The sequence below is a fragment of the Actinophytocola sp. KF-1 genome (assembly GCF_054661535.1).
Genome location: NZ_BAAFVK010000002.1, coordinates 452,832 through 904,395, shown reverse-complemented (window position 1 = coordinate 904,395; position 451,564 = coordinate 452,832). Strand labels below are relative to the sequence as shown.

The 451,564-nt window shown below is 71.2% G+C and carries 444 protein-coding genes, 1 tRNA gene, 5 pseudogenes and 1 riboswitch (1 of these 451 running past the window's edge); of the genes and pseudogenes, 203 read left to right on the top strand and 247 right to left on the bottom strand.

Translation table 11 applies throughout. The annotated features are described in order from the left end of the window. Positions 1-238 carry the beginning of a deoxyguanosinetriphosphate triphosphohydrolase gene (locus ACYQ77_RS10155; RefSeq protein ID WP_459709695.1) on the bottom strand. 1,034 nt of this gene lie to the left of the window's left edge, so 238 of the gene's 1,272 nt are visible here — the first part of the coding sequence; it begins with the start codon at positions 236-238; its stop codon lies off the left edge, out of view. Between the two features lie 9 nt (positions 239-247). Further along, on the bottom strand, positions 248-916 hold the full coding sequence (locus ACYQ77_RS10150; protein ID WP_459709693.1) for a YdcF family protein: 669 nt from the start codon (positions 914-916) through the stop codon (positions 248-250). A gap of 163 nt (positions 917-1,079) precedes the next feature. Between ACYQ77_RS10150 and ACYQ77_RS10145 the strand changes: the two genes are divergently transcribed. From ACYQ77_RS10145 to ACYQ77_RS10125, 5 genes are all read left to right on the top strand, one after another. Next, a complete protein-coding gene (locus ACYQ77_RS10145) occupies positions 1,080-2,033 on the top strand; it encodes a hypothetical protein (protein ID WP_459709691.1) in 954 nt (317 codons plus the stop codon). Next, positions 2,026-2,172 (top strand): hypothetical protein, encoded by a 147-nt coding sequence (locus tag ACYQ77_RS10140; RefSeq protein ID WP_459709690.1) that lies wholly within the window; start codon positions 2,026-2,028, stop codon positions 2,170-2,172. Before ACYQ77_RS10145 ends, ACYQ77_RS10140 begins: the two co-directional genes overlap by 8 nt. Before the next feature lie 73 nt (positions 2,173-2,245). After that, positions 2,246-2,479: a GNAT family N-acetyltransferase gene (locus ACYQ77_RS10135; RefSeq protein ID WP_459709688.1), complete on the top strand. Its 234-nt coding sequence runs from the start codon at positions 2,246-2,248 to the stop codon at positions 2,477-2,479. Next, the gene (locus ACYQ77_RS10130) at positions 2,386-2,823 is read left to right on the top strand and encodes a GNAT family N-acetyltransferase (RefSeq protein WP_459709687.1); all 438 of its coding nucleotides are present in this window, start codon (positions 2,386-2,388) and stop codon (positions 2,821-2,823) included. Before ACYQ77_RS10135 ends, ACYQ77_RS10130 begins: the two co-directional genes overlap by 94 nt. Further along, positions 2,768-2,896 carry a transposase gene (locus ACYQ77_RS10125; RefSeq protein ID WP_459709787.1) on the top strand — a complete coding sequence of 43 codons (129 nt, stop codon included), beginning with the start codon at positions 2,768-2,770 and terminating at the stop codon, positions 2,894-2,896. Before ACYQ77_RS10130 ends, ACYQ77_RS10125 begins: the two co-directional genes overlap by 56 nt. Here ACYQ77_RS10125 and ACYQ77_RS10120 read toward each other — a convergent pair whose 3' ends face one another. The 7 genes and pseudogenes from ACYQ77_RS10120 to ACYQ77_RS10090 all read right to left on the bottom strand — a co-directional run bounded on the left by ACYQ77_RS10120 (position 2,897) and on the right by ACYQ77_RS10090 (position 9,039). Beyond that, a complete protein-coding gene (locus tag ACYQ77_RS10120) occupies positions 2,897-3,193 on the bottom strand; it encodes a hypothetical protein (protein ID WP_459709685.1) in 297 nt (98 codons plus the stop codon). A 203-nt stretch (positions 3,194-3,396) separates the two neighbouring features. Beyond that, positions 3,397-3,519: pseudogene (locus ACYQ77_RS10115) on the bottom strand (IS5-like element IS4811 family transposase); the annotation flags it as partial. Positions 3,520-4,061: 542 nt separating this feature from the next. Next, entirely contained in the window at positions 4,062-4,667 is a 606-nt protein-coding gene (locus ACYQ77_RS10110; protein WP_459709683.1) for a response regulator, read from the bottom strand. Continuing rightward, positions 4,664-5,806, bottom strand: a complete 1,143-nt coding sequence (locus ACYQ77_RS10105) for a sensor histidine kinase (protein ID WP_459709681.1) — start codon at positions 5,804-5,806, stop codon at positions 4,664-4,666. Before ACYQ77_RS10105 ends, ACYQ77_RS10110 begins: the two co-directional genes overlap by 4 nt. 28 nt (positions 5,807-5,834) lie before the next feature. Continuing rightward, on the bottom strand, positions 5,835-6,563 hold the full coding sequence (locus ACYQ77_RS10100; RefSeq protein WP_459709679.1) for an ABC transporter permease: 729 nt from the start codon (positions 6,561-6,563) through the stop codon (positions 5,835-5,837). Further along, positions 6,560-7,444: an ABC transporter ATP-binding protein gene (locus tag ACYQ77_RS10095; protein ID WP_459709785.1), complete on the bottom strand. Its 885-nt coding sequence runs from the start codon at positions 7,442-7,444 to the stop codon at positions 6,560-6,562. The genes ACYQ77_RS10100 and ACYQ77_RS10095 overlap by 4 nt, the downstream gene beginning before the upstream one ends. 209 nt (positions 7,445-7,653) lie before the next feature. Next, positions 7,654-9,039, bottom strand: coding sequence for a glycine--tRNA ligase (locus ACYQ77_RS10090; protein WP_459709677.1), 1,386 nt, complete (start codon positions 9,037-9,039; stop codon positions 7,654-7,656). 108 nt (positions 9,040-9,147) lie between these two features. Here ACYQ77_RS10090 and ACYQ77_RS10085 point away from each other — a divergent pair, with 108 nt between their 5' ends. From ACYQ77_RS10085 to ACYQ77_RS10075, 3 genes are all read left to right on the top strand, one after another. Further along, the gene (locus ACYQ77_RS10085; protein WP_459709783.1) at positions 9,148-9,492 is read left to right on the top strand and encodes a DUF6703 family protein; all 345 of its coding nucleotides are present in this window, start codon (positions 9,148-9,150) and stop codon (positions 9,490-9,492) included. Positions 9,493-9,594: 102 nt separating this feature from the next. Further along, positions 9,595-9,939, top strand: coding sequence for an ArsR/SmtB family transcription factor (locus tag ACYQ77_RS10080; RefSeq protein WP_459709781.1), 345 nt, complete (start codon positions 9,595-9,597; stop codon positions 9,937-9,939). Next, positions 9,936-10,361, top strand: a complete 426-nt coding sequence (locus ACYQ77_RS10075; RefSeq protein ID WP_459709675.1) for a Fur family transcriptional regulator — start codon at positions 9,936-9,938, stop codon at positions 10,359-10,361. Before ACYQ77_RS10080 ends, ACYQ77_RS10075 begins: the two co-directional genes overlap by 4 nt. A 256-nt stretch (positions 10,362-10,617) precedes the next feature. On the opposite strand, the pseudogene ACYQ77_RS10070 reads toward ACYQ77_RS10075, so the two are convergent. The 5 genes and pseudogenes from ACYQ77_RS10070 to ACYQ77_RS10050 form a co-directional block, all read right to left on the bottom strand. Continuing rightward, positions 10,618-10,764, bottom strand: a pseudogene (locus ACYQ77_RS10070) (IS481 family transposase); the annotation flags it as partial. Between the two features lie 137 nt (positions 10,765-10,901). Then, positions 10,902-12,272 carry a GH1 family beta-glucosidase gene (locus tag ACYQ77_RS10065; RefSeq protein ID WP_459709674.1) on the bottom strand — a complete coding sequence of 457 codons (1,371 nt, stop codon included), beginning with the start codon at positions 12,270-12,272 and terminating at the stop codon, positions 10,902-10,904. 2 nt (positions 12,273-12,274) lie between these two features. Beyond that, entirely contained in the window at positions 12,275-13,138 is an 864-nt protein-coding gene (locus tag ACYQ77_RS10060) for a carbohydrate ABC transporter permease (protein ID WP_459709672.1), read from the bottom strand. Further along, complete coding sequence (locus tag ACYQ77_RS10055) at positions 13,135-14,130, bottom strand: carbohydrate ABC transporter permease (protein WP_459709670.1); 996 nt, start codon at positions 14,128-14,130, stop codon at positions 13,135-13,137. Before ACYQ77_RS10055 ends, ACYQ77_RS10060 begins: the two co-directional genes overlap by 4 nt. Then, positions 14,130-15,419, bottom strand: a complete 1,290-nt coding sequence (locus tag ACYQ77_RS10050) for an ABC transporter substrate-binding protein (protein ID WP_459709668.1) — start codon at positions 15,417-15,419, stop codon at positions 14,130-14,132. The genes ACYQ77_RS10055 and ACYQ77_RS10050 overlap by 1 nt, the downstream gene beginning before the upstream one ends. 128 nt (positions 15,420-15,547) lie before the next feature. On the opposite strand from ACYQ77_RS10050, the gene ACYQ77_RS10045 reads away from it, so the two are divergent. Continuing rightward, positions 15,548-16,567 carry a LacI family DNA-binding transcriptional regulator gene (locus ACYQ77_RS10045; protein ID WP_459709666.1) on the top strand — a complete coding sequence of 340 codons (1,020 nt, stop codon included), beginning with the start codon at positions 15,548-15,550 and terminating at the stop codon, positions 16,565-16,567. A 437-nt stretch (positions 16,568-17,004) separates the two neighbouring features. Here ACYQ77_RS10045 and ACYQ77_RS10040 read toward each other — a convergent pair whose 3' ends face one another. The 20 genes and pseudogenes from ACYQ77_RS10040 to ACYQ77_RS09945 form a co-directional block, all read right to left on the bottom strand. After that, positions 17,005-17,397, bottom strand: a complete 393-nt coding sequence (locus ACYQ77_RS10040; RefSeq protein ID WP_459709664.1) for an NUDIX hydrolase — start codon at positions 17,395-17,397, stop codon at positions 17,005-17,007. Beyond that, on the bottom strand, positions 17,394-18,776 hold the full coding sequence (locus ACYQ77_RS10035; RefSeq protein ID WP_459709663.1) for a tetratricopeptide repeat protein: 1,383 nt from the start codon (positions 18,774-18,776) through the stop codon (positions 17,394-17,396). Before ACYQ77_RS10035 ends, ACYQ77_RS10040 begins: the two co-directional genes overlap by 4 nt. After that, positions 18,766-19,488 carry a TIGR03943 family putative permease subunit gene (locus ACYQ77_RS10030; RefSeq protein ID WP_459709661.1) on the bottom strand — a complete coding sequence of 241 codons (723 nt, stop codon included), beginning with the start codon at positions 19,486-19,488 and terminating at the stop codon, positions 18,766-18,768. The genes ACYQ77_RS10035 and ACYQ77_RS10030 overlap by 11 nt, the downstream gene beginning before the upstream one ends. Continuing rightward, the gene (locus tag ACYQ77_RS10025; RefSeq protein WP_459709659.1) at positions 19,485-20,495 is read right to left on the bottom strand and encodes a permease; all 1,011 of its coding nucleotides are present in this window, start codon (positions 20,493-20,495) and stop codon (positions 19,485-19,487) included. The genes ACYQ77_RS10030 and ACYQ77_RS10025 overlap by 4 nt, the downstream gene beginning before the upstream one ends. Next, positions 20,492-20,917 (bottom strand): YbjN domain-containing protein, encoded by a 426-nt coding sequence (locus ACYQ77_RS10020; RefSeq protein ID WP_459709658.1) that lies wholly within the window; start codon positions 20,915-20,917, stop codon positions 20,492-20,494. The genes ACYQ77_RS10025 and ACYQ77_RS10020 overlap by 4 nt, the downstream gene beginning before the upstream one ends. Next, positions 20,914-21,729, bottom strand: coding sequence for an isoprenyl transferase (locus ACYQ77_RS10015; protein WP_459709656.1), 816 nt, complete (start codon positions 21,727-21,729; stop codon positions 20,914-20,916). Before ACYQ77_RS10015 ends, ACYQ77_RS10020 begins: the two co-directional genes overlap by 4 nt. Positions 21,730-21,739: 10 nt before the next feature. Continuing rightward, positions 21,740-22,489, bottom strand: coding sequence for a DNA repair protein RecO (gene recO, locus ACYQ77_RS10010; protein ID WP_459709655.1), 750 nt, complete (start codon positions 22,487-22,489; stop codon positions 21,740-21,742). A gap of 1,177 nt (positions 22,490-23,666) precedes the next feature. Then, on the bottom strand, positions 23,667-24,566 hold the full coding sequence (era, locus tag ACYQ77_RS10005; RefSeq protein WP_459709653.1) for a GTPase Era: 900 nt from the start codon (positions 24,564-24,566) through the stop codon (positions 23,667-23,669). A 20-nt stretch (positions 24,567-24,586) separates the two neighbouring features. Beyond that, positions 24,587-24,901, bottom strand: a complete 315-nt coding sequence (locus tag ACYQ77_RS10000; protein WP_459709652.1) for a cytidine deaminase — start codon at positions 24,899-24,901, stop codon at positions 24,587-24,589. After that, complete coding sequence (locus tag ACYQ77_RS09995; RefSeq protein ID WP_459709650.1) at positions 24,894-26,210, bottom strand: hemolysin family protein; 1,317 nt, start codon at positions 26,208-26,210, stop codon at positions 24,894-24,896. The genes ACYQ77_RS10000 and ACYQ77_RS09995 overlap by 8 nt, the downstream gene beginning before the upstream one ends. A 15-nt stretch (positions 26,211-26,225) precedes the next feature. Continuing rightward, the gene (gene ybeY, locus ACYQ77_RS09990) at positions 26,226-26,795 is read right to left on the bottom strand and encodes an rRNA maturation RNase YbeY (protein ID WP_459709649.1); all 570 of its coding nucleotides are present in this window, start codon (positions 26,793-26,795) and stop codon (positions 26,226-26,228) included. A gap of 2 nt (positions 26,796-26,797) precedes the next feature. Beyond that, positions 26,798-27,862, bottom strand: a complete 1,065-nt coding sequence (locus ACYQ77_RS09985) for a PhoH family protein (RefSeq protein WP_459709647.1) — start codon at positions 27,860-27,862, stop codon at positions 26,798-26,800. A gap of 106 nt (positions 27,863-27,968) precedes the next feature. Then, a complete protein-coding gene (locus ACYQ77_RS09980; RefSeq protein ID WP_459709646.1) occupies positions 27,969-28,325 on the bottom strand; it encodes a histidine triad nucleotide-binding protein in 357 nt (118 codons plus the stop codon). 9 nt (positions 28,326-28,334) lie between these two features. Next, positions 28,335-29,270, bottom strand: a complete 936-nt coding sequence (locus ACYQ77_RS09975; RefSeq protein ID WP_459709644.1) for a DNA polymerase domain-containing protein — start codon at positions 29,268-29,270, stop codon at positions 28,335-28,337. Positions 29,271-30,759: 1,489 nt separating this feature from the next. Further along, a complete protein-coding gene (locus ACYQ77_RS09970; RefSeq protein WP_459709643.1) occupies positions 30,760-31,503 on the bottom strand; it encodes a 16S rRNA (uracil(1498)-N(3))-methyltransferase in 744 nt (247 codons plus the stop codon). 38 nt (positions 31,504-31,541) lie between these two features. Then, positions 31,542-32,690 (bottom strand): molecular chaperone DnaJ, encoded by a 1,149-nt coding sequence (gene dnaJ / locus ACYQ77_RS09965; protein WP_459709641.1) that lies wholly within the window; start codon positions 32,688-32,690, stop codon positions 31,542-31,544. Between the two features lie 68 nt (positions 32,691-32,758). Beyond that, positions 32,759-33,784 carry a heat-inducible transcriptional repressor HrcA gene (gene hrcA / locus ACYQ77_RS09960; RefSeq protein ID WP_459709640.1) on the bottom strand — a complete coding sequence of 342 codons (1,026 nt, stop codon included), beginning with the start codon at positions 33,782-33,784 and terminating at the stop codon, positions 32,759-32,761. Positions 33,785-33,914: 130 nt separating this feature from the next. Then, complete coding sequence (locus tag ACYQ77_RS09955; protein WP_459709638.1) at positions 33,915-34,385, bottom strand: hypothetical protein; 471 nt, start codon at positions 34,383-34,385, stop codon at positions 33,915-33,917. Between the two features lie 220 nt (positions 34,386-34,605). After that, positions 34,606-35,316: pseudogene (locus ACYQ77_RS09950) on the bottom strand (IS982 family transposase); the annotation flags it as partial. 322 nt (positions 35,317-35,638) lie between these two features. After that, positions 35,639-37,186, bottom strand: coding sequence for an FAD-dependent monooxygenase (locus ACYQ77_RS09945; RefSeq protein ID WP_459709637.1), 1,548 nt, complete (start codon positions 37,184-37,186; stop codon positions 35,639-35,641). 96 nt (positions 37,187-37,282) lie between these two features. On the opposite strand from ACYQ77_RS09945, the gene ACYQ77_RS09940 reads away from it, so the two are divergent. Then, positions 37,283-37,990, top strand: a complete 708-nt coding sequence (locus ACYQ77_RS09940; protein WP_459709636.1) for a TetR/AcrR family transcriptional regulator — start codon at positions 37,283-37,285, stop codon at positions 37,988-37,990. Between the two features lie 12 nt (positions 37,991-38,002). On the opposite strand, the gene ACYQ77_RS09935 is transcribed toward ACYQ77_RS09940, so the two are convergent. Then, a complete protein-coding gene (locus ACYQ77_RS09935) occupies positions 38,003-39,205 on the bottom strand; it encodes a cytochrome P450 (RefSeq protein ID WP_459709635.1) in 1,203 nt (400 codons plus the stop codon). Then, a complete protein-coding gene (locus ACYQ77_RS09930; protein WP_459709633.1) occupies positions 39,202-39,618 on the bottom strand; it encodes a hypothetical protein in 417 nt (138 codons plus the stop codon). Before ACYQ77_RS09930 ends, ACYQ77_RS09935 begins: the two co-directional genes overlap by 4 nt. Before the next feature lie 57 nt (positions 39,619-39,675). On the opposite strand from ACYQ77_RS09930, the gene ACYQ77_RS09925 reads away from it, so the two are divergent. The 4 genes from ACYQ77_RS09925 to ACYQ77_RS09910 all read left to right on the top strand — a co-directional run bounded on the left by ACYQ77_RS09925 (position 39,676) and on the right by ACYQ77_RS09910 (position 42,302). Beyond that, positions 39,676-40,290: a TetR/AcrR family transcriptional regulator gene (locus ACYQ77_RS09925; protein WP_459709632.1), complete on the top strand. Its 615-nt coding sequence runs from the start codon at positions 39,676-39,678 to the stop codon at positions 40,288-40,290. 76 nt (positions 40,291-40,366) lie between these two features. Continuing rightward, positions 40,367-40,738: a VOC family protein gene (locus tag ACYQ77_RS09920; protein WP_459709630.1), complete on the top strand. Its 372-nt coding sequence runs from the start codon at positions 40,367-40,369 to the stop codon at positions 40,736-40,738. After that, positions 40,735-41,130, top strand: coding sequence for a YciI family protein (locus tag ACYQ77_RS09915; protein ID WP_459709629.1), 396 nt, complete (start codon positions 40,735-40,737; stop codon positions 41,128-41,130). Before ACYQ77_RS09920 ends, ACYQ77_RS09915 begins: the two co-directional genes overlap by 4 nt. Further along, positions 41,127-42,302 (top strand): RNA polymerase sigma factor, encoded by a 1,176-nt coding sequence (locus ACYQ77_RS09910; protein WP_459709628.1) that lies wholly within the window; start codon positions 41,127-41,129, stop codon positions 42,300-42,302. The genes ACYQ77_RS09915 and ACYQ77_RS09910 overlap by 4 nt, the downstream gene beginning before the upstream one ends. Positions 42,303-42,386: 84 nt before the next feature. On the opposite strand, the gene hemW is transcribed toward ACYQ77_RS09910, so the two are convergent. From hemW to ACYQ77_RS09895, 3 genes are read right to left on the bottom strand one after another with little or no spacing between them, the layout of a single operon-like run. After that, entirely contained in the window at positions 42,387-43,619 is a 1,233-nt protein-coding gene (hemW, locus tag ACYQ77_RS09905) for a radical SAM family heme chaperone HemW (protein WP_459709626.1), read from the bottom strand. A 12-nt stretch (positions 43,620-43,631) separates the two neighbouring features. Then, positions 43,632-44,324 carry a DoxX family protein gene (locus ACYQ77_RS09900; RefSeq protein ID WP_459709625.1) on the bottom strand — a complete coding sequence of 231 codons (693 nt, stop codon included), beginning with the start codon at positions 44,322-44,324 and terminating at the stop codon, positions 43,632-43,634. Positions 44,325-44,374: 50 nt separating this feature from the next. After that, a complete protein-coding gene (locus ACYQ77_RS09895) occupies positions 44,375-45,280 on the bottom strand; it encodes an NAD(P)-dependent oxidoreductase (protein WP_459709624.1) in 906 nt (301 codons plus the stop codon). Positions 45,281-45,332: 52 nt separating this feature from the next. Here ACYQ77_RS09895 and ACYQ77_RS09890 point away from each other — a divergent pair, with 52 nt between their 5' ends. Continuing rightward, entirely contained in the window at positions 45,333-46,514 is a 1,182-nt protein-coding gene (locus ACYQ77_RS09890) for a PQQ-dependent sugar dehydrogenase (protein ID WP_459709622.1), read from the top strand. An 11-nt stretch (positions 46,515-46,525) separates the two neighbouring features. On the opposite strand, the gene ACYQ77_RS09885 is transcribed toward ACYQ77_RS09890, so the two are convergent. Then, the gene (locus ACYQ77_RS09885) at positions 46,526-47,707 is read right to left on the bottom strand and encodes an alpha/beta hydrolase (RefSeq protein ID WP_459709621.1); all 1,182 of its coding nucleotides are present in this window, start codon (positions 47,705-47,707) and stop codon (positions 46,526-46,528) included. Between the two features lie 199 nt (positions 47,708-47,906). Between ACYQ77_RS09885 and ACYQ77_RS09880 the strand changes: the two genes are divergently transcribed. Then, positions 47,907-48,434, top strand: coding sequence for a hypothetical protein (locus ACYQ77_RS09880; RefSeq protein ID WP_459709619.1), 528 nt, complete (start codon positions 47,907-47,909; stop codon positions 48,432-48,434). A 4-nt stretch (positions 48,435-48,438) separates the two neighbouring features. On the opposite strand, the gene ACYQ77_RS09875 is transcribed toward ACYQ77_RS09880, so the two are convergent. The 4 genes from ACYQ77_RS09875 to gatC are packed head-to-tail and all read right to left on the bottom strand — an operon-like array spanning position 48,439 to position 54,725. Further along, entirely contained in the window at positions 48,439-51,414 is a 2,976-nt protein-coding gene (locus tag ACYQ77_RS09875) for an AfsR/SARP family transcriptional regulator (RefSeq protein ID WP_459709618.1), read from the bottom strand. Positions 51,415-51,418: 4 nt separating this feature from the next. After that, the gene (gene gatB, locus ACYQ77_RS09870) at positions 51,419-52,918 is read right to left on the bottom strand and encodes an Asp-tRNA(Asn)/Glu-tRNA(Gln) amidotransferase subunit GatB (protein ID WP_459709616.1); all 1,500 of its coding nucleotides are present in this window, start codon (positions 52,916-52,918) and stop codon (positions 51,419-51,421) included. Further along, positions 52,918-54,429, bottom strand: a complete 1,512-nt coding sequence (gene gatA / locus ACYQ77_RS09865; RefSeq protein WP_459709614.1) for an Asp-tRNA(Asn)/Glu-tRNA(Gln) amidotransferase subunit GatA — start codon at positions 54,427-54,429, stop codon at positions 52,918-52,920. The genes gatB and gatA overlap by 1 nt, the downstream gene beginning before the upstream one ends. After that, positions 54,426-54,725, bottom strand: coding sequence for an Asp-tRNA(Asn)/Glu-tRNA(Gln) amidotransferase subunit GatC (gatC, locus tag ACYQ77_RS09860; protein WP_459709612.1), 300 nt, complete (start codon positions 54,723-54,725; stop codon positions 54,426-54,428). The genes gatA and gatC overlap by 4 nt, the downstream gene beginning before the upstream one ends. A gap of 231 nt (positions 54,726-54,956) precedes the next feature. On the opposite strand from gatC, the gene ACYQ77_RS09855 reads away from it, so the two are divergent. Continuing rightward, positions 54,957-55,610, top strand: coding sequence for an ACT domain-containing protein (locus ACYQ77_RS09855; RefSeq protein WP_459709610.1), 654 nt, complete (start codon positions 54,957-54,959; stop codon positions 55,608-55,610). 115 nt (positions 55,611-55,725) lie between these two features. Here ACYQ77_RS09855 and ACYQ77_RS09850 read toward each other — a convergent pair whose 3' ends face one another. The 6 genes from ACYQ77_RS09850 to ACYQ77_RS09825 form a co-directional block, all read right to left on the bottom strand. Then, positions 55,726-56,004, bottom strand: coding sequence for a hypothetical protein (locus ACYQ77_RS09850; RefSeq protein ID WP_459709609.1), 279 nt, complete (start codon positions 56,002-56,004; stop codon positions 55,726-55,728). Beyond that, on the bottom strand, positions 55,992-57,152 hold the full coding sequence (locus ACYQ77_RS09845) for an MFS transporter (RefSeq protein WP_459709779.1): 1,161 nt from the start codon (positions 57,150-57,152) through the stop codon (positions 55,992-55,994). The genes ACYQ77_RS09850 and ACYQ77_RS09845 overlap by 13 nt, the downstream gene beginning before the upstream one ends. 54 nt (positions 57,153-57,206) lie before the next feature. After that, positions 57,207-57,788 carry a TetR/AcrR family transcriptional regulator gene (locus ACYQ77_RS09840; protein ID WP_459709607.1) on the bottom strand — a complete coding sequence of 194 codons (582 nt, stop codon included), beginning with the start codon at positions 57,786-57,788 and terminating at the stop codon, positions 57,207-57,209. 88 nt (positions 57,789-57,876) lie between these two features. Next, a complete protein-coding gene (locus ACYQ77_RS09835) occupies positions 57,877-58,770 on the bottom strand; it encodes a hypothetical protein (protein ID WP_459709605.1) in 894 nt (297 codons plus the stop codon). Positions 58,771-58,795: 25 nt separating this feature from the next. Then, the gene (locus tag ACYQ77_RS09830) at positions 58,796-59,284 is read right to left on the bottom strand and encodes a SigE family RNA polymerase sigma factor (protein ID WP_459709604.1); all 489 of its coding nucleotides are present in this window, start codon (positions 59,282-59,284) and stop codon (positions 58,796-58,798) included. A 77-nt stretch (positions 59,285-59,361) separates the two neighbouring features. Further along, on the bottom strand, positions 59,362-60,129 hold the full coding sequence (locus ACYQ77_RS09825) for an AraC family transcriptional regulator (RefSeq protein WP_459709603.1): 768 nt from the start codon (positions 60,127-60,129) through the stop codon (positions 59,362-59,364). Between the two features lie 56 nt (positions 60,130-60,185). On the opposite strand from ACYQ77_RS09825, the gene ACYQ77_RS09820 reads away from it, so the two are divergent. Beyond that, positions 60,186-60,746 (top strand): class I SAM-dependent methyltransferase, encoded by a 561-nt coding sequence (locus ACYQ77_RS09820; RefSeq protein WP_459709601.1) that lies wholly within the window; start codon positions 60,186-60,188, stop codon positions 60,744-60,746. Between the two features lie 395 nt (positions 60,747-61,141). On the opposite strand, the gene ACYQ77_RS09815 is transcribed toward ACYQ77_RS09820, so the two are convergent. The 4 genes from ACYQ77_RS09815 to ACYQ77_RS09800 are packed head-to-tail and all read right to left on the bottom strand — an operon-like array spanning position 61,142 to position 64,957. Next, positions 61,142-61,633, bottom strand: coding sequence for a GNAT family N-acetyltransferase (locus ACYQ77_RS09815; RefSeq protein ID WP_459709599.1), 492 nt, complete (start codon positions 61,631-61,633; stop codon positions 61,142-61,144). Continuing rightward, entirely contained in the window at positions 61,626-63,752 is a 2,127-nt protein-coding gene (ligA, locus tag ACYQ77_RS09810; RefSeq protein WP_459709597.1) for an NAD-dependent DNA ligase LigA, read from the bottom strand. Before ligA ends, ACYQ77_RS09815 begins: the two co-directional genes overlap by 8 nt. Before the next feature lie 9 nt (positions 63,753-63,761). Continuing rightward, entirely contained in the window at positions 63,762-64,421 is a 660-nt protein-coding gene (locus tag ACYQ77_RS09805; RefSeq protein ID WP_459709595.1) for a hypothetical protein, read from the bottom strand. Then, on the bottom strand, positions 64,418-64,957 hold the full coding sequence (locus tag ACYQ77_RS09800; protein ID WP_459709593.1) for a TetR/AcrR family transcriptional regulator: 540 nt from the start codon (positions 64,955-64,957) through the stop codon (positions 64,418-64,420). Before ACYQ77_RS09800 ends, ACYQ77_RS09805 begins: the two co-directional genes overlap by 4 nt. 124 nt (positions 64,958-65,081) lie before the next feature. Here ACYQ77_RS09800 and ACYQ77_RS09795 point away from each other — a divergent pair, with 124 nt between their 5' ends. The 3 genes from ACYQ77_RS09795 to ACYQ77_RS09785 are packed head-to-tail and all read left to right on the top strand — an operon-like array spanning position 65,082 to position 67,551. Beyond that, complete coding sequence (locus ACYQ77_RS09795; RefSeq protein WP_459709592.1) at positions 65,082-66,455, top strand: MFS transporter; 1,374 nt, start codon at positions 65,082-65,084, stop codon at positions 66,453-66,455. A 16-nt stretch (positions 66,456-66,471) separates the two neighbouring features. Continuing rightward, on the top strand, positions 66,472-66,843 hold the full coding sequence (locus ACYQ77_RS09790; RefSeq protein ID WP_459709590.1) for a hypothetical protein: 372 nt from the start codon (positions 66,472-66,474) through the stop codon (positions 66,841-66,843). A 24-nt stretch (positions 66,844-66,867) separates the two neighbouring features. Continuing rightward, entirely contained in the window at positions 66,868-67,551 is a 684-nt protein-coding gene (locus ACYQ77_RS09785; protein ID WP_459709588.1) for a hypothetical protein, read from the top strand. Position 67,552: 1 nt separating this feature from the next. On the opposite strand, the gene ACYQ77_RS09780 is transcribed toward ACYQ77_RS09785, so the two are convergent. The 3 genes from ACYQ77_RS09780 to ACYQ77_RS09770 all read right to left on the bottom strand — a co-directional run bounded on the left by ACYQ77_RS09780 (position 67,553) and on the right by ACYQ77_RS09770 (position 70,487). Further along, positions 67,553-68,593 carry a methionine synthase gene (locus ACYQ77_RS09780; protein WP_459709586.1) on the bottom strand — a complete coding sequence of 347 codons (1,041 nt, stop codon included), beginning with the start codon at positions 68,591-68,593 and terminating at the stop codon, positions 67,553-67,555. Positions 68,594-68,698: 105 nt separating this feature from the next. Then, positions 68,699-69,109, bottom strand: coding sequence for a hypothetical protein (locus ACYQ77_RS09775; RefSeq protein ID WP_459709584.1), 411 nt, complete (start codon positions 69,107-69,109; stop codon positions 68,699-68,701). Positions 69,110-69,209: 100 nt separating this feature from the next. Beyond that, positions 69,210-70,487 carry a hypothetical protein gene (locus ACYQ77_RS09770; protein ID WP_459709582.1) on the bottom strand — a complete coding sequence of 426 codons (1,278 nt, stop codon included), beginning with the start codon at positions 70,485-70,487 and terminating at the stop codon, positions 69,210-69,212. A gap of 33 nt (positions 70,488-70,520) precedes the next feature. Here ACYQ77_RS09770 and ACYQ77_RS09765 point away from each other — a divergent pair, with 33 nt between their 5' ends. The 5 genes from ACYQ77_RS09765 (at position 70,521) to ACYQ77_RS09745 (ending at position 74,330) form a co-directional block, all read left to right on the top strand. Continuing rightward, positions 70,521-71,411 (top strand): serine/threonine dehydratase, encoded by an 891-nt coding sequence (locus tag ACYQ77_RS09765; protein ID WP_459709580.1) that lies wholly within the window; start codon positions 70,521-70,523, stop codon positions 71,409-71,411. A 175-nt stretch (positions 71,412-71,586) separates the two neighbouring features. Continuing rightward, complete coding sequence (locus ACYQ77_RS09760) at positions 71,587-72,147, top strand: hypothetical protein (protein ID WP_459709578.1); 561 nt, start codon at positions 71,587-71,589, stop codon at positions 72,145-72,147. Positions 72,148-72,302: 155 nt separating this feature from the next. Continuing rightward, positions 72,303-72,557 (top strand): hypothetical protein, encoded by a 255-nt coding sequence (locus ACYQ77_RS09755; RefSeq protein WP_459709577.1) that lies wholly within the window; start codon positions 72,303-72,305, stop codon positions 72,555-72,557. Between the two features lie 20 nt (positions 72,558-72,577). Further along, a complete protein-coding gene (locus ACYQ77_RS09750) occupies positions 72,578-73,759 on the top strand; it encodes a glycosyltransferase 87 family protein (RefSeq protein WP_459709575.1) in 1,182 nt (393 codons plus the stop codon). A 10-nt stretch (positions 73,760-73,769) separates the two neighbouring features. Then, the gene (locus tag ACYQ77_RS09745; RefSeq protein WP_459709573.1) at positions 73,770-74,330 is read left to right on the top strand and encodes a GNAT family N-acetyltransferase; all 561 of its coding nucleotides are present in this window, start codon (positions 73,770-73,772) and stop codon (positions 74,328-74,330) included. On the opposite strand, the gene ACYQ77_RS09740 is transcribed toward ACYQ77_RS09745, so the two are convergent. Further along, entirely contained in the window at positions 74,302-75,222 is a 921-nt protein-coding gene (locus ACYQ77_RS09740) for a LysR substrate-binding domain-containing protein (RefSeq protein ID WP_459709571.1), read from the bottom strand. The two genes, ACYQ77_RS09745 and ACYQ77_RS09740, sit on opposite strands and share 29 nt — an antisense overlap. Positions 75,223-75,294: 72 nt before the next feature. Here ACYQ77_RS09740 and ACYQ77_RS09735 point away from each other — a divergent pair, with 72 nt between their 5' ends. After that, positions 75,295-76,185: an EamA family transporter gene (locus tag ACYQ77_RS09735; protein ID WP_459709569.1), complete on the top strand. Its 891-nt coding sequence runs from the start codon at positions 75,295-75,297 to the stop codon at positions 76,183-76,185. On the opposite strand, the gene ACYQ77_RS09730 is transcribed toward ACYQ77_RS09735, so the two are convergent. The 3 genes from ACYQ77_RS09730 to ACYQ77_RS09720 all read right to left on the bottom strand — a co-directional run bounded on the left by ACYQ77_RS09730 (position 76,131) and on the right by ACYQ77_RS09720 (position 78,795). Continuing rightward, positions 76,131-77,000 carry a glycerophosphodiester phosphodiesterase gene (locus ACYQ77_RS09730; RefSeq protein WP_459709567.1) on the bottom strand — a complete coding sequence of 290 codons (870 nt, stop codon included), beginning with the start codon at positions 76,998-77,000 and terminating at the stop codon, positions 76,131-76,133. The genes ACYQ77_RS09735 and ACYQ77_RS09730 overlap by 55 nt on opposite strands. Before the next feature lie 65 nt (positions 77,001-77,065). Continuing rightward, positions 77,066-77,683 carry a response regulator gene (locus ACYQ77_RS09725; protein WP_459709565.1) on the bottom strand — a complete coding sequence of 206 codons (618 nt, stop codon included), beginning with the start codon at positions 77,681-77,683 and terminating at the stop codon, positions 77,066-77,068. Further along, positions 77,680-78,795, bottom strand: coding sequence for a GAF domain-containing sensor histidine kinase (locus ACYQ77_RS09720; protein ID WP_459709564.1), 1,116 nt, complete (start codon positions 78,793-78,795; stop codon positions 77,680-77,682). Before ACYQ77_RS09720 ends, ACYQ77_RS09725 begins: the two co-directional genes overlap by 4 nt. 115 nt (positions 78,796-78,910) lie before the next feature. Between ACYQ77_RS09720 and ACYQ77_RS09715 the strand changes: the two genes are divergently transcribed. From ACYQ77_RS09715 to ACYQ77_RS09705, 3 genes are read left to right on the top strand one after another with little or no spacing between them, the layout of a single operon-like run. Beyond that, positions 78,911-79,564, top strand: coding sequence for an SDR family NAD(P)-dependent oxidoreductase (locus ACYQ77_RS09715; RefSeq protein WP_459709562.1), 654 nt, complete (start codon positions 78,911-78,913; stop codon positions 79,562-79,564). Continuing rightward, complete coding sequence (locus tag ACYQ77_RS09710; RefSeq protein WP_459709560.1) at positions 79,561-79,896, top strand: VOC family protein; 336 nt, start codon at positions 79,561-79,563, stop codon at positions 79,894-79,896. The genes ACYQ77_RS09715 and ACYQ77_RS09710 overlap by 4 nt, the downstream gene beginning before the upstream one ends. Continuing rightward, positions 79,893-80,858 (top strand): S-adenosylmethionine:tRNA ribosyltransferase-isomerase, encoded by a 966-nt coding sequence (locus ACYQ77_RS09705; RefSeq protein WP_459709559.1) that lies wholly within the window; start codon positions 79,893-79,895, stop codon positions 80,856-80,858. Before ACYQ77_RS09710 ends, ACYQ77_RS09705 begins: the two co-directional genes overlap by 4 nt. Here the strand turns inward: ACYQ77_RS09705 and ACYQ77_RS09700 are convergent. The 13 genes from ACYQ77_RS09700 to ACYQ77_RS09640 form a co-directional block, all read right to left on the bottom strand. Then, positions 80,855-82,405, bottom strand: coding sequence for a polyamine aminopropyltransferase (locus ACYQ77_RS09700; RefSeq protein WP_459709557.1), 1,551 nt, complete (start codon positions 82,403-82,405; stop codon positions 80,855-80,857). The genes ACYQ77_RS09705 and ACYQ77_RS09700 overlap by 4 nt on opposite strands. Continuing rightward, the gene (locus ACYQ77_RS09695; RefSeq protein WP_459709554.1) at positions 82,406-82,831 is read right to left on the bottom strand and encodes a DUF350 domain-containing protein; all 426 of its coding nucleotides are present in this window, start codon (positions 82,829-82,831) and stop codon (positions 82,406-82,408) included. A gap of 8 nt (positions 82,832-82,839) precedes the next feature. Beyond that, complete coding sequence (locus tag ACYQ77_RS09690) at positions 82,840-83,778, bottom strand: hypothetical protein (RefSeq protein ID WP_459709552.1); 939 nt, start codon at positions 83,776-83,778, stop codon at positions 82,840-82,842. Beyond that, on the bottom strand, positions 83,775-84,191 hold the full coding sequence (locus ACYQ77_RS09685; RefSeq protein ID WP_459709550.1) for a DUF4247 domain-containing protein: 417 nt from the start codon (positions 84,189-84,191) through the stop codon (positions 83,775-83,777). The genes ACYQ77_RS09690 and ACYQ77_RS09685 overlap by 4 nt, the downstream gene beginning before the upstream one ends. Next, positions 84,188-84,673, bottom strand: a complete 486-nt coding sequence (locus ACYQ77_RS09680; RefSeq protein WP_459709548.1) for a DUF2617 family protein — start codon at positions 84,671-84,673, stop codon at positions 84,188-84,190. Before ACYQ77_RS09680 ends, ACYQ77_RS09685 begins: the two co-directional genes overlap by 4 nt. After that, complete coding sequence (locus ACYQ77_RS09675) at positions 84,670-85,275, bottom strand: DUF4178 domain-containing protein (RefSeq protein ID WP_459709546.1); 606 nt, start codon at positions 85,273-85,275, stop codon at positions 84,670-84,672. The genes ACYQ77_RS09680 and ACYQ77_RS09675 overlap by 4 nt, the downstream gene beginning before the upstream one ends. A 148-nt stretch (positions 85,276-85,423) precedes the next feature. Next, positions 85,424-88,006, bottom strand: coding sequence for a CHAT domain-containing protein (locus ACYQ77_RS09670; protein ID WP_459709544.1), 2,583 nt, complete (start codon positions 88,004-88,006; stop codon positions 85,424-85,426). A gap of 62 nt (positions 88,007-88,068) precedes the next feature. Continuing rightward, on the bottom strand, positions 88,069-89,712 hold the full coding sequence (locus ACYQ77_RS09665; protein ID WP_459709542.1) for a S8 family serine peptidase: 1,644 nt from the start codon (positions 89,710-89,712) through the stop codon (positions 88,069-88,071). Between the two features lie 105 nt (positions 89,713-89,817). Then, the gene (mnmA, locus tag ACYQ77_RS09660; protein WP_459709541.1) at positions 89,818-90,918 is read right to left on the bottom strand and encodes a tRNA 2-thiouridine(34) synthase MnmA; all 1,101 of its coding nucleotides are present in this window, start codon (positions 90,916-90,918) and stop codon (positions 89,818-89,820) included. Further along, the gene (locus tag ACYQ77_RS09655) at positions 90,915-92,150 is read right to left on the bottom strand and encodes a cysteine desulfurase family protein (protein WP_459709539.1); all 1,236 of its coding nucleotides are present in this window, start codon (positions 92,148-92,150) and stop codon (positions 90,915-90,917) included. Before ACYQ77_RS09655 ends, mnmA begins: the two co-directional genes overlap by 4 nt. Positions 92,151-92,190: 40 nt before the next feature. Continuing rightward, positions 92,191-93,486, bottom strand: coding sequence for an MFS transporter (locus ACYQ77_RS09650; protein ID WP_459709777.1), 1,296 nt, complete (start codon positions 93,484-93,486; stop codon positions 92,191-92,193). Between the two features lie 88 nt (positions 93,487-93,574). Next, entirely contained in the window at positions 93,575-94,429 is an 855-nt protein-coding gene (locus tag ACYQ77_RS09645) for a lysophospholipid acyltransferase family protein (protein WP_459709537.1), read from the bottom strand. Next, entirely contained in the window at positions 94,426-95,196 is a 771-nt protein-coding gene (locus tag ACYQ77_RS09640; RefSeq protein ID WP_459709535.1) for a GNAT family N-acetyltransferase, read from the bottom strand. The genes ACYQ77_RS09645 and ACYQ77_RS09640 overlap by 4 nt, the downstream gene beginning before the upstream one ends. Positions 95,197-95,328: 132 nt before the next feature. Here ACYQ77_RS09640 and ACYQ77_RS09635 point away from each other — a divergent pair, with 132 nt between their 5' ends. Next, entirely contained in the window at positions 95,329-95,859 is a 531-nt protein-coding gene (locus tag ACYQ77_RS09635) for a putative immunity protein (RefSeq protein ID WP_459709533.1), read from the top strand. Positions 95,860-96,422: 563 nt separating this feature from the next. Here the strand turns inward: ACYQ77_RS09635 and ACYQ77_RS09630 are convergent. Further along, a complete protein-coding gene (locus ACYQ77_RS09630) occupies positions 96,423-97,379 on the bottom strand; it encodes an electron transfer flavoprotein subunit alpha/FixB family protein (protein WP_459709531.1) in 957 nt (318 codons plus the stop codon). A 13-nt stretch (positions 97,380-97,392) separates the two neighbouring features. Further along, complete coding sequence (locus ACYQ77_RS09625) at positions 97,393-98,172, bottom strand: electron transfer flavoprotein subunit beta/FixA family protein (RefSeq protein ID WP_459709529.1); 780 nt, start codon at positions 98,170-98,172, stop codon at positions 97,393-97,395. A 175-nt stretch (positions 98,173-98,347) separates the two neighbouring features. On the opposite strand from ACYQ77_RS09625, the gene ACYQ77_RS09620 reads away from it, so the two are divergent. The 4 genes from ACYQ77_RS09620 to ACYQ77_RS09605 are packed head-to-tail and all read left to right on the top strand — an operon-like array spanning position 98,348 to position 102,716. Continuing rightward, positions 98,348-99,190, top strand: coding sequence for a DegV family protein (locus tag ACYQ77_RS09620; RefSeq protein ID WP_459709527.1), 843 nt, complete (start codon positions 98,348-98,350; stop codon positions 99,188-99,190). 30 nt (positions 99,191-99,220) lie between these two features. Next, positions 99,221-99,979 carry a class I SAM-dependent methyltransferase gene (locus ACYQ77_RS09615; RefSeq protein WP_459709525.1) on the top strand — a complete coding sequence of 253 codons (759 nt, stop codon included), beginning with the start codon at positions 99,221-99,223 and terminating at the stop codon, positions 99,977-99,979. After that, positions 99,976-101,481, top strand: coding sequence for a 1,4-alpha-glucan branching protein domain-containing protein (locus tag ACYQ77_RS09610; protein ID WP_459709523.1), 1,506 nt, complete (start codon positions 99,976-99,978; stop codon positions 101,479-101,481). The genes ACYQ77_RS09615 and ACYQ77_RS09610 overlap by 4 nt, the downstream gene beginning before the upstream one ends. Continuing rightward, a complete protein-coding gene (locus ACYQ77_RS09605; protein ID WP_459709521.1) occupies positions 101,469-102,716 on the top strand; it encodes a glycosyltransferase family 4 protein in 1,248 nt (415 codons plus the stop codon). Before ACYQ77_RS09610 ends, ACYQ77_RS09605 begins: the two co-directional genes overlap by 13 nt. A gap of 24 nt (positions 102,717-102,740) precedes the next feature. On the opposite strand, the gene ACYQ77_RS09600 is transcribed toward ACYQ77_RS09605, so the two are convergent. Further along, positions 102,741-103,499 carry an acyltransferase gene (locus ACYQ77_RS09600; RefSeq protein ID WP_459709520.1) on the bottom strand — a complete coding sequence of 253 codons (759 nt, stop codon included), beginning with the start codon at positions 103,497-103,499 and terminating at the stop codon, positions 102,741-102,743. A gap of 39 nt (positions 103,500-103,538) precedes the next feature. Between ACYQ77_RS09600 and ACYQ77_RS09595 the strand changes: the two genes are divergently transcribed. The 3 genes from ACYQ77_RS09595 (at position 103,539) to ACYQ77_RS09585 (ending at position 108,145) form a co-directional block, all read left to right on the top strand. Next, positions 103,539-104,741 (top strand): low temperature requirement protein A, encoded by a 1,203-nt coding sequence (locus ACYQ77_RS09595; protein WP_459709518.1) that lies wholly within the window; start codon positions 103,539-103,541, stop codon positions 104,739-104,741. Next, positions 104,738-105,676, top strand: coding sequence for a nucleoside hydrolase (locus ACYQ77_RS09590; RefSeq protein WP_459709516.1), 939 nt, complete (start codon positions 104,738-104,740; stop codon positions 105,674-105,676). Before ACYQ77_RS09595 ends, ACYQ77_RS09590 begins: the two co-directional genes overlap by 4 nt. 90 nt (positions 105,677-105,766) lie before the next feature. After that, positions 105,767-108,145, top strand: a complete 2,379-nt coding sequence (locus ACYQ77_RS09585) for a hypothetical protein (protein WP_459709514.1) — start codon at positions 105,767-105,769, stop codon at positions 108,143-108,145. On the opposite strand, the gene ACYQ77_RS09580 is transcribed toward ACYQ77_RS09585, so the two are convergent. The 4 genes from ACYQ77_RS09580 to ACYQ77_RS09565 are packed head-to-tail and all read right to left on the bottom strand — an operon-like array spanning position 108,142 to position 111,840. Beyond that, positions 108,142-109,290: a THUMP-like domain-containing protein gene (locus tag ACYQ77_RS09580; protein WP_459709775.1), complete on the bottom strand. Its 1,149-nt coding sequence runs from the start codon at positions 109,288-109,290 to the stop codon at positions 108,142-108,144. The two genes, ACYQ77_RS09585 and ACYQ77_RS09580, sit on opposite strands and share 4 nt — an antisense overlap. Further along, complete coding sequence (locus ACYQ77_RS09575; RefSeq protein ID WP_459709513.1) at positions 109,287-110,258, bottom strand: class I SAM-dependent methyltransferase; 972 nt, start codon at positions 110,256-110,258, stop codon at positions 109,287-109,289. Before ACYQ77_RS09575 ends, ACYQ77_RS09580 begins: the two co-directional genes overlap by 4 nt. Then, complete coding sequence (locus ACYQ77_RS09570) at positions 110,248-111,027, bottom strand: enoyl-CoA hydratase/isomerase family protein (RefSeq protein WP_459709511.1); 780 nt, start codon at positions 111,025-111,027, stop codon at positions 110,248-110,250. Before ACYQ77_RS09570 ends, ACYQ77_RS09575 begins: the two co-directional genes overlap by 11 nt. Before the next feature lie 45 nt (positions 111,028-111,072). Beyond that, complete coding sequence (locus ACYQ77_RS09565) at positions 111,073-111,840, bottom strand: ABC transporter ATP-binding protein (protein WP_459709774.1); 768 nt, start codon at positions 111,838-111,840, stop codon at positions 111,073-111,075. A gap of 137 nt (positions 111,841-111,977) precedes the next feature. Between ACYQ77_RS09565 and ACYQ77_RS09560 the strand changes: the two genes are divergently transcribed. From ACYQ77_RS09560 to ACYQ77_RS09535, 6 genes are all read left to right on the top strand, one after another. Next, positions 111,978-112,316 carry a hypothetical protein gene (locus ACYQ77_RS09560; protein WP_459709509.1) on the top strand — a complete coding sequence of 113 codons (339 nt, stop codon included), beginning with the start codon at positions 111,978-111,980 and terminating at the stop codon, positions 112,314-112,316. After that, positions 112,313-113,545 (top strand): hypothetical protein, encoded by a 1,233-nt coding sequence (locus ACYQ77_RS09555; protein ID WP_459709507.1) that lies wholly within the window; start codon positions 112,313-112,315, stop codon positions 113,543-113,545. Before ACYQ77_RS09560 ends, ACYQ77_RS09555 begins: the two co-directional genes overlap by 4 nt. Before the next feature lie 110 nt (positions 113,546-113,655). Next, positions 113,656-114,264 (top strand): hypothetical protein, encoded by a 609-nt coding sequence (locus ACYQ77_RS09550; protein ID WP_459709505.1) that lies wholly within the window; start codon positions 113,656-113,658, stop codon positions 114,262-114,264. Positions 114,265-114,296: 32 nt separating this feature from the next. After that, positions 114,297-116,411: a glycogen debranching protein GlgX gene (glgX, locus tag ACYQ77_RS09545; RefSeq protein WP_459709503.1), complete on the top strand. Its 2,115-nt coding sequence runs from the start codon at positions 114,297-114,299 to the stop codon at positions 116,409-116,411. 161 nt (positions 116,412-116,572) lie between these two features. Continuing rightward, on the top strand, positions 116,573-117,118 hold the full coding sequence (locus tag ACYQ77_RS09540; RefSeq protein ID WP_459709501.1) for a cysteine dioxygenase: 546 nt from the start codon (positions 116,573-116,575) through the stop codon (positions 117,116-117,118). After that, positions 117,115-117,507: a rhodanese-like domain-containing protein gene (locus tag ACYQ77_RS09535; RefSeq protein WP_459709499.1), complete on the top strand. Its 393-nt coding sequence runs from the start codon at positions 117,115-117,117 to the stop codon at positions 117,505-117,507. Before ACYQ77_RS09540 ends, ACYQ77_RS09535 begins: the two co-directional genes overlap by 4 nt. Here the strand turns inward: ACYQ77_RS09535 and ACYQ77_RS09530 are convergent, their stop codons facing one another. Genes ACYQ77_RS09530 through ACYQ77_RS09520 form a run of 3 tightly spaced genes read right to left on the bottom strand, consistent with a single transcriptional unit; the run spans position 117,508 to position 119,406 of the window. After that, the gene (locus ACYQ77_RS09530) at positions 117,508-117,819 is read right to left on the bottom strand and encodes a hypothetical protein (RefSeq protein ID WP_459709497.1); all 312 of its coding nucleotides are present in this window, start codon (positions 117,817-117,819) and stop codon (positions 117,508-117,510) included. Next, positions 117,819-118,814: a WXG100-like domain-containing protein gene (locus ACYQ77_RS09525; RefSeq protein WP_459709496.1), complete on the bottom strand. Its 996-nt coding sequence runs from the start codon at positions 118,812-118,814 to the stop codon at positions 117,819-117,821. The genes ACYQ77_RS09530 and ACYQ77_RS09525 overlap by 1 nt, the downstream gene beginning before the upstream one ends. A gap of 28 nt (positions 118,815-118,842) precedes the next feature. Continuing rightward, positions 118,843-119,406 carry a dihydrofolate reductase family protein gene (locus tag ACYQ77_RS09520; protein ID WP_459709494.1) on the bottom strand — a complete coding sequence of 188 codons (564 nt, stop codon included), beginning with the start codon at positions 119,404-119,406 and terminating at the stop codon, positions 118,843-118,845. A 122-nt stretch (positions 119,407-119,528) separates the two neighbouring features. On the opposite strand from ACYQ77_RS09520, the gene ACYQ77_RS09515 reads away from it, so the two are divergent. After that, complete coding sequence (locus ACYQ77_RS09515) at positions 119,529-120,629, top strand: tetratricopeptide repeat protein (RefSeq protein ID WP_459709492.1); 1,101 nt, start codon at positions 119,529-119,531, stop codon at positions 120,627-120,629. Here the strand turns inward: ACYQ77_RS09515 and glgP are convergent. Further along, positions 120,626-123,130, bottom strand: a complete 2,505-nt coding sequence (glgP, locus tag ACYQ77_RS09510) for an alpha-glucan family phosphorylase (RefSeq protein WP_459709491.1) — start codon at positions 123,128-123,130, stop codon at positions 120,626-120,628. The genes ACYQ77_RS09515 and glgP overlap by 4 nt on opposite strands. Before the next feature lie 124 nt (positions 123,131-123,254). On the opposite strand from glgP, the gene ACYQ77_RS09505 reads away from it, so the two are divergent. The 9 genes from ACYQ77_RS09505 (at position 123,255) to ACYQ77_RS09465 (ending at position 137,111) form a co-directional block, all read left to right on the top strand. Next, positions 123,255-125,222, top strand: a complete 1,968-nt coding sequence (locus ACYQ77_RS09505; RefSeq protein WP_459709489.1) for an alpha-1,4-glucan--maltose-1-phosphate maltosyltransferase — start codon at positions 123,255-123,257, stop codon at positions 125,220-125,222. A gap of 309 nt (positions 125,223-125,531) precedes the next feature. Further along, complete coding sequence (locus tag ACYQ77_RS09500) at positions 125,532-126,476, top strand: zinc metalloprotease (protein WP_459709487.1); 945 nt, start codon at positions 125,532-125,534, stop codon at positions 126,474-126,476. A 169-nt stretch (positions 126,477-126,645) separates the two neighbouring features. Then, positions 126,646-128,481: a maltose alpha-D-glucosyltransferase gene (treS, locus tag ACYQ77_RS09495; protein ID WP_459709486.1), complete on the top strand. Its 1,836-nt coding sequence runs from the start codon at positions 126,646-126,648 to the stop codon at positions 128,479-128,481. After that, the gene (locus ACYQ77_RS09490; RefSeq protein ID WP_459709484.1) at positions 128,478-129,827 is read left to right on the top strand and encodes a maltokinase N-terminal cap-like domain-containing protein; all 1,350 of its coding nucleotides are present in this window, start codon (positions 128,478-128,480) and stop codon (positions 129,825-129,827) included. The genes treS and ACYQ77_RS09490 overlap by 4 nt, the downstream gene beginning before the upstream one ends. A 417-nt stretch (positions 129,828-130,244) precedes the next feature. Beyond that, positions 130,245-130,676, top strand: a complete 432-nt coding sequence (locus ACYQ77_RS09485; protein ID WP_459709483.1) for a CBS domain-containing protein — start codon at positions 130,245-130,247, stop codon at positions 130,674-130,676. Positions 130,677-130,714: 38 nt separating this feature from the next. Further along, the gene (glgB, locus tag ACYQ77_RS09480; protein WP_459709481.1) at positions 130,715-132,895 is read left to right on the top strand and encodes a 1,4-alpha-glucan branching protein GlgB; all 2,181 of its coding nucleotides are present in this window, start codon (positions 130,715-130,717) and stop codon (positions 132,893-132,895) included. Between the two features lie 56 nt (positions 132,896-132,951). Further along, positions 132,952-134,121 carry an MFS transporter gene (locus ACYQ77_RS09475; RefSeq protein ID WP_459709480.1) on the top strand — a complete coding sequence of 390 codons (1,170 nt, stop codon included), beginning with the start codon at positions 132,952-132,954 and terminating at the stop codon, positions 134,119-134,121. Positions 134,122-134,140: 19 nt separating this feature from the next. After that, a complete protein-coding gene (locus ACYQ77_RS09470; protein ID WP_459709478.1) occupies positions 134,141-135,529 on the top strand; it encodes a neutral zinc metallopeptidase in 1,389 nt (462 codons plus the stop codon). Positions 135,530-135,656: 127 nt separating this feature from the next. After that, a complete protein-coding gene (locus ACYQ77_RS09465) occupies positions 135,657-137,111 on the top strand; it encodes a neutral zinc metallopeptidase (RefSeq protein ID WP_459709476.1) in 1,455 nt (484 codons plus the stop codon). Between the two features lie 96 nt (positions 137,112-137,207). Here the strand turns inward: ACYQ77_RS09465 and ACYQ77_RS09460 are convergent, their stop codons facing one another. Continuing rightward, positions 137,208-138,140 (bottom strand): tetratricopeptide repeat protein, encoded by a 933-nt coding sequence (locus ACYQ77_RS09460; protein ID WP_459709475.1) that lies wholly within the window; start codon positions 138,138-138,140, stop codon positions 137,208-137,210. A 60-nt stretch (positions 138,141-138,200) separates the two neighbouring features. Continuing rightward, a complete protein-coding gene (locus ACYQ77_RS09455; RefSeq protein ID WP_396110158.1) occupies positions 138,201-138,497 on the bottom strand; it encodes an MTH1187 family thiamine-binding protein in 297 nt (98 codons plus the stop codon). A 70-nt stretch (positions 138,498-138,567) separates the two neighbouring features. Here ACYQ77_RS09455 and ACYQ77_RS09450 point away from each other — a divergent pair, with 70 nt between their 5' ends. Beyond that, positions 138,568-139,071, top strand: a complete 504-nt coding sequence (locus ACYQ77_RS09450) for a MarR family winged helix-turn-helix transcriptional regulator (RefSeq protein WP_459709473.1) — start codon at positions 138,568-138,570, stop codon at positions 139,069-139,071. 485 nt (positions 139,072-139,556) lie between these two features. Then, a complete protein-coding gene (locus ACYQ77_RS09445) occupies positions 139,557-140,549 on the top strand; it encodes an IS481 family transposase (RefSeq protein ID WP_459709772.1) in 993 nt (330 codons plus the stop codon). On the opposite strand, the gene ACYQ77_RS09440 is transcribed toward ACYQ77_RS09445, so the two are convergent. Both ACYQ77_RS09440 and ACYQ77_RS09435 read right to left on the bottom strand, forming a co-directional pair. Next, the gene (locus ACYQ77_RS09440) at positions 140,546-141,589 is read right to left on the bottom strand and encodes an ABC transporter permease (RefSeq protein WP_459709471.1); all 1,044 of its coding nucleotides are present in this window, start codon (positions 141,587-141,589) and stop codon (positions 140,546-140,548) included. The two genes, ACYQ77_RS09445 and ACYQ77_RS09440, sit on opposite strands and share 4 nt — an antisense overlap. Beyond that, positions 141,586-142,503: an ABC transporter ATP-binding protein gene (locus ACYQ77_RS09435; protein WP_459709469.1), complete on the bottom strand. Its 918-nt coding sequence runs from the start codon at positions 142,501-142,503 to the stop codon at positions 141,586-141,588. Before ACYQ77_RS09435 ends, ACYQ77_RS09440 begins: the two co-directional genes overlap by 4 nt. 132 nt (positions 142,504-142,635) lie before the next feature. Between ACYQ77_RS09435 and ACYQ77_RS09430 the strand changes: the two genes are divergently transcribed. The 3 genes from ACYQ77_RS09430 (at position 142,636) to ACYQ77_RS09420 (ending at position 145,746) form a co-directional block, all read left to right on the top strand. Beyond that, on the top strand, positions 142,636-143,526 hold the full coding sequence (locus tag ACYQ77_RS09430) for a hypothetical protein (protein WP_459709467.1): 891 nt from the start codon (positions 142,636-142,638) through the stop codon (positions 143,524-143,526). 247 nt (positions 143,527-143,773) lie between these two features. After that, a complete protein-coding gene (locus ACYQ77_RS09425; protein WP_459709771.1) occupies positions 143,774-144,742 on the top strand; it encodes a LacI family DNA-binding transcriptional regulator in 969 nt (322 codons plus the stop codon). Then, entirely contained in the window at positions 144,739-145,746 is a 1,008-nt protein-coding gene (locus ACYQ77_RS09420) for a class I mannose-6-phosphate isomerase (protein WP_459709465.1), read from the top strand. The genes ACYQ77_RS09425 and ACYQ77_RS09420 overlap by 4 nt, the downstream gene beginning before the upstream one ends. 12 nt (positions 145,747-145,758) lie before the next feature. Here the strand turns inward: ACYQ77_RS09420 and ACYQ77_RS09415 are convergent, their stop codons facing one another. The 4 genes from ACYQ77_RS09415 to ACYQ77_RS09400 form a co-directional block, all read right to left on the bottom strand. Then, entirely contained in the window at positions 145,759-147,807 is a 2,049-nt protein-coding gene (locus ACYQ77_RS09415; protein WP_459709463.1) for an acyltransferase family protein, read from the bottom strand. Positions 147,808-147,899: 92 nt separating this feature from the next. After that, entirely contained in the window at positions 147,900-148,664 is a 765-nt protein-coding gene (locus ACYQ77_RS09410; RefSeq protein WP_459709461.1) for a hypothetical protein, read from the bottom strand. Between the two features lie 356 nt (positions 148,665-149,020). After that, the gene (meaB, locus tag ACYQ77_RS09405; protein ID WP_459709459.1) at positions 149,021-149,968 is read right to left on the bottom strand and encodes a methylmalonyl Co-A mutase-associated GTPase MeaB; all 948 of its coding nucleotides are present in this window, start codon (positions 149,966-149,968) and stop codon (positions 149,021-149,023) included. Beyond that, positions 149,961-151,139 (bottom strand): acetyl-CoA C-acetyltransferase, encoded by a 1,179-nt coding sequence (locus tag ACYQ77_RS09400; RefSeq protein WP_459709457.1) that lies wholly within the window; start codon positions 151,137-151,139, stop codon positions 149,961-149,963. The genes meaB and ACYQ77_RS09400 overlap by 8 nt, the downstream gene beginning before the upstream one ends. Before the next feature lie 125 nt (positions 151,140-151,264). Between ACYQ77_RS09400 and mce the strand changes: the two genes are divergently transcribed. Next, entirely contained in the window at positions 151,265-151,702 is a 438-nt protein-coding gene (mce, locus tag ACYQ77_RS09395) for a methylmalonyl-CoA epimerase (RefSeq protein ID WP_459709456.1), read from the top strand. 179 nt (positions 151,703-151,881) lie between these two features. Here the strand turns inward: mce and ACYQ77_RS09390 are convergent, their stop codons facing one another. Both ACYQ77_RS09390 and ACYQ77_RS09385 read right to left on the bottom strand, forming a co-directional pair. Then, positions 151,882-152,469: a TetR/AcrR family transcriptional regulator gene (locus ACYQ77_RS09390; protein ID WP_459709454.1), complete on the bottom strand. Its 588-nt coding sequence runs from the start codon at positions 152,467-152,469 to the stop codon at positions 151,882-151,884. A gap of 90 nt (positions 152,470-152,559) precedes the next feature. Beyond that, a complete protein-coding gene (locus ACYQ77_RS09385; protein ID WP_459709452.1) occupies positions 152,560-152,934 on the bottom strand; it encodes an SPW repeat protein in 375 nt (124 codons plus the stop codon). A gap of 190 nt (positions 152,935-153,124) precedes the next feature. On the opposite strand from ACYQ77_RS09385, the gene ccrA reads away from it, so the two are divergent. From ccrA to ACYQ77_RS09370, 3 genes are read left to right on the top strand one after another with little or no spacing between them, the layout of a single operon-like run. Continuing rightward, entirely contained in the window at positions 153,125-154,456 is a 1,332-nt protein-coding gene (ccrA, locus tag ACYQ77_RS09380) for a crotonyl-CoA carboxylase/reductase (RefSeq protein ID WP_459709450.1), read from the top strand. Positions 154,457-154,493: 37 nt separating this feature from the next. Further along, complete coding sequence (locus ACYQ77_RS09375; RefSeq protein WP_459709448.1) at positions 154,494-155,591, top strand: chromosome segregation protein; 1,098 nt, start codon at positions 154,494-154,496, stop codon at positions 155,589-155,591. Further along, positions 155,588-156,022 carry a nucleoside deaminase gene (locus ACYQ77_RS09370; RefSeq protein ID WP_459709445.1) on the top strand — a complete coding sequence of 145 codons (435 nt, stop codon included), beginning with the start codon at positions 155,588-155,590 and terminating at the stop codon, positions 156,020-156,022. The genes ACYQ77_RS09375 and ACYQ77_RS09370 overlap by 4 nt, the downstream gene beginning before the upstream one ends. On the opposite strand, the gene ACYQ77_RS09365 is transcribed toward ACYQ77_RS09370, so the two are convergent. Further along, the gene (locus ACYQ77_RS09365; protein WP_459709443.1) at positions 156,023-156,442 is read right to left on the bottom strand and encodes a DUF1203 domain-containing protein; all 420 of its coding nucleotides are present in this window, start codon (positions 156,440-156,442) and stop codon (positions 156,023-156,025) included. Between the two features lie 146 nt (positions 156,443-156,588). On the opposite strand from ACYQ77_RS09365, the gene ACYQ77_RS09360 reads away from it, so the two are divergent. The 5 genes from ACYQ77_RS09360 to ACYQ77_RS09340 all read left to right on the top strand — a co-directional run bounded on the left by ACYQ77_RS09360 (position 156,589) and on the right by ACYQ77_RS09340 (position 161,030). Next, on the top strand, positions 156,589-157,041 hold the full coding sequence (locus ACYQ77_RS09360; protein ID WP_459709441.1) for a universal stress protein: 453 nt from the start codon (positions 156,589-156,591) through the stop codon (positions 157,039-157,041). Further along, on the top strand, positions 157,038-158,162 hold the full coding sequence (locus ACYQ77_RS09355) for an adenylate/guanylate cyclase domain-containing protein (RefSeq protein WP_459709439.1): 1,125 nt from the start codon (positions 157,038-157,040) through the stop codon (positions 158,160-158,162). Before ACYQ77_RS09360 ends, ACYQ77_RS09355 begins: the two co-directional genes overlap by 4 nt. A gap of 17 nt (positions 158,163-158,179) precedes the next feature. Then, entirely contained in the window at positions 158,180-158,914 is a 735-nt protein-coding gene (locus tag ACYQ77_RS09350) for an alpha/beta fold hydrolase (protein ID WP_459709437.1), read from the top strand. Positions 158,915-159,439: 525 nt separating this feature from the next. Further along, positions 159,440-159,973 carry a GNAT family N-acetyltransferase gene (locus ACYQ77_RS09345; RefSeq protein ID WP_459709434.1) on the top strand — a complete coding sequence of 178 codons (534 nt, stop codon included), beginning with the start codon at positions 159,440-159,442 and terminating at the stop codon, positions 159,971-159,973. A 7-nt stretch (positions 159,974-159,980) separates the two neighbouring features. Beyond that, a complete protein-coding gene (locus ACYQ77_RS09340; protein WP_459709432.1) occupies positions 159,981-161,030 on the top strand; it encodes a histidinol-phosphate transaminase in 1,050 nt (349 codons plus the stop codon). 167 nt (positions 161,031-161,197) lie between these two features. Here ACYQ77_RS09340 and ACYQ77_RS09335 read toward each other — a convergent pair whose 3' ends face one another. Together ACYQ77_RS09335 and ACYQ77_RS09330 are read right to left on the bottom strand one after the other, a co-directional pair. Further along, complete coding sequence (locus tag ACYQ77_RS09335; protein WP_459709431.1) at positions 161,198-161,464, bottom strand: hypothetical protein; 267 nt, start codon at positions 161,462-161,464, stop codon at positions 161,198-161,200. An 81-nt stretch (positions 161,465-161,545) separates the two neighbouring features. Then, positions 161,546-161,842 carry a hypothetical protein gene (locus tag ACYQ77_RS09330; protein ID WP_459709429.1) on the bottom strand — a complete coding sequence of 99 codons (297 nt, stop codon included), beginning with the start codon at positions 161,840-161,842 and terminating at the stop codon, positions 161,546-161,548. 36 nt (positions 161,843-161,878) lie between these two features. Between ACYQ77_RS09330 and ACYQ77_RS09325 the strand changes: the two genes are divergently transcribed. Then, on the top strand, positions 161,879-162,094 hold the full coding sequence (locus tag ACYQ77_RS09325; RefSeq protein WP_459709428.1) for an FmdB family zinc ribbon protein: 216 nt from the start codon (positions 161,879-161,881) through the stop codon (positions 162,092-162,094). A gap of 259 nt (positions 162,095-162,353) precedes the next feature. Here the strand turns inward: ACYQ77_RS09325 and ACYQ77_RS09320 are convergent, their stop codons facing one another. The 3 genes from ACYQ77_RS09320 to ACYQ77_RS09310 form a co-directional block, all read right to left on the bottom strand. Further along, positions 162,354-164,129 carry a 3-hydroxyacyl-CoA dehydrogenase family protein gene (locus ACYQ77_RS09320; protein ID WP_459709426.1) on the bottom strand — a complete coding sequence of 592 codons (1,776 nt, stop codon included), beginning with the start codon at positions 164,127-164,129 and terminating at the stop codon, positions 162,354-162,356. Between the two features lie 116 nt (positions 164,130-164,245). Beyond that, entirely contained in the window at positions 164,246-165,181 is a 936-nt protein-coding gene (locus tag ACYQ77_RS09315) for a DUF3558 domain-containing protein (protein WP_459709424.1), read from the bottom strand. Positions 165,182-165,276: 95 nt separating this feature from the next. After that, the gene (locus tag ACYQ77_RS09310; protein WP_459709423.1) at positions 165,277-166,254 is read right to left on the bottom strand and encodes a DUF3558 domain-containing protein; all 978 of its coding nucleotides are present in this window, start codon (positions 166,252-166,254) and stop codon (positions 165,277-165,279) included. A 646-nt stretch (positions 166,255-166,900) separates the two neighbouring features. Here ACYQ77_RS09310 and ACYQ77_RS09305 point away from each other — a divergent pair. Beyond that, positions 166,901-167,314, top strand: coding sequence for a DUF3846 domain-containing protein (locus ACYQ77_RS09305; RefSeq protein WP_459709421.1), 414 nt, complete (start codon positions 166,901-166,903; stop codon positions 167,312-167,314). 198 nt (positions 167,315-167,512) lie between these two features. Here the strand turns inward: ACYQ77_RS09305 and ACYQ77_RS09300 are convergent, their stop codons facing one another. From ACYQ77_RS09300 to ACYQ77_RS09290, 3 genes and pseudogenes are all read right to left on the bottom strand, one after another. Continuing rightward, a complete protein-coding gene (locus ACYQ77_RS09300; RefSeq protein ID WP_459709419.1) occupies positions 167,513-167,875 on the bottom strand; it encodes a MazG nucleotide pyrophosphohydrolase domain-containing protein in 363 nt (120 codons plus the stop codon). Positions 167,876-167,962: 87 nt separating this feature from the next. Then, on the bottom strand, positions 167,963-168,490 hold the full coding sequence (locus ACYQ77_RS09295; RefSeq protein ID WP_459709769.1) for a MerR family transcriptional regulator: 528 nt from the start codon (positions 168,488-168,490) through the stop codon (positions 167,963-167,965). 786 nt (positions 168,491-169,276) lie between these two features. Further along, positions 169,277-169,831 (bottom strand): annotated as a pseudogene (locus ACYQ77_RS09290) (NACHT domain-containing protein); the annotation flags it as partial. Positions 169,832-170,349: 518 nt separating this feature from the next. Here ACYQ77_RS09290 and ACYQ77_RS09285 point away from each other — a divergent pair. Then, positions 170,350-170,517, top strand: a complete 168-nt coding sequence (locus tag ACYQ77_RS09285; RefSeq protein ID WP_459709417.1) for a hypothetical protein — start codon at positions 170,350-170,352, stop codon at positions 170,515-170,517. A gap of 45 nt (positions 170,518-170,562) precedes the next feature. Here the strand turns inward: ACYQ77_RS09285 and nucS are convergent, their stop codons facing one another. Genes nucS through ACYQ77_RS09270 form a run of 3 tightly spaced genes read right to left on the bottom strand, consistent with a single transcriptional unit; the run spans position 170,563 to position 173,138 of the window. Then, positions 170,563-171,303, bottom strand: a complete 741-nt coding sequence (nucS, locus tag ACYQ77_RS09280; RefSeq protein ID WP_459709415.1) for an endonuclease NucS — start codon at positions 171,301-171,303, stop codon at positions 170,563-170,565. 9 nt (positions 171,304-171,312) lie between these two features. Next, positions 171,313-171,954, bottom strand: coding sequence for a response regulator (locus tag ACYQ77_RS09275; protein ID WP_459709413.1), 642 nt, complete (start codon positions 171,952-171,954; stop codon positions 171,313-171,315). Continuing rightward, positions 171,954-173,138 (bottom strand): sensor histidine kinase, encoded by a 1,185-nt coding sequence (locus ACYQ77_RS09270; protein ID WP_459709411.1) that lies wholly within the window; start codon positions 173,136-173,138, stop codon positions 171,954-171,956. The genes ACYQ77_RS09275 and ACYQ77_RS09270 overlap by 1 nt, the downstream gene beginning before the upstream one ends. Positions 173,139-173,272: 134 nt before the next feature. On the opposite strand from ACYQ77_RS09270, the gene ACYQ77_RS09265 reads away from it, so the two are divergent. Both ACYQ77_RS09265 and ACYQ77_RS09260 read left to right on the top strand, forming a co-directional pair. Further along, a complete protein-coding gene (locus ACYQ77_RS09265; protein ID WP_459709409.1) occupies positions 173,273-173,842 on the top strand; it encodes a hypothetical protein in 570 nt (189 codons plus the stop codon). After that, complete coding sequence (locus tag ACYQ77_RS09260; protein ID WP_459709407.1) at positions 173,839-174,045, top strand: hypothetical protein; 207 nt, start codon at positions 173,839-173,841, stop codon at positions 174,043-174,045. The genes ACYQ77_RS09265 and ACYQ77_RS09260 overlap by 4 nt, the downstream gene beginning before the upstream one ends. On the opposite strand, the gene ACYQ77_RS09255 is transcribed toward ACYQ77_RS09260, so the two are convergent. Next, positions 174,046-174,801 (bottom strand): DeoR/GlpR family DNA-binding transcription regulator, encoded by a 756-nt coding sequence (locus ACYQ77_RS09255; RefSeq protein WP_459709405.1) that lies wholly within the window; start codon positions 174,799-174,801, stop codon positions 174,046-174,048. A gap of 57 nt (positions 174,802-174,858) precedes the next feature. Between ACYQ77_RS09255 and ACYQ77_RS09250 the strand changes: the two genes are divergently transcribed. Then, complete coding sequence (locus tag ACYQ77_RS09250) at positions 174,859-176,058, top strand: MFS transporter (RefSeq protein ID WP_459709768.1); 1,200 nt, start codon at positions 174,859-174,861, stop codon at positions 176,056-176,058. Here the strand turns inward: ACYQ77_RS09250 and ACYQ77_RS09245 are convergent. The 7 genes from ACYQ77_RS09245 to ACYQ77_RS09215 form a co-directional block, all read right to left on the bottom strand. Then, positions 175,973-176,737: an enoyl-CoA hydratase-related protein gene (locus ACYQ77_RS09245; RefSeq protein WP_459709404.1), complete on the bottom strand. Its 765-nt coding sequence runs from the start codon at positions 176,735-176,737 to the stop codon at positions 175,973-175,975. The two genes, ACYQ77_RS09250 and ACYQ77_RS09245, sit on opposite strands and share 86 nt — an antisense overlap. A gap of 9 nt (positions 176,738-176,746) precedes the next feature. Beyond that, entirely contained in the window at positions 176,747-177,511 is a 765-nt protein-coding gene (ehuA, locus tag ACYQ77_RS09240) for an ectoine/hydroxyectoine ABC transporter ATP-binding protein EhuA (RefSeq protein ID WP_459709401.1), read from the bottom strand. 7 nt (positions 177,512-177,518) lie between these two features. Continuing rightward, positions 177,519-178,184 carry an ectoine/hydroxyectoine ABC transporter permease subunit EhuD gene (gene ehuD / locus ACYQ77_RS09235; RefSeq protein WP_459709399.1) on the bottom strand — a complete coding sequence of 222 codons (666 nt, stop codon included), beginning with the start codon at positions 178,182-178,184 and terminating at the stop codon, positions 177,519-177,521. After that, a complete protein-coding gene (gene ehuC / locus ACYQ77_RS09230) occupies positions 178,181-178,906 on the bottom strand; it encodes an ectoine/hydroxyectoine ABC transporter permease subunit EhuC (protein ID WP_459709397.1) in 726 nt (241 codons plus the stop codon). Before ehuC ends, ehuD begins: the two co-directional genes overlap by 4 nt. A 7-nt stretch (positions 178,907-178,913) precedes the next feature. Then, positions 178,914-179,819 (bottom strand): ectoine/hydroxyectoine ABC transporter substrate-binding protein EhuB, encoded by a 906-nt coding sequence (gene ehuB, locus ACYQ77_RS09225; protein ID WP_459709395.1) that lies wholly within the window; start codon positions 179,817-179,819, stop codon positions 178,914-178,916. Between the two features lie 147 nt (positions 179,820-179,966). Further along, positions 179,967-180,824, bottom strand: a complete 858-nt coding sequence (locus ACYQ77_RS09220; protein ID WP_459709393.1) for a transporter substrate-binding domain-containing protein — start codon at positions 180,822-180,824, stop codon at positions 179,967-179,969. A 10-nt stretch (positions 180,825-180,834) separates the two neighbouring features. Beyond that, the gene (locus ACYQ77_RS09215) at positions 180,835-182,847 is read right to left on the bottom strand and encodes a methylmalonyl-CoA mutase family protein (protein ID WP_459709391.1); all 2,013 of its coding nucleotides are present in this window, start codon (positions 182,845-182,847) and stop codon (positions 180,835-180,837) included. A 75-nt stretch (positions 182,848-182,922) separates the two neighbouring features. Here ACYQ77_RS09215 and ACYQ77_RS09210 point away from each other — a divergent pair, with 75 nt between their 5' ends. Then, entirely contained in the window at positions 182,923-183,264 is a 342-nt protein-coding gene (locus tag ACYQ77_RS09210; RefSeq protein ID WP_459709389.1) for a hypothetical protein, read from the top strand. 50 nt (positions 183,265-183,314) lie between these two features. Here ACYQ77_RS09210 and ggt read toward each other — a convergent pair whose 3' ends face one another. From ggt to ACYQ77_RS09195, 3 genes are all read right to left on the bottom strand, one after another. Further along, complete coding sequence (gene ggt / locus ACYQ77_RS09205) at positions 183,315-185,135, bottom strand: gamma-glutamyltransferase (RefSeq protein WP_459709388.1); 1,821 nt, start codon at positions 185,133-185,135, stop codon at positions 183,315-183,317. A gap of 71 nt (positions 185,136-185,206) precedes the next feature. Next, the gene (locus tag ACYQ77_RS09200; protein ID WP_459709386.1) at positions 185,207-185,851 is read right to left on the bottom strand and encodes a response regulator transcription factor; all 645 of its coding nucleotides are present in this window, start codon (positions 185,849-185,851) and stop codon (positions 185,207-185,209) included. Between the two features lie 1,505 nt (positions 185,852-187,356). Continuing rightward, on the bottom strand, positions 187,357-188,523 hold the full coding sequence (locus ACYQ77_RS09195) for a sensor histidine kinase (protein ID WP_459709384.1): 1,167 nt from the start codon (positions 188,521-188,523) through the stop codon (positions 187,357-187,359). A 160-nt stretch (positions 188,524-188,683) separates the two neighbouring features. Between ACYQ77_RS09195 and ACYQ77_RS09190 the strand changes: the two genes are divergently transcribed. Then, complete coding sequence (locus tag ACYQ77_RS09190; protein ID WP_459709382.1) at positions 188,684-189,331, top strand: DedA family protein; 648 nt, start codon at positions 188,684-188,686, stop codon at positions 189,329-189,331. A 61-nt stretch (positions 189,332-189,392) separates the two neighbouring features. On the opposite strand, the gene murA is transcribed toward ACYQ77_RS09190, so the two are convergent. Continuing rightward, entirely contained in the window at positions 189,393-190,667 is a 1,275-nt protein-coding gene (gene murA / locus ACYQ77_RS09185; RefSeq protein ID WP_459709380.1) for a UDP-N-acetylglucosamine 1-carboxyvinyltransferase, read from the bottom strand. Positions 190,668-190,768: 101 nt separating this feature from the next. Here murA and ACYQ77_RS09180 point away from each other — a divergent pair, with 101 nt between their 5' ends. From ACYQ77_RS09180 to ACYQ77_RS09165, 4 genes are all read left to right on the top strand, one after another. Further along, complete coding sequence (locus ACYQ77_RS09180; RefSeq protein WP_459709378.1) at positions 190,769-191,416, top strand: hypothetical protein; 648 nt, start codon at positions 190,769-190,771, stop codon at positions 191,414-191,416. An 81-nt stretch (positions 191,417-191,497) separates the two neighbouring features. Further along, positions 191,498-192,454: a zinc-binding dehydrogenase gene (locus ACYQ77_RS09175; RefSeq protein WP_459709377.1), complete on the top strand. Its 957-nt coding sequence runs from the start codon at positions 191,498-191,500 to the stop codon at positions 192,452-192,454. 54 nt (positions 192,455-192,508) lie between these two features. After that, complete coding sequence (locus ACYQ77_RS09170; RefSeq protein ID WP_459709375.1) at positions 192,509-193,081, top strand: cob(I)yrinic acid a,c-diamide adenosyltransferase; 573 nt, start codon at positions 192,509-192,511, stop codon at positions 193,079-193,081. A gap of 51 nt (positions 193,082-193,132) precedes the next feature. Next, entirely contained in the window at positions 193,133-193,966 is an 834-nt protein-coding gene (locus tag ACYQ77_RS09165; protein WP_459709373.1) for a DUF1206 domain-containing protein, read from the top strand. On the opposite strand, the gene ACYQ77_RS09160 is transcribed toward ACYQ77_RS09165, so the two are convergent. Both ACYQ77_RS09160 and ACYQ77_RS09155 read right to left on the bottom strand, forming a co-directional pair. Further along, a complete protein-coding gene (locus ACYQ77_RS09160) occupies positions 193,963-194,397 on the bottom strand; it encodes a DUF2550 domain-containing protein (RefSeq protein WP_459709371.1) in 435 nt (144 codons plus the stop codon). The genes ACYQ77_RS09165 and ACYQ77_RS09160 overlap by 4 nt on opposite strands. 24 nt (positions 194,398-194,421) lie before the next feature. After that, a complete protein-coding gene (locus ACYQ77_RS09155; RefSeq protein ID WP_459709766.1) occupies positions 194,422-194,778 on the bottom strand; it encodes a F0F1 ATP synthase subunit epsilon in 357 nt (118 codons plus the stop codon). Positions 194,779-194,902: 124 nt separating this feature from the next. On the opposite strand from ACYQ77_RS09155, the gene ACYQ77_RS09150 reads away from it, so the two are divergent. Next, positions 194,903-195,421, top strand: a complete 519-nt coding sequence (locus ACYQ77_RS09150) for a SigE family RNA polymerase sigma factor (RefSeq protein ID WP_459709370.1) — start codon at positions 194,903-194,905, stop codon at positions 195,419-195,421. After that, entirely contained in the window at positions 195,418-196,746 is a 1,329-nt protein-coding gene (locus ACYQ77_RS09145; protein WP_459709368.1) for a hypothetical protein, read from the top strand. The genes ACYQ77_RS09150 and ACYQ77_RS09145 overlap by 4 nt, the downstream gene beginning before the upstream one ends. Positions 196,747-197,895: 1,149 nt before the next feature. Here the strand turns inward: ACYQ77_RS09145 and ACYQ77_RS09140 are convergent. Further along, on the bottom strand, positions 197,896-200,484 hold the full coding sequence (locus ACYQ77_RS09140; protein WP_459709366.1) for an ATP-binding protein: 2,589 nt from the start codon (positions 200,482-200,484) through the stop codon (positions 197,896-197,898). 218 nt (positions 200,485-200,702) lie between these two features. Between ACYQ77_RS09140 and ACYQ77_RS09135 the strand changes: the two genes are divergently transcribed. Continuing rightward, positions 200,703-202,028: a TRM11 family SAM-dependent methyltransferase gene (locus tag ACYQ77_RS09135; RefSeq protein ID WP_459709364.1), complete on the top strand. Its 1,326-nt coding sequence runs from the start codon at positions 200,703-200,705 to the stop codon at positions 202,026-202,028. A gap of 712 nt (positions 202,029-202,740) precedes the next feature. After that, positions 202,741-204,711, top strand: a complete 1,971-nt coding sequence (locus ACYQ77_RS09130) for a hypothetical protein (protein WP_459709363.1) — start codon at positions 202,741-202,743, stop codon at positions 204,709-204,711. Here ACYQ77_RS09130 and ACYQ77_RS09125 read toward each other — a convergent pair. The 3 genes from ACYQ77_RS09125 to ACYQ77_RS09115 all read right to left on the bottom strand — a co-directional run bounded on the left by ACYQ77_RS09125 (position 204,700) and on the right by ACYQ77_RS09115 (position 207,119). Further along, entirely contained in the window at positions 204,700-205,065 is a 366-nt protein-coding gene (locus ACYQ77_RS09125) for a signal peptidase I (protein ID WP_459709361.1), read from the bottom strand. The two genes, ACYQ77_RS09130 and ACYQ77_RS09125, sit on opposite strands and share 12 nt — an antisense overlap. Further along, positions 205,050-206,558, bottom strand: a complete 1,509-nt coding sequence (locus ACYQ77_RS09120; RefSeq protein ID WP_459709360.1) for a helix-turn-helix domain-containing protein — start codon at positions 206,556-206,558, stop codon at positions 205,050-205,052. The genes ACYQ77_RS09125 and ACYQ77_RS09120 overlap by 16 nt, the downstream gene beginning before the upstream one ends. Positions 206,559-206,735: 177 nt before the next feature. Next, entirely contained in the window at positions 206,736-207,119 is a 384-nt protein-coding gene (locus ACYQ77_RS09115) for an XRE family transcriptional regulator (protein WP_459709358.1), read from the bottom strand. A gap of 165 nt (positions 207,120-207,284) precedes the next feature. Here ACYQ77_RS09115 and ACYQ77_RS09110 point away from each other — a divergent pair, with 165 nt between their 5' ends. From ACYQ77_RS09110 to ACYQ77_RS09090, 5 genes are read left to right on the top strand one after another with little or no spacing between them, the layout of a single operon-like run. Then, complete coding sequence (locus tag ACYQ77_RS09110) at positions 207,285-207,491, top strand: helix-turn-helix domain-containing protein (protein WP_459709356.1); 207 nt, start codon at positions 207,285-207,287, stop codon at positions 207,489-207,491. Next, positions 207,488-207,817, top strand: coding sequence for a WhiB family transcriptional regulator (locus tag ACYQ77_RS09105; protein WP_459709354.1), 330 nt, complete (start codon positions 207,488-207,490; stop codon positions 207,815-207,817). The genes ACYQ77_RS09110 and ACYQ77_RS09105 overlap by 4 nt, the downstream gene beginning before the upstream one ends. Further along, positions 207,814-208,134 carry a hypothetical protein gene (locus ACYQ77_RS09100; protein WP_459709353.1) on the top strand — a complete coding sequence of 107 codons (321 nt, stop codon included), beginning with the start codon at positions 207,814-207,816 and terminating at the stop codon, positions 208,132-208,134. Before ACYQ77_RS09105 ends, ACYQ77_RS09100 begins: the two co-directional genes overlap by 4 nt. Further along, entirely contained in the window at positions 208,131-208,871 is a 741-nt protein-coding gene (locus ACYQ77_RS09095; protein WP_459709352.1) for a hypothetical protein, read from the top strand. The genes ACYQ77_RS09100 and ACYQ77_RS09095 overlap by 4 nt, the downstream gene beginning before the upstream one ends. Before the next feature lie 17 nt (positions 208,872-208,888). Further along, positions 208,889-211,060 (top strand): cell division protein FtsK, encoded by a 2,172-nt coding sequence (locus ACYQ77_RS09090; RefSeq protein ID WP_459709350.1) that lies wholly within the window; start codon positions 208,889-208,891, stop codon positions 211,058-211,060. Positions 211,061-211,585: 525 nt separating this feature from the next. On the opposite strand, the gene ACYQ77_RS09085 is transcribed toward ACYQ77_RS09090, so the two are convergent. From ACYQ77_RS09085 to ACYQ77_RS09035, 11 genes are all read right to left on the bottom strand, one after another. Then, positions 211,586-213,388, bottom strand: a complete 1,803-nt coding sequence (locus tag ACYQ77_RS09085) for a recombinase family protein (protein ID WP_459709349.1) — start codon at positions 213,386-213,388, stop codon at positions 211,586-211,588. A 148-nt stretch (positions 213,389-213,536) separates the two neighbouring features. Continuing rightward, positions 213,537-214,961 carry a F0F1 ATP synthase subunit beta gene (gene atpD, locus ACYQ77_RS09080; protein WP_459709347.1) on the bottom strand — a complete coding sequence of 475 codons (1,425 nt, stop codon included), beginning with the start codon at positions 214,959-214,961 and terminating at the stop codon, positions 213,537-213,539. Beyond that, a complete protein-coding gene (locus ACYQ77_RS09075; protein ID WP_459709345.1) occupies positions 214,961-215,911 on the bottom strand; it encodes a F0F1 ATP synthase subunit gamma in 951 nt (316 codons plus the stop codon). Before ACYQ77_RS09075 ends, atpD begins: the two co-directional genes overlap by 1 nt. A 14-nt stretch (positions 215,912-215,925) precedes the next feature. Continuing rightward, positions 215,926-217,566, bottom strand: a complete 1,641-nt coding sequence (atpA, locus tag ACYQ77_RS09070) for a F0F1 ATP synthase subunit alpha (protein WP_459709343.1) — start codon at positions 217,564-217,566, stop codon at positions 215,926-215,928. Between the two features lie 50 nt (positions 217,567-217,616). Further along, entirely contained in the window at positions 217,617-218,459 is an 843-nt protein-coding gene (locus tag ACYQ77_RS09065) for a F0F1 ATP synthase subunit delta (RefSeq protein WP_459709341.1), read from the bottom strand. A 24-nt stretch (positions 218,460-218,483) separates the two neighbouring features. Further along, positions 218,484-219,026, bottom strand: coding sequence for a F0F1 ATP synthase subunit B (locus tag ACYQ77_RS09060; RefSeq protein WP_459709340.1), 543 nt, complete (start codon positions 219,024-219,026; stop codon positions 218,484-218,486). Positions 219,027-219,054: 28 nt separating this feature from the next. Then, on the bottom strand, positions 219,055-219,300 hold the full coding sequence (locus tag ACYQ77_RS09055) for an ATP F0F1 synthase subunit C (RefSeq protein WP_378058670.1): 246 nt from the start codon (positions 219,298-219,300) through the stop codon (positions 219,055-219,057). Between the two features lie 74 nt (positions 219,301-219,374). Next, on the bottom strand, positions 219,375-220,157 hold the full coding sequence (gene atpB, locus ACYQ77_RS09050; protein WP_459709338.1) for a F0F1 ATP synthase subunit A: 783 nt from the start codon (positions 220,155-220,157) through the stop codon (positions 219,375-219,377). 210 nt (positions 220,158-220,367) lie between these two features. Further along, the gene (locus ACYQ77_RS09045; RefSeq protein ID WP_459709336.1) at positions 220,368-220,898 is read right to left on the bottom strand and encodes a hypothetical protein; all 531 of its coding nucleotides are present in this window, start codon (positions 220,896-220,898) and stop codon (positions 220,368-220,370) included. Further along, positions 220,895-222,040: a glycosyltransferase family 4 protein gene (locus ACYQ77_RS09040; RefSeq protein WP_459709334.1), complete on the bottom strand. Its 1,146-nt coding sequence runs from the start codon at positions 222,038-222,040 to the stop codon at positions 220,895-220,897. The genes ACYQ77_RS09045 and ACYQ77_RS09040 overlap by 4 nt, the downstream gene beginning before the upstream one ends. A gap of 4 nt (positions 222,041-222,044) precedes the next feature. Next, complete coding sequence (locus ACYQ77_RS09035) at positions 222,045-223,313, bottom strand: serine hydroxymethyltransferase (RefSeq protein ID WP_459709333.1); 1,269 nt, start codon at positions 223,311-223,313, stop codon at positions 222,045-222,047. Positions 223,314-223,380: 67 nt separating this feature from the next. Between ACYQ77_RS09035 and ppk2 the strand changes: the two genes are divergently transcribed. Both ppk2 and ACYQ77_RS09025 read left to right on the top strand, forming a co-directional pair. Beyond that, the gene (gene ppk2 / locus ACYQ77_RS09030) at positions 223,381-224,154 is read left to right on the top strand and encodes a polyphosphate kinase 2 (RefSeq protein ID WP_459709331.1); all 774 of its coding nucleotides are present in this window, start codon (positions 223,381-223,383) and stop codon (positions 224,152-224,154) included. A gap of 338 nt (positions 224,155-224,492) precedes the next feature. Beyond that, positions 224,493-224,748, top strand: a pseudogene (locus tag ACYQ77_RS09025) (hypothetical protein); the annotation flags it as partial. A gap of 85 nt (positions 224,749-224,833) precedes the next feature. Here the strand turns inward: ACYQ77_RS09025 and ACYQ77_RS09020 are convergent. After that, positions 224,834-225,457 carry a hypothetical protein gene (locus tag ACYQ77_RS09020; RefSeq protein ID WP_459709329.1) on the bottom strand — a complete coding sequence of 208 codons (624 nt, stop codon included), beginning with the start codon at positions 225,455-225,457 and terminating at the stop codon, positions 224,834-224,836. Between the two features lie 66 nt (positions 225,458-225,523). Between ACYQ77_RS09020 and ACYQ77_RS09015 the strand changes: the two genes are divergently transcribed. Beyond that, positions 225,524-226,345, top strand: a complete 822-nt coding sequence (locus ACYQ77_RS09015) for a hypothetical protein (protein WP_459709327.1) — start codon at positions 225,524-225,526, stop codon at positions 226,343-226,345. Positions 226,346-226,360: 15 nt separating this feature from the next. Beyond that, positions 226,361-227,011, top strand: coding sequence for an L-threonylcarbamoyladenylate synthase (locus ACYQ77_RS09010; RefSeq protein WP_459709325.1), 651 nt, complete (start codon positions 226,361-226,363; stop codon positions 227,009-227,011). Here ACYQ77_RS09010 and prmC read toward each other — a convergent pair. The 9 genes from prmC to argS form a co-directional block, all read right to left on the bottom strand. Continuing rightward, positions 226,995-227,846, bottom strand: coding sequence for a peptide chain release factor N(5)-glutamine methyltransferase (prmC, locus tag ACYQ77_RS09005; protein ID WP_459709324.1), 852 nt, complete (start codon positions 227,844-227,846; stop codon positions 226,995-226,997). The genes ACYQ77_RS09010 and prmC overlap by 17 nt on opposite strands. 13 nt (positions 227,847-227,859) lie before the next feature. Continuing rightward, positions 227,860-228,936: a peptide chain release factor 1 gene (gene prfA / locus ACYQ77_RS09000; protein ID WP_459709322.1), complete on the bottom strand. Its 1,077-nt coding sequence runs from the start codon at positions 228,934-228,936 to the stop codon at positions 227,860-227,862. 70 nt (positions 228,937-229,006) lie between these two features. After that, positions 229,007-229,228, bottom strand: a complete 222-nt coding sequence (gene rpmE, locus ACYQ77_RS08995; protein WP_396110086.1) for a 50S ribosomal protein L31 — start codon at positions 229,226-229,228, stop codon at positions 229,007-229,009. 837 nt (positions 229,229-230,065) lie between these two features. Then, the gene (gene rho, locus ACYQ77_RS08990; RefSeq protein WP_459709320.1) at positions 230,066-232,060 is read right to left on the bottom strand and encodes a transcription termination factor Rho; all 1,995 of its coding nucleotides are present in this window, start codon (positions 232,058-232,060) and stop codon (positions 230,066-230,068) included. Between the two features lie 334 nt (positions 232,061-232,394). Then, positions 232,395-233,294, bottom strand: coding sequence for a homoserine kinase (thrB, locus tag ACYQ77_RS08985; RefSeq protein ID WP_459709319.1), 900 nt, complete (start codon positions 233,292-233,294; stop codon positions 232,395-232,397). Then, a complete protein-coding gene (thrC, locus tag ACYQ77_RS08980; RefSeq protein ID WP_459709317.1) occupies positions 233,291-234,364 on the bottom strand; it encodes a threonine synthase in 1,074 nt (357 codons plus the stop codon). Before thrC ends, thrB begins: the two co-directional genes overlap by 4 nt. After that, complete coding sequence (locus ACYQ77_RS08975) at positions 234,361-235,653, bottom strand: homoserine dehydrogenase (RefSeq protein WP_459709315.1); 1,293 nt, start codon at positions 235,651-235,653, stop codon at positions 234,361-234,363. Before ACYQ77_RS08975 ends, thrC begins: the two co-directional genes overlap by 4 nt. Continuing rightward, on the bottom strand, positions 235,650-237,086 hold the full coding sequence (gene lysA, locus ACYQ77_RS08970; RefSeq protein ID WP_459709313.1) for a diaminopimelate decarboxylase: 1,437 nt from the start codon (positions 237,084-237,086) through the stop codon (positions 235,650-235,652). Before lysA ends, ACYQ77_RS08975 begins: the two co-directional genes overlap by 4 nt. A 7-nt stretch (positions 237,087-237,093) precedes the next feature. Continuing rightward, positions 237,094-238,758, bottom strand: coding sequence for an arginine--tRNA ligase (gene argS, locus ACYQ77_RS08965; RefSeq protein WP_459709312.1), 1,665 nt, complete (start codon positions 238,756-238,758; stop codon positions 237,094-237,096). Between the two features lie 266 nt (positions 238,759-239,024). Between argS and ACYQ77_RS08960 the strand changes: the two genes are divergently transcribed. The 3 genes from ACYQ77_RS08960 to ACYQ77_RS08950 all read left to right on the top strand — a co-directional run bounded on the left by ACYQ77_RS08960 (position 239,025) and on the right by ACYQ77_RS08950 (position 241,221). Next, positions 239,025-239,576 carry a DUF3105 domain-containing protein gene (locus tag ACYQ77_RS08960; RefSeq protein ID WP_459709310.1) on the top strand — a complete coding sequence of 184 codons (552 nt, stop codon included), beginning with the start codon at positions 239,025-239,027 and terminating at the stop codon, positions 239,574-239,576. 89 nt (positions 239,577-239,665) lie between these two features. Further along, a complete protein-coding gene (locus ACYQ77_RS08955) occupies positions 239,666-240,547 on the top strand; it encodes a DUF3105 domain-containing protein (protein ID WP_459709309.1) in 882 nt (293 codons plus the stop codon). Next, complete coding sequence (locus ACYQ77_RS08950; protein WP_459709308.1) at positions 240,547-241,221, top strand: DUF305 domain-containing protein; 675 nt, start codon at positions 240,547-240,549, stop codon at positions 241,219-241,221. Before ACYQ77_RS08955 ends, ACYQ77_RS08950 begins: the two co-directional genes overlap by 1 nt. A gap of 145 nt (positions 241,222-241,366) precedes the next feature. Here the strand turns inward: ACYQ77_RS08950 and ACYQ77_RS08945 are convergent, their stop codons facing one another. After that, complete coding sequence (locus ACYQ77_RS08945; RefSeq protein WP_459709306.1) at positions 241,367-242,278, bottom strand: cation diffusion facilitator family transporter; 912 nt, start codon at positions 242,276-242,278, stop codon at positions 241,367-241,369. 103 nt (positions 242,279-242,381) lie between these two features. Next, positions 242,382-242,663, bottom strand: coding sequence for a hypothetical protein (locus ACYQ77_RS08940; RefSeq protein ID WP_459709304.1), 282 nt, complete (start codon positions 242,661-242,663; stop codon positions 242,382-242,384). Positions 242,664-242,746: 83 nt separating this feature from the next. Between ACYQ77_RS08940 and ACYQ77_RS08935 the strand changes: the two genes are divergently transcribed. Beyond that, positions 242,747-243,289, top strand: coding sequence for a hypothetical protein (locus ACYQ77_RS08935; protein ID WP_459709301.1), 543 nt, complete (start codon positions 242,747-242,749; stop codon positions 243,287-243,289). Positions 243,290-243,397: 108 nt separating this feature from the next. On the opposite strand, the gene ACYQ77_RS08930 is transcribed toward ACYQ77_RS08935, so the two are convergent. The 3 genes from ACYQ77_RS08930 to ACYQ77_RS08920 are packed head-to-tail and all read right to left on the bottom strand — an operon-like array spanning position 243,398 to position 246,125. Continuing rightward, positions 243,398-244,525 (bottom strand): AAA family ATPase, encoded by a 1,128-nt coding sequence (locus tag ACYQ77_RS08930; protein WP_459709299.1) that lies wholly within the window; start codon positions 244,523-244,525, stop codon positions 243,398-243,400. Then, positions 244,522-245,952 (bottom strand): NADP-dependent phosphogluconate dehydrogenase, encoded by a 1,431-nt coding sequence (gene gndA / locus ACYQ77_RS08925; protein WP_459709297.1) that lies wholly within the window; start codon positions 245,950-245,952, stop codon positions 244,522-244,524. Before gndA ends, ACYQ77_RS08930 begins: the two co-directional genes overlap by 4 nt. Positions 245,953-245,987: 35 nt before the next feature. Then, positions 245,988-246,125, bottom strand: a complete 138-nt coding sequence (locus ACYQ77_RS08920; RefSeq protein WP_459709295.1) for a hypothetical protein — start codon at positions 246,123-246,125, stop codon at positions 245,988-245,990. A gap of 58 nt (positions 246,126-246,183) precedes the next feature. On the opposite strand from ACYQ77_RS08920, the gene tsaA reads away from it, so the two are divergent. From tsaA to ACYQ77_RS08905, 3 genes are all read left to right on the top strand, one after another. Beyond that, positions 246,184-246,588, top strand: coding sequence for a tRNA (N6-threonylcarbamoyladenosine(37)-N6)-methyltransferase TrmO (gene tsaA / locus ACYQ77_RS08915; RefSeq protein ID WP_459709765.1), 405 nt, complete (start codon positions 246,184-246,186; stop codon positions 246,586-246,588). Between the two features lie 646 nt (positions 246,589-247,234). After that, positions 247,235-248,278, top strand: a complete 1,044-nt coding sequence (locus ACYQ77_RS08910) for a flavin-containing monooxygenase (RefSeq protein WP_459709293.1) — start codon at positions 247,235-247,237, stop codon at positions 248,276-248,278. Between the two features lie 44 nt (positions 248,279-248,322). Continuing rightward, complete coding sequence (locus tag ACYQ77_RS08905; protein WP_459709291.1) at positions 248,323-248,721, top strand: YchJ family protein; 399 nt, start codon at positions 248,323-248,325, stop codon at positions 248,719-248,721. Here the strand turns inward: ACYQ77_RS08905 and ACYQ77_RS08900 are convergent. Then, positions 248,688-249,329 carry a TNT domain-containing protein gene (locus ACYQ77_RS08900; protein ID WP_459709289.1) on the bottom strand — a complete coding sequence of 214 codons (642 nt, stop codon included), beginning with the start codon at positions 249,327-249,329 and terminating at the stop codon, positions 248,688-248,690. The genes ACYQ77_RS08905 and ACYQ77_RS08900 overlap by 34 nt on opposite strands. 116 nt (positions 249,330-249,445) lie before the next feature. Between ACYQ77_RS08900 and ACYQ77_RS08895 the strand changes: the two genes are divergently transcribed. Then, positions 249,446-250,183 carry a hypothetical protein gene (locus tag ACYQ77_RS08895; RefSeq protein WP_459709287.1) on the top strand — a complete coding sequence of 246 codons (738 nt, stop codon included), beginning with the start codon at positions 249,446-249,448 and terminating at the stop codon, positions 250,181-250,183. Positions 250,184-250,333: 150 nt separating this feature from the next. Next, positions 250,334-251,776: an aldehyde dehydrogenase family protein gene (locus ACYQ77_RS08890; RefSeq protein ID WP_459709285.1), complete on the top strand. Its 1,443-nt coding sequence runs from the start codon at positions 250,334-250,336 to the stop codon at positions 251,774-251,776. Positions 251,777-251,827: 51 nt separating this feature from the next. Here ACYQ77_RS08890 and ACYQ77_RS08885 read toward each other — a convergent pair whose 3' ends face one another. Next, positions 251,828-252,571, bottom strand: coding sequence for a GH12 family glycosyl hydrolase domain-containing protein (locus tag ACYQ77_RS08885; protein WP_459709283.1), 744 nt, complete (start codon positions 252,569-252,571; stop codon positions 251,828-251,830). Between the two features lie 246 nt (positions 252,572-252,817). On the opposite strand from ACYQ77_RS08885, the gene ACYQ77_RS08880 reads away from it, so the two are divergent. Together ACYQ77_RS08880 and ACYQ77_RS08875 are read left to right on the top strand one after the other, a co-directional pair. Continuing rightward, positions 252,818-253,717: a fumarylacetoacetate hydrolase family protein gene (locus tag ACYQ77_RS08880; RefSeq protein ID WP_459709282.1), complete on the top strand. Its 900-nt coding sequence runs from the start codon at positions 252,818-252,820 to the stop codon at positions 253,715-253,717. 28 nt (positions 253,718-253,745) lie between these two features. Next, complete coding sequence (locus tag ACYQ77_RS08875; RefSeq protein ID WP_459709763.1) at positions 253,746-254,534, top strand: NAD-dependent epimerase/dehydratase family protein; 789 nt, start codon at positions 253,746-253,748, stop codon at positions 254,532-254,534. A 6-nt stretch (positions 254,535-254,540) separates the two neighbouring features. Here the strand turns inward: ACYQ77_RS08875 and ACYQ77_RS08870 are convergent, their stop codons facing one another. Continuing rightward, on the bottom strand, positions 254,541-255,311 hold the full coding sequence (locus tag ACYQ77_RS08870) for a glycoside hydrolase family 16 protein (protein ID WP_459709280.1): 771 nt from the start codon (positions 255,309-255,311) through the stop codon (positions 254,541-254,543). A 349-nt stretch (positions 255,312-255,660) separates the two neighbouring features. On the opposite strand from ACYQ77_RS08870, the gene ACYQ77_RS08865 reads away from it, so the two are divergent. Then, a complete protein-coding gene (locus tag ACYQ77_RS08865; protein ID WP_459709278.1) occupies positions 255,661-256,599 on the top strand; it encodes a pectate lyase family protein in 939 nt (312 codons plus the stop codon). Positions 256,600-257,294: 695 nt separating this feature from the next. Beyond that, a complete protein-coding gene (locus ACYQ77_RS08860) occupies positions 257,295-257,912 on the top strand; it encodes a hypothetical protein (RefSeq protein ID WP_459709276.1) in 618 nt (205 codons plus the stop codon). 3 nt (positions 257,913-257,915) lie between these two features. On the opposite strand, the gene ACYQ77_RS08855 is transcribed toward ACYQ77_RS08860, so the two are convergent. Continuing rightward, on the bottom strand, positions 257,916-259,337 hold the full coding sequence (locus ACYQ77_RS08855; protein ID WP_459709274.1) for a hypothetical protein: 1,422 nt from the start codon (positions 259,335-259,337) through the stop codon (positions 257,916-257,918). A gap of 1 nt (position 259,338) precedes the next feature. Then, positions 259,339-260,091: a hypothetical protein gene (locus tag ACYQ77_RS08850; protein ID WP_459709272.1), complete on the bottom strand. Its 753-nt coding sequence runs from the start codon at positions 260,089-260,091 to the stop codon at positions 259,339-259,341. 55 nt (positions 260,092-260,146) lie between these two features. Between ACYQ77_RS08850 and ACYQ77_RS08845 the strand changes: the two genes are divergently transcribed. From ACYQ77_RS08845 to ACYQ77_RS08825, 5 genes are all read left to right on the top strand, one after another. Next, entirely contained in the window at positions 260,147-261,382 is a 1,236-nt protein-coding gene (locus ACYQ77_RS08845) for a hypothetical protein (protein ID WP_459709270.1), read from the top strand. After that, positions 261,379-262,287, top strand: coding sequence for a hypothetical protein (locus ACYQ77_RS08840; RefSeq protein WP_459709268.1), 909 nt, complete (start codon positions 261,379-261,381; stop codon positions 262,285-262,287). Before ACYQ77_RS08845 ends, ACYQ77_RS08840 begins: the two co-directional genes overlap by 4 nt. After that, positions 262,284-263,834 (top strand): hypothetical protein, encoded by a 1,551-nt coding sequence (locus ACYQ77_RS08835; RefSeq protein ID WP_459709266.1) that lies wholly within the window; start codon positions 262,284-262,286, stop codon positions 263,832-263,834. Before ACYQ77_RS08840 ends, ACYQ77_RS08835 begins: the two co-directional genes overlap by 4 nt. After that, positions 263,831-265,030 (top strand): CHAT domain-containing protein, encoded by a 1,200-nt coding sequence (locus ACYQ77_RS08830; protein WP_459709264.1) that lies wholly within the window; start codon positions 263,831-263,833, stop codon positions 265,028-265,030. The genes ACYQ77_RS08835 and ACYQ77_RS08830 overlap by 4 nt, the downstream gene beginning before the upstream one ends. Before the next feature lie 111 nt (positions 265,031-265,141). Continuing rightward, entirely contained in the window at positions 265,142-266,113 is a 972-nt protein-coding gene (locus ACYQ77_RS08825; RefSeq protein WP_459709262.1) for an FG-GAP repeat domain-containing protein, read from the top strand. Between the two features lie 259 nt (positions 266,114-266,372). Here the strand turns inward: ACYQ77_RS08825 and ACYQ77_RS08820 are convergent, their stop codons facing one another. Both ACYQ77_RS08820 and ACYQ77_RS08815 read right to left on the bottom strand, forming a co-directional pair. Then, positions 266,373-267,461 (bottom strand): winged helix DNA-binding domain-containing protein, encoded by a 1,089-nt coding sequence (locus ACYQ77_RS08820; RefSeq protein WP_459709260.1) that lies wholly within the window; start codon positions 267,459-267,461, stop codon positions 266,373-266,375. Further along, positions 267,461-268,030 carry a DinB family protein gene (locus ACYQ77_RS08815; RefSeq protein ID WP_459709258.1) on the bottom strand — a complete coding sequence of 190 codons (570 nt, stop codon included), beginning with the start codon at positions 268,028-268,030 and terminating at the stop codon, positions 267,461-267,463. Before ACYQ77_RS08815 ends, ACYQ77_RS08820 begins: the two co-directional genes overlap by 1 nt. A gap of 62 nt (positions 268,031-268,092) precedes the next feature. Here ACYQ77_RS08815 and ACYQ77_RS08810 point away from each other — a divergent pair, with 62 nt between their 5' ends. Next, positions 268,093-269,031: a helix-turn-helix transcriptional regulator gene (locus tag ACYQ77_RS08810; RefSeq protein WP_459709256.1), complete on the top strand. Its 939-nt coding sequence runs from the start codon at positions 268,093-268,095 to the stop codon at positions 269,029-269,031. A gap of 6 nt (positions 269,032-269,037) precedes the next feature. Here ACYQ77_RS08810 and ACYQ77_RS08805 read toward each other — a convergent pair whose 3' ends face one another. Further along, positions 269,038-269,913, bottom strand: a complete 876-nt coding sequence (locus tag ACYQ77_RS08805) for an alpha/beta fold hydrolase (protein WP_459709254.1) — start codon at positions 269,911-269,913, stop codon at positions 269,038-269,040. A gap of 89 nt (positions 269,914-270,002) precedes the next feature. Here ACYQ77_RS08805 and ACYQ77_RS08800 point away from each other — a divergent pair, with 89 nt between their 5' ends. Then, positions 270,003-270,485: a CGNR zinc finger domain-containing protein gene (locus tag ACYQ77_RS08800; protein ID WP_459709252.1), complete on the top strand. Its 483-nt coding sequence runs from the start codon at positions 270,003-270,005 to the stop codon at positions 270,483-270,485. A gap of 26 nt (positions 270,486-270,511) precedes the next feature. After that, positions 270,512-270,865, top strand: a complete 354-nt coding sequence (locus ACYQ77_RS08795; RefSeq protein ID WP_459709250.1) for a hypothetical protein — start codon at positions 270,512-270,514, stop codon at positions 270,863-270,865. Positions 270,866-270,867: 2 nt separating this feature from the next. Here the strand turns inward: ACYQ77_RS08795 and ACYQ77_RS08790 are convergent, their stop codons facing one another. Continuing rightward, complete coding sequence (locus ACYQ77_RS08790) at positions 270,868-271,755, bottom strand: LysR family transcriptional regulator (RefSeq protein WP_459709249.1); 888 nt, start codon at positions 271,753-271,755, stop codon at positions 270,868-270,870. Between the two features lie 72 nt (positions 271,756-271,827). Here ACYQ77_RS08790 and dapA point away from each other — a divergent pair, with 72 nt between their 5' ends. Further along, positions 271,828-272,724: a 4-hydroxy-tetrahydrodipicolinate synthase gene (gene dapA / locus ACYQ77_RS08785; protein ID WP_459709247.1), complete on the top strand. Its 897-nt coding sequence runs from the start codon at positions 271,828-271,830 to the stop codon at positions 272,722-272,724. 2 nt (positions 272,725-272,726) lie between these two features. On the opposite strand, the gene ACYQ77_RS08780 is transcribed toward dapA, so the two are convergent. After that, on the bottom strand, positions 272,727-273,524 hold the full coding sequence (locus tag ACYQ77_RS08780) for a three-helix bundle dimerization domain-containing protein (protein WP_459709245.1): 798 nt from the start codon (positions 273,522-273,524) through the stop codon (positions 272,727-272,729). Between the two features lie 163 nt (positions 273,525-273,687). Between ACYQ77_RS08780 and ACYQ77_RS08775 the strand changes: the two genes are divergently transcribed. The 4 genes from ACYQ77_RS08775 to ACYQ77_RS08760 all read left to right on the top strand — a co-directional run bounded on the left by ACYQ77_RS08775 (position 273,688) and on the right by ACYQ77_RS08760 (position 276,558). After that, entirely contained in the window at positions 273,688-274,551 is an 864-nt protein-coding gene (locus ACYQ77_RS08775; RefSeq protein WP_459709243.1) for a sigma-70 family RNA polymerase sigma factor, read from the top strand. A gap of 68 nt (positions 274,552-274,619) precedes the next feature. Continuing rightward, a complete protein-coding gene (locus tag ACYQ77_RS08770) occupies positions 274,620-275,090 on the top strand; it encodes a carboxymuconolactone decarboxylase family protein (RefSeq protein ID WP_459709242.1) in 471 nt (156 codons plus the stop codon). Between the two features lie 79 nt (positions 275,091-275,169). After that, positions 275,170-276,087: a GNAT family N-acetyltransferase gene (locus ACYQ77_RS08765; protein ID WP_459709240.1), complete on the top strand. Its 918-nt coding sequence runs from the start codon at positions 275,170-275,172 to the stop codon at positions 276,085-276,087. Between the two features lie 117 nt (positions 276,088-276,204). After that, on the top strand, positions 276,205-276,558 hold the full coding sequence (locus ACYQ77_RS08760; RefSeq protein ID WP_459709238.1) for a YciI family protein: 354 nt from the start codon (positions 276,205-276,207) through the stop codon (positions 276,556-276,558). A 227-nt stretch (positions 276,559-276,785) separates the two neighbouring features. Here the strand turns inward: ACYQ77_RS08760 and ACYQ77_RS08755 are convergent, their stop codons facing one another. Beyond that, positions 276,786-278,153, bottom strand: coding sequence for a GGDEF domain-containing protein (locus tag ACYQ77_RS08755; RefSeq protein ID WP_459709236.1), 1,368 nt, complete (start codon positions 278,151-278,153; stop codon positions 276,786-276,788). Between the two features lie 380 nt (positions 278,154-278,533). Then, positions 278,534-279,781 (bottom strand): MFS transporter, encoded by a 1,248-nt coding sequence (locus tag ACYQ77_RS08750; protein ID WP_459709234.1) that lies wholly within the window; start codon positions 279,779-279,781, stop codon positions 278,534-278,536. Positions 279,782-280,064: 283 nt separating this feature from the next. Between ACYQ77_RS08750 and ACYQ77_RS08745 the strand changes: the two genes are divergently transcribed. Continuing rightward, positions 280,065-282,449 (top strand): ATP-binding protein, encoded by a 2,385-nt coding sequence (locus ACYQ77_RS08745; RefSeq protein ID WP_459709232.1) that lies wholly within the window; start codon positions 280,065-280,067, stop codon positions 282,447-282,449. Here ACYQ77_RS08745 and ACYQ77_RS08740 read toward each other — a convergent pair. The 3 genes from ACYQ77_RS08740 to ACYQ77_RS08730 all read right to left on the bottom strand — a co-directional run bounded on the left by ACYQ77_RS08740 (position 282,432) and on the right by ACYQ77_RS08730 (position 284,242). Next, a complete protein-coding gene (locus tag ACYQ77_RS08740) occupies positions 282,432-283,199 on the bottom strand; it encodes a glycosyltransferase family 2 protein (RefSeq protein WP_459709230.1) in 768 nt (255 codons plus the stop codon). The genes ACYQ77_RS08745 and ACYQ77_RS08740 overlap by 18 nt on opposite strands. 69 nt (positions 283,200-283,268) lie before the next feature. Further along, positions 283,269-284,054 (bottom strand): class I SAM-dependent methyltransferase, encoded by a 786-nt coding sequence (locus ACYQ77_RS08735; protein ID WP_459709229.1) that lies wholly within the window; start codon positions 284,052-284,054, stop codon positions 283,269-283,271. A gap of 29 nt (positions 284,055-284,083) precedes the next feature. Beyond that, a complete protein-coding gene (locus ACYQ77_RS08730) occupies positions 284,084-284,242 on the bottom strand; it encodes a hypothetical protein (RefSeq protein WP_459709227.1) in 159 nt (52 codons plus the stop codon). Between the two features lie 53 nt (positions 284,243-284,295). On the opposite strand from ACYQ77_RS08730, the gene ACYQ77_RS08725 reads away from it, so the two are divergent. Then, complete coding sequence (locus ACYQ77_RS08725; RefSeq protein WP_459709225.1) at positions 284,296-284,739, top strand: hypothetical protein; 444 nt, start codon at positions 284,296-284,298, stop codon at positions 284,737-284,739. Here ACYQ77_RS08725 and ACYQ77_RS08720 read toward each other — a convergent pair whose 3' ends face one another. Continuing rightward, positions 284,740-286,401: an extracellular solute-binding protein gene (locus tag ACYQ77_RS08720; protein WP_459709223.1), complete on the bottom strand. Its 1,662-nt coding sequence runs from the start codon at positions 286,399-286,401 to the stop codon at positions 284,740-284,742. 115 nt (positions 286,402-286,516) lie between these two features. Here ACYQ77_RS08720 and ACYQ77_RS08715 point away from each other — a divergent pair, with 115 nt between their 5' ends. Next, positions 286,517-287,023, top strand: coding sequence for a DUF2231 domain-containing protein (locus tag ACYQ77_RS08715; RefSeq protein WP_459709222.1), 507 nt, complete (start codon positions 286,517-286,519; stop codon positions 287,021-287,023). A 141-nt stretch (positions 287,024-287,164) separates the two neighbouring features. Continuing rightward, positions 287,165-287,734, top strand: coding sequence for an alpha/beta fold hydrolase (locus ACYQ77_RS08710; protein ID WP_459709220.1), 570 nt, complete (start codon positions 287,165-287,167; stop codon positions 287,732-287,734). On the opposite strand, the gene ACYQ77_RS08705 is transcribed toward ACYQ77_RS08710, so the two are convergent. Then, complete coding sequence (locus ACYQ77_RS08705; protein WP_459709761.1) at positions 287,637-287,891, bottom strand: Prokaryotic metallothionein; 255 nt, start codon at positions 287,889-287,891, stop codon at positions 287,637-287,639. The genes ACYQ77_RS08710 and ACYQ77_RS08705 overlap by 98 nt on opposite strands. A gap of 193 nt (positions 287,892-288,084) precedes the next feature. Between ACYQ77_RS08705 and ACYQ77_RS08700 the strand changes: the two genes are divergently transcribed. Next, a complete protein-coding gene (locus ACYQ77_RS08700; RefSeq protein WP_459709218.1) occupies positions 288,085-288,336 on the top strand; it encodes a hypothetical protein in 252 nt (83 codons plus the stop codon). A 132-nt stretch (positions 288,337-288,468) separates the two neighbouring features. Here ACYQ77_RS08700 and ACYQ77_RS08695 read toward each other — a convergent pair whose 3' ends face one another. Further along, entirely contained in the window at positions 288,469-288,810 is a 342-nt protein-coding gene (locus tag ACYQ77_RS08695) for an STAS domain-containing protein (RefSeq protein WP_459709216.1), read from the bottom strand. Between the two features lie 83 nt (positions 288,811-288,893). After that, the gene (locus tag ACYQ77_RS08690; RefSeq protein ID WP_459709215.1) at positions 288,894-289,349 is read right to left on the bottom strand and encodes a hypothetical protein; all 456 of its coding nucleotides are present in this window, start codon (positions 289,347-289,349) and stop codon (positions 288,894-288,896) included. Between the two features lie 555 nt (positions 289,350-289,904). Here ACYQ77_RS08690 and ACYQ77_RS08685 point away from each other — a divergent pair. Next, positions 289,905-290,705, top strand: coding sequence for a hypothetical protein (locus ACYQ77_RS08685; RefSeq protein WP_459709214.1), 801 nt, complete (start codon positions 289,905-289,907; stop codon positions 290,703-290,705). A 65-nt stretch (positions 290,706-290,770) separates the two neighbouring features. Then, positions 290,771-291,088: a LuxR C-terminal-related transcriptional regulator gene (locus ACYQ77_RS08680; protein ID WP_459709212.1), complete on the top strand. Its 318-nt coding sequence runs from the start codon at positions 290,771-290,773 to the stop codon at positions 291,086-291,088. 81 nt (positions 291,089-291,169) lie between these two features. Here the strand turns inward: ACYQ77_RS08680 and ACYQ77_RS08675 are convergent, their stop codons facing one another. The 4 genes from ACYQ77_RS08675 to ACYQ77_RS08660 form a co-directional block, all read right to left on the bottom strand. After that, positions 291,170-291,646 (bottom strand): sigma-70 family RNA polymerase sigma factor, encoded by a 477-nt coding sequence (locus ACYQ77_RS08675; protein WP_459709211.1) that lies wholly within the window; start codon positions 291,644-291,646, stop codon positions 291,170-291,172. 321 nt (positions 291,647-291,967) lie between these two features. After that, the gene (locus tag ACYQ77_RS08670; protein ID WP_459709209.1) at positions 291,968-292,654 is read right to left on the bottom strand and encodes a DivIVA domain-containing protein; all 687 of its coding nucleotides are present in this window, start codon (positions 292,652-292,654) and stop codon (positions 291,968-291,970) included. A 106-nt stretch (positions 292,655-292,760) separates the two neighbouring features. Next, complete coding sequence (locus tag ACYQ77_RS08665) at positions 292,761-293,111, bottom strand: hypothetical protein (RefSeq protein WP_459709208.1); 351 nt, start codon at positions 293,109-293,111, stop codon at positions 292,761-292,763. A gap of 66 nt (positions 293,112-293,177) precedes the next feature. Further along, complete coding sequence (locus ACYQ77_RS08660) at positions 293,178-293,534, bottom strand: hypothetical protein (protein ID WP_459709759.1); 357 nt, start codon at positions 293,532-293,534, stop codon at positions 293,178-293,180. 260 nt (positions 293,535-293,794) lie between these two features. Here ACYQ77_RS08660 and ACYQ77_RS08655 point away from each other — a divergent pair, with 260 nt between their 5' ends. Beyond that, positions 293,795-294,907, top strand: coding sequence for an AI-2E family transporter (locus tag ACYQ77_RS08655; protein WP_459709206.1), 1,113 nt, complete (start codon positions 293,795-293,797; stop codon positions 294,905-294,907). A 6-nt stretch (positions 294,908-294,913) separates the two neighbouring features. Here ACYQ77_RS08655 and ACYQ77_RS08650 read toward each other — a convergent pair whose 3' ends face one another. Continuing rightward, positions 294,914-296,467, bottom strand: coding sequence for a putative glycoside hydrolase (locus ACYQ77_RS08650; RefSeq protein ID WP_459709205.1), 1,554 nt, complete (start codon positions 296,465-296,467; stop codon positions 294,914-294,916). Between the two features lie 132 nt (positions 296,468-296,599). On the opposite strand from ACYQ77_RS08650, the gene ACYQ77_RS08645 reads away from it, so the two are divergent. After that, the gene (locus tag ACYQ77_RS08645; protein ID WP_459709204.1) at positions 296,600-297,610 is read left to right on the top strand and encodes a polysaccharide deacetylase family protein; all 1,011 of its coding nucleotides are present in this window, start codon (positions 296,600-296,602) and stop codon (positions 297,608-297,610) included. Here the strand turns inward: ACYQ77_RS08645 and ACYQ77_RS08640 are convergent, their stop codons facing one another. The 9 genes from ACYQ77_RS08640 to ACYQ77_RS08600 form a co-directional block, all read right to left on the bottom strand. Further along, positions 297,611-297,946 carry a hydrophobin family protein gene (locus tag ACYQ77_RS08640; RefSeq protein ID WP_459709202.1) on the bottom strand — a complete coding sequence of 112 codons (336 nt, stop codon included), beginning with the start codon at positions 297,944-297,946 and terminating at the stop codon, positions 297,611-297,613. 258 nt (positions 297,947-298,204) lie between these two features. Continuing rightward, positions 298,205-299,164, bottom strand: a complete 960-nt coding sequence (locus ACYQ77_RS08635; RefSeq protein WP_459709200.1) for an SDR family oxidoreductase — start codon at positions 299,162-299,164, stop codon at positions 298,205-298,207. A 91-nt stretch (positions 299,165-299,255) separates the two neighbouring features. Then, positions 299,256-299,486 carry a hypothetical protein gene (locus ACYQ77_RS08630; protein WP_459709198.1) on the bottom strand — a complete coding sequence of 77 codons (231 nt, stop codon included), beginning with the start codon at positions 299,484-299,486 and terminating at the stop codon, positions 299,256-299,258. Further along, positions 299,476-299,736: an LLM class flavin-dependent oxidoreductase gene (locus ACYQ77_RS08625; protein ID WP_459709197.1), complete on the bottom strand. Its 261-nt coding sequence runs from the start codon at positions 299,734-299,736 to the stop codon at positions 299,476-299,478. Before ACYQ77_RS08625 ends, ACYQ77_RS08630 begins: the two co-directional genes overlap by 11 nt. A 250-nt stretch (positions 299,737-299,986) precedes the next feature. Further along, a complete protein-coding gene (locus tag ACYQ77_RS08620) occupies positions 299,987-300,871 on the bottom strand; it encodes an NADP-dependent oxidoreductase (protein ID WP_459709195.1) in 885 nt (294 codons plus the stop codon). Between the two features lie 17 nt (positions 300,872-300,888). Further along, positions 300,889-301,527 carry an HD domain-containing protein gene (locus ACYQ77_RS08615; protein WP_459709193.1) on the bottom strand — a complete coding sequence of 213 codons (639 nt, stop codon included), beginning with the start codon at positions 301,525-301,527 and terminating at the stop codon, positions 300,889-300,891. 376 nt (positions 301,528-301,903) lie between these two features. Beyond that, positions 301,904-302,575, bottom strand: a complete 672-nt coding sequence (locus ACYQ77_RS08610; protein ID WP_459709190.1) for a hypothetical protein — start codon at positions 302,573-302,575, stop codon at positions 301,904-301,906. Positions 302,576-303,175: 600 nt separating this feature from the next. Continuing rightward, positions 303,176-303,655, bottom strand: coding sequence for a hypothetical protein (locus tag ACYQ77_RS08605; RefSeq protein ID WP_459709187.1), 480 nt, complete (start codon positions 303,653-303,655; stop codon positions 303,176-303,178). Between the two features lie 357 nt (positions 303,656-304,012). Next, a tRNA-Arg gene (locus tag ACYQ77_RS08600) sits at positions 304,013-304,085 on the bottom strand. 63 nt (positions 304,086-304,148) lie between these two features. Between ACYQ77_RS08600 and ACYQ77_RS08595 the strand changes: the two genes are divergently transcribed. Genes ACYQ77_RS08595 through ACYQ77_RS08585 form a run of 3 tightly spaced genes read left to right on the top strand, consistent with a single transcriptional unit; the run spans position 304,149 to position 307,384 of the window. Further along, positions 304,149-305,792, top strand: coding sequence for an SDR family oxidoreductase (locus tag ACYQ77_RS08595; protein ID WP_459709757.1), 1,644 nt, complete (start codon positions 304,149-304,151; stop codon positions 305,790-305,792). Continuing rightward, positions 305,789-306,775, top strand: a complete 987-nt coding sequence (locus ACYQ77_RS08590; RefSeq protein ID WP_459709184.1) for a sigma-70 family RNA polymerase sigma factor — start codon at positions 305,789-305,791, stop codon at positions 306,773-306,775. The genes ACYQ77_RS08595 and ACYQ77_RS08590 overlap by 4 nt, the downstream gene beginning before the upstream one ends. A 54-nt stretch (positions 306,776-306,829) precedes the next feature. Continuing rightward, positions 306,830-307,384 (top strand): dihydrofolate reductase family protein, encoded by a 555-nt coding sequence (locus ACYQ77_RS08585; RefSeq protein ID WP_459709181.1) that lies wholly within the window; start codon positions 306,830-306,832, stop codon positions 307,382-307,384. On the opposite strand, the gene ACYQ77_RS08580 is transcribed toward ACYQ77_RS08585, so the two are convergent. Beyond that, entirely contained in the window at positions 307,369-308,784 is a 1,416-nt protein-coding gene (locus ACYQ77_RS08580; RefSeq protein WP_459709178.1) for an MFS transporter, read from the bottom strand. The two genes, ACYQ77_RS08585 and ACYQ77_RS08580, sit on opposite strands and share 16 nt — an antisense overlap. 101 nt (positions 308,785-308,885) lie before the next feature. Here ACYQ77_RS08580 and ACYQ77_RS08575 point away from each other — a divergent pair, with 101 nt between their 5' ends. Both ACYQ77_RS08575 and ACYQ77_RS08570 read left to right on the top strand, forming a co-directional pair. Further along, positions 308,886-309,719 (top strand): helix-turn-helix transcriptional regulator, encoded by an 834-nt coding sequence (locus ACYQ77_RS08575; RefSeq protein WP_459709176.1) that lies wholly within the window; start codon positions 308,886-308,888, stop codon positions 309,717-309,719. A 281-nt stretch (positions 309,720-310,000) separates the two neighbouring features. Continuing rightward, positions 310,001-310,873 carry a zinc-binding dehydrogenase gene (locus ACYQ77_RS08570; RefSeq protein ID WP_459709173.1) on the top strand — a complete coding sequence of 291 codons (873 nt, stop codon included), beginning with the start codon at positions 310,001-310,003 and terminating at the stop codon, positions 310,871-310,873. A 213-nt stretch (positions 310,874-311,086) separates the two neighbouring features. Here the strand turns inward: ACYQ77_RS08570 and metH are convergent, their stop codons facing one another. Together metH and ACYQ77_RS08560 are read right to left on the bottom strand one after the other, a co-directional pair. Next, positions 311,087-314,695: a methionine synthase gene (metH, locus tag ACYQ77_RS08565; RefSeq protein WP_459709171.1), complete on the bottom strand. Its 3,609-nt coding sequence runs from the start codon at positions 314,693-314,695 to the stop codon at positions 311,087-311,089. Between the two features lie 16 nt (positions 314,696-314,711). Beyond that, a riboswitch (S-adenosyl-L-homocysteine riboswitch) is annotated at positions 314,712-314,790 on the bottom strand. A 103-nt stretch (positions 314,791-314,893) separates the two neighbouring features. Next, positions 314,894-315,994: a hypothetical protein gene (locus ACYQ77_RS08560; protein ID WP_459709169.1), complete on the bottom strand. Its 1,101-nt coding sequence runs from the start codon at positions 315,992-315,994 to the stop codon at positions 314,894-314,896. 117 nt (positions 315,995-316,111) lie between these two features. Between ACYQ77_RS08560 and ACYQ77_RS08555 the strand changes: the two genes are divergently transcribed. From ACYQ77_RS08555 to ACYQ77_RS08540, 4 genes are all read left to right on the top strand, one after another. Continuing rightward, positions 316,112-316,357, top strand: a complete 246-nt coding sequence (locus ACYQ77_RS08555; RefSeq protein ID WP_459709167.1) for a hypothetical protein — start codon at positions 316,112-316,114, stop codon at positions 316,355-316,357. Positions 316,358-316,726: 369 nt separating this feature from the next. Next, a complete protein-coding gene (locus tag ACYQ77_RS08550; RefSeq protein ID WP_459709166.1) occupies positions 316,727-317,806 on the top strand; it encodes a cytochrome P450 in 1,080 nt (359 codons plus the stop codon). Between the two features lie 484 nt (positions 317,807-318,290). Continuing rightward, entirely contained in the window at positions 318,291-321,140 is a 2,850-nt protein-coding gene (locus ACYQ77_RS08545) for a BTAD domain-containing putative transcriptional regulator (protein ID WP_459709163.1), read from the top strand. 26 nt (positions 321,141-321,166) lie between these two features. Continuing rightward, a complete protein-coding gene (locus ACYQ77_RS08540) occupies positions 321,167-322,297 on the top strand; it encodes an FAD-dependent monooxygenase (protein ID WP_459709161.1) in 1,131 nt (376 codons plus the stop codon). On the opposite strand, the gene ACYQ77_RS08535 is transcribed toward ACYQ77_RS08540, so the two are convergent. From ACYQ77_RS08535 to ACYQ77_RS08515, 5 genes are all read right to left on the bottom strand, one after another. Then, positions 322,290-323,198 carry an RNA polymerase subunit sigma-70 gene (locus ACYQ77_RS08535; RefSeq protein WP_459709159.1) on the bottom strand — a complete coding sequence of 303 codons (909 nt, stop codon included), beginning with the start codon at positions 323,196-323,198 and terminating at the stop codon, positions 322,290-322,292. The two genes, ACYQ77_RS08540 and ACYQ77_RS08535, sit on opposite strands and share 8 nt — an antisense overlap. A 31-nt stretch (positions 323,199-323,229) precedes the next feature. Beyond that, a complete protein-coding gene (locus ACYQ77_RS08530; protein WP_459709156.1) occupies positions 323,230-323,973 on the bottom strand; it encodes an SCO6745 family protein in 744 nt (247 codons plus the stop codon). A 29-nt stretch (positions 323,974-324,002) separates the two neighbouring features. After that, a complete protein-coding gene (locus tag ACYQ77_RS08525; protein ID WP_459709153.1) occupies positions 324,003-324,500 on the bottom strand; it encodes a hypothetical protein in 498 nt (165 codons plus the stop codon). A gap of 35 nt (positions 324,501-324,535) precedes the next feature. Beyond that, complete coding sequence (locus ACYQ77_RS08520) at positions 324,536-324,841, bottom strand: hypothetical protein (RefSeq protein WP_459709150.1); 306 nt, start codon at positions 324,839-324,841, stop codon at positions 324,536-324,538. 1,130 nt (positions 324,842-325,971) lie between these two features. Next, the gene (locus ACYQ77_RS08515; protein ID WP_459709148.1) at positions 325,972-326,355 is read right to left on the bottom strand and encodes a VOC family protein; all 384 of its coding nucleotides are present in this window, start codon (positions 326,353-326,355) and stop codon (positions 325,972-325,974) included. 101 nt (positions 326,356-326,456) lie between these two features. On the opposite strand from ACYQ77_RS08515, the gene ACYQ77_RS08510 reads away from it, so the two are divergent. From ACYQ77_RS08510 to ACYQ77_RS08500, 3 genes are read left to right on the top strand one after another with little or no spacing between them, the layout of a single operon-like run. Beyond that, positions 326,457-327,293: an ABC transporter ATP-binding protein gene (locus ACYQ77_RS08510; RefSeq protein ID WP_459709146.1), complete on the top strand. Its 837-nt coding sequence runs from the start codon at positions 326,457-326,459 to the stop codon at positions 327,291-327,293. A 25-nt stretch (positions 327,294-327,318) separates the two neighbouring features. Continuing rightward, positions 327,319-328,299 (top strand): ABC transporter substrate-binding protein, encoded by a 981-nt coding sequence (locus ACYQ77_RS08505; protein WP_459709143.1) that lies wholly within the window; start codon positions 327,319-327,321, stop codon positions 328,297-328,299. A gap of 9 nt (positions 328,300-328,308) precedes the next feature. Then, positions 328,309-330,402 (top strand): iron ABC transporter permease, encoded by a 2,094-nt coding sequence (locus tag ACYQ77_RS08500; protein WP_459709140.1) that lies wholly within the window; start codon positions 328,309-328,311, stop codon positions 330,400-330,402. Here the strand turns inward: ACYQ77_RS08500 and ACYQ77_RS08495 are convergent. Further along, on the bottom strand, positions 330,399-330,872 hold the full coding sequence (locus tag ACYQ77_RS08495; protein ID WP_459709138.1) for a nuclear transport factor 2 family protein: 474 nt from the start codon (positions 330,870-330,872) through the stop codon (positions 330,399-330,401). The genes ACYQ77_RS08500 and ACYQ77_RS08495 overlap by 4 nt on opposite strands. Before the next feature lie 72 nt (positions 330,873-330,944). Between ACYQ77_RS08495 and ACYQ77_RS08490 the strand changes: the two genes are divergently transcribed. Beyond that, complete coding sequence (locus ACYQ77_RS08490; RefSeq protein ID WP_459709135.1) at positions 330,945-331,490, top strand: TetR/AcrR family transcriptional regulator; 546 nt, start codon at positions 330,945-330,947, stop codon at positions 331,488-331,490. 10 nt (positions 331,491-331,500) lie between these two features. After that, positions 331,501-332,478: an aldo/keto reductase gene (locus ACYQ77_RS08485; RefSeq protein ID WP_459709132.1), complete on the top strand. Its 978-nt coding sequence runs from the start codon at positions 331,501-331,503 to the stop codon at positions 332,476-332,478. Here the strand turns inward: ACYQ77_RS08485 and ACYQ77_RS08480 are convergent. Next, positions 332,460-332,831: a winged helix-turn-helix transcriptional regulator gene (locus ACYQ77_RS08480; RefSeq protein WP_459709129.1), complete on the bottom strand. Its 372-nt coding sequence runs from the start codon at positions 332,829-332,831 to the stop codon at positions 332,460-332,462. The two genes, ACYQ77_RS08485 and ACYQ77_RS08480, sit on opposite strands and share 19 nt — an antisense overlap. Positions 332,832-332,878: 47 nt before the next feature. On the opposite strand from ACYQ77_RS08480, the gene ACYQ77_RS08475 reads away from it, so the two are divergent. Next, positions 332,879-333,640: an SDR family NAD(P)-dependent oxidoreductase gene (locus tag ACYQ77_RS08475; RefSeq protein ID WP_459709127.1), complete on the top strand. Its 762-nt coding sequence runs from the start codon at positions 332,879-332,881 to the stop codon at positions 333,638-333,640. Positions 333,641-333,644: 4 nt separating this feature from the next. On the opposite strand, the gene ACYQ77_RS08470 is transcribed toward ACYQ77_RS08475, so the two are convergent. Next, on the bottom strand, positions 333,645-334,436 hold the full coding sequence (locus ACYQ77_RS08470) for an NAD(P)H-binding protein (RefSeq protein WP_459709125.1): 792 nt from the start codon (positions 334,434-334,436) through the stop codon (positions 333,645-333,647). 48 nt (positions 334,437-334,484) lie between these two features. Here ACYQ77_RS08470 and ACYQ77_RS08465 point away from each other — a divergent pair, with 48 nt between their 5' ends. After that, complete coding sequence (locus ACYQ77_RS08465) at positions 334,485-335,027, top strand: TetR/AcrR family transcriptional regulator (RefSeq protein ID WP_459709123.1); 543 nt, start codon at positions 334,485-334,487, stop codon at positions 335,025-335,027. Here the strand turns inward: ACYQ77_RS08465 and ACYQ77_RS08460 are convergent. Together ACYQ77_RS08460 and ACYQ77_RS08455 are read right to left on the bottom strand one after the other, a co-directional pair. Beyond that, positions 335,011-336,729 (bottom strand): chitinase, encoded by a 1,719-nt coding sequence (locus ACYQ77_RS08460; protein WP_459709121.1) that lies wholly within the window; start codon positions 336,727-336,729, stop codon positions 335,011-335,013. The genes ACYQ77_RS08465 and ACYQ77_RS08460 overlap by 17 nt on opposite strands. Positions 336,730-336,746: 17 nt before the next feature. After that, positions 336,747-338,321 (bottom strand): chitinase, encoded by a 1,575-nt coding sequence (locus ACYQ77_RS08455; RefSeq protein WP_459709119.1) that lies wholly within the window; start codon positions 338,319-338,321, stop codon positions 336,747-336,749. Positions 338,322-338,592: 271 nt separating this feature from the next. Between ACYQ77_RS08455 and ACYQ77_RS08450 the strand changes: the two genes are divergently transcribed. Then, the gene (locus ACYQ77_RS08450) at positions 338,593-339,999 is read left to right on the top strand and encodes a pyridoxal phosphate-dependent decarboxylase family protein (protein ID WP_459709117.1); all 1,407 of its coding nucleotides are present in this window, start codon (positions 338,593-338,595) and stop codon (positions 339,997-339,999) included. A 3-nt stretch (positions 340,000-340,002) separates the two neighbouring features. Here the strand turns inward: ACYQ77_RS08450 and ACYQ77_RS08445 are convergent, their stop codons facing one another. Beyond that, positions 340,003-340,689 (bottom strand): SDR family NAD(P)-dependent oxidoreductase, encoded by a 687-nt coding sequence (locus tag ACYQ77_RS08445; RefSeq protein ID WP_459709115.1) that lies wholly within the window; start codon positions 340,687-340,689, stop codon positions 340,003-340,005. Between the two features lie 115 nt (positions 340,690-340,804). Here ACYQ77_RS08445 and ACYQ77_RS08440 point away from each other — a divergent pair, with 115 nt between their 5' ends. Next, complete coding sequence (locus ACYQ77_RS08440; RefSeq protein WP_459709113.1) at positions 340,805-341,626, top strand: helix-turn-helix transcriptional regulator; 822 nt, start codon at positions 340,805-340,807, stop codon at positions 341,624-341,626. A gap of 296 nt (positions 341,627-341,922) precedes the next feature. Here ACYQ77_RS08440 and ACYQ77_RS08435 read toward each other — a convergent pair whose 3' ends face one another. After that, positions 341,923-342,303 carry a helix-turn-helix domain-containing protein gene (locus ACYQ77_RS08435; protein ID WP_459709111.1) on the bottom strand — a complete coding sequence of 127 codons (381 nt, stop codon included), beginning with the start codon at positions 342,301-342,303 and terminating at the stop codon, positions 341,923-341,925. Between the two features lie 109 nt (positions 342,304-342,412). Between ACYQ77_RS08435 and ACYQ77_RS08430 the strand changes: the two genes are divergently transcribed. Genes ACYQ77_RS08430 through pxpB form a run of 3 tightly spaced genes read left to right on the top strand, consistent with a single transcriptional unit; the run spans position 342,413 to position 346,028 of the window. After that, positions 342,413-343,735 carry an MFS transporter gene (locus ACYQ77_RS08430; protein ID WP_459709109.1) on the top strand — a complete coding sequence of 441 codons (1,323 nt, stop codon included), beginning with the start codon at positions 342,413-342,415 and terminating at the stop codon, positions 343,733-343,735. Then, positions 343,732-344,490, top strand: coding sequence for a LamB/YcsF family protein (locus ACYQ77_RS08425; protein ID WP_459709108.1), 759 nt, complete (start codon positions 343,732-343,734; stop codon positions 344,488-344,490). The genes ACYQ77_RS08430 and ACYQ77_RS08425 overlap by 4 nt, the downstream gene beginning before the upstream one ends. After that, positions 344,487-346,028: a 5-oxoprolinase subunit PxpB gene (gene pxpB / locus ACYQ77_RS08420; protein WP_459709106.1), complete on the top strand. Its 1,542-nt coding sequence runs from the start codon at positions 344,487-344,489 to the stop codon at positions 346,026-346,028. The genes ACYQ77_RS08425 and pxpB overlap by 4 nt, the downstream gene beginning before the upstream one ends. Here the strand turns inward: pxpB and ACYQ77_RS08415 are convergent. Further along, entirely contained in the window at positions 345,973-346,644 is a 672-nt protein-coding gene (locus ACYQ77_RS08415; protein ID WP_459709104.1) for a GntR family transcriptional regulator, read from the bottom strand. The genes pxpB and ACYQ77_RS08415 overlap by 56 nt on opposite strands. Before the next feature lie 732 nt (positions 346,645-347,376). Between ACYQ77_RS08415 and ACYQ77_RS08410 the strand changes: the two genes are divergently transcribed. Further along, on the top strand, positions 347,377-350,748 hold the full coding sequence (locus ACYQ77_RS08410) for a phosphodiester glycosidase family protein (RefSeq protein WP_459709102.1): 3,372 nt from the start codon (positions 347,377-347,379) through the stop codon (positions 350,746-350,748). Here ACYQ77_RS08410 and ACYQ77_RS08405 read toward each other — a convergent pair. Next, positions 350,745-351,299 (bottom strand): EF-hand domain-containing protein, encoded by a 555-nt coding sequence (locus tag ACYQ77_RS08405; protein WP_459709100.1) that lies wholly within the window; start codon positions 351,297-351,299, stop codon positions 350,745-350,747. The two genes, ACYQ77_RS08410 and ACYQ77_RS08405, sit on opposite strands and share 4 nt — an antisense overlap. Before the next feature lie 272 nt (positions 351,300-351,571). On the opposite strand from ACYQ77_RS08405, the gene ACYQ77_RS08400 reads away from it, so the two are divergent. From ACYQ77_RS08400 to ACYQ77_RS08385, 4 genes are all read left to right on the top strand, one after another. Next, a complete protein-coding gene (locus ACYQ77_RS08400; RefSeq protein ID WP_459709099.1) occupies positions 351,572-352,138 on the top strand; it encodes a snapalysin family zinc-dependent metalloprotease in 567 nt (188 codons plus the stop codon). An 82-nt stretch (positions 352,139-352,220) separates the two neighbouring features. Continuing rightward, positions 352,221-352,664 (top strand): hypothetical protein, encoded by a 444-nt coding sequence (locus ACYQ77_RS08395; protein ID WP_459709097.1) that lies wholly within the window; start codon positions 352,221-352,223, stop codon positions 352,662-352,664. A 216-nt stretch (positions 352,665-352,880) separates the two neighbouring features. Next, a complete protein-coding gene (locus tag ACYQ77_RS08390) occupies positions 352,881-353,969 on the top strand; it encodes a HesA/MoeB/ThiF family protein (RefSeq protein WP_459709095.1) in 1,089 nt (362 codons plus the stop codon). Continuing rightward, positions 353,966-355,168, top strand: a complete 1,203-nt coding sequence (locus tag ACYQ77_RS08385) for a hypothetical protein (RefSeq protein ID WP_459709093.1) — start codon at positions 353,966-353,968, stop codon at positions 355,166-355,168. The genes ACYQ77_RS08390 and ACYQ77_RS08385 overlap by 4 nt, the downstream gene beginning before the upstream one ends. Here ACYQ77_RS08385 and ACYQ77_RS08380 read toward each other — a convergent pair. Beyond that, entirely contained in the window at positions 355,107-355,718 is a 612-nt protein-coding gene (locus ACYQ77_RS08380) for a TetR/AcrR family transcriptional regulator (RefSeq protein ID WP_459709092.1), read from the bottom strand. The two genes, ACYQ77_RS08385 and ACYQ77_RS08380, sit on opposite strands and share 62 nt — an antisense overlap. A 67-nt stretch (positions 355,719-355,785) precedes the next feature. Here ACYQ77_RS08380 and ACYQ77_RS08375 point away from each other — a divergent pair, with 67 nt between their 5' ends. The 11 genes from ACYQ77_RS08375 to ACYQ77_RS08325 all read left to right on the top strand — a co-directional run bounded on the left by ACYQ77_RS08375 (position 355,786) and on the right by ACYQ77_RS08325 (position 370,037). Further along, complete coding sequence (locus ACYQ77_RS08375) at positions 355,786-356,817, top strand: aldo/keto reductase (RefSeq protein WP_459709090.1); 1,032 nt, start codon at positions 355,786-355,788, stop codon at positions 356,815-356,817. Between the two features lie 287 nt (positions 356,818-357,104). Continuing rightward, entirely contained in the window at positions 357,105-357,785 is a 681-nt protein-coding gene (locus ACYQ77_RS08370; RefSeq protein ID WP_459709089.1) for a hypothetical protein, read from the top strand. Between the two features lie 63 nt (positions 357,786-357,848). Further along, positions 357,849-359,171, top strand: coding sequence for an SWIM zinc finger family protein (locus tag ACYQ77_RS08365; protein ID WP_459709088.1), 1,323 nt, complete (start codon positions 357,849-357,851; stop codon positions 359,169-359,171). Between the two features lie 301 nt (positions 359,172-359,472). Further along, positions 359,473-360,873 (top strand): DUF5691 domain-containing protein, encoded by a 1,401-nt coding sequence (locus tag ACYQ77_RS08360; RefSeq protein WP_459709086.1) that lies wholly within the window; start codon positions 359,473-359,475, stop codon positions 360,871-360,873. Continuing rightward, positions 360,870-361,949 carry an ATP-binding protein gene (locus ACYQ77_RS08355; protein ID WP_459709084.1) on the top strand — a complete coding sequence of 360 codons (1,080 nt, stop codon included), beginning with the start codon at positions 360,870-360,872 and terminating at the stop codon, positions 361,947-361,949. The genes ACYQ77_RS08360 and ACYQ77_RS08355 overlap by 4 nt, the downstream gene beginning before the upstream one ends. A 161-nt stretch (positions 361,950-362,110) precedes the next feature. Further along, positions 362,111-364,240: a DUF5682 family protein gene (locus ACYQ77_RS08350; protein WP_459709081.1), complete on the top strand. Its 2,130-nt coding sequence runs from the start codon at positions 362,111-362,113 to the stop codon at positions 364,238-364,240. Further along, positions 364,237-365,391: a VWA domain-containing protein gene (locus ACYQ77_RS08345; protein WP_459709080.1), complete on the top strand. Its 1,155-nt coding sequence runs from the start codon at positions 364,237-364,239 to the stop codon at positions 365,389-365,391. Before ACYQ77_RS08350 ends, ACYQ77_RS08345 begins: the two co-directional genes overlap by 4 nt. A gap of 39 nt (positions 365,392-365,430) precedes the next feature. After that, positions 365,431-365,817 carry a VOC family protein gene (locus tag ACYQ77_RS08340; RefSeq protein ID WP_459709078.1) on the top strand — a complete coding sequence of 129 codons (387 nt, stop codon included), beginning with the start codon at positions 365,431-365,433 and terminating at the stop codon, positions 365,815-365,817. Between the two features lie 487 nt (positions 365,818-366,304). Beyond that, entirely contained in the window at positions 366,305-367,126 is an 822-nt protein-coding gene (locus ACYQ77_RS08335) for an AraC family transcriptional regulator (RefSeq protein ID WP_459709755.1), read from the top strand. Between the two features lie 67 nt (positions 367,127-367,193). Then, on the top strand, positions 367,194-367,775 hold the full coding sequence (locus ACYQ77_RS08330) for a dihydrofolate reductase family protein (protein ID WP_459709076.1): 582 nt from the start codon (positions 367,194-367,196) through the stop codon (positions 367,773-367,775). A 129-nt stretch (positions 367,776-367,904) separates the two neighbouring features. Continuing rightward, positions 367,905-370,037, top strand: a complete 2,133-nt coding sequence (locus tag ACYQ77_RS08325) for a hypothetical protein (protein WP_459709075.1) — start codon at positions 367,905-367,907, stop codon at positions 370,035-370,037. On the opposite strand, the gene ACYQ77_RS08320 is transcribed toward ACYQ77_RS08325, so the two are convergent. From ACYQ77_RS08320 to ACYQ77_RS08305, 4 genes are all read right to left on the bottom strand, one after another. Continuing rightward, the gene (locus ACYQ77_RS08320; protein WP_459709073.1) at positions 370,025-371,101 is read right to left on the bottom strand and encodes an MFS transporter; all 1,077 of its coding nucleotides are present in this window, start codon (positions 371,099-371,101) and stop codon (positions 370,025-370,027) included. The two genes, ACYQ77_RS08325 and ACYQ77_RS08320, sit on opposite strands and share 13 nt — an antisense overlap. 49 nt (positions 371,102-371,150) lie before the next feature. Next, the gene (locus ACYQ77_RS08315) at positions 371,151-372,230 is read right to left on the bottom strand and encodes a carboxylate-amine ligase (protein WP_459709071.1); all 1,080 of its coding nucleotides are present in this window, start codon (positions 372,228-372,230) and stop codon (positions 371,151-371,153) included. Positions 372,231-372,361: 131 nt separating this feature from the next. Then, positions 372,362-372,910: an LPXTG cell wall anchor domain-containing protein gene (locus ACYQ77_RS08310; protein WP_459709069.1), complete on the bottom strand. Its 549-nt coding sequence runs from the start codon at positions 372,908-372,910 to the stop codon at positions 372,362-372,364. Positions 372,911-373,205: 295 nt separating this feature from the next. Next, complete coding sequence (locus tag ACYQ77_RS08305; RefSeq protein WP_459709067.1) at positions 373,206-373,640, bottom strand: MarR family winged helix-turn-helix transcriptional regulator; 435 nt, start codon at positions 373,638-373,640, stop codon at positions 373,206-373,208. Between the two features lie 49 nt (positions 373,641-373,689). Between ACYQ77_RS08305 and ACYQ77_RS08300 the strand changes: the two genes are divergently transcribed. Together ACYQ77_RS08300 and ACYQ77_RS08295 are read left to right on the top strand one after the other, a co-directional pair. Next, positions 373,690-374,013, top strand: coding sequence for a hypothetical protein (locus tag ACYQ77_RS08300; protein ID WP_459709065.1), 324 nt, complete (start codon positions 373,690-373,692; stop codon positions 374,011-374,013). A gap of 109 nt (positions 374,014-374,122) precedes the next feature. Further along, on the top strand, positions 374,123-375,064 hold the full coding sequence (locus tag ACYQ77_RS08295; RefSeq protein ID WP_459709063.1) for an esterase/lipase family protein: 942 nt from the start codon (positions 374,123-374,125) through the stop codon (positions 375,062-375,064). Here the strand turns inward: ACYQ77_RS08295 and ACYQ77_RS08290 are convergent. After that, positions 375,061-375,969 carry a D-2-hydroxyacid dehydrogenase family protein gene (locus ACYQ77_RS08290; RefSeq protein ID WP_459709753.1) on the bottom strand — a complete coding sequence of 303 codons (909 nt, stop codon included), beginning with the start codon at positions 375,967-375,969 and terminating at the stop codon, positions 375,061-375,063. The genes ACYQ77_RS08295 and ACYQ77_RS08290 overlap by 4 nt on opposite strands. A gap of 137 nt (positions 375,970-376,106) precedes the next feature. Here ACYQ77_RS08290 and ACYQ77_RS08285 point away from each other — a divergent pair, with 137 nt between their 5' ends. Together ACYQ77_RS08285 and ACYQ77_RS08280 are read left to right on the top strand one after the other, a co-directional pair. After that, positions 376,107-376,691, top strand: a complete 585-nt coding sequence (locus ACYQ77_RS08285) for a cysteine hydrolase family protein (RefSeq protein WP_459709061.1) — start codon at positions 376,107-376,109, stop codon at positions 376,689-376,691. Next, positions 376,688-377,581: a GlxA family transcriptional regulator gene (locus tag ACYQ77_RS08280; RefSeq protein ID WP_459709058.1), complete on the top strand. Its 894-nt coding sequence runs from the start codon at positions 376,688-376,690 to the stop codon at positions 377,579-377,581. Before ACYQ77_RS08285 ends, ACYQ77_RS08280 begins: the two co-directional genes overlap by 4 nt. 639 nt (positions 377,582-378,220) lie before the next feature. On the opposite strand, the gene ACYQ77_RS08275 is transcribed toward ACYQ77_RS08280, so the two are convergent. Continuing rightward, complete coding sequence (locus ACYQ77_RS08275; protein WP_459709055.1) at positions 378,221-379,210, bottom strand: aldo/keto reductase; 990 nt, start codon at positions 379,208-379,210, stop codon at positions 378,221-378,223. A gap of 72 nt (positions 379,211-379,282) precedes the next feature. On the opposite strand from ACYQ77_RS08275, the gene ACYQ77_RS08270 reads away from it, so the two are divergent. From ACYQ77_RS08270 to ACYQ77_RS08255, 4 genes are read left to right on the top strand one after another with little or no spacing between them, the layout of a single operon-like run. Beyond that, on the top strand, positions 379,283-379,816 hold the full coding sequence (locus ACYQ77_RS08270) for a GNAT family N-acetyltransferase (protein WP_459709052.1): 534 nt from the start codon (positions 379,283-379,285) through the stop codon (positions 379,814-379,816). After that, positions 379,813-380,859 carry an amidohydrolase family protein gene (locus ACYQ77_RS08265; RefSeq protein WP_459709050.1) on the top strand — a complete coding sequence of 349 codons (1,047 nt, stop codon included), beginning with the start codon at positions 379,813-379,815 and terminating at the stop codon, positions 380,857-380,859. The genes ACYQ77_RS08270 and ACYQ77_RS08265 overlap by 4 nt, the downstream gene beginning before the upstream one ends. Before the next feature lie 58 nt (positions 380,860-380,917). Next, positions 380,918-381,853, top strand: coding sequence for a DUF6745 domain-containing protein (locus tag ACYQ77_RS08260; RefSeq protein WP_459709047.1), 936 nt, complete (start codon positions 380,918-380,920; stop codon positions 381,851-381,853). A 12-nt stretch (positions 381,854-381,865) separates the two neighbouring features. Further along, positions 381,866-382,294, top strand: a complete 429-nt coding sequence (locus ACYQ77_RS08255; protein WP_459709044.1) for a hypothetical protein — start codon at positions 381,866-381,868, stop codon at positions 382,292-382,294. Between the two features lie 52 nt (positions 382,295-382,346). Here the strand turns inward: ACYQ77_RS08255 and ACYQ77_RS08250 are convergent, their stop codons facing one another. The 3 genes from ACYQ77_RS08250 to ACYQ77_RS08240 form a co-directional block, all read right to left on the bottom strand. After that, the gene (locus ACYQ77_RS08250; RefSeq protein WP_459709042.1) at positions 382,347-383,507 is read right to left on the bottom strand and encodes an erythromycin esterase family protein; all 1,161 of its coding nucleotides are present in this window, start codon (positions 383,505-383,507) and stop codon (positions 382,347-382,349) included. A gap of 79 nt (positions 383,508-383,586) precedes the next feature. Then, positions 383,587-384,150: a hypothetical protein gene (locus ACYQ77_RS08245; RefSeq protein ID WP_459709040.1), complete on the bottom strand. Its 564-nt coding sequence runs from the start codon at positions 384,148-384,150 to the stop codon at positions 383,587-383,589. A 45-nt stretch (positions 384,151-384,195) separates the two neighbouring features. Next, on the bottom strand, positions 384,196-384,837 hold the full coding sequence (locus ACYQ77_RS08240; RefSeq protein WP_459709037.1) for a TetR/AcrR family transcriptional regulator: 642 nt from the start codon (positions 384,835-384,837) through the stop codon (positions 384,196-384,198). Between the two features lie 17 nt (positions 384,838-384,854). On the opposite strand from ACYQ77_RS08240, the gene ACYQ77_RS08235 reads away from it, so the two are divergent. Genes ACYQ77_RS08235 through ACYQ77_RS08220 form a run of 4 tightly spaced genes read left to right on the top strand, consistent with a single transcriptional unit; the run spans position 384,855 to position 387,758 of the window. Further along, complete coding sequence (locus ACYQ77_RS08235) at positions 384,855-385,601, top strand: SDR family NAD(P)-dependent oxidoreductase (protein WP_459709034.1); 747 nt, start codon at positions 384,855-384,857, stop codon at positions 385,599-385,601. A 34-nt stretch (positions 385,602-385,635) separates the two neighbouring features. After that, entirely contained in the window at positions 385,636-386,259 is a 624-nt protein-coding gene (locus ACYQ77_RS08230; protein ID WP_459709032.1) for an RNA polymerase sigma factor, read from the top strand. After that, positions 386,256-386,492 carry an anti-sigma factor family protein gene (locus tag ACYQ77_RS08225; RefSeq protein ID WP_459709029.1) on the top strand — a complete coding sequence of 79 codons (237 nt, stop codon included), beginning with the start codon at positions 386,256-386,258 and terminating at the stop codon, positions 386,490-386,492. Before ACYQ77_RS08230 ends, ACYQ77_RS08225 begins: the two co-directional genes overlap by 4 nt. Before the next feature lie 30 nt (positions 386,493-386,522). Continuing rightward, positions 386,523-387,758: an MFS transporter gene (locus ACYQ77_RS08220; protein WP_459709027.1), complete on the top strand. Its 1,236-nt coding sequence runs from the start codon at positions 386,523-386,525 to the stop codon at positions 387,756-387,758. On the opposite strand, the gene ACYQ77_RS08215 is transcribed toward ACYQ77_RS08220, so the two are convergent. The 10 genes from ACYQ77_RS08215 to ACYQ77_RS08170 form a co-directional block, all read right to left on the bottom strand. Further along, complete coding sequence (locus tag ACYQ77_RS08215) at positions 387,642-388,823, bottom strand: MFS transporter (protein ID WP_459709025.1); 1,182 nt, start codon at positions 388,821-388,823, stop codon at positions 387,642-387,644. The two genes, ACYQ77_RS08220 and ACYQ77_RS08215, sit on opposite strands and share 117 nt — an antisense overlap. A gap of 69 nt (positions 388,824-388,892) precedes the next feature. Then, positions 388,893-390,125, bottom strand: coding sequence for a sensor histidine kinase (locus tag ACYQ77_RS08210; RefSeq protein ID WP_459709023.1), 1,233 nt, complete (start codon positions 390,123-390,125; stop codon positions 388,893-388,895). Further along, the gene (locus ACYQ77_RS08205) at positions 390,122-390,796 is read right to left on the bottom strand and encodes a winged helix-turn-helix domain-containing protein (protein WP_459709020.1); all 675 of its coding nucleotides are present in this window, start codon (positions 390,794-390,796) and stop codon (positions 390,122-390,124) included. Before ACYQ77_RS08205 ends, ACYQ77_RS08210 begins: the two co-directional genes overlap by 4 nt. Further along, on the bottom strand, positions 390,793-391,527 hold the full coding sequence (locus tag ACYQ77_RS08200) for a S1C family serine protease (protein ID WP_459709018.1): 735 nt from the start codon (positions 391,525-391,527) through the stop codon (positions 390,793-390,795). Before ACYQ77_RS08200 ends, ACYQ77_RS08205 begins: the two co-directional genes overlap by 4 nt. A gap of 120 nt (positions 391,528-391,647) precedes the next feature. Then, positions 391,648-392,601, bottom strand: coding sequence for a VWA domain-containing protein (locus tag ACYQ77_RS08195; RefSeq protein ID WP_459709015.1), 954 nt, complete (start codon positions 392,599-392,601; stop codon positions 391,648-391,650). Next, complete coding sequence (locus ACYQ77_RS08190) at positions 392,598-393,491, bottom strand: DUF58 domain-containing protein (RefSeq protein ID WP_459709014.1); 894 nt, start codon at positions 393,489-393,491, stop codon at positions 392,598-392,600. Before ACYQ77_RS08190 ends, ACYQ77_RS08195 begins: the two co-directional genes overlap by 4 nt. Then, positions 393,488-394,474, bottom strand: a complete 987-nt coding sequence (locus ACYQ77_RS08185) for an AAA family ATPase (RefSeq protein WP_459709011.1) — start codon at positions 394,472-394,474, stop codon at positions 393,488-393,490. The genes ACYQ77_RS08190 and ACYQ77_RS08185 overlap by 4 nt, the downstream gene beginning before the upstream one ends. Next, complete coding sequence (locus tag ACYQ77_RS08180) at positions 394,471-394,692, bottom strand: hypothetical protein (RefSeq protein WP_459709009.1); 222 nt, start codon at positions 394,690-394,692, stop codon at positions 394,471-394,473. Before ACYQ77_RS08180 ends, ACYQ77_RS08185 begins: the two co-directional genes overlap by 4 nt. Before the next feature lie 82 nt (positions 394,693-394,774). Continuing rightward, positions 394,775-397,243, bottom strand: a complete 2,469-nt coding sequence (locus tag ACYQ77_RS08175; protein ID WP_459709006.1) for an ABC transporter permease — start codon at positions 397,241-397,243, stop codon at positions 394,775-394,777. After that, positions 397,243-397,980, bottom strand: coding sequence for an ABC transporter ATP-binding protein (locus tag ACYQ77_RS08170; protein ID WP_459709751.1), 738 nt, complete (start codon positions 397,978-397,980; stop codon positions 397,243-397,245). Before ACYQ77_RS08170 ends, ACYQ77_RS08175 begins: the two co-directional genes overlap by 1 nt. 101 nt (positions 397,981-398,081) lie before the next feature. On the opposite strand from ACYQ77_RS08170, the gene ACYQ77_RS08165 reads away from it, so the two are divergent. Then, a complete protein-coding gene (locus tag ACYQ77_RS08165; RefSeq protein WP_459709003.1) occupies positions 398,082-399,248 on the top strand; it encodes a sensor histidine kinase in 1,167 nt (388 codons plus the stop codon). Positions 399,249-399,313: 65 nt separating this feature from the next. Further along, complete coding sequence (locus ACYQ77_RS08160) at positions 399,314-399,841, top strand: DUF3592 domain-containing protein (RefSeq protein ID WP_459709000.1); 528 nt, start codon at positions 399,314-399,316, stop codon at positions 399,839-399,841. Positions 399,842-399,887: 46 nt separating this feature from the next. Here the strand turns inward: ACYQ77_RS08160 and ACYQ77_RS08155 are convergent, their stop codons facing one another. Both ACYQ77_RS08155 and ACYQ77_RS08150 read right to left on the bottom strand, forming a co-directional pair. Next, the gene (locus ACYQ77_RS08155; protein WP_459708997.1) at positions 399,888-400,301 is read right to left on the bottom strand and encodes an SRPBCC family protein; all 414 of its coding nucleotides are present in this window, start codon (positions 400,299-400,301) and stop codon (positions 399,888-399,890) included. After that, on the bottom strand, positions 400,279-400,608 hold the full coding sequence (locus ACYQ77_RS08150; protein WP_459708995.1) for an ArsR/SmtB family transcription factor: 330 nt from the start codon (positions 400,606-400,608) through the stop codon (positions 400,279-400,281). Before ACYQ77_RS08150 ends, ACYQ77_RS08155 begins: the two co-directional genes overlap by 23 nt. Positions 400,609-400,732: 124 nt before the next feature. Between ACYQ77_RS08150 and ACYQ77_RS08145 the strand changes: the two genes are divergently transcribed. Beyond that, positions 400,733-400,930 carry an antitoxin gene (locus ACYQ77_RS08145; RefSeq protein ID WP_459708993.1) on the top strand — a complete coding sequence of 66 codons (198 nt, stop codon included), beginning with the start codon at positions 400,733-400,735 and terminating at the stop codon, positions 400,928-400,930. A gap of 51 nt (positions 400,931-400,981) precedes the next feature. Here the strand turns inward: ACYQ77_RS08145 and ACYQ77_RS08140 are convergent, their stop codons facing one another. Genes ACYQ77_RS08140 through ACYQ77_RS08130 form a run of 3 tightly spaced genes read right to left on the bottom strand, consistent with a single transcriptional unit; the run spans position 400,982 to position 404,907 of the window. Next, complete coding sequence (locus tag ACYQ77_RS08140; protein WP_459708991.1) at positions 400,982-401,431, bottom strand: pyridoxamine 5'-phosphate oxidase family protein; 450 nt, start codon at positions 401,429-401,431, stop codon at positions 400,982-400,984. Then, positions 401,428-404,451 (bottom strand): type I polyketide synthase, encoded by a 3,024-nt coding sequence (locus ACYQ77_RS08135; RefSeq protein WP_459708989.1) that lies wholly within the window; start codon positions 404,449-404,451, stop codon positions 401,428-401,430. Before ACYQ77_RS08135 ends, ACYQ77_RS08140 begins: the two co-directional genes overlap by 4 nt. Before the next feature lie 15 nt (positions 404,452-404,466). Beyond that, the gene (locus ACYQ77_RS08130; protein ID WP_459708987.1) at positions 404,467-404,907 is read right to left on the bottom strand and encodes a hypothetical protein; all 441 of its coding nucleotides are present in this window, start codon (positions 404,905-404,907) and stop codon (positions 404,467-404,469) included. 167 nt (positions 404,908-405,074) lie between these two features. Between ACYQ77_RS08130 and ACYQ77_RS08125 the strand changes: the two genes are divergently transcribed. Then, complete coding sequence (locus ACYQ77_RS08125; RefSeq protein ID WP_459709749.1) at positions 405,075-405,782, top strand: peptidylprolyl isomerase; 708 nt, start codon at positions 405,075-405,077, stop codon at positions 405,780-405,782. A 1,094-nt stretch (positions 405,783-406,876) separates the two neighbouring features. Here the strand turns inward: ACYQ77_RS08125 and ACYQ77_RS08120 are convergent. After that, positions 406,877-407,686: an NmrA family NAD(P)-binding protein gene (locus ACYQ77_RS08120; protein ID WP_459708985.1), complete on the bottom strand. Its 810-nt coding sequence runs from the start codon at positions 407,684-407,686 to the stop codon at positions 406,877-406,879. A gap of 143 nt (positions 407,687-407,829) precedes the next feature. On the opposite strand from ACYQ77_RS08120, the gene ACYQ77_RS08115 reads away from it, so the two are divergent. Next, positions 407,830-409,182: a dicarboxylate/amino acid:cation symporter gene (locus ACYQ77_RS08115; protein WP_459708983.1), complete on the top strand. Its 1,353-nt coding sequence runs from the start codon at positions 407,830-407,832 to the stop codon at positions 409,180-409,182. A 178-nt stretch (positions 409,183-409,360) separates the two neighbouring features. Here ACYQ77_RS08115 and ACYQ77_RS08110 read toward each other — a convergent pair whose 3' ends face one another. After that, positions 409,361-410,116, bottom strand: a complete 756-nt coding sequence (locus ACYQ77_RS08110; RefSeq protein WP_459708981.1) for an isocitrate lyase/PEP mutase family protein — start codon at positions 410,114-410,116, stop codon at positions 409,361-409,363. 80 nt (positions 410,117-410,196) lie between these two features. Here ACYQ77_RS08110 and ACYQ77_RS08105 point away from each other — a divergent pair, with 80 nt between their 5' ends. Beyond that, on the top strand, positions 410,197-410,526 hold the full coding sequence (locus ACYQ77_RS08105; protein WP_459708980.1) for a plasmid stabilization protein: 330 nt from the start codon (positions 410,197-410,199) through the stop codon (positions 410,524-410,526). Between the two features lie 24 nt (positions 410,527-410,550). Here the strand turns inward: ACYQ77_RS08105 and ACYQ77_RS08100 are convergent, their stop codons facing one another. Then, the gene (locus ACYQ77_RS08100) at positions 410,551-410,844 is read right to left on the bottom strand and encodes an iron-sulfur cluster biosynthesis protein (protein WP_459708978.1); all 294 of its coding nucleotides are present in this window, start codon (positions 410,842-410,844) and stop codon (positions 410,551-410,553) included. Positions 410,845-411,031: 187 nt separating this feature from the next. Here ACYQ77_RS08100 and ACYQ77_RS08095 point away from each other — a divergent pair, with 187 nt between their 5' ends. From ACYQ77_RS08095 to ACYQ77_RS08085, 3 genes are read left to right on the top strand one after another with little or no spacing between them, the layout of a single operon-like run. Further along, positions 411,032-411,457, top strand: coding sequence for an ATP-binding protein (locus tag ACYQ77_RS08095; protein ID WP_459708976.1), 426 nt, complete (start codon positions 411,032-411,034; stop codon positions 411,455-411,457). Further along, positions 411,454-412,266, top strand: coding sequence for an RNA polymerase sigma factor SigF (locus ACYQ77_RS08090; protein WP_459708975.1), 813 nt, complete (start codon positions 411,454-411,456; stop codon positions 412,264-412,266). The genes ACYQ77_RS08095 and ACYQ77_RS08090 overlap by 4 nt, the downstream gene beginning before the upstream one ends. Before the next feature lie 20 nt (positions 412,267-412,286). Further along, on the top strand, positions 412,287-412,490 hold the full coding sequence (locus ACYQ77_RS08085; RefSeq protein ID WP_459708973.1) for a hypothetical protein: 204 nt from the start codon (positions 412,287-412,289) through the stop codon (positions 412,488-412,490). A 58-nt stretch (positions 412,491-412,548) separates the two neighbouring features. On the opposite strand, the gene ku is transcribed toward ACYQ77_RS08085, so the two are convergent. Beyond that, positions 412,549-413,424, bottom strand: coding sequence for a non-homologous end joining protein Ku (ku, locus tag ACYQ77_RS08080; protein ID WP_459708971.1), 876 nt, complete (start codon positions 413,422-413,424; stop codon positions 412,549-412,551). A 60-nt stretch (positions 413,425-413,484) separates the two neighbouring features. Next, positions 413,485-413,820 (bottom strand): hypothetical protein, encoded by a 336-nt coding sequence (locus ACYQ77_RS08075; RefSeq protein ID WP_459708970.1) that lies wholly within the window; start codon positions 413,818-413,820, stop codon positions 413,485-413,487. A 210-nt stretch (positions 413,821-414,030) separates the two neighbouring features. Here ACYQ77_RS08075 and ACYQ77_RS08070 point away from each other — a divergent pair, with 210 nt between their 5' ends. The 5 genes from ACYQ77_RS08070 (at position 414,031) to ACYQ77_RS08050 (ending at position 421,043) form a co-directional block, all read left to right on the top strand. After that, positions 414,031-415,050, top strand: a complete 1,020-nt coding sequence (locus ACYQ77_RS08070) for a LacI family DNA-binding transcriptional regulator (protein ID WP_459708968.1) — start codon at positions 414,031-414,033, stop codon at positions 415,048-415,050. Between the two features lie 1,215 nt (positions 415,051-416,265). Continuing rightward, entirely contained in the window at positions 416,266-417,633 is a 1,368-nt protein-coding gene (locus tag ACYQ77_RS08065) for an ABC transporter substrate-binding protein (RefSeq protein WP_459708966.1), read from the top strand. 2 nt (positions 417,634-417,635) lie between these two features. Beyond that, positions 417,636-418,577, top strand: a complete 942-nt coding sequence (locus ACYQ77_RS08060; RefSeq protein WP_459708964.1) for a carbohydrate ABC transporter permease — start codon at positions 417,636-417,638, stop codon at positions 418,575-418,577. After that, positions 418,574-419,455, top strand: coding sequence for a carbohydrate ABC transporter permease (locus tag ACYQ77_RS08055; protein ID WP_459708962.1), 882 nt, complete (start codon positions 418,574-418,576; stop codon positions 419,453-419,455). Before ACYQ77_RS08060 ends, ACYQ77_RS08055 begins: the two co-directional genes overlap by 4 nt. Before the next feature lie 4 nt (positions 419,456-419,459). Continuing rightward, positions 419,460-421,043, top strand: a complete 1,584-nt coding sequence (locus tag ACYQ77_RS08050) for a glycoside hydrolase family 13 protein (protein WP_459708960.1) — start codon at positions 419,460-419,462, stop codon at positions 421,041-421,043. Here the strand turns inward: ACYQ77_RS08050 and ACYQ77_RS08045 are convergent, their stop codons facing one another. Then, positions 421,044-421,718 (bottom strand): SDR family oxidoreductase, encoded by a 675-nt coding sequence (locus ACYQ77_RS08045; protein ID WP_459708958.1) that lies wholly within the window; start codon positions 421,716-421,718, stop codon positions 421,044-421,046. It abuts the gene before it with no gap. 69 nt (positions 421,719-421,787) lie between these two features. Between ACYQ77_RS08045 and ACYQ77_RS08040 the strand changes: the two genes are divergently transcribed. Next, a complete protein-coding gene (locus ACYQ77_RS08040; protein WP_459708956.1) occupies positions 421,788-422,681 on the top strand; it encodes a LysR family transcriptional regulator in 894 nt (297 codons plus the stop codon). Positions 422,682-422,812: 131 nt separating this feature from the next. On the opposite strand, the gene gcl is transcribed toward ACYQ77_RS08040, so the two are convergent. The 5 genes from gcl to sucC are packed head-to-tail and all read right to left on the bottom strand — an operon-like array spanning position 422,813 to position 428,249. Then, the gene (gene gcl / locus ACYQ77_RS08035) at positions 422,813-424,507 is read right to left on the bottom strand and encodes a glyoxylate carboligase (RefSeq protein WP_459708954.1); all 1,695 of its coding nucleotides are present in this window, start codon (positions 424,505-424,507) and stop codon (positions 422,813-422,815) included. Positions 424,508-424,521: 14 nt separating this feature from the next. Then, positions 424,522-425,409, bottom strand: coding sequence for a 2-hydroxy-3-oxopropionate reductase (locus ACYQ77_RS08030; RefSeq protein WP_459708953.1), 888 nt, complete (start codon positions 425,407-425,409; stop codon positions 424,522-424,524). Then, positions 425,406-426,179 (bottom strand): hydroxypyruvate isomerase family protein, encoded by a 774-nt coding sequence (locus ACYQ77_RS08025; RefSeq protein ID WP_459708951.1) that lies wholly within the window; start codon positions 426,177-426,179, stop codon positions 425,406-425,408. The genes ACYQ77_RS08030 and ACYQ77_RS08025 overlap by 4 nt, the downstream gene beginning before the upstream one ends. Before the next feature lie 10 nt (positions 426,180-426,189). Continuing rightward, on the bottom strand, positions 426,190-427,083 hold the full coding sequence (sucD, locus tag ACYQ77_RS08020) for a succinate--CoA ligase subunit alpha (protein WP_459708950.1): 894 nt from the start codon (positions 427,081-427,083) through the stop codon (positions 426,190-426,192). A 2-nt stretch (positions 427,084-427,085) separates the two neighbouring features. After that, the gene (gene sucC, locus ACYQ77_RS08015; RefSeq protein WP_459708948.1) at positions 427,086-428,249 is read right to left on the bottom strand and encodes an ADP-forming succinate--CoA ligase subunit beta; all 1,164 of its coding nucleotides are present in this window, start codon (positions 428,247-428,249) and stop codon (positions 427,086-427,088) included. A 94-nt stretch (positions 428,250-428,343) separates the two neighbouring features. On the opposite strand from sucC, the gene ACYQ77_RS08010 reads away from it, so the two are divergent. Beyond that, complete coding sequence (locus tag ACYQ77_RS08010) at positions 428,344-429,654, top strand: MFS transporter (RefSeq protein ID WP_459708947.1); 1,311 nt, start codon at positions 428,344-428,346, stop codon at positions 429,652-429,654. Here the strand turns inward: ACYQ77_RS08010 and ACYQ77_RS08005 are convergent, their stop codons facing one another. Both ACYQ77_RS08005 and ACYQ77_RS08000 read right to left on the bottom strand, forming a co-directional pair. After that, positions 429,655-430,182 (bottom strand): YciI family protein, encoded by a 528-nt coding sequence (locus ACYQ77_RS08005; protein WP_459708945.1) that lies wholly within the window; start codon positions 430,180-430,182, stop codon positions 429,655-429,657. Between the two features lie 13 nt (positions 430,183-430,195). Then, positions 430,196-431,095: a LysR family transcriptional regulator gene (locus ACYQ77_RS08000; RefSeq protein WP_459708943.1), complete on the bottom strand. Its 900-nt coding sequence runs from the start codon at positions 431,093-431,095 to the stop codon at positions 430,196-430,198. A gap of 61 nt (positions 431,096-431,156) precedes the next feature. Between ACYQ77_RS08000 and ACYQ77_RS07995 the strand changes: the two genes are divergently transcribed. Next, complete coding sequence (locus ACYQ77_RS07995) at positions 431,157-431,501, top strand: DoxX family protein (RefSeq protein WP_459708941.1); 345 nt, start codon at positions 431,157-431,159, stop codon at positions 431,499-431,501. A 578-nt stretch (positions 431,502-432,079) separates the two neighbouring features. Here ACYQ77_RS07995 and ACYQ77_RS07990 read toward each other — a convergent pair. Then, on the bottom strand, positions 432,080-433,024 hold the full coding sequence (locus ACYQ77_RS07990; RefSeq protein WP_459708939.1) for an ABC transporter substrate-binding protein: 945 nt from the start codon (positions 433,022-433,024) through the stop codon (positions 432,080-432,082). 241 nt (positions 433,025-433,265) lie between these two features. Here ACYQ77_RS07990 and ACYQ77_RS07985 point away from each other — a divergent pair, with 241 nt between their 5' ends. From ACYQ77_RS07985 to ACYQ77_RS07970, 4 genes are all read left to right on the top strand, one after another. Continuing rightward, positions 433,266-434,840: a thiamine pyrophosphate-binding protein gene (locus ACYQ77_RS07985; RefSeq protein WP_459708937.1), complete on the top strand. Its 1,575-nt coding sequence runs from the start codon at positions 433,266-433,268 to the stop codon at positions 434,838-434,840. 166 nt (positions 434,841-435,006) lie between these two features. After that, positions 435,007-435,768, top strand: a complete 762-nt coding sequence (locus tag ACYQ77_RS07980; protein ID WP_459708935.1) for a GntR family transcriptional regulator — start codon at positions 435,007-435,009, stop codon at positions 435,766-435,768. A gap of 105 nt (positions 435,769-435,873) precedes the next feature. Continuing rightward, positions 435,874-436,035, top strand: a complete 162-nt coding sequence (locus ACYQ77_RS07975) for a hypothetical protein (protein WP_459708933.1) — start codon at positions 435,874-435,876, stop codon at positions 436,033-436,035. A gap of 113 nt (positions 436,036-436,148) precedes the next feature. Continuing rightward, the gene (locus ACYQ77_RS07970; RefSeq protein WP_459708931.1) at positions 436,149-436,313 is read left to right on the top strand and encodes a hypothetical protein; all 165 of its coding nucleotides are present in this window, start codon (positions 436,149-436,151) and stop codon (positions 436,311-436,313) included. Between the two features lie 770 nt (positions 436,314-437,083). Here the strand turns inward: ACYQ77_RS07970 and ACYQ77_RS07965 are convergent. From ACYQ77_RS07965 to ACYQ77_RS07935, 7 genes are all read right to left on the bottom strand, one after another. Then, on the bottom strand, positions 437,084-438,085 hold the full coding sequence (locus ACYQ77_RS07965; protein WP_459708930.1) for a TerC family protein: 1,002 nt from the start codon (positions 438,083-438,085) through the stop codon (positions 437,084-437,086). Between the two features lie 83 nt (positions 438,086-438,168). Further along, positions 438,169-438,711: a hypothetical protein gene (locus tag ACYQ77_RS07960; RefSeq protein ID WP_459708929.1), complete on the bottom strand. Its 543-nt coding sequence runs from the start codon at positions 438,709-438,711 to the stop codon at positions 438,169-438,171. A gap of 12 nt (positions 438,712-438,723) precedes the next feature. Further along, a complete protein-coding gene (locus tag ACYQ77_RS07955) occupies positions 438,724-440,253 on the bottom strand; it encodes an Nramp family divalent metal transporter (protein WP_459708927.1) in 1,530 nt (509 codons plus the stop codon). A gap of 178 nt (positions 440,254-440,431) precedes the next feature. Continuing rightward, on the bottom strand, positions 440,432-442,582 hold the full coding sequence (locus tag ACYQ77_RS07950) for an acetate--CoA ligase family protein (RefSeq protein ID WP_459708925.1): 2,151 nt from the start codon (positions 442,580-442,582) through the stop codon (positions 440,432-440,434). Between the two features lie 5 nt (positions 442,583-442,587). Continuing rightward, positions 442,588-443,817 carry a formyl-CoA transferase gene (gene frc / locus ACYQ77_RS07945; protein ID WP_459708923.1) on the bottom strand — a complete coding sequence of 410 codons (1,230 nt, stop codon included), beginning with the start codon at positions 443,815-443,817 and terminating at the stop codon, positions 442,588-442,590. 12 nt (positions 443,818-443,829) lie between these two features. Next, positions 443,830-445,542, bottom strand: coding sequence for a thiamine pyrophosphate-binding protein (locus ACYQ77_RS07940; RefSeq protein ID WP_459708921.1), 1,713 nt, complete (start codon positions 445,540-445,542; stop codon positions 443,830-443,832). A gap of 121 nt (positions 445,543-445,663) precedes the next feature. Further along, a complete protein-coding gene (locus ACYQ77_RS07935; RefSeq protein ID WP_459708919.1) occupies positions 445,664-445,915 on the bottom strand; it encodes a DUF6457 domain-containing protein in 252 nt (83 codons plus the stop codon). A 76-nt stretch (positions 445,916-445,991) separates the two neighbouring features. Between ACYQ77_RS07935 and ACYQ77_RS07930 the strand changes: the two genes are divergently transcribed. From ACYQ77_RS07930 to ACYQ77_RS07910, 5 genes are all read left to right on the top strand, one after another. Next, complete coding sequence (locus ACYQ77_RS07930; protein WP_459708917.1) at positions 445,992-446,963, top strand: 2-dehydropantoate 2-reductase; 972 nt, start codon at positions 445,992-445,994, stop codon at positions 446,961-446,963. A gap of 241 nt (positions 446,964-447,204) precedes the next feature. After that, entirely contained in the window at positions 447,205-447,744 is a 540-nt protein-coding gene (locus ACYQ77_RS07925; protein ID WP_459708915.1) for an NADPH-dependent FMN reductase, read from the top strand. A gap of 11 nt (positions 447,745-447,755) precedes the next feature. Further along, positions 447,756-448,736, top strand: coding sequence for an ATP-binding cassette domain-containing protein (locus ACYQ77_RS07920; protein ID WP_459708914.1), 981 nt, complete (start codon positions 447,756-447,758; stop codon positions 448,734-448,736). Between the two features lie 115 nt (positions 448,737-448,851). Then, on the top strand, positions 448,852-449,700 hold the full coding sequence (locus ACYQ77_RS07915) for an ABC transporter permease (RefSeq protein ID WP_459708912.1): 849 nt from the start codon (positions 448,852-448,854) through the stop codon (positions 449,698-449,700). 64 nt (positions 449,701-449,764) lie between these two features. Continuing rightward, positions 449,765-450,289 carry an SWIM zinc finger family protein gene (locus ACYQ77_RS07910; protein WP_459709748.1) on the top strand — a complete coding sequence of 175 codons (525 nt, stop codon included), beginning with the start codon at positions 449,765-449,767 and terminating at the stop codon, positions 450,287-450,289. Positions 450,290-451,564 lie beyond the last annotated feature (1,275 nt).

The following is a 451,564-nucleotide window of genomic DNA, read 5'->3' as shown; positions in this document are numbered from 1 at the left end:
CGACCTCCAGCGAGTGGGTGAGCCGGGTGCGCGGCACACCGCTGACCTCGGAGCCCTCGCCCGGCCCCACGACCTGCGTCTTCCCCGCCAGGCGGCGCAGCGCGGCGGAGTGGAGCACGCGGGCGCGGTCCCGGGAGAAGGGGCTGCGCAGCGACGGCAGCGAGTCGGGCAACAACGCGGACTTGTCCTGCTCCGCGTACCTGCGCGCGCTGTCGTGCTCGGCATACCCCGTGGTCATGCGGGGAGGCTACTTGTCGGCCCCGACATTTCCCGGCACGCCGATGTTGTCGGCGGGCGCCTTGGTCGCGCGGTAGTACAGCAGCGCGGCGGTCTCGTACAGGATGTAGCGGATCTGCGTCTGCCTGGTCTGGACGATCGGACCGCTGTGCGTCGGCGAGGTCCGTGCGTCGAGACCGGCGTCGGCGGCCATGGTCCTGGCGCGCAGCGAGTGCCACGGGTCGCTCACGATCACGACGGACCGCCAGCCCCGCTTGTGGATCTCGTCGGCGGCCGCCTCGATGCTGCCCAGGGTGTCGTTGCCCTTGCCGATGGGGATGATGTGGTCCGCCGGCACGCCGTGCCGGGTCAGCCAGCGGACGCCCGCCGAGGCCTCCGTGTAGGTGTCGCCGGGCTGGTTGCCGCCGGTGGTGACGATGTAGGGCGCGACGCCCTCGTCGTAGAGGTTCTTGGCGTGCCGCAGCCTGGCCTCGAGGACCTTCGACGGGGTGCCCGCGTACTGAGCGGCGCCGAGGACGAGCACCACGTCGGCGCTCTCCCGGTCGTCACCGCGGGCGACCTGCCAGACCCGGAAGCTCGTGCCGCCGACCACCAGGAAGCCGACGAGTAGCACGCCGAGGAGGAGGCGCCGGAGGAACCGGCGCACGGGTCTCGGCTCGTCGTGACTCACTCCGGCCATCCTTCCAGACACTGCGCGTAAAGCTGTGGATGCTACCCGCGAGGACAGACGATTTCGGGGTGGCGAGGGTTGCTTCGGGCGAGTTGTCCACAGCCGATGGAGTTGTCCACATGTCGATCTTGGTGGGGCGCGGAGGACGCGGCGGTCGGGTTTGCTGGGCGGCGTGAACGACAACCGAGCGACCTTGGACCTCGACGCGATCCCCCGCGTCTTCGACCACCTCGTGGCACCGGCCACGGAACTGATCGCGCTGGGCCTCACCACCCGCGTGATCCGCGACCGGTGCCGGGCGGGTGGCCCGTGGCAACGACTGGAATCGGGGCTCGTGCTGCTCACGAACCAGCCACCGAAGCGGGCGCAGCGCATACAGGCCGCCCTGACGGTCGCGGGCAGGGACGCCGTGCTGACCGGGGTGGACGCGCTGGCGCTGCACGGCATGACGGCCGCACGACTCGACGGTCCGGTCCACCTGCTCGTGCCACCGCATCGACAACCCAGGCTGGTGGACGGCGTCTACTTCGAACGCACCCACCAGCTCCCGGACCCACTGCATCTGGCCGGCTTCCCGGTGGCGCCGCTGCCGAGAGCGACGATCGACACGTGCCGCAGGGCCAAGGCGGCCGAGCACGTCCGCGCGCTGCTCACGGAGTCGATCTCGCAGGGCCGGATCACGCCGGCGACGCTGCGCGACGAGTTGGACCGCGCAGGCAGCCGCGGCACGGCGCTCCCGCGCCGCATGCTGGCCGAGATCGACGACAAGGTCCGCTCGATGGCGCAGGGCCTGGCGAAGCGGCTCGTCCAACGGGTCGACCTGCCCGCACCGGCATGGCGCGTCCCGATCACGTCGGCCACCGGCTCACACGTGGCGACGGCCGACGCGTGGTGGGACGAGGTAGGGCTGGCGTGGGAGGTCGACTCGTACGCGTTCGACCTCTCCCCCGCCGACGCGAAGGCGGCGCTGCGGAGAGCGGCCCGGCTGACGGCGTGCGGCGTGCTGGTGCTGCACACCCCACCGGCACAACTGCGCAACGAGCCGGACACCGTGATCGAACTGCTGCGCGCCGCCTACGACCGCGCCGCGGCCCGCCCCCGCCCGGACGTGAGGGTCCATGTCTGACAACCCGGAGATCCTGACGAACGCGGCAGCCGCCGCCCGCCTGCTCGCGCTCCTGCGCAAGCCCGCGCACGAACCATCCGACACGAACGCGACCGACGAGGAGCGGCCGCTTCCCGACCCGGCAGAGGAGAAACCATGACCACGACAGTCCCCGACCGCGAATACCCGGCAACGACCCCGCCTTCCGCGCCGCCTCACCGGATGGCACCCCGATGACGACGCTCACGACAGCGGACCTCGTCCTCCGGCCGTGGCACGACGGCGACGCGGCCGCGCTCGTGGAGATCCACCGCGATCCCGCGATGCGCCGCTGGCTCACCCGTCCGGTCACCACCCCCGAGGAGGCGACCAAGTGGTGGTGTCGCAGCAGAAGGGCTGGGCCGCGAACACCCGGCACAGCTTCGCCGTCCTCGACGACGACGGGCTCGCCGGCTGCGTGGTGCTGAAGCGCGGACGCGAGATCGGCTACTGGACAGCGGCGCACGCACGCGGTCGTGACGTCGCGTCCCGTGCGGTCCGGGCGCTGGCGACCTGGGCACGCGGCGAGGGAGCCTCCACATTGGAGATCCGCCACCAGGTGGGCAACGAGGCGTCCTGCCGAGTCGCCGAGAAAGCCGGTTTCCCACTGCGGGAAACGCTGCCCGCGACACCACCATGGCCGTTACCCGGGCACGTGCACGTCCGCGACCGACCCGCCGGAAACCCTTGGAGGACGTCTGATCTGGCATGGCCGCCTGCAACTTCTCGACGGCATCCGCTGCCGAGTCCGTGTCAGCTCGCCCTGGCGTGATGTCCCACCGGCCTACGGCTGCGGGCAGACCATCCATGGCCTGTTCCGGCGCTGGCAACGGGCCGATGCGTGATCAGTGATCCTGGCGGCCCTGCAAACCCGGACCGACGCCGCCGGACTCATCACGAGGGAGGTAAGTGTGAATTCCACGATCAACCGAGCGCATCAGCCCGCCGCTGGCGCCCGCAGCCACAGCGAACGACAGAAACAGCCACCGGACGGTGTTGGCGAACCCGAACCGGCCGATCACGCGTTCGGCCGGTCGCGGAGTGGCTGGACCACCAAACTGCATCTGCCCACCGAGCAAGGCCATCTGCTGGCCGACAAGACACACAGTTCCCGCGCCAATCGCGCCCATCTCTCCGAGCACGCGGCACCACCTGCACGCCCCCCGCCCGCCGACGAGATCCAGCACCCACGCAACCGCAGCCGGACCGGCGGGCGACACCCGCGTTCAACCCCGCCACCTACCGGCAGCGCCACGCAGTCGAGTGCGGAAACATCCGACTCAAACGCACCCGGGTCGTGGCCACAGGTTCGACCAAACTCGCAGTCCGCTACTGGCCACCAGCCGATGTGCCTTTTCCGGCCGTTGATCTTCTTGCCCGTGTCGATCCCTCGGCTGTCTCGCCGACATCGCAGGAGGGACTTCACACTCTGCGAGCCGATGATCGCCGCGGTCACGGTCGCCGTTCGGTCCTTCCGTCACGCGACGCGGCACCGTGCCGCGGTCCGCGCCGAGCCACTCGCCACGCGGTCAACATCGGCTCGATCAACGACCACCGAGCATCGGACAAGGCACTGCGATACGCACGTCGAACACCCTCCAATTTGATCAAGCCAAACAACGGCCGCCCAAACCGGGCACACCGCCACGAACCAAGATCAGATGCCCTCTTGGAGGTGATATCAGAAGGATTGTTGAGGCCTCACCAGCAGATTAGGGCGAGAAAGCCGTGGTGGATGTGGTCGTAGGCGCGTTCGGCGTAGAGCCGTTTCGGGCGGTGCTGGAGTCGACCCGCGCGGTGTGGATGCGGCCGATCTGGTTCGCCCCGGAACTCGGTGGGCATCCCACACAACGCCTTGCGGTCATCCAACCGCTTCCGCCCCGGATACCGAAACCGCCGCTCCGCCACCGGCAACAACGGTGCACTCCCACAACCCGTCTTCCACGATCCGCGGCCGCATCTCACCACTGCTGAAGCATGAACCAGCCAAGATCGTTCTGTTGCGACCTCTCAGAGCCAGCCGCGGTCCTCGGCGACCTTTGCCGCTTCCGCACGGGTGCGCGCGCCGGTCTTCCCGATCGCGGCCGACAGGTGGTTGCGCACGGTCCCCTGGGACAGCGACAGCGTGCGTGCCACGTCGGCGATCGTGCCGCCGGAGCTGGCCACGCGGAGCACGTCCCGTTCGCGGTCGGTCAACGGGCTCTGCCCGGTGGCCAACGACTCCGCCGCCAGCGCGGGGTCCACGACCCGGAGTCCGGAGTGGACTCGCCGCACCGCGTCGACGAGTTGTTCCGGCGGCGCGTCCTTCACCACGAACCCCACAGCACCCGCCGCCATGGCCCGGCTGAGATATCCGGGCCTGCCGAACGTCGTGCACACCACGATCCGACAGGAAGGCAGTTCCCGATGCAGCTCGGCCGCCGCGGTGATCCCGTCCTTGCCCGGCATCTGCACGTCCAGCAGCGCCACGTCGGGCGCCGACTCGCGGGCCGCCCGCACCACGTCGTCGCCGGAGCTCACCTGTGCGACCACCTCGATGTCCGGCTCCAGCCCGAGCATCGCGGCGAGCGCGCCGCGCACCAGCGCCTGGTCGTCGGCCAGCAGCACCTTGATCACGCGGTCACCGCCGCCGGCACGCTGGCGCGCACCACGAACCCGCCGTCCGGCGCGGGGCCGGCCGCCAGCTCACCGCCCACGGCGGCGAGCCGTTCGCGCAGGCCCGCGAGCCCGTGCCCGGAGGTGCCGTCGCCGTGAGCACCCGACCCGTCGTCCCGGATCTCGATCCACGACCGGCCGAGGCGCACCTCGCAGCGCCCCGCCCCGGAGTGCCTGATCACGTTCGTGACCCCTTCCCGAAGTACGTACGCGAACGGCTCCTGCAGTTCGGCAGGCACATTGTCGACCGCGTGCGGGAGGTCTGCCGTGATCTCCGCCGCTTGCAGGGCCACCCGCGCGCCCACGAGCTCCGCGGCCAGCGACGCCTTGCGGTGCCCGGACACCGTCGACCGCACCTCGGCCATGGCGGTCCGGGACAGCTGCTCGACGTCGCGCAGTTCGGCGATCGCTCTGTCGCCGTCGCCGGAGCTCTCGAGGATCCGCCTGGCGAGACCGGCCTTCACGGTGATCGTGGTGAGGCTGTGGCCGAGGACGTCGTGGAGGTCGCGGGCCATGCGGGCGCGTTCCTCGGCGACGGCGAGCGTCGCGATCTCGTCGCGGGCGGCCCGCAGTTCCGCGTTGGACAGGATGACCTGCCGCGTGCCGAACAACGCGATGGTGAGCACCACGAGGATCGACGCCGAGTTCAGGTCGGGCGAGCCGTCGACGATCCCGGTGCCGACGAGCAGCGTCGTGGTGACGGCGAGCCCGAGGATCAGGCCGGCCACCGGCGGTGTCTGGATGAGCGCCGCCGAGATCGCGTACGTCATGTAGACGAGGTCGTCGGGCCCCAGAAGGACGGCGAGGGTGATGCCGCACGCGGACATCACCGCGATGGCGGCGACCCGGACCCACTTCGGCGCCCAGGTCGTCGGCACGGCGATCCCGAGGTAGACACCCGCGTACAGCACCACCACCGCGACCACGGTGAACCGCACCACCCCCGAGTGCGGTGCACCGAAGACCTGGTCGAGCGGCGTGACCAGGTAGCCGAGGAACATCACGGGCAGCACCGTCCCCGCGATGCGCCCCGCGCGGGTGGGTGGCCCGACCCGCTCCTGGGGCCAGGTCCACCCGTCCCGTTTCCGCTGCTCCGCCACGACGCTCACGGTACGACGACCCGGACCGTCACACCCGCGCGCTGTCGCGGCGGTACCGGCGGACCACACCGATGCCGACCGCCGCCGTCCACACGGCGAGCACCAGCACCGCCTTGCCGAGGTCCACGGACAGGTCGGTGGTCACCGCGCCGCGGCCGATCTGGCCGAGCCAGTACGAAGGGAGGATCTGCGCCACGTCGAGCAGCCAGCCCGGCATCGAGTCGATGGGGATGAAGATGCCGCCGAGCAGGCTCATGACCATCATCGTGAGGCTCATGATCGGCTGGATGCTGTCCGGTGTGCCGAGCTGGCCGATGAGCAGACCGATCAACGCGAACGGGATGACGGCGAGCCAGATGCCGACGGTGACGCGCACCCAGCCGACGACGTCGAGCGACACGCCCTCCGCGACGGCGCCGATCAGCGGCACGAGCACGACGGCGGGCAGGGCGAGCAGCATCGCGGTGACGCCCTTGGCGGCGAGGTAGCCCGAGCCCGACAACGGGGTGAGCCGCAGCTGCCGCTGCCACCCGGCGGCTCGCTCCACCGCGAGGCGGCCGCCCGCGAACAGGGTCGCGGACAGTGCGCCGAACGCGGTCATGTTGACCATCAGCACCCCGATGGCGGCGGTGTCGCCGTTGGCGAAGATCCCTACGTAGAGGAGGAACAACAGGACCGGGAACACCACGGAGAAGATCAGGAACCGGGTGCTCCGCAGCACGCGTCGCACCTCGACGGCGAGGTAGCCGAAGCTCATGACCGGTCACCCCCGGTTTCGCTGGTGAGGGAGAGGAAGGCGCCTTCGAGGCCCATGGCGGTCACCTCGATGTCGTGCGCCTGCGGGAACGTGGTGAGCAGCGCCCGCAGCGTCGCGTCGGAGTCGCTGGACGAGATCGCGACGGTGGTGGCCCGCACCTCGACCTCGGTCACCGCGGGCAGCACGGCGAGCGCCTCCTCGGTGGCGCCCGGCACGGCGGCGCGGATGACGCGGCCGGACACGAGCGAGGTCACCTCGGCGACCGAGCCGTCGGCCACGATCCGCCCGGCGCGCATGAGGACGACGCGGTCGGCGTAGTTCTCCGCCTCCTCGAGGTAGTGGGTGGCGAAGAGGACGGTGCGGCCGGTGTTCGTGAAGCCGTGCATGGACTTCCAGAAGTCCCGGCGGCTCTGGACGTCCATGGCCGCGGTGGGCTCGTCGAGCACCAGCAGGTCCGGGTCGCTCACGAGGGCGACGGCGAACCGCACGCGCTGCTTCTGCCCACCGGAGAGCTTGTTGCAGCGGCGGTTGGCGAGGTCGGCGATGCCGCTGCGGTCCAGCGCCTCGGGGACCGGCATCGGCTTGCGGTGCAACGAGGCGACCATGCCGACGGTCTCGCCGACGGTCGCGTCGTCGAGCAGGGCGCCGCCCTGCAGCATGGCGCCGATCGCGCCCGCCGCGACGGCGTCGGCGGGCCGGGAGCCGAAGATGGTGACGTTGCCCGCGTCGGGCCTGGTCAGGCCGAGCATCATGTCGACGGTGGTCGACTTGCCCGCGCCGTTCGGGCCGAGCAGGGCGACCACCTCACCCGGCGCGATCACCAGGTCGAGCCCGTCGACGGCGCGGACGTCCCCGTAGGTCTTGCGCAGACCGGCGAGCATGACGGCGGCCCCCGCCGCGGTCCTGCTGCCGTCCTGGGAGATCTGTGTCGTGTTCACGCCGACCACGATGCTGCGCGCGGACCGCGCACACGCAGGCCGAGCGTCACCACCTGCCCATGACAAACGTCAGGGTGCGACCTCCTCGGGTGCGCGGACCGCTCGTTGTTGCGGCCCGCTCCGCACGCGAGCGTCTCGCCGACGTCCCGAGGTCAGCAGCCGAGCAGCTGGCCCGCGAGGTAGCCCTGCAGCTTGTCGAGCGACACCCGTTCCTGGGCCATCGAGTCGCGCTCCCGGACGGTCACGGCCTGGTCCTGCAGCGAGTCGAAGTCGACGGTGACGCAGAACGGGGTGCCGATCTCGTCCTGGCGGCGGTACCGGCGGCCGATCGCGCCCGCGTCGTCGAAGTCGACGTTCCAGAACTGGCGCAGGGCCGCGGCGAGGTCGCGGGCCTTCGGGGTGAGGTCGGGGTTGCGCGACAGCGGCAGCACCGCGACCTTCACCGGCGCGAGCCTGCGGTCGAGGCTCAGCACGGCACGCTTGTCGACGCCGCCCTTGGCGTTGGGTGCCTCGTCCTCGCGGTACGCGTCGAGCAGGAACGCCATCAACGGGCGGCCGACACCCGCGGCCGGTTCGATGACGAACGGCTTGTAGCGGGAGTTGGTGGCCTGGTCGAAGTAGGACAGGTCGACCCCGGAGTGGTTGGAGTGCGTGGTGAGGTCGAAGTCGGTGCGGTTGGCGATGCCCTCCAGCTCACCCCACTCCTGGCCGCCGAACTGGAACCGGTACTCGATGTCGACGGTGCGCTTGGAGTAGTGCGACAGCTTGTCGGCCGGGTGCTCGTACAGGCGCAGGTTGTCGGGCTTGATGCCGAGGTCGGTGTACCAGCGCATGCGCTCGTCGATCCAGTACTGGTGCCATTCCTCGTCGCTGCCGGGCTCGACGAAGAACTCCATCTCCATCTGCTCGAACTCGCGGGTCCGGAAGATGAAGTTGCCGGGCGTGATCTCGTTGCGGAACGACTTGCCGATCTGCCCGATGCCGAACGGCGGCTTGCGCCGCGACGTGGTGAGCACGTTCAGGAAGTTCACGAAGATGCCCTGCGCGGTCTCCGGGCGCAGGTAGTGCAGACCCTCGTCGGTCTCGACCGGCCCCAGGTGGGTCTTGAGCATCATGTTGAACTCGCGCGGCTCCGTGTAGTGGCCGCGGACACCGCAGTAGGGGCACGGCACCTCGGAGAGGTCGGCCTCGGTGACGGTGGTGCCGCTGCGGGCCGAGTAGTCCTCGGCGAGCTGGTCGGCGCGGAACCGCTTGTGACATTCGGTGCACTCGACCAGCGGGTCGTGGAACGCGGAGACGTGCCCGGACGCCTCCCAGACCTGCTTGGGCAGGATCACCGACGAGTCGATGCCGACGACGTCCTCGCGGCGCTGCACCATCGTGCGCCACCACTCGCGCTTGATGTTGTCCTTCAGCTCGACACCGAGCGGGCCGTAGTCCCACGCTGAGCGGGTACCACCGTAGATCTCCCCGCACGGGTAGACGAAGCCTCTGCGCTTGCACAGGCTGACGACGGTGTCGATGCGATCGGCGGGCATGTGCACTCCAACTGTCGCGCGCTCTCGGCCATGGCGTTCAATGGCTGTTGACGGGGGCGCGGCCGGTAAAGGTTACTCGGCAGCGGGCCGCCCCGAACGAGTGATTTCCTGCCGTCGAAACCTCGCATCGCGGTTGCCGACGGTAGCCGGATACCGCCATTAGGAGGACGCGTGCGCGAGAGGCGCTCGACGAAAGCGAAGCTGGTCGAAGGCGACGGCCCGCTGTCCCGGATGCCCCCGTTCGTGGCGTTCCTGCTGGTCGCGGCCGTGTTCGTGGTCGGCGTGGTGGTCGGCGGCGGGGTGGGCGCACTGGTCCTGGGCGTGCTGGCGGCGGCGATCGCGGTGTTGCTGGCCGTGACGTGGCGAGCACTGTCGCCGGGTGAGCGGGTGGGGCGGGTGTTCATCCTGGCTGTTCTGGTCGCCGTCGCGGTGTCGGTGCTGCTGACGAAATAGCCCGGCGGCATAGGATGTTGAACACGGTAACCAATATCCGTTTCAGCAACCGACCGAGAGGACGATGTTCCCGTGACCTCGGATGCCGCCTCGTCACCGGATCTGGCCGTCCCGCACTCGGCAGACCGGCCGACGGCCACCCGCGCCGAGCACCGGCCGGTCCACACGTTGTCCGCGGCCGGTGACCTGCTCCGCGCGCTGGCGGCGCCGGTCCGCATCGCGATCGTGCTCGAACTGCGCGCGCACGACCGCTGCGTCCACGAGCTGGTGGAGACGTTGGGGGTGGCGCAGCCCCTGATCAGCCAGCACCTGCGCGTGCTGAAATCGGCCGGCGTGGTCAACGGCGAACGCCACGGCCGCGAGGTGGTCTACCGTCTGGTCGACGAACACCTGTCGCACATCGTCGTTGACGCGGTGGCGCACGTGGAGGAAGGGGCTGCCAAGTGACGAACGGCGAAGGCCGCCCCCCGACTGTCCCGGGGCGGCGCGCGACGAAGCAGCGCGCGGCGGTGGCCAGCCTGCTGGAGCAGCTGGACGAGTTCCGCTCGGCACAGGACCTGCACGAGGAGCTCCGCACCAGGGGCGAGGGCATCGGCCTGACGACGGTGTACCGAACGCTGCAGTCCCTCGCGGACGCAGGCGAGATCGACGTACTCCGCATCGACAGCGGCGAGGCCGTGTACCGCCGCTGCTCGCGCCACCACCATCACCACCTGGTCTGCCGAGCCTGCGGCCGCACGGTCGAGGTCGAGGGCCCCGCGGTGGAGAAGTGGGCGGAAAAGGTCGCGGCGGAGAACGGCTTCTCGGAGGTCAGCCACACGGTCGAGGTCTTCGGCACGTGCGCGGCATGCGCCGCGTGCAACAGCTGACGACACGATCGAACGGCGAGCACACCGGCCCGGGCGCGCCCACAGCAGCCTCCGCCGGTGTCATCGCCACCACCCGAGCGACCGGTTCCGGCACCGCCCACAACAACGCGACCCCGAACGGCGAACACCCGCACGGATCCGCCCCCGCGGGCGAACGACAAGCCGATCGGCTCGCACGCCGCTCACGACAACGCAACCCCGGAGCCGGTGACCTGCCTGTCCGCGGCACAAACCCTCACCGCGCGGGCATGACTCCCATGCCCAGGTCGGTGCAGGTGTTCCGCCAGGTGTGGGAGCGGTAGCAGGAGCCGTTGTCGGAGAGCACGCGTTCGACGGTGACGTCGTGCTCGGCGAACCATGTGACCGCTCGTGTGAGCACGCCCGTCGCGGTGACCGCGGTGTCGGTTCCGTCGCCCGTGGACAAGTGCCCCGGACGCACGGAAGCGGCGGTTGGCCTGTGTACAACCGCCGCTTCGTGCGCCCTCGCTGTCGGTGGTCCGTGAGAGGCTGGCTACCGGGGGCCGGAGGCCGGTCCCCCTGTCAGCCGTCCGCGGGCAACCCGTTCCGTGCGATCACGTTCGAGTACCAGCGCGCGCTGTCCTTCAGCGTCCGCTTCTGCGTCTCGAAGTCCACGTGCACCAACCCGAACCGCTTGGCGTAGCCGGCTGCCCACTCGAGGTTGTCCAGCAGCGACCAGCAGAAGTACCCCCGCAGGTCGACCCCCTGCTCGATCGCCGCGTGGGCGGCGCGCAGGTGGCCGTCCAGGAAGGCGATCCGGTCCGCGTCGCGCACCGCGCCGTCCGGGGTCAGGGTGTCGGGGTAGGCGGCGCCGTTCTCCGTGATGTACATCGGCAGGCCCGGGCTCTGCTCGTTGAGCGACACGAGCAGCTCGGTCAGCCCCTCCGGCTGGACCTCCCAGTCCATCTCCGTCCTGGGGTGGCCGGACGTCAGGAACCGCACGTCCTCGGCGCCCACCCACTCCGACGGACCGTCCGGCTCACCGCCGGCGGCGACCAGGTACGCGCGGTAGTAGTTCACGCCCAGCAGGTCGATCGGCGCGCTGATGACCTCGAGGTCGCCGTCCTGGATCAGGCCCGGCAGGCCGTACGGGGCGAGGTCGGCCAGCATGTCGGCCGGGTACGCGCCCCGGAACACGGGCTCGGTGAAGATCCGGTTCTGCAGGCCGTCGATGCGCCGGGCGGCGTCCACGTCCGCGGGCGCGTCCGTCGCCGGATGCACGGGGAACAGGTTCAGCGTGATGCCCGCCGGGGTGTCCGGCGCGGCGGCACGGATCTCCCGCATGGCCAGGCCGTGCCCGAGCAGCAGGTGGTGCACGGCGGCGATGGCCGCGTCACCCGACGTCACGCCCGGGGCGTGCCTGCCGCTCGCGTAGCCGGCGAACGCCGAGCACCACGGCTCGTTCAGCGTGAGCCACCCCGCGACCCGGTCGCCGAGCTTGCCGACGACCGCCGCGGCGTACTCCGCGAACCGGTACGCCGTGTCGCGGTTGGTCCACCCGCCCTTCTCCTCCAGCGACTGCGGCAGGTCCCAGTGGTAGAGCGTCGCCCACGGGGAGATCCCGTTCTCCAGCAGGCAGTCCACGAGCCGGTCGTAGAACCCGAGGTCGGCCAGCCGCGGCCACGCCACCGAGAACCGGTACGCGCCGAGGCCGAGCGACCGCATCATGGCGATGTCCTCGGCGTAGCGGCGGTAGTGGTCGGCGCCCGGCTCCCCGGTGTCGCCGTTGTGCACGGCGCCGGGGCGACGGCAGAACTCGTCCCAGATGGACTCCACGCGGCCGTCCGCCGTCGTCGAGCCCTCGACCTGGAACGACGCGGTGGCCGCACCCCACACGAAACCGGTCGGGAAGCGGAGTGCGGTGGACTCCGACTGTTCCGGCAGTACTGACATGGTCACCCCTTCACAGCGCCCGACATGATCCCGGCCACGATCTGGCGGCCGAGCACGACGAACACGATCAGAATCGGAATGGTGGCCAGCGTCGCGCCGGCCAGCACCAGGGAGTAATCGATGTAATAACCGCTCTGCAGGCGCTCCAAGGCGATCTGCACGGTGGGGTTCTCGGCGTTGAGCACCACCAGCGGCCAGAGGAAGTCGTTCCACGACGTCATGAACGTGAACATGCCGAGGAACGCCGCCGCCGGCCGCACCGCGGGCAGGCACACGTGCCAGTACACGCGGATCATCGAGCAGCCGTCGACGCGCGCGGCCTCGATGAGCTCGTACGGCACCACCTGCGCGGTGTACTGGCGCATCCAGAACACCCCGATGGCGGTCACCAGGTTCGGCACGATCACCGCCTGCAGCTCGCCCGCCCAGCCGAACTCCGCCATCGCCATGTACAGCGGGATGATGCCGAGCTGCGTCGGCACCGCCAGCGTGGCGACGACGAAGAGGAACAGCCCGTTGCGGCCGCGGAACCGCAGCTTGGCGAACGCGAAACCGGCCAGCGTCGAGAACAGCACCGTGGTCAGCGTGACGGTGCCGGACACGATGATGCTGTTGCCGAGCGCCTTCCAGAACGGCACGGAGTCGAACACGCGCGACACGTTCGACAGGAAGTTCCCGCCGGGCAGCAGCGGCGGCACCCGCTCGGTCAGCATGGAGCTGTCCCGCGACGCCACCAGGAACGACCAGAAGAACGGGAACACCGACCCGAGCAGGAACGCGATCAGCAGCCCGTACACCCAGAACGAGGCACGCTTGTCGCCGGTCTGCGCCCTGCGCCGGATGGTGCGCATGGAGATCGCGGTCATCGGTCGTCCTCCGCTCCGGTCGACGCCAGGCGCCTGGTCAGCAGGAAGTTCACGACCGCGATGACGATGATCAGCAGGAACAGCACCCACGCGACCGCGGACGCGTAGCCGAGCCGCTGGGTCTCGAAGCCGGTTTGGTACATGTACAAGGTGATCGTCTGGAACTGGTTGGACGAGCCACCGTTGTTGGAGCCCGGCATCGCGTCGAACAGCTTGGGCTCGGTGAAGATCTGCAGCCCGCCGATGGTCGACGTGACCACCACGAAGATCAGCGTGGGCCGCAACAGCGGCAGCGTGACGGAGAAGAACCGCCGCACCGCCGACGCGCCGTCGATCAGCGCCGCCTCGTGGATCTCCTTCGGGATCGCCTTCATCGCGGCGAGCACGATGAGCGCGTTGTAGCCGGTCCAGCGCCAGTTCACCATGGTGGCGATGGCGAGGTGGGAGAAGAACCGGTTGCTCTGCCAGTCGACCCGCTCGAAGCCGAGCAGCTCCAGAACGCTGTTGACGAGCCCGTAGTTGGGCCCGAACAGGTTCGCGAAGATGATCCCGACGGCGACGAGGCTGACCACGTACGGCAACAGAACCCCGACGCGCCACCCGGTCGGGGCACGCAGACGGGTGTTCAACAGTGCCGCGAGCGCCACCGCGACCACGATCTGCGGACCGGTGGAGAGCACGAAGATGCTGAGGGTGTTGACGAGGGCGTTCCAGAACTGGCTGTCGGCCAGCAGTTCCGTGTAGTTGCCGAGTCCGATGAACGTGCCCTCGAGGTCGAGCAGGTCACGGTCGAACAGCGACAGGTAGGACGTGTACAGCAGCGGGAAGAGCCCCACCACGCCGAACACGATGAAGAACGGCGCGATGTAGATGTAGGGCGACCACTTGACGTCCATGTTGGACAGTCGTTGCCGCCAGGTGAGCTTGTCCGGTGGCCGCGGTGGGGCGGGCGCCACCCCCTGGTGAGACGCCCGCCCGGTTACCGTGGTCATCACTTGACGATCTTCTTCGCGGCGTCGACCGCCTGCTTCCAGCCCTCCTCCGGCGACTTGCCGGCTTCGACCGCCTGCAGCGCCGGGCTCGTGGCGTTCTCCTGGATCTTGCCGTCACCGGGGCCCTTGTACTGGGCCTTGCCGACCTTCTTCGCCATGGTCGCGAACAGCTGGCCGACCTTCACGTCACCGAAGTAGTCGTTGGTGCTGCCGAGCAGCTCCGGCGAGTCGAGCGCCTCGACCTGGCTGGGGAAGTTGCCGGTCTTCTCGAACGCCTTGATCTGCTGCTCCGGCGCGGTCAGCCACGCGGCCAGCTCCGCGGCCTCCTTGGGGTGCTTGGACTGCTTGGGCACCGCGAGGTACGAACCGCCCCAGTTGCCGCCACCGTTGGGGAACGCGTCGGTGACCGCCCACTTGCCCGCGTTCTCCGGGCCTGCCTGCTCCTTGACCACACCGAGCATCCACGACGGGCAGGTCTTCGTGGCGAAGGCGCCCTGCTTGAACCCGTTGTTCCACTCGGGGCTGAAGGCGACGAGCTTGGCGCTCTGCTTGCCCTCGACCGCGGCGGTCACCTGGTCCCAGTTGTCCTTGATGTCGGAGTTGGACTCGATGGCGAGCTTGTCGTCCTTCGTCAGGTAGCCCTCGTCGAGCTGGTTCTGCATCGCGTTGAAGATCTGCGACGCCGAGTCGAACCACGCCTTGCCGGTGGCCTTGACGTACTTGTCGCCCGCCTCGAAGTACGAGTCCCAGGACTCGAACATCGCCTTCACCGAGGCCTCGTCGGACGGCAGCTTGGCCGCCTCCAGGAGGTCCTTGCGGTAGCACATGGCGAGCGGGCCGATGTCGGTGCCGTAGCCGATCCAGGTGCCGTCCTTCGCCGTGCCCGCCTGGTACTTCCAGTCGAGCCACCGCTCCGGCTTGACGTCCTTCGGGCCGATCTCGGCCAGGTTGTTGAACAGGTGCGGCTTGTCGAGCACGTCGGGGAGGTGGCCCTCCTCGATCGCGACCACGTCCTCGAGGCCGGAGTTGGCGGCGAGCTTGGTCAGCAGCTGCTGGTGGTACGGCCCGCCCTGGCCGGTCTTGTGGTGGGTGATCTTGATGTTCGGGTGGAGGTCCTCGTACTCCTTGATGAGGTCCTCGTACCCGAACTCCGTGAACGTGCCGATACTCAGCTCGATCTGCCCCGAACCAGATCCGGAGTCGGCGCCGGAGTCGCCACACGCGGTCAGGCCCACCGCGGCGGCAAGGGCGATCGCGCCGGCGAACACCCGTCGTTGGTTGCTTCGCACGTCTGTTGTCCCTTTGCGTCCAGAATTCTGGGAGCGCTCCCAGTTGGGGAGTACCGAGTGTGGTCCTGGTTACGGCGAAGTGTCAAGGACCTTCCGGGAGCGCTCCCAGAATCCGTTACACTTCCGTCATGCCGATGGACGAGCGCCCGACGCTGGAGGACGTTGCCGCGTACGCGGGCGTCTCCCGCTCGACCGCGTCACGCGCGCTGAACGACGACGCGTACGTGAGCACCCGCGCGAAGGAGAAAGTGCTGGGTGCGGCGCGCGAACTCGGCTACTCCCCCAACCAGGCGGCCAGGTCGCTCGTGACGCGGCGGACCGGCGCGGTGGCGGTGGTCCTGTCCGAGCCCGAGGCGAACGTGCTGGACGACCCGTACTTCGCGTCGGTGATGCACGGCGCGTTCCGCGAACTGTCGGACGCCGGCGTGCAGATGCTGCTGATGTTCGTCGACACCCGCGACGACGTGCCGAGGACGATCAAGTTCCTCGAGGGGGGCCACGCGGACGGTGCGCTCGTGTTCGCACCGCACAAGGGCGACCCGCTGCCGACCGCCCTGCGCCTGGCGCGGATCCCGGTGGTCTACGGCGGCCGGCCCGGCACCGGCCGCCGCGGCGCGCACGCGGTCGACTTCGACAACGAGGGCGGCGCCCGCCTCGCGGTGGAGCACCTCTACAACTCCGGCCGCCGCCGCATCGGCACGGTCACGGGCATGCTCGACCACCCCGCGGCCGCGGACCGCATGGCGGGGTGGCGGAAGGCGCTGGAGGCGGCCGGCCTGGACCCGACGGACCTGTCGGAACAGGGCGACTTCACGATGGCGAGCGGCGAGGCGGCGACGGCGAAGCTGCTGGCGCGCTGCCCGGACCTGGACGCCGTGTTCGCGGCGAGCGACCTGATGGCCGCGGGCGCGATGAAGGCGCTGCGCGCGGCGGGCCGCACCGTGCCCAAGGACGTGGCGGTCATCGGCTTCGACGACCACCCGACGCTGGCGCCCGCGATGGAGCCGCCGCTGACGTCGATCCACCAGGACCCGCGGCAGCAGATCCGCGAGATGGTGAAGAAACTGCTGTCCCTGCTGACCGGGGAGAACATCCGCCCGGAGACCACGGTCCTGCCGGTCACGCTGGCGATCCGCGACTCGGCCTGAGTTGTCCACAGCCGAGGCGGTTGTCCACAGTTCGCCGACGACGCCTGGATTTGTCGGTACCCACTGGTAGACTGGCAAGGCGGGTGGCCCCCGGGATCGGGTGGGGTTTGGGCAACGCGCGCGCGCGATGGGCGGAGGAGCTGGTCGCGCGCGCCACGGACGCGTTGCACTGGTCCGACCGCGTGTGCCGGGCGAACCGCACCTGGCCGTCGAGATGGCCCAGGCCCGGGCGGGGTGGCACCGGGACCAACTGGATGTACGCCCTCGTGGTCCGGCACGTTGCCGACGCCGCGTTCCGCCGGTCGGTCACGGCACTCACCCACGCGGACGATCCGCTCGTCGCGTCGCGGGCCCGGTTCGTGCTCGACCTCGCCCGCCACCCCGAGCGCGGGGTCACGCGGACGACAGCTCGACTCGTCGACGCGGTGAGCCCGCGGCTATCGGAGCCGGCCCGCGCGGTGCAGGTCGTCGAAGATCAGCTGGTCCACTGGGGACACCCGGTCGCGGTCGGCGTAGGTCAGCCACGCCAGTTCGGCGATCTCGTTGCTCGGCGCGAGCGTTCCCGCGTACTCGGCGCCGTAGCAGGTCATGCGTACGACAACGCCGGCCGCGTGGCCGTGGGCCTGCGCCTCGAAGGTGCCGACGTGCACCGCGCTCCCGGGGTCGATCACAACGGTGAGCTCCTCCGCGATCTCCCGGACGAGCGTCTCGACGTCGGTCTCGCCGGGCTCGCGTTTGCCGCCCGGCAGGTACCAGACGTCCTTGCCCCGCGAGCGGGTGCCGAGGATCTTCCCGCCCTCCAGCCGCAGCCACGCCACCTTGTCGATCATCGCAGGGCCGCGCGGCTCTTGCGGGTGTCCGGGTGGTCCGCGCCGAGCACGCGGGTGCGGGCGGCGAGGATCTCGCGGTGTTCGGCGGCCGCCTCCACCGGGTACGCGCGGTGGCGCAACAGGTTGGCCGCGTCGAAGCGGGCTTCGAGCGTGTTCGGGTGGTCGGGCCCGTAGAGCGCGGTCAGCCCGGCCACGACCTCCGCCTGCGCGGTGGCGGCTGCCTTGAACTCGCCGCGGGCGGCGGCGATGCGGGCCAGGCCCTGGCGGATGGCCAGCGCACAGCTGTGGGACGGCGGCCGGTCGTCGCGGTCCGCCGCCGCGAGGAACTCCTGTTCCGCCTCGTCCAGCTGGCCCACCCGCACCAGTGCGACGCCCACCATGTGCCTGGCGCACAACGTCATCGAGTCGCGCGGGCCGCACGTGCGCCGCAGCGCGTCGATCGCGTCGTCGAACGCCTCGACCGCGGCGGCGGGCTGGTCCGCCATCAGCAGCACGTCGCCCAGCACCAGCAGCGTCGCGCGCACCACCGGGGCGTACGGCCCCCACCGGTCGCGCACGTTCGCCAGCAGCGACCGCAGTTCCACGACCGCGCTCTCCGCGTCGCCCATGGCGGCACGGACGTGCTCGATCGACGCGTGCACGAGGTCGTTGTTCTGGTCGCCCGACGCGAACTCCAGCGACCGGTACCCGGTCAGCGCCTCGGCGAAGCGGCCCAGTGCGAACAGCACGCCGGCCCGGCCCTGCCGTGCCACGAGTGCGATCGGGCCGTGCCGGGCCGCGTCGGCCACCGCCGTGAACTCGGTCAGCGCCTCCGGCAGCCGGTCGAGCTGGAACAGCAGGTCGGCGAGGACGGTCCGAGCCTCGAGCCTGCGGTGGTTGTCGGGCGCGAGGGTGATGTTGAGGCGCAACAGGTCCTCGGCCTCGGCGGCGCGGCCCACGCGCGCCAGCGTGCCCGCCAGCAGGCGGCGGCTCTCCACGGTGGCGTCGGCGGCCTCGCCCAGCGACCGTTCCCGTTCCCGCAGCACCGACGTGTGCAGCGCGGCGGCGTCGGCGAACCGGCCCTGCGTGAACCGGACGACCGCGAGGCTGGCCCGGCTCTGCAACGTCTCGGGGTGGTTGAGCCCGTACTCGCGAGCGTACGACTCGGTGGTCGTCGCGGCGATGTCCGCGGCCTCGTCGGCGCGGCCGTCGACCGACATCAGCAGCGCCAGGTGCTGCCACGCGGCGAGCGTCTCGGGGTGGTACGGCTCGTCGCGCTTCATGCGGGTCGACAGCAGGGCGCGGTACTCGGCCTCGGCTTCGCGCAGCCTGCCCGCCTCGTGGAGCGCACGCGCGTGTTCGAACCTGTCCACGAGCCTGCGCTCCCGTCTAGTGCTCATAGGGATCCTCGGGCTCCGGGATGCCGCGCACCGCGTGGACGGTGGCGGACGGGACGTACTCGTTGGCGCGGGTGGCCGACCCGGGACGCAGCTCGGCGTCGACCACGATCCAGCTGTCGTCCGCGAGGTGGGACAGTTCCCGCCCGAGCAGCTTCACCTTGACCGGGAAGGCATCCGCCGCGCAGCAGCTTATCGCGAGCCGCGCGACGTACGTGTCATCGCCTTCCTGCACAACGAATCCCGTGAGCCGGGCGGTCCGGTCGTCCAGTGAGTGGCCGCGGTCCCACGCGGCGCGGGCCGAGAAGTCGCTGAGCGGCAACACGATCGGGTCGCCCGGCGGCAGCTCGGGGAACAGCGCGGACCCCTCCCCTTCCGTCGACGGCACCTCCGGCCGGTTGCCCGCCGCGCGTTCGACCGAGTCCGAGCCGAGCGGCGGCGGTCCGATGAGGAACACCGCGAACACAGGGAGGACGAGCAGCCACGCACTGCGCGCCGAGTGGGCGTGGTCGTGCCCGTGCTCGCCGGGGTCGCGCTGCCCGCGGATCTCCCGGACGATCGACACCGCGGCCAGCAGGATCATGATCGCGCCGCCCGCGATCAGCAGCCACTGGTGGCTCGGCTTCACGTACCGCAGGTAGGTGCCGGTGAACGAGATCTTCAGCAGTGCGCCGCCGAGCAGCACCAGCAGGATGTTCTGGGTCTCACGCCTCATGACGGCAACACCACGGCGCCGACGACCACCGCGCACAGGACCGCGACCGCGAACGTCATGGGCGCGAACCGCAGCGCGAACCGCCTGCCGAGCGTGCCTGCCTGCAACGCGAACAGCTTGACGTCGATCGCGGGTCCCACGACGAGGAACACCAGCTTCGGCAGCAGGGGCATGGTCGACAGCGACGCGACGACGAACGCGTCCGCCTCGCTGCACAGCGCCAGCACGACCGCGAGCACCGCCATCACGAACACGCCGAGCAGCACCTGTTCGCCCAGCGCGTCCGTCCACGACCGCGGCACGACGACGTTGAGCACCGCGGCGGTGAGCCCGCCGACGACGAGGAACCCGCCCGCGTCGACCAGGTCCTGCCGCGCGGTCTCGAAGAACACGGCCCACCGGTCCCGGTGGTCGTGGTGCTCCGGCAGCCGCCGCAGCGCCCGCTCGGCGAACCACTCCATCCGCCCGAACCGCGCCCACACCCAGCCCATGACGACCGAGGTGGCGAAGGAGCCGAGGAACCGCGCCAGCACCATCCTCGGCTCGCCGGGGAACGCGACCGCGGTGGCGACGAGCACGATCGGGTTCACCGCAGGCGCGGCGAGCAGGAACGTGACGGCGACCGACGCGGGCACCTGCTGCTGGATCAGCCGCCGTGCGACGGGCACCGCCGCGCACTCGCAGTTCGGCAGCGCCACCCCCGCGACCCCGGCGACCGGGACGGCCAGGGCGGCGCGTTTCGGCAGCAGCCGGCGCAACCGGTCGGCGGACACGAACGCGGCGATCGCACCGCTGATCAGCACGCCGATCACGAGGAACGGCAGCGCCTGCACGCAGACCGCCACGAAGATCGTGGCGCCGGTCTGGACGGCCTTGACGTCGAGGAGGTCCGAGAGCGGGCCCTGGCCGACGATCGCGAGCACGAGCAGCACGCACAGGACCTCGAGCGAGGTGATCCTGCGACGTGGTCGCGTCTCCCGCGCGGTCTCCTCGGCTGTCTCCGTCACTCGCCCTTGGCCTCCCCGACCAGCTCGGTGCGCAGCTGCGACGCGGTCGACACGACGAGCATCAGCAACGTGCCGAGCGCGGACGCGCTGATCCCGTCGGCGGGGAACGCGTACCGGAGCGTGACGTCCATGCCGCGCTCGGTGTGCACCACGCCGAGCGTGCCGAACAGGCCCTGACCAGCGCGTTCCGCCGCGGACCTGGCGAGGTTCGGGTCGTCGGGCAGGTCCCAGGCGACGACGCAGGTGAGGCTGAGGACGGTGAGCCCTTCGGCGAGTTGCATGGCCTGGACCGCGCACGGGACGTCCACGTGCCGGAAGGTGAGCGCGCCGTCGTCGTCGACGTGCACGTCGTGGAAGGCCTCGAGCGCGGTGCGGGCCTTGGTGAGCAGGTCCGCCGTGCTCAACGCTTCCTGTTCAGTCATGCCTCTCCCTTGAGTGCTGCCGCGACCTCGTCGCTGTCCTTGGCCCCGCCGAAGCGCCGGTCGCGCCGGGCGTACTGCTCGACGGCGCGCCACAGGTCGCGCCGGTCGAAGTCGGGCCACAGGATGTCCTGGAACACCAGCTCAGCGTAAGCGGACTGCCACAGCATGAAGTTGGAGGTCCGCTGTTCGCCGGACGGGCGGATGAACAGGTCCACGTCCGGCATCTCGGGCTGGTACAGGTACTTGGCGATGGTGCGCTCGGAGACCTTCTCCGGGTTGATCTTGCCCGCGGCGGCGAGCCGCGCGATCTCGCGGGCGGCGTCACCGATCTCGGCGCGGCCGCCGTAGTTGATGCACATGGCGAGGTTGAGGACGTCGTTGTGCTTGGTGCGCTCGGCGGCGGACTCCAGCTCGGTGATGACCGAGCGCCACAGCCTCGGCCGCCTGCCCGCCCACCGCACGCGCACGCCCATGGCGTCGAGCTCGTCGGTGCGGTTGCGGATGACCTCGCGGGAGAAGCCCATGAGGAAGCGGACCTCGTCGGGGCTGCGGCGCCAGTTCTCGGTGGAGAACGCGTACAGGGACAGCCATTTGACGCCCAGTTCGATGCAGCCCTTGGCGACCTCGACGACCTGCGCCTCGCCGCGTTTGTGCCCTTCGATGCGGGTGAGGCCGCGCTGGTTGGCCCAGCGCCCGTTGCCGTCCATCACGATCGCGACGTGCTGCGGCACGAACTGGGCCGGGATGGCGGGTGGCTTCTCGCCGGACGGGTGGGGCTCGGGAGGTTGCGGTCGGGTACGACGGCGGAGCATGGGGCTGACACTACTGAGTCGTTTGGACGCCCTTGCGTTCCACCAGTGGGAGTGACCGGAGCTGCCGTTCGAGGTGCCACTGGAGCAGGGCGGCGATCAGTCCCGAGCCCTCGCGGCGGGCGTTGTTCGTCGACCGTTCCGCGATGTCCCACCGGCCCAGCTGCAGCGCGTTCATCAGGTTCAGGGTTTCCTCGGCGGGCGCGGCCGAGCCCGGCGGCCGGCACCGCGGGCAGACGGAACCACCGGCCTGCACGGAGAAGCTGCGGTGCGGCCCGGGTTCGTTGCAGCGAGCGCACTCGTTCACCGCGGGTGCCCACCCGGCGAACGCCATCGCCCGGATGAGGAACGCGTCGAGCACGAGCGAGGGATCGCGTTCACCGTCGGCGAGCGCACGCAGGGCGCCGGTGACGAGCAGGTAGAGCCGCAGGACGGGCTCCCCCTCCTCGGCGGACATCCGGTCGGCGGTCTCCAGCACCGCGCAGCCCGCGGTGTAGCGCTGGTAGTCGGTCACGATGCCCGCGCCGAACGCGTCGATCGTCTGCACCTGGGTGATCACGTCGAGCGTGCGGCCCGTGTAGAACTGCACGTCGACGTGCGCGAACGGCTCGACCCGCGCGCCGAGCCGGGAGGTCGTACGCCGCACACCCTTGGCGACGGCGCGCACCTTGCCGTGGCGCTGCGTGACGAACGTGATGATCCGGTCGGCCTCACCGAGCTTCTGCACCCGGAGGACCACCCCGGTGTCGCGGTAGAGGCTCACGGGTATCCCATCTGCACGCGCGGGAGGCGGACGGCCTCCGGCCCCCGGTCGACCAGCTTACCCGCGACCACCGACAATCCCGCGCCGGTCGCGGCCGCTGCGGGCGGGTTGTCTACAGGTACGGCGGTTGTCCACAGGCGGGCGCGGAGCGGGCCTCCGTTGTCGGTGGCCTGCCGTACGCTGGCAACCGGGGGCCGGAGGCCGCCCGGGGGCCGGGCGGAGCCGTTTCTGCGGGGGCGGTCGTGTTGGTTACGTCCGCTGACCCGAGGGCCAAGCCACGGATCGGACGGACCCGGTTGCCCCACGCGCTTTCTGCGGAACCAATCGCCGAGCGGCCCACGCCAGGGATCCAACCAACGGGGGCGCACCACCCCAGCCGCTGGCTGCGAAACCGAATCGAATCAAGCGGCCAAGCCAGGGACCCAACCGACCCAGCTGCACTGCGCGTGCCACGCCGCCGACTGCGGAACCGCTCGAGATCGAGCCACAAACCAACAACCGAGCCACCGACCCAACCGACCTGGCCCGCCATGCCGCCGGCTGCGGAACCGCTCGAAATCGGAAGCCACCGCACCAGCGGCCAAGCCACCGACCCAACCGACCCGGCCCGCCACCTGCGAGACCGCTCAAGATCGAGCCACAAACCAACAACCGAGCCACCGATCCGACCAACCCGGCCCGCCACGCCCCTGCCTGCGGAACCTCTCATGATCGAGCCGCAGACCAGCGACCGAGCCACCGATCCAACCGACCCGGCGGGCCATACCGCTGCCTGTGGAACCGCTCGAAAGCGGGGGCACCGCACCAGCGGCCGAGCCACCGACACAACCGCACCACACCCGCCACCCCGCCACCTGCGGAACCGCTCAAGATCGAGCCACACATCAACGACCGAGCCACCGGTCCAACCGACCCGGCCCGCCACCGGCCACCTGCAGAACCACTCGAATTCGGGGGCCACCGAACCAGCGGCCAAGCCACCGACACAACCGCACCACTCTGGCTGGTTGCGGAACCGCTCAAGACCGAGCCACCACACCAGCGACCGAACCACCGGCCCAACCGACCCGGCCCGCCACGCCCCTGCCTGTGGAACCGATCGAGGTCAGGCCACGCCCGCCAAGTCGCCGACCCGGCCGAGCCGTGTGCGAATCAAAGCCACCCCACGAGCGGCGGCTCAGAAACCCAGGCGGCGCAGCTGTTTCGGGTCGCGCTGCCAGTCCTTCGCGACCTTCACGTGCAGGTGCAGGTACACCTTGCTCCCGAGCAGCGCCTCGATCTGCCTGCGCGCGGTCGCGCCCACGGACTTGAGGCGCTCCCCCTTGTGCCCCAGCACGATGCCCTTCTGGCTGTCGCGCTCGACGTACAGGTTCGCCCACACGTCGAGCATGTCGTCGCGATCCTCGCGTTCCGTGATCTCCTCGACGGTCACCGCGATCGAGTGGGGCAGTTCGTCCCGCACGCCTTCGAGTGCGGCCTCGCGGACCAGTTCGGCGATGAGCGTCGCCTCGGGTTCGTCGGTCAGTTCGCCGTCCGGGTACAGCTGGGGGCCTTCCGGCAGCCGGGACACCAGCACGTCGGCAAGTCGGTCGACCTGGAAACCGTCCACCGCGGACACCGGGATCAGGTCGGTGAACTCCATGACCTCCTGGAGCGCCACGAGCTGGTCGGCGACCTGGTTCTTGGTCGCGACGTCGGTCTTCGTGACGATGCCGACGACCGGTGTGTGCCGGGACAGCTTCACCAGCTCGGCCGCGATGTACCGGTCGCCGGGGCCGATCTTCTCGTTGGCGGGCACGCAGAACCCGACCACGTCCACTTCGGACCAGGTGGCGCGCACCACGTCGTTGAGCCGCTGCCCCAGCAGCGTGCGCGGCCGGTGCAGGCCGGGGGTGTCCACGATGATCAGTTGCGCGTCGGGCCGCTGCACGATGCCGCGGATCGCGTGCCGGGTGGTCTGCGGCTTGCTGGACGTGATGGCCACCTTGCTGCCGACCAGCGCGTTCGTCAGCGTCGACTTGCCCGTGTTCGGCCTGCCGACGAAGCAGGCGAAGCCGGAGCGGTGCGGTGTGGTCATCGGGCCATTCTCACCCCGGGTCAGCGCAGCTCGCCCTTCGGGTCGGCGACCAGCAGCGGCGCGGACGGCGTGAGGTCGTCGACGATCGCCCGGTCGACGTCGAGCAGGTCGGTGACCACGGCGGCCGCCTCGAGCGTGCGCACCCCGCTGGACACCGCGGCCGCCACCGCCCCCTGCAGGGCCGTGAGCTGCAACGACGGCAGGTCGACGGTGGTGGCGACGTAGGTGCGGCCGGTGTCGTCACGCACCGCCGCGCCCTCGACCGCACCGCTGCGGGCCCGCGCCGAGCGCGCCAGGGTGATCAGCTTCGCGTCCTCGGGGTCGAGGTCAGCCACTCTCGCTTCCTTCCTTCTCCGGCTCGGCGGTCGCGGGCACGCCGCGCACGACCACCGACGTGATCCGCATGCGGCCGCGGCCGTCCTTGCCGCCTTCCGCGCGCATCGCGAGCCCTTCGATCTCGGCCTCGGTGCCGGGCAGCGGGACACGGCCGAGCTGCTGGGCGAGCAGGCCGCCGACGGTCTCGACGTCGGTGTCGTCCAGTTCGATGCCGAACAGCTCGCCGAGGTCCTCCACCGGCAGGCGGGAGCTGACCCGCACGGCGCCGTCGTCGAGGTGCTCGACCGGCGGGCGGTCCTCGGTGTCGGACTCGTCGGTGATCTCGCCGACGATCTCCTCCAGGATGTCCTCGATGGTCAGCAGGCCCGCGGTGCCGCCGTACTCGTCGACGGCGATCGCCATGTGGTTGCGGGACAGCTGCATCTCGCGCAGCAGGTCGTCGAGGCGTTTGGAGTCGGGCACGAACGTCGCCTCGCCCATCAGCTCGCTGACCAGCCGCCGCTCGCCGCGCCCGTTGGTCTGCGGGTCCACTGTGGCCTTGACGAGGTCCTTGAGGTTGACGACGCCCACGACCTCGTCGACGCTCTCGCCGATCACCGGCAGTCGCGTGTAACCGGTGCGCAGCGACAGCGCGAGCGCCTGCCGCACGGTCTTGGTCTGCTCGATCCACACCATCTCGGTGCGCGGCACCATGACCTCGCGCGCGATCGTGCCGCGCAGCTCGAACACCGAGTGGATCATCTCGCGCTCGCCCGCGTCGACGACGCCGCTCTCCTGCGCCATGTCGACCAGCTCGCGCAGCTCGACCTCGGAGGAGAACGGGCCCTCGCGGAAACCGCGACCCGGGGTGATGGCGTTGCCGACGACGATCAGCAGGCGCGACAGCGGACCGAGGACGGTGCCGAGCGCCCGCACCGGCCCGGCGGCGATGAGGCCGACCGAGTACGGGTGCTGCCTGCCCAGCGTGCGCGGCCCGACGCCGACGAGCACGTACGACACGACGATCATCGACAGCGCCGCCACGAGCCCGGCGACCCAGTTCGAGTCGATGATCCGCATGAACGCCACGGTGACCAGGACGGTCGCGGCGAGTTCGCAGCCGAGCCGCAGCAGGAGCAACAGGTTGATGTGGCGCGGCCGTTCCGCCACGACCGCGTCCAGCTGCCGTGCGCCCGTGCGGCCGCCGCGGACCAGCCCGTCGACCCGCGCCCGCGAGACCGCGGAGATCGCGGCGTCGGCGCACGCGAAGAAGCCGGCCAGGACCACGAGGAGTACCGCGATCACGAGTAGTCCCGCGGAGCTGCTCACTTAGACCCCCGAGGGTTATCCGGCCGTGTCGTCGGAGTCCGGCTTGCTGTCGTCGGTCTCCATGAACCCGGCCGCGCCGAGCAGCTTGTCGTCCTCGCGGCGCTGCGCGGCCCTGCGCTGCGCGGCGGCCCGCTCGCTCTTGAAGTCGGCGAGGATCCGCTTCTGGAGCGTGAACATCTCGCGCTCCTCGGCGGGTTCGGCGTGGTCGTAGCCGAGCAGGTGGAGTACACCGTGGACGGTCAGCAGGTGCAGCTCGTCCATCAGCGAGTGGCCTGCCTTGCGGGCCTGATCGCGGGCGAACCGCGGGCACAGCACGAGGTCGCCGAGCAGCGTCGGCCCGGGGTCGGGCGCGTCGGGCCTGCGCGCGGACTCGAGCTCGTCCATGGGGAACGCCATGACGTCCGTGGGACCTGGCAGGTCGAGGTAGCGCTCGTGCAGGTCGGCCATCTCGTCGAGGCCGACGAGCAGCACCGACAGCTCGGCGAGACGGCTGACCTTCATCCGGTCGAGCGCGAACCGGGCCGCGGCCACAATGGACGGTTCGTCAACCGCCACGCCCGACTCGTTGGCGATTTCGATACTCACGTCTACCGGCCTCGCCGCGCCTGTCCACGCGGGCCGGACCGGCGCGCGTCCTGGTTGTTCTCCTGCGTCGCCGACCACCGGTCGTACGCGTCGACGATGTCGCCGACCAGCTTGTGCCGCACCACGTCGCTGCTGGAGAGCGTGGCGAAGTGCACGTCGTCGACGTCGCCGAGGATGTTCTGCACGACGCGCAGACCGCTCTGCGTGCCGCCCGGCAGGTCGACCTGCGTGACGTCACCGGTCACGACGATCTTCGAGCCGAAGCCGAGGCGGGTCAGGAACATCTTCATCTGCTCGGGCGAGGTGTTCTGCGCCTCGTCGAGGATGATGAACGCGTCGTTCAGCGTGCGGCCGCGCATGTAGGCCAGCGGCGCGACCTCGATGGTGCCCGCCTGCATGAGCCGGGGGATCGACTCGGGGTCGACCATGTCGTGCAGCGCGTCGTACAGCGGCCGCAGGTACGGGTCGATCTTCTCGTACAGGGTGCCGGGCAGGAAGCCGAGCCGCTCCCCCGCCTCGACCGCGGGCCGGGTGAGGATGATGCGGTTGACCTGCTTGGCCTGCAGCGCCTGCACGGCCTTCGCCATCGCGAGATAGGTCTTGCCGGTACCGGCCGGGCCGATGCAGAACACGACCGTGTGCTGGTCGATGGCGTCGACGTAGCGCTTCTGGTTCAGCGTCTTGGGCCGGATCGTGCGCCCGCGCCGCGAGATGATGTCGAGGCTCAGCACCTCGGCCGGCGATTCCGTGCCACCGGCCGACAGCATCGCGACGGTGCGGCGCACCGCGTCGGGCCCGAGCTGCTGACCGCGGCTCGCGAGGGTGACTAGCTCGGCGAACACCCGTTCGGCGAACGCGACGTCGCTGGGTGCCCCGGACAGGGTGACCTCGTTGCCGCGGACGTGGATGTCCGCGTCGAGGAGTTCCTCGGCCACCTTCAGGTTCTCGTCGCGGGAGCCGAGCAGGGCGAGAACGGCCTGGTCGGGGACGTTGAACCGGGACTGTGCCGGGTCGGCTGGGGTAGGTGCAGAAGGGGGGCTCGCGCTGCCCCGTGCGGTACCGGTCACGTGCTTTCGGTCCTGCCTTCTGCGCCTGGTCGCGCCAGCTCGGTCATCTCTGTCGGGTTCGATGTTAGTCGCCCCCTCCGACAGTTCGCATCGACGTTACGGGTGCTCAGTGGCCGGGGCGTCCGAACGTGCCCAGTTGCTCGCCGCCGAGGACGTGCAGGTGGGCGTGGAAGACGGTGCGGCCCGCGTGCTCGCCGGTGTTGAAGACGAGCCGGAACCCGGACTCGTCGATGCCTTCCTGCTTGGCGATGGCGGCGCCCGCGCTGATGACGTCAGCCAGCTCCGTCGGCGCCTTCGCGAGGGCCTCCGCGTCTTCGTAGTGGGTGCGTGGCACCACCAGGACGTGCACGTCTGCCTGCGGGTTGATGTCCCGGAAGGCGTAGGTGGTATCGGTCTCGTACACCTTCGTCGAGGGGATGTCCCCGGCGATGATCTTGCAGAACAGGCAGTCGTTCTCGGACATGCGGTGAGGTTAGTCGGTCTGGTCGAGGTCGGGGATCTCCTGCCCGTCCCTATCGGCCCACTCGAGCAGCGGCGTCAGGTCGAACACGTGCGAGTCGATGTCCGCGTGCAGGTCCCCCAGCTGGGCGTACCGCGCGGGAACGGTCGCGATCGTGAACTCCCGCGGGTCCACGTCCGGGATCTCGTCCCACCGGATGGGTGTCGACACGCGCCCTTCCGGTACCCCGATCACGGAGTAGGCCGACCTGATCGTGTGATCGCGCGCGTTCTGGTTGTAGTCGACGAACACGGACGCGGGGTCCCGTTCCCGCCGCCACCAGGACAGGTCGACCAGCCCGTCGGCCCGCCGCTCGACCTCCCGCGCGAACGCGTGCGCGGCCCGGCGGACGTCCTGGAAGCCCCACGAGGGCAGGATGCGGACGTAGATGTGCAGCCCCTTCCCTCCTGAGGTCTTGGGAAACCCGACCGCGCCGAGCTCGGCGAGCACCTCCTGCACGACCAGGGCGACCTTCCGCACCGTGTCGAAGCCGGCGTCGGGCATGGGGTCGAGGTCGATGCGCCATTCGTCGGGTTTCTCGGTGTCCGCGCGCCGCGAGTTCCAGGGGTGGAACTCGACGCACGACATCTGCACCGCCCAGATCACGCTGGCCAGTTCGGTGACGCACAGCTCGTCCGCGTGCCGCCCGTAGCGCGGAAAGTGCACCCGCACGGTCTCCACCCAGGGCGGCGCGCCCCGGGGCAGCCGTTTCTGGTGCACCTTCTCCCCGTCGACGCCGTCGGGGAAGCGGTGCATCATGCAGGGCCGCTCGCGGAGCGCGTTGACGATCCCGTCGCCAACGGCCAGGTAGTACCGGGCGAGGTCGAGCTTGGTCTCACCGCGCGCGGAGAAGTACACCCGCTGCGGATTGCTGACCCGCACGACCCGATCCCCGACCTCAAGCTCCACGGCAGGAGCACCACCAGCCACGAAGCCAACCTAACGCGAAGACCGGGAAGGAGAAACCCGAGAACAGCGAGGTTGCACAAAGAAACCATGAGAGGCCACGGGCACGCCCTCGGAAGCCGAACCGACGCAATGCCGCGAGCACACACAAGCGCCCAGGGGGCGGAGAGACACCAGCAACGAACGGAGGACCGCCGGACACGGCAGGCACGCCCCCGGAAGGCAACACCACAAAGGCAACCACCCAAACGACGCCCACCCTCGAAGACGCCCAACCCAAAAGCTGCTCACCCCCGCCAAGGCACCCAACCCCCGGGACCACACCCACAACGAAGACAACCTCCCGAACGACGCCCGCCTTGGAAGGCGATCAGCCCGGACGACACTTCCCCCGAAGGCCCGCCGAAGACGCCTCCTCGAAAGCAACCAACACCCGGAACACCCCGCGAAACGACAAGCCCCAGAACGCCCCACGACCACAACCAGCCCGAACGACACCCATCTTCGAAGGCGATCAACCCCAGACGACACTTCCCCCGAAGGCCCGCCGAAGACGCCTCCTCGAAAGCAACCAACACCCGGAACACCCCGCGAAACGACAAGCCCGAGAACGCCCCACGACCACAGCCACCCCGAACGACACCCACCTTCGAAGGCGGCCACCCAGGACGACACTTCCCCGAAAGCACCCCCCCCCCCCGAAGACACCCTCCGCGAAAGCAACCAACGCCAGAACACCCGCGAAAACGACGAGCCCCAGAAGGCCCACGACCACAACCACCCCGAACGACGCCCACCTTCGAAGGCGATCAACCCCGGACGACGCTTACTCCCGAAAGCACCCAGCCCCCGAAGACACCCACCCCGAACGACACACTCCCCCGCAAGACAACCAACCTGGAAACCGCGGACGTGCCGAGTTCGTCGCGGAGGCGTGCGGCGGCAGACAGTCAGCGCTTCGCCGCGGATTGGCTGCCTTTGTGTTGGCACCCGCCGCGGGGTTGCGTAGCGGTAGGTATCTCCCGCGGTTGGTTGCCTTCCCGAGTGGGCGGCTTCCCTGGTGGGTGGCTTCCCGGGGTGCCGCTTTTCGCGGGTGCTTTCCGGGATCGGGGTTGCCGTCGCAGTGACCGTTTCGGGTTGCCGCCCTCCGGGGACGGGCGGCCGCGGCGATGGTTGCTTCCCGGGCAAGCACTGATTGCCGTCGCCCGACAGGGGCGGAAGACGCCAGCAACGAAGGCAACCAAGCTGGGTCAGGAAGAAACCGCACCGTGGGGGGTTCGGGGGGCTCGGCCCCCCGGCAGACACAAGGGCGCGGGGAAGGTGGGAACCACCGAACAGGGAAGGGGATGTCGCGTCGCGGTGAAGCCTGGGGGTCGCTCCACCGCGACGCGACGCCGCCGGACCGAGGGGGGAGGTGTCCGGCGGTAGCTCTTGCGCTCCACGTTGTGTTTTCGGGTGTGGTGCTGTGCAAAGAGTAGACCGTTGTGCACGCTCAGCGCCAGCGTGGCGTGAGGACTCCAAGCGCGGCTATAGCGGCGGCCGCGGCCGTCGAGGCCCGCAGGACGGTGGGACCGAGCCTCGCTACCTGCGCACCTGCGGCGCGGAGGGTGTCGGACTCACTTTCGGAAATACCTCCTTCGGGTCCCACGACCAGGACCAGGTCACCGTCGGTGGGCAGTTCGAGATCACGGATGGCGGTCTCGGCGGCGGCGTCGAGGATGACGGTGGCGGCGCTTTTCCTTACCAGTTCGGCGAGTTGCCGGGTGGTGGCGGGTTCGGTGACGTCGGGGATCCACGTGCGCCGAGACTGCTTCGCCGCTTCGCGTGCGGTGCTGCGCCACCGGGCCAACGCTTTGGCGCCGCGGGGGCCGTCCTCCCATTTGACGATGCTGCGGCCGGCGCGCCACGGCACGATGACGTCGACGCCGGTTTCGGTGGCGAGTTCGACGGCGAGTTCGCCCCGGTCGCCCTTGATGAGTGCCTGTGCGAGCACGATCCGGGGCTGTGGCTGGGGTTCCGTCCACCGCCGGACGAGGCGCAGCGTCAGACCTTCTTTGCCTTGAACCGTTTCAACGACGCAGGCGGCGGCGGTGCCGTTGCCGTCGGCGATGACGAGTTCCTCGCCGGGCTGCAGCCGGCGGACGGCTGCGGCGTGCCTGCCTTCCGGTCCGTCGAGCACCGTGGTGGTGCCCGACGGGACCGTGTCGACGAGGAAGACGGGGGCGGTGTCGCTCACGACGTCGCTTCGCTGTCGGTTCGCTCGGCCGGCTCCGTTCAGCGGTGCCGTGCGCGGAGCCGGGAGAACAGCCCGCCGCCGCCCCGGCCGTTGGTCGCCGCGACGATCTGGTCCTCTTCGCCGCGGATGCTGGCGAGTTCGCGGAGCAGTTCGGTCTGGCGGGCGTCGAGCTTGTTGGGGATCTCGACCTCGACGTGCACGTGCAGGTCGCCGCGTCCGTCGACGCGCCCGGAGGACCGCAGCCGCGGCAGGCCGTGCCCGGTGAGGAGCATCTCGGTGCCGGGCTGGGTGCCTGGTTCGAGTTCGAGCTCGACCGTGTCGTCGAGGGTCTCGAGCGGCAGGACGGCACCGAGCGCGGCGGTGGTCATGGGGATGCGCACGGTGCAGTGCAGGTCGGCGCCGTTGCGCTCGAAGGTGTGGTGCGGCTGCTCGACGACCTCGACGTACAGGTCGCCCGCGGGCCCGCCGCCGGGCCCGACCTCACCCTGACCGGACAGGCGGACGCGCATGCCGTCGGCGACGCCCGGCGGGACCTTGGCGGTGATGGTGCGGCGGGCGCGGACGCGGCCGTCGCCACCGCACTGGCGGCACGGGTCGGGGATGACCTCGCCGACGCCGCGGCAGACGGGGCACGGCCGGGCGGTGACGACCTGGCCGAGGAAGGAGCGCTGGACGGACTGGATCTCGCCGCGGCCGCCACAGGTGTCGCAGACCTGGACGGCGGTGCCCTCGGCGGTGCCCGCGCCGCGGCACAGGTCGCAGAGGACGGCGGTGTCGACGGTCAGTTCACGGCTGACGCCGGTGTTGCACTCCTCGAGGGTCAGCTCGATGCGGATGAGCGCGTCGGAGCCCGGCTGCACGCGGCTGCGGGGTCCCCGCCCACCACCTGCGCCGCCGCCGAAGAAGGCGTCCATGATGTCGCCGAGCCCGAACCCCGCGAACGGGTCGCGGGCGCCGCCCCCGCCGCCGTTGCCGAGCGGGTCGCCACCCATGTCGACGATCTTGCGCTTCTGGGGGTCGGACAGCACCTCGTAGGCCGCCGTGACCTCGCGGAACCGCTCCTGGGCCGACTCGTCGGGGTTGACGTCGGGATGTAGCTCGCGCGCGAGCTTGCGGTAGGCGCGCTTGATCTCGTCGGACGTAGCGTCCTGGCGCACCCCGAGAGTGCCGTAGTAGTCCCTCGCCACCGTGTTCCCGTCCTCCTGCCCCGGAGAGGCTCCGGGGGCTCACTCCCTGCTCGGTCCGGTCGCGGGCATCATCGCCCGGACAGGATGTCTCCCACGTAGTTGGCGACCGCACGCACGGCCGCGATGGTGCCCGGATAGTCCATCCGCGTCGGCCCGACCACGCCCATGCCGCCGAGGAGCGTCTGGTGCGCGCCGTAGCCGATGGAGACCACCGAGGTGCTGCGCATCTCGGCCGCCTCGTTCTCCTCCCCGATCCGCACCGTAATGGTGCCAGGCTTGCTGGCGGCGGCGAACAGCTTCAGCACCACCACCTGCTCCTCGAGAGCTTCGAGGACCTGGCGCAGCGACCCGGGGAAGTCGGCCGCGTTGCGGGTCAGGTTGGCGGTGCCACCCAGGACCAGGCGCTCCTCGGGGTGCTCCACCAGTGACTCGACCAGCACGGTCGCGAGCCGCGTCATCGCGTCCCGCAGGTCCGACGGTGCCTCCTCGAGCAGTTCGCTGACCTTGGCGGCGGCCTCCGTCAACGGATGGTCAACGAGCGCGGAGTTCAACATGTTCCGCAGCCGCGACACCGTTTCCTCGGTCATCACGTCGCCGAGGTCCACGGTCCGCTGCTCGACCCGCCCGTTGTCGGTGATCAGGACCAGCATCACCCGGGCGGGCGTCAGCTGGACCAGCTCGATGTGCCGGACCGTCGAGTGCGTCAGCGTCGGGTACTGGATCACCGCGACCTGCCGCGTCAGCTGCGCGAGCAGCCGCACGCTGCGCCGCATCACGTCGTCGAGGTCGATCGCCCCTTCGAGGAAGGACCGGATCGCCCGCCGTTCCGCCGAGGACAGCGGCTTGACGTCCGTGAGGCGGTCGACGAAGAGCCGGTAGCCCTTGTCGGTCGGTATCCGCCCGGCACTCGTGTGTGGTTGGGCGATGTAGCCGTCCTCTTCGAGCGAGGCCATGTCGTTGCGCACGGTGGCGCTGGACACCCCGAGGTTGTGCCGCTCGACGATCGCCTTGGAGGCAACCGGCTCCTGGCTGGACACATAGTCCGCCACGATCGCTCGCAGCACCGCGAACCGCCGCTCGTCCGTACTCGCCATCAGGTCACCTCCCGTCTTCACCACAAGTTTACGGAGGTCCACGCGAGTACCGGTCGAACCGGTGCCAAATGGCGGCCGGACTTGATCCGAGGAGACTCAACCAATCGGAGTCATGCGCCGCTGAATCGATTCACGACAGAGGGTACGTGCGGCAGCCGAACCTCCTCCCGATGTGCTTGAGACTCCCCCGCAGGCCGATCTTGAGCTTGCCGCCGAGCCAGAACTGGAACCGCACCAGTGCCCGGCTCCGATGCTCCTCCGGTGCCACGTTGACTGCCGTGAAGGTCAGCAACGTCCCCGCGGGATGCGGCGAGAACCGGTACTCGGCCCGGAACTTGTAGCCGCCCTGGAAGGCGAAGTACCCGGCGGCGTGGTCCACTTCGACGGTGCCGGCGGGACGCGCCCAGTAGCGGAGGGTGAACTGGCGGGGGCCGCCCCACAGGCTCGCCGACCGCATGAACCGGCCGGCTCCCGGCAGCGCGCGCAGCAGCAGCGCGTTGCCTGCGCCGACGGCTCCCTCGCGTGCGGTGAGAAACACGTCACACACGTCCGTCGGTGGCGCTTCGATCACGCCTGTCGCGGTCCAGACTTGTCGCTTCATTGATCTCCTCTCGTGAACGCCTCCGCGTCGCCAGCCGCGGCGGCCGGGTTTGGGTGAAGGTCAACCGCCTCGCCCCGTCCGGTGCCAGCCCCCTTCGGTCGCTGTGGCGAGCCGGCACCGAGGAACCGCCCGCACCCGGGGCTCACCGGCACCCAAGAAGCCGCACCCGAATGGCCGTTGGGGGCCAGACGAGTAATGCGTAACTCGGTCAGTGGTCGTAGGCGGTCAGGGCCAGGAGGTGTTGGGCGATGCGTACTCCGACGCCTTCGATGGTGTGGCCGCCGTGTTGTTCGAGGTTCAGCTGTCCTTTCAGGGTGTCGTTGACTGACTCGATCAGTTGACGGATGGACTTGAGCAGCGGCTCACCAGGATGTGGTGTGCGGTTGCGGTAGGACGGGCGGATCAGGCGGATGCCTCGTTGTTCGAGGTAGTGGTCGAGTTCGCGGGAGACGTAGCCCTTGTCAGCGATGATCAGCAGTCCGGGGCGTTCGGTGAGCAGGTAGTGCTCGCGGTCGCGGATGGCCATGAGCACTTGCCGCTCGTCGATCTTCGGGTCGGCCAGTGCCCAGGTGACCGGTAGGCCGGCCGGGGTGCAGATCAGATGCAGGCGCAGGCCCCAGAACCAGCGGGATATGTGATCGGCAGTAGCCGTACGTGGCCCACCCGGCCAGTGCTGAACGTTGCGCTGTGGGTCGGGACCGGCCGCATTCCACCGGGGGTGGAGTCAACGACCCAGACCGGGTCACTCCCGATATCGGTGTCCGTGGCCAACCAGCGCATCACCTGCTTGACCACGGGCAGGGCCGCCCGGAGGCGCCGGTTGTAGCCGGACTGACCCGGCAGATACGGAAACGCGCCTGGCATCCGCATCGGCAGGAACCGAAGCCACCAGGCCTCAGAGGCGAAACCCGAGCAGTGCTTGGGCCACCGCTTACTCGTCTAGGCCGTCAGACGCACCCGGTTCTCGGTGGCGAAGCACGTCTGAGGGCGGCCGCGAGCCTTGTCCGGACGTCGCTCGCGGACCGCGATCCGAGCCTCGCGGGAGGGTCAGCGGATCGGTCCCGCGGCCGATGGAGTGAGCCGCGACGTCTGCGGCCAACGTTGGACCGGTCAGAGCCGGGCCTGCCCAACGTTGCTACCTCACGGGTTCCACCGTCGCGGCGCACCGGGAGTCGATGCCGTGGCCAGGGGTTGGAGCAGGTGTGGCTCTGGAGCCGGGCTTGTCGGGGCTCGGGCGGCTTTCGCTGCTGGGGTCAGTCGCGGGCCAGGATTCTGGTTATCGCGTGGGGCAGGTCTCCTTCCTCTGCTTCCGCGCGCCAGGCCACGAAACCGTCCGGGCGGACCAGTACCGCGCCTCGCTCGGTGATGCCGTACGTCTTCGTGAAGCGGCCTTCCGGGTCTTCCACGTCCGTGCCGATCCGGTGGACCGTCAGGCTCAGGTTCACCTTTCGTGCCTCCTGCAGCCACTTCTCGCCCGCCGAGGCGACCAGCAGGACGAAGGTCCGGCCGAACAGGTCTCTTGTGGACAGGTCCTTGTCGTTCCTGCGCAACGGGATGTGGGGTGCGCGTGACCCGGGCCGGGCCGTCGGTTGTTCCGGGTTCTCCAGTGGGGCGCCGTCGTCCTCCGGGTCCGCGATCACGGCGTTGGACAGGTGGCGGTAGCCGAAGAACAGCGTCGAGATCGGGTCGACCGGGGCCGCCACCGTGTCGTCCACCAGGTCCGGACGCATGCGCTGGACGTACGCCGCGTACTGCTGCTCGACCAGGATGTCCGCGTACGGGCGGCGTTCGGGGTCGTGGCTGTCCAGCAGGCCCGGACCGGCCTCGCCCTTCACCACCATCGCCAGCTTCCACGCCAGGTAGTAGCCGTCCATGATCGCCGTGTTGCCGCCGAAACCACCCGTCGGTGGCATCACCCGGACCGCGTCGCCGATCAGGTGGACCCGGCCGCGCGAGAACGTGTCGGCCACGCGGACCGCGGTGTGGCCGTGGGTGACCCCGTTCGTGATCAGCGTCGGGTTCAGGTCCGGGACGCCGGTGGCCGTGCGGATCAGGTCGAGCCACTCCGCGTCCGTGACGTCCTCGCGGTAGCCGACCGCGAGCGCGTAGCGGTCCGGTTCGTCGGTGCTCACCACCACACCGCTGCCGCCCGGCAGCGCCGGGTTCTGCAGGTAGTACAGGCCGAAGCCACGCCTGCCCAGATCGGCCTCGAAGACGATGCCGACGGAGCGGCTCAGGTCGCCGCGCCCGTGGACGCCGATGCCCAGCGCCTGCCGGATCGGACTCCGGTGGCCGTCCGCCGCCACCAGGTAGTCGGCCAGGACGGTGCGCTCACCCCGCTCGTCCCGGAGCACGGCACGCACCCCGGTCTCGTCCTGCGTGAACGACACCAGCTCCGTCGCGAACCGGACGTCCGCGCCCAGCTCGCGCGCCCGTGCCAGCAGGATGGGTTCGGCACGTTCCTGGCTCGCGTTCGCCCAGCCCGCCGGGCTCAGCTCGCTGAAGTCGGGACCGCGGTCCACCAGCACGTCGTTGTAGGCGCGGCCCGTCACGCTTTCCGCCACCACTATGCGGAACCCGGGCTCGGGCGGGCTCGCCGCCACCATCCGATCCGCTACGCCCGCGACCGCGAGCGCCTCCATGGTGTGCGGGAACTGGCCTCTCGCCTTCGGGTAGACGGACGTCGTGGGGTGGCGTTCGACCACGAGGGCCCGCACCCCGTGCACGCCGAGGAACATCGCCGCCGACAGGCCGGCCAGCCCCGCGCCGACGACCAGTACCGGGTGTCGTTCGTCTGTCATCACTCACTCCTCGCGAACGGCGTTCGTTGTTTCGAACACCGTTCTACGCGCGAACGGCGTTCGTGTCAAGTAGGCTGCTCGACTACGGAGGTGGTGGTGTTGGCGGCGGAATGGCCCAGGTCGCGGGTGGCGGCGCAGCAGCGCCGGGCGCTCAGCCAGGACCTGATCGTCGACACGGCGCTCGAACTGCTCGGCAAGGGCAGCCTGGAGGCCGTGAGCATGCGGCGGGTGGCGCAGGAGCTGGGCACCGGCCCGGCGTCGCTGTACGCGCACGTCAGCAACAAGGAAGAGCTGCACGAGCTGATGCTCGACCGGCTGCTCGGGACGCTCCCCCGGCCCGCGCCCGACCCGGACCGGTGGACCGAGCAGATCGTGGAGATGGCGAGGGCGCAGCTGAGGATGCTGACGTCCTACCCCGGCATCGCACGGGTCGGCCTGGAGACGATCGTGCCCGCGGGGCCCAACGCGCTGGCCTACGGCGAGGCCGTGCTCGCCGTGCTGCGCGCGGGCGGGCTGCCCGACCGGGTCGCGGTGCTCGCGTTCGACACGTTGTCCCTGTGGTGCGCCGCCTTCGCGTTCGAGACGGGCGCGGCGAAGTCCGGGGACGTCGACCCGGAGCAGATCGCCACGCGCGGCAGGGAGATCGGCGCCTACATGGCGGCGCGCCCCGCCCAGTTCCCCAACCTGCTCGGCGTCGGGCAGATCCTGTCCGAGGCGACGCCGGAGGAGCGGTTCGAGTTCGGGCTGGACGTGTTCCTGGCGGGGCTCGTCGGCGCGTTCCGGCCCCGGCGGCCCGCCACCTGACCGGGGCCGGGGTCAGACCGCGACCGGGAGCCTCGCCGCGCCGCGCAGGTTCAGCCTGCCGTTCCACTCCACGTCGCCGTTCAGCGACAGGTCCGGGAAGCGGGACACCAGCGTGCCCAGCGCCAGGCGGCCTTCGAGGCGGGCGAGTGCCGCGCCGAGGCAGTGGTGCGGACCGGCGCCGAAGGACACCTGCGTCCTGGCGTCCTCGCGGTCGATGCGCAGCTCGTGCGCGCCGGGACCGAAGTGGCGCTCGTCGCGGTTGGCGGACGCCAGGCCTGCGATCACGAACGCGCCCGCCGGGATCTCGCGCCCGCCGAGCGTGTACGGCGCGGTGGTGATGCGGCGCGACTGCTGCACCGGGCTGTCGTAGCGCAGGAGCTCCTCGACCGCGTTCGCCGCGAGGTCCGGGTTGGCGCGCAGCAGCGCGAGCTGGTCCGGGTTGCGCAGCAGGGCGATGGCGCCGTTGCCGATCAGGTTGACCGTGGTCTCGTGGCCCGCCACGTACAGGAGCAGCACCTGCGCGACCAGCTCGTCCTCGGTGAGCCGGTCGCCGTCGTGTTCGGCGGCGATCAGCGCGGTCAGCAGGTCGTCGGCGGGGTGGTCACCCTTCCACGCGATGATGTCGCGCATCATCGCGGTCAGCTCGGCCTCGGCCGCGGCGATCGCCTGGATGACGGCCGGATCGGTCTGCACCTCGAGCGAGCGCACGAGGGTGCCGGAGAGCTCGCGGAGCCGCGCGTGGTCGGCGGGCGGGGTGCCGAGCATCTCGGAGATCACCGCGAACGGGAGCGGGAAGGCGAGCTCGTCGATCAGGTCGACCTCGCCCCCGTCGGCGATGCGGTCGAGCGACCGGTCGACCAGCTCGGCCACCATCGGCTCCAGCGCCGCGATGGCCTTGGGCGTGAAGACCTTGGTGACGAGCGCCCGCAGCCGCGTGTGGTCGGGCGGGTCGCGGTCGAGCATGGACAGCGTCAGCGCGCTGCCCGGGTCGAGCTGCTCGTACTGCTCGGCGATCAGGCCGCCGGACAGGTTGCGGGTCTCGACCGAGAGCTTCGCGCGGAGCAGTGCTGTCACGTCCTCGTACCGGGTGACGAGCCAGAACCCGAGCGGGTGCTCGTGCACCGGGTCCTGGTCCCGCATGCGCTGGTAGTGCGGGTACGGGTCCTCGGTGAAGTCGGGCAGGAACGGGTTGAACAGCAGCTCGGTGTCGGTCACGACACCCTCCTCGTCCGGGTGCGGGCAACGTGCTGGTCCACCCCGGTGGCGGCGCGCAGCGTCGCGCGGTGGTGGTCGCGGTGGTCGAGGTCGTAGCCGGCCGCGTGGTCCGGGTACGCCTCGAAGAGGACGCGGAACGCGGGCTGCTCGCGATCGAGGTCGCGGCGCAGGTCGTCGACGGCGTGCGCCAGGTCCGGCGGCGGGTGTTCGAGCAACGCGTCGAGCCGGGCGTCGAACACCAGGTACCAGCGGCGGCGGAGGTCGGACAGGAACGCGTCCAGGTCGCCGTACAGCGCGTCGATCTCCCCCAGCAGAACGGCCGGGATGACCGGCCGTCCGGTGCTCGCCACTGCCGTGAGCACCGCTCGTGTCACTGCGTACCGCCGGTGGGTCCGCTCCCAGGCCATGGACATGGCGTTTCACCTACTCAGCGTCGGTCACATACGCAGCGTATGTCTTATACTCCGTGCATGTCAACGGGCAAGAGCAGGCGCGACCAGTTCTCGGAGGCGACGAGGGCCGCACTGCTGGAGGCGGCCACGCGCCGTTTCGCGACGCTGGGGTTCGCCGGGACCTCCCTGGAGGACGTGGCGGCCGACATCCTCGCCACGCGCGGCGCCGTCTACCACCACTTCCCCAGCAAGAGAGCCCTGTTCGAGGCGGTCTTCGAGAAGCTGGAGACCGAGGCGGTGCGCCGGTCGGCGGAGGCGGGCGACCGCGGCGAGGACCCGTGGCAGCGGGCGCTGCTGGCGCTCGACTCGTTCCTCGAGACCTGCGCGGACCCGGTGTACGGCCGGATCGTGTGGCAGGAGGCGCCCATCGCGCTGGGGTGGGTGCGGTGGGAGGAGCTCGAGAACAAGTTCGCGTTCGGGCTGATCGAGGAGTACGTGCGGGCGCTCGTCGAGGGCGGCCACGTCGTCGACCTGCCGGTGGACACCACGTCACGGCTGGCCTTCTGCATGCTGGGCGGCGCGGGCCAGGCGCTGTCGCGGGCAGCCGAGGCCGACAAGCCGCGGCTGCGGGACGAGTACCGCACGGTCATCGGGCGCATGCTCGCCGGGCTGGCGGCACCGCGGCCTGCCTGACATGTCGAGCGCGCGCCGCCCGCTCCGTCCTCCGTGGTGAGGCGCCCGGCCGGGGCGCCACGGCGAGAGGACAGCGATGAGTCGACCGGTGGTGCACTTCGAGATCGTCGGCGCGCGGCCCGGGGAGCTGCGGCGGTACTACGCGGACCTGTTCGGGTGGACCTACGACGTCGGTGACGCGGCCACCGGCGAGGTGTCGCGGCCGGGCGAGTACGGGTTCGTGCACGGCGGCGGGATCAACGGCGGGGTCTGCGGTGGTGCGGGGTTCATGCCGAAGGTGCTGTTCTACGTCGGCGTGCCGGACGTCGAGGCCGCGTTGCGCAGGGCGGAGGACCTCGGCGGCACCCGCGTGCTCGGGCCGGCGCGCCGGGGCGCGTTCGCCGTTGGACACTTCACCGACCCGGAGGGCAACCTCGTCGGCGTCGCGGGCCTGGAGGAGGCACGGTGAAGTACCTCGTCATGATCTACGCGAACCCCAGGAACTGGGAGCACCCGATGTTCCACCACGACCCGGGGTTCCAGGCGCTGCCGCGGGAGGAGCGGGACGAGATCGTCCGGCAGGCCGAGGAGATGTGGGCGGAGATCCACGCCTCCGGCGAGTTCGTCGAGGGTGTCGCGCTCGCGGATCCGGGACTCACCAGGCACCTGCGCGGGGTGGACGGGGTGCCGGTGGCCACCGACGGGCCCTACCTGGAGGCGAAGGAGCAGCTCGCGGGGTACTTCGTGCTCGACTGCGACAGCCAGGAGCGGGCGGCGGAGATCGCGGCCCGGTTCCCCGACGCGCGGTTCGCGGGGGTCGAGGTGCGGCCGATCATGAGCATGTCGGGTGCGGAGATGTGAACGACCTGCTGCGCGACCTCGCACCCCGGGTCCTCGCCGCGCTGCTGCGACGGCACCGGGACTTCGCGGCGGCGGAGGACGCGGTGCAGGAGGCCCTGCTCGCGGCGGCGACGCACTGGCCTGCCGACGGCGTGCCCACGCAGCCGGAGGCGTGGCTGATCACGGTCGCGTCGCGCAAGCTCACCGACCACCTGCGGAGTGAGCAGGCCCGCAGGCGGCGGGAGGAGGCGGTGCCGGGCGACCTGCCCGCACCGGGCGCCGACGTGCCCGTGCCGGGTGACGACACGCTGACGTTGCTCGCGCTGTGCTGTCACCCGGACCTGTCGCCTGCGTCGCAGGTCGCGCTGACGTTGCGTGCCGTCGGCGGGCTGACGACGGCGGAGATCGCGCGGGCGTTCCTCGTGCCGGAGGCGACGATGGCGCAACGGATCGCGCGGGCGAAGCAGAAGGTGAAGGCCAGCGGGCAGTTCGTGCCGCCCGCGGACCCGCGGCCGGTGCTGCACGTGCTGTACCTGATCTTCAACGAGGGCTACACGGCGTCGTCGGGGCCGTCGCTGCAGCGGGTGGCGCTGACGCGCGAGGCAATACGCCTGACCCGGGTGCTGCGGCGGTTGCTGCCCGAGGACGGTGAGGTGACCGGGCTGCTGGCGTTGATGCTGCTCACCGACGCACGCCGCGCGGCGCGGACCACGGCGGACGGTGCGCTGGTGCCGTTGGCGGAGCAGGACCGGACGCGGTGGGACCGGGCGCGGATCGAGGAGGGCCTCGCGCTGGTGCGGCACGCGCTGACGCACGCACGGGTCGGCGTGTACCAGGTGGAGGCGGCGATCGCGGCGGTGCACGCGGAGGCTGCGGACGCGGCGGCGACGGACTGGGCGCAGGTGGTGGCGCTGTACCGGGTGCTGTCGCGGTTGGACCCGAACCCGGTGGTGACGCTGAACGAGGCCGTCGCGGTCGGCATGGCGGAGGGCGCGGAGGCGGGGCTGGCGGTGTTGCGGAGGCTGGACGGTCGGTTGGAGGGGCACCACCGGCTGCACGCCGTGCGGGCGCACCTGCTGGAGCTGGCCGGGGACCGGGTGGGGGCGCGGGCGGAGTACGACGTGGCGGCGCGGCTGACGACGAGCGTGCCGGAGCAGCGCTACCTGCGGGACCGCGCGGCCCGGTTGGGGTGACGGGAGTGGCCTCCGGCCCCCGGTTTCCATGCTACGGCGGGGCACCGACAGGAACGGGCAGGTCGGCTCGGGGCTGTGGACAACTCAGGTCAGGCGGCGGACCACCGCGTCGGCGAGGAGGCGGCCCTTGAAGGTCAGGACGCAGCGGCCGAAGCGGCCGTTGACGCCTGCCAGGGCGTCCCGGTCCAGCAGACCTTCCTCCGCTGCCTGGCGGGCTTCCTTCTGCGCCGCCTCCGAGAGGACCTCCACCGGCAGGCCGTCGACCAGGCGCAGTTCCAGCATCACGCGTTCCAGGTGGCGGTCCTCCGCGGTGAGGGTTTCCCTGGCCGCCGCCGGGGACTTCCCTTCCGCCAGCGCCGCCGCGTAGCGGGCCGGGTGTTTGACGTTCCACCAGCGGACGCCGCCGACGTGGCTGTGCGCTCCCGGGCCGGCGCCCCACCAGTCGGCGCCGTGCCAGTAGCCCAGGTTGTGCCTGCACCAGGCCTTGGGTTCGGTGGCCCAGTTGGACACCTCGTACCAGTGCAGGCCCGCCGCCGACAGCGCCGTGTCGACCTGTTCGTACCGGTCCGCCAGCACGTCGTCGTCCGGCGCGGGCAGCACGCCCCTGGCGATCTTGCGGGCCAGTGCCGTGCCCTCCTCGACGATCAGCGCGTACGCCGAGACGTGGTCGACACCCGCGTCCAGCACGGCGTCCAGGGACGCCGCCAGGTCGGCTTCCTTCTCGCCCGGGGTGCCGTAGATCAGATCCAGGTTCACGTGCTCGAAGCCCGCCCGGCGGGCCTCGCGGGCCGCTTCCGTCGCCCTGCCCGGGGTGTGGGTCCGGTCCAGCACCGTCAGCACGTGCGGTGCCGCCGACTGCATGCCCAGGGAGATCCGCGTGTACCCGGCCTCGCGAAGGCCCGCGAAGAACGCCGGGCCGGTGGACTCCGGGTTGGACTCCGTGGTCACCTCGGCGTCCGGCGCCAGGCCCACGGTGTCCCGGACCGCGTCCAGCACGGCACGCAGGCCGTCCGCGCCCAGCAGGGACGGGGTGCCGCCGCCGACGAAGACCGTGTCGGCGGGCGGTGGGGCGCCCAGGACCGACGCCGCCAGCGCCAGCTCCGCGCGCAGGCCGTCCAGCCACGACTGCGGGGACGCCGGGGAACTCGCCAGCTCCGCCGCGGTGTAAGTGTTGAAGTCGCAGTAGCCGCAGCGGGTGGCGCAGAACGGGACGTGCACGTAGACCCCGAACGGGCGCCTGCCGAGACCATCGAGGGCCTGCTCGGGCAGCGCGCCGTCCGGGGGAGCTACGTCACCGTCCGGTAGTGCTGATGGCACCCCGCCAGTATCTCAGCGGAACACGACCAGCGTGACCACGGTCAGGCCGGCGGCCAGGACCAGGAACACGAAGCCGTACACGGGGGCCTTGCGCCACCAGTGCGTGTGCCGGTCGATGGCGAACCGGCCGGGGCCGGTGAACAGCAGGGCGAACGCGGCGGCGGCGTACATCATCTCCAGCTCGACGTCGCCGAGGAAGAGGTTCCAGTCGCCCTTGACCACGATGACGTTCGCCATCACGCCGAGCAGGGCAGCGGCACCCGCCGGGAAGAACAGGCCGAGGATGACCAGGACCCCGCCGACGGTCTCGGCGAGCGCCACCACCAGGGCCAGCGCGCCGGGCTCGGTGTACCCGAACCCGGTGAGCATCTGCCGGGTGGCCTCCATGCCCATGCCGTCGTTGAACCAGCCGAACAGCTTGTCGGTGCCGTGCGCGACGAACATCGCGCCGAGGACGACACGCAGCACCAGCAGGCCGATGTCCAGGCCGCGGTGCCATTCCGGCGTTCTCGCCTGCGCGGAGGCCTCCAGCGGCGACTCGTGGTCGTAGCTGGAGAGGGACGTGGTCGGCGCGCTCGAGTAGCCGTCATCGTCGTCGTCGTCGAACATCGACGACGAGCTGGTGCCCGGGCGCGGGCCGAAGCTCTGGGTCGTGGACGAGGAATCAGCCGTGGTGTAGTAGCCACGGTCGTCTTCAGTACTCACCCCGGGGAGGGTAACGCCTAGGCCGAACGGGTGGACCCCTGACCGTGCGATCAGTAGTGGCCCCGTACCAGGTTGTGCGGGCGCTCCCCCGCCGCGAACCGCGCGATCTCCTCGGCCACCACCGCGTACGCCCGCCGTTCGTACCCCTCGACGCTCGCCGCGACGTGCGGGGTGAGCAGCAGGTTCGGCACCGACCACAGCGGGTGGCCCTCGGGTGGCGGCTCCGGCTCGGTCACGTCGAGGGCGGCACGCAGCCGCCCGCTCGCCAGTTCGGCGACGAGTGCGTCGGTGTCCACAACCTTGCCGCGCGCGGCGTTCACCAGCACCGCGCCGTCCCGCATCCTGGACAGGAACTCCGCGTCGACCATGCGCTCGGTCGCGGGCGTGAGCGGCACCATCAGCACCACCGCGTCGTGCGCGCCCAGCAGGTCGGGCACCTCGTCGAAACCGTGCACGCCGTCGCGGGCCGTCGTGCCGACCAGCGTGGTGGTCGCGTCGCACGCGTCCAGCCTGCGCTTCAGCTGCGTTCCCAGGTCCCCGGCGCCGATGACCAGCACCTTCTTGTCGATCAGCGTCTCGGTCGGCCTGCGCACCCACGTGCGGGCCACCCGCTCCCGCTCGAACGGGATGAGGTCCCGGTACACCGCGAGCAGCGTCGCGAGCGCCCACTCCGCGGTGCTGCCGCCGTGCGCGCCCCTGGCGACCGACAACATGACGTGTTCCGGCACGCGGCCCACCCACGCCTCCGCACCGGCCGTGAGCAGCTGGATGAGCCGCAGGTTCGGCAGCCGTGCGAGGAACGCCGCCGGGTCGGCGGGCGCGAGGAAGCCGGGCACCAGCACCTGGGCGCGTTCCGGCAGCTCGCCGTCGACCTCGTAGCGGACCACGTCGAGACCGTTCACGCCGGTCAGCGCGGCCACGCCGGCCTCGTCCGGCACCAGCACGGTGATCGTCACGTCGGGCACCCTACTTACCCGAGGTTCACGGCCGGGACCCTAGCGTGGGGCCATGTCCTCGAGGTCACGTGTGCTGGTGGCGGGCGTGCTGGGTGCTGCCCTGCTCACGGCCGGGTGTGCCACGTTCACGGACCAGCCGCCGCCGGAGGCGTGGCGGCCGCAGGAACAACTGACCCCGCAGGGCGGGCCGGAACCGCAGGTCCCCGGTGAGGGGCAGCCCGGTCAGCCGGGTGGCGGCGGTGGCGGGCGGCCGTCGAAGATCCCGCCGCCCGACGGGTGCACCGACTACAACCCCGCGGTCATCGGCACCTGCATGGACACCGTGAGCGCGGTCGCGGCGCTGCCCGGGGACGGCCGCGACCCCACCGCGCTGGTCGGCGAACGGAAGTCCGGCCGGATCCTGCGGGTCAAGCTGGGCAACGACCCGCAGGTGGTGGCGACCGTGCCGGTGGACGGGAGCACGGACGGCGGCCTGACCGGGCTCGCCCTCTCCCCCACCTACGCCGAGGACCAGCTGATCTTCGCCTACGTGACGACCGCGACGGACAACCGCGTCGTGCGGATCGCGCCCGGTGACGTGCCCAAGCCGATCATCACCGGCATCCCGAGGGGCGCCACCAACAACCGGGGCGCGCTCGCGCTCGACCGCCGCGGCGCGTTGCTGCTCGCCACGGGCGACGCGGGCAACCCGACCGCGGCCGGGGACCTCAAGTCGCTGGCCGGCAAGGTGCTGCGGTTCGACGCGTCCGGGCAGCCCGCCGAGGGCAACCCGACGCCGGGTTCGCTGGTGGTGGCGAGCGGGCTGCGGGCGCCGGGCGGGATGTGCGCGGCGTTCGACGGGTCGGGCACCTGGGTGACGGACCGGACCGCGACTCAGGACGTGCTGTACCGGCTCACCCCCGGCAAGCCCCTGACGACCCCGGCGTGGACCTGGCCGGACCGGCCGGGGGTCGCGGGCTGCTCGGCGAGCGCGGGCGGCGTCCTGGTCGTGACGTCGAAGGCGGGCAACGCGCAGATGCTGCCGATGGCGCCGGACGGGTCGTTCTCCGGCAAGCCGCAGATCTCGCTGGCGAAGGACGAGGGCTTCGGCCTGCTCGGCGGCATGGACGCCGTGAACGAGCAGGTGGCGGTCGTCGGCACGGTCAACAAGGACGGCGGCAAGCCCGGTTCCAGCGACGACCGCGCGATCGTCGTCCTGCCGCCGACGGGTGGTGGCGCCGGCGGACCGGACTAGCCCGAGCGCGGTCACCACTCCCGCGCGATCGCCGGGAGCGCCGCCCTGGCCGAACCGAAGTGGTCGAGGTCGCCGAGGTCGACCACCCGCACGTCCCGGGCGCGGTGTGCGCGCAGGTCGCTCGCGCAGCTCTCCGCGTTGGCGAACACCACGTCGCGATCGGCCCTGCCCGCGTACAGGCGCACCGGCACCCTCGGCCGCCACCGGCACGGGTCGTCGTTCGCCGCCAGCACCTCGGCCAGGGCTCCGGTCGGGTGCGCGAGACGTGCCAGGAACGCGTCGGTGAACAGTTCTTGCGGGGTGGCGGGCAGGGCCCGCACCACGTCCGCCTCCTGGTGGTCGCTGTCGAACAACGCGTCCACGACCTGGTCGTACGGCGCGCGGAACGCCTCGGACGGCGTGTCGTACAGCTTCTGGGAGCGGTTCCAGGCGGTGATCGCGTAGCCGAGGTAGACCACCGCGCTCACCCCGTCCAGCCTGCCGTCCAGTGCGGCGGGCAGCTCCTCGCCACGGATGTCGTACGGGCCCGCGATCGCCGCGACGGCGCCCAGCTCGAACTCGCGGGACGACCGCAGCGCGCGGCCGACGAGCATCGCCGCCTGCCCGCCCTGCGAGAACCCGCTCACGAGCACCTCCCGGTCGAGCCACCTGCCGGACCGGGCCGCGATGGCGCGGCCGGCGCGCATCGCGTCGACGGTCGCGGTGACGGTCGGCCGCGCCAGCATGTACGGGTGCGTCCCCGGACCCGTGCCGAGGCCGAGGTAGTCGGGCGCCACCACCGCGTCGCCACCGGCGGCGAACAGCACCGCGGCGGCCCGGTCCAGGTTGTCCGACCGCGACGCCGTGTCCCCGCGGTACACCCTGGTGCCGTGCAGCCACGTCACCGTGCGCAGTGACCGGGCGCCGGTCCTCGGCAGGACGGTCAGCGCGCTCGCGGTCGTCGGCCTGCCGTCGGCGCCGGTGGTCCAGTACCGCGACAGGTACAGGTCGACGTCGTTGCGCACGGTCCCCGCGTCGAGGCCGTGCCCGGTGAGGTAGGCGGCCACCTCCTGCCGGGACATGCTGCCGAGCAGCGTCGCCCGCGTGTGGTCGTCGACGGCGGCCGGTGGCGGCGCGGCGACGGCGGCGCCCGGGAACAGGACCGCGGCGGCCAGCACCACCGCCAGAACGGATTTCCGCGTGAATTTCCCCATGCGCGAACACTGCCCTGGCGTGCGCGCCGCCGGTATGGGGCGGGCCGGTGGATCGGTGGTGGGGACAGCCCCACCCCTTCTGTGTGCGCTCCGTGTGGCGGGGGTCCCTAGCCTGCTCCGCCTGGGTGCCCACCGCGTCTCGAGGGGTGTCGCGTCAGTGGTCACCTTGCCACATTTCCGTTACTCAGCAAGGAGAACCGTGTCCGCAATTCCGGTTACGCCGGTCGCGACGAGCAGCCTTGCCCGCAGGCCGGGGCTGCTCGTCGCGGCCGTCGGTGTCGTGGTGGTCACCGCGCTGGCGGCGATCGTCAACGGCATCCTCATCGCCACAGGGGGCAAGGAACTCGTCAAGGACCTGCTCGTGCAGGCGGGCATGCCAGAAGGTGTCACCGAGGCCGACCTCGACGCGTTCGCGCAGCTCGCGGGTGAGGGCTCGCTCGACGAGGTCGTCAGCACGTTCACCACGCGCGGCTACCTCGCCCTCGGCGCCGGTGCTGCACTGCTGGTGTTCGGCCTGCTCATGGTGAAGGCCGCCACCTGGACCCGCGTGCTCGTCACCGTCTCGGCGGCGCTCACGACGGTCTTCAGCCTGGTGATCCTCGGCGACGAGACCACCACCGCCATGGCAGGGCTGGCGATGCTCGCGATCCTGGGTGCGGTCGTGTCGATCGTGTTCGCGTGGCTGCCCGCCGTCGGCCGCTACGGCAAGGCGCTGCGGCAGGGCTGACGGCTCAGTGTGCCGGGAGCGAGGGGCCCGGCACCCTGGTGAGGTTCATGAGCAACGCGGTGAGTGCGTGGGCGTTGCTGTCGCGGGGGTCGGCCGTGCGGTCGGCCTCCGCACGTGCCTTCTCCGCCTTCTCCGGTTCGCCCGCGGCGTCGTAGGCGGCGGCCAGCAGCCGCAACGTGATCGCCACCGACGACGCGGAACCCATCTCGCGGTACGCGGCGAGGCAGACCCGCAGTTCCACCACCGCCTCCTCGGTGCGGCCGTCCCCGACCCAGCTCGCCGCGATGGCGCGCCTGCTGGAGAGGATGCGCGGCACCTCGTTGATCTCCTCCGCGATCGCGCGGCACTCGGTGAACGCGGCCAGTGCGCAGGCCCGCTCCCCACGTCCGGCCTGGATCGCGCCCAGTGTCCGCAGCGACCGGGCCAGCGCCCGGCGGGCGGTCGTGTCCCGCAACAACGCCACCGCTTCCCGCGCCGCGGTCGCGGCCCGGTCCAGTTCCCCGGTCAGCGCGAGGCTCCACGACAGGCTCTGCAGCGCGGCGGCCACCGCACGTGGGTCGTCGGACTCGCGTGCCGCCGCCAGCGCGTCCGTGTCCACGCGGACCGACTCGGCGGGCCGCCCCAGCCGGTTCAGCGCGGCCGAGCGCGTCGCGGCCACGGCGTCCTCAGTGGACAGCTCGGCCGCGCGGTCGGTCAAGGCGAGGGCCTCCTCCGGCACCCCGAGCCCGATGAGGCAGTCGGCGAGGTGCGTCAGCACCCACCCCAGCGCGGGCCCGTCGAGCCGTTCGGCGCACCAGCGGTACTTCGCGTCCGCGGCGGCGTAGCGGCCCCGCACGTGCAGCACCCGCGCGTGCACGATTTCCGCCCACACCTCGACCCGCTCGTCCCCCGCCGCGCGTGCGGCCCCGGCGAGTGCCGACGCGCACGTGCGCAGGTCCGTGTACGCGCCCTGTGGCCACAGGTACCGCGCGACCCGCTCGAAGATCCGCGCCGCCTGCCGGTACTGACCGCAGTCGACCAGCCTGCCGATGGCCGCGACCAGCGACGAGTGCTCGATCGCGAACCAGCCGACCGGATCGGCGGCGTAGCGGGCCAGGCTCTCCTCCGGCATGGGCGCGACGGGCACCGGCTCGCCGGTGTCCAGAGCCGGGAACACCATCGGCAGGTGCCTGCCCAGCCGGTCCGCGGCCGCCAGGATCGCGGCACGCAGGCGGGCGGTCCCCTCGTCGCAGACGACCTCGCCGTCCTCGGCGAGGAGCCGTTCCCGCGCGAACGTGAGCACCAGGTCGTGCATCTCGTAGCGCGGTTCGCCGCACGGGTCGTCGGCGGCGGGCTGCAGCAGGCTCGACTCGACCAGCTCGTCGACCGCCGCGTCGCCCGCCACGCCGTCCTGCAGCACGGTGACCGCCCACGCGGGCACGCGCGCGACGGCGGCCGCGCCGAGCAGGCGGAACGTGGCCCGCGCCGGTTCGCTCAGCGCCGCGTAGCTCAGCGCGAGCCCGGCACGGACCTGCAGGTCGCTGACCGACAGCTCGTCGAGGCGGCGCTGCTCGTCGGAGAGCCGGTCGGCCAGGGTCGCGAGCCTCAGCTGTGGCCGCAGTGCCAGGCGGGTGCCCGCGATCCGCAGCGCCAGCGGCAGGTTGCCGCAGGCGGCGGCGATCCGGCGGGCGCCGTGCGGGTCGGCGGTCACCCGTGGGCCCGCGATCGCGGCGAGCAGGTCCAGTGCCTCGGCGTCGGTGAGCGAACCGACGGTGACGCGGTGCGCACCCAGCAGTCCGGACAGCCTGCGCCTGCTGGTCACCAGGACCGCGGTGCTGGCGGTGCCGGGCAGCAGCGGGCGGACCTGGCCGGGATCGGCGGCGTCGTCGAGGACCAGCAGCACGCGGCGGTCGGCGAGCCTGCTGCGCAGCACCGCGGCCTTGGCGTGCACGTCGTCCGGGATGGCCGGGCCGGTGACGCCGAGGCTGCGCAGCAGGTCGGCGAGGACGTCGCCGGCCGGGCGGGGTGCGGTGGCGCCCGCGAGGTGCGCGTAGAGCTGACCGTCGGGGAACACGTGCTGCAGCCGGTGTGCGACGCGGACGGCGAGGGTGCTCTTGCCGACACCCGGTTCGCCGGTCAGCACCACGGGCAGCCCGCCGGGGTCGGTGAGCAGCGCGGTCAGCTCGTCGACGGTGTCGTCGCGGCCGGTGAACACGCGGCTGTCGGCGGGGAGCTGCCGGATCGGCCACTCGTCGGCGACCGGTTCCTGGTCGCCGCGCAGGATCTCCGCGTGCACGGCACGCAGCTCGGCGCCGGGTTCGAGACCGGTCTCCTCGACGAGCGTGGCGCGGGCCGCGCGGTACGCGGCGAGCGCGTCGGCCTGGCGGCCGGCACGGCGCAGCGCACGCATGAGCTGGCCGACGAGCCGTTCCCGCAACGGGTGCTCCGCCACCGCCGACTGCAGCTCGCCCAGCAGCTCGGCGTGGCGGCCCGCCGCCAGCTCGGCCTCGACCCAGTCCTCGAACACGGTCAGCCGCTCGATCTCCAGCCGCGCCACCTCCGCGTCGAGCGCGGGCAGCGCGAGGTCGGCGAGCGGGCGGTCCCGCCACTGGTCCAGCGCGAGCCGCAGGTGCCGCGCGGCGGTCTCGGCGTCGCCGCCCCGCAGCGCGGCACGGCCGGATTCGCTGGCCGCGCGGAACGTCAGCAGGTCCAGGTCCGCGTCCGCGACCCGCAACCGGTAGCCGGGACCGGCGTGGTCGATGAGCGTGTCACCGAGCCGGTCCCGCAACCGGGACACGTAGGTGTGCAGGTTCGAGGCGTACGACTTCGGCGGGACGTCCGGCCACAGCGCGTCGACGAGCCGGTCCGTCGGCACGCGCTCGTTCGCGTGGAACAGCAGCATCGCGAGCAGCGACCGCTGCCGTTCCCCGCGCAGGCGCAGCCACCGGCCGTCGCGGCCGGTGATCTGCAGAGGACCGAGGACGCCGAACCTGGCCGTCACGGCGCTACTGACAGCGCTCCAGGATCAGCTCACGCACGCGCTTCGCGTCCGCCTGGCCCTTGGTGGCCTTCATGACCGCACCCACGATGGCGCCCGCCGCCGCGACCTTGCCGCCGCGGATCTTGTCCGCCACGTCCGGCTGCGCGGCCAGCGCCTCGTCGATCGCGGCGTACAGGGCGGAGTCGTCGGACACGACCGCGAGGCCGCGCTTCTCGACGACCTCGTCCGGCTCGCCCTCGCCCGCCAGCACACCGAGGACGACCTCGCGGGCCAGCTTGTTCGTCAGCTTGCCCTCGGCCACCAGCGCCGAGGTCCGGGCGACCTGCGCGGGCGTGATCGGCAGCGCGGCCAGCTCGATGCCGCGCGAGTTCGCCTCCTGCGCGAGGAAGCTCACCCACCACGCACGGGCCTCGGCCGGGGACGCGCCCGCGTCGACCGTCGCCGCGACCAGGTCGACCGCACCGGCGTTGACCAGGTCACGCAGCTCCAGGTCGGTCAGCGACCAGTCGGCCTGGATGCGCTTGCGGCGCTCCCACGGCATCTCCGGCAGCGTCGCCCGCAGCTTCTCCACCCACTCGGCGGACGGCGCGATCGGCACCAGGTCGGGCTCCGGGAAGTACCGGTAGTCCTCCGAGGTCTCCTTGCGCCGGCCGCCGGACGTGGTGCCGGTGTCCTCCTGGAAGTGGCGCGTCTCCTGCAGGATCGACCCGCCCTCGACGAGGATCGCGGCCTGGCGCGTCATCTCGTACCGGACCGCGCGCTCGACGGAACGCAGCGAGTTGACGTTCTTGGTCTCGGTACGGGTGCCGTACTCGGTGGCGCCCTTGGGCATGAGCGACACGTTGGCGTCGCAGCGCAGTGAACCCTGGTCCATGCGCACGTCCGAGACGTCGAGCGCCCGCAGCAGGTCCCGCAGCGCGGTCACGTACGCCCGCGCCACCTCCGGCGCCCGCGCGCCCGTGCCCTCGATCGGCTTGGTGACGATCTCGATCAGGGGCACCCCGGCGCGGTTGTAGTCGAGCAGCGAGTGGTCGGCGCCGTGGATGCGGCCGGTGGCACCGCCGACGTGCAGCGACTTGCCGGTGTCCTCCTCCATGTGCGCCCGCTCGATGCCGACCTCGACGACCGTGCCGTCGTCCAGCGTGATCGCGAGCGAGCCGTTGAACGCGATCGGCTCGTCGTACTGCGACGTCTGGAAGTTCTTCGGCATGTCCGGGTAGAAGTAGTTCTTCCGCGCGAAGCGGCACCACGGCGCGATCTCGCAGTTCAGCGCGAGACCGATGCGGATCGCCGACTCGACGGCGGCCGCGTTCACCACCGGCAGCGAGCCGGGCAGGCCGAGGCAGGTCGGGCACACCTGGGTGTTGGGCTCCCCGCCGAACGTGGTCGGGCAGCCGCAGAACATCTTCGTGTGCGTGTTCAGCTCGACGTGCACCTCGAGGCCGAGCACCGGGTCGAAGCGCTCGATGACCTCGTCGTAGTCGAGGACGGTCGCGACGGTCATCAGGCCTCCAGCTCGGGGACGCGGTCGATCAGCTTGCCGCCCCATGCGGCGTCACGGGCGGCCTCGTAGGCGGCCGCGACCTTGTACATGCGCTGTTCCTGCAAGGCGGGCGCCATCACCTGCAGGCCGACCGGCAGCCCGTCGTCGTCGGACAGCCCGGCGGGGACGCTCATCGCGGGCGTGCCCGCCAGGTTCGCCGGGATGGTGCACAGGTCGGCGAGGTACATGGCCATCGGGTCGTCCACGCGCTCGCCGATGCGGAACGCGGTGGTCGGCGTGGTCGGCGAGATCAGCACGTCCACGTTCTCGAACGCGGTGGCGAAGTCCCGGGTGATCAGCGTGCGGACCTTCTGCGCCTGGCCGTAGTAGGCGTCGTAGTACCCGGACGACAGCGCGTACGTGCCGATCATGATGCGGCGCTTGACCTCCGCGCCGAACCCGGCCTCGCGGGTGAGCGCCATGACCTGCTCGGCGCTGTTCTCGCGGTCGTCACCGACACGCAGGCCGTACCGCATCGCGTCGAAGCGGGCGAGGTTCGACGACGCCTCGCTCGGCGCGATCAGGTAGTACGCGGGCAGCGCGTAGGTGAAGTGCGGGCACGACACCTCAACGACCTCCGCGCCGAGGCCCTTGAGCGCCTCGACCGCCTGCAGGAACGCCGCGGTGACACCGGCCTGGTAGCCGTCGCCCTGGAACTCCTTGACGATGCCGATCCGCATGCCGGACAGGTCGCCTGAGGCGCCCTCGCGAGCAGCGGCGACGACCGGCGGCACCGGGGCGTCGATGGACGTCGAGTCGAGCGGGTCGTGGCCGCCGATCACCTCGTGCAGCAGCGCCGCGTCGAGCACGGTGCGTGCGCACGGCCCGCCCTGGTCGAGCGACGAGGAGAACGCGACGAGGCCGTACCGGGAGACGCCGCCGTAGGTGGGCTTGACGCCGACGGTGCCGGTGACCGAGCCGGGCTGGCGGATCGAGCCGCCCGTGTCGGTGCCGATGGCGAGCGGCGCCTCGAACGCGGCGAGCGAGGCGGACGACCCGCCGCCGGAGCCGCCGGGGATGCGGTCGAGGTCCCACGGGTTGCGGGTGGGGCCGAACGCCGAGTTCTCGGTGGAGGAGCCCATGGCGAACTCGTCCATGTTGGTCTTGCCGAGGATCACCACACCGGCTTCGAGGAGCTTGCGGGTGACGGTCGCGTCGTACGGCGGCTGCCAGCCCTCGAGGATCTTCGAGCCGCAGGTCGTCGGCGCGCCCGCCATCGTGAAGACGTCCTTCAGCGCCAGCGGGACACCCGCGAGCGGCGACGCGGGCTCGCGGCCCGCGGCCACGTCCTCGTCGACCGCGCGGGCCGCGGACAGCGCGCGCTCGGTGTCGACGTACAGGAAGGCGTTGACCGTCTTGTCGACCGCGGCGATCCGGTCCAGGTGCGCCTGCGTGACCTCGACCGAGGAGACCTCCTTCTTCTGGATCTTCTCGGCCAGCTCGGCGGCGGTGAGCCGGGTCAGGTCGCTCATGCCTCTTCCCCCAGGATCCTCGGCACGCGGAAACGTCCGTCCTCTGCGGCCGGCGCGCCGGCCAGGGCCTGCTGCTGCGTGAGGCCGGGACGCACCAGGTCGTCGCGGAACACGTTCGTGAGCGGCACGGCGTGCGAGGTCGGCGGGATGTCCTCGGCCGCCACCTCGCCGACACGCGCCACCGACTGGAGGATCACGTCCAGCTGACCGGCGAACATGTCCAGTTCGTCCTCGGTGACGGCCAGCCTGGCCAGGCGGGCGAGGTGAGCCACCTCGTCGCGGGAGATGTTGGGCACGGAGAGACTCCTGGGTCGACCGTTTCTTTCACGTGTGGTGTCTTTCGAAACTGAAAGCATCCGCAGTCTATTTGCGCCCCTGATGAGCACACGAACGGGTTATCGAGGTGGCAAGCTGGTCACAGGCGCGCGCGTCCCGGGGTGTGGACGGCGGGCCCAGCGGCATCTCGGCGTCTGCGACAATCGTCGGCCGGCACGAGATCGACACCTACGCAGCGGGAGGCGTTCGCCTTGTCCTTCCTGATCCGGGTTCAGCTCCCGGACGTTCCGGGAGCGCTCGGGGCGGTCGCGACCGCTCTCGGGGCCATCGGGGCCGACATCCTCTCGGTGGACGTCGTGGAGCGGAACAACGGTTCGGCCATCGACGACCTGGTCGTCGAGCTGCCGAAGGGGCGCCTGCCGGACGTGTTGATCACCGCAGCGGAATCGGTCCAGGACGTCGAGGTCGACGCGGTGCGACCGTACGCCGGCGTGCTGGACACGCACCGTGAGCTGGAACTGGTCGAAGAGGTGGCCGCGCAGCCGGACGAGGGCCTCGCCATCTTCACCGAGGGCGTGCCGCGGATCATCCGCGCCGGGTGGGCCATGGTCGTCGGGCCGGAGGCGGGCGGCGCGCGGACGCTGACCGCGTCGACGGCCGCGCCGCAGCTCAAGACGCTCGACCTGCCGTTCCTGCCGCTCGCACGGGCGACCGTGCTCGACGGCGAGGAGACGTGGGTGCCGGAGACCTGGAAGGAACTGGGCACCGAACTCGCGGCCACCCCGCTGGGCAAGCCGGAGCGGGTCCTGCTCGTCGGCCGCCCCGGCGGTCCCCAGTTCCGCGCCGCCGAGGTGGCCCGGCTGGCCCACCTGGCAGGCATCATCGCGGTCGTCCTCTCCGGCTGACCCACCCCCGAACACCGCGAGTCACGCTCGCACGCATGCCGAGTTGTGTGTTTCGTGCACAACGACCTGCACGAAACACACAACTCGGTGTGCGCGAGAGCGTGACTCGCGAGGGTCAGGGGGCGATGCGGCCTGTGGTGCCGTCGAGGTACTCCACCAGTGCGAAGGCTGCCTTGGCCTCCGGGAGCTGGGCCGCCTGGGCGGACTTCAGCGTGTCCTCCGATGGCCAGTGCCACAGGTCCATCCACGTCTCCTCGTCCACGCGGGTGAGGATGGTGCGCAGCGGGCCGCCGCCGTGCGGTCGTGTCGCCTCGATCAGCGCCGTTCTGCGGTCGCGCATCTCCTGCTCCTGATCCGGGCTGACCTTGAACCGGACCACGTTCACGATCTCCATGACTCTCCTCCGTTGGCGTGCGTTGTACGCTTACCGCCATCGTACGCGTACCTTGTACGCCTTCGCCAGCTGATCGCGGCGCCCGCCACCGTCAGCGCCGCCGCCACGAGGTACAGGGAGCGGGTGCCCATGGTCAGCGCGGCACCTCCCAGCCAGCCCGCGACCGCGGCCGCCACCTGGTACGCGGACGCGTTGACCGCGATCGCCAGCGTCGGGGCCCCGCCTGCGGCCGACAGGACCCGCGCCTGCATGCCCGGGACGACCGCGAAACCCAGCGCGCCCACCACGAACACGAGCACTGCCGTCGCCGCGGCGCTTTCCGCCACCACCCACAGGAGGACCAGCGCGGCCGCCAGTGCACCCAGCAACGCGGGCAACGACGTGCGCGGTGCGCGGTCCGCCAGGCGCCCGCCTGCCAGGTTGCCCACCGCCGCGCCGGCCCCGTAGACCAGCAACAGCACCGGCACCGCCCCGGCCGCGACGCCCGCGACCGCCGTGACCAGCGGCGCGAAGTACGTGAACACCACCAGCAGGCCGACGTTCCCGACCGCGGTCACCGCGATCGCGCGCCACACCGGCGGCAGGCGGAACACCCCGAGTTCCGCGGTCGCCGACGCCGGGGCGCCCGCCGTGGCGGGCACCAGCGCCGGGATGAGCACGAGGCCGGCCGCGCAGCACACCGCGATCGCCGCGAACGTGGCGCGCCAGCCCCAGCGGTCGCCGATCAGCGTGCCCAGCGGCGCACCGAGCACCATCGCGAGGTTCATGCCGAGGACCAGTCGTGCCACCGCCGACGCCTGCCGGTCCGCGGGCGCGGCCGTCGCCACGATCACGATCGCGTTGGCGAAGAACGTGGCCGTCACCAGCGCCGTGATCACCCGGGCCGCGAACAGCACCGCGTAGGACGGCGCCACCGCCGAGGCGGCGTTGCCCGCCACCGCGACCGCCAGCAACACCACGATCAGGGGTTTGCGCGGGTAGCGGGCGGTGAGCGCGGTCAGCAGCGGGCCGCCGGCGATCATGCCGATGGCGTACGCCGTGACCAGCAGGCCGGCCGACGGGATCGAGACGTCGAGGCCGTCGGCCACCGCCGGGAGGATGCCCGCGAGGACGAACTCGCCGGTCGTGATGCCGAAGACGCAGAGCATGAGCACAGGCAGCATTGTTTACCGTCCAGTACAGAATGTGGCCACGACAAAGAACTACAGGGCCGCGAGGGCGCCCTCCACGACGTCGAGCAGGGCCGCGCGGTCGTCGGTGACCTTCGCGAGTGCGCGCAGGCCGTAGTAGGTGCTCTGGAACATGCGGGCCACCTGGTGCGCGGGCCGGTCCGCGCGCAGCTCCCCCGCCCGCTGCCCGGCCTCGACGACGTCGGTCAGCGCGTGTTCGAGGTCGAGGAACTGGCGGCGCACCAACGCGGGCACCTCGCCGTCCCGCCCGCTCACCTCGATGGCGGCGTTCAGCGCGAGGCAGCCGCGACGGCCGGGGTCGGCCAGGTCCGCGTCGACGACGCCGACCATCATCTCCCGCAGCCGCTCCTTCACCGGGCCGGGCCGCGCGAGCATCTCGAGCTGCCTCGCCGCCCAGGTCTCGGCGTACCGGCGCACCGCCTCCTCGTACAGGCGGTGCTTGCTGCCGAAGGCGTTGTAGAGGCTGCCGCGCCCGAGTCCCGTGCGCTCACACAGGTCCTGGGTCGTGGTCGCCTCGTAACCCTTCTCCCAGAACAACTCCATGGCGGCGTCGACCACAGCGCTGTCGCTGAACTCCCTCGGCCGTCCTGCCATGGCGCCACGTTAGCCAGTTCTGTACCAACCGGTCAAGAAGGAGTCCCGGGGTCCGTGCACGACCCCGGGGACCTCGTGCCGCGAATCGCTACCCGGTCACCTTGAACCGCGGGTCGATCGCCAGCGCGGCCAGCTCCTCCGGCGTGAACGGCAGCTCGGCCAGCGCCGGGTGGTCGGTGAAGCCGAAGTCGAGCGACTGTGCGATGTACACGATCGTGCCGTCGTCGTAGCGGTAGGCGGCGACCTGGTCGACGTGCTCCTGGTGGGCGTCGGCGACATCGGCTACGGCCACCTTCTTGCCGTCGACCACCAGCTCGCGGCACTCGCCCTCGAGCCCCCACATCGTCGGCAGTGCGCACCCGGACACCTGCTCGGTCACGGTGCTGACCTCGGCGATCACCTCGCCGACGCCGTTGCCCTTCGTCGCGGGCGTGTACGCCGAGTACGACCACCGCTCGACCCCGTCGAACTTGCCGTCGTAGTTCGCCTGGTTGCGCTTCAGCTCGGCGCCCGCGAGCTCGCCGTTGCCCACGAGGTCGCCCGGCGTGCCGAAGCCCGCGTCCGCCAGCACCTCGTCCAGCACGACCGTCAGCTCGGCGCCCCGTTCGTAGTGCGGGCCGGACCGCTGCGTGCGGTCGGTCATCCCGGGCGGCAGCGTCTCCTCCGTGTCCTTCCCCGCGGCCGACCCGGAGGCCGGCGCGTTGGCCGACGACCCGGCGACCTCCTCGGTGGTGGTCGGCGGCGGCGCCGGCTTGCCGCCGACCTGGACACCGCTGCCGTCCGACTTGGACGGTGCCACGAGCACCACCCCGACCGCGATGGCCGCGACCACCGCCGCGGTACCGGCGGACGCCCACAACGTGCGGCGCCTGCGGCGGTCGCGGTAGGCCGCCTCCAGGACCGGCGCGTCACTCATCGGCGGGGGTGGGTTCACGGCGTCCATGGTCGTCCGCAGCGCCTCTCTGAAGTCGTGCTCGCTCATGCGTTTCTCCCTGCTCGGTCCGTGGTCAGAAGGGGGTGGGCACCAGGTGGCGCATCGCGTCGAGGCCGCGGGCGGTCTGGCTCTTCACGGTGCCGACGGAGCACCGCAGGACCTTCGCCGTGTCCTCGACCGACATGTCCTCCCAGAACCGCAGCACGAGCGTCGCGCGCTGGCGGGCGGGGAGGTCGGCGAGAGCACGGACCAGCACCAGCCGGTCCTCGACCCCGCCCGCTTCCCGGGCGGCGTGGTCGGGGTGGTCGGCGCTCGGCTCCTCGCGGTACCGGAACCCGCTCCGGGTCTCGTCGAGGAACGTGCGCACCAGGATCTGGCGCGTGTAGGCGTCCAGCTTCTCGTGCGCGGCGACCCGGTGCCAGGCACGGAACAGCTTCACGAACGCGATCTGCACCAGGTCCTCGGCGCGGTGCCAGTCGCCGCACAGCAGGAACGCCGTGCCGCGCATGGTCCCCGACCTGCTCGCGAAATACGCCGCGAACTCCTCGTCTCGATTGGTCATGGCCCCCTCCACGGTGAATTCACGGGATAGTCACGTGAGGTCCCCCGCGACAGGTTGCACCGTCCGGTGAACTCGTGTCAGCCGGTCGGGAAGCACTGCGCCGGGGTCACCCCGACCTCGCGGCGGAACGCGGCGATGAACGCGCTCGTCGTGCCGTAGCCGACCTGCCGCCCCACCACCGCCACCGGTTCCCCCGCGGCCAGCAGCTCCAGCGCGGCACGCACCCGGAGCCTGGTCCGCCACCGGCCGAGCCCGACGCCGGTCTCCGCGACGAACAACCGCGACAGCGTGCGTTCGCTCGCGCCGACCGCACGCGCCCACGCGGCGGTGTCGCGGTCGTCGGCGGGGTCGGCGGCGAGCGCGTCGGCGACACGGCGTGCGCGGTCGTCCCCGGGCCACGTCAGGTCGACCGACGCGACCGAGGCCGGGGTGAGCACGTCGAACAGCACGGCCTCGGCGCGGCCGCGGGCGTCGTCGGTCAGGTCCGGGTCGGACAGGTGCCCGACGAGCGCGGCGAACATGGGCGACGCGGCGAGCACGGTCGGTTCGGTCCACAGTGCGGGGCAGCGGTCGGGGTACAGGTAGAGGCTGTGCATCTCGGCGGTCGACGCGGCCGCGGTCGTGTGCGGGACGACGGCGGGGATGAACAGCGCACGGCTCGGCGGGAGCACCCACGTCGTGTCGGCGACGCCGACGGTGACCACCCCGCTGCGGGCCCACACGAGCTGGTGCGTGGGGTGGGCGTGCGTGATGAAGCGGTGCCCGCGCGCGAGCGCGAACCGCCCGACGAGCGCGGCGCCCATCGGTGGTTCGAGGAGCCCGTACGGATGACCGAAACGCGACACGGCTTGTCAGAGTACGTGCTTTCGGCCGTGCCGGGCGGGGTCCTAGCGTCGGTCGCATGCCGATGAACGTCATTCACCGCCGGATCTGCCAGTCGGACGGCTGGGCAACGAGGATGCGCTCGCAGGTGCTGCCGTGGGCGACCCGCGACGTGCCGCTGACCGGCAAGGTGCTGGAACTGGGGCCGGGTTACGGGATCACGACACGCTGGCTCACCGAGCACGGCGGCGAGCTGACCGCGGTGGAGGTCGATCCCGCACTGGCAGGCGGCCTGCGGCAGCGGTTCCCGGACGTGGACGTGCGGGAAGGCGACGCGGCCGACCTGCCGTTCGACGACGAGACGTTCGACGCGGTCGTGTGCTTCACGATGCTGCACCACGTGCCGTCGCCGGAACACCAGGACCGGCTCTTCGCGGAGGCGGCGCGGGTGCTGCGGCCGGGCGGGGTGTTCGCGGGATCGGACAGCGTGGTGAGCCTGCGGTTCCGGCTGGTCCACATCGGGGACACGATGGTGCCGGTGGACCCGGGCACCATGCCGGACCGCTTGCGCCGCAACGGTTTCGCGGACGCGGCCACACACTCGGGCGGCCGGTCGTTCCGCTTCACCGCCACGCGGTGACAGGTTCGAGGCGACAGCGCACCGGTTGCGGGCCTCACCACTGGGGGTGCTCACGTGATTGCGTCGTCCACCTCTGCTGACGCCCCGCGACCTTCAGGCGCGGATCTGCTACGCGGTTCAGATCGTTTCCTTCCAAGGTCATGGCCTCCGCTTCGCAGGGGCGTCGGCCGGCGCGGGGGTCGTACCGGCGGGTGGTGCTGACGCTGGTGGCATTGCGGTGCCGGGCGGATGGGGATCGCGTCAATCCGGGTGAATGTTGTGGAGGTAGGGCGGTTCCGGAGGCGGTGTCGTTGGTCTCGCCGTGCACGGGCTTACGGAACGGGATGATCACCGCTGGGACGACGTGGTAGCCACCGTCGGGGATCACGGCCGACATCGGTGGGTGGTCGGCCCGGCTACAGGTCCAGGCGGTAGGTGATCAGGTCCACGCCGGGGACTGGGCTCCAGTCCGCTTCCGGGGTGCGGTGGAAGCCCAGGCGTTCGTACAAGCGATGGGCCACGACCATGTTCTGCGAGCTGCTGAGCGTCACCGCGCGCAGTCCGAGTTCCTCGGCGCGCTCGATCACGCGGCGGGTGAGCGCCTCGCCCACGCCCCGGCCGCGGGCCGCGGGTGACACGGCCAGCATCCGGAACTCCAGCTCGTCCTGGCCCGACACCTGTGCCCACGGCGAGCCGGGTGGTGCGACGGTGACCGTGCCCAGCACGGTGTCCGCGTCGTCCACGGCCACCCACAGCTCTGCCTGCTCCGCGCGTGGGCGGGCGTCCGCCAGTTTCAGTGCGTACTCGCCGGAGGTCTCGAAGCCGTCCGCGTGGTAGGCGTTGATCGTCAGCTCGCCGACCGCGCCCAGCTCGTCCTCGCGGGCGAGCCGGATCGTCACCTCACTCATCCGTTCCCTCTTCCCCCACCTGCGCCACGTCCCGTGCCGCGTCCGGGCCCTGCTCGAGCAGGACGCGGAAGCCGTCCTCGTCCAGTACCGGGACCTTCAGCTGCACGGCCTTGTCGTACTTGGCTCCGGGTGCGTCGCCGACGACCACGAACGCGGTCTTCTTCGACACCGAACCCGACGCCTTGCCGCCGCGGGCCATGATCGCCTCCTTGGCCTCGTCGCGGGAGAAGGTCTGGAGGCTGCCGGTCACCACGATCGACATGCCCTCGAGGTTGCGCTCGATCGAGGTGTCGCGCTCCTCCGCCATGCGCACGCCCGCGCGCTGCCACTTCTCGACGATCTCGCGGCGCCAGTCGGTCGCGAACCACTCCCGCAACGCCGTCACGATCGTCGGGCCGACGCCCTCCGCCTGGGCGAGCTCCTCCTCGGACGCGTCCATGATGCGGGGCAGCGAACCGAACTCCAGCGCCAGTGCGCGGGCCGCGGTCGGGCCGACGTGCCGGATCGACAGCGCCACCAGCACGCGCCACAGTGGACGGTCCTTCACGGTGGCCAGGTTCTGCAACAGCTTCTGGCCGTTCGCCGACAGCGCGCCCGCCTTCGTGCGGAACAGCTCCACCCGCAGCAGCTTCTCCTCGTCGAGGTCGAACAGGTCGCCCTCGTCGGCCAGCACGCCTGCGTCGACCAGCGCGGCCGCCGCCTCGTAGCCGAGCACCTCGATGTCCAGCGCCGACCGGCCGGCGATGTAGGAGAGCCGTTCCTTGCGCTGTGCCGGGCAGAACTGGGCGTTGGGGCACCGGATGTCGGCGTCGCCCTCCTTCTCGTACGCCAGCTTCGAGCCGCAGGCCGGGCAGTGGATCGGCATCTCGAACTCGCGCGCGTCCGCGGGCCGGGCGTCCATCACCGGCCCGAGCACCTCGGGGATCACGTCGCCCGCCTTGCGGATCACCACGCGGTCACCGATCAGGACGCCCTTGCGCTTGACCTCACTGGCGTTGTGCAACGTGGCCATGGCGACCGTCGAGCCCGCGACCTTCACCGGCTCCATCACGGCGAACGGCGTGACGCGGCCGGTGCGGCCGACGTTGACCTGGATGTCCAGCAGCGTGGTGGTGGCCTCCTCCGGCGGGTACTTGTAGGCGATCGCCCAGCGCGGCGCGCGCGACGTGCTGCCGAGCCTGCGCTGCTTGGCGACCTCGTCGACCTTGATCACGATGCCGTCGATCTCGTGCTCGACGTCGTGGCGGTGCGCGCCCCAGTACTCGATGTGCGCGAACAGCTCGTCGCGGCTGTCGACGACCTTCGTGTGCGCCGACACCGGCAGGCCCCACGCCGCCAGCGCCTGGTACGCCTCGGACTGGCGGGCCGGCTCGAAGCCCTCGCGCTTGCCGAGGCCGTGGCAGATCAGCTTCAGCTTGCGGCTCGCGGTGACCTTGGGGTCCTTCTGCCGCAGCGAACCCGCCGCCGTGTTGCGCGGGTTGGCGAACGCGGGCTTGCCCGCCTCGACGAGCTTCGCGTTCAGCTCCGCGAAGTCCTCGACGCGGAAGTACACCTCACCGCGGACCTCGACGAGCTTGGGCACCGGGAACTCGTCGGTGCCGGTGAGCTGCGTCGGCACGTCCGCCAGCGTGCGGATGTTCAGCGTGACGTCCTCACCGGTCCGCCCGTCGCCCCGGGTGAGGCCGCGGACGAGGCGGCCGTCCTCGTACAGGAGGTTGATGGCGAGGCCGTCGATCTTCAGCTCGCAGATGTAGGAGGTGTGCCCCAGCTCCTTCTCCACCCGGTCCACCCACGCGCCGAGTTCGTCGGCGTCGAAGGTGTTGTCGAGGCTGAGCATGCGCTCGAGGTGGTCGACGGCCTTGAACTCCGTGGAGAACGTGCCGCCCACCTGCTGGCTCGGCGAGTCCGGCGTGACCAGGCCGGGGTGCGCCTCCTCGATGGCCAGCAGCTCGTGCCACAGCGCGTCGAACTCGCCGTCGGAGATGGTCGGCGAGTCGAGCACGTAGTAGCGGAAGCGGTGCCCGTTGATCTCCTCGGACAGCGCCTCGTGGCGCTCGCGCACCTCCGACGGCACGTCCTCGACGCCTTCGGCCTTCACAGTTTCCTCTGCGCTGCTCACGGGGGCAGACTAGCCGGGACCACCGACATTTTCGGCCTCGTCGAGATCGCGCACGAGCGTCCGGAGTTCGAGTAACCCGATCGTGTCAGCGGGCTCGGTCGTGGCGGTCTCCACGCGCCGCAGCCGCTGCGCCGCGAGCCGTTCCCCCAGTGCCGCGTCGAGCGGGAGGTAGGTCATGGCGTCGCGGGCCGCGGCGTCGAGCGCGCCCATCTCCGGGTGGTAGACGGCCACGTCGACCACGGCCCCGTCGACCTGCGCGACCACCCTGACGTCCTTCAGGGGGATGCGGTGTGCGCCCAGGTTCACGGTGACCTGCGTCGGGTCCGGGACGGGCGGGACCGAGTCGTGGTACTCCCAGATCGCGTCGTCGGGCGGCGCCGCCGCGCGCCACGCGTCGGTGTAGGGACGCAGCCGCGGGTCCTCCTGCCCGCTCAGCACGAGCGCGTAGATCGCCTTCTGCCCGCGTTCGAGGGAGAAGTGCAGGTCGGGGTGCAGCTCGGCGACGAGGTCGCACAGCTGGTTCTCGATCCGCTGCGGCTCCCGGTCCCCCAGCGCCGCCGCCACCTCGGGCAGCATCTCGAACCACCCGCACCAGAAGCGCTCGGCGAGCGCCGCGGGGTCCGGCCGCCCGACCGGCGCCCGCGCCTCCTTGCGGCGGAAGAACCTCACGGCTTCAACCCCTCCAGCAGGACCGACAGCATCCGCTCCCGGCTCGCCTCGTCGGCGTTCCTCGCGGCGGCGCCGATGCCGTGGGAGAGCCGCATCAGGTCGACGGCGTCCACGTCCGGGCGCACCGCCCCGACCGCCTGGGCGGGCTCGAGCAGGTCCCATGCCGCGCCCCGCAGCTTCTGCTTGCAGTACTGGAAGGTCTCCGAGTCCTCGTCGATGGCCGCCTTCAGCGCCGCGGCGAGGCCTGCCCGCTCGATGTGGAAGCGGATCAGCTCGCGGAACCACTCGCGGACGGCGTCCTCGGCGGACAGCTCCTTGGCGAGCGCGCCCGCCAGGTCGGCGATCTCCTCGATCTCGCTGCGGTAGACGGCCTCGATGAGCACGTCGCGGTTCGGGAAGTGCCGGTAGAGGGTGCCCGCGCCCACCCCGGCGCGCTTGACGACGTCGTCGAGCGGCGCGTCGATGCCCTGCTCGAAGAACACCTCGCGCGCGGTCGCCACGATCCGCTCGTAGTTGCGGCGTGCGTCGGCGCGCATCGTCAGCCTTCCATCCGGAGAGATTCTCCGGTTACTCTTGCGCAGCCGGAGACGCTCTCCATATGCTAACGCGGTCTAATCGGAGAGTCTCTCCACTTAGGGGTGTTCCTTGACCGCACAAACCATGGCCAGGCCCGTCGCGGCCCGGCCGGGTGTCGCGCTGGCGCTGATCCTCACGTGCCAGCTCATGCTCATGCTCGACGTCACCGTGATGAACGTGGCGCTGCCCCGCATCCGCGCCGACCTCGGCTTCACACCGGCCGGGCTGTCGTGGGTGATGAACGCGTACACGCTGGTGTTCGGCGGGTTGCTGCTGCTCGGCGGCAGGCTCGGCGACCTGTTCGGCCGGCGGCGCGTGTTCCTGATCGGCGTCGGGGTCTTCACCGTCGCCTCGCTCGCGGGCGGCCTCGCCGACTCGGCGTGGCTGCTCATCGTCGCGCGGATCGTGCAGGGCCTCGGCGCCGCGGCGGCGGGTCCGAGCACGATCGCACTGCTCACCAGCACGTTCACCGAGGCGAAGGCCCGGGTGCGGGCCCTGTCGTTGTTCTCGGCGATGGCCTCCTCCGGGTTCGCCATCGGGCTGATCCTCGGCGGGCTGCTGACCGAATGGCTGACGTGGCGGTCGGTCATGTTCATCAACGTGCCGTTCGGGGCGGTCGTGCTCGCGTTCGGCACGCGGTACATCGCCGAGCCCGCACGGCATCCCGCCCGCCTCGACGTGCCCGGCGCGGTGCTCGCGACCGCGGGCGCCGGGTCGCTGGTGTTCGGGTTCATCCGCGCCGCCGAGGCCGGGTGGGGTGCGGCGTCGGCGGTGTGGCCCGTGGTCGCCGGGGTGCTGCTGCTCGTCGCGTTCGTGGGGCGACAGGCCTTCGGCGAGCACCCGATGCTGCCGCTGCGGCTGTTCGCCGACCGCAACCGCGCGGCCGGGTACGCGAACTTCTTCCTCGGGCCGCTGTCGATGATGTCCGCGTTCTTCTTCCTCACCCAGTTCCTGCAGGAGATCAGCGGGTACGGGGCGCTGACCACCGGGTTCGCGTTCCTGCCGATGGCGGCGGGCATCTTCGCGCTGTCCCGGCTGGTGCCCCGGCTCCTGCCGCGCTTCGGGCCGAAGGCGCTCGCGGTGACCGGCACGCTGCTGATGTCGGCCGGGCTGTGGTGGCTGACGGGGCTGTCGGCCGGTTCCGGTTACGTGCCGGACGTCCTCGGCCCGATGCTGCTGATGGGCGTCGGCGGCGGGCTCGCGTTCGCACCGCTCAACGTGGTGATCATGTCGACCGTGCCGCCCGCCGACGCGGGGGCCGCGGGCGGCGCGCTGCAGACCATGCAGCAGATCGGGTCGACGCTCGGGCTGGCCGTGCTGGTGACGGTGGCCGGGTCGGCGTCCCGCGGGCACGCGGGGACGGACGCGCTGGTGACGGGGATGACCGCCGCGTTCAGCGTGTCGGCGCTGGTCGCGCTGCTGACGTTCGCGGTGGCGTTGACGTTCCGGCGGGCGTGAGCGCCACGATGTAGGCGTGCACGTGGTCTGGGGCGTCATCCGGCGGCGGGCGGTCATCCTGGCGGTGACCGTCGAGCCCGACGGGTTCACGGTGTCGGGGTCGCCCGACGACGCCGGGTTCGTGCCCGCGCGCGACATCGTGGGGATCCAGCGGGGAGAACGGCACCTCGGCGGCGGGTACGTGCTGCGGGTCGAGCACACGGCGACCGGGGTGCCGTCGCCCGTCGGGCTGGTGCTGAGGCGCGGGCACCCGGTCCGGGCCGCGGTCGAGGGGTTGCGGCCGGAACTGGTGACCGGGCCGATGCCGCCGCCGTGGTGGCGGTCGGTCGTCACCGTCGCGGTGGCGGTCGTGGTCCTGGTCGTGGTGCTCGGGCTGGTCCTGTTCTGACGGCGATCCAGGCAGAATGACGGCATGTCACGCGTGCTCACCGTTGCCGCCGGACTCATCGCGGCCGTGCTGTTCGCCCTCCTCATGACCGGGCTGCGCGACGAGCCACTGCTCCGCGTGGCCTTCATGCCCGCGATCCTGGTCCTGGTGCTGTGGCGGGCGATCCCCGAAATGCTGCTGGGGCCCGCCGACCCGGCCCTGCCGCCCGCGGCGTCCGCGCGGGCCCGGGCGACCACGCCGGGGTTCGTCGGCGGGCGCCGGACGCGGCTGACGGTGAGCGTGCACCCGGACCGGATCGTGGTGGGACTGCCGTTCCTCGGCCGGCGGACGATCATGGCGGACCAGCTCACCGGTGTGACCGTCGAACCGTCCGGCGCGGTGCGCGTCGACCACGTCGCGGGCACCTTGCGGTCGGCGCCCATCCGGCTGCCGCTGCCCGCGGGCAGCCCGCTGCACGACGCCCTGACGTGGTTCGCGGCCAACCGGCCCGCGCTCCCGGCGCCGACCCGGGCGCCGGGCTGGTGGACGTTCCTGCGCGTGTGGGGCCTGGTCGCCGGCGTCGAGGGCGTCGCGATCGGCGTCTACCTGGTCGTGCGCGGCGACCAGTTCGGCGTGATGGCCATTCTCGCGTCGATCGTCGCCGGGTCGGTGGTGTGGACGATGGCGGCCGGGCGGTGGCCGCTGTCCTGGTCCACCGCGGGCCGCTGACCTACCAGGACTCGGGCGGTTCGACGAACGCCTTGCCCAGGTCGCGGGTGAGCTCCATGGCTCGGCGGGCCCAGGCCGCGGTGGCACCGGCGAGGCCGCACGCCGGGGTCGGCACCGCACGTTCCGCCAGCAGGCCGCGCGGGAAACCCAGGCGGTCCACCAGTTCCAGCGCGGGCCGGGCCACGTCGTGCAGCGCCGGCGGGCGGTTCGGTTCGGTGCTCGGGACCAGGCCGAGGAAGAACACGCAGCCGTCGTCCCACGCCTCGCCCAGCTGGTCGGCGAACACGGCGGGCATGCCGTCGAGGAGGGTGGCGTCCAGGGAGATCGCGTCGGCGCCCGCCGAGCGGAACAGGGCGACCGGGGGCCGCGGGGCACAGCAGTGGACGACCACCGGCTGGTCCGTCGCCGCGCGCGCCGCGTCGACCAGGGTGCGGAGGACCTCGCGGGCGTCCGGTTCGGCGACGGCCGGGACCGTGCTCAGGCCCGACGGGGTCGGCAGGGAACCCGCCAGCACCGCGGGGATGGACGGCTCGTCGAACTGGACGACCACCTCGGCGCCCGTGCGCTTGCGGACCTCGGTGACGTGCCTCGTCAGCCCCTCGGCAAGGGACTCGGTGAAGTCCCGCAGTGCGCCCTGGTCGGTCATCACGCGGTGGCCGCGGGGCAGCTCGATCTCCGACGTGAGCGTCCACGGACCCGCCAGCTGCACCTTCACCAGCGACGGCGTGGCGGACTCGGCCGCCTCCTCGAAGGCGTCCAGGTCGCGGCGGAGGTGGTCGACGGCCGTGCGGTGGTCGCCGCCGGGGCGGGCGGTCACCCGGTACGCCGAGGGCACCACCTCGACGGCGAGGTCGACCAGCAGCGCGGCGGTCCGGCCGATCATGTCCGCCCCGAGACCGCGTTTCGGCAGTTCGGGCAGGTGCGGCAAGCCGGGCAGCTCGCCGACGACGACGGCCGCGGCCTCTACCGGGTCGGTGCCCGGCATCGAGCCGACAGCGGTTGCGGTAGCGGGTGGGAACGTCACGGGCACAGTCTGGCCCATGACCACGGCCCGGAGGCAGTGACCTGCCGGCCGGACGCGACAACGGGTCGTGCCCGGGCGGTGGGGACTCCCACTGCCCGGGCACCGGCCCGTCCGGCTACGCGTTCACCCGCGGCTTCCCCGCGTGGCGGCGAACACCTGCAGAGCACCGAGGGCGAGCACGACCACCGACAGCGCGACCAGCAGCACCGAGCCGAGCGTGGTCAGCTCGCCCAGCCCCGCCAGCTCGACGACGAAGCCGTCCACGGCGCAGACGATGTTGACGATGCCGACCGCGATCGTCGCGCGGCGGTTGACCACCGGGCGGAAGCCGAGGAACAGCACGAGCGCGCCCCAGGCGACGAAGAACAACCCGGCGCCGAGCAGCACGCCCGTGGGGATGCCGAACGGCTCGTCGAGGACGCCGGCGAGTGCGGTGAGCAGGACGCCGCTCGGGAGGGTGGCGAACCCGTCGAGCAGCACGGCCTCGCGGAGCAGCTTCGGGGTCGCGGTGGGAGCGGTGCGGGTGGCGGTCATGGTGGCCTCCGTGTGGTCGTCGTTGGTGACGCCACCGAAGGTCGCCCGGCGGGCACTGCCAGTGCCACGCCAAGAGCTGCCAACTACTGCCAACCGCAGGTCAGGAGGGGGAAACCGGTGCGCGCAACTCAGCCGCGACGATCTTGGCGGCGGCCGCCTGCCAGTTGTGGAGGGTGCGTTCCGGGACCTGGTCGACGAACCAGGCGAGCGCGCGGCGGGCCACCGGGTCGAGCTCGGTGACCTTCGTGCGCACGCTGTACGGGCGGACGCCGACGACGTAGTAGAAGTACAGCGCGTTGTAGTGGCGCCACTCCTCCGAGGTGCCGAAGTCGCCGTCCGCGGGCTTGAGCCGGGTGATCGTCTCGAGCAACAGCGCCTTCAGCTCCGTCGCGCGCGCCCGCGGCGCGTCCGGGACGCCGCGCGCGGCGAGCCTGCCGGTGATCACCGGCAGTGCCGCGAGCGGGCTGGACGCGAGCTTGCCGAGGTCGCCGTAGTGCGACAGCGCGCGGCGGGTGAGGCGGGTGAACTCCGCGTCGTCGACGCCGAACAGCGGCGCGGGTGCGCGGCGCGGCAGCGCGGCGGCGACCTCGCGCAGTTCGGTGCGTTCCTGGCGCAGGTCCGGCGCGTCGCGGAAGGCGAACCGGTCGGCGAGCGCGTTGATCGGCCTGGCCAGCACCTGCACGGTGATCGCGGCCGCCACGACGCCGTACAGGAGCAGGTCCAGCGGGCGGTCGACGAGCAGGGCGGCGAACGCGACCTGGCTGCCGAACAGGACCGCGACCCCGCCCGCGACGAGCAGCGACCACACCATGTCGCGGCGGATCGCCTCGCCCTCGTCGAACGCGTCGAGCACCGCGACGCAGCCGCCGAGCAGCAGCAGGTCGAGGCCGATGCCGGCGAGCATGAGGGTCCTCGGCAGGTCGTCGAGGAAGCCGAGCAGGACGAGCCCGGAACCGAGGCCGAACAGCAGCAGCGCCGCCACCAGCACGCCGAGGCCCGTGCCGAGCCGGGCGCGGCGGCGCAGCAGCAGCGCGAGCGCCCAGAACAGCGGGAGCACCACGAGCCCGGCCAGCGGCCGGAACAACGCGCTCGCGAGCGCGACCGCGAGCGACGCCGGGAACACGACGCGGAACCACTGGCGATCAACCTCGGCCGGTTCGGGCAGCAGCCCGATCAGCACGCCCGTCCACAGCACGGCCGGAACGCACAGCAGCACGACGTGCCCGCGCTCGTCGAGGAACGGCTGGTCCGCGGCGAGCGCGAGCCCGTACGCGAGGAGGCCGAGACCGGCGCGGCGCAGGACGGGCTTGCGGGGGTCGCGCGCGAGCAGGTACAGGCCCAGCCACCAGGCGAACCCGAACGCCACGACCGTCAGCACGCCGCCACCTCTCCCTCGTTTACGGTGGGGTTCATGCTGTCAGACATGCCCGACGTGGCGGCTGCCGCGAGCCGCATCGCCGCCTACGCCCGGCGCACCCCGATCATGCGCGCCGAGGTCGACGGGCGGCCGGTGGTGCTGAAACTCGAGCACCTCCAGCGGACCGGGTCGTTCAAGGTGCGGGGTGCGCTGAACGCGTTGCTCGGCGCCCCTGCGCGGCCCGAGCGCGTGGTGACGGCGTCCGGCGGCAACCACGGGCTGGCGGTGGCGACCGCGGCGGCACTGCTCGACCTGCCCGCGACGGTGTACACGCCGGAGTCCGTGCCCGCCGCGAAGGCCCGCCGGATCGAGGCGACGGGCGCGAAGCTGATCCGCCACGGCGCGACGTACGCGGAGGCCGCGGCGGCGGCGACCGCGGTGCCGGACGCGCTGTACGTGCCCGCGTACGACCACCCGCTGGTGATCGCCGGCCAGGGCACGTGCGCGGCGGAGGCGGTGGCGGACGCACCCGACGTGGACGCGCTGGTGGTGGCGGTCGGCGGTGGCGGGCTCGCGTCGGGCACCGTGCTCGGCGCCGGTGGCAGGCACGTGGTCGCGGTCGAACCCGAGGGCTGCCAGGCGCTGCACGACGCGCTCGCGGCCGGGCGGCCGGTGGACTCGCCCGTCGGCGGCGTCGCGAAGTCGGCGCTGGGCGCGACCCAGGTGGGCGCGGTGCCGTTCGCGATCCTGCGGTCGGTCACGTCGGTGCTGGTGTCCGACCGGGAGATCCTCAGCGCACGGGACCGGCTGTGGGAGGAGTTCCGCCTGGCCGTCGAACCCGCGGGCGCGGTGCCGTTCGCCGCGTGGCTCGCGGGCGCGGTCCCGGGCGAACTGTCGTGCCTGATCCTGTGCGGAGCCAACACGGACTGGCTCCCGGCCGACTGACGTCGTCCGGCCGCGCCGCGCCGGTTCGCCCCGATCGCCGAACGCGGCCCGGTCGTGGGGAACGCGGGGATCGTTCGCCGGTTCGGCCACGCCCCGGGCGGCGGCCGACTAAGATCCTTCTCGTTCATCGCGAGGGGGATCTTCCATGTCGAACGTTCGGCTCCCGGATCGGACCGTGCGCGGAACCGTTGTGGTGGCGCGGTTCCGGCCGGCCCGGCCGGTGCTCTGGATCGTCGTGTGTGCCGGGCTGATGGCCGCGATGGTCGCGGGCGTCCTCGGCGGCGAACTCGCCGAGGACGGCGGCGCCATGCTCGGGGTGCTCGCCGTGCTGTGGGTCGTCGCGCTCGGGTTTGTGTTGTGGCGCTGGGTGGTGCCGCGGCTGACGCGGATGTCGCGCAGCGGCTGGGCCGCGTTCGCGGTCGACCCGTACGGGATCTACCTCGGCGCCGAGCCGGGGAAGGAGCCCGCTTTCGTGCCGTGGCAACAGGTCGCGGGTGTGGTGCTGCGCGAGTGGCACACCGGCGACGAGAGCCGCAAGCGCCACCGCGCCGTCGGCGTGGCGACGCGCGACGCGGCGATGCCCATCGGCCCGGTGCAGCTCTCCCCGCGCGACCTCGACCACCGCGTGACCGTGCTGCTCCCGATGAAGGACTGGCACACCGACGAACACACCCTGGCGACCGCCATCGCGTCCGTCGCGCCGGGCGTGCCCGTGGTCCGGCACGACCGCGGCTGACGTTCCGCCGGGACCGCACCCCTGATCGGAGACTCGGAGCACGAGCCGCGGGCTCACCACAAGCCGGCCGAGGGAGCCGCGGACCCACGCGCTCGCAGCCGCCTGAACGGTGGAATCGGCTCTCCGTACGCCTCTCGCAGCTCGCGCAACTAGCGGTGGTCGTGCGCCCAACGGGCCTGGAGGAGCTGCGCGATTCGCCTGCTCTTGCCGCAGCGTTCATGGGTGCTGAAACGGACATGTGCCGCCTGCCTGCTGACGCCCAGCGTCTCTCCGATGTCTGCCCACGAGTGGCTGTGTTTTCGCGCCAGTTCCACTTCGAGGCTGCTGTTGGCCTCGCTGCCGGCGCCGGCGGCGTGGCGATGGTGTTCTTCAGGCTCCCCGACCTTCTCTTTATGCTGGTCGCAGCTTGATCGAGCGCCGGGGAGCGGGGTTGGTCGCCGTACGGAAGTCTCTGGTCCTCGTCCTGGTCGTGGTCGACGTCGCTGTGGTCGTGTGGCTTCTGGTGTCGTTCCGGGGCGGGGTGCTCGGCAGCGCCTACCGGATGGACCTGGACGTCTACCGGGTCGCCGTGGACGTGTGGTGGCGGGGCGGCGACCTGTACGGGGAGTTGCCCACGCTGGCGAACGGCCTGCACCTGCCCTACCTGTACCCGCCGGTCGCGGTCGTGGTGCTCGCGCCGTTCGCGGTCGTGCCGTTCTGGTTGGCGAGCGCGGTCTTCGCGCTCGTCACGGTCGCGGCGGTGGCGCTCGTGGTCGTGGTGGTGCTCCGCGCGCTGGACGTGCGGCCCACCGCGTTGCTCGTCGGCGCGCTGCTGCCGGTGGCGCTGGTCCTGGAGCCGGTCCGGGAGACGCTCTACTTCGGGCAGATCAACGCGTTGCTGATGGCGCTGGTCGTGGTCGACTGCCTGGTCCCCGCACCGCGGTGGCCGCGCGGCCTGCTGGTGGGCGTCGCCGCGGCGGTGAAGTTGACGCCCGCGGTGTTCGTGTTGTTCTTCCTGCTGCGCGGCGACCGCCGGGCCGCGCTCACCGCCGGGGCGGCGTTCCTGGGCGCCACCGCCGTCGGGTTCCTGGTGAGCTGGTCGAACTCCGTGCGGTTCTGGACCCACGAGGCGTTCCACGCCACGCAGTTCCGCGGCATGTCCAACGAGATGAACCAGTCGCTCAAGGTCGCGTTGGCCCGGTTCGGGCTGAACCCGACGCTGCTGTGGCCGCTGCTCGCCGTCGTGGTGCTGGGCGTGACCGCGCTCGGGATGCGACGCGCCTTCGCCGCCGGGTGGCCCGCGTGGGCGCTGGGCCTCAACGCGCTCGGCACGCTGCTGATCTCCCCGGTGTCGTACTCGCACCACTGGGTGTGGGTCGTGCCGATCCTGCTCACCGGCGCCGTCCACGCCTGGCGCACCCGCCGCACGGCCACCGCCGTCGGTGCGGGGGTGGTGCTCGTGGTCGTCGCCCCGCACTGGTGGTGGGACCCGGCGACGCCGTGGCACGGATGGCGCCTCCTGACCGGCAACGCCTACGTCTGGGCGGCCGTGATCGTCCTCGCCATCGCCGCCCTACCGCGGCGGGCACGGGACCGCGGTCACGACGTTGCCGCCCGGAACCCGGCCGTGTAGACAGTGATCAATGCCTGCCCTGCCCTACCCCGACCCACCCCTCGGTGACGACGTCGTCGTGCTGCGGCCGTGGCGGGCGGCGGACGTGCCCGGCCGGTTCGCCGCGTTCGACAACCCCGAGTGCCTGCGGTTCTCGTGGCCGCTGCTCGAGCCGTTCACCCAGGCGCACGTGGCGGCGGGCATGCGGGTCGAGGCGCGGCTGCGGGCGGAGGGCACCGACGTCCACATGGCCGTGGCCGACGCCGCCGACCCGGACGGCGTCCTCGGCGGCTGCTCCCTGTACGACGTCGACCCGGTGAAGGCGAGCGCGGCGGTCGGCTACTGGTTGCGGCCGGAGGCGCGGGGGCGCGGCGCCGCGTCCAGGACGCTGCGGTTGCTGGCCCGCTGGGCCTTCGAGGCCCTCGACATCCGCAGGCTGGAACTGACCTGCGGACCCGACAACACCGCCTCGCAGAACGTCGCGGAGCGGTGCGGGTTCACGTTCGAAGGGCTGATGCGGTCGCACCTCCCGTTCCGGGGCGCGCGCCGCGACACGATGCTGTTCAGCCTGCTGCCGGGCGAGCTGACCTAGCAGGCCACCGCGCGCGGAGCGCCTCGACCACGGCGTGGATCGCCGGCCTGCTCGACGACTCCGCGCGCCACACCGCGAACACCCGCCGGTCCAGCGCCGGTGTCACCGGGATCAACCGCACGCCCGGCGGCACGTGGTCCGTCGCCAGCCGGGGGATCAGCGCCACGCCCAGCCCCGCGGCGACGAGGGCCAGCTGGGTCGGGAACTCCGCCGCCTGGTGCGCGATCAACGGCTCGTGCCCGTCGCGGCGGAACGTGTTCGTCAGCCAGTCGTGGCAGATGGTGCCCGCCGTCGACGAGATCCACGGCTCCGCCGACAGCTCGGCCAGGGCAACCGAATCGCGGTCCGCCAGCGGGTGGCCGGCCGGGACCGCGACGTCGGCCGGGTCGTGGCCGATGTCCGTGCCGCGCAGGCGGTCCGGCACCGCGACCGGCACGTTCACCCAGTCCTGCGACACGGCCAGGTCCAGGTCACCGGCCGTGAGCCTGCCCATCGCCTGGTACGGCTCCACCTCCAGCACGCGGATGCGCAGGTCCGGGTGCTCGGCGGCGCATGCGGTGACGACCGACGGCAGCAGGCCGCGGGCCGCGGTCGGGAACGCGCCGACGGTGAGCGTGCCGAGCACCCTGCCCCGCCGGGCCGCGAGGTCGGCCGCCGCCTCCTCGACCGTCGCGAGGATCCGGGCCGCGTGCGCCGCCAGGGCCTGGCCCTCCTCGGTGAGCCGCAGCCCGCGGCCGTGGCGTTCGGCCAGCACGCACCCCGCCTCGCGTTCGAGCTTCGCCATCTGCTGGGAGACCGCGGACGGGGTGAGGTGCAGTGCCTGCGCGGCGGCCGCCAGCGTGCCGTGCCCGGCAACGGCGTGCAGGACGCGGAGCCTGGCCAGATCGAACATGTAGCAACTCTAACTCTTTGCCGCCAGAACACGTTACTTGTGCTTCATCGTGGACCGGACGAGAGTTGCCGCGTGTCTCCCCGCCACCTGCTGCTCGCACTCGGGCTCGCCGCCGTCTGGGGCGTGAACTTCGTCGTCATCGACGTCGGGCTCGCGCACTTCCCGCCGCTGCTGTTCTGCGCGCTGCGGTTCCTGGTCGCCGCCGTGCCCGCGATCTTCTTCCTCCGCTCCCCCGGCGTGCCGTGGCGGTGGGTCGCGCTGGTGGCGCTGACGCTGGGGATCGGGCAGTTCGGCCTGCTGTTCTCGGGCATGGCGGCGGGGATGCCGCCGGGCCTGTCGTCGCTGGTGCTGCAGGCGCAGGCGCCGTGCACGCTGCTGTTCGCCGTGCTGTTGCTCAAGGAGCGGCTCACCCGCAGGCAGCTCGCCGGCATGGCGATCGCGCTCGGCGGGATCGCGCTGATCGCCGTCGACCTCGGCGCCACCAGCCCGCTCGGGGCGTTCCTGCTGCTGCTCGGGGCGGCCGCGATGTGGGGCGCGGGCAACGTCGTCGTGCGGCATGCGCGGCCACCGGACATGTTGCGGTTCATGGTGTGGGTGAGCGCGCTGGCCGCGCCGCCGCTGTTCGCGACGTCCGCGGTCGTCGAGGACGCCTGGGACACGCTGCCGACCGTGCCCTGGTCGGCGGCCGGGGCGGTGCTGTACGTGGGGTTGCTCGCCACGGTCGCCGGGTTCGGCGTGTGGGGGTTCCTGATCCGGACCTACTCGGCGTCGGCGATCGCGCCGTTCTCGTTGCTGGTGCCCGTGTTCGGGATGGCCGCGGCCGCCGTGCTCACGGGCGAACGGGTCACCCCGGCGCAGGTCGTCGCCGGGGTGCTCGTCCTCTCGGGAGTGCTGGCGGGACTGGGTCGTCAGGCAGCCGCGCGACCGTCCCCGGCGATGATCCCCGCCAGCACGTCCGGGTAGTTGGTGATGATGCCGTCCACGCCCTTGTCGATCTGGGCGAGCATGTCGGCGGCGGTGTTGACCGTGTAGACGTAGATCTCCAGGCCCGCGTCGTGGACCGCGCGCACGTAGGCGGCGTCGACGGTCGCGAAGCCCGGGTTGATCTGGTCGGCCCACCGCGCGTGGCCGGCGATCTCCGCCTCCGGCACGCGGCCGAGCAGGCCGTGCGGGATGCGCGGGAGGAGGTCATGCGACCGCTTCATGGACGCCCAGTCGAAGCTCTGGATCACCAGGCGGTGGGCCAGCCCGGGCGGCGCGGGCGTGCGCCACCAGCGGTCCAGGTGCCGCGCCACCTGCTTCTCGATGCCCGGGTACCGGGCGGGTTCCTTGATCTCCAGCAGCAGCCCGACGTCGCCGCCGCGCAGGACGGCGAGCGCCTCGGCGAGCGTGGGCACCTTCTCGCCGTCGAACTCCGGGCCGAACCACTCGCCCGCGTCGAGCTGCCGGATCTCGGCGAGGGTGAAGGCGCTGACGTCGTAGGAGGGCCTGCCGGGGAAGAGCACCTCGGCGTCGGTGGTGCGGATCAGGGTGGTGTCGTGCATGAGGACGATCCCGCCGTCGGCGGTGCGCTGGACGTCGATCTCGACCATGTCGGCGTCCATCGCCACCCCCAGCCGCATGGCCGCGAGGGTGTTCTCGGGTGCGTGCGCCGAAGCGCCGCGGTGGGCGACGTTGGTGAGGTCCGGTCGGACGTCGGCAGCGGCCTGTGGAGCGAGGCCACTGCCGACGGCCACCAGTACCGCGGTCAGGGCAAGGATTCCGGGCGTACGTGCCATATGTCCGATCTTTGCCGACAACGAAGGCGGTTTGCAAGAACCTCACGAACAACGGCCGGTGGCCGTCAGGTGTCGACAAGACCGGTGCGGACCGCGTGCAGCGCGGCCTGCGTGCGGTCCTGCACGCCGAGCTTGCCGAGGATGGCGCTGACGTGCGTCTTCACCGTCTTCTCCGACAGCGACAGCGCGCGGGCGATCTCCCGGTTGGAACGGCCGCGGGCGACCTGGGCGAGGACGTCGCGTTCCCGCGCGGTCAGCTCGGCCGTGCCGGGGTGGGCCTCGCCCTCGGCCAGCAGCCGGGCCACGTCGGGGTGCAGCAGCACGTGCCCGGCGTGCACGGACCGGATCGCGGCCGCCAGCGCGGGCGGGTCGACGTCCTTGTACACGTAGCCCGCCGCGCCCGCCCGGACCGCGGGCAGGACCGCGCTCGGCTCGGTGTAGCTCGTGACGACGAGCACCCGCGCTGGGTTGTCGCGCAGGCCGCGCAACGCGGTCACGCCGTCGGCCCCGGGCATCCGCAGGTCGAGCAGGATCACGTCCGGGCGCAGCCGGTCCGCGTCGTCCACACAGGACTCCCCGTCCGCCGACTCGCCGACCACGGTGATGTCGTCCTGCAGGTCGAGGAAGGTGCGCAGGCCCTGCCGCACCACCGGGTGGTCGTCGACCACGAGCACCTTGATCACGCAGGCACCACCAGCCGCACCGAGGTGCCGCCGCCCGGTTCCGAGACGACGGTGAGCGTGCCGCCGACGTCGCTCGCCCGGTCGCGCATCGAGGTCAGGCCCAGCCCCCGGCCGCCGTCCGCCGGTGCGAAACCGGCGCCGTCGTCGGTCACGCGCAGCAGCGTGGCGCCGTCGTGCTCGGTCAGCACCACGTCGATGCGCGACGCGCCCGCGTGCCGCAACGCGTTGTGGATGGCCTCCTGCGCGATCCGGTACACGGCGTCCTTGCGGTCCTCCGTCAGCGCCGGCACGCACCCGCAGCCCACGTACCGGATCGTGGGCTCGTGCACGCGGTCCAGCAGCTCCACCTGCTTGCGCAGCGCGTTGTCCAGCCCGTCGCCGTCGAGGTCGGCCGGGCGGTGCCCGACCACGATGGCACGCAGCTCCGCGCTGGCCTCCGCCGCCAGCCTGCGCACCGTCGTCAGCTCGGCGGCCGCACGGGCGGGGTCGCGCTCCAGCAAGGCGGACGCGGCGTCGGCGGTGAGGCGCAGGCTGAACAGCTTCTGCGACACCGCGTCGTGCAGCTCGCGGGCGATCCGGTTCCGTTCCTCCACAATGGACAGCTCGCGGCTGTGCTCGTAGAGGCGGGCGTTGACGAGCGCGATCGCCGCGTGCGCCGCGAGCAGGCGCATCAGCTCCTCGTCCTCGGCGGTGAACCCGCCCGGGTTGCAGCTGTTCGCGAGGAACAGCTCGCCGAGGATCTCGTCGCCGTCGGCGATCGGCATGCCGAGGAAGTCGGTCAGGTGCGGGTGCGCCCGTGGCCACCAGCCGAAGTGCGGGTGCGCGCGGATGTTCGCGAGCCGCACGGGGTTCGGGTCGCGCAGCATCGCGCCGAGGATCCCGTGCTGGCGCGGCAGCGGCCCGATCGCGGCCCGCTCCTCGTCGGTCACGCCGTCGGCGAGGAACTCGGCGAAGCCGCCGTCCTCGTCGGGGATGCCGAGCGCGGCGTACCGGGCGCCGACCAGCTTCCGCGCGGACGTGAGGATCGTGGCCAGCACGTCGCGGACGGACAGGTGTGCCGTCACCGCGAGCACGGCGGCGCTCACGTCCCGCAGTTCGTCCCGGACCTCCACGGCTCCACGGTACCCACGCTGGGGCCCCGCGGGCCGGGACCTAGGTCCAAAGACCGAGGTCGCGGCGGTCCCGGGCCCGATGGTTTCCGCTCTGCCCGAACCTAGCGTCGACGGCATGAGAGCGATCATCACGGGAGCATCGAGAGGACTCGGGCTGGCACTGGCGACCGGGCTCGCCGAGGAGGGCTGGCGCCTCGTGGTCGACGCCCGCTCGGCCGCCGACCTGGCCTCGGCCGCCGAGTGGATCGGCGGGGACGTGACCGCCCTGCCCGGTGACATCCGCGACCCCGCGCACCGGGCCGCGCTCGCCGAGGCGGCCGGGGACGTGGACCTGCTGGTCAACAACGCGGGCGTCCTCGGCCCGAGCCCGCGGCCGAAGCTCGCCGACTACCCGGTCGACGTGCTGCGGGACGTGTACGAGGTGAACGTGTTCGCGCCGCTCGCGTTGACGCGGCTGGTGCTGCCGGCGCTGCGGGCCCGCGACGGCGCTGTCGTGAACGTGACCTCGGACGCCGCGGTCGAGGCGTACGAGGGCTGGGGCGGGTACGGGTCGGCGAAGGCGGCGCTGGAGCAGGCGAGCGCCGTGCTGGCGGTGGAGGAACCGGGGCTGCGGGTGTGGCGGGTGGACCCGGGCGACCTGCGGACCCGCATGCACCAGGAGGCGTTCCCCGGCGAGGACATCAGCGACCGGCCGCTGCCGGAGACCGTGGTGCCCGCGTTCGTGAAGCTGCTGGCGGAGCGACCGCCGTCGGGGCGGGTCCGGCTGTGACCGACCTGTGGTTGCCGTACACGGTGCCGGACCTGACGCCCGCGGTGGCGTTCTACCGCGACCGGCTCGGGTTGGCGGTGGTGGACGGCTGGTCGCGGGACGGCGAGGAGGGCGCGGTGCTGGCCGCCGGGTCGGCGTTCGTGGAACTGGTGTCGCCGGTGGTCCCCGGACCGGCGCCGGTGGCGTTCGAGGTCGACGACGTCGACGCGGTCCTCGCGCGGATCCCCGCCGCCGACGTGCTGGTGCCGCCGCACCGGTACCCGAGGGGGCACCGCGGGTTCGAGGTGCGCGGGCCGGCAGGCGCGACGGTCATGGTGTGGAGCGAGCGATGACGCTCGAGTTCACGCTGCCCGCGGCGCGGGAGGCGCACGAACCGCCCGAGGCCAAGGGGCTCGGGCGGGACGAGGTGCGGTTGCTCGTGACGTCGGGCGGGCGCGTCGCGCACCACCGGTTCACCGAACTGCCGTCGCTGCTGCGGGCCGGGGACGTACTGGTGGTGAACACGTCGGCGACCGTGCCTGCCGCGGTGCCCGCGTCGGACGGGCTGGTGGTGCACTTCTCGACCGAACGGCCGGACGGGACGTGGCTCGTCGAGCTGCGGCGGGGTGCGCGGCCGTTCCCCGGCCGTCCAGGACTCGTCCGGTTGGCCGGTGGTGGCACCGTCGCGCTGGTGGCGCCGTTCGGCTCGGGTCGCCTGTGGACGGCCGAAGTGGACGTGCCGGACGTGCCCGCGTACCTGGCGGCGCACGGGTCGCCGATCCGGTACTCGTACGTGCCGTCCCGGTGGCCGTTGTCGTACTACCAGACGGTGTTCGGGGTCACGCCGGGCAGCGCGGAGATGCCGAGCGCGTCGCGGCCGTTCACCGACCGGATCGTGACCGAACTGGTGGCGCGTGGCGTGCAGTTCGCGCCCGTGCTGCTGCACACCGGGGTCGCGTCGGCGGAGGCGCACGAACGGCCCTACCCGGAGCGGTTCGCGGTGCCGCCGACCAGCCGCGCGCTGGTCGACCGGGCGCGGGAGGAGGGGCGGCGGGTGATCGCCGTCGGCACGACCGCCGTGCGCGCCATCGAGTCCGACGGCGAATCGGGGTGGACGGACGTGATCGTCACGCCGTCCCGAGGGGTGCGCCGGGTCGACGGGCTGCTGACCGGCTTCCACGAGCCGAAGGCCTCGCACCTGGACATGCTGGCGGCGATCGTCGACCACGACGCGCTGGCCGCCACGTACCGCGAGGCGATCGCGGCGGGCTACCTGTGGCACGAGTTCGGCGACGTGAACCTGCTGCTCCCCTAGTACTGCTGCCACTCCGAGGTGGCCAGGCGCAGCACCTTCGGGTCGTCCAGTGTGGACGGCGACTCGGCGCCGGCGGGCCTGCGGTCCACCGGGAACACCGCCGCGGCGGCCAGGTTCGGTTCGTCGAGGAAGCGGAGCGGCTCGGGTGGGGCCAGGCGCAGCTCCGGCGCGTCGCCCACCTGGGCCAGGACGAAACCCCAGTCGCCGAAGGTGGGGACGTTCACGTGGTACGGGGTCGTCGACAGGCCCGCCGCCCGGATGGTCCCCGCGATGCAGTCGAACGTCCTCGGCGCGAAGTACGGCGATCCCGCCTGGACGACCATCCGCCCGCCCGGGGCCAGGCGCTGGCGGGCCAGCGAGTAGAACTCCTCCGAGTACAGCTTGGCGGTGGCGGTCGAGTCCGGGTCGGGCATGTCGATGATGACCGCGTCGAACGTCTCCCGGGCGTCGCGCAGCCACGTGAACGCGTCGGCGGTGACCACGCGCACGCGCGGGTCGTCCAGGGAGTGCCGGTTCAGCCCGGCGATCGTCGGGTTCTCGCGGGCCAGGCGCAGCACCGACGGGTCCAGCTCGACCTCGACGGCCGCGCGGACGTCCGGGTACTTCAGCACCTCGCGCATCGCGAGCCCGTCGCCGCCGCCCAGGACCAGCACCCGGTCCCGCTTGCCGGCGAGCACCGGGTGGACCAGCGACTCGTGGTAGCGGTACTCGTCCAGCGAGCTGAACTGCAGGTCCCCGTTGAGGAACAGGCGGGTGTCCTTCGGCCCGCCGACCAGCGGGGCCGACTCGGTGAGCACGATCTCCTGGTACTGCGTGGTTTCCGAGTAGACGACCGGGTCCTCGTACAGCTCGTCGCGGGCGTAGCGGAGGAACGCGTCGCTCTGGGCGAACGCGAACACCAGCACCGCCAGCACCCCGGCCGTGCCCACCGCGAGTGCGAGCCTGCGCTGCGCGGTCACCTTGAAGAGGAAGAACGCGACCGCGGCGCCCGCGACCGCGTTGACCATGCCGACGAGCAGCGCGCCCCTGGTCTGTCCCAGCAGCGGCAGCAGCAGGAACGGGAACGCGAGACCGCCGATCAGCGCGCCGATGTAGTCGGCGGCGAACAGGTCGGCGGTCGCGGAACCGGCGTCCTGCTTGCGGATCTTCTGCAGCAGCGTCATCAGCAGCGGGATCTCGGCGCCGATCAGCGCGCCGACGACCAGCGCGATGCCGATCAGGGCGGGCCAGTACAGGTCCAGCCACGTGAACGCGGCGTGCAGCCCGAGCACCGACAGGCCGCCGGACAACGCGAGCAGCGCCTCGACGACCGCGAAGGAGAGCAGCGGCCTGCGCTGCAGCGGTTTCGCCGCGAGCGACCCGATGCCCATGGCGAACACCATGGTCGCGAGCACGACCGACGCCTGCGTGATCGAGTCGCCGAGCAGGTACGAGCCCTGCGCGACCAGCGCCAGCTCGTAGACGAGCCCGCACGCCGCGCAGACGAACGTGGCGAACAGCAGCCCCGCGCGCGCGGCGCGGGTCCTGGTAGCGGTTGCCGTGACCACCTAGAAGATGGCGACGGCCACGATCGCGGACACCGACAGGTGCGACGCGGCGCTGACGTACACCGCCGGGTGCGCCTCCTCGGCCATCAGCATCTCGCCGAGCCTGCCGGGCGTGACCGCGTCGATCACGACGAACGACACGCCCATCAGCACCAGGCCGAGGATGCCGTACGCGGCGGTCGACAGCAGGCCCTCGCCCCAGTTGCCCTGGCTGGCGGCGATCGCGGTGGCCACGATGATGCCGACGCCGAGCAGGTTGCTGGCGAGCAGGACAGCCGCGTTGCGGTTGCGCTGCACCCAGACCTGCTCGCGCAGGTTGCCCGGGGTCAGCACGTCGACCAGCACGAAGCCCAGCGCCATCAGCACCAGACCGACCAGGCCGTAGGTGGCGGCGATGCCGACTTCACCAAAGACGTCGGAAACCATGTCGGGGGTTACTCCTTATCCTTCTGGTCAGGTCGCACGACGTCCTCTTCGGACGGTTTCGGTTCGTCCGCCGCCGGAGGCGCTCCGTCCGCCGGCGCGACGGGCGGGTCCAGCTCCGGCGGCTCGTCGAGCTTCTCGGCCGTCTCCGGGTCCTTCCCGGGTTCCCGCTCCGGCTCCGGTTCCTGTATCGGCACCGGCTGCGTCGGGGGGTCCGGCTGCACCGCGATCGGCGCGGTCGGCGGTTCGTAGGGCGGTGGGACGAGGTCGTCGGGCACGGTGTCCGGCACCGCGACCGCCTTGGGCCGCCTCGGCCGCGACCGGAACACCCACCACGCGAACACGCCGCCCGCGAGCAGCAAGCCGAGGCCCCACAGCAGCACGCCACCGTTCTTGCGCCACCAGTCCGAGCCCGGGTCGTCGGTCAGCGCCGCGTCGGCGGGCGCGTCGCCGGTCTCCGGCGCCGCCTCGATCCCCTCGGTCATGCCCTTGTCCGCGGCCAGCAGCGGCAGCGCGGCCACCGCGTTGCCGATGACCACGTCCGGGTCGTCGCCGGTGAGGCCGTCCATGTCCAGTTCGAGGCCGTCCAGGTCGGACCGGCCGGGGCCGCCGGGCGAGCTGACCACGTCGTAGGACGCGGAGTCCTCCGACTCCGACGACTCGCTGGTCCACGTGATGAACACGTCGAGCCGCACGTACTTCGCGCACGACGACGTGTCCACCGGGACGCCCGCGCCGCGGTCGGAGCCGACGCTCTCGGCCGCCCCCGACACCTGGTCGTCGACCTGCACGTCCCAGCCGTAGCAGACGCCCTGCGCCGCGGTGGCCTCCGCGAGGGTGGCGGCGAGGTCGTCGGCGTCGGCCGGGTCGAAGATCACGTCGGCGGTCGCGGTGGCCGGGGCCGCCAGCACCAGCAGCGCCGACAGTGCGACCGGGACGAGCGCCCTCACTTGCCGCCTCCCGGTCCGCCGCCGCGGAAGTTCTCGCCGGAGCCGCCGGTGCCCCACACCCCGCCGACGAACGGCAGCCAGTGCGCGTAGCCGCGGCGCTCGTCGTCGACGTAGATCCGGGAGCCGGTGCCGCTCGCGGTGACCGCGACGATGTCGTCGGAGTAGCGCATGAAGTAGCCGGACGGGTCGAGCCGCGTGTCGGCGGGCGGGCGGGCCGCGCGGATCTGCTCGTAGACCGCCTTCGGCTTGGCCGTCGACGTGTACACGATCGAGTTGCCGTTGGCGGACTGGCGGCGGAAGTTGTCGTCCAGGTAGGACCGGATGCCACCGCCGCCGAAGATCGCGAACATCAGCACGATCAGGCCGACGCCACCGATCGCACCCGCGACGATCATCTTGGTACGAAAGCTCATCGGGGGCTCACCACGCTCTTCGTGTGGACCAGCTCGCCCGCCTGCGGGTAGGCGTGCCAGGTCTCCCAGGCGACGCCACCGTCGCACGTGGACGCGGACAGTGCGGTCACCGCGAGCGGTGAACCGGGGAACTCGGCGACGAGCGCGTCCGGCGCGGCCTCGCAGGCCGCGATCACCCGCGAGACCTCGGCGGCGAAGTCCGCGGGCCGGTCCACCCGGGCCTCGAACGTCACCCGGTGGTCACCGACCAGTTGCTCCTGACGCGCGGGCAGCGCCCCGGGCCGGTCCGGCAGGCACGCCACGGTTTCGGACCAGTCCCCGAGCACCACCTGGTGCGACGCACCGAGCACGCGGAGTTCGACCGTCAGGCCGCCCAACGTCACCGTGTGGGTGCCCAGGGCCGGTAACGGTCGCAGTCCGTAGGCAAGGCTGAGGTCCGCGGCCCGCGAGTCCGCGAACCGGGTGTGGATGGCCTTCCTCACGTGCGATCACTGCCGGCCGGGTAGACGCGCAACGCGGGCAGCGCGACGGACTCGCCGAGCCCGGCCTCCCACTTGCCACCGTCGAAACGCTCGAAGGACAGCGCCTTGCCCTCGGGACCCTCGTAGTCGACGTACTCGACGGACCCGCGCTCCGCCACGGTCGTGGTGCCCTCGGAGGTGTACGTGGCGGTGCCGTCCTCCTCCTTGCGGTAGGTGACGCCGCCGACCTCCATGGTCTTGCCGCCGGGCTCGGTGACCAGGTCGGTCTCCCGCCACAGCACCACCTCGAGGTCCGGGTCCTCCTCTACGGACACCCACATGCGCGTGCCGCGCGCGTCGTCGAGGAAGTGCTCCGACCAGGAGTACCCACCCTCGGTGAGCCGCAGTGACCCGCGCACGAAGTACAGCTGGTCGCCGTAGTCGATCATGTCGCCCGCACGGACCGTGCGAATGTCGGTGACACCCTGGTGGTCGGCGAGCGGGTCGACCGGCTTGCCCGGCCGCTCGTCCACCGACGGCCGGTTCTGCCGGGAGCGCAGGTACAGCACCACCCCGACAGCCACGACGGCGAGCAGGATCAGCACCAGCAACAGCTCGGTCATGGCCGCGAGCATAGTAGGAGGAATCGGGCGGCCTCCCCCGGATCAGCGAAGATGCGGGCAAAAGTGCGGGTCGGCGCCCGCGGGTGGGGTGGCCGCGGGCGGCACTGTCCTGAACGCGCCTTTCAGGACGGCGGCGGACGACCCGGGCTCACCCGGCCCCGAGGCACACGAACGGCCTGCGCAACGGATCCTCCGCCACCACCGCCGCCAAGGCGGCCGCCGGCGCGACCCCGGCCGCGACCAGCTCGTGGTAGGACACCATCATCGCGGCTGCGGAAGCGTCCCCGACCCGGCTGGTGGCCGCCACGACCGTCCGCACCCCGCTGGCCAGCAACCCGCCTGCGAACCCCAGCGCCTCGTCCCCCGGCCGGATGTGGTGCAGCGCCAGCTCACAGGCGGCCAGCACCACGTGCCCGGGCGGATGCGACAACCGCGCCAGCTCGTGGGCGAACAACGGGCCGTCGGCCAGTTCCAGCCGCGAGAACATCGCGTTCGCCCGCTCGTGCTCGCCGTGCGCGGCGACGTGCGCGACCGCCGCTCCGTCCAAAGCGGACAGCACGTCGGCGGCCGTCGCCGCGGCGTCGAGGCGCGCCGCGGCCGGGTACATCGACGCCAGCCTGCCCTGTTCCGCCACCGCGTCCCGCAGCCCCGGTCCGCGCGCCAGCACGACCCGTCCCGACGGCACGGGTGCGGTCACCGCCGTCAGCCACGCCGTCGCCGACGGTGCCACCACCACCGGCCGCCCCCGCAGCGACGGCAGGCTCCCCCACGGCACCGCGTAGAGCGCCCCCGTCGGCACGACCACCAGCTCGCGGTCGCCGATGTACCGGGTCAGCGGCACCACCAGCCGCGTGTCGACCATGTCGGCGCTGCGCCGAGCTGACGCGCCGACGACCGCGCCCAACTGGGGCGGCAACCCGTTCGGGGCATACGTGTCGAGGTCCGCGTGCAGCCGCGTCGCCCACTCGAACGTCTCCGCCGCCGAGCCGAGGCGGGCCAGGCGCGTCCGTCCACCCGCGACGACCACCGCCACCAGCTCGTCGCCCGACACGGCGAAGCTGACCAGCGCCTTCGAGCCGAGGGCGGCGCGCACGGCGTCGAGCGACGCGACGGGCCGCGGCCTGCCCCACGGGGTGGCGTACCAGCCGTGGCGGACCACCTCCCGCTCCAGCGCGACGATCTGCTTCTCCTCCCGCCGCGGCGACCGCCCCGCCAACCGTGCCTGCTGGGCCGCCCGCCGCAGCGAACGCACCTCCGACACCCGCTCGGCGAGCACCGGGTCGTCGATCGCAGGCAGCGGCTCGTACCGGTACACCTGCGCACGCGTCCGCTCCAGCCACCCGAACAGCTGCCGGGCGTTGCGGCGCGGCCCGTCCAGCACCAGCCGCACGGCCAGCTCGCCGAGCTGCTGGCCGTGGATGGCGGTGCCGCACACCAGCTCCAGCCCGCCCATCCGGTCCCTGGCCCGCCCCAGCTCGGTCAGCCCCGTGCGGGCCTCGGCCAGCGCACGCCGCCGGTCCCCCCGGGCGACCGCCAGCTCGGCCCGGCACAGGCGCAGCAGCATCCGGTGGTCCAGCGGGGTGGTCGCGCGCTGGCGCGGCAGCTGGTCCAGCAGCAGCTCTGCGGCCGCCGGTTCGCCGCGGCGCAGTTCGAGCCGGACCGCGAGCATCAGCGCGAGCCCGGTCTCGTCCTCCAGCATCAACGACCGCAGCGTGTCCGACAGCTTCACCGCACGCACCGGCAGCCGGGCCGGGACCGGACCGCCCGCGAGCGCGGTCGCGGTGTCGGCCCGCAACGCGGCGAGCGCGGCGACCGCGGCCCACCGCTCGTTGCCGCGCCTGGTGAAGCGGCGGTCCGCGGCCCTGGCGAGGCGGCGCGCGTCGCGGATCCGCCCGTCGAGCAGCGCGGCCGCGGCGGCCGTCACCTCCGCCTCCGCCAGGTCCTGCCCGGCGTGCTGGGCACGCAGCCGCGGGATCACGTCGTCGAGGTGCGTCGCGGCGTCGGTGGCGAGCCCGGCCGACAGCAGCGCCCGCGCCTGGTCCAGCCGCAGGGCGGGCAGCAGGCCCGGGGTGCTGTCCCGGTAGCTGCGCTCGGCCTCCGCGAAGTGCCGCAGCGCGGTCGGCAGGTCACCCGTCATGTACGCGACATAGCCGAGGTTGTGCCGCGCCTTCGCCGCGAGCCAGTCGATGCCGTGCTCGTCGCAGACCTCGGTGCACCGCGCGAAGTCACGGGCCGCCGGAGCCGACTGCGCCAGGTCGATGTAGGCGTGCCCGCGGTTGAGGTAGGTGCTGGCGAGCATGACGGGGTCGCCCGCCAGCCGGGTGATCGCCGCGTCGAACAGGTCGATGCCGTCGACGATCTTGCCGGCCCGGTGCATGAGCAGCCCGCGGTTGCACAGCACCAGACCGTCCAGGTCGGTGCGCTCCCGGCCGTCGGGCAGCGCCGCGAGGTGCGCCGCCGCCTCGTCGAGCCGGGCCAGTCCCGCGGCGTGCGACCCGGACTCCGCCTGCGCGTACCCGAGGCTCACGAGCACGCGGACGCGCAGCACCGCCGCCCGCGGGGTGCCGGGCGCGACGGTGTCCAGCAGCCGCAGCGCGTCCCGCAGCAGGGCGACCGCCCGGTCGAACCGGTACGCCCACCCCGCCTCGCGGGCGCGCTGGTGCAGCGCCACGACCCTGGCGAGCACGTCGGTGTGACGAGCCCGCCGGGTGTCAGTCCCCAAGCTCGCCATGGGGCAACACTAGGACCCCGGGCGACTGCGCGGGGTCGTTGCGACGCGTCGTCCGCCGCATATCACTGCCAGTGACGACGGACCAGCTCAGCGTCGGTGGCGATGAGCGCGCGCTGCGCCCGGCTCGACGCGTCCGCGGCGGTCGCGCACTGCTCGTCGGTCGCGAGCGCGCCGGCCAGCAGACCGGCGACCACCGGGGTCGCGAACGACGTGCCCGCCCACACCGCGAAGCCGGACCGCAGGTCGTCGGGGTCGGGCGCGGTGCGCACCCACGGCCCGAGTCCCAGCGGGTCCGGGTAGGACAGTCCGGGGCCTGCCGCGCCCTCCCACACCGGCACCGTGCTGACCAGCGCGTTGCCCGGGGCCCAGCGGCTGATCCACTCCCCCCAGTTGCTGAACGCGGCCGTGGTGAGCCCGGGTGCGTTGCGGGCGCCGATCGCGCTGAGCAGCTCGACCCCGTTCGCCGCGTCCCCGGTGCCCCTGCCGAACGCGGCGGGCAGGAACGGCCTGGTCGTGGCGTCGTTGCCGGCGGCGGCCACCACCAGCACGCCCTTGCTCGTGAGCCGGTCGATGGCGTTGAGCACCTGCGCCACCTGGGTCGGGTCGGTGGTCTCCGGGTAGAAACCCAGCGACAGCGACACGACGTCGACCATCAGCGCCGGGTCACCCGACTCGACCCGCTCGGCGAGGTGGTTGAGGGCGAGCAGCAGCGCGCCCTCGGTGGAGTAGCCGTCGCTGTGCAGCACCCGCAGCGACAGGATCTTCGCGGCCGGGCACAGCTGGTGCACCAGCCCGGACACGAACGTGCCGTGGCCCGCGTGCGAGTCGAGCAGCCCGAGCAGCGGCTGGACGAGGTTCCGCTCCTCCCACGGGCTGTCGAGCGGGTACGGCTCGGCCATGTTCGGGTCGTTGACCTCCTGCTGCGCGAGCAGGTCCTGGAAGTCCTGCGACACCTCGACGATCGGGTCGGCGCCGGGGTTCTCCACGTCCGCCCACCACGGGTGCGGGCCGATGCCGGTGTCGAGCACGGCGACGACCGGGCGGCGGCCGCCCGCGAGCGTCTTCACGTCCGGCCGCGTGGGCTGCGGCATGAGCATGGCGACCGGGTTGCGGCTGCCGGTGTACAGCGCGATGGCGCCGCCGACCGAGCCGCCGTTGGACACCGGCACACCGCCGACGGCGCCGCCGTTGCTCACCGGCGCGCCCTCCACCGCCACCGACGCCGACATGAGCAGGTGGTCGAGCGCGTAGCCCTTGACCCGCGACGCCAGCCGGTCGCGCAGCCACACGAGCGCGGCCCACGGGTCCGGCGCGCGGTCGGCGCTCGAGGTGTCCTTGCGCACGAGCGGCACGGGCACGCCGAGGTCCGCGGGCAGCCTGCTGACGTTGCCCTGCCAGCCCTCCTCCCGGGACGGGCGCAGTTCGAGACCGATCTCGGCGAGGTGGCGGTTGACCTCGTTGGACTGGTCCGGGTCCGGCAGGAGCCCCTGGACGTCGCCCGCCGGTACGAGCATGGTGTCCGCGCGGTAGACCGTGGAGTAGGGCCGCCTGCCGTCGGCGGGGCGCACGGCGGTGGCCGGGTCGAGCACCCGGGCGCGGTGCCGGGCGAGGACCTCGGGCGGGATGGCGATCGCGTCGGGGATCAGAGGGTTCCGCCGGGACGCGTCGCCACGTGGACGGTCGCCGTTCGGGAACGCGCTGGTCATGGGTCAGCCTCTCGACGTACGGGATGTCGTCACGCACCCCATACGTCGACGGTCCATCCCCCGGCGTAACGGCCGTCCGCCGAATGGCCCGGCTCGGTTACCCGATCAGGGGGTCACCTGTCGCGTCGTCGCGATGGTCGCGCTGCCGAGCACCACATCACCGCCGGGGTCCTCGCGGTAGAGCACAACGGCCTGTCCCGGCGCGACACCCCGCAGTTCCTCGTCGAGCCGCACCACCAGCTGGCCGTCCACAATGGACGCCTCGGCCGCCGCGGTGCCGCCGTGCGCCCTGACCTGCGCGACGCAGCGGGTGCCCGCCGCGATGCCGGTGCCGGACGGCCAGGTCGGTGCGGTGCCGACGATCTCCCGCACCCCGAGCTTCTCCGCCGAGCCGACCCGGACGTTGCCGCTCACCGGTTCGAGTGACAGCACGTACCGCGGGCGGCCGTCGGGCGCCGGGACGCGCAGGCCGAGGCCGTGCCGCTGGCCGACGGTGAACCCGTGCACGCCGGCGTGCGCGCCGAGGACCGCGCCGGTCTCGTCGTCGACCAGCGCACCCGGCCGCTCGCCGAGGTGCTTGGCCAGGAACCCGCGGGTGTCGCCGTCCGGGATGAAGCAGATGTCGTGGCTGTCGGGCTTCTCGGCGACCATCAGCCCGCGCTCGGCGGCCTCCGCCCGCACGGCCGACTTCACCGAGCCACCCAGCGGGAACATCGCGTGCCGCAGCTGGTCCGGGCGCAGCGAGGCCAGCACGTACGACTGGTCCTTGCCGTCGTCCGCGCTGCGCCGCAGCTCCGGCTGTCCGTCCACAAGCGACAACCGGGCGTAGTGCCCGGTGGCGACCGCGTCGAAGCCCAGCGCGATCGCCTTGTCCAGCAGCGCGGCGAACTTGATCCGCTCGTTGCACTTGAGGCACGGGTTGGGGGTGCGGCCCGCGGCGTACTCGGCGACGAAGTCCTCGACGACGTCCTCGGTGAACCGCTCCGCGAAGTCCCACACGTAGAACGGGATGCCCAGGATGTCCGCGACGCGCCGCGCGTCGTGCGCGTCCTCGACCGTGCAGCAGCCACGCGAACCGGTGCGCAGCGTGCCGGGCTTCGCGGACAGGGCGAGGTGCACACCGGTGACGTCGTGCCCGGCGTCCACGGCACGGGCGGCGGCCACGGCGGAATCCACGCCACCGGACATGGCGGCAAGAACTCTCACGAGATCTCCACACGGGTAGCGGCGCGGCGCATGTTCACCAGACCGGCGCTGCGCGCGCGTTCGACGACGGGGCCGAGCGCGTCGGCCAGGGCGGCCACGTCCGCGCGCGTGGACGTGTGCCCGAGCGAGAACCGCAGCGAGCTGCGGGCCAGGTCGGGCTCGACGTCCATGGCGAGCAGCACGTGGCTGGGCTGCGCGACGCCGGCCGTGCACGCGGAGCCCGTCGAGCACTCGATGCCGCGCGCGTCCAGCAGCATGAGCAGGCTGTCGCCCGCGCAGCCGGGGAACGTGAAGTGCGCGTTGCCGGGCAGCCGGGACGGCGCGTCATCCACATCGGACTGGCCGGGGTCGCCGTTCAGCACGACGTCCGGCACGATCTCGCGCACCACGGCGACCAGCTCGTCACGCAGCGCGGCGAGCCGCACCGCCTCGGCCGGGCGGTGGTCGACGGCGTGGCGGACGGCGGCGGCCAGCGCGACGATCGCGGGCACGTCCAGCGTGCCGGAGCGGACCTCGCGTTCCTGCCCCCCGCCGTGCTGCACGGGCGTGCACGCCACGTCGCGGCCGAGCAGCAGCACCCCCGCACCGAACGGGCCGCCCAGCTTGTGCCCGGTGAGGGTGAGCGCGGACGCCATCGAGGCGCCGAAGTCGACCGGGATGGCGCCGACGGCCTGCACGGCGTCGGTGTGGAACGGGATCCCCTGCTCGGCGCAGGTCTTGGCGAGCTCCTTGACGGGGTTGACCGTGCCGACCTCGTTGTTGGCCCACATGACGCTGACCAGCGCGACGCTCGCCGGGTCCTCCGCGATGGCGGCCCGCAGCGTGTCGTCGTGCACGCGGCCGAACGCGTCGACCTCCAGCAGCGTCAGCTCGGCGCCCTCGTGCTCGACCAGGTACTCCGCCGCGTCCAGCACGGCGTGGTGCTCGACGGCCGACACCAGCACCCGCCTGCGTGCCGGGTCGGCGGCGCACCGCGCCCGGAAGATGCCCTTGACGGCGAGGTTGTCGCTCTCGGTGCCACCGGCCGTGAAGATCACCTCGGACGGTCTGGCGCCCAGCGCGGCCGCGATGTCCTCGCGGGCCTCCTCGACCAGGCGCCTGGCCCGCCGTCCGGAGGTGTGCAGCGACGACGCGTTGCCGCGGACGGCACGCGCGTCGCTCAGGAGGGCCGTCATCGCCGCTGCCGCCTCCGGCAGCATCGGCGTGGTGGCCGCGTGGTCGAGATAGGTCATCAAACGACAAGGGTAGTCCGCGTCCAGTGAAAATCGGTCATCAGCCTTGTCGTATGGGCCGGAACACGATGGCGCCGAGCAGCGCCAGGCCCGCGAGCAGCAGGTTCAGCGGCACGATCGCGGCGGACGGCGCCGCCGTGGACGCGAACGTGGCGAGCATCACCCCGCCGAGGCCCACGGTGATGGCCGCGAACGTCATGTCGTTGACCTGCAGCGCCGACGACACGAACCCGCGGTCGCGCGGCGCGGCGTAGTCCAGGCTGAGCACGCTGATCGAGGGGTACGAGAGGCCCATCGCGGCACCCGCCACCAGCCAGAACGGCAGGACGAGCCACGCGAGCCCCCAGTCCGCGCCGACCAGGGCCATCGCGGCGAGCGCCGCGGACAGCGCGAGCAGGCCGGTCCGGATGAGCACCGGCCGGTCGAGGTCGGGTTTGCGGCCCTGCCAGTGCGACGCGGCCGCCCACCCGCACGCGCCGACGGTCAGCGGCACCCCGGACATCGCGGGCGAGAAGCCGTGCACGGCGGACAGCGTGAGCGGCACGAACGCCTCGACCCCGAAGAACGCGCCCGCGAACACGCCCCTGACCAGCACGGTCGCGGGCAGGCCCGGCCGGGCGGTGAACGTGCCGCGCGGCACCAGCACCCGCATGGCGGGCGCGAGCGCGGCCAGCCCGGCGAGCCCGAGCCACAGCGTGGCGAACGACGGGTGCTGCGCGGCCCAGGTGAGCGCGGCGATGCCGAACGCGGTGGCGACGGCGGCGACCGCGACCCCGCGCCGGGCGGTCGACTCGGGCGCGTCCCGGTCGACCTCCGGCAGCGTGCGGATGACCGGTGCCAGCAGCAGCACGCCGAGCAGCGCGAACGGCGCGATGCCGAGGAACACCCACCGCCAGCCGACGTGCTCGGTGATCAGCCCGGCGGCGGTGGGCCCGACGAGCGACGGCACCACCCACGCGGCGGCGAGCAGCCCGAACACGGCCGGGCGGCTGCGGTGCGGGTAGACGAGCGCGACGAGCACGTAGATCGCGACGGTCTGCGTGCCGAGGCCGAGACCCTGCAGCACGCGTCCGGCGAGCAGTACCGGCATGCCGGTGGCGACCCCGGACGCGATCAGCCCGGCGAGGAACAGCCCCGGTCCGGCGAGGAGCGCGGGCCCGGGGCCGAAGCGGTCGCAGAAGCGTCCGGAGAGGACGGTGGCCATGACGCTGGCGGCGAGGAACGCGGTGAACGGCCAGGAGTAGAGCGCCTCGCCGTGCAGCTCGGCGACCATGCGCGGCATGGCGGTGCTGACGCCGAGGTGCTCGAACGCGGCGATGGTGACGAGCGTCAGCATCCCGACGGTGGTCGCGCGGTAGCTCGCCGACCAGACCGACGGTGCTCTCTCTTCTTGGTGCGGCTCGACCGCGTCCAGGCTCACCAGGTCATGGTGCAACCTCCACCGCGCTTGAGGTCCAGTGGTTTTCAGCGGGAAGCGAGGCGGGCATGAGCACCTCGTCGACCGCGCGCTCGGCGAGCGCCGCCAGCTCGCGCCGGTCCGCGGCCCGGCCGGGCGCGATCTCGGCCAGCACGTGCACCTCCAGCACCAGCCCCTTGAGCGCGGCGGTGCGCCGCACGGAGTCGACGATCGTCTCCTCGCCGATGAACGCGGGCGCGGTGGTGGTGCCGCCGTTCTGCCGGAACCGCAACGCGACCGGGAGCACCGGGACACCCCCGTCGATGGCGGCCTGGAAGAGCGCGGGCCGGAACCGTCCGTGCGTGAGCCCGCACCACGTGGTGCCCTCGGGGGTGACGTTGACCAGCGCACCGCCACGCAGCGTGCCGGCCAGCGTGGCCACGGTCCCCGGCAGCGTCCGGATGTGCTCCCGGTCGACGTACACCGAGCCGGCGGCGGTCACCAGCCACCCGAGCACGGGCCAGGACGCGATGTCCTTCTTGGCGACCGCGCGCATGGGCCGGACCGCGTTGACGGCCACGACGTCGAGCCACGACGTGTGGTTGTTGACCACGAGCGCGCCACGCCCTGGCCCCGGGACCTCCCCGTGCACGACGAGCCGGACGCCCGTGGCGAGCAGCACGGCGCGGAAGATCGCCCTGGTGAGCCAGTGCCGGCCGCGTCCGCCGATGAACGGGAGGAACAGCAGGCTCACGAGGCTGAGGAAGACGACCGTGACCACCGCGGTCAGCCGCAGGACCCGCAGCAGCCCGTGCACCGTCGCGTCCTGCCCGCCGAGGCAGCCCGCGCCGCACGGCGAGGTGGGCATCCAGGGGTGCCTCATCGCTGGTCACCCAGGAAGTGGCTGAGGTAGCGCTGGTCGACCCGGTCGAGTCCGAGGAGGACGAACAGGTCGGCGACGCCGAAGTCCACGTCGTGCGCCGGCGGCCCGCAGACCCACGCCCCGAGGCGCAGGTAGCCCTTGAGCAGCGGCGGGATCACGGTCCGCTTCGGCGTCCCGACGCCAGTGGGGTCCCACGGCCGCAACGGCCGCACCTGGTACTCGGCGGGCGCGAAGTGCTTGCGCCGCACGGTGTCCCACACGCCCGCGGCGAGCGTGCCGCCGTCGTGCAGCGGCACGGACGCGCACCCGGCGAGCCAGTTGTGGCCGGACAGGTACAGGTACCGGGCGATCCCGGCCCAGACGAGGCTGACGACCGCGCCCGTGCGGTGGCCGGGGTGCACGCACGACCGCCCGGTCTCGACGAGCGCGGGCTTCAGCCGAGCGAGGTTGCGGAGGTCGAACTCGGTCTCGGAGTAGAGCATCCCGGCCTCGCCTGCCCGCTCCGGTGGCAACATCCGGTAGCAGCCGACGATCTCGCCGGTGACGTCCTCGCGGACCACGAGGTGGTCGCAGTGCTCGTCGAAGGCGTCGACGTCCAGGCCGGGCGTGCCGGTGTGGAGCGTCGCGCCCATCTCCTCGGCGAACACCCGGTGGCGAAGCCGTTGTGCCGCGACGACTTCGTCACCGTCCCTGGCCACGAGCAACGAGTAGCGGGGCGCGGTGGCGCCCCCGTCGGCGGTGCTGACGAGAAGCTGTGCCTGCGTCATGCCTCTGGTCTACGCGGCGGCGGGCAACCAGCACGTGCCTGTTCCGATGACACGTCCATGGCGGCGGGGTGAACTTTCCTGAGAACTCCCTGAGAGTCTCAACACGGTGGTTCAACGTTACGGTTGAAGCACATGAGCGAGATCGAACTGGCGACGGCCGACCTGCGTGCCGTCGCCGCGTACGCCGTGACCTGCGCCGAACCCGCACTGGCCCTGGTCGAACGGGACCGCCCGGATGACCTCCGCCCCCGGGCGGCGATCGAGGCCGCGCGGGCGTTCGCAGAGGGAGCGCCGCGGACCAAGGCCATCCGGGACGCGGCGTGGGCGGCGCAACGGGCGTACCAGGAGGCCAGGGACGCGGGTCAGGCCGCGGCGGGTGAGGCCGCACGGGCCGCGCTCGCGGCGGCGAGCGCGCCGTACCTCCACCCGCTCGCCAAGGCGACGCAGGTCCCGCACATCCTCGGGGCCGCCGCCCACGCGGCGCTGGCGTTCGAGTTGGACGCCGGGGACGCGACCGTCGGAGACGAGTACGTCGGCAAGGCCGCGGAACTGGCCGGTCCGGTCGTGGTGGACGTGCTGGGTCGCTACCCCGCCGCCCCACCCGGCCGAGGCCGCGCCGGCGAACTGACACGCCACCTGGACGCCTTGCTTCGCGGCCGGTGAAGCCCGGACCGGTCTGCGCCGCTCAAGCCCGCGGCACCCGGCGGCGGATGCCCTGAACGCGAAGCGGGCCCACTCCCCCGGCAACTCCACCATGCTGAAGGAACACACCGCCCGCCCCCACACGAGAAGGCCGCGCGAGAACGAGTCCTGGCCCCTGGACGCACAGCCGATGAAGCCCGGCCCTCTGCCCCAGAACCCTGTCGGGCGCACGGCACCGCCACGACAGCTGCCCCGAACGCGCCTTTCAGGACGTCCGGGCCCTGCGCGCCCGGACCGCGAAGCGGGCCCACTCCCCCGGCAACTCCACCATGCTGGAGGAACACGCCGCCCGCCTCACACCACAAGGCCACCGCGAAGCGAGTCATGGCGGCTGCACACCTTGCTTCACAGCCGATGAAGACCGGACCTCTGCCCCTGAACGCGCCTTTCAGGACACGCCGACCGGGCGCTGCGCGCCCGGCCCGCGAAGCGGGCCCCTCGCCGAGGGTGACTCCCATGTGACGAAGGGCCCCACGAGAAAGGCCGCCGCGAACCAGTCGCGGCGGCCTTCCAAGAAGCGGGGACTACTTGCGCTTCTGGATCTCCTCGGTGAGCTGCGGGGCGACCTTGAACAGGTCACCCACGACGCCGTAGTCGGCGATCTCGAAGATCGGCGCCTCCGGGTCCTTGTTCACCGCGATGATGGTCTTCGACGTCTGCATGCCCGCGCGGTGCTGGATGGCGCCCGAGATGCCGAGTGCGATGTACAGCTGCGGCGACACGGTCTTGCCGGTCTGCCCGACCTGGAACTGCGCCGGGTAGTAGCCCGAGTCGACGGCGGCGCGCGAGGCGCCCACCGCGGCGCCCAGGGCGTCCGCCAGCTGCTCGACCACGGAGAAGCTCTCCGCACTGCCGACGCCGCGGCCGCCGGAGACGACGACCGACGCCTCGGTCAGTTCCGGGCGGTCGCCGCCGGTGACCGGTTCGCGGCCGGTGATCTTCGTGGCCTTCGCGGTGTCCACCGCGGGGACCTCGACGGGGGTCTCGGCCGCCGCGCCCTGTGCCTGCACGGCCTCGATGCCGCCGGGGCGCACCGAGATGACCGGGACGCCCTTGGTGGCCTTCGTCTTCACGACGAACGCGCCACCGAAGACCGACTTCGTGGCCGTCAGCTCGCTGTCGACGCCGATCACGTCGTACAGCAGACCGCCGCCGATGCGGGCCGCGAGACGGCCCGAGATCTCCTTGCCGTCGGCGGACGCGGCCACCAGCACGGCGGCCGGGGAGGCCGACGCGACCAGCGACGCGAGCACGTCGACCTGCGGGGTCACCAGGTACGCGGCGGCGTCGTCGGACTCGGCGACGTACACCTTCTCCGCACCGTAGGCGCCCAGCTGCTCGGTGAGCTTCGACGCGGTGCCCGGCGCGCCCACCACGACGGCGGACGGCTCGCCGATCTCCCGCGCGGCGGTGAGCAGCTCGAACGTGACCTTCTTTACCTCGCCGTCCAGGTGATCGACGAGGACCAGAACCTCAGCCATTGGGTACTCCTCCTCAGATCAGCTTCTGGGCGACCAGGTACTCGGCGACCTTCACGCCGCCGTCACCGTCGTCCTCGACCCGCTGGCCCGCCTCACGCGGCGGCTTCGGGGCGGCCTCGGTGACCGTCGACCAGGCCGCGGCGAGCCCGACCTCGTCCACGCCCAGGTCCGCGACGGACAGCGTCTCGACCGGCTTCTTCTTGGCCGCCATGATGCCCTTGAACGACGGGTAGCGCGGCTCGTTGATCTTCTCGCCGACGCTGATGACGGCGGGCAGCGACGCCTCCAGGTGGGTGAGACCCTCGTCGGTCTCCCTGGTCACCTTCACCGTGGCGCCGTCGATCTCGACCTTGCGCGCGTGCGTGAGCTGCGGGTAGCCGAGCAGTTCGGCCAGCACCGCGGGCACCGCGCCACCCTGGCCGTCGGACGCCTCGTTGCCCGCGATGACGAGGTCGACGCCCTCGACCTTGCCCACCGCCGCCGCCAGCACCTTCGCGGTCTGCAGCAGGTCCGACCCGTGCAGGGAGTCGTCGACCACGTGCACCGCCTTGTCGGCGCCCATCGACAGACCCTTGCGGATCGCCTCGGTGGCCCGCTCGGGGCCGACGGAGAGGACGGTGACCTCGCCGCCATGGGCTTCCTTGATCACGAGCGCCTCCTCGATGGCGCGCTCGTTGATCTCGTCGAGCACCGCGTCGGCCGACTCCCGGTCCAACGTGTAGTCGGAGTCGGAGAGTTTGCGCTCCGAGTAGGTGTCCGGGACTTGTTTGACCAGCACGACGATGTTTGGCATGGGTCTGCTCCGACCTCCTGGGATACGAGCGGCAAGCGCGAGGCAAACAATACGAGGTCTGCCTGTGTCTGTCCGGCTGGCAGCCATGTTACTGAGCGGTAGCTCAGGGGCAAACCGAGTGCGTCTCAAGTCTGCGTGACGGTGCCCACAGGCGAGCCTTAGTTAACATCTGCACATGCCTGGACGAGTCGGACTTGTGACGGACTCCACCTCGAGCATCCCCCCTTCGCTGGCCGCGCAGTGGGGGATCACGGTCGTGCCGACGCAGATCAGGATCGGGGAGCACGTCCGCGCCGAACCGAACGTGCCCAAGGACGTGCTGGTCAGGGCCCTCGAGGAGAACATCGAGGTGGTCACGACGCCGCCCGACCCGGCCGGTTTCCGCTGGGCGTACGACGACCTGGCCGCCCGCGGCGCCGACGAGGTGGTGTCGGTGCACATCTCCAGCAGGCAGTCGGAGACCTACGAGATCGCCCGGCAGGCGGCCGCGCAGAGCCGCATCCCGGTGCACGTCGTCGACTCCGGCACCACCGGCATGAGCCTCGGCTTCGCCGTGCTCGCCGCGGCGCGGGTCGCCGGCGCGGGCGGCGGGCCGCGCCGGGTGATGGACGCGCTGGCCAGGCGGCTCGAAGGCAGCGCCGAGCTGATCTACGTGGACACCCTCGAGTACCTGCGCAAGGGCGGCCGGATCGGCGCCGCGAGCGCGCTGATCGGCAGCGCGCTGTCGCTGAAGCCGTTGCTCACCATGATCAACGGCCAGGTGGCGCCGCTCGCACGCGCACTCGGCACCGAGCGGGCGCTGCGCAAGCTGGTGGACACCGCGGTGAGCAGGGCGAACGGCAAGACCGTCGACGTCGCCATCGAGCACTTCGGCGCGCAGGACCGGGCGGGCAGGCTCGCCTCGCGGGTCAAGGCGCAGCTCCCGGCCGCACGCGAGATCACGTTCACCGAGGTCAGCTCGACGATCGGGGTCCACCTCGGCCCCGGCGCGGTGGGCATCACCATTTCCCCTGCCTAGCCGGTTCCTACCGCGTAGTAGCCTGCCGCGATGGAGTTCGAGTCCGCGGTGCCGCCGCTTCCGTTGACCGGTGAGCGGACCGTGCCCGGGATCGTCGAGGAAAACTACTGGTTCCGGCGGCACGAGGCCGCCTACCTCGCACTGCGGCCGTACTGCGTGGACGCGTTCGTGCTCGAAGCGGGCTGTGGCGAAGGTTACGGCGCCGACCTGTTCGCGCGGGACGCCGTCGGCGTGCTCGCCATCGACTACGACGCGCTGACGCTCGCGCACGTCGCCAAGGCTTACCCGCGCGTGCACACCACCCGCGCCAACCTCGCCGCGCTGCCCGTCGGCACGTCCACTGTGGACGTGGTGGCGAACTTCCAGGTGATCGAACACCTCTGGGACCAGGAAGGGTTCCTGCGGGAGTGCCTGCGCGTGCTGCGGCCGGGCAGCCGCCTGTTGATCACCACGCCGAACCGGATCACCTTCTCCCCCGGCCGCGACACCCCGCTGAACCCGTTCCACACCAGGGAACTCGCGCCCGCCGAGATGGCGGAGTTGTTGCGGGAGACCGGGTTCGAGGTGGAGTTCCTCGCCGGGTTGCGGCACGGGCCGCGGCTCGCGGCGCTCGACGCCGAGTTCGGCGGCTCGCTCATCGACGCGCAGGTCGCGGTGGCGCTGTCCGGTGCGCCGTGGCCGGACGCGTTGCGGGACGCGGTCGCCTCGGTCTCGGCGACCGACTTCGACATCTCCGCCCGGGACCTCGACTCGAGCCTCGACATCGTCGCCGTGGCGGTCCGGCCGTGACCGGACCCGAGGGCTCGTTCTGCCTGGTGCTGCACAGCCACCTGCCCTGGCTCCCCCACCACGGCACGTGGCCGGTCGGCGAGGAGTGGCTCTACCAGGCGTGGGCGCACTCGTACCTGCCGGTGGTCGAGCTGCTGGACCGCTTCGCCGCGCAGGGTCACCGCGACGTGCTGACGCTCGGGGTGACTCCGGTGCTGGCCGCGCAGCTCGACGACCCGTACGCGCTGCGCGCGTGCCACGACTGGCTCGGCAACTGGCAGCTGCGCGCGCAGTTCGCGGCGACCCGGTGGACCGAGCCGCTGCTGCGGGACGTCGCCGCCGCCGAGTTCCGCGCCGCCGGGCACGCGCTGGAGCTGTTCGAGTCGCGGTGGCGGCACGGGTTCTCGCCGGTGCTGCGGCCGCTGGTGGACGCGGGCGTCATCGAGCTGCTCGGCGGCCCCGCCACGCACCCCTTCCAGCCGCTGCTGCGCCCGGACGTGCGGCGGTTCGCGCTGCGCACCGGGCTGGACGACACCGCGCTGCGCGTCGGCCGGGTGCCTGCCGGCATCTGGGCGCCGGAGTGCGGTTACGCGCCCGGCATGGAGACCGGCTACCAGGAGGCGGGGGTCCGGCGGTTCCTCGTCGACGGCCCCGCGCTGCACGGCGACACGCACGCGGCGCGCCCGGTCGGCTCGTCGGACGTGCTGTGCTTCGGCCGCGACCTGGAGGTGACCTACCGGGTGTGGTCGCCGAAGGCCGGCTACCCGGGTGACGGCGCGTACCGGGACTTCCACACGTTCGACCACCCCAGCGGGCTGAAGCCGTCGCGGGTGACCGGCAAACACGTGCCGTCGCACGAGAAGAAGCCCTACGACCCCGCGCTCGCCGCCGCGGCGGTCGCACGGCACGCCGCCGACTTCGTCGCGACGATCGTGGCCCGGCTGCGGTCGCTGCGGGAGCGGCACGGGCGGCCGGGGCTCGTGGTGGCGGCCTACGACACCGAGTTGTTCGGGCACTGGTGGCACGAGGGCCCGGCCTGGCTGGACGCCGTGCTGCGTGCGCTGCCCGAGGCCGGGGTGCGGGTGACGACGCTGCGTGGCGCGATCGAGGCCGGCCACGTCGGTGACCCCGTCGAGCTGCCCGCGTCGTCGTGGGGTTCCGGCAAGGACTGGCGCGTGTGGGACGGCGAGCAGGTGTCGGACCTGGTGACGGCGGGCGCGGCGCTGCAGGAGGAGCTGATGGCGGTGCCCGGGGTGCCCCACCGCGACCCGGTCCGGGACCAGCTGGTGCGCGAGGCGCTGCTGACGCTGTCCAGCGACTGGGCGTTCATGGTGACGAAGGACTCGGCCGCGGACTACGCGCGGCGGCGCGCGAAGGTGCACGGCGACCGGTTCGCGGAGCTGGCGGCGCTGCTGCGGGCGGACCACCCGTCGCGGTTCGCGCGGGCGGCGGCGCTGCGGGCCGAGGACGGCGTGTTCGGGCGGTTGGACGCACGGGGGTTGCTGGTCTCATGCGCGTGCTGATGTTGTCGTGGGAGTACCCGCCGGTGATCGTCGGCGGGCTGGGCAGGCACGTGCACGCGCTCGCGACCGAGCTGACGGCGCTCGGGCACGAGGTCGTCGTGCTGTGCAGGCACGAGGCGGGCACGGACGCGCTCACGCACCCGACGACCGACACCGTCGCCGAGGGCGTGCGGGTGGTGCGGGTCGCGGAGGACCCGACGCACCTCACGTTCGAGAAGGACCTGGTCGCGTGGACCCTCGCGATGGGGCACGGGATGGTGCGGGCCGGGCTGTCACAGCTCGGCGGCTGGCGGCCGGACGTCGTGCACGCCCACGACTGGCTGGTCGCGCACCCGGCGATCGCGCTGGCGGACTACTTCGCCGTGCCGCTGGTGGCGACCATCCACGCCACCGAGGCGGGCAGGCACAGCGGCTGGCTGTCGCAGTCGCTGAACCAGCAGATCCACTCGGTCGAGTGGTGGCTGGCGAACCGCGCCGACGCGTTGATCACGTGCTCGACGGCGATGCGTGCCGAGGTGTCGCACCTGTTCGAGGTGACCGACATGGCCGTGATCCACAACGGGATCTACCCGCAGGGCTGGCGGCCGTCGGCGGCGTCGGTGCGGGCGGCGCGGGAGCGGTACGCGCCGGACGGGGCGCCGGTGGTCGTGTACTTCGGGCGGCTGGAGTGGGAGAAGGGCGTCCAGGACCTGCTGGCCGCGCTGCCGCGCGTGCGCAGGGCGTTCCCCGGCACGCGGCTGGTGATCGCGGGTCAGGGCAGGCAGGCGTCGGCGCTGGTGGAGCAGGCGCGGAAGCTGCGGGTGCGGCGGTCCGTGGACTTCGCAGGGCACCTGCCGGACCGCGCGCTGAAGGCGTTGCTGGCGGCCGCGGACGTGGTGGTGCTGCCGTCGCGGTACGAACCGTTCGGGATCGTCGCGCTGGAGGCGGCCGCCGCGGGGGCGCCGCTGGTGGCGTCCACGGCCGGTGGGCTGGCGGAGCTGGTCGTGGACGGCGAGACCGGGCTGTCGGTGACCCCCGGCGACGTCGACGGGATCGTGGCGGCTGTGCGGACCGTGCTGACCGACCCGCCCGCGGCGGCGCGCAGGGCCCGCGCCGCGAAGGCCCGGCTGGCCAAGGAGTTCGACTGGCACGGCATCGCACGGCAGACGGTGGCCGTGTACGAGTCGGCCACCGTCCGCGAGCACGAACCCCTGGGCCGCCCCAAGATCGCGAGCGGCAACGCGTTCACGACCTGACCGCCCGGCGGCTCACACCGGCGCTCAGCCGTGCGTCTCCAGGGTCTTCTTCAGCGCCGCGGCGGCCTTGCGGGACATGTCGGCGACCGCGGCCCGCCGCTGCGCCTCCGCCTCGTAGGTGGCGCGGCGGTCGCGCACCACCTTCGCCGGGATGCCCGCCGCCACCGCGTAGTCCGGGATGTCGCCCTTCACGACCGCGTGCGCGCCGACGACCACACCCCGCCCGATGCGGCTGCCCTTGGTGATCGTGACCTTGGTGCACATCCACGTGTCCGGCCCGATCCGCACCGGCGCCTTCACGATGCCCTGGTCCTTGATCGGCAGGTTGATGTCCGACGTCACGTGGTCGAAGTCGCAGATGTACACCCAGTCGGCGACCAGCGCGGCCTCGCCGAGCTCGATGTCCAGGTAGCAGTTGACGACGTTCTGCCTGCCGAACACGGCCTTGTCGCCGATGCGCAGCGACCCCTCGTGGCAGCGGATCGCGTTGCCGTCGCCGATGTGGACCCACCGGCCGATCTCCATGCGCCCGTAGCCCGGCCTGCAGTGGACGTCGAGGTCCTTGCCGAGGAACACCATGCCCCGCAACACGATGTGCGGGTTGGCGATGCGGAACTTCAGCAGCCGCCAGTACCGCACCAGGTACCAGGGCGTCCACGCCTTGTTGCGGATCACCCAGCGCAACGAGTCGACGGTCAGGAACCTCGCCTGGTTCGGGTCCCTCCTGGCCCGGCGCCAACCACGAACCCGCTCGGCGAACGGCGATCCCCACATGGATGTCATGGCAGGTGACCGTATCCGACGGCCGCTAGCCTGCCCCACATGACCGAGCCAGCACCCGCTCCGGCCGACCGGCACGCCAGCTGGCTCGAGCTGTTCTTCGACCTCGTGGTGGTCGTCGCCGTCAACCAGCTCGCGCACCAGTTGCACGGCGGCGCGCACCACGGGCCGGACGGGCTGCACGTCGTCACGTTCTTCACCCTCTACCTGACGATCTGGCTGGTGTGGACGACGTTCACGCTGTACTCGAACGTGGTCGCCGAGAAGGTGCACCTGCGCGCGATGTTCTTCGGCATGGCGGGCATCGCGACCATGGCGGCGACCGTGCCGCACAGCTGGGACGGGCGGGCCGACCTGTTCGCCGCCGCCTACCTGATCACCAACGGGATCGGGAGCGGGACGCTCAGCCGCACCGGGCAGGTGCTGCTGTCGTGGACCGCCGCGTCGCGCAACGCCGGGCTGGTGCCGTGGATCGTGTCGTTCTGGGTCGACGGCACGTGGTGGAAGCTGGGGCTGTGGCTGTCCGGGCTCGCGCTGACGCTCGCCTTCAGCGTGTTCGGCAGCCGCGCCGACCAGGACGAGCTGCTCGCCCGGCTCAACGAGCGGATGCCGGAGCGCACGCCGCGTGGCGGGCCGGGGCGGCGCCGGGAGCGGCCGCGGCAGTCGTTCGTCGCCGCGCAGGTCGACGCCGGGCACCTCGGGGAGCGGCTCGGGTTGTTCGTGATCATCGTGCTCGGCGAGGCGATGCTGCAGCTCGTCGGCGCGGTCGCGGACATCGAGGACTGGCGGCCGGGCGGCGGCGAGGGCTGGCTGCTGCTGCTCACGGTGGTGTCCGCGTTCGGGCTGCTGGTGGCGCTGTGGGGGTTGAACACCTCGTACGGGTTCGCCGAGGAGTCGCGGTTCCCGCCCGCGCTGGTGCTGCCGGCGCACTTCGTGGCGATCGCGTCGATCACGACGGTCGCGGCCGGGCTGGGCAGTGCCGCGGCCGGGGTCGCCGACCACCTCGCGGTCTCGACGACGTGGCTGATGTGCGGTGGCGCCGCCGCGTTCCTGCTGGTGGTCAACCTGCTGGTGGCGCACACCAGGAGGTGGCCGCTGCGCGCGGCCGCGGTGGCACTGCCGCTGGTGGCGGCGGTCGTCGCGCCGTGGCTGCCCGCCGCGGTCGTGGTGGCGGCGCTGGCCGTGGCCGCAAGCGGTCTGCTGTGGTTGCTCCGCGCGAGCAGGCGGATACCGTCTGGCACATGACACCGCTCATCATCGACACGGACCCCGGCGTCGACGACGCGTTCGCGCTGGCGCTGGCGTGCGCGGCGCCCGAGGTGGACCTGCTCGGCGTGACCACGGTGTTCGGCAACGTCGGCCTGGCCATGACGACCCGCAACGCGCTGCGGGTGCTCGCGCTGTGCGGCCGCGACGACGTGCCGGTGGCGGCGGGCGCCGAGCGGCCGCTGGTGCACCCGCACCAGCACCGCGCCCGGCACGTCCACGGCAGCGACGGCCTGTCCGGCCGGTCGGACACGCTGCCGGAACGGGCGACGGGCGTGGCCGGCGTCGACGCGGTGTCCCTGATGGTGTCGCTGCTGGAGTCGGCGCCGTCGCCGGTGACGGTCGTGCCGATCGGCCCGCTGACGAACATCGCGCTGCTGCTGGCCGCGCACCCGGCCGTCCGCGGCAAGATCGACCGCCTCGTGGTGATGGGTGGCGCGCTGGCAGGCGGCAACGTGACCGCGGCGGCCGAGTTCAACATCTGGAGCGACCCGGAGGCCGCGCGGCGCGTGCTGGTGGAGGAGTCGGTGCCGGTCACCCTCGTGCCGATGGACCTGACGATGCGGTGCGCGGTGGACGGCCCGTGGCTGGACCGGCTGGCGGCGTCCGGCCCGCGCGGCGCGGCGCTGGTGTCGCTGGCGGCGGCGTACCGCGAGAACTACCGCCGCACCCTCGGCCACGACGGCATGGTGGTCCACGACGCCGTCGCGGTGGCGGAGGCGATCAAGCCGGGCCTGCTGCGAACGGTGGCGATGCCGGTGGAGGTCGACTGCGGCCTTGGCCCGGGCCGCGGCACGGTGATCGCGGACCAGCGGCCGTCGCGGCAGCCCGGGGAGCAGCGCGAGGTCGACGTCGCCGTGTCGGCGGACCTCGACCAGGTGCGGTCGTTCCTGCTCGCTCACCTGGCGGGCTGACCGGCCACAAATGGCCGGGAGGTGGCCTGGCCTGCGCTGATGGCCGGGCCTGTGATGTCCCCTGACGTTCCGGCGAAAGGGGATCCAGGCGTGACATCGGGGGCATCGGCGTTCCGGGAACGCCGCCTGCGGCAGGTGCGGGCGGCGCAGCTGCTCGCCGCGGCGGGCGGGCTGGCGACGCTCGTCGGCGGGGGCTACCTGGTCGACGCGTTCAGCACGGGCGCGCTGGTGGCGTGCGTGGCCGGGCCCGCCGCGCTGGCGGGTGGTGTGGCGCTGGCGAAGCGGCTGGCGCGGACCGTCCGGTACCGCGTCGACCGGCCGAACTCGACGGCCGTGCTGGCGGCCAAGATGGCGGCGCTGCTCGCGGTGTTCGTCGCGACGGTGGTCGTGATGTCCGCGGTGGACGCCCCGTCGGCGCCGCGCTCGGTCGTCGTGCTGGTCGTGGTGGGGTGCCTGGCGACGGTGGTCAACACCCACGCGGCGCGCTGGACCCTGTTCCAGATCGACGCGACGGGCATGAAGGTCGGGCAGGCGGGGGTGCCGTGGCCCGCGGTGGCACGGCTCGACCTGGCCGCCGCAGGCCCCGGGTTCGTGGAGATCGGCGTGCAGCTGGTGGCCGGGCAGGTCGTGAGCGGGACACCGGCGCCGGGGCGGGTGCTCGGGGACCTGCCGGTGTGCACGGTGGTCCCGGCCGCGGCCGTGCAGGTGGAGCACATCCGGTGGGCGGTACGGGAGTTCGGCAACCCGGCCGTCCCGGTGGTGGTCCGCGACCAGCCGCGGCACACCCCACCGGCGGGCATGCCGGCGCCACCGCCGGCCCCTCCGGTCCCGGCTCCGCCCGCCGAGGGCACCACGACGCCGCCTCCCGCCCCTTCCCGCGGCCGGCGCACGTGGCTCGTCGCGGGCGCCGTCGCCCTCGCCGCCGTCCTGGTCGCCGGGGCGGTCACGGCCGTCGTGCTCGCCGGCGGCGACGAACCCGGTCAGGCGGCCGCCGAGGCGAAGCCCGGTCCGAAGTACAGCGCCGCGAACGTCCCCGACCCCTGCGACCTCATCGACGTCTACGTGCTCAAACGGTGGTCGACCGTGACGGAGATCGTCACCGAGCCGACCACGGACAAGCACCCGGACTACGACTACCTGCACTGCGGCGCCCACAGCGACAGCCAGTACCTGGTCGGCCGGGTGACGCACCTCGAGATGGTCGTCGCCGTCGCCGAGTCCGCGGCGGCGGCGCGCACGTTCCAGGCCAAGCAGGAGAAGCACGGCCTGTGGACGGTCAGCGGTGACGTCAGCGACGACGGCACGGTCCCCGGGCTCGCGGAGCACGCCGAGTTCGAGCAGGCCATCTCCACCTACGGCGACCACACACGCGCCGACTACGTGCTCCGGGTGCGGGACGACAACCTCGTGTTCCTCCTGAAGTTCGGGTCCGACGCCGACCGGTCCGACGGGCCCGGCGTGACCGTCCCGACGCTCGCGGACACCGCGACCGCGCAGGCCAGGGCCGCGATGGAGAAGCTGCGCACGCGGCCCGAGGAGAAGAAGCGGGAGAACCGCGAGCCGGCCGCCGTGCCCAAGACGATCAACGACGCGGTCACGCTGCCGGGCACGGTGGACCTCATGGCACGCATCCGGGCCGCCGACCCGTGCGAGCTGCACGACCGGACGTTCATCGAGCGGTTCGGGCGGGTCGCTGCCGAGCCGCACCAGGCACTGGGGCTCGCCGAGTGCCGGCTGATGGGGAGCTACCCCGACCACGTCGAACGGACCGTGTTCGGGATCGACCTCGACGAGTACCTGTCCGACGAGGAACGCGCCGACCTGGTGCCGGAGGACCTCGACGGGATGGCGGTGTTCCACACCAAGCAGAGCGTGTCGGACGGATGCGTCTACTACGTGCCGTTCGGCAGGTCCGGGTTCGGCGCCTCGGTGTCGGTCGGCAGGTACGTCCCGGGCGGTGCGGAGCCCCTGTCGTGGCCGCAGGCGTGCGCGGTGGCCCGCGACTACACCGCCGCCGTCGGCCCGAAGGTCGCCGAGCTGCCCGCGCGCTCGGCCCCGGCGCCGGAACCGACGTTGGCGGGCAAGGACCCGTGCCTGGCCGAGGAGGTCGTGGCGCGCCTGGTGCCGGACTGGAAGCCCGGCCCGGTCAGCCGCTACTACTCGGCACAGTGCCGGTTCACGGTGGCGCAGGGCGACGAGGTCTACGAGTTCGACCTGGCCTTCGACCGCGACGCCGAACAGCTCGGCGACGAACCGGCGGAGGTCGGCGGGCTGCACGGTGTCTGGCTCCGCTACGACGGGCTGTGCAGCCTGTCGCTGGTCCACGTGCCGGAGTCCACACCGGACGCGTGGGACGCGCACAACATCAGCGCCTCCGTCCAGTGGAAGGGCCCGTACGGCCTGAAGGGCTCGCGGGACGAGTGCACCCTCGCGCAGGGCGCGGCGGAGCTGCTGATCGACAGCCTCTAACCGGGCTCGCACACGTACGCGGTCGGGGTCCGGCCCACCCTCGTCAGCACGACGGTGGCCGGCTCCCGGCCGGACAGCTTCAGCCGGGGGCGCAACGTGTTCGGGTCCACGTCCAGGCCGCGGACCAGGATCTCCACGCGGCCGACGCCCCGGCGCCGCAGGGTCTGCCGCAGCGACTTCTCGCTGTAGTGACCGTGTTCGAGCACGCGGAACGCGCGCACGCCCGCCGGTTTCCCGTCGCCGGTCAGGTACGCGATGCGTTCGTCGAGCTGGCCGAACCCGAGCCGGGCCGCGTACTGGCGGACCAGGCCGGCACGCACGACCGCGCCGTCCGGGTCGACGAGCCACTCCCCCACGTCGCGGACCGGGCAGTCGTCCGGGTCGTCGGAGGTGACCGTCCACGTCGGACCACCCGTGCGCAGGACGGACGCGCGGCGCGCCGGGCCCGCGAACGCACCGGTCCACAGGCACGCCTCCCGCACCTGCCCGTCGAGCGACACCAGCTCCACCTCGCCGTCCCACGGCAGCTCGGCGAAGTCCATGCCCGGTGCGCACTTCACCGCCAGGTCCCGCCCTCGGTACGCCTCGGCGAGGCGATCCAGCGGGGGCACGAAGTCCGCCGCGTGCCAGCGGCGGCGGCCCGCGGCGTCCCGGCGGGCGGGGTCGACGAAGACCGCCGCGTCCCGCGTGACCGGCCGGAGCGCGTCGGCGCGGACGAGCGGCGCGGACACGTTGTGCGCCGCCATCGCGAGCCGCACCTCGTCGAGGTCCGAGCCCACGCAGCGGTCCGCCACCTCGGCGATGGCGGCCAGGTCGACGCCGACCGAGCAGGTCACGTCGTGCACGGCGAGACCGGCGAACCGCGCCGCCCGGTGCCGCGCGACCGGCATGGGTGTGGCCTGCTGCAACGCGGTGTCGGTGAAGAGCCAGTCGTCCGGTGCGTCCACTTTGGCCGCCGCACGACGACGCAGCAGCACCGTCTCCAGCACCGGTCCCGCGTGCTCGCCGACCAGGCGCCGCGCGGTCGCCACGTCGGCGAGGTAGCCGGCCGACGTCAACGGCAGGTCCGCGACGGCCGCGACAGCGGAAACCCCCGCCGACGAACGGAGGAACCGCACGTCAGCGGGGGTGAATGCATAGCTCAGGGCTTCGTCCCGGTGATCAGCACGTTGTAGAACAGGTCGCGCGGCGCGACCTTGCGGAGCACGTTCTCGTCCAGCCACGACAGCCGCAGCCACGCCTTGTACGCGAACAGCCGCCAGCCCAGCGTCAGCTTCTCCTGCGGCACCGCGGCCTCGAACGTGCGCACCGGCCAGCCGAACAACGCGGCCGCCAGCTCCTCGGTGTGCGCGTGCACGTTCGCCGCACCCGCCTCGCGCGCGACCTCCTCCAGCTCGGTCGGGTCGAACGTGTGCAGATCGACGACCGCCTCGAGCGCCGCGGCGCGGGACGACTCGTCCAGTTCGGACTGCGGCCGCCGCCAGCCGGACAGCGGCCCCAGCTTCGTCACGTTCGTGGTGAGCCACCACGTGAGCTGGCCGAGCTTGCGCGCGTACCGGTCGCCGATCTTGGTCGGTTCGCCCGCGAACACGAACCGGCCGCCCGGCTTGAGCACCCGCAGCACCTCGCGGAACGCGGCGGGCACGTCCGGGATGTGGTGCAGCACGGCGTGCCCGACGACGAGGTCGAAGCTGTTGTCCTCGTACGGGATGGTCTCGGCGTCGGCGACGCGGCCGTCGACGTCGAGGCCGAGGTTCTGCGCGTTGCGCAGCGCGACCTTGACCATGCCGGGCGACAGGTCGGTGACCGAGCCCTTCTTGATCACGCCGCCCTGCATGAGGTTCAGCAGGAAGAACCCGGTGCCGCTGCCGAGCTCCATGGCGTGCTCGTACGGCCAGTCCTCGTCGCCCGCGACCGCGCGGAAGCGGCCGGTGGCGTAGTCGATGCAGCGCTCGTCGTACGAGATCGACCACTTCTCGTCGTAGGTGTCGGCTTCCCAGTCGTGGTAGAGGATGTTCGCGAGCTTCGGGTCGGAGCGGGCCGCCTCGACCTCCGCCTCGGTCGCGTGCGGGTTGGGTGCCGGGTCGTTGTTCGCCACCGGGTTACTTGCCACTGAAGGTCGCCTTTCCCGGACCGTTCTCGATGAACGACCGCATCCCCGTCTTCTGGTCCTCCGTCGCGAACAGCGCGGCGAACACGTTGCTCTCCAGCCGCAGCCCGCTGTTCAGGTCACCGTCGAGGCCGCCGTCGATGGCGGTCTTCGCGGCGGCGAGCGCCTGCGCGGCGGCGCCGGAGAACGTGGACGCCCACTTCTTCGCGGCCTCGTACACGTCGTCGGGCGCGACGACCTCGTCGACCAGGCCGATGGCGAGTGCTTCCTGCGCGTCGACGAACCGTCCGGTGTAGATGATGTCCTTGGCCTTGCTGGGGCCGACGAGGCGCGGCAGCCGCTGCGTGCCGCCCGCGCCGGGGATGATGCCGAGCAGGATCTCCGGCTGGCCGACCTTGGCGTTGTCGCCCGCGATGCGGCGGTCGCAGCACAGCGCCAGCTCCAGGCCGCCGCCGAGCGCGTAGCCGGTGATCGCGGCGACCGTCGGCTTCGGGATGTCGGCGACCGCGGAGAACGAGGACGACAGCTGACCGGCACGCGCGGACATGTCGGCGTAGGACATGTCGGCCATCTCCTTGATGTCCGCGCCGGCCGCGAACACCTTCTCACCGCCGTAGACGATCACCGCGCGGACGTCGTCGCGCTGCGCGGCCTCCTGCGCGGCGGCGCGGATCTCCTCCTGCACCTGCCGGTTGAGCGCGTTCATCGGCGGCCGGTCCAACCGGATGGTGCCGACGCCGCTGTCGACCTCGAGCCTGACGAACTCACCCACAGGAGGTCCTCCTACTCTGAAGTAACTTGGTGACCCAACCTAGCCTCAAGCCCGGCGACGCGCGAAGTAGCGGTCGCCCAGCCGGTCCACCTCGAGGTCCTGGCCGAACGTCGCCGACAGGTTCTCGCTGGTCAGCACGTCCTCCAGCAGGCCCTGCGCGACCACGCGGCCGTCCGCGACGAGCATCAGGTGGGTGAACCCGGGCGGGATCTCCTCCACGTGGTGGGTGACGAGGATCGTCGCGGGCGCGTCCGGGTCGCGGGCCAGCTCGGACAGCCGGGCCACGAGGTCCTCGCGACCGCCGAGGTCGAGGCCGGCGGCGGGCTCGTCGAGCAGCAGCATCTCCGGGTCGGTCATCAGCGCGCGGGCGATCACGGTCCGCTTGCGCTCGCCCTCGGACAGGGTGCCGAACATCCGGTCGGTGAGGTGCCCGATGCCCAGCCCCTTGCACAGGTCGAGCGCGCGGCCGGTGTCGAGCTGGTCGTAGGCCTCGCGCCAGCGGCCGAGCACCGCGTAGCCCGCGCTCACCACCACGTCGAGGACGGTCTCCTCCGGCGGGATGCGGGCGATCAGCGCGGCGGAGCAGAAGCCGATGCGCGGCCGCAGCTCGAACACGTCCACCCGGCCGAGCTGCTCGCCGAGCACGTGCACCGTGCCGGTGGTGGGGTGCAGCTCGGCGGCCGCCAGCTTGAGCAGCGTCGTCTTGCCCGCGCCGTTCGCGCCGAGGATCACCCAGCGCTCGTCGAGTTCGACGCTCCAGTTCACCTCCGCCAGGAGGTTGTTGCCGCCACGCCGCACACCGACGTCGGCCATGTGCACGACCAGGTCCTCGAGCTCCACTCCCGTCACGGTGCCCTATTCAACATGAGGCTTTGCACGCGCGTGCCCTCGGTTTGCCTCCGTGCGCAACGGCGGTGGTCGGGAGCACGCGCTCCCGGTTGACTCACCGCATGACCGGCTACACCGTGAACACCACGAGCCTCGCGATCCGGGTGGGCGAGCTGAACGCCGTCGCCGACCAGGTCGGCGAGATCATCGGCGCGCTCGACCTCACCGGCGGCGACCTGGGACCCGGCGACATCGCCGCGGCCGTCGCCGAGGTGGCGGGTGAGTGGCGCGACAACCTCGGCGACATGCGGGACAAGATCGGCACGATCGCGGACAACGTGCGTGGCGCGGTCGCCAACTACGAGCTGGTCGAGCAGGGCGGCGCGGACCGGATGCGCGCCCTGGCCGAGGGCACCGTCGGTGACCAGGTCTTCGAGTCGCTGAAGAACGCGAGGCCGTGACCATGCGCAGTTTCCCGGCACTCGGGTTCGACCCTGCGCCCGGCGAGGCGGACGCGGTCAAGACGCTCATGCTGCGGCTCGCCGTCGCCGCCGAGACGATCGGCACCACCCTCCCCCGCCTCGAGGAGGCCTGCAAGATCACCGACGACGCCGAGTGGGGCGGCAGCGCGGCCGAGGAGTTCAGCGACCACGGCGACGACCTGCCGCAGGGCCTCGGCAAGGGCGGCGAGGCGATCAACGCCGTGACCAGCGCGCTCTCGGCGTGGTTCGGCAAGCTCACCACCAACCAGGCGCGCGCGGACGTGCTGGAGGCGGCCGCGAAGAAGCTCAAGGCGAAGCTCGCGACCTTCGACTCGTGCACCCCGGAGTCGACGGCGGTCAGCACGCAGCTGGCCAGGATCATCGACGACGCCAAGCGCCTGGAGGCCAAGCACCTGCGTGAGGCCAACGCCACCGCGGACGCCATCCGCGCGGGCAAGGACGGCGACCCGTTCAAGCCCGAGAACGACAGCTGGTACGTCCAGGGCCTGGACGGTCTCGCCGTGGCGGCCGACGGCGTCTCGCTGGCCACGGCGACCGCGGCGGCCGGGCTCGCCGCCACCGGTGTCGGGCTGCCCGCGGCCGCGGTGCTGGAGGCCGCGTCGACCGGCTCCGGGGCGGTCGGGTCGCTGGCCGCGCTGGGCCAGCAGCTGTCCGGATCCCGCAACGCGCCCGGCTGGGGTGCGGTGGCACTCGGCCTCGGCACCAGCGTGCTCCCCGGCGGCGGCACGGCAGCGGCGGCCGTGCGCAGCGGTGGCCGGGTGGTGCTGAAGCGCGGGTCCAAGGCCGCCATCCGGGCCGCGCGCAAGGACATCGAGGCGGCGGCCCGCGGCGGCGCGCTGCCGGGGCTGATCGACAACGTCGGCCGGATGCGGAAGCACGGCCTGGAGGGCAAGGTCTCCCGCGACCTCACCGCGGCGGGCCGCGAGGTCGCCAAGCGGGAGGGCATCGAACTGCCCGCGAACCTCGCCGACCGCAAGGCCGAGCTGCAGCGGCTGGGCCTGGAGGCCAAGCAGCACCAGGCGTACGCGAACCTCGTCGACAAGGGCACCACGATCGCGGAGAAGGCCGGCGTGGAGCTGACCCCGCAGCAGAAGGCCGAGCTGAAGTTCCTGCAGATGGGCATCAACCCGACCCCGCAGCAGCTGGACAAGGCGATCGAGTACTTCGGCAAGGAAGCCCTGAAGTGAGCGGAGCGACGGAGCGGGCCCCGTCTGGACTGAGGAGCGCGCGCAGGCGCGCCGGCGCCGAGCACGCGACGAGGGAAGACGGGGTCTTAGCGGAGGAGCGCAGCGACCCATTGAACACAGTGATCCTGGACCTGCCCGACACCGTCTGGCGGTTGCCGCTCGACCAGCCTGACCTGGCCGTCCAGGAGTACGCCGGGCTCGTCGGACAGCTCCGCGGGCTGACCACTGGTCGCGCGGACCTGGAGGCGCTCGCCACCGAGGCGGTCGAGACGGCCGTGCGGGAGGGCGCGGTGCTCATGGCGATCGTCGCACCGCCGGACGCGGCACCCGCCGTGCTCACCGGGGTCGTGCTCGACCGGCCGCCGGGCTGGGACGCCGACACCGCGGCGGCGCTGCGCGACTCGCTGGAGGACGTCGGCGGCCCGGACGTGCGGGAGACCCTGGTCGTCGGCACCGCGCTGGGGCCCGCCGTGATCGCCCAGCGCGTGCCCGGGGTCGAGCAGGTGCGTGCCCGGCGGCCGCTCACACTGCAGCTCCAGGCGTTCATCGCCGAGGGCGAACAGCTCCTGCTGCTCACGCTCGCCTGCCCGTCGGAGGTCGGCTGGGCCAGCCACCAGCTGCTGTTCGGGCAGGTCGTGACGTCCGCCAGGGCCGAGCGGGTGACCGTCCCGGCCGGCACTGCCGAGGAGTCCTACGAGAATCACACCTATCGGCTCTGATCACCGGGGCCGGTCCCGGGCAAGATGGAGGAATGCCCGCCGACCACGTGCTCCCCGGACACCCGTTCCCGCTGGGCGCACACCCCGAGGCCGGCGGCGTCCGGTTCTCGGTCGCGTCCTCGGTCGCCGAGGGCGTCGAGCTGTGCCTGATCGGCGAGGACGGCGACGAGCGGCGCGTCGAGCTGACCGAGCACACCTTCGGCATCTGGCACGCCATCCTGCCCGGCGTCACCCCTGGTCAGCGGTACGGCTACCGCGTGCACGGCCCGTACGAGCCGGCCCGCGGCCTGCGCTGCAACCCGGCGAAGCTGCTCGTCGACCCGTACGCGCGGCGGATCACCGGCACCGTCGGCGACCCGCGCGCGACGCTCGGCTACGAGGGTGACCCGATGACCGGGCGGCCGTCGACGGTGGACTCGCTCGGGCACGTGCCGCTGTCCGTGGTCACCGCGCCCGGCGGCGTGTCCACCGGCGTGAAACCGGACACACCGTTCGAGGAGACGGTGGTCTACGAGCTGCACGTCCGCGGGTTCACCAAGCTGCACCCCGAGGTGCCGGAGCACCAGCGCGGCACCTACCTCGGCCTCGCGCACCCGGCCGTCATCGACTACCTGGTCCGGCTCGGCGTCACCGCGGTCGAGCTGCTGCCCGTGCACACGATCGCCGACGAGCCGTCGCTGCGCCGCCGCGGCGCCCGGAACTACTGGGGCTACTCCACGCTCGGCTTCCACGCCCCGCACGAGGCGTACGCGAGCGAGCCGGGCAACGAGGTCGCCGAGTTCCGCACGATGGTCGCCGCGCTGCACGCGGCGGGCATCGAGGTGATCCTCGACGTGGTGTTCAACCACACCTGCGAGGGCGGCGTGGACGGGCCGACGCTGTCGCTGCGCGGCTTCGACGCGCCCGCCTACTACCTGCACGACCGGCACGGCTCCACAGTGGACCTCACCGGGTGCGGCAACACGCTCAACCCCGGCAACCGCGAGGTCGTGCGGCTGGTCACGGACTCGCTGCGGTACTTCGCGAACGACCTCGGCGTCGACGGGTTCCGCTTCGACCTCGCGAGCGCGCTCGGCCGCCCGCGCGGCGGCTGGTTCGACCCCGACTCCGCGCTGATGACGGCGATCATGGTCGACCCGTCGCTGTCGCGCTGCAAGCTGATCGCCGAGCCGTGGGACGCGACCGCGGACGGCTACCGGGTCGGCGGGTTCGCGCCACAGTGGACGGAGTGGAACGACCGCTTCCGCGACGGCGTGCGGGACTTCTGGCGGGGCGCGGTGAACGTGCGCGACCTCGCCTACCGGCTGTCCGGGTCGGAGGACCTGTACGCGGCGAACACGCGGCGGCCGTGGGCGTCGATCAACTTCATCACCGCGCACGACGGGTTCACGCTGCGGGACCTCGTGTCCTACAACCACAAGCACAACGAGGAGAACGGCGAGGGCGGCCGCGACGGCGCCGACTTCAACCGGTCGTGGAACTGCGGCGTCGAGGGCGAGACCGCCGACCCGGTCGTGCTCGCGCTGCGGGACCGGCAGGCACGCAACCTCCTCGCCACGCTCCTGCTGTCCACCGGCACGCCCATGCTGACCGCCGGTGACGAGCGGTGGCGCACGCAGGGCGGCAACAACAACCCGTACTGCCTGGACAACGAGGTCTCGTGGGTGTCGTGGGACCCGTCGGCCCGCGCCGACGACCTGCTCGCGTTCACCCGGAGAGTGATCGCGCTCCGGGCGAGCTCGCCCGCGCTGCGCCAGCCGCAGTTCTTCGACGGCCGCCCGACGCACTCCGGCCAGCCGGACCTCGTGTGGTTCTCCCCCGGTGGCGAGCCGATGACCGACCACGAGTGGTTCGACGAGGACCGCCGCACGCTGGGCATGTGGATCGACGGGTCGACCAGTGCGTCCCGCGACCGCGACGGCGAAGTGGTCACGGACGACAACTGGCTGGTGGTGCTGCACGCCGGTGCGGAGCCGGTCGAGGTGGTGCTGCCGGGTGCGGACTTCGGCGACGTGTTCGTGCCCGTGCTCGACAGCGGCACGCCGCGGGGCGAGCCCGAGGACCAGAGCCCCCTGGAAGCGGGCAAGGTCGTAACAGTCCCCCCTCGAACCTTGCTGGTGTACCGCACCCCGCGTACCACGACGTGAGACGAGTGGCCACGATGTGGCAAGCGATGTCACGATTCGTGGCATGTCCCGGTCGCTGATGTTCTGGCGCGACCGCACGGTGGACCTGCTCCTGGTCGCCTCGTGCGGCTGTACCGACGTGTGATCCCACCGCACCGTCGACCTTTCCCTGGAGCAGCACCGTGTCCACGGCCCTTTCCCCTGCCCTGTCCACCTCCTCGCTCGTCCGCCCGCGTGGTCCACTGTGGACCCCGGCCGAGCTGCGCGACCTGGTGACCACCATCGGCACCACCCACCGCGACGCCCTGCTCGCGCAGGTCCGGTTCGCGAGCCCGCAGCGCTGGTGGGCCCGCCTGGAACTGACCGAGGAGGTCGAGGTCTGGCTGCTGTCGTGGCTGCCCGGTCAGCACACCGCCCCGCACGACCACGGCGGCGCGTCCGGCGCGTTCTCCGTCGTGCTGGGCAGCGTGTCGGAGACCTACCGCTACCCCGGCGGTGACCTGCGCACCCGCGTCCACGAGACCGGCGACGCGGTCGGCTTCGGCGCCGGCCGCGCCCACCAGGTGTGGAACACCGCCACGGTGAAGGCGGCCACCGTGCACGCGTACTCGCCGCCGCTCGTGCCGACGAGGGAGTACAACTCGTTGTGGGACATCCCGGCGGACATCCCGCCGCTGCCGCCCCGGCGGTCGCTCGACGAACTGCGGAAGGAGCCGGTCGAACCGTGAGTGCGATCGACGAGGTGCTGGCGAAGGCACGCGCCGGCCTGGACCGGGTGGCGGTCGAGGACGTGGCACGGCTGCCCGACGACCACCTGCTGGTGGACATCCGCCCACTGCACAACCGGGTGGCCGACGGCGAGATCCCCGGCGCGGTCCCGGTCGAGCGGATCGTGCTCGAGTGGCGCCTCGACCCCGGCGGCGACCACCGCATCGACGGGTTCACCGAGGACACCACGGTGGTCGTGTTCTGCAACGAGGGCTACTCGTCCAGCCTCGCCGCCCGCGACCTGCGGGCACTCGGCCTGCCGAAGGCCACCGACCTGGTCGGCGGCTTCCGCGCCTACCGCGACGCCGGCCTGCCCGTCCGGGAGGGCGGCACGCAGGCGATCACCTGATCAGCCGCCCCCGCGGAACCCGCGCGCCCCGGCCGCGTCGGTCTCCCGGTAGTCCCGCACGGCGGCCACCCCGCCTGCGCCGAGCTCCTGGAACACCGGCGGCAGCGCCGCGGCCGCGGCCAGCAGCGCCTGGCTCTTCGTCGTGTGGCGGGTGCGGAAGGCCTGTCCCAGCGTGCCCGCGCCGATGCCGCGTTCGCTGCTCGTGACGGTGCCGGTGTGGCGCGGCGTCTCGGTGGCGAGCGCGTCACCGGCGGCGAGCACGGCCTTGATGTCGGGCAGCGCGCCGGGCGGCGACATCGAGATCTGGTCCATCACTTCACATCCGGGCCGATCATGCCGTGCTGTGCCAGCTCGGCGCGGTGCTGCTCGATGGCCTGGGTGATGTGCTCGGGCCGCAGCCGGCCGGGCGGGTACTGGTCCCGCAGCTCCATCCCGATGCGCACCGCGACGTCGTCGCCCGGGTCCGGGCGGTCCTGGGTCACGTAGTCGGCGAGGTCGGCGCCGCCGCGCAGCTCGCCGGGGGTGAACCCGGCCTCGCGGCCGACGTAGCCGTAGTGGATGTTGGACCACACGTCGTACCGGATGTTGCCGTCGCCGCCGGGCAGCGGCGTGAACGTGTTCCAGCCCGCCGTCCGGTTCAGGATGTCGTTCTTGTGGTCCCAGTCGCCGCCGGGGCGGACCTGCCACGCCCACTGGGTCAGCGCCGCCGCCTTCGTCGCCTCGTCGCCGGTCGGGTTCTCGTTGTTCATCTTCATCGCGGCCACGGTGGGTGACGTCGAGTTCCGGACCATCTCGTCGAACATGAAGTCCCGGATCCGGTCGTACTCGCCGGGTGCCGCGTCCACCGCCAGCCCCTGGGCCGTGTTCGCGATCAGCTCGTTGACGTCGTTCGCGAGCACCCGCACGTACAGCTCCTCGACGTGCGGCCGGAGCAGCGGCGGCAGCAGCGCGAGCGCGCCGTACCCCGGGATCGCGCTGACGACGAGGTCCCGGATGTCGTTCTTCGTCGTGGTGACGGCCTCGGCGAACCGCGACGCGCGGCGGCCGAGCGTCCGCATCTCGCCCGCGAGCCGCCCCGCCTCGCGCGTCGCCGCCCCCGTGCGGGTGACGAACAGGGCGCCCGCGTCGTCGGTCCAGTTCGCGGCCGCCGCGTCCGTCCTGACCCGCGCCGCGCCGTCGTGGCTGTCCGCCATCGCGGCGTACGCGCCGCCGAGCGCGGCCATCGCCGTCTCGTCCGTGTCGGGCCACTCGCTCGCCGCCTTCACCCTCGGCCAGAGGCCGAACGTGGCGGGTGGTTCCGGGATCATGCGTCCAGTCTGGGCGGCCGCCGGGCGGTCATGCCGTGCGCTGGCCGCTTTCGGACACGCCGAACCGGACGTGCGCGACCGGTCCCGTGAACGTCGTCGGCGGCAGGCCGTCGAACAGCTTCGCGCCCGCGCCGAGCAGCACCGGGACGAGGCTGACCAGCACCTCGTCGACCAGGCCCGCGGCCAGCGCCTGCCGCTGCACGTCCGCGCCCATGACCGTCACGGTCCGGTCCCCCGCCGCGGCCCTGGCACGCTCGACCGCGGCCTCGACCCCGGCGACGAACGCGAACGTGCCGCTCTTCTGCGGCAGGTCCGGCCGCGTCTCGTGCGTGACCACGAACGACGGCGCCGGGTACGGCACGTCCTCCCAGTGCGCCAGCCCCACGTCGAACGTCCGCCTGCCGAGCACCACCGCGCCGGTCTGCGCGTGCACCGCCTTGGTGACCGCCTGGTCGGCCGGGTCGACGTGCTCGGCGAACATCCACTCGTGGAGCCGCGCGCCGCCGACACCCATCGGGTGCTCGGGCGAGACGTCCGGGCCCGCGACGTAGCCGTCGAGCGACATGGCCGCGTAGACGAGAACCTTGCTCACTGCTGCCTCCCTGGTCGTGGTGGGAGGTAGACCGGCGGGCGTGGCGGAACTCATCGCCGCTGCCCTTTCGGCTGTCCAGGAAGACAGTGGGTGCGGCGCGCGGGCCGCGTAGCGTCAGCCGTGTGCGGGTTGTTCACGTTCTGCTCAGACCCGGCGGTCTCGCCACGGCCGCGACCGTGGCCGTCGCCGTCGTGCTGACGTGGCCGCACGTGGCCGCCGGGCTGCTCGGCGCGCTGGCCGGCGGGCTCGCCGCCGTCGTGGCCAACCAGGCGGGGCTGCTGGCGAGCGTGCTCGCGCCCGGCGTGACCCTGCGCAAGCTCGTCCTCGGCACCGGGCCGCGGGTCGCGGACCGGTCCACTCCGGACCGGATCGTGACGGTGCGTGCGGTGCCGGTGATCCTGTCGGTGTCCGTGCGGGCCGCGACGGCGGGCCGCATCTGGCTGGTCGCGCTGTGCGGGCTGGCGTTCGAGGCCGTGCCCGCGGTCGGCGGGGCGCTGCTGGCGGACGGGCCGTTCACGCGTGGCTTCGCGACGGCGGCGGTCACGGCGCTCGCGGTGTCGCTGGTCCCCGTGCGGACCGCCACCTCGACGTCCACCGGGTGGCTGCTGTTCCGGCTGTCCCGGTCGGCGGACGGGCAGGCCGCACCGCTGGTCGACCAGGTGATGCGGGCGGCGCAGGCCGGTGACCTCGCCACCGCGGAGCAGCTCGCGGCACGGCTGCGCGCGCACCACCCCGACCTGCCGCCCGCGCTCGCCGCACGCATCCGGGTGCTGGCCGCCCAGGGCCGCTACCCCGAGGCGGTGGTGCTCGCGGTCCGGTTGACCGCGGGGCACGATCCCGGCGCGTTCGCCGTGCTGGCGGGGCTGACGTGCGCGACGGTCGAGTCCGGCCAGCTCGACTCCGAGACCGGCCTGGTCGCCGCGTGCCTGGCGATCGAGAACGCGACCGCGCTCGGCTACCCCCGCCACCGGCTCAACGGCGCGCGGGCGATGGTCGAGCTGCTGCGCGGCAACCTGAAGGACGCCATCACGCTGGCCCGCATGGCCGCGAGCGCCACCGACGACGTCCTGTGCCGCGCCGACGACCTGGCCACGCTGGCCCGCGCCCACATGGCGGCGGGCGACAACCGCACCGCCCGCCAGGTGCTCACGGAAGCGGAGAAACTGGCGCGGTGGTGGCCACGCGTGGCCACCACCCGCACCCGTCTCGAAGTGGCGGGCTAACCCGCGAAGACCACCCGGCCCAGCTCCACCGGGCTCGCCAGCAGCGCGTGGTTCGGCAGGACCCTGGCCGTCACGCCGAGCGACCCCGCGTGCGGCAGCGACACCTCGGCCGCGTACCGGCCGTCACCGTCCGGCGTCATCGGCACCGTGACCACGTCGAACAGCTCGTCGCTGTCCCCGACCCGGCCGATCACCGCCTGCACCTGCACGTCCGCCGGGGCGAGGCCGGCCAGGTCGACCGACGCGCGGACCGACACCCGCTCGCCCAGCACCGGGGTGTCCGAGCCGTTCAGCGACAGGTCGCACGCCGTGACCCGGACGTGCGGCCACGAACCCGACAGCCGCTCCCGGTACGCCGCCAGCTCGCGGGCCGCGCGGAAGCCCTCCGCGTCGGCCAGCTCGACCGCGGTCGCCGCGGGCGTGTACTGCCGCTCGACGTACTCCTCGACCATCCGCGACGCCTGGACCTGCGGGCCCAGCGACGACAGCGTGTGCCGCACCATGGCGAGCCACTGGCGCGGCACGCCGTCGGACCGGTCGTAGAACAGCGGCGCGACCTGCGAACCCAGCAGCTCGTACAGCGCCGCCGCCTCCAGGTCGTCGCGGCGCAGCGGGTCGGACACGCCGTCGGCGGTCGGGATCGCCCAGCCGTTGGAGCCGTCGTAGAACTCGTCCCACCAGCCGTCGCGGATGGACAGGTTGAGCCCGCCGTTCAGCGCCGCCTTCATGCCGGACGTGCCGCACGCCTCCAGCGGCCTGGTCGGGTTGTTCAGCCAGACGTCGCAGCCCCAGTACAGGTACCGGGCCATCGACATGTCGTAGTCGGGCAGGAACACGATCCGGTGCCGCACGTCGTGCTCGTCGGCGAACCGGACGACCTGCTGGATCAGCGCCTTGCCGCCGTCGTCGGCCGGGTGCGACTTGCCTGCCACGACCATCTGCACCGGGCGGTCCGGGTCGAGCAGCAGGGCACGCAGCCGGTCGTGGTCGCGCAGCATCAGCGTGAGCCGCTTGTAGGTCGGCACGCGGCGGGCGAACCCGACGGTCAGCACGTCCGGGTCGAAGACCGTGTCGGTCCACGCCAGCTCCAGCGGCGACGCGCCGCGCTGCAGCCACGCCTCCCGCACCCGCCGCCGCACCTCGGTGACCAGCGTCTTGCGCAGCCTGCAGCGCAGGTCCCACAGCCCGTTGTCGTCGAGGTCGGAGCCCACCGACGCCATCTCGCGCGCGGTCCACGTCGGACCGTGCACGCCGTTGGTGACCGACGTGATCGGCACCTCGTGGGTGTCGAAGCCCGGCCACAGGCCGCCGAACATCTCGCGGCTGACCTGCCCGTGCAGTTTGGACACGCCGTTGGCGCGCTGCCCGAGCCGCAGGCCCATGTGGGCCATGTTGAACATGCCGGGGTTGTCCTCCGCGCCGAGCGCGAGGACGCGGCGGATGTCGACGTCCGGCAGCAGCGCGCCGTCGCCGAAGTAGTGCTGCACGAGGTCCACGGGGAACCGGTCGATGCCGGCCGGGACCGGGGTGTGCGTGGTGAAGACGGTGCCCGCGCGCACCGCGGACAGCGCCTCGTCGAAGGTCAGCTGGTGGGCGGACATCAGCTCGCGCAGCCGCTCGAGGCCGAGGAACCCGGCGTGCCCCTCGTTCATGTGGAAGACCTCGGGCTGCGGGTGCCCGGTCAGCTCGCAGTACGTGCGCACGGCGCGCACGCCGCCGATGCCGGCCAGGATCTCCTGGCGGATGCGGTGGTTCTGGTCACCCCCGTACAGCCGGTCGGTGACGCTGCGCAGGTCGTCGTCGTTGCCGTCCACGTCGGAGTCGAGCAGCAGCAGCGGCACCCGGCCGACCTGCGCCTTCCAGATCCGGGCCCGCAGTACGCGGCCGCCCGGCATCGCGACGTGCACGAGGATCGGCGCGCCGGACGGCTCGGTCAGCGGGGTCAGCGGCAGCCCGTTCGGATCGAGTACCGGATAGTGCTCGATCTGCCACCCGTCGAGTGACAGCGACTGCCGGAAGTAGCCGGACCGGTACAGCAGGCCGACACCGATCAGGGGAACGCCGAGGTCGGAGGCCGCCTTCAGGTGATCACCCGCGAGCACGCCGAGACCACCCGAGTAGTTCGGCAGCGCCTCGGTGACGCCGAACTCCATCGAGAAGTACGCGATGGACTCCGCCATCCGGCCCTGTCCCGACACCTCCGAACGGCGCTGCTGGTACCACCTCGGCTCGGACAGGTAGCGGCGCAGGTCGTCGGACGCCTCCGCGAGCCGCCTGCGGAACGACTCGTCGCCCGCCAGCTCCTCGAGGCGGCTGGCCGGCACCTCGGCGAGCAGGCGCAACGGGTCACCAAGGCGCTCCCAAACGCCCTGGTCGATGGTGGCGAACAGGTCCTGCGTGTGCGGGTGCCACGTCCACCGGAGGTTGGTCGCGAGCGTCTCCAGCTCGGCGAGCGACTCGGGCAGACCGGCGCGCACGGTAAAGCGGCGTACAGCTTTCACGCCGACCGACCCTAGCGGTCACCCCCGACAGAAAATCAGGTGCGGGGCGGGGGTGTGACCGGGAGTGGGACCGGGCACACTTCTCAATATCAATCGGAGGACCTCTGCGGGAGGGGCTTGCGCGGTGAGTGGCCGCCTCGGTATCGACGACGTTTCCCCTGTAATCAGCTGTGGCCGGTACCCGTCGAAGGCGGTGGTCGGCGAGCACATCCCCGTCCACGCCACGGTGTGGCGGGAGGGTCACGACGCCGTGGCCGCCACCGTGGTGTGGCGTGGACCGCACGACAAGGGTGAGCGGCTCACCCGGATGGCGGTCGACGACCCCAACGACGACACCTGGATCGCGCACATCTGCCCGGACGCGACCGGCATGTGGACCTACCGCGTCGACGCGTGGAGCGACCCGTGGGCGACCTGGCGGCACACCGTCGAGGTGAAGGTCGGCGCCGCGCAGACCGCCGAGGAGCTGGCCAACGACCTGGAGACGGGCGCGCTGCTGCTCGACCGCGCCGCCCGCCGCTTCCCGCACAACGGCGAGCGCGCCATGCTCGTGTCGGCCGCGGCCGCGCTGCGCGACACGGACCGGCCGCTGCCCGGCCGGATCGCCGAGGCGCTCGACGAGCCGATCCAGCGGTACATGCGGGACAACCCGCTGCGCGACCTCGTCACCCGCGGCCGCAAGTACCAGGTGTGGGTCGACCGGCCCAAGGCGCTGTACGGGTCGTGGTACGAGTTCTTCCCCCGCTCGACCGGCGGGCTCGACGAGTCCGGCAAGCCGGTGCACGGCACCTTCGACACCGCGATCAAGCAGCTCGACCGGGTCGCCCGCATGGGCTTCGACGTGGTGTACCTGCCGCCGATCCACCCGATCGGGCGGGTCAACCGGAAGGGCCCCAACAACAGCGTCATCTCCGTCCCGGAGGACGTGGGCTCGACGTGGGCGATCGGCTCGGCCGACGGCGGCCACGACGCGATCCACCCCGAGCTGGGCACGATCGAGGACTTCGACCGGTTCGTCGCCCGGTGCAACGAGCTGGGCATGGAGGTCGCGCTCGACCTGGCGCTGCAGTGCGCGCCGGACCACCCGTGGGTCACCGCGCACCCGGAGTGGTTCACCACCCGGCCGGACGGGTCGATCGCGTACGCGGAGAACCCGCCGAAGAAGTACCAGGACATCTACCCGCTGAACTTCGACAACGACCCCGAGGGCATCTACGCGGAGGTGCTCCGCGTGGTCATGCACTGGGTCAACCACGGGGTGCGGATCTTCCGGGTGGACAACCCGCACACCAAGCCGCCGAACTTCTGGCACTGGCTGATCCACCAGGTCAAGGCGCTCGAACCGGACGTGCTGTTCCTGTCCGAGGCGTTCACCCGCCGCGCCCGGCTCTACGGGCTCGCGCGGCTCGGGTTCACGCAGTCGTACACCTACTTCACGTGGCGGACGTTCAAGTCGGAGCTGATCGAGTTCGGACAGGAGATCGTGGCGCGGGCGGACGAGGCGCGGCCGAACCTGTTCGTGAACACGCCGGACATCCTGCACGCGTCGCTGCAGTACGGCGGGCCCGCGATGTTCGCGATCCGCGCCGTGCTGGCGGCCACGTACTCGCCGAGCTGGGGCGTGTACTCCGGCTACGAGCTGTTCGAGCACGAGGCCGTGCGCGAGGGGTCCGAGGAGTACCTGAACTCGGAGAAGTACGAGCTGCGGCCACGTGACTTCGAGCAGGCGCTCGCCGAGGGCCGGTCGCTGGAACCGTGGCTGACCAGGCTGAACCAGATCCGGGCCGCGCACCCGGCACTGCAGCAGCTGCGCACGCTGCACTTCCACGACACCCAGAACGACGCCCTGCTCGCGTACTCCAAGCGCGACCCCGGCACGGGCGACACGGTGATCGTGGTGGTCAACCTGGACCCCGAACGCCCCCAGGAGGGCATGGTCTACCTGGACCTCCCGGCCATCGGCCGCGACTGGACCGACACCCTCATCGTCCACGACGAGGTAACGGGCGCGACGTGGGAATGGCACCAGGCGAACTACGTCCGCCTGGACCCGGTCCAAGCGGTCTCCCACATCCTCGCCATAACCCACTAACCCGGCGAGTCCCGCCCTCGAACACCGCGAGTCTCGCTGTCACGCATACCGAGTTGTCAGTTTCGTGCACCTCAAGATCGGCACGAAACCGGCAACTCGGCGTGTTCGAGAGCGAGACTCGCGCTGTTCTGGGGCGGGACTCGCGGTGGGGTGGGGGGCTTTGTCCGGTTCGGCGGGGGTGGGGAAAACCGGTAATTGTCACCTGCGATTCCTTGTGTGACAAGGACTTTCTCTGCGGCCACTCGGGACGTACGGTCCCTCTCATGGCGTGACGTGCATAGGTCACGCCCCCTGCTGAGAGGTATCTGCATGTCCCCGAGAAGAACCACCGTGGCGCTCGCCGCGTTCGCCATGTCCGCGGCCGCGTTCGCGGTGCTGCCCGCTGCCTCCGTGGTCGCGGCGCCCGCGCACTCGGACGTCACCGGAGTCGAGTGCGCGACCGATGAGGGCTCGGCCGCGCGCGTTCGCCCCGGCGTGCACGCGCACGAGCGCAACGAGATCTCCGCCAAGGAAGCCGCGGCCGCCGAGAAGGAGGCCAAGGCACGGCTCGCGGCCCGCGGCGGCGACGTCCAGCTCCAGGCCGTCACCACGATCCCGGTCGTGTTCCACGTCGTGTACGCCTCGGACGGCACGGGCAACGTGTCCGACACCCAGATCAACCAGCAGATCGCCGAGATGAACCAGGACTTCGCGGGCGGCGAGTCGTCGCAGGCCGCGAACACCGAGTTCCAGTTCACCCTCCAGGCGGTCCGCCGCTGGCAGAACAACGCGTGGTTCAACGACCCGGACAGCGCCGGTGGCGAGGCCGCGATGAAGACCGCCACGCACGAGGGTGACGCGGGTGTGCTGAACATCTGGTCCACCAACACCAGCTACCTCGGCTACGCGACGTTCCCGTCGTGGTACGCCGCGGACCCGGAGCTGGACGGCGTCGTGATCCAGTGGGGTTCGCTGCCGGGCGGCCCGATCACCAACTTCAACCTCGGCAAGACCGCCTCGCACGAGACGGGCCACTGGCTCGGGCTGTACCACACGTTCCAGGGCGGCTGCAGCAAGAACAACGACTACGTGGCCGACACCCCGGCGCAGCGCAGCTCGACGTCCGGCTGCCCGGAGGGCAAGGACACCTGCTCGTCGGCCGGCCTCGACCCGATCCACAACTACATGGATTACAGCTACGACAGCTGCTACAACCAGTTCACCCCGGGCCAGAAGGCCCGCATGCAGGCCCAGTACGCGGCCTACCGCGCATAGCCAGCGCACCGGCACGGGCGCCGTACCCCACGGGGGACGGCGCCCGCGTCATGCACGATGCGGTCAGAGCGGTGACCATGGGGAGAGGGGTTGCGACCAACCTGGCACCATGATCCGCAACCCCTACAAAGGCTGTTGGGGTAAGTGCTGACCAAGTAAAGGTGCGGGAATGACCGATACGCCGGAGGCTGCGCCGGACACCATTCGTCCGGACGCCGGCCTGGGGCTCGAAGGAGTGCCACACACGGGAGAGGCCGTCACCGCCGACGGTCACCTCGTCGAGCCGAACGCCGACGACTTCCGGCACGCGAGATCCGCACCGAAGCAACCGGACTGGTACAAGACCGCGGTCTTCTACGAGGTGCTGGTCCGCGCCTTCAACGACTTCACCAACGACGGCACCGGCGACCTGCGCGGTCTCGCCGACAAGCTCGACTACCTGCAGTGGCTGGGCGTCGACTGCCTCTGGCTGCCGCCCTTCTACGCCTCGCCCCTGCGCGACGGCGGCTACGACATCTCCGACTTCCGCGCGGTGCTGCCGGAGTTCGGCACGGTCGAGGACTTCGTCTACCTGCTCGACCAGGCGCACCGCCGCGGCCTGCGGGTGATCACCGACCTGGTGCTCAACCACACCTCCGACGCCCACCCGTGGTTCCAGGAGTCGCGCCAGCACCCGGACGGCCCGTACGGCGACTACTACGTCTGGTCGGACACCGACGACAAGTACCCGGACGCCCGGATCATCTTCGTCGACACGGAGACGTCCAACTGGACCTACGACCCGGTGCGCGGCCAGTTCTACTGGCACCGGTTCTTCTCCCACCAGCCCGACCTCAACTACGAGAACCCCGAGGTCGCGGACGCGATGATCGACGTCCTGCGGTTCTGGCTGGACCTGGGCATCGACGGCTTCCGGCTCGACGCGGTGCCGTACCTCTTCGAGGAGGAGGGCACGAACTGCGAGAACCTGCCGCGCACGCACGAGTTCCTGAAGCGCTGCCGCAAGGTCGTCGACGACGAGTACCCGGGCCGGGTGCTGCTCGCGGAGGCCAACCAGTGGCCCGCGGACGTCGTCCAGTACTTCGGTGACCCGGCAGGCGGCGGCGACGAGTGCCACATGGCGTTCCACTTCCCGCTGATGCCGCGGATCTTCATGGCGGTGCGGCGGGAGTCGCGGTTCCCGATCTCGGAGATCCTGGCGCAGACGCCGCCGATCCCGTCCGGCGCGCAGTGGGGCATCTTCCTGCGCAACCACGACGAGCTGACGCTCGAGATGGTCACGGACGAAGAGCGCGACTACATGTACTCCGAGTACGCCAAGGACCCCCGGATGAAGGCCAACATCGGCATCCGGCGGCGCCTGGCGCCCCTGCTCGACAACGACGACAACCAGATGGAGCTGTTCACGGCCATGCTGCTGTCGCTGCCGGGTTCGCCGGTGCTGTACTACGGCGACGAGATCGGCATGGGCGACAACATCTGGCTCGGTGACCGCGACGCGGTGCGCACGCCGATGCAGTGGTCCCCGGACCGCAACGCGGGCTTCTCCCGCTGCGACCCGGGCAGGCTGTACCTGCCGGTGATCGCCGACCCGGTGTACGGCTACCAGTCGGTGAACGTGGAGGCGCAGCTCAACAACACGTCGTCGCTGCTGCACTGGACGCGCCGGATGCTGCAGGTGCGCCGCGAGCACCCGGCGTTCGGGCTCGGCGAGTTCGTGGAGCTGGGGTCGTCGAACCCGAGCGTGCTCGCCTACCTGCGGCACCTGCCCGCCGTCGAGGGCGAGCACCCGGAGGACCTGGTCATCTGCGTCAACAACCTGTCCCGCTTCCCGCAGCCGGTCGAGCTGAACCTGTCCGAGTACGCGGGGCACGTGCCGGTGGAGCTGACCGGCGGCGTGCGGTTCCCGGCGGTCGGTGAGCTGCCGTACCTGCTGACGCTGCCGGGCCACGGGTTCTACTGGTTCCAGCTCACCGCCGACTCCGACGAAGGCGAGACGCCGTGACGGTGATCCGACCCGCAGAACTGGCGGAGGACCTCGGCGGGGAGTTGTTACGGTGGCTCGTCGGCCAGCGGTTCTTCCGCACGAAGGGCCGCGCGGTCTCCTCGGCCCGCACGCTGCGCTCGTCGGTGCTGATCGAGGGCGACCCGGCGCTGGTGCACGCGATGGTGTCGGTCGACGACGGCGACCCGTACCAGCTGCTGTTCGGGGTGCGCGAGGGTGAGCACGACGCGCTCGCGCACGCGGTGATCGGCAGGCTGGACGGCCGGACGGTGTACGACGCGCCCCAGGACGCCGACCTGATGGGCAGGCTGCTGGACCTGCTGCTGGAACGCGGGTCGGTGGCGGGGCTGCGGTTCGAGGCGGACCCGGCGGTGCGGCCGGGGGTCCGGCCGCGGCCGATCGGCGTCGAGCAGAGCAACACGTCGCTGGTGTTCGGGAACGCGATCCTGAAGCTGTACCGGCAGCCGGAACCGGGCCGGAACCGGGACGTGGACCTGCACCGGGCGCTGGCGGGCAACCCGCACATCGCGGCCCCGCTGGGCGTGCTGACCGACGACCGTCCACAAGAGCCGGTCGTGCTGGGCTTCATGCAACAGTTCCTGCCGGACGCGGTCGAGGGCTGGGCCACGGCGACGGCCAGCGTCCGCGACCTGCTCGCGGAGGGCGACCTGCACGCCGACGAGGTCGGCGGCGACTTCGCGGGCGAGGCGGGCAGGCTCGGCATCGCGGTCGCGGAGGTCCACAGGGCACTGGCGGAGGCGACGGGCGTCCGCGTGGTCGGCCAGGAGGCACTGGCCGAGGAGGCGGCCGCCATGCACGCGCGGCTGGACGTCGTGCTGTCCGAGGTGCCCGCACTGCGCCCCGAGGAGGCGACGCTGCGGGCCGCGTTCGACGCGGTCCGCGACATCACCACCCCGGTCAGCGTCCACCAGATCCACGGCGACCTGCACCTCGGCCAGGTGCTGCGCACCACGACCGGCTGGCTGCTGATCGACTTCGAGGGCGAGCCGGGCACCACCCCGCAACAGCGCGCGATCCCGAGGTCACCGCTGCGGGACGTGGCGGGCATGCTGCGGTCGTTCGACTACGCCGCCTTCCACCTGCTCCCCGGCAACGAGGACCCGCAGGACGACCGCCAGCGCCTCGCCAGGGCGACGGAGTGGTCGGACCGCAACCGGGCGGCCTTCTGCGCGGGCTACGCGGAGGTCGGCGAGGACCCGCGCGACCACGCCGTGCTGCTGCGCGCACTGGAGTTGGACAAGGCGGTCTACGAGGTCCGCTACGAGCACAACAACCGCCCGGACTGGCTGGCCATCCCCTTGGCGGCGATCCAGCGCCGCGCCTGACCGGCTGTTGATGAAGGGGGCCTTCCTTGCGCGAGCGTGAGGAAGGCCCCCTTCATCAACGTGGGAAGCCACCCGAGCCGGTGGTGCCCTTGACGCGTGAGTGCGCCGCCCGCACAATCCGCCGCCACCACCGAACGCCACGGAGCGGAAGACCCCGGAAACCACGGCGGCCCCGCACCCAGACCGCACCCGTGGACGCCAGCCCAGCCACAGGCCAGCAAGATCAACCGCGCCTCCGGCCCCCCGAACTCCAGCCTAGCGACCACCACCGACAAGATCAGCGGCCAACAGCCGGGTCATCCACAGGCCACCCCGGGCCGGATCGCTCGTCTAGCGGCCACCGCGGCCCGTGGTTAGCCTGGATCAAATGGCCGTCACCGTCGTCGGCCAACACGCCGAAGAGACGCGGGGTGTCACATGCGGGTCGCGGACTTGTTGCGCAACAAGGGTTCCGAGGTGGCCACGGTGCCACCCAGGGTGTCGGTCACGGGGCTGCTCGAGGATCTCGCCCGGCACAACATCGGTGCGATGGTGGTCGCCGACGAGACGGGCAACGTCATCGGGATCGTGTCAGAACGGGACGTGGTGCGGCAGCTGCACGAGCGCGGCGCCGAACTGCTCACCGCGCCGGTCGAGGAGATCATGACCACGCAGGTGGTCACGTGCACGCCCAACGACGGCGTCGACGCCCTGGCCGCGACCATGACCGAGCGCCGGATCCGGCACATGCCGGTGGTCGACGACGGCAGGCTGGTCGGCATCGTGAGCATCGGCGACGTCGTGAAGAGCCGCATCCAGCAGCTGGAGTCGGACCGCGAGCAGCTGGAGTCCTACATCGCCCAGGGTTGATGAGCACACCGCCCGGGTCAGCGGCAGAATGAAGGACGATGAACGCGAACCCGGGCATGCCCCCCGCCGACGACCTGCGCCGGCTGCTCGCCGGCGCGCACCACGACCCGCACTCGGTGCTGGGTCTGCATTCCGACCACACGGGCACGACAGTGGCCCGTGCGTACCGCCCCGGCGCCAAGTCGGTGGCGGTGGTCGCGAACGGCGACCGCACACCGTTGGACGAAGTGGCCGACGGGGTGTTCGTCGGCGTGCTGGCGGACAACCCCGGCACGTACAAGCTGGAGGTCGACTACGGCGGCGACCCGGTGGTCGTCGACGACCCGTACCGCTGGCTGCCGACGCTCGGTGAGCTCGACCTGCACCTGTTCGGTGAGGGCAGGCACGAGAAGCTGTGGCAGGTCCTCGGCGCGCACGTGCGGTCCTACGAGACGCCGGACGGCGTCGTCGAGGGCACGTCGTTCGCGGTGTGGGCGCCGAACGCCCGCGGTGTGCGGGTGTGCGGCGACTTCGACGGCTGGGACGGCCGCGCGAACCCGATGCGCTCGCTCGGCTCGTCCGGCGTGTGGGAGCTGTTCGTCCCCGGCCTGCCGCCGGGCACCTGCTACAAGTTCCGCATCCTCGGCCCGGACGGCAACTGGCACGAGAAGGCCGACCCCATGGCGTTCTCGACGGAGGTGCCGCCCGCGACCGCGTCCCGCGTGACGCTGTCGGCGCACATCTGGTCCGACGACGAGTGGCTGGCGCGCCGCGACGCGACCGAGTGGGTGTCGGCGCCGATGAGCGTCTACGAGGTGCACCTCGGCTCGTGGCGGCCCGGCCTCGGCTACCGCGAACTGGCGGAGCAGCTGACGGACTACGTGGCGGACAACGGTTTCACGCACGTCGAGCTGCTGCCGGTGGCCGAGCACCCGTTCGGCGGCTCGTGGGGTTACCAGGTCACGTCGTACTACGCGCCGACCGCGCGGTTCGGGTCGCCGGACGAGTTCCGGCACCTGGTGGACGCGCTGCACCAGCGCGGCATCGGCGTGATCATGGACTGGGTGCCGGCGCACTTCCCCCGCGACGCCTGGGCCCTGGCCCGGTTCGACGGCACGCCCCTGTACGAGCACGCCGACCCGCGCCGGGGCGAGCAGCCGGACTGGGGCACGTTCGTGTTCGACTTCGGCCGCACCGAGGTCCGCAACTTCCTCGTCGCCAACGCCCTGTACTGGCTCGACGAGTTCCACATCGACGGCCTGCGCGTGGACGCGGTCGCCTCGATGCTGTACCTCGACTACTCGCGCAAGGAAGGCGAGTGGCTGCCGAACATCCACGGCGGCCGCGAGAACCTCGACGCGGTCCGGTTCCTGCAGGAGCTGAACGCGACGGTCTACAAGCACCACCCCGGCGCGGTCATGATCGCCGAGGAGTCGACGGCGTGGCCCGGCGTCACCCGGCCGACCCACCTCGGCGGCCTCGGCTTCGGTTTCAAGTGGAACATGGGCTGGATGCACGACACGCTCAGCTACGTCGGCCACGACCCGGTGCACCGGTCCTACCACCACAACGAGCTGACGTTCTCGCTGATGTACGCGTGGAGCGAGAACTTCGTGCTGCCGCTGTCCCACGACGAGGTCGTGCACGGCAAGGGTTCACTGTGGACCCGCATGCCCGGCGACGACTGGAACAAGGCGGCGGGCCTGCGGTCGCTGCTCGCGTTCATGTGGGCGCACCCCGGCAAGCAGCTGCTGTTCATGGGTGGCGAGTTCGGCCAGCCCGCCGAGTGGTCGGAGAGCCGCTCGCTGGACTGGCACCTGCTGGAGTCGCCGTTGCACGCCGGCGTCCAGCGGCTGGTGGCGGACCTGAACCGGACCTACCGGCAGCACCCGGCCCTGTACACGGCCGACCACCGGCCCGAGGGCTTCCACTGGATCGACGCCAACGACTCGGCCAACAACGTCGTGAGCTTCCTGCGGTTCGACCCGAACGCCCCGGGCTCGGTGCTGGCGTGCGTCGCGAACTTCGCGGGCAACCCGCACCAGAACTACCGTGTCGGCCTCCCGTTCGCGGGCCGCTGGCGCGAGGTGCTGAACACCGACGCCCAGGGCTACGGCGGCTCCGGCTGGGGCAACATGGGCGCGGTGGAGGCGGTGGACCAGCCGTGGCACGGCCAGCCCGCGTCGGCCCTGCTGCAGCTCCCACCGCAGGGCGTGCTCTGGCTGGCCCCGGTGTCCTGAACGCGCCTTTCAGGACAGCCCGGCCCCGGCGGCACGGGCGGCCAGTAGCCTGACTCGTGCGCCGATATCGCGAGCTGCTCACGGTCCCGGGGGTCGGCAGGCTGACAGCGTCCGTGCTGCTGTCGCGCGTCTCGACGTCCATGTTGAACCTGTCGCTGCTGGTCGCCACCACGCAGCGGTACGGCTACGCGGCCTCCGGCGTGGTCCTCATGGTCTTCGCGGTGGCCAACGCGGTCGCGGGTCCCGTCCGGGGCCGCCTCGCCGACCGGCATGAACCGCGACGTGTGCTGCTCATGCTGCTCGCCGGGCACACCGTCGCGTGGGCCGGTCTGCTGGCCGCGCTGCTGGCCGCCGCGCCGATCGCCGTGTTGTGCGCCGGGGCGGCCGCGCTCGGGATCACCGTGCCGCCCGCGGGTCCGGTCGTCCGCGGGCTCTGGCCTGCGATCGTCCCCGAGGAGCGGCTTCCGACGGCGTACGCGTTCGACGCCGCGCTGAACACGGCCACGTTCCTCACCGGGCCGATGATCGCGGGCGGCCTGCTGCTCCTCATGCCGGCACCCGCCGCGGTCGGGGTCACGGGCGGCGTCAAGGTGGCAGGCGATCTGCTCGTGGCCGTCTCCCCCGCGCTGCGGGGCCGGCGCGGCGAACGCGCGGCCGCCCGCGGCTTCTTCGGGCCGCTCGCGCACGGCCGGGTGCGGCTGCTGCTCGGCATGATCGTGCTGGACACGTTCGCGTTCGGCTGTCTCGAGGTCGCCGCGGTGGCCGCCGCGTCCGGGCGGGGCACCGCGGGCGTGTTCACCAGCGCGATGGCGCTCGGCGCGGTGGTCAGCGGGATCGGGTACGGGGCACGCACCTGGCCGGGGAAGCCCAGGACGCAGCTGGTCGTCCTGCACGCGGGCGGCGCGCTGGTGCTCGTGGGCGCCGGGTTCGCCGGGCTCGTGCTGCTGGCCGGCGTCTACGTGGTGTACGGCCTGGTCAACGGGCCCGTGGAGACCCTGCAGCAGGTGCTGGTCGGCGACACGGCACCCGACGGGCAGCAGATCGAGGCGTTCGCGTGGGTGTTCAGCGTGATGTGGGCCGGGTTCGGCGTCGGCACCACCGTCGCGGGCCGCCTCGTCGACGACGGCGCACCCTCGGGTGCGCTGTACGCGGCCGCGTGCGCGCAGGCGCTGGTGGCGCTCGCCGCCCTGGCCGGAATGCGCCGTACTCACAACACGGACACCTGATGCGGGGCACACTGGGACCGTGCGCCTGCGACCCGCCCTCGCCCTGATCGTGCCGACGCTGCTCGCAGTGACGGCGTGCACCACCACGGTGGCCGGCATCCCGACCAACGGCGACTCGGTCGTGTCGGAGGACCCGGGCGGCCAGGGCGGCGTCGACCCGTCGTTCGTGCACAACACCGACGGCGGCGAGATCGACCGGCTCGCCGCGACCGTGGTCACCGACGTGGGGCAGTTCTGGGAGGACACGTTCCCCACCGCGTTCGACGACCGGTGGGAGGACCTCGAGGGCGGCTACTACTCGGTCGACACCGCCGACGACGACGCGAAGGCGCCGCCGTGCGCGCGGCGCGCGTCGGACGTCGAGGGCAACGCCTTCTACTGCCCCACCGAGGACGTCATCGCGTGGGACCGGGCCGCGCTGCTGCCCGTGCTGAAGGAGAAGTTCGGCGAGGCGGCCGTCATGTTCGTGCTGGCGCACGAGATGGGCCACGCCGTGCAGCGGCGGACCGGGCTGACCATCGCGGAGCAGCGCAGCAACCCGGAGAAGTACCCGACGATCCTCATCGAGGCGCAGGCCGACTGCTACGCGGGCGCGTTCGTGCGCTGGGTCGCCGACGGCGAGGCCGGGCACCTGAAGATCTCCAAGGACCGCCTGGACACGGCCATGGAGGCGCTGGTCATGTTCCGCGACCCGGTCGGCACCGAGCAGTCCGACGAGGACGCGCACGGCGACGCGTTCGACCGGGTGTCCGCGTTCCAGGACGGCTACGTGCAGGGCGTCGACCTGTGCAAGGACATGAGCGTGGACAACCGCACGTTCACGCAGCGCGGCTTCCTGTCCGCCGACGACGCGGAACGCGGCGGCAACCTGCCGTTCGAGCAGCTGCTGTCGAGCATCACGCCCGACCTCGACGCGTTCTACAAGACCACGGTCACCGGGCTCGGCAAGCAGTGGGCGACGCCGGAGGTGAAGACGTCGGAGTCGTCGCCGGAGTGCGCGCGATCCGACCAGGGCCCGATCGCGTACTGCCCGGACGCCCGCGAGATCGACGTCGCCATCGGTGACGAGCTGCCGGAGCTGCACACCGAGATCGGCGACTACGCGACCGGCACGATCCTCGCGTCGCGGTACAGCATGGCGGCGCTCGCCGCGCTCGGGAAACCGCTGGAGGGCGAGGACGCGCAGCGCGAGCTGCTGTGCCTGACCGGCGCGTACACCGGCACGCTGATCACCAGGCAGGAAGGCTTCTCGCTGTCGCCCGGCGACCTCGACGAGGCCATCCAGGTGCTGCTGCGCTTCGACTACGCCGGCCGGGACGCCAAGGGCGACGCGGTGCCGACCGGGTTCGACCGGGTGTCGCTGTTCCGGACCGGCGCGCTACAGGGTGTGAACGCCTGCGAGCTGTGACCCGTCGTCCGGTTTGTCTGGTCGTCGGTTCCCCGTACATGCACCCGATCGGCCCAGTAGGGTTCCGGTCAGTCAAGACGGTTAGTGAACGGGGAACAGCGTGGGAGTGCGAGGTGTGCGGGCACGGGTGGGACTCACCTTCGCCGCGGTCGCCGTGATGGTGGCGCAGCTCGGGGGCTGTGGCCAGACGGTCGCGGGCAACCCGACCGTCGAGGGGGGCATCGACGCCGACGACGCCGGGGGGCTCGAGGTGACCGACGGCCCGACGGGTCCGAGGGAGGGCGCGCCGGACGCCGACCTGGAGGTGGAGAACTCCGACGGCGGCGAGATGGACCGGCTGGCCCTCAACGCGGTCGCCGACCTGTACGACTACTGGGACGAGGCGCTGCCGAAGAACTTCGACGGCGAGAAGTTCACCCACATCGAGCGCCTGGTGTCCTACGACTCCGAGGGCAAGGCGCTGACGCTGTGCGGCACCACGACCAAGGACTTCGCGAACGCCTTCTTCTGCGGTGGCGGCGGCGAGGACATGATCGCGTGGGACCGCGGCGTGCTGCTGCCGGAGCTGGCGAAGACGTTCCACCCGATCTCGGTGGTCGGCGTGCTGGCCCACGAGATGGGGCACGCCGTGCAGTTCCGCCTCGGCGACAAGAGCAACATCAACCAGTCCACCCCGACGATCGTCCGGGAGCAGCAGGCGGACTGCTACATGGGCAACTTCATGCGGTACGTGGCGGAGGACAAGGCGAAGCACTTCCAGCTCAACACCGGTGAGGGACTGAACCAGATCCTCGCGACGCTCTTCTCCATCCGCGACCCCGCGGGCTACGACCACATGACCGAGAACGCGCACGGCCTCGCGTTCGACCGGGTGTACGCGTTCCAGGAGGGCTTCACCAAGGACCCCAAGCGGTGCGCCGAGATGGACACCGAGGAGATCGACGGCCGCATCGCGGAGGCGGAGCGCAGCGAGAAGGACGAGGCGGCGGGTGGTGAGGCCGACCTGACCGACAAGACGCTGGGCCTGCTGCAGGAGAGCCTGGACGAGGCGTTCAAGGACAACGGCGCCGAGCAGCCGGAGATCACCGAGAACGGCGCGAAGTGCAGGCAGGGCGAGTCGACGTCCCCGGCGACGTACTGCCCGGAGGAGAACATCGTCGGCATCGACCTGGAGAAGCTGCAGCAGATCGCGGAGGCCCCGCGCGACGGCGGTCAGCCGAACCAGGACGGCGCGGGCATCGGCGACTTCGCCGCGTTCGCGGAGATCGCGTCCCGGTACACGCTCGCCATCCAGAAGCAGGTGGGTGCCGACCTCGCGAACGAGAACGCGGGCCTGCGGACCGCGTGCCTCACCGGCGCGTGGACGAAGACCACGGTCGACGAGGACCCGAACTCGGTGGACGGCAAGCTGCACCTCGCGGTCGGCGACCTGGACGAGGCGGTGGCCGAGCTGCTGCAGGACGACAGCCTGATCGCCGCCGACGTCAACGGCAAGCAGGTCAAGTCCGGTTTCGCCCGGGTCGAGGCCTTCCGCCGCGGCTACTTCGACGGCTCCGGCGCCTGCACGGAGCAGTTCTCGTAACGAGCGACATGAAGGGGTCCTTCATCGCGCCTGGCGTGATGAAGGACCCCTTCGTCACCGTCGGCTGTGCGGAAGGGGCCCTTCGGAGCGATCGCGTCAGTACAGGGCGCTCGCCAGGTCGCGGCGGGCCTTGCCGACCGCCGGGTCGTCGGCGGGGAACAGGCCGAACAGCTCGACGAGGTGGGTGCGCACCCGGTCCCGGTCGGCGCCGGACGTGCGCCGGACCGAGGCCAGCAGGCGGTTGAACGCCTTCTCGACCTGGCCCTGCGCCATCTCGACGTCCGCGGCGGCGAGCTGCGCGTCGACGTCCTCGGGGGACGTGTCGGCACGCACCACCACCGACGGGTCCGCTGCCTCGGCCCTGGCCTGGAACCTCACCTGTGCCAGCGCCGCCTTGGCCTGCTCGTTCGCGGGCTCCTCGTCGAGGATCTTCTGGTACGCGGCCGCGGCGCCGTCGTAGTCGCCGTTCTCGAGCGCGGTCTCGGCCGCGACGAACCTCGGGTCCTCCGGCTCCGGCTCGGGCTCGCCTGCCCCGGCCTCCGCGGCGCGGATGCCCGGCAGGCGGTCCCGCAGCGCGTCGAGCAGGCTCGCGAGCCACTGCCGGATCTGCGGCTCGGGCTGCGCACCCTGGAACGCCTCGACCGGCTGGCCGCCGGCGATCGCGACGACGGTCGGGATCGACTGCACGCCGAAGACCTGCGCGATCCTCGGGTTGGCGTCGACGTCGACCTTCGCGAGGATCCAGGCGCCGTTCGCGGCCTGGGCCAGGCGCTCCAGCACCGGCGACAGCTGCTTGCACGGCCCGCACCACTCGGCCCACAGGTCGACGATGACCGGTACCTCGAGCGACCGCTCGACCACCTCGGCCTGGAACGTCGCCTCGGTGACGTCGATCACGAACGCGCCGCCGCCCCCGGCCGGGGCGGCGGGCGCGGTTCCGTCCGGTGCCGGTGCGGGGGCCCGGTTGGCCGCCTCTGCTCTGGCCTTCAGCGCGGACAGGTCCACCGCCCTCGACAGGGCGGCCGACATAGCTGCGGTTTGACGTGGGTCTGGCCTTGTCACACGTCCATCCTGGCACGCCCTGGGGAACTAGTCCGCAAGGTGCTCCTCGATCCGTTCGACCTTGGCCCGCATCTGGCCGGTGTGCCCGGGCCGGATGTCGGCCTTGAGCACGAGCGCGACCCTCGGCGCCGTCGCGGCCACCACGTCCACGGCCTGCTTGACCACGGCCATGACCTCGTCCCACTCGCCCTCGATGTTGGTGAACATCGAGTTCGTCTCGCACGGCAGGCCGGACTCCCGGACCACCCGGACCGCCTCGGCAACGGCCGCGCTCACGCTGTCCGACTCGCCACCCGCGGGGGCCACGCTGAACGCCAGTAACACGCCGACTCCTCTCGATCACGACACTGTGCGAAGGCACCCTGGCCGGTACCGACTGGTAACTTCAACCGGCATGAGCCACCGCGCCTTGCCGTTCGACCCGATCGCCCGTGCCGCGGAGCTTTGGGAAGAGCAGGTCGGGCCGTCCGGCACCATGGCCGCCGTCACGAGCATCATGCGGGTCCAGCAGGTGCTGCAGTCCGCTGTGGACGCCGCGCTGCGCCCGCACGGGCTGACCTTCGCCCGCTACGAGGCGCTCGTCCTGCTGACCTTCGCGAAGCGCGGCAGCCTGCCGATGCGCGTGATGGGCGAGCGGCTGCAACTGCACCCGACGAGCGTGACCAACATCGTCGACCGCCTCGAGGCCGACGGCCTGGTCAAGCGCCTCCCCCACCCGACCGACCGCCGCACCACGCTCGCCGAGATCACCGAGGCGGGCCGCGAACGCCGCGAGGCCGCCACGAAGGCGGTCACCGACATCGACTTCGGGCTCCGTGGCCTGACCGAACGCCAGACCGCACAGCTCACCGACCTGCTGGCCAAGGTCCGCAAGGCCGTCGGCGACTTCGAGGACTGAGGTCCGCGACCGTCGGCCCACGTCGTGGGGGCGTCCGGTGCGTGGTGCTCGCGCTCCGGCGCTGAGGGAGCGGACCGCTGCCCGAGCTGGGTGGGCAACCCTCCAGGGGTGGCCACGCAGCCCGGCTCCCGCCCCCTCTGGGATCACGCGACGACGGGTCCTTCCGGCATGGGCCGCAGATGACCGCCTCGCCATCGACGGGAAAGCCCCGCTGCGCGGGCGGGCGCGCAGCGCCCGGAATCGCGCACGAAAGCCCGACCCGGGACCACGGGGTCCTTCCTCACGCACAGCGCGACGAAGGACCCCTTCCTCACATCAACGACCCGCCCCACCGGACGGACCCGCGGCACCGGCCCGAGCTAGTTGTGATGTCCAGGGACGTTGTTCTGGCTTGGGGTGATGTCGGTCTGTCGTGCTGACAGGTGAAGGCCTCTGGTTGTGAAGTGGAGCTGTCTAGGAACCGCTTCACGTATCCGGAGGCCTTCGTGTCCCACTCTAATGCTGCGTTGACCCCGCGTGCCCGGCTGCGTCTTGCTCGTCTGGTCGTCGAGGAGGACTGGCCACCGGCTCAGGCGGCGAAGATGTTCATGGTTGCGGAGAAGACCGCCCGGAAGTGGGCGCAGCGTTATCGGGACGAGGGTGAGGCGGGGATGGTCGATCGCAGCTCGCGGCCGCATCACAGTCCGACCAAGACCGCGGAGCCGGTGGTGCGGCGGATCGTGGCGTTGCGGTGGCGGCAGCGGCTGGGGCCGGTCCAGATCGCCGGCCGGCTGGGCATCCCGGCCTCGACGGTGCACGCGGTGCTGGTCCGCTGCCGGATCAACCGGCTCACCCACCTCGACCGGCTGACCGGCGAACCCTTACGCCGCTGCGAACACCCTCACCCGGGCTCGCTTCTGCATGTCGATGTGACCAAGTTCGGCAATATCCCCGACGGTGGCGGCCACCGCTACGTCGGCCGCCGCCAAGGCGCCCGCAACAGACGTGCCACCCCAGGACTGTCCCGAGGCACAGACCGAAACCCCCGCACCGGCACCGCGTTCGTGCATACCGTGATCGACGACCACTCCCGCGTCGCCTACGCCGAGATCCACACCGACGAAACCGCGGTCACCGCGACGGGCGTGCTCACACGAGCGGTCACATGGTTCGCTGACCACGGCGTCACCGTCGAACGCGTGCTCTCCGACAACGGCTCCTGCTACCGCTCCCACACCTGGCGGGACACCTGCACCGACCTGGGCATCACACCGAAACGAACCCGGCCCTACCGGCCGCAAACCAACGGCAAGATCGAACGCTTCCACCGCACCCTGGCCGATGGCTGGGCTTACACCCGCCACTACCAGTCAGAACACGAACGCCGACAAGCCCTGCCCGACTGGATCCACTTCTACAATCACCACCGAGCACACTCCGCCATCGGAGGCCAGCCACCCATCACCCGGCTGACCAACCTCCCTGGACATCACAGCTAGTCCTCCCACTGGAAGACCTTGGCCGCGATCGTGCCGACCACGAGCACGAACCCGGCCAGCACGAGGCACGGCACCACCAAGGCGCTGGGCCCCTGGCCGCGCACAAGGAAGTCCATGATGCCGTCGTTCATGTGCCGCAGCGGAAAGACGTTCGACACCGACCGCATCCACGGTGGCGCCTGGTCGATCGGGAAGAACGTGCCGGACAGGAACGCCATCGGCAGCACCACGATGTTCGCCGCGCCGGTGGCCGCCTCCTCGGTCTTGCAGAACGCGCCGACCAGCATGCCGATCGCGAAGAACGCGAGGATGCCGAGCAGGAACACGGGGATCGCGAGCCACCACGTGCCGGTCAGCTTCAGCCCGAACACCGGCAGCAGGCCGACGCCGATGAACACCAGCGCCTGCACGATCGCGACGCCGAACGTGACCACGACCCGCGCGCTCAGCACGGTCGTCGCCGCCACCGGGGCGAGGCGGATGCGCCGCAGCACCTGCTTCTTGCGCCACGACACGAGCGTCAGCGCGGCGCCGAAGACCGCGGTGACCGCGACGCCCCACGACATGATGCCCGGGGTGATGTACTGGATCGGCTTGAGCGAGGAGTCCTCGACGTTCGCCGCGTCCAGCACGTAACGCGGCTGCTGGCCGGTGGCCGCCTGGTTCACGTGGCTGACCACGCCGGTCACGATGCCGCCGACGACGCTCGCCTGGGTCTGGTCGCTCTGCGCGAACCGGAAGGTGACGTCGTCGCCGTCCTGCGCCACCATCGCGGGCAGGTCGCCGTCGCGGACGCGCCGCACGGCCTCGTCGACGGAGTCGTACCGGGTCAGCTCCAGCGCGCCGGTCTGCTCCAGCGCGGCGATCACCGGGCCGTCGCCGACGATCCCGATCTCGGTCTTCGACGCGCCGGCGTCGCGGAACAGCAGGCCGAACACGACGAGGAACATCAGCGGGAAGACGAACGTGAAGAACAGCGTCGCCTTGTCCCGGTAGAAGATCTTGACCATCGCCGAGGCCAGGCTCTTGAACGCGGTCATGCCCGGTACTCCCGTCCGGTCAGGTCGAGGAAGACGTCCTCGAGGGTGGCCGTGCGCACCTGCAGCCCGGCGAGGGCGCGGCGGTCGGCGAGCGCGGACAGGACCTCGGCCGGCTTGCGCGTGGAGATGGTGAGCGACAGCTCGTCCTCGCTGACGTCGTCGGCGCCCGGCAGCCCGTCTGCGTCCGATGTGGACAGTGAGCCGCGTTCGAGGATCACCCTGGTCGGCGCGTCGAGGCCGCGGACGAGCGTGGCGGGCGCGTCCATCGCGAGGATCCGCCCCTGGTCCATGATCGCGACCCGGTCGCAGAGGATCTCGGCCTCGTCGAGGTAGTGGGTCGTGTAGAGGATCGTCTTGCCGCGCTCCTGGATGGCGCGCAGCACGTCCCACAGGTTCCGGCGGGCCTGCGGGTCGAGTGCCGCGGTCGGCTCGTCGAGGAACACGATGTCCGGGTCGTGGATGAGCGCGCACGCGATCGACAGCCGCTGCCGCTGTCCGCCGGAGAGCTTGTCCTCGCGGGTGTCCGCCTTCTCGGTCAGCCCGACCAGCTCGAGCATCTCGTCGGCGCGGCTGGTGCTGACCCCGTACAGCGACGCGAACGTCCGCAGCTGCTCGCGCGCGGTGAGCTTCTCGAAGAACGCGGACGCCTGCAGCTGCACGCCGATCCTCGGCAGCAGCGCCACGTTGCGCGGCCACGGCGACTGCCCCAGCAGCCGCACGGAACCGGAGTCGGGCTCGCGGAGCCCCTCGATGATCTCCAGGGTGGTGGTCTTGCCCGCCCCGTTCGGTCCCAGGATGCCGAAGAACTCCCCCTCCGCGACGGTCAGCGACACACCGTCGACGGCTTTGAGATCCCCATAGGCCTTCCGCACGTCCTCGACGACCACGGCCGCCGGGTTCTCGGTATCGGTCACGGCCGCAACCTAGCCGTACGCGCACCGGAGCGAGGTTCGGACGGGGAGTAGTGAACCGAACCGTGATCCCCTCCGTGTCCAAGGGCATGGGCGGCGAGCGGAGCCGTCCCCGGACCCCGGACGGGAGTTGCCGTGGCGCGAACGTTTCCCGTGCTGTCGGTGTGCGCCGGGCTCGTACTGGTCGCGGGCTGCGGCGCGGACCGCGAGGCGCCACGGGGCGTGGCACCCGCCGCCGCTCCCCTGCCGCGTGCGCAGCCGGTCGCGGTCGACGTCGCGGAGATCGCCGGGCTGGGCCGCGTGCTCACGAACCAGGACGGCCGCACCCTGTACCTGTTCGCACAGGACAGCAAGGCGCCGTCGCTGTCGACGTGCCTCGGGGAGTGCGCGCGGACGTGGCCGCCGCTGCTCGCGACCGGCAACGTGGTCGGCGGGGCGGACCGGGAGTCCGCCGTCGGCACGCTCGCCCGCCCGGACGGCCGCGTCCAGGTCACGGTCGGCGGCTGGCCGGTCTACACGTTCGCGCGGGACACCGCGCCGGGCCAGGCGAAGGGCCACGGCGCCGACGACCTGTGGTTCGCGATCACCCCCGCGGGCAAGAAGGCAGGCGTCCCGGCCAGGGTCGCGGTGGTGGCGGCCGAGATCCCCGGGTTCGGCCCGGTGCTCACCGACCAGGAGGGACACACGCTCTACCTGTTCACGCTCGACCGCAGCACGCCCTCGAAGTCCACATGCGACGGTGAGTGCGCGGCGAACTGGCCCCCGCTGCTCACCACCGGCGCGGTGACCGTCACCGGCGTCGACGAGAAGCTCGTCGGCCAGGTCCGGCGCGCGGACGGCACCCGGCAGGTGACCGTGGGCGGCTGGCCCGTCTACACGTTCACCAAGGACCAGGGCCCCCGGCAGACCACCGGCCACGGCGCGAGCGGCGTCTGGTTCGCGATCGAGCCGAAGGGGTGCAAGTCGAGCGCACCGGTCAGTCAGCCGCCGACCGCGGAGGGACCCGACGGCAGCACCGGTTACTGACCGGCACAGACCCGCGCCCGGACCACCGCCCGACGCTCCCGCCGCCCCGGGCGGGCGGTGGCACCGGCCGGGGAAGGAAGCCTGGTGCGCGCCGAGGCCACCCCCGGCCGGCGCGCATCAGGCCCCCACCCCGGGGACCGGCGCTGACAACCTTGTCGGGTTGACACCCGGCGGCCCGCGTTGTCGAATGGTCGGCACCATGACAACGTTGTCCAACCAGCGTGGCAGGCTCCCGCGCCGAGCGACGATGAACGACGTCGCGCGGCTGGCGGGGGTCAGCATCAAGACGGTCTCGCGGGTCGTGAACGCCGAACCGGGCGTGCACGCCGAGACCGCGGAACGCGTGCTCGCCGCGATCGAGCGGCTCGGGTTCCGGCGCAACATCGGGGCGCTGAACCTGCGGCGCGGCTCCTCCACCGGCACCATCGGGCTGGTGCTGGAGGACGTCGCGAACCCCTTCTACTCCGGCATCACCCGCGCCGCGGAGGAGGTCGCGCGCCGCCACGGCCGCCAGGTGCTCACCGGCTCGTCCGACGAGGACCCCGACCGCGAACGTGAGCTGTCGCTCGAGTTCTGCGCGCGGCGCGTCGACGGCCTCATCGTCATCCCGGCGGGCACGCGCCACGGCTACCTCGTCCCGGAGATCGCATCCGGCACGCCCGTCGTGTTCGTCGACCGGCCCGCCGGGGACGTCGTCGCGGACACCGTCCTGGTCGACAACGTCGCGGGCGCCGCCGCCGCGGTCACGCACCTGGCCGCGCACGGCCACACCCGCGTCGCCTTCCTCGGCGACGCGCCGTCGATCTTCACCGCCACCGAGCGGCTCGCGGGCTTCCGCGAGGGCTGCGCCCGCGCCGGGATCCCGTTCGACGAGCGCATGGTCGCCATGGGCCCGCACACCGCCGACACCGTGGCGGCCGCGCTGACCAGGACCGGCGCCACCGCGGTGATCACCGGCAACAACCGGATCACCGTGCAGACCCTGCGCGTGCTCGCCGGCCGCGTGCGGCGCCCCGCGCTGGTCGGCTTCGACGACTTCGAACTGGCCGACCTGCTCGACCCGCCCGTCAGCGTGGTCTCGCTCGACCCGGCCGAACTCGGCAAGGCGGCGGCGGAACTGCTGTTCGCCCGTCTGGACGGCGACCGCGAGCCACCGCGCAGGCTCGTGCTGCCGGTCCGGCTCACCCCACGCGGATCAGGAGAGGTGCGCCCGTGAGCGACGCGGAAGGCCTGCGCCCCGTCCGGCTGCCCGCCAACCAGCCGAGGCGGTTCTACCGCGGTGGCGCCGCGATCGCCGCGCTGCGCGGCGACTCACCGCCGGTGGAGTTCGGCCCCGAGGACTGGGTCGCGTCCTGCACGACGTTCCACGGCGACCACGCGGCCGGCCTCACCACGCTGCCCGGCGGCGAGCTCCTGCGCGACGCCGTGGCCGCGCACCCCGCGAACTGGCTCGGCGACGCGCACGTCGCGGCGTTCGGCGCCGACTCCGCGCTGCTGGTGAAGCTCCTCGACGCCGGTCAGCGGCTGCCCGTGCACTGCCACCCGTCGAACGAGTTCGCCAAGGCGCACTACGGCTCCCGGTACGGCAAGACCGAGGCGTGGGTCATCGTCGGCGCGGCCGGGGAGTCGACCGTCCACATCGGATTCCGCGAGGACCAGGACGCGGACACCGTCGCCGGCTGGGTCGCCCGCCAGGACGCCGGCGCCATGCTGGCCGCGCTCAACCCCGTCCCGGTCCGCGCGGGTGACACCGTGTTCGTGCCCGCCGGCGTGCCGCACGCGATCGGTGCCGGCGTGTTCATCGTGGAGCTGCAGCAGCCCACCGACCTCTCGGTCACCCTGGAGTGGCGGAACTTCCTGGACGACGAGGCGGGCGGGCACCTCGGCATCGGCTTCGACACCGCGCTCGGCTGCGTCGACCGGCAGGGCTGGGCGGACCGGCTGGGCGAGCTGGTCCGCCGCGACGAGAGCCCGGCCGCCGTCACCGAGTTGTTCGGGCAGCCGGAGTTCTTCCGCGCGGAACGCCTGCGCTCGGGCGCCGCCCTCGGCGCGTCGTTCGGCGTGCTCGTCGTCCTCGACGGCACCGGCGTCCTGCGCACCGAGAAGGCGGGCGAGGTACCGGTGCGCAAGGGCATGACGTTCGTGCTCCCCCACGCCGTCGGAGAAGCCACGCTGGACGGGGACGTCGTCGCCGTCCGCTGCCTGCCGCCGCTGCCGTGACCTACCGCGTCGTCACCAGCCCATCGCGGCGACGACCTTCTCCTCCACGATCGGTGACAGGGACCGCATGTACGTCGCCGTCGGGTGGTTGAAGTCGCGGTACACCCAGATGTTGCCGATGACCGGCGGGCACGTCGTGTCCTCGCAGAGGTAGTCGGTGAAGTCGAGGAACTTCACGTCCGCCGGGACACCGGCCGCCTTCGTCCACGGCGGTGCCGGGGAGAACATCTCCAGCCGCGGCGACGCGCACTCCGGCGCGTCGACACCCTTCGCCTTCGCGCAGGCCGGCGGGTCGAACGAGTGGCGCGGCGTGTCCCGCACGGCCACCACCGGGATCCCGGCGTCGGTCAGCGCCTGCCACTGCGCCACGTAACCCGGCGGCGTCACCTCGGTCAGCCCGACCCGCGCGTCCCTGGTCGCCTGCGTGATCACCGCGTCCGGCTTCATCTCGAGCATCCGCGTGAGCGCGTCGGCGTTCCAGTCGGCGCAGGCCTTCCCCGCGCCCATGTAGGTGTCGGCGGAGAACGGGCACGCGCCGCGCAGGAACACGGTCAGCGCCCAGTTCCGCTCCTCCGCGAACGGCCGCAGCGCGGGCACGAACTGCTGCATGTGCGAGTCACCGATGGCCACCACCCGCTTGGCCGGGGTGCCGGTGACCTTGGTGGTGCACATGGAGCCCTTCTTGTCGGGCGCGGTCACGCAGTCCATGCCCGCCATCGAGCCCCAGTCGTCCGGGATCGCCACCGGCGGCGGCAGCAACGCCACGTCCTGCGCGCCCTGGTAGCGGAAACCCGGGTACCGCGCGGCGGCGCCGGGGTGGTCGGGGTCGTCGATCGAGAACGCGAACTCGGCGCGGTCCTTGGTGACGTACTGCCACGTGCCCGCCAGCGCGAGCACCGGGACCAGCAGCACGATGCCGAACCGGTAGGCGCCCCAGCCCTTCGGCTCGCCGATGCGCGAGTTGCGGGCGGGCGCCTCGACGAACCGGTGCGTGAGCGCGGCCAGCACGAACGACACGGCGATGATGACCGCGCCGCCCTTGATGCCGACCCTCGGCATGTCCCGGTAGGTCAGGTAGAAGATCAGCACCGGCCAGTGCCACAGGTAGAGCGAGTAGCTGATGTCGCCGATGTAGCGCAGCGGGCGGGAGCTGAGGAACCGGTCCGCGCCGACGCTGCTCTCGGTGGCGCCCGCGAGCAGGACCATGGCGGCGGCGAGCGTCGGCCACAGCGCCGCGTAGCCCGGGAAGACGGTGCCGACCTGCAGCAGCAGGCCGCAGCTGACGAGCGCGGCGATGCCTGCCCAGCCGAGCACGATCCGCACCACGCGCGGCAGCGCGATCGAGTCGACGAACAACGCGAGCAGGCCGCCGAGCACGAACTCCCAGATGCGGGTGAACGAGTGGAAGTAGGCCAGCGGCTGGTTGACCGAGGTCAGGTGGACGGAGTAGGCGAGCGACGCGGCGCCGACGAGCCCGAGCGTGGCGGCGGCCCACGTGCGCAACCCGCCGCCGAAACGGCGGGCGAGCAGGCCGACCAGCACGATCAGCAGCGGCCACGCGAGGAACAGCTGCCCCTGGATGGACAGCGACCAGAAGTGCTGGACGACGCTCTTGCCGTTGTTCTGGGCGAAGTAGTCGACGGAGTCGGCGGCGAGCTGCCAGTTCTCGAAGTACAGCGCGGACGCCACGACCTCGCGGATCGTCTGGAACCAGCGCGGCTCGGGCAACACGACGACGCTGACCGCCATCACGGCGACGAGCACGGTCAGCGCGGCCGGGAAGAGCCGCTTGATCATCCGGCCCCACAGCGGCCGGAACTCGACCCGCCCCTTCGCGACCGCCCTGGTCAGCTGCCCGGTCAGCAGGAACCCGGAGATCATGATGAACACGTCGACGCCACCGGAGACCCGGTCGAGCCAGACGTGGTAGACGACGACGAGGACGACCGCGAGCGCACGCAGTCCCTGCAGCTCGGGGCGGAACTTCCGCCCGGACGCCGTTCTGTCGGCCGTCGGCGCGACAGGGGTTTTCGCGCCACGACCGGCGAGTTCCGCGACCATGTAAGCCTTCCGGGGATGAGGAGACGGCACATGCTCGCAACCGGATGTGAAATCCCGTTAATCGGCCGCTTGTTATGTGGTGCTCATCACAATCACGTGAGGCCCATGAAACCCTCCGTCGCGTTCACGCCGCGGTAGATGCCAGGGGCGAACCGCCCCATGGCGCTCGCGATGACCGGGATGAACTTGACGTTGCTGCCGAGCGGCAGGCGGTAGCCGTTCTGCACGCCCTGCCGCTCCCAGAGGTGCGCCATCTCGGGGTGCCGTGCCGCGAACGACGGGTCGGCCGGGTAGAGGTCGAGCCGGACGTGCGCCCGCTCGCCGAGGAGCTTGTCGGAGGCGGCCCCGACCAGCTTGTCCTGCACCGACTCCGGCCCGACCTGTGCGGCGCTGTGCTTGGAGATCGACACGGCGGCCAGCTCGGACCACGGCACCGCCCACGGCGCGCCCTTCGGGTCGTCCCACCGCAGCCCGGCGGGCTCGAAGATCAGCCGGTGCGGCCGGAAGACCTTGTCCCGGCGGACGACCAGCCCGACCGGCAGGATGAGGAACAGCAACCCGATGGCGATCGCGATCGCCATCGCGCCACCCCCGCCGTCGACGGCGCCGACGAGCCCGGAGATGAGCGCCGTGAGCCCGATCGCGCCGGCCACCACGGCCCCGGCGACCGCCTTGCGCCCGTTGGTCTTGCCGACGTCGACCACGACCGGCGGCCCGCCGGGCCCGAACGCGGGCTGGGCGTGCGGCCCGGTCTGCTGCCCGAACCCGATCGCGGCGAGCCCTCCGACCGGTGGGCCGGGCTGGGTGTGACCACCCGGTCCCGGCACCATCCCCGGCTGCCCGAACGCCCCCGGCATCCCGGGCTCACCGAAGCCAGGCCCGGCCCCGGGCGGCATCCCCGGCCGGCCGAACGCCTGCGGACCCGCCACTCCACCAGGCGGCGTCCCTGGCTGGCCGAAGCCGCCAGGCGGTCCGAACGCCGGCTGTCCGAACGCCCCGGGCACGCCCGGCTGGGCGAACGGCTGTGGTCCCGCACCGGGCGGCATCCCGGGCGGCGCGTAGCCCGCGGGCGGCATCCCCGGTGCGGGGTGACCCGGCCCGTAGCCGGGTGGCGCCGGATAGCCGGGCGGCGGTGGCCCGTACGGCGGCTGAGCGTGTGGTCCCCCTGGCGGCATCGTCACGCGCGGGATGGTAACCGCCGGGACCGACAGAGTCAGAGCGTTTCGGTGAGCTGGTCGGCGGCCGCGTACGGGTCCGTCTCCCCCGCCGCCACCTGCTTCGCCAGCCGCGACAGCGCCTCGCCGCCGTGCACGCTGCCCAGCCGTGCCCGCAGTGCCGTCACCGCGATGGCCTCGATCTCCCGCTCGGCGCGGCGCACGCGCCGGGTCTCCAGCTCGCCGTGCGCGACCAGCCAGTCGTGGTGGCCGTCCAGCGCGGCCACGAGTTCGTCGACACCCTCGCCGCGCGACGCGACCGTGCGCACGACCGGCTGCCGCCACGACGGTCCCAGCTCCCGCCTGCCCAGCGACATGGCGTGCTTGAGGTCGCGGACGGTCTGGTCGGCCCCGTCCCGGTCGGCCTTGTTGACCACGAACACGTCGGCCACCTCGAGGATGCCCGCCTTCGCGGCCTGGATGCCGTCGCCCATGCCGGGCGCGAGCAGCACCACCGTGGTGTCCGCGAGCGCCACGATGTCCACTTCGGACTGGCCGACGCCGACGGTCTCGATCAGCACCACGTCGAATCCGGCCGCGTCCAGCACCCGCACCGCCTGCGGGGTGGCCGTCGCGAGGCCGCCGAGCGCCCCGCGGGTCGCCATCGAGCGGATGTACACGCCGGGGTCGACCGTGTGGCTGTGCATGCGGATGCGGTCGCCGAGCAGCGCGCCACCGGAGAACGGCGACGACGGGTCGATCGCCAGCACCCCCACCCGCAGTCCGCGCTCCCGGAACGCGGCCACCAGCATCGACGTGGACGTCGACTTGCCGACCCCGGGCGGGCCGGTCAGCCCCAGCACACGCGCGCGGCCGGTCAGCGGGGACAGCGCCGCAGCGACCGACCGCAGCTGCGGGCTGTCGTCCTCGACGAGCGAGATCAGGCGCGCGACGGCCCTCGCCTGGCCGTCACGCGCCTGGTCGACGAGTTCACGAACGTCAGACACGCAGCAACAGTGCGTCGCCCTGGCCGCCACCGCCACACAGGGCCGCCGCGCCGAGGCCGCCACCGCGGCGCTTCAGCTCGTAGGCCAGGTGCACGACCAGCCGGGCGCCGGACGCGCCGATCGGGTGGCCGAGCGCGATCGCGCCGCCGTCGACGTTGACGATGTCCTCGCTGATGCCGAGCTTCTCCGTGGACACCAGGCCCACCGCGGCGAACGCCTCGTTGATCTCCACCAGGTCCAGGTCGGACGCCGACAGCTTCGCCTTGGCCAGCGCGGCCTTGATCGCGTTCGACGGCTGCTCGTGCAGGCTGGCGTCCGGACCCGCGACCACGCCGTGCGCGCCGATCTCGGCGAGCCACTCGAGACCCAGCTCCTCGGCCTTCGCCTTGCTCATCACCACGACCGCGGCGGCGCCGTCGGAGATCTGCGACGCCGAACCGGCGGTGATCGTGCCACTCGCCGCGAACGCGGCACGCAGCTTGGCCAGTTCCTCCGGGGTGGTGTCGGGGCGCACGCCCTCGTCGGTGTCGAACACGACCGGGTCACCCTTGCGCTGCGGGATCGACACCGGCGCGATCTCGTCGGCGAAGCGGCCCTCCTTGATCGCCGCGGCCGCGCGCTGGTGGGACCGGGCGGCGAACGCGTCCTGCGCCTCGCGGGTCACGCCGTAGCGGGAGTTGTACTTCTCGGTCGACGCGCCCATCGCGACCTGGTCGAACGCGCAGAACAGGCCGTCGTGGGCCATGTGGTCGAGCATGGTCACGTCGCCGTACTTGAAGCCGGACCGCGACTTGGGCAGCAGGTGCGGCGCCTGCGTCATCGACTCCTGGCCGCCCGCGACCACGATCTCGAACTCACCCGCGCGGATGAGCTGGTCGGCGAGCGCGATCGCGTCGAGGCCGGACAGGCAGACCTTGTTGATGGTCAGCGCGGGCACGTCCATCGGGATGCCGGCGGCGACCGCGGCCTGGCGGGCGGGGATCTGGCCCGCGCCCGCGGTCAGCACCTGGCCCATGATCACGTACTCGACCTGCTCGGGCGCGACCCCGGCACGTTCCAGCGCGGCCTTGATGGCGATGCCGCCGAGCTGCGCTCCGGAGAAGTCCTTGAGGGAGCCGAGCAGCCGGCCGATGGGGGTGCGGGCCCCGGCGACGATGACGGATCCAGACACTGCGTGCCTCCAAAAATCGGGTCGACATCCGACCTTACCCGTTGGTAGCAAAAGGAGCCCTCGACTGTGTGAGGACTCGCACAGCCGCAGGTCACGGGATCGATCAGGGGTCGTATGGTCGGTGGATGGACGGATTGGCTGGCCTCGTCACGGCCATTGACCACGTCGGCGTCGCCGTGCCCGACCTGGACGCCGCGATCGCCTTCTACCGCGACACGCTCGGCCTGGAACTGACCCACGTCGAGGTGAACGAGGGCCAGGGCACGAAAGAGGCGATGATGCGCGCCCCGGGCGACGACGGCACCGGCTCCGCGGTACAGCTCCTCGCCCCGCTGTCCCCGGACTCGACGATCGGCAAGTTCATCGACACCAAGGGCCCTGGCGTCCAGCAGGTCGCCTACCGGGTGACGGACATCGAAGCGGCCGAGAAGATCCTGCGCGCCAAGGGCATGCGCGTCCTGTACGACAAGGCGATCACCGGCACAGCGAACAGCAAAGCCAACTTCGTACACCCGAAAGACACCGGCGGCGTCCTGGTGGAACTGGTCCAACCAGCCCCCTAACCCCGCGAGTCCCGCTCTCAAACCCGGCGAGTCGCGCTCTCAAACACCGCGAGTCGCGCTCTCGCGCACATCGAGTTGTCAGTTTCGTGCACATCCGCCGCGTCAAGATCGGCACGAAACACGCAACTCGGTATGCGCGAGAGCGCGACTCGCGCTGTTCCTGGGCGTGACTCGCGGGGTCAGTGGGTGGGGGCCGGGGTGGTCAGGGCGGTGGCTATGAAGTCGACCTCGCGGTCGATGGTGGTTTCGTCGGTCGGGTCGTCGTGGCGCGCCACTGAGTGGCGGTAGCTCACCGCCAGGGCCAGCAGGCTGGACGCCGTTTCCACCTGGGTGGGCGGCAGCGGGCCCGTGCTCGCCGCCTGGATCACCGCCCGGACCTGTTCCACCACCGTGGAGAACCGCTCCTGCAGCGCCTCCTTGACCGACGGGTGCGTGTCCGCCTCCCGCCACAGCAGGTGCGACAGCAGCGTGGACGCCCGGTTCCGCGCGTCCAGCTCCGCCACGAGCCGCCGCAGCGACGCCGCCACGTCGCCGGGCACGACCACCGAACCCGGCTCGATGTGCTGGTCCGGCAGCCGCGCGACGAGCGCGGTCAGCAGGTCCTGCTTCTTGGCGAAGTAGTAGTGCACGAGTCCCTTGGGCACGCTCGCGAGCACCGCGATCCGCGACGTCGGCGTAGCGTCGAAGCCGGACTCCGCGAACAGCTCCTCGGCCGCGGCCAGGATGCGCTCCCGAGCGGACGGGTCATCCTTCTTGCCTCTGCGCATCACCTGGTGCCTCCGGAAACGACGAACGGCGCGGCCCACAACGTAACCCGGGACCGGGCGACGTGCGGGCCGCGCGTGTTGTCCGCGTCTTCAGTGCTGTCCGGCCATCCCCGACCGGTGCACCCGCTGGGCGACCGGGAGCGCGGCCGCGCCCGCGATCACCGTCAGCGCGCCGACGATCCAGGACGTCCAGGAGATCGCGCCGAACTCGGTGTACCCCATCACCCACGGCGAGATGAACATGAGCACGCCGAGGACGATCTGGATCCCCTCGCCGTAGACCATGCCCGGCATGGCCAGCGAGGCCAGCCCGTCGAGGGCGATGAGCGCACCGAGCACGATCATCGTCCACATCGCGGCGTCGTTCGTGTCGGTCCACAGGAACGACAGCAGCGCCACGACACCCAGGACGACCTCCGCCCAGTCGTGCGGCCGGGTCCACGGCCGGACACCTGTTTGTGCCATCGAGACCACCTCCGTGTCAGTGAGAGCCTCTGCCTCAGATAGTGCGCCTTGGTTGGCCGCCCGGTCAAACTTCTGCCCGAGTCTCGTGTGTCACAGCTCCATATCCGGGTGTCGGGGGTCTACACCTCCGAGTGACCCACCTCTCGCCAGGCTTCTTCTGAAACGTTACTGGCCGGTAGCGTCGGCGGGCATGCAGAAGATTCTCGACGCCATCCTCGCAGGTGACATGGCCTCCATCGGCTCGATGCCGGTGCCGGAGTCGTACCGCGGCGTGACGGTGCACGCCGACGAGGTCGAGATGTTCGCCGGGCGCGAGCACGCCGACAAGGACCCCCGTGAGTCGCTGCACGTCGACGAGGTGCCCACGCCCGAGCTGGGCCCCGGTGAGGCGCTGGTCGCCGTCATGGCGAGCGCCATCAACTACAACACCGTGTGGACGTCGATCTTCGAGCCGATGGACACCTTCGGCTTCCTCCGCCGCTACGGCAAGACCTCTCCCCTGGCCAAGCGCCACGACCAGCCCTACCACGTGGTCGGCTCCGACCTCGCGGGCGTCGTGCTCCGCACCGGCCCCGGCGTGAACGCGTGGCAGCCCGGCGACGAGGTCGTCGCGCACTGCCTCAACGTCGAGCTGGAGCACCCGGACGGCCACAACGACACGATGCTCGACCCCGAGCAGCGCATCTGGGGCTTCGAGACGAACTTCGGCGGGCTCGCCGAGCTGGCGCTGGTCAAGTCCAACCAGCTGATGCCCAAGCCCGCGCACCTCACGTGGGAGGAGGCCGCCTGCCCCGGCCTGGTCAACTCGACCGCGTACCGGCAGCTGGTCTCCCGCAACGGCGCGGGCATGAAGCAGGGCGACACCGTGCTCATCTGGGGCGCGTCCGGCGGCCTCGGCTCGTACGCGACGCAGTTCGCGCTGAACGGCGGCGCGACGCCGGTGTGCGTGGTGTCCAGCCCGCAGAAGGCGGAGATCTGCCGGCGGATGGGCGCCGAGCTGATCATCGACCGCAGCGCCGAGGGCTACCGGTTCTGGAAGGACGAGAACACCCAGGACCCCAAGGAGTGGAAGCGTTTCGGTGCCCGCATCCGCGAGCTGACCGGCGGTGAGGACCCGGACATCGTGTTCGAGCACCCCGGCAAGGAGACCTTCGGCGCGAGCGTCTACGTCGCACGCAAGGGCGGCACGATCGTCACCTGCGCGTCGACGAGCGGGTTCATGCACCAGTACGACAACCGGTACCTGTGGATGCACCTGAAGAACATCATCGGCTCGCACTTCGCGAACTACCGGGAGGCGTGGGAGGCCAACCGGTTGATCGCCAAGGGAAAGATCCACCCGACACTGTCGAGTGTGTACCCGTTGGAGGAGACCGGGCAGGCGGCCTTCGACGTGCACAAGAACACGCACCAGGGCAAGGTCGGCGTGCTGTGCCTCGCACCGGAAGAGGGCCTGGGGGTGCGGAATCCGGAGTTGCGAGAGCAACATCTTTCGGCCATCAACCGGTTCCGCGGCGTCTGACCCATCCCACCGCGGCGAGCAAGGTAGCGTGGGGCCTATGGCGCTGGGCGAAGAACGTGATCTTGTACCGCTGGGAGCCGGCTTCGACATCACCAAGCGCGGCTACAGTCGAATGCAGGTCGAGGAGCACCTCGAGCAGCTGGACAGCCAGCTGAAGATCCTCGCCGCCGACCGCAACGCGGCGGCGGCGCAGGCGGCTGAGCTCACGTCCCAGCTCGAGGTGGCCCGGACCACGATCGACGAGCTGAACAAGAAGGTCGAACGGCTGGCCATGCCCCCGACGACCATGGAGGGCCTCTCCGAGCGGCAGCAGCACATGTGGCGGCTGACGCAGGAGGAGTGCGACGAGATGCGCGCCAAGGCCAAGGCCGAGGTCGATCACATGCGCGCCAAGGCCCAGGCGGAGGCCGACGAGCTGCGCGCCAAGTACGAGCGGCAGCTCAAGGAGCTCGACGAGCGGCGCATCGCCATGGAGGAGGAGCACCGCGGCGTCCTCGAGACCGCGCGCAAGCAGGCCGAGGAGATCGTCGAGAAGGCGCGCACCGAGGCGGAGGCCGCCGAGATCGCCGCGCAGGCGCGGCGCACGCAGGTCGAGGAGGACTTCGAGATCGCGATGGCCTCGCGGCGCACCGAGTCGATGCGCGCGCTGGCCGAGCAGGAGGCGACGTCGAAGTCCGAGGCCGAGCGGCGCGTCCGCGAGGCGACCGAGGAGGCCAACCGCCGCCGTCACGAGGCCACGACCGAGGCCGCCGCTCGCCTGCAGGAGGCGACGGACGAGGCGAACCGCCGGGTCCGCGAGGCGACCGAGGAGTCGAACCGCCGCATCAACCACGCCGCGCAGCGGGTGGCGGCGCTGCGCAAGCTCCGCGCGAAGGTCGCCGAGCAGCTCACGACGGCCCGTGAGCTGGTCGTCGACGCGCACGCCTACCTCGAGAACGCGGTGCCGGCCTTCGAGCCGCTGCCCGAGGAGCTGGCCGACGCCGCGGAGGCCGCCGCGAAGCCGAGCCCGGCCCCGCGCGACCGCAACCCGATGCCCGGCCCGCCGAAGGAGAAGTGGGAGACGGGCGGCGCCCCGGACAAGCCCCCGATCCCGCCGGAGGTCGCGGCGGCGAAGACGAAGCGCATCGCCAGGTGAACCCGCTCCTCGCCGCGGCCGTCGAGGAGGCCAGGCAGGGGCTGGCGGAGGGCGGCATCCCCATCGGCGCCGCCCTGTTCACGCAGGACGGGGAGCTGCTCGGCCGCGGCCACAACCGCCGCGTGCAGGACGGCGACCCGTCCATGCACGCCGAGACGAACGCGTTCCGCAACGCGGGCCGCAGGCGGCACTACCGCGACACGATCATGGTGACGACGTTGTCACCGTGCTGGTACTGCAGCGGCCTGGTACGTCAGTTCGGCATCCCGAAGGTCGTCATCGGCGAGGCGACGACGTTCCACGGCGGCCACGACTGGCTCGCCGAGCACGGCGTGGAGATCGAGATCGCGGGCGACGAGACGTGCGTCGCGCTGATGACCGACTTCATCGCCGCCCACCCGGACCTCTGGTACGAGGACATCGGCGAGTAGTCACCGGGTGATCGTGAACATGTAGCACCCGTAGGCCACGTTCCTGCTGTGCACCTCCACCACCTCGGGGTGCGCCAGCACGGACGCGATGGCCGCGTCCGGGTCGCTGCCGTCGTGCACGCGGGTCGCGGGGTGGATCCACCCGCGCGCGTCGTAGGCCCGCAGCACCTGGGGCCGTCCCACCCACTGGGCGGGGTAGCCGTCGTGCTCGGGCCCGGCGCACGGACCGGCGTGCGTGAACACCGCCCCGCTCTCCTGGTAGGGCGACCCGTCCGGCAGCGGCGGCGAGTAGTTGAACAGGACGAGCTCCTCCCCCGCCGTGGCGTCCCGCAGGCAGCAGCGCAGCGGCTCCTCGCCCGCCGCCGTCACCGCGACCCCGTCGCCCCGGACCGTCAGCGCCTTGATCGTGTATCCGCTCATGACACCGAGCCTGGCCTGCCCGAGCCGGTGAATCCGGCGGAAATCGGTCGTCGCGTCCCGTGCGAAGCAGTGCTCGGCCACGGTAGGTTTACGCGCGAGTAGCTAAGACGTTGATCGCTCCACGCTCCGCTCAGCCGGGAGGACACATGACGGCTTACCAGACCGTGGTCGTCGGCACGGACGGCTCCGACTCGTCGTACCGCGCGGTGGACCGGGCCGCCCGGATCGCGGCGGACGCGGACGCCACCCTCGTCATCGCCTGCGCCTACCACCCCGCCCGCCCCGAGGACGTGAGCCGTGCCCAGGACCAGCTGGGTTCGGACGTCGCCTACCAGGTCGTCGGCTCGTCACCGGCCGAGGAGTCGGTGCGCACGGCGGCCGAGCGGGCCAGGAAGCAGGGCGCGACGAAGATCGACACCGTGGTGGTCGACGGTGAGCCGGTCCCGACGCTCACCAGGGTCGTCAAGGAGCGCGCCGCGGACCTGCTGGTGGTCGGCAACCGCGGCCTGAACTCCCTGGCAGGCCGGATCCTCGGGTCGGTGCCGTCGGAGGCCGCACGCAAGTCCGGCGTGGACGTGCTCATCGTCCACACGACGTGAGCTCTGACGACGAGGCTCTCCAGCAACGCATCGAGCGCATCCTGCTCGGCGGGAGCCGCCAGTACACGCGCACGGAGGTCGGCGAGCTCACCGGTGTGCCCGCGGAACGCTCCAAGGCGCTGTGGCGCGCGCTGGGTTTCGCGACGCAGGACGACGACGCGGCGGTCTTCACCGACGGCGACGTGCGCGCGCTGCGCATCACGAGCGAGCTGATCCGCGGCGGCATCGTAGACCCGTCGATCGCGACGGCGACCGCGCGGATGATCGGCCAGCACATGTCGCGGCTGGCCGAGTCGCAGGTGCACATGCTGCGTGACGTGCTGGCCGCGAACCCGGAGATCGGCGCGGACGAGCGGCAGCTGGCGCGGCTGGTCGAGCACCTCACGCCGGAGCTCGAGGCGCTGCAGAACTACGTGTGGCGCAGGCACCTGGCCGCGAACTCGGTCCGCATGCTCGTCACGTCCGAGGAGGAGCTGGACGAGCGCCGCCAGGTCGTGGGCTTCGCCGACATGGTCGGGTTCACCACCCTGACCCGCCGCTCGAGCGAGGCGGAGCTGGTCGCGGTCGTCGACCGCTTCGAGTCGCTGGCCGCCGACATCGTCGCCGAGAACCACGGCCGCATCGTGAAGATGCTGGGCGACGAGGTGCTGTTCGTGGCGGACAGCCCGGCGGACGGCGCCGAGATCGCACTGGACCTCCTCGACCGCGCCGAGAAGGAGGACGGCGTCCCGTCGCTGCGCGCCGGCCTCGCGTACGGCCGGGTGCTCAGCCGCTTCGGCGACGTGTACGGCTCGGTGGTCAACATCGCGGCGCGCCTGACGTCGGTCGCCCGCCCCGGCACCGTGCTGGTCGACGTGGAGATGGCGGAGGCGCTGAAGGAGGACACGTCGTACGCGGTCCGCACCCGGCGCCCGGTGTCGGTGCGCGGCTACGCCCGCCTCCGCTCGGCGGCGCTGCGACGCGCGGGCGAGGAAGGCACGTCACTGGCGGAGTCGGCTCAGCGCATCGCGGCGGAGGTCCTGGGCCTCCTGGACGACGACGAGGAGGCGCCGCACATCCCGCTGGAACCGGACGACGAGCAGGCCACACCACGGAGGAAAGGTCGGCGGCGCAGGCGCTGAGCTGTTTGGATGGACCCATGCGCTTCCCGGACACACCACTAGTGCTGCTCCACGCGTTCCCGCTGGACCACCGCATGTGGGATGGGGTGAGAGACGGGATCGCCGAGCACGTCGAGCTGATCACCCCGGCACAACGAGGCTTCGGCGGCACCCCTCTGGGCAACGACACGCCGGACCTGACGAGAGTGGCGACGGACGTACTCGACCGGCTGGATGGACGCAGGGTCATCCTCGGCGGCTGCTCGATGGGCGGCTACGTGGCGATGGCCGTGCTGAAGCAGGCGCCGGACCAGGTGGCGGGCCTGGTACTGGTGTCGACGAGAGCAACCGCGGACGCGGAGGCGGGCCGGGCCAACCGCCACGCGATGGCAGCCCGCATCGAAGCGGAAGGCCCGGCCTTCGTCCCCGACGCGGTGTTGCCGACCCTCCTGGGCACGGAAACCACGGACCGCCGCCCGGAGGTCGTGGAAGCGGTACGCACACTGGTCTCCGAACAGAGCGGCGAAGCGATCGCCTGGGCACAACGCGCCATGGCAGCCCGCCCGGACTCGTCGGAGGCACTCCGCCAGGCGGACGTCCCGACCCTCATCATCCGAGGCGAACAGGACACCCTGATCCCCGCGGACGAAGCGGAAGCACTGGCAACCCTGATGCCGAAGGCAGAAGTGGTGGTACTGGCAGGCGCGGGACACCTACCCCCACTGGAAGTCCCGGAAGAGTTCACCGGAGCACTGGCCCGCTGGCTGGAGTAAGAAACCCCCACGACACAAGCCGAGCGCAGCCCACCACACCCCACAAGGACTGCCTGCCTGCCATCCCGTCGACCTGGCGAAGCCCGATCACACCGGGTCAAGGGGGCCCGAAACCCAAAGCACACCGTGCCAAAGCCGCCGGGCCCCCTTGACGCAGTGTGATAGCCCCGTGGGAGGTCGACGGGATGGCAGGCAGCCACGGACACCAGTCCCTGCCAAACCAACCCGAGACCAAACCCCCGCCATCCCGGAGACCAGCCCGTCCGGCGAGGACCCCCCCCCGGAGGGAAAAACCCAGGCAAGGCACACCACCAAACCCGGGAACACAAACCGCCACAACGGCGCTGACCTGCGAAAACGCCCCACCCAGTACGTACGTGGACCCCACCCATTCCCGGGGGCCACCCGCCATGCCAGTCTACCGGTGACCACCGACAGGGGGACGGATGTCGATCTTGCCTGTGGACAACCGACCCACCTGTGGACAACTCAACGAAGACCGTGAGCATGGTTAGCATCGGTCAGGTGACGCAGGTTGCGGACGGCGACAGACCGGAGTGGGTTCCCACCCATCGGCTACTGCTACGCAGGGTGGCCCCCGACGACGTGGACGCGATGATCGCCATCCACGCGGACCCGGAAGTGGTCCGCTACCGCCCGGAAGGCGTCAGCTCCCCCGACGAGTCGCGGCAACTGTTCTCCTCGTGGCTGGACCACTGGGCCGAGTTCGGTTTCGGCTACTGGGCGATCGAGCTGGCCGAGACCGGCGAGCTGATCGGCTTCGGCGGGCTGCAGATCTCCTACGGCGACGACGGCCCGTACCTGAACGTCTTCTACCGCCTCTTCCCCGGCCACTGGGGCCACGGCTACGCGCCCGAGATGGTCGCCGCCGCCACCGAGTGGGGGCGGCGGGTCCTGCCCGGGCTGCCGATACTGATCATCACGCCGACGCCGAACGTGCCCGCCCAGCGGGTCGCGCACAAGCTCGGCTTCACCGAGATCCGGCGGGCGTGGTTCCAGGGCACATTGTGTTGCTTCTTTCAGCACCCGGATGAATGATGCGGCCATGCCAGTGACCGTCAGAGCCGACCTCGCCTCCCTGCCCGACTACATCGCCGGCCGGAAGGTGCCCGGGGCCGTCATCCTCTCCAGCAACGAGCTGTCCGGCCCACCGCCGGCGGGCATCCTCGCCGCCATCGCCGACGCCGCCGCCGACGTCAACCGCTACCCCGCGATGGGCGCCGACGACCTGCTCGACAAGACCGCCGAGCACTTCGGTCTCGACCGGCCGCGGCTCGCGGTCGGCTGCGGCTCGGTGAGCCTGTGCCAGCAGCTCGTGCAGGCGACGTGCGAGCCGGGTGACGAGGTCGTGTTCGGCTGGCGGTCGTTCGAGGCGTACCCGATCGTCACGCAGATCGCGATGGCCGCCGGGGTGAAGGTGCCGCTGACGCCCGAGCAGGGCCTCGACCTCGAGGGCATGCTCGCCGCGGTCACCGACCGCACGCGGCTGATGTTCGTGTCGAACCCCAACAACCCGACCGGCACCGCGCTGCGGACCGCCGAGCTCACCGACTTCCTCGACCGCGTCCCCGACAACGTGCTGGTCGTGCTGGACGAGGCGTACCGCGAGTTCGTCACCGACCCGGACGTGCCGGACGGCTTCGCCTTCCTCGACCGGCAGAACGTGGCCGTGCTGCGGACGTTCTCCAAGGCGTACGCGCTGGCAGGCATCCGCCTCGGCTTCCTCGTCGCGTCGCAGGACGTCGCGTCCGGGGTGCGGAAGGTGGGCATCCCGTTCTCGGTGAACCGGGTCGCGCAGGCGGCGGGTATCGCGGCCATGGCGGCGACGCCCGAGCTGCTGGAGCGGTGCGCCGAGGTCACGAAGGAACGCACGCGCGTGCACGACGCCCTGCTGGAGATGGGCTACGACGTGCCGGCGTCGCAGGCGAACTTCCTGTGGCTGCCGCTGGGTGAGCGCACCGCCGAGTTCAACGAGCACTGCCTGGACCAGAAGGTCGTCATCCGCGCGTTCGCGGGCGAGGGCGCCCGCGCCACGATCGGCCTCCAGGCGGAGAACGACGCGTTCCTGGCGGCAGCGGACTCCTTCCCCCGCTGACCCCCGTCAACCGCGAGTCCCGCCCCCACACATCGCGAGTCGCGCCCTCGCGCACACCGAGTTGGTGGTTTCGTGCAGGTCGTCGTGTGCACGAAACGTACAACTCGGTATGCCTGAGGGCGCGACTCGCGGTGTCTGGAGGCGGGACTCGCGGGGGTGGCGGGGCATCAGGCGGCGACCAGTTCGGCTTTCAGCTGGTCGACGAACCGTTGGCGGGCGGAGGCGACGCGGCGCCAGTGCGCGATGCGGTCCAGTTCCGTCGAGGCCTTGGCCAGCACCTCGGCGGCGTGGGCGGCGGACTCGATCTCGTTGGCGGCGGCGTCGAGGTCGCCCGCGTCGATGAGGGCGTAGGCGCGGCGCATCTCGGACTGGGCGGTGGCGTAGATGGCGTAGGCGGTCATGTTGTCCGCGAGGGCGCCGAGGGGGTGCGACATCGGTCTCTCCTGTCTGTGCTGGGCCTGACACAGACACGTCGAACCAGAACGCGCCGGTTCGACACCTCCGGAGAGAATTTCCTAACGTTTTCGTGTCGGCCGTCGGCGGCCGCGGGCCTGCCAGCACCCGAGGTGCCAGTGCCGCCGGTCCGCGACGGACCCCAGGTCGTCGGCGGGCCACACGACGACGTGCGCGACACCGGGCTGGATCTCGTGGTCGCAGCCGGGGCACCGGTAGGTCTTCGTCGCCTGGGTGGCGCTCACGTTCCGCACCAGCCACTCGCCGTCGTCGCCGGACTCGGCCCGCTGCCAGCCCGCCGTGCTCAGCGGGCGCGGCTCGGCGCGCGGCACGCGGCGGTCACGGTTACGACGAGGCACGGGACCTCACGGTAGTGGCAGGGCAGAATGGTGGCCGTGCCGACATACGAATACCGCTGCAAGGACTGTGCGACGACCTTCGAGGTCCGCCGCTCGATGAGCGAGTCGTCCGCCCCGGCGTCCTGCCCAGAGGGCCACGACAACACGGTGAAGCTGCTGTCCATGGTGGCCGTGACCACGGGCGGCGACGGCGCGTCCGCACCCATGGGCGGTGGCGGCGGCTGCTGTGGCGGTGGGTGCGGCTGCGGCTGACCCCGTGGCGCTCGACACGAGCGGCGAGTTCCGGGCGGACCTCGCCGGCTACCTCCGCGACCACGCGGCGGGCGGGTACCCCGTCGCCGACGTGACCGAGTCGGTGTGCACACCGTGCGGCGGACGCCGGTTCCGCGTACTGGCCGACGACGACGCAGCGTCGACTAGCTGCTCAGCCTTGACGAACCGTCCGGCATAACCGGTCTCGGTGACGGTCCGTACACGCTGACCCGGTTGCCGTGATGCTCGTCGCGCCGGGTCAGCGGTAGTCGCGGAAGCCCTTGCCGGTTTTCCGGCCCAGGCGGCCCGCCGTCACGAGGTGTTCCAGCAGTGGCGCGGGCGCGAACCCGGCGTCGCGGAACTCGTAGTACAGCGTGCGTTCGATCGCCAGCGACACGTCCAGCCCGACCACGTCCAGCAGCTCGAACGGCCCCATCGGCAGCCCGCAGCCGACCTTCATCGCCGTGTCGATGGCGTCCGCGTCCGCGTAGTGGGCCTCCAGCATCTTCACCGCGTCGTTCAGGTACGGGAACAGCAGCGCGTTGACGATGAAACCCGCCCGGTCGGCGCAGTGCACCGGGTGCTTGCCGACCTTGCGGCAGAGCGCGTCCGCGGTCGCGACCACGTCGTCCGCGGTCGAGATCGTGGCGACCACCTCGACGAGCTTCATCACCGGCGCCGGGTTGAAGAAGTGCAGGCCCACGACGTCCGACGGCCGCGACGTGGCCGCCGCGCACTCGATGACCGGCAGCGACGACGTCGTGGTCGCGAGGATCGCGCCCGGCTTCACCGCCTTGTCCAGCGCCTCGAACACGGTCCGCTTGACGGCCAGCTCCTCCGCGACCGCCTCGACGACCAGGTCGCAGTCCGCCAGGTCGTCGAACGACGTGACCCCGGCGATCCGCGCCAGCACGGCGTCACGGTCCTCTTCGGACAGCCGGCCCTTCTTCACCTGCCGGTCGAGCGACGTGCCGACCGCCGCGGTCGCCGCCGACGCCTTCTCCGGCGTGCGGGCCCGCAGCACGACGTCGAACCCCTTCTTGGCGAAGACCTCCGCGATGCCGGTCGCCATGGTGCCGGTACCGACGACACCGACGCGGCGCACCTCCCTTGTCGCGGAAGAAGAACCGGCCACCGCCGGTGTGTCCACATCGGACACCACGACCGGGGAGTCGATGCCGTCGTAGGTGTAGAAACCACGCCCGGACTTCCTGCCGAGCAGGCCCGCGGTGATCATCTGCTTCAGGATCGGCGCGGGCGCGTGCAACCTGTTGCGGGACTGGCGGTACATCGTCTCGAGGATCTCGTACGCCGTGTCGAGACCGATGAGGTCGAGCAGCGCCAGCGGCCCCATCGGGTAGCCGCAGCCGAAGCGCATCGCGGCGTCGAGGTCCTCGCGCGTGGCGTAGCGGGACTCGTACATCGACACCGCGTGGTTGAGGTAGCCGAACAGCAGCGCGTTCGCGATGAACCCCGCCCGGTCGCCGATGACCACCGGCTCCTTGCCCAGCTCGCGCGCGAACTCCTCGACGTCGGCGATCACGTCCGGCTCGGTGACGACCGTGCGGACGATCTCCACCAGCTTGAGCACCGGCGCCGGGTTGAAGAAGTGCAGGCCGACGACCTTGCCCGGCCGTCCTGTGTGGACACCGATCTCGGTGACCGACAACGACGACGTGTTCGACGCGAGGATCACGTCCGGCCTGCACACCTGTTCCAGCTCGGTGAACACCTGGGCCTTCAGCTCGAGGCTCTCCGGGATGGCCTCCACGACCAGGTCCACGTCACCGAGGTCCGCCAGGTTCGTCGTGTACGTGATCCGGGTCAGCAGCGCGTCCCGTTCGGCCGCGTCCAGCTTGCCGCCCGCCCGCGCCCGCTCCGTGGAGTGCTCGATGTGCCCGCGCGCCCGCGCGACGGCCGCCTCGTCCACCTCGACGCCGACCACGCGACGTCCCGTCCTGGCCACCACCTCGGCGATGCCGGCGCCCATCGTGCCGAGTCCGACGACTCCGACGCACTGGATATCCCGTGCCACCGTGCACCTCCGCAGTCCGCGACCAGAGCAGCGAACTCGGACACTACCTGCCAGTAACAAAGGCGGCAGCCTGGCCGTGGCCCAGGTCACCGGCCTGTATCGGTCAGGGGCGCGGCTCAGACATCGGGCAATTCGGGCCACACGAGCTCGGCGACGGCGGTCGCCGCGGTGCATGCCTCGGCGACCTGACCAGTGGGCATGCGGACGAAGACGCTGGCCACCTCGACCACGTCCTCGCTCTCGATCTCTGTGAACGGGAGGTGCCCGGTCTCGACGGCGCAGTAGTCGTGCGCACCGACCTGGGTGTACTTGTTCGTCACCGTCTGCCTGCCCGCGACCAGGCCCTCGGTGCCGTCGCCGTACACCTCCGGCTCCGGCCCGGCGCCGAACGCCACCCGCACCGTCACCGGCGAGTCCGGGCTCTGCTCCCAGAAGCACGTGTGCCTGCCGGGGTACTCGTCGGGCCGGTTCGCCCCCTCGAGACCGGGGACGGCCGCGACGTCGTCGTCGTCGACGAGCGAGCACGGGTCGACCGTGATCAGCGAGTCGTTCTGCGGGTCGCGGTGCTCGACGTCGCGGTCGAGGATGACGTCGATGGCGTAGTCCATGCCGGTCTCGACCATCGGGCACGTGTCGGCGGACCCGTCGTACACGCTGCCGGACACCTGCATGGTCACCCCGTCGGGGAACACGAGCAGCTGCGAGCAGAACGACGGGCTGTCGTCCTGCTGGCCGACCCACAGCCCCTCGTCGACGTCCTTCACGCGCTTGCCCTCGAGCTCGGGCTGCGCGGACAGCACGCCGAACGCGCCGACGGAGATCACCACGTCGGCCTCGCCGTCGGTGTTGATCCGGATCGCGCAGTAGTCGAACGACTCGGGGGTCGCGAACTCGGGCGTGCCGTACTCGGCGAACGCCTCGGGATCGGTCAGCGAACAGGGCGCGACCGTCGTGAGGTCGTCGAACGCGGCCTCGGCCGTCAGCTCGTCGGGGAGCGTGGTCGCGGCGACGGGCATCCCGCCGGTGCGCGACGTGCACGCGGAGACCACCACTACCGCAAGGACCGCCAAGACCCGAGGCAGTACGCCCAACCCCACCACGCCCTAGTGCCGTGCTCGTCCCCTGTGCCGGCGAAATTGAAGCACGTTCAGGGCTTGGGCAGTGCCGGAATCAACAGTTTCGCGATGGCGGCCGCGGTGGCGCACCCGTCGTCGTCCGGCGTGGGCTTGTTGTCGTAGGAGACCTCGATGATCTCGTCGGCGCCGTCCTCGCCGGTGGAGCGGTGCCGCCACTCGATCCGGCAGGACGTCTGCCCCTCGGACGGCGACTTGTAGCCGGTGACCTTGTTGCCCAGGTCGACCGCGGTCCCGGGGTCGACGGTGTCGTCCTTCGGGTCGTACCCGGTGCGGAACCAGACGGCGACGTTGACGCTGTCCTTGGTCCAGTTGCACCAGTGCAGGGAGTACGGCTCGACCTCGGTGTCGACCTTGACGACGGTCTTGAGCTCGTCGGGGTCCAGCAGGCCGCAGGGGTCGACGCTCGCGATGGAGCCGGACTTCTCCTCGCGCGCAGGCGGGTCCTCGCGGATCATGTCGATGATGCCGGTCAGCACCGTGCGGCCGGTGGCGCACAGCTCCTCGCCCTCCCCGCCGACCTGCACGCGGAGGCCCTGGTTGGGGTTGGTCGAGGTGACGGCGCTGACGAAGCAGGCGGTGCCGTCGTCCAGCTCGCTCTCGTAGGCGGGCAGGCCACCGATGTTCTCGTCCGCGTCGGTGGCGCCGTTGAGCGTGTCGCCGACGTAGATCGTGATGTTGAGGTCCTTGCCGGACTTGTCCTCCATGTAGTTGGAGCAGCTGCTGAAGTCCTGCATCCGGTTGTCGGCGGGCTTGCCGAGCGGGGCCAGGATGTCGCGGCTCAGGAGGGCGCACGGGTCCAGCTTGCGCAGCTGCTCGTTGGAGAACGTCGGGTCGTTGGTCTTCGGCTTGCCGGTCGACGTCCCGGGGTCCATCTGCCCGGCGGGCACGGTGCTGCGCGGAAAGGTCTGCTTGGCGGTGTCCACCGCCTCGCCACACCCGGCGAGCACAACAGCGGCGACCGCGGTCACTACGACGAATGCACCCCTCACAGGAGCACCGTATCCATCGCGCCCCGACCCCGTGCGAGGAACACCCGAATCAGCCCCGGGCACCCCTCCTGGCCTGGGGTTCTTCGACCTGGACCACCCACAGTGGTCCAGGGTGGACGGTTCGCGGCCGGTCAACCGGGACCGATTGTCCACGCGATCCTCTTCGATGCCCACCTGACCGGGGCCGTCAGCGACCACCAACGGTTGTCCTCCGAGGTCAGCCAGTTCGGCATGACGGTGTAAAGTCGCCGTCAGATCTGTCGTGCTCACGGCGTGCCCCGAACCCACGACCCACGGTTTACAAAGTCAAAATTTGACCTGCCCAACGACACTTGCATCGCGCGTTCAAGGTGTTCAAGTAGCGACACATGCCCGTCTACGCTCGTGGGTTTTGGGTGCCGTTGCCGTCAAGTCGGAATACGATCAGCAAATTCCGGGTCCGTGATAATTCTCGCCGACTACCACTATTACCCACTTCTACACAAGATAGTCAACATTGACTGTCCACAGCATCTTTCGACACACGAATAAGCGATGACCTCGCCATCCGCACCAGACCGCCCGCCTCTGCAGGGGCTGTCGGCCTGGTTCGGATACAGGGCCGCCGACCAGGCAACAGCCAAAGGCCCTTGGAAGCGAGCGGCACGTGATAACTGCCATCGTCATCCCTGTCGATCTGGATCAACCAATCCGACAGCAGCAACTCAACGCGAGCGACCTCGATGCCTACCGGCAGATCGTTGGTGGCAATCTCGAACTGGTGCACTTCGCCGAACCACCGGCGGGCATGTACATCAACGACGAGGGCAAGCTCGACGGCCTGCCCTTCAACCACCGGGCAACGGCACTCCTGTGGGCACACAACAGCGCCTACCGGGACCGCGACGTCGTCGTGGGGCCGGCTTTCATCCTGGGACCGCCCGATCACCGCGGTGATGACACCTCGGCGCCTGACGACCTGGTGAACTTGCTGTTCAACACCACGCGGTACCGCACCCAGGTGCAGGCCGACGGCACGGGCACGTGGCACGGCAAGCCATGTGGCTTACGTGCCTGGTAATCAGCGAGATGGCAAGCCTGTGGCCGGTGGCGAAGTGTCGCTACATAGATGTCGACATAAGCGGCGTCGAGGTGATCACCGATGAAGCTCTGAGTGCCGTGCTAACCGGCGAGTTCGCACTCGGTCAATCCATCACGCGGTTCAGCCAGCGCCTTCAGTACAACGTTACTGAGTAGAGCCGCTCGAAACGGCGCAGGCTTACGCAGCTCCATCGTGGTGGCGAGCCTCGATCTTCTCGATCTTGGCCGCCACGGCTTTGCCGAGGTCAACGCCATGCGAGCTGGCCAGGATGGCGGTGCAGATCAGCACGTCGGCCAGTTCACTGCCGATGGTCTCAGCAGTGAAGGCGGCACCCTTGCTCTTGCGCTGATAACCAGCATGACCGAGCACTTCAGCTTGGAGTTCGCCAACTTCCTCGGCGAGCTTGGCAGCCTGCGACAAGACGAACGCTGGGTAGCTCGCGGCGTTCGCGTCCAGACCTCTGCGTAGCCGCCCAGCCTGCATCCCTGCCCACTCGTGAAGGTCACGCACGGTCAAATCAGGTGACACAGGCACGTTCATGCTGAGTTAGGGTCCTCTCGTCCGGCGCGTTGGAGCGTCCAGCTACCACCGGGCCGTTCGAGGACCTGACATACCGTCCGCCGCGCCTCACGCGGTCGAGGCGTTGAAAGCTTGGCGGACGTCAGAAGCATTCGCAGGAGTGCCGTCTGCATGCTGTGCAGGAAACTCATGGATCATGGCGTTTATCTCTTGAAGAGCGCCACTGACTGCGATTCCGAACACACCCTGACCACCCTGTAGCAGATCAACAATCTCTTCAGGCGACGAAGCTTCATACACGGTGGTGCCATCACTGAAAAGGGTGATCTTGGCAAGCTCGCCAATCCCGCGTCTCCGCAAGTGATCTACAGCGATCCTGATGTTCTGCAACGAGACCCCTGTATCGAGCAGCCGCTTAATGACCTTGAGCACCAGTAGATCATGAAACGAATACAGACGCTGCTGTCGATCTGTCGTCCGCAGCGAAGGCACGACAAGTCCTGTTCGAGCCCAGTAGTCCAGCTGCCGAGGGGTGATACCCGCGATATGGCAGGCAACTGCACCAGGGTAGCCCACTTCACTCATGGGCGAATCTTGACCAGCTACTTCTGTTCCTTCGACGCCTACCTTAGACAAGTGGCGAGCAAATTCGACTGGAAGCTCAACATATTCAACAGACTCGGAGAGGAACCTTCTTAGGTTCAGGCGCTCAATTCCGTTCAGCCTCTCAAGCGTATCCAGCAAAACGGAAAGAACCTCCTTGGCTCCATCCATATACATGCGATCAAAGATGGCAATCGCGAGTTGGCCAACCATTGCCCACTCTTGGCGAACCACTCGTGACGCAAGTAGTGCGCCCAGCCGCTCCGAAGACCTGGCCGCACGACTTAGATAGGACGCAGCCAGGAACTCCAAGAAGCTTCTATGCGCAAAGGCATACATGGGTTCACCAGATGATGTGCTGCCCACCTCCACCAGGAGTTGCATACGTCCGCGAAAAGTTTCGAACAGGCGCCCCGGTTCTTGCTCCACATCCTCATAATCAAAGCCACGCTCACTAACGTAGTCGCGTATCACCTGAATAATTTTGCTTGCAGTTGCCGAAGCTGCCGCAGATCGTTCATTCAGCATCCAGAACGCGACATACTCCAGTGCGTGGCGCGCGCTGCGGTGTACGTTTGCTTCAGTCTCCACCCCTCTAACTCGATCCCAACGATCAAAGATTAGAGAGAAGTACTCCTCGTACACGTCTGGCAGATTATGTCGTACAGCGCCGACTCCATAGAACTGCTCACAGGTAAGAGCCAGCAAGAGAGGAGTAGCTCGTAGATCTGCGATCCTCTCCGTCTCATTCAAGAAGGCCTGCGCTTGCTCAACCGCATTTTCCTCCGAGTGTTCCTGTTGAGCAAGCCTAAACCATCGCCCAACATAGTCACGCACCTGAGCTTCGTTGAAGTCCTCAATCTCATAGACGCTGAACCGGCTAGGATCGAGTCTGATGGTCTCATAAGAGTGTCTACGCGAGGTGACGAGAATGCGGACATTCGGAAACTCGACCGAAAACATCTCGATTGCTGCGGCAACGTCGCGACGGTATCGAATGTCAACCTCATCCAGACCGTCAAAGACGACAAGGGAATCGCCTTCCCGAAGAACCCTGCTAACTGCGCCCACTGGCGCAGGTTCTTGCAGAAATCGCCCCATCTGCTGTTCAATGGCGCTCACTAACGAATAGGAACCGTGCGCAATGTTTCGAAGTGACACCATAAAGGGAGCGGAGCCGCGCTCACGTTTCGCCATCCAATAGACCAGAAAACTCGACGTAAGCGACTTGCCACTACCAGCAGTACCAATCAAAGCGGTTCGTCGTATTTTTCGCTCAAACTCAGCTAGAGTAAGCGGACGAGAGTCTCTCCCGGCCGTACGAATCGTTGGAGCAACGAATACATCTTCGATTGGCACAAGCTGACGAGACATCTGGAACAGCGAACGGTGCACGCTATAGAAGGTGGCCACTTGCTGCCGATAGAGATCGAAGAATTCCTGGTCGCGCCGCCTCTCAACATCAGCGGCAGCAGGGTCAACGTTCGCTGCCACCCATAACTGGTGAAACGACTCCTCATCACCATTTAGGTAGCGAACAATACTCCTGACTATTGGCCACGAGGGAATTCGTTTGCCATTAATCGCCTCTGAAACGGTCGTGTGACTGACGTCACCTACCGCGGTCGCGATAGAGCGCATGCTCGGCTTGCCGGCTTGCACATGCAAAGACTGGAGGGCGGCAACAAGCTCGCCTGCCACACCCAGGCCGCCAGTCTCGCTCTGATTAGTCGACATCGCTCCTCTGATCGCGTCTCCTACCTCACCGTACGGTACCCGTAAGATGGTCTGCTTTACAACATCTGCCACCATCTGCCAGCATGTGTCCAACCCGGCCGTCATCAACCCAGGAGGCTCCCGTGTCTCAACCGCGTCGCGATCCGCTCCGAGCCGTGTGGCTCGCGTTCGCCATGATCGTGGCACTCTTCGTAGGCACCGCCGCCGGCGTCCTCGGCTGGTTAAGCGGCCAGTCACCTGCCGCCGCCGTACTCACCGGCGGAGTGGCGTTTGGAGGCACGCTGACGCTCGCCATCGTGGTCATCCGCTTCTTCCACGGCTGAGCTGCGCCGGAAACCGCGGGATCAACGTTCCTGTACCGCCCCGCCCTAGAAGAGGCGAAGATCGTCGCTCTCGATGCCCCGCAGGGCGTCGTAGTCGATCACGTGGCACCGGAAGCCACGGTCCTCGGCCAGGGTGCGAGCCTGCGGCACGATCGTCTGCGCCGCCAGGATGCCACCCACCGGAGCCAACAGAGGGTCACGATTAAGTAGCTCAACGTAACGACTGAGCTGCTCCACGGCATCGATCGTGGCGCGTCGCTTGACCTCGACGGCCCAGTGCCTAGGCTTGACCGTTGCGAGTCCTTCCTGGTCTTTCGCCCCGTCGATCTCGCCGCGGCGTTTGATCTCGACCGCCACGGTGGCGCCCACGGCGTCGCGGCAGAGGATGTCGACCGGGCCGATGGCGGTCATGTACTCGCGGCGGATGAGCGAGTAGCCCTCACCCAATGTGGTGATGTGTTCGGCGAGCAGCTCCTGCAGGTGGGCCTCGACGCCGTCCTTGACGAGGCCCGGCTCGGCGCCCAGCTCGTGGGCGCTGTCGTGCAGGACCTCCTCCAGCGTGATGACCAGCTTCTCCCCCGCCTTGTTCGACACGGTCCAGGTGCCGTCGTCCTCGGTGAGCCAGCACGGCGGGCTCATCCAGTTCAGCGGCTTGTACGCCCGGTCGTCCGAGTGCACGGACACCGAGCCGTCGGCCTTCACGAGCAACAACCTGGTGGCCATGGGCAGGTGGGCAGTGAGCCTGCCCGCGTAGTCGACCTGGCAGCGAGCGATCACGAGACGCACCGAAGCAGGCTAGCCGACCAGCCCCGCGTCCTTCGCGAGCACCGCCGCCTGCACGCGGGACCGCAGGTCGAGCTTGGTGAGCACCCGCGACACGTGCGTCTTGACCGTCGCCTCCCCGACCCCGAGCCGCCGGGCGATCTGCTGGTTCGACAGGCCCTCGCCGAGGCACACGAGGACGTCGTGTTCGCGCTGGGTCAGGTCGTCCAGGCCCGCTGGGCGGGTGACCGCGGGTTGTGCGGACGCGAACGCGGCCATCAACCTCCGGGTGACACTCGGTTCTATGACGCCGTCACCGGCGGCGACCAGGCGCACGGACTCGATCAGGCGCGGCGCGTCCACCGACTTCAGCAGGAAACCGGCGGCGCCGGCACGGATCGCGCCGTAGACGTACTCGTCCATGTCGAACGTGGTCAGCACGATCACCTGCGCGGTGCCCGCCTCGATGACCTGCCTGGTCGCGGTCAGCCCGTCGGTGCCGGGCATCCGCACGTCCATCAGCACCACGTCCGGGCGCAGCGCCGCCGCCTTGCGCACCGCCGCCGCGCCGTCCTCCGCCTCCGCGACGACCTCGATGTCCCGCGCGCCGTCGAGGATCATCGTCAGCCCCGCGCGGATGGCCGCGTGGTCGTCGGCGATCAGCACCCTGATCATCACGTCTCCTCAGCGGGCAGCTCCGCCCGTACCCGCCACTGCCGCTCGTGCGGCCCGGCCTCCAGCACACCACCGACCGCCTCGGCCCGCTCGCGCATGTTCAGCAGCCCGCGCCCACCCGGTGTCTCCACAGTGGACAACGTGCGGTCGTTCACCACCTCGACGACCAGCACGGCGTCGCGCCGGTCGACGGTCACCGACGCCGTCGATCCCGGCGCGTGCTTGACCACGTTGGTCAGCGCCTCCTGCACGATCCGGTACGCCGACAGGTCCACCGCCACCGGCAGGGTGTCGTCCACATCGGTCGACGCGGACACCGACAACCCGGCCGCCCGCGCGGACTCCAGCAGCTGCGCGATGTCCCGCAGCCGGGCGGGCGCCGTGTGCTCCACACCGGACTCCTCGGACCGCAGCAGGTGGATCATCGCGCGCATCTCGGTCAGCGACTGGACGCTGTTCTCCCGCACGGACTTCAGCACCCGCCGCATGGCCGCCGTGTCACCGTCCACCATGGACAGCGCGGCCGCGGACTGGATCGCGATCGCCGACAGGTGCCCGGCGATCACGTCGTGCAGGTCGCGGGCCATCCGCGCGCGTTCGTCGCGCACGGCCGCGTCCCGGTCCAGCTCGGCGATCCGCGCGACCTGGTCGGCACGCGCCCGCTCGGCCGCGGCCGCGTCCCGGTGCTGGCGCACGTTCATGCCCCACCACACCGGGATCAGCAGGATGCCACCCACCTGCAGCACCAGCACGACGACGCCCCGCAGATCCCGCCCCGACACGATCGACAGGACCGCGAGCCCCAGCACGACGACACCGGTGCTCCACACGACGACGCGGCTCGTGCGCCGTGTCCCGTACAGCACGGCGGCGAACAGCAGGTCGGTGACCACCAGGAGCGTCGGCAGGGCGACGTCGTAGGACAGCTCGGCGCCGGCCAGGCAGAGCGCGATCACCAACCCGATGCCGGGTGCACGGGTGCGCAACAACTCGGTACCGCACAGGACCGCGAACGGCAGCAGCCGCAGTGGGTCGTCCGACGTGAGCCCGCCGGGTCCCAGGCTGACGAGCACCGGCAGCCCCGACGCCAGGATCACGCTGCCGACGGCGAACTGCAGCACGGCCACGAGCACCGACATGCGCGGCTCCGCCCACGCGCGCACCCGCTCCACCGTCGCGTTCACGGGTCCCATCACAGCACACGCGCGCACGCGCGGGCGTCCGCACAAGGATGGCGCCGAGGGTCCCCCGAAGTGATGACCCGGTCTGCCCCGCCTTGCCGACGACACGACGACGCGCGCCCGGCACGGTGGAGGGCATGGAGGACGTCAGCCCCATGGCGATCGCGATCGTCGCCTGCGAGATCGGGTTCTGGGTCGTGCTGGCCGCCGGGCTCGTCGCCCGTTACGTGCTGAAGTGGCGGCGGACGAGCGTGGTGCTGCTGATCGGCACACCGCTGCTCGACGTGGCGCTGCTGGCGTTCACGGTCGTGGACCTGCGCGGTGGCGGCGAGGCGACGGCGGTGCACGGGCTCGGCGCGGCCTACCTCGGGTTCAGCGTCGCGTTCGGGCACAGCATGATCCGGTGGGCCGACCAGCGCGTCGCGCACCGGTTCGCGGGCGGGCCGCCGCCGGTGAAGCCGCCGAAGAACGGGCCGGCGCGGGTGCGGTACGAGTGGCGCGAGTGGGGCAAGTGCCTCGCGGCGGTGGGGATCGCGTGCGCGGCGATGGCGTTGCTGTCCTTCGTGGTCGCCTCACCGGCGCAGACGGAGGCACTGTGGGCGCCGGGCGGCTGGATGACGCGCCTCGGGATCGTCGTCGCCATCTGGCTGGCCGTGGGTCCGGTGTGGACCGTGCTGCAGAACACGACCACGAGGGGGTACCGATGAGGTGGTTCACGGAGGCGGTCGGGATCGTGCTGTGCGTCCAGGGGGTCGGTGGCGCGATCAACGCGCTGACGGACGGTGGGCGCAGCTGGTTCCTGGTCCGGTACGTGGTGCCCGACGGCGCGCAGGTGCCCGTCGCGGTGGGGATCGCGCTACTGGGGGTGCTGGTGCTCGCGGCGGGGTCCCGCAAGCGCCAGGACGTGTGATCACACCTGCCGGACCACCACGCCCGCCGCTTCGAGGGCCGCGACCTCGGCGGCGGGCGCCCCGGTGTCGGTGACCACGACGTCCAGTTCGGACACCGGCGTGACGACGGCCAGCGCGGTGCGGGCGAACTTCGACGAGTCGGCCACCGCGATCACCCGGCTCGCCGAGCGCATGGCGGCCCGCTTCACCGCGGCGTCGGCCAGGTCGTGCCCGGTCACGCCGTGCGCGGCGGTCAGCCCGCAGCACCCGAGGACGGCCGTGTCGAACCGCAGCGACGCGAGCGACGCCTCGGTCAGCGGACCGGTGAGCGCCAGCTCCCCCGGCCGGGGCGCGCCGCCGGGGAACAGCAGGGTGAGCGACGGAGCGCCCACGAGCGCTTTCATGGCGTGCAACGACAGCGGCACGACGGTCATCCGCCGGTCGCGCAGTGCGCGGGCCACCGCGACGCACGTGGTCCCGCTGTCCAGCACGACCGACTCGCCGTCCGCGAGCAGCGCCGCGACCTCGGCGGCGATCCGCTGCTTGGCCTCGACGTCCTCGGTCACCCGCAACGCGTACGGCGGCTCCTCGCCCCGCAGCAGCAGGCTGCGCGCGCCGCCCCGGTAGCGCTCGAGCACGCCCTGTGCGGCGAGCACCTCCAGGTCACGCCGGATGGTCATCTCGGACGCGCCGGTCAACGCGGCCAGCCCGGCCACGCTCATCTCCCCCGCGTCCCGGGTCGCCTCGACGATCAGTCGCAGTCGTTCCGTGCTCACGAACACAACAATAGTGCGTAGCGCGGTCGAACGAACATCGGTTATGTTCGAATAGTGATGCGGCGTGCTCGGGCAGCGACCTTTGCCTTCTTCGGCCTCAACGGCTTCGTCATCGGCATGTGGGTGGTCCACATCCCGGTGATCGAGCAGCGGGCCGGGGTCGGCCACGCCACGTTCGGCCTGCTCCTGCTGCTGCTCGGTGGCGGCGCGTTCGCCGGCATGCAGGTCGCGGGCCCGCTGACGGACCGGTTCGGCCCGCACCGCGTGGTGCCGCTGTCGGCGGTCCTGTGCACGACCGCGCTGATCCTGCCCGGCCTCGCCACCGACGGGGTCGCGCTGGGCGCGGCGCTCCTGGCGCTCGGCCTGGGCAACGGGTGTCTCGACGTCAGCATGAACGCGCACGCGGTCGAGGTGGAACACGCCTACGGGCGCACGATCATGTCCGCGTTCCACGCCGTGTGGTCGGTCGGCGGCTTCCTCGCCGCGCTCGCCGGCGCGCGCACGCTGACCTGGGGCTGGTCGCCGGTGACCACGTTCGCCGCGTCCACCGGCCTCACGCTCGTCGTCGCCGCGGCCGCCACCCCGGCGCTCATGCGCAAGGCGCCCAAGCCCGTCGAGGAGGGCCCGCAGCAGCGGAGGCGGACCCCGGCCCGGATCTGGTGGCTCGCCGTCATCGCGTTCCTGCTGATGCTGGCCGAGGGCGTCGCGAACGACTGGAGCGTGCTGCACCTGAGCACGGTCCTGGACGCGCCGGAGGCGACCGCCGCGTTCGCGTACGGCTGCTTCGCGGCCGCCATGACCATCGGCCGCCTCCTCACCGACCCGGTGTCGCAGCGGTTCGGCCCGAGGGCGATCGTCCGCTACGGCTCGGTGATCGCGACCGCCGGCATCCTGACCGCGTCGCTGACCTCGTCGATCCCGGTCGCGCTCGTGGGGTGGACGCTGTTCGGGATCGGCCTGTCCGGGGCGGTGCCGCAGCTGTTCAGCGCGGCGGGCCACGCCGACCGCGACAACGCGGGCGCGAACGTCTCCCGGGTCGCCGGGCTCGGCTACCTCGGCATCCTCGCGGGCCCGGCCGTGATCGGCCCGATGACCCACCTGATGCCGCTCAACCACACGTTCCTGCTGATCGCGGTGTTCTGCGTGGTCGCGGTGGCCGCGGCCGGGATCCTCAGTCCGGCCAGTCCGGCTTCCGCTTCTCCAGGAACGCCGCCATCCCCTCCCGGGCACCGGGAAGCTGCGACGCGGCGGCCATGACCTCGACCGCGATCGCGTACGCGTCGGCCTCCGGCCGGTCCAGCTGGGCGTAGACCGTCTGTTTGCCGAGCGCCTTGCTGGCCCGGCTGCCGCGGGTGGCCTTCGCGAGCAGGTCGTCGACGGCCGCGTCAAGCTCGTCGTCGGGGACGACCCTGTTGACCAGGCCCCACTCGAGCGCGGTCGGCGCGTCGATGACGTCGCCGGTCAGCACCATCTCCATCAGCCGCTTGCGGCCGATGGTGCGGGCCACCGGCACCGCGGGCGTGTGGCAGAACCAGCCGCCCTTGCCGCCGGGCAGCGCGAACCCGGCCGACTCGGCGGCCACCGCGAGGTCGCAGGACGCGACGAGCTGGCACCCGGCGGCGGTCGCCAGCCCGTGCACGCGCGCGATCACCACCTGCGGCACCGACTCGATCGTCTTCATCAGCCCGGTGCACAGCTGCAGCAGGTCACGCACCCCGACGAGGTCGCGGGACGCGACGTCGCCGAAGTCGTGCCCGGCCGAGAAGACCGGGCCCTCGCCCGCGAGGACGATGCCCGTCGCGGCCGAGTCACCGGCGTCCTCGAACGCGCTGAGCAGCTCGGACAGGTGCTCGTAGGACAAGGAGTTGCGCCGCGACGGCCGGTTCATGGTGATCCGGACCGTGTCACCGTCGTCCTTGACCGTGATGTGCTCCATGCCCCGAGCCTAGCCCCGCTCCAGCACCGCGCTGAGGAACTCACGCGTCCGCTCGTGGTCGGGCTCGCTGAACAGCTTGTCCGGTGCCGCGTCCTCCACGACCTGCCCGTTGTCGAACATCATCACCCGGTCGGACACGTCCCGCGCGAACCCCATCTCGTGGGTGACGCACAGGAACGTGATGTCCGTGGTGTTCGCGATGTCCTTCAGCAGCGCGAGCACGCCGGCGACCAGCTCCGGGTCCAGCGCCGAGGTGACCTCGTCGAGCAGCAGCACGTCCGGCCGCATGGCGAGCGCCCGCGCGATCGCGACCCGCTGCTGCTGCCCGCCGGACAGCTGCGTCGGGTGCGCGTCCACCTTGTCCGACAGTCCGACCAGGTCCAGCAGTTCCCGCGCCCGCTCCTCCGCCTCGGCCCGGGACAGCCCCAGCGAGCGGATCGGCGCCTCGGTGAGGTTCTGCAGCACCTTCATGTTGGGGAACAGGTTGAACTGCTGGAACACCATGCCGATGCGCTTGCGCACCTGGCGCTGGTGCTTCTCGTCGGCGGGCACGAGCCGGCCGCCGCGGCGCATGTGCGTGAGGCACTCGCCGTCGACGTGGATCCTCCCGCCGCTCACCTGCTCCAAGGTCATGAGCAGCCGCAGGATCGTCGTCTTGCCCGACCCGCTCGGCCCGATCAGCGTGACGAACTCCCCCGGCGCGACGGTGAAGTTCAGCCCGTCGAGGACGACGTGGTCGCCGAACCGCTTGACCACGTCCTCGAACCGGATCATGAAGTCCTCAGTGGACGGTTCCGACACGACGCTCCAACCATCGAACGAGTAGGGATGCCGAGTAGCTCAGCACGAGGAACAGCAGGCCCGCGGTGGTGATCGGCTCGACGAACCGGTAGGTCTCCGACCCCGCCTCGCGTGCCGCGCCGACGATGTCCAGGACCCCGATCGCCAGCAGCAGCGGGGTCTCCTTCAGCATCGAGATCGTGTAGTTGCCGAGCGCGGGCAGCACGCGCGGGATGGCCTGCGGCAGGATCACCGCCCGCCACGTGCGTGCCTTCGGCAGGCTCAACGCGGTCGCCGCCTCCCACTGCCCCGGCGGCACGGCCTCGATGCCCGCCCGGTAGACCTCGGCCGCGTAGGTCGCGTAGTGCAGCCCGAGCGCGATCACGCCGGTCGTGAGCGGGTCGAACTTGATGCCGAAGTCCGGGAACACGAAGAACAGGAAGAAGATCTGCACGAGCAGCGGCGTGCTGCGGATGAACTCCACGACCGCCCACGTCACGCCGCGCACCACGCGGAACGGCGACCGGCGCAGCAACGCGAACACGAGCCCCAGCACGTACGCGATGACCGAGCCGTAGACGGTGGCCTGCACGGTGACGAGCAGACCGTTGCCCGCCACCTCCGGGAGGACCTCCCAGAAGTAGTCCCACTGCCAGACGTCGTTCACGGCGCCACCCCCGTCCTGGTGCTGAGCACCATGGACCGCAGGGTCCTCGCCCGCGCCGGCCTGCGGCCGACCAGTTTCCCGGCCCACCGCTCCAGCGCCCGCATCCCCGCCGTGATGAGAACGGCCAGCACCAGGTAGAAGAGCAGCACGATCGTCCAGATGAGCCACGCCTGGTCGATGTGCCGGTCGATCAGCACCTCACGTGCCTGGTAGGTCATCTCGTGCACGAAGATGATCGTCAACAGCGAGCTGCCCTTGAGCAGCTGGACGAAGAGGTTGTTGAACGGCGGCACCATCTCCACGAGTGCCTGCGGCAGGATCACCCGCCGCATCCGTTGTGCCCGCGTGAAGTTCAGCGCGACGGCGCCCTCGTACTGCTCCTTCGGCACCGACCGCACGGCCCCGCGGACGATCTCCGCGCCGTACGCGCCGAAGTTCAGTCCCAGCACGACAATGCCCGCGACCAGCGGGACGACGCGGTAGCCGACCAGCACCGGCAGCACGAAGTAGATCCACAGCAGTTGCACGAGTTCCGAGGTGCCCCGCCAGATCTCGACGTAGATCCGCGCGAGTACGCGCACCGTCCGCGACTTCGCCAGCATCGCGAGACCGAACACGAACGACAGCACGGTCGCGATGAGGATGCCGCCGACGGTCGCTTCGACCGTCAGCAGCACCCCCTCGGCGATCGTGCTGACGAACAACGAGAGGTTGTCGAACACGACGAACTCAGGCGCCCTCGCAGAGCTGGGCCGTGGTCAGGTCCTTCGGCGGCAGGTTGTCCTCCGTGAACCCGAACGGCTTGACGATCGCCAGCCACTCACCGGACTCGTGCAGCTTGTCCAGCTCGGCGTTGAACGCCTCGACCAGGTCGGTCTCGCCCTTGCGGAACACGAAACCACCGGCCTGGACCTGGTCCTTGCCGTCGACCACCGGCACGAAGCCGTCGGTCACCTCGAACGGCGCACCGGAGTTCTGCTTGAGCAGCTCCTTGAGCGAGATGTCCGTGAGCGCCCCGCAGTAGGCGCGGTTGTCCTGCAGCGCCTGGAAAAGCTCCGGCTGGCCGTCGTAGGGCTGGATGTTGCCGTCCTCGATGCCGGTCGCCTTCGCCACGCTCTGCTCGATCGTGCCGGACAGCACGGCGATCTTCAGGCCCTTGGCCTTCACGTCCTCGAAGTTCTTGACGCCCTCCGGATTGCCCTTCGGCACCATGAACGCGGTGGGCGTCACGTAGTCCACATTGGAGAACTCGGCGTTCTGGCAGCGGTCCGGCTTGATCGCCATGCCCGCGGCCACCATGTCGAAGTCCCCGGCGTTCAGCGCGGGGATCAGCTGTCCGAACTCGACCTGCGTCGCCTCGACCGTGTCCACGCCCATCGCCTTGAACACCGCCCTGGCGACTTCCGGCGCCTCACCGGTGACCTTGCCGCCTTCGGAATAGCCATAGGGGACCTCGCCGGCGATGCCGACCTTGATGGTCTTGGCTTCCTTGATTCTCTGCAGGGTCCCGCCCGCACCGGAACCGCCCTGCGGGACCTCGGAACAGGCCGTCAGCAGTGCGGGACCGCCGATGACGGCGGTGCCGGCGACCGCGCCGAACCTGAAGAAGTCGCGTCGTGTCCAGTTGTTCGCCATCGTTCCAAACCTCACTACGTTCGCTCGGCGTGATCGCGTCTCGATGGCAATTCAACGTAGGGGGCGAGATCAGGACTGGTCAAAGATCCACGTAAGATCGCCGGAGTCCGTTAGGCAACCGAAACATAGGTCCGGTAACGCTCCGGGCTAGCGCGCGCAGGCCCGGTCGCCGACGCGGTCCGTGTCCGGGATGTTGCTCTCGGTGAATCCGAAGGGTGCCGCGATCCGCAACCAGTCACCGCTGTCGTGCATTCGGGTGAGCACCTGGTCGAACGCGTCACGCAGCCCCGAGTCGTCGCCCTTGCGGAAGCCGAAGCCGTAGCGGGGCGACCCGCTCTCCGGCTCGAACGGTGGCCGCAGTTCCAGCCCGGTCACGCGGGTGAGCATGTCACGCAGGGTGATGTCGTCGTAGGCGGCGCAGTCGATCTTCCCGGCCGTGACGGCCGCCAGCAGCTCGTCGGCGGTCGGGAAGAGCTGGACGCCCGTCACGCCCGCCTCGTCGGCCGTGGTCACCTCGAGCGAGCCGGCGACGATCCCGAGCCGCGCCTTCTTCGCCACCACCTCGGTGTACGTGGTGATCCCCTTCGGGTTGCCCGCCGGGACGACCAGCGCGGTCAGCGACACGTGGTCGGGCACGGTGAAGTCCAGTGTCGCGCAGTTGCGGGCCCGGATGGACAGTCCGCCCACGACGTCGACCTGGGCCGCCTCCACCGCGGGCAGGACCGCGTCGTACGGCAGCACCACGACCGTCAGCTCGCTGCCGAGCTCGTCGCAGATCGCGCGCACGACCTCGACGACCTCACCGGTCAGCTCGCCTGCGTCGTCCGTGTAGGCGTACGGGCGGTACTGGGTGACGCCCAGCCGCACCGTGCCGGGCGCCGTCGCCGACGGCGGCAGCGTCGTCGCCGCGACCGGCGTGCCGCCGAACCTGGTGGTGCAGCCGGTCAGCGCGGCGGCGCCGAGCACCACGCCCGCGCGCAGGAGGTCACGTCGTCGGATTCCCACGCACCGCAGGCTAGTCCAGCCCGTGCGCCGACCTGATCACATCGACGATCTCGTTCATGATCTGGGTCAGCTCGTAGTCCTTCGGCGTGAACACCCTGGCGATGCCGCGTTCGGTCAGCTGCCGCGCGTCGGCCGGGGGCACGATGCCGCCCACCACCACGGGGACGTCGGCGGCACCCGCGTCCCGCAGCCCGTCGACGACGTCCGGCACCACCGCGAGGTGCGAGCCGGACAGGATCGACAGGCCCACCACGTGCACGCCCTCCTGCACCGCGGCGGCCACGATCTCCGCCGGGGTGAGGCGGATGCCCTGGTAGACGACCTCGAACCCGACGTCGCGGGCGCGGACCGCGATCTGCTCGGCGCCGTTGGAGTGCCCGTCGAGCCCCGGCTTGCCGACCAGCATGCGCAGCCTGCCGCCGAGTTCCTCGCCGGTCCTGCGCACCCGTTCCCGCACGGCGGCCAGCTCGCCGGCGCCGTCACCGCCCGAGGACGCCCCGGAGACGCCGGTCGGGGCGCGGTACTCGCCGAACACCTCGCGCAGCGCGCCTGCCCACTCCCCCGTCGTCACCCCGGCCTTCGCGCACGCGAGGGTCGCCTCCATGAGGTTCGCGTCGGTGCGGGCGGCGGCGGTCAGCAGCTCCAGCGCCTTGTCCACTTCGGACTGGTTGCGGCTCTCCCGCCACCGCTTGATGGCCTCGACGGCCTCCTGCTCGACCTCGGGCTTGATCGTCTCGATGGCGCCCTCGCCCTCGAGCGGGCTCGGTTCGGTGTTCTCGAACCTGTTGACGCCGACGACGATCTCCTCGCCCGCCTCGATGCGGCGGCGGCGCTCGGCGAGCGAGGCGACGAGCTGGGTCTTCATGTACCCGCTCTCGACGGCCGCGACCGCGCCGCCCATCTCCTGCACCCGCTCGATCTCGGCCTTCGCCCCGGCGACGATCTCGTCCACCTTCGCCTTGATCACGGGCGAGCCGTCGAAGATGTCCTCGTACTCCAGCAGGTCCGTCTCGTACGCCAGCACCTGCTGCATGCGCAGCGCCCACTGCTGGTCCCACGGCGTCGGCAGGCCGAGCGCCTCGTTCCACGCCGGCAGCTGGATCGCGCGGGCGCGTGCGTTGCGGGACAGGGAGACCGCGAGCATCTCCAGCACGATGCGCTGCACGTTGTTCTCCGGCTGCGCCTCGGTCAGCCCGAGCGAGTTGACCTGCACGCCGTAGCGGAAGCGGCGGTGCTTCGGGTTCGCCACGCCGTAGCGGTCGCGCGTGATCTCGTCCCACAGCTGGGCGAGCGCACGCATCTTGCACATCTCCTCGACGAACCGGACACCCGCGTTGACGAAGAAGGAGATGCGCGCGACGACGTCCCCCATCTTCTCCTGCGGCACCTGCCCGGAGTCGCGGACGGCGTCGAGCACGGCGATGGCCGTGCACATCGCGTAGGCGACCTCCTGGACCGGGGTCGCGCCCGCCTCCTGCAGGTGGTAGCTGCAGATGTTGGTGGGGTTCCACTTCGGCACGTTCGCGACGGTCCACGCCACCATGTCGGTGATCAGGCGCAGGCTCGGCCCGGGCGGGAAGACGTACGTGCCGCGGGACAGGTACTCCTTGATGATGTCGTTCTGGGTGGTGCCCGCGAGCTTCGCGACGACCTCGTGCCAGTCGGCGCCCTGCTCCTCGGCCTGCTCCTGCGCGAGGGTGACGTAGAGCGCGAACAGCCACATCGCGGTGGCGTTGATGGTCATCGAGGTGTTGGCCCCGGCGAGCGGGATGCCGTCGAACAGCTGCCGCATGTCGCCGATGTGGCTGATCGGCACGCCGACCTTGCCGACCTCGCCGCGCGCGAGCACGTGGTCGGGGTCGTACCCGGTCTGCGTGGGGAGGTCGAAGGCGACCGACAGGCCGGTCTGCCCCTTCTCCAGGTTGCGCCGGTAGAGCCGGTTGGACGCGGCGGCCGACGAGTGGCCTGCGTAGGTCCGCATCACCCACGGCCGGTCCCGCTCGGCGTCGGATGGGTACGGCATCTCCAACCACCTCCGTTGGCGCGGTTCACCCGAGCGTACTGGCCGGTAACCTGGTCGGCAGCCCGTGTGTGGTGAATGCCGCAGGAGCACCTGGTGCGGGCGCGCGGGCCGCGCGACAATGGACGGGTGTCCATGCTGCTGATCCTGCTGGTCGGCCTGTGCGTGATGGCGTTGTTCGCGGTCGTGCTGCGGTGGGCGTCGAGCCTGGACACGGACAAGGCGCACCGCAAGGACTACGGCCTGCTGCGCGAGGTGGCGAAGGTGCCGTCGTCGACGGCGGCCCGTGTGGTGGAGGAACGGCTGCAGAAGGCGGGCGTCCGCGCCACGACCGTCCCCGACCCGGAGGGCGAGGGGATGCGGATACTGGTCTTCCCGTCCGACCGCGAGGTCGCCATCCGGACACTGCTCGCGGACTGACCGGTCAGGTGGGGGTCCGGCCGGGTGGCCGGACCCCCACCTGATCCACGTCAGCCTGCCGGGTGGACGACCGCGGCCGCGCTGCCGCCCCGCCGGACGGGCTCACCCGCGGCGATGACCTTGCCGTGGCGGGTGAACTCGAGCCCGGACGCGACGCCGATGTCCGGGCTGATCTTGATCGACGGGTCGAGCGGGCTGGTGTCGCGGATCGCGAAGGTGTGGCCCAGCGCCTGCAGGCCTGCGGCCTCCGGCAGCTGCTGGAAGGCGGGTTCGACCTGCGTGGTGGCGGCGTTGCGCTGGGAGGCCCGCGGCGCGGCGATGGCCTCGGGCAGCGACATGCCGAAGTCGATCCGGTTCACGAGGATCTGCAGGACGGTGGTGATGATCGTGGCCCCGCCGGGCGAGCCGACCGCGAGGAACGGCTTGCCGTGCTTGAGGACGATCGTCGGCGACATGCTCGACCGCGGCCGCTTGCCGGGCGCGGCGAGGTTCGGGTCGGGCGCGTCACCCTGCGTGGGGGCGAAGTTGAAGTCGGTCAGCTCGTTGTTGAGCAGGAAGCCGCGGCCGGGGACGACGATCCCGCTGCCGCCGAGCTGCTCGATGGTGTTCGTGTAGGAGACGACGTTCCCCCACCGGTCGCTGACGACGAAGTGGTTGGTGTGGAAGCCCTGGTTGCCGTCGGGCGTGGCCGCGCTGTCGGGTGTGCACTGCCCGCCCGCGTGCACGTCACCGGGCGGCACGGCGCCGGGGGCGGCGGCGTCTGGGTCGATCTCGCAGGCACGCTGCTTGGCGAAGCGGTCGGACAGCAGTTCGCGCTGCGGGACGTCCACGTAGGCCGGGTCGCCGATGTAGCGCCCGCGGTCGGCGAACGCGAGCCTGCTGGCCTCCAGGTAGTGGTGGAGGGCCTGCGTGCGGTCCATGCGGGACAGCGGGAACCGTTCGAGGATGTTCAGCGACTCGCCGACGGTGATCCCGCCGCTGGAGGAGGGCGCCATCCCGTACACGTCGTACCCGCGGTAGCTGACGTGCGTCGGCTTGCGGTCGATGGTCCGGTAGCGGGCGAGGTCGTCGATGGTCATCAGCCCGGGCAGCGGGTCGATGGTGGCACCGGGCGCGACGGGCGGTTCCTGGACGGCGGCCACGATGTCCGCGCCGATGTCGCCGCCGTAGAGCGCGCGGGTGCCCTGGCGTGCGATCTGCCGGTAGGTGGCGGCGAGGTCGGGGTTGCGCAGGGTGGAGCCGACCTCGGGCAGCTGCCCGCCGGGGAGGAACAGCTCGGCGGTGGACCCGAACTGGCTGAAGCGCTTCTGGTTCTGCCGGGTCTGCTCCCGGAAGGTGGCGTCGACGGTGAACCCGCGCTCGGCGACGTCGATGGCGGGCTTGAGGTTGTCCCGCAGCGAGAAGCGACCCCACTTGTCGAGCGCCCGCTCCCAGGTGGCGAGCATGCCGGGCACCCCGACCCCGAGCCCACTGTTCACGGCGGTCGGGAACGCGTACGGCTGCCCGGTCGCCGGGTCGACGAACATCGTCGGGCCACCCGCTCGCGGCGTGGTCTCCCGCCCGTCGATGGTGGAGACCCGGTGGGTACGCGCGTCGTAGTAGACGAAGTACCCGCCACCCCCGAGCCCGGCGACGTACGGGTCGGTGACCCCGAGCGTCGCCGCGACGGCGACGGCCGCGTCGGCCGCGGTGCCGCCTCTCTTCAGGATGTCGATCCCGGCCCGGGTGGACTCGATCGTGTCGGAGACGACGGCCCCGCCGTACCCGGTGGCGACCGGCACCTTCCCAGGATCGGCGCCGGCCACCGGCGCGGTGACGAGCCCGGCGGTGAGCAGAAGACCAAGTGCCGGTACGAAGCGGCGGGTTCGCATGCGGACCCCTTCCGAGGTTGCCGTTCGAGGTGCCCCATGTTTCTTACCCGCAGGTGGGGTGGAGCACAACGTCAGGAGGCCAGGTAACGCAGAATCGCCAGCACCCGCCGGTGGTAGTCGGAGTCGCTGCTGATGTCGAGCTTGAGGAAGATCGAGTTGACGAACTTCTCCACCGCTGATCGCGACACGTGCATCCGCTTCCCGATCGCGCTGTTCGTGTGCCCCTCGGCCATCAGCGTGAGGACGACCAGTTCCCGCTCGCTGAGCGTCGTCAGCGGGTCCGCCTTGGCCGGCCGGGCGACCAGCCGCCGAACCACTTCCTCGTCGAAAGCGGCCCCGCCGGAAGCGACCCGCTCCAGCGCGTCGAGGAACTCCCCGACCTGCGTGACCCGGTCCTTCAGCAGGTAACCGACCCGGCCCTGGTCCCGCCCCAGCAACTGCCCGGCGTACCGCGTCTCCACGTACTGCGAAAGAACGAGGACCCCAACCCCCGGCCACCGCTCCTGAATAACCAACGCCGCGCGAAGCCCTTCGTCGGTGTTGGTAGGCGGCATCCGCACGTCGGTGACCACCACATCAGGCAACTCCCGCCCGGTGACCTCCACCAGCGCGTCCCCGTCCCCCACAGCACCGACGACCTCGTGCCCCTCCTCGGCAAGCAACCGGACCAGCCCTTCACGCAGAAGAGTCGAGTCCTCAGCGAGAACAACCCTCAAGACAACCCCTCACGCGATCCCACCGGCGAACTCCTCCTGAACCACTCAACAACCGCGTCCCTACAAGGCCAGCCAGAGTCAACCAGCCCATCCAGACCGGACCAGTCGGCTACTCGACTCACCACCGCCAGCCCGTCCCGCGCAACCCGGCGAGCCAGCCCAATCAAACAGCCGCCTTTCACTCACCTGACCGGGCCAATGCACCCCAGCCCGCTCAACTCACCAATCCGCAGCACCTCCCCGGCCAGCTGATCCAGCACAGCGGACGAGCCCCGCCTGCACCAGCCCAGCCTCAGCCCCGGCCTGGTCCGGCCGGACCAGGCCGGACCAGACCAAGCCGGACCAACCCAGTCAGAGCGACTCCGCGAGCGCAGCCGCACCCGAACCGCGCCAGCGAACCCCCAGCTGCCCCATCTCAGCCGCCAAGTGCCCGACCAAGGCTGTCCAACCGACCAGACCGAACTGACCCAACCCAGTCAAGCCAACCAGCCAAGCCCCACGCGGATGCCCATCCATCCGACGCGCCCGAGTCGCCTCAGGCCAGTGACTCAGGCACCCGCCTCAGCTGATCCCGCCAACCCCGGCTGGGCCAGCCAGTCCACCGGCAAGCCCAGCCAACCGAGGCAGCCCGGCCTGCCCAACCCAGCCCGCTCAGCCAAATCCGAAACCAGCTCGGCCAAACCCAGCCCACGCCCGGCTAGCACAAGCCAAACCAATCCCACCTAACCCAAGCGCGGCCAAACCAAGCGGAGCCCGCCAAACTCGGTCAAGCCAGCCGGCTACACCAAGCCACCCAGCCAAGTCCGGCAAACCAAGCCGAGCCAAGCCAGCGCAACCTGGCCACTCCGGCCCAGCTGATCCAGCCCAGGCAGCCCGCGGTTCAACCCAGCCGCCCCAGAGCAGCCATCCCAACCGGCCTGTCCACCCCGGCCCGGCTATCCAACTGAGCCTCGCCAACCGGCCCAGCCACGGCTGAACCAAGCCCGGCCCCAGCCAAGTCCGACCAAACCGAGGCCAGCCCAGCAAAATCGGCGCAACCGAGCCACTCTGACTCAGCCGATCCAGCACAGTCAGCCAACCGGCACAGCCCGGCTAAACCAAGCCCGGCCGCAGCGAAGCCCCGGCTAAACCGGACCTAACGAAGTCAAGCGGCGCAACCGTGCCAGTCCGGCTCAGCCGAGCCAGCGCAGGCCAACCCACCTGGCAACCCGAGCCCGACCAAGCCAGCCAACCCGAGCCCAGCCGAGTCCAGCCAACCCGAGCCCGGCCAAGCCAAGCCGGCTAACTCGAGCCCAGCCACGCCGAGTGCGCGCAACCGTGCTAGTCCGGCTAGCCAAGCCAGCCCAGGCAGCCTGCACGGCTCAACTCAGCCGACCCGGAGCAGCCATGCCAACCGGCTCGTAAGCCCGCGCCAGTCCGGCTTGGCCCAGCATCCAGCAGGGCCTCGCCAACCGGCACAGCCCGGCCAGCTCCAACCTGGACCGGCCCGGTTCGGCTCGCACGTGTCACACCGGGACAGGCACCAGCACTGGCAACCACGCTCGCACGACCGTCGGTCCGCCGAGCGGACTGTCCACAGTGAACAGACCGTCCGCCGCGGCTACTCTGCTGGCCAGGCCTGACAACCCGGATCCGCTCGGATCCGCGCCGCCGCGGCCGTTGTCCTGTACGGACACCACGATCCCGTTTTCCCCTGGCATGACCGCCATCTCGATCGCCGATGGCTCGCCGTGTTTCAGGGCGTTGGTGACCGCCTCCGAGGCCACGAAGTACGCGACCGTCTCCGTCGCCAGGTCCAGTCGTTCGGCCAGCCCGTACCGCAACCGCACCGGCACGCTCGACCGCTCGGCCACTCCTTCCAATGCCGTGTGCAACCCGCCCTCGTCCAACGCGGTCGGGTACACCCGCCACGTCACCTCACGCAGGTCACGCAACGCCTGTTGCGACTCCTCATGTGCCTGCCGCAGGAGTTCCTGGCCCCGTTCGGGGTCCGTCGCCCGCAGCGCCCTGCCCAGCAGGAGCCCCAGCGCCACCAGCCGCTGTTGCACGCCGTCGTGCAGGTCGCGCTCGATTCGCCTCCGTTCGTCGTTGATGGCCTCCACCACGCCGGCCCGGGTCGTGGCCAGCTGGGACACCCTCTTGCGCAGCAACTCCTCCTCGGTCGGCCCGAGGTAGTGGTTGGCGAGCGACCGCTCGAGGGTCGCAACGCCGATGAGCCCCCACACCGCCCCGAACATGAGGATGCTGCCCACCGCGATGATGGCGCCGATCTCGTACCAGGTGTTGCCGTCGTCGCCACCGCCGATGGACCGGCCGGTGACGACCTGCCAGCCCATGATCGCGGCGGACAACACACCGATGCCGATGAACAGGAGGATCGCCACCCCGGTCACGGCGACGGCCATCCGGCGGACCAGGTACGACTGGGTGCGCTGCCAGTTGGGCGACACGCATAAGAGGTCGTCGAAGTCGAGGTAGGCGACGAGCCTGCGGCGGTTGAGGTTGACGAGCCACGTGCCCATCGCCTCGATGCGCTCGCTGGCGGGGCGGACGGCGTGCACGGGCGTCACTATGAGAACGAAGAACAGCTCCACGTGCGCCGTGAGACCACCCAGCACGAGGCCCACCGTGCCCCGGAAGGCTCGGTGCAACTGGGTGGAGATGAAGCGCATGGGTCCAGGCTAGCGAGGCCGGGGCGATTGCGAACTGTGGTTGTCCACAATGTTTTACTGCGGACATCCACACACAAATCGGACGGATCTCCTCATAGCGCGCCCACAATCGACCACATAGCGTTGCGATCGTCCATCCCCGACCCGAAGGAGCCAATCGATGATCGTGGCAGCCGCCGACCAGCCAGGAGGTCTCGCCAGCCTGGCGGTGGACCTCATGGACAAGCTGGGCGGACCGGGCGCGGCGTTACTGGTCGGCATCGACAACATCTTCCCGCCGATGCCGAGCGAGCTCGTGCTGCCACTGGCCGGCTTCTCCGCGAGCCAGGGCACCATGAGCCTGTTCATGGCGCTGTTCTGGACAACTCTCGGCTCGGTGGTGGGCGCGGTCCTCACCTACTGGATCGGCGCGTGGCTCGGCCGCGACCGGGTCCGGGCCCTGATCATCCGCGCGCCGCTGATGAAACCGTCCGACTTCGACCGCACCGAGAAGTGGTTCCTCAAGCACGGCACGAAGGCGGTGTTCTTCGGCCGGATGGTGCCGCTGTTCCGCAGCCTCATCTCCTTACCGGCGGGCGTGGAACGCATGCCGATGTGGCAGTTCCTCTCCCTCACCACGCTGGGAAGCCTGATCTGGAACTCGGTCTTCGTCGTCGCCGGCTACCTGCTGGGCGCCAACTGGCAGGTCGTCGACGAGTACGCGGGCATCTTCCAGAAGGTCGTCATCGCGGCGATAGCGCTGGCGATCGTGGTCTTCGTCGTGGTCCGGGTCCGCGACCGCAAAAGAAGCAAGACCAATGCCGAATAACTCCAGCGCGCGGCCCTGCCGCGACGTGGCGCGGGGCCCGGCACCTGAACGGTGCCGGTGGTCAGTTGCGCTCCGGGTCGCCTGCCACGCGCCGGACGTCCGCGCCGAGCTTCACCAGGTTCTCCACCAGGCCCGGGTAACCCCGGTCGATGTGGAAGACGTCCCACACCTCGGTGACGCCGTCCGCGCACAGGCCGGCCAGCACCAGGCCGACACCCGCGCGGATGTCGGACGCCCACACCGGGGCGCTCGACAGGCGTTCCACCCCGCGCACGACGGCGTGGTGGCCGTCGGTGCGGGCGTCCGCGCCGAGGCGCACCATCTCCTCGATGAAGCGGAACCGGGCCTCGAACAGGTTCTCCGTGATCATCGAGGTGCCGTCGGCGATCGAGGTGAGAGCGATGGCGAACGGCTGCAGGTCGGTGGCGAAGCCCGGGTACGGCAGCGTCACGAAGTCGACGGCGGTGGGGCGGTCGTGCTGGACGACGCGGAACGACTTGTCGTCGATGATCGACACCTCGGCGCCCGCGGTGCGCAGCTTCTCCAGCACCAGGTCGAGGTGGTGGGGGTCGACGCCGCGAACGGTGACGTCACCCCGGGTCATCGCCGCGGCGAAGGCCCAGGTGGCGCCGACGATGCGGTCGCCGATCACGCGGTGTTCGGTGGGCTGGAGCGCGTCGACGCCGTGGACGGTGAGCGTAGACGTGCCGACGCCCTCGATCTTGCCGCCCATCTGCTGCAGCATGAGGCAGAGGTCGACGATCTCCGGCTCGCGCGCGGCGTTGTCGATCACCGTGGTGCCGTTGGCGAGCACGGCGGCCATCAGGATGTTCTCGGTGGCGCCGACGCTCGGGAAGTCCAGCCAGATCTGGGCGCCGTGCAGGCCCTCGGCCTCGGCGACGACACAGCCGTGCTCGATCTCGCTGCGGGCGCCGAGCTGGCGGAGGCCGTTCTGGTGCATGTCGAGCGGCCGCACGCCGATCGCGTCCCCGCCGGGCAGCGCGACCACGGCCCGCTTGCAGCGCCCGACCAGCGGCCCGAGGACGCACACCGAGGCGCGGAGCTTGCCCATGGCGGGCGAGTCAGCACGGTGGTTGAGGTCGGTGGGGGTGGTGATGGTGACCGTGTCCGTCTCGATGGTCACCTCGCAGCCGAGGCTGCGGAGCACCTCGGCCATCAACGGCACGTCCAGGATCTGCGGGCAGTTCGTGAGCGTTGTCGTGCCCTCGGCGAGCAACGCCGCCGCCATCAGCTTCAACACGCTGTTCTTGGCGCCGACCACGTCGACCTCACCGGCCAAGCGCGCGCCGCCATGTACCTGGAAGTGCTCTGTCACGAGCGCCCATCATGCCCCAGCCGCGCTCGGGGTCGCGCGCCACCCGGTGCTCGGTGTGGTTCGCTACCCTGCGGACCCGGTCGTCTACCAAGGGGTCGTCTGTGAGGTTCCTGTCGCGCTTCGCGAGCCCGGCCGGGTTCGTGCTGGTGCTGTTGTTGTTCTTCCTCCTGCCGTTCGTGTCGGCGTCCTGCGACGTCCCCGGCTACGGCGAGGCGGGAGCGACGTACACGGGCAGCCACCTCGTCAGCGGAACCGACCCCGAGGTGCCGGACGAGCTCAAGCGGCTCGCCGACGACCCCGAAAGCCCGACCGCGCTGTCCGACCCGCCGGATCCCGGCGTGCGGCTCCTCGCGATCGGTCTGGCCGTGCTCGCGGCCGCGGGGGTCCTCACCGCGCTGATCCCGCACCTGAAGGCGCGCCTGCTGACGGGCGGCGTGCTGGCGGCGGCCACGTTGGTGACGACCGTCGTGACGATGAGCGTCGCCAAGTCGAACCTGCAGGACGCGCTGCTTGACTGGGCCCGGCAGACCGGGGCGGCCGAGAGCCAGGACGGGGACCGGCTGCGGACCGCTGTGACCGAGGTGACGCACACCGAGGTCGGCTTCTGGCTGATGGTGGCCGTGCTGGCGCTGGTCACGCTGATGGCCACGACGCTCGGTCTGCTCGGTGACCGGCTGCAGGCGGCGATCACGGGCGGGGGCTCGGGTACTCGGCTGAGCGGTCTCCCGTTCGGCAGGTCGGACGAGTAACCGCGCACGACGCGCCGTGTCGCCGTTGACCTCCACATTGCTGGAGGTTGCACGCTGAGGTCCTACTGAGCGGAGGACTTGATGCGTGCAGTGTGGTTGCGGGAGTTCGGCGGACCCGAGGTGCTGACCGTCGGCGAGGCACCGGACCCGGTCGCGGGGCCGGCGCAGGTGGTGGTGGACGTCGAGTACGCCAACATCACGTTCGTCGAGACGCAGTTCCGGGCGAGCGGGAACGGGCCGTTCGCGGCGACGCTGCCGATGGTGCCCGGCAACGGGGTGGGCGGTGTGGTCGCTGCGGTCGGCGACGGCGTCGACACCGGGCTGCTCGGCACCCGTGTCGTCAGCAGCACCGGCGGCTCGGGCGGCTACGCGGAACGGGTGGCGGTCGACGCGGCCGCGCTGTTCCGGGTGCCTGCCGAGGTCCCGCTCGACGTGGCGGTGGCCCTGCTCGCGGACGGCAGGACGGCGACCATGATGACCCGCGCCGCCGAGGTCCGGCCGGGCGACCGGGTGTTGGTCGAGGCGGCCGCGGGTGGCGTCGGCAGCCTGATCGTGCAGCTGGCGAAGGCGGCGGGCGCGCAGGTCGTCGCCGCCGCGGGTGGCGCGCGGAAGGTCGCGGTGGCGACGGACCTCGGCGCGGACGTGGCCGTCGACTACACCGACGACGGGTGGCCGAAGCGGGTCCGCGACGCGGTGGGTGCGGTGGACGTGGTCTTCGACGGCGTCGGTGGCGACATCGGGCGCACGTCGTTCGACCTGCTCGACCGCGGCGGCCGGATGGTGAGCTTCGGCCTGGCGAGCGGCGCGTGGACCTCGATCTCCGAGGACGAGGCGGCTGCACGCGGGGTCACGCTCGTCCGTCCGGCAGCGACACCGGCGGAGCTGCGTGCCTGCACCGAGAGCGCCCTTGCGGAGGCCGCCGCGGGACGGCTGCACCCCGTCATCGGGCAGCGGTACCCGCTGGCGCGGGCAGCGGACGCCCACGCGGCGATCCAGTCCCGCGCCACGATCGGCAAGACCCTGTTGGAAACCCGCTGAACACCACAGCGGTCGCGAGAGGAGACGCGATGAGCCGCCGGTAGTGTGCCTGACATGGCCGTTCACATCACGCGCGTGTACACGAAGGTCGGCGACAACGGCACCACGGCGCTCGGGGACGGGCAGCGGGTGTCCAAAACCGACCCGCGGCTCGCGGCCTACGCCGACGTCGACGAGGCGAACGCGGCCATCGGGGTCGCCGTGGCGATGGGTGGGTTGTCCGACGAGCTGCTGGACGTGCTGCGGGCCGTGCAGAACGACCTCTTCGACGTCGGCGCCGACTTCTGCGCGCCCGTGGTGCCGGACCCGAAGTACCCGCCGTTGCGGATCACCGAGGAGTACGTCACCCGGCTGGAGGGCTGGTGCGACGAGTTCAACGGGCGGCTGGAGAAGCTGTCGTCGTTCATCCTGCCCGGCGGTACCGCGGGGGCGGCGCTGCTGCACGTCGCGCGCACGGTGACGCGGCGGGCCGAGCGCAGTGCGTGGGCGCTGGTCGAAGCGGACGGGGAACGGACCAACCTCCTCGCCGCCAAGTACCTCAACCGGCTCTCCGACCTGCTGTTCGTCCTCTCCCGGGTCGCCAACCCGGACGGGGACGTGCTGTGGCAGCCCGGTGGCGGACGCTGATTACTGCGAACGGACCGTTCGGGAGCCGCTGACCCGGGTAGTTCCCGGGGCATGGTTTCTATGTCCGCGCACCGCGCGAAGAACAACAAGGTGACGCAGGTGCTCGGGCGGGCCGGGATGGTCTGCTACGGGCTCGTGCACGTGATCGTGGCGTACCTCGCGGTGCGCGTGGCGTTCGGGGACACCGGAGAGCAGGCCGACCAGAAGGGCGCCGTCCAGGAGGTGGGATCCGGCACGTTCGGTGCGGTCGTCCTGTGGGTCCTGGCCGTCGGGCTCGTCGCCTACGGCATCTGGCAGGGCATGCAGGCCGCCATCGGGTACCACTGGATCACCAAGAAGAACAAGCGGACCCGACGACGTATCGGCGCCGCCGTGAAGGCCGTCATCGGGGTCGCGCTCGGCATCTACGCCTGGCGACTGGTGTCCGGCAGCGGGTCCAGCGGCTCGGGCGGCTCCGGCGGGTCCGGTGACCAGCAGCAGCAGGAGTTCACGGCGAAGCTGCTCTCGCTGCCCGCCGGGCAGGTGCTCGTCGGGATCGTGGCGGCGATCGTCATCGGCGTCGCGGTCGGGCAGGTCAGAAAGGGCATGAAGAAGTCGTTCCTCGACGACCTCGACATGCACGACCTGCCGCGCGGCACGCAGCAGTGGGTGCGCCGGCTCGGCGTCTTCGGCTACATCGCCAAGGGCGTGGTCATCGGCATCGTCGGCGTGCTGCTCGGCATCGCCGCGTTCCAGCACGACTCACAGCAGGCCGGCGGCCTGGACCGTGCACTCAAGACGCTGGCAGCGCAGCCGTTCGGGCCCGTGGCGCTGGTGGTGGTGGCGATCGGTCTCGCGGCGTTCGGCGTCTACTGCTTCGCCGCCGCACGCGCGCACAAGAGCTAGGACGCCCAGGGCAGGCGGCCGGGCGGGGCGGACTCCAGCCATGACAGGAAGCCGGTCAGCGCGTCGGGGCCCATGGCGATCTCCACCTCGGCCCCGCTGCCTGCCTCCCGGAAACGCAGGACGTGCGACGACGGCGGCATGCTGTACAGCTCCGGCCCCGACGGGTCCCGGCGGTCCGCGATCTCGAGCGCGCTGCGGCTGATCACCCGGTCGGGGCCCGGACGCAGGCTGAGCACGCGGAACCACACGAACTCGTCACCCTGGTAGCGCCCCACCCCGAGGTGCCAGCCCTTGCCGGAGTCGTCGAGCCGCGTGCGCAGCGCGGCGTGCACACCGCCGGACCGCAGCGCACGCAGGCGTCTGACCGTGAACCAGACGAGGACAACCGCGACAAGCAGGAGGACCGCTCCGACCACCACGGTGATGTCCACGGCCCGCCCCCGCTCGCCCGGCCGTCAGTCCCGCTGGCCCGCGGCGCGAAGGCGGCCCTGCGCTCTGGCGCGGACCTCCTCGTCGTCCGAGTTGAGGTCGGCCTGCGCGGCCGCCACGTCGATCTCGTCGGCGAGGTCGGCGGACTCCGCGAGGATGCGTACCGCCTCACCGGTCACGGAGAGGAACCCACCCTGGACGGCCGCGGTGACGGTCTCGCCGTCGGTCGTGCGCACCTTGACCACGCCACCCTCGATCAGCTGACCGAGCACGGGCTCGTGACCGGGCAGAATGCCGATCTCACCCTCGGTGGTCTGCGCCGAGACGAACGTGCCGGTACCCGACCACAGGCGTCGTTCCACGGCGACCAGCTGGACGGACATCTCGGCCACGCGGTACCTCCTTGTATGGGTCTTCGCACGAAGTCTAATTGGTCTGCTCTCAACCTCCCCAGCCAGGCTGGTGTCTGAACGGGGTGAGACGAGTCACCGATCAACTGGGGTGCACATGGACGAAGCCGACTTCACGGACTTCGTGACACATCGCAGCGCCGCGCTGCTGCGCACCGCGTTCCTTCTGTGCGGCGGCGACCGGGCGGCCGCGGAGGACCTGCTGCAGGACGTGCTCGAACGCGCCTTCCCGAAATGGCGGCGCATCAAGGGCCGGCCCGAGCCCTACCTGAGGGCCGCGCTCGCGAACACCGCCGCCAACCGCTGGCGGAGCCGGTCGCGGCGGGTGCGGGAGGTGCCGCTGCACGACGAGGCCCCTCCCCTGTCACCGGGTCCCGAGCACCAGGTCGTCGAGGAGGACCGGGTCGTGCGCGCACTGGACGCGCTGCCGCCCCGCATGCGGGCCGTGCTGGTACTGCGCTTCTTCGACGACATGACCGAGGCGGACGTCGCCACGGCGCTCCGCTGCAGCACCGGCACCGTCAAGAGCCAGACCTCGCGGGGCCTCGCCCGCCTGCGTGAGGTGCTCGACGACGCCGACCTCCCCGACCCGGTCCACGAGAGGACGACCACGTGAACACCACGGAACTGAGCGAGCACCTGCGCGGCGCGACCGCCGGGCTGGACGTGCCCCCGGCGTTCGCCGACGCCGTGCTGCGCGGCGGGCGCAGGCGACGCGCACGGCGCAGGCTGACCGTCGCCGTGTGTGTGGTCGCGGCGGTCGCCGTGGCCACGAGCGCGACGGTCGTGACGCTGCGGGACGACCCGGCCGTGCCGGTCGCCGACGCGCGACTGACCCAGCCCACCAAAGGCGACCTGGCCGGTGACCAGGCATTTCTCGACGAGGTGCGCCGCGCGTGGGAGCGGGACCTGCCGTCGGCGCCGGAGGCCAAGGACCGGTACTACGACGACGTGCGCGGCGAGCCCCACGTGTACTGGGCGGGCAACACCCCGGCGGGCCGGGCGGCGGTCGTGCTGCAGCCGGTGTACGTGCACCCGAACAGCCAGGTGACCGAGAAAGGTCAGCGGACCGCGGAGGGCCTGGTCGCTGTCGACCCCGGCGACGGGCGGCTCAAGCTCGTCAACACCCGGGTGATCGGCGTCGACGGACCCGGGCAGGCCAACTACTACATGTTCGGCCCGGACGACCGGACCGTGCTGGTGGTGGACCGCGGCAAGCCGCTCCACTACGACCCGGCCCCCGTCTACGACAAGTCGGCCAGGGTGATGCGGTTCGACTGGCAGCCGGTGAAGCCCGTGGACGGCGTCGCCATCCTGGCCGCCCCGGGCAGGACGGAGACGCAGGCGGCGCTCGTCTACGAGGGCGGCGACCCGCCCGCGCAGCTCGCCGTGACGCACATCCCCGTGTACCCGACCGTGGCGAGCATCTGGCTCCGGCTGCGGCTGCCCGACCCGACGTATCGCGTGCGGTCCTCGTTGCTGCCGTGGGGCCGCGTGCTGTGGCGGCTGGGCGAGCGGGTGGCGATGACGGACAGGGAGCTGGAGGGGATGTGGGGGTACTACCGCTTCTACCCGGCTGAGTACGCCACCGCGGTCAGCCTGTGGACGATCGGCGTGGGGCTCCCGGACGGTCGCGTCCTCGTCCTGAAGGAGAGTCAGAAGGACGGCACGAAGCCCCGGCTGGTCGGTCGGATGGTGCCGAAGGGGAACGATCCCAACGTGGTCAGGGTCGACGGTGGTGTCGTGGACCCGGACGCGATCCTGCCGATCCGGTTCCGCATCCCCGACGGCGGCGGCTGGGTCGTCGCGGACAAGGGCAAGGAGCTGAGCTACCGGACGTCGCCGGACGAGGAGTGGCGAGCCGTGGGACGGGACGCGGCGCTGCTGCCCGCGAACGCCACCGAGGTGCTGGTGGGCGACCACTTCGTGCGGCTGGGGTGAGACGGTGGGACGGCGCGCTCCTGGGCCTTGGGGCGCGCCGTTTCGCATCCGGGGTGGCCTCCGGCCCCCGAATTCCAGCGTACCGGCGGCCACCGACAGAACGTGGTGCCCGCGGCGGAGTTGTCCACAGGGTGCGGCTCGGGCTCCAGGGCCACCGTCCATCGGGACGGTCGCGGCATTCAGCCGTGGGGGGCGGCCTCCGGCCCCCGACATCCAGCTTAGCGGCGACCACCGACAAAGCCTGGCGCTCGTGGCCGAGTTGTCCACAGGCGACATGGTTGCGGACCACCGAGTTGCGGCCGACCACGCTCGTGATCGCCGGAGACGGCCTCTCGAGAATCAGCCACCGGCAGAACTTGGCTCTCTCGCCGGGGTTGTCCACAGCGGCAGCCCGCACCCACGACTGCGGCCCACCGGGACTGCGAGCAACCACACTCATGACCGCCGCAGGCGACGGCCTCCGGCCCCCGACAACCAGCCTAGCGGTCAGCACCGACAAAACCTGGGCCTCGCGCCGAGGTTGTCCACAGCCGCACCCCGCACCCACGACTGCGACCCACCGGCACTGCAAGCAACCACACTCATCACCGCCGCAGGCGATGGCCTCCGGCCCCCGACAACCAGCCTAACGGTCAGCACCGACAAAACCGGGGCGTCGTCGCGGAGTTGTCCACAGGCCAACGCCTCGGAGCCGCGCGCGGCACAGGGGGCGGCCTCCGGCCCCCGATATCCAGCCTAGGCTAGGGCCTATTTGGTGACATAATCGTGACCTGGGGGTACGCCAACGAGAACAGTACGAAGGACCTTCGGCCAGAGTCGATGCGGTTGATGGCGCGGTCGCCTTCGCGGATTCTGGTGGCCTATGAGGCCAGACAGCGCGACTGGTGGTGCTGGCGCTCATCGCCACGACAATGTCGTCATAACGTTCGGTGCTGTCTCGGGGTCTGCTGGGTGCGGCGTCGGCTGGAACCCCGGAGGTTGCTGAGTGGTACGGCAAACCATCAGCGGCCGTTTCGGTATAACAATTATGGCCTCCTGCCGGACCCTCAAGCGTCCATCTGTCCGCCGCGTTGACCTCGTCACGACATCCACATCCATCAATGACAGAACTAGGTACATCGCGCCCGAGGCTCGTCCTTGACGGTGGGCTCAACTTGTCGGGGCGTCCGGATCACCAGTCGTGAACTTGCCCGTATGACGCGGTTGTCCCGGTATGCCCAACAGTCGGCTCGCGCGGCGCTCAAGTTCATCGAGTTCAACATGTACTACTACGCGGCCAGAAGTCGCGTTATAGGTCATCGCACCTCGACTTGCTCCCGCCAGGTCGCGGAGAGCCTGCTCAACTTCCGGTTGCTCGATATTCTCGAACTGAGGCTCAGATACGATCCTGCCCGTAATTAGTTCAGCTGTGCGCGGACTACCCTTCATTTTGCCGTGCAGCCCTCGGAGTGCACGTAGAACTGCCCTGTAGAGGTCAATGCTTGTGTACTCAGGCGTCTTGAGCAAATCTTCAACAGCCTTCGTTACATCCTCTGGTCGAAACTTGCTTACAATCACTTCTAGAATCCGGCTCGCGGCAATATGACGCTCTTCTGCCGCCTCAATCACGCGGGCAAGTTGGTCCACTGTCCAACAAGATACCTTCGCGGTTTGGGCGCGCTTGGCAGCAGCAGCATTTTCACCTTGAGAGCCGCCAGGGTATCCAGGGGCAATGAGTAAGCATCCTACGGCTTTATGGTCGTCCATATGCTGCTGCAAACCGTCGAATGCAATTGCAGCCAAGCCAGCGGTGGGTCTCGTGCTTGACTTCGCTTCTAGAGTGATCTTCACCTCGCCGCCTGGATGCTGCATCAGGCGTGCAATACCATCAGGCTCGCCGACGCCCCCAATATGGTTCGCAACAAAACCAAGTGCTCTTGCGGCCACCACCAACTGAACCTCAAGATCGGTCTCATTGTCTGCAGCGTCGCGTAGCTCCAGTGCGATCGCCTTCAAAGAATAAATGCGATCCTTGGTCAGACTTCGCAAAAGTTCATCTCTGCGCGAGAGTATCTCTTCTATTATTAAGGCATTCAGTCCGACCTCGCGCAGATATACTTCGAGTAGAGCTTCCGCAGTGACGACGTCCTCGACCAATTTTTGAGCATCGGGACTGTCATCATGCGCACGAATTAGATCGTGGTCGACGTTAATTTGGAACGTCGATTTTGCCGGGTCGAATCGCACCATTGGCTCGGGTCGCCCAAGAGAAGTTCGCTCATACCGATAAGATTCGACACGTTCATCGCTGTATAGGCTCTTGGTAAGCTCGCTAAGGTCAAAATCAGGTGACAGCCTGAGATAGAACCAGCCAGCGTCTGCCACTGCTTGGCTTGGGCTCCGTTCTTCGTCATCCCCTCGATCGTCCTCGCCGAAAAGATCGCCCTGTTTGCGAGCGGCCGCCTCCAGGGCCGCACCTTCGGCAGCGCCGAGCAATGCATCTGCGATTGGACGCTCAACTAGCCGCGGATTGACGTAGTTTCGTTCGTACTCCTTATTCTTCTTGCTCTTGTCGTCTTGGTTAGCCTTCACCCATGCTTCATAAAGACCCCTGGCGTGATTGAAGATTTCATTTAGCACCTTTATAAATGTCTGTCGAATGTCGCTGAGTTCGACGCCTTCACGTGGGGCGGTAAGGACCTCATCCAAGTCATCGGCTTCGATTTCACAGTAAAATCTGTTTAGAATGGCGTGACTGGATGGTTTCAACCCAAAAAGCGGATCGTCCAGATTTACCAGCCGTCCGCGGACCCGAATAAAGAATCCGTGGCTCCGCGCTAGGTCGTCACTTTTGCCGTAAAGACTTTGTCTCGTGACGAACGAGGTTCCTTTGATGACTGAAGGAAAACTCGGAGAGGAGATACCGTCAGTATCGCTTACCCATGTCTCCTTTGTTGCCTTCTCCAGGTTGGCAAGACGCTCGGCGGGCAGGTCCTTGAGGTTAAAACTGACAATACGCTCGGCTGTCTCCTTGCTTGACTTGATTTCATCGCCGTTCAAGAACACTGCGAAGCCCTTCGGCAGCGGCATTGCCGTAGAAAGGACCCACTTCAGGCGTCCAGACTTTAATTCCTGGGCATCTGGCTTGAGATCCTCAAGCAGGACAATTGTCCATCCGCGGTCTATGCGGGACAGAATGGCTTGATCGCATTTGGCACGTTTGAGGTCATCACCTAGGCCAGCTTGGGCAAGTACCTCATCCACGGATATCCGACGGACCTTCAGAGCAACTGGCTTTCCGCCAGAGGGCTGCGATTCGAAGACCGAATAGTCGACACTCGTCGCCAGGACTTGCGTGATGGGCGCACCAACAGCCTTGGTGATATATGTGACGCGCCTCGCGATGGCCGCCGTCGCCAGTTTGCCGATACCAAACTTACCGATCTGCTTGCGCTTACGTGCTTTAACGACGGCCTCGTCACGCTTGGTACTATGTCCGACGTGCCAGAGGTCTCGGATTCCTAAGTGATCCATACCGACGCCGTCATCGATTACAAGGATGCGCTCGCTCGTGACGTGTACCCAGCAGTTGGAGGCGTCAGCATCGTAGGAGTTGACGACAAGCTCCTCAACGGCCTTGACAGGGCTTTGGTAGAGCTGAGCACTCAGGAGACTAACCAGTTCGCTAGAGAGGACGATTTCGGCATCCTCCTCTGCCTGCCCTGCGGATTCGAGCGCAAGTCCGATATCGACCGGCATCGCTCCCCCAATCACCGAGGTCTCTTGTCGCTCGCATATCATATGTACTGAACACTGGTTGTAACCAGGGTGCACTACAGGCTTACCGTACGCAACGGCTCGCTTGCTGTGGCGCACCGATCGACAGGCGCTCATCCTGACCCGGTACTGTCAGATGAGCGGTTCGAGGGCTGGCCCTGCGGGAGGGCTGGCCCTCGTTCGACGTCGAGGAGGCGAACGTGGCTGGAAGCGCTGGTCGTGGTGTGCACCGAGCTGAGCTCAAGCTATCCGCCGAACGCTTCCCACGGCTAACGCACTACATGTTCCGCTACCCAGCGAAGTTCCATCCGCCAGTGGTCACGGCGATCTTGAACAGGTACACACACGAGGACAACGTCGTGCTCGACCCATTCGTTGGCTCCGGGACCCTGCTAGTAGAGGCGGCCGTGACTGGTCGGATTGGCCTTGGCGTCGATGTCGACCCCTTGGCGGTTGCCGTGGCTCGCGCCAAGACCTACAAGTACAACGTCGCAAAGGTAAAGCGTGCGGCTAAAACGCTGCTTGAGCGGCTGGCAAGCTTGGAGCGACCAGAAGCGGAGTACGTGCGCTTCATGCACAGCGATATCACGGCAGAGCAGGCTGAGAAGGTTGCGGCAGAGGAAGGTCTACTACTGCCAGCTATTCCGAATCTTCAGCACTGGTTCCGTTCATACGTAGTGGTGGACCTAGCCCGAATCCTTGCTGTAATTAGGCAGTTGGATGTCGATCGGCGTACGCGAGATCTTCTTCTCATCGCGTTTGCATCAATCATCAGAAAATCTTCGAATGCTGATCCAGTGCCCGTGTCCGGTTTGGAATATACGTCACATATGAAGCAGCGTGACGCGGCGGGGAGACTGGTCAATCCGTACGCGCTGCTAAGAATCGCGGTTAAGAAGATAATTGAAGCCGTCGAGGAGTGGGCCGCAGCACTGCCCAATCCCTTTGCTGAGCCTCGTGTCTGGGTGGGCGATGCGAAAAAGTTTCCTCGCGGCCTGCCGCATAGCGTTGACGCGATCGTCACTTCGCCGCCTTATCACAACGCGGTTGACTACTATCGCCGCCATCAGTTGGAGATGTTTTGGCTCGATCTAACTGTTAGTCATCTTGACCGTTTGCAGCTCCTGCCGAACTACATTGGTCGGCCGCACATTGCAGCAAAAGATCCCTTGTTGCAGGAGCCCTGGGAGCCGGGTCCGCTGGCGGCCAAGTGGGAGAAGAAGATTCGTGTCGAGCATCCGAAGCGAGCTGGAGACTTTCGTCATTACGTGACGGCAATGCGCAAGGTATTCGCACAGATGGCGACTCGCCTGAGCGTCGGCTCGCCTGCGATCTTTGTGGTCGGCGAGTCTCAGTGGAACGGGGAAGTGATTCCGACCGCGCGGCTGTTCACCGAGATTTCTGAGGATCAGTTCACTCTTGATGAGGTCCTGAGTTACCCCATCAAGAATCGCTACATGTCCTATTCACGTCACAACCAGGCAAGTATTGATCGTGAGTACGTCGTAGTGTTCAGACGTCACTGAGCAACCGCACGCCCTGGATGTCAGCCTCATGTAATGGTCATAACTGGCCCAGGTCAGCCGGTTACCCGTCTCCGATCCACCGGCACGTACGCGTCAGTCTGCGCCGAATCTTCCTATCTCGCCGGGGCGACGAGCATCCCGTGGCTCAGATTAATTAGCGCGGTCGGCAACCGACTTTCCTGCCATGGATAGTTCGATCACTAGTGTGGTTGTGATGGCGCGCTAAGGCGTGATTGTCCTAAGCGGTTACACAGGTCGATGGTGACTTCTAGCCATCCCAGAAACGCACCATCGGGCTGCCGCGTCCGCGCCCGTGCCATTGCTGTCGGCTGGTTCTAGACGATCGATTCTGCGTAACGCAAGATCTTAGCCGTCAGTGGTCTGTTGGCGGTTGAGTTGTGTACGACCAAGCTTCGACACGAGATGATTCATGTCGTCGAGATGCATAATGATCTCATCGAGGCGCTTTTCGATGGCGGCCAGACGTGCGGACACGGCGGCGTTGTCCGACAGTGGGGCATCTGGGCCATTCGCCATAGTGGGTCCGTTCCTAACACCTGACATGGGCTGGGTGACCTTGTCACCTTCGGTGGCGGCTGTGGTTCACTTGAAATCACCGTGTCATCAGCTTGTGGTCAGCTCAACGTCGCTGGTACGACATGGACACGACGTCGCCGCGACAGTGTGCGAGTGAGAGGGCTTGAGGATGCTTATGCACCGGACGTTGTTGGAGCAGATGATCAAAGAACGGCGTCAGACCTTCGAGGAGTTCGCCGAGTTCGCCGAGGTCTTCGCTCGGGAGCATGGCGAATCGGGCACCATCAGCTTGCGGCATCTTCAGCGGCTTGTTGCGGGCCGTGGGACTGGCGGTGAGCCCCTCGGCGCTGTTCGACCGGCTACGGCTCGGCTACTTGAGCGGATCTTCGGAGTGAGTGTCGAGGAGCTGCTGTCGCCGCCGGTCGAGACCCTATCGACCGACTCAGATCGAGTGGCAGACACCGTCAGCGAGGAGCAGCACTCTCGCACTGAAACGACGCGGTCCGCGGAACCGAATCTAAAGTTCCGGGCAGCGCGAGAGGCGACGCCGTCTCCGACGACGCCCGGTTACAGCATGAGCCGGGCAGAGTTGGCAGAAGCGGTAAACGAACACTTGTGGCGCACGACCAAGAAGCATTACGCGTCTCTCGACGCACGGGCTATCGGCCGGTACGAACGAGGTGAGATTCAGTGGCCGACAGGCTTGTACCGCACCGCCTTTCGTGCGGTCCTCGGTGCATCAACCGATGCGGATCTTGGGTTCTATCCTCTTCGTCGGGCAGGGAGCACGTCACGTAGTCCGATCCCGTCAGCATCGGGATCCGACCCGGTGACCGAGACCGCCTGTCGCGCAGCAACTGTTAGGCGACGCGACGTGGAGCCAGGTGCCTCGCGGGCCGAGTCGGTGGGGGATCTTGTCGGTTGGGTCTCGGACTCGACGCGGCAGAGGGTAGCTGAGCGCCTTGAGACGTGGGATCTCGGCGCAGTGCGGGATCGTGGCTTCAAGCTGCGGGGCGTCGGCCGGAGTCAGCTTGCCCACGCGTTGGCGGAGTACTACGGCGACGGCGTGCCCCATCGGGTGTACGTCGTGGACGTTGAAGGCCAGCGGGTAGCGACCTCGGTCCTTACTCGGCCGGAGTGGTCCGAACTGGCCTTGCCGCTCGGGCCCGACGCCGACTGCGTGGTGTTGGCCGATGTCGAGCCGGACAACGTCGGACGGATCATTCACGTTGACGACCATGCCGTGGAACGGCTGGCCGAGGCTGCGACGTTGGGCGTACGGATGACCAACAAGCCGCTGTACCGGTTGCTCAACGTTGACATTCGCGGCGGTGTCATCTCGGGCGATGTGGGCTTGGTGCCGTTCGGCGACTATGCCCTGACGATGGACCTGCTGGAACGCGAGATCGCCGACGCGTTGGCAGCCGGGCGGCCTGTCCGGCCGGGAGACCTGCCGTTGCGAGACCGCCGTTTGCCGGACCTAGCCTCCGTGCTTGACCTTCGGAACCGCCTGTGCGCCGGGGGCGTAGTTGGGTTGTGTGCCATCGCGCGGCCAGCCGATCCGTATCGTGGTCCGGCTGACTACGCGCTACTTGTGCAGGAGCGGTCCGGGCAGGTGGTCAATGGCGCTGGGCGGTTGGCCGTGATCCCGAAAGGCTTCCACGAGCCGCTGAACGACGTGCGGGCCGACGCGCGGATCGGTGTGACGCTGCGACGCGAGATGGAAGAGGAGCTGTTCGGACGCGTCGAAGTGGACAGCACGATGCCCACCAGCCGGGCTGCTGCGCCGATGCACCCTGGCCGGTTGTCTGAGCCGATGCGGTGGCTGCTCGACACGCCCGATCGGTTGCGGACCGAGTGCACGGGGTTCGGGCTGAACCTGGTCAGCGGCAACTACGAGTTCGCTGGCCTGGTTGTGATCGACGACGAGGAGTTCTGGCCTCGGTTCGGCGGCAACATTGAGGCCAACTGGGAGTCGTCCGGACTCCAGATTTACTCCAGTTTGGACGGTGACCTGATCAGCAAGCTCGTGCTGGACGAGTCGTGGAGCAACGAAGGGCTCTTTGCTTTCCTGCAAGGAATTCCTCGGCTGCGCGAGATCGGTGGAAACCGTGTACGTCTGCCGGAGGTCAGCTTACGTTGCTGACGGCCAGCGGACCACCATCACGACTGCGTCGGTCAGTGCCTCGTACGAGTGGTCTACGCCCGGTCCCCACATGATGTAGTCGCCCTGGGCGCCTAGGACCTTGCTGCCCTCGGTGAGGTCCACTCGGAATTCACCCTGAATCAGCACGACGAGTGTGGTTCGTTGGTCGTCGGTCGTCCACTCGTGGCGCTGGTCACCAGCCGGGTGCGTGGCCCACTTGACCTCTACATCTTTGCTGTGTCGCACGCCCACGGCCGGGTCGATGAAATGACCGAGAAGCCAGCCGCGGTTGTCCTTTGTGTCCTCGGCGGCGTTCCCGTAGCACCAGTTCGCGGCCACTAGCGGATCTCCCATTCAATCGTCGGCGCGTCGATTCGGTCTCCGCCCACTTCGCTGAGCCGACGGAATCCCTGCAACAGCGCGAACAGTCCTTCGTTGCTCCACGTGTCGTCAGCGGCCAACTCAGTGAGCAGCTCACGGTCAAGACTGGAGTACTGGCGCAACGACGATGCTTCCCAGTTAGCCTGAATCTGGCCGCCGAAGCGGGTCCAGAACTCCTCGTCGTCGATGACAATCAGCCCGGGAAACTCGAAGTTGCCGCTCACCAGGTTGAGGCCGAAACCCGTGCACTCCATGCGAAGTTGGCCCGGGTGGTCCATGAGCCATCGCATGGGCTCTGACAAGCGGCTCGGGTGCATCGGGTCCGCGCGAAGTTGTTCACCTGCGGTGCTGTCGATGTCGTCTCGGCCGAACAGCTCTTCTTCCATCTCACGGCGCAGCGTCGCGCCGAGGTGTGCGTCTGCTCGGTAGTCCGTCATGGGCTCGTGGAAGCCCTTCGGGATCACGGCCAGCCGTCGTGCGGCGTTGACGACGTGGCCTGAGCGTTCCTGCACCAGAAGAACATAGTCCGCCGGGCCGCGGAACGGGTCCGCTGGCCGCGCAATCGCGCACAGCGCCAGCGTGCCGCCGCAGCAGAGACGGTCGGGCAGATCGAGCACTGACGCCAGGTCAGGGAGGTAGGCGTCGCGTAGCGGCAGTGAGCCGGGCGAGACCGGCGAGTCGGCCGCGATCGCGTCGACCAGTTCGCCTTCGAGTAGGTCCATGGTCAGGGCGTACCGCACGAAGCGGGTGACCTCGGCCCTTCCCCTGATCGCACCCTTCCTCGGTTCGATCCCAACGAGCCGGAACAACGGGCTGTCCACGAGACGGATGTTCAGCGCGAGCGTCTCCGCCAGGCGCTGAGCGGCTCGGCCTGCCATCTCACCGTCTAGGGACAGGTCGAGGTCAGCGGCCGTGTTCGTGACCGTGAGCCGGTCACTCGGCGGCATGAGCGAGCAGTCGAGGTCGAGCCACTCGGCGTGCGTGAGGACGCTGGTCAGGGACTCGTTAGCGGCGTACTGGCCGTATCCGGCGGGTCGGTCGCTGTAGTAGTCGCCGAGTACCTCGGCGATCCGCCGTTGGTTGACACGGGCTCGCCGGGTGCCTCTGTCCTGGAGCTGTCGCACGTCGATGTTCGACAGTCGCGCGGCCACGTCTTGCCGGGCGGTGCCGGGTTCCCAGCCTGCGTGCTGGTCGAGCCAGTGCAGCGCCGCGCTGATACTCGGGTCCGCGCTGAGCCGGTGCTCAGCGTCAGCCGTCGGGCTGTCCTGTCCGGACGAGTCGCCCGTGAGCGCGGCGAACCGTGCCTGCACCGCCGGTGACGCTTGTTCAAGCGCCGCGTCCAGGGTCTCTTGCATGCCCGACTGCGGACGGATGGTCGGCTTACGGTGCCAGTCGGCAACCGTGCGGAGACCGATGTCGAGCCGCTTAGCGAACGCTTCGTTGCTGAGCCCCATCGCCTTCTGCAACGCGCATGCCGTTTCGCCGGACCACCCGTCTCCCGATCCCACGTATCGCCCCCGTCGTCGAGTTATGCACCGGTTCCGCACTGCTTCCGCAATGGTTCCCCATCGGTTCCCCGGCCATTTCGCCGTGGAATTGAAGCCATGGAAAGCACACGGATCAGCAGCCGAAACCGCACGGTTCTACCTGCCGGGTTTCACGGTCTTGATGACCGTCGACAGATCAGTTTTCAGGTCGTCGAGGCGCTCTGTGATCTCGTCCAGGCGCTGTTCGAGGGAGTCGAGGCGGGACCAGAGGGTGTCCGTGCGGTCGGGCACCTGGTCGTCCACATCTGGTGGCTGGCGACCATGCAGGACGGCGTCCAGATGCTCCGGGTGCCAGCCGAGTGTGATCGACAAGGACGCGAGAGTGCGGGTACTGCGTCGCCGCTCGACCGTGTGGTGCTGAAGCTCACGGACGATCGCCTGCGACACGCGCGAGCGTTCCGCGAGCTCGCGCTGACGCCAGCCCAACTCGTTCACACGCTCGTTGATCGCCTTCGCGACCGCAGCCCAGTCTTCCGGCACCCATTCCTCCGCGCTCCGCCTCAGCGCTGAGATTAGCGCCTTTCGTTCATTCCGCGGCTCAATACCCGCGCGTTTCGCGGCGCGGGCGAACCATTGCGCTCTCTTTGGCGCTGAAATCATCAGCATAGTGCTGAAATCATCATTCTGACTTTAAGGAATTCCGTCATGAGCACACCTATACCCAATTCCGGGCGACCGAAGTACTACAGCGTCGCCGAGGCCGCCTGGCTCCTCGGCGTATCCCCTTCGACCGTGAGCCGAGCCATCCGACTCGGCCTTATCCCAGCCGTCCGGCGGCGCTCCCGGTTGGTCGTGCCCGACTACGTGGTGAAACGGCTGCTCGACGAGTCGGCCGGAGGTGAGCAGGCATGAGCTACTTCGAGGAGCTGGCTGCTCGGCTCGACCGGTTCGAGCACGTCCCCGACGACGTCCTGTTGGACATCGTCACTGGTGAGGGCACCTGCACGTGGCTCTACACCAACAACCTCGAACCGGACTGGACCAACAACGACCTGACCGACCGCGAGTTGGCCGCGCGGATCTGCGCAGGCTGCACCGCACGGTGGGCCTGCCTGGAACTGGAGCTACGGACACACGGCGGCCAGTCGCTCGGCGTGTGGGGTGCCCTGCCCGCCGAGGACCTTCGGGCGCTCTACCCCGTGTGGCTCGCTCGACGCCACGGCGGTGAGCGGCCATGACGCTCAACCTCGGACCTACAGAACTGCTCGCCGGGCTCGGCGCGCTCGTGTCCCTGTTCATGATCTGGCGGGCTGGCACTCGTCGAGCAAAGGCCGCGGCCAAGGCCGCCCGATCAAGTGCCCGGCTGCTGTCGCTCGGCGGCCGGGTGCTGGTCACGGCCGGTCTGATCGTGGGCGTCCAGTGGGTGGTGATCACCTACGCCTCGGCGAACCGGTGGTTGCTTCTCGCGGTGCTCGGCGTACCGGCGCTGTTCGCCTCCTACACGCTCACCAGGGCGTTGACCGTGACCACCTGGGACAGGGACGGTCGGCGATGACGGCACAGGACGCGAAGCACGTGCCGCTGACCACGGCGCAGAAGCTTGCTCAGGATGCCGCCGAGGCGGCCGAGGTACGCGCCTACCTGACACACCCGGACGTAGTTGCCATGCGAATCGAGCGCGTTCGGACGCAAGTGGACCGGATGTGCTGGGCCGGGATCGTGCTCGGCCTGGCGTTCACGATGACCAACGTTCAGGGGTTCGCCTCGGCCGGGAGTCCGGTGTGGTCACTCGCCTGGCTGGCCGCGTGGGTACTCGACCCGACAGTGTCACTGATCTTGGTGGCGATCCTGCGGGCTGAGCAGGTGACCGCGCGGTACCGGGTGCGGACCGGGCCGTGGGTGCGGCGAGCCAAGTGGCTGACGCTGACCGCGACCTACGTCATGAACACCTGGGCGTCTTACGCGGCCGGGTCACTCGCGGCGATCGTGTTGCACTCGGTGCCGCCGTTGGTCGTGTTCGCGGCGGCCGAGGCGATCACCGATCTCCGGGACAAGATGACCGAGGCCGTGACGGTCGCGTACGCCGAGGCTGGCGGCCGGCTCACTCGTGAACCGGAACGGTCGGCGGCTCCTCGGAAGCTGTTCGCTGACTACCTCGGCGACGCGCGTGCCGCATGGTCGCCCGGCGTGGTGATCTCGTCGGCGTGGGTGCGTGACGTCACCGGATGCTCGCGCGGGCTGGCTCCGCGTGTCGCTCGGATGCTTGCCGATGAGGTCGGTGGTCGTCCATGAACGCTCACGAGTCGGCCATGGACGACCACGAGACGTTGCCCGTACCGGCCGAGTCACGGGACGTCGTACCTGGTGACCCGGTGTATGACGCGGAGCTGGTCGACGACCCGCCAGCACCGACGTACGTCACGCCGAAACTGGACCGGTTCACGAAGTGGTGGCTGTCGTGGTGGCTGCTGTCCCCGCGCGTGCCGGTGTGGATGAAGAGTCGACGACACGCGCGGCAGGCGGCAAGGGATCTCGCGGCCTCTCTGGTGCGGGCACCGTTCCGGTTCCTCGGCGCGGTAGTGCGCGGTCTGGTGGCGGGATGCCGGTCGTGGCGTCGGTGGGTGACCGTGCGGGACTTCCGCGAGGCCGCCGAGTCGTCGGAAAAGTTGGCGGACAAGTTCGCCGAGATCCGCGCGCTCACGCTGTTCCGCTGGAAGGTGACCGGGACCGTGGCGGTCGTGAGCGCTCTCGGCCTGCTGGTTGCCGATCTGGTGTACGGCGGCCGGGCGTTGTGGATCGCGGGTGCTGTCGTGTCGGTGGCGTTGGCAGTGCTGGGGCGGCGCAAGGACGGCAGCCCGGGCCGTAAGGCGGTGCTCGCCGGGCCGCGCACGCTGACATGGACGATGGACCCGCAAGTCCTGGTCGACGCGTTCCGGGACGCGAAACTGATCGGCAAGGACGAAACCCTCCGGCTCGTCGAACGCGCCACCCGGATCGGCGAAGGGTGGGCAATCACCGTCGATCTGCCCGCGACGCGCAAGGCCACGGACGTGATCAAGAACCGGGAAGCCCTAGCGTCCGCACTCGCCGTCGACGAGGTCCAGCTCATCGTGGAACGCGTGCGCGGCAACGGCGGCCACGCCGGACGAGTGTCCATGTGGGTTGCCGACTCAGACCCCTACGCCACACCACCAACCCGGACACCGCTGTTGGCGGTGGCGCGGTGGGACGCGTGGCGATCGGTGCCCTTCGGCCGCGACGCACGCAACCGCGCCATCACGCTGGCGTTGGTGTGGACGTCGCTGTTGATCGGTGCGATTCCCAGGCAGGGCAAGACATTCGCCGCGCGGCTACCGGCCGCGGGCCTGATCCTGGACCCGCACACCCGGCTGTATGTTGCGGACTTCAAGGGAGGGAAGGACTGGGACGCCGCTGGCCTGGTGGCGCACCGGTTCCTGTCCGGCGACGAACCGGCGCACACGCTGGCGCTGGTGGAGTGGCTAGTCGAACTGGTCGCCGAGGTGCAGGGCCGCTACCGGCGGATGCGGGACCTGGACGACGTGACGTGTCCCGAGTCGAAGGTGACTCCGGCGATGTCACGGGACCGGGAACTGAACATGCCGGTCACGGCCGTGTTCATCGACGAGGTACAGGTACCCCTGGAAGACCGCACGCCGTACACCGTGGAGGACAAGAAACTCACGGCCGGGGAGTACGTCGGAGAGCTGCTGACATGGCTGGTCAAGAAAGGACCAGCGGCCGGGATCGTGGTCGTCCTGGCCACGCAACGGCCGGACTCCAAAACAATCCCGTCCGGTCTGCGCGCCGTGGTCGGGTCGCGGTTCGCGTTGCGGGTGATGGACTGGCGTGATTCCAACATCGTGCTCGGCGAACAGATGAACACACGCGGCTACGACTCCTCCCGTCTACTCGCCTCACACAAGGGTGTCGGCATCCTGCGGCCGGACGGAGAGACCCAAGCCGGTGCCGATGTACTCGCGCTGACCGTGCGTACCGACTACATGCCTAACGAGGACTGGCAGACCATCTGCCGACGCGGCCGGGCGCTCCGGGAAGCCGAGGGCACTCTGACCGGCCACGCGGCAGGCGAACACCTCGACAGCGCAACGCCCGAACTCGACCACTCAGCGGCCGTCCGCGCTATCGGTGCAGGCGCAGCACGACCGTCGCGGTCAGACCGGGTACCGGAACCCCTGGCCGCCATCGTTGATCACCTTGACGGACTCGCGGAGGAACCAGAGTTTCTCGCCACGGCTGAACTCGCCGAGGTGCTCGACTTCGACTCGGCGTGGTTGGGTCGCAGGCTTGCCGAGTTGGGATGCCAGTCAACCCGTGATCGCGTCACCGCCGAGGACGGCAGGGCTCGACAGATCCGGGGGTACCTGGTCGCCGATCTCCTCGCTACCGCTACGGCTCTCCAGGACCGTGGGGCGTCAGAGCCGACGGACGGTGAGCTGTGACGGCACGCCCGGAATGCCGTCACGCACGGCCGTTGATGCCGTCATGCCGTCACAGCCGCAGTGACAGCACTGAACACGGTTTTACCAGCGGAAACGAGAGCTGTGACGGCAACCGCGCCGGTCGCGAACGCCGTCACAACCGGGCAGAAACGCCCTCCACACCACCACAACCGAGACACACCCAGGATGCCGTCACGGACGGGGGTGGTCACGACGACTGACCCATCGCCAACTACACCACCCAACCCAACGCAGAATCCAGGAAGCGATGATGATCAGGAAGCACGAGACGCGGGTATCGATCCGGAGTCGTACCGGTACTGGAAACGGGCGGTCGCCGCCCAGCCGCCGATGACTCCGGAGGAGATCGCCGCGGTGGGGGCCGTGCTGCGCCGCATCGATGCTCGACGTGCTCGACGCGGCCAGCGGTCGCAACGGTGACCCTCCGCCAATGCGAACGGCGCGCCCCTCGGATGTCGAGAGGTGCGCCGTTCGCGGTGTTTGCGCTGCTGGAGATCGGCTGGGTTAGGTGAGTTGGCCCAGGGTGAGGGTGGTGCCGTCGGGGTAGACCAGGCGCAGGCGATTCCGGTCGAACACGCGGGGGCCGGGACGCTTGACGTACCTGTCCAGGTACAGGGTGGAGCCGCCCAGGGCTTTGGCGAGCATGGACCGGCGTTCGGAGTTGTCCGCGTCGTCCCACTGCGCTGCGATCGCTGCCGCCGGTTGGGCCTTGGTCGGCCCTTCGAGTGAGCCGCCTGACAGGGTCTCGCGTTCGGCGTAGAGCCGATCCAGGGCGTCCACGAGGGGTTTGTTGGCCTTGTCGAACGCGGCCATGGTCTTGAACTCCCGACGTCCCAACCGCTCGGACACCGCCTCCTGGAACTGTTCGTACTCGGCGATCTCGGCGTTGATCCCGGACAGCCGGTCCGCGACCTGCGCGCGTGCCGCCTCGACAGCGGCGGCGTACCTGTCGTCCGACAGGCGGATGATCACATAGGTCCGTAGTTCCTGGTCCACCGCGCGGAGGTCGGCGTTGACCTTGCCGCATCCCCGACGTTCCTTGTCGCAGGTGTAGTACTTCTTCCGCACCGGGATGTTCGCGCGCTGGGCGAAACGCTTCTTCACGCTGATGGACGCCTGCTGTGCCGCCGTTTCCAGGGCCGCGCAGATCGTGGCGTCACCAATCGTGGCGTCGGGCTGCTGCCATGAGGTGATCGTGCGCACGGTGACGCTAAGGTGGGCCGCGAACGCGGCGTCAGTCATCTCCAGGGCGTCCTGGAGAGCGCGGGCAAGCTGCGGCGTCCACGGGAGGTCGCGGTAGAAGCCGTCGCCGTTGCGAGCTGTGATCCTCGTGCCGCAGTCGGGCTCACCGCACCGGATGATCCCGGTACCGACGTACCCGGGGCCGACCTCTCCGGCGACGCGTCCTTTGCGGCGGGCGGCGTACTTGGAGCGCAACAGGTCGAACTTGCGCGGGTCCACGATCGGGTCACCCGGCATCGTCGCCACCAGTTCCCCATCGGACTCGATCAGTCCGGCGTTCGTGGCACGGGACAGCACCGACTTGACCGTCAACCGCACCCACCCACGGCCCTCCGCCGTGAACAAGCCTTCGTCGTTCCACTCCCGCGCGATCACCGCTTCAGAGATCCCCGACAACACCGCATCCGTCGCATCCACCAACGCGCGCCGTTCCCGCTCCACCAGAGCGTCCGGCACCATCGGCCGGTCATCGTCCGTCTCGCCCTCACCGGGCGTCCACGTCAGGTCACGGCCCGGCCACCCGAACCGGCGCGGCCCGCCGATATGCCCGACTCCGTTCTCTCGGAACGTGCGGAACCGGCGCTTGATCCGCCGCGACGTGTCATCCGACGACCGCGCCGCGTGCGCGACCTCAATCCGCAGGATGAACCGGTCATCCGGATCCGTCAGATCACGCGAACCGTGCGCACTGACGACCAGGAACCCCTTGTCCGCCAGATCGATCAACTTCTCCAGATCACGCGGTTGCCGGAACAGGCGGTCGGAGTGCCACACCACGATCCCGTCCGACGCACCCGACGCCACCCGCTCCAACAGCTTCGTCCACCCGGGGCGGCGCACGTTCTTCTTCCACGCCGACAACCCGTCGTCCAACTCAAGGCCCAGCGTGCCGCCCAACCGGTCAATCACCTTCCGGTTGTCCGCCCACTGCGTCTCGATCTTCTCGAACTCACCCGTCGTCGGGTTCTTCGACAACCGCCCATACGAGTCAAACACCGGCACAGGCGGCGGCACAGCCGGTACACCTGCGCTCTGACCTGCGCTAACGTTCTTCCGTATCCCCATGCACCGACTCTATGTCGGCAAATAGGAGTTCGCCTAGCGGCCACCACCGACAGAACCGGGTGGTCAGTGGAGTTGTCCACAGGGGCCGGGAACGGCGAACGCCGCGCCCCCGGATGGGAGCGCGGCGTTCGCGTGGCAGGAGGTGCACCTACTTCTTGGTGATCTCCTTGTACTTCTTCTCCAGGTCCTCCAGGCCACCGATGCCCAGGAACGCCTGCTCCGGGTAGTGGTCGAAGTCGCCCTTGGTGATCTTGTCGAAGGCTTCCACGGTCTCCTCGCGCGGGACCGTCGAACCCGGCTGGCCGGTGAAGGCCTCGGCGACCAGCATGTTCTGCGACAGGAAGCGCTCGATGCGGCGGGCGCGCTGCACCGTCAGCTTGTCCTCTTCGGACAGCTCGTCCATGCCGAGGATCGCGATGATGTCCTGCAGTTCCTTGTACTTCTGCAGGATGCGGATGACCTCGGACGCGACCGCGTAGTGCTTGTCGCCCACGATGGCCGGGTCCAGGATGGTCGACGTCGACGCCAGCGGGTCCACCGCCGGGAAGATGCCCTTCTGGAACACCGACCGGGACAGCTCGGTGGTGGCGTCCAGGTGGGCGAACGTCGTCGCCGGGGCCGGGTCGGTGTAGTCGTCCGCGGGCACGTAGATCGCCTGCATCGAGGTGATGGACCGGCCCTTGGTGGAGGTGATCCGCTCCTGCAGCTCACCCATCTCGTCCGCCAGCGTCGGCTGGTAACCCACGGCGGAGGGCATGCGACCGAGCAGGGTCGACACCTCGGAACCCGCCTGGGTGAAGCGGAAGATGTTGTCGATGAACAGCAGCACGTCCTGGTTCTGGACGTCGCGGAAGTACTCTGCCATGGTCAGCGCCGACAGGGCGACCCGCATGCGGGTACCCGGCGGCTCGTCCATCTGACCGAACACGAGCGCGGTGTCGTTGATGACGCCGTCCTCGCTCATCTCCAGGAAGAGGTCCGTGCCCTCACGGGTGCGCTCACCGACACCGGCGAACACCGAGGTGCCACCGAAGTTGCGGGCCACACGGGTGATCATCTCCTTGATGAGCACCGTCTTGCCCACGCCCGCGCCACCGAACAGACCGATCTTGCCACCGGTCACGTACGGGGTCAGCAGGTCGATGACCTTGAGGCCGGTCTCCAGCATCTCGGTCTTGCCCTCGAGCTGGTCGAAGGCCGGCGGCTTGCGGTGGATCTCCCACTTCTCGAAGTCCGACGCGTAGCCGGGCTGGTCGAGGCACTCGCCGAGGGCGTTGTAGACGTGGCCCTTGACCTTCTCACCGACCGGCACGGAGATCGCGGCGCCGGTGTCGAGCACCTCGGCACCGCGGACCAGGCCGTCCTGCGGCTGGAGCGAAATGGTGCGCACGAGGTTGTCGCCGAGGTGCTGGGCGACCTCGAGGGTCACCGTCTTCTTCAGCTCCTCGAACGTGATCTCGGTCTTCAGCGCGTTGAACAGGCCGGGCACCTGGCCACGGGGGAACTCGACGTCGACCACAGGACCGGTCACCCGCACGATGCGGCCCTTGGCGGCGTTCTCGGTTGTCGTCATCAGTCTTCACTTCCTACCGAGGCGAGTGCGTCCGCACCGCCGACGATTTCGCTGATCTCCTGGGTGATCTGGCCCTGACGTGCCTGGTTGGCGAGCCGGGTGTACGTCTTCACCAGGTCGTTCGCGTTGTCCGACGCCGACTTCATGGCGTTGCGCTGCGCGGCCAGCTGCGACGCCGCCGACTCCAGCAGCGCGGCGTAGATCCGGGTGTTGATGTACTTCGGCAGCAGCGCGGAGAGCAGCGCCTCGGCACTGGGCTCGAACGAGTAGGCCGACGGGATGATGTCGCTCTTCGGGGCCTCCGCGCCTTCCTCGGCGTACTCCACCTCGAGCGGCGCGATCCGCTTGGCCACCGGCACCTGCGACAGCATCGAGCGGAACTCCGTGTACACGATGTGCAGCTCGTCGACGCCGAGGATGCCGTCGGCACCCGCCTCGTCACCCTCGTCGTCGGCGCCCGCGTTGAAGGCGGCGACCAGGGTCTTGCCCGCCTCCGCGGCGTTCTCGTACCGCGGCACCTGGGTGAAGCCGGTCCAGCTCTCCTCGACCTTGCGGTCGCGGAACCGGTAGTACCCGACGCCCTTGGCGCCCATCACGTACAGCACCGGCGTCTTGCCCTGCTCGCGCAGCAGCGACTGGAGCTCCTCGGCGGCACGCAGCACGTTGGCGTTGTAGGCACCGCAGAGACCCTTGTCGCTGGTCACGACGAGCACGCCGACCCGCTTGGGGTTGGGGCGCTCGGTGAGCAGCGGGTCGTCGAGCGTGGTGGCTGCGCTGGCCAGCGCGGAGAGGACCTTGGTGATCTCCTCCGCGTACGGCCGGGACGCGTCCACCCGCGCCTGCGCCTTGCTGATGCGCGACGTGGCGATGAGCTCCATCGCCTTGGTGATCTTGCCGATGGACTTGGTCGCCCGGATCTTGGACCGTAGTTCGCGAAGTTGTGCGGCCATCTACTTCCGTCCGGTCAGCTCTTCGGGGCCGGGCGGTTGACCTTGACGGTCTCCTGCCCGACCTCGTCAGCGGCCATGGCCTCGGCCTCTTCCTGGTTGAGGGTCTTGCCCTCGGAAGTGGTGAAGCCCTTCTTGAACTCCTTGGTCGCGTTGACGGCCCGCTCGGCGAGGTCGTCGGTCCACTTACCGGTGTCCCGGATCTCGGCGAGGATGCCCTCGTGCTTGTGGCGCAGGTTCTCCAGGAGCTCCCGGTTGAACCGCGCGACGTCCTCGACCGGCACGTCGTCGTAGTGGCCGTTGGTGCCGAGGTACACGGTGACGACCTGCTGCTCGACCGGCACCGGCGAGTACTGCGGCTGCTTGAGCAGCTCGTACAGGCGGGCACCGCGGTCCAGCTGGGCGCGCGACGCGGCGTCGAGGTCGGAGGCGAAGGCGGCGAACGCCTTGAGCTCCTCGTACTGCGACAGGTCGATGCGCATGGAGCCGGAGACCGACTTCATGGCCTTGATCTGCGCGGCACCACCCACGCGGGACACCGAGGTGGTCACGTCGACCGCCGGGCGCTGACCCGAGTTGAACAGGTCGGACTGGAAGAAGCACTGCCCGTCGGTGATGGAGATGACGTTCGTCGGGATGTAGGCGGAGATGTCGTTCGCCTTGGTCTCGATGACCGGCAGACCGGTCAGCGAACCGCCACCCAGCTCGTCGGACAGCTTCGCGCAGCGCTCCAGCAGGCGGGAGTGCAAGTAGAAGACGTCGCCGGGGAACGCCTCGCGGCCCGGCGGGCGGCGCAGCAGCAGCGACAGGGCGCGGTAGGCCTCGGCCTGCTTGGTCAGGTCGTCGAACACGATCAGGACGTGCTTGCCCTGGTACATCCAGTGCTGGCCCAGCGCCGAGCCGGTGTAGGGGGCCAGCCACTTGAAGCCCGCGGAGTCGGACGCCGGGGCGGCGACGATCGTGGTGTACTCCAGCGCGCCGTTGTCCTCGAGCGCCTTGCGCACGGACGCGATCGTGGTGCCCTTCTGGCCGACCGCGACGTAGATGCAGCGGACCTGCTTGTCCGGGTCGCCGGACTCCCAGTTCGCGCGCTGGTTGAGGATCGTGTCGACGCAGACCGCGGTCTTGCCGGTCTTGCGGTCGCCGATGATCAGCTGGCGCTGGCCGCGGCCGATCGGGGTCATCGCGTCGATCGCGGTGATGCCGGTCTGCAGCGGCTCGCCCACCGGCTGCCGCTGGACCACCGTGGCGGCCTGCAGCTCGAGGGCGCGGGTCTCGTCGGCGGCGATGTCGCCGAGGCCGTCGAGGGGCTGGCCGAGCGGGTCGACGACGCGGCCGAGGAACGCGTCACCGACGGGGACCGAGAGGATCCGGCCGGTCCGCTTGACCTCCTGGCCCTCCTCGATCTGCTCGTAGTTGCCGAGGATGACCACACCGATCTGGCGCGGTTCGAGGTTCTGCGCGACCCCGAGAATCCCGCCAGGGAACTCGAGGAGCTCGTTTGCCATGGTCGAGGGCAGGCCCTCGACGTGCGCCACGCCGTCACCGGTGTCGACGACGAGGCCGACCTCCTCCCGGTTGACGTCAGGCGAGTAACTGGACACGTAGTTGTCGATCGCACTGCGAATCTCGTCCGACGAGATCGTCAGCTCCGCCATGTCGTTCCCGCTCCTACCGTCTGTGTCTAACTCAAGAAGTTCGTGGTGTGCTAGCCCGCGAGGCGCCGGCGCAGCTCGTCGATGCGGCCGGTGGCGCTGCCGTCGATGACCTCGTCGCCCACCTTGATCACCAGGCCGCCCTGGATCTCCGGGTCGACCTCGACGTGCAGCGCGATCGGCCGCGAGTAGATGCGCTGCAGGGTGGCGGCGAGCCGCTCCTCCTGCTGTGCGGTCAGCGGGACCGGCGCGACCACCGTGGCCACGGACCGCTCACGCCGCTTGGCCGCCTCGGCGGCCAGCTCACCGAGGCCGGTGACGACCGCCCGCCCGCGCGGGGTGGTCACCAGCTGCTCGACCAGGCGGAGGGTGACGCCGTCGGCCTTCTCGCCGATCAGGTCGCGGACCAGCGCGGCCTTGCTCGCGGGGGGCGCGGTCCGGTCGGACAGCGCCCGCTCCAGCTCGCTGTCGGCGGCGACGATCCGGCTGAACCGGAACAGCTCGTCCTCCACCGCGTCCAGGCGGCCCTCCTGCTCCGCGTGCACGAGCAGTGCGGTGCGGCCCAGGTCGTCGAGGCCGTCGACCAGCTCACGCGGTGTCGACCACCGCTCGCCGACGGCCGCCGTCAGCACCTCCAGCGCCTGCGCGCTGACCTTGCCGGACAGCAGCTGGGTCAGCAGTGCCTCGCGGCGCTCCCGCTCCGCCGACGAGTCACCGAGCACGCGGCGCAGGCCGATCTCCCCGTCGAGCAGCCGCACGACGGAGAGCAGCTCGTCACCGAGCTGCTCGGCGGACACGCCCTTGGCCCGCGCGGCCGGCTTGGCGCTCAGCACCGCGAGCAGCTTCTGCTCTGCGGTGGCGAGCGCCTCGCGGCTCGCGGCGTGGAACAGCGTCATCGTCAATCCCGTCCTCGAAGGGCCTTAGTTCCGCGCCGAGACCGAGTCGAGCTCGTCGAGGAACCGGTCCACGGTGCCCCGGCGGCGCGCCTCGTCCTCGAGGGACTCACCGACGACCCGGCTGGCCAGCTCGACCGCGTGGCGGCCGAGGTCGGCACGCAGCTCCGCGACGATCTGAGCGCGCTGGGCCTCCAGCTGTGCACGCCCCTGCGCCACGATACGTGCGGCTTCCTCCTGCGCCTGGGCGCGGAGCTCCTCCTTGATCTGCTCCGCCTCCAGCCGGGCGTCGTCCCGGATGCGCGCGGACTCGGCACGGGCCTCGGCGAGCTGCGCCTGGTAGGTCTCCAGCGCCTCCTCGGCCTTGGCCTGGGCCTCCTCGGCCTTCTTGATGCCGCCCTCGATCTTCTCGGTGCGCTCCTTGTAGAGCGCCTCGAACCGCGGGAACGCGAACTTCTGCAGCACCCACAGCAGCAGCAGGAACGCGACCAGACCGAGGATGATCTCGGAAACGTGCGGGATGATCGGGCTCGGCTCTTCAGCGGCCAGCACGACCGTGGTGTTCAGCATGGTGTCTCCCGGAGCTGAGGAAGGTTGCTCAGGCGGAGGCGATGAAGAAGAGCACCAGACCGATCAGCGCGAGGACCTCGACCAGCACGAAGGTCTGCCACGCGATGCCCATCAGCTTGCTCTGGGCCTCCGGCTGGCGGGCGGTGCCGTTGATGACCGCGGCGAAGATGAGACCAACGCCGACGCCCGGGCCGATCGCACCAAGGCCGTAACCGATGAGCGAAAGGCCCTGGTTCAGGTTGATGGTCTCCTGGGCGAGTTGAATGGCGCTCACTTGTTTTGTTTCCTTCCAAACTCGGTCCGCGAGGGATTTCGCGGATCGGGTGTATGCCTTTGTCGTGGTGAAACTCAGTGGTCCGCGGACAGGGCGGCGCTGATGTAGTTCGCCGCCAGCAACGCGAAGATGTACGCCTGCAGGACCTGGATCAGGGCCTCGACGAACGTCATCGCGATGGCGAACGCCCACGAGACCACCGAGACCGGCTTCAGGGGGCCACTCGCCTCGAGCAGCAGGTACTGGCCCGCGAGCGTGAACACGATCAGGATCAGGTGACCGGCGAACATCGCGGCGAACACCCGGATCGCGTGCGTCAGCGGGTTCATGAAGAACTTCACGAACGCCTCGACCGGGACCAGCAGCAGGAGCACCGGCTTCGGCACGCCCGGCGGCACGAGCTGGTGCTTGATGTGGCCGACGAAGCCGTGCCTGCGAATGCCGATGTAGTGCCACAGCGGGTACACGACCAGCACCGACAGCGCCAGCGGGAAGCCGATGTGCGAGAACGTCGGGAACTGGATCAGCGGGATGAGCCCGAAGATGTTGTTCACCAGAACGAAGGTGAACATCGTGACGATCAGCGGCACATAAGGCGCGAAGTCCTTGGAGCCGATCAGCTCCCGCGCGATGTTGTTGCGGCCGAAGTCGTACACCGATTCGGCGACGAACGAGAAGCGGCTCGGCACCACTGTCAGGCGACGCGAGGCCATCAGGAAGAACAACGCGATGATGATCACGGACAGCACCACGAGCAGCATCGGCTTGGTGATGCCCAGGAATATGGGAGGGAGATTGAAGTCACCCGCACCCGGCGGTACGAACTCTCCACCCTCTGCTAGCCACAGCGCCCGCAACTGGGCTCCTTCCGGTTCTCCCGGCCGGCAGATTCACACCGCCGGGGGAATCGTCACGATCAGGACGTAACGTACCCCAGCCAGCCCGCGCACCTGTCAGCGGCACCCCTGCTCGTGAGGGGTGCGCCCTGGGCTTGTGAACCGAGGTACAAGCGCACCCTATCAGCCGCTCCGGGCCATAGAGAACGCGCGTACTACTTGGTAGGGGATCTACTGGTCGTCGTCGTTGATGATCAAGGTCGGCAGCTTCGTGCGGCGGAACGCGACGGTGTCCATCGCGGCCCAGACGACCACCACCGCGAGCATCGTGAACGCCAGCGACTTGGTGTGCAGCCACGTGATCTCGCGCAACACCATCAGCACGAGCAGCAGGATGATCATCTTGCCGATGAACCCGCCGAGCGCGCCGGTCATCACCATCATCGGGTTCTTGTCGGCCGTCTTGCGCATCAGCCACCACGTGGCCAGTGACGACGCGACCGCGACGAGCGCGCCGATCAGCGCCGCGACGCCGCCGCGCGCGCCGAACATGACACTCGCCACCACGATGCCGATGACCGCGGTCACAGCGGACGGCCAGATCGCGTACCGCAGCATGGCGTCCGCCAGCCGCGTGACCGCCTCTCCGTGCGTTTTCGGCAGGTCGGTCTGAATGCCCAGGTCAGCGGCGGTCGGCCCGGCCTGGTCCTGCTCTGTCTCCTCGGTACTGATGTTCGCTCCGCAAGCTTCGCTCAACCTCATCTGGCCCTGAGTCTAGGGACGACCGAGACGATCAGTGCGATCAGGAGTCCGATACCGATCCCCCACACCACCGCGAGCGCGTCGAACAGGCTCAACGCGACCGTCCCGAACGCCAGCACGGCGGCCCACAGGTAGATCAACAGGACGGCCCTGCGCTGCGAGTGACCGATCTCCAGCAGCCGGTGGTGCAGGTGCATCTTGTCGGCGTGGAACGGCGAGAGGCCCTTGCGGGTGCGCCGCACCACCGCCATCAGCAGGTCCAGCACCGGCACGAACAGCACCGCGGCGACCACCAGCAGCGGCGACAGCAGCGCGATCGTCTCGGTGCCGTCGAGGCTCAGCACCTTGCCGGACGCCGACGTGCTCGCGCCCGCCATCATCAGGCCGATCAGCATCGAGCCGGAGTCGCCCATGAAGATCTTCGCCGGCTGGAAGTTGTGCGGCAGGAAGCCCATGCACGCGCCCGCCAGCGTCGCGGCGATCAGCGCGGGCGGGTAGTAGGTCACGTCGCCGCCGGACTGGTCCAGCAGGTGCAGCGAGAACGCGCAGGTCGCGATGGCCGAGATGAGGCCGACACCCGCGGCGAGGCCGTCGAGGCCGTCGACGAAGTTGATCGCGTTGACCATCGTGACCACGAGCAGCACGGTCAGGATCGCGCCCTGGTTCTGGTCGAGGATCAGCAGCGAGCCGCCCGCGCCGTTGCCGCCCCACGGCACCCAGAAGATGATCCACTGCAGGCCGAGCAGCACGAGGATGCCCGCGCACGTCGTCTGACCGGCGAGCTTGGTGACCGAGTCCAGCTCGAAGCGGTCGTCGAGCATCCCGATCACCATGATCAGGCCGCCGCCGAGCAGGATCGCCGTGGGATCCAGCGAGTAGTCGAACGCGCGGCGCAGCACCGGCAGCTGGTGGGCGAGCAGCATGCCCCCGCACACGCCGAGGTACATCGCGAGGCCGCCGAGCCGCGGGATCGGCACGGTGTGCACGTCGCGCTGCCGCGGGTAGGCCACCGCGCCCCAGCGCAGCGCGAGCCGCCGCACGAGACCGGTGAACAGGAACGTCAGTACCGCCGTGGTCAGCCCGACGAGCAGGTACTCCCGGATGGGGAGACCGGCGGGCTGGAAGTTCTGTGCCAGGTCCACGGGGTCAGTCCCGGGGGTAGGCGGGGTGCGCGGCGGTGAGGTGCCCGACGGCCTCGGCGACGGCGGCGTGGTCCGGGCTGCCCGGCTCGGCGCGGACCGCACGCCCGATCAGCCGCGCGATCTCGGCCATCTCCGGCTCGGCCATGCCCTGCGTGGTCACGCACGGTGAACCGATCCGGATGCCGGACGCGGTCGCCGGGGGCGCCGGGTCGAACGGGATCGCGTTCTTGTTCAGCGTGATGCCCGCGAGCCCGCACCGCTTCTCGGCCTCGGCCCCGGTGACGTCGAGCGGCCGCACGTCCAGGAGCGCGAGGTGCGTGTCGGTGCCGCCGGACACGACGCGCATGCCCTCGGCTTCGAGGCCCTTGGCGAGCGCGGCGGCGTTGGCGACGACCTGCGTGGCGTACCCCTGGTACTCGGTGGTCGCGGCCTCCTTCAGCGCGACGGCCTTGGCGGCGACCGCGTGCATCAGCGGCCCGCCCTGGCCGAACGGGAAGACGGCCTTGTCGATCGCCTTCGCGTGCTCGGCCTTGCAGACGATCATCCCGCCGCGCGGCCCGCGCAGGACCTTGTGCGTGGTGAACGTGACGACGTCGGCGAACGGCACCGGCGAGGGGACGACCTTGCCCGCGACGAGACCGATGAAGTGCGCGGCGTCGACCATCAGGATCGCCTCGACCTCGTCGGCGATCGCGCGGAACGCGGAGAAGTCGATGAGCCGGGGGTAGGCGGTCGCCCCGGCGATGATCATGCGCGGCCGGTGCGCGAGCGCGAGGTCGCGGACCTGGTCGTAGTCGATCAGCTCGGTGTCCTGCCGCACCCCGTAGGAGACGGCCTCGAACCACCGCCCGGAGAAGTTGACCTTCGAGCCGTGCGTGAGGTGCCCGCCCTGCTTGAGGTCCATGGCGAGGACGACGTCGCCCGGCTCGCAGAACGCGGCGTAGGCGGCGAGGTTCGCGCTCGCGCCGGAGTGCGGCTGCAGGTTGGCGTGCTCGGCCCCGAACAGTTCCTTCGCCCGGGCGACCCCGATCTCCTCGGCGACGTCCACCTGCCCGCACCCGCCGTAGTAGCGGCGTCCCGGGTAGCCCTCCGCGTACTTGTTGGAAAGCGTCGACCCGAGCGCGGCGAGCACCGCGGGACTCGTGAGGTTCTCGCTGGCGATCAGCTGCAGCCCGCCGCGGAGGCGGTCCAGCTCACCGAGCACCACGTCGGCGATCTCGGGATCCGTAGCGGCCAGCGAATCGAAGTCCGGGCCCCAGAACGGCGTGTTCACCCCTGCTGCTTCTCTCTCGTGGCAGTTTTGCCGGGCCAGGCTACCGCGAGCGGGTTACGGTCCGTGGGTGACCAAGCTGAACTACGAGCAGGAGCTGGCCCGCCTGCACCTGGAGCTGGTGAAGCTGCAGGACTGGGTCAAGGCGAACGGCCTGCGTGTGGCGGTGTTGTTCGAGGGCCGCGACGCCGCGGGCAAGGGCGGTGCGATCAAGCGCATCACCGAGCCGCTGAACCCCCGCGTCTGCCGGGTCGCCGCACTGGGCACCCCCACCGAACGCGAGAAGACGCAGTGGTACTTCCAGCGCTACGTGGCACACCTCCCCGCGGCGGGCGAGATCGTGCTGTTCGACCGGTCCTGGTACAACCGCGCCGGCGTGGAACACGTCATGGGGTTCTGCACCGAGGCCGAGTACGAGGAATTCCTCCGTGCGGCCCCGGAGTTCGAACGCATGCTCATCCGCTCGGGCATGATCCTGGTGAAGTACTGGTTCTCGGTCTCCGACGAGGAACAGGAAAAGCGTTTCCAGGAACGCATGCGCGACCGGACAAAGCGGTGGAAGATATCGCCGATGGACCTCGAAGCCCGGCGACGCTGGTTCGACTATTCCAAGGCGAAGGACGTGATGTTCGCCCACACGGACGTCGAGGATTCCCCGTGGTGGGTCGTGGAGGCCGACTCGAAGAAACGGGCCCGGCTGAACTGCATCTCGCATTTGCTGAGCCAGGTGCCGTACGAGGACGTCGAGCCGCCGGAGCTGGAACTCCCACCACGCGGCCCGGAGGATCCCGACTACCGCCGCCCCCCGAAGCGATCGATGCGCTACGTCCCGGCGCGCTATTGATCCGCGCCCACCGTCCTTTCGGGACGCCCGGTCCCGTGACGCGTGGGTGCGCCGCCCGCACCATCCGCCGCCACCGAACACCACGGAACGGAAAACCCCGGCACCCCGCACCCGCAAATGGTCCTGGGCGGGACAAGATCAACCGCGGCCTCCGGCCCCCGAACGCCAGCGTACCGGCGACCACCGACAAAACCGGCCGCGTCATCCACCGGCGTCGCCGGAACCAGACCACCGGCAAACCCGCGCCGACAAGACGTGGCCGTCCGCAGACCCGACGCCTCCGGCCCCCGAAATCCAGCCTGGGTGACGTCTCGTGAGTCGGGTGGTACTCGGAGTGGATCGTCCCGTTCACCGGCTTGCAGCCGGGTCAGTTCCGCAAGCTGGTCGCGGTCGTGGCCGAACGGGGTGGACCGGTGATCGCGGACGGCCGGGCGGACCATGGAGCCCGCGGTTGCCGGACCGTGTCCTGCTGGTCGCGATCGACGCTGACACCCCCGCCTCGTGATCGCCACCGGCGAGCCGCAGCCAGGGAACCGGAACGACTGCACGGTCTGTCGCGAGTCCGGCATCGAGCAGCAGCTCGCCGGGCGGCCCGCGACGACACCGCGTCCGGCATCGCCTGCCTGCGCAACATCGCGTTCGTGCGCGCGAACCGAGCCGGTGGACCACTCGTCCGGGCTCAAGGCCGGGAATTGGCGACCATGGCGTCGTAAACGGGCTTCATCCGCGACCAGCGCTCCGCCGGAGCGGACGCGAACACGAAATACTCGACCCCGTCGACGAGCCAGTACAACGCGTGCACCCGCTGCACCCCGCGCCCGTCCCGGTGCTGGAACTCCCACTCCACCGCCGGGTGCCCGCCGTAGGTGGCCGAGTTGAGGTCCAACCGCCGGTACGCGACCGTCCGTGACGCGAAACCGGACTCGTACGCCACGTGCACCCGCACGATGTCCGACGACGCCGCCCGCGCCCCGCCGAACCCGACGACCCGCGCCGGATCGGAGGGGTCCACCGCCCGCAGCGCGCCGGGACTGCCCGCCGACACCGCGCGCCACCCGTCGGGGATTACCGTCGACAGGCCCTCGGGACCGGGCACCCGCTGGAAGCCGGCGGGCGCCGAACTGGACGCCACCGTCGGCGAGGCGCCGTCCGACGAGACGTAGGTGGCGGGGTCCTCGACACCGGCGGCGTCGTTCTTGGGCATGGTCAGCAGCACCGCGCCGACCGCCGCGCTCACCACCAGGTAGGCAGCGGCGAACGCCCACGCGACCCAACGCGAGCTGAGCGACCTGACGCTCGCCACCAGTTTCACCTCTGCAACCCCCCGACACGGGTATACCGAGAGTAACGTGCCTGCCGAGGTGATCCAATGCTTCGAGCGTGGCAGGACGTGATCGTCAAGTGGCGACTGGTGCCGGACGACCAACCTGTCGATCAGCCGGAAGCCCGGCTGCACGCGGATCGTGGCCGGTCGGCGCTGGTGGCCGGGCGGCTCGACGAGGCCCTCGCCGAGTTCGAGGCCGCCGCGGAGTTGCGGGACGATCCACTCGATCGGGTGGGTGTCGGGGACGTGTTCCTCGCGCGTGGCGGGTGGCGCGACGCCGAGGAGAGCTACCGCTCCGCGCTGTCCGCGGGCGGGCTGGGCGCGTTGCTCGCCAAGGTGGGGCTCGCGCAGGTGCAGATCGGGCAGGGGCAGGCGGCGGGGGCCGTGGCCGACCTCGAGCTGCTCGTCGCCGACCGGCCAGGGGACCCGACGCTGCGGTACTACCTGGCGGGCGCCTGGTTCTCGGCGGCCGAGCAGTGCCGGTCGCGGACCGCGGACGACGTCCTCGTGATCACCAGTGAGGCCCAGCTGCGGATCTGCGAGGACGCGGCACGGCGGATCCTCGCGCTCGAGACCGGCGACCTGGAGCTGGAACGCGGCGCGCGCCAGCTGCTGTCCGAGGTGGCGGCGGGCAGGCGCTGGACCTGGTCACCGGAGGGCATCGCGGTGAGCCTCGCGGTGCTGATCGTCGCGCTCGGGCTGATCACCGTGGTGGCGGGCGGGCTGCTGGACAACGTGGTGCTGGTGGTCGTCGGCGTGCTGGCCGGCGCCGCGCTGCTGTACGCGGTCGTGTTCCGCTTCCGGCGGCAGACGTGGCGGCGGCGGGCCGACGAAATGGCCCCGCACATCGTCAGACCCGGCGTCTAGCTAGAGTTCGTGCCCGTGAGTGTCGTGTACGACTGCGCGCGGGAACCGGACCGCACCGACGGGCTCGCGGCTGCGGCCAGCGCCGTGCGTGCCGGGCGGCTCGTGGTGATCCCCACCGACACGGTGTACGGCATCGGCGCGGACGCGTTCTCGTCCACCGCCGTGCGGTCGCTGCTGGCCGCCAAGAACCGCGGCCCGGACATGCCGGTCGGGGTGCTCGTCGGCTCCTGGTCGACGATCGACGGGCTGGTCCTGTCGGTGCCCCGCTCCGCCCGCCTGCTCATCGAGGCGTTCTGGCCCGGTGACGTGTCGATCGTGCTGCCGCACGCGCCGTCGCTGTCGTGGGACCTCGGCAACACCAGCGGGACCGTGATGCTGCGGATGCCGCTGCACCCGGTGGCGATCGAGCTGCTGCGCGAGGTCGGGCCGATGGCCGTGTCCAGCGCTAACGTGTCCGGCAAGCCGCCGGCGGCGACCGCCGACGAAGCGCGGACACAGCTCGGCGAGTCCGTCTCGGTGTACCTCGACGGCGGACCGTCCGGCGACCCCGTGCCGTCGACGATCGTCGACCTGTCCGGCGACGAGCCGGTGGTGCTGCGCGAGGGCGCGGTGCCGGTCGCGGCGATCTCCGAGGCGCTCGGCTCCGAGGTCAGGACCACTTCCTGAGCGCGGTCGCGAACCGCGGCCTGCCCGCCAGGTCGTCGTGGTCCTCGACCGACGTCAGCACCTTCCTGGTCGCCAGCAGTTCCGGCACCGACTCGCGCTGGGTGTCGTCGTGCTCGATGGCGACCGCGCCGCCCGGCTTCAGGAGCCTGGCCGCCAGGTTGACCACGTGCCGGATCACGGTGAGGCCGTCGCTGCCCGCGAACACCGCCTTGAACGGGTCGTGCTCCCCCACCTCGGGCGGCACGACCGTGCCGAGCGGCACGTAGGGCGGGTTGCACAGGACCAGGTCGACGCGCGCGTCGAACTCGGTGAACAGGCCGGGGTCGGTCACGTCCCCCGCGTGCAGCCGGACCGGGCTGTCCGCCATGTTGCGGCGGGCCCACGCGAGCGCCGTGTGGTCGACCTCGACCGCGTGCACCTCGGCGTCCGGGCGCTCGGCGGCGACGGCCAGGGCGAGCGCTCCGCTGCCCGTGCACAGGTCCACCACGAGCGGGTGCTCGCGGCCTTCGATGAACGCCAGCCCCCACTCCAGCAGCAGCTCGGTCTCCGGCCGCGGCACGAACACGCCCGGGCCCACCTCGAGGGTCACCGCGCCCATCGCCGCCCAGCCCAGCAGGTGCTGCAGCGGGACGCGCTTCGCGCGCTGGTGCACGAGCTGGCCGATGGCCGCCACGACCTGCCGGTCCACCAGCGGCGTCAGCATCAGCTTGCCGCGGGGCACGTCGAGGACGTGGGACGCGATCAGCTCCGCGTCCGCACGCGGGGACGCCACACCGGCGTCGGCGAGGATGCGCTCGGCCTCCATGATCGCGAGGCGCAACGGCTGTCTGCTCACGGGCGAGAGCCTGTCACGAGGACTGGTGCGCGGCGAGTCGTTCGTCCCGGTCGGCGGTCGCCAGCGCGTCGAGCACGCCGTCGAGGTCGCCGTTCAGCACCTGGTCCAGGTTGTAGGCCTTGTAGTTCACGCGGTGGTCGGAGATGCGGTTCTCCGGGAAGTTGTAGGTGCGCACCCGCTCGGAGCGGTCGACGGTGCGGACCTGGCTGCGACGGGCGTCGGCGGCCTGCTTGGCGGCCTCCTCCTCCGCGAGCGCGGCCAGCCGGGCCTTCAGCACCTGCATGGCGCGCGTCTTGTTCTGCAACTGACTGCGCTCGTTCTGGCAGGACACCACGATGCCGGTCGGCAGGTGCGTGATGCGCACGGCCGAGTCGGTGGTGTTGACGCTCTGGCCGCCCTTGCCGGACGACCGGAACACGTCGATGCGCAGGTCCTTCTCGGGGATCTCCACGTCCTCGGCGGCGTCCTGCACGTCCGGGTAGACGAGGACGCCCGCGGCGGAGGTGTGGATGCGGCCCTGCGACTCGGTGGCGGGGACGCGCTGCACGCGGTGCACGCCGCCCTCGAACTTCAGGCGGGACCACACACCGTCGGCGACGGGGGTCTTGGAGCGGATGGTGACGGTCGCGTCCTTGTACCCGCCCAGCTCGGTCTCGGTGCCGTCGAGCACCTCGGCGGACCAGCCGTGCTTCTCCGCGTACCGCAGGTACATGCGCAGCAGGTCACCCGCGAACAGCGCGGACTCGTCGCCGCCCTCACCGGACTTGATCTCCATGATGAGATCGTCGCCGTCGTGCGGGTCGCGCGGCAGCAGCAGCTCGGTGAGCTTGTCCTCGAGCGCAGGCACCTTCTCCGCCAGCGCGGCGGCCTCCTCGGCGAACGCCGGGTCCTCCGACAGCTCCTTCGCGGTGGCGAGGTCGTCGCGGGCACGTTCCAGCTCACGCAGGGTGCGGACGATCGGGGTCAGTTCGGCGTAGCGGCGGCCCAGCTTGCGGGCACGGGCCTGGTCGCCGTGCACGGCGGGGTCGGCGAGTGAGCGCTCCAGCTCCTCGTACTCGCCGAGCAGCTCACCGAGCGATGACGCGTCCACTGTTGGTCCCTCTCGTGACGTAGACACGAAAACGGCGCCCACCCAGGACGGGTGGACGCCGATCCGCAAGCTACTTGGCCTTCTTCTCCCGCTTGCCGTAGCGGGCCTCGAAGCGCGCGACCCGGCCGCCGGTGTCGAGGATCTTCTGCTTGCCCGTGTAGAACGGGTGGCAGTTCGAGCAGACCTCCACGTGGATGCTGCCCGACTTCTTGGTGCTGCGGGTGGTGAACGTGTTCCCACAACCGCAGGTGACCTCGGTCGTGACGTACTCGGGGTGGATACCGGTCTTCACAGATCTTGCCCTTTCTCGGTGGCCGCCGGGTCCCGAAACAACGTCTGGGGTGAACCGGAGCCGGACTCGACCTAACAGTGTGCCAGATGTGCTGACAGCACCTTCAACACGCCCCGGCCAGGGGATATTCCACCCCCGCGGACCGGCGAAGCGGGCAAAGCCCCACCACCCACGCAGGCGTGCCTGCCATCCCGTCCGGCGAGGACCTCGGAGGGAAACCCACAACAAGGCCAACCACAAAGCGACCCACCAGCCGCACCGACGGGCAAGCCCAAGCCGGGCGCAAGCCCGCCAAAGGACTGCCTGCCTGCCATCCCGTCGACCTGGCGAAGCCCGATCACACCGGGTCAAGGGGGCCCGAAACACGACCCAACCACATGCCCAAAGCCGCCGGGCCCCCTTGACGCGGTGTGATAGCCCTCCGGGAGGTCGACGGGATGGCAGGCAGACCACTCAACAGCAGTCCTTGCCAACCCAGCCCCGTGCACGACCCGCCGCCATCCCGGAGACCAGCCCGTCCGGCGAGGACCCCCCCGGAGGGAAAACCCACCAACAGGAAAACCACCAAGCCAGACCGAACACGAAGCAACCACACCGAGCGAAACGCCGCTGACCAGCGAAAACCAAAAGAAACCGCGCCCCCAGTACGTACGGGCAGCCCCCACCACTCCCGGGGGCACCCCGCTGTCCAGTCTACCGGTGACCACCGACAGGGGGACGGAAGTCGATCTTCCCTGTGGACAACCGGACCACCTGTGGACAACCACGTCCGGTCGCGGACGACGAAGGCCCCGCCAGGACGCGTGTCCCGGCGGGGCCCTTCACCACAAAGGAGGCTCAGTCGTCGTTGACCGACGGTGTGTTCTTCGCCACCTGCATGAGGAACTCGATGTTGGTGCGGGTCTTGCGGAGCTGGGTCAGCAGCAGGTCGATGGCCTGCTGGTTGTCCAGCGCGTGCAGCACCCGGCGCAGCTTCACCGTCACGGCCAGCTCGTCCGGCGAGAGCAGCAGCTCTTCCTTGCGAGTGGAGGACGCGTCGACGTTGACCGCCGGGAAGGTGCGCTTGTCGGCGATCTTGCGGTCGAGGACGAGCTCGGCGTTGCCGGTGCCCTTGAACTCCTCGAAGATCACCGTGTCACCGGCGGAACCGGTCTCGACCAGCGCGGTCGCGAAGATGGTCAGCGAGCCACCGTCTTCGATGTTGCGCGCGGCGCCGAGGAAGCGCTTCGGCGGGTACAGCGCCGTCGAGTCGACACCACCGGACAGAATCCGGCCGGACGCCGGGGCCGCCAGGTTGTAGGCACGGCCGAGGCGGGTGATCGAGTCGAGCAGCACCACCACGTCGTGGCCCATCTCGACCAGGCGCTTCGCCCGCTCGATCGACAGCTCCGCGACCGTGGTGTGGTCCGACGGCGGGCGGTCGAAGGTCGAGGCGATGACCTCGCCCTTCACCGACCGCTGCATGTCGGTGACCTCTTCCGGCCGCTCGTCCACGAGCACGACCATCAGGTAGCACTCGGGGTTGTTCGTGGTGATCGCGTTCGCGATCGCCTGCAGCACGGACGTCTTGCCTGCCTTCGGCGGCGACACGATCAGCGCGCGCTGGCCCTTGCCGACCGGCATCACCAGGTCGATGACGCGGGTGGTCAGCACGTGCGACTCGGTCTCGAGGCGCAGCCGCTCGTTCGGGTACAGCGGCGTCAGCTTGGTGAACTCGGGGCGGTGCTTGGCCTGCTCCGGGTCCAGCCCGTTGATCGTCTCGACGCGCACCAGCGGGTTGAACTTCTGCCGCTGCTGCTCGCCCTCGCGCGGCTGGCGCACCATGCCGGTGATCGCGTCACCGCGGCGCAGGCCGTACTTGCGGACCAGCGACAGCGACACGTACACGTCGTTCGGGCCCGCCAGGTAGCCGGAGGTGCGCACGAACGCGTAGTTCTCCAGCACGTCGAGCACGCCGGCGACGGGCAGGAGGACGTCGTCCTCGCGCACCTCGGTGTCCGGGCTGTCGCCCCGGCCGCCACCACCGCTGCCGCGGCGGCGACGGTCGCGGAACCGGCGACCGCGCCTGCGACCGCCGTCCTCGTCATCGTCGTCGTCCGGGCCGTTGTCGCGGTTCTGGCGCTGGTCGCCCCGGTTGTCACCGCGGTTCTCGCCGCGGTTGTCCTGGTTGCGCCCACCACGGTCGCCCCGCTCGCCACGGTCGCCCCGGTCGCTACGGTCACCACGATCCCCGCGGTCACCGCGGTTGTCCTGGTTGCGGCCGCCGCGGTCGTTGTTGTTGCGGCCGCCGCGCTCCTCGCGCTTCTCGCCCTGCTGCTTCTCGGCGGGCTTCTCCTCGGTGGCACCGCGCTGGTCGCCGCGGTTCTCGCCGCGGTCCTCGCGCTTCTCGCCCTCGGGCGCACCGGCGGAACGGGTCGAACGCCTGCGGCGGTTGCCGTCGCGGCGCCCGCCCTCCTCGGCCTCCTGCTGCTCGGCCTTCGGCTCCGACTCGGTCTTGACCTCGGGCTTCGCGGGCTTCTCCGCGGCCGGGGGCTTCTCGTCGATGCCGAGCGGCAGCGTGTCGGACGTCGCCTTCCCGGCGGGCTTCGACGAGCCGCCGGACTGGCGCTCCTTGATGGCCGCGATGAGGTCGCCCTTGCGCATGCCAGCCGTGCCCGTGATGCCGAGCTGGCCCGCGAGCTCCCGCAGCTCCGCGAGGACCATGCCGGTGAGACCGGCGCGACGCTTCGTTCCCCCGTTTGCGCTGGTGCGCGTGGTTGTCTCGGCCGCACCGGCAGCGGTGTCGACCGTGCCGTTGGCAGTCTCGCTGCCCAGCAGATCAGTGTTGCTCACTCATGTCCTTCCTGACCAGGTCCCCGCCTCCTGAGGTGGACCCGTGAACCAGCGGACCGCCGCACCTCGAACCGAGACGGCGTGCTCCGCGGCCTCGCCAACGCGGAGCGTTAGTCGGTCACCACGGCTTTCGGTATCCGCCAACGTCGACTCCGGCCGGGAAGTGGGCCGAGTCGCCGACTGAACGGAAGATGCGACCCGAGGAAAAGAAAATCCCCGGGAACGACACCGGGCGCCCGTACGCGCGGTGACTGAACGCCCCTGAGGGTAGACGCACACCCGCAGGCGTGCAACAACCGGGGCCAACCGGCGTGGCACATCCCTACAACGTCGGCTACCTGCTGTTTGTTCCGCCCGGCCCGGCGGGCTCGACGACGACGCCCGTCCGGTCCACCGGGAGCGCGCACACGGTGAACCCGGTCGTGTCGACTCCGGACGGCAGCGCCCCGCCGGGCGGCAGCGCGAACACGGTCGGCCCGGCGCCGGAAACCGTTGCGGGGACGCCGTTTTCGCGAAGTTCACGCACCATTCGCATGGTGTCCGGCCACGCGGGCTCGCGGTAGTCCTGGTGCAGCCGGTCCTCTGTGGCGGGCAGCAGGAGACCGGGGTCGACGGTCAGCGCGTGCACCGCAAGCGCGCACCGGCCCGCCGTGAACGCGGCGTCGGTGTGCGGAACGTTGTCGGGAAGCAATCCACGCGTGACAGACGTCGCGGACTCGGTGTCCGGGACGAGCACGACCGGAGCGAGCGCCGAGTGCGGTTCGAGCCGGACGGCGCGGTACCGCGCCCCCTCCGACCAGGCCAGGACCAGCCCGCCGTACAGGGAGGCCGCCGCGTTGTCGGCGTGCCCCTCGAACTCGGCGGCGACCTGCAGCGCGTGGCCGTCCAGGTCCTTCCCGGCGAGCCCGTACGCGGCGGCGACGCCCGCGACGATCGCGGCGGCCGACGAACCGAGGCCGCGCGCGTGCGGGATCGCGTTGTGACACCGGAGGAACACGCCGGGTAGTGGGTGCCCGAGCGCGTCGGCGGCCGCGCGCAGCGCACGCACGACCAGGTGTTTCTCGTCGGTGGGCACGGCACCGGCACCCTCGCCGGTCACCTCGACCCGGGTCTCCTCGCCGGTCACGGTGACCTCGACCGTGTCGTACAGGCCGAGCGCCATGCCGAGCGCGTCGAACCCGGCCCCCAGGTTCGCGGTGGACGCGGGCACCCGGACCCGGATGGGGTTGTTCATGCCAGTTCGAGCGCGGCGGCGACCGCGTGCGGCTCCACCGGGATCGGCTCGACCGGCGCCATCTCCGCCAGCACGGTGTCCGGGTCCTTGAGGCCGTGACCGGTGACGGTGCAGGCCACGAGCGAGCCCTTGGGCAGGCGGCCGTCCGCCGCGGCGGCCAGCAGGCCTGCCACGCTCGCGGCGGACGCGGGCTCCACGAACACGCCCTCCCTGCGGGCGAGCAGGTGGTACGCGGCCAGGATCTGCTCGTCGGTGACGGCGTCGATGAGGCCGTCCGACTCGTCGCGGGCGTTGATGGCGCCGGTCCACGACGCGGGGTTGCCGACGCGGATCGCGGTCGCGATGGTGTCCGGTTCCTTGACCGGCGTACCGGACACCAGCGGGGCGGCGCCCGCGGCCTGGAAGCCGAACATCCTGGGCAGCGAGCCGACGACGCCGTCCCGCGCGTACGCGCGGTAGCCACTCCAGTACGCGGTGATGTTGCCCGCGTTGCCGACCGGCAGGCAGTGGATGTCGGGGGCGCGGCCGAGCGTGTCGCAGATCTCCCACGCGGCCGACTGCTGGCCGACCAGGCGCACCGGGTTGACCGAGTTGACCAGCTCGATCGGGTACTCGACGGCGGTCTTGCGGGCCAGTTCGAGGCAGTCGTCGAAGTTGCCGTCGATCTGCAGGATGCGGGCGCCGTACACCACGGCTTGCGCGAGCTTGCCCTTCGCGATCTTGCCGCGCGGCACGAGGACGGCGCAGGTCAGGCCCGCGCGGGCGGCGTAGGCGGCGGCGGACGCGGACGTGTTGCCGGTCGACGCGCAGATCACGCCCGCGACGCCGGACGCGAGCGCGTAGGTCATCGCGACGGTCATGCCGCGGTCCTTGAACGAGCCGGTCGGGTTCGCGCCCTCGACCTTCAGGTGGATCCGGCTGCCGGTCAGCTCCGACAGGTGCGGCGCCTCGACGAGCGGCGTGCCGCCCTCCTGCAGGGTCACCGGCTTGGCGCCCTCGGGCAGTTCGATCCGGTCCGCGTAGGCCGCGATGACGCCCGGCCAGCCGGACCGCACACCGACGGATGTCATGGCTCTTCTCCTTCGACCCGCATCACACTGGCGACCTCGCGCACCGACGGCAGGCCGGCCACCTTGTCCACTGTGGACCGCAGCGCCTCGTCCGGCGCGTAGTGCGTGACGATCACCAGGCTGGCGTCGCTGCCGCGGCCCTGCTGGCGCACGGCGGCGATGCTCACGTCGTGCTCGGCGAACACCGACGCGACCGACGACAGCACCCCGGCGCGGTCGGCCACGTCCAGGCTGACGTGGTAGCGGGTGTTCACCTGCGCGATCGGCACGACGGGCAGCGCGGCGTACGACGACTCCCCCGGGCCCCGCCCGCCGCTGACCATGTTGCGCGCCACGGCGACGAGGTCGCCGAGCACCGCGCTGGCGGTCGGCGCACCGCCGGCCCCCTGGCCGTAGAACATGAGCGAACCGGCCGCGTCGGCCTCGACGAACACCGCGTTGAACGCGCCGCCGACGCTCGCGAGCGGGTGCGTGCGCGGGATCATCGCCGGGTGCACGCGCACCGCGACGCTGCCGTTCACGCGCTCGCAGATCGCGAGCAGTTTTATCGTCCTGCCAAGGGTTTTCGCCGCGGCGATGTCGGCGGGCGTGACCGCGGAGATGCCCTCGCGGTAGACGTCGGCGGCGGTGACCCTGGTGTGGAAGGCGATGGAGGCGAGGATGGCGGCCTTGGACGCGGCGTCGTAGCCGTCCACGTCGGCCGTCGGGTCCGCCTCCGCGTAGCCGAGCCGGGACGCCTCGTCGAGGGTCTCCGCGTAGCTCGCGCCGGTCGCGTCCATGGCGGACAGGATGAAGTTGGTGGTGCCGTTGACGATCCCCATCACGCGGGTGATGCGGTCACCGGCGAGCGACTCGCGCAGCGGGCGCACCAACGGGATCGCGCCGGCCACGGCCGCCTCGAAGTAGAGGTCCGCGCCGGAGCCGTCCGCGGCGGCGAACAGGTCGGCGGCGTGCTCGGCCAGCAGCGCCTTGTTGGCGGTGACGACCGACTTTCCCTTGGACAGCGCGGAAAGCAGCCAGCCGCGCACCGGGTCGATGCCGCCGACCACCTCGACCACGATGTCCACGTCGGAGGAGATGAGCGCTTCCGCGTCGGTGGTGATCAGGTGCGCCGGGACGTCCGGGTGGCGGTGGGGGCGGCGCACCGCGACACCCGCCAGCTCGACCGGGGCACCGATGCGGGCCGCGAGGTCGGCGGACTGCTCGTGCAGTATCCGCATGACCTGCGTACCGACGGTGCCGCACCCGAGCATCGCCACCCGGATCGGCTTTCGCTCCTCCTGACTCATGAAACCTCCAGGCGCAGCAGGTCGTCCAGGGTTTCCCTGCGCAGCAGCAGCCGCGCCTCGCCGTCGCGAACCGCGACCACGGCGGGGCGCACGAGCCGGTTGTAGGAGCTGGCCATCGCGTAGCAGTAGGCGCCGGTGGCGGCGACCGCGATCAGGTCGCCCGGCGTGAGGTTCTCCGGCAGCCAGCAGTCCCGCACGACGACGTCACCGGACTCGCAGTGCTTGCCGACCACGCGGGACAGCGTGGCGTCCGCGCCGCGCTCCCCCTCGTCGCTGGCCCGCGACACCAGCCTGCAGTCGTACAGCGCGTCGTACAGGGCGGTGCGGATGTTGTCGCTCATGCCGCCGTCGACGCTCACGTACCGGCGCGACGACCCGTGGCCCAGCTCGACGTCCTTGGTCGTGCCCACCTCGTACAGCGTCACCATGCTGGGCCCCACGATCGCGCGGCCCGGCTCGACCGCGATCTTCGGCAGCTCCAGGCCCGCGTGCTCGCATTCCTTGGCCACGATGGTGCGGAGCTGCTCGGCGAGCCAGCCGGGCGGCGGCGGGTCGTCGTCGGCCGTGTAGGCGATGCCGAGACCACCGCCGAGGTCCACGGTGGTCACCGACTCCAGCGCGTCCGGCCCGTGTTCCTTGTGCAGCTCGGCGAGCAGCCCGATCACGCGGTGCGCGGACAGCTCGAACGCGTTCGCGTCGAAGATCTGGGAGCCGATGTGGCTGTGCAGCCCCACCAGCTGGAGGCCGGGCGAGCGCAGCACCCGCCGCACCGCCTCGGCCGCCGCGCCGCCCGCGAGGGAGAAGCCGAACTTCTGGTCCTCGTGCGCGGTCGCGATGTACTCGTGCGTGTGGGCCTCGACGCCGACCGTCACGCGCACCAGCACGTTCTGCGTGACGCCGCGTTCGCGGGCGATCCGGTCGAGGCGGGCGATCTCGAAGAACGAGTCGAGCACGACCGCGCCGACCCCGGCCTCGACCGCCTTGGTCAGCTCCTCGACCGACTTGTTGTTGCCGTGCAACGTGATCCGCTCGGCCGGGAAGTCCGCGCGCAACGCGATCGCCAGCTCGCCACCGCTGCACACGTCGAGCGAGAGGCCCTCCTCGGCCACCCACCGCGCGATCTTCACGGACAGGAACGCCTTGGCCGCGTAGTGCACGAGCGCCGGGTCGCCGAACGCGCGCGCGTGGTCGCGGCAGCGGGACCGGAAGTCGTCCTCGTCCATCACGAACAGCGGCGTGCCGAACTCGGCGGCCAGCTCGCGGACGTCCACGCCGGCGACGCGGACCACGCCGTCGTCGCCGCGGGCCGCGTTCCGGGGCCAGATCTCGGCGTTCAGCCGGTCCAGTTCGGCCGGACCGGACGGCCGCGGGCCCGCGGTGTTGCTGGGCAGCAGGACTTCTGCGTGGCGGGGTCCCGCCGGGTGAGCGCGCACGGGAGAGCTACATCCGTTCTGGTGCTTCGACGCCGAGCAGGCCGAGGCCGTTGGCCAGCAGCTGGCGGGTGGCGCCCGCGAGAGCGAGGCGGGCGGTGGTCAGCGGGGTGACGTCCTCGTCGCCCTTCGGGAGGATCCGGCAGCTCTCGTTGAACTTGTGGTACGCGCCTGCCAGTTCTTCCAGGTAGCGCGCGACCCGGTGCGGTTCTCGCAGCTCGGCGGCCGTGCGCAGGACCTCAGGGTACTGGCCGATCGTGCGGATCAGCTCACCCTCCCGCTGGTGGGTGAGCAGACCGAGGTCCACCTCGGTGTCCTTGTCCGGCACCGCGATGCCGAGGTCGGCCGCGTTGCGGGCGATCGACGACAGCCGGGCGTGCGCGTACTGCACGTAGAACACCGGGTTGTCGCTGGTCTTGCGGGACCACAGGTCGAGGTCGATGTCGATCGACGCGTTCGCCGACGACCGGATCAGCGCGTACCGCGCCGCGTCCACGCCCACGGCGTCGACCAGGTCGTTCATGGTGACGATCGTCCCGGCGCGCTTGCTCATCCGGACCGGCTTGCCGTCGCTGACCAGGTTCACCATCTGGCCGATGAGTACCTCGACGGTGTCCGGGTCGTCGTCGAGCGCCGCGGCGGCGGCCTTGAGGCGCGCGATGTAGCCGTGGTGGTCGGCGCCCAGCATGTAGATGCACAGGTCGAAGCCGCGGCCGCGCTTGTCGGCGAAGTAGGCGATGTCACCGGCGATGTAGGCCGGGGCGCCGTCCTTCTTGATGACCACCCGGTCCTTGTCGTCGCCGTACTGCGTCGACCGCAGCCACCACGCGCCGTCGGAGAAGTACAGGTGGCCCTTCTCCTTGAGCTGCTCGACGAGCTCGCCGACCGCGCCCGACTTGTGCAGCGAGTCCTCGTGGAAGTACACGTCGAAGTCGGTGCGGAAGTTGTGCAGGTCGGCCTTGATCTCGTCGAACATGAGGTTGACGCCGATCTTGCGGAAGACCTCCGCGCAGTCCTCGGGCGGCAGCGAGAGCGCGCTCGGCTCGCGGCGCAGCACCTCGGCCGCCACGTCCGACAGGTACGTGCCCGCGTAGCCGTCCTCGGGCGGCGGCTCCCCCTTCGCGGACGCGATCAGGGACCGGACGAACCGGTCGATCTGGGCGCCCGCGTCGTTGAAGTAGTACTCGCGGGTGACGTCACCGCCCTGCGCGGCCAGCACGCGGCCCAGCGCGTCACCGGCCGCGGCCCAGCGGGTGCCGCCGAGGTGCAGCGGACCGGTCGGGTTCGCCGAGACGAACTCGAGGTTGATCTTGCGGCCCGCCATGAGGTCGCCGTGGCCGTAGGACTCGCCCTGCGCGAGCACCTGCCGGACGATGTCGCCCTGCGCGTCCGCGGCGATCCGCAGGTTGAGGAAGCCGGGGCCCGCGACCTCGGCGCCCGCGATGCCGTCCTTGCCGGTGAGGGCCTCGGCCAGCCAGTTCGCCAGGTCCCGCGGCGGCACGCCGACCTTCTTCGCGACCTGCAGCGCGAGGTTCGTCGCGTAGTCGCCGTGCTCCGGGTTGCGTGGCCGCTCGATCGTCACGGCGGGCGGCAGGGCGGAGGCGTCCAGGTCTCGGCTGGTCAGCACGTCGGTGGCGACGGAGCGGACCAGGTCGGCAAGTGCTGCGGGAGTCACCCCGGGAAGTCTAGGTAGCGTGCGCGCACCCGATAGAGTCGCCTCGGCCATACCGTGATGCTGACGTCCACAGGAGGCGGGTCGCCATCGAATTCCGGGTCGGCAGGCTGGCTGCCATCGCTGCTGTTCTGATCTCCCTCGCGGCCTGCTCGGTCGAACGCGCGGGCACCCCGACCTCCGGCGACCGGGGTGCGTCCGGGGCGCCGTCGGAGTCGCCGTCGGAGTCGCCGTCGGAGACCCCGCGCGGGTCCGCCGGGTCCGAGTGGGTGCCCGGCCCGGACAACGAGGACCCGTCGACGGACATCGAGGGCGTCGTCGTCACCGAGTACGACGCGGTGCACGCCCTGCCCGGCCAGCGCGTGGCCTACACGAAGGCGCCGCCGGACGGCGGCAGGCACGACCAGCTCTGGGCCACCTGCAACGGTGTCGTCTACGACACCGCCGTCCGCAACGAGCACATGGTCCACTCCCTGGAACACGGCGCCGTCTGGATCGCCTACAACGCCGACGAGGTGCGCGGCGGCGACCTCGACGCGCTCGCCGACCGCGTCGACGGCCACCCGTACATGATGATGTCGCCCTACCCCGGCCTCGACCAGCCGATTTCGCTGCAGGCGTGGGGCCACCAGCTCAAGCTGTCGGGCGCCGGCGACGAGCGCATCGACCAGTTCATCGCCGCGCTGCGGGAGAACGAGTACACGACGCCGGAGCCCGGCGCCCCGTGCGACGCCGTCGGCCCGGAGTTCGACACGACGAACCCGCCGCCGTTCGAGACGGACCCGCCCGGGCCGGACGCGGCACCCGTAGACGGTCCGTGACCACCCTCCGTTGACGCCCACCTGACACGGTGTCCTTACACTGGGCGGTCGGAGACTCCCTGTATTAGTGAGACAAGGACCGGCACCGGATGGCCAGCGGAACGAAGAGCAAGGGCGCGAGCAAGCCCAAGGGCAAGAGCGGCAGCGTCAACAAGGCCCGGCGTTCCGTCGTCGGTACCGCGCGCAAGCCCAAGCCCTGGGGCATGATCATCGGGATCATCGTCATCATCGCGCTCGCGGGCGGTGTCTTCACCTACGCGTTCATGGAGATCGACGCGAAGGAGAAGTGGGTCGTCTCCGAGGACAACCAGGACCCGTCGGAGAACATCCCGGGTGTCGTCCGCGAGGACTACGAGGCCGGTCAGCACGTCAGCGCCGAGCAGCGCGTGGCCTACGACCAGAGCCCGCCGTTCGGCGGCCCGCACGACAACGCGTGGGCGGAGTGCAACGGCACGGTCTACCCGAACCCGGTGCGCACCGAGAACATGGTCCACTCCCTCGAGCACGGCTCGGTGTGGATCGCCTACAACCCGGACAAGGTCAAGGGCAAGGACCTCGACACGCTGAAGGCGAAGGTCGAGGGCCAGCCGTACATGCTGATGTCGCCGTACCCGGGCCTGGACAAGCCGATCTCGCTGCAGTCGTGGGGCCACCAGCTGAAGCTGACGAGCGCCACCGACGAGCGCGTCGACCAGTTCATCAAGTCGCTGCGGCAGAACAACTACCAGAACCCGGAGCCGGGCGGCCGCTGTGACGCCCAGGGCACCGGCTTCGACGTGACCAACCCGCCGCCGTTCGTGGCCGAGGCGCCCAAGGCGGGCGACCCGAACACGGTCACGATGGACGGCAAGGGCGCGACGGACGCCACCGACGAGGAGATGAACGGGCAGACCCCGCCCGCCTCCGGCACCACCCCCGCTCCGCCGGCCTCCGGCGCGTCGACGGCACCGTCGACCGCGCCGAGCCAGTGATGCCGGGTCCGTCGAGCCGTACGTTCGTCCTGATCGCCGCGCTGGTCGCCGTGCTGCTGGTCGGCGCGGCGGGCGGGATGCTGATCAGCAGGGGCACCACCGGCGACGACGCCACCCCGAGCGCCGACTCGGTGGACGTCGGGTTCGCCCAGGACATGCGGGTCCACCACCTGCAGGCGGTCACGATGGCCGGCATCGAGCGGGACAACACGTCCGACCCGATCCTGCAGGGCTTCGCGTTCGACGTGGAGTCGACGCAGCTGGCCCAGTCGAGCGAGATGGCGGGCTGGCTGACGGTGTGGGGCTACCCGCAGCTGCCGGAGGTCGGGGCGCCGTACATGAAGTGGATGAGCGAGGGCGGCACCCACACCCACTCCAACGGTGAGGGCGGCAAGACCACGGGGGCCGTGCAGCGCATGCCCGGCATGGCCACCAGCGACGAGCTGAACAAGCTGCGCAAGCTGTCCGGCAAGGAGCTGGACGTGTTCTTCCTCCAGCTCATGCTGCGCCACCACGAGGGCGGGCTGGAGATGGCCCAGTACGCGGCCGACCACGCCGCCCGCGGTTACGTCCGCAACCTCGCGGAGAAGATCGTGGCGAGCCAGGAGAACGAGACCAAGCTCATGAAGAGCTACCTCGCGGAACGGGGCGCGCAGCCGCTGCCCTTTCCGTAGGGCGGCGGCCTCCGGCCCCCGGCATCCAGCGTAGCGGCGGCCACCGACAGAACCGCGGTCGCGCGGAACCGCCTGTGGACAACTGGGCCCCGGCGGTCGTCCTGAAAGGCGCGTTCACGACAGCGGACGCGTCCTGCCTGGTCGGTCACCACTGCAGTTCGTGGCAGGTCTTCGCCGCCGTGCCCGACTCGACCTGCAGGGTCGCGTGTTCCAGCTGGTACTCGCGCGCGAGCAGCTCGCGGGCGGCGGCCAGGATCGCGGACTGGTCGCAGTCCGGGCCGACGGTGAGGTGCGCCGACGCGACCTCCATCCCCGAGGTCAGCGTCCAGACGTGCACGTCGTGCACCTCCCCCACCCCGGGCAGCCCACCGAGCGCCGCGGTCAGCTCGTCCACGTCGACCCGTTCCGGCGCGTGCTGGAACAGGATCCGCAGCGACCGCCTGGCGAGCGTCCACGTGCGGGGCAGCACGAACAACCCGATGGCGACACCGATCACCGGGTCCGCGTACCGCCACCCGAACAGCAGCGTGACCAGCCCCGACACCAGCACGCCGATCGACCCGACCATGTCGGCGACGACCTCGAGGTACGCGCCGCGCAGGTTGAGGCTCTCCGCGGCGCCGGCACGCAGCAGCAGGAACGCCACCACGTTGGCCGCCAGCCCGAGTGCCGCGACCACGGCCACCGGTCCGCCGGGCACCTCCGGCGGCGACGAGAACCGCGTGACCGCCTCGTACAGCACGTACCCGGCGACCCCGAACAGCAGCACCGCGTTCGCCAGGGCCGCGAGCACCTCGGCGCGGTAGAGCCCGAACGTCCGCGCGGACGAGCGGCGGGCCCGGCGCGCCGCCACGATCGCGGCCAGTGCGAGCCCGACACCAAGGACGTCGGTGACCATGTGGGCACCGTCGGACAGCAGCGCCAGCGAGCCGGTCGCGATGCCGGTCGCGATCTCGACCACCATGAACACCGCTGTGACGGCGAACGCGGCGGCCAGCCGCCCGGCGTGCCTGCCGGACGCGCTCGCGGGCATCCCGTGCCCGTGTCCGTGCCCCATGACCACAACATATAGTCACATGCGCATGAATTCAACTGGACCTGTGCTTCACCGGCACCGCGCGCCACGTCGAGATCACCGGTGCCGCCCTCGGCCGTGCCGGCTAGCCCACCAGCTTCGCGGCCACCGACACCCGGAAGTGGAAGTCGGTCGTGGCGCCGGCGACCTCGACCACCCACGTGTCGTTGCCGATCTGGAAGACCTCCCTGCCGCGCTGGTTCATCGGGTGCTCCGGCTTGTACTCCTTCGCCAGCGAGTAGGCCAGGGTGCGGGCCTTGTCCCGGTCCTCGCAGCGGGTCTTCCTCGTGAGCATCCAGCGGTAGGAGTCCCGCCCGAAGCCGGCGGTCTCCTCCAGGAGCACGTACCACGCCAGGTCATCAGCCACGAACACGCAAGTTAGAACAATTCGTGTCCCGCCATGTCCGGAACGGCCATAATCCGGTCATCACCGTTCCTGGGGGAGGTCCGATGGCCAGAGCCGCTCTCGCCGCACTGCTCGCCTGTGCACTGGCCCTGGCCGGCTGCGCCTCGCTCGCCGACCTGGGCAAGCTGCAGCAGGAGCTGGACAAGGCGGGCTACTCCGCCACGTCGATCAACCACAACACCACCAACGGCAACTCGGTGCTGAGCATCGAGGTGTCGATGCCCGACGCGGTGCCCACCGACGAGGACGCGGAGCAGGTCGCGGAGATCGTCTGGACGAAATACCAGGGCGACTTCGACCGCCTGGTGGTCGTGATGAACGGCGCGCCCCGCCTGGACGTCACGCCGGACGACCTCGCGAGCCGGTTCGGCGAACGCCCGGCGGGCGCGACCGGGCCGGCCGAGGACGGTGGCGGCGGGTCGAACACGCTGACGATCGTCCTGATCCTCGTCGGCGCCGCGGTCTTCGCCGGGCTGATGGTGCTGCTCTGGCACCGCGGCCGCAGGCCACCGCCACCGGTCGCACCGCCGTCGGCGTACCAGCCGGGCGGGCACTTCCAGTACCCACCGCAGCCGCCCCAGGGCTAGCAGACCGCCGTCCTTGTCGTGGGCGGCGGCGTGGAAGGGGAAGTCGGTGGTCGCCCCGGGCATGCCGTCCGCATGGGTCCCGTCCCGGTGCTCCGTCACGCGCGCGGGCTAGCGCTCCGGCCAGTGCCAGGAAGGCTGGTCGAGCAAACCCTGGCCGTCGAGGGTGGTGGTGCTGTCGGTCTTGACGAGCGTCAGCACGGTCGCCTTCGGCATGGCGTCGACGAGTCGCGCCGAGTGCGTCACCACGACCACCTGCCCCCGCGCCGCCGCACCGGTGATCAGCTTCGCCAGTGACGGCAGCAGGTCCGGGTGCAGGCTCGTCTCCGGCTCGTTCAGCACCAGCAACTCCGGCGGCCGCTGGGTGAGCAGCGCCGCCACCCACAGCAGGTAGCGCAGCGTCCCGTCGGACAGCTCGGCGGCGTCGAGCGGGCGCAGCAACCCGTGCTGGTGGAACCGCAACCCGAACCGGCCGTCGTGGTCCACGACGTCCACCCGTGAGCCGGGGAACGCGTCGGCGACCGCGTCGTCGAGCTCCGACCACGCGCCCTGCTCCATGATCGTGCGCAGCGCGGCGGGCAGGTCGGCGCCGTCGTGGCCCAGCACCGGGGTGCGCGTGCCGATGCGGGACTGCCGGGCGGGCGCGTCGCGGTCGGTGCGGAAGTGGTCGTAGAACCGCCAGGACCGCATCCGTTCGCGCAGCAGCAGGACCTCCGGCTCGGCCAGCTCGCTGAGCATCGAGTCGGTGAGGCCGATCTTGCCCGGCGCGCCCCACGCACCGGTCGCGTCCCTGGCCCGCACCACGTTGCGCGCGCGGTCCGCCAGCAGCGCGGACGGGCGCAGCACCCGGCCCGTCCACAACGCCTCGCGCTTGAACTCGGGGTCCAGCCCGAACATGGTGTTGGCGGGCACCGGCATGCCGAGGTCCAGCGCGTAGCCGTACTCGTCGCCGCCGAACCCCAGCCGCAGCGCCACCGGCTTGGTGCGCACGGTGCCCTGCACCGGACGGCCCTTGCGCACCTTGCCTTCCGGGCCGGCCCACAACGTCGACGCCAGGCCGCCCTCACGCGCGAGCGCGGCGACCGCGCCGTTGCGGGCCGCGTCCGCGAGCAGCCGCAACGCCTTGTACAGGCTGGACTTCCCCGCGCCGTTCGCCCCTGTCACCACGGTCAGCGGTGACAGGGGCAGGACGAGCTGCCGCAGTGAGCGGTAGTTCTCGACGGCGAGGGTCTGGATCACGCCTCGACTTCGCGCCTGTCGTCGGACCACAGGGTGTGGAACGTGCCCTCCTTGTCGACGCGCCGGTACGTGTGCGCGCCGAAGAAGTCGCGCTGGCCCTGGATCAGCGCCGCGGGCAGCCGCTCGGCACGCAGCGCGTCGTAGTACGCGAGCGCCGACGAGAAGCCCGGCGTCGGGATCCCGGCCTGCGCCGCGTGCACGACGACCCGCCGCCACGACTCCTGGCCCTCCGCGACCGCGTCCCGGAAGTACGGCGCGACCAGCAGCGACTCCGGCCGCTGCCCGTCGTAGGCGTCCTTGATGCGGTCGAGGAACCGGGCGCGGATGATGCAGCCGCCGCGCCAGATCGTCGCCATGGCGCCGAGGTCGATGTCCCAGCCGTACTCCTCGCTCGCCGCGGCCATCTGGTCGTAGCCCTGCGCGTACGCGACGACCTTCGACGCGTACAGCGCCTTGCGGACGTCGTCGACGAACGTCTCGCGGTCGACCCGCGGCACCGAACCCGGGCCGGGCAGCGCCGCCCGCGCGGCCGCGCGCTGCTCGGGGTGCGCGGACAGGGCACGCGCGAACGTGGCCTCGGCGATGCCGGTGACCGGGACACCCAGGTCGAGCGCGGTCTGCACGGTCCAGCGGCCGGTGCCCTTCTGCTCGGCCTGGTCGACGATGACGTCCACGAACGGGTTGCCGGTCGCGGCGTCGACGTGCGCGAGCACCTCGGCGGTGATCTCGATCAGGAACGACTCGAGGTCGCCGGAGTTCCACTCGGCGAAGATCTCCGCCAGCTCCTTGGGCGACGCGCCGAGGCCGTCGCGCAGCAGGTGGTACGCCTCCGCGATGAGCTGCATGTCGGCGTACTCGATGCCGTTGTGCACCATCTTGACGAAGTGGCCCGCGCCGTCCGGACCGACGTGCACGCAGCACGGGGTGCCGTCGACCTGCGCGGCGATCTTCTCGAACATCGGGCCGAGCGTCGCGTAGGACTCCTTCGAGCCGCCCGGCATGATGCTCGGGCCGAGCAGCGCGCCCTCCTCGCCACCCGAGACACCGGCGCCGACGAAGTGCAGGCCGTGCTCGCGCAGCTGGGCCTCGCGGCGGCGCGTGTCGGCGAAGTGCGCGTTGCCGCAGTCGATGACGATGTCGCCCTCGTCGAGGAGCGGGATCAGCTCCTCGATCACCGCGTCGGTCGGTGCGCCCGCCTTGACCATGATCACGATGCGCCGCGGCCGCTCCAGTGCGGCCACGAAGTCGGCGACCGACTCGGTCGGCACGAAAACGCCCTCGTCACCGTGCTCCTCGACGAGCGACCGGGTACGTGCGGGCGTGCGGTTGTGCAGCGCGACGGAGAACCCGTTCCGCGCGAGGTTGCGGGCCAGGTTGCGGCCCATGACCGCGAGCCCGGTGACACCGATCTGTGCCTGAGTTGCCATGGTGCACACTCTGCCGCAGCACGCTCCGTGACGCATCAGCCCTCGTCAGGCGGCTCCAGCTCCTCGCGGAGGATCTCGTCGATCTTGCGGGAGGCGCGGCGCAGGGCGCGGACGCCCGCGACCACGAGCACGACCAGTACCGCGGCACCGATCGTGATGGTCAGTGCGACCATGGGGTCATTCCGCCGTTTCCGTTGTGCCGCCCGCGATTGCGCACCCTACTCGACCAGAATGTGTTGTGTGGAGATAAGAGCTGTCGGATATGTACGGTCCACGCTGAGCGACCGCGCCACCGCACCGAAACAGGGCGACGAAGGCGCGCCGGACGCGTGGCTGGAGTTCTCGCCGGAATTCGCGGACGCCGCACGGGACCTCGAGCCCGGCGCGGACGTGCTGGTGCTGACGTGGCTCGACCGGGCGGACCGGGACGTGCTGGTCGTACACCCGCGCGGTGACCTTTCCCGCCCGCCGACCGGGGTGTTCGCCACCCGATCGCCGGACCGGCCCAACCCGATCGGATTGCACCGGGTGACCATCGTGCGCGTCGACGGGGTGCGCGTGCTGGTCAGTGACCTGGAAGCGTTGGACGGCACCCCGATCGTGGACGTGAAACCGGTCCTGGGCACGGAACGCTGAGTTGTCCACAGGTGGCCCGGTTGTCCACAGTTCCGCGCAGCGCCCTGGAATTGTCGGTGGTCACCGGTAGACTGGCATGGCGGGTGGCCCCCGGGATCGGGTGGGGGTTGCCATCGCGCGCGCGAGCGGTGTGCACCGACCACGGCATGCCGGGCGCTGCGCGCCTGGCCCCGCGAAGCCGGGCGCGCAGCGTCCAAACCCCGCGAAGCGAGGCGAAGCCCCCAACACCCACTGAGAGGTGCCTGCCATCCCGTCGACCTGGCGAAGCCCGATCACACCGGGTCAAGGGGGCCCGAAGCACGAACCAACCACATACCCAAACCCCCGGGCCCCCTTGACGCGGTGTGATAGCCCCGTGGGAGGTCGACGGGATGGCAGGCACCACCACGGACACCAGTCCTTGCCAAACCAGCCCCGTGCAAGACCCGCCGCCATCCCGGAGACCAGCCCCTCCGGCGAGGAGGCCCGTCCGGCAGGACGCCCTCCGGCGAGGACGCCCGTCCGGCGAGGACACCACCCAGGACGGGGACAACCCAGGACGGAGACCACCCAGGACGGGGACAACCCAGGACCGCGAACCCCACGCAAGGCATGTGATCCCGGACCTCGGTGAAATGCGCTGACCGCGGCCGATGTTGTACGTGGCATGCGGGAAACGGACGTCGTCGTGATCGGGGCCGGGCAGGCTGGGCTGTCGAGCGCGTACTTCCTGCGCCGCGCGGGGATGGACTTCGTCGTGCTGGACCAGAACGCCGCGCCCGGTGGGGCGTGGCGGCACCGGTGGCCGTCGTTGCGGATGGCGACCGTGCACGGGATCTTCGACCTGCCCGGCATGCGTTTCGCCGCACCGGACCCCGCCGACCGCGCTGCCACCGCCGTGCCCGCCTACTTCGCCGCCTACGAGCGCGAGTTCGACCTCGACGTCCAGCGGCCCGTCACCGTCACCGCCGTGCGGGACCTCGGGGAACGCCTCGGGGTCGAGACCGGTGCGGGTGACTGGGCCGCGCGTGCGGTGATCAACGCGACCGGCACCTGGACGCACCCGTTCTGGCCGCACTACCCCGGCCGCTTCGACGGCACGCAGCTCCACACCGCCGACTACCCCGGCCCGGACGCGTTCGCGGGCAAGCGGGTGCTGGTCGTCGGCGGCGGCACGTCCGCGGTGCAGATCCAGCTGGAGCTGGCCGAGGTCGCCGACACGTTCTGGGTGACCCGCAGGCCGCCGGAGTTCCGGACCGAACCGTTCACCCACGAGTACGGCCGCGCGATCATCGCCCGGGTCGACGAGCGGGTCCGGGCCGGGCTGCCGCCGGAGAGCGTGGTCGCCGCCACCGAACTGTCGCTCACGCCCGAGGTCGTGGCCGCGCGGCGGAAAGGGTTGCTGCGGCGGCGTCCCATGTTCGACCGGCTGGTGCCGCGCGGGGTCGCGTGGGCCGACGGCACGACGCTGGACGTCGACGTGATCCTCTGGTGCACCGGCTGGCGCGCCGCCCTCGAGCACCTCGCGCCGCTCGGGCTGCGCGGGCCAGGCGGCGGCATCGTCATGGACGGCACGCGGGTCGTCGCCGAGCCGCGGCTGCACCTCGTCGGGTACGGCCCGTCCGCGAGCACGGTCGGCGCGAACCGGGCCGGGCGCACCGCCGTGCGGGAGATCCGCCGGCACCTGGGCATCCCGGCCGCCGTGGCATGACCCGGTGTGCATCACCCGATGGTGTGAGGCAGCAGAATAGGCGGGTGCCAAACGCGACATACCGGTGTCCGTGCGGGACACCGCTCACCTACGCCGAGTGCTGCGGTCGCTTGCACGCGGGCGCCGCGAACGCCCCGACCGCGGAGGCGCTGATGCGGTCCCGCTACAGCGCTTTCGCGACCGGCGACGCCGGGTACCTCCTGGACAGCTGGCACCCGGACACGCGCCCGCGCACCCTCACCCTCGACCCGGCCCGGGAGTGGCTGCGGCTGGAGATCCTCGCGACCACGGGCGGCGGGTTGCTGCACACCGAGGGCACGGTCGAGTTCCGCGCGCACTACCGGCACTCCACGCACACCGGTGTCCTGCACGAGCTGAGCCGCTTCACCAGGACCGACGGCCGCTGGGTCTACGTCGACGGGGACACGACGCGGCCCAGGTAGCCGTTGTCCACCAGCCACATCACCGACAGCCGGTCCGGCGCGCCGGGCACCAGCGCACCCGACAGCTGGTACTGCAGCCCGCCGCCGGTCTGGAAGAACCACGGCGCGATCGGGCCCGCCTGCACGGCGAACGGGCGCAGCACCCGGTAGCGGTGGTAGTTGCAGCCCGCGGCGGGGGTGCCGACCAGGTTCGACGGCGGGATCGAGCGCGTCGTGTACGGCAGGCCCGCGGGTGCCAGGAAGGCGCCGTACTCGCTGCCGTACCGGTCGATGAGCCAGCCGGTGGACAGCGACTGCACCCACTTCACGGGTTCGCCGTCCGGGCCGGCGGCGTACCCGTCGTCGGGCGGGTAGCGCCAGCTGCCCGCGTCCGCGTCGTAGTAGCGGTCCAGGAACACGTCCACCGGCCGGTGACCGGTGCGGCTGTACCCGATCAACTGGACCCCCACGGCGCCGAGCTTCGGCAGTTCCAGCGGACCGAGCCGGGCGTCCCCCGCGTACAGCTCGGCCGAGCACTCGGTGAGCGACACGGGCGCCGCCTGCGCGGGCGGTGCCAGTACGAACGTCAGCGTCAGCAGACCCGCCAGCAGGGCGGCGATTCTTCTCATGTCCCGACGCTGCCAGGTGATCGGCGTGCGGCGGAACCGAAGCCACCCGATCGAGTGCCGGCGTCAACCGGTGTGGTCAGTGGTGTCACCGGCCGGCATCGGGGTACACCACACGGGTGGCCGATCCCATCACCGACGAGCGTGTCGCGTCCGTGCTGCGGACGTTCGTGCGGAGCTGCGAGCCCGTGCTGCCCCGGCTGCGCGACATCGACGCGGACGTGGCGCCCGACGACACCGAGGTCGACCAGAACCTGCTGCGCAAGGTCCGCCACCGCCTCAAGGAGGTGCGGTGGCCGGGTTCGGCGTCGTGGGCGCGGATGAACGTGGAGGAACGCGCGCACTGGTGGGTCAACCGGGTCGGCAAGCTCACCGCGCTCGCCGCGTCGGTCACCGGGCTCGCCGGTGCGCTCGGCGACCGGCTGCCGCTGCAGGACGTGCTCGGCGCGGCCGGGCAGGGGCTACTGTTGTGCGCCATCGCGGGTGAGCACGGCGTCGACGACCGCGAGACCAGGGTGCGGCTGCTGGCGGCGGTCCTGTTCGAGCGCGACCTCGACCCGGCGGCGGGCGCCGCCACACCAGACCCGGAGACGCCGCCCGCGCCACCCGACGACCGCCAGGTGGGGTTGAAGTCGGCCGCCAAGTGGTTGTGGCGCCAGGGAAGGCTGCTCCTCGCCGTCCAGGACGAGCTGGAGAAGCGCCCGCACGGGCGGTTCTACCACCGTGCGCTCGGCATGCTGCCGGTCGTCGGCCTCGCCGGTGACTACCTCGGGGAGCGCTCCGCGCTCAAGCGCGCGGCCAAGGCCGCGGACCGCTGGTTGCACGAGAAGGGTTTCGATCCGAATCCCGTGCGGTGAGTGGCAATTTCTGGTAATGCGCGGGGCAATTGCCGTGATCTACCGTCAGTTACCGGGTAACCCCCTTGCGTGACTCAATCCCGCCACCAATAGGTTACGAACCCACACCGTTTGTAGGTCTGGGGAAAACGTGACGGGAGCATGAAGCGCATGCCGAGCAAGCAATTCATCGCCGGGGAATGGCGCACCGGTTCGATGGACAAGGTTCTGGTGGACCGCAACCCGTTCGACGGGTCGACGATCGCGGAGTTCAACTGCGCGAGCGTCGCGGACGTCGACGAGGCATACCGGGCCGCGGAGCGCGCCAAGTCCGAGTGGGACAGGGTGAACCCCTACGCCAAGCGGACTGTGTTCGAGCGGGCGGTCCGGTACGTCGAGGACCACACCGCGGAGATCGTCGAGACGATCGTCGACGAGCTCGGGGGAACCCGACTGAAGGCACACTTCGAGATCGGCCTCGTGATCGACATGCTCAAGGAGGCCGCCACCTACCCGCTGCGCATGGCGGGCCAGATCCTGCCGTCGCCCATCGACGACAAGGAGAACCGGGTCTACCGGGAACCGGTCGGCGTGGTCGGGGTGATCAGCCCGTTCAACTTCCCGTTCTTCCTCGGCATGAAGTCGGTCGCCCCGGCACTCGCGGCGGGCAACGGCGTCGTGCTGAAGCCGCACGAGGACACCCCGATCATCGGCGGCACCCTGTTCGCCGAGATCTTCGAGGCCGCCGGGCTCCCGTCCGGCCTGCTGAACGTGGTGATCACCGAGATCCCCGCGATCGGCGACGCGTTCGTCGAACACCCCGTGCCCCGCGTCATCTCGTTCACCGGCTCAGCCGCGGTGGGCAGGCACGTGGCCGAGGTCGCGGTCCGCAACTTCAAGAAGCCGCTGCTGGAGCTCGGGGGCAACAGCGCACTGATCGTCCTCGCGGACGCGGACCTCGACCTGGCCGTGGACGCGGCCGTGTTCAGCCGGTTCACCCACCAGGGCCAGGTCTGCATGTCGGCCAACCGGGTGCTCGTGCACCGGGACGTGTTCGACGAGTTCGCGGAGCGCTACGTCGCGAAGGCGGCGTCGCTGCCGGTCGGCGACCCGCGCGACCCGGAGACCGTCATCGGCCCGCTCATCAACCAGCGCCAGGCCGACCGGCTCGCCGAGCAGGTCGAGCAGGGCATCGCCGAGGGCGCCCGCCCGCTGCTCCGCGGCGAGGTCAACGGCACCCTGTTCCACCCGACGGTGCTGACCGACGTCACGCCGGACATGTCCGTGATGCAGGAGGAGATGTTCGGCCCGGTCGCGTGCCTGATCCCGTTCGACACCGACGACGAGGCCGTGGCGATCGCCAACGACACGAGGTTCGGGCTTTCGGGCGCCATTCACACCCGCGACCTCGACAAGGGCGTGGAAATGGCGAAACGGGTCCACACCGGGATGATCCACGTCAACGACACGACGATTCACGACGAGCCGATCGTGCCGTTCGGCGGGGAGAAGGAATCCGGTCTCGGCCGCATGAACGGCGACTGCAGCCTGGCCGAGTTCACCACGCTGAAGTGGATTTCCGTGCACCGCGGCCGCCGCCAGTTCCCGTTCTGACCGCACCCGGCGACCCCGGTGCCGTCCTCGGCACCGGGGTCGCCGGACGCGTCAGCCGCTGACCGACGCCGAGAAGTTCTCCACCGCGAGGCCGACGCCGCCGTTCCACGGCTCGAAGCCGGCCTGGATGCTCGTCAGGTACCAGGACGTGGTGATCGCGCCGCGGGCCCGCACGTCGTTGATGAAGTCCATGACGTTGAACGACCACGACGTGATCGGCGACGGCGCCACGTACGAGATGACGTTGTTGGCGCCGTTGCTGCCGCGCCACACCTGCCAGCTGCGCCCGCCGATCGTGGTGGTGCCGACGACGCCGCCGATCGGCTGGATCGACCCCTGGCGGTTGAACCAGATCATGATCTCCATCTGGTTCACGCCGTTGGTCTTCGGCGTCGGGTCGAGCCAGATGTCGTACGAGGCGTTGTAGGTGCCGCTCACGTACCGGTAGTTGATCGACGAGGTCGCGCTGCGGATCCTGCTGACCTGCATCGGCAGGGTCGAGCCCGGTGAGCAGTTGCCGTAGTGGCAGCCGAGGAACACCGACGGGTAGGACAGCGGCGCGCCGTTGGTCGGCGCGGACCCCTGCTGGGTGGTGATCCAGAAACCGGTGCTGGTGACGTAGATGCACTGCGTCGCCGAGGATCCCCACCGGTTGTTCTGGACGACGTAGCGCCCCTGGATCGTGGTGGAGCCGTACTGGTCACAGATGGTGACGTCCGCCTGGGCGGGCGCGGCCGGCGCCACGGCGACGCCCGCGGCCACGAGCAGGGCGGCGGAAAGGGCACGGATACGCATGGAACTCCATTCAGTCGTCGCTGACTGGGAGCGCTCCCAAGGTTACGTACCGTTGACAATGACTCTCCCGCGCCGTGATGTCAAGGGCGGACCGCCCCTGCACACGGGTCGCGGTGCCCACCCGCACCGGCCTCCTCTCCCGCGCCCAGCCGGCCATCGCGGCCACAGTGGACACGCTTGTGCGATCGTCGTTGCCGCGCCTACGTTTCCGGTGTACGACATTCCCCACCGGGAGCGAGGTCAGCCGTGCTCATCGTTCGTTTCCTTTCCCCGGGCGCCGATCGCCCGGCCGTCGGGGTCCGCATCGCGGACACGGTCACCGAGCTGGGCGCCGGGAGCGTGGGCGAGCTGCTGCGCCTCCCGCTCGCGGACCTGCGGGCGGCGCTGACCACGACCGGTACCGCCCACGCCGCGGCCGACGTGCGGTTCTTGCCGCCGGTGGACCAGCGGATGGAGGTCTGGGCCGCCGGTGTCACCTACCAGCGCTCGCGGGAGGCCAGGATCACCGAGAGCGAGCGCGCCGCCGACGTGTACGACCTGGTGTACGACGCGGAGCGGCCGGAGTTGTTCTTCAAGTCCGCGGCCTGGCGGGTGACCGGTGACGGCGAGCCGGTGTCGGTGCGCACCGACTCGGAGATCGACGTGCCGGAGCCGGAGCTCGGCCTCGTCGTCAACGCGGGCGCCGAGGTCGTCGGGTACACCGTGGTCAACGACATGAGTTCCCGCAGCATCGAGGGCGTCAACCCGCTCTACCTCCCGCAGGCCAAGATCTACCTGGGTGGCTGCGCCGTCGGCCCCGGCATCCGGCCGGCCTGGGAGGTCGCCGACCCGTACGCCCTCACCATCGGGCTCGTCATCCACCGCGACGGCGAGGTGGTGTGGTCCGGCGAGACCAGCACGTCGCTGCTGCGCCGCCGGTTCGACGAGCTGGTCGGGTACCTGTTCCGCGCGGACGTGTTCCCCGACGGGGCGGTCCTGTCGACCGGCACCGCGCTGGTGCCGGACCTGCCGTTCACCCTCGCCGCCGGTGACCGGGTCGCGATCACCGTCGGGGAGGTCGGCACCCTGACGAGCACGGTGGTGTCCGGCAAGGAGGCGCTGACCTGGCTGGCTGACGGCCGTCGGGCCGGTGGGACGAGACTGTGAGGCACGAGCACCTGCCGAGGGAGGAACAATCGTGCGTCTTCTGATCACCGGGGCCGCGGGCGGCGTCGGCACGCTGCTGCGCCCGCGCCTGGCGGCCCCCGGGCGAGTCCTGCGCCTGCTGGACGTGGCGGAACTACCGGACACCGGCGACGGCGCGGAACTGGTGCGGGCGTCGATCACGGACCTGGACGCCATGGTCGAGGCGTGTGCGGACGTGGACGCGATCCTCCACCTCGGCGGCCTGTCCACCGAGCACCCGTGGGAACGGATCCTGCCGGTCAACATCGACGGCACCTACAAGGTCTTCGAGGCGGCACGCCTGGCAGGCGTGCCCCGCGTGGTGTTCGCGAGCACCAACCACACGGTCGGCTTCCACCCGCGTGACGGGCGGCAGGCGCCGGACTACCTGTTCCCCCGGCCGGACACGTACTACGGCGTGTCCAAAGTGGCCGGTGAGGCGCTCGGCAGCCTGTACCACGACCGGTATGGGCTGGACGTGGTGTGCCTGCGGATCGGCGGCTGTTTCGAGAAGCCGTTGGACACGCGCATGCTGGAGACGTGGCTGTCCCCACGCGACGCGGCGACGCTGGTGGAGGCCGCGTTGTCCGTGCCGTCGCCGGGGTTCAAGGTCGTGTGGGGCGTGTCGGACAACAAGCGCCGCTGGTGGAGCCTCGAGGAGGCGGAGGCCATCGGTTACCGGTCCCAGGACGACGCGGAGGTCCACGCGGGCGAGGTGCCCCAGGCGGACGAGCGGTTCCTGGGATACCTGGGCGGCGCGTTCTGCTCCCCGGACCTGGACGGTGGCGGCCCGCGCTGACCGGCGTCAGGTCCGCGTGCGTCCCATGTAGACGTTCCGGGCGCGGTAGTACGTGTCACCGGCCGGGCCCGGGCTGCCGGACGAGCCTTCCATCTGCAGGTTCAGGATCAGCCACATCGGCTTGCCGACGAAGTTCGCGCCGCGGTGCTGTCCGACCCAGTTGCCGTCGAGGTAGTAGTGGATGTCCACGTCGGTCGCGCCGGCCTTGGTGATCCACGCGCGGTAGCCGTGCCACGCGCCCGGGTCGGCCACGCCCACGACCGTGCTGGACCACCCGCCGCTCGCGTTGCGGTAGGTGTTGAACCAGTTCCTGTTGTCCCCCTTGAACTCCAGGATGTCGCTCTCCGGCGGCCAGCTGTTCGCCCCGGTGAGCCAGAACGCGGGCCAGGCACCCCTGGTCGCGGGCGCCTGGAACTCGCCCTTCACCTCCCAGTTCGGGAACTGGTCGGTCACCAGCACCTGCTGACGCGCGTGCAGCGCGCCGGAGTGGTACCGGATCGGCAGGTACGGATCGGCGGAGCTGGTGCCCTCGTCCCACGTGATGCGGGTGGCCTTGATCGTCAGGACGCCCGAGGTCTCGAGGTAGACGTGGTTGAGGTCGCTCGAACCGGCGTACATGCGGGCGCTGCCGTTGTGGTCGGAGCCCCACGGATAGCGGTAGTACCAGTTGGCCTCGAGTGCCTGCCGGTTCGCGAACGAGCCGGACAGGACGGTCTCCCAGGTGGCCGCCCGGGCCGGGGACACCCCGGCGACCACGGCGCCCGCCGCACCCGCCAACGTGAGAAAAGTTCTTCTACCACAGGGATTACCGGCGCGCGGCGGTTCGACGGGGTGCGGCATCGTTGCCACCCTTCAACGGGAAAGCGTTTTCCTCAAGCAGGCTAGAACCGTCGGACCGCATTCGTCAACAGCCTGTGACGATGTGACCACTCCCAAGATCGGGGCGAAACCCCACCGCAAGATCCGTTTACCCGCCAGGCAAGCGCATTCCTGGTTGACACCCCTCCACGGTGATGCTAACACTGGGTACACCCCTATTGGGAGCGCTCCCAGTTCTCGGGCGGCGCAGTCCGCGCCCGTTCCTGTGATTTCTCGATCGGCAGGCAACTCAACGAGGAGGAGAACCATGCGCAGAACCATCGCGAGCATCGCCGCCGCGGGCATGCTGGTGGCCGGCGCGATCACGGTCGCGACGACCGGTGTCGCCGCGGGCGCCGACGTGCGCGCCTACCCCGGACCGGTCGGCTTCGGCGCCGGCACGACCGGCGGCGCGGGCGGTGCGACCGTGACCGTGTCGTCGACCAGCGCGTTCCTGTCGGCGGTGCAGAGCAGCTCGCCGACGGTCGTGCAGGTGAGCGGCACGATCTCGTTGTCCGGCATGAACAAGGTCGCGTCGAACAAGACGATCGTCGGCCTGGGCACGAACGCGCGGCTCACCGGCGGCGGGCTCAACATCAGCAGGGTCAGCAACGTGATCGTCCAGAACCTGACGATCACCGGCTCCGGCGACGACAACATCAACGTCGAGTACTCGACCCGCGTGTTCATCGACCACAACAACCTGTCGCACGCGTACGACGGCAACCTCGACATCAAGCGCGCGTCGGACAACATCACCGTGTCGTGGAACCGGTTCAGCAACCAGGACAAGAACGCACTGCTCGGGCACAGCGACAGCAACGCGAGCGAGGACACCGGGAAGCTGCGCGTGACGTACCACCACAACTGGTTCGACGGCGTGAACCAGCGCAACCCGCGCGTGCGGTTCGGCAACCCGGTGCACGTGTTCAACAACTACTACAGCAACATCGGCAGCTACGGCGTCGCGTCGACCGAGAACGCGGGCGTGCTGGTGGAGCGGAACTACTTCGAGAACGTCGAGGACCCGTACCACCTCGGCGAGGGCAGCTCCGACCCGGGCTCCCTCGTGGCGCGGGACAACTACAAGGTCAACTCCGGCGCGGGCCAGACGGGCGGCAGCGTCGCGTCGATCCCGTACTCCTACAGCGCCGAGACCGCATCGAGCGTGAAGTCGAGCGTGACATCGGGCGCGGGCGTGCACTGAGGTGCGCCCTTGCCGTGCGGCGCGGGTGGCCGCACGGCAAGCCCCCCGCCTGTGGACAACCGGCAGGTGGCGGGCCGTTCTTGTCGGTGGCCCGGTCTACGCTGGATACCGGGGGCCGGAGGCCGCGCCATGTGGACGCATCCCCAGGATTCCGTCAAAGCCGAGTCACTCCTGGCGGGAGCCGCCCCAGCATTCCGGGCGCGCAGCGCCCCGAACCCCGCGAAGCGGGCGAAGCCCCAACACCCACTGAGGGGTGCCTGCCATCCCGTCGACCTGGCGAAGCCCGATCACACCGTGTCAAGGGGGCCCGAAGCACGACGCGCCCACATGCCCAAAGCCGCCGGGCCCCCTTGACGCGGTGTGATAGCCCTCCGGGAGGTCGACGGGATGGCAGGCACCACCACGGACACCAGTCCCTGCCAACCCAACCCCGTGCAAGACCCCCGCCATCCCGGAGACCAGCCCCTCCGGCGAGGAGGCCCGTCCGGCAGGACGCCCTCCGGCGAGGACGCCCGTCCGGCGAGGACACCACCCAGGACAGCCAAACCCCGGACGGCGAAACCCCACGCAAGGTCAACCACAAAGCCCAGGAAAGACCCATCCGACTCTGGCCCCCGGGCGACCACCTGTAACCACCTGCCGCGAAACAACGATGCGTGGAGAGAATCACCCACCACAGGGCAGGACAGGGGAACGTGAACAACCTCGTGAAGCGCATGGCGCTGCCGGCCAGCCCGACGACGACGCCGGCCGCCAGCGCGACCGGAACCGGCACTGGCACCGGCGAGAAGGCACCCGAGCTGCCCGCGGCCTCCGGTGGCGAGACCGCCGAAGCGGCGGCCGCCGGGCAGGAGACGAACGAACGCGGCCTCATCGTCAAGAAGCTTGGCGAAGCAGCGTGCTTCGGCGGCGCGGGCAAGGACTGCGAGGGCGGCGTCTCGTTCGCGATCGACAAGATCGAGGTCGACCCCCAGTGCTCCGAGTTCGGGTCGCGCCCCGACAACGGGCACACGCTGCTGCTGCACCTGCGCATCGCGACCGGTGACGACGCCGAGGTGGTCGACCGCGTCGGTGGGATCATCAACCCCTTCTCGTTCGTGGAGATCGGCAAGGACGGGGTCACCCGCGAGACCGGCATCGGCTTCTGCGCCGACCCGTCCGCGGACCAGTTGCCGGACACCTACGGCCCCAACCAGAAGTACCTGGGTGTCATGGACCTCGAGGTGCCGGAGGCGTCCGGGACCATCGCGCTCCAGTTGATGGGCGCCGAAGAGGACGGGCAGCGCGGGTGGGAGTGGACGTACCCGGTCTGAGGCTCACTCCGGCACCAGGAAAACGCTCACCGTGAACCCGTGGTCCTGCTCCAGCTCGTCGATGCGCCGGTCGTCGTGGGCGGTCAGGGCTTCCCGCACCAGCTCGACGGGAGCGGGCCCGTTGATCTCGCGGACGAGCCCTTCGGCGGCCGTCGGCCACGGGAGCAGCAGCAGCCCGAACAACACCGTCGCCGCGGCCGTTGCCTGGCCTGGGGTCCACGGCGCGGTCCCCATCAGCGGGTGCAGCACCATCCCCGGCGCGAGCAGCGTGCCGAGGAACGCCACCGCGACACCCGCGTACGACCGGGCACGTGTCAGCTGGAACGTGTGTCCCGCCCGGACGAACCGGCGGCCGAGCACGACGAAGCGCCACGCGACCACCGCGTTGACCACGCTCGACGTGGCGTGCGCCGTGAGTGCCGCGACCGTCCACCACGGCACGTCGACCTCGGCGGGCACGATCCCGGCCGCGGCCGACGCGACCAGTGCGCCGAGGGTGGGCCACGCGGCGGTCCGCTTGCCCGGCACCCGGCCGTTCGTCCACGCCGCCCACGCCGGCGCGAGCGCGCCCGGTGGGTTGTCGGCCGTCTCCGGGCGGCGGAAGCGCTCCGGCGGCCCGGCGAACCTCTGGTCGACGTACCTGCGCTCGACCAGCACGCGTGCCGGGTCGGCCGGGTCGATCCACAGGTCGAACTCGTTGCCTTCCTCCGGCGCCCACACCGGGAAGTCGTGCAGGTAGAGCTGCCGCACCACCGGCTCGCCCCGGTAGTCGAAGTCCAGGTCCACCAGGAACACCGCCATCGCGTCGATCCACTGCTCCTGTGGGCGGACCGAGCCCACGCGGGCGACGACGTGCACGCCGTCAGCAAGGATCCGTTGCCGCTCCGCGTGTTCCGTGCGCTGCCGCGCCCACGCCCGCCGCGCCCGTGCGAACGCCCACGCGAACACCCCCGCGTCCGCTGCCAGCACAGCGACCACGGCCGTGGCGGGTTCCCCCAGCGCCAGCCGGATGCCGACCGCGCCGACGAGCCCGATGCCCAGCCCGCCGGACAACGCGGCCACGCAGGTCGCGATGGTCCCTTGTGGACCGATCAGCCAGACGGCCGCCGCGCCCCAGCCGCGCTGCCCGTACCCGAAGACCCTGGCCATGTCCCTGCCGTTGCCCTCCATCGCGATCAGCCCCTGCATCACGCACAGCAGCAGCGCGACCGTCGACAGCACGTAGCGAGCAGGCTCGCCGTCGTCCAGCCAGTGCGGCTCGAACGGCGTGGCGAACCCGGCCGTGACACCTCCGGCCAGGCACAGCAGGCCGCCCACCACCAGCCGCCGCCACACCCGGCGCCGGCACGCGCGTGCGATCCGCGGCGGGGCGGGGACCGCCACGCGCTCGGAGCGCAGTTGCCCGTAGTCGAGTGGGAACGCCATCTCAGGGCTGCACCGGGAGTGCGAGCGCGACCGCCTTCTCGTCGCCGGGCAGGTACTTCACCATGACGATCGAGCCGGGCTGGACTCGTGGCACGAGTGCGGGCGGCACGGGTTTCCGGGTGGCGACCTCGAAACCCGTGCCGTCCGGGCGGGTCACCCGCATGACCAGGTCGAGCACGGACCGGTCGCCGCGGATCTCGCCGGTCGGGCGCATCTCAAGGACCACCGCCTTGGCGTCGATGCCGTGTTCCGCGATGCGCAGGCCCTCGGCGTCCAGGTGCCCCTTCGCGAGCTGCACCATGTTGAACGCCCGCTGGATCTCCGCCTGCGACGCGTCCGTCGCCACCACCACCCGGTCGTCGCGGCTGCCCGGCCGGTACCGCACGGCCAGCGTGGCGCCCGGTTCGACCATGGCCAGGTCGGTGACGTCCACGAGCTCGCGCGCCACGCCGCGGAACGTCTGCCCGTCCGCGGTGTCGACGTCGAACAGGATCTCCAGCTGCGGCTGGTCGTTCACGGTCAGCCCGGTGCGGCGCGCCGACACCACCGTGCCGATGCCGATGGGCGCGCCGAGGAACTTCTTCCTCTTCCTCAACCACGAACCGGTGGGCAGCATCAGCGTGGCGACGATCAGCAGCACCGTCGCCACGATGCTCACCCCTTCGGGCAACGGACCGTAGGCGTCGCCGAGGAAGACGGTGATGAGGCAGCCCGCGATCACCAGCCAGAGAACGATGCGTGTTCCGGTATGCATGGGGTGATCGTCACGGGCGCACAGGCGAACCGATCACAGGTTCTATGCTCGGGACGTGACCGTCAGCAGCGCAGACCCCGGTGTCACGCTGCCGCGTGGCATGGTGATCGCGCAGGCGTGGACCGAGCTCGGGGACGCCGTCGCGCCGCTGTCCAACGCGTCCGGCCACCCCCTCGCCCGCACGGTGAAGCTGCTGCTCGACCCGCTGGTCCTGCGGCCCGTGCTGAACCCGCACCTCGCGAGCGGCGCGCTCGCCGCGGAGCACGCCGACGAGCTGCGGGCCGCGATCACCGCCGCCGGGCCCGCGCTGGCCGCGACCGCCGCCTGGTTCCAGCTGCTGAAGAAGGCACGCAGGAAGGCGGGCATCACCGACGGCCACCCGCAGGACCTGTACTTCCAGCTCTGCTACGAACTGGCGCACCGGCACGGCCACCCGGGGTCCACACCGGACGCGCCGGGGGTGGCGGCCGGCGCGGTCGCGGAAGCCCACGGGACCGGGCCGACGGTCGCGGACCTGCGCCGGTTCGTCACCGAGCCCGCCAACCGCGCCGAGCTGACCCGGCTGCTGCGGACCGCGTGGGCCGCGCGGCGCGAACCCGGGCACGTGCCCGCCGACGCCGGGGTCACCGGCTTCCTCGCCACCTGCGCCACCGACCCGGACCCGGAGCTGTTCGCGTCGCTCGTCGCCCGCGCGGCGGGCACCGGCGGCGCGGGCGAGCTGGCCCGGCCCGGTGTCGCCAGGAACCACGGCCTGACCGACCGGACGCGGATCGCGCCGCCGGAGCTCGGGGACAACGCGTCGAAGCGGCAGCTGCCCAAGCCGCTGGACCGGTCGGTGTTCGAGCGCCTGTTCGCCGCGTTCCGGCAGGTGGCGGGCGACGACCCGGACACGCTGGTGCGCACGGAGATCCACCGCACGGCCGAGCCGTGGCAGCTCGCGGACGAGGCGAGCCGGGTCGTGATGGTGCTCGGCAGGGAGGCCAGTGCCGGGCTGGCCGCCGACGAGACGACCGGCGCGGGCGGGCTGCTGCGGTCGCGGTGGCTGCGGGAGGCGTACGTGCGCCGGGTGCTGCGGATGCCGTCGGCCGTGCCCGGGGACCTGCTGGCCGACGTGCACGGCGTGCGCGGCGCGTACCTGCGCAGGCTGTGGGTGCGGCTGCACGGCCGGGAGCTGCGGCGGGAACCCCTCACGGCCGTCGAGTTGTGGTCGCTGCTCGACGGCGTGCTGCGGTCGGTGATCATGGACCAGCGGGACCGGCTGCGGTCCGCGCTCGAACGGGCGGTGCGATGACCACCCCGCTCCCCCACCCGGAACGGACCGCGTTGCTCGAGGCGCGCGGCGCGACGCTGCACTGGGACGTGCTCACGGACGCGCCGCCGGTCACCGAGGTCCACGACGAGGCGCGCGCCGCCGACTGGCTGTGGGACGTGCCCGCCACCGCGCGCGAGCTGGCCTACCTGACCTGGGCGAAGGCGTGGTGGCCGACGTCGGTGGTCGCCGGGGTGCCGCCGCTGGACCCGGCGCTGCTGGCCGCCGAGCTGGCCGTCGCGACCGCGGCCGTCGACCACCTGCTCGACGACGAGGACGCGGTCGAACGCGCGGTCGCCGACGCCGCGACGGCGGTCCACCCGCTGGCCGCGCTCGCGGCCGACCCCGTGCTGGGCGACGCCGCCACGGCACTGGCCGCGCGGCTCGCGGACCTCGCCGAGGACCACGGGATCACGTTGCCCGATCCCGTGCCGGTGCGGCGCGAACAGACGGGGTTCGCGCTGGCCGCCGGTGGCAGCGCCGGGTCCGAGGTCGTCGTGCTGCGCGGGTCGAGCCCGGTCGACTGGGCGCTGGTGCCGCAGGGCGCCGTGGACGCGGCCGCCGACGCCACCTGGTCGGTCGTGCGGCGCGACGGCGGGCTGGTGCTGGCGGTGAATGTGCCCGCGCTCCGCCCCGTGCCGCTCGCCGCCCGGTTCGGCCAGGTCGACGTGCCGCTCGAGAACGGCACCGGCCAGGTCACCGTGCCACCGTCGGTGCTCCTCCTGCCCGCCGCGCGGCGGACCCTGACCGTGTTCGCGCCCGGGTTCGCCGCCGAACCGGCCGACGACCCGGACGCACCCGCCCGCCGCGCGGCGCTCGTCGCCATGGCCAGCGCCCGGCTCACCGCACCGGACGCCACCCTCACCGAACGGGCGGCGGCGCGGTGACCGAGGACGTCGACGACCCCGATCTGCTCGGCCTGCGCGGCAGGACGCGGTACGGCCCCCGGTGGCGTCCCGTCGGGTTGCGCATGAACGACGCGGGCCGCGTGTTCTACGCGGGGGACATCGCCGGGGCGGAGGCGATCCTCGGCGAGGTCCTCCAGGCGACGATGGCCGACGACGCGGACGAGGAGGCACTCGACCTGCGGGCCCGCGTGCTGGCCAACCTCGCGCAGATGGCGAGCGCGCGCGGCGACCTCACCACCGCGTTGCGGTACCACGAGGAGAGCCTCGCCGCCTGCGCGGACGTGGAGCGGCGGACGGAAGACCGGTTCGGCGTCGCCGACATCCGGTCCGGTGTGCTGGTCAACCAGGCGCAGGCGCTGCAGTCGTTCGGCAGGCCCGAGGAGGCGCTGCGCGTGCTGGACGAGGTGGCCGCGGCCGGTGTCGCGGCGGACGCCAACGCGGGCCTGCTGCCGTTCCTGGTGCACCACACGCGCGCGGGTGCGCTGGTGGCGCTGGGGCGGTACGCCGAGGCGGAGACCGCGGCCAGGCTGTCGCTGGACATCGCGATGGCGTCCGAACCCCGGCTCGCCGCGGAGGCCTACGCGACCCTCGGGGCGATCGCCGCCCGCACCGGCGACGACGGCAGCGCCGCCGAGCACCTGACCGTGGCCAGGGACCTGCACGACCTGGCGGGCACGGCGTTCGACCGCGCCGACGACGAACGGCAGCTGGGCAGGCTCGCCGCCAGGGCGGGCCGCCTCGACGAGGCGGAGGAACGGCTCGCGCGCGCACAGGCGGAGTACGAGCGGGCGGAGCAGGTGGTCGAGGTCGCCGAGTGCCGGATGAGCCGGGCGGCGATCGCGATGCGGCAGCAGCGCTTCACCGACGCGGTGGCGCACGTGACGGCGGCGCTCGACACGTTGCCGGCGGCGGGCGCGGTCCGGTCGTTGATCGAGTGTCACCTGGTCCACGCGCAGATCACGTACGTCATGACCGGTGACTTGAACCAGACGGAGGAGGCGTTCCTGCGCGGCCGCGAACTGGCGGTCGCCTCGCGGATCTGGCACGAGGTCGCGCGCGTGGACTACAACCGCGCGCAGCTCGTCGTCGACGCGGCGGAGCTGACCGGCCAGGAGACGCGCGTGGAACTGCAGCAGCGCGCGCTCCCGCTGGCGGTGATGGCGGCGCTCGCGGCCGACGGTTTCCGGCACCGCTACTCCCCCGGCCCGATCCGCGAGCGGTGGGCCCGGTTCGTCGCGGCGCCCGCGCGGTCGCTCGCGTTGCGCGTCGCCGCCGCGCTCGGTCTCGGCGACGTGGTGTTCCTGCTCGTGGAGTACTTCTCGGCGGGCACCTCGCTCGCGGCGGGCGGGCGGGACGAGCTGGACCTGCAGCGGTATCCCGCGCCGGACCTGGACTCGCGGCTCGCGCTGCCGCCGCGCCTGCGGCTGCTCCCCGGCGAGGACACGGTGCTCGACGCGCTCGTCACCCAGGTCGAGCAGGAGTACCACGTGCCGCTCCGGTCGGCGGAAGTGGTGCGTGCCTGGTGACGGATGTCCTCAGTGGACTCGACGGGTCCGCCCGGCCGACGGTGCAGCTCAAGTTCGTCGACGCCGACCACCTGTTCGCGTCGTGGCGGTGGGAGCACGCGCCGGGTGACCCCCGGGTGGGTGCCCTCGAGCACGGCACGCTGCCGCTGGCGGACCTGGCGGCCGCGCTGCCGTCGCCGCTGCCCGGCGAGACCGTGCCCGCCGCGGTCGCCCGCGCGCTCGCCGGCCCGCTGTTCGACCGGCCGAGGGAGCAGGAGCTCGCGGAGAACATCGCCCGGCACGTGTTCCCGCCGCACTTCGCGATGGAGCTGAACTCGTTGCTGTCGCGGGGAATCCGGCCGCACGTGCGGATCCAGCCGTCGCCGTCGATCGCGCAGGTGCCGTGGGAGGCGCTGCGGTTGTCGGCGGGCGAACGGCTGGTGCACGTCGTCGACGTGTCGCTGCTGCCGCCCGCGACCGTGCGCAACGCACCCGGCCGGGTGGTGTCGCCGTGGCGGCCGGACGGCACGGTCGTCGGTGTGCTGGACCCGCGCGTGCCGGGCTTCGACGACGACTCCGCGCTGGGTTCGGTGCTGGGCCCGGTCCCGCCGTCCCTCGCCGCGATGGCGGAACGGCTCGGTGACCGCCTGGTGCCAGGCGGTTTCCGCCGCGACGACGTCGACCGCGACCGGCTCGAACCGCTGCTGGCGACGGCGGGCCGCTTCCTGTACGTCGGGCACGTGACCACGGCGGCGCACGGCCTGGACGCGCGGCTGCACCTGTCCTGCGGCACGGGCACGTCCGGCCGCGCCGAGCCGGTCGGCGCCCACCGCCCGCTGACGGCGGCGGACATCGCACTCGGCCACCGCCCGGACGCGCCGCGGCCGTGGCGCCTGCCGAACCGCGTCGCACTGGTGGCATGCGAAAGCGGCGGCGACGCGCGGTTCGCCGAGCCGTCCGGTCTCGTGGCCGCGATGGTCCACTGTGGAGCGGAGTACGTGACGTCGACACGGTGGACGCTGCCGACCGACGCCGTCCTGCCTGCCCCGGCCTTCGCGGCGGCGGTCGCCGCGGTGGACGAGGCGCAGGAGTCGGCGGACCCGGTGACGGGGCTCGGCGCGTGGCAACGCGCGCAAGCCGACCGCTGGGACACCGACGGCGACCCGGCGGCGTCCCCCATCCTGTGGGCTGCGTTCGCCACGGCCTACGCCCCCTGAACGGACCAACTCCGCGCGCACGTTGTTACGTTTTCCCGTTTCCCGCGACGCCATGTGGGGCGGGCTGTGCGGGGGTGGGGGGCCCGTCCGTCCACGCAGGGAAGGCACACGATGCGACTACTGGCGATAGCCGGTCTGACCGGTCTGCTGTCGATGACGCTCACCGCGCCCGCACAGGCGTCCGGTACCCCGGAGCTGTGGTTCAGCGGGTTCTTCGAGGCACACGTCTCGATCGAGGCGGGGGACGTCGACGGCGACGGGTACGACGACCTCGTCAGCTTCAACAACCACCAGTTCGGCAACCGGGTCGTGCGGTCCACCGGCTCGTCGTTCCTGCCGCAGGAGCACTGGGGGAACGTGAACACGGTCGACCCGTCGGTCGCCGGGACGGCGCGGTTCGTCGGCGACATGGACGGCGACGGCCGCGCGGACGTGGTGCTCGTGCGCCGCGTGCAGCCGAGGGGGATCTGGGTCGGCCGGTCGGCGGTCAACCAGTACGGCGTGAGCGGCTTCCAGAACTACGTCCGCTGGCTGGACAACACGATCGCGGGCGACTACGGCAACCTGGGCGCGGACCTCGACGCCGACGGGGACATGGACGTCGTCGGTCTCTTCGGCGGCGGCGTCCCCAACCTGGCGGCCCGGTCGAACGGCACCGCGACGCTGCCGCTGGTCGCGTGGGGCCCGTCGATCCGCGGCGAGAAGGCGACGCTGGCCGCCGACACGACCGGTGACGGCGCCGCCGACCACGTCCTCGTCGACACCGCGGGCGTCCGGGTGATCCCCGCGAACCCCAACTGGTTCGTCACACCCGTGCAGCAGTGGTCGACGACGGCGTTCGCGGGCACGAAGAAGACCATGGCCGCCGACGTGGACGCGGACGGCGACGCGGACCTGATCGCCGTCAACGACACCGACGTCCAGGTGATGCGGTCGACGGGCACGGGCTTCGCGGCACCGGAGGTCTGGTACGCGAGCCCGTTCTCCGGCACCCGCGCCACCCTGACCGCGGACGTCGACGGCGACGGCGACGCCGACCTGGTCGCGGTGGACGACAGCGAGATCTGGGTGCTGCGTTCGTGACACCTTCCGGCTGCGGGGCGGTTTTTCCGCCCCGCGGCCGGGACCGCTCCACGTGCGCGGGCGGCCGTCCACATCGAGGGCCGCGTCGACCTGGACGACATCGCCAGCACCGTCCGCGTCTGCCTCACCGACCGCGACCTCGGCAAGGGCCTGTCCGCCACCGAGGACCTGCGGAACGCCCGCGTGGTGACCTTCCAAGCCGGGGGCGGGAAACTGCACAACGCCCGCGGCCCGGCGCTCGACGCGTTCAGCGGAGCGGTCAGGAAAACCTGATCTCGTCGTTCTCCTTGTCCGACAGGAACATCGCCAGCGCGGTGCCCTCCGACGTCACCTCCGCGCGTTCGGCGCGGGTGAACGGTCGCAGCGGGGCGACCACCACCGCGCCGTCCTCGACCGTCCACGTCGCCGCGACGCGGCCGTCGACCAGCACGACGCGGGCGCCCGCGACCGACAGGAGGCGGTGCTCGTCGTCGATGATCCGCGTGCGGTCGTCGTAGCCGAGGATCGCGTTGTCGAACGCGGGCAGGAACCGCACCGGGGCGGGGGTGTCCGGGTCGGGGCGGGGCGCGCCGGGCAGGTCGAGCAGCTCACGGCCGCGCTCGTCGCGAAAGGACACGAGTTCGTCCCGGATCGCGGCCACCGCCTTGGGCAGGCCCGCGAGGCCGGACCACGCGCGGATGTCGGCCACGGCCGCCGGGCCGTACGCGGCCAGGTAGCGCCGCACCAGCGCCTCGCCGACCGGGTCGGCGCCGTCGGGCGCGGGCGGGTCGGGGTCGCGGCCCAGCCACGCCGACACCGCCAGGTTCCGCACGCCGCCCTTCGCCCGCCACAGGCCGCGGGGCGGCAGCTGCACCATCGGGATCAGCGCGGCGACCAGCATCTCCCCCAGCGCCCGCGTGTCCGCGGCCGGCCAGCGGTCGGCGACGGCCCTCGCCAGGTCGCCCATCGAGCGGGGTTCGCCGTCGGCCAGCACGGCGCGGCCCGCCGCCGCGAGCTCGTCGAGGTCCACCCCGGCGAGCTCGCGGCGGTACGTCCCCAGCACCTTCTGGCGCAGCATCGGGTCGTGGCGGGACCGCCACGCCAGCACGTCGTCGGCGGTCAGCAGGTGCACGGTGCGGCGCATGAGGTGGGTCCGCACCACGACCCGCTCGCTCAGCAGGTCCGACAACGACGCCGGGTCGAACGCGTGCAGCCGCGACCACAGGCCCGCGAACGGTTCCTGCGGTTCCTGCGCCTGCAGGCCGCACAGGTGCGCGACGGCGTCCCGCACCGGCAGGTCGGCGCGGTCGAGCAGCAGCTGCCTGGCGAGCGCCGCGCGGTTCAGCGCCCGGGTGCCGAGGACGGTCATCAGCTCGACGTCCGCCCGTCGATGGCCTCGCGGAGGATGTCCGCGTGGCCCGCGTGCTGGCAGGTCTCGGCGATCACGTGGGTCAACACCCGCCGGACACTAAGGCGTTCCCCCGGTGTGTGCCAGGGCGCGGACGGCAGCGGGTGCGTCGCGGACAGGTCGGGCAGGGTCGCGACGACCTCCTCGGTGCGCGCGGCCACCTGCTCGTAGCGGGCGAGGACCGTGGCCATGGTGTCGCCGGGCAGCATCCGGAAGTCGTTCTGGTGCTCGATCGCCCACCGCGGGTACTCCCGCGCGGTCCCGGCCGCGAAGTCCTCCCACGTGACGCCGTCGGGCAGCGAGTAGTCCATCGCGGACGGGCCGTCGACCGCGAACCGCAGCCAGCTCGCCTCCATGGCCGCGACGTGTTTGACCAGTCCGCCGAGGCACAGCGCGCTGACGGTCGGGCGCAGCCCGAGCTGCTCGTCGCTGAGGCCGGTGAGGGTGCCGGTCAGTGCCGTCCGCGCGATCGCCAGCTCGGCGAGGAGGTCGGTGCGTTCGGTGTCGAGGGTGACGGTGTCGTTGCTCATGGGACGAGGTTCGCAGGGGTAGCGGTCAGGTTGTGGCCGCTACTGGCCGCCATACTGAACTCGTGCCGAAAACGTCCGCGCGGCTGCTGTCGCTGCTCTCACTGCTCCAGGCACGCCGGGACTGGCCGGGCGCGCTGCTCGCCGAGCGCCTCGCGGTGAGCCCGCGCACGGTGCGCCGCGACGTCGATCGCCTGCGCGAGCTGGGGTATCCGATCGTGGCGGTCAAGGGCCCCGACGGCGGCTACCGGCTCGACGCGGGCACGCAGCTGCCGCCGTTGCTGTTCGACGACGAGCAGGCCGTGGCCCTCGCCGTCGCGCTCCGGCTCGCCACGACCTCCGGCGCGGGCATCGGCGAGGCGGCGGTCCGCGCGCTGAACACGGTCCGCCAGGTCATGCCCGCCCGGTTGCGGCACCGGATCGACACCCTGCAGGTCACGGCCGTGGAACGGCGTGCCACCCCGCAGGTCGGCAGCGCGGTGCTGATGGCGCTGTCCGCCGCGGTCCACGCCCGCGAGGTGCTGCGCTTCGACTACGCGTCGGGAACCGAGCCGCGCCGCGCGGAACCCCACCACCTCGTCACGTGGGGCGGCCGCTGGTACCTCGTGGCGTGGGACCTCGACCGCGACGACTGGCGCACGTTCCGCGCCGACCGGATCACCCCGCGCATCCCGACCGGGCCCCGCTTCACCCCGCGGGAACTGCCGGAGGGGAGCGTGTCCGCGTTCGTCTCCGCCCGGTTCCGCAGGGCCGGGGACTGGCCGTGCCGGGGCGAGGTGGTCCTGCACCTCCCGGCGGCCGCGGTCCAGCCGTACGCGGGCGACGGCGTGGTCGAGGAACTCGGGCCGGACCGGTGCCGGCTGGTGACGGGCTCGTGGTCGTGGGCCGGGCTGGCCGCCTCGCTGGGGCGCTTCGACGCCGACCTCGAGGTGGTCGGCCCGGCCGAACTCCGGGACGCCTTCGCCGCGCTGTCCCGCCGCTACGCCGCCGCGGCGGGGAGCTGACGGGCGTCACGCCGCCACGGGGAGCCTGCGGTCGAGGAAGTCCCTGATCAGCGCGGCGACCTCGGGGAGAGCGCTCTCCAGCAGGAAGTGGCCGCCGTCGAGCAGGTGGATCTCCGGGTCGTGGGCGTCCTGCGCGAACGCCTTCGCGCCCGGAGCCGCGAAGATCTCGTCGTTGCGCCCCCACACGGCGAGCACCGGCACCCGGCTCTCGCGGAGGTAGGCGTGCAGCCGCGGGTACAGCGGCGAGTTGCTCGCGTAGTCGGCGAACAGGGCGAGCTGGATCCGGTCGTTGCCGGGCCGGGACAGCAGCGCGTGGTCGTGGTGCCAGGTGTCCGGGCTGACCACGGACTCGTCCGGCACCCCGTGCACGTACTGCCAGCGGGTGGCCGCCAGCGTCAGCGCGCCGCGGACACCGGCCTCGGTCTCCGGGGTGTGCTCCCGCCAGAAGGCGCGGACCGGGCGCCAGAACTCCTCGGCGAACCCGGCGTCGTAGCCGTTGCCGTTCTGGCTGACGATCGCGGTGACGGCGGCCGGGTCGCGCAGGGCCAGCCGCCAGCCGATGGGCGCGCCGTAGTCCTGGACGTAGACGGCGTACCGGGTGACGCCGAGCTGGGTGAGGAGGCCCTGGGTGAGGTCGGTGAGCGCGTCGAACGTGTAGCCGAACTCGTCGGCGGGCGGGGCGTCGGAGAACCCGAAGCCGAGGTGGTCCGGGGCGATCACGTGGTAGCGGTCGGCGAGCAGCGGGATCAGGTCGCGGAACATGTACGAGCTGGTCGGGAACCCGTGCAGCAGCAGGAAAACGGGCGCGTCGGCGGGTCCGGCCTCCCGGTAGAAGAGCGTGCGGCCGTCGACGGTGGCGTAGCGGTGGTGAACGGTGCTCATGCCCTCTAACTCCTTTAAGTGGTTTTACTGGTTAGAGCGAAGCACGGGATGCTGTAACCTGTCAAGCAGAGTTTGGAGGTTAGAAGCGGATGACCGACGAGACGTACCTGCTGGACCTGCTCAACAGCACCCCCGTGGTCGACGGCACCCAGCAGGACGTGCTGGACGCCGCGTGGCTGCGCGCGCACGACGGCTCGGGCTCGGCCGAGGAACTGGCGGCGACCCGCGAGGCACGCGACGTCCTGCAGGCACTCGTCCGCGGCGAGGCCGGCGTCGGCGCGCTGGCCCCGCTGCTCGCGGGCGCGCACCAGCGCCCGTCAGTCACCGCCGACGGTGTCGAGTGGACGGTCGACGTGGACGAAGCACCGCGACGGCAGGCCGTCCGCGCGGTCCTGGCGTGGGACGCGCTGCGGCGCGACAGTCCCGGTCGGCTGCGCCCGTGCGCGAACACGGAGTGCCGGTTGTTCCTGATCGACCACAGCAAGCCGAACAAGGCGCGGTGGTGCTCGATGGCGACGTGCGGCAACCGGATGAAGGCCCGCCGCCACTACGAACGCACCCGCGGCACCTGAACGATTGCACCGCCACGGCCACACCGGTGTCGCCGAACGACTTCGGCGAGAACTCCACCGTCGACGGCCTACCCGACGACGAGGTGTTCCGCGAGTTGCTCGACCTCGTCGCGCGGGAACCGCCGGGACGGGCGGCGCGGCTTCCGCCCGCGGGTCACCCGGGTCGCGCCGGAGCCCCTGCCGTGGCACCGATCCACCTGGCCGCCGCCGTCGCGGGCCTCGGCCTCCCCGGTCCGCACCAGGCGGCGGGCGAACCGGGGCCGCACAGCCCCTGGCCGGTGCCGTCACCTCCCCGGCCGCGTCGCGGGAACCGCCGGGACGGGGCGGCGCTCATCTGCAGCGCCCAGTTCCCGACCGGCGACCCGGTGCTCGACCTCTGACGTCAGCTCAGCGCGGCGAGCACGGCCCGGATGGCCGGGCTGGCGTCGGCGCTGCGCCGCCACGCCGCGTGCACGGCGCGTTTCGGCTGCCGCCGCAGGGGCCGGGCGATCAGCCCTTCCTTGAGCGGCGGCCGGGCCAGGCGCGGGATCAGCGCGATCACCTCGCCCGCGGCGACGAGCGACAGCTGCGTGGCGAAGTCGTCGACCAGGTGCCGCACGTCGGGGTTCTCCGGCACGTCCGCGACCAGCCGCCGGAACCACTGGTGGCACACGGTGCCCGGCGGGCTGGTCACCCACGCCTGCCCCGCGAGGTCGGCGCCGGTGAGCGGCCGGTCGAGCACGGCGAGCGGGTGCGTGCGGTCCATGACGACGTCGCCGACGTCGGTGTGCACGTGGCACTGCGTCAGCGACGGCGGCAGCGGCGCGGGCAGCCCGTCGGCGTCGTGGACGAGCGCGAGGTCGGCCGTGCCCGACTCGACGCTGTGCAGCGCCTGGTCGGGGTCCTGCTCGGTGATCCGCAGGCTCAGGTCCGGGCAGCGCGCCGACAACCCGGGCAGGGCGGGGGCGAGCAGTCCGCGCACCGCGGTCGAGAACGCGACCACCCGCAGCGTGCCGCGCGGCGCGCCCTCCGACACCGACTGGGCCGCCTCCGCGCACCGCTCCAGCGCCTGGAACACCTCGGGCGCGGAGTCGACGATGGCCTGGCCGGCCGGGGTGAGCACGACCCCGCGGCCCGCCTGTGCGAGCACCGGGACACCGACCTGCCGTTCCAGCCGCTTGATCTGCTGCGACACCGCCGAGGCGGTGAACCCCAGCTCGTCGGCCGCCTTGGCGAGCGTGCCGAGCGCGGCCACGGACCGCAGCGCGCGCAGGGCACCGACATCGATCATGAAGCAATGCTAAGCGATATTGCCAAGAAAGCATCGCTGGACCGCGGCATTCGGTCCGGGCAGGCTGGCACCATGACCACCCCCGGCCTGCTGTTCGGCACCAACCTCGTCGCCATGGTGAGCCCGATGGAGCCCGACGGCGCGATCAGCGCGCCCGGTCTCACGAGCCTCGTGGACCACCTGCTGACCACGGGCTGCGACGGCATCGTCGTCGCGGGCACCACCGGCGAGGCGCCCACCCTCACCGAGGCCGAGACGGACCGGCTCGTCCGCGCCGTCGTGGCGCAGGTGCACGGCAAGGCACGGGTGATCGCCGGCGTCGGCACCTACGACACCCGCGAGACCGTGCACCGGGCCCGCGTGGCGGAGGCGGCTGGCGCGGACGCGCTGCTGCTGGTCTGCCCGTACTACTCGAAGCCGACCCAGGCCGGGATCGTCGCGCACTGCCACGCGGTGGCCGACGCCACGAACCTGCCCGTGATGCTCTACGACATCCCCGGCCGCACGGGTGTCGCGATGGACGCGGCCACGCTCACCGAGCTCGCCGCCCACCCCAGGATCCTGGCGGTCAAGGACGCCAAGGGCGACCTGTTCGAGGCCATGTCGCTCATGGCGACGACGTCGCTGGCCTACTACTGCGGGATCGACGAGCTCAACCTGCCCTACCTCGCGGCGGGCGCCACCGGGCTGGTCAGCGTCGTCGGCAACGTGGCCGCGGACCGCAACGCGGAGCTGATCAGGGCGGTCCGCGACGGCGACCTCGCCACCGCCCGTGCGGTGCAGACGGCACTGCTGCCGCTCACGACGGCGGTCATGCGGACCTCGCAGGGCGCGATCATGGCCAAGGCGGCGCTCGCCGAGCTGGGGGTCATCCCGCACGCGACCGTCCGGCTCCCGCTGCTCGAGTCACCGCCGGAGCACCTCGCCCGGCTGGCGGCCGCCCTGCCCGCGCTCGCCGTGCCTGCCTGAGGTCAGGACGCGCGGGCCAGGGCCGCGCGGAGGTGCTCCTCCGTGCGGCGGACCGCGGCCGCGCGTTCCTCCTCGTTGACCGCCAGCGCCCGGACGACGGGGTCGTCGGCGGTACGCCTGCGCCGCAGCTCGGCCATGCGTTCCGCGAACGTCATCGACGTGCCGTCCGGCCCGGTCGTCATGTCGCAGTACCACAGCGCGTCGCGCACCGCGGTCCGCTCGTCGTCGAACGCGGCGAGCGGGCCGGCCAGCCCGACCAGGTCCGCGACCGCCGCCGCGCCCGCGTGGTGGGCGACGAGCGCGCACACCCGGTCCGGCACGCCGTGGCGCGCGAGGTACCGGGCGCCGTCCAACTGGTGCATGCCGGTGTCCCGCACGGGCGCCGCGTACCCGATGTCGTGCAGCCAGGCGGACGCGACGAGCAGTTCCTGGTCCGCGGGCGAGAACGCGGGCGCGATCTGCTCGGCCCGCCGGGCCACCCCGCGGGAGTGCGCCCACCTGCGGGGCAGCTCGCCGGCGAGCAGCCGCCGCGCCGTCAGCCACGCCCAGGCACGCAGGGACAGGCCGGGCGAGGGGTCGCCGTCGGCGTCGACCGCGCTGCCGATCCTGGCCCGGACCTCCCGTTCGACGAGGATCGGCACGAACGCCTGGACGCGGGCGTCCCGGTAGCCGGACCACGCGTGCGACACCCACTCGTGCAGGACGCTGGCAGGCACCTCGGCCCGCTCCCGGCCGAGCCGCTCCGCGAGCCGGGCGATGCGCGGGTCCGGCGGCCAGGTCAGCACGTCGAGAGTCGGCATTTCTCATCCCTCCGGCCAGTCCCACGCGGGTCCACAGCATGCCGCACGATCGGGGTTACCCGCACCGGACCGGGTGAATGACAGACTGCGGCCCGCGTTTGTTACCTCCGGGCCGTCCCACTCGTCACGGCAGTGGTGGCACACGTTCGAGGAGGGTGGACAGATGAGCGGACCGGTCCTGGCGGAGGCCTTCGAGCAGCAGCGCGGGCGCCTCGTGGCGGTCGCCTACCGGATGCTCGGCTCCCGTGCGGACGCCGAGGACGCGGTGCAGGAGGCGTGGCTGCGGCTCGCGCGCCAGGACGAGGCCGCGATCGACAACCTGTCCGCGTGGCTCACCACGGTGGTCGGCCGGATCTGCGTCGACGTGCTGCGGTCGCGGAAGTCACGGCCCGAGGTGCCCTACGAGGAGCGGCTGCCGGAGATCGTCGTCACCGAGGAGGGCGAGCCGGAGGAGGACTCGCTGCTCGCCGAGTCGGTGGGGCTCGCGCTGCTCGTGGTGCTCGACACGCTCCGCCCGGCCGAGCGGCTGGCGTTCGTGCTGCACGACATGTTCGGGGTGCCGTTCGACGAGATCGGGCAGATCGTCGGCAAGTCGGCGGACGCGGCGAAGATGCTCGCCAGCCGGGCACGCAGGAAGGTGCGGGAGACCCACCGCCCGAGCGACGGGCCGCGCAGGCAGCGCGCGGTCGTCGACGCCTTCCTCGCGGCGGCGCGGGAGGGCGACTTCGAAGGCCTCCTCGACGTGCTCGACCCGGACGTGACGTGGCGGGCCCACACCACCCGCGGCGTGGTCGTCCGGCTGGGCGCGACCGCGGTGGCCGGCATCGCGCAGCGCGGTGCGCGTGCCACCGTCACCGCACGCCCGGCGCTGGTCAACGGCGAGCCCGGGATCATCGCGTGGCGCGCGGACGGCACCCCGCTGGCCGTGATGGCGTGCACCGTGGCCGACGGCCGGATCGTCGACATCCTGTCCGTCACCGACCCGGACCGCCTCGCGGCCATGGACCTGCCGGTGTGTCCTGGCTGACCGCTGTTACCTCCGGGGCGGCCCGCTCGTCGACGTGGTGAACCCGCAACGACGGCGAAGGAGTCACCATGGAGACGCGGATCAACCCGTTCGGCACCGAGTTCGGCCCGAAGTTCGTGAAGTACCTGATCGCGGCGAACACGGCGGTCGCGGGCTCGGCCCTGCCCCCGGCGACGCGGGAGCTCGTCAAGATCCGCGCCAGCCAGATCAACGGCTGCGGCGGCTGCCTCGACATGCACACCAAGGAGGCGGCCGCCGCGGGCGAGACGGCGGTCCGGCTCGCCCTGGTCGCGGCGTGGCGGGAGACCACCGTCTTCACCGACGCCGAGCGTGCCGCACTGGAGCTGACCGAGCAGGGCACCCGCCTGGCCGACGGCACGGGCGTCAGCGACGAGGTGTGGCGGAACGCTGCCAAGCACTTCGACGAGGAGCAGCTCATGGCGCTCGTGTCGCTGATCGCGCTCATCAACACGTTCAACCGGCTCGGCGTCATCCTCAAGCAGCCCGGCGGTGACTACCAGGTCGGACAGCACGCGTGACCCCGGCAGGCGGGGCCGCCCGGCCCCCACCCGGGCAAATCCCGCGACACCGTCGCCCGGTCCGGGCCATGCTCGTCCGGTGCGCGACGTGATCATGCGGCCCATCAGCGGCCGGGACGAGCTAGCCCTCTTCAACCGGATGCCGTACTCCCTCAACGACGAGGTGGCCGACGACCTCGACACCGGCAGGCGCCGCGCGGAGTGGTTGTGGGTCGCCGTCGACGGGGACCGCCTGCTGGCGCGGCTCGGGTGGTGGGGCCGGCCCGGTGAGGACGTGCCGTTCCTGCTGGACATCCTCGACGTCGCGGACAGCGTCGAGCTCGGTACCGAGCTGCTGCGCACCGCGACCGCCCGGGTAGTGCCGGCGGGCGCCCGCCCACCCGAGTACCTCCGCATGGTCCCGCCCGACTGGCGCGACACGGTGGCCAGGCACGGCGTCGAGGACCGCATGGCCGTCGCGGCGAACACCGGCGCGCGCCTGTTCGTCGAACGGCTGCGCTTCGAGTGGCGACCCGGCGCACCGGTCCCCGCGCCGAGCAGCCGCCTCGCGTTCCGCCCGGTCCGCGACACCGACGAGATCGTCGACCTGATGACCCGCGTCCTCGACGGCACCCTCGACGCGCACAGCAGGGACGACCTCACCCGCATGTCTCCCCGCGAGGCGGCGGCCAGGCACTACGAGGACGAGCTCGCCCACTTCCGCAGCCCTCGCGACTGGTGGCGCGTCGCGACCCTCCCGGACGGCGAGCCGGTCGGCTTCGTCACCCCGGCCCGCAACGACTACCACCCGGTCATCGGCTACCTCGCCGTCCTGCCGGAGCACCGCGGCAACGGCTACATCGACGACATCCTCGCCGAGGGCACCCGCGTGCTCGCCGCACAGGACGTGCCCCGAATCCGGGCCGCGACGGACCTCGGCAACACCCCCATGGCGAACGCCTTCCACCGCGCCGGTTACGTCAACTTCGAGCGCTCGATCACCATGACGTGGGACTGACGCAGGCGTCCCGGGGCAGTGCACCCCCGGTCCCAGGCGCTCCCGGAAGAATCTCCGGCGATCGTGTCGATCGGCGGCGCGCCCGTTCGTAGCCAGGGTGAGAGACAGGAGTCCACCATGAAGCAGTACCTGCTCGCCGTCCAGCTCGACGAGAGCACCCCGGAGACCGACGAGGAACGGGCGGCGCAGATGGCCCGCACGGGCCAGGTCACCGACGAGATGAAGGCCGCCGGGTCGTGGGTGTTCGTCGGTGGTCTGGTGCCCTCCCACGCCAGCACGGTCGTCCGTCCCGCCGGCGGCACGACCACCATGACCGACGGCCCGTTCGCCGAGACGAAGGAGCAGCTCGGCGGGTTCTGGGTGATCCAGGTCGACGACCTCGACCAGGCGCTGGCGTGGGCCGGGAAGTGCGCGCTGGCCTGCGGACGCCCGATCGAGGTGCGCCCGTTCGACGACGGCTCGGGGGAATGAGCGGGGGCCCGAAGCCCAAAGCACCCACATGCCCAAAGCCGCCGGCCCCCTTGACGCGGTGTGATAGCCCGTGGGAGGTCGACGGGATGGCAGGCACACCGCTCAACCAGCAGTCCTTGCCAACCCAACCCCGTACCCAACCCGCCACCATCCCGGAGACCAGCCCGTCCGGCGAGGACCCCCCGGAGGGAAACCCACAACAAGGCAAACCCCGTGGCGAACCCTGCTTAAACAGGGCGGGTGGGGATGGGGATCTCCGCGGGCGCGGAGCCGAACGTCGAGCAGACCCGGTTCCGCCCGCTGTTCTTGGCGCGGTACATCAGCTGGTCGGCGCGGTTGATCAGGTCGAGGAGCCCGTCCGGCCCGGTGGCGTCGCCGGGGCCCATGGCCGCGCCGATGGAGACCGTCATCCGCACGTCGCGGATCTCCGGCTCCTCTGCGGCGCCGGTCTTCACGGTGTAGACGACCTCGGTGACGCTGACGCGGTGGCGGATGCGTTCGGCCACCTCGCACAGCTGGGCGTGGGTCACCCTGGGCACGAGGACGACGAACTCCTCGCCGCCCCACCGCGCGGCCAGGTCGGTGTCCTCGCGGATCTCGTTCTTGATGGCCTGCGCGAGGTGCACCAGCGCCAGGTCGCCGACGTGGTGCCCGTGCGTGTCGTTGATCTTCTTGAAGTGGTCGAGGTCCAGCAGGAGGCAACCGACCTGGTCACCGCCGCGGAAGCTCTCCCGGTCCACGATCGACCCGGCGATCTCGATGAACGCGGGCCGCGTGTAGAGGCCGGTGGACGGGTCGAACGGCCGCTCGCGCTTCCATCGGTGGTACAGCGACGTCTGCTGCAGCACGGCGATGATGACGAACACGGCCAGCAGCAGCGGGTAGTACCCGAAGGCGATGAACATGGCGGCGGCGACCGCCAGGCAGGTGGCCGCGCCCTCCGAGCCCTGCTCGCCGAGCTGGCTGAAGGCGTCCTTGAAGGTCATCTCCGGCTTCATCAGCCCGGCGACGGTGATCACGAGCAGGTAGTTGACCAGCCAGCGCACGATCGTGGCGCCCGCGACGACCAGCCAGGCGACCGGGTCCGTCGACGGGAACCCGGGGAAGGCGTCCACGCCCGCGGCGAGGATCAGCGCGCCGACCTGGGACGCCAGCACCACGGTCGCACACGAGTAGATCCACCGGTGCGGGTTCTTGTCCTCGCGGTGGATCCGCAGGTAACCATAGGTGTGCGTGGCGACGATGACGGCGGTGGCGAGGAGCGGCGGGAGCAGGAGCAGCGCCGCGACGTTCCACACCGTCTTCAGGTCGTGGTACGGTCCCCGGCCCGCTTCCATCGCCCGGAGACGTTCGATGCCGCGTGCCATCTCGAGGTACAGCACCCCGGTCACGACGAGGATCGCCGCGACCTTCCAGTACTCGGCACGCAGCGGGAACATCCAGGCGGTACCCAGTACGCTCCCGGCGGTCAGCACGTGAACGACGAGCACGAGTGCCAGCACGCGGCCGGGCAGCGTCCACAGGCGCCAGCCGGCCACCCAGCGCACCGGGAACGTGGCGGCCCGGGCGCCCCGGCGCCACCCCGTTGCCGCCACATCCCCCATGATCGCCTCCAACGTTTTCCGTCTTTCGAGCGTAGTCAATCACTCACAAGTGGTCACGCGGCCACAACAAGAAGATTCTCGACCTGGCCTTATTCACCCATATGGCTCAATATAAGTGTGTCGCGGAGAGTTTCAGCGGGACGCTCCCACCTGCTGTCACATTCAGTCACTGAATTTCCGCGACTCGCTGGCACGTCCCCTTCACCAGCGACAATGCGTGATGGGTCCTGGCCCGAGCCCGGCTTGAGCACGTGTCTCCAGGAAGACACGGAGAGGTGTTGATCCCCCATGCGTGACAACCACTGGCGCGACAACCACTGGCGCGGTTTCCAGGACGTTCGTGACAACCACTGGCGGGACAACCACTGGCACTAGGACTCGTCCGGCTCCGACGCGGACGGCGGCGGTGCGGACGACACCCGCCCCCACGCCCTCGCCGCCACCACCGCGACCACGACACCGACCAGCGCGGTCAACGCGATCACCCGCGCGGGGTCCAGGAACTGGGCCAGCACACCGGTGAGCAGGACACCGAGGCCCTGGGCGCCGCGCATCGACGCGTGGGCCAGGCCGAGCAACTGCGCCTTCTGGTGTTTCGGTGTCGCCTTGACGTACTCGACGGCCGTCGTCGTGTCGTGCGCGGAGAAGAACCCGACGAGGGTCCACAGCACCAGCGACACGACGACGCCCGGCACGAAGACCATCGGCAGCAACGTCGCGCAGGTGATCACCGCGAGCCACCCGAGCCACCGCGCCCTGGTGGCGTCGTCGGGCACGGCCCGCGCGAGCACGATGTTGCCGATGATGGTCCCGACCGGGTTGGCCGCGAGGAGCAGGCCGACGACGATCGGCCCGGCGCCGAGCTGGTCGGCGTACGGGACCACGAGGCCCTCGGGCGCCACGTAGAACCCGGCGAGGCACGCCAGCGCGAGCAGCGCCTGGTGCTTCGGGCTCTCGCGGAGCAACCGGAACCCGGCGCCGACGGTCGACCAGGTGCGCCGCGGCGTGCCGTCCGGCGCGGCGGGCGCGGGCCGGTGCACGACGAAGATCCACAACAGGAGCGCGGAGGCGACGAACGTGCCCGCGTCGATCAGCAGCGCGCCCGACGTCCCGGCGAGCGTCACGACGACCGCCCCCAGCGGGAACCCGACGACGAGCGCGGTCTGGTAGGTCGTGGTCATCAGGGCCGTGCCCTGCGTGAACCCGGCGTCGGAGGTGATCGTCTCGGTCAGCGCGATGCGGGCCGCGGTGAAGGGCGCCGCCATCAGCTGCACGGCGAACAGCAGCACGAGCAGCACCACGATCGGCATGCCCGAGATCGCCATGACGGCGACGAGCGCCGCCCTGGCCACGTCGGTGACGATCATGACCTCGCGCCGGGGGAAGCGGTCGGCGAGCCCCGCGAGCAGCGGCCCGCCGACGAGGTCGGGCAGGAAGGTCAGCGCGTAGGTGGCCGCGGTCAGCGCGGGCGAACCGGTGCGGTCGAAGACGAGCAGGCTCAGCGCGACCCTGGCGAACTGGTCCCCGAAGGCGGACAGGGCCCAGGCCAGCCACAGCCCGGCGAACTCCCTGTTGGACAGCACCTCGCGAAAGGTCGCCCGTCCACCGACCCGGGTCACCGGCGTCACCTCCCCAGGGCGCGTCGAGTTGTGCCCTCTACACAGCTGAACGACCACGCTGAGCCGCACGGGGGTCACAGGATGCCACACGCCGACGACGAGGTGTGAACCTTCGCCGAAGATTGGCCGCTGTCGGCCAGGGTTGATCGAATCAGCGCCTGCCCACGAGGTCCTCGACCCCGTCCGTGCGTGCGGCACCGAACCTTCTCGTTCCCGGCTTCGCTGCGTAGGCGATCGGGTACGGTTCGCACGAGCCGGAAACCGGGAGATCGGCGGGGGCGCGATGTCCGAGGACACCATCACCACCGCCGCCGACCTTGGCCGGGTGCTGAAGTCGCTGGCGCGCCGCAGGCCCGGCGGGCCGGTCAAGGTCGCCTCCCTCGCGCGGCGGCTCAACCTCTCGCAGAGCACCCTCTACGCCTACCTGGCAGGCACGACCGTGCCGCCGAGCGACGTGCTCGACGACCTGCTCCGCGAGCTCGGCGTGCCCGCCGACGAGCACCGCAGGCTGACGCTCGCCCGCGACGCGCTGCACCGCCGCCGCGGGCCGGGTCACCCGCGGCGCACGGCCCACGACCTCCGGGGCGCGCCCCCGGCCGAACTCCCCGCCGACACCGCGGGTTTCACCGGCCGCACCGCGGAACTGGCCGAACTGGACGCCGTCCTCGCCGGCACGGGCACCGCGGCGCGGATCGCGGCCGTCACCGGGCCGGCGGGCGTCGGCAAGACCGCGCTGACCGTGCACTGGTGCCACCGGGTCGCGGCCACCTTCCCCGACGGCTGCCTCTACACCAACCTGCACGGCTACTCCCCGGTGGAGCCGCGCGACCCGGCCGACGTGCTGGCCGGGTTCCTCCGCGGCCTCGGCGTCGACGAGGTCCCCGAGGACGCGCACGAGCGCGCCGCCCGGTTCCGCAGCCTGCTCGCGGGCAGGCGGGTGCTGATCGTGCTGGACAACGCGCTCGACGCCGGCCAGACCCGCCTGCTGCTGCCCGGCAGCCCGACGTGCTTCGTGGTGGTCACGAGCCGCGCCGACCTGGCGGGCCTGCAGATCGACCCCGGTGCGCACCGGGTCGACGTGCGCCCGCTGCCCGCCGCGGCGGGCATGGCGTTGCTGCGCGCGCACGTCGGCAGCAGGGTCGACGACGCGGAGGACGCCGCGCGGCGGCTCGTCGACCGGTGCGACGGCCTGCCGCTGGCGCTGCGGGTGGTGGCCGCGCAGGCGGTCCGGGACCGCGAGCAACCGCTCGACGACCTGGTGGCCGGGCTGTCCGGGCAGGCGCTGGACCTGCTGGACGTCGGCGACCGGACCACCGCCATCGGCACGGTGTTCTCCTGGTCCCTGCGCCACCTGCCGGAGGAGGCGGCGACCGACTTCGCGTTGCTGGGCGCGCATCCCGTGCGGGAGCTGGACGTCGACGGGGCCGCCGCGCTGTTCGGCACGGACCCCCGCGCGGCGGCCCGCCGGATCGACCGGCTGGTCCGCGCGCACCTGGTGCAGCGGTCGGGCGCGGGCCGGTTCGGCATGCACGACCTGGTCCGCCAGTACGCGGGGCACCGCGCGGCCGAACTTCCCGGCGGGGTGCGGGACGCGGCCGTCGGCAGGCTCACCGAGCACGTCATCGACCGCGCGACGCGGGTGATGGACGTGCTGCACCCGGACGAGCCGAGTCCCGGCCCGGTGACCGAACCGTCCGCCGTGGACCTCGCCGCGGCCCGCGCGTGGCTGGACGCGGAGTGGCACAACCTGCTCGCGGTGATCGCCGACACCGCGCGGCGCGGCGAGCCGGGCCCCACCGCCCGGCTGGCGACCGTCCTGCGGCGGCACCTCGACCAGGGCGGGCGCTACAGCGACGCGCTCACGGTGCTGGGCCACGCACTGGAAGCCGCGCGGCTGGCGGGCGACCACCCGGCGGAGGGCGAGGCGCTGCGCAGCCTGGGCGTCGCCTACCTGCGCCTCGGCCGCCACGAGGACGCGCGGACCGCGCACGAGTCGGCGATCGCCGTCTGCCGGGCGTGCGGCGACCGGTACGGGGAGGCCGCGGCGCTGAACAACCTTGGCAACCTGTACGAACGGCTCGGCGACTACCGCGCGGCGATGGACCACTACGAACGCGCACTGGTGCTGGCCGAGGAACTCGGTACCAGGCAAGGGAAAGCGATCCTGCTGACCAACCTCGGCGTGGCGCACATGCGGTTGGGGAGCTACGCGCAGGCGGCCCGCGAATGCCGTCGTGCGCTCACGGCGTTCCGCGCGCTGGGCGACCTCGGCGGCGCGGCCCGCACCCTGGGCAACCTCGGTGAGATCCGCCAGCTGGCCGGCCGCCCGGCGGACGCGCTGGCCCGCTACGACCAGGCGCTGGCACTGGCCGCCGAGATCGGCGCTCATGGCATCGAGACGGAACTGCTCAACCGCCGCGGCAGCGCCTACCTGGCGCTGGGCGCGATCGACCGCGCACGCGCCGACCACGAAGCCGCGCTGGACGTCGCGCGGACGATCGGCGACCGCTACGAGGAAGCCAAGGCACTGGAGGGGATCGGGCACGCACTGCGGGCGGCGGGGCGTGCCGACCTGGCGGTCAGCAGGTGGCAGCGGTCGGTGGCCGTGTACCGCCAGATGAGCCTGCCGGAAGCGGACCGCGTCGAGAAACTACTGGCGAGCGGGTGATTCCCCGGCTGTTTCCCCGGCCAGCGCGCGCTCCGCGGCCAGCCGCTGCGCGATGACGCCGCGCACGTGCGGGAGGTCGCGGATCGCGATGTCCGCCGACTGCACGGTGTGCTGCCGCGGCCAGCGCCGGTACGTGGCGACCACCCGGTCCACCCAGAACCCGGCCCACCGCGTGGAGAACGCGGCGAGCAGGGCGGCGTCGGTGGACCGCGCCACGGCTGGCCAGCCCCCGTGCGCGACGAGGTGCGTCCGCCGGTAGGTGACGATCGAGGCGGGGAACGGGAAGTCGTCCGTGGCCACGAACGTCTCGGCGACCACCCCGGCCTCGACCCGCCCCGGCGGGTACACGTCGGGCTTCACCCAGCTGCCCCCGTCCGGGTTCACCCACCGCATCCGCCCACAGGCCCAGGCGACGGACGGATCACCGGCGAGCGGCTCAACGAGCGCCCCGACCCCGCCCGGGGCGTAGAAGTCGTCGTGATCCATCCCGGCGACCAGCTCACCACGAGCCCGCGCGACGGCCGTGTTGCGCGTGGCCGCCCCGCCGATCTGCACCCCGAGCGCGTCGTACCGGATGCGGGGGTCGTCGGGCAGCAGGTCCCGCACGCCGGGCCGTTCCCCGTCCTCCTGGACGACCCACTCCCACTCCCAGCCCGCCGGGAGCACCTGCTCTTCCAGCGAGCGCCACAACTCCCCGATGTGCTCGGCGTTGCGCACCTGCGTCGGCGTGATGATCGAGACCAATGGCACGGCCCCAGCCTCTCACCCCGCCGGGAGCGGCGCCGTGCCGCACCGCCAGGCCGTCGGGCGGTCCCGCGGTCAGTGCTGTGCGCGATAGCCGATCGCGCGGATGGTCAGCCACGTGTAGTCGACGAACGCCGGGTCCGAGTAGGCGCCGTAGACGTGCGCGAGTTCCTCCGTCGTGAGTGTCCCGTCGGCGACCACGTCGGCCTCGACGAGCCGGTGCGTCGCGATCATCCACCGCGCGAAGGGCGAACCCCCGCGCGCGGGGACGACGTGCCCCTCCGCGGTGCAGTCGACGAGCCCCGCCTCCTCGAGCGGCAGCGGGAGCGTGCGCGCCCAGCGCGGATCCGTGCCGACGGAACGTCCGAGGTACCCGGCCAGCGCGGCGAGCGCCCGCCCGACGACCGGGTCGCTCGACACCTCCGGCATCGGCGTCGCGGACTCGACGAGCAGGACACCGCCGGGCTTGAGCCACGACGCCATCCTGCGCACCGCGAGGTCCCGCCGCGTCACGTGTTCCAGCACCAGCCTGCTGTGGATCAGGTCGAACTCCCCCGGCGCGTCGTCCGCGGTGACGTCGTGCCGCAGCACCCGCACCCCGCTGTCGGCGAGCGGCGCCAGCAGCGCGGTACTCATGTCGGTCGCGACGACGTGCTCCGGCCCGACGCGGTCGGCGAGGATCCGCGCGACCGACCCGGCACCCGCACCGACCTCGAGGCACTGCCACCCGGGCCGCACCCCCACCCGGTCGATCAGCTCCCGGCTGGCCCCGTCGAACACCTCCTGCAGGAGCGCCAACCGGTCGTGCTCGGTCGAGGAATCCGTGTCCACGTAAGAGGTCCAGTTGAGCGTCTCGGACATGAGCGGGCATCGTACGGCAGGGCCTGCGATCACGACCCCAGCGCCAAACCGGCCCCTCGACGATCAGCCCGCACCTCGACGCCGTCGAGCAACGCGTCGGGGGCGAGCCGGATCAGGTCGTCCGAACCGACGTCGTAGCCTCGGCGCACGTCGATGGCCGCCATGAGCAGCCGCTTCCGGTGGTCCACGACGCCAGGATGGCCGTGCCGTCAGCCCGGCAGACAACCCTCTGGGAGGAACCATGCGCAACGAGGCCGTGCAGCGGCTGGACGTTCTGACCGGCACGTGGCGCACGACGTTGCGTGACGCCTGGTTCCTGAACCCACCCGACCAGGAAGTGCCCGGCACGGCAACGGTCGAGTGGCTCGGCGACGCGTTCGTGACCCTCCGCTGGACGATGGCCGACGACGCGGGCAACCCCGCGAGCGAGATGGTCCTGGTCCTCGGCCGCAGCGACGCCCGCGACGCCTACACCGCGCTCTACCACGACGAACGCGGTGTCTGCCGCGTCTTCGCCATGAGCTTCGACGGCACGCGCTGGACGCTGGAGCGCGAGGACCCCGACATGTTCCAGCGCTTCGTCGCCGACGTCGCGCCCGACCGGATCGCGGGCCGCTGGGAGGCGTCCGAGGACCGCGGGGCGACCTGGCGCAAGGACTACGACCTCATCTTCGACCGCGCGTAGTCACCGCGCGATCTTCGCCAGTTCCTTCGGGAAGTCGGTTTCGAGGACGCCGCCGTTCCTGAGCGCCCGCGCGATCCCCTTGCGGAACGCCTTGCTGAACTCGGTGTAGTTCGGCAGGAAGGGCCGCGGCCGCGCGTCGACCACCGCGCTCCGCAGCAGGTCCTTGTAGGGCCGGGTCGCATTGGCGTACGCCGAGTCGCGGGTCGGCGCGAACCCGCCCACCTCGAACAGGATCAGCTGGCCCGCCGCGCTGGTGAGGAACTCGATGAACGCCTGCGCGGCCTTCGGCTTGTCCGTCGACGCGGCGATCGCCAGGTTCTGCCCGCCGAGCACGCTGTCGCCGGGCAGGTTCGCCACGTCGAAGGAGACGGAGCTCTTGCCGTCGGAGCTCGTCAGCGTGTCGTGGGCCACCGGCCAGTTCCGCATGTAGATGGCCTGCTCGTTGCGGAACGCGCGAGTGGCCTTGGTCTCGTCCATCGCGTCCGCACCGGGCAGGAAGGTGCCTGCGTCCCGGTAGGCGGCGGCGAGGTTCTCAAGCCCCTCCACGGCGCCCGCGTCGAAGACGATCTCGTCCTTCCCCTCGTTGAACACGGGGTGGCCGTCCTCGTTCACGACCTCCCCGCCCGCGGCCCACATCGCCTCGAACGCGGTGACGGCGAGGACTTCCTCGTCGGCGAGCTGCGCGGCGTTCGCGCCCAGCAGCTTCTTCCCGGCCGCGCCCGAGTTCCTGGCGGCGGTGAACGCCGACTTCGCGCCCGCGCCGAAGATGTCGTCCCACCCGGCGACCGCAGGCACGCCGGGAAGGTCGGTCCGGTGGTACAGCAGGCCCGCGTCGGAGTTCAGCGGGAGCCCCCACAGCCCGTCGCGGTGCCCGTACAGGTCCGTGCACGTCCGCAGCACGTTGGGGAGGAAGTCGTCGGTCGCGAGCCCGGTCCGGTCGAGCGGCCTGATGTAGCCGTGTTCGATGAACTCGGTCATCCAGACGACGTCGAGGAGGTAGACGTCCGCCGCCGGTTCCCGTTCCCCCTTGGCGTCGGCGACCATGGCGGCGTGCTGCGCGTCCGGCTCACCGGACACGTTCTCGACCTGCACCGGGTTCTCCGGGTGCGCCTGGTTCCACTGCTCGATGAGCACCCGCCGGGGATCGCTGGGGCTCTCGTCGAGGGCACTCATGATCACCAGCTCCCCCGGTTCGAGCAACGGCGTGGGTTCAGGCGCCGAGAACACCGGCGGCGTCGACCACACGACGAGAAACCACACGAGCGCGAGGACGAGCACCGCCACGATGCGTTTCGGTTTCGCCAGCGCGGCGCCGAGCCGGTCGAGCAGATCCAGGTTCCCGTTCCTCGGCCGCCCGCGCCGGAGGTCGTAGATGATCCGGACCAGCAGTTCCCCGCACAACAGCGCCAACGTCAGCAGCACAGCGCCGATGGCGACCCGCAGCCACGCCAGCCCGCCGTTGGGCCAGTCGACGTTGACGAGCACGGAACCGAGGCTCGTGCAGACGATCAGCCCGACGACGATCGCCACCAGACCGAGCACGCGCAAGGCCCTGCCGGTGCGTGCGCCGTCGGTGGTCGGTTGTTCGGTACGTGCCGGTTCCTGGACGGAATTCTCGCTCACGATGACCGCTGCCCCCAGCGCCGTTGCCGAGATCCTCAACCGGCCAGCATAGTCGAGGAAATCCGGTGGTGAACCGAAATCACGCGTTCGGATCAACACCCGCGTGTGCGGCGGGCCGCGCCGGGTATCCGGCGGTGTCGGAGAGGAGAACGCCATGAGAAGCCGGGCCAGGGCCCTCGGCCATCCGATCCACCAGATGCTCATCGTCTTCCCGCTCGGCCTGCTGACGACCGCGGTCGTGTTCGACGTGCTCGGGCTGATCACGGACCGGCCCGGGTTCGCGGTCACCTCGGCCTACATGATCGCCGCGGGCGTCGTCGGCGGCGTGGTCGCCGGGATCTTCGGGCTCGTCGACTGGCTGGCGGTCCCGCCGGGCACGCGCGCACGGCGGGTCGGCCTGCTGCACGGGGCCGGGAACGTCGTGGTGCTGCTGCTGTTCGCCGTCAGCTTCCTGCTCCGCGGCGCCGCCGATGACTGGGCGCCGAACGCGTGGGCCCTGGTGCTCGGCTTCGCCGGGTTCGCGGTGGCCGGCGTGACCGGCTGGCTCGGCGGTGAGCTCGTGGACCGCCTCGGCGTCGGCGTCGACGAGGGCGCCAACGTCGACGCGCCGAGCTCGCTGTCCCGCCGGCCCGTGCCACGCATGACCACCGGCATGGAATGACCCCGTCGAGGGGCTGGGACCGCGCCGAGTGCACGGACTCGGCTGCTCGCACCGCTGCCGCGCTGGCACCGCACATGACGGTGGTCGCCCCCCGACCTGCCGGGCTTCGGCCGCACCCCGGGCCCGCGCGACCCGCTCGACGTGCGCGGGTTGTCGTCCGCGCTCGCCGCGTGGCTGCGCGCGGCCGGTCGCGCGGGCGCGCTGCTGCTCGCCAACTCCGCGGGCTGCCAGGTCGTGGGCGACCTGGCGGAACACGCCACCCCGGTCCTGGCCGGCCCGACCGCGGACCCGGGCGCGCCGACGCTAGTGCGCCTGCCAGCCGACGTGCCGGGGGAACGACCGGCGCTGCTCCCGCTCTCGGCTCGCGACCACCTGATCCGCGGCCCGCGCCGCTTCCTGGCGACGGCCCGCGCGTTGCCGGCCGACCCGGTCGAACGGAAGCTCGCGAACCTGTTGACCCCCGCGGTGGTGGTGCGCGGCACCCGCGACCCGATCGCATCCCACGAATGGGCGGCACGGGTCGCGGCTCGCCTGCCGGACGGGCGGTTGGTCGAGGTCCCCGGCGCCGGGCACGCCCTCAACCGGATCGTGCTGGCGCTCGCCGGTGTGTCGGTCAGGCCCGGTCGCGCACCGTCTCCGCCGCGCCGGACTCCCGGGCGCAGTGGGCGCAGCAGAAGAACTGGTTCCCGGCCTGGACCCCGTGCCCGATGACCTTGCACCCGCAGTGCTCGCACACCGGCGCGAGCTTGTGGATCGCGCATTCGAAGCTGTCGAAGACGTGCACCGCCCCCTGTGCCCGGACTTCGAAGGCCATGTCGTACTCGTTGCCACACACCTCGCAGCGCGTGGCGGTGTCGGTCTCGTCCATCGCCAGGGCGTACCCGGCGGCGGCCCGTTCATGCACCGATCAGGGCATTACAGGACGCGCCTCGTCCCAGTTCAGGTGAAATCGCGTCCGCCGTCGTTCGCTGCGTGGAATTCACGGGCAATCACGTGGTGTCCGAATGTCGGGACGGAGAACGGGCGACATCATGAGAAACGCGAAAAGGACAGTGGCAACCGTGGTGCGCGACATCTTCCTGGGCGTCATGGCGAGTTGCGCGATCCTGGCGGGACCGGTGACGACGGCGAACGCGTCCCCGGAGATCACCTACGTGGCCATCGTGGCGCCGAGCGAGCACGAGGACGGCGACGACGACAACGGCCTGTGGGGCCTGCTGGGGCTGCTCGGCCTGGTCCGGCGGGGCAGGCGGAACGAGTACCTCGCGGGCCCCGCGGACGCGCCGCCCGCGACACGCTACGGCGACAAATAAGAGCGGACCGGCCGCGGTTCGGAGAATTCTGGAAGGGAGTACCCCGGGCGGCCGGCCCATTCAGAGAATATCCACCGGAAACGGTCGCGAACAAGGTGCCGACACCATTGTGTGGCATTTCCGCGCCGCCGGTTACAGGGCCTGTCGCAGCGCGTCCGCGAGTGTTCCGTGTATCGAGAGCACGCTGTCCAGCCCGGTCATGCGGATGGGGCGCAGGCACTCCCGCCCCGGGGCGACGACCCGCACCTCGGGCCGCCCCGCCTCGGTGGCCTCGACGAGCACCAGCAGGCCCGCGGACGACAGGAACGTCACCGCCACCAGGTCGATGACCACCAGTTCCCGCTCCACGCGGGTGATGCCCGCGAGCGCGAGGCGCAGCGCGGGCGCGGTCGCCAGGTCCACCTCACCGCGCACGTGGAGCACGGTCGCGTCGGCGCGCTGGGCGATCGAGACGTCGAATTCGGTGTCTGTCATGCGTTTCCCGGATCCTGGGGCCGGGAAAAGGCGGCGGCGGTGCACCCCGGTGACCCGTCGCCGCCGTTCCCGTCGGCACCTCACTACGCCGGCACTGGCAGCCCGCCGAGCAGGTCGTTCACCAGAGCCGACAGGCTCACCAGCAGTCGCTGCACCAGCGCGTTCAACAGTTCGGCGATCGACGGCAGGTCCCTCGTCTGCGCCCCGTCCGGGAACAGCCGGTCGACCTGTTCGCGGGTCGTCGCGGCCTCATGGCCCGCGTCGTCGGCGAGCGCCCGGCTGCTGTCCCGCACCGCGTACCGCTGCCCGCTCTCGAGCTCGGTCAGCAGCGGCTCCAGCTCCGTGAGCGTCGCCTTCGTCTTCGCGACGTCGCCCGCGTCGGCCGCGGCAGCGAGCGCGTCGTGCATGCCCTGCACCAGCACCGCGCCCTCCTGCGGGGCCGCGGGCTCGACGGCGGCCGCGTTGGTCACGGTGGTCCCGGTGACCACGATGGCGAACACCGCGGCGAAGACCGCGAAGCGCCCGAGTCTTCCTTTCATGGGTAACCCCTTTCGATTGCGAGATCGCATGACGGACCTCGTCGTCATCGTCACTCGCTCGCGGGGAATGGCGCCAACGTGCCTGCGCGCACCGTTTTGCCCCGATTCCCGGGCGTCACCGGGAACGTGCGGAAATTAACGGGTTCGCGTCATTACAAGCCGCCGCGGCCCCGGTCGCCGGCCCGGCCACGACCACGGGTGGTGAGCACTCCACCCGGATGACCGGGCGGTGGCCCGTTCGAGCGGTTTTCCCTTGTCCTGCCCCGATACTGCCACCGAGCGGGCCGTACCGGCGGCATTAATCACCGGAAGGTGGGGTTTGACGCGGATTCTCTCCCACCGTGACCGGCGGCGCGCCCGACAACCCGGCAGGGGCAACGGGTTCCCGTTTCCGGGAGAGCACCGGCCGCGCCGGCGGTCACCGTCGGGGTCCGGTTCCGCGCGAACGGGTATTCGAGCGGTTCTTTCGGGTCCACGGGAACGTACTCCCAGTGATCTCTGGGTAGCTTTCAGTTGCCCGAATTTGTTTCGATCGCTTTTCGAAAGGAGACTGTGATGCCCAAATCGGCTGGCCGCGGTGTTGTGTTCGCGGCCCTCGCGGTGCCGCTCGCGCTCATGGCGGCGCCGTTGACCGCGTCGGCGGAGGAACCGGACGACGTGGTGATCAGCGACCAGGCGCTGGCAGGTGCGGTGGCCACCCCCGATGCCGCCGCCGCGATGGCGTCGGCGACCACCACGACGACCGTGACGGAGACCGAGGACGTCGACGCCTGGGACGGGCCCCGCCCCGACCTGGTCTACGTGCCGGAGTCCGTCGACGTGAGCTACTCGGCCGACGACGAGGACGTCACGGAGGACGTGGCGGAGAACGTGACCGGGGAGGTCGTCGAGGAGACCGGCACCGACGCGGTCGCCGTGGTGGCGCCCGTGCACGAGACGACCGTCGCCGACACCGACGACTACGCGGACGACTGGACGGGCGACTGGACGGACGACTGGGTGGGCGCCACCTACGAGGACGTCGCCGCGCACGCCGGTCCCGACGGCGCCTGGGTGACCTCCACCGAGGCGGGCGCCGTGTCGGGTGACGACGGCGGTCTGTCCGGCACGGACACCGCGGCGTGGTACGAGGAGGTCACCGCCGCCGCGGGCAGCGACGGTGCCTACGTCGAGTCCACCGAGAGCGGCGCCTTCGAGAGCGACGGCTGGCACCACGGCGACCTGGTCGACACCGTCGACGTCGGCGACTTCGACGACGACGTCACGGGTGCCTCGTACGAACACTCGGCCGCGGCGGCGGGCGAGGACGGTGCGTGGGTGGAGAACGTCGAGTCCGGCGCGTTCGAACTGGACTGACGGCAAGTGAGACCTGGCGCCGGCTCCCGTGCCCCGGGAGCCGGCGCCTTCCTCGTGGAGGAACCGTGACGCACACCCTCGCCGGGAGGACGCTCCTCTCGGACAAGGAACTGGCCGTCGTGCGCCTGCTGGCCGACGGCCTGCGCACCAAGCAGATCGCGCGGCGCCTGGGCATCAGCATGAGCGCGGTGTCGATGCGCCTCGCCCGCGCGGCGGAGATCCTGGGCACGGAGACGGCGATCCACACGGTGGTCGAGTGCGTGCGCCTCGGCCTGCTCGGCCCGGACACCCACCGCGCGGCACGCCTGCGCCGCGACCTCGCCGACCGGCACGCGTCCACGTGCGCACTGCTGCGCACCCCGTCGTGCGACTGCCATGTCTAGGCGGCGTGTCCGGTAGCTGGGGCCGGCTGCGGGTCTGGTCGTTCTTCGGGTCGTGATCTGCCCGGACGGTACGGCGGCGCGCTAGTGGAGGGCGCGGCGGGGCGGGCGGACGCGTTCGAGGTCGTGCTGGTCGAACGTGTCGAACTCGGTGAGCACCGGCTGCAGCTTGGTCAGGCAGCGGATCACGATCTGCGAGATGTTGGACGACGACGTGTTCATCGCGGCGGCGATCTCCCCCACGCTCAGCCCTTCGAACAGGCGGAGCCGCGTGATCTGGCGCTGCCGCTCGGTCATGTAGCCCATCACCCGCAGGATGCGTTGCCGCACCTCGCACGCCGCGACGCGGCGGACGGCGATCGCGGCGGCGTCCTCGACCGGCTCCGGTTCCCCGGGGTCCTCGTCCAGCGCGGTCGGCTGCGGGTCGTGCTCGGCCGCGCCCCTCTGGGTGACCAGGCCCGCGAGGAACACCGGCCAGTCGGGCTCGTCCGGGGGCGGGTCGCTGAGCAGTTCGGCGAACACCTCGTGCACGAGGTCCGCCGCGTCGCGGTCGCTCCGCACGCCCGCGCACCGCGTGGCCGTTTCGATCAACGCGGGGTGATATCGGGTGTAAATCTGTTCCCAGTTCACTGGAGCGCTCGTCCTCACGATCCTCGTCCGGGCCTCCCAACCCGAACTCGATCGAGTACTCCCGTTTTGCATGCGACATTTCCCGAGCGGGTGGCGAACACCACGGCACGGGCATCGTTGAATGGGCGAGCGCCCGGCAAGCTGTTTTACCGGGGCGTCGAATGCAGGGTCGATTCGCGCTACTGCGGCTTTTTCACAGAAGCATTTGGATTGTACCGCCGCGGTGTTTCCGCGACGCGGCAGGTGTGGTCCTCAGCTCGGGGGCACGTCCGCGGGGGCAGGAGGTGCCGCCGGCACCTGCTGCGGCACCGGCCCGCTCGGCTGCCCGCCCACCACGCTGTTCGCGGGTTGCTGCGCGGCCGGCCGCGGCTGGGGCTGGGGCTGGGGCTGCGGTGCCTTGGCGTGCTGGCCGGTGCGCTGCTCGGTGGAGCGGCGCGGCGGCGGCATGCGGTGGTGGAGCGCACCGCTGCCGAACAACTCCTGCAGCGACACCTCGCTCTCCTGCAGCCCCCGCAGCAGCGTGCTCGCCTTCTCCAGGGCCTCGTGCACGATCTGGCGGGCTTCCTGCGCGGCCTGCGCGCGGCACGCGTCGGCCTCGCGCTGCGCCTCCTCCACCAGCTCGACCCGGTGGCGCAGCAGCTCGTCCGCCCGCTCGCTGACGCGCCGGGCGGCGTCCTCCGCCTCGGCACGGATCCGTGCCGCGTCCTGCTCCGCGGTGTCGATCAGCCACTGCACGGTCGTGGACGCCGGCGCGGTGGCGGGGTCGCCCGCCGCCGTCTCGAGCGCGAGCGCTCTGGCCACCGCCCGGTCGCGTTCCTCATGGGCGTAGTCGAGCGCGGCGTGCAGCTCGCGCAGCTCGTGGTCCACGGCGTCGCGGTCGTAGCCGCGGAACCGGGTCGGGAACGACGGCGGGAATTCGCCGAGTACGTCCTGTGACATGAGACCCCTCTGTCTTTCCACGTCGGCCGGGAGGCAGGGCCGGCCGTGACCGGCCCTGCCTCCGTCCACCCCAAAGGTGAGCGGCTTTCGGCCGCCTGCGAGCGGCTCAGTCCCCCTGGACGGTGCCGCCGTCGGACGTGTCGCTGGACGCGCAGTTCTCGGGGATCGCGCCCTCCGCGTCGCTGGCACCGGGCGAGGCGATCGGCACGCCCACGCCGTTGGCGACGTCCTCGACCGGCACCTGGACGCCGAGCACGTTGACGTTGTTGTCGCAGAAGCCGACGGTGCCGTTGACGTTGTGCAGCCCGTCCACGTTGTCGACATTGACCAGGCCGATCTCGCCGTCGCCGTCACGGTCGCTCGCGAAGGGCAGACCGCTGTCGGCGCCCGCGACGCCGCTGAAGGGGATGACACCGGCGGCGATGGCGGCCGCGCCGACGATGAGTTGTTTCAACACGGAAGAACTACCTCTCGTTGGTGGGCGGCAGGGGTGCTGCCGCTGGGGAGAACGACGCGGGGAGCGTCACTTGTCCTGAACCGAGCCGCCGTCGTCCAGGCTGGCGGAGGCGCAGTTGTACGGCGCGGCGGCCTCGGCGTCGTGCTCGCCGGGGGACAGGATCGGCACGCCGATGCCGTTCGCGACGTCCTCGACCGGCACCTGGACGCCCAGGACGTTGACGTTGTTGTCGCACACGCCCGCGTTGGCGTTCACGTTGTGCAGCACGTCGACGTTGTTGACGTTGACCAGGCCGATCTGGTCGCCGCTCTCGTCGTCGTGGCCCCAGCCCGGGTGGTGCGGGCCCTCGGCGGAGGCGAACCCGCTCAGCATCATCATCCCGGCGGCCACACCGGCCGTCACGAAAGCTGCCTTTTTCAGCATCAGAAATCCCTCGGTTGATTGCGCGATCAATTCCCGGTCGATCTTGGTTTCGACCGGAGGCGACACTAGCGCGAGAGCTTTCCGCAATTCCACCTCGTCAATACCTTCGAGCCTTGTAATGCTTCGTTGATTTTCTTTCGGGGTCGGCACGGGCCGATTTGTGCGCGGACCGCAGCGACTTCGTCACCCGAAAGGGTGGTTTAGCGTGCATCCGTGGCCCTCCGGCGATAGGGAAAAGCCGCGCGTGCTTGGCTGAGTACATGGGTGATTCGACCGTGCCCGCGCCGCGTGACATGGCGGAACCCGTTGCGAGAGCGGAGAAGGAAGCCGAGGCGTTGCGTGCCGGGCACCAACCGCTCGGCCCGCCCGGCCGTCCCGCCGACCGCCACACGGCCTTCTTCATCGGGCTCACGGGCACCATCGGCGCGCTGGTCGCGCTGTGCGCCGGCTACCTGGTCGTGCGTGCCGCGGAGGTGCTGGTGCTCGTGCTGATCGCGTTCTTCATCGCGGTCGGCCTGCACCCGGCGGTGGCGTGGCTCGACCGGAAGGGCCTGCCCCGGCCGCTCGCCACCGCGGTCGTCGCGACCGGGATCCTGTTGCTGGTGGCCGGGTTCGTCGTCGCCGCCGCGGTGCCGCTCGTCGAGCAGGCGGACCGGCTGGCCGCGCAGCTGGCGGCGCTGAACGCGAGCATGGACGACGAGCAGACCGTGCTCGGCTGGCTCAACCAGCGGCTGGACCTGGAACGGCAGGTGCGCGGGCTCGTCGGCGGCGGCACGGGCGCCCGCGCCGCGGTCGAGGCTGTCACCGGCGTCTTCCTCGTGCTGGTGCTGAGCGTCTACTTCCTGGCCGACTTCCGCCGCATCCGCGGCGCGCTGTACCGGCTGGTGCCCGCGGGGCGGCGACCGCGCGCGATCCTCATCGGCGACCAGATCTACGCGCGGATCGGCGCGTACCTGCTGGGGAACCTGTTGGTGTCGCTCGTGAGCGGCGTGGTCTCGTTCGCGTGCCTGGCCGCGTTCGGCGTGCCGTACGCGTTGTTCCTGGCGATCATGGTCGCCGTGCTCGACCTGGTCCCGGTGGTCGGCACGCTCGTCGCCGCGGTCGGGGTCGCCGCGGTGGCGCTCACGGTCTCGGTCCCCGCCTGCCTCGGCGTGCTCGGTGTCCTCGCTGTCTACAAGGTGATCGAGGACTACGTGTTGCTGCCCAAGGTGATCGGCCGCGTCGTGTCCATCCCCGCGACGGTCACGGTCGTGGCCGTGCTCGTCGGTGGCGTGCTCGCGGGCGTGCCCGGTGCGCTCGTGTCGATCCCCGTCGCCGCCGCCGCGCTGCTCCTCCTGCGCGAGGTGAGCATCCCGTGGCTGGACCGCACGTGAGCGGGCTCAGCGCGGCGGTGGTGCGGCCGGGTCGTAGCGGCACGCGGGGTCCCACAGCAGGAACGACGACGCGCCGGCGTCGGCCGCGGCGCGGACCTGTGCCGCCACCTCGGCCGGACCGTACGGCTGGGCCAGGCTGAACGCCTGCAGCCACGGGATGACCTGCGCGCCCGTGCCACGGACCGCGCGGCCGAACGCGGCGACCGACCGGTTCGTGATGTCGTACGGCTGGGACTCCGGGTGCGCGACGCCGTACTCGCCGGGACCCCAGTGGGACGGGTAGACCATGGGTGCGACGTAGTCCACGTGTGCCGCGATCGCCGGGATGTCCTGCGCCACGGCGGTCGGGTGCCGCGCCGCGATGCCGAACACGGACGCACCGAGGAACGCGCCGTGGGCACGCACCTTGGCCCGGGTCTCCGCCAGGAGGTCCACGATCGCCTGCTCCGGGGTGCCGCGCAGGCCGGGGATCTGCATCCGCGACACCGCGCCCTCCGGCCTGCGCACGTAGTCGTACAGGATGTCGTCGAAGCCCAGCTCCGCGGCTTCCTCGGCGAGCGCGACGTTGTAGGCGACCACGTCCGGGTCGGCGAAGTTCGTGAACGCGTACCCGCCGTACGAACCGGCCCACGGCTGTCCCCCGCTGGTCTGCAGGACCCGGTCCTTCTTGCCCGCCCGCCAGGACGCCTCGGCGAGCACGGGGTCGCGGAACGCGACGAGCCTGCCGACCACGCGGATCCCGGCCGCGTGCAGGCGGTCCACGACCGCCTTCGCGTCGTAGTGGTCCCGGGTGGCGCCGATCTCCCGCGCCAGCGGCACGCGTGACAGGTAGCCGATCTCGCCGCTCTCGTCCTTGATGTCGAGCTGGACGGTGTCGATGCGGCCCTCCTCGGCCAGCGCCAGCACGGGTTCCCGCAGTGCCGCCGACGACCAGCCCAGCGCGGACATGTGCACCGCGCGCATGCCGGGGTGGCGGACCGCGACCGTGTGCGCCCGCGCGGTGTTGTTCCCGGCCTCGTCGCGCGCGACGACGTGCACGGACGCGGGCACGCTCGGCAGCGAGACGGCGAAGGTGCCGTCGTCCGCGAGGTCGGCGGGCTCGTGGTCGACGGTCACGGCGGTCGCGCCGACCGCCCTGCCCCGCAACGTGAACGGCGCGCGGAGGTCCGTCACCGGCGTCTCGTCGACGGTCAGGCGCGGTGGTGTGCCGTCGACCGTGACCGTGCGCGTGACCTCGTCGTCGGGCAGCAGTCCGCGGGTGCGGCGCGCGGTGACCGTGTGGCGGCCGTCGTCGAGGGCCGTGTCGGCGAGCACGAGGCGGTCCCCGTTCCTGCGCACCTCGGCGGGTTTGCCGTCCACGAACACGTCCACGTCGGACAGGTCGAGCCCGGACTGTGCGGTGACGCCCAGCCCGGCCAGGCGTTGCGGGGTGACCACCGCGCCTTCCGCGACACCCGTGATGGCCGGGCTCGCCGCCAGGTCCCGAAGCGCGGGGGCGGTGAGCACCGCCAGCACCGCGAGCACGCACGCACACACCAAAGCGACAACCCGGCCCGTCATCCCGCACTCCCCGCACCCGCCGACACAACCAACGCGCGAAGCATGCCCGCTCACCGCGGGCGCCAACCTGTTATCACCTGATCGTGCGCTCTTTGCGTTGCGCGGCAAGGGAATCGGCCGGATCGTGGGGCGATGTTCCTCAAGCGCATGGGCGTGGTCGCACTGGTCGCCACGCTGGCGACGGCGTGCACCGGTGAACCCGCTCCCCCGCCGCCACCCCGCAAGCAGGTCAGCACCACGAGGTCGAGCCCGCCCACGCCGCCGGATCCCGCCGCGGTGGGCGCGAACGAGCTGGGCGTGGTGCCGGTGCTGATGTACCACCGGATCGTGGCCGCGCCGGCGACGGTGTACGACCGGACGCCGGCGGCGTTCCGCGCCGAGCTGGTCCGCCTGGCGCGGGAGGACTACGTCCCGGTCACCGCGGCGGACTACGTCGACGGCGACCTCGACCTCCCCGCCGGGACGCACCCGGTGGTGCTGACCTTCGACGACGGCGACCCCAGCCAGTTCACGCTGGACGCCGCGGGCGACCCGGCCGCGGGCACCGCGGTGGCGATCATGCTGGCGGTGGCGGAGGAGTACCCGAGGTTCCGCCCGGTGGCGACGTTCTTCGTCAATGCGGACCCCTTCGGCGACCCGGGCGGCACCCGGACACTGCCGTGGCTGGTCGCACACGGCATGGATGTCGGCAACCACACCGCGACGCACGCGAACCTGGCCGAGTCCACCCCGGACGCGGCGCGGCGGGAGATCCTCACGCAGGACCAGGCGATCCGGCGCGCGGGCGCGGTCCCCGCGACGCTCGCGTTCCCGTTCGGGGCGACCCCCGACGACCCCGCCCTGGCGTTGCGGGGCACGGTCGGCTCGGCGGAGTACCGTTACCGGGGCGCGTTCCTGGTCGGTGCGAACCCGGCCCCGTCGCCGTACGCCGACGACTTCGACCGCGCCGCCATCCCGCGTATTCGTTCGCAGGACGCCACCGGCGAGGACGCGGCGTGGTGTTCGACCGCGTGGCTGACCAAACTCGCGGCGGCGCCGCGGGAGCGCTACACGTCGGACGGCGACCCGGCGAGCATCTCCTTCCCGGCGGGAGCACCCCACGCGGCGGCGACCGCGTTCACCGACCGAACGAGGCCGTATTGATCATCCGCAGCCGACGAAGAACACGACGTCCGTCCCACTCTCTTCGTCCGCGGCGGCACACCGGAAGGCGACACCGTCCACACCGGTCACGGACACCACGACGCCGTCCTGGTTCCCGGCGTCCTTCCGGCAGGAGAGCCCGACGGGCCCGGTCACCTCCGACACGTCGATCCCCTGTGCGGACAAGCGCTTCTTCACCGCGGGCACCGACGCGCTCGTCAACGCGTCACACGAGTACGCACTCCCCGAGGACGGCTCGTCGGCGGCGGCGACACCACCACCGGAGCCCACGACGACGACAGCGGCGAGCAACACCTGGCGCAGCAACCTGATCATGCCCGGCCTCGTACCCCGGCCGCCCGCCGCCGACACCGCCACGGGCCCAGCCGTCCCCGATCGAATGACTCCGCGGGCTCAGCCGGGCTACCACCGTGACGGGAGCGCGCCGGGTTCGTGGCGCCGCCTCCACAGGACGACCTCGGCGACCCGCCCAGTTGACCTTGTTGTGGGTTTCCCTCCGGGGGTGATGAGCGGTTCGCCCCGCTTCGCGGGCCGGGCGCTGCCCGCCCGGCGTGCGGGAATCCGACGCGATGGTCAGCCGCGATCGAGTGCGACGGCCGGGAAGGACGTGCCGGTGAGCTCCTCGGAGATCCGCCAGACGCGCTCGGCCTCGGCCGCGCCGCACAGCCGGGAGTAGACGGCCTGCTCGGCGGGCGCGCCGCCCAGGTGCCCGAGACCGCTGGGCCCGTACAGCCGACCGCCGCGCGCGTCCGGCGAGGTCGCGGCCATCAGCGCCGGCAGCAGCGCCGTCTCGACGGTCCCCAGGAGGATGCCGCGCCGGGACAGCACGCGGATGACCCGCACGCCGAGCGTGTCCCGTGCCCGCCCGACCTCGGGCCGCGCGGCCAGGAGGTTGGTGGGCGCGACCCCGGGGTGGGCGAGATTGCTGGTGATCCCCCAGCCCGCCGCGCGGCTGCGCCGGTCCAGCTCGAGCCCGAACAGCCCGAACGCGATCTTCGACTGGCTGTACGCGCGGCGGCCGTGGTAGGACCGTTCCCAGTTCAGGTCGTCCCAGTTGATGGTGTTCTCGTTCGCGGCGACGCTGATCTGCGACGTCACCCGCGCCCGCCCCGCGCGCAGCAGCGGTAGCAGGTGCGCGACGAGCGCGAAGTGCCCCAGGTGGTTGCTGCCGAACTGCAGCTCGAACCCGTCCGCGGTGGTCTGCCTGGCCGGCGGGGTCATCACGCCCGCGTTGTTGACGAGGATGTGGATCGGCCGGTCCTCACCGAGCAACGCGGCCCCGAGCGCGGCGACCGAGTCCATGGACGACAGATCGAGGTCCCGAAGGGACACTGATGCCTCCGGGTGCCGGGCCATGATCGTCGCGACCGCGGCCTCTCCCTTGCGCCGGTTGCGCACGGGCAGGACGACCTCGGCGCCGGCGCCCGCGAGACGGGTCGCGAGCCCCAGCCCGACCCCGTCACTGCCGCCGGTGACGACGGCGAGCTTGCCGGAGAGGTCGGGAACGGTGATGTCGGGCCGGGTGCGTGCCATGGGCTGCTCCTCGTTCAGGCAGTGGTCCTGCTCCCAGGCTGCGCGGGGCGGAGCCGGTTAGCCACGGCCTGCCGATCCCAGGCAACGGGCGTCACGCCGCGAGAACGCCGACCCGCCCGGCCGCGTCCATCACCTCACCCAGCAACCCGAGCCACTCGTCCACGTCCGCGGCCCGCAGCCCCACGTCGAGCCCGAGCCCCTGCCCGCCGCCGAGGTACACCTGCGTCACCCCGATCTCGCGGGCGACCGCGAGATCCTCGGCGATCTGCCGCGGCGACCCGCCGAGGAAGGACCGCCCGTCCCCGATCCGCTCACGGGTCACCGGGGTCGCGGCCCGCTTCCCGGGCGGCGGCGTGGGACACGGTGACGACGTCACGCAGTTCCCCCGCGGAGGTGGCGATCGGGATCAGTCCGTCCGCGATCCGGCCGGCACGCCGCACGACGGCGGGCGTGTTCGCGGCCAGCAGCACGGGAATCCGGTGCTGCACGGGCTTGGGGTTCACCTCCGACGGCGCGATCCGGTAGAACTCACCGTCGTGGCGGACCGGGTCCGGTCCCCACGCGGCCCGCATCGCGGTGATGAACTCAGCGTCTCCAGCGGCTCGTACGTAAACCCGTAGAACTCCGGCAGCACCGCCGGTTCGCCCCCGGTCCACAGCACGACCTTCTCAAGTGGACGAAGCAGGCGCTCGAACGTCCACAGGGCGGCGTAACCGAGCCGTTCGGCTTCCCTCGCGACCCGGACGATCGTCTCGGGCGAGGCCTGCGGCCCTGCGGTGGGCAGCGCGAGACCGAGTTCCACGGTTTCTCCCACCGCCGGGGTCACAGGTCGGCGACCTGGATGATCGTCCTGCCGGGGGACGTGAACGCGGACGCCGCCTCGGCGAGCGGCACCACGGATCCGACGACGGGCTTGAGCCGCCCGGCCCGCACCCGCTCGGCGAGATCGGCGAGCCGAACCCGGTCGGGTTCGACGACGAAGAACACGGCACGCCCGTCCACGTCCGGCGCCGCGATGGTGACGAGGGCGCCGCCTGGCCGCACCAGCGCGGCCGACCGTTCGAGGACGTCACCCCCGAAGACGTCGAACACCACGTCGACCTCGCCCACGCCGTCCCAGTCACCGTCCAGCGCGTGGAAGTCGTGCGCACCGAGCCCGAGCACGACGTCGCGGTGCGCGGCCCGCCCGGTGGCGATCACGCGGGCACCCACGTCACGTGCGAGCTGGACGGCGAGGGCCCCGACCGCGCCGGCCGCCCCGTGGATCAGGACGGTCTGCCCGGTCGTGAGGCGACCGTGGTCGAACAGCCCCTGCCAGGCGGTCAGCCCGGAGATCGGCAGCGCGGCGGCCACGGTGTGATCGATGTCGGCGGCGAGGGGCGCGAGGTTGCGAGCCTCGACGGCGGTGTACTCGGCGAGGGACCCGTCGCGGGCCCAGTCGGCCATCCCGAAGACCCGCTGCCCGACGCTGAGCCCGGTGGTCCCGTACCCCAGTTCGACGACGGTCCCGGACAGCTCGTGCCCGGGGATGCTCGGTGTCCGGTCACGCCCCGCGCGGTCGGTCCAGGTGGCGGGCCAGTCGAGCTCGCCGGGCGTGCAGCCGGCAGCGTGCACCCGCACGATGACGTCGTTCTCCGCGGCGTGGGGGTAAGGCACGTCGGTCAGGGCGAGCTCACCGCCCCGTTCCCGCACAGTGATGGCAAGCATGGTGAATGTCCTTTCCGTCAACTGGACCACGGCGCGCCGAGAATGCGCGCCACGGTCGTCGTCCGCCGGTACCCGGGCAGGAAGTGCTCGAGGATGTCGGAGTTCACGGTCCCGTTGGCGGTGTCCGGCCGCCCCCGAAGCCCGTCCACGGTCGCGCGCAGGAACTCGTTCTTGAAGTCCCCACGCGGATGCACGGCGAGGACCTCGTCCACCTGCCCGGCGTCGAGCAAGTCCAGCCCAAACCCGAGCACGTCGGTCAACACCCCGAGGTACGTGGTTGCGATCTCCGGCCCCATCCGCCCGGGAATCCCAGGCGTGGTGTGCAGCGCAATCGCGGTCCAGACCGTGTCGGCTGCCGAGGCGGAGAACCCGCGCTCCAGGAGGAATCGACGCGCGTGATCAGCCCCGTCAACCTCGAACCGCTGCTCGACGTCGGAGAAGGGCGTGAGCAAACCCGAGTCGTGGAACATGGCCGCCATGTAGAGCAGCTCGGGGTCCGGTTCCAGGCCGAGCCTGCGCGCGTGCATAAGCCCGAAGAAGAAAACCCGCCGGGAATGGTGGTAGAGCAGAGGACGGGTCGTCTCCTCGATGCGCAAGGTCGCCTCCCCAACGGCGACAGTCGGGGGAACCTCCAACCCCGCGATAACCTCAACCATGACTCCCTCCGGGTGGTGACGTGTCGACTGCGGACCGGCTGTCCAAGGTCCAGCCTGCGCGTTGACCACCGCCTGGCGCCGCCTCCGTCCGGCCAGAAACCCCTCACATCCGGACAGGGGCAAACGGCGGAGACGCGCTCGGCGGAACCGTCCAGGGAAGGTGCGGCTGGACGCCAGCGCGAGCGGCCAGCGCGCGCTGGCGGGCGGGGTGACCGCCATGCCGCCGCGCAACAGGACCGGAACGTCACGACCCGAACGAGTCCAGCGCGCCGATACCGAGGAACACGTCGATGGTCCGCTGTTGAGCGGATGAGCGCGTGGTGAGCGGGCGATCCTCAATCTCGACGTGCGGGTAGAGGTCGTTACCCGCTGCGAGTCACGCTCGGTCATTGCCTTCGGACTGAGTGGATTCAGCAGATCGCGAACCAATCCCGAGGAATCTGCCGAGCAGTCCTACGATATGTGGAAGTATTCCAATCAAGGTGGTCAGTGCGGCAACGAATATTAACCAGCCTACGAAGGTCCCCATCAGGTCGAACTTGGCAAACACCAGCTGCCGTGGATACCAAGCTTGAACGAAGGTGAATCCCGTCACCGCGAAGGTTACGAAGATGGCCACATCCACCACCGAGGCTCGCCGCCTGATTGCCGCAGCTGAGGCGACCACGGTGATACAGCCAGCTCCTGCCAGTTCCCGCAAGGAGTATACCGATCGTTCTTCGACGAATCGCCTAGGAACATCGAAGTAGACGTCAGGAATGAAAGGGAGAAGCCAAGGCGCAGATAGTGCAATACCGACAAGAATCGAAGCGATGGCCCATCGCACGAAGCCTCCCAAGCCTGCCGCAACCCGCAGGCCATTCAAGCCACCTGGCTCGCGAGCTCGCTCAAAAACGATCATCGCCGCGAAGATGAACACGGACGAGGAGACAACAAAGATGGGATGCGGCTTTACCAGCTCCGATAGCTGATTGATGGCCATTCCACTCGCGAACACCAGCGCCACTCCGATAAAAGCGGTGGTTCTACCTGGCGAAAGCTGTGACATCTGCGATCCCATGGTTTCACGAGTGGCTAGCAACCTGAATAGCGTAGTCGTCTTCACGCTCGTTGACAGCACGGGAGGAACACGGGCATCAACCCCAACAAGGTGCGCCGAGCGGCGTACGCCTCGGCATACTGCGCAGTCGCCCGCGCAACTTGAGTCGCGGGCTGCCGGTGAGGGTCAGACGGTGCCATGTCCACCCGAGTTGACGGAGCTGTGGGGGACCACGTCAACCGGTACGGGTTCGGCGACAGTGAACTGCTATACCGCAGCGAGAAGGACCGGGCCGCTGCCGATGATCACGTACACGCGGGGCCTGGCGGTCTGCTCGGGACATCGCACTCACCGGGGAAGCGCAGCACACGCCGCTGGCTCGCAGCCGTACGACTTGCCGCACGCGGCGGTGAGCACGTGACTCGCCGATGGGCTTGATCCGACTCTGGTGGGCCGGTGGGCCCGGCGCTTGCTCGCGGTCCTCATCGAGATGTACACGGCCTGCTTGTGCGGTCGTGATGTCACCGCAAACGTCTGACCCAGGCCGCTTTGGGACGGTATGTGCGAGGACATTGGTTCCTGCGCTAGCCTCTGCCAAGATGTCCCTGATCACCGCACGCTCTGGCGTTGCAGTCGCGACTCGTGTCGATCAACTGCCCGGCGCGTTCCTGAAGGCAACTGACCACGCACCTGCCCGGCCCGCACGTATAGGACCTTTGAGTTGTTGCTCTGTGTCCCCCGCCCGAAGGTCGGTGACTCCACCAAGACGAAGGCACCAGCGCCCACCCTCATCTTCTCGAACCACGAGTCGTACTCATCGCCAGATCGCAACGACACCACGTACGCCTTGTCGCCATTTTTCGCACGTTGGTACACCCGTCGAACTTGGAACAGTTCAGTGTTTGATGCTCGCGCGGCGGCCTTCATCGCCTGCCACTGCTCATACAACGCCTGGTTGTGCTTCTCCTGTCCGATGCCGAGGCCCGCCAACAGCCGCCGACCGGGTCCAAGGCAGAACGCAAGTACGAGATAGCCAACGTAGACGAACACACCAACTGTGATCATGGTGACAAGTACGTCAAGTGACATGACTGCTCCTCGACCTGTTGCGCTGGACGTGAGGCAGGTTAGAACGGAGCACCGACACGACGGACCTGCTCACTAACGAAGATCAACGAGATCGCCCTTCGGGGCAGCGGGCAGTGCACGAGCGGGCAGGACGCATGCCCGGTCTCGATGTCCAGCCTCTCTATCGTCCTCGTTGCGGATGCGAGGTCGCCACGAACCACAAGGTCCCAGGCAGCTTTGGGACGCTGAGAGCTCGTACACGCATTGTGCACGGACACCCGAACGGAACCGGATGCGACCGTGAACAGCCGGAAAAGCAGAACCGCCGCTCAACTGGCGAAGGCGCTGGTCAGCGGCGGTTTGACGAGGATTCGAGGGCGCCCACGGCAGGATTTGAACCTGCGACACCTGCCTCCGGAGGGCAGTGCTCTATCCCCTGAGCTACGTGGGCTCGTCTTGCGACTGCGGGAAGCTTAGCGCATGCCATTTCGGGCCTTGCGACTACCGTGGCCCCATGCGTCGACGGTGGGTGGAGTCGGGTGGGGTTCGGCTTGCTGTGTACGAGGACGGGCCTGGTGACGGGGTCCCTGTCGTGTTGGTGCACGGGTATCCGGACAACGCGTCCGTGTGGGACGGGGTCGCCGGGGAGCTGGCTTCGCGGTTCCGGGTCATCCGGTACGACGTCCGCGGGAGTGGGGAGTCCGGGGAGCCCTCGTCGCGGGACGGGTATGTGATCCCGCGGCTTGTCGAGGATCTTGTTGCCGTTGTGCGTGACCTCTCTGACCAGCCTGTTCATCTTGTCGCGCATGACTGGGGGTCTATTCAGGCCTGGGCGGCGGTCCGGGAGTTCAGCCACCTCTTCCTCTCCTACACCTCCATCTCCGGGCCCGATCTCGACCACGTGGGTGCCTGGATGCGCCGCGCCGGCAAGGGGCGTGTGCTTCGGCAGCTCCTCCACTCCTGGTACATCGGGGCGTTTCAGGTGCCTGTGGTGCCTGAGCTGGTCTGGCGGCTTCCGGCGCTGCGGCGGAAGTTCCACGCCAGGTACCGCGACGCGCGCAACGGGATCGAGCTCTACCGCGCCAACATGGTCGGGCGACTGTCGCGGCCCGGGCCTCGGACGATCTCCGTCCCGGTTCAGCAGCTTGCGCTCACCCAGGACCCCTTCGTCACGCCGTCGATTCTCGAGGCCGCCGATCCCTGGTGTGAGCGGCTCTGGCGACGGCCGGTGGCGGCCGGGCACTGGGCCATCCGGGAGAAGCCCGCTCTCGCCGCTCGGATGATCGTCGAGTTCATCGACCACCTCGGTGGGGGCGACGCACCTCGGGAGCTTGCCCGGGCCGCCGTCGGTGCCGAGCGGACCGGGCGGCTTGCCCTGGTCACCGGGGCCGGCAGTGGGATCGGGCGGGCCACCGCGCTCGCCCTCGCGGCCGACGGCTGGGACGTTCTGTGTGTCGACGTGGACTTCGGCTCCGCATCCACCACCGCTGAGGAGATCGGTGGGGCGGCTTTTCAGCTCGACGTCGCCGACGCCGCCGCCACCCAGCGGTTGGCCGACCACGTGATCGCCGAGCACGGGGTGCCCGACCTGGTCATGGCCAACGCCGGGGTCGCCGTGGCCGGGTCGTTCCTCGACACGTCCCTCGAGGACTGGCAGCGGGTGTTCGACGTCAACGTCTGGGGGGTGATCCACACCCTGCGTTCGTTCCTGCCGCCTCTCGTCGAGCGGGGCGAAGGTGGGCACGTCGTCATCACCGCCTCCGCCGCCGGGTTCCTCCCGCTGCCCACGCTGCCCGCCTACGGGACCACGAAGGCCGGGGTCCTCATGCTCGCGCAGTGCCTCGCCAGCGAACTGTCCGCCGACGGGATCGGGGTCAGTGCGATCTGCCCCGGCTTCGTGCACACCAACATCACCTCCTCCGCCCGGTTCGCCGGGTTGTCCGCCGAGGAGGAGCGGGCTCGGCAGGCGCACGCCACCGAGCTCTACCGGCGCCGCGGGTTCGGGCCCGAGAAGGTGGCCGCCGCCGTGGTGGCCGCGGTCCGGGACAACAAGACCGTCGTCCCCGTCACCGCGGAGGCCAAGGTCGGCGCCGTGGCCAACCGCCTCTCCCCCGCCGCCACCCGCGCGGTGCTCGCCGCTCTCGGGCGGCGCATGTGACCGTCGACGACCTCGTCACGGCCGCCCGCGGTGGCGACACCACCGCGTTCGACCGGCTCGTCGCACCCTTCCGCAACGAACTCCGCGCCCACTGCTACCGCATGCTCGGCGGTGTCCACGACGCCGACGACGCGGTCCAGGACGCCCTCCTCGGCGCCTGGCGCGGCCTCGCCGGCTTCGAAGGGCGCGCCGCCCTCCGCTCCTGGCTCTACCGCATCGCCACCAACACCTGCCTGCGGCAACTGCGGGACCGGCCGAAACGCCTCCTGTCCGCCGACTACTTCCCCGCCGCCGAGGGCGTCGACGACCTCGGGGAACCGCAGGTCGGGAAGGCCTGGCTGGAGCCGTACCCGTCCTCCCCCGAGGACAGCTACGAGCAGCGGGAAGGCGTCGAGCTCGCGTTCGTCGCCGCCCTGCAGCACCTGCCGGCCACCCAGCGGGCCGTCCTGATCCTGCGGGTCGTGCTCGGGTACTCCGCCGCCGAGGTCGCCGACGTCATGGACACCTCCGTGGCCTCGGTCAACAGCGCGCTGCAGCGGGCACGCAAGACGCTCGACGAGCGGATGCCGTCCCGCAGCCAGCAGGGCGCGCTCGCCGCGCTCGGGGACGACGGGCACAAGGCGCTCGTGGCCCGGTTCGTCGAAGCCTGGGAACGGGCCGACGTGCCCGCTCTCGTCGGCATGCTGACCGAGGACGCGCGCCTCACCATGCCACCGTTGCCGATCTGGCTCGACGGGGCCGACATGGTGGCCCTGTTCCTGCGGGAACGAATCTTCGCCACACCGTGGCGGGTCGTGCCCGCCACGGTCAACGGACAGTTGGGGTTCGCCGCCTACCAGGGGCAACCCGACGGGACGTTCGCGCTCGGCGGGGTGAACGTGCTGACCGTGCGTGGCGACCGGGTCAGCGCGATCACCTCGTTCCTCGACCCCGCCTGGCTGGCGCCGTTCGACCTGCCCGAAGTTTTTCCGGCGGACCGATGAGTTGACCGGAGGCGCTGACTCCTACCTGTCGTACGCACTACGAAGGAGGAAGTCATGCGCAAGGTCATCGTCTACGTGAACGTCACCCTCGACGGCATGCTGTGCGGGCCGGACGGCGACATGTCGTGGATGGACACCGACCCCGCCATGAACTCGGAGTTCGCCGACGCTATGCGCGCCCGCGTGGACACGATGCTGCTCGGCCGCAACGCCTACCAGGGCTTCGAGCAGCACTTCCGCGCCTCGGCCGCCGACCCGGCCAGCGAGCCGGGGCTCGTCGACTTCTCCAAGTGGATGGTCGACACCCCGAAGGTCGTCGTCACGAACACGTTGACCGAGGTCAGCGACGTCGCGCGGACCGCGGGTGACGTCGTCGCGGCCGTCGCCGAGCTGAAGGCGCGGCCGGGTGGGGACATCGTCGCGTTCGCCGGGGTCCAGCTGGTCAACTCGCTGGTCGACAACGGGCTCGCCGACGAGTTCTGGCTGAAGGTCGCGCCGACGGCGATCGGCGAGGGCAGGCCGCTGTTCACCACGCACACCGCGCTGCGGCTGGTGGACAGCAAGGCCTGGCCCTCCGGCACGATCACCGCCCGCTACACCGTGGCCTGACGTGGGTCGGGCAGCCGGGCCGTCAGCACACCGATCAGCACGGACAGCACCGCCATCAGCAACGTGATGAGCACCAGCGCGTCCCGCATGCCGAGTGCCGACGGCCCGGCAAGGCCGACGAACAGCGACCCCAGCGTCGCCACTCCGAGCGCCAGTGCCGTCTGCTGTGTCGTGATCAGCACGCCGCTGCCGGCCCCCGCCGACTCGGTCGGCACGCCGGAGAGGATCACGCGGAACAGCACCGGCGCGATCGCGCCCTGTCCCACCCCGTACAGCAGCGCGCCGGGCGCGAGGTCCAGCACCGAGATGCCGGGCCAGGCGGTCAGCGTCGTCATGGTGAGCAGCAGGAGGCCGGCGATCTGGACCACCGCGCCGGTCACCAGCACCCAGCGGCCGTAGCGGGCCACCAGGCGGCTGGTCTGCAACGACATCACGAGGAAGCCGACCGCGGCCGGGGTCAGCGCGAGGCCCGCGGTGAGCGGGCTGTAGGCCAGGCCGGTCTGGAAGACCAGCGCGAACACGAACATGAACCCGCCGAAGCCGGCGAACACCGGGATCGCGACGAGCACGCCGTGCCGCATGGTCGCCATCCGCAGCAGCGTCGGCGGCAGGATCGGCACCCCGCCGGACCGCTCCAGCCGGCCGGCCACGGCGAGGTAGCCGAGCGCGAGGCACGGCGCGGCCACCAGCAGGGCCCAGCACCAGGCGGGCCAGCCCAGCGTCCTGCCCTCCAGCAACGGCACCAGCAGGGCCAGCAGTGCGCCGCCGAGCAACACCGTGCCCCAGCGGTCGACACCGATCGGGTCAGCGGCGCGGCTCTCCGGGAGTGTCCTGGTGACGAGGAGTATCACGACGACACCGATCGGCACGTTGACGAGGAAGATCGGCCGCCAGCCCGCGCCCGCGAGGTCCGCGGCGACCAGCACGCCGCCGAGCACCTGGCCGAGCACCATGGCGACGCCCGCGGCGGCGCCGAAGTAGCCGAGGGTCCGCGCCCGCTGCTCGCCGCTCGTGGTGGCCTGCATGATCGAGAAGACCTGCGGCGCCATCAGCGCGGCGGCGGCGCCCTGCGCGACCCTGGCGAGGACGAGCACGGTGGCGGTGGGCGCGAGGCCGCAGACCAGCGACGTCGCGGTGAACGCGGCGAGGCCCCACACGAGGACGCGGCGGCGCCCGAGCGCGTCGCCGACCCTGCCGCCGATCACCAGCAGCAGCGCGAACGTGATGCCGTAGCCCGCGAGCACCCACTCGAGCGTCGACGTGGACGCGTGCAGGTCGGCTTGGATCGTGGGTAGTGCGACGTTGACGATGAACAGGTCGATCGGCGCCAGCACGACGCTCAGCAGGAGCGTCGCGAGGCCGGCGCCGGTCAACCGTGGTGGCGCGATGAGCGTTGTCACGCCATCCAGCGAACGCCCGCGGACAACCTGGTACCAGAGTGTGGTTATCCAGGTACCCGTACTACCTGGCACCCGCCTGCCCGGCGTGTCACCGTGGAGGCATGGCGACACCGCTCATGACCGACACGGCCGAGGCGCGGCGCCGTGAGCTGGCGGCGTTCCTGCGCAGCAGGCGGGAGCGGATCTCTCCGGAGCAGGCCGGGCTGCCCACGTCCGGCCGCAGGCGCACGCCCGGGTTGCGGCGCGAGGAGGTCGCGCAGCTCGCCGGTGTCGGGGTCACCTGGTACACGTGGCTCGAGCAGGCGCGGGACATCAACGTCTCGGAACAGGTGCTGCAGGCCATCGCGGGCACGCTCCGGCTCGACCCGCACGAGCGCGCGCACCTGTTCACCCTGGCGGGTGCGCCGGAACCGCCGAAGGAGAAGGAGTGCCGTGCCATCCCGCCGGGCGTGCACGGGATGCTCGCGAAGCTCGACCCGTTCCCGGCGCTGGTGGCCAACGCGCGGACCGACATCCTCGCCTACAACCGGCCCTACGACGTGCTCATGGGCGTCTCGGCGTTGCCGCAACACGAACAGAACGCGGTGCTGCAGGCGTTCACGAACCCGGACTGGCGGGGGCGGATGCCGGACTGGGAGGACCGGATGCCGCAGATGGTCGGCCAGCTGCGCGCGGCCATGGCCAAGCACGTCGCCGAACCGGCGTGGCGGTCGCTGGTGAAGCGGCTGCGGAACGAGTCGCCGGAGTTCGAGGCGCTGTGGGTGCGGCACGAGGTCCGGCCGATGCGGAACCTGACGAAACGGTTCCGGCACCCCGAGCTGGGCGTGCTGACGTTCGACTACACGTATCTGTGGCTTGGCCAGCGGTCCGAGCTGCGCATGACCACCTACACCCCGGCCGACGAGCACACCGCGGGGCTGCTCCGCCGGTTGTGACTCCGTGTGACGGAAGGCACGTCGCGGCGGGAACGTACAGTGACGGTCGGCCGTTGTACAGGTTGGTCAACGATTGCGGCGGCAACGAGAACCTGACGCCTTCCCGGTGATGTCGACACCCCCAGGGCATTGCTGACGTGGCTCGGTTTTCTCGCCGCGGTCGTGACCGGAAACGCCGGCCGGACGTTCCCCCCAGCCTCCGGCCGGCGCCCTCTTTCCCATCGGCCCGCCCGCGTACTGTGCGGGTGGGCCGATGTGGATCTTCGGGGAAGGACACCGTGATGCGGGCTCTCGTGGTGGATCCGGCGGCGCCGTCGGGGGTGCGGGTGGCGGACGTGCCCGCGCCGTCGGCGGCGGCGGGTCAGGTGCTCGTGGACGTGCACCACGTGTCGTTGAACCTCGGCGACCTCAACGACGCCAGGTCGGGCCGGGTGCCGCCGGGTGCGGTGCTGGGATCCGACGTCGCGGGTGTGGTCGTCGGGACCGGTGCGCGGGTCGTGGGTTTGACGGCCGGTGCGTTCGCGGAACGGGTCGCGGTGGCGGAGGACGCGCTGGCGGTGGTGCCGGCCGAGGTGCCGCTGGCGCACGCGGCGGCGTTGCCGGTGGCGGGCTTGGCGGCGCTGCAGTCGTTGCGGGCGGCCGGTGTGGGGCCGGGCAAGCGGGTGCTGGTGACGGGTGCGTCCGGCGGCGTGGGCCGGTTCGCGGTGCGGCTGGCGGCGCACGCGGGTGCGTCGGTGATCGCGTCGGTGGGGTCGCCGTCGCGGGCGGCCGGGCTGGACGTCGAGGTGGTCGTGGGGCTAGACGGGGTCACCGAGGTGGACGTGGTGATCGACAACGTGGGCGGGCCGCAACTGGTGGCGGCGTGGGGGTTGCTGGCGCCGGGCGGGAACGTGCAGTGCATCGGCTGGAGCTCCGGTGAGCCCGCGGTGTTCCCGCCGTACTCGACGATCGGGCCGCCGAAGACGCTGACGTCGTTCCTGATCGACCCGTCGACGGCGGGCAAGGATCTGGCGGAACTGGTGACCCACCTGGCAAGAGGCACACTGACGGTCGACATCGGCTGGCAGGGCCCCCTGACCGACTACACCACAGCGGCGAACGCCCTCAAAAACCGCCGACTAAAAGGCAAAGCCATCCTCGACATCCACCCCTGACCCCCGGAGTCACCCGTTCAGGACCCGCGAGTCTCCCTCTCACGCCCCGCGAGTCTCCCTTTCACGACCGCTGAGTTGGCGCTTCGCGCCGAACAGGGTTAGAGCCGAACCGCCAACTCGGCGGCTCTGAACGGGAGACTCGCGGGTTCCCAACGGGAGACTCGCGAGTCCCGAACGGGAGACTCGCGGGGTCTGGGCGGGGGACTCGCGGGGTTAGTCGGGGTCGTAGGCCAGGTTGGGGCGGAGCCAGCGTTCGATTTCCGCTACCGGGAGGGCTCGGCGGGTCGCGTAGTCCACGACCTGGTCCTTGTTGATGCGGCCCACCGTGAAGTAGCGGGAGTCCGGGTGCTGGAAGATCAGGCCGGAGACCGCTGCCGCCGGGGTCATGGCGTAGCTGTCCGTCAGGCCGATGCCCAGCTTGTCCGACTCCAGCAGCTCGAACAGCAGCTTCTTCTCGCTGTGGTCCGGGCTCGCCGGGTAGCCGAGCGCGGGGCGGATGCCGCGGAAGCGTTCCGCGTGCAGGTCTTCCAGCGACGGCTCCGCGTCCGGCTCGAACCAGCGGCGGCGCGCCTCCAGGTGGATGTACTCGGCGAACGCCTCCGCGAGGCGGTCCGCCAGGGCCTTCACCATGATCGACTTGTAGTCGTCGTTCTGGGCCTCGTACGTCGCAGCCAGGTCCTCCGCGCCGTGGATCGCCACCGCGAAGCCGCCCAGGTGGTCACCGGACGGGGCGACGTAGTCGGCCAGCGAGCGGTTCGGGCGGCCCTCCGGCTTCTGCGTCTGCTGCCGCAGCATCGGGAACCGCTCCCCCGACTCGAGGACGATGTCGTCGCCCTCCGAGTGAGCGGGCCAGAAGGCGTACGCGCCACGCGCGGTCAGCGAGCCGTCGGCGATGATCTGGTCCAGCATGGCGTTCGCGTCGTCGAACAGCTCGCGCGCCACCGGCTGGTCGAGGATCGCCGGGTACTTGCCCTTCAGCTCCCACGCCAGGAACAGGAACTGCCAGTCGATCATCTCGCGCAGTTCCGCGATCGTCGGCGTCATCACGCGCAGGCCCGTGAACTCCGGCGTCGGCACGTCGTCGAACGACACGACCTCGCGGTTCGCCCGCGCCTGCGCCAGCGTCAGCAGCGGCTGGCGGCGCTTCTTCTCGTGCTGCTCGCGCAGCGTGTCCTGGTCCTCGCGGTTGCGCTTGGCCAGCGCCTCCGCGCGGTCCGCGTCCAGCAGGTCGGACACCACGCCGACCACGCGCGACGCGTCCAGCACGTGCACCGTCGTGTTCGAGTACGCGGGCGCGATCCGCACCGCCGTGTGCTGGCGGGACGTCGTGGCCCCACCGATGAGCAGCGGCAGCTTCAGCCCGCGCCGCTCCATCTCCGCGGCCACCGACACCATCTCGTCCAGCGACGGGGTGATGAGCCCGGAAAGCCCGATCACGTCGGCGCTCTCGGCGACCGCCGTGTCCAGGATGGTCGCCGCGGGCACCATCACGCCGAGGTCGATCACCTCGTAGTTGTTGCAGCCGAGGACGACGCCGACGATGTTCTTGCCGATGTCGTGCACGTCGCCCTTGACCGTGGCCAGCACGACCTTGCCCTGCCCGCGACCGGTGTCGATCTTGCCCTCGGCCTTCAGGCGCTCCTTCTCGGCCTCCATGAACGGCTCGAGGTAGGCGACGGAGCGCTTCATCACGCGTGCGCTCTTCACGACCTGCGGCAGGAACATCTTGCCGGACCCGAACAGGTCGCCGACGATCTTCATGCCGTCCATCAGCGGACCCTCGATGACGTCGAGCGGCCGCGCGGCCTGCTGCCGGGCCTCCTCGGTGTCCTCCTCGATGAAGTCCACGATGCCGTGCACGAGCGCGTGCGACAGCCGCTCCTCGACCGTCCCCTCGCGCCACGACAGGTCCACGACCCGCTTGGTGCCGGAGCCCTTCACGTTCTCCGCGAACGAGACGAGCCGGTCGGTCGCGTCCTCGCGCCGGTCGAACAGCACGTCCTCGACCAGCTCCAGCAGGTCCTTGGGGATGTCCTCGTACACCGCGAGCTGCCCCGCGTTGACGATGCCCATGTCGAGCCCGGCGCGGACCGCGTGCAGCAGGAACGCCGAGTGCATGGCCTCACGCACGACGTTGTTGCCGCGGAAGGAGAACGACAGGTTCGAGATGCCGCCGGAGGTGCGCGCGCCCGGACAGCGCTCCTTGATCCGCGGCAGCGCGTCGATGAACGCCTTCGCGTACCCGTTGTGCTCGGCGATGCCGGTCGCGACGGCCAGCACGTTCGGGTCGAACACGATGTCCTCGGCCGGGAACCCGACCTGCTGCGTCAGCAGGTCGTAGGCGCGGCCGCAGATCTCGACCTTGCGGTCGGCGGTGTCGGCCTGGCCCTGCTCGTCGAACGCCATGACCACGACGCCCGCGCCGTACTCGCGGATCTTGCGCGCCTGGGCGAGGAACTGCTCCTCGCCCTCCTTGAGGGAGATCGAGTTGACGACCCCCTTGCCCTGCACGCACTTCAGACCGGCTTCGAGGACCGTCCACTTGGAACTGTCGATCATGACCGGGATGCGCGCCACCTCGGGCTCGGTCGCGATCAGGTTCAGGAACGTGGTCATCGCCTGCTCGCTGTCGAGCAGGTCGGCGTCCATGTTGACGTCCAGCAGGTTCGCGCCGCCGCGCACCTGGTCGAGCGCGACGTCCACCGCGCCCTGGAAGTCCTCGGCCTCGATGAGGCGGCGGAACTTCGCCGACCCGGTGACGTTGGTGCGCTCCCCGATCATGACGAAGCCGGTGTCGTGCCCGATCTCGAACGGCTCGAGGCCGGAGAACCGGGTCGCCGGCGGGACCTCGGGGAACTGCCGCCGCGCCTTGCCGCGCGCGGCCTCGGCGATCTTCGCGATGTGCGGCGGGGTGGTGCCGCAGCAGCCGCCGATGACGTTGACCATGCCGGCGTCGGCGAAGTCGCCGAGCAGCGCGCCGATCTCGTCGGGCGTCTGGTCGTAGCCGCCGAACGCGTTCGGCAGTCCCGCGTTGGGGTGGCAGGCGACGTAGGTGTCGGCGAGCCGGGCCAGCTCGGCGACGTGCGGGCGCATCTCCTCCGCGCCCAGCGAGCAGTTCACGCCCACGACCAGCGGGTTCGCGTGCGCGACCGACCGCCAGAACGCCTCGACGGTCTGCCCGGACAGCGTGCGGCCGGACAGGTCGACGATGGTCACCGAGATCCACAGCGGCAGGTGCGGCGCGACCTCGTGCGCGGCGGCGACGGCGGCCTTGCAGTTCAGGGTGTCGAAGATCGTCTCGATCAGCAGGAGGTCGACGCCGCCCTCGGCGAGCGCGCTGATCTGCTCCGCGTAGGCGGCCTTGACCTGGTCGAACGTGACCGCGCGGTACGCCGGGTCCTCGACCTTCGGCGACAGCGACAGGGTCACGTTGAGCGGGCCGATCGAGCCGGCGACGAAGCGGCCGCCGAACTCGTCCGCGGCCTGCCGCGCGAGCCGGGCGCCCTCGACGTTCATCTCGCGCACGAGCCCCTGCAGGCCGTAGTCGGCCTGGCCGATGGAGGTCGCGGTGAACGTGTTGGTGGTCGTGATGTCCGCGCCCGCCGCGAGGTACTGGCGGTGGACGTCGAGGATGACGTCCGGGCGCGTCAGGTTCAGCAGGTCGGGGTCGCCGGTGACGTCGTGCGTGTGGTCGTCGCCGATGCGGTCGCCGCGGTAGTCCTCCGGCTTGAGGGAGGCGTTCTGCAGCATGGTGCCCCACGCGCCGTCGAGCACGGCGATGCGCTCGTCGAACAGAGCGCGAAGGGCCGGTTCCTTGCTCATGTGCGACCTCCCGATGTGGTGGGAGGCGCCCTTTCGGAATGGTCGTCCGGGCCGAGCGTGGCGGACCCCAGTCCGTTGCAGCGCCTCTCGGCCCAAGGGTGACTTTAGCGAGTCGGCACCGCCACCGCGACGACGGTCACATCGCGGGATGGGCGACTCGTTCTGCAGCACCACCCGAGCCGACGCGCGACCGGGCGGTCAGCCCGGGCCTGCGCGCCACAGGGTTTGGTTGTTGTCCTGACTGTCGTTCGTGGGCCCCGCCAGCACGTAGGTGCTGTCACCGACCCGCGCGACGCCGGTGACCACTCCGGTGGGGCCGGCCGCGTCGCGAATGCCGCCACCGAGGGTAGCAATCCGGACCCTTCCCCGATCGGAGTACACGAGGGTGTCACCGGCCGGTGGCGGCGGCCGGTCCTTGTCGCCGACGGGTACCTCCGGTACGTCGGGAACCCGCCGGAACGTGTTACCGCTCCCCTGCCAGACGGCCAGCCGCCCGTCGACCTGGCCGGCGACGGAACACGTGTCCGCGCAGGTCACGGTGATGGCGGCGGCGCGGCGGCCGTCGTGGGGCAGCGTGGCGGTGACGACGTTCCCGGCACGCAGCGTCCACACGACGGGCTGCTGCCTGCCCTTCACCAGCTGCCAGCCCGCTATCACGACCTCAGCGCCGCGCGAGGTCGCCGACATGGGGTACTTCAGCGCGGCTCGAGTGCTCTCCAGCGGGGTTCCGGTGGAACTCCGGCGCGTCCACGTGGTGCCGTCGGTCGTCCACACGGAAGGGTCGAGTCCGGCGCTGTGGCTCTGCCAGGTGCCGACGAGCAGCGGGCCGGTGTCGGGGAGGACCCCGTCGATGAGGTCGCCCGCGCCGAGCCCGCCGAACGTGGAGAAGGTCTGCGGCTGCTCGGCCATGCCGTTCCCGGTGGTGCGCCAGACGCTCCAGCGGACGTTCCCGTGGGCGCCGCCGCGCTTGCCGCCGACGGCGAGGATCTCCGCCTCGCCCCCGGTCTTCCTGGCGGCGACCGAGTACCACAGCGCCTCGGCGCCGTAGCCGGTCGCGGGCGTGAGCGGGACCTCGGTGTTCTCGCCGTCGCGGTGGCGGACGATCCCCGGCTTGCCGTCCTCGTTCACCGCGACCACCAGCTCGTCCCCCATGGCGGTGATGCGGACCGGGGCGGCGCCCGGCGGCAGCTCCACCCGCGTGAACCGGGTCGGCGCCGGTGCTTCCGAGGGGGCTTCGGGGGAGGCGGCGCCGCAGCCGGCGAGCACCAGGACCGCGAGGACGACCGGGATCATGCGCACACCGGTAAGTGTGCCTCAACCGGTTAGTTCTGTGGGGTCGAATTTTCGCGTGCATAGTTCGCGTTCGTCCGGGGAACCCCCGCTGTGGTGTCCCCTGGCCGGTTGAGGTGAGCAGCTGTGGCGAGCACGGAGGCGGGCCCTGCCCGCGGGTCGATGGTGACGTTCCTCCTGCGGGACGAACACGGAGAGCGGTTCCGGGTCGGCGAGGTCGTCGGGCCGCTCGAGAACGACCCGGTGACCGGCGAGCGGTGGCTCGGCGTCCGCATGTCCGAGAGCAGGCTGCGGCAGACGGTGACGCTGATACCGCTGTCGACGATCCTCAACGTCACCCCGCCCGGCGGCGTGGAGCGCGGCGCGCTCTGACCCCCGATCCGAAGGCCCCATAGCTTTCCCATGTCTCGACAGTGCAACCGGCCGGTCCCGAATTCGGGTTCACCCGGCCGCGCGACTATTGCGGGAACACCACTTCGGCGCGCCGGTCGTACCGAAACGCAGTAACCGCCATCACGCGTTGCGATCGAATAGCGCGGCAAATGACACGCCGCCCCAAGGCATTTGCCGAATTAAACCGTATTCCCTGGTCATCGGGGACTGCTGAGCCGTTGCCGGGTCGCCCCGACATCACCCCAACAGCCCAGTAACACACGCAGGGCAATGCACGACGCTGCCATTGCGTTCCCCTTCGTGTCATGATTTCCCCACGCTTTTCCGCGCACACCGGGAAAGGACGCGATGACCACCCTCGCCGAGCTCGACGCCGACCCCCACCCGGTCTACACCCGGCTCCGCGACGAGGAGCCGGTGAGCTGGGTGCCCGACGCCGGACTGTGGTTCGTGACCCGGTGGCACGACGTGCTGACGGTCCTGTCCGACCCGGCGCGGTTCGCCGGTGAGCACGCGGACATCCATGACGTGTTCCGGCGGGCGTACGAGCCGGGCCTGGATGCCGAGGAGATCGAGACGATCGCGCGGCCGGTGGCCCGCAAGGCGGCGGACGACATCTTCACGGCGGGGCACGCGGACCTGACGGCGGAGTACTTCGAACCCGTCGCCGCGGTCGCGGAGGCGACGCTGCTCGGCATCGGCGTCGGCGGCGCGGACACGTTGCGGCGCTGGGGCGGCACGCTCGCGGAGGTGATCAACAACGTCGGCCGCGACCCGTCGGTCGACAACGCGGCGATCGCGGCGATGGCCGAGGACGCCGACGTGGCGGTGGTGGTGGACCGGCTGCGCAACCGGCCGGACACGTCGGTGGTGGCGCGGCTGGTGCAGGCCGACACCGACGTGCTGGCGCTGCTCAAGCACGTCTCGATGAGCGTGATCGAACCGGGCTGGCTGGCGGCGTGGACACTGGCCGCGCTGTGGGCCGACCCGCCGCAGCTGTTCGCGGTGCGGCGCGACCGCACGCTGCTGGGGCCGGCGGTGTACGAGGCGCTGCGGTGGGCGAGCCCGGTCGGTGCCGTCGTCCGCCGGACCACGCGGCCGGTGTCGTTGGGCGGCAGGAAGATCCCGGGGAGTGCCCGGCTGGCGGTGGTGCTCGCGTCGGCCAACCGCGACCCGGCGATGTTCCCCGAGCCTGACCGGTTCGACGTGCACCGGCGGATCCGGACGCATCTCGGGTTCGGGGCGGGGCCGAACCACTGTCCGGCGCATTCGCTGGTGACCGCGGTCGCGCGGACCGCGCTGGACGTGTTGCTTGATCGGATGCCGGACGTGCGGCCCGCGCCCGGGTGGCGATCGGCGCCGCGTGGCTGGAAGTTGCGGTTGCCGGGGCCGCTGGTGGCGGTGTGGGACGCCGGGCGTCATCACTGAGCTGTCCACAGCTCATCCGGTTGTCCACAGGCAAGATCGACTTTCGTCCCCCTGTCGGTGGACACCGGTAGACTGGACAGCGGGGTGCCCCCGGGAGTGGTGGGGGCTGTCCGTACGTACTGGGTGGGGCGTTTTCGCAGGTCAGCGCCTTGCGTCCGGGCTTTGTGGTTGACCTTGTTGTGGGTTTCCCTCCGGGGGGTCCTCGCCGGACGGGCTGGTCTCCGGGATGGCAGCGGGTTGGGCACGGGGCTGGGTTGGCAAGGACTGCTGTTGAGTGGTCTGCCTGCCATCCCGTCGACCTCCCGGAGGGCTATCACACCGCGTCAAGGGGGCCCGGCGGCTTGGGTGCGTGGTGCTTTGGGTTTCGGGCCCCCTTGACACGGTGTGATCGGGCTTCGCCAGGTCGACGGGATGGCAGGCAGGCAGTTCTTGTGTGGTGGGCTGCGCTCGGCTTTTGCTGTCTTGGGCAGGACACAATCACGGCATGTGGATCGGGGTGCTCGGGGGGCTTGAGGTCGTCGGTGACGATGGTGTGCCTGTTGTCGTCGGTGGGCCGCGGCCGCGGGCTTTGCTGGTGACGCTCGCCCTCAATGCCGGTCGTGTGACCAGTGTCGACGCGATCGTGCGTGCTCAGTACGGGGACGATCCGCCCGCCGGTGCCGCGAGTGCGGTTCAGGCGCATGTGTCCCGGCTGCGCAAGAGTGTGGACGCCGTCGTGTTCGCCTCCGGTGGGTATCGGCTCGACGTCGCGCCCGACGATGTCGATGCCCTGCGGTTCGAGCGGCTTGCCGTCGATGGGCGTCGGTTGCTCGCCGCTGGGGCTCGGGGCGAGGCCGCCGCTCTGTTGAAAGAGGCTGTCGGGTTGTGGCGTGGGCCTGCGCTCGTCGACCTGCCGCACGGGGGTGCGCAGGCCGCGCGGCTGGAGGAGTTGCGCCTCGACGCGCTCGAGGACCTGCACGACGCCCTCCCCCACGAGGCGAGCGTGGCCGGGCTTCGGGCGCTGGTCGCGGCCAATCCCCTGCGTGAACGGCTGCGCGGGCAGCTCATGCGTGCCCTGCACGCCACCGGGCGTCCGGCTGAGGCGCTCGCCGAGTTCGAGGACACCCGCCGGCTGCTCGCCGACGAGCTCGGTGCCGATCCCTCGCCCGCGCTGGCCGCCACGCACCTCGCGATCCTGCGTGCCGAGCAGCCGCCGCGCGCTGGGTTGCCCGCGCAGCTCACCAGTTTCGTCGGGCGCGCGGGCGAGCTCGGGTGGCTCGCCGGCAAACGAGACTGCCGGCTTGTCACCATCGTCGGGCCCGGGGGGACCGGGAAGACGCGGCTCGCCGTCGAGGCGGCGCGCGGCCGGGACGCCTGCTTCGTCGACCTCTCGCCCGTCGCCGACGGTGCGCTCGTGCCGCACGCGCTGCTCGGTGCGCTCGGGGTGCGCGAGGCGGGGTTCGCGGTCGCGGCAGGGGACCCGGTGCGCAGGCTCGTCGCCGCGCTCGACGGGTCGTTGCTGCTCGTCCTCGACAACTGCGAGCAGGTCGTCGCCGACGTCGCCGTGCTGGTTCGCACGTTGCTCGCCGAGTGTCCCGGCCTCGCGGTCCTCGCCACCAGCCGGGAACCGCTCGGGCTCACCGGTGAGACGTTGCTGCCGCTGGCCCCGCTGGGCGCCGACGCCGTACGGCTGTTCGCCGACCGGGCCGCGGCCGTGCGGCCCGGGTTCACCGTCACCGACGAGAACCGGGACGTGATCGCCGACATCTGCGCCGCGCTCGACGGGTTGCCGCTCGCCGTCGAGCTGGCCGCGGCCCGGCTGCGGCAGTTCACCGTGGACGACCTGGCACACCGGCTCACCGAGCACGGGCCGTTCCGGCTGCTGTCCCGCGGCGACCGCACCGCCGCCGAGCGGCACCGGACGTTGCGCGCCGTCGTGGCGTGGAGCTGGGACCTGCTCACCGCCGAGGAACAGCGGGTGGCGGCGCGGTTCTCCGTGTTCGCGGGCGGTGCGACGCTCGCGGCCGTCGAAGCGGTCTGCGAGACGACCGACGACGTGCTGGCCGACCTCGTCGACCGCTCGATCGTCGAGACCGACGGCCGCCGCTACCGCATGCTCGAGACGATCCGGCTCTTCTGCGCCGGCCACCGCACCGAGGACGCCCACCGGGCGCACGCCCGCTACTACCTGGCCGTGGCCCAGCGCGCCGACCCGCACCTGCGGCGCGCGGAACAACTGGAGCGGCTGGCCGAGCTGTCCGCCGACCACGACAACCTGATGGCCGCGTTGCGCTGGTCGGTCGACGGCGACCCCGCGACCGGGTACCGGCTGGTGGCGGCGCTGACCGCGTACTGGTGGCTGTCCGGGCGGCGCAGCCAGGCCGGGCCCGCCGCCGCCGCGTTGCTCGAGAAGGACGTGCCCGGCCTCGACGAGGAGTACGTCGCGTGCGTGCTCCACGCCGTGCCGCGGCCCTCGGCGTCGCACTGGGACCGGGCGCACGCGGTCATGCGCGGGCTCACCGGGCTGCGGTACCCGTTCGCCGCAGCGGTCTGGGGCATGACGGTGGGCCCGTGGGGTCCTGCCGAGGACCTGCTCGGGACGGATCCGTGGAACAGCGCCCTCGGCAGGCTGAGCCTGGGGATCATGAAGGTGCTCGACGGGCGGCCCTCCGACGGGGAGGCGGAGCTGCGGGACGTGCTGGCCGAGTTCCGCGCGCTCGGCGAACGGTGGGGCACCGCGCAGGCGCTGGACTGGCTCGGTGAGGTCGCCGGCTGGCGCGGCGAATGGGACCGCGCCCGGTCCCTGTGGGCGGAATCCCTTGCCCTGTACGAGCGGTTCGGCGCGCTGGAGGAGTGCGTCGACGTGCTCTGCAGGCGCGCGGACTGCCTACTCCGGCAGGGCGACGTCGCGGGCGCCGAGGCGGACGTGCGGCACGCGGCCGAGCTGGCTGCGCGGGCCGGGCAGCCGGACACACCTCTCGTGCTGCTCACCCGCGCCGCCCTCACCGGCGACACCGGGCCGCTCACGAACCTGACCGGCTCCCGCGCGCTCACCGCGCTGGGCAGGCACGGCGAGGCGATCACCGCCGCCCGCGCCGCGCCGTTCGTGTCCGAGCTGGCCGCCGCGGTCGAGGGCTACGCCGGCACCGCACCGGCACGGGAGGCCGCGTTCCTGCTCGGCACGGCCGTCGCACTGCGCGGCACGGCGATCACCGGCGCGCCGGGGGTCGCGGCGACCGCCGCACGGGCCACGGCCGAGCTGGGCGCCGACGCGTTCGCCACGGCCTGGGCGGAGGGCGCGCGGCAGAGCAGGACCGCCGCTGACAGCACTGTCAGCCGGTTGTCGGCGGGCTGACAGCGGCGGCCGCGACCGTTCGCGGCATGAACATCCTCATCTCCGGCGCGAGCATCGCCGGCCCCGCGCTCGCACTCGAACTCGCCCGCGACGGCCACGCCGTCACCGTCGTCGAGAAGGCGCCCGCCCTGCGCACCGGCGGCCAGGCCGTCGACTTCAAGGGCGCCACCCACCGCACCGTCCTCGATCGGATGGGCATCCTCGACGACGTGCTCGCCCGCCAGACCGGCGGCGCCGACCAGGTCGTCGTCGACGCCGACGGCAGGCCGGTCACCACGATCCCCGGCGAGTTCACCGGCGGCGACATCGAGATCCGCAGGGGCGACCTGAGCGCCCTGCTGTACGACCGCACCGAGAAGGACTGCGAGTACGTCTTCGGCGACTCGATCACCTCGCTCACCGACACCGGCCGCGGCGTGCACGTCACGTTCGAGAAGGCGGCCCCGCGCACGTTCGACCTGGTCGTCGGCGCCGACGGCATCCACTCGATGGTGCGCCGCCTCGCGTTCGGCCCCGAGCAGGACTACGTCCGCCACCTCGGCCACTACTACGCGCTCGCCGAGCTCGACGTGCCCGGCCAGGGCCTGACGTACAACGAGCCGGGCCGCATGGTCGCGCTCGGCGGGCCGAAAGCCCAGTCGTTCTTCGTGTTCGCCGCGGGCGAGCTGTCCTACGACCGCTACGACACCGAGCAGCAGAAGAAGCTGTTGATCGACGCGTACCGGGGCGGCGGCTGGCGCATCCCGGAGATCCTGGACGCGATCCCCGCCGCGTCCGAGTTCTTCCTCGACTCGATCAGCAGGCTCGAGGCCATGGACGACTACGCGCAGGGCCGGGTCGTGCTGCTCGGCGACGCCGCGTACGGCAACACGCTCAGCGGCTTCGGCAGCGGCCTCGCGGTGGTCGGCGCGCACGTGCTGGCCGGTGAGCTGCGGCGGGGCGGCCACGAGATCGCGTTCCGCCGGTACACCGAGCTGATGCGCGGCTACGCGAAGGTCGCGCGGAAGGCCACCGCGGGCCCGTTCCTGGCGCCCCGCACGAAGCGCGGCATCTGGGCGCGGAACCGGCTGTTCCGGTGGTCGCCGCTGTACCGGTCGATGATGTGGCTGACCGACCGGTTCGCCACCGACATCGACCTGCCCGAGTACGTCAGGTGAACCGCGCGACGACCGCGGGGTCGGCGAACAGCGCGATCCGGGCCAGCCGGTCACCGGCGACGGTCAGCACCACGACCGCGTACGGGTCGCCACGCAGGTACGCCACCACCGCGGGCTGGCCGTTCGCCGCCGTGGGCACCATCCGCCAGTCGCCCGGCGACTCCAGCGCCTGCGCCCGCAGGTGCGGCAGGCAGGTCGCCTTGCCAGCGAACCAGGTCCGCACCCCAGTCATCTCCAGCACCACGTCGTCGGTCAGCAACCGCTCCAGCGCCGCCGCGTCGGAGTTCTCGAACGCCGCGACGTACCGGTCGAGCACCGCGCGGGCCTGCGCCGACGGTGTGCCGACCTGCTCCGGGGTGAGGTCCGCGGCCGTGGCCCGCGCCCGCTGCAACGCGCTCTTCACCGCGGCGACCGACATGTCCAGCGCGGCGGCGACCTCGCTCGCGGGGAACGCGAGCACGTCACGCAGCAGCAGCACGGCACGCTGGCGCGGCGGCAGGAACTGCAGGCTCGCGATCAGCGCCAGGCGGAGGGAGTCACGGCGGACCGCCGTCTCGGCCGGGTCGTCGGCGGCGACCAGCGCGTCGGGGACCGGCTGCACCCAGTCCACGTCCGGCGCGAGCTCGACCGGCCCCAACGGGTCGGCCGACGGCGGCCCGAGCCGTGACGGCAGGAACCGCCGCTTCTCCAGCGCGGTCAGGCAGACGTTCGTCGCGATCCGGTACAGCCAGGTGCGCAGCGACGAGCGGCCCGCGAAGCCGTCCTGGGCACGCCACGCGCGCAGGAACGTCTCCTGCACGAGGTCCTCCGCGTCGTCGACGGAGCCGACCATGCGGTAGCAGTGCGCGAACAGCTCCCGCCGGTGCGACTCGAGGGCGTGGTCGAAGTCGGTCACGGACATGGAGACCGGTGGCGCGGCGGAAAGGAATCGCTCAGAACACGGCCTCGCTGAGCCGCCGCACGAGGCCCGCGAACTCGGCGCGTTCGGCCGGGGTCAGCGTCCGCTCGTAGCCGTCGGCGGCGAGGCGGTCGGTGATCTCCTGCGCCCGCACCTGCCGGTCCTTGAGGTGGTCGCAGTCGGGCAGCTCGTCGCGCCAGCCGAGGAACCGGGCCTGCTGCTGCCCTTCGTTGGTGAGGATCGCCTCGAGCGGGCCGAGCCCGGCGGCCGTGGTGGCGACCAGGTGCATCGAACCGCGCCACTCCCGCAGGACGTGCACGAGCTGCAGCAGCCGTGCCGGGCCGCCGTCGGCACGCGGTTGGGCGCGCCAGCCCGCGAACAGCGGCAGCCCCGCCTCCTCGACACCCGTGACGACCTTCTCGGCCAGCTCGGCGAGCCGGTCCGCCTCGGCGAAACCGGTCAGGTGGTCGTCGGCCCAGTCCGCGCACGCCTGCGCGTACCGGCGGGCCCCTTCCCGCGCCCCGGCGACGGCGAGGCCGCGGTCCCACATGAGCCGCACGAGACCCGGGTGCCACCAGCCCATGGCGGCGGTGACCACGCCCGCGTCCACGTCACCCAGCACCCCGCCGCGGCCGGCGAAGTAGAAGGCCAGGTGCTTGGGGTAGCCGTGCCCGGCGCCGCGGGCCTGGGTGTCGGGGTGGAGCATCCACACGGAGCCGACGTCGTGCAGGATCCGGTCGGCGGCCCGGACGGTCTCTTCCGCGGACAACTCGGTCATGGGGCTCCCTCGCTCTCGACGGCACGAGACTACTGGGGGTGCTGTTCCTCCCACTCGCTCTGCTTGCGCTCCATCTCGGCCCAGACGCGGTCGGGGAAGGTCGCCTTGGTCGCGGCGACGAGCTCGTCGAGCATGTCCTGGCCCGCCTCGCTGGTGCCGAGCGTGCCGGTGTCGTGGCGTGGGCTGCCGAACCTGGCCCTGCCGGTCGGCCCGCCGACCATGTCGTCGTCGGAGTTCCGGAACTCGAACAGCCCCGTGTTCTCGATCCGGTCGTAGAGCCGCCGCCGGGCCTCGTCGTCGAGGTCGACGGTGTCCGTCCACGTCTCCTCGGTGCCGTCGTAGCCGGGCGTCCACTCCAGACGGGCGGTGCGCGTGTCGAACGCGACGCGCCACTCGTAGTGGTAGGGCGGCGGGACGGAACCGTTGGCGTAGGTGACCTCGCCGGCGAAGTCGGCAGGCATGCCGGCCACCACCTCCGACCCGCATCCCGCGAGCAGCACCAGCGCGACCAAGAGAACCCGGACCATGGCGTTTGGACCCCGCGCGCCGCGGTCCGGTTCCCCTAGCGGACGGAGGCGGCGGACCGCCCGACGAGGTAGAGGGCGACGCCGCTGACGAGAGCGCCGACGAGCGCGCCACCGAACCCGAGGACGACGCCGACGAGGACGACGAAGCCCACGAAGGCGGCCATCATCAGGAACGCCGCCCGCAACGTCGGCGCCCACCCGCCGATCGCGTGCTCCGCGAAGCGCAGGACGCGATCACGGAGCAGCAGGTAACGCAGGTTCTTGATCTTCTCCGGCCGCACCGGCGCGACCGCGTTCGAACGGCTCAACGTGCTGTGCTCTTTCGTTTCGTGCGGGTTCATGCACTTCACCAGCGCACTGCGAAGAGCGCCCCCAGGTGGTGCATCAATCATGGACCGTCTGGAGTATTCCGGTCGGCCTACCGGCGAGTAGGCGTTCAACGGTCCGTCACGAACGGTGAGCGGCGATGACGACTTCAGGGTGGCATATCACCAACTCGTGGGACACGTTGTACACAAATTCGACGGTGTGGCAGGAGATAGTCACCTGTGTGAGTTACCAGGGCAGACAGCGCCGAGAATCGGGGTCGGAGCCTCGATTATCGATACTCGAAACGAGGAGGTGCGGAGCGGGTCGGTGGGCTCGTGGGCGACCCCGCCCAGGCACGCGGAGTAGGCGACTGGCCCTGGGAGCGGCTTCGCAAGGTGCGAGCGCTCACCGACGGGAGACTGGCCCGCAACCCGCAGCCACACCCAGGAGCCACTCACGGCGGAGCCCCCGGCAGCGCAAAGCCTGCCCGAACTGCCGCCGGGAAGACGGGTCCTACTCCACGACACCCCGCAAGGCGGAGCCGCGCGGCGGGCCCACCGCCACCCCGCAGCTGCCGCCAACAGAAGTCAGCCCACATCCCGAGGCACACCCCACGACGGGGAGTCGCCCGGCAACACAGGGGCGACACCCCGAAGCTGCCGCCAGGAAGACCAGCCCCCACCCCACGGCGCACCCCGCAAGGCGAAGCCCCCAGCGGCCCAAACCGCCACCCCGAAGCTGCCGCCAACAGAAGTCAGCCCACATCCCGAGGCACACCCCACGACGGGGAGTCGCCCGGCAACACAGGGGCGACACCCCGAAGCTGCCACCGGGAAGACCGGCCCGCACCCCGCGGCACATCCCCCAAGGCGGAGCCGCTCGGCAACCCAAAAACCGCCTCCCCAAAGCCGCCAACCAAACATCAGCCCGCACCAGGCAGCGCAAAGCCGCCAGCCAAGCTCCGCCGGGAAGACCAGCCCGCCCCCCATGGCAGACCCCGCAACACGGAGCCGCCCGGCAGCGCAAAGCCACCACCCCGAAACCGCCGCGGAAGAACGGCTCGCAACCTGGGAGCCGTCACCATCCCCGAAACCCACCCCGCAAGGCGGAGCGCCCGCCGACGGCAGGCCACCCACGGCGACCTACCGGGCGGACGAGCGGGTCACAGCTCCGGCAGCCGCTTGCGGAGCAGGCAGAACTCGTTGCCCTCCGGGTCCTGGAGCGTGTGCCACGCCTCCTCGCCCGTCTGCCCGATGTCGGCGGGCCGGGCACCGATCGACAGCAACCGCTCCAGTTCGGCGTCCTGGTCGCGGTCGACCGGGTTCACGTCGAAGTGCATGCGCAGCTTCTCGGTCTTCGGGTGGTCGGTGCGGCTGAACACCAGCGTGGGCGCGGCCCCGCCGAACCCCGACGCGGGCCCGATCTCGATGCCGTCGTCCGGCTCCTCGCGGCTCAGCTCCACATAACCCAGCACCTCGCACCAGAAGCGGGACAACGCCTCCGGGTCGGCGCACTCGACGATCAACTCGGACAACCGGCAGCTCATGGCCGCGATGGTAGCCAGCCCGCCACGCTCTGTCCGCCGGAAATGTGCCGGTAGCCACCCGGGCTTGTAGGTTAGGCAAGCCTTTCTTTACTGTGTGGCCTGTGTCCGTCACCCCGCCCGCCGCCAACGGCGTGTCCGCCCGGCAGATCGACGTCGCCTACGGTCGCGACGTCGTCGTCCACGCCGCGTCGATCGCGCTCGCCGCAGGCACCGTCACCGCGCTGATCGGGCCCAACGGCAGCGGGAAGTCGACGCTGCTCCGCGCGCTCGCCCGCCTGCACCCGCCGGTCGCGGGCGACGTCACGTTCGCCGACGGCGCCGACCTGCGTGCACTGTCCGCAAAGGACCTCGCGCGCCGGATCACCCTGCTGTCACAGCAGCGAACGGCGCCCGGCGGGCTGTGCGTGCGCGAGCTGGTCGAGTTCGGCCGCCACCCGCACCGGTCCCGCTGGGGCGGCCGCGACCCCGAGGGCCCCGCCGCGGTCGAGCGCGCCATGGCGCTCACCGGTCTCGGGCCGATCGCCGACCGGCCCGTGCAGGCGCTCTCCGGCGGCCAGGCCCAGCGGGTGTGGCTCGCGAGCTGCCTCGCCCAGGACACCGCGCTGCTGCTCCTCGACGAGCCGACCACCTTCCTCGACCTCCGCTACCAGGTGGAGATCCTCGACGTGATCCGCGACCTCGCCGACGACCACGGCGTCGGGGTCGGCGTCGTGCTGCACGACCTCGACCAGGCCGCCGCGATCGCCGACCGCCTCCTGCTGCTGGAGGAAGGCCGCGTGACCGCGGAGGGCACCCCGGAAGAGGTCCTCACCACGGCGAACCTCACCCGCGCGTACGGCATCCGGGTGGACGTCGACGTCGACCCCGTCGACGGGCGCATCCACACCCGCGCGGTCGGGCGCTTCAACGACGTGCGCCCGCGCGCCGCATCGGCTTGACCCCATCCAGCAACACAGGAGAGAAATGCGCACCACCCGTGTGATCATCGGCCTGTCCGTGGCCGCCGCCCTGTTCGTGGCGGGCTGCGGCACCACCGAGGAGGCAGGCGGCGGCACCGAGGAGGCCTCCGCAGGCGGCCGGCCGGTGACCCTCACCGACTCGCGTGGCAAGGAGGTCACGCTCGACGCGCCCGCCAAGCGCGTCGCCGCGACCGAGTGGAACGCGGCCGAGTACCTCGTGTCGCTCGGCGTCATGCCGGTCGCGGTGTCCGACATCAAGGGCTACAACACGTGGGCGAGCGCCGCGCCGCTCGACGACACCCCGAAGGACATCGGCACCCGGGGCGAGCCGAGCATCGACACCCTCGGCGCGCTGGACCTGGACCTCGTGATCGTCACCGACAGCCTCACCGAGGGCGCGCTCGAGCAGGTCGAGGCGAAGGTCCCGGTGATCGTCATCAAGGGCGGCGACGCCAAGGACAGCATCGGGTCCATGTTCGCCAACCTCGACCTGGTCGCGAAGGCGACCGGCACCGAGGACAAGGCCGCGCAGCTGAAGTCCGACTTCGACGCCAAGATCGCCGAGGGCAAGGCCGAGGTGGACAAGCTCGGCGCGACCGGCCAGAAGGTCGCCTTCGCGGACGCCTGGGTGGACGCGGGCACCGTCAGCATCCGGCCGTTCGCCAAGGGCTCGCTGGTGGCGGACACGTTCGAGCGGATCGGCCTGGAGAACGCGTGGACGATGGCGGGCGACCCGGTGTACGGGCTCGCGCAGGCCGACGTCGAGGGCCTGACCCAGCTGGGTGACGTGCACTTCTGGTACATGGCGAACGACGCGGAGGGCGACGCGTTCGCCGAGGGCCTCAAGGACAACGCGATCTGGAAGAACCTGCCGTTCGTCAAGAACGGCAAGGTCAAGCGCCTCCCCGACTCGCTGTGGATGTTCGGCGGCCCGCTGTCCATGGGGCAGTTCGTCGACGCGGCCGTCGACGCGCTGACGGCGTAACCCTCCACAGTGGACACCGCGACACTCGCGCGCCCCGCCCCGCCGGACGTCCGCGTCCGGCGGGGCGGCCGCCTCACGCTGCTGGTCGCCTGCCTGCTCGTGCTCATCGCGCTCGGCGGCGCCGTGCACCTCACGCAGGGCACCGCCGACCTCGGCGCGATGGACGTGCTGCGGCTGGTGTTCGGCGGCGCGAGCGCCGACGACACCGCCGCCGTCGTCATCGAGTCCCGGCTCCCCCGGCTGCTCGCGGCACTCGTCGTGGGTGTCGCGCTCGGGGCGGCCGGCGCGGTGCTGCAGTCGGTGTCCCGCAACATCATGGCGGCACCGGACACCCTGGCCGTCGACGCCGGCGCGCACCTCGCGCTCGTCGCGGTGGCCGCGTTCGGCATCTCGGTGCCGCTGCTCAGCGCGGCCGGTGTCGCGTTCGCGGGCGGGCTCGGCGCGGCGGCGCTGGTCCTCGCCCTGTCCGGCAGTGGCGGCACGGGCATCGTGCGGCTGGTGCTCGCCGGCACGGCCACCGCGCTCGCGCTGGTCGCGCTGACCCGGGTGCTGCTCCTGCTGTTCGCGGAGGAGACCAGGGGCCTGTTCGCGTGGGGTGCGGGTTCGCTGGGGCAGAACGGTCTGTCCGGTGTCCGGACGCTCGGCCCGGTCGTGGCGGTCGCGCTGGCCGCGCTGATCGTCATGGCCCGCAAGCTCGACCTGATCTACCTGGGCGACGACCACGCCCGCACGCTCGGCATCCACGTCGGCCGGGTCCGGGTGTCGGCGATCGTGCTGGCGGTGCTGCTCGCGGCGGCCGCGGTGACGCTCGCGGGCCCGATCGGGTTCGTCGGTCTCGCCGCGCCCGCCCTGGTCCGGCTGATGGCGGGCGCGATCCCCGGCCTGCACCGGCACGCGGCGCTGGTCCCGGTGTCGGCCGCGATGGGCGTGGCGCTCCTGATCGGCGCGGACGTGCTGCTGCGCGCGCTGATCGGGTCGCAGGGCGCGCTCGAGGTGCCGACCGGTGTGGTGACCACGATCCTGGGCGTGATCTTCCTGATCGCGCTGGCCAGGAACATCCGGGTGTCGGCCGCGACGACCGAACCACCGGCGGCGGGTGCCCGCGGTGGCGTGAGCGCGGCGCGGTTCCGGCTGGTCCTCGTCGTGCTCGCGGTGGTCGCGGTCGGCGTGGTGGCCGGTTCGGTCCTGCTCGGCGACACGAAGCTGCTGATGGGCGACGTGGTCAACTGGCTGTCCGGGCAGGCGGGCCCGATCGTCAGCAACGTCATGGAGAACCGCGCGCCCCGCGTGGTGGCCGCGCTGCTGGCCGGCGCTGCGCTGGCCATCGCGGGTGCGGTGGTCCAGGCGCTGGCCCGCAACCCGTTGGCGGAACCGGGGATCATCGGTGTCTCCGGCGGCGCCGGGCTGGGTGCGGTCGCGATGATCACGCTGGTGCCGGGTGTCGGGTTCTGGACGCAGGCGGGCGCCGCGGGCATCGGCGCGGCGATCGCGATGGCGCTGGTGTTCGCGCTGGCCGCCCGCGGCGGGTTCGCGAGCGAGCGCCTGGTGCTCATCGGGTTCGGCATGCAGGCGGGCACGCAGGCGTTGATCACGTTGCTGATCACGCTGACGGACCCGTGGAACGAGACGAAGGCGCTGACGTGGCTCGGCGGCTCGACCTACGGGCGGTCGTTCGAGCACCTCGTGCCGATGGCGCTCGCGGTGCTCGTCGTGGTCCCCGTGCTGATCCGCGCGCGCGGCGAGCTGGACCTGCTGTCGCTGGACGACGAGACGCCCAGGGTGCTGGGCGTGCACGTGCCCCGGTCGCGGCTGTTGCTGCTGACGTGCGCGGTGCTGCTGACCGGCGCCGCCGTGGCGGGGGTGGGCGTGATCGCGTTCGTCGGCCTGGTGGCCCCGCACGCGGCACGGGCGATCGTCGGCAGGCGGCACGCGCGGGCACTGCCGGTGGCCGCGCTGCTCGGCGGGATCCTCGTCTGTGCCGCCGACACGATCGGGCGCACGGTCATCGCGCCGGGGCAGCTGCCCGCGGGCCTGATGACGGCGATCATCGGCGCGCCGTACTTCGTGTGGCTCCTCTACCGCAGCCGGGTGCGGACGACCTAGCGGAGCGGGAACTCGACGCCGTGCTCGGACTCCGGGCGCGGGCCGAGGATCCGCCGCTCGGACTCGTCGATGCGCACGTCGTTGATGCTCGCCTCGCGCCGCGCCATCAGGCCGTTGTCCGCGAACTCCCAGAGTTCGTTGCCGTAGCAGCGGAACCACTGGCCGCCCGCGTCGTGGCACTCGTACTGGAAGCGCACGGCGATGCGGTTGCCGTCGAACGCCCAGAGGTTCTTGCGCAGCGCGTAGTCCAGCTCGCGCGCCCACTTCCCGGTCAGGAAGGCGACGACCTCGTCCCGCCCGTCGACGAACGTGTCCCGGTTGCGCCACCGGGTGTCCACTGTGTACGCGAGCGCGACGCGGTGCGGGTCGCGGCTGTTCCACGCGTCCTCGGCGGCCTGGACCTTCGTCAGCGCGGTCTCGCGGGTGAACGGCGGGAACGGCGGGAACGGCGGTCTGCTCTCGGCCGGCACGGCACCTCCACAGAGAACGTCGGTTCTCGCGTACGCTAGAGAACAACAGTTCTCAGTGTCAAGGGACGTGTGATGGACGCACAGACGGCCGAGGACCGCGCACTCGACGCGGCCGAGGACCTGTTCTACCGCCGCGGCGTGCACGCGGTGGGCATGGACGACATCCGCGACACCTCGGGGGTTTCGCTCAAGCGCCTCTACCAGCTCTTCCCGAACAAGGAACGCCTGGTGACGGCGTTCCTGCAGCGCAGGGACGTCCGGTGGCGCGGCGGTCTGACCGAGCACGTGGCGGGCGTCGAGGACCCGCGCGAGCGGCTGCTCGCCGTGTTCGGCTGGCTGCACACGTGGTTCACCGACCCGGGCTACCGCGGCTGCGCGTGGATCAACTGCTACGGCGAACTGGGCGCCACCTCCCCCGCGGTCGCCGAGGAGGCCCGCACGCACAAGGAGGGCTTCCGGCGGATCCTGCGCGAGCTGACGGCCGCGGCGGGCCACGACGACGACCTCGCCGAGCAGTTGCTGCTGCTGGCCGAGGGCGCGATCGTGACCGCGGCCATCACCGGCAACGCCGACGCGGCGCGCCAGGCACGCGCCGCCGCCGGGAAGCTGCTGAACTAGTGTCCTGACCATGGAGTACAGGCGACTCGGCCGGTCCGGGCTTCACGTGTCCACAGTGGTCCTCGGGTGCATGAGCTTCGGGGATCCCCACCGCGGCACCCACGAGTGGACGCTCGACATCGACGCGTCCCGGCCGTTCTTCCGCGCGGCGATCGAGGCGGGCATCACCACGTTCGACACCGCCAACGTCTATTCCGCCGGGTCCAGCGAGGAGATCACCGGCACGCTGCTCGCGGAGTTCGCGAAGCGCGACGAGGTCGTCATCGCGACGAAGGTCAACGGGCGCATGGGTCCCGGCCCGAAGGGCGCGGGCCTGTCCCGCGCGGCGATCCTCACGCAGATCGACGAGAGCCTGCGCAGGCTCGGCACGGACTACGTCGACCTGTACCAGATCCACCGCTTCGACCCGGAGGTGCCGGTCGAGGAGACCATGGAGGCGCTGGACGACGTGGTGCGGTCGGGCAAGGCCCGCTACATCGGCGCGTCGTCGATGTGGACGTGGCAGTTCGCGCAGATGCAGCACGCGGCGGACCTCAACGGCTGGACGAGGTTCGTGTCGATGCAGGACCAGTACAACCTGGTGATGCGCGAGGAGGAGCGCGAGATGCTCCCGTACTGCGCGGACCAGGGCATCGGGGTGCTGCCGTGGAGCCCGCTCGCCCGCGGCCGCCTGACCCGCGACTGGGACGCGACGACCGAGCGGTCGGCGAACGACAACTTCGGCAGCACGCTGTACCGGCAGGCGGAGGAGGCGGACCGGCGCGTGGCGGCCGCGGTGGCGGCGGTCGCGGCGGAGCGCGGGGTGTCGCGGGCGCAGGTGGCGCTGGCGTGGCTGCTGCACCAGCCCGCGGTCACCGCGCCGATCGTCGGCGTGACGAAGCCGCACCACCTGGCGGACGCGGTGGCGGCGGTCGACCTGCGGCTGTCAGCGGAGGAACTGGCCCGCCTGGAAGCGGACTACGTGCCCCATCACCCCGAGGGGTTCTGATGCGCGACCGCCCAGTCGGCGAGCGCGGAGACCGGGACGAGCAGTGAGCGGCCGAGGTCGGTGAGGCCGTACTCGACGCTGGGCGGGTTGGTGGGGTGCACGGTGCGCGCCACCAGCCCGTCGGCTTCGAGGATGCGGAGGGTGCGGGTCAGCATGCGCTGGCTGATGCCCTCGATCGCCCGGTGGAGCTCGTTGTAGCGGTGGTTCCGCCCGCCGAGCAGGATGATCACCAGCATGCTCCAGCGGTCGCCGAGGCGGCGGAAGAGGGTGCTCACCGGGCAGGCGTCGAGCTCGGCCCGCGGCACCGGTCTGGGCAGCTCGTGGGCGAGCACACTGGTGTGCGTTGCTGACATCGAACTGCCTTCTTTCGCCGTCGCGGCAGGGCTTCCACGATGGTGCCATGACTTCGAAGATCGTGATCGTGGCAGGCGGCACCACCGGGATGGGGCGCGCGACCGCGCTGGCCCGCGCCGAACGCGGCGACGACGTGACAGTGATCGGCCGCTCGCCGCGGGACATGCCGGCCCGGTTCCTGCGCGCGGACCTGTCGTCGATCGCGGAGGTCGAGCGCGTCGCCGCGGACGTCGCGGCCCGGCACGACCGCGTGGACGCCCTGTGCCTGTTCGCGAACCGCCCGATGCCGCGCAGGACGGAGACCGTCGACGGCCTGGAGTACACGTTCGCGCTGTACTACCTGAGCCGCTACCTGCTCGCGGCCCGGCTGGCGCCGCTGATGCCGGTGGACTCGGTGATCGTCAACGTCGCGGGCGTCGGCACCACGGCGGGCGCGATCCACTGGGACGACCCGCAGCTGCGCACCGGGTACGGGCTCGTGCGCGCACAGCTGCAGGCCGGCCGGGCGAACGACCTGCTCGGCGTGGCGCACGAGGGGAAGGCCAGGTACGTGCTGTACCACCCCGGGTTCACCCGCAGCGGGCTGGACGGGCACCCGAACCCGGTGGTGCGTGGTGCGCTCAAGGCGCTGGCGCTGGTCGCGGCCCGGCCGGTGGCCAGGTCGGTGGCGCCGATCGTCGAGTGGATCGAGCACCCGCCCGCCGCGCCGCTGACGACCAGCGACCGCGGCAAACCCGTTGACCTGTCCGGCAAGGAAGCCGACGCCGAGCGGCTGATGGCCTACACCGAGAGCCTGCTGTCGCGGTGAGCCGTCACCGGAACCTGTCCGCGTTCTCCTTCGCCCACTGCTCGAACGTCTTCGGCGCCCGGCCGGTCACGTCGGCGACCGTCGGGAACACCCGCGACTCGTCCAGCTTCCCGTCGGAGAAGAAGCTGAAGAACGCGTCCACGTACTCCCGCGGCATCTGCGCGCTCATCTCCGCGCGTGCCTCGTCGTCCGGCTGCGCCTCGTACCGCACCTCCCGGTCCAGCGCCGCCGCCAGCAGGCGCACCCGGTCCGCGGGTCGCAACGCCTCCGGGCCGGTGACCGGGTACTCGCGTCCCTCGTGCCCCGGCTGCGTCAACGCCACCGCCGCGACCGCCGCGATGTCCGCCGGGTCGACGGTCGCGACCGCCACGTCCGCCCACGGGGCCCGCACCACGCCCGCCCGCACCTGGTCGGCCCACTGCAGCGCGTTCGACATGAACGTCCTCGGCCGCAGGATCGTCCACGCCAGGCCCGACGCGCGCAGCGCCTCCTCCGTCTCGATCATGTACCGCGCCACCGCGTTCGAGCGGTCGCCGGTCTCCGCCGAGCCACCCGACATCAGCACCACGTGCCGCACGCCCGCGTCCCGCGCCTCCGCGAAGATCTCCGGCGGGTAGCCGGCGAGCATGAACATCGCCGAGACCCCCGCCAGCGCCGGGCGCAGGGACGGCGGGTCGTTCAGGTCGGCCCGGAACTCCCCCGACCGGCTCAGCCCGCGCACCGGCACACCCCGCGTGGTCAGGTCGCGGACCAGCGCCCCGCCCACGTTGCCCGTCGCGCCCGCCACCAGGATCATGGGTCCTCCAGTTACGTTAGGGATCGTTCCCTAACGTAAGCTAGCACGATGCGACGGTCGGCAGCGGAGACCCGGGAGCACGTGCTCGCGGTCGCGCACGAGCTCTTCTACTGGCACAGCATCAAGGGCACCGGCGTCGACACCGTCGCCGCCGAGGCCGGGATCGCGCCCACCACCCTGTACCGGCTGTTCGCCTCCAAGGACGACCTCGTCGCCGCCTACGTCGAGCGGGCGAGCCGGCACTACAAGCAGTGGTTCACCGACGCCACCGGCGAGGGCACGCCCGCCGACCGCGTCCGCTCGCTGTTCGACGCGCTCATCGAGCAGGTCCAGCCCGAGCACTGCCGCGGCTGCCCCTTCCTCATGGCCATCGCCGAGCTGCCCGACGCCTCCGCCAGGGCGCACGCCATCGCCGTCGAGACCAAGGCGTGGGTGCGCGCACGCATGCGCGAGCTGGCCGGCGAGGAACTCGCCGACCAGCTCGTGCTGATCATGGAAGGGGTCTACGCGTCGGTGCAGGCCCTCGGCGTCGACGGCCCCGCGCGCCGGGCGCGGGCGCTCGTCGAGACCCTGCTCACGGCAGACCGTTGAGGAACGGCTCGTGGCTGTTCTGGAACTCCCAGCCGTAGTACCGGTCCCAGTTGACCGACCACGTCATCAGCCCGCGCAGCGCCGGTGACGCACCGCCGCGCAACGTGTAGCCACCACAGCTCTGGTTGCGGGTCAGGCAGTTCAGCGCGTCGTGCACCGCGGCGGGCGCCGTGTACCCGTTGCCCGCGCTGACCGCGGCCGGCAGCCCGAACGCGATCTGGTCCTCCCGGAGCCCCGGGAACGTGTGCCCGGTGCGGGCGACCGGGAAACCGGCCTTGATCATGTCCGTCATGGCGATGTGGAAGTCCGCCCCGCCCATGTTGTGGTACTGGCCGTCCAGCCCCATGACCGGGCCCGAGTTGTAGTCCTGGACGTGCAGCACGGTCAGCGCGTCCCGCATCGCGTGGATCACCGGCAGGTACGAGCCCGTCCGGTTGTCACCGCCGCCCGCACCACCGTAGAACTGGTAGCCCACCTGCACGAAGAACGTCTCCGGCGCCATGGTCAGCACGAAGTCGCTGCCGTAGCGGGCTTTCAGCGACTTCAGCGCGGCGATCAGGTTCACGATCACCGGCGTGGTCGGGTTGCGGAAGTCCGTGTCGCCCGCGTCGAGGTACAGCGAGTGGCCCTCGAAGTCGACGTCCAGACCGTCCAGGCCGTACCGGTCGATGATCGCCGACACGGACTGGACGAACTTGTCGCGTGCCGCGGTCGTCGTCAGCTGCACCTGGCCGTTCTGGCCGCCGATCGACAGGAGCACCTTCTTGCCCTGCGCCTGCTTGGCGCGGATGGCGCTGACGAACTCGGCCTCCGACTCGACGTTCGGGCACTCCGCGACCGGGCACAGCGCGAACCGGATGTCGCCGCTCGTCACCGACGTGGGTTCGCCGAACGCCAGGTTGATGACGTCCCACGCGGCGGGGACGTCCGCCATCCGCACGTAGCCCGAGCCGTTGGCGAAGCTCGCGTGCAGGTAACCGATCAGCGCGTGCCGCGGCAGGCCGGCCTGCTGGCAGCCGGTCGTCGTCGCCGACACGGGGGCGCTGCGGGCCGACTCCCCGGCCGCGTTGTAGGCGGCGACGGTGTACGTGTGGGTCTCGCACGCGCCGAGCCCGCCGATGGTCGCCGACGTGCCGGACACCGTGGCGCGCAGGGAGGCGCCCTCGTACACGCGGTACCCGGTCGCGCCGGTCGCCGCGGGCCACGACACGGTGATCGACGACGCGGTCGCCGTGGCCGTGGGGTTCCCCGGCGTGGCCGGCGTGCCCGGGTTGCCGCCACCCGGGCCGTCGAGCACCACGTCGTCCGCGTAGTACGTCCCGGCGCCGTACCAGCCGTGCAGGTACAGCTCCGCCGACGTCTGGCTCGCGCCGCTGGTGAAGGTCAGCGACAGCTGCTGGTACGCGGTCGGCGCGGCCCATGTGGACGGTCCGCCGGTCACGCCGAGGTACACCGGGTTGCCGCGCACCCACGCCGACACCGAGTAGGTGGTGCTCGGCTTGACCGCCACGGTCTGCGTGCAGCGGCCGTAGTCCGACGCGGCGAGCGCGTAGCTCCCCGAGTGGACCGGCGCCGTCACCACCGCGCCACCCGAGCACGTCCAGCCCGACAGCGAGCCGGTCTCGAAACCGGCGTTGGTCAGCAGGTTCGCGGCACTCGCTGGCTGTGCGCCGACGACGAGCAACAGGAGAGCGGCAGCCACCGCTGTCAGGCGCCGCCTCATGGCAGCGTGTCCAGGTGCGGCGCGACCGTGCGCGCGAAGTTGTTGCCGTTGCTCACGTCCCAGTTGATCGACCACGTCATCGCGCCGCGGATCTCCGGGTACGTGCGCGGCGGGCGGAACGAGCCGCAGTTGGTGCCGCGGGCCAGGCAGTCGAGCGCGTTGTTCACCACCGACGGCGCGACCACGCCGCCACCGGCCGCGCCCGGCCCGGCGGGCAGGCCGACCGCCACCTGGTCGGGCCGCAGCCCGTTCTCCAGCTGGATGCAGGCGAGCGCGGTGATGAAGTTGACGGTGCCCTGGGAGTACGCGGCCGACTGGTCGCAGCCGAGCATCGACCCCGAGTTGTAGAACTGGGTGTGGACGACCGTCAGGATGTCCTTGATGGACAGTGCGAGCGCGAAGTACGAGCCGCCCGTGGACTGCATGTCGATGGTCTGCGGCGCCATCGTGATGATCAGGCTCGACCCGACCGCGCTCCGCAGGCTCCGCAGCGCCTGCGCCATGTACGTCGGGTTGAGACCGTTCTCCAGGTCGATGTCGACGCCGTCGAAGCCGTACTCGGCCATGATCGACCGGACGCTGTTGGCGAAGTTCGTCGCCGACGCGGAGTCGCCGACCGACACCCGGCCCGCCTCGCCGCCGACCGACAGGATGACCTTCTTGCCGCGGGACTTGAGCGTCGCGACGTCGGCCTTGAACTGGTCGTTCGTGTAGCCGCCCAGTGCCGTGGACAGCCCGGGGTCGACACCGAACGTGACGGCGCCCGGGGTGGACGTCGCCTCGGCGAAGGCGACCGCGACCAGGTCGTACTCGTTCGGCACGGCGCTCAGCCGCAACTCGGTCGCGGGGTTGACGAAGTTGTGCCAGTAGCCGGTGAGGAAGTGGCGCGGCAGGTCAGCCGACTGGCAACCGCTGGTGGTGCCGGTGACCGGCGCGCTGCGGGCGGACTCGCCGACGGCGTTGTACGCGGCGACCGTGTACGTGCGCGAGGTGCAGGCGGGGATGCCGCTGAACGTGGCCGACGTGCCGGTGACCGTGGTGCGCAGCGCCGTGCCCTCGTACACCCGGTAGCCGGTGGCACCGGACACGGTGTTCCAGCCGATCGTGATGGCCGAGGCGGTGGTGCCGGTGACCCGCACACCGCCCGGCACCCCGGGCACGCCGGGTTGCGGGTCGGTGCCGCCTGCGCAGCTCGCGCCGTTGATCTTGCAGTTCTGCGGCGTCCCCGCCCCGCTGGCGAGGAAGCCGAAGGTCACCGACGCGCCGGGCGCGAGCGTGCCGTTGTACTCGCGGTTGGAGAACGTGTGGTGGCTGCCGCTCGAGGTGAGCAGCGCGTCCCAGTAGCTGCCGAGCGTGGTGCCCGCGGGGAGGTCGAACTCGACGCGCCAGCCCGAGATCGAGGCGGTGCCCGCGTTGGTGATCGTGTACTTGCCCTCCCAACCGGAACCCCAGTCGGAGGTCTTGGTGAAGGTCGCGGTCTCCCCGGCGGCGAGCGCGGGAGTCACGGCGATGAGGGACCCGGCCACCCCGAGCACGAGGGCGGCGAAGATCGTGGACAGGCGGCGTCGCATGACAACCTCCGAAACACGCGGCGAGCAGGGGGAAACCGCGAGACACCTATTTGTCTAGACCAATACCGCCCCACTTGTCCAGACCTATCACCCCGAGTAACCACCCTCCCGCCCCCACCCAGAACCTCGCGAGTCACGCGCGCACGCACACCGAGTTGTCGATTTCGTGCCGATCTTGGTCCGGTCCCGGCCCGCGTGATGTGCACGAAACTGACAACTCGATGTGCGCGAGAGCGCGACTCGCGAGGTCTGGGCGCCCAGAATGGGGCGCATGGACCCATTGCTCGACCGGGACAACGCCGCCGACGTGCTGGCCGGCGTCGCGGCGGCCGCGCCCGGCTACCTCGACAGCCTCGCCGATCGCCTGGTGCGGGACGTCGCGAGCCACCACCTCCTCGACGGGCTCGACGGGCCGCTCCCCGAGACCGGCCACGGCGCGCCGGACTCCGTCGCCGAACTGCTGCGCATCGGCACCGCCGCGGCCACGCACTCGTCGGGCCCCCGGTTCTTCCACTTCGTCGTCGGCGGCTCGACCCCCGCCGCGATGGCGGGCGACTGGGTCACGTCCCTGCTGGACCAGCTCAGTGGCATGTGGACGGCGTCCGCGTTCGCCACCACCGCGGAGACCGTCGTGCTCCGCTGGCTCAAGGACCTCTTCGGGCTGCCGCCGGGCTGGGGTGGCGTGCTCACGCCGAGCGCCACGTTCGCCAACCTCACCGGGCTCGCGTGCGCACGCCAGTGGTGGGGCGAGCAACACGGCGCCGACGTGGCGGCGGACGGGCTCGCCGGGCTGCCGCGCATGCCCGTGCTCGCGAGCGGGTACGTGCACGCGAGCGTGCGGAAGGCACTGCAGCTACTGGGTTTCGGCCGGGACACCGTCCAGGTCCACGCCCGCGACGACGCCGGGCGAGCCGACCTGGACGGCATGCGGCGTGCCCTCGAGAAGACCGGCCCGGCTGTGCTCGTCGCGTGCGCGGGCGAGGTCAACGCGGGCGACTTCGACCCGGTCGACGAGATGGCCGACCTGGCGGCGGAGCACGGCGCGTGGTTGCACGTCGACGGCGCGTTCGGCCTGTTCGCCGCGCTCTCCCCGCGCACGGCACACCTCGTCGACGGCGTGGCGCGCGCCGACTCGGTCGCCGCGGACGGGCACAAGTGGCTGAACGTGCCGTACGAGAGCGGATTCGCGTTCGTCCGCGACCCGGCACGGCTCGGCTCCGCGTTCGGTTCGTGGCGCGCCCCGTACCTCGCCCCCGCCGACGACAACACGGTCGACTACAACTGCCTCGGCCCCGAGTCGTCCCGCCGGGCCCGCGCGCTGCCGATCTGGGCGTCGCTGCGGGCGTACGGCCGCGCAGGCCACCGCGCGATGGTCGAACGGCACCTCGACCTCGCGGAGCGGCTGGAGTTCCTGGTCGACCAGTCCCCCGACCTCGAACTGCTCGCACCCGCGCAGTTGTGCGTGGTCTGCTTCCGCTACACCGCACCGGACCGGGACCTCGACGCCCTCAACGCCGCGCTGGGCCGGGCCATCCTCGACGACGGCCGCGTGTACGTCGGCACGACCGTCTACAGGGGAATGACCGCCCTGCGCCCGGCCATCGTCAACTGGCGCACGACGGAGGAGGACATCGACCTGCTCGTGACCGTGGTCCGCGAACTCGGCGCCCGGCTCTAGCGCTCACCAGGGCAGTTCCCCGTTCTCGTCCTGGAACGTGCCCGTCGGGCCGTCCGGGCCGAGGGTCGCCAGGCGCACGACGGTCCTCGCGCTCTCCTCCGGTGACCGCCCGATGCCGAAGGCGGCGGTCATGTCGGTGGCGGTGGTGCCGGGTTCGAGCGCGTTGAACTTGATGCCCGGGTTGGCCTTGGCGTACTGGACCGTCAGCATCGTGGCCGCCGCCTTGGACGCGGAGTAGAGCGCGACCGGCAGGTGGTACTCGGGCCGGTCGGGGTTGTTCACCGCCCAGAACGACCCGGCGCTGCTCGACACGGTGACCACGACCGGGTTCGCGGACCTGCGCAGCAGCGGGAGCGCCGCCTCCGTGACGCGCACGATGCCGACCGCGTTGGTGTCGAAGACCCGCAGCGCCGTCGGCCCGTCGACGACCTCGGTCTCCAGGATGCCCGCGTTGTGCACGAGGACGTCCAGCACGCCCTCGGCCGCCTCGATCGTCGCCAGCGCGCCGCTCACCGACGCGTCGTCGGTGACGTCGAGCCGCACGAACCGCGCGCCGAGCGCCGCCGCGGCCTTCTCGCCCCGCTCGACGTCGCGGGCACCGACGTAGACGACGTGCCCCAGCGCCAGGAGCTGTTCCGCGGTCGCGTAACCGATGCCCTTGTTGGCCCCGGTGATCAGTGTGACGGTCATGCGCATCCCCTCGAAATATGTGGCTCGCGTGGACTGTTGGCGACGGTATGTGCGGTCACTCGCCTCAGAAAGAGCCCTCTCGAGCCCGGGGTGTGACAGGACCCCGGCTGGCGTCATGAACGCCCTCGGCGCGTTCCTGCGTGCGCGGCGCGAGCTGGTGACGCCGCGGCAGGCGGGCATCCCGGACGTGGGTGTGCGGCGCACGCCGGGGTTGCGGCGCGAGGAGGTCGCGATGCTGGCGGGCATCAGCGCCGACTACTACCTGCGGCTGGAGCGGGGCCGCGACCGCAACCCGTCCGCGCAGGTGCTCGAGTCGATCGCACGCGTGCTGCAGCTCGACGACGACCACGTCGCGCACCTGCGGTCCCTGGTCGCGGAGGCGCCCCGGCAGCGCCGTCCACGCGACGTGACACCACCGCCCGGCGCGCTCAAGCTCCTGGACGCACTCGTCCAGCCCGCGTTCATCGAGGACCGGTACTTCGACATCCTGGCGTCGAACAGCCTCGCGAGAGCGCTCTCCCCCGCCCTCGCCGCAGGGGGGAACCAGCTGAGGGACATGTTCCTGGACCCGGCCGAGCAGGCGCTGCACCCGGACTGGCGGGACGTCACGGAGTGCCTCGTCGCGAACCTGCGGCAGGCGGCGGGCAACGACGTCGACGACCCGCGGTTCGTCGAGCTCACCAGCGAGCTGTCGCATGCGAGCGCTCGCTTCCGTCAGCTGTGGGCCCGCCACGAGGTCCGCGGCCAGCGCGGCGGGCCACTGCGGCTCAACCACCCGCAGGTCGGAGCACTGACCCTCAACCGGGAACGGCTGGCCATCAGCGGAGCGGACGACCTGATGCTCGTCGTGTACCACCCGGACCCCGGCTCCACCGACGCGGACAAGCTGGCACTGCTGGCATCCGCCGACCTCCCGACGGCGAATTCCCGGCGCTAAGCGGTTTCGCGGCCGCCGATCCGGCGCGACACCGACACCACGGCCCCGTTACCGCTGCGCGCGGATCCGCGTGACACCGCCACCGCGAAGTTCCGCCTGGGCTGCTGGTGGTGTGCCTTGCCTGGGTTTTCCCTCCGGGGCGTCCTCGCCGGACGGGCTGGTCTCCGGGATGGCGAGGGGTCTTGCACGGGGTTGGCTTGGCAAGGACTGGTGTCCGTGGCGGTGTTGATGGGGCTTCGCCCGCTTCGCGGGAGTCGGGCGTGACCAGTCCCCGGCTGCGGCGGCCTCGGTTACCGCTACGCGCGGATTCGGCGTGACACCGCCACCGCGAGGTCCGATACGAGACGGCGCAGGCGGTCCGCGGTGGCCTCGCACGCGACCGGTGCCGGGGTGCGCAGTGTCAACCCCGCCAGTTGACGTCCGTCGCCGGCGAGGATCGGGGCGCTGAACTGGTCGCCGCCGAAGCGGTGCCAGCTGGCGTTCAGGTGGTAGCGGTCCTCGTCGTGGCAGACGATGTTCAGGTCCGACAGGGTGCCGAGCAGCCGGTGGACGGTCGTCTTGGACTGGCCGCTGATCTCGACGAGCCGTGCGAGCCGCATGCCGTCCGGGGCGCCGGACAGCAGTTCCAGCAGCTGGAAGGCGTTGCGGACCGCCTGGTTGGAAGTCGCCGTCGTCATCGTGCCCACCCCGTTCCGTTCCAGGTTGAAAACGTAGTATTGCAGGATCGTGGGACAATTTTCTACCCTCGGGTGTGACCTGGATCCCTGCCGAACGGATGTGCACCCCATGACCACACACCCGGGAGCCGACAAGAAAGCACTGCGCCGGGCCTACACGGCGAGCCTGTCCGGCACCGCGCTGGAGTACTACGACTTCGCCGCCTACTCGGTCGCCGCGGCGACGCTGTTCGGCGACCTCTTCTTCCCCTCCGGCGACGACCTCGCCGGCACCATGGCCGCGTTCTCCACCTACGCCATCGGCTACCTCGCCCGCCCGCTCGGCGGCATCGTGTTCGGCCGCCTCGGCGACGTCATCGGCCGCAAGAAGGTCCTCGTCCACACGCTGTTGCTGGCCGGCATCGCCACGTTCCTCATCGGCCTGCTGCCCACGTACGCCTCGATCGGCGGCGCCGCCGCGGTTCTGCTCGTCGTGCTCCGGTTCGCGCAGGGCGTCGCGGTCGGCGGTGAGTGGGGTGGCGCGGTGCTGCTGTCCAGCGAGTACGGCGACCCGAAGAAGCGCGGGCTGTGGGCGTCGGCCGCGCAGATCGGCCCACCCGCGGGCAACCTGCTCGCCAACGGCGTGATCGCGCTGCTCGGGCTGGTGCTGAGCGAGGCCGCGTACGAGTCGTGGGGCTGGCGCGTCGCGTTCCTGCTGTCCGCGGTGCTCGTCGCGTTCGGCCTGTGGATCCGGCTGCGGCTGGAGGAGACGCCGGTGTTCAAGGCGATCGCCGAGCGGGAGGAACGGCCGAAGGCCCCGGTGTCGGAGGTCGTGCGGACCGAGCGGCGCGCGCTGGTCGCCGGTGTGCTGGTGCGGGTCTGCCCGGACGTCACGTACTCGCTGTTCACCGTGTTCGTGCTGACGTACATGGTCAACGAGCTGGACATGTCGAAGGCGCAGGGCTCGGCCGCGGTCATGATCGGCTCGGCCGTCCAGTTGGGACTGATGCCCGCGTTCGGCGCCCTGTCCGACCGCATGAACCGGCGGAAGCTGTACCTGTACGGCACGATCGCGGCGGGCATCTGGCCGTTCGTGTTCTTCCCGATGGTCGGCGGCGGCTCGTTCCTGCTGCTCGCGTTCGGGATCGTGGTCGCGCTGGTCATCCACGCCGCGCTGTACGGCCCGCAGGCCGCGCTGATCACCGAGCAGTTCACGCCGCGCCTGCGGTACACCGGCAGCTCGCTCGCTTACACGCTCGCGGGCGTCATCGGCGGCGCGCCCGCGCCGCTGATCCTCGCGGCGCTGCTGAACTGGCTGGGCACGTGGTGGATCCTGGGGGTGTACCTCCTGCTCACGGCGGTGCTGACCGTGGTTGGCTTGTGGCTGGCCCGCGACCCGGCCGACGACGAGGAGGTCGCGGCGACCGTGACCGAGGAGAAAGTGCTGTCGTGACCGTCATCGACCTGAACGTCGACATCGCCGAGGGGTTCGGCGCGTGGCGGATCGCCGACGACGACGCGTTGCTGGCCGTGGTGTCCAGCGCGAACGTGGCGTGCGGCTTCCACGCCGGGGACCCCGGCACGATCCGGCGCGCGTGCGTCACCGCGGTGGCGCACGGCGTGTCGATCGGCGCACAGGTCTCCTACCGCGACCTGGCCGGGTTCGGCAGGCGCTTCATCGACGTGCCGCCCGCCGAACTGGTCGACGACCTGCTGTACCAGATGGCCGCGCTGCGGGGCATGGCCGCGGTCGCCGGCGGGCGGCTGGCGTACGTGAAGCCGCACGGCGCGCTGTACAACGCGATCGCCACGCACGAGGAGCAGGCGGCGGCCGTGGTCGAGGCCGTGACGACGTTCGACGCGTCGCTCGCGGTGCTCGGCATGCCGGGTTCGCGGTGGCTCGCGCTGGCGGGCGAGGCCGGGCTCGAGACGGTCGAGGAGGCGTTCGCCGACCGCGCGTACACCCCGGACGGCAGGCTGGTGTCGCGGCGCGAACCGGGCGCGGTGATCCACGATCCGGACGTGGTCGCCGAGCGGGCGGTGCGGTTCGCGACCGACGGCACGGTCGTGGCGATCGACGGTTCGGTGCTGGCGATGCCCGCGCGGTCGATCTGTGTCCACAGTGACACACCGGGCGCGGTCGAGCTGGTGACGGCGGTCCGTGCCGCGATGTCCCAGGCGGGGGTCCGGGTGGAGAGTTTTCGGTGAGGGTGCGCCGGTGCGGTGAGTCGGCGCTGCTGATCGAGACGGACGAGGTGCTCGGCTGGTACACCGCGCTCACCGACCGGCCGCTGCCGGGCGTGGTGGACCTGGTACCGGCGGCGCGAACGCTGCTGGTGCGTTACGAGTCCGATGTGGACTTCGGGCTCATGGTGTCGCGGTTGTCGGACGTCACCCCGGCGTCGGCGGCCGTGGCGGCCGGGGACCCGGTGACGATCCCGGTGCGGTACGACGGCGCGGACCTGGCCGACGTGGCGGCGGCGACCGGGTTGTCCGAGGACGAGGTCGTGTCCATCCACAGTGGAACCGAGTACACGGTGGCGTTCACCGGGTTCGCCCCCGGTTTCGGCTACCTGACCGGCCTCGACGACCGCTTGCGGCTGCCGAGGCGGGAGTCGCCGCGCACGCGCGTGCCCGCGGGGGCGGTGGCGGTCGCGGGTGAGTACACGGGGGTGTACCCGCGACCGTCACCGGGCGGCTGGCACCTGCTCGGGCACACGACGGCCGCGCTGTGGGACCCGTCGCGCGAGACACCGGCACTGCTGCGGCCTGGCGTGCGCGTGCGGTTCGACCCGGTGCCGTCCCTACCGGCCCCAGTGCGTCCCCCCGCCCCGGAACCCGTTGCGGCACACGGGATCGAGGTACTCCACTGTGGACCGCTGGGCACCGTGCAGGACCGGGGCCGCGCCGGTTACGCGTCACTCGGCGTCGGCACGTCGGGCGCGGCGGACCCGGCGTCGGCGGCACTCGCGAACCGGCTCGTGGGCAACACCCCGGCGGCGGCCGTGCTGGAACTGTCGTTCGGCGCGACGCTGCTGTTCCGCCAGGCGGCGAGGGTCGTGGTGACGGGCGCGTGGTGCGACGTGTCGCGCGACGGCCGCGGCGAGGGCATGAACGCACCGTTCGACGTGCGCGCCGGGCAGCGTCTCGTGATCGGCCCGGCGTCGGTGGGGCTGCGGGCGTACGTCGGTGTTCGCGGCGGCATCGCGGTGCCCGAGACGCTGGGCTCCCGGTCCACGGATGTGCTGTCCGGCCTGGGGCCCGAGCCACTGTCGGTGGGGACGGTGCTCCCGATCGGTGACGCGTACGGCGGCCCGCCACCGGCGGTGGACGTGGCCCCGGTGGCGGCACCGTCGACGGCGGAGCTGGCGGTCCGGATCGTGCCGGGCCCCCGTGACGACTGGTTCACTTCCGACGCGCTGACCACGCTGTTCGCGGAGCCGTACACGGTGACGGCGGACAGCAACCGGGTGGGCGTACGACTCGACGGCCCCGCCCTGGCACGATCACGGGAGGGCGAGCTACCGAGCGAGGGCATGGTCACCGGTTCGGTCCAGGTTCCCCCGGGCGGCACACCGATCGTGTTCCTGGCCGACCACCCGGTGACCGGCGGTTACCCCGTGATCGGAGTGGTGCCGGCGGCCGACCTGCCGGTGCTGGCGCAGGCAAGGCCGGGCCAGGCGGTGCGGTTCAGGCGCTGCGATACGCCTCGACGATCTGGTGCTCGGAGTCCTCGAGGTACTTGAGGAGCAACCGTTCGGCACGAGGCCCGTCCCCGGCCTCGATGGCGGCGAGGATCTCCTTGTTGCGCTCCAGATACGGTTCGTGGAACCGCCGCGGGTCGGACATGGTGTGGAAGACGAGCCGCAGTTCGGCGAGCGTGTTGCGCATCAGCTCGTCGACGCGCGGACTGTCGGCAAGCGCGGCGACGGCCTGGTGGAACAGCATGTTGGCCGTGCCGAGCGCACGCCAGTCCTGCTCCTTCATGGCGACATCCCCAGCCCGCACGGCGGAGACCATGTCGTCAACCTGCGGCGGCCGCCCCCGCAACCCACGCACGGCGGTGCACTCGACAAGCTTCCGCACGCGGTACACGTCGACGACGTCGGCAACGGACAGCTTGCGAACGAAGACCCCGCGATTCAGCTCATGAGCGAGGAGCCGCTCGTGGGTCAGCAGCCGAAAAGCCTCACGCAACGAGTTGCGGGACACCTTGAAGGACTTGACAATCGCGTCCTCGACGAGCCGCTCCCCGGGCTGGTAGATCCCCTTGATGATCCGCTCCCGCAGAGCAGCGGCAAGCAACTCCACAGTGCTGGGCCGATCAATCAACCGACGATCGGTATCCAGCTCGGCATCCACGACGCGCTCCCAAGTCCCCTGACCAGCAACTCCGCGAGTGTATCCGATCGCCCTACAATCCCCAGCCCACAACCGACGACCGGAACACCACCCCCAAGGAACGCAAGCCTCAACACACGACCAAAAGCCGAGCGCAGCCCACTACACAAGAACTGCCTGCCTGCCATCCCGTCGACCTGGCGAAGCCCGATCACACCGTGTCAAGGGGCCCGAAACCCAAAACACCACGCACCCAAGCCGCCGGGCCCCCTTGACGCGGTGTGATAGCCCTCCGGGAGGTCGACGGGATGGCAGGCAGACCACTCAACAGCAGTCCTTGCCAAACCAACCCCGTGCCCAACCCGCTGCCATCCCGGAGACCAGCCCGTCCGGCGAGGACCCCCCGGAGGGAAAACCCAGGCAAGGCACACCACAAAACCCGGGACACAAACCGCTGACCTGCGAAAACCGAAAGAAAACCGCAGCCCCAGTACGTACGGACAGCCCCCACCACTCCCGGGGGCACCCCGCTGTCCAGTCTACCGGTGTCCACCGACAGGGGGACGGACGTCGATCTTGGCTGTGGACAACCACCCCACCTGTGGACAACCGACTCCTGAAGACACGGGATCGTCGGTGCACTGCCGTAGCGTGGCGACCGGGGGCCGGAGGCCGCCCCCCAGCCACACGGAATTTTCTTTCCGGCCATCTCCAAGTCTGGTAAATCTCCGACAGCGGCGGCACACTCGGTCCGTGTCGAGAAGACTCCTCCCCCTTGTCGCCGCCGCCATGTCCCTCGCGGCGCTCGCGGCACCCGCCACCGCGGCACCCGCCACCAGCGATGTGGACGACCGCCCCGCCGCGCCCCGCGCGGCAGCGGTCCCCGCCGACCGGATCGAGACCGCCTCCCGGACCCGACCCGTCGCCCCCGGGGTCACCCTCCGCTCCTTCGACCGCTACGGCCCCGACGCCTACACCGGCGCCCCCACCTGGCTGCAGGGCGACAGCCTCACCGTCGACCTCACCAAGGGCACGACCGTCGACTACCTCTTCCCCGGCCAGGTCGCCAAGGGCGAACCCCTGAGCGTGACCGCCAACCGGGCCGGGGCGGTCGCCGCCGTCAACGGGGACTTCTTCGACATCAACAACTCGAACGCGGCGCTGGGTGTCGGCATCAAGGACGGCGAGCTGATCCAGTCGCCGGACAGCGAACCGACCTGGCGGCAGTCGTCGGCGATCTTCACCGACGACGGGATCGGCGACATCGGCGAGGTGTTCTTCCAGGGCACCATCACGACACCCGGCGGGCCGCTGACCCTCGACGGCGTCAACAAGCCGACCCTGAAGGCCGGCGGCATCGAGGCGTTCACCCCGCTCTGGGGCACCTACTGCCGCTGCCGCACCACCCAGGGCGCCACCGCGGTCGCCGAGGTCGAGGTCAGGGACAACACCGTCGTCGCCGTCCGCGACACCGCGGGCGAGGGCGCGATCCCCGCCGGCTCGATGATCCTCGTCGGCCGGGACGCCGGGGCCGTCGCGCTGAAGAACCTCGCGCCCGGCGACCGGGTCACCGTCGACTACCGGGCCCGCACCGCCGACGACCAGAAGATCCACGCCGCCATCAACGGCCGCCAGCTGCTCGTCGTCGACGGCGTCGCGCAGAAGGCCAGCGCGGGCAACAACACCCCGGCCGCGCCGCGCACCGCGCTCGGCTTCTCCCAGGACGGCAGGAAGATGTTCCTCCTGTCCGCCGACGGCCGCCAGTCCGCGTTCGCGGAAGGGCTGGGGCTCGACGAGCTCGCGAACATGATGGTCGAGCTCGGCGCGTGGAGCGCGGTCAACCTCGACGGCGGCGGCTCCACCACGATCGTCGCCCGCGAGCCCGGCAGCACCACCGCCCAGCTGGAGAACCGGCCGTCCGACGGCGCGGAACGCAACGTGCCCAACGGGCTCGGCCTGTTCGCACCGAAGGGATCCGGCCGGCTCACGGCCTTCTGGGTCGAGACCGCGCTCGACCCGGCCCGCGCGTCCGGCGCCAGCACCGTCGCACCGAGCCACCCCGAGCGCGTTCTCGCCGGCCTCACCCGCACGCTGACCGCCGCCGGCTACGACGAGACCTACGGTCCCGCCGAGGGCGACCCGCGCTGGCGCACCGACAACGGCAGCATCCGCGACGGCGTGTTCACCAGCCGCAAGCCCGGCCCGGCACGCGTCGTCGCCCAGGACCGGGCCGCGCGCGGCGAGACGACGCTCACCGTCATCGGGCCGGTCGCGCGGACCGCGCCCACCACGGAGCAGATCGCGCTGTCCGACCCGGACGAGACGGCCACGTTCGGCGTCCTCGGCTTCGACGCCGCCGGCGCCAGCGCACCCGTCGAACCGCGCGACGTCACCCTCACCTACGACCGGAACCTGCTCGACATCACGCCGAACGCCGACGGTCTGTACACGGTGACGGCCAAGCAGCCCGCCGGGTCCGGCCTCGTCACGGTCGACGTGCGCGGCAAGAAGTCGGTGCTGCCGGTCACCGTGGGCCTCACCGAGGTGTCCGTGGCCGACTTCACGAGCACCGCGGGCTGGACGTTCTTCGGCGAGCGCGCCACCGGCGCCGTCGCCCCCGCGGCCGGGCACGACGGTCAGGGCCTGCGCCTGACCTACGACTTCACCCAGAGCACCGGCACCCGCACCGGCGGCGCCATGGCACCGTCCGGTCTCGTGATCCCCGGCCAGCCCAAGGCGCTGCGGCTGTGGGTGAACTCCACCGGCAAGGGCGAGTGGGCGAGCATGCAGGTGTGGGACGGCAACGGCACGCTGCTGCCCGCGTTCCGCGCCGGCTACCTCACCTTCACCGGCTGGCGGCAGCTCGAGTTCCAGGTTCCTGCCGGCACCACCTACCCGTTGACACTGCGGCGTTTCTACGCGGCCGAGACCGTCGCGTCCAGCAGCTACCGGGGCGACCTGGTCATCGACGGGCTCACCGCGCTCGTGCCGCCGACGCTGGACGTGCCGCCGCGGCCGGTCGTGCCGGACCCGCTGATCCACGAGACCGCGGGCGGTGACTGGCGGTTCGCCGTCATGTCCGACGCGCAGTTCGTCGCGCGCGACCCGGACAGCGACATCGTCCGCAACGCCCGCCGCACGCTGCGCGAGATCAAGGCCGCGCGGCCGGACTTCCTGATCATCAACGGCGACCTGGTCGACGAGGCGTCGGCGGCGGACTTCGCGCTGGCCAAGAAGATCCTCGACGAGGAGCTGGGCGGCACGCTCCCCTACCGCTACGTGCCGGGCAACCACGAACGCGGCAACGGCAGCCTCGACAACTTCCGCGCGGTGTTCGGCGACACGCAGCAGGTGTTCGACCACCAGGGCACGCGGTTCATCACGATGGACACGTCCGGCATCAACCTGCGCGTGTCCGACTGGACCCAGCTCGGCCGCCTGCGCACCGAGCTGGACGAGGCCGCGAAGGACCAGGCCGTGAAGTCGGTGGTGCTCGTCCAGCACGTGCCGCCGCGCGACCCGACGCCTGCGCGCGCGAGCGAGCTGTCCGACCGCAAGGAGGCCGCGACCATCGAGGCCTGGCTGTCCGGTTTCCAGGACCGGACCGGCAAGGGCACCGCGTTCATCGGCGCCCACGTCGGCACGTTCCACGCGAGCCACGTCGACGGCGTGCCGTACTTCGTCAACGGCAACTCCGGCAAGAACCCCGCGACGCTGCCGTCCGACGGCGGGTTCACGGGCTGGTCGCTGTGGGGCGTCAGCGACTCCGCCCACCGCGGCGACTGGCTGGCGGCGGAGGTCCGCCCGCACGTCGACACGCTGTCGGTGGCCGCGCCGGACACCCTCACGGCCGGCACGTCCACGGTGGTGACCGCGAGCGTCACGCAGGCGAACCGGACCGTCCCGGTCGCCTACCCGGTGTCCGCGCGCTGGTCCGCGTCGCCGAACGTCCACATCGGAGCCGCACGGGACGCGAAGCGCTACCACACGGCGAACTTCGACCCGGCGACCGGCGAGCTGACCGCGTGGCGACCGTCGACGATCACCATCGCGGTGACGGTCAACGGCGTCACGACGCGGCACACGCTGGCCATCGTCGCCGAGTCGGCGGCCACCACCGGTTAGACGGACTGGAGGGGCAACTCGAACCGCCCGAACACCCACGTGCCGGGCGCGTTCGGGTTGTCCCCCGCCCAGAACTCCGTCCACAGCACGACGAACTCCGCCAGCGTCAGGTGGCCGTCCCCGTCGCCGTCGAGCAGTGCGAACACCTCGCCGGTGTCGGCCGGCTGCCCCGTCCACGTCTCGATCAGCTGCCGGTACTCGGCGGCGGAGATCCGGCCGTCGCCGTTCGCGTCGACGGCCTCGAACATCGCGGTCGCGGTCGCGACGACCGGCGCGGTGTCGGCGGCCAGGTCGTCGACGACGGTCAGCACCTCGTCGAGGGTGACGCGGCCGTCCCGGTTCGCGTCCGACGCCGCGCGCAGCGTCGCCCACCAGCCCATCATGATCGCCGACAGCCGCTCCGCCGACGCGGAGTCCGGGGCCAGGCCGCGGTTCGCGGTCCAGCGCGTGGCCAGCGCCGCGAAGTCCGATTCGGTCAGGAACCCGTCGGCGTCGACGTCCATCGCACCGAACACCAGCGCGGTCTTGCGCCGCTGCAATTCACTCGCCATGGGAAAACCATGGCCCTCGGAACCGCTGCCCGACAATTGACCGAGCGGGTGGCGGTATCGGGCGAAAGCACACTTTCCGTCTGCGTTTCACGGCATTCGGGTGTTCGATCCCACCACCGGTGGTGAACCATGTCAACAGGTGAATTTCCTGGCAATTTCCCAGGTCGGGATCCCTACGAAAGTCGGTACAGCGATCATGAATGCGCTTTCTAGCGTTCTCGGCAAGGCCTTTGGCCGACCCTGCTGAGAACACTTACTGGCGAGGTGCTCCCATGATCAGGAAGTCCTTCCTCTCGTTCGTCGCGGCCGGTGCCGCGCTGGTCGTCGCGCCCGTGACCGCCACCGCCGCGCCCGTCACCACCCAGGACGTGAAGCCCGCCGCGGTGACCGTCTACTACGACGTGTCGGGCGCCCCGACGTACGCGTCGCAGATCCGCGCGGGCGCGGCGAACTGGAACGCGTCGGTGTCCAACGTCAAGCTGGTCGAGAACTCCTCGGCCGCGACGCTCGACTTCTACGAGGGCAACGACCCGTCCGGTTCGTACGCCTACACCGACGGGCACGGCAACGGCTACATCTTCCTCGACTACACGCAGATGGGGCAGTACTACCAGGTCCGGGTGACCGCGCACGAGACCGGCCACGTGCTCGGCCTGCCCGACCACTACTCGGGCCCCTGCTCGGAGCTGATGTCCGGCGGCGGCCCCGGCACGTCCTGCACGAACGCCTACCCGAACGCCACCGAGCGGGCGCAGGTCGAGAACCTGTGGGCGAACGGCAAGCGGGTCCGCGGCGAGATGCGGAAGATCCAGGAGAAGGTTCCGGCCGGCGCGTTCTGACGACGAGGCGCGCCGAACGGCTCCGGGGGCGGTGACCACACCAGGTCACCGCCCCCGTTTCACGGAGGAGGACACTGGAGGCGTGACGACCTGGCGCGACACCACCTCCGAGCACGTGCAGTCCGACCTGGACCGCCTGCTCAACACGGTCCTGCCGTTCGCGGACGAGATGCTGCGGCGGCACGGCGAGTTCTACCCGTACGGCGCGGCCATCACCCGCGACGGCGAGGAGCAGGTGTTCGCGGCCGACCCGGGCGAGGCCGAGGACCCGAACCCGTCCGAGGTGCTGACGAGCCTGGTCCAGGGCATGTCCGAGGAGATCAACGACCTGCGCGCCGCGGCCCTGGTCAGCGACGTGACCAGCGGCAAGACGGACGCGGTCATGGTCCACCTCGAGCACGCCGACAGCATGGCGATCACCGTGGTGCTCCCCTACCGGCTGAACGGGCCGGACGACGAGGTCGAGTACGACGACATGGCCGCCACCCCGGCCGAGGCCCTCATCTGGCGCCGCTCGCTCTGTTAGCGAGCAGTTAGCGACCCGCTGTTCACTCCCTCCCGAGCCCCGGCACGGGGAGATCGGCACAGAGGGAGGACCCATGGCCAAGGTCAAGGTCAAGATCCGCAAGCTGGAGAAGATCGAGACGACGGGCATCCGCGACGAGTTCGTCGGCTGACACCGGTCGTCGCCGGGCCGGCTCCCCTGGGCCGGCCCGGCTCACCAGCCAGAAGGGGATCGACCGTGCGCCAGCCACGGGTCAAGAACACCCACTGCCCGATCGTCCTGCCGGGTGGCCGCATCACCATCGGGCTCAAGCAGTACGGCGTGGCGGCCGAGATCGAGGACGAGTCCGGCGCCGTCGAGCGCATCCTCACGCTGATGGACGGCACCCGGGACCGCGCGGCCATCCGGGCGGGCGTCGCGCAGACACACCCGGACGTCGACCCCGGCAGCGTCGACGAGGCCGTGGACGACCTGGTCGCGGCGGGTTTCGTCGAGGACGCGGGCGCGCCGCTCCCGCCCGGGTTGACCGAACGCGAGGCCGCGCGCTACACCGCGCCCCGGCACTTCTACTCCTGGGTCGACGGCACCCCGCGCTCGTCGCCGTACGAGGTGCAGGCCCGGCTGAAGGCGTCGTCGGTCGCGCTGCTCGGGCTCGGCGGCACCGGCTCCGCGGTCGCGCAGGGGCTGGTGGCGAGCGGGATCGGCGCGCTGCACTGCGTCGACTTCGACGTGGTCGAGGAGTCGAACCTGGTCCGCCAGCTCCTCTACACCGAGGCCGACATCGGCGCGCCGAAGGTGAAGCAGGCCGTCGAGCGCCTGCGTGCCATGAACTCGCTGGTCGACGTCACCGGTGACGAACGCCGCGCGAGCGGCGCGGACGACATCGCCGGCCTGATGGCGGGCCGGGACGTGTTCGTCCTGTGTGCCGACACCCCGCAGCCCGACATCATGCGCTGGACCAACGAGGCCGCGCTGCGGACCGGCACGCCGTGGTTCATGGCGCTCTACACCGGTCCGATGGCCGTGGTCGCGGGCTACGTGCCGGGCGCGACCGGCTGCTGGGAGTGCGGCAGGCGGGACTTCGACGAGCAGGAACACGTGCGGGACGGCAGGAAGCTGTTCCCCGGCCCGCGCGCGCAGGCCGTCGTGCCCGCCACCGCCAACATCACCGGGCACCTGGCCGCGCTCGAGGTGACCTACCACCTCGGCGGGCTCGCCCCGCAGGTCCGCGGCCGCATGCTGCACTGGAACCTCGGCCGCTGGGACCACCAGTACTTCGTCGACGTGCCGAGGTACGCCGACTGCCCGGCCTGCGGCACCCCGTGATCGCGCAGGACACCGTCGTCCGGCTGCACGAACTCGTGTTCCGGGACGGCGACGACTCCGACGACGTGGTGGTGGGGCGGCCGGTGCTCGGCGAGTTCGTCGAGCTGCCGAGGGTCGGCGCGGACGCGGTCCGGCTGCTGGGCGACGGGCTGTCCGTCGCCGCGGTCGAGACGCGGATCGCACATGAGCAGGACGTCGAGCTGGACGTGGCGGAGCTCCTCGAGGCGCTGGTGGACCTCGGGTTCGTGGCGGCCGTCGACGGCGAGGCACTGCCGGACCCCGCCGACGACCGCCCCGGCTCGCACCTGCCGTGGCTGCGCGCCGAGCACGTGCGGTGGCTGTTCGGCCGGACCGCGACGGCGGTCTGGCTCGTGGTGGTGGCGGCCGCGGCGGTGACGTGGTGGCGCGACCCCGGCCTGTTCCCGTCGGCGCCCGACTTCTACTGGACCCAGTACGTCGGACTGGCCGTGCTCGTGGGCACGGTGATGTTCTCGGTCAACCTGAGCGTCCACGAGCTGATGCACCTGGCGGCCGCCCGCTCGTACGGCGCGCCCGCCCGGATCGGCTTCTCCACCCGGCTGCACTACCTGGTGGTGCAGACCGACGTCACCGCGGTCTGGGCCGTGGCACGCACGCACCGCTACCGGGTCTACCTGGCCGGACTGCGCTGGGACGCGTTCGTGGTGTGCGTGTGCACGCTGCTGTCCGCCTACGCCGGCCTGCCCCCGCTCGCCGACGGGCTGCTCGCCGCGCTGGCCCTCACCGTGCTGATGAGCATGGTCGTGCAGCTCCAGGTGTACGTGCGCAACGACCTCTACTACGTGCTCATGGAGTGGCTGCGCGCCCGCAACCTTTACCAGGACGGGCTCGCGTACGTCCGGTACCTGTGGCGGCGGCGCCGGGGCCCCGACCCGCTCGCCGGGCTGCCGGCACGGGAACGCCGCGGGGTCCGGCTGTACGCGGTGGCGATGGCCGTCGGCTGCACGGCCGCGCTGACGTCGTTCCTGCTGTTCGGGCTGCCCATCCTGGTCCAGGGCATCGCGGGCGCGTTCGCGGGACTCGACGACGGGCCCGTGCGCGCGCTCGACAGCGCGCTGATCATCCTCGTCGAGGGCACCCTGCAGGGGATCTTCCTGGTCACGTTCTTCCGGGTGCACCGGCACTGGTTCCGGCGTACACCCCGGCCCGCGCGGCCGTGACCGCGGCCTCGGCGGCCCGGTCGGCGGCGGCCTCGTCGAGGTCGCCCGTGCCGGTGAGCAGCCGGTAGTACAGCGGCGCCGACACGGCGCGGATGACCTCCTCGGCGTCCGTGCCGTGGGGCACCTCGCCCCTGGCGACCGCCTGCGTGACGCACGGCGCCCACTCCGCGATCCGGGTCGCGTAGAAGTCCCGCAACGCGCGTGCGGTGGCGTCGTCGCAGGTCGAGGCGGCGATGACGGCCTTGAACAGCGGGCCCTGGCGCCGGTCGGTCAGCGTCGTCACCACGAGCCGGGCGTTGGCGCGCAGGTCGCCGAGCAGCGTGCCGGTCTCCGTGCGCGGCACCGACTCCGCCGCCATCTCCGCGAGCAGGTCGGTCACCACGGCCGTGACCGTGCCCCAGCGCCGGTAGACGGTCGTCTTGCCGACGTCCGCGCGCCGGGCGAGGTCGGCGAGGTCGAGGTGCGCGAACCCCTGCTCGGCCAGCACGTCCCCGGCCGCACGCAGTACCGCCGCACGCACCCGTGCCGTCCGCCCACCCGGTCGTTCCATGCCCTAATGGTACCCCAGTTCCGTTAGTGCTACCTTAAAGGAACCACAGTTCCCTTAAGGAGTGATCATGGAGTACCGGAGACTGGGCGCGTCCGGCATGAAGGTCCCCGCGCTGTCGTTCGGCGCGGGCACGTTCGGCGGCCGCGGTGAGCTGTTCGGCAACTGGGGCAGCACGGACGTCGCGGAAGCCCGGCGGATGGTCGACATCTGCCTCGACGCGGGCGTCACGCTGTTCGACACGGCCGACGTCTACTCGGACGGCGCGTCCGAGGAGGTGCTGGGCGCGGCGCTGAAGGGCAGGCGCGACAAGGCGTTGATCTCGACGAAGACGAGCCTGCCGATGGCGGGCGACGACGGCGGCTCGTCGCGGTCCCGCCTGCTGACCGCGGCCGACGCGGCACTGCGCAGGCTCGGCACCGACCACGTCGACCTGTTCCAGCTGCACGCCTTCGACGCGGGCACCCCGGTAGAGGAGGTGCTGTCCACACTGGACGACCTGGTGCGGGCCGGGAAGGTCCGGTACGTGGGCGTGTCCAACTTCTCCGGGTGGCAGCTGATGAAGTCGCTCGCCGCGGCCGACCGGCACGGGCTGCCGAGGTACGTGGCGCACCAGGTGTACTACTCGCTGGTGGGCCGCGACTACGAGTGGGAGCTGATGCCGCTCGCGCTGGACCAGGGGGTCGGCGCGGTCGTGTGGAGCCCGCTGGGGTGGGGCAGGCTGACGGGCCGCGTGCGCCGTGGCGCGCCGCTGCCGGACGGGAGCCGTCTGCACCGCACCGCGTCGTTCGGCCCGCCGGTCGCCGACGAGCACCTGTACCGGGTGGTGGACGCCCTGGAGGAGGTGGCGGCCGAGACCGGTCGCGCGGTGCCGCAGGTCGCGCTGAACTGGTTGCTGCGCAGGCCTTCGGTGTCGACCGTCCTCGTCGGCGCCCGCGACGAGGCCCAACTGCGGCAGAACCTGGGCGCGGTCGGCTGGGAGCTGACGCGCGACCAGGTGGCGAGGCTGGACGAGGCGAGCGCGACGACGGCGCCGTACCCGTACTTCCCGTACCAGCGCCAGGAAGGCTTCGCCCGCCTGAACCCGAGTGTGGTTGCCTAGGGACCTGGTCCCTGTCCGCACGGCCGGGCTCGGCGGGTCAAACCGGCTCCCCGGTCGATCGAGGTCGTCACGGCGGGGACCAGCCGGGACCCCTCCCGAAGGGGTCGCCGTACCGTGCCCCGGACGGGCGATCTCAACCTCCGTAGGGAGTGCAGGTGACCATGCGTCGCGTGTTACGGCGGGTTCTCGGCAGGTTCAGGCGGGCTCGCCCGGCGGATGCGCCGGGCCCGGTGCCGCTCACCACGGGCGGGGAGCCGGCACCTCCGTCGAACGCCGGGTCGCCCCGGGTGAGTGGCGGACACGTCGAGCTGGACGGCGTCCTGTTCGCGGTGAAGGACCGGGTCGAGGAGGTCATGGCGGCTGTCCCGGTCGAGCGTCGCATCGCGCTGAGACTGCGGACGGTGCGGTACACGTCGGTGTACCACGAGGACCTGCGCGCGGAGTTCAGCGCGCGGTACGCCGAGAAGTCCCCCGAGTACAAGGCGTTCTACCACGCGCTGCTGTACTGCGCGGGCTGCGGCTGGGAGTTCCCCGGTTCCTACACGTTGAGCCTGACGGACGCGCTCGGCTCCTACCGCGGCGTCTCGGGTGCGACGCGGGGATACGCCGAGTTCGGCCGGACCGGACGCTGTCCCCGGTGCGGGAGCCTGGAGAGCTTCCTGGCCTACGAGTCGTTCCCGCCTGAGGAGATCGGCGAGGACGACGTGGCGGCCCTCCGGCGGTACTGGGCGGACGCCGCGAGCCGCTGGTGGTCGCGGACCGGGCGCGACCGCGGTCTGTGCGACGCGTGCTCTGCCGGCGAAGTCACCCCGGGCGACAGTTATCTGACTTCTGGCGGCACGTACATGGTGTGTGCCGGTTGCATGGAGGACCGCCTGGCCGGTGCGCTTGAGAAACTTCGCGACGATCCCTACCGCTTCGGCGCGTCGGAGCTGCGGCGTGCCCGGTACCGCCGGGATCCTTCCTGAGCCGCTCCCACCGGGTCGCGGCCACACGCGGACTGTCGGTGGTCCCGGCTACCCTGGCGTGCGGTGACGGAGAGGAAGGCCGACTTGGGATCGCGGTGGACGGTGGAGCGGGTGCTCGCGCTCGCGCCCGACACCGGCTCCGCCAAGGCCGCCCGCGGCCTCGCGAACCCGCGCACGTGGTCTGACCTGGGCAGCAACTCCTCGCTCGTGTGGGGCAAGTGCCAGGGCAGCGCCCGCAGCCCCTACCAGGTCACCGTCGACCTGAACGAGCCCGCGTTCCGCTGCACGTGCCCGTCGCGCAAGTTCCCCTGCAAGCACGGGCTGGCGCTCCTGCTGCTGTGGGCGGCGAACGACGGCGTGGTGGCCGACCTCGAGACGGCCGAGCCGTTCGCCGCCGACTGGGCCGCCGAACGCGCCGCCCGCGCCACCACGAGCGCCGCGACGAAGACCCCCGACCCGGAGGCGCAGGCCAAGCGGCAGGCCGAACGCGAGTCGTTGATGTCCGCGGGCATCGACGACTTCGAACGGTGGCTGCACGACATCGTCCGGCAGGGCCTCGCGAGCGTCCGGCGGCAGCCGCCGAGCTTCTGGGACACCGCGGGTGCCCGGCTCGTCGACGCGCAGGTCCCGGGGCTGGGCGAACGGGTCCGTGCCATGGGCAGCGCCGTCCACGCCCGGCACGACTGGGCGCCGCACCTGCTCGGCGAGCTGGGCCGCTGGTACCTGGCCGTCCGGGCGTGGCGGCGGCGCGCCGGCCTCGACCCGGCCGCCATGGGCGACCTGCGTGCGTTCCTCGGCTGGGCCCGCCGCACCGAGGAGGTACGCGGCGGGGAGCGGCTCGCCGACCGGTGGTGGGTCGTCGGGCTGAGCCAGGAGGAGGACGAACGGCTGCTGTCGCAACGGACGTGGCTGTACGGCGAACGCACCGGCGACATGGTGGTGCTGCTCGACTTCGCCGCCGCGGGCGCCGCGCTGAACGTCGCGCACGTGCTGGGGTCCGTTGTGGACGGTGAGGTGGCGCTGTACCCGGGCGCGCCACCGCGGCGGGCCTTGTTCGCGGGCGACGAGCACAAGGTCACGCAGGGCACCGGGTTGCCAGCCGCGACCGACGTCCGCACCGCGCTCGACCGGGCAGCCGCGTGGCTGGCGGGCAACCCGTGGCTGAGCCGCATCCCGATGGCGCTCGCGGGCATGACCGTGGTGCCCGGGGACACCCCGCTGCTCGTCGACCGGGACGGCGCGGCGCTCACGCTGGCGCCCGACACGGACGTCTGGCAGCTCCTCGCCCTCTCCGGCGGCCACCCGGTCGCCGTGTTCGGCGAGTGGATCGACGAGCGCTTCCACCCGTTGAGCGCCGAGATCGACAACGGGCTGGTGAGCCTGTGAGCGGGAGCGAGGGAGCGGGCGGCGTCTGGACTGAGGAACGCGCGCAGGCGCGCCAGCGCCGAGCACGCGACGAGGGAAGACGGCGCCTGAGCGCAGGAGCGCAGCGAACCATCAGCACCGTGAGCGGGAGCGACGAAGCGGGCGCCGTCTGGACTGAGGAACGCGCGCAGGCGCGCCAGCGCCGAGCACGCGACGAGGGAAGACGGCGCCTGAGCGCAGGAGCGCAGCGAACCATCGACACCGTGAGCGGGAGCGACGAAGCGGGCGTCTCAGCGGAGGAGCGGAGCGAACCATCAGCACTGTGAGCACCTGGGACAACCTGCTGTCCACCGCCCTGGTGGGCACGGCCCGGCGCGGGTTCGACCGGCTCGACATCCCGGGCGCGGAGAACATCCAGGCCGACGGCGCGGAAGCGCAGTTGCTGGCGGCCGCCGCGCTCGCGTCCGGCTACCGGCGCGCGGGCTTCACCCCGCCGGTCTGGCGCGGCACCACCGAACCACCCGCCGAGCCCGACGACCGGCCCGAGTGCACCGCGGCCGCGGCCCAGCTCCTGGAACTGCTGCTCAACCGCACGATCCGGGTCGAGGGTGGCACCGACCTCCTCGTCCTCCACTGGCTCACCGCCGCCCGCGCCGCCGGGCAGCGGCCACCCCACCCGATGGTCGTCGACCTGCTGCGGTTCGGCACCGCCAACGCCGCGCACCGCCCGGTCGTCCGCGCGGTGCTCGGGCCGCGGGGCGCGTGGCTCGCCCGGCACAACCCGTCCTGGCGCTGGGCGGCGTCGATCCCGCCGGAGGACGTGGTCGAGCGGTTCGCCACCGCGGCCCGCGCCGACCGGCTCGCGCTGCTGGCCGACCTGCGCGCCACCGAACCGGACTTCGCGCGCACCCTGGTCGAGGACACCTGGGACGACGAACAGGCCGCCACCCGCGCGGGCCTCCTCGACACTCTCCACATCGGACTCTCCGCCGCCGACGAGCCGCTGCTGGAGCGGGCGCTCGACGACCGCGCCGCGTCCGTGCGGGCCGCGGCGGCCGCCCTGCTCGACCGGCTCCCCGGCTCCGCGCGGGCGGCGCGCATGGCCGCGCGGGCCACCAGGCTGGTCCGCGCCGGGCACGTCGAGCTGCCCGACGAACCCGACGCGGCCGCCCGCCGCGACGGCGTCACCGACCACCGCGAACCCGGCTACGGCCGGGCCGCGTCCTGGCTCATCCAGATCCTCGCCGCCACCCCGCTGTCCACGTGGGACCCCGGCCTGATCCCGGACGCCGACCACGAGGTGCTCACCGGCTGGACCAAAGCCGCGCTGCGGCAACGGAACCAGGAGTGGCTGGCCGCGCTCGCCCGCCACCAGCCGAGCCCCGAGCTGATCGGCGCGCTCGACCCCGAGGTCGCCACCGGGATCCTCGACGGCCAGAAGAAGCTCGACGCCCGTTTCGGCGGTCTCCTCGCGGCCGCGCGCGGACCGTGGCCGGTCGAGTTCTCGACGAACCTGATCAACCGGATGCGCGCGCAGAAGGCCGAGAACGTCCTGCAGCTCGCCGCCGCCGCGCTCGCCGAGCACCTGAACCCCGGCGCGCTCGCCACCGTCGAGGCCTGGCTGCTCACCCTCGACGCCGAACGCAAACCCGCCCGCCGCGTACTGCGCGGCCTCGCCCACGCGATGACCATCCGAGCCACGATCGACCAGGAGTTTCGATGACCGATGTGCTCCGGGCACACGCCGAACAGCAGCACGCCGACGAGCTGGCCGCGCTGGCGAAGTCCGACGACCGGCCCCGGCCGCCGAACTGGAAGCTGTCGCCGTGGGCCGTCGCCACGTACGTCCTCGGCGGCGAGGCACCCGACGGCACCCCGATCTCGCCGAAGTACCTGGGTTCCCGGCGCCTCATCGAGGTCGCGATCGCCACCCTCACCACCGACCGCGCGCTGCTGCTGCTCGGCGTGCCGGGCACCGCGAAGACGTGGCTGTCCGAGCACCTCGCCGCCGCCATCTCCGGTGACTCGACGCAGCTGGTGCAGGGCACGTCCGGCACGTCGGAGGAGTCCATCCGGTACGGCTGGAACTACGCGCGCCTGCTCGCGGAGGGCCCGTCGCCGCAGGCGCTGGTGGCGAGCCCGGTCCTGCGGTCGATGGAGACCGGCGGCATCGCGCGGATCGAGGAGCTGACCCGCATCCCGTCGGACGTGCAGGACGCGCTGATCACGGTCCTGTCGGAGAAGACGCTGCCGATCCCGGAGCTGGACAGCGAGGTGCAGGCCCGCGCGGGCTTCAACATCATCGCCACCGCCAACGACCGGGACCGTGGCGTCAACGACCTGTCGGCCGCGCTCAAGCGCCGCTTCAACGTGGTGATCCTGCCGCTGCCCGACGACGCCGAGGCCGAGGTGGAGATCGTGCGGCTGCGGGTCGCGCAGCTCGGCCAGTCGCTGAAGCTGCCCGCCGATCTGGAGAACATCGACGAGATCCGCCGCGTGGTGCAGGTGTTCCGGGAGCTGCGCGACGGCGTCACCGACGACGGCCGGACGAAGGTCAAGTCGCCGTCCGGCACGCTGTCGACCGCGGAGGCGATTTCCGTGATCACCAACGGGATCGCGCTCGCCGCGCACTTCGGCGACGGCGTGGTCCGTGCGGGCGACGTGGCCGCCGGGCTGCACGGCGCGGTCGTGAAGGACCCGGTGCAGGACCGGATCATCTGGCAGGAGTACCTCGAAGCGGTGGTGCGGGAGCGCAAGCAGTGGAGCGACCTCTACCGGGCATGCCGCGAGCTGGTGTGAGCGAAGCTTGCGGAGCGAACCATCGACGCCGCGCGAAGCTTGCGGAGCGAACCATCGACGCCGCGCGAAGCTTGCGGAGCGAACCATTGACGCCACGCGGTAACGACGAACGGGTCCACGTACTCGGGATCCGCCACCACGGACCGGGTTCCGCCCGGGCCGTGGCGACCGTGCTCGCCGAGCTGAACCCGGAGATCGTGCTGATCGAGGGTCCGCCGGAGCTGGACGCGGTCGCACCACTCGCCGCGGCGGCGGGCATGAAGCCGCCGGTCGCCGGTCTGGTGTACGCGGTGGACGCGCCCGCGACGGCGTCCTTCTACCCGATGGCGGTGTTCTCGCCGGAGTGGGTCGCGCTGCGCTGGGCGCTGGCACACGACCGCGAGGTCCGCTTCCTCGACCTGCCCGCGAACGTGGCGCTGGTCCTGGAGGACGAGGACGACCCGGACGCCGAGCCGCCCATCGACCCGATCAGGACCCTCGCCACGGCGGCCGGTTTCGACGACGCGGAACGCTGGTGGGAGGACGCGGTCGAGCTGCGCTACCACGGTCTCGACGTGTTCCACGCGGTCCTGGACGCCATGCGCACGCTGCGCGAGGGCCACGTCCCCGACCTGCGCACCCGCCGCCGCGAAGCCGCGATGCGCCGGGTGCTGCGGGTGGCGCTGCGCAGCGAGGCGGAACGGATCGCGGTCGTGTGCGGGGCGTGGCACGCGCCGGTGCTCGTGCCGTCCGCGTTCCCGACACAGGCCGCCGACAGCCAGCTCCTGAAGGGCCTGCGCACCACGAAGGTCGCGGCGACGTGGGTGCCGTGGACGTCGACGCGGCTCGCCAGGATGAGCGGCTACGGCGCGGGCATCGAGTCGCCCGGCTGGTACCACCACCTGTTCACCGCACCGGACGAGGTCGTCGCCCGCTGGCTGGTGCGGGTCGCGCACCTGCTGCGGCGCGAGCAGCACGACGTGTCGTCGGCAGCCGTCATCGAAGCGGTCCGCCTCGCCCACACCCTCGCGGCGCTGCGCAACCGCCCGCACCCCGGGCTGCCGGAGGTGCTGGAGTCGTGCCAGGCGGTGCTGTGCGGCGGCTCGGACGTCCCCATGCGGCTGGTCGCACGCAAGCTGCTCGTCGGCGACATCCTCGGCCGCGTCCCCCGCGAGACCCCGATGGTGCCGCTCGCGATGGACCTCGCCGCGACCCGCAAACGCTTGCGCCTCAAGCAGAGCGCGGCGGAGCAGCAGCTCGACCTCGACCTGCGCACCGAGACGAACCTGAACCGCAGCAAGCTGCTGCACCGGTTGCAGCTGCTCGACGTGCGGTGGGGCGAGCAGCTCGACACGTCCCGCAGCAAGGGCACGTTCCGCGAGTCGTGGGTGCTCGAGTGGACGCCGGAGCTGGAGGTCGCGCTGATCGAGGCGAGCGGCTACGGCACGACGATCGAGTCAGCGGCCACCGCCGTCGTGGCGGCCAGGACCGCGACCGCCGACATCGCCGAGCTCTCGGTGCTCGTCGAGACCACGATGACCGCGGACCTGCCCGACGCGCTGAGCGGTGTGCTCGCCGCGCTGGACGAACGCGCGGCCAGGCAACACGACACGACGCGGTTGATGGCGGCGGTCGAGCCGATGGCGCGGGTGCGCCGGTACGGCAACGTGCGCCGGGCCGACACCGAGGTGGTGCAGCGGGTGCTGAACGGCATCGTCACGCGCATCGCGATCGGGCTGCCCGCCGCGTGCACGGCGCTGGACGACGAGGCCGCGGCCGGGGTGCGGGAGCTGGTCGACGGTGTGCAGCGCGGCATCGGCCTACTGGACCAGCAGGAGCTGCGGGACGTCTGGTACAGCGCGCTGCGGTCGGTCGCGAACCGGCAGAGCGTGCCGGGGCTGATCGCGGGCCGGGCGGTGCGGTTGCTGCTGGACGCCGGCCTGGTCGACGTGCCGGACGCGGCCGCCCGGTTGTCGCGGCAGCTGTCCCTGGCGTCGGACGCGACGCAGGCGGCGGGCTGGCTGGAGGGTTTCCTGTCGGGCGAGGCGGCGCTGCTGGTGCACGAGCCGGAGCTGCTGGAGATCGTCGACGACTGGGCGACCGGCGTCGGCGCGGAGCTGTTCGACCACCTGCTCCCGTTGCTGCGCAGGACGTTCGCCGAGTTCACGGCGACGGAACGCCGCGACATCGGGCTGCGGATCCGCCGCATCGACCGCGGCGAGGGCGCGTCCGGCGTACGCGCCGACGACGGCTCGCTGGACCACGACCGCGCCGCACTGGTCGTGCCGAGGATCCTGGAGCTGCTCCGATGAGTGAACGCTTGCGCCGGTGGCGGATGATCCTGGGCGGTGACGACGCCGACGGCACCGGCACGTCGCTGTCCGGTGTGGACGCCAAACGGGACGCGACGCTGGAAGCCTTGTACGACAAGCAAGAAGACCGCCGGGGCGGCCTCGGGGCGTCGTCACCACGGGTGGCGCGGTGGCTGGGCGACATCCGCGGCTACTTCCCCAGCTCGGTCGTGCAGGTCATGCAACGCGACGCGATGGACCGCCTGGGCCTGCGGGAACTGCTGCTGGAACCGGAACTCCTCGAGTCCGTGCAACCGGACGTGCACCTGGTCGGCACACTGCTGTCGCTCAACAGAGCCATCCCGGAACGCTCCCGCGACACGGCGAGGGCGGTCGTGCGCAAGGTCGTCGACGACCTGGAGAAGCGCCTGGCGCAACCGACGAGGCAGGCGGTCAGCGGCGCCCTGCACCGGGCGAACCGCACCCACCGCCCGCGGCAGTCGGACATCGACTGGAACCGCACCATCCTCGCGAACCTCAAGCACTACCAGCCGGAGCAGCGGACCGTGGTGCCGGAGCGGCTGGTCGGCTACGGCCGCAGGCTGCCGAACGTGAGCAAGCAGATCGTGCTGTGCCTCGACCAGAGCGGCTCGATGGCCAGCTCTGTCGTGTACGCGAGCGTGTTCGGCGCGGTGCTGGCGTCGATCCGCTCGCTGCGGACGCAGATCATCGCGTTCGACACGGCGGTCGCGGACCTGACCGAGCAGCTGTCCGACCCGGTCGAGCTGCTGTTCGGCGTGCAGCTCGGCGGCGGCACGGACATCAACGCGGCGCTGGCGTACTGCCAGAGCCGCGTCGAGTCGCCGCGCGACACCGTGCTGGTGCTGATCAGCGACCTGTACGAGGGCGGCAACGAAGAGGAGATGCTGCAACGAGCGCAAGCGCTTGCGGCGGACGGTGTCCAGGTCGTGTGCCTGCTGGCACTGAGCGACGACGGCGCCCCCGCGTACGACCACGACAACGCGGCTGCCCTGGCGGCGATGGGCATCCCGGCGTTCGCGTGCACCCCGGACAAGTTCCCGGACCTGATGGCGGCGGCCATCCAGCACCAGGACATCGCCACGTGGGCGGCGTCGAACGACATCCCGGTGGCGGCCGCCGCCGAGGAGTGACGTCCGATTCGTTCAAGACGCCGCCGATAGCGTGAGCGCATGACACCGAAACTCGACATGATCGGCCTGGTGGTCGAGGACATGGCGGCGTCGCTGGCGTTCTACCGCCGCCTGGGCATGGACATCCCGGAGACCGAGGACTCGCACGTAGAGGTCACGCTGCCGAACGGCCTGCGCTTCGGCTGGGACACGGTGGCGGTGATCCGCTCGTTCATGCCGGAGTGGACCAAACCGGAAGGCGGCAACGCGGTGGGCATGGCCTTCGTGTGCGACAGCCCAGCGGAGGTCGACAAGCTACACGCGGACCTGGTCGCGGCCGGCTACCGCAGCCACAAGGACCCGTGGGACGCGTTCTGGGGACAGCGGTACGCATGCGTCCTGGACCCGGACGACAACGTGGTGGACCTGTTCGCCCCACTCGGCTAGCACCGCCGTTGTCCACAACCCGCCGAGTTATCCACAGCCGACGACAAATCCCGAGGATTGTCACCCCCCACTGGTAGACTGGCATGGCGGGTGGCCCCCGGGATCGGGTGGGGTTTCCGTACGTACTGGGGGCGGCGTTTTCGCAGGTCAGAGGGTTGCCGCGGTTCGGAGCGGCGCTGCCCTGGAAGAGGCTGTCGGGACATCGCGCGTCGTGAACGCCCTGCTTGGGGCGTTGAGCGTCCCGAACGACGCTGTCGACGCGTCGCGTGTGCGGTGCCGGGCGCCACCCGTGTGCGACGCCGAGCGCCACGCGCCCGGCCCGCGAAGCGGGCCTCACCCACAGAACGCCGCACCCAAGCCCTTACCGGCTGCGGCCGGCTACAACGGACGCAAACGCCCGCGGATCGGCGCAACACGGCCGCCCCATCCCGAGGTGCGCCGCGGGCGGAACGTCGGCGATGCTGTCGACGTGGAGTACGTGTCGAGAGTGCCGCGGCCGCCGCTGGACGGGCTGATCGACGACCTCTACTACCTGGAGGGCACGCCGCCGTACCCGCGGCTGACGCTGCCGCCGGCGCCGTCGGCGTTGCTCATCGTCAACCTCGGGCCGCCGTTCCGCCTCCGCGGCGGCACCGACATCGAGACGGCCGAGTACGCCGACGGCTGTGTGGTCACCATGCCCACCCGCGCGTGGGAGTTCAGCTATCCACCCGGGACCCGGTCCGTCGGCGCGCACGTCAAGCCGTGGGGGCTGGCGCCGTTCCTGCCGATGCCCGCTGCCGAGCTGTGTGACCGGCCGGTGACGGTCGAGCAGGTCTGGGGCCGGTCCGCGATCACTGAACTGCGAGAGCGGCTGGCCACAGCGGACGGACCGCACGCGATGCTGACGCTGCTCGAGCAGGAGCTGACGCGACGGCTGTGCGAGACCACGGGACTGGGGCTGGTCCGCCACACGAGCAGCGTCATCGCGGCGGCCGGCGGGACGGTGGCGATCGGCGACCTGAGCGTGGCGGCCGGTGTCAGCAGCACCCATCTGGCACAGCGGTTCAAGGAGCTCGTCGGCGTCACGCCGAAGCGGCTGGCCCGCGCCCACCGGTTCGCCGCGACCGTGTTGGCGATCGACCCCACCGGACCGGTCGACTGGGGCGAGCTCGCCGGTGGCGCGGGCTACTTCGACCAGGCCCACTTCGGTCACGAGTTCCGGGCGTTCACCGGGCTGACGCCGACCCGGTACGTCGAAGTCCGGCGCCGCTTCCTGCTCGAACACCCCGGCCACGTGCTGGACGGGTGGCCGCTGCCCGCCGATTGATTTCTTACAAGAGCGACGGCTCACGAAACACTACGTTCTGGGACACCCCCAAGCAGAGGAGAGTCCCGTGGGCAAGGTGGTCATGTACAGCTCGGTGTCGGTGGACGGGTTCATCGCGGACGAGAACGACCAGCCCGGACCGCTGTTCGAGTGGCTCACCAGCGGTGACGTCCCGTTGGACGAGAGCGGCGTCGTGACGGTGTCGCAGACGTCCTACGACTACACGCGCTCGTACTGGGACGAGATCGGGGCGACGATCGCCGGCCGCCACGTCTTCGACATGACGGACGGCTGGGACGGGCAGCCGCCGAGCGGGATCGACCACGTGGTCGTCGTGACGCACCGGCCGGCGCCCGAGGGCTGGGACCCCGAGGCGCCGTTCCACTTCGTCGACGGCGTCGAGGCGGCCGTGGCCAAGGCGCGGGAGCTCGCGGGTGACCGCACGGTCGAGGTCGCCGCCGGCGACGTCGGTGGGCAGGTGCTCGCCGCGGGTCTGGTCGACGAGGTGCGCATGGACGTCGTCCCCGTCGTGTTCGGGTCCGGCAAGCGCTTCTTCGGGTCGGTGCAGGCGCAGCACCTGCTGGACGACCCCGACGTGGTGCTCCAGGGCAACCGGGTGCTTCACCTGCGCTACCGGGTGCGCCGTTGACCGCGGGCACACTGTCCGGCCAGGACCCGTACGCCCGCTGCTCCCCGTTGTACCCGCAACCGTCTTCCCGGCACAGACGACGCGATCTACGCTCTTCTGTCGACGCTCTGACACACGAGGAGCCGCCGGATGAACCGACGACCGCTCACCGTGGCCGCACTCGCGGTCCTCGCCATGGCCGCCTCCGCGCGGGCAAGCGCCGAACCGGGTGTCGACCACGCGCACGTGCCCGCAGGTCTGCGGTTCCTCACCGCGCAGACGGGTGCGCCCGCCCTGTACGACGTGAGCGTCACCGGCGCCGACGGCAAGCGGGCCACCCGCCACGTGCTGTCCGCCGAGGACGGCACGCGGCAGTCGGTCGACGGCGGTGCCACGTGGTCGACGCTGGGCGCGAGCGTGGACGCGGTGTTCCGGCTGGCGAACGCGGCGGGTGACGTGGTCGCGATCGGCGGCGACGCCACGGCGTGCGGCGACAACTGCGTCAGTCTGCCCCGCACGACGCTGACCGCGGCGGGCTGGGCAGGTGCGGGCACCGCGACCGTCACGTTCGCCCAGCCCGTCACCTCGGCGCGGTTCGGCCGGGGCGTGGTGCTGCTCGGTGACGGGAAGACGGCGCTGGCACCCGTGCTCGGCCCGTACCCGGCGGTCGTGCGGAGCACGGACGGCGGTGTCACGTGGACCGAGGTGGCACAGCTCGCCACCGGCACGGGCTGGTCGGCGGTGAGCCTGTCCCCCACCGCCGACGGCGGGCTGATCGCCGCGCTGGGCAAGGACGAGAACCTGCGCGGCGCGGTCCCCGCGAACGTCGCGCTGTACACGGTGAAGGCGCCGGCGCAGACCGGCACGGGGTGGGCCGCGCCGGTGCGGGTGGCCGCGGACACCGGCACCGCGCCCTCGGTGACGCTGCTCGGCAACGGCGCGCTGGTGCTGGCGTCCGGCAGGCCGGACAACGTGCTGCGCTTCTCCTTCGACGGCAAGGGCACGGCGTGGACGTCACCCACGACCGTCTACCAGAACTACCCGACGACGGGCGCCGGTCTGGACGGCTGGTACACGGCACAGGACGGCACCGTCCGGCCGCTGCGGCACCTCGGTTCCAGCGGGACGGTCGGGGTCGCGCCGGTCGCGGGCAACCGGGTGCTGGTGACCGGCGACAACTGCGCGCCGGGCTGGGGCTGTCCCGCCGACGTCGGCGGTTACCAGGTCGACGGCGTGCCCGCGCTGTGGAAGTCGCCGGTGGAGGTCGACACCGACCAGTGGGGCAAGGCCGACCTGGAGACCATGTTCCAGCGCGGCGAACTGGCGGTCGTGAACTCCCCGCTGTCCTGCTACGGCGACGCGACGGCGTGCCGCCGGTCGCTCGCCGCGTACGCGTTCGACGGCGACCCGCGCGCGGATTCGAGTCTGGTGACCGGGAACCGGTCGGTCACGGTGCGGCTGCCGCGTGCCGTGCCGGTCACGGGACTGGGCCTGCACGTGTGGCTGCAGGGCGCCACCGACGTGCGGATCGAGACGTCGGTCGACGGGACGACGTGGACCACCCCGGCCCGCGGCGCCCGCGACGGCGTCCTGCGTCCGTTCACCAGGCCGGTCACCGCGCGGTACCTGCGGATCAGCGACCCGAACCCGATCACGGACCCCTCCGCCGCGTTCCTGCACGAGGTCGAGCTGTACACGGCCGCGGTGACCTTCGAGCACGACTACCCCGGCCAGCCGCCGCGTGGCAACGGCTGGGTCAGCACCAGCACCCTCGCGACCGTGGTGAACCAGACGTCGGTGCCGTCGGCGGACCGGGTCTCCTCCCGGTTCCTGCGCATCAAGGACGACACGACCACCCAGATCGGCCGGGCGCGGTGGACGCACACCGACACGGCCACGGTGACCGCCGAGTTCCGCTTCCGCGGCTACGGGACGACCAACAAGGGCCTGCTGTTCTCGCTGAAGGGCAAGAACGACACGGCGTCGGCCACTCCGTACGGGTTCTGGCTGAGCGGCGCGGGCATGCTCCACTGGGCGAACTACAGCCAGAGCTCGCCGTGGGGCACGCCGCTGAACTCGACGGCCGTCAACGTGAACACGTGGCACACCGTCAAGCTGGTGGCCACGATGAGCCAGGTGCAGGTGTACCTGGACGGCGCACTCGTCGCCACCAAGCCGAAGTCGCAGGCCGCGACCACCATCAACGGCATCGAGATCGGGTCCAGCGGCACCGCGACCACCGGCGACGACTGGCTGGTCGACGACGTCGCCTACACGTCCTGACGCTGCCGGGTCCTGAGCCGCATCGCGGCGACCAGGCCGGCGCAGCCTGCCATCGGCACGACGACGAACAGCGGCAGCGCGAGCGGTGACGTGGCCTGCAGCCCGTACCCGATCACGGTGGGCACGGTCGCGTTGCCGAGCATCGCGACGGTCAGGACGGCCGCGTTGACCCGCCGCGGGTTCGGCAGCGTGCGGGCGATCCACGTCAGCGTGGCCGGGAAGATCGGGCCCGCGAACGCGCCGAGCAGCAGGAACCCGACCGGTGCGCTGACGGAGAACGCGATCACCGAGAGGCCGGCGCCGCACGCGAGCAGCGCGGTGGTGACGATCCGCTGCGGCGCCCAGTCCCGGGCGACGACGGGCGCGAGCAGGCGGCCACCGGCCAGCCCGAGCCAGAACAGGGACGTCAGCGCCGCGGCGGTGTCCGCGCCGTAGCCGTGGGCACGCAGGTGCGTCGCCTCCCAGCTGGACAGTCCGGTCTCGATGCCCGCGTAGCAGAACAGGAACGCGCAGAACAGGAACAGCAGCACGTTCGGGCGCAGGCGTTCCTTCTCGGTCACCGGCTCGGCCGCGGGCACGGACAGCGGCAGCGACAGGACCACCCCGACCGCGAGCACGGCGAACAGGAGGCCGCCGTGCGTCAGGCCGATCAGCGTGGGACCGGCCGCCGCGCCGAGGCCGTACACGCCGTTGACGAGGTTGACGTGGGTGATGCCCTTCGCCGCCATCACCGTGTTGACCAGCAGCACCAGCCCGCCGAACCCGAGCCCCGCCACGGACACCGCGAGGAGCGGCACGGGCCACCCGGCGGGCAGGGCGAGCGTCCCGAGGCCGGCGACGAGCAGCACCGCGGAGACGACGTAGAGCGGTCCGCGCGCCCACCGGTCGTTCAGCACGCCGCCCACGGCGGTGCTCACCAGCGAGCCGCCGAAGAAGCCGGTGACGAGCAGGCCCGCGGTCGCGGGTGCGAGGTCCTCGCGGTCGCGCAGCAACGGGATCAGCGGTCCCAGGGTGGCCTGGAACAACCCGAGCAGGCCGAACAGGACCGCACACCGAACGACCACCCGGGCTCCCTCCCACGCGCGCCACGGCCGACGATACGTGGCGGTGTGCTCAGGCGGGCCCGGGTGTGACCACCAAGGCGTCCACGACGTCGGTCAGCTCGTTCCTGACCGCGTACGCCGCCCGCTGCCGGGCCGCGCCCGTGCCGTGCTCACGCAGCCGCGCGATCCCGGCCTTGACGAACTCGAGGTCGCCGCCCAGCACCGGCGCCACGTACTCGACCAGGTCGTCCACATGCGACTGCGACGGCCCGAGCTCGCCGGTGACGGGGTGCAGCGTGGCGCCGGTCAGCCCCTCCCGGGACGCACGCCACAGGTTCGCGCGCAGCACCGCCTGCGGCAGCCGCGGCGGCGGGTTCTCCGCGTCGAGGGCGCGGGCGACCAGACCGCGGATCAGGGTGGCGAGCAGGGCGGCGTCCTCCGGCGTCGCGGCGACGTCGGCGACCCGGAACTCGATCGTGGGCTGGTGCTCGGAGAGCCGCACGTCCCAGTAGATCGTCGCGCGGTCCATGAGCGCACCGGCCCTGAGCATCGCGTCCACCGTGGACTCGTACTCGTCGAGACCGGAGAACGCGGGCGGCGGGCCGGCCGACGGCCACCGCGACCACTCCTGGTAGCGCCAGCTCGCGTAGCCGGTGTCGGCCCCGTTGAACGGCGAGTTGACGGTGAGGGCGAGCAGCACCGGCAGCCACGGCCGCACCTGGTTGCTCACCGCGACACCGGTCTCCCGGTCGGGGATGCCGACGTGGACGTGGCACCCGCACGTGGCCAGCGACCTGGCGGTCGCGCCGAACCACTCCGCCATCCGCAGGTACCTGGGCTTCGGCGTGATCTCCTGCGCACCGGTCTCCGGCACGACCGGGCACGCGCTCGGCAGCACGCGCAGCCCCCGGGCGGCGGCCGCGTTCGCCAGCTCGCCCCGCAGGCCGGTCAGCTGCGCGAGCACCTCGTCCGGTGACTGGCAGACATCCGACACGGCCTCGACCTGACAGCGCTTCAGCTCCGGCTCCACCTCGCCGTGCGCCTCGTCCGCCGCGTCCACGACCTCCGGCCCGAACCGTGAAAGCCTGCCGTCCGCGCGGACCAGCAGGAATTCCTCCTCGACGCCCATGGTGAGCTCTTCAGCTGTCACGGCCGGTACATACCCGGACGTCCGGTCCGGCAAACGCGGAGGGCGGGCCCGCCGATGCGGACCCGCCCTCTCACGCGGCTCAGAAATCTTCAGTGGCTCATGGGTGGCTCATGTGGCTCAAAAGGTCTTGCTCAGGCCTTGCTGCGGCGACGCACGAAGAACATCGCACCGACGCCACCGACGATCAGCGCACCGGCGATGCCCAGCGGGAGCGCGATGCTCGCACCGGTCTCGGCCAGCACCTCTTCCTGCTCGGTCGTCGTGGTGGTCGGCGGGGTGGTCGGGGCGGGCGGGGCCTCCGAGGACGACGGCACCGGGGTCTCGGTGGTGGTCTCCACCGGCGGGGTGGTCTCCGACGTCGGCGGGGTCGTCTGCTCGACGCAGGCCTCGACCTTGTGCTCCTGGGTGAAGGTCCAGCCCTTCTTGCCCTCGGGGTCGTCGCCCGCCTTCACGTCGATCGTGAACACGTGCTCCACGTCGCCGGGAACCTCGAACTGCTCCTGGTAGTTCGAGTCGAACTCGCCCTCGTGGAGGACGGTTTCCCCGTCGGTGATCTTGACGGTGTTGGTTTCCCGCTGGTTGTAGGCGGTCAGGTCGACCGTCAGGGTCGTGGTGTCGCCCTCGCACTCGGCGTGGGATCTGTTCGTGTGCGCACCGGCGATGCCGGCGAAGCCGATCATGCCGGCAGAGACGGTCGTGAGAACGACACCGAGAGCCACGCCGTACCGGCGGCGCGGGGTGGAGTTGAGTGCCAAGGATGCCTCCGGCTGCTACGTAAGGCGAACGGGGGAAGTCGGTAACCCCCGAACTACCGAGAGTCGCCGACCGTAAATAGGTGCGTAGGTTATCCACCCTTCCGAGTGACGTTTCACCGGGTCCCTCTTCTGGTAGGCCCACAGAGCCACTACTCCGTTCGCCCGTTCGCACACTCAGCCACCCGGCCGCATGACATCCGTTCGCGACACCACCACCGACTCACGCCCGCAACGCCGCGGCGAGCTTTCGAACCACCTCCCTGGCGGCCAGCAACTCGTCCGCGGTGACACCCGCCCGCGCGAGCACGTCGGCGCGGTTGTCCCGCGACCGCGCGAACAACTCGTCGACCACGGCCCGCCCCTCCCCGGTCAACCGCAGCAACGGCGACCGCGCGTGGTCCGGGTTGTCCACCGCCTCCAGCAACCCGGCATCGACCAGATCCCCCACGACCCGCTGCACGCTCTGCGGCGCCAGCCCCAACCGCCGTGCCGCGGACGGCACCGTCCGCGGACCGTCCGACACGACACTCAGCACGTGCCACCGCGCCGCGGTCTGCCCCAGCGACCGGGCCAGCTCCTCACTGGTCCGCCGGGACAGCCCGGCCAGCTCGTACACGTCCGCGATCAACAGCCGGTAGGCCTCGACACCACGCATAATGACAGCATACTGTTAAATCAACAGTACGCTGTCATGAGGAGAGCATGTGATCATCAGAGCCTGGAACGGCTGGACCACCCCCGAGCACGCGCAGGCCTACGAGGACCTGCTGAACGGCACGATCGCCCCGGGCATCATCGCCCGCGACATCCCCGGGCTGCGTGACCTGGCCGTGCTGCGCCGCGTCGAGCACGAGACGGACGCGGGCGGCCACTTCCTGACGCTGATGACCTTCGACAACTGGTCCGCGGTCGAGGAGTTCGCGGGCAAGAACGCCACCGCGTCCGTCGTCCCGCCCGCCGCCCGGGCACTGCTCAGTCACCACGACGAGCACTCACAGCACTTCGAACTGCTGCGCCGCCACCGGTGACGTGCACGCCATCACCGGCGGACAGTTCCCGTCACCCGGATTTGTGCCGGGATGACAACCTTCGCGTGTTCCCCTTCCCGGCACCGGTGGGAGCACTCATCATCGGACCATGACGCACCGTCGCGTACTGTCCACAGTGGCCTTGACCATGGCGGTCACCGCCACGACGTTCGCGGGCGGCACCTCGACCGCCGCCGCCGCACCGGGTCCCGAACTGCACAGCTTCGTCGCGGCGTTCGGCCACTCGATCACCCACCCCGACCTCGACCCGCCCGGCGCCAACGACTGGACGTGCCGCCCCGGCGCGAAGCACCCGCGGCCGGTCGTGCTCGTCCACGGCACCTGGGAGAACCGGTACAACAACTTCGCGCAGCTCTCCCCCGCGCTCAAGCGCGACGGCTACTGCGTGTTCGCCCTGAACTACGGCGACACCGACGACAACCTGCTGAGCCAGCCCGAGTTCATCAAGGGCAACGGCGACATCCGCACCTCGGCGAGGGAGCTGGCCGCGTTCGTCGACCGGGTGCTCGCGGCGACCGGCACCGCGAAGGTCGACATCGTCGGCCACTCGCAGGGCGGCATGATGCCGCGCCAGTACCTGAAGTTCGAGGGCGGCGCGGGCAAGGTCGCGACCCTCGTGTCGCTCGGCGCCACCCACCACGGCACCACGCTGTCGGGCATCGGCACGTTCGTGCGGAAGCTCGGGCTGCTGGGGTTCACGCCGCCGATCCTGGGCAGGGCAGCCGAGCAGCAGGTGGCCGGCTCCGAGTTCCTGACCGCGCTCAACGCGGGCGGCGACACCGTGCCCGGTGTGTCCTACGTGGTCATCGCGACCCGCTACGACGAGGTGACGACGCCGTACCAGTCGACGTTCCTGACCGCGGGCCCCGGCGCGACCGTCAAGAACATCACCCTGCAGGACGGGTGCCCGATCGACCTGTCCGACCACCTGTCGATGACGTACTCGTGGCGGGCCGTCGGCTACGTGCGCCGGGCACTCGACCCGGCCGCGCCGCCCGCGCCGTGCCTGCCGAACGCACCCGTCGTCTAGGAGAGCACCCGGATCGGTGCGCCCGCGAGGAACGCCTCGATGTCCTCGACCGTGTCCCGGAAGTACTCCGCGTAGTTCTCGCGGGTCACGTACCCGAGGTGCGGGGTGGCGAGCAGGTTCGGCAGGCCGCGGAACGGATCGTCGGCCGGCACTGGCTCCGTGGTGAACACGTCCAGCGCCGCGCCGGCGATCCGGTTGGTGCGCAACGCGGCCAGCAGCGCGTCCTGGTCCACAATGGCCGCGCGGGACGTGTTCACGAAGTACGCGCCCGGCTTCATGTGCGCGAGCGCGTCGGCGTCGACGAGACCGCGGGTGCGGTCGCTCAGCACGACGTGCACCGACACGACGTCGCTCGCGGCCATCAGCTCCGGCAGCGACCCGGCGAGCGCCACCCCGGCCGCCGACGCGCGCTCCTCGGTCAGGTTCTGGCTCCACGCCAGCACGTCCATGCCGAACGCCTGCGCGACCGTCGCCATCCGCGAGCCGATCTGCCCGAGCCCGATCAGGCCGAGCGTGGCACCGGTGAGGTTGGTGCCGAGGGTGCTCTGCCACGGTCCGCCCGCGTGGAACGCGGCGTTCTCGATGGCGACGTTCCGCACCAGCCCGAGGATCAGCGCCCACGTCAGCTCCACGGTCGACGCCTTGCTGCTGCCCGTGCCGCACACGGTCACCCCGGCACGCGCGGCCGCGGCGAGGTCCACCGACGCGTTGCGCATCCCGGACGTGACGAGCAGCCGCAGCCGGGGCAGCCGCTCGATGAGCGACGCGGGGAACGGCGTGCGCTCCCGCATGATCACGACGATGTCGAAGTCCGCGAGCGCGGCGGCCACCGCGTCCTCGCCGTCGAGGTGCTCGCGGAAGACGGTCACGTCGACGCGGCCCGCGAGCCGGTCCCAGCCGGCCATCGACAGCACGACACCCTGGTAGTCGTCCAGCACCGCACAGCGAAGCGTCACCGGGCGAGTATCGCTGACCAGATCGTTCCGCACCCTGGCGGGATGGTGCCTTCCGGGCCAACCGCGGGCCGACGAGCCTGTGACGCATGAGCAGAGCACTGATCGTGATCGACGTCCAGGAGTCCTTCCGGCAGCGGGCCGCGGCGTGGCGGACCACGAACAACCCGGACATCACCGACGACGTGAACACCCTGGTCCGCGCGGCCCGCGCCGACGGCGACCTGGTCGTGTGGGTGCTGCACAGCGAGCCGGGCACGGGCGGGGTGTTCGACCCGGTCAACGGCCACGTCCACCTGATGCCGGAGCTGGACTACCGCGACGACGAGCCGCTGCTGGTCAAGACGTCGATCAACGCGTTCACCACCACGAACCTCGCGCAGCTCCTGACGCAGCGCGGCGTGCGTGAGCTGCGCGTGTGCGGCATCCGCGCCGAACAGTGCGTGGAGACGACGACCCGCGTCGGCTACGACCTCGGCTACGGGATGACGTACGTGGTGGACGCGGTCGCGTCGTTCGCGACCGCGTCGCCGGAGGCGCCGGACGACCTGGCGGACCCGCGCGCGAAGCAGGCGCAGGAGATCGTCGACCACGCGGCGTTCATCCTGGCGACGCGGGGCTTCGCGACGGTGGCGACGGTGGCCGAGCTGGCGGGTACGCTGACCGGATCGTGACCAAGGCAGTCTTCGTCCTCGCGCCGGGCGTGCACCTGCTGGACCTGGCGGGCCCGGCGCAGGTGTTCCACAACGACCTCCTCGGCTATGAGCTGCACTGGCTGGCCGAGGAGGCGGAGGTGGCGACCGCGCAGGGCCTGCCGGTCCGCGCGTCGACGACGTGGCCGGAACTGTCGGCGGACGACCTGGTGGTGGTGCCGGGCTGGCGGTCGCCGACCCTCGCGTCGACGTTCGCGCTGCGCCGCCCGACCCTCGACCGGCTGGCAGCACACCACGCGGCGGGCGGCATGGTGGTGAGCGTGTGCGCGGGCGCGGACGCACTGGGCCGGGCAGGCCTCCTCGACGGCAGACGGTGCACGACCCACCACGACGTCCAGGACGAACTGGCGACCCGCTACCCGAAGGCGACCGTGGTGCGCGACGTGCTGTACGTGGTCGACGACCGGGTGGCGACGTCGGCGGGCATCGCCAGCGGCATCGACCTGGCACTGCACCTGGTGGCGACCCGCCACGGCCCGGCGACAGCCGCGAAGGTCGCACGGTCGATGGTGGTGTACGCCCGCCGCAACGGCGACGAACACCAGACGAGCGCGATGCTGCGCCACCGATCCCACGTGGACGACACCGTCCACCGGGTCCAGGACCTGATCGACGCGCGCTTCACCAGGCAACTACCCCTGACCGACCTGGCCGACGCGGCGGGCGTCAGCCCGAGAACGGTGACCCGCCTCTTCGGCCGAGCGACGGGCCTCACCCCACTGCGCTACCAGCACCTGCTACGCCTGGAACGAGCAGAACACCTGATCAGCCACGGCGCGACGGTCGAGTCGGCGGCACGAGCAGTCGGCTTCGTCGACGCCCGCATGCTCCGCCGCCTCCGCGCCCGCTGACTTGAGCCCCAGGGCAAAATCCCCGAGTTGTCCACAGGCAAGATCGACAACCCCGGATCTGTCGGTGGGTACCGGTAGACTGGCATGGCGGGTGGCCCCCGGGATCGGGTGGGGGTCGCCATCACGCGCGCGAGCGGTGTGAGCCGACCACGGCATGCCGGGCGCGCAGCGCCCCGCCCCGGCACGCCGATCCGGCATGAGGCCCGGCACGCCTGCGCGGCATACCGGGCGCGCAGCGCCCGAACCCCGCGAAGCGGGCGAAGCCCCATCACCCACTGAGGGTGTGCCTGCCATCCCGTCGACCTGGCGAAGCCCGATCACACCGTGTCAAGGGGGCCCGAAGCCCAAAGCACCACGCACCCAAGCCGCCGGGCCCCCTTGACGCGGTGTGATAGCCCCGCGGGAGGTCGACGGGATGGCAGGCACCACCACGGACACCAGTCCCTGCCAACCCAACCCCGTACCCAACCCGCCACCATCCCGGAGACCAGCCCGTCCGGCGAGGACCCCCGGAGGAAAAACCCAGGCAAGGCAAACCGACAAGCCCAGGAAAGGCCCCAACCGGGAATGAGGGGCGACGTTCGCAAAGGCTTGTCTCGGTCTGGCAGGCCGCGAAGCTCCGGCGAAAACCCGAAGACGTCAGTGCTCGCTGTCCAGATGAGCCATCAGGGGCTCCGCGTAGCGAGCACCAGACGCGGCCCCTTCCGGCACCGCCGCCTCGATGGCCGCCACATCCTCGTCGGACAGCACCAGCTCCAGCGCCCCCAACGACTCCGCCAACCGCTCCCGGGTGCGCGCCCCGACGAGCGGCACGACGTCCTCCCCCCGGGCGGCGACCCACGCGATCGCCACCTGCGCGACCGTCGCCCCGCGCGCGTCCGCGACCGTCCGCAGCGCCTCCACCAACGCCAGGTTCTGCTCGACGTTCCCGGCCTGGAACCTCGGGCTGAACCCGCGGAAATCCCCCGGTGCGAGCGAGCGCGCCGCGCTCCAGTGCCCGCTCAGCAACCCGCGTGACAGCACCCCGTACGCGGTGATGCCGATCCCCAGCTCGCGGGCCGCGGGCAGGATCTCCGCCTCGATGCCCCTGGACAGCAGCGAGTACTCGATCTGCAGGTCGGTGATCGGGTGCACGGCCGCCGCGCGGCGCAGCGTTTCGGCGCCCACCTCCGACAGGCCGATGTGCCGGATGTGGCCCGCCTCGACGAGTTCCGCGAGGGCGCCGACCGTGTCCTCGATCGGCACGGCGGGGTCGAGGCGGGCGGGGCGGTAGACGTCGATGTGGTCGGTGCCGAGCCTGCGCAGGCTGTACGCCACGAAGTTCTTGATCGCGACGGGCCGGTTGTCGTTGCCCGCCCAGCCGCCGTCCGGGTCGCGCAGCGCACCGAACTTGACGCTGATCACCACGCGGTCGCGGTCGATGCCGCGCAGGGCGTCGCGGAGCAGGAGCTCGTTGTGGCCCATGCCGTAGAAGTCGCCGGTGTCGAGAAGTGTGATTCCGGCCTCCACCGCGGCGTGGATCGTCGCCACGGATTCCTTGTCGTCGGCCGGACCGTAGAGGTCCGACATGCCCATCAGGCCCAGGCCGACGCGGGACACGGCGGGGCCGGTGCTGCCGAGGGTGGTCATGATGCTCCTTCCATCGCTAACACTTCTACGTTAGCACCGCTACCACCGTCGTGCGTGAGTAGTCTCGGAACCATGAGCGATGAGCTGACCACCGAGCGGCTCGTGGTGCGCGAGTGGCGGCTCGACGACGCCGCCGCGGCGCTCGCGATCTACGGCACGGACAAGGTCATCCGCTGGCTGACGCCGGCGATGGGGGAGGTCGCCGACGAGGCGGCCATGAGCGCGGTGCTGCAGGCCTGGATCGAGGCGCAGCAGAACATGCCCAACCCGCGCGGCCGGTGGGCGATCGAGCGCCGCGCGGACGGCGAGGTCATCGGCGGCCTCGGCATCCGGCTGCTGCCACCGTACAAAGAGGACCTCGAGCTGAGCTGGCAGCTGCGCCCGGACGCCTGGGGGCACGGCTACGCCGCTGAGGCCGGCCGCGCCCTCGCCGCCTGGGCGTTCACCCAGGAGATCGACGAGCTGTTCGCGGTCGCCCGGCCCGCCAACACCCGCGCCATCGGCACCGCGAAGCGGATCGGCATGTCGTGGGTCGGGGAGACGGACAAGTACTACAACCTGCGCCTGCAGGTGTTCCGCATCCGGCCGAGCGACATCGCCGAATGAGCGCACCGGTCCGCGTGCGGGGCTTCGCGCTGCCGCACGGCGAGCCGGTCGACCTGTTCGCCGACGGGGACCGCTGGACCACCGACCCCGTGCCGAACGCCGAGCTGGTCGCCGAGGGCTGGCTCCTGCCAGGACTCGTCGACGCCCACACCCACCCCGGCGCCGCCGCGCCCGGTGACCCGCTCGACCACGACCTGCTGCGCGAGCACCTGCACCAGCACGTCGACGCGGGCGTCACCGCGATCCGCTCCCCCGGGCTCGCCGACGACCCGCCCGGCTGGTTCGGCACCGACCCGGACGTGCCGAGGGCGTGGCACGCCGGGCCGTGGCTCGCGCAGGCCGGGCAGTTCTTCGACGGCTGGGGCCGCCGGCCGGGCCATGCCGACCTGCCCGCGGTCGCCGCGGCGCAGGCCGGGCGCACCGGCTGGGCCAAGATCATCGGCGACTGGCTGGTCGACGACGACGTCATCCCGCTCGACGTGCTCGAGGCCGTCGTCGCGGCCGTGCACGGCGTGGGTGGGCGGGTCGCCATGCATTCGCAGCAGGCGGCGGGCGGCGCGGTCGCGATCGCCGCCGGGGTCGACTCGCTGGAGCACGGCATGTGCCTGGATCCCGGGCTGCTCAACGACATGGCGGCCCGCGGCACCGTGCTCACACCGACGCTGTGGACCTTGCAGAAGTCGCTGCCCGAGGTGCGCGAGCGCGCGGACAGCCCGCGGAAACGGTGGTACGTCGAGGGTGCGAGCGCGCACCCGGGTCTCGTCGCCGCGGCGGCGGAGGCCGGGGTGCGCGTGCTCGCGGGCACGGATTCCTTGCCCCACGGGCGGATCGTCGACGAGGTGCGTGCGCTCGCCGCCGCCGGCATGCGGCCGCACGACGCGCTCGCCGCCGCGTCTTGGTCGGCGCGCGAGTACCTCGGGCTGCCCGGGCTCGAGCCGGGGGCGCCCGCGGACGCGGTCGTGTACGAGCAGGACCCGCGCACCGACCTCGACCGGCTGGCCGCGCCGGCCGCGGTGATCCTCCGGGGACGCCGCGTCCGTTGACAGGCTGTGCGACCATGGTCCACATGTCTCACGGAAAGGGCGTGCACGCCCACCGCGCATGAGCGCCGACGCGTGGCTCGACCACGCGCTGTGCACCGATCCCGCTGACCGTCCCGCCGCGGAAGCGGCCATCACCCGGCTCTACGCCGAGCTGAACACCCCACCACCCGAGTTCGTCTGGGCCGGGTCCCCCGCGGCCGCCGCGAAGGTGGTGCCGCCGTCACCACCGCTGTTCTCCGACGGGCCGCGACCGTTCGAGTCCCGCATGGCCACGCTGGTCTCCGACCTGCGCGCACGGCTGCCACGCGACCCCGGGTACCTGGGCATCGGTCGCGTGACCGCCATGATCCGCGCCGCGGTCGGCGTGCCGCTCGGCCTGCACTGGCGCGGACAGCACGACATCCATTGGGTGGCAAGGGTTTTCGAGCCGAGCCCGTGGGTGACGCTCGCCCGCTCGTGCGGCTGGTGGTGGCCCCGGGAGAAGGTCTGCGTGGTCGCGGAACGGCCGACCGTGCTGCGCACCGAACTCGGCGACGACGTCGAGGAGCGCTTGCACGCCGACGACGGTCCCGCGGTCCGCTATCCCGACGGGTTCACCGTCCACGCCTGGCACGGCACGCGGGTGCCGTCGTGGGTGATCGACGACCCGTCGGTGGCGCGCATCGCCGCCGAGACCAACGTGGAGGTGCGCCGCTGCGCGATCGAGCGGATCGGGTGGGCCGCGTTCGTCGAGCAGGCCGCGCTGCGGCTCGTCGGCAGCGCGCGCGACCCCGGCAACCCGGGCGCCGAGCTGCGGCTCTACGACCTGCCCGACGTGCTCTGGGGCAGCCCGGCCCGGCTGCTGCTCGCGACCAACGGCTCGGTCGAGCGGGACGGGACCCGCCGGAAGTACGGACTGCGCGTGCCCGCGTGGTTCGACGACCCGCTCGACGCCGCCGGGTGGACCTACGGGCTCACCGGCGCCCAGTACAGCCGGCTCCTCCGCCGAACCTGACAGATGATGACCATGAAGCTCGCAGAACTGCTCGACGTGTCCGAACTCGACGTCCTCGACCACCTGGCACGGGAGATCACCGTCCCCGTCGTCGACGGTCCGCAGGCACAGGGCGACCTGATCGTGCTGCCGCTGGACATGGTGCGCGTGGTGACGCTCGCCTCGTGGGGGCGGTGGCGGTCCGTCCCGTGGCACGGGGTGGAACTGGTGCGCGGCGTCGCGGGCAACAACCCGCACACGCTGGTGGCCGCCGACGGCACGTGCCAGTGGACACCCGGGGTCCACGACCCGCTCGGCCTTGCCGTGGGGATGTTCGACAACACCGCGCCCGTGTACCTGATCCACCCCGAGCACGGCGGCACCGGAGTGGCACCCGGCCGGTGGGTGGTGCGGCGCCAGCAGGAGTCCGGCAGGCGCCGCCGCGGGCTGGTCGCCGACTGACCGGGCTGTGGACAACGCGCGGTCACCCGCCCGGACCTGTCGGTGCTCCCCGTTACGCTGGTGATCGGGGGGCCGTGGCCCGCGCCACGTCCCCCTCGGTGACGTGCAGGACCGCGTCGGCCGCGTCGAGGATCTCCTGGTCGAGCGGGAAGTAGCCCTGTGGCGGGGTCGTGTCCGTGCGCACGCGCGCGGGCGCGACCTCGCCGGGCGCCACCAGACCCCACCCGTCGACGCGGCGTTGCAGAGCGGCCTCGTAGGTGCCCTCCTCCGGCTCCCCCAGGTCGATGGCGGCGCTGCGGCCCAGGCTGCCGGCGACGAACGTGTACCGCTCGCCGGCCAGCGCCGCCACGATCGCGCCTGCGCTGAACCACACGATGTCCATGGGCCCGAAGGACATGTGGCTCCGGTTCCGCTGCAGGTGGCGGTTCTGCGAGAACACCAGCGTCGGACCCCGCCCGCCCTCGAACTCCCTGATGTCGAGGAGGTTCTGCGCCATGATGACGTCGCGGACCGCGCACATGCGGGACACCCGGGTGGCCTCCTCGACGCGTTCCGTCGCCTGCTTGTGGTACCGCAGCAGGCCGATGCCCGCGGTGAGGTGGATCCTGGCGCGGTACCACGCGGCACGGGAGGTCGTCGCCATCAGTTCCGGCGCACGGGCATGGAGCACGGTCAGCATGTCGTCGGCGAGCACGCGCAACCGGTCGGCGTCGGCCGTGGCACCGACCGACATGGTCGCGTCCATGACGGCTTCCGTGCGGCTCCACCGGACGTCGTCGCCCGCGGGGGTCGCGATGTCGACGTCGAGCCCGAGGTAGTCGCGGGCGTGTTCGAGGTAGCGGCGGGGGCTGGGGGCGCTCATGGTCTCGGTGGGGGCGTCGAAGCCGTGGAAGGCGAGCCGCTCGGCGGGTGGGCGGGTCTTGTTGTACTCCCGCATCCAGGCCACCAGCTGCCGGTTGGCGTCCAGCGTGCCGAAGGTGTGCGAGAACCCGTCACGCATCACGTTCTCGATGCTGCCCGTGCCCTCGCGGACGAAGTCGTCGACGGCGAGCGCGGCCACCCGGTCGGTCTCGAGGGCGATCGACCGGAAGCCGTGCTCGGCCAGCTCGGCGAACAGCTCGTTGCGGATCCGGCCGAACGCCGGTTCCAGGTGGGTCGGCTCGCCGTAGGCGAGCAGGTCGGTCGACGCGGTGAGGAAATCGCGGAGGTCCATGAGCTTCAACCGTATCGTTGAACCTCCATGTTGAGACTTGCTCGCGGCGGCGGCTCGGAACCTCCGTGGAAGCCTCAACTCACGGGTGACGGCTGGTGCCGCGGGTCAGCGCCCGGAACCACGCGTGCCAGCCGGGCAGCAGCGTGCGCGCCGCCCTGAACACCGCGCGGTTGCCCGCGGTGTCGAGGGACTCGAACCACAGCATCGACCTGGCGGCCGCGCGGAGGTCGCCGTCCCGGGCCGCGGCCAGGTACGCGGCCGTGCGCACGCGCCGCTCGTCGGTGCGGGCCGGCGGGTCCGCGGGCCGCAGCTCGCGGAACCAGTCCCGGTTCCCGGAGATCGCGAAGAAGTAGGTGAGGCGCAGCGTGGGGTCGTGGCCGCCGTAGAGGGCGACGCTGCCGACGGTCTCGCGGTACCGGCGGGCCACCGCGTCCACCACGCCCGGGTTGGCGCGGGCCATGTCGGCGAGCGCGATCGCGGCGGTGATCGACAGCTCGCCGAGGAGGTCGTTCTTCAGCGACTCCACCAGCTCGGCGACCGCGGCCGGGTGCCGGGGGAAGCGGGCCAGCGCCGCGATCCCGTGCAGCCGCACGGTTTCGTCCTCGTCCACCAGTGCGCGCGCGAGCCGCGCCACCTCGTCCATGCGGTCAGCAGAACAGGCGCGTGCCGGGACCGGTCCTGTCCGCGGTCAGCCCGCCGCGGCGCGGTGCAGCCACTCGCGCAGCAAGGTCCGCTCCCCCGCGGTGAAGCCGCCCGGTTCGACGTCGAGCGCGGCGAGGAACCCCACGGCCATCGCGGCCAGGCCACCGGCCGGCTGTGTCTGCGCGGCGTCGGTGACGACGGCGCCGATCAGCGTGTCCCGCAGTTGCTCCGACCACGCCGTGTCCTGGTCGCCCGCGAGCAGGCCGAGCGTGGCGCCGACGTTCGCCGCGACCAGTTGGCGTGCCGCCACCTCCGGGGCCGTGCGGAGCCTGCCCTGGCGGGCGATCTCGTTGAGGAGCCCGGTGAGCAGCTTCTCGGCGACCGGCATGAGCGTGCTCGTCAGCGCGTAGTGGTTCGGGTTCGCCACGCCGAACCGGACGTGGTGGTCCCAGCTCGCGCGGAGCGCCGTCACCGGGTCGCCGTCCGCGGTCACCGCGCGCATGTGCTCGGTGAACCCGGTCTCGACGACCGCGGCGAGCAGGCCCTGCTTGTTGCCGAAGTAGTGGTACAGCGTCGGCGCCTGCACGCCCGCGCGTTCGCAGATGGCCCGCGTCGACACGTCGGGTGACTCCGTCAGCAGCTCACCCGCCGCCACCAGCAGCCGGTCCCGCGTCGGTGCGTCCGTCATGGGGCCAAGATAGCCGTATGGCACGCATTCTGATCACGGGTTCGTCCGGCGGTCTCGGGTTGATGGCCGGGCAGCTGCTGCTCGACGAGGGCCACGACGTGGTCCTGCACGCCCGCACGAAGGACCGCGACCCGGGCATCGCCGACGTCGTGGTCGGGGACTTCAGCAGGATGGCAGAGGTCGCGGCGGTCGCCGAGCAGGCCGCGGGGTTCGGCCCGTTCGACGCGGTCATCCACAACGTCGCGCTCGGCTACCAGGAGCCGCGGCGCGTCGTCACCGAGGACGGGTTCGCGCACGTGTTCGCGGTGAACGTGCTCGCGCCGTACCTGCTGACCGCGCTGATGGCGCGGCCGAAACGGCTGGTGTACCTCAGTTCCGGCATGCACCTGGGCGTGTCCCCGGACCTGGGCGACCTGAACTGGGAACGCCGCCGCTGGAACGGTTCGCAGGCGTACGCGGAGTCGAAGTTCTGGGACGTCGTGCTGGCGTTCGGCCTCGCGCGGCGGTGGCCGGACGTGCCGGTGAACGCGGTCGACCCCGGCTGGGTGGCGACGCGGATGGGCGGGCGCGGCGCGCCGGACGACCTGTCGCAGGGCCACGTCACCCAGGTCCGGCTGGCGCTGGGCGAGATCGGGGGCACCGGCGGCTACTACCACCACCGGGAGCCGTCCCGCACGAACCCCGCGGTGCACGACACCGACCTGCAGGATTCCTTCCTGGCGCGGTGCGCGGAACTGACGGGCCGGGAACTGTCGGTGGTGTAGTGCAGAGTGTCAGCCATGGATCCGGTGCCCGGTCGTGGCTGACCTACCTGACGACACCGTGCTCGTCGCGGGGCTGCGCGACGGGGACGACGCCTGCTTCGCGCTCGTGCTGGACGCGTGGTCGCCCGGCATGCTGCGGGTGGCGCGCGCGTTCGTGTCCACACCGGACTCCGCGGCGGACGTGGTGCAGGACGCGTGGCTGGCCGTCATCGAGGGGGTCGACCGCTTCGCAGGACGGTCGTCGCTGAAGACGTGGGTGTACCGGATCCTCGTGAACACCGCGAAACGGCGTGGCAGGCGGGAAAGCCGCGTCGTGCCGTGGAGCAGTGTGGCGCCGGACGCCGGGCCGACGGTCGACCCCGCCCTCTTCCAGGGCGCGGGTGAGCCGTTCCCCGGGCACTGGCGGGCGGACCCGGCGCCGTGGCCGGAGCAGCACGCGCTCGCGGCCGAGGCGGGCGCGTTCCTGGCGGGCGTGGTGGCGCGGCTGCCCGAGCGGCAGCGGGTCGTGCTCGTGTTGCGGGACGTCGAGGGCCACGACAGTGCCGAGGTGTGTTCGATACTGGACATCACGGCGGCGAACCAGCGCGTGCTGCTGCACCGGGCGCGCGCGTTCGTGCGCGCCGAGCTGGCCACGTACTACGCGGAGGTGACCGGGTGAACTGCGACGAGCTGGTGGAGCTGGTCACCGCCTACCTGGACGGCGCGCTGCCGCCGGAGGACGAGCGGCGGGTCACCGAGCACCTGGCCGGGTGCGACGGCTGCGCCACGTACGTGGCGCAGTTCCGCACCACGGTCGACGCGCTCGGGCACCTGCCGGAGGAACAGGTGGCGGCCCTGCCCGAAGGCGCGCGGGCGTCGCTGCTCGCCGCGTTCCGGCGCAAGCGCGTGTAACGCCCGGGCGGCTCGTGACACTGCAGTGGCATGAGTCCGCTCAGCAGACGGCTGTTGCCGTTGCACGCAGGTGTCGCCTTGCAGGGGTTCGTGCTCTGGTACCCCGTCGAGAAGCTGTTCATGGCCGAGATCGGCTTCGACGCGGCGTCGGTCGGGGTCATGGCGGCCGCGTACGCGGTGGTCGTGCCGCTGTTCGAGGTGCCGTCCGGGGTGCTCGCCGACCGGTGGAGCAGACGCGGCGTGCTGGTCGTGGCCAGTGTGGCGCTCGCGGTGTGCTCGCTGATCGGCGGCCTGAGCACGAACGTGCCCACGTACATCGCGGGCGTGCTCGCGCTCGGGCTGTACTTCGCGATGTACTCGGGCAGCGTCGACGCGATCGTGTACGACACGGTGCTGGCGGAGACCGGCGACTTCGAGCAGCGGCTGGGGCGGGTCCGGTTCGTCGAGAGCGTGGCGCTCGTCGGCAGCTCGCTCGCGGGCGGCGTGCTCGCCGGCCTGCTGGACGCGCGGGTCACGTACTTCATGACGATCCCGTTCTCGCTCGCCTCCATCGCCTGCTACCTGCGGTTCCGGGAGCCGACGCTGCACCGCGCCGAGACGAGGCCACCGCTGCGCGCGCACCTGGCGACCACGTTCCGCGCCGCGCACCACGGGCTCGTGCCGGTGATCGCGCTGGCCGTGCTCACCGCGGTGCTGACGCAGGTCGTGTTCGAGTTCGGGCCGTTGTGGCTGGTGGCGCTCGGGGTGCCCGCCGTGCTGTACGGGCCGTACTGGGCGGGCCTGATGTCGACGCTCGGCATCGGCGGCCTGCTGGTTGGCCGGCTGGCGCGGCGGAACCGGCTGCTCGGCACGGCCGCCGTGCTCGTCGCGGCGGTGGTCGTGCTGTGCGTGAGCCACGACTTCGCGGTGGTGACGGCCGCGCAGGTGGTGGCGGCGCTGCTGCTGGTGGCGCTGGGCATCCACGCGAGCAGGCTGCTGCACGACGCGATCCCGTCGACGGTCCGCGCGGGCGTGACGTCCGGGGTGAGCTCGCTGTCGTGGCTGGTGTTCCTGCCGCTCTCGCTGCTGTTCGGGCTGGTCAGCGAGGCGCGCGGGGTGCACCGGGCGGCGTGGCTGCTCGTCGCCGTCGCCCTGGCGGTCGGCCTGCTGCTAGTGACCCTTCGTCGCGTACCGGCGGCGGCCCAGGGTGGCCGTGACGACGAGCGGGACGCTGACGGCGAGGGTGATCGCGAACATGGTCGTGAACCGGCCCGCGTCGACCAGTGAGCCGAACACCGCGGCCGCGATCGCGCTGCCGACGAACAGCAGCGTCGCGAACAGGGAGATCGCGGTCGCGCGGTAGCCGGGGGCCATGTCGGTCGCCCACGTCTGCAGCGTGGAGTGCATGAACGCCCACCCGCCGCCGAGCAGCACGGTCCCCGCGACCACGGCGGCGGGGGCGTGCGTGATCACCAGCAGCACGTACGCGAGCACTGCCATGGTGCCGCCGGTGAGGATCAGCATCGCGGGCGCCACCTTCGTGGTGCGCGCCTTCACGACCCGCGCGAAGACCAGCACCGAGGCCCCGTAGAACGCGGTGAGCAGCCCGGACAGGGTGACCGACAGCCCCGACGCGTGCACCACGACCGGCAGGAACGTCAGCGGCCCGAGCAACACCAGGCCCTCCGCGAGCACCAGCGTCAGCACGAGCAGCGCGGTCCGGTTGGTGAGCACCCCCCTGAGCGACGACCACACCGGCGGTGGCGGGCCCAGCTCGGGCTCGGTCATGCGGCGCATGAAGAACGCCAGCAGCCCGGCCACCACGGCGGTCAGCGCGAACGCCACCCGCCAGCTGGCGAAGTCCGCGATGATCCCGGCCCCGACGGTGGCCATGGTCATGCCGACCGCGGAAGCGGTCATGAGGTCGGTGAGCGGCGCCTGCCGCACCTTCACCGGCACGGTGTCGCCGATGTAGACGAGGCCGCCGGGGATGGCGGCGGCCATGCACGCGCCGGTGACGCCGCGGGCCACCACCAGCCACAGGATGTCGGGCACGGCCGCCGAGGCGAGCCCGCCGGCCATCGCGAGCAGCAGCGCGAGCCGCATGGTCCGCACCCGGCCCAGCCGGTCGGACACCATGGCCCACCCGATCTGGGCGACGCCGTAGCAGAGGAGGTAGGTCGCGGCGGCCACGCTGACCGCTTCGACCGAATCGCGCATCTCGGCGGCGATCACCACCAGCATCGGCGCGATCATGAGCCGGTCGAACTGCGAGGTGAAGGCGCCGACCTGGAGGAGCCGCAACGATCGGGTCAGCGCGGGACCGGTCGCCTGCTCCACGTCGTTCGACATCCCCGCTCCTCGTCGTCCCCGATCAGTCAAACGCCGGGAGCGGGGCGGGGACCAGACGCGATCACCGTGTTACTTGTCACGTGTTTCCCCGCGCCCCGGAGGACCGGACGGCAGCTCGGGTGGCGGGGCACCGTAGGGGCGGTCGCGCGACGGGAACCACAGCACGACCGTGCTCCCCGCGCCGACCTCGGAGAACAACGCGACCCGGCCGTCGTGGGACTCCACGATCTGCCGGACGATCGCGAGCCCGAGCCCGGTGTGCCGGTCGTCGAGGGCAGGCGACTGCGCCCGCCGCCAGAAGCGGTCGAACACGTGCGGCTGGTCCTCCGGCGCGATGCCCGGCCCGTCGTCGGTGACGGTGGCCCACAGCCAGCCGTCCTGGCGGCCGGTGGCGACGGTGATCGTCGAGGTGGTCAGCCGGACGGCGTTCGACAGCAGGTTGCCGACGGCCCGCCGCAGCGCGTCGTGGTCGCCGATGACGGTGAGGTCGTCCGCCAGGTCGTAGGTGATCCGCACGCCGCGTTCGGCGGCCAGCACGTCGAACTCCTCCCCGGCCTCGCGGGCCACGGCCGACAGGTCGACGTCGGTGTCGGCGAGCGCCCCCGAGGACCGGCGCGCGGTGGCCAGGAGGTCGTCGACCAGGCGGGACATGCGGTTCGTGGCGCGGTCGATCACCTCGACGGCCCGCTCGCGCTCGGACTGCGACGCGTCCTGCGCGGTGAGGGTGGCGTCGAGGTGCGCGCGGATGATCGCGAGCGGCGACCGCAGCTCGTGCGAAGCGTCGTCGATCAGCCGCCGCTGCGCCTGGAACGCCTCGTCGAGCCGGTCGAGCATCGAGTCGATGGTGTCGGCCAGGTCGCGCAGCTCGCCGCGCTGGCCCTCCAGGTTGATGCGCCGGGACAGGTCGGTCGCCTGGATCTCCTTGGCCGCGCGGGCGATCTGCAGCGCGGGCCGCAGCGCGCGGCCGGACAGCACCCAGCCGATGCCGAGGCTCGCCACGAACAACCCGCCGAGCACGGCCGCGGAGTAGGTGCGCAGGTTCTCCAGCGTGCGGAGGTTGACGGCCGACTCGACCTCGTCCACCGCGGCCACGGTCATCGTGCCGACCGTGTACTCGCGGCCGTCGGCCTTCCGCTTCACCAGGTCCGCCTCGTACTCGCGGGTGATCGGCTTCGGGTCGGTCGCGGCGTAGACCGCCCAGTAGATCGCCCCGAGCGCGGCGCCCGCCAGCACGAACAGCAGCACCGAGTACAGCACGGTCAACCGGAACCGCACCGATCCGACGATCTCCGGCAGCTTCACGTCAGGCGGTATCCCTTCCCCACGACCGTCTCGATGAGACGGTCACCGCCGAGCTTGCGGCGCAGCGTGCCGATGGTGACCCGCACGGTCTGGGTGAACGGGTCGACGTTCTCGTCCCACACGTGCTCGAGCAGCTCCTCGGCGCTGACCACGTGCCCCGGCCGCGTCATCAGGTACTCGAGCACCGCGAACTCCTTGGGCGACAACGGGAGCCGCCGTGCGCCGCGCCACGCCTCGTGCCGGGCGGTGTCCAGGGACAGCTCCCCCACGGTCAGCACCGCGCTGCCGCCACGCACTTCCCTGCGCAGCAGGGCACGCACCCGCGCGAGCAGCTCGTCGAGCGCGAACGGTTTCACCACGTAGTCGTCGGCGCCGTCGTCCAGCCCGCGCACGCGGTCGGACAGCCCGCCCCGCGCGGTCAGCATGAGCACCCGCAGGTCCGTTCCCGCGATCACCGGCATCTCGCCGGAGCGGATCGCGCGGCACAGGGTGAACCCGTCGCCGTCGGGCAGCACCAGGTCGAGCAGCAGCAGGTCGTAGTCGTTGACGGTGAGCTTCTCGTAGGCGCCCGCCGCGGTCCCGGTGACGTCGACGGCGTACCCGGCACGCACGAGGCCGAGCTGGACCGCCTCGGCCAGCTCGGCCTCGTCCTCGACGAGCAGGAGTCTCATCGGATGAGCTCGTGCGCGACGGCGGCGGCCCGGTCGATGGGGATGGCGAACCCGATGCCGATGGACCCGCCGCCGTCGTACGTGGCGATGGCCGTGTTCACGCCGATGACCTCCCCGCGTGCGTTGACCAGCGGACCGCCGGAGTTGCCCGGGTTGATCGACGCGTCGGTCTGCAGCGCCGTTTGACGGCCGCCGCCGATCCGGACAGGACGGTCCACAGCACTGACTATGCCCGACGTGACGGTCCCGGACAGCCCCAGCGGCGACCCGACCGCGAGCACCTGCTCGCCGACCCGCACCCGCGACGAGCTGCCGATGGCCAGCGTCCGCAGCGCCGCGCCCGGCTCGACCCGCAGCACCGCGAGGTCGTGCTCGGCGTCCGTGCCCACCACCTCGGCGGGCAGCCCGCGCCCGTCCGGTCCGGTGACCCGCACGTCCGGCGAGCCCGCCTCGAGGATGTGGTGGTTGGTGAGGACGTGCCCCTGGTCGTCGATGAGGAACCCGGTGCCCGACGCCCTGCCTGCCCGCACAGAGACCACGCCCTGGCGCACCTGGTCGGCCACCACCACGAGGTCACCGGGCGGGCCCGGCCGGGGCGCTGAGGGGGTGGCCACCCCGGCCGGGCTGTCGGCGTACCGGCCGGCGACCGCTCCGGCGCCGGCTGACACCCCGACGACGAGCAGCCCGGCGACCAGCAACCGAGGCACAGTGCGGGTTCGGACTGGCTTCACGAGCGGATTGGCCGGGCCCACCGGCGGCGGCGTCGGGGGCGGCACCGCCGGTGGGTGCTGTGGGGGCTGGAAGTCCGGTCCCCGCCGGGGACCAAGACCGGGTGACCGCATCGCGCTCTCCTACGGGAGTCTCGAGAACCAGAGCAGTGAGGTGCCCGCGGTGGCGAGCCCGAACAGCAGGCCCAGCCCGATGAAGCGGTACGACACGTCCTGCTGTTCGGTGCGGAAGCCGACGGAGCTGCCGATGTCGGCGTAGACGTCGCGCAGCTCGTTCGTGGTGGCCGCCTCGTGGTAGGTGCCGCCGGTCCGTTCCGCGACCGCGCGCAACGTCTCGCCGTTCACCGGCACGGCCATCCGGTCGCTGCCCTGCTCGATGGCGCCGTCCGGGGTGCCGACGGAGATGGTGTCGACGGGCACCTCGGCGGCGGCCGCCTCGGACGCCGCGACGGCCGGGTCGGTGCCCTGCGTGTTGGCGCCGTCGGACAGCACGACCGCACGCGCGGGCGGTGGTTCGGCGCCCGCGTCCGCGGTGCGCACAGCCCGCAGCGACGCGGCGATCGCGTCACCGATCGCGGTACCCGGCTGGGTGACCGTGCCGACGGTCAGCCGGTCGATGCCCGCCCGCAGCGCGTCCCGGTCGGTCACCGGGGCGACCACGACCTGCGCGGTCCCGGCGAACGCGACCAGCCCGACGTTGAACTGCGACGGCAGCAGGTCCACGAAGTCGTGCGCGGCGGCACGGGCGGCGGCGAGCCGGTCCGGTGGCACGTCGTCGGCGCCCATCGACGGCGACACGTCCACCGCGACGATCACCGTCGCCCGCTCACGCGGCACCTGGACGGCCGCCGCGGGCTGCGCGAAGCCGACCACCAGCAGCGCCAGCATGATCACGAACAGGGACGCGGGCAGGTGGCGGCGCCAGCCGGGCCGCGTCGGCGCGACCTTCTCCAGCAGCGGCAGGTTGGTGAACCGCACCGCGTACTCGCTGCGCCGGATCTGCAGGACGACGTAGAGGATCACGAGGGCGACCACCCCGGCCAAGAGCCAGAGGCGCCCCGACGCCAGGAAAGTCATGACCGAGCCAACCTCCGTTGCAGGTGGACGTGGCGGACGACGTCGGCGACCCAGTCCCGGTCGGTGCACAGCGGCAGGTGCGCGGCGCCCGCACGGCGGATCGCGGTGCGCACGGCGTCCTTCTGCGCGGCGGCCGCCGCGGCGAACCGGGCCCGCACCTTCCGCGACGCGGTGGGCACGTCCCGCCGCCGTCCCGTCTCCGGGTCGACCACCGTCAGCACGCCGACGTTGGGCAGCGTGAGTTCACGCGGGTCGGTGACCTCGATCGCGATCACCTGCTGCCGCAACGCGAGCAGCCGCAGCGCCGGTTCCCACGACCGGGGGTCGTCGAGGAAGTCGGACACCACCACGACCAGCCCACGCCGTCGGAGCGCCCGGTGCAGCCCCTCCAGCGAGTCCGAAAGGGACACGTGCGGGCCGGGTTCGGCACGCGGGGTCGCGAGCAACGTCCGCAGCAACCCGTGCAGGTGTGTGCGGCCGGTCCGCGCCGGGTAGCGGCGGATCCCGGACGGCAGCATCAGCTCCGCGCCGAGCCGGTTGCCCGCACCGGCGGTCAGGAACCCGACCGCCGCGACCGCGGCCACCGCCAGCTCGCGTTTCTCCAGGTCGGCGGTGCCGAAGTCCATGCTGGCGGTGCCGTCGACCAGCACCCACACGGTCAGCTCGCGCTCGGCGACGGTCTCCCGCACGTGCGGGGTGCCGGTCCGGGCGGTGACGGCCCAGTCCATCCGCCGCACCTCGTCCTCGCCGGGCCGGTACTCGCGGCTGCCCGCGATCTCGGTCCCGGCGCCGGGCAGGAACCCGGCGTACTGACCGCGCAGCAACCCGTCAAGACGCCGGGTCACGGTCAGCTCCAGGCGCCGCAACCGCTGCTCCTGCAGGTCGGTCATGCGGCGTCCTGTTGCAGGGGCGCGATCACCGGCACCGGGACGGCACTCAGGATGCGCTGTACCAACGTGTCCGTCGACACGCCCTCGGCGAGCGCGTCGAACGACAGCACCAGCCGGTGCGCGAGTACGTCGACGGCCAGCTCCTGGATGTCGGCGGGCAGCACGTACTCGCGGCCACGCAGCAGGGCGAGGGCACGTGCCGCCGCCACCAGACCGAGCGTGGCGCGCGGGGAGGCGCCGAACTGCAGTGCGGCGGCCACGTCCGGCAGGCCGAACCGTTCCGGGTCGCGCGTCGCGAGCACCAGGGCGACCACGTACTCGGCGAGCGCGTGGTGCACGTGCACGTCCCGTGCCTTGTCCTGCAACGCGAGCAACACCTCGGGGTTCAGCACCGGCCGCACTTCCGGTTGCCGCACGCCCATCCGGTACAGGATCGCGAGTTCCTCGTTGTCCGACGGGTAGCCGACGACGATCTTCATGAGGAACCGGTCGCGCTGCGCCTCCGGCAACGCGTACACGCCCTCGGACTCGATCGGGTTCTGCGTCGCCAGCACGAGGAACGGCCTCGGCACGGGGTGGCTGCGCTCACCGATCGACACCTGCCGCTCGGCCATGGCCTCCAGCAACGCCGACTGCACCCGCGCGGGTGCCCGGTTGATCTCGTCGGCGACCACGACGTTCGCCATCACCGGGCCGAGCTCGACGTCGAAGCCCTCCCGCGACGGCCGGTAGATCCGCGTGCCGACGATGTCGGACGGCACGAGGTCGGGCGTGAACTGGATGCGGGAGAAGCTGCCGCCCGCCACCGTCGCCAGCGTGCGGGCGGCCAGCGTCTTCGCCACCCCGGGCACGCCCTCGAGCAGGCAGTGCCCGTCGGCGAGCAGCGCGACGACGAGCCGCTCGACGAGCCGGTCCTGCCCGACGATCGTCCGCTTGACCTCGAACAACGTCTGCTCGAGCAGTTGCGCCGGGGCGGGGTTCACAGTCCCGTCCCCTGCGGGGCCGCCGCCTCGCCGGACTTCTCCGGGCAGTCCTCGCGGGGCTGCTCCTGTCGTGCCGCCTCGTCGGCGGGCTGCTCCTGCTGCACGATCCGCACGGTCGGGTCGTTCTCGTCGGCGGTCGCGTAGGCCACCCCGCCGACGACGGCCGCCGCGGTGGCCGCACCCGCGACCGCGATCCCTGCCAGTGTCCTGATCCGCATGTGCCGGACCCCTTTCGGTTGGCTGTGGGACCAATCCCAGCAAGCCGGACCGAAAGGGGTGATAAGCAAAGAACGTGTGAAATCAGGCGATCGCCGTGATCGGCCGCGCACGCAACGCGACCCTGGTCGGCACGCCGATCGCCAGCAGCCCCAGCAGTCCCGTGACACCGACGATGCCGAGGAACGCGAGCGGTTCGACCGCCGGGACCGGCGACCCGGTCATGCCGATGCTCATGCCCACCAGCGGCGGCAGCGCGGCCAGCGACCCGACCACCACGGCGATCGCGACGACGATCAGCGACTCGATCAACGTCATCCGCCGCACCTGCCGCTTGCCGGTGCCGACCAGCCGCAGCAGCGCGAACTCGCGCGACCGCGCGGCCGTCGCCATCACGAGCGTGTTCACCACGGCGATCGCCACGTAGCCGAGGATCACGAACAACGCGATCAGGTTCACCCACGACTTCGCGTCCCGTTCGGACTGTCCGGCGGCGGCGAGCGCCTGCCGGTCGGCCACGACGACACCCGGTATCGCCGCGAGCGACCGCGCGGCGGCAGCGGGATCGGCCGCGTCCACCAGGATCGACTGGTCGAGCCTGCTCGTGGTGTGCGCGAGCAGCACGTCGTGCGGCAGCGTCAGGTCGCCGAACCCGAGGCCGCGCTGGTAGGTCGCGACGACGGTCGGGTGCACGACCGCGCCGTCGCCCAGGTGGACGTCCATCCGGTCGCCGATGCCGACGCCGACGGTCTCGGCGGCCATCGTGGACAGTGCGATCGTGTTGCCGCGCAACGAGTTCAGGTCGCCTTCGCGGGACACGAGGTCGAGGGTCCGCGCAAGACCGGCTGGATCGACGCCCTGTGCCGCATAAGGGGTGGTCTCCCACGTGCCCGCCATGAGGTGCCGCACGAACGCCTGGCTGCGCACCACGGGTGTCACCCCGGCGACGCCGTCGGCGGCCCGCACCTCGTCGGTGACCGACGGGGCCAGCCCGGACGGCGCGGTCACCACGAAGTCGGCCACCACACCGCGGTCCACCTGGTCGGCGGCCTCCGCGTCGACCGTGGTCTGCGCGAAGACCTGCACCGACGCGAGCGTGACCGCGAGCACCAGCGGGGTCACGGCGACGGCGAGCCGCCGCGCGCCGGCGGTCACGTTCGCCACCGCCAGGTACCCGCCGACCGGCGCCGCCTTCCGCAGCGGGCCGCCGACCAGCCGGATCGCGGCCGCGACGAGCTTCGGGCCGAGCAAGGCGATGCCCACGACCATCAGCAGCGCCGAGCCCGCGGCGCCCGCGACCGCGGTCTCGCCGGGCAGGAACACCGGTGCGGCGGCCGCGCCCGTCCCCAACGCGAGCGCGACCACCCCCGCCAGCACCCGGGCCCGCCCCACCGGCTGCACGTCGACCGCCGACTCGCGCAGCGCCTCGACCGGCTGGATCCTCGCCACCCGCCGCGCCGCGACCCAGCCCGCGATCCGCGCGGTGACCAGGCAGAGCAGCAGTGCCGCCACGCCCGGCACGGGACCGAGCGCCAGCCCGAAGTCGCCGGGCAGCATCCCGGCCGTCGCGAACCCCGACCGCAACCCGTAGGCCAGCGCGTACCCCGGCAGCGTGCCGAGCACCGCGGCGCTGCCCGCGACCAGCAGGATCTCGGCGCCGATCATGCGGTGCACCTGGCGGGGCGTCGCCGCGACGGCCCGCAGCAACGCGATCTCCCTGCGCCGCTGCCGCACGGACAGCGCGAGCGTGCTCGCCACCACGAGCATGGCGATCATGATCGCGGTGCCCGCGAACGACAGCGACAGCAGGACCAGCTGCGACCGCACCTGCCCGACGTCCAGGAACTCGACGTCGCCGCGTGCGTCGCCGGTGTAGGTGACCACGTCCGGCAGGGCGGCGGCGATCCGCGCCGCCAGGTCGCCTGCGGCCACCCCGGGCTCGGTGAGCACGCCGACCGCGTCGACCTGCTCCGGCCTGCCGGACAGCGCCCCGGCCTGCTCGTCGGTGAAGAACAACGCGGCCGCGCGGGGGTGTGCCTGCGCGGTGATGCCGGTGACGGTGAACGTCCTCGGCACGGCCCCGACAGCGATCTCGATCCGGTCGCCGACCTTCGCCCGCGCCCCCAGCGCGGCGTCCAGCACGACACCGTCCGTGCGTGGCTTCTGCCCGTCCCGCAACGAGAACGGCGCCAGCTCGGCGGAGCTCCACCCGTGCGCGTCCGCGGGCACGCCGCCGACGGTGACCGGCACGGTGACGTCGCCGATGGCCTTCGCGACACCGGGCACGGCGGCGACCTCCTCGACCGTGCCGACCGGCAGCGGGACCCGCTCGCTGTAGGGCTGGTCGAGGTCCTCGACCACCGGGATCGCCTGCGGCGCGCCGACGACGACCGGCGCGCCCGCGTACCGCTGCGGCGGCACCCCGGAGCGCAGTCCCGACTCGAACAGCACCCCGAGCGCGGTCAGCAGCGCCGCGGCGGCGAGCACCGCGACGAACATGCCGGCGAACGGGCCTTTGCGGTGCCGGATCGTCGCCTTCGCGTGCTCGAACATCACCACTCCCCCAGGTGCGTCATGCGCTCGGCGACCACCTCGGGCGACGGCCGGTGCAGCTCGTCGGCGAAGCGGCCGTCGGCGAGGAAGACGACCCGGTCCGCGTAGGCGGCGGCCACCGGGTCGTGGGTCACCATCAGCACGGTCTGCCCGAAGCGGGACACGACCGTGCGCAGCAGCCCGAGCACCTGCTTGCCGGTGCGGGTGTCGAGCGCGCCGGTCGGCTCGTCGGCGAACATCACGTCCGGCCGGGTGACCAGCGCGCGGGCGATCGCCACCCGCTGCTGCTGGCCGCCGGACAGCTCGGACGGCAGGTGCGTGAGCCGGTCGACGAGGCCGACGCTCGTGACGACCTCGCGCAGCCAGTCCCGCTCGACCGCGCGGCCCGCGAGCCGCAGCGGGAGCGTGACGTTCTGCTCGACGGTGAGCGCGGGCAGCAGGTTGTAGGCCTGGAACACGAACCCGACCCGCTCGCGGCGCAGCGCGGTGAGCGCGGCCTCCTTGAGCCGCGACAGGTCGGTGCCGCCGAGCCACACGGTGCCCGACGTCGGCCGGTCGAGCCCGGCGGCACAGTGCAGGAAGGTGCTCTTGCCGGAACCGGACGGGCCCATCACCGCGGTGAAGGAACCGCGGGCGAGGTCGATGCTGACGTGGTCGAGCGCGGTCACGGCCGCGTCCCCCCGGCCGTACACTTTGGACACATCGGCGAGCCGGACGGCCGTCGCGCCGGAGATCATGGTTTCGGACACGCGGTCAAAACTAGGAACTCGCGACCGTCGGCACGATGCAGCCAGGTACCGGATTCGAGGTACAGCTGGCTATACCCCATGCTGGTGACATGCGAGAACGGGTCGCGGCGGTCTGGCGGACGGTGCGCTACCTGCTCGTGGGCGCGTTCACCGGGCTCGTGTCGCTGTTCCTGCTGCCGTTCATGCTGGTGCTGTTGCTGGTGGTGCGCCCGACCGCGCTGCGCTGGCTGCACGACTGGGCGGGCCGCGAACGCGCCAGGGTCGCGGCGTTCACGGGTGCGCCGATCCCCGAGCCCGCCCCGCCGGAGCGGCTGTGGGACGCCCGTCGTGACCTCACCTGGCTGGTCGTGCACGGGCTCACCGGCACGGTCGTCGGCCTGGTCGGGTTCGCGCTGCCCGCGTCGGCGATCAACGCGGTGCTCGTGCCGTTCTACTGGTGGGCGGTGCCTGCGGACGACCCGGTCACGTCGCCGTACCCGGTGACGTCGTGGCTGGGCGCGGCGTTCATGCCGCTGGTCGCGGTCGGGTACGCGCTGCTGTCGCTGTGGCTCGTGCCGTGGCTGGGCCGGTCGCAGTCCCGGGCGGCACGGGCGCTGCTGTCCCCGCCCGCCGGCGCCCGGCTGGCGATGCGGGTCGCCGAGCTGACCGCGTCCCGCGCCGCCGCGCTGGAGGCGCACGGCGCGGAACTGCGCCGCATCGAGCGGGACCTGCACGACGGCACGCAGAACAAGCTGGTGGCCGTCGCCATGCACCTGGGGATCGTGGAACGCGCGCTGCGGCGTGACCCGGCGGCGGCGCTGCCGATGGTGTTGCAGGCCCAGGACGCGGTGAGCGACGCCCTGTCCGGGCTGCGTGGCGTGGTGCGCAGCATCTACCCGCCGGTGCTGTCGGAACGCGGGCTGGACGGTGCGATCGCGGGCCTCATCGCGAGCAGCGGAGTGCCGTGCGAGCTGACCGTGACGGACCTGCGGCGTGCCCCGGCCGCGGTCGAGTCGGCGGCCTACTTCGTGGTGGCGGAGGCCCTGACGAACGTCGCCAAGCACAGCGGCGCCACCCGCTGCGAGGTGCGCCTGTCGGCCACCGACCACCTGGTGCTGGAGGTGTGGGACGACGGCCACGGCGGTGCCGACGAGGAGCACGGCACGGGGCTGTCCGGCATCCGGCGCCGGGTCGCGGCCTTCGACGGCACGACGACCCTCGACAGCCCGGCCGGCGGCCCGACCACGCTGCGGGTCACGTTGCCCCTGGGCAGCTAGCAACTGAGCACGCAACTTCGCGGCCTGCGCACCACACCGGACACCGGCGACCTACCGTTGACCGCGTGATACCGCCGGAGGTGCCCTGGTGGGCGCGGAGGTTCCGACCTCGCACGCCCCGTGAGCCGCTGTCGCGTGCCGAGAAGGTGGTGCTCGCCGTGCTGGTCCTCGTGGTGGGTGCCGTGGCGGGCACGGTTCTCGTGGTCTTCGGCCTCGTGCCCGCCTTCCGGGACTACGCGGCGGACCAGGCACTCGACGAGCGGGGGCAGCGGGTCGTCGGCGTCGTGGACAGCGTCGACCCGGACGGACCGGTCAAGCACGAGCGGATGCGGTACCACTACACGGTCGACGGCCGGATCCACCACGGTTCCGGCGACTTCACGAACCCGGACATGGTCGGGCGGAAGATCAAGCTCATCTACGACCCGGAGAACCCCGGCAACTCCCGCGTCGACCTGTCGCGCGACGCCGGCGCGCCGCCCCGGTCGGACTCCTCCTGGCCGTGGACGCCCGTGCTGGTCACGGTGGGGCCGGCGGCGGTCGCCGTGTGGTTCCTGCGCCGCCAACCGTGGTGGATCAAGCGCCGTCGGTAGCGCGGTGGTGCCCGTCGAGCCCGTCTCGAAGGGCACCACAACGGGGTCAGGACGCGGTGACCTCCTCCAGCTCGCGGGCCAGGCGGGGCAGCACCGCGGTCGCCCAGCCGCGGGACATGTTCGTGAACGCGTGCTGGTGGCGGGGGTCGTCGAGGTCGAACCCGCCGTGTTCCAGGAAGAGCCGGGTGCCCGCGCCTTCCTCCACGAGCCGCCACGTGATCGTCCAGTCGACGTCGCCCTCGCCGAACGTGTAGCTCAGCAGCCGCTCCTCGTCGACCGCCGTGACCGTGCACGGCTGACTGCCCCACGCGCCCATGTCGAGCGTGAACCGGTGGCCGACCTCGGGCCGGATGTCGCCCTGGGCCCACCAGCGGGCGAGCCGGTCGGGCTCGGTGAGCATCCGCCACACCTTCGCGGGCGGCTGGGCCAGGAACTGGTCAACGTGGATCGTGTCGCTCATCGTCTTCCTCCATGATCTCGGACAGGGTGCGCATGCGGTCACGCCAGAAGCGCTCGAAGGGGTGCAGCCAGTCGCTGACGGCGGCGAGCGGCTCGGCGGTCAGGTGGTAGTGCCGCTCCCGGCCGCGCACCTCCTCGCGCACGAGCTCCGCGCGCCGCAGGATCTGCAGGTGCTCGGACACCGCTGGTCGTGACAGGTCGAACTGGGCGGCCAGCGCACCGGCGGTGCGTGAGCCGTCTCTCAGCAGCTCCAGCAACCGCCGCCGCACCGGGTTGGCCATGGCGGTGAACAGTCGATCGTCAAGCACGCGACCCAAGATATGTCGGAGATCTCCGACATGTCAACAACTCCCGACATGTTTTGGGAACTCCGCGGGGCGGGTACTCCGTTGACCGGGTACGTGACGACGGAAAGGACGCGCCATGCCGCTCATGAGGAGACTCACCGCCCTGGCCGGGACCGCCGCCGCGGCTCGCACTTACGCCCGCCGGAACCCGGACAAGGTGAACAAGATGGCCACGAAGGCGGCCCAGTTCATCGACAAGCGGACGAAGGGCAAGTACCACTCACAGATCGACAACGCGGTCCGCAAGGTCCACGGCTACACGGGCAAGCCGGGCAAGCACTGACCCGATGCGCTGACCGGGTCCGGCCCCGAGCCGGACCCGGTCGCCGTGTGTCTACAGGGTGACGCGCAGCCGCTCGTCCACCGGGGAGTCGGGGTCGAGGACGTAGTGCGCGTCGACGGTCGCGCGGTACAGCCGCAACCGGGCGTCGCCGCTCACGCGCGAGGCGTCCCACGTCCCGATCCCCTTGCGCTCGGACACCCGCGAGAACACCGCGATGCCGGCGTCGACATCGGACACCTCGGCGGCGGTGCCCGACAGGTAGACGGCCTGCACCCGCAACGGGACCTGCGTCGAGTCGAACACCACGGCCGACATCTCCGGCCGGACGGCGAGGTTCCGCGAATGCCGTGCGCCGGGTGCGGACACCCAGTAGAGCGAGCGGTAGTCCTCGGTGGCGAACCACACGGGCGACGCCCAGGGCACCCCGTCGGCGTCGGCGGTGGCGAGGGTCATGAAGGAGTTGGCGTCGAGAACCGCACGTGCGATGTCCGCTCCGGTCATTCGGTGCAGCATAACGAGGTCGGCAAGTCGACGAGGTCCGCGGCGGGCAGCACGAGCGCCCAGTCGACGGGGTATCCGCCGAGGAACGCGTCGAGGACGATGCGCATCAAGCCACGGGGCCCGTCGACGACCGGGTCCACCCGCACGTCCGCGTCGCCCGGTGCCCCGCAGGACACCTCGATCCCCCACTCCCGCAACGCGGCGGCCACCCCCGCCCGCACGGCGGACAGCACGGTCCGGACGACGTCCGGCCGCTCGAGGTCGAGATCCCAGTCCCCCACGACGGCCTCGGCCACGGACCACCCGGCGACCGGCCGGAAGGCGGCGACCGTATCAGCGAAGGCCGCGACGGTGAACAGGTCCCGCCCGATCCCGGTCCACCGTCCACTGTGCACGGAGCAGTCGAACACCAACCGGGTCCGGGCCGTGGCCACCGTCCCGGTTTCGATGGCACGCAGGGCGGCGGCGGCTTCCGCGGCGGACCGCGCGACAACCCCGGCCCGGACGGCGAAGTGCGTCCGGCACAGGGCAGCGGTCCGCGCCACCCCGGCGAACGGCACGCCGGGGTGGTCGTCGAGCCAGCCGGCCCACATCCGCGCGTGCCGCACCAGCTCGCGTTGATCCCGCCCGGAGACGATGAGGGGAAAGAAGCCGTCCACGGGGGACGCCCGCGGGAGACGCCGGGGCTCGACGGTCACCCGCGCCCCGGGCCCGCGCACCTCGGCCCACCGCCGCTGGCGAACAGCACCCGCGAGATCAGCGCCACCTCCGGTCCCGGCACCCCCGAGCGCCGAGTCGACGAGCACCGCCCGCCCCCGATCCCCGTCGGTCAGCACGAAGACGTCGTTCCCGCCGGCGACGGCCAGCTCACACTCCCCGCGGAGCACCGCCACCCTGGCGAGGTGCAGAGCCACCAGCGGCGAACCACACACCGTGACAGCGGGCCCGAGCAACCCGAACCGGGCGGCGACCTCGTCGGCCGGGTGAACGCCGTTGCTCCCTTCTCGGGCGATGGCCAGGTACACACCGACCTGCCGCCCCCGCAAGGATCCCGGCACGATCCCCGCCCGTTCGAGCGCCGCCCACACCGCACCCACCGGCGACCCGCCACCCGCGACCCCCAGCACCCCCACCGGCACCTCTCGCCGCGCACCCGCCGACAACCTGGCCGTGATCAGCCGCGCGATCGCGTTCGGCGTCGGGTGGTTCACCACCAGCGCGGCGGGCAACGCCACCCCGGTCGCCGCCGTCAGGCGGGTGCGCAGCTCGAGCGCCGTCAACGAGTCCACGCCCGCATCGCTGAGCACCTGCCGCTGCCCCACCTCCGCCCCCAGCACGACCGCCGCCTCCCGCCGCACCAGCGACACCGCCGCCTGCCACCGCTCCTCCTCCCGCAGCGCGCCGAGCCGCTCCCGTTCGTCGGGCAGCGCCGACGGCGACGACAGCACCGCCGCGACCACGTGCGGCAGCGGCTGCGCGATGGCCGCGTCGAAGATCCGGCAGCCCTGCCGCACGGTCAGCGCCGCGACCCCCTGCCGCCGCGCCCGCGCCGTCTCCCGCTCCCCCAGCTGCGCGGCCATCCCGGTGTCCGCCTGCTCCCACCACCCCCACGACACGCTCGTCGCCACCAGGCCCGACGCCCGCCGGTGCACCGCGAGCGCGTCCAGGTACGCGCACGCCGCCGCGTAGTTGCTCTGCCCCGCCGCGCCGAACACCGACGCCAGCGACGAGAACAACACGAACGCCGCCAACGGCTCGTCGCGTGTCAGCTCGTGCAGGTTCCTGGCGCCGTCGACCTTCGCGGCCAGCACCCGTCCGAACCGGGTCGCGTCCTGCCCCGGCACGAACCTCGGGTCCAGCACGCCCGCCAGGTGCAGCACGGCCGTCAGCGGTCGCCCGACCGCCGCCAGCACCGCCGCCACCTGACCCTCGTCGGCCACGTCCGCGGCCACCACCCGCACGGTCGCCGCGCCCGCCGCGCGCAGCGACGCCGCCAGCGCGTCGGCGCCCGGCGCGTCCACGCCCCGCCGCGACATGAGCACCAGGTGCCGGATCCCGTGCGACACCACGAGGTGCGTGGCCATGACACCACCCAGCTCCCCGGTGCCCCCGGTGATCAGCACCGCGCCGCCCGGGTCCAGCACCCGCCCGCCGGTGAGCGTGACGGGCTCGAGCCGCGGCGCGAGGAACGCCGCGCCGGACACCACCAGCTCCGGTTCCGCCGCGTCCAGCGCGGCGCCGACGGCGGCGCGCGTGGCGCCCGCGCGCACGACGACCAGCCGCACCGTCCAATCGGGACGCTCGGCGCGCAGCGACCGGGCCAGCCCGAGGACGGGCGCGCACGCCAGGGAGTCGTCGACGAGGAACACCAGCTCCTCGTGCGGCCCGCGCGCGGCGTCCAGCGCCTCGGTCACCGGGTCCGCGGCGCCCCTGAGGTCGACGACCGTGCGCGCCGCGGCACGCAACGTCGGCGCCACCTCGTCGTACCCGACGCGGTACACGTGGTCGCCGACGACGTCCGGCGCCGGCGGTCCCACCACCACCTCGTCGATGTAACCGGAGGGAACTCCCTCCGTGTCGGCGAGCCACACCCGTGCCCGGCGCCCGTCCCACACCACCCGCGCACGCACCGCGCCCGGCCGCACCTCGGCACCGCGCCAGCGCACGGGCACCAGCCCGTCCCGGCACAGCAGCGCGGCCAGGCCGGCGAGCGGCCAGTGCCGCGCGTCCGCGAACCCGTCGCGCCCGTCCCAGCCGGGGTCGTCGGCCAGTTCCCCGGTCGCGTGCGGCACCCACTCGCCCGCCCGCGGCACGCACAGCTCGAAGCGGCGGCCCGCGTCGGCGGTCAGCCGCCATTCCGCGTCGTCGGGCAGCGGCAGCAGTTGCTCGAGCGTGGCGACGCCGACCGCGCCGAGCCGCCGGGCCGCGGTGGTGACCACGTCGAGCGCCGCCGTGACCGGCACGGCACCCGTCAGCGAGCCGGTGACGACGTCCTCGTCACCGGCGATCAGGAGGGACATCGCCCGGTCGCGGGCTTACGCGGCCAGCTCGCCCGCGCACTGGGCGCAGCAGGCGTGCCGCAGCCGCGCGGTGAGGTCACCGATCTCGGCGACGATCTCCGCGACGGCCGGGTGGGCGCTCAGCCAGTCGACGTGCCGGTGCAGGAAGCCGGCCAGCTCGGCGACGGACCGGACCGGCCGGGGCACGGCCCGCCCGCCGACGACGACGTGCGCCCAGGAGGCGAGCACACCGCGCACGGCGGTGCGCGCCTCGACGGTCCGCGCGGACAAGGGGGTGCCGGGCACGCGGCTGTGCTCGACGGCCGCGTACAGCCCGGGCAGGTCGGTGAGGAGGGTGGCGAGCCCGTCGTGGCAGGGTTCGCAGAGGCGGGAGCGGGTGCCCGCGGCGTGGCCGCAGCGGGGCGCGGCGCACCGCCGGAGCCCCTGGACACCTGGTACTGGTCGCGATGCGGGCACGGTGTCCTCCCGGGGTGCTCAACTGTTCAGGAGAGCGTACAAAACCGACCGCCCGGTTTGTCAACTGCTCTTGAGTGGCGCGTACGCGACCCTGGTGCCAGGCGTGCGCTGCGGCCTAGACTTCCTCGCCCCTGCGAAGAGGAGGACCAGTGGTCAGGAAGTTCACGATCGCGGCGAGCGCCTTGCTGGTGGCCGCCGCGAGCCTGGTGGTGACGGCCCCGACCGGTGCCGCGGCCGCCGGAGACGGGTCCACCCACGGCCCGTGCCAGTACACGGCGACGCCCGACGAGCCCGCGGCGCGCCCGGTGCCGCTGCCACCCGACCCGGCGCGGACGCCGGACCGCGGCACGGTGCGGGTGGACGTGAAGACGAACCAGGGCAAGCTGCCGCTGACGTTGGACCGGGCGGCGGCGCCGTGCACCGTGCAGAGTTTCGTGCACCTGGCGAAGTGGCGCTTCTACGACCGGACGACGTGCCACCGGCTGACGACGTACCCGACGCTGGAGGTCCTGCAGTGCGGCGACCCGAGCGGGACCGGTGAGGGCGGGCCGGGGTACCGGTACAAGGACGAGCTGCCGGTCGACCTGGAACCGGCCCCGACCGACCCGACCGGTGCGCGGAAGATCTACCCGCGCGGCACCCTGGCGATGGCGAACGCGGGCCCGGACACGAACGGGAGCCAGTTCTTCCTCGTGTACGGCAACGCCTACCTGCGCCCGAACTACACCATCTTCGGCACGATCGGCGCCGAAGGCCTCGAAACACTGGACAAGGTCGCGGCGGCCGGCGTGCAGCCGACCCCGGAGGACCCGGCCCCGCTCGACGGGCCACCTGCTCTGCGGACGGACCTGAAGAAGGTCAAGGTGCGCTGCTGACCGTGACGAAGGGGTCCTGCGTTCCGCAGGACCCCTTCGTCCTGTCCAGGCGGCTACCGGGGGCCGGCCTCCGGCCCCCGGTAGCCAGCCTTCCACAGCCCACCGACAACCATCCCCCACCGAGACGTCCGAACGCGGGGTTGTCCACAGCCCCCGAGGTTGTCCACAGCCCCACGCGGACAGCCGATTCGTGTCGGTGCCGCGCACTACGCTGGAGATCGGGGGCCGGCGGCCGCCCCGGGGCCAGGGGACCCGAGGTCCGGAAGTCACCCCGCAATCCGGGAGCCGCCCCGCCATGGGCAGAACCGGACTCGACTCCAGCGCCACGGCCACCGGACCGCAGGAACGCGAACACCGCGCCCTCCCGACCCGGGTACCCGTACGGCTTCGGCCCGCCCGAGTAGAACCACGCCGCGGGCCACCGGAGATCGAGGCGCACCGGCGGATCGGGGACCACCCGGCGGGTCGAGGCCGACGCCGCGGCCGGAGCCACCACGGAGATCGAGACCCAAAGCCATCTCCACGATCGGACCAGCCCCCCCCCAGAGATCGAGACCGGAAGCCACCCGACAGATCAGGCCGAAAGCGACCGCCGCAACCGAGACCGGAGCCCCCCGGATCCAAGGCGGAGACCAACCGACAGATCAAGACCGAAGACCAGAACCGCAGCCCCCAAAGGCCCCAAGGCCGACACCAACCAACACATCCAGACCGAAGACCAGCACCGCGACCAAGACCGCAGCCCCACGCGGACACCAACCAAAGACCGAAAGCCACCGCCGCAACCGAACCGCAGCCCCCAGGCGGACACCAATCAAGGACCGAAAGCCGCCGCCGCGACCGAGAGCCGAGGCCACCCCACCCCATCCGGAGAGCCCGTCCCAGGCAACCGGGCGACAAGCCCCAACCATCGGGGCACCGGACCTACCTCGACGGCGGAAGGCCAAGGCCACCCCGGCGATCGAAGCCGTAGGTCACCTCGGGGACCAAGGTCCGGGCACCACCCCGGCAAATCCGAACGGCCCCGGCAGCCGGAGGCCAGAAGCGGCCCGACCACCCGGGAGCCCCGGGAAACCGACAGCCGGTCGGCACCCTCAGCGGAAGTCCGCCGCGTGTTCGGCCGCCCACGCCGCGAACGCACGCCCCGGCTTCCCGGTCACCTCCTCGACCGTCCCGGTCACCGTCTCCGGGTTGTCCACCAGCGACGCCCAGTACGCGAGCCCGTTGTCCGCGAACCCCGGGTCCCACCCCCGCGCCAGCAACGACGCCCGCGCCTCCTCGACCGGCATCTCCTCCCACCGCACCTCGCGGCCCACGGCGGCCCCCAGCGTCCGCACCTGCTCGACCTGCGTCAACGTCTCCGGCCCGGTCAGCTCGTACGCCGCCCCGACGTGTTTCCGCGACGTGAGCGCCGCCACCGCGACGTCCGCGATGTCCCGTTCGTGGATCAACGACCGGCCGGCGCCACCGTGCACCCAGCGCACCACCCCGGTCCGCACCTGGGGCGCCCACTCGAGCGTGTTCGTCGCGAAGCCGCCCGCTCGCAGGAACGTCCAGTCGACGCCGCTGTCGCGCAGCAACCTCTCGATCCGCGCGTGGAACAGGGGTGAGTCGTCCGTCACCCCTCGGGCGGACAGGAACACCACGTGCGACACGCGTGCCGCCAGCGCGGCCACGACAGGCTCGGCGCCGTCGGCGGTCATGTGCGGCCACAGCAGGAACGCCCGGTCGACGCCGTCGAGCATCGAGCCGACCGCCGCGATGTCACCACGCGCCACCTCGATGCCCGCAGGCACGCGGGATGGTGAGCGAGTCACCGCCCGCACCGGCGTACCCGAGGCAGCCAGGGCCGCCACCACGTACTTGCCGACGTTGCCTGTGGCTCCGGTCACGAGAATCGTCATGTCGGCGACGGTATGACCTCCACCAAAGTCGAGGTCAAAAGGTCTGGTCCACATCGTGAGAGCCGGAAGAAATTCACCAAACCTGCTGTTGGATGAGCCTGGTGGCCCGGTCCGGCCACGACCTGACGTCATCGGGAGTACAGATGTCGACAACAACTCGCAGCCGTCGGCACACGGTGTTCGGGCTCGCCGTGCTGGCCGGGCTCGTGCTCGGCGCCCTGCTGGGCTTCGTCGCCAAGCAGGCCGACGTGTCCTGGCTCGCCACCACCCTGTCGCGGATCGGGGAGACGTTCGTCAGCCTCGTCCAGTTCACGGTCATCCCGCTGGTGTTCACCGCGATCGTGGTCGGCATCACCAGCCTGCGGGGCCTGGGCGGACCGAAGACCGCCGCACAGCTCGGCGGCCGCACGCTGCTGTGGTTCGCGATCACCTCGCTCATCGCCGTGCTGATCGGGATCGCCGTCGGGACGATCGGCAACATCGGCAGCGGCGTGCGGGTGACACCGTCGGAGGACGCGGTCGCGAACATCGCCGAGCGCAGCCCGGGCGACTGGTGGGCGTTCGTGCAGAGCATCGTGCCCACCAACGTGTTCAGCGCGTTCAGCGAGGGCAACATCCTGCAGGTGGTGTTCATCGCGCTGCTCGTCGGCGGCGCCGCGTACGCGCTCGGCGACCGCGCCAGGGTGTTCGTGGACTTCAACCGCGCCGCGTTCGACATCATCCAGAAGGTGCTGGGCTGGATCATCTGGCTCGCGCCGATCGGTGTGCTCGGCCTGCTCGGCAACGCGTTCGCCAGCTACGGCAACGAGTTCTTCGCGCCGCTGCTGTCGCTGATCGTCGCCGTCTACGTCGGCTGCGCGCTGGTGCTGTTCGTCGTCTACCCGATCCTGCTGCGGTTCGTCGGCAGGATCAACCCGCTGACGTTCTTCCGCAAGTCGTGGACCGCGCTGCAGTTCGCGTTCGTGTCGCAGTCGTCCGGTGCGACGCTGCCGCTGTCGCGCCAGGCCGCGGTGAACCTGGGCGTGCCGCGCGCGTACGCGAGCTTCGCCGTGCCGCTCGGCACGACGACCAAGATGGACGGTTGCGCGGCCGTCTTCCCCGCCGCCACCACCATCTTCATCGCGAACCTGAACGGCATCACGCTGTCGTTCGGCGACTACCTGCTGATCGTGCTCGTCGCCGTGTTCGGCTCGCTGGCCACCGCGGGCACCACCGGCTGGTTCACGATGCTGACGCTCACGCTCGCGGCGGTGAACCTGCCCGCTGAGGTGATCGCGACCGGTGTCGCCATCGTGTTCGCCATCAACCCGATCCTCGACATGATGCGCACCGCGACCAACGTGGCAGGCCAGATCACCGTGCCGATCCTGGTGTCGCGCGGCACCGGCATCCTCGACGACGAGGCACTGCACGCGCCGACCGACCTGCCGCTGGTCGACGACGAGACCGAGGAGGAGCGGGCCGAGGAGTCCGAGAAGGACAAGGTGCCCGCCTGACGGGTTCCGACGCGCTGGGCACCGTTGCCCCGGTGACCGTGCGCTGGCAATCTCGTTGGCAGCGCACGGTTTCCCGGCGACGTGGCCGAGAGGACAGGCAGAGGCCTGCAAAGCCGTGCACACGGGTTCGACTCTGTCCGATGTTCGCTCCGCAAGCTCCGCGCAGCCGTCTTCGCCTCTACCACCCCTGGATCTGTTGCACCGTGGGGACTTCACGCCGGAGCGGCACGCCGTCGCGGACCGCTCCGGCGACCTCCACCGCCGCCCCGAGCGCGGCTCGGAACAGCAGCGACCCCGTGCTCACGCGCCGCACCCCGAGCGCCCGCACGCCGTCCAGCGTCAGCCTCCCCGGCTGGAACAGCAGGTTCACCGGCACGGGCACGGCCGCGACGAGCGCCTCGATCTCCCCGCCGTCGGTCATGCCCGGCACGAACACCCCGTCGGCGCCCGCGTCGACGTAGGCACGGACCCGGTCGAGCGTGCTGCCGCGGTCGACGTCCAGCCAGTACGTGTCCGTGCGTGCGTTGACGAACAGCCCGCTCTCCCCGATCGCCGCCACGAGCCGCGCGTGGTGGGCCGGGTCGAGGAGCGCCCGGTTCGCGCGGCCGTCCTCGATGTTGACGCCCGCGACCCCCAGCGACGCCAGCTCGTGCCCCAGCTCGCGCACCGCGCCGGGGTCGTCGCCGAACCCGCCCTCGACGTCGACCGACACCGGCACCGCGAGCCCGGCCAGCCTGCCCGCGAGCGCCACCGTCTCGGCACGCGACGCCCCCACCCCGTCCCGCAGCCCGGCGCCCGCCGCCACCCCCAGGCTGGTGGTGGCCACGGCGGGGAACCCGGCACCCACCAGCGCGGCCGCCGACGCGGCGTCCCACGCGTTCGGCAGGAACAGGAAGTCGTCGTGGAGGGCGCGGAAGGCGTCGGCACGTGTCATGCCGCCACCGTAGGGCGGCAACGGTTCGGCCGGGACCGAAGTGGGTACTCCCAGCTCACGAGCCTGAAAGGGGTGTGACGATGCCGCAGTCGTGGAGCAAGAAGCGCGAACGACAGTACGAGCACATCAAGGAAGGCCAGAAGAAGCAGGGCCGCAGTGAGGGCCGGGCCAAGGAGATCGCGGCGCGGACGGTGAACAAGAACCGCGCGCAGTCGGGTGAGTCGAAGACGGCCAGCCGTACCTCGACCAAGGACAAGTCGCCGCAGCAGCGCGGCGGCGAGCGGTCCGGCAACCGCAAGGGACCGGGCGGGCCGACCAAGGACCAGCTCTACAACGAGGCCAAGAAGAAGAACATCAAGGGTCGCTCCTCGATGACCAAGAAGGAACTGCAGAAGGCCCTGGGCAGGTGACCCGACCCGGTCCTTTGTGGAACGTCAGGCCTGCTCGAGGACAGCGAAGCTCAGCTGCCCGTCGGCGTCCGGCTGGACGTCGAGGACCTTGTCCGACAGGTAGTCGGCCGCTTGCTGTTCGAGGAACACGTGCGCGCCCTCGTTCGCCGTGACGACCTGGTCGCCCTCGGCGGGCGCGGGCGCCACGCTCAGCGCGAGCGCCGCCTGCGAGTCGGAACTCGCCTGCATGGCGAACCGGAGCCCGCCTTCCTGCTGTATGCCACCCTGAGCGGTCAGCGCACTGATCGCCTCGGCAGCCGCTTCCGTTACCGCCAACATGTGTTTGGCTCCCTCGTTTCGACGGCTTGCCCCGCCCACGTTATGCGGACCAACCCGCGTGCGCCAAACGGGGTAGTGGCGGGCGTGTGTTGAGCAGGGCCGAAAGACCCGATACGGTGTGGAAGCGCGGTCATGAAGCGGCCCGAACTCCTGTTTTTCTGCTCAAGATTGTGGGTACAAGGGGTACATGTTCGAGGGAACCGAGGACGGCAGTCCAGAAGAGATCGAGCTGCGAATCGGCGCCGTGCTCACGAACCTTCCGATCATCAGGTCACTCGCCGCCAGCATCGCCATGCGCGCGGACTTCGACCTGGACTCCATCGCCGACCTGCGTCTCGCGGTCGACGAGGCGTGCTCGACGCTGATCACGCAGGGTGCGCCCGGCGCGGCCCTGACGTGCAGTTTCCGCGTCAGCCACGACGAGATCAGGTTCACGGTGACGGTTCCGTCCACAAGCGACGCGAAGCCGAGCAGTGACTCGTTCGGATGGCGCGTGCTGACCACGCTCACCGACCACACGGCCACGTGGGTGGACGGCCCCGACGAGGCCGACGCGCCCCACCTGGTCAACATCCAGTTGGCGAAGCGCAGGACGGAAGGGCTTCCCGGGTGACCGGGACGCAGAGTTCGCGCGCCAGAGACCAGGAGAGTTCGGCCACCGGCTACGAACACCTGACCCCGCTGTTCACCGAGATGGCGGCGCTTCCCGAGGGCGATCCCCAGCGCGCGGAACTTCGGAACAAGCTCGTGACCGGCCACCTGCCGCTCGCGGAGCACATCGCGGCCCGGTTCTCCAACCGCGGTGTCCCCCGTGAGGACCTGGTGCAGGTCGCGACCCTCGGGTTGATCAACGCGGTCGACCGCTTCCAGCCGGAACGCGGCACCGACTTCCTGTCCTTCGCCGTGCCGACGGTGATGGGCGAGGTCCGCCGCCACTTCCGCGACGCCAGCTGGTCGATGCACGTGCCGAGGCGGCTCAAGGAGCTGAACCTCGCCATCAACGCGGCGAGCGCCGAGCTGTCGCAGCGCCTCGGCCGCGCGCCGACCCCCAGTGAGCTGGGCAAGCACCTGGACCTCACGCCTGAGCAGGTGTACGAGGGCCTCGAGGCAGGCAACGCGTACCACTCGATGTCGCTGGACGAGGCGCTGTCCCCCGACGCCGACTCGGACCCGCTCGGCGACACGCTCGGGCAGCCGGACGAGGCGCTCGACGGCGTGGAGAACTACGAGTCGCTGCGGCCGCTGATCGAGTCGCTGCCGGAGCGCGAGCGCCAGATCCTGACGCTGCGGTTCTTCCGGCACATGACGCAGACGCAGATCGCGGAGCGCATCGGCATCTCGCAGATGCACGTGTCGCGGCTGTTGTCGCGGACACTGGAGCAGCTCCGCCAGGGCCTGCTCGCCGACCCGGACGACAGGTAGCCGGTCAGGCGCCGATCGACGTGACCAAGGTCGCGAGGTCGGCGCCGACCAGCTCGACGTGCGCCGGGACGGCTCACATCGCCCGCCGGGTCGACGCTGGTGGCGTTGGCGCTCACACCGACCCCCGGCTCTCCTACCGTGACGGGTCCGGCCACCTCGACGACGGCACGTCGATCCTCGGCGAGGACGGTGAGCTGAGTCCCGACCAGGTGTCCGCCTGCTGACCGGCACGCACAAGGGGCCCGCCCGGACACACTCCGGACGGGCCCCTTGCTCGTGAGATCAGCTCTTGGTGGTCTGGCGGCTCGTGCGCGCCGCCTTCCGCGCGGTCTCCTTCGCCTCCGCCGCCGCGGACTCGGCCGCCTTGGCCTCCTCGACGCGCTGGCGCGGCATCCGCTTGTCCGCGAGCGTCGTGCGCAGCGCGCTCAGCAGGTCGGCCGCGCCCTCCCGCTGCGTCTCGGCGGCGGGCTGCACCACCTCGTTGCCGTCGATCTTGGACTGCACCAGCGCACGCAGCGCGGCACGGTAGCCGTCGGTGTAGTGCGCCGGCGTGAACCGCTCCGACAGGCCCTGCACCAGCTCGGTCGCGTCGCGGATCTCGCGTTCGCTCACCTCGACGTCCTGGTACAGGAACGGGAAGTCCGGCGTGCGGACCTCCTCCGGCCACAGCATCGTCTCGAGCACCAGCACCTGGTCACGGACCCGCACCACCCCGAGGCTCTCCCGCTGCCGCAGCGCGATCTTGACCACCGCGACGCGGCCGGACCGGCGCAGCGCCTCGGCGAGCAGCACGTACGACTTCACGCCGACGGGTTCCGGCTCCAGGTGGTAGCTCCGCGCGAAGTAGATCGGGTCGATCTCCTCCGCCTGCGCGAACGCCTGGACGTCCATGGCACGCGACGTCGACAGCGGCAGCCCGGCGAGGTCGTCGTCGGTCAGCACCACCGTCTCACCGCCGGGCAGCACGTAGCCGCGCGCCAGTTCGGCCAGCTCCACCTCTTCGCCGTCGACCTCGCAGATCCTGCGGTGCCGCACCCGCCCGCCGTCGGTCACGTGCACGTGGTGCAGGCCGGTCCCGCGCTCCTCGGTGGCGCCGTACGCCTTCACCGGGATGTTCGCGAGACCCAACCTGATCGTGCCGTTCCAGACGCTTCGCATAGACGAACCTCCCCATCGCGGACTCTCTCCATTCTAGTCCGCAAAAGTGGCTCTGACCAGCTAAAAGAGCGTTTCGTTCGCAACTGTTTCGAACAGCTGTCCACCTGCGTCGAGAGCGTCGGCGGCGTGCTCGGAGGCCGCCGCGGCGGCCCGCAGGACCTCGGTCAGCGCCGCCCTGTCCTCGCTCAGCGGACCCCGCGCGAGCCGGGTCGCGAGCCGGTGGAGGGCGGCGGAGATGTCGCGCTGCGCGGCGACGAGGTGCTCGGCGGTCTCGGGCAGGTCGGCGACGGCCGGCTCGGCGTCGGCGATGGCCCGCGCGCACGTGGCGAGGTGGGCGGTCACGACGGTGGCGGGCAACGCGGGCTCAGCCAACCGGACCACCTCCTCGCCCGGCATCGTGCCATCCCCACGCCCGCGAGTCCCGCTCCCGAACACCGCGAGTCGCGCTCTCGCGCATGCCGAGTTGCCGGTTTCAGGTAGACCGGAGGTGCCCGAAACCGCCAACTCGGTGTGCGCGAGAGCGCGACTCGCGATGGGGGGAGGTTCGAACCGGACATTCCGCAAACCAGCGCAAGCGATTGCAAGTGTTGTCGTAGACTTGCAATCATGGCGCAACGACGTCTCTCCGAAGTGGCCAAGAAGGTCGGGGTCAGCGAGGCGACCGTGAGCCGCGTGCTCAACGGGAAGCCGGGCGTGTCCGAGTCGACGCGGCAGGCCGTGCTCACCGCGCTGGACGTGCTGGGCTACGAGCGGCCGACGCAGCTGCGGGGTGAGCGGGCGCGGCTCGTCGGGCTCGTGCTGCCGGAGCTGCAGAACCCGATCTTCCCGGCGCTGGCGGACGTGGTGGGCAGCGCACTGGCACAACAGGGGTTCACGCCCGTGCTGTGCACCTGCACCGGGGGCGTGTCCGAGCCGGACTACGTCGAGCTGCTGCTGGCCCAGCAGGTGTCGGGCGTCGTGTTCGCGGGCGGCAGCCACGCGGAGGAGGACGCGAACCACGAGCACCACTACGAGCTGGTGCGGCGCAAGCTGCCGGTGGTCCTGGTCAACGCGTCGATCGAGCTGGACTACCCGGTCGTGTCGTGCGACGACGCGGTCGCGGTCGAGCAGGCGTTCGGGCACCTGGTCGCGCTGGGGCACCAGCGGATCGGCATGGTGCTGGGGCCGCGGGACCACATCCCGTCGCGGCGGAAGCTGGCGGCGTTCCGCGCGTGCGCCGACCGCGCGGGGATCACGGTCGACGAGCACACGATCGGGCACACCATGTTCTCGGTCGAGGGCGGCCAGGCGGTGGGGACGAGGTTGGTGCAGAACGGGATCACGGGGTTGATCTGCGCCAGCGACCCGCTGGCGCTGGGCGTGATCCGCGCCGTGCGGCGCCTCGGCCTGAGCACGCCGGAGGACGTGTCAGTGATCGGGTACGACGACTCGGCGCTGATGACGTGCACCGACCCGCCGCTCACGACCGTGCGGCAGCCGATAGAGGCGATGGGCCGGGCCGCGGTCGAGCTGCTCGCGGCGCTGATCGCGGGCAACGAGGTGTCGATGGAGGAGCTGCTCTTCGAGCCGGAACTGGTGGTCCGCGCGTCGGCGGCGCCGGTCCGGGAGAGGGCGGGGCTCGGGTGAGGCGTGGCCGCCGGCCCCCTCGAACCACGCTACCGGAAGGCACCGACAGAACCGCTCGCTTCGCCCTGGCCTGTGGACAACCCCCTCGGCTGTGGACAACCCCTGCCGCGCGGCGGCTCGGTGTCGGTGGGCCGGTCTAGGCTGGAAATCGGGGGCCGGCGGCCGCCCTCCGGCAGGGCTGCGCCGTGGTCGGGCTTCCTGCGGTGGAGGTGTTCGGACGCTCGGTTGAGGTTGCCCGCAAGCAGGTCTCGCCACGGTGGGGGCGTCCCGCGATGACGGTGCTCGGACACCATGGGCGAGGATTGCCCCCAAGCCAGGCCTCGCCACGGTGGGGGCGTCCCGCGATGACGGTGCCCGGAACGCCTTGGTTGAGGTTGCCCTGCAAGCAAATCTCGCCACGGTGGAGGCGTCCCGCGATGACGGTACTCGGACGCCATGGGCGAGAGTTGCCCCAACCCAGGCCTCACCACAGTGGGGCTTCCCGCGATGACGGTGCCCGGAACGCCTCGGCTGAGGTTGCCCGCAAGCAGATCTCGCCACGGTGGAGGCTTCCCGCGATGACGGTGCTCGGACACCATGGGCGAGGGTTGCCCCCAAGCCAGGCCTCACCACGGTGGGGCTTCCCGCGATGACGGGTGCTCGGAGACCTCACTGCCCCAAGGTGGCCTCACCACGATCGGGGCTCCCGCGATGAAGGCGCCCGGACACCTCGATCGAGATCGCCCCAAGCAGGCCTCATCGCAGTCGGGCCCCGCGACGGAGATGACCGGACACCTCGGTTGAGACTGCCCCCAAGCAGGCCTCGCCACGATCCGGATCTCCCGCGATGACGGTGGCCGGCCACCACCTCGGTTGAGACTGCCCTCGAGCAGTTGTGCTGCCATGCGCAGGGGCTACGCGCATGACGCTGTCCGGGGCGTCCTGAAAGGCGCGGCGAGACATCGGGCCTGTCCTGAAAGGCGCGGTCAGGCCGCCCGGTGACATGAACGCGCCTTCAGGACGACCCCGGCCTCCTCCGCCCGGTCATGACCGGTTCAGCGGCTCGAACGCAACCCCGTCGTCACCCATCCGAGACGACCCACGCCCGCTAGAGTCAGATTTTTTCAAATCTCTGTCGAACTATTGCAAGACTCCGTTCGCCAGACCTATGGTGTTGCTCACCAAATTTCCCCACCGACTGCTACCCGGGACACGGGCCGGAGGGTTACGACAACCATGAACACATTCACGCGCAGGTCGTTCAGCCTCGTGCTGGCCGCCGGGCTCGGTGTCGGTCTGGCCGCCTGCGGCGACGGCGGCGACGAAGGCAGCGCGAACGGCAAGGTCACGATCACGGTGAACGGCCAGCCGCCGAAGACGCAGCCGTTCGAGCGGAAGATCTTCGACGAGGACGTCGCCGAGTTCGAGCGGACGCACAAGAACATCGACATCCAGCCCCGCGAGGGGTTCATGGACCCCAAGACCTTCAACTCGAAGCTCGCCGGCGGCCAACTGGAGGACGTCTTCTACGTCTACCTCACCGACCCCGCGAACCTGATCGCGCGCCGCCAGGCCGCCGACATCTCGGCGTACGTCAAGGACGTGCCGCACTACGACGAGCTGCAGCCCGAGCTCAAGGACATCTTCACCAAGGACGGCAAGGTCTACGGCCTGCCGACCGCCAACTACTCGATGGGCCTGCTCTACAACCGCAAGCTCTTCACCGACGCGGGCCTCGACCCGAACAAGCCGCCGTCGACGTGGGCCGAGGTGCGCGAGGCCGCCAAGAAGATCACCGCGCTGGGCAACAACACGGTGGGTTTCGCCGAGTACAGCAAGAACAACCAGGGCGGCTGGCACTTCACGACCTGGATGTACTCCGTCGGCGGTGACATCGCCAAGCAGGACGGCGACAAGTGGGTCGCCGACTTCAACAACGACAAGGGCAAGGAGGTCGCGCAGGCGCTGCACGACATGCGCTGGACCGACAACACGATGGGCAGCAAGCAGCTCCTCGTGATCGAGGACGTGCAGCGCATGATGGGCGCGGGCCAGCTCGGCATGTACATCGCCGCGCCGGACAACGTGCCCGTGCTCGTCAACCAGTTCAAGGGCGACTACGCGAACTACGGCCTCGCGCCGCTGCCCGGCGGCAACGGCACCCTCGTCGGTGGCGAGGGTTACATGATCAACCCGAAGGCGTCGCCGGAGAAGATCAAGGCCGGCCTGGCGTGGATCTCCTGGAAGTACCTGAACCCGGACCGCATGGAGGCCGACCTCAAGCGGTACTCCGAGCAGGACCAGCCGATCGGCCTGCCCACCTCGCCGCCCGCGGGTTCCTCCGACGTCTGGACCGGCGCGCTGCGCGACCAGCAGGGCACCCTGCGCGCCAAGTACGCCACCATGCCGGTCGAGAACTACCAGCCCTACGTCGACGGCCTCGCCGACCTCGACAAGAAGATCGAGCCGCCCAACGCCCAGCAGGTGTACGCCGCGCTGGACAACGTGATGCAGGGTGTGCTGACCAACAAGGACGCCGACATCGACCAGCTGTTGTCGGACGCGGAAGGCAAGGTCAACTCCGCGCTGGCGCAGGTCAAGTAACCGTGTCCAGCACCGCTGTGCTCGCGCCGGACGTCGAGAGGCGTCCGGCGCGAGCGCCGCGCCCGGCGAGGAAGAACCTCCGGCGCGCGATCGGCGACAACCTCACCGCCTACGGGTTCCTCTGCGCGGCACTGGTGTGCTTCGCGTTGTTCTCGTGGTACCCGATCGTGCGCGGCGTCCTGCTGAGCTTCCAGCAGGTCAACTTCGTCACGCCCGCGGAGTGGGTCGGCTGGCAGAACTTCCGGACGCTCTTCGACGACCCCCTGTTCGGCGTCGCGTGGCGCAACACGTTGCTGTTCACGGGACTGGCGCTGGTCATCGGGTTCGCGGTGCCGTTCGCAGTCGCCATCGTGCTCAACGAGCTGCGGCACATGAAGGGCTACTTCCGGCTGGTGGTCTACATCCCGGTGATGCTGCCGCCGGTGGTGGTGGCGATCCTCTGGAAGTGGTTCTACGACCCGGGTCCCGGCCTGTTCAACAGCATGCTGCGGCTGGTCGGGCTGCCGCCGCTGGCGTGGCTGAACTCCGCCGACACCTCGATGCTGTCGCTGGTGCTCGTCGCGACCTGGGCGGCGATGGGCTCGGCGACACTGATCTACCTGGCCGCGCTGCAGACCATCCCCGGTGAGCTGTACGAGGCGGCGGAGCTGGACGGCGCGAACCTGTGGCAGCGCCTGCGGTACGTGACGATCCCGCAGACCCGGTTCGTGCTGCTGATCATGATGCTGATGCAGATCGTGGCCACCATGCAGGTGTTCACCGAGCCGTACGTCATGACCGGCGGCGGCCCGGAGGACTCCACGGTCACCGTGCTGCTCCTGCTGTACCGCTACGCGTTCACGTACAACGACTTCGGCACGGCCAGCGCGCTGAGCCTGCTGTTGTTCATCGCACTGGGCGCGTTCTCCGCGCTCTACCTGAGGTTGACCAGGACGAGGGGGTGACCACAGTGGAGCGGACACTGATCTCCCCGTGGGCGCTGAAGAAGCGGCGCGGGAAGCTCCTGTACTGGCTCGTGTTCGGGCTCGTGCTGGTGTTGTTCACGATCGCGTTCGTCGTGCCTCTGCTCTGGATGGTGCTCGGCGCCATGAAGACCGCGCCGGAGCTGGCGCGCAACCCGCCGACGCTGCTGCCCGAGACGTTCGGTGCGGGCGCGTACGCCGAGGCGTGGGACTTCATGGACCTCGCCAAGTACTTCACGAACACGGTGATCGTCGCGGCCGGCGCGTGGCTGATCCAGTTGGCGGTGCAGGTCCCGGCGGCGTACGCGCTCTCCAAGCTCCGGCCCGCGCTCGGCAAGTGGGTCCTCGCGCTGATGCTGGCGACGCTGATGCTGCCCGCGTCCGCGCTGCTGGTGCCGACGTACCTCGCGATCACCGAGGTGCCGGTCGTCGAGGTGAACCTGGTCAACTCCCCTGCCGCGATCTGGCTCCCCGCGGCGGCGAACGCGTTCAACATCTACCTGCTCAAGCGGTTCTTCGACCAGATCCCGGGCGAGTTGCTCGACGCGGCGCGGATCGACGGCGCGGGCAGTGTCGGCACCATGGTGCGGATCGTGCTGCCGCTGTCGCGGCCGATCATCGCGGTGGTGTCCATCTTCTCGATCGTGGCCGCGTGGAAGGACTTCATCTGGCCGCTCCTGGTCCTGCAGGACCCGGAGATCCAGACGTTGTCGGTCGCGCTGCAGCGGTTCGAGCCGGACACGCCGATCAACCTGATGCTGGCGGGCCTCGTGCTCGCGAGCGTCCCGATGGTCGTGGCGTTCCTGATCTTCCAACGGCAGATCCTCGCCGGTCTCACGGCCGGCAGTCTCAAGGGGTGAGTGAGTGAGTGACAACTGGTGGCGTGGTGCCGCGATCTACCAGGTCTACGTGCGGAGCTTCGCCGACGGCGACGGCGACGGCACGGGCGACCTCGCGGGTGTCCGGGCCAAGCTGCAGTACCTGGCGGACCTCGGCGTGGACGCGATCTGGTTCAACCCGTGGTACCCGTCGCCGATGGACGACGGCGGCTACGACGTGTCCGACTACCGGGACATCGAGCCCGCGTTCGGGTCGCTCGCCGAGGCCGAGAAGCTGATCGAGGAGGCCCACGGCCTCGGCATCCGGATCATCATCGACATCGTGCCGAACCACTGCTCCGACGAGCACCCGTGGTTCACGGCGGCGCTCGCGGCCGGGCCCGGGTCGCCGGAGCGGGAGCGGTTCTGGTTCCGCGACGGCGTCGACGGCGGTCCGCCGAACAACTGGCAGTCGCGCTTCGGCGGGTCCGCGTGGACGCAGGTGCCGGACGGCCAGTGGTACCTGCACCTGTACAGCTCGCGGCAGCCGGACCTGAACTGGACGAACCCGCAGGTGCACACCGAGTTCGCCGACATCCTGCGGTTCTGGTTCAACCGCGGCGTCGACGGCTTCCGCATCGACGTCGCCGACGGCCTGGTCAAGCAGGACGGGCTGCCGGACGTCGCCGACCCGGACGGCCGCCTGCCGTACTCCGACCTGGACGGCGTGCACGAGATCTACCGCGAGTGGCGCAAGATCGCCGACTCGTACGAGGACAAGCGCGTGTTCGTCGGCGAGATGTGGCTGCCCGACCCGCAGCGGTTCGCCATGTACCTGCGGCCGGACGAGCTGCACTCGGCGTTCAACTTCGACTTCCTGTCCTGCCCGTGGGACGCGAAGAAGCTGCGCGAGGTCGTCGACGCCACGCTCGCCGCGCACGCGCCGGTCGACGCGCCCGCGACGTGGGTGCTGTCGAACCACGACGTGACCAGGCACGTGACCCGCTACGGCCGGGCCGACACGTCGTTCTCGTTCGCCGACCGCCAGCACAAGGCGCCGACCGACCGCGAGCTGGGCATCCGGCGCGCCCGCGCGGCCGCCCTGCTGACGCTCGCGCTGCCCGGCGGTGTGTACATCTACCAGGGCGAGGAGCTCGGTCTGTCCGAAGTGGAGGACCTGGCCGACGAGGTGCGGCAGGACCCGGTGTTCCGCCGCACGAAGGGCGCCGACATCGGCCGCGACGGTTGCCGGGTGCCGCTGCCGTGGTCGGGCACCGAGCCGCCGTACGGGTTCAACACCACCGGCACGGCGCCGTGGCTGCCGCAGCCCGGCGACTGGGCGTCGTCCACTGTGGAGGCGCAGACCGACGATCCCGCGTCGATGCTGGAGCTGTACCGGTCGGCGCTGAGGATCCGGCACGCCGAACCGGGCCTCGGCGACGGGCCGATGACCTGGCTCGACGTGCCGGCGGGGGTGCTGGCCTTCGCCCGCGACGAGCGGTTCGCCTGTGTGGTCAACCTGTCCGGCGCACCGGCGCCGCTGCCGCCGCACACGGAGGTCCTGCTGGCGAGCGGCCCGCTCGACGGGACCGAGCTGCCGTCGGACACGGCGGTGTGGCTGCGGACGTAGTCACCAGGCGATGACGCCGTCCTCGTCGAAGAAGCCCCCGGTGGGGCCGTCGTCGTCCAGGGTCGCCAGCGTCACCGCGGCGGTGGCGCCCTGGGCGGCGGTGCGGTGGCCGCTGTGGTTGTTGAGGTCGGTGGCGCAGTAGCCGGGGCAGGCGGCGTTGATCCGCATGCGCGGCTCGGCCTTGGCGTAGGAGACGGTGACGGCGTTCAGCGCGGTCTTGGACGGCACGTAGGCGAGCGAGTTGGGCGTGTCGTTGGCCAGCATGTTCGTGAGCGACCCGACCGTGCTGGACATGTTGACGATCCGCGGGTGCGCGGACTCGCGCAGCAGCGGCAGGAACGCCTCGGTGACGGTGACGACGCCGAACACGTTGGTCTCGAACACCTCCCGGAGCACGTCGACGTCGGCCTGGCCCGGCGCGTTCGCCCGCCCGCCGGTGATGGCCGCGTTGTTGACGAGCACGTCGAGCGCGCCCACGGTCTCGGCGGCCTGCCGGACCGACTCCGCGTCGGTCACGTCGAGCCGCACGAACCGCGCCCCGACGTCGGCGGCGGCCTTCTCCCCCTTCTCCGGGTCACGCGCCGCGAGGTACACGGTCATGCCCTTGGCGATGAGCTGCTTCACGATCTCGAGGCCGATTCCCTTGTTGGCCCCGGTCACCAGTGCGGTTGTCATGCCTCCAGAGTTCCCGCAGGTCAGCGCGGGGTCCAACACCCGTTGGGTGGGAATCGATACTCTGGCGGTATGGATTCGCGGGAGCTTCGCTACTTCGTCGCGGTGGCCGAGGAGCTGAACTTCGGCCGGGCGGCGACGCGGCTCGGGATGGCGCAGCCGCCGCTGTCACGGGCGATCCAGCGGCTGGAGCGGCGGATGGGCGTGGCGCTGTTCGAGCGCACCAGCCGCCAGGTGTCGCTGACCGCCGCGGGTGAGGTGCTGCTGCACGAGGGCCGCCGCGCGCTGACGGCGTTGACCGCGGCGGAGCGGCGGGCGCGGCGCGCGGGCACGCGGCTGGTGCTGGCGATGAAACCGGACAGCGACGGCGGCCTGGTCGAGAAGATCCTGGCCGAGTACGCGGCGAGCCCGGCGCCGGTCGAGGTGGAGGTGCAGATCTGCGGCATCGGCAAGCAGGCGGCCCTGCTCCGCGAGGGCGAGGCCGACGTGTCCCTGCTCCGCTTCCCGCACGACGACACTGAGGGCTTCGCGTACGAGGAGTTGCTGACCGAGCAGGACGTGGCGGTGCTGCCCCGCACCCACCGCCTGGCCGACCGCCCGTCGCTGACCATGGCGGACCTGCGCGACGAGCAGTTCCCGCAGTGGCCGGGCAGCCCACCGAACGGCGGCCCGGTGGTGCGCGATCCCGCGCAGCTGATGCAGCTCATCGCGCTCGGCCGCACCATCGCGCTGTTGCCCGCGTCGGTCCGCCACCTCCTGCGGTCCGAGCTGGTCGCCGTCCCGGTCACCGACGCCCCGACGTCCACGCTGGCGATCGCGTGGCAGGAGGACTCCCGCTCGAAACCCCTGGCAGCCTTCATCCAGGCGGCCACGGCCGTCGCGTCCCACGTCCACGCACACGACAGCGGGGCGACCCGCACACCCGGCCGCCCCGCTGTCGAACCAACGACCGGAAGCCCGCGGTGATACGGGTGAACTCACATCCCGGTGGACCGATTCCGCTGCGGCGGGACCGCACCCCACCGCCCACGCATGGGCCGGTGTGAGGAAGGGGTCCTTCATGGCGCTGGGCGTGCGGAAGGACCCCTTCACCACCGTCAGTCGGTGGCCGGGGCCAGCTCCGGGACCGGCTCGAACTCCTTGACCTTGTCCAGCGACGGACCCATGGCCGCGTTGGCCTCGCGCTCGACCATGATCTCCACGAGCACCGGCACCGACAGGCGCGACGCCTCCTCGTCGGCCCACTCCAGCGCGGCGCGGATGTCGCCGGGCTGCTCGACCCGCCGCGCCGGGCACCCGAAGGCGTCCATGAGCTTCACGTGGTCGATGCCGCCCTCGCCGTAGTGCAGGTCGACCGCGTAGTTCATCTCGTACGGCAGCTCGGCCTGGCGGATCAGCCCCAGGTACTCGTTGTTGACCATCACGATGACGAACGGGATCCGGTACTGCGCGGCGACGGCGATCTCCTCCATCAGGAACTGGAAGGAGTAGTCGCCTGCCACCGCGACCACGCGCCGGTCCGGGAAGGCGCACTTCACGCCCATGGCGGCGGGGACCTCCCAGCCGAGCGGCCCGGCCTGCCCGCACACGAGGTACCGGCGCGGCAGGAACGTGTGCTGGAACTGCCCTGACCAGATCTGGTAGAGCCCGATGGCGGTGACGAACGTGGTGTCCTCGCCGTAGTGCTCGTTCAGCTCCCGGTACACGCGCGGCGGCTTGATCGGCACGTCGTCGAAGTCGTCGCGCCTCGGCAGCGACGACCGCAGTTCCGCGACGCGCGACGGCCACGCCGAGCCGTGCGTGACGCCACGGGACCGCGCGCACGACGTCAGTGCGGACAGGGTGGGCCGGGCGTGGCCGACGATGCCGAGCGTCGGCTCGAACACCTTCCCGATCTGTGTCGGCTCGATGTCGACATGGATGAACGTGCGGTCGCCGCGGTAGGTGTCGAGCGTCCCGGTGTGCCGGTCGCCGAACCGCGCGCCGATCGCGAGCACCACGTCGGACTCGAGGAACGCCTGGTTGCCCCACCGCTGCTGGGTCTGGATACCGGCCATGCCGGCGAACAGCTCGTGGTTCTCGGGGAAGGAGCCCTTGCCCATCAACGTGACCTGCACCGGCACGTTCAGCGCCTCGGCCAGTTCGCGCAGTTCGCCTGCCGCGTCCGCGATGATGACGCCGCCGCCGGCCAGGATCAGGGGCCGCTGCGCGTTCGCCAGCAGTTCGACGGCCGCCGCGACGCGGGCCGGGTGTGGTTCCGGCACGTCGACCGGCAGGGGCGCGTCGATCGACGCGTCGTAGTCGCAGAGTCCTCGCTGGACGTCGATGGGCAGGTCGATCAGGACCGGGCCGGGCCGCCCGGAGCGGGCGATCCGGAACGCCTCCCGGAACACCCACGGCGCCTGCCCCGGCTCCTTGAGCTGCACCGCCCACTTGGTGACGGGCTTGGCGATCTCGACGATGTCGACCGCCTGGAAGGCCTCCTGGTGCAGCTTCGCCCGTTCCGCCTGCCCGGTGATGCAGATCATCGGGATGGAGTCGGCGAGCGCGGTGTACAGGCCGGTGATCATGTTGGTGCCGGCAGGACCGGAGGTGCCGATGCACACTCCGACCTTGCCGGTGACTCGGGACCAGCCGTCCGCCGCGTGCGTGCCGCCTTCCTCGTGCCGGACGGTGATGTGCTTGATGCCGCTGTGCCGCAACGCCGCGTAGAGCGGCAGGATCGCCGCACCCGGGATGCCGAACACGGTGTCGACGCCCTCGGACGCCATGACCGCGACGGCGGCTTCCATACAGGGCATGGTGCTCACGCTGTGTCTCCCTTGCCGGAGAGGTTTTCCGCCACCTTCAGCAGCGCGGAGTGGTCCAGCTGCCCGTACCCCTGTGCCCTGGCCGCTGCGATCAGCGCCGCGACCAGGTTGCCGACCGGGAGCGCCACGCCGGCGTCGCGGGAGGCGTCCAGGATGATCCCCATGTCCTTGTGGTGCAGGTCGATCCGGAAGCCGGGCGCGAACGTGCGCTCGACCATGGACTTCCGCTTCAGTTCCAGGACGCGGCTGCCCGCGAGCCCGCCCGCGAGCACGTCGAGCCCGACGCCGGCGTCGATGCCGGACGCCTCCAGCAGCACGATGGCCTCCGCCACCAGCGCGTACGTGCCGCCGACCACCAGCTGGTTGGCGGCCTTGACCGTCTGGCCCGCGCCGTGTGGTCCGACGTGGACGATCGTCTTGCCGAGCACCTCGAAGATGGGCCGCGCCGCGGCGAAGTCCTCGGCCGCGCCGCCGACCATGATGGACAGCACGCCGTCGATCGCGCCCTTCTCCCCGCCGGACACGGGCGCGTCCAGCACCCGGACGCCGCGCTCCGCCCCGGCCTCGGCCAGCTTGCGCGCGGTCTCCGGGCGGATCGACGACATGTCGATGTAGAGCGTGCCCGGCTTTGCGCTGTCCAGCACGCCGCCGTCGCCGAGCGCCACCGCCTCCACCTGCGGGTGGTTCGGCAGCATCGTGATGACCACATCGGACTCGGCGGCGGCCTGCGCGGCACTCACCGCCTTGGTGCCGCCGTCGGCCGCCAGCCGTTCCAGGGCCGAGGGCACCACGTCGAACCCGATGACGTCGTGCCCCGCCGCGAGCAGGTTCGACGCCATCGGGCCGCCCATGATGCCGAGCCCGACGATCCCGACTTTTGTCACCGCATAGCCTCCAACCAGCTGAAACTCTCGTCGCTTTGGCCGACCGGCTTGTACTCCAGGCCCACGGGCCCCTGGTAGGGGCTCGCCGCGAGCTGCCGCAGGATCGCCGGGTAGTCCAGCTCTCCCGTCCCCGGCTGGCCGCGGCCGGGCACGTCCGCGATCTGCACGTGCCCGAACCGGTCCGCGTGGTTCTCGATCAGCGCGGGGATGTCCTCGCCCATTCGCGCCAGGTGGTAGAAGTCCGCGAGGAACGCGGTGCCCGGCACCTGGTCGACCACCCGCAGCGCGGCGGTGGTCGAGGTGAGCGGGTACCGGGTGTTCTCGAACGCGTTGAGCGCCTCGACGACGACCGTGGCGCCGATGCGGGACGCCGCTTTCGCGGCCAGGGCGAGGTTTTCCAGCGCCAGTTCCGCGTCGGTGTCGTCGGTCGTGTTGCCGTACAGGGCGTTCAGGGTCCGGCAGCCCAGCCGTTCCGCGAACCCGACGGTCACGTCGATGTTGTCGCGGAACCGCCCGCTGGTGGCCTTCGACGACAGCAGGCCGCGGTCACCGCCCGGCATGTCACCCGCGTCGAAGTTGAGTCCCACCAACGAGACGCCCGCGTCCTTGACGGCACGCTCGAGCGCGTCCAGCTCGCTGTCGGCGGGCACCGGCCCGTCGAACGGCCACCACATCTCGACCGCGTCGAAGCCCGCGCGGGCCGCCGCCGCGGGGCGCTCGAGCAGGGGCAGCTCGGTGAACAGGATGGACAGGTTGACGTCGAAACGCATGGACAGCTCCCTAGGCGACGGTCTGGACCAGGCTCGCCCTGGCCAGCTCTGCGGTCTCCGAAGGAGTCTTGCCCACGCGGACGCCCGCCGCCTCCAGCGCTTCCTTCTTCGCCTGCGCGGTGCCGGACGAGCCGGACACGATCGCGCCGGCGTGGCCCATCGTCTTGCCCTCCGGCGCGGTGAAGCCCGCGACGTAGCCGACGACCGGCTTGGTGACGTGCTCGGCGATGTAGGCCGCGGCCCGCTCCTCGGCGTCGCCGCCGATCTCGCCGATCATCACGATCAGCTCGGTCTGCGGGTCGGACTCGAACGCGGCGAGCGCGTCGATGTGGGTGGTGCCGATGATCGGGTCACCGCCGATGCCGACCGCGGTCGAGAAACCGATGTCCGACAGCTCGTACATCATCTGGTAGGTCAGCGTGCCGGACTTCGACACCAGGCCGATGCGGCCCGGGCCGGTGATGTCGGCGGGGATGATGCCCGCGTTGGACTTGCCGGGGCTGATCACGCCGGGGCAGTTCGGGCCGATGATCCGGGTCTTGTTGCCGGTGGCGCACGCGTGCGCCCAGAACGCGGCGGTGTCGTGCACCGGGATGCCCTCGGTGATCACCACGGCGAGCCCGATGCCCGCGTCGACCGCCTCGTGCACCGCGCTCTTGGCGAACCTCGGCGGCACGAACACGACCGTGGTGTCGGCGCCGGTCTCGCTCATCGCCTCGGCGACAGAGTTGAACACCGGCAGGTTCTTGTCGCCGATCTCCGCTTTCTGCCCGCCCTTGCCCGGCGTGACGCCGCCGACCACGTTGGTGCCCGCGGCGAGCATGCGCGCGGTGTGCTTGCGGCCCTCGGCCCCGGTCATGCCCTGGACGATGACCTTGCTGTGCTCGGTGAGGAAGATCGCCATCGCTACGCCCCCTGTGCGGCGAGTTCGGCGGCGCTGCGGGCCGCGCTGTCCATGGTGTCGAGTCGGGTCAGGCCGGGGAGGGCGGCGTCGTCGAGGATCTTGCGGCCCTCGGCGGCGTTGTTGCCGTCCAGCCGGACCACGACCGGCTTGGTCACGTCGCCCAGCAGCCCGAACGCCTGCACGATGCCGTTGGCGACCGCGTCGCACGCGGTGATGCCGCCGAACACGTTGACGAACACCGACTTCACGTCCGGGTCGGAGAGGATGATCTCCAGGCCGTCGGCCATCACCTGCGCCGAGGCGCCACCGCCGATGTCGAGGAAGTTCGCGGGCCGCACGCCGCCGAACTCCTCCCCCGCGTACGCCACCACGTCCAATGTGGACATCACGAGGCCGGCGCCGTTGCCGATGATGCCGACCTCGCCGTCGAGCTTGACGTAGTTGAGGTCCTTGGCCTTCGCGGCCGCTTCCAGGGGGTCCTCGGCCTCGGCGTCGACGAGGTCGGCGTGGTCCGGGTGCCGGAAGGAGGCGTTGTCGTCGAGCGTGACCTTGCCGTCCAGCGCGACGATGTCGCCGTCGCCGTCGCGTACGAGCGGGTTGACCTCCACGAGCGTGGCGTCCTCGGCGACGAAGGTCTCCCACAGCTTGACGATCACCTCGGCGGCCGCTTCCTGCACGTCCGCGGGGAAGATCGCGGCGATCTCGCGGGCCTTGGCCAGGTCGACGCCCTCGTTCGCGTCGATGGGGATCTTCGCGAGCGCGTCGGGGCGTTCGACGGCGAGCTGCTCGATCTCCATGCCGCCCTCGGCGGAGGCCATCGCGAGGAAGGTCCGGTTCGCGCGGTCGAGCAGGAACGAGAAGTAGTACTCCTCGGCGATCGTCGACGCGGGCGTGACCAGCACCCGCCGGACCGTGTGCCCCTTGATGTCGAGGCCGAGAATGGCTTCGGCCTTGGCTTTCGCGTCGGCGGGGTCGTGCGCGAGCTTGACGCCGCCCGCCTTGCCGCGGCCACCCGTCTTGACCTGCGCCTTGACGACGACCGGCACGCCGAACTCCTCGGCGGCGGCACGCGCGGCCTCGGGGTCGGTGACCACCCGCTGACCGGGGCCGACCGGGACACCGTGCGCCGCGAACAGGTCTTTCGCTTGGTACTCGTACAGGTCCACCGCGCCTGCCTTTCGATTTCGGGCTGTGACCGGCACCACCACGTGTTGTAGACTGTATGCAGTATGGAACCCGTTGTCCAGGGAGGGGTCCGTGATGAGCACCTCTGTTGACTTTTTGGGCCGTCGATTCCAGGTCGGCCCGGAACCGGACGAGCTGGTGGGCCGCGACCGCGCCTGGATGCTCCGGGCGTCGTGGGCGGCGATGGCCGCGATCGGCGTCCTGCAGTACGGGTTCGGCTCGCTCGTGCCGTCGCTCGTCGGCCGCGGCTGGTCGGCGCTCGACGTGTTCTGGCTGCTCGCGTTGTGGACGGTCTTCCAGGCCTGCGCCGGATTCCCCGTCGCGTTCCTGCGGGAACGCGGCCGGATCGGACCACGCACGGCGATGATCGCCGGCGCCGTGCTGCTCCCCCTCGGCCCGCTCTCGCTCGCGTTCGGTTCCCAGTTCGCCGCCGTCGTCGGGTACTCCGTGCTGAGCGGCACGGGCGCCGGCCTGGTCTACGCGACCTGCTCCGCGACGGTCGCCAAGTGGTACCCGGAACGCGCGGCGGCGAAGGTGAGCCTCGCGACGGGCGCCTTCGCGTACGGTTCCGTGCCGTTCGCGGTCGCGTTCCTGTTCGCGCCGGCCGGTCCCGCGCTGACGGTGACCGCGGCGGTGATCTTCCTGGTCGTCCTGGCGGCGGGCGCCGTGCTGGCCGACCCGCCGGCGAACTGGTGGCCGCCCGCCGTCGACCCGCGCTCGTGGGTGCTGGAGCAGCGCGTGTCGGCCGTGCGGCAGTACTCGCCGCGCGAGGCCATGCGCACGGGCGCCGCGCCGCTGATGTACCTCATCCTGTTCGTCGCGAGCGCGGTGTCGCTGTTCGACGTGACGTTCCTGGCCACGCTGGGCGGCACCATCAACGCGCCGCTCGTGGTGGTGGCGGTGGGCACGGGTGTGCTGCTGGGCGCGAACGGCGCGGGCCGCGCGGCGGCGATCCGGGTGTCGGACCGCGTCGGCCGGACCAGGACGCTCGGCTGGGTCCTGGCGGTTCTCGGTGCGGGGCAACTGTTCCTGGCGTCGGCGGCGAGCACCGGGGCGGTGGCGATGCTGGTGTTCGCGGCACTGCTGGCGGGCATCGGCGGCGGCGCGTTCTACCCGTTGTTCGCGTCGCTGGTCAGGGACTTCTTCGGCGACCAGAGCGCGGGCGCCCGGCGCACCCACGCGGCGGTGTACAGCGCGAAGGCGTTCGGCGGCGTGCTCGGCGTCGGTGTCGGCGCGGCGGTCGTGCCGACGTGGGGGTACGCGCCGGTGCTGCTGCTGGCGTGCGCGCTGGCGATCGGGTCGGCGGCGCTGTGCGTGAAGCTGCGCCAGCCGGGCCGCTTCCTGCCGGGCCTGCCACCGCAGCGGGTGGCGACGTCGGAGTCCTGATCAGCGCCGGCCACCCGGCCGCCAGCGGTGCACCTCGACGTCGGCGTACCGGTCCAGGGGCAGGACAGCCCGCGCGTGGTCGATGTCCTGCGCCTGGACCAGCGCCGCGGTGCCGAGCCAGCGGGTGCCGTCGTCGGAGAGCAGCGGGCCGTACGCGATGAGGTCGTCGCGGCCGGGTGCCACGTCGTCGTGGTCACCCTCGCCGAACCCGAGCACGAGGAAGCGATCCCCGTCGGGGCCCGGGAACTCCCACATGGTGCGGCCGAGCCCGTTGCGCCACCGGCGGAGCAGCACGTCCCGGTACGCCCCGGCCTGGTACCCGGGCTCGTCGAAGGCGAACGCGCGGGCAGCGGCGGCGTCGGGCAGGTCGACGATGTGCACGCTGCCGGTGAGCGTGCCGTCCTCGGCGAAGGTCGGACCACGGGCGATCATCGGGAAGCGGTCCATGTAGGACCAGTGCTCCTCCAGCAGCGCCACACGCAGCGCCATCGAACCCGCGCGGTCGCGGTGGTAGCAGAAGAACTCCATCAGTGCCCCTCGGTCAGGCGCTGGGCGCGTCGCGGTCGGCGTGAGCGTGCTCCAGGCAGCACGCGACGAAGTCCCGCACCGCGGGGTTGTCGTCGGCGGGTGACCACGCGACGGCGACGTGGGTCGGGCCGACGCCGGTGACCGGCCGGTAGGTGACGCCGGGCCGTGCGTAGTAGCGGGCCGCGGACTCGGGTGCGAGTGCGACGCCGTAGCCGTTGGCGATCGCGCTCAGCCAGTCGTCCGGGTGCTCGGTCACGGCCCCGATCCGCGGCTCGCCGGGCCGCGCGCCGGTGGCGAGCCAGTAGTCGCGCCAGGGCCCGGTCTCGGCAGGCGCGGCGACGAACGGCTCGTCCCACAGCTCGTCGAAGGCGATCACGTCGCGTGCGGCCAGCCGGTGCCCGCTCGGCAACGCGACGCGACGCGGTTCGGTCAGGAGCACCTCGACGCGCCACGCCTCCTGCCCGGGGAACGGCAGGCGGACGAGGGCCGCGTCGACGTCGCCGCCCGCGAGACCCGCGGTCGGGTCGGCCCAGGAGGCCTGCCGCATGTCCACCCGCCAGCCGGCCCGCCGCACCCCGAACGCGGCGATGATCGCGGGCGTCGCCTCGTTCGCGGCGCTGGCGAGGAAGCCGACGCGCAGCACCTGGCTCGCGGCGCGGCGCGTCTCGCGCAGGACGCGGTCCCACTCGCCGAGCAGGGCAGGCACCCGCGCGGCGAGCGCCCGGCCCGGTTCGGTGAGCGCCATGCCCGCGCGGGAACGGTCGAAGAGCCGGACACCGAGGCGGTCCTCCAGCTGCCGGACCTGCTTGGTCAACGCCGGCTGCGACACGAACAGCCGCTCGGCCGCGCGCGTGAGGTTCCCCTCCTCGGCCACGGCGGCGAAGTACCGCAGCAGCCGCGTGTCGACATCCATGCCGACAGGTTATCGACGCAGGTATTGGACGCGCCCCACGATCGCGGCCGAGGGTGGGGTGGTGTACGTCGTTCTGACCCTCGCGACCGCCGCCGTGAACCTGTGGGCCGCGGTGGCTGATTTTCTGCGTGCCCGCTTCGTGCTCGCCAACGCGACCGAGCTGGACCTCCCGCTGTCGTGGCTCCCGGCGCTGGGCGCACTGAAGGCCGCGGGCGCGGTCGGGTTGCTGCTCGGACTGGCGGGCGTCCCGCTGATCGGGACCGCGGCCGCGGCCGGGCTGGTGCTGTTCTTCCTGGGCGCGGTGGTCATCCACGTGTGGAAACGGGTCTTCCACAACATCGCTTACCCGGCGGTCTTCCTCGCGCTCGCGGCCGGTGTGCTGCTCCTTGAGCAATTGGTCGCGTAACCCGGAGTTGTCCACAGCCAAGATCGACAACCGCCCCGCTGTCGGTGGTCACCGGTAGACTGGCATGGCGGGTGGCCCCCGGGATCGGGTGGGGATTGCCATCGCGCGCGCGAGCGGCGAGGGCCGACCCCGGCATGCCGGGCGCTGCGCGCCTGGCCCCGCGAAGCGGGGCGCGCAGCGCCCGAATCCCGCGAAGCGGGGCGAAGCCCAGAACCCCCTGAGGGTGCCTGCCATCCCGTCGACCTGGCGAAGCCCGATCACGCCGTGTCAAGGGGGCCCGAAACCCAAAGCACCACGTGCCCAAAGCCGCCGGGCCCCCTTGACGCGGTGTGATAGCCCGTGGGAGGTCGACGGGATGGCAGGCAGACAACGGACACCAGTCCTTGCCAAACCAGCCCCGTGCAAGACCCGCCGCCATCCCGGAGACCAGCCCCTCCGGCGAGGAGGCCCGTCCGGCAGGACGCCCTCCGGCGAGGACGCCCGCCCGGCGAGGACAAACGCAAGACGGGGACAAACCCAGGACGGGGACCACCCAGGACGGCGAAACCCCACGCAAGGCAAACACCACCAGCAGACCGCTACGGCATCAGGTCCGCGATGTCCGGCTTGTTCTGCAGCACACCCTCCTCCTCGGCGAGCTCGGCGATCGCCGACACCGAGTCGCGGTTGATCGCCGTGGGCCATTTCGGCAGCACCAGGTTCGGGATCACCTCCGGGCCGATCTTGGTGTACGTCGGCAGGATCCGGCGTACCTCGTCCGGGTGGGTGTCCGCGTACGCGAGCGACTCGTTCATCGCCTCGGTGAAGCGCTTGACCAGGTCCGGGTTCCGCGCCAGCAGCTCCTTCGACGTGAAGTACATCGCCACGCTGAGGTTCGCGGCCGTGTCCACGTAGCTCGACGCCAGCGCCCGGCCGCCCTGCGACAGCACGATCTGCTGGAACGGCTCCACCACGAACACCGCGTCCGCGCGGCCCGACGTCAGCGCCGCCGGCATGTCCGGGAACGGCAGCTTCACGAACTCGATCGACTCCGGGTCCACGCCCGCCTTCAGCGCCGACGCCCGCACCGCCAGCTCGACCACGTTCTGGAACGTGTTGACCGCGACCTTCTTGCCCGCCAGGTCCTTCACCGACTTCACCCGGCTGCCCGCGCCCACCATCAACGCGCCGAAGTCGGCGCCGTCGACGCCCGTCGAGTTGGTGCCGTTGCTGACCACCTTCACCGGGAGCCCTTCGGACCGCGCCAGCAGCAGCGTCACGACGTTGCTGAAACCGAACTGCTGGTTGCCGCTCAGCACCGACGGGACCGTCTCCGTGCCGCCCTCGGCAGGCTGCAGCGTCAGCTCGATGCCCCGGTCGGCGAAGAAACCCTTCTCCTTGCCCAGGTAGATCGGGGCGACGTCGAGGATCGAGATCAGCCCCACCTTCACCTCGTCCGGCCCGCCCTGGCCGGCCGGTTCCCCCGAGCCGCAGCCCGCGGTCAGGAGGGCGAGCGCGGCAAGCACAGCGAGGCGTCGTCGCATCACCGAGGCTCCTCGTTCGTATGACGAACAGCGGTTCCGCCCACGAACGCTATTGCCGGCGCGGACACCACGTCAACACGCGGCGTTCCGTCCACTTCGGACACGTCGGGCGCGCTCCCCGGTCGAGCACGGATCGGGTTGATGCCCGGCACGCGGGCGTGGGACAACGGGAATCCGGCGGATTGGCACGGGAGAGGCGCGGGTAAACCACGATGGCTCGTTCCCCGGACACGGAGATGCGATGAACCCGATGGAAGCCATGCTCGAGGTGCTGCGCACCGAGGGCGTCGAGAAGATCTTCGGCAATCCCGGCACGACCGAGCTGCCGCTGATCGACGCGCTCGCGAAGGCGGCCGACTTCGAGTACGTGCTCGCCGTCCAGGAGCACTCCGCGGTCGCGATGGCCGACGGGTACGCGCGCGCCACCGGCCGCACCGCGTTCGTGAACCTGCACGTCGCCGCGGGTCTGGCCAACGGGCTGATCGGCATGCTGAACGCGAAGCGCTCCCGCACTCCCCTGGTCGTCACGGCGGGCCGGCAGGACAGCCGCCACCTCGTCGAGGACCCGATGCTCGCGGGCGACCTCACCGCGCTGGCGTCGGCCGCCGCGAAGAGCGCGATCGAGGTGCGGCGCGCCGAGGACCTGCCGATCGTGCTCCGGCGCGCGTTCGCCCTCGCCGCGACCCCGCCGGCCGGGCCGGTGTTCGTGTCGATCCCCATGGACCTGCTCATCGAGGACGTCGAGGTGCCGCTGCCCGAGCGCTCCCCGCTCGCACCGCTCGGCGCGGCGACCGGGCTCGACCAGGCGGCCTGGCTCCTCGCCAGCGCGGGCAACCCGGCGATCGTCGCGGGCGACGGGGTCGGGCGCGACGGCGCGCTCCCCCAGCTGGTGAACCTCGCGGAACGGCTCGGCGCCACCGTTTTCCACCCACCGATGCACGATCGGGTGAACTTTCCCTTCACCCATCCGTTGCACGCCGGCATGCTGCCGCCGCGCAACGCCGAGATCCGGAGCGCCCTCGCCGAGCACGACGTCGTGCTCGTGGTCGGCTGCCACGCGTTCTCCCCGCACCACTACACGCCCGGCCCCGCGATCCCGGCGCACACCCGGGTCGTGCAGCTCGACGACGACCCCACCGAGCTCGGCCGCAACTTCACCGTCGAGCTCGGGCTGACCGGTGGCATCCGCGCGTCGCTGACCGAGCTGGTCTCGCAGGTCGGCCGCCGGACCCACCCGGTGCGTGCCGAGGACCCGCCGGTCGGCGGGAGCGCGCTCGCCACGGTCCGCGCGCCGCTGGACGCCGCGGTCGCGGCCAGGGCGATCGCGGAGGGCCTGCCCGCCGACGCGGTCGTCGTCGACGAGGCCATCACCGTCGGCGTCGAGCTGCGCCCCTTGCTGCGGCTCACCCAGCCGGGGTCGTTCGTGCACACGGTCGGTGGCGGGCTCGGCTGGGGCATCGGCGCCGCGATCGGGTCCCGGATGGGCAGGCCGGACCGCCCGGTGGTGGCCGTGCTCGGCGACGGCTGCGCGTTGTTCGGGCTGCAGGGCCTGTGGTCCGCGGCGCGCTACCACGTGCCGGTGCTGTTCCTGGTGATGAACAACGGCGAGTACCGCACGCTCAAGGACACGCTCGCCGAGTTCTACGGCCCCGGCCCGCACCCCGGCCTCGACCTCGGCCGCATGGAGTGGTCGAAGGCGGCGCTGTTCTTCGGCGTCGCCGCCCACCGCGTCGACAGCGACGACGAGCTGCGCGAGGTGGTCGCGTCCGCGGGCTCGCTCGTGGCGCCGCTGCTGGTCGACGTGCCGGTGCGGTGACGCACGGTCAGCGGGAGCCGATCGAAGGTATCTATCGGACGAGAGTTACTGATCACTGACTGTGAACGCGCTCACGAGTGACGTAAACGGACAAGGGCTGACTGTATGCTGTAGGCAGTCGACGAGATCCCTCGAATCGGCTACCTGCTGAACATACCCACTCCCGATGGAGACCACCATGCACCCGACCGAGTTGCCAAAGGAACTGGCGGCTCGCCGGATCGATCGGCCAGTGCCCCTGCGTGAGCACGTCTACCAGGCGATGCAGGAGCTGATCATCTCCCGGCGACTGGCCCCCGGCCAGCACCTCGTGGAGAGCGAACTGGCGCAGATGCTGGGTGTCTCCCGTCAGCCCGTGCGCGAGGCGCTGCAGTGGCTGAACAACGAGGGGTGGGTGGACCTGCGGCCCGGCTACGGCGCGTTCGTGCACCAGCCGACCCCCGACGAGGCGGACCAGTTGCTCGCCGTGCGAACGCTGCTCGAGAGCGAGTCGGCACGCTTGGCGGCGACGAACGCCGACGAGGAGGGCATCGCACGGCTCCGCGACCTGAACAAGCAGGGCCTGGAGGCGCTGGCCGCGGACGACGTGGACACGGCCGTGTCGCTGAACGCCGCGGTACACCGCTGCGTGACGGAGCTGTCGGGCAACAAGGTGCTGCTGGACTTCGCGACCCAGGTCGACCGCCGGGTGCGCTGGTACTACACGCCGATCGCCCGCCAGCGTGGCAAGCAGTCGTGGCAGGAGCACGCGAAACTCATCGACGCCATCGAGAACAGGGACGCCGACGCCGCCGCCCGGATCATGGCCGAACACACCGAGCGGACCAGGAAGTCCTACCTCGAACAGCGCGACGCGGACGGTGAGCAGGAGCAGCAGCTGCTCGAACTGCCGACCCGGCGCCGTCGCCGGTCACCCGCGAAGGGCTGACCGCACCCCGATACCAGGGCGCCCGTGACCCGGGTGCCCGCCCGACCCTGGCCGCGACGCCGCGACCCTGGGTTTACCAGTGCTGCCCGCAAGGAGGTGAAGTAGATGCGTAACTGGCTGCAGACGCTGCGCGGCTTCAACGCCGACGGCCGTGCCCTCGGCCTCGGCCTCGCCGCCGCCATGGAGAAGCAGCGCCAGGAGGCCACCCGCGAGGTGGAGGACTACCTGCGCGAACAGCCTGTCCCCGAGCACAAGGCCCGGGTGTGACGACCACCTCGGTGTGCGCACCGGTGGTATGGGGAACCCCATGAGCGTGGTTGAGAGAAGCGGGATCGAGACGTGGTCCGTACGCCTCGGTGCCGCACCAGGAGGTGAGAAGAATGCGTAAGTGGCTGACGTCGCTCACGAAGTCTCCGCGGGGTTGGTCGGCTGACGGCCGTCGCCTCGGCCTGGCCCTCGACACCGCCATGGAGAAGCAGCGCCAGGACACCGCCCGCAAGGCGGAGGAGTACCTGCGCGAACAGCCGGTCCGCGCGACCGTCTGACGTAAGACCGGGACTGGGCCGCGGTCCGTGCGGCCCAGTCCCACCGAAAGCTCGGGTCGTGGTCCGTACGGCCCGAGCTTTTCGTTTACGCGTGTGAAACTTACCGACATCGCCCGCATCCCGCCACGCGAGATTTTCTCGAGCGCGCGGTGCGAAACTTGTCGTGGATGAGATCCTGGTCCTCGCAGGCCCTGTCCGGGCCGGCGACGGCGGGCTGGGCCGCGGTCCGTGCAGCCCAGCCCGCTGCTTCCGCCTTGGCCTCCGGCCCCCGATTTCCAGCGTACCGGCGACCACCGACAGTTCCGGGTGGTCGGACGGTGCCCTGTGGACAACTTCGCCCCGGGGCGCTGCGCCGCGGGACGAAGTTGGCAGGCCTGATCGGGAGCGCGCGGAGCCCTCGGGATGGTGAGGAAGGACCCTTCATCAGCGCACCGAAGGACCCCTTCATCACACGACTCGCGTTGGCCCGACGCGCATCGCTGCCGCTTCTTGGAACAGTTGCTTCCGGCGCCCGAGCGCTACGCGCCCGCGAAGCGGGCAGCACGTCGGGAGCGCGCCGAGCCTTCGAGATGGTGAGGAAGGACCCCTTCCTTCTGTGTTGAAATAGCCCCTTCCGACACTCCCGAACGCTGCGCGCCCGGGAAGCGGGCACCCGCGCCGGAAGGGGCCGTGATCTCCGGGATGTGATGGGACCCTTCAACCCCACCGACCCCCGAACAACGAACGGCATGGTGGACCGGGCCCCGGTCCGTGGGGCCCGGTCCACCGGGTCAGGCAGGATCCGGGTCCGAGACGGGCGTCTCCTCGGCGATCTCGTCCAGTTCCTTGTCGCGGTCGCGGCGGACCTTCCACAGGCTCGCCACCGTGGTGACGGCGAGCGTGCCCACGATGATCCCCAGCGACACGAGGATCGGCACCTCGGGCGCCCATGCCACGCCGTCGTGGTGCAGTGCCTCGGAGATCAGCTTCAGGCCGATGAACCCGAGCACGACGGACAGCCCGATGGACAGGTACACCAGCTTGTCGAGCAGCCCGCCGATGAGGAAGAACAGCTGCCGCAACCCCATCAGCGCGAACGCGTTCGCGGTGAAGACCAGGTACGGCTCCTTCGTCAGCCCGAAGATCGCGGGGATCGAGTCCAGCGCGAACAGCAGGTCGGTGGTGCCGATGGCGACCATGACGATGAGCATCGGCGTCACCATGCGGCGGCCTGCGACCTTCGTCGTCATCCTGGCGCCTTCGTACTTGTCGGTCGCCGGGACGATCTTCTTGACGAAGCGGAGCATCGCGTTCTCGGTGAACTCGTCCTCCTCCTCGTCCTTGTGGGCCATCAGCTTCCAGGCCGTGTACACCAGGAAGGCGCCGAAGACGTAGAAGAGCCAGTCGAACCTCGTGATGGCCTCGTAGCCGATCAGGATGAAGACGCCGCGCATCACGAGCGCGATGACGATGCCGATCGACAGGACCTTCTGACGGTATTCCCTCGGCACCGCGAAGGACGACATGATGATCACGAAGACGAAGAGGTTGTCGACCGAGAGGGAGTACTCGGTGATCCAGCCCGCGAAGAACTCGCCGCCGTACTGCGGGCCCGCCGCGAGCAGCACACCAAGTCCGAAGAGGACGGCGAGGCCGACGTAGACCCCGATCCACGCCGTGCACTCGCGCATCGACGGGTCGCGGGGATTGCGGGAGATCAGGTAGAAGTCGAGGAAGATGACGGCGATGAGACCGATGACGGTCACCACCCACAACCAAGCCGGGACGTTCATCTAGCCACCTTTCGGCGCGCAGGAAGAACCCACCGGTGCACCTGGCTGGTGCATCGGCAGGCGTCCTGGAAATTACCGGTGGGTCAGCGCGCCGGGGTGCGCGCGCTCGGCTTGCGACCCCGCGCGGCCTTGCGCCGCTCGCTCGCCTCGAACATCGCCTGCGCGTGCTGCGCGTACCGCATGTACACCGCGCGGGCGTCGGGGTCGTGTGCCGCCAGCCGTCGCCACCACTGCGGGGCGAGCCGCTCGTGCAGCCACAGGAAGCCGATCGCGAAGCCGAGGCTGACGATCCCCTGGAACGCGAGGAACCCCAGCGGGTCCGGCGGGAGCGCCGGCGAGCCGCTGACGTAGGCGTTGACGACCACCTCGTGCAGCAGCCGGGACAGCGGGAAGCCGACCAGCCAGAACAGCGCCGCCGGGGCGAAGCCGCCCAGCCGCACCCTCTTGTTGATCAGCAGCATGGTGTAGCCGCCGCCCAGCAGGGCGAGCGGCACGCCGAGAGCCAGTGCGGCCACCGCCGCGGCCCCGGCGGGCTGACCGACGATCGCGGTCAGCCCGCCGGCGAGCACGCCGGCGATGAATCCGACTGCCAGACCCGGCAGGGTCAACAGGAACAGACGGCGCATCGCTTCCATCTCCTAACCGAGGTCCACGACGCCGAACCGGATCATGCAGTAGAAGAGCATGCCCAGGTAGAAGACCGCGCCGAAGCCGATGATCGCGTTGGACCACCACTTCGGACGGATCGGTTTCGGCAGCATCCTGTTGTTGACGAGCAACAACACGACACAGTACGCACCCATGGCGAACGTGGACAGGAACGCCAGGATGTCCAGGATGCCCTCGGGACCGTCGGCGGGCCCGAACAGCAGGATCAGCACGCCGAACGTGATGATGCCCCACAGGAAGCCCGCGTAGAGGTGGGACATCTTGCGCTTCTTCGCACCGGGGAAGTGGAAGAACGTCATGTCGGCCTGGCCGCGGGAGAACGAGTCGAACAACCCGAGCGTCGCGTTGACCCCGATCATCGCGATGAAGGCGAAGAACAACCCGCCGAGCACCGAACCGCCCACCGAGGCGAACGAGTCCGACATGGCCTGCAGCGCGGCCGACCGGTCACCGCCCTCGATGATGGTCTTGACGTCCGGGTTCTCCCGCGCCGCCGACCGGGCCAGCACGGTGAACGAGATCGTCACCAGCATCGTGATGCCCCAGAACAGCAGGAAGGCGTCGAAGGTGATCCACTTGCGCCAGCCCTTCCACTTCGCCATCTCGTTGGGGTCCGAGGTGTCGAACATGAATCCGTGGGCAGGCATGTCCTCCTGTTCCCCGGCGGTCCGCAGGCCGCGGATCTTCGGGACATGCGCACCCATGCCGGCGCCGGACTCACGCAGGTGCAGCGTGTACCACATCTGCTGCATGCCCGACGGTCCCGCGAACGCGATCGAACCGACCACGACCGGGAACCACTCGGCGGACATCATCCCGTCCGGGAAGTACCCGAACGCGAACATGCCACCGAGCGTCGAGCCGAGGTCGGCCCAGCTGCCCGCGATCGACGCGATGACCGCGGTGCCCACCACCAGGATCCCGATCAGGATCCCGAGGATGTTCTCCACGACGTCGTAGATGACACTGGCCAGGCTGAACAGGATCCCGACCAGTATCAGCACCGTGATCGCCGATATCACCCAGGGTATGCCGGTCAGCTGCTCCAGCGCCGACATGCCCGCCGACAGGTGGCCGGGCCACATGTACACCAGGATGGCGGTGACGAAGAAGAACCACATGATCGGCTTGAACACCCGCGCCGCGCCCGTGAAGATGCTCTCCCCGGTCGCCATCGCGTACCGCGCCATCTCGAGCATCACCACTGCCTGCAGGGTGACACCGATCAGGAACAGCCACCGGATCTCCGGGCCGAAGACCAGCACCAGCCGCGGCCACATGTACGACTCGCCCATGCCCACGCCGAGCGCGAGCAGGAAGACGGTCGGGCCGAGCAGGTGAATGGACGGTGGCGCTTCCGGAAGCGGCCGGATGGGCATCGGCTCGAGCCCCCCGGCGCGCCACACCCGCTCCTCACCCGCCTCCGTGGCTACGACCTCGTACGGCGGACGGTCCTTCGCGGACAGTCCGGCGCCCGAGGGGTTGTGAGAATCCACCATTGGACCTCCTGAAAATAACTTCGTGAAGCGGGTTCCGCGACCGCACACCGCGCGCTCGCGGACGACCCGCTTCCTGCCGCCTGCCTGTTGACCCCTGCTTGATCACCCATCGTGCGGGTCGGTCAGCCTCGGCCGGCCCCTTTGACCGCCGTTCCCCGTAGCGGTCAAGCTCGTGTTCTCAGCCGCCGATCAGGCCCGCGGCGCGTGCCCACCGGTACTTCGCGCCCAGCACGGCCACGGGACGTTCCGTGGTGTACGGGTACGCGACGACCCGGTGGTCGAACAGGTAGTCGCACGCCTGCTCGACCTCGGTGTCACCGGCGAGGGAGGCCACCACGGGCTTGTCGATGCCCTTGGCGCGGTACTCCTCCACCACCTTCGCGGTCAGCTCGGCGAAGACCATCGGCGGCGTCACGATCGTGTGCCAGTAGCCCAGGATGAGCGCGTGGATGCGGTCGTCCTCCAGGCCGAGGCGGATCGTGGCCTCGTAGGTCGACGGTGGCTCGCCACCGGTGATGTCGATCGGGTTGCCCGCGGCCCCGAACGGGGGAATGAACTTGCGGAACCCCTCGTCGAGGTCCGGCGGGATGTCCATCAGCGACAGTCCCTCCGCGACACAGGCGTCCGAGAGCAGCACGCCGGAGCCGCCCGCGCCGGTGATGATGACGACGTTCTCTCCCTTCGGCGTGGGCAGCAGCGGGAGGCCGCGGGCGTACTCGAGCATCTCGTTGAGGCCCGGCGCGCGCACCACGCCCGCCTGCCGCAGGATGTCGTCGTACACCTTGTCGTCACCGGCGAGCGCACCGGTGTGGGAGCTGGCCGCGCGGGCGCCCATGTCGGTGCGGCCCGCCTTCAGCACGACGACCGGCTTCTTCTTCGTCATCCGCTTGGCGGTCTCGACGAACGCCCTGCCGTCCTTGAGGTCCTCGAGGTGCATGGCGACGCACTGGGTGTTGTCGTCGTTCTCGAAGAAGGTCAGCAGGTCGTCCTCGTCCACGTCGGACTTGTTGCCGAGGCCGACGATCGCGGACACGCCCATCCCGGTGGTGCGGGCGAAGCCGAGGATCGCCATGCCGATGCCGCCGGACTGGGACGTCAGCGCGACGCCGCCCTTCACGTCGTACGGCGTGCAGAACGTCGCGCACAGGTTCTGCGGCGTGTAGTAGTAGCCGTAGATGTTCGGCCCGAGCATCCGCACCTTGTACCGGTTCGCGATCTCGACGATCTCGTCCTGCAGCTCCTGGTTGCCGGTCTCGGCGAACCCGGACGGGATCATCACCACGGCGGTGACGCCCTTCTCGCCGCACTCGGTCAGCGCGGCGGGCACGAACTTCGCCGGCACCGCGAACACCGCGACGTCCACGTCGCCCGGCACGTCGCCGACCGACTTGTACGCCGTGCGGCCCATGATCTCGTCGGCCTTGGGGTTGATCGGGAAGATCTCGCCCGCGTAGCCGCCGTTGATCAGGTTCTTCATGACCGAGTTGCCGATCTTGCCCGCCTGGTCGGAGGCGCCGATGACCGCGACCGACCGCGGGTTCATCATCGTGTTCATCGCCCGCAGGATCTCTTCCTGCGAGTACTGCTGCGGCTTGGCGCGTTCCCCGGTCTCCAGGAGGATCCGCACGTCGGCCGCGACCGCGCCGCTCGCCGAGGCGAACACCGGGTTGAGGTCGAACTCGCTGATCTCCGGGAAGTCGGTGACCAGCCGCGACACCTTGGCGATCACGTCGGCGAGCGCGTCGAGGTCGGCCGGCTCGGCGCCGCGGGCGCCCTGGAGCACCTCGGCGGCCTGGATGCCGGTGACCATGGACCTGGCCTCGGCGTCGTCGACCGGCGCGAGCCGGAACGTGACGTCCTTGAGCACCTCGACCAGCACGCCGCCGAGGCCGAACGCGACGACCTTGCCGAACGTGCCGTCGGTGGTGGCGCCGACGATGACCTCGGTGCTGCCCGCGCCGCCGACCATCTCCTGGATCTGCACCCCGGTGATCTCCGCGTCGGCCTTGTAGGCCCTGGCGTTCGCCAGGATCGTGTCGTACGCCGCGCGGGCGGCGTCGGGTCCGTCGACGCCGACGAGCACGCCGCCCGCCTCGGTCTTGTGCAGGATGTCCGGGGAGACGATCTTCGCCACCACCGGCCCGCCGATCTCCGCGGCGAGTGCGGCCGCCTCGTCCGCCGACGTGGCGAGCCCCTCACGCGGGGTGGGGATCCCGTACGCGTCGCAGACCCGCTTGCCCTCGGGGGCGGTGAGCGAGTCCCGGCCGGCGGCCTTGACCTCGTCGAGCACCGCGCGCACGGTTTCCACCGCGGATACTGTCGCCGTCATGATCCTCAGATCACTCCACTCGCCTTGAGTTCGGCCATGTCGCTCTCGGACAGACCGAGTTCGGTTCCGTAGATCTCCTGGTTGTGCTCGCCGAGCAGCGGCGAGCGCTTCACCTCGGCCGGGGAGTCCGACAGCTTGATCGGCATGCCGACCGTGGTGAACTCGCCGCGCTCCGGGTGGTCGACCTTGACGACGATCTCGTTGTCCGCCAACGACTCGTCCTCGATGATCTCCTTGGTCGAGAGGATCGGGCCACACGGGATGTTGTGCTCGTTGAGCTTCGCGAGCACCTCCCACTTGTCGTGGTCGACCGACCAGTCCTCGATCAGCTGGAACATCTTGTCCAGCTTGCCCAGGCGGGCCTCCGGGGTCGCCCACTCGGGGTCGTTCGCCAGCTCGGGGCGCCCGATCAGCTGCGTGATCGGCGCCCAGCCCACCGGCTGGACGATCACGTAGATGTAGTCGTTCGGGCCGCCGGGCGCGCACTTGATCGCCCACCCGGGCTGGCCGCCGCCCGAGGCGTTGGCCGAGCGCGGCACGGTGTCGCCGAACTCCTTGTTCGGGTACTCGGCCAGCGGACCGTGCGCGAGGCGCTGCTGGTCGCGCAGCTTGACCCGGCACAGGTTGAGCACCGCGTGCTGCATGGCGACCGAGACGCGCTGGCCCTGACCGGTGTGCTCGCGCTGGTAGAGCGCGGCGAGGATGCCGGCGACGGCGTGCATGCCGGTGCCGGAGTCACCGATCTGCGCGCCGGTCGCGAGCGGCGGGCCGTCCTCGAAGCCCGTGGTGGACATCGAGCCACCCATGGCCTGGGCGACCACCTCGTAGGCCTTGAAGTACTTGTACGGGCCGTCGCCGAAGCCCTTGATCGACGCGTAGATCAGCTTCGGGTTGATCTCGTGCAGCCGCTCCCACGGGAAGCCCATCCGGTCCACCGCGCCCGGCCCGAAGTTCTCCGCCAGGACGTCGAACTTCTTGACCAGCTCGACGAAGAGCTCCTTGCCCTTCTCGGACTTCATGTTGAGCGTGATGCTGCGCTTGTTCGAGTTCAGCATCGTGAAGTAGAGGCTGTCGACGTCCGGCAGGTCGCGCAGCTGCTTGCGCGTGATGTCGCCGGTCACCGCCTCGAGCTTCACCACGTCCGCGCCGAGCCACGCCAGGATCTGCGTCGCCGACGGTCCACTCTGGACGTGGGTCATGTCGAGGACCCGCACGCCCTCCAGTGCCTTGCGCATGTGCAAGCCCCTTTACTTGTACATGGTCTGGTTCATCGTCCCCGGCGCGTACACCTCGGGGTCGACCCAGACGTTGATCAGCGACGGCAGCCCGCTCTCCCGCGCGCGCTCCAGCGCGGGCCGGATGTCCTTCGGGTCGCGGACCTCCTCGCCGTAGCCGCCGAGCAGCCGGGCGAACTCGTCGTAGCGCACGTCGCCGAGCGTGTTGCCGACCCGGCCGCGGTCCGCGCCGTACTTCTGGATCTGGCCGTAGCGGATCTGGTTCATCGACGAGTTGTTGCCGACGATGCCGACGAACGGCAGGTTGAACCGCACGAGCGTCTCGAAGTCGAAGCCGGTCAGCGAGAAGGCGCCGTCACCGAAGAGCGCGACGACCTCCTTGTCGGGCCGGGCGTACTTGGCGGCCATCACGAACGGCACGCCGACGCCGAGCGTCCCGAGTGGACCTGGGTCCATCCAGTGGCCCGGCGACTTGGGCTGCACGACCTGGCCGGAGAAGGTGACGATGTCGCCGCCGTCGCCGATGTAGATCGAGTCCTCGGTGAGGAACTCGTTGATCTCGTGCACCAGGCGGTACGGGTCGATCGGCGAGGCGTCGGAGAGCTGGCGCGGGAGGCGCTTCTCGTAGGCCTGGGTCTCGACCGCGCGCAGCTCCTCCAGCCACGCCTTCCGCGCCACGGCGCCGTTGTCGACCCGGCCGGACGCGGCCTGCGTGACGGCGGCGAGCACGGCGCCGGCGTCGCCGACGATGCCGAGGTCGATGTCGCGGTTCTTGCCGACCGTGCGGTAGTCGAGGTCGATCTGCACGACGGTCGCCGTCTGCGACAGCCGCTTGCCGTAGCCCATGCGGAAGTCGAACGGCGTGCCGACGATGATGATCAGGTCGGCGTTCTGGAACGCGTAGCGGCGCGCCAGCTGCAGGTGGTGCGGGTCGCCGGGCGGCAGGGTGCCGCGGCCGGAGCCGTTCATGAACGCGGGCACGTTCAGCGCGCGGACGAACTCGACGGCCGCGTCGGTGCCGCGGGTCGTCCACACCTGGCTGCCGAGCAGCACGCACGGCTTCTCCGCGCCGACCACGAGGTCGGCCAGCCGCTCGATGGCCTCGGGGTCACCGGACGAGCGGGTCGAGGCGCGGTAGGCACCGGCCTTGGGAATCCGCGCCTTCTCCAGCGGTACCGACGCGTCGAGCACGTCACGGGGGATCTCGAGGAACGACGGGCCGGGCGCGCCGTGGAAGCACTCCCGGAAGGCCATCGACACCAGGTCGGCCGCGCGCTCGGTGCTGGGCACGGTCGCGGCGAACTTGGTGATCGGGTTCATCATGTCGACGTGCGGGAGGTCCTGCAGCGAGCCCATCTTGTGCTGGCTGAGCGCGCCCTGGCCGCCGATCAGCAGCATGGGGCTCTCCGCGCGGAGCGCGTTCGCCACGCCGGTCACGGCGTCGGTGGTGCCGGGGCCCGCGGTGACGACGGCGCAGCCCGGCTTGCCGGTGATGCGCGCGTACCCGTCGGCCGCGTGCGCGGCCACCTGCTCGTGGCGCACGTCGATGACGTCGATGCCCTCGTCGACACATCCGTCGTAGATGTCGATGATGTGGCCGCCGCAGAGCGTGAAGATCACGTCCACGCCCTCGGCCTTGAGCGCCTTCGCCACCAGATGCCCGCCGGAGATCATCTCGGGGTTGCCCTCCGAGGAACCGCCCGGCGCCTGTGCCTGTGAAGCCATCTGTGTCGTCATCTCCTTAAAGGTGGGCTTGGCGCATACTGCATACCGTATGACTCTAGTGAGCACCAGGGTCGCGGTCCAGAGGTTGCCCTCGGGGGCCCGGGGGATCGCTCCCGGATATTCAGTCGCGCCAGTCGCAGGTGCTGCCTGACCACTGTTTCGCCAGGTCCGCGAGCCGCGCGGCGGCCTCCCCGCGATCCGCGCCGCGACCGGCCGCGACGCCGAGCAGGTAGACGGCCATGACCGCGGCGGGTTCGCCCACCGCGCGCCGCACTTCCCCGGCGAGAGCGAGTACTTCCGCGGTGCCGGCCTGACCTGCGTCGATACCGAGCGCGACACAGGCTTTCGAGGTCCAATCCGCGATGTCGTCCATGCTCACCACTTCTCGTTTCGCCTAACATCTCATACTGTATGCAGTAGACCCTTTGAATACAAGAACGGAGCTTGCGGTGAAAGTTGCTGTTCTTGGGGCAGGCGCCATCGGCGCGTACGTCGGTGCCGCTTTGCACCGGGCGGGCGTCGAGGTCCACCTCATAGCCAGAGGTCCCCACCTGCGGAAGATCCAGGAGTCGGGGGTTCGCGTCGTGAGCCCCCGAGGTGATTTCGAAGCCCGTCCGCACGCCACCGACGACCCCGTGGAGGTGGGTCCGGTGGACCACATCTTCCTGGGCCTCAAGGCGAACCGGTACGCGGACGCGGGGCCGATGATCAAGCCGCTGCTGCACGATGAGACCACCATCATCGCGGCGCAGAACGGCATCCCGTGGTGGTACTTCCACGGGACCGACACCAAGTACCGGGACTACCGGATCAACAGCGTCGACCCCGGCGGCGCCGTCAGCGCTGCGCTGCCCGTCGAGCGAGCGATCGGCTGCGTCGTCTACGCGGCGACGGAGATCGAGTCGCCGGGGGTGATCAAACACCTGGAGGGCACCAGGTTCTCCATCGGCGAGCCGACCGGCGAGATCTCCGCCCGCTGCACGGAGTTCTCCCAGGCGATGATCGCCGGTGGCCTGAAGTGCCCCGTCGAGCCCGACCTGCGCAAGGACATCTGGCTCAAGCTCATGGGCAACATCGCCTTCAACCCGATCAGCGCCCTGACCCGCGCGACGATGAAGGGGATTTGTCAACACCTCGACACGCGCGAGGTCGTGATCCGCATGATGCGGGAAACCCTCGACGTTGCCGCCCGCCTCGGCAGCTACCCGGAGATCTCGATCGAGCGCCGCATGGCAGGCGCCGAGAGAGCGGGCGAACACAAGACGTCCACGCTCCAGGACCTGGAGAAGGGCAAACCCATGGAACTGGACGTGATCCTGAAAGCAGTCGTGGAACTGGCCGACCTGACCGGCGCGGAAGCCCCCACCCTGCGAGTCGTCTCCGCCCTGGCCGACCTCCTGAACGACCAAATCTGCACCTGACCCCCACACCCCGCGAGTCACGCTCTCGAACAGCGCGAGTCACGCTCTCAGGCATACCGAGTTGGTCGTTTCGTGCACATGGCACGACGCCGCGACTGCACGAAACCGGCAACTCGGTATGCGCGAGAGCGTGACTCGCGGTGTTTGAGGGCGTGACTCGCGGGGTTTGAGGGCGGGACTCGCGGGGTGCTAGGTCTGATCTCGCGGGGGATCTCGCGCCTCGGGGGTGGGAGGTGAGGTCGTGCGGGTGCGGGTTGCGGTGATTGTCGGGAGTACTCGCGAGGGGCGGGTCGGGGGGTCCGTTGCCGGGTGGTTTCTCCGGGTCGCGCGGCGGCGGGAGGACCTCGACGTCGAGGTGGTCGACCTGGTCGACTTCGACTTCCCCGCGCGGTACCCCGAGGTGGTGACGCCGGAGATGAACCGGTTCGCCGCCGCCGTGGACCGCGCGGACGGGTTCGTCGTGGTCACGCCCGAGTACAACCGCGGCGTCCCGGCGTCGCTCAAGCAGGCGATCGACTTCGCCTACGACGAGTGGCACGCCAAACCCGTCGGGTTCGTCTCCTACGGCTGCCGGTCGCGTGGGTACCACGCGGTCGCCGCGCTGCGGGTCGTGTTCACCGAGCTGCACACGCACACCGTGCGCGACGAGGTGGCGCTGGACCTGATGCAGGACGAACCGGGGCCGGCGCAGGAGCCGGCCGCCACCAGGATGCTCGACCAGGTCGTCTGGTGGAGCGAGGCGTTGCGCGCGGCCCGCGCGGCAAGGCCGTACGTCACATAGAGGGGAACGACATGAGTGAGCTGGCGATCGAGACTGCCGGCCTCGTGAAGGTGTTCGGCGACAACCGGGCGGTCGACGGGATCGACCTCGCGGTGCCCGCGGGCACCGTGTACGGGGTGCTGGGCCCGAACGGCGCGGGCAAGACCACCGCCGTGCGCATGCTCGCCACGCTGCTGCGCCCGGACGGCGGGGAGGCCCGCGTGTTCGGCCACGACGTGCTGCGCGAGGCGGACGCCGTGCGGCAACGGGTGAGCCTGACCGGCCAGTACGCGTCGGTCGACGAGGACCTCACCGGCACCGAGAACCTGGTGCTGCTCGGCAGGCTGCTGGGGCACCGCAAGCAGGCCGCCCGCGACCGGGCCGCCCAGCTGCTGGCGGCGTTCGGGCTCACCGACGCCGCGGACCGGCAGGTCAAGGCCTACTCCGGCGGCATGCGGCGGCGACTGGACATCGCCGCGAGCATCCTGAAGACGCCGGACGTGCTGTTCCTGGACGAGCCGACCACCGGCCTCGACCCGCGCAGCCGCAACCAGGTCTGGGACATCGTGCGGATCATCGTCGCGCAGGGCACGACGGTGCTGCTGACGACGCAGTACCTGGACGAGGCGGACCAGCTGGCGTCGCGGATCGCGGTGATCGACCGCGGCAAGGTGATCGCCGAGGGCACGCCGGGTGAGCTGAAGGCGTCGGTCGGCGCGGGCGCGGTCCACGTCCGGCTCCGCGACGCCGCGCAACGGCCCGCCGCGCTGGAACTGCTCACGCGCGTGCTCGGCCCGGCCGTGAAACCGGAGGCCGACCCGGTCGCGCTGACCGCGCAGCTGTCCGGAGAGGACAGTGACCGCGAGGCGGCGGAGCAGGCGTCGCGCGCACTGGCCGAACTCGCCGCGAACGGCATCACGGTCGACAACTTCGCACTGGGTCAGCCGACGCTCGACGAGGTGTTCCTCGCGCTGACCGACCACCCCGCCATTGAGAAGGAGGTCGCGGCGTGAGCGGAGCTTGCGGAGCGAACCATCGACATTCAGGCCGTCGCCTCGCTCGCGGAGGGCGACGGTGGAGCGGAGCCCGCGGAGCGTTCCGGCGCCACGCAGCGAGTGAGGAGACGGCATGACCGCGGCGACCACGGACGAGAAGACCGCCACCTACACCCCGGCGGCGGAGAGCCTGAACGCGGTGCTCGCCGCCGGTGAGGCGCCGCCGCGACCGAGTGCCTGGTCGGCGTCGGTCACGTTCGGCTGGCGCGCGATGCTGAAGATCAAGCACGTGCCGGAGCAGCTGTTCGACGTCACGGCGTTCCCGATCATCATGACGCTGATGTTCACCTACCTGTTCGGCGGCGCGCTCGCCGGCTCGGTGACGGAGTACCTGCAGTTCCTGCTGCCGGGCATCATGGTGACGAGCGTCGTGATGATCACGATGTACACCGGCGTCGGCGTCAACCAGGACATCGAGAAGGGCGTGTTCGACCGGTTCCGCACCCTGCCGGTGTGGCGGCCGTCGGCGCTCGTCGGCGCGCTGTTCGGCGACGTGTTCCGCTACTTCCTGGCGGCGGCGGTGATCCTCGGCGTCGGCCTGGTCCTCGGGTTCCGCCCCGGCGGCGGGGTCGGCGGGGTGCTGCTGGCGATCGCGCTGCTCGTGGTGTTCTCGTTCGCGTTCTCGTGGATCTGGACCATGTTCGGGCTGATGCTGCGGTCGGAGAAGTCGGTGATGGGCGTCAGCATGATGGTGCTGTTCCCGCTGACGTTCCTGTCCAACGTGTTCGTCGAGCCCGCGACCATGCCGGGCTGGCTGCGCGCGTTCACCGAGGTCAACCCGATCACGCACCTGGTGGCGGCGACACGGGGCCTCATGCAGGGCAACCCGGACGCCGGTGAGATCACGTGGGTGCTCGTGTCGGCGGCGGTGCTGGTCGCCGTGTTCGGCACGCTGACCATGCGGCTCTACAACCGGAAGTGACGACGCGGTCGAGGCGGCGCCCCGCGCGGCGCCGCCTCAGCCGTCGAGTGCCCAGTGCCCGCCGGTGCTCCACCCCAGCCACCGGCGTCCACTCCCGACCCGGCCCCGGGCGTCGAACCGCTCCCCCGCCACGATCGCCGCGAGACCGTCCAGCGCGGGCGCGAGCCGGGTGCCGTGCAGCTGCGGCCGCAGCCAGTCGACGGTGGCCCGCTGGGTCGCGGTGTCGCAGAAGCCGAGGAAGAAGATCCCCTGCCGCCACGCGTACGCGGCGTTCTTCACCGCGATCAGCGCCGCGTGCCGGTGCGGGAACGGCATCGCCATCCTGCGCACCGCCCAGCTCAGCGCCTGGCCCGCGAGGCCGGACGCGACGGCCGCGAGGCGGCCGCCCAGCCCGAGCCGGTGGACCAGCACGGCCAGGTTGTGGGTGGTGAGGATCTGGGCCTGCTCCAGGACGACGCCGCTCTCGGCCGTGGCGGACCCGCTCTCCCCACGGGCCTCGCCCGCACGGATCGCGCACAGTTCGGCGAAGCTGACCGCCTGTCCCCGCTCGGTGGTGATGCGGTCCGTCCACGTCTCGGTGAGGTCGTAGTGCCGCCCGTAGAGCGTGCCCGCCACCACCCCGTGCGCGATCGCGGCCGCGTCGCGGAACTTCTTCGTGAACGTGCCCGTGAAGATGTCGGCCGCGATCTCCTCCACCAGCGGCAGCGCGAGACCCGCCTGCTTCGCGAGCGCGCCGAACTCGGTCACCAGCGGGTTCGGCAGGATCGCGTGCGGGAACGCGGTGCACGCCACCAGCACGGTCTGCGCGAGCGCCTGCCGCGCGGCCCTGCTGGTGTCCGGCCGCCGCACGCGCAACGGCTCGATCGCCGCCACCCACGGCAGTTCCTCGATGCGCACCTGGTGTGCCAGGTCGAGCAGCAGCAGGCCGCGCCTGCGCCGGAACGCGACGTACGTCTTGCCGTACAGCGCGGACAGCAGCGGGTCGTCGATGTTCGCCGCGAGCAGCGACGCCGTGATCTGCGGCAGCACCTGCGCGAGCACCTCGCCGGACGTGATCACGCCCCGCTCGACCAGTTCCTCGACCGACCCCGCCAGCGCCCGCGTCACCTTGCGGTCCACAGTGGACGGCACCTGGTGCCCGTCGACGTCGGCGACGAACGGGTCGACCTGCGGCACGCCACCGTCGGCGGGCAGGTCCTCGAGCCGCTGCGCGACCACCCGGGCCAGCGCGGCGTGCGTCGGCCGCGCCGCGACCGCGAGCCGGTGCTCCCGGTACGCGGTCCGCTCGGCGGACTCCGGCGCACCACGCTTGGTGAGCGTGTTCGCCAGCGCGCGCCGCACCCAGCCGACGTCGCGGCCGGACAGCGCGCCGCTGCCGATCTCGCACGCCAGCAGCGCCGCACGCAGGCGCGTGAAGTTGGCGCGGGGGTGCCGTGCCACGCCTTCGGTCTCGGCGAGCAGCCGCGCCCGCCGCTCCGCCCAGTCGGCGGGCCACACCCGGCACGGCCACCCGCCGACGACCCTGCCGTTCTCGAGGCGGGGCAGGTCGCCGTCGACGGTGTCGCACCACAGCGCGACGAGCCGGTCGTACAGCGGCTGCTCGGCGAGCCGCGTGCGCATGGTCGCGATGGCCCGTGGCGTGGTGACGGCACGCAGCGACGCCCGGACCTGCCCGACGGTCGCGACGTGCACGACCGACCCGGACGTGGCCGGCGTCTGGTCCAGGTACGGCGTGAACCGCAGCCGGTGCATGAGCGGCCGCAGCTCGGCGACCACGTCCAGCGCGGCCGCGTGGTGGTCGTGCGCGAGCAGCCACGTGACCGTCAGCAGCGCGGCGTGCTCCGGGATGCCGACCCGGTACGTC

Excerpts from the sequence above, each read along its gene's own strand:
- ACYQ77_RS10150 (WP_459709693.1), bottom strand. The coding sequence starts at position 916 with ATGGCCGGAGTGAGTCACGACGAGCCGAGACCCGTGCGCCGGTTCCTC.
- ACYQ77_RS10140 (WP_459709690.1), top strand. The coding sequence starts at position 2,026 with ATGTCTGACAACCCGGAGATCCTGACGAACGCGGCAGCCGCCGCCCGC.
- ACYQ77_RS10135 (WP_459709688.1), top strand. The coding sequence starts at position 2,246 with ATGACGACGCTCACGACAGCGGACCTCGTCCTCCGGCCGTGGCACGAC.
- ACYQ77_RS10100 (WP_459709679.1), bottom strand. The coding sequence starts at position 6,563 with ATGAGCTTCGGCTACCTCGCCGTCGAGGTGCGACGCGTGCTGCGGAGC.
- ACYQ77_RS10095 (WP_459709785.1), bottom strand. The coding sequence starts at position 7,444 with ATGCTCGCCGGTCTGCGCAAGACCTACGGGGACGTCCGCGCCGTCGAC.
- ACYQ77_RS10090 (WP_459709677.1), bottom strand. The coding sequence starts at position 9,039 with ATGCCCGCCGATCGCATCGACACCGTCGTCAGCCTGTGCAAGCGCAGA.
- ACYQ77_RS10065 (WP_459709674.1), bottom strand. The coding sequence starts at position 12,272 with ATGTCAGTACTGCCGGAACAGTCGGAGTCCACCGCACTCCGCTTCCCG.
- ACYQ77_RS10060 (WP_459709672.1), bottom strand. The coding sequence starts at position 13,138 with ATGACCGCGATCTCCATGCGCACCATCCGGCGCAGGGCGCAGACCGGC.
- ACYQ77_RS10055 (WP_459709670.1), bottom strand. The coding sequence starts at position 14,130 with ATGACCACGGTAACCGGGCGGGCGTCTCACCAGGGGGTGGCGCCCGCC.
- ACYQ77_RS10045 (WP_459709666.1), top strand. The coding sequence starts at position 15,548 with ATGCCGATGGACGAGCGCCCGACGCTGGAGGACGTTGCCGCGTACGCG.
- ACYQ77_RS10040 (WP_459709664.1), bottom strand. The coding sequence starts at position 17,397 with ATGATCGACAAGGTGGCGTGGCTGCGGCTGGAGGGCGGGAAGATCCTC.
- ACYQ77_RS10035 (WP_459709663.1), bottom strand. The coding sequence starts at position 18,776 with ATGAGCACTAGACGGGAGCGCAGGCTCGTGGACAGGTTCGAACACGCG.
- ACYQ77_RS10030 (WP_459709661.1), bottom strand. The coding sequence starts at position 19,488 with ATGAGGCGTGAGACCCAGAACATCCTGCTGGTGCTGCTCGGCGGCGCA.
- ACYQ77_RS10020 (WP_459709658.1), bottom strand. The coding sequence starts at position 20,917 with ATGACTGAACAGGAAGCGTTGAGCACGGCGGACCTGCTCACCAAGGCC.
- ACYQ77_RS10015 (WP_459709656.1), bottom strand. The coding sequence starts at position 21,729 with ATGCTCCGCCGTCGTACCCGACCGCAACCTCCCGAGCCCCACCCGTCC.
- era (WP_459709653.1), bottom strand. The coding sequence starts at position 24,566 with ATGACCACACCGCACCGCTCCGGCTTCGCCTGCTTCGTCGGCAGGCCG.
- ACYQ77_RS09980 (WP_459709646.1), bottom strand. The coding sequence starts at position 28,325 with ATGTCCGAGAACGACTGCCTGTTCTGCAAGATCATCGCCGGGGACATC.
- hrcA (WP_459709640.1), bottom strand. The coding sequence starts at position 33,784 with ATGGCGAGTACGGACGAGCGGCGGTTCGCGGTGCTGCGAGCGATCGTG.
- ACYQ77_RS09955 (WP_459709638.1), bottom strand. The coding sequence starts at position 34,385 with ATGAAGCGACAAGTCTGGACCGCGACAGGCGTGATCGAAGCGCCACCG.
- ACYQ77_RS09945 (WP_459709637.1), bottom strand. The coding sequence starts at position 37,186 with ATGACAGACGAACGACACCCGGTACTGGTCGTCGGCGCGGGGCTGGCC.
- ACYQ77_RS09930 (WP_459709633.1), bottom strand. The coding sequence starts at position 39,618 with ATGTCCATGGCCTGGGAGCGGACCCACCGGCGGTACGCAGTGACACGA.
- ACYQ77_RS09925 (WP_459709632.1), top strand. The coding sequence starts at position 39,676 with ATGTCAACGGGCAAGAGCAGGCGCGACCAGTTCTCGGAGGCGACGAGG.
- ACYQ77_RS09920 (WP_459709630.1), top strand. The coding sequence starts at position 40,367 with ATGAGTCGACCGGTGGTGCACTTCGAGATCGTCGGCGCGCGGCCCGGG.
- ACYQ77_RS09890 (WP_459709622.1), top strand. The coding sequence starts at position 45,333 with ATGTCCTCGAGGTCACGTGTGCTGGTGGCGGGCGTGCTGGGTGCTGCC.
- ACYQ77_RS09885 (WP_459709621.1), bottom strand. The coding sequence starts at position 47,707 with ATGGGGAAATTCACGCGGAAATCCGTTCTGGCGGTGGTGCTGGCCGCC.
- gatB (WP_459709616.1), bottom strand. The coding sequence starts at position 52,918 with ATGACCGTCGCGACCGTCCTCGACTACGACGAGGTCATCGAGCGCTTC.
- gatA (WP_459709614.1), bottom strand. The coding sequence starts at position 54,429 with ATGAGCGACCTGACCCGGCTCACCGCCGCCGAGCTGGCCGAGAAGATC.
- ACYQ77_RS09850 (WP_459709609.1), bottom strand. The coding sequence starts at position 56,004 with ATGGAGATCGTGAACGTGGTCCGGTTCAAGGTCAGCCCGGATCAGGAG.
- ACYQ77_RS09845 (WP_459709779.1), bottom strand. The coding sequence starts at position 57,152 with ATGCTCTGCGTCTTCGGCATCACGACCGGCGAGTTCGTCCTCGCGGGC.
- ACYQ77_RS09840 (WP_459709607.1), bottom strand. The coding sequence starts at position 57,788 with ATGGCAGGACGGCCGAGGGAGTTCAGCGACAGCGCTGTGGTCGACGCC.
- ACYQ77_RS09835 (WP_459709605.1), bottom strand. The coding sequence starts at position 58,770 with ATGAGCGAGCACGACTTCAGAGAGGCGCTGCGGACGACCATGGACGCC.
- ACYQ77_RS09830 (WP_459709604.1), bottom strand. The coding sequence starts at position 59,284 with ATGACCAATCGAGACGAGGAGTTCGCGGCGTATTTCGCGAGCAGGTCG.
- ACYQ77_RS09820 (WP_459709601.1), top strand. The coding sequence starts at position 60,186 with ATGCCGATGAACGTCATTCACCGCCGGATCTGCCAGTCGGACGGCTGG.
- ACYQ77_RS09815 (WP_459709599.1), bottom strand. The coding sequence starts at position 61,633 with ATGAGTGAGGTGACGATCCGGCTCGCCCGCGAGGACGAGCTGGGCGCG.
- ACYQ77_RS09800 (WP_459709593.1), bottom strand. The coding sequence starts at position 64,957 with ATGCGCGCCGACGCACGCCGCAACTACGAGCGGATCGTGGCGACCGCG.
- ACYQ77_RS09795 (WP_459709592.1), top strand. The coding sequence starts at position 65,082 with ATGGCCAGGCCCGTCGCGGCCCGGCCGGGTGTCGCGCTGGCGCTGATC.
- ACYQ77_RS09785 (WP_459709588.1), top strand. The coding sequence starts at position 66,868 with ATGTCACGCGTGCTCACCGTTGCCGCCGGACTCATCGCGGCCGTGCTG.
- ACYQ77_RS09780 (WP_459709586.1), bottom strand. The coding sequence starts at position 68,593 with ATGGGCCAGACTGTGCCCGTGACGTTCCCACCCGCTACCGCAACCGCT.
- ACYQ77_RS09775 (WP_459709584.1), bottom strand. The coding sequence starts at position 69,109 with ATGACCGCCACCCGCACCGCTCCCACCGCGACCCCGAAGCTGCTCCGC.
- ACYQ77_RS09765 (WP_459709580.1), top strand. The coding sequence starts at position 70,521 with ATGCTGTCAGACATGCCCGACGTGGCGGCTGCCGCGAGCCGCATCGCC.
- ACYQ77_RS09745 (WP_459709573.1), top strand. The coding sequence starts at position 73,770 with ATGCCTGCCCTGCCCTACCCCGACCCACCCCTCGGTGACGACGTCGTC.
- ACYQ77_RS09740 (WP_459709571.1), bottom strand. The coding sequence starts at position 75,222 with ATGTTCGATCTGGCCAGGCTCCGCGTCCTGCACGCCGTTGCCGGGCAC.
- ACYQ77_RS09730 (WP_459709567.1), bottom strand. The coding sequence starts at position 77,000 with ATGGCACGTACGCCCGGAATCCTTGCCCTGACCGCGGTACTGGTGGCC.
- ACYQ77_RS09715 (WP_459709562.1), top strand. The coding sequence starts at position 78,911 with ATGAGAGCGATCATCACGGGAGCATCGAGAGGACTCGGGCTGGCACTG.
- ACYQ77_RS09705 (WP_459709559.1), top strand. The coding sequence starts at position 79,893 with ATGACGCTCGAGTTCACGCTGCCCGCGGCGCGGGAGGCGCACGAACCG.
- ACYQ77_RS09695 (WP_459709554.1), bottom strand. The coding sequence starts at position 82,831 with ATGGTTTCCGACGTCTTTGGTGAAGTCGGCATCGCCGCCACCTACGGC.
- ACYQ77_RS09685 (WP_459709550.1), bottom strand. The coding sequence starts at position 84,191 with ATGAGCTTTCGTACCAAGATGATCGTCGCGGGTGCGATCGGTGGCGTC.
- ACYQ77_RS09675 (WP_459709546.1), bottom strand. The coding sequence starts at position 85,275 with ATGACCGAGCTGTTGCTGGTGCTGATCCTGCTCGCCGTCGTGGCTGTC.
- ACYQ77_RS09670 (WP_459709544.1), bottom strand. The coding sequence starts at position 88,006 with ATGGCGAGCTTGGGGACTGACACCCGGCGGGCTCGTCACACCGACGTG.
- ACYQ77_RS09665 (WP_459709542.1), bottom strand. The coding sequence starts at position 89,712 with ATGACCAGCGCGTTCCCGAACGGCGACCGTCCACGTGGCGACGCGTCC.
- ACYQ77_RS09655 (WP_459709539.1), bottom strand. The coding sequence starts at position 92,150 with ATGACCTATCTCGACCACGCGGCCACCACGCCGATGCTGCCGGAGGCG.
- ACYQ77_RS09650 (WP_459709777.1), bottom strand. The coding sequence starts at position 93,486 with ATGCTGACGCTCGTCACCATCGCCGCGTTCGAGCACCTCGGCGTCAGC.
- ACYQ77_RS09645 (WP_459709537.1), bottom strand. The coding sequence starts at position 94,429 with ATGAGGCACCCCTGGATGCCCACCTCGCCGTGCGGCGCGGGCTGCCTC.
- ACYQ77_RS09640 (WP_459709535.1), bottom strand. The coding sequence starts at position 95,196 with ATGACGCAGGCACAGCTTCTCGTCAGCACCGCCGACGGGGGCGCCACC.
- ACYQ77_RS09635 (WP_459709533.1), top strand. The coding sequence starts at position 95,329 with ATGAGCGAGATCGAACTGGCGACGGCCGACCTGCGTGCCGTCGCCGCG.
- ACYQ77_RS09630 (WP_459709531.1), bottom strand. The coding sequence starts at position 97,379 with ATGGCTGAGGTTCTGGTCCTCGTCGATCACCTGGACGGCGAGGTAAAG.
- ACYQ77_RS09625 (WP_459709529.1), bottom strand. The coding sequence starts at position 98,172 with ATGCCAAACATCGTCGTGCTGGTCAAACAAGTCCCGGACACCTACTCG.
- ACYQ77_RS09620 (WP_459709527.1), top strand. The coding sequence starts at position 98,348 with ATGCCTGGACGAGTCGGACTTGTGACGGACTCCACCTCGAGCATCCCC.
- ACYQ77_RS09615 (WP_459709525.1), top strand. The coding sequence starts at position 99,221 with ATGGAGTTCGAGTCCGCGGTGCCGCCGCTTCCGTTGACCGGTGAGCGG.
- ACYQ77_RS09605 (WP_459709521.1), top strand. The coding sequence starts at position 101,469 with ATGCGCGTGCTGATGTTGTCGTGGGAGTACCCGCCGGTGATCGTCGGC.
- ACYQ77_RS09600 (WP_459709520.1), bottom strand. The coding sequence starts at position 103,499 with ATGACATCCATGTGGGGATCGCCGTTCGCCGAGCGGGTTCGTGGTTGG.
- ACYQ77_RS09595 (WP_459709518.1), top strand. The coding sequence starts at position 103,539 with ATGACCGAGCCAGCACCCGCTCCGGCCGACCGGCACGCCAGCTGGCTC.
- ACYQ77_RS09590 (WP_459709516.1), top strand. The coding sequence starts at position 104,738 with ATGACACCGCTCATCATCGACACGGACCCCGGCGTCGACGACGCGTTC.
- ACYQ77_RS09565 (WP_459709774.1), bottom strand. The coding sequence starts at position 111,840 with ATGGCCGACGTCGGTGTGCGGCGTGGCGGCAACAACCTCCTGGCGGAG.
- ACYQ77_RS09560 (WP_459709509.1), top strand. The coding sequence starts at position 111,978 with ATGACCGGCTACACCGTGAACACCACGAGCCTCGCGATCCGGGTGGGC.
- glgX (WP_459709503.1), top strand. The coding sequence starts at position 114,297 with ATGCCCGCCGACCACGTGCTCCCCGGACACCCGTTCCCGCTGGGCGCA.
- ACYQ77_RS09530 (WP_459709497.1), bottom strand. The coding sequence starts at position 117,819 with ATGGACCAGATCTCGATGTCGCCGCCCGGCGCGCTGCCCGACATCAAG.
- ACYQ77_RS09525 (WP_459709496.1), bottom strand. The coding sequence starts at position 118,814 with ATGATCCCGGAACCACCCGCCACGTTCGGCCTCTGGCCGAGGGTGAAG.
- ACYQ77_RS09500 (WP_459709487.1), top strand. The coding sequence starts at position 125,532 with ATGTCCCCGAGAAGAACCACCGTGGCGCTCGCCGCGTTCGCCATGTCC.
- treS (WP_459709486.1), top strand. The coding sequence starts at position 126,646 with ATGACCGATACGCCGGAGGCTGCGCCGGACACCATTCGTCCGGACGCC.
- ACYQ77_RS09485 (WP_459709483.1), top strand. The coding sequence starts at position 130,245 with ATGCGGGTCGCGGACTTGTTGCGCAACAAGGGTTCCGAGGTGGCCACG.
- glgB (WP_459709481.1), top strand. The coding sequence starts at position 130,715 with ATGAACGCGAACCCGGGCATGCCCCCCGCCGACGACCTGCGCCGGCTG.
- ACYQ77_RS09460 (WP_459709475.1), bottom strand. The coding sequence starts at position 138,140 with ATGTCGGCCGCCCTGTCGAGGGCGGTGGACCTGTCCGCGCTGAAGGCC.
- ACYQ77_RS09450 (WP_459709473.1), top strand. The coding sequence starts at position 138,568 with ATGAGCCACCGCGCCTTGCCGTTCGACCCGATCGCCCGTGCCGCGGAG.
- ACYQ77_RS09440 (WP_459709471.1), bottom strand. The coding sequence starts at position 141,589 with ATGACCGCGTTCAAGAGCCTGGCCTCGGCGATGGTCAAGATCTTCTAC.
- ACYQ77_RS09425 (WP_459709771.1), top strand. The coding sequence starts at position 143,774 with ATGAACGACGTCGCGCGGCTGGCGGGGGTCAGCATCAAGACGGTCTCG.
- ACYQ77_RS09415 (WP_459709463.1), bottom strand. The coding sequence starts at position 147,807 with ATGGTCGCGGAACTCGCCGGTCGTGGCGCGAAAACCCCTGTCGCGCCG.
- ACYQ77_RS09410 (WP_459709461.1), bottom strand. The coding sequence starts at position 148,664 with ATGCCGGGGGCGTTCGGGCAGCCGGGGATGGTGCCGGGACCGGGTGGT.
- mce (WP_459709456.1), top strand. The coding sequence starts at position 151,265 with ATGGACGGATTGGCTGGCCTCGTCACGGCCATTGACCACGTCGGCGTC.
- ACYQ77_RS09390 (WP_459709454.1), bottom strand. The coding sequence starts at position 152,469 with ATGCGCAGAGGCAAGAAGGATGACCCGTCCGCTCGGGAGCGCATCCTG.
- ACYQ77_RS09385 (WP_459709452.1), bottom strand. The coding sequence starts at position 152,934 with ATGGCACAAACAGGTGTCCGGCCGTGGACCCGGCCGCACGACTGGGCG.
- ccrA (WP_459709450.1), top strand. The coding sequence starts at position 153,125 with ATGCAGAAGATTCTCGACGCCATCCTCGCAGGTGACATGGCCTCCATC.
- ACYQ77_RS09375 (WP_459709448.1), top strand. The coding sequence starts at position 154,494 with ATGGCGCTGGGCGAAGAACGTGATCTTGTACCGCTGGGAGCCGGCTTC.
- ACYQ77_RS09365 (WP_459709443.1), bottom strand. The coding sequence starts at position 156,442 with ATGAGCGGATACACGATCAAGGCGCTGACGGTCCGGGGCGACGGGGTC.
- ACYQ77_RS09360 (WP_459709441.1), top strand. The coding sequence starts at position 156,589 with ATGACGGCTTACCAGACCGTGGTCGTCGGCACGGACGGCTCCGACTCG.
- ACYQ77_RS09350 (WP_459709437.1), top strand. The coding sequence starts at position 158,180 with ATGCGCTTCCCGGACACACCACTAGTGCTGCTCCACGCGTTCCCGCTG.
- ACYQ77_RS09340 (WP_459709432.1), top strand. The coding sequence starts at position 159,981 with ATGCCAGTGACCGTCAGAGCCGACCTCGCCTCCCTGCCCGACTACATC.
- ACYQ77_RS09335 (WP_459709431.1), bottom strand. The coding sequence starts at position 161,464 with ATGTCGCACCCCCTCGGCGCCCTCGCGGACAACATGACCGCCTACGCC.
- ACYQ77_RS09300 (WP_459709419.1), bottom strand. The coding sequence starts at position 167,875 with ATGAACGTGCCTGTGTCACCTGATTTGACCGTGCGTGACCTTCACGAG.
- ACYQ77_RS09275 (WP_459709413.1), bottom strand. The coding sequence starts at position 171,954 with ATGATCAGGGTGCTGATCGCCGACGACCACGCGGCCATCCGCGCGGGG.
- ACYQ77_RS09265 (WP_459709409.1), top strand. The coding sequence starts at position 173,273 with ATGGAGGACGTCAGCCCCATGGCGATCGCGATCGTCGCCTGCGAGATC.
- ACYQ77_RS09260 (WP_459709407.1), top strand. The coding sequence starts at position 173,839 with ATGAGGTGGTTCACGGAGGCGGTCGGGATCGTGCTGTGCGTCCAGGGG.
- ACYQ77_RS09250 (WP_459709768.1), top strand. The coding sequence starts at position 174,859 with ATGCGGCGTGCTCGGGCAGCGACCTTTGCCTTCTTCGGCCTCAACGGC.
- ACYQ77_RS09245 (WP_459709404.1), bottom strand. The coding sequence starts at position 176,737 with ATGGAGCACATCACGGTCAAGGACGACGGTGACACGGTCCGGATCACC.
- ehuA (WP_459709401.1), bottom strand. The coding sequence starts at position 177,511 with ATGATCCGGTTCGAGGACGTGGTCAAGCGGTTCGGCGACCACGTCGTC.
- ehuB (WP_459709395.1), bottom strand. The coding sequence starts at position 179,819 with ATGGCGAACAACTGGACACGACGCGACTTCTTCAGGTTCGGCGCGGTC.
- ACYQ77_RS09215 (WP_459709391.1), bottom strand. The coding sequence starts at position 182,847 with ATGCCGTACCCATCCGACGCCGAGCGGGACCGGCCGTGGGTGATGCGG.
- ACYQ77_RS09210 (WP_459709389.1), top strand. The coding sequence starts at position 182,923 with ATGCCGCAGGAGCACCTGGTGCGGGCGCGCGGGCCGCGCGACAATGGA.
- ggt (WP_459709388.1), bottom strand. The coding sequence starts at position 185,135 with ATGCGAACCCGCCGCTTCGTACCGGCACTTGGTCTTCTGCTCACCGCC.
- ACYQ77_RS09195 (WP_459709384.1), bottom strand. The coding sequence starts at position 188,523 with ATGCGCTTCATCTCCACCCAGTTGCACCGAGCCTTCCGGGGCACGGTG.
- ACYQ77_RS09190 (WP_459709382.1), top strand. The coding sequence starts at position 188,684 with ATGATCGTGGCAGCCGCCGACCAGCCAGGAGGTCTCGCCAGCCTGGCG.
- ACYQ77_RS09175 (WP_459709377.1), top strand. The coding sequence starts at position 191,498 with ATGCGTGCAGTGTGGTTGCGGGAGTTCGGCGGACCCGAGGTGCTGACC.
- ACYQ77_RS09170 (WP_459709375.1), top strand. The coding sequence starts at position 192,509 with ATGGCCGTTCACATCACGCGCGTGTACACGAAGGTCGGCGACAACGGC.
- ACYQ77_RS09165 (WP_459709373.1), top strand. The coding sequence starts at position 193,133 with ATGGTTTCTATGTCCGCGCACCGCGCGAAGAACAACAAGGTGACGCAG.
- ACYQ77_RS09155 (WP_459709766.1), bottom strand. The coding sequence starts at position 194,778 with ATGTCCGTCCAGCTGGTCGCCGTGGAACGACGCCTGTGGTCGGGTACC.
- ACYQ77_RS09150 (WP_459709370.1), top strand. The coding sequence starts at position 194,903 with ATGGACGAAGCCGACTTCACGGACTTCGTGACACATCGCAGCGCCGCG.
- ACYQ77_RS09140 (WP_459709366.1), bottom strand. The coding sequence starts at position 200,484 with ATGCCGGTCGATATCGGACTTGCGCTCGAATCCGCAGGGCAGGCAGAG.
- ACYQ77_RS09130 (WP_459709363.1), top strand. The coding sequence starts at position 202,741 with ATGCACCGGACGTTGTTGGAGCAGATGATCAAAGAACGGCGTCAGACC.
- ACYQ77_RS09125 (WP_459709361.1), bottom strand. The coding sequence starts at position 205,065 with ATGGGAGATCCGCTAGTGGCCGCGAACTGGTGCTACGGGAACGCCGCC.
- ACYQ77_RS09110 (WP_459709356.1), top strand. The coding sequence starts at position 207,285 with ATGAGCACACCTATACCCAATTCCGGGCGACCGAAGTACTACAGCGTC.
- ACYQ77_RS09105 (WP_459709354.1), top strand. The coding sequence starts at position 207,488 with ATGAGCTACTTCGAGGAGCTGGCTGCTCGGCTCGACCGGTTCGAGCAC.
- ACYQ77_RS09100 (WP_459709353.1), top strand. The coding sequence starts at position 207,814 with ATGACGCTCAACCTCGGACCTACAGAACTGCTCGCCGGGCTCGGCGCG.
- ACYQ77_RS09095 (WP_459709352.1), top strand. The coding sequence starts at position 208,131 with ATGACGGCACAGGACGCGAAGCACGTGCCGCTGACCACGGCGCAGAAG.
- ACYQ77_RS09090 (WP_459709350.1), top strand. The coding sequence starts at position 208,889 with ATGGACGACCACGAGACGTTGCCCGTACCGGCCGAGTCACGGGACGTC.
- ACYQ77_RS09085 (WP_459709349.1), bottom strand. The coding sequence starts at position 213,388 with ATGGGGATACGGAAGAACGTTAGCGCAGGTCAGAGCGCAGGTGTACCG.
- atpD (WP_459709347.1), bottom strand. The coding sequence starts at position 214,961 with ATGACGACAACCGAGAACGCCGCCAAGGGCCGCATCGTGCGGGTGACC.
- ACYQ77_RS09075 (WP_459709345.1), bottom strand. The coding sequence starts at position 215,911 with ATGGCCGCACAACTTCGCGAACTACGGTCCAAGATCCGGGCGACCAAG.
- atpA (WP_459709343.1), bottom strand. The coding sequence starts at position 217,566 with ATGGCGGAGCTGACGATCTCGTCGGACGAGATTCGCAGTGCGATCGAC.
- ACYQ77_RS09065 (WP_459709341.1), bottom strand. The coding sequence starts at position 218,459 with ATGACGCTGTTCCACGCCGCGAGCCGCGAGGCGCTCGCCACCGCAGAG.
- ACYQ77_RS09060 (WP_459709340.1), bottom strand. The coding sequence starts at position 219,026 with ATGCTGAACACCACGGTCGTGCTGGCCGCTGAAGAGCCGAGCCCGATC.
- ACYQ77_RS09045 (WP_459709336.1), bottom strand. The coding sequence starts at position 220,898 with ATGAGGTTGAGCGAAGCTTGCGGAGCGAACATCAGTACCGAGGAGACA.
- ACYQ77_RS09015 (WP_459709327.1), top strand. The coding sequence starts at position 225,524 with ATGCTTCGAGCGTGGCAGGACGTGATCGTCAAGTGGCGACTGGTGCCG.
- thrB (WP_459709319.1), bottom strand. The coding sequence starts at position 233,294 with ATGAACAACCCCATCCGGGTCCGGGTGCCCGCGTCCACCGCGAACCTG.
- thrC (WP_459709317.1), bottom strand. The coding sequence starts at position 234,364 with ATGACATCCGTCGGTGTGCGGTCCGGCTGGCCGGGCGTCATCGCGGCC.
- ACYQ77_RS08975 (WP_459709315.1), bottom strand. The coding sequence starts at position 235,653 with ATGAGTCAGGAGGAGCGAAAGCCGATCCGGGTGGCGATGCTCGGGTGC.
- ACYQ77_RS08955 (WP_459709309.1), top strand. The coding sequence starts at position 239,666 with ATGGCCAGCGGAACGAAGAGCAAGGGCGCGAGCAAGCCCAAGGGCAAG.
- ACYQ77_RS08950 (WP_459709308.1), top strand. The coding sequence starts at position 240,547 with ATGCCGGGTCCGTCGAGCCGTACGTTCGTCCTGATCGCCGCGCTGGTC.
- ACYQ77_RS08945 (WP_459709306.1), bottom strand. The coding sequence starts at position 242,278 with ATGGGGCACGGACACGGGCACGGGATGCCCGCGAGCGCGTCCGGCAGG.
- ACYQ77_RS08935 (WP_459709301.1), top strand. The coding sequence starts at position 242,747 with ATGGCCAGAGCCGCTCTCGCCGCACTGCTCGCCTGTGCACTGGCCCTG.
- gndA (WP_459709297.1), bottom strand. The coding sequence starts at position 245,952 with ATGGCAACTCAGGCACAGATCGGTGTCACCGGGCTCGCGGTCATGGGC.
- ACYQ77_RS08920 (WP_459709295.1), bottom strand. The coding sequence starts at position 246,125 with ATGGTCGCACTGACCATCACGATCGGTGCCGCGGTACTGGTCGTGCTC.
- tsaA (WP_459709765.1), top strand. The coding sequence starts at position 246,184 with ATGTGTTGTGTGGAGATAAGAGCTGTCGGATATGTACGGTCCACGCTG.
- ACYQ77_RS08910 (WP_459709293.1), top strand. The coding sequence starts at position 247,235 with ATGCGGGAAACGGACGTCGTCGTGATCGGGGCCGGGCAGGCTGGGCTG.
- ACYQ77_RS08900 (WP_459709289.1), bottom strand. The coding sequence starts at position 249,329 with ATGAGAAGAATCGCCGCCCTGCTGGCGGGTCTGCTGACGCTGACGTTC.
- ACYQ77_RS08890 (WP_459709285.1), top strand. The coding sequence starts at position 250,334 with ATGCCGAGCAAGCAATTCATCGCCGGGGAATGGCGCACCGGTTCGATG.
- ACYQ77_RS08885 (WP_459709283.1), bottom strand. The coding sequence starts at position 252,571 with ATGCGTATCCGTGCCCTTTCCGCCGCCCTGCTCGTGGCCGCGGGCGTC.
- ACYQ77_RS08865 (WP_459709278.1), top strand. The coding sequence starts at position 255,661 with ATGCGCAGAACCATCGCGAGCATCGCCGCCGCGGGCATGCTGGTGGCC.
- ACYQ77_RS08855 (WP_459709274.1), bottom strand. The coding sequence starts at position 259,337 with ATGGCGTTCCCACTCGACTACGGGCAACTGCGCTCCGAGCGCGTGGCG.
- ACYQ77_RS08850 (WP_459709272.1), bottom strand. The coding sequence starts at position 260,091 with ATGCATACCGGAACACGCATCGTTCTCTGGCTGGTGATCGCGGGCTGC.
- ACYQ77_RS08840 (WP_459709268.1), top strand. The coding sequence starts at position 261,379 with ATGACCACCCCGCTCCCCCACCCGGAACGGACCGCGTTGCTCGAGGCG.
- ACYQ77_RS08825 (WP_459709262.1), top strand. The coding sequence starts at position 265,142 with ATGCGACTACTGGCGATAGCCGGTCTGACCGGTCTGCTGTCGATGACG.
- ACYQ77_RS08820 (WP_459709260.1), bottom strand. The coding sequence starts at position 267,461 with ATGACCGTCCTCGGCACCCGGGCGCTGAACCGCGCGGCGCTCGCCAGG.
- ACYQ77_RS08815 (WP_459709258.1), bottom strand. The coding sequence starts at position 268,030 with ATGAGCAACGACACCGTCACCCTCGACACCGAACGCACCGACCTCCTC.
- ACYQ77_RS08805 (WP_459709254.1), bottom strand. The coding sequence starts at position 269,913 with ATGAGCACCGTTCACCACCGCTACGCCACCGTCGACGGCCGCACGCTC.
- ACYQ77_RS08800 (WP_459709252.1), top strand. The coding sequence starts at position 270,003 with ATGACCGACGAGACGTACCTGCTGGACCTGCTCAACAGCACCCCCGTG.
- ACYQ77_RS08790 (WP_459709249.1), bottom strand. The coding sequence starts at position 271,755 with ATGATCGATGTCGGTGCCCTGCGCGCGCTGCGGTCCGTGGCCGCGCTC.
- dapA (WP_459709247.1), top strand. The coding sequence starts at position 271,828 with ATGACCACCCCCGGCCTGCTGTTCGGCACCAACCTCGTCGCCATGGTG.
- ACYQ77_RS08780 (WP_459709245.1), bottom strand. The coding sequence starts at position 273,524 with ATGCCGACTCTCGACGTGCTGACCTGGCCGCCGGACCCGCGCATCGCC.
- ACYQ77_RS08775 (WP_459709243.1), top strand. The coding sequence starts at position 273,688 with ATGAGCGGACCGGTCCTGGCGGAGGCCTTCGAGCAGCAGCGCGGGCGC.
- ACYQ77_RS08770 (WP_459709242.1), top strand. The coding sequence starts at position 274,620 with ATGGAGACGCGGATCAACCCGTTCGGCACCGAGTTCGGCCCGAAGTTC.
- ACYQ77_RS08760 (WP_459709238.1), top strand. The coding sequence starts at position 276,205 with ATGAAGCAGTACCTGCTCGCCGTCCAGCTCGACGAGAGCACCCCGGAG.
- ACYQ77_RS08745 (WP_459709232.1), top strand. The coding sequence starts at position 280,065 with ATGTCCGAGGACACCATCACCACCGCCGCCGACCTTGGCCGGGTGCTG.
- ACYQ77_RS08735 (WP_459709229.1), bottom strand. The coding sequence starts at position 284,054 with ATGTCCGAGACGCTCAACTGGACCTCTTACGTGGACACGGATTCCTCG.
- ACYQ77_RS08725 (WP_459709225.1), top strand. The coding sequence starts at position 284,296 with ATGCGCAACGAGGCCGTGCAGCGGCTGGACGTTCTGACCGGCACGTGG.
- ACYQ77_RS08715 (WP_459709222.1), top strand. The coding sequence starts at position 286,517 with ATGAGAAGCCGGGCCAGGGCCCTCGGCCATCCGATCCACCAGATGCTC.
- ACYQ77_RS08705 (WP_459709761.1), bottom strand. The coding sequence starts at position 287,891 with ATGGACGAGACCGACACCGCCACGCGCTGCGAGGTGTGTGGCAACGAG.
- ACYQ77_RS08695 (WP_459709216.1), bottom strand. The coding sequence starts at position 288,810 with ATGACAGACACCGAATTCGACGTCTCGATCGCCCAGCGCGCCGACGCG.
- ACYQ77_RS08690 (WP_459709215.1), bottom strand. The coding sequence starts at position 289,349 with ATGAAAGGAAGACTCGGGCGCTTCGCGGTCTTCGCCGCGGTGTTCGCC.
- ACYQ77_RS08685 (WP_459709214.1), top strand. The coding sequence starts at position 289,905 with ATGCCCAAATCGGCTGGCCGCGGTGTTGTGTTCGCGGCCCTCGCGGTG.
- ACYQ77_RS08670 (WP_459709209.1), bottom strand. The coding sequence starts at position 292,654 with ATGTCACAGGACGTACTCGGCGAATTCCCGCCGTCGTTCCCGACCCGG.
- ACYQ77_RS08660 (WP_459709759.1), bottom strand. The coding sequence starts at position 293,534 with ATGCTGAAAAAGGCAGCTTTCGTGACGGCCGGTGTGGCCGCCGGGATG.
- ACYQ77_RS08655 (WP_459709206.1), top strand. The coding sequence starts at position 293,795 with ATGGGTGATTCGACCGTGCCCGCGCCGCGTGACATGGCGGAACCCGTT.
- ACYQ77_RS08650 (WP_459709205.1), bottom strand. The coding sequence starts at position 296,467 with ATGACGGGCCGGGTTGTCGCTTTGGTGTGTGCGTGCGTGCTCGCGGTG.
- ACYQ77_RS08645 (WP_459709204.1), top strand. The coding sequence starts at position 296,600 with ATGTTCCTCAAGCGCATGGGCGTGGTCGCACTGGTCGCCACGCTGGCG.
- ACYQ77_RS08640 (WP_459709202.1), bottom strand. The coding sequence starts at position 297,946 with ATGATCAGGTTGCTGCGCCAGGTGTTGCTCGCCGCTGTCGTCGTCGTG.
- ACYQ77_RS08635 (WP_459709200.1), bottom strand. The coding sequence starts at position 299,164 with ATGGCACGCACCCGGCCCGACATCACCGTTCCCGACCTCTCCGGCAAG.
- ACYQ77_RS08625 (WP_459709197.1), bottom strand. The coding sequence starts at position 299,736 with ATGCGGGCCGCGTGGGGACCGGACCCGGTCCGCCACGACGGTGAGTTC.
- ACYQ77_RS08620 (WP_459709195.1), bottom strand. The coding sequence starts at position 300,871 with ATGCTTGCCATCACTGTGCGGGAACGGGGCGGTGAGCTCGCCCTGACC.
- ACYQ77_RS08615 (WP_459709193.1), bottom strand. The coding sequence starts at position 301,527 with ATGGTTGAGGTTATCGCGGGGTTGGAGGTTCCCCCGACTGTCGCCGTT.
- ACYQ77_RS08610 (WP_459709190.1), bottom strand. The coding sequence starts at position 302,575 with ATGTCACAGCTTTCGCCAGGTAGAACCACCGCTTTTATCGGAGTGGCG.
- ACYQ77_RS08605 (WP_459709187.1), bottom strand. The coding sequence starts at position 303,655 with ATGTCACTTGACGTACTTGTCACCATGATCACAGTTGGTGTGTTCGTC.
- ACYQ77_RS08595 (WP_459709757.1), top strand. The coding sequence starts at position 304,149 with ATGCGTCGACGGTGGGTGGAGTCGGGTGGGGTTCGGCTTGCTGTGTAC.
- ACYQ77_RS08585 (WP_459709181.1), top strand. The coding sequence starts at position 306,830 with ATGCGCAAGGTCATCGTCTACGTGAACGTCACCCTCGACGGCATGCTG.
- ACYQ77_RS08575 (WP_459709176.1), top strand. The coding sequence starts at position 308,886 with ATGGCGACACCGCTCATGACCGACACGGCCGAGGCGCGGCGCCGTGAG.
- ACYQ77_RS08570 (WP_459709173.1), top strand. The coding sequence starts at position 310,001 with ATGCGGGCTCTCGTGGTGGATCCGGCGGCGCCGTCGGGGGTGCGGGTG.
- metH (WP_459709171.1), bottom strand. The coding sequence starts at position 314,695 with ATGAGCAAGGAACCGGCCCTTCGCGCTCTGTTCGACGAGCGCATCGCC.
- ACYQ77_RS08550 (WP_459709166.1), top strand. The coding sequence starts at position 316,727 with ATGACCACCCTCGCCGAGCTCGACGCCGACCCCCACCCGGTCTACACC.
- ACYQ77_RS08545 (WP_459709163.1), top strand. The coding sequence starts at position 318,291 with ATGTGGATCGGGGTGCTCGGGGGGCTTGAGGTCGTCGGTGACGATGGT.
- ACYQ77_RS08540 (WP_459709161.1), top strand. The coding sequence starts at position 321,167 with ATGAACATCCTCATCTCCGGCGCGAGCATCGCCGGCCCCGCGCTCGCA.
- ACYQ77_RS08535 (WP_459709159.1), bottom strand. The coding sequence starts at position 323,198 with ATGTCCGTGACCGACTTCGACCACGCCCTCGAGTCGCACCGGCGGGAG.
- ACYQ77_RS08530 (WP_459709156.1), bottom strand. The coding sequence starts at position 323,973 with ATGACCGAGTTGTCCGCGGAAGAGACCGTCCGGGCCGCCGACCGGATC.
- ACYQ77_RS08525 (WP_459709153.1), bottom strand. The coding sequence starts at position 324,500 with ATGGTCCGGGTTCTCTTGGTCGCGCTGGTGCTGCTCGCGGGATGCGGG.
- ACYQ77_RS08520 (WP_459709150.1), bottom strand. The coding sequence starts at position 324,841 with ATGAACCCGCACGAAACGAAAGAGCACAGCACGTTGAGCCGTTCGAAC.
- ACYQ77_RS08515 (WP_459709148.1), bottom strand. The coding sequence starts at position 326,355 with ATGAGCTGCCGGTTGTCCGAGTTGATCGTCGAGTGCGCCGACCCGGAG.
- ACYQ77_RS08505 (WP_459709143.1), top strand. The coding sequence starts at position 327,319 with ATGCGCACCACCCGTGTGATCATCGGCCTGTCCGTGGCCGCCGCCCTG.
- ACYQ77_RS08490 (WP_459709135.1), top strand. The coding sequence starts at position 330,945 with ATGGACGCACAGACGGCCGAGGACCGCGCACTCGACGCGGCCGAGGAC.
- ACYQ77_RS08485 (WP_459709132.1), top strand. The coding sequence starts at position 331,501 with ATGGAGTACAGGCGACTCGGCCGGTCCGGGCTTCACGTGTCCACAGTG.
- ACYQ77_RS08480 (WP_459709129.1), bottom strand. The coding sequence starts at position 332,831 with ATGTCAGCAACGCACACCAGTGTGCTCGCCCACGAGCTGCCCAGACCG.
- ACYQ77_RS08475 (WP_459709127.1), top strand. The coding sequence starts at position 332,879 with ATGACTTCGAAGATCGTGATCGTGGCAGGCGGCACCACCGGGATGGGG.
- ACYQ77_RS08470 (WP_459709125.1), bottom strand. The coding sequence starts at position 334,436 with ATGATCCTGGTGGCGGGCGCGACGGGCAACGTGGGCGGGGCGCTGGTC.
- ACYQ77_RS08465 (WP_459709123.1), top strand. The coding sequence starts at position 334,485 with ATGCGACGGTCGGCAGCGGAGACCCGGGAGCACGTGCTCGCGGTCGCG.
- ACYQ77_RS08455 (WP_459709119.1), bottom strand. The coding sequence starts at position 338,321 with ATGCGACGCCGCCTGTCCACGATCTTCGCCGCCCTCGTGCTCGGGGTG.
- ACYQ77_RS08450 (WP_459709117.1), top strand. The coding sequence starts at position 338,593 with ATGGACCCATTGCTCGACCGGGACAACGCCGCCGACGTGCTGGCCGGC.
- ACYQ77_RS08445 (WP_459709115.1), bottom strand. The coding sequence starts at position 340,689 with ATGACCGTCACACTGATCACCGGGGCCAACAAGGGCATCGGTTACGCG.
- ACYQ77_RS08440 (WP_459709113.1), top strand. The coding sequence starts at position 340,805 with ATGAACGCCCTCGGCGCGTTCCTGCGTGCGCGGCGCGAGCTGGTGACG.
- ACYQ77_RS08435 (WP_459709111.1), bottom strand. The coding sequence starts at position 342,303 with ATGACGACGGCGACTTCCAACCAGGCGGTCCGCAACGCCTTCCAGCTG.
- ACYQ77_RS08430 (WP_459709109.1), top strand. The coding sequence starts at position 342,413 with ATGACCACACACCCGGGAGCCGACAAGAAAGCACTGCGCCGGGCCTAC.
- ACYQ77_RS08405 (WP_459709100.1), bottom strand. The coding sequence starts at position 351,299 with ATGGCGAGTGAATTGCAGCGGCGCAAGACCGCGCTGGTGTTCGGTGCG.
- ACYQ77_RS08400 (WP_459709099.1), top strand. The coding sequence starts at position 351,572 with ATGATCAGGAAGTCCTTCCTCTCGTTCGTCGCGGCCGGTGCCGCGCTG.
- ACYQ77_RS08380 (WP_459709092.1), bottom strand. The coding sequence starts at position 355,718 with ATGGAACGACCGGGTGGGCGGACGGCACGGGTGCGTGCGGCGGTACTG.
- ACYQ77_RS08375 (WP_459709090.1), top strand. The coding sequence starts at position 355,786 with ATGGAGTACCGGAGACTGGGCGCGTCCGGCATGAAGGTCCCCGCGCTG.
- ACYQ77_RS08355 (WP_459709084.1), top strand. The coding sequence starts at position 360,870 with ATGACCGATGTGCTCCGGGCACACGCCGAACAGCAGCACGCCGACGAG.
- ACYQ77_RS08345 (WP_459709080.1), top strand. The coding sequence starts at position 364,237 with ATGAGTGAACGCTTGCGCCGGTGGCGGATGATCCTGGGCGGTGACGAC.
- ACYQ77_RS08340 (WP_459709078.1), top strand. The coding sequence starts at position 365,431 with ATGACACCGAAACTCGACATGATCGGCCTGGTGGTCGAGGACATGGCG.
- ACYQ77_RS08325 (WP_459709075.1), top strand. The coding sequence starts at position 367,905 with ATGAACCGACGACCGCTCACCGTGGCCGCACTCGCGGTCCTCGCCATG.
- ACYQ77_RS08310 (WP_459709069.1), bottom strand. The coding sequence starts at position 372,910 with ATGATCGGCTTCGCCGGCATCGCCGGTGCGCACACGAACAGATCCCAC.
- ACYQ77_RS08305 (WP_459709067.1), bottom strand. The coding sequence starts at position 373,640 with ATGCGTGGTGTCGAGGCCTACCGGCTGTTGATCGCGGACGTGTACGAG.
- ACYQ77_RS08295 (WP_459709063.1), top strand. The coding sequence starts at position 374,123 with ATGACGCACCGTCGCGTACTGTCCACAGTGGCCTTGACCATGGCGGTC.
- ACYQ77_RS08290 (WP_459709753.1), bottom strand. The coding sequence starts at position 375,969 with ATGGCCGGCTGGGACCGGCTCGCGGGCCGCGTCGACGTGACCGTCTTC.
- ACYQ77_RS08285 (WP_459709061.1), top strand. The coding sequence starts at position 376,107 with ATGAGCAGAGCACTGATCGTGATCGACGTCCAGGAGTCCTTCCGGCAG.
- ACYQ77_RS08275 (WP_459709055.1), bottom strand. The coding sequence starts at position 379,210 with ATGACCACCCTCGGCAGCACCGGCCCCGCCGTGTCCCGCGTCGGCCTG.
- ACYQ77_RS08270 (WP_459709052.1), top strand. The coding sequence starts at position 379,283 with ATGAGCGATGAGCTGACCACCGAGCGGCTCGTGGTGCGCGAGTGGCGG.
- ACYQ77_RS08265 (WP_459709050.1), top strand. The coding sequence starts at position 379,813 with ATGAGCGCACCGGTCCGCGTGCGGGGCTTCGCGCTGCCGCACGGCGAG.
- ACYQ77_RS08260 (WP_459709047.1), top strand. The coding sequence starts at position 380,918 with ATGAGCGCCGACGCGTGGCTCGACCACGCGCTGTGCACCGATCCCGCT.
- ACYQ77_RS08255 (WP_459709044.1), top strand. The coding sequence starts at position 381,866 with ATGAAGCTCGCAGAACTGCTCGACGTGTCCGAACTCGACGTCCTCGAC.
- ACYQ77_RS08250 (WP_459709042.1), bottom strand. The coding sequence starts at position 383,507 with ATGGACCTCCGCGATTTCCTCACCGCGTCGACCGACCTGCTCGCCTAC.
- ACYQ77_RS08245 (WP_459709040.1), bottom strand. The coding sequence starts at position 384,150 with ATGGACGAGGTGGCGCGGCTCGCGCGCGCACTGGTGGACGAGGACGAA.
- ACYQ77_RS08240 (WP_459709037.1), bottom strand. The coding sequence starts at position 384,837 with ATGACGGACGCACCGACGCGGGACCGGCTGCTGGTGGCGGCGGGTGAG.
- ACYQ77_RS08235 (WP_459709034.1), top strand. The coding sequence starts at position 384,855 with ATGGCACGCATTCTGATCACGGGTTCGTCCGGCGGTCTCGGGTTGATG.
- ACYQ77_RS08220 (WP_459709027.1), top strand. The coding sequence starts at position 386,523 with ATGAGTCCGCTCAGCAGACGGCTGTTGCCGTTGCACGCAGGTGTCGCC.
- ACYQ77_RS08215 (WP_459709025.1), bottom strand. The coding sequence starts at position 388,823 with ATGTCGAACGACGTGGAGCAGGCGACCGGTCCCGCGCTGACCCGATCG.
- ACYQ77_RS08205 (WP_459709020.1), bottom strand. The coding sequence starts at position 390,796 with ATGAGACTCCTGCTCGTCGAGGACGAGGCCGAGCTGGCCGAGGCGGTC.
- ACYQ77_RS08195 (WP_459709015.1), bottom strand. The coding sequence starts at position 392,601 with ATGACTTTCCTGGCGTCGGGGCGCCTCTGGCTCTTGGCCGGGGTGGTC.
- ACYQ77_RS08190 (WP_459709014.1), bottom strand. The coding sequence starts at position 393,491 with ATGACCGACCTGCAGGAGCAGCGGTTGCGGCGCCTGGAGCTGACCGTG.
- ACYQ77_RS08180 (WP_459709009.1), bottom strand. The coding sequence starts at position 394,692 with ATGCGGATCAGGACACTGGCAGGGATCGCGGTCGCGGGTGCGGCCACC.
- ACYQ77_RS08175 (WP_459709006.1), bottom strand. The coding sequence starts at position 397,243 with ATGTTCGAGCACGCGAAGGCGACGATCCGGCACCGCAAAGGCCCGTTC.
- ACYQ77_RS08170 (WP_459709751.1), bottom strand. The coding sequence starts at position 397,980 with ATGATCTCCGGCGCGACGGCCGTCCGGCTCGCCGATGTGTCCAAAGTG.
- ACYQ77_RS08165 (WP_459709003.1), top strand. The coding sequence starts at position 398,082 with ATGCGAGAACGGGTCGCGGCGGTCTGGCGGACGGTGCGCTACCTGCTC.
- ACYQ77_RS08155 (WP_459708997.1), bottom strand. The coding sequence starts at position 400,301 with ATGAGCGACACGATCCACGTTGACCAGTTCCTGGCCCAGCCGCCCGCG.
- ACYQ77_RS08145 (WP_459708993.1), top strand. The coding sequence starts at position 400,733 with ATGAGGAGACTCACCGCCCTGGCCGGGACCGCCGCCGCGGCTCGCACT.
- ACYQ77_RS08140 (WP_459708991.1), bottom strand. The coding sequence starts at position 401,431 with ATGACCGGAGCGGACATCGCACGTGCGGTTCTCGACGCCAACTCCTTC.
- ACYQ77_RS08135 (WP_459708989.1), bottom strand. The coding sequence starts at position 404,451 with ATGTCCCTCCTGATCGCCGGTGACGAGGACGTCGTCACCGGCTCGCTG.
- ACYQ77_RS08120 (WP_459708985.1), bottom strand. The coding sequence starts at position 407,686 with ATGACGATTCTCGTGACCGGAGCCACAGGCAACGTCGGCAAGTACGTG.
- ACYQ77_RS08115 (WP_459708983.1), top strand. The coding sequence starts at position 407,830 with ATGTCGACAACAACTCGCAGCCGTCGGCACACGGTGTTCGGGCTCGCC.
- ACYQ77_RS08110 (WP_459708981.1), bottom strand. The coding sequence starts at position 410,116 with ATGACACGTGCCGACGCCTTCCGCGCCCTCCACGACGACTTCCTGTTC.
- ACYQ77_RS08105 (WP_459708980.1), top strand. The coding sequence starts at position 410,197 with ATGCCGCAGTCGTGGAGCAAGAAGCGCGAACGACAGTACGAGCACATC.
- ACYQ77_RS08100 (WP_459708978.1), bottom strand. The coding sequence starts at position 410,844 with ATGTTGGCGGTAACGGAAGCGGCTGCCGAGGCGATCAGTGCGCTGACC.
- ACYQ77_RS08095 (WP_459708976.1), top strand. The coding sequence starts at position 411,032 with ATGTTCGAGGGAACCGAGGACGGCAGTCCAGAAGAGATCGAGCTGCGA.
- ku (WP_459708971.1), bottom strand. The coding sequence starts at position 413,424 with ATGCGAAGCGTCTGGAACGGCACGATCAGGTTGGGTCTCGCGAACATC.
- ACYQ77_RS08075 (WP_459708970.1), bottom strand. The coding sequence starts at position 413,820 with ATGCCGGGCGAGGAGGTGGTCCGGTTGGCTGAGCCCGCGTTGCCCGCC.
- ACYQ77_RS08070 (WP_459708968.1), top strand. The coding sequence starts at position 414,031 with ATGGCGCAACGACGTCTCTCCGAAGTGGCCAAGAAGGTCGGGGTCAGC.
- ACYQ77_RS08065 (WP_459708966.1), top strand. The coding sequence starts at position 416,266 with ATGAACACATTCACGCGCAGGTCGTTCAGCCTCGTGCTGGCCGCCGGG.
- ACYQ77_RS08045 (WP_459708958.1), bottom strand. The coding sequence starts at position 421,718 with ATGACAACCGCACTGGTGACCGGGGCCAACAAGGGAATCGGCCTCGAG.
- ACYQ77_RS08040 (WP_459708956.1), top strand. The coding sequence starts at position 421,788 with ATGGATTCGCGGGAGCTTCGCTACTTCGTCGCGGTGGCCGAGGAGCTG.
- gcl (WP_459708954.1), bottom strand. The coding sequence starts at position 424,507 with ATGGAAGCCGCCGTCGCGGTCATGGCGTCCGAGGGCGTCGACACCGTG.
- ACYQ77_RS08025 (WP_459708951.1), bottom strand. The coding sequence starts at position 426,179 with ATGCGTTTCGACGTCAACCTGTCCATCCTGTTCACCGAGCTGCCCCTG.
- sucD (WP_459708950.1), bottom strand. The coding sequence starts at position 427,083 with ATGGCGATCTTCCTCACCGAGCACAGCAAGGTCATCGTCCAGGGCATG.
- ACYQ77_RS08010 (WP_459708947.1), top strand. The coding sequence starts at position 428,344 with ATGAGCACCTCTGTTGACTTTTTGGGCCGTCGATTCCAGGTCGGCCCG.
- ACYQ77_RS08005 (WP_459708945.1), bottom strand. The coding sequence starts at position 430,182 with ATGGAGTTCTTCTGCTACCACCGCGACCGCGCGGGTTCGATGGCGCTG.
- ACYQ77_RS08000 (WP_459708943.1), bottom strand. The coding sequence starts at position 431,095 with ATGGATGTCGACACGCGGCTGCTGCGGTACTTCGCCGCCGTGGCCGAG.
- ACYQ77_RS07990 (WP_459708939.1), bottom strand. The coding sequence starts at position 433,024 with ATGCGACGACGCCTCGCTGTGCTTGCCGCGCTCGCCCTCCTGACCGCG.
- ACYQ77_RS07985 (WP_459708937.1), top strand. The coding sequence starts at position 433,266 with ATGAACCCGATGGAAGCCATGCTCGAGGTGCTGCGCACCGAGGGCGTC.
- ACYQ77_RS07980 (WP_459708935.1), top strand. The coding sequence starts at position 435,007 with ATGGAGACCACCATGCACCCGACCGAGTTGCCAAAGGAACTGGCGGCT.
- ACYQ77_RS07975 (WP_459708933.1), top strand. The coding sequence starts at position 435,874 with ATGCGTAACTGGCTGCAGACGCTGCGCGGCTTCAACGCCGACGGCCGT.
- ACYQ77_RS07970 (WP_459708931.1), top strand. The coding sequence starts at position 436,149 with ATGCGTAAGTGGCTGACGTCGCTCACGAAGTCTCCGCGGGGTTGGTCG.
- ACYQ77_RS07965 (WP_459708930.1), bottom strand. The coding sequence starts at position 438,085 with ATGAACGTCCCGGCTTGGTTGTGGGTGGTGACCGTCATCGGTCTCATC.
- ACYQ77_RS07960 (WP_459708929.1), bottom strand. The coding sequence starts at position 438,711 with ATGCGCCGTCTGTTCCTGTTGACCCTGCCGGGTCTGGCAGTCGGATTC.
- ACYQ77_RS07955 (WP_459708927.1), bottom strand. The coding sequence starts at position 440,253 with ATGGTGGATTCTCACAACCCCTCGGGCGCCGGACTGTCCGCGAAGGAC.
- ACYQ77_RS07950 (WP_459708925.1), bottom strand. The coding sequence starts at position 442,582 with ATGACGGCGACAGTATCCGCGGTGGAAACCGTGCGCGCGGTGCTCGAC.
- frc (WP_459708923.1), bottom strand. The coding sequence starts at position 443,817 with ATGCGCAAGGCACTGGAGGGCGTGCGGGTCCTCGACATGACCCACGTC.
- ACYQ77_RS07940 (WP_459708921.1), bottom strand. The coding sequence starts at position 445,542 with ATGGCTTCACAGGCACAGGCGCCGGGCGGTTCCTCGGAGGGCAACCCC.
- ACYQ77_RS07935 (WP_459708919.1), bottom strand. The coding sequence starts at position 445,915 with ATGGACGACATCGCGGATTGGACCTCGAAAGCCTGTGTCGCGCTCGGT.
- ACYQ77_RS07920 (WP_459708914.1), top strand. The coding sequence starts at position 447,756 with ATGAGTGAGCTGGCGATCGAGACTGCCGGCCTCGTGAAGGTGTTCGGC.
- ACYQ77_RS07915 (WP_459708912.1), top strand. The coding sequence starts at position 448,852 with ATGACCGCGGCGACCACGGACGAGAAGACCGCCACCTACACCCCGGCG.